Origin of the sequence: Sulfolobus acidocaldarius SUSAZ (assembly GCA_000508305.1) — an archaeon.
Taxonomy (GTDB): domain Archaea; phylum Thermoproteota; class Thermoprotei_A; order Sulfolobales; family Sulfolobaceae; genus Sulfolobus; species Sulfolobus acidocaldarius_A.
Genome location: CP006977.1, coordinates 1 through 459,169, shown reverse-complemented (window position 1 = coordinate 459,169; position 459,169 = coordinate 1). Strand labels below are relative to the sequence as shown.

At 36.1% G+C, this 459,169-nt stretch carries 537 protein-coding genes, 12 tRNA genes and 4 pseudogenes (1 of these 553 cut by a window edge); 315 read left to right on the top strand and 238 right to left on the bottom strand.

Annotated elements, in window-relative coordinates; translation table 11 throughout:
- From SUSAZ_02775 to SUSAZ_02550, 46 genes are all read left to right on the top strand, one after another.
- A protein-coding gene (locus SUSAZ_02775) for an RNA-binding protein (GenBank protein AHC51017.1) crosses the window boundary here: on the top strand, positions 1-41 show its 3' portion. It extends 709 nt beyond the left edge of the window; only the last 41 of its 750 coding nucleotides appear in the window; its start codon lies beyond the left edge, outside the window; its stop codon occupies positions 39-41.
- Complete coding sequence (locus SUSAZ_02770; GenBank protein AHC51016.1) at positions 7-738, top strand: exosome complex exonuclease Rrp41; 732 nt, start codon at positions 7-9, stop codon at positions 736-738. Before SUSAZ_02775 ends, SUSAZ_02770 begins: the two co-directional genes overlap by 35 nt.
- A 3-nt stretch (positions 739-741) precedes the next feature.
- A complete protein-coding gene (locus SUSAZ_02765) occupies positions 742-1,572 on the top strand; it encodes an exosome complex exonuclease (GenBank protein AHC51015.1) in 831 nt (276 codons plus the stop codon).
- A gap of 10 nt (positions 1,573-1,582) precedes the next feature.
- The gene (locus SUSAZ_02760) at positions 1,583-1,795 is read left to right on the top strand and encodes a 50S ribosomal protein L37 (protein ID AHC51014.1); all 213 of its coding nucleotides are present in this window, start codon (positions 1,583-1,585) and stop codon (positions 1,793-1,795) included.
- The gene (locus SUSAZ_02755; GenBank protein ID AHC51013.1) at positions 1,776-2,324 is read left to right on the top strand and encodes a Brix domain-containing protein; all 549 of its coding nucleotides are present in this window, start codon (positions 1,776-1,778) and stop codon (positions 2,322-2,324) included. Before SUSAZ_02760 ends, SUSAZ_02755 begins: the two co-directional genes overlap by 20 nt.
- Entirely contained in the window at positions 2,302-2,535 is a 234-nt protein-coding gene (locus SUSAZ_02750; GenBank protein ID AHC51012.1) for a hypothetical protein, read from the top strand. The genes SUSAZ_02755 and SUSAZ_02750 overlap by 23 nt, the downstream gene beginning before the upstream one ends.
- Positions 2,532-2,909 (top strand): prefoldin subunit beta, encoded by a 378-nt coding sequence (locus SUSAZ_02745; GenBank protein AHC51011.1) that lies wholly within the window; start codon positions 2,532-2,534, stop codon positions 2,907-2,909. The genes SUSAZ_02750 and SUSAZ_02745 overlap by 4 nt, the downstream gene beginning before the upstream one ends.
- Before the next feature lie 25 nt (positions 2,910-2,934).
- A complete protein-coding gene (locus SUSAZ_02740) occupies positions 2,935-3,645 on the top strand; it encodes a multidrug MFS transporter (protein AHC51010.1) in 711 nt (236 codons plus the stop codon).
- Positions 3,646-3,843: 198 nt separating this feature from the next.
- Positions 3,844-6,057 carry an elongation factor EF-2 gene (gene fusA, locus SUSAZ_02735; protein ID AHC51009.1) on the top strand — a complete coding sequence of 738 codons (2,214 nt, stop codon included), beginning with the start codon at positions 3,844-3,846 and terminating at the stop codon, positions 6,055-6,057.
- Positions 6,058-6,064: 7 nt separating this feature from the next.
- Entirely contained in the window at positions 6,065-6,787 is a 723-nt protein-coding gene (locus SUSAZ_02730) for a 2-haloalkanoic acid dehalogenase (GenBank protein AHC51008.1), read from the top strand.
- 106 nt (positions 6,788-6,893) lie between these two features.
- The gene (locus tag SUSAZ_02725; GenBank protein ID AHC51007.1) at positions 6,894-7,496 is read left to right on the top strand and encodes a hypothetical protein; all 603 of its coding nucleotides are present in this window, start codon (positions 6,894-6,896) and stop codon (positions 7,494-7,496) included.
- A gap of 9 nt (positions 7,497-7,505) precedes the next feature.
- Positions 7,506-8,519, top strand: a complete 1,014-nt coding sequence (locus SUSAZ_02720; GenBank protein AHC51006.1) for a 3-isopropylmalate dehydrogenase — start codon at positions 7,506-7,508, stop codon at positions 8,517-8,519.
- 68 nt (positions 8,520-8,587) lie between these two features.
- Positions 8,588-11,740, top strand: coding sequence for an isoleucyl-tRNA synthase (locus tag SUSAZ_02715; protein ID AHC51005.1), 3,153 nt, complete (start codon positions 8,588-8,590; stop codon positions 11,738-11,740).
- On the top strand, positions 11,724-12,476 hold the full coding sequence (locus SUSAZ_02710; GenBank protein AHC51004.1) for a hypothetical protein: 753 nt from the start codon (positions 11,724-11,726) through the stop codon (positions 12,474-12,476). The genes SUSAZ_02715 and SUSAZ_02710 overlap by 17 nt, the downstream gene beginning before the upstream one ends.
- Positions 12,477-12,531: 55 nt before the next feature.
- Entirely contained in the window at positions 12,532-13,560 is a 1,029-nt protein-coding gene (locus SUSAZ_02705) for a 50S ribosomal protein L3 (protein AHC51003.1), read from the top strand.
- A gap of 3 nt (positions 13,561-13,563) precedes the next feature.
- Positions 13,564-14,364, top strand: a complete 801-nt coding sequence (rpl4lp, locus tag SUSAZ_02700; GenBank protein AHC51002.1) for a 50S ribosomal protein L4 — start codon at positions 13,564-13,566, stop codon at positions 14,362-14,364.
- A complete protein-coding gene (locus SUSAZ_02695; GenBank protein AHC51001.1) occupies positions 14,364-14,609 on the top strand; it encodes a 50S ribosomal protein L23 in 246 nt (81 codons plus the stop codon). The genes rpl4lp and SUSAZ_02695 overlap by 1 nt, the downstream gene beginning before the upstream one ends.
- A gap of 11 nt (positions 14,610-14,620) precedes the next feature.
- On the top strand, positions 14,621-15,337 hold the full coding sequence (gene rpl2p / locus SUSAZ_02690; GenBank protein ID AHC51000.1) for a 50S ribosomal protein L2P: 717 nt from the start codon (positions 14,621-14,623) through the stop codon (positions 15,335-15,337).
- A 46-nt stretch (positions 15,338-15,383) separates the two neighbouring features.
- Entirely contained in the window at positions 15,384-15,806 is a 423-nt protein-coding gene (gene rps19p / locus SUSAZ_02685; GenBank protein AHC50999.1) for a 30S ribosomal protein S19, read from the top strand.
- Positions 15,807-15,809: 3 nt separating this feature from the next.
- Positions 15,810-16,280, top strand: a complete 471-nt coding sequence (locus SUSAZ_02680) for a 50S ribosomal protein L22 (protein ID AHC50998.1) — start codon at positions 15,810-15,812, stop codon at positions 16,278-16,280.
- A gap of 3 nt (positions 16,281-16,283) precedes the next feature.
- Entirely contained in the window at positions 16,284-16,979 is a 696-nt protein-coding gene (locus SUSAZ_02675) for a 30S ribosomal protein S3 (GenBank protein AHC50997.1), read from the top strand.
- Positions 16,963-17,172, top strand: coding sequence for a 50S ribosomal protein L29 (locus SUSAZ_02670; protein AHC50996.1), 210 nt, complete (start codon positions 16,963-16,965; stop codon positions 17,170-17,172). The genes SUSAZ_02675 and SUSAZ_02670 overlap by 17 nt, the downstream gene beginning before the upstream one ends.
- 1 nt (position 17,173) lies before the next feature.
- A complete protein-coding gene (locus tag SUSAZ_02665) occupies positions 17,174-17,413 on the top strand; it encodes a ribonuclease P (GenBank protein ID AHC50995.1) in 240 nt (79 codons plus the stop codon).
- Positions 17,406-17,750, top strand: a complete 345-nt coding sequence (locus tag SUSAZ_02660) for a 30S ribosomal protein S17 (GenBank protein AHC50994.1) — start codon at positions 17,406-17,408, stop codon at positions 17,748-17,750. The genes SUSAZ_02665 and SUSAZ_02660 overlap by 8 nt, the downstream gene beginning before the upstream one ends.
- Position 17,751: 1 nt before the next feature.
- Positions 17,752-18,168 (top strand): 50S ribosomal protein L14, encoded by a 417-nt coding sequence (locus tag SUSAZ_02655; GenBank protein AHC50993.1) that lies wholly within the window; start codon positions 17,752-17,754, stop codon positions 18,166-18,168.
- Between the two features lies 1 nt (position 18,169).
- Complete coding sequence (locus tag SUSAZ_02650) at positions 18,170-18,574, top strand: 50S ribosomal protein L24 (GenBank protein ID AHC50992.1); 405 nt, start codon at positions 18,170-18,172, stop codon at positions 18,572-18,574.
- Position 18,575: 1 nt separating this feature from the next.
- Positions 18,576-19,310, top strand: coding sequence for a 30S ribosomal protein S4 (locus tag SUSAZ_02645; protein AHC50991.1), 735 nt, complete (start codon positions 18,576-18,578; stop codon positions 19,308-19,310).
- Positions 19,307-19,843, top strand: a complete 537-nt coding sequence (locus SUSAZ_02640) for a 50S ribosomal protein L5 (protein AHC50990.1) — start codon at positions 19,307-19,309, stop codon at positions 19,841-19,843. The genes SUSAZ_02645 and SUSAZ_02640 overlap by 4 nt, the downstream gene beginning before the upstream one ends.
- A gap of 4 nt (positions 19,844-19,847) precedes the next feature.
- Complete coding sequence (gene rps14P / locus SUSAZ_02635; GenBank protein AHC50989.1) at positions 19,848-20,012, top strand: 30S ribosomal protein S14; 165 nt, start codon at positions 19,848-19,850, stop codon at positions 20,010-20,012.
- Positions 20,013-20,018: 6 nt separating this feature from the next.
- Entirely contained in the window at positions 20,019-20,420 is a 402-nt protein-coding gene (locus tag SUSAZ_02630) for a 30S ribosomal protein S8 (GenBank protein ID AHC50988.1), read from the top strand.
- A gap of 14 nt (positions 20,421-20,434) precedes the next feature.
- Positions 20,435-20,995, top strand: coding sequence for a 50S ribosomal protein L6 (locus SUSAZ_02625; protein AHC50987.1), 561 nt, complete (start codon positions 20,435-20,437; stop codon positions 20,993-20,995).
- Positions 20,979-21,374, top strand: a complete 396-nt coding sequence (locus tag SUSAZ_02620; GenBank protein ID AHC50986.1) for a 50S ribosomal protein L32 — start codon at positions 20,979-20,981, stop codon at positions 21,372-21,374. The genes SUSAZ_02625 and SUSAZ_02620 overlap by 17 nt, the downstream gene beginning before the upstream one ends.
- A gap of 5 nt (positions 21,375-21,379) precedes the next feature.
- The gene (gene rpl19e / locus SUSAZ_02615) at positions 21,380-21,832 is read left to right on the top strand and encodes a 50S ribosomal protein L19 (protein AHC50985.1); all 453 of its coding nucleotides are present in this window, start codon (positions 21,380-21,382) and stop codon (positions 21,830-21,832) included.
- A 3-nt stretch (positions 21,833-21,835) separates the two neighbouring features.
- On the top strand, positions 21,836-22,429 hold the full coding sequence (locus tag SUSAZ_02610) for a 50S ribosomal protein L18 (protein AHC50984.1): 594 nt from the start codon (positions 21,836-21,838) through the stop codon (positions 22,427-22,429).
- A gap of 1 nt (position 22,430) precedes the next feature.
- Positions 22,431-23,075 (top strand): 30S ribosomal protein S5, encoded by a 645-nt coding sequence (locus SUSAZ_02605; protein AHC50983.1) that lies wholly within the window; start codon positions 22,431-22,433, stop codon positions 23,073-23,075.
- Entirely contained in the window at positions 23,072-23,542 is a 471-nt protein-coding gene (locus SUSAZ_02600; GenBank protein AHC50982.1) for a 50S ribosomal protein L30, read from the top strand. The genes SUSAZ_02605 and SUSAZ_02600 overlap by 4 nt, the downstream gene beginning before the upstream one ends.
- A gap of 1 nt (position 23,543) precedes the next feature.
- Positions 23,544-23,978, top strand: coding sequence for a 50S ribosomal protein L15 (locus tag SUSAZ_02595; GenBank protein ID AHC50981.1), 435 nt, complete (start codon positions 23,544-23,546; stop codon positions 23,976-23,978).
- 16 nt (positions 23,979-23,994) lie between these two features.
- Positions 23,995-25,386, top strand: coding sequence for a preprotein translocase subunit SecY (locus SUSAZ_02590; protein AHC50980.1), 1,392 nt, complete (start codon positions 23,995-23,997; stop codon positions 25,384-25,386).
- A gap of 3 nt (positions 25,387-25,389) precedes the next feature.
- Complete coding sequence (locus SUSAZ_02585) at positions 25,390-25,974, top strand: adenylate kinase (protein AHC50979.1); 585 nt, start codon at positions 25,390-25,392, stop codon at positions 25,972-25,974.
- Between the two features lie 14 nt (positions 25,975-25,988).
- A complete protein-coding gene (locus tag SUSAZ_02580) occupies positions 25,989-26,423 on the top strand; it encodes a hypothetical protein (protein ID AHC50978.1) in 435 nt (144 codons plus the stop codon).
- A gap of 22 nt (positions 26,424-26,445) precedes the next feature.
- Entirely contained in the window at positions 26,446-26,709 is a 264-nt protein-coding gene (gene rpl34e / locus SUSAZ_02575) for a 50S ribosomal protein L34 (GenBank protein AHC50977.1), read from the top strand.
- The gene (locus SUSAZ_02570; protein AHC50976.1) at positions 26,706-27,254 is read left to right on the top strand and encodes a cytidylate kinase; all 549 of its coding nucleotides are present in this window, start codon (positions 26,706-26,708) and stop codon (positions 27,252-27,254) included. The genes rpl34e and SUSAZ_02570 overlap by 4 nt, the downstream gene beginning before the upstream one ends.
- Positions 27,255-27,282: 28 nt before the next feature.
- Entirely contained in the window at positions 27,283-27,519 is a 237-nt protein-coding gene (locus tag SUSAZ_02565; protein AHC50975.1) for a hypothetical protein, read from the top strand.
- The gene (locus SUSAZ_02560; protein AHC50974.1) at positions 27,520-28,302 is read left to right on the top strand and encodes a hypothetical protein; all 783 of its coding nucleotides are present in this window, start codon (positions 27,520-27,522) and stop codon (positions 28,300-28,302) included.
- Positions 28,303-28,317: 15 nt separating this feature from the next.
- Positions 28,318-28,476: a hypothetical protein gene (locus SUSAZ_02555; protein ID AHC50973.1), complete on the top strand. Its 159-nt coding sequence runs from the start codon at positions 28,318-28,320 to the stop codon at positions 28,474-28,476.
- 113 nt (positions 28,477-28,589) lie between these two features.
- On the top strand, positions 28,590-29,009 hold the full coding sequence (locus tag SUSAZ_02550) for an archease (GenBank protein AHC50972.1): 420 nt from the start codon (positions 28,590-28,592) through the stop codon (positions 29,007-29,009).
- Here the strand turns inward: SUSAZ_02550 and SUSAZ_02545 are convergent.
- Entirely contained in the window at positions 28,986-29,519 is a 534-nt protein-coding gene (locus SUSAZ_02545) for a peptidase M54 (protein ID AHC50971.1), read from the bottom strand. The two genes, SUSAZ_02550 and SUSAZ_02545, sit on opposite strands and share 24 nt — an antisense overlap.
- 186 nt (positions 29,520-29,705) lie before the next feature.
- Between SUSAZ_02545 and SUSAZ_02540 the strand changes: the two genes are divergently transcribed.
- The 6 genes from SUSAZ_02540 (at position 29,706) to SUSAZ_02515 (ending at position 34,310) form a co-directional block, all read left to right on the top strand.
- A tRNA-Phe gene (locus tag SUSAZ_02540) sits at positions 29,706-29,797 on the top strand.
- Positions 29,798-29,912: 115 nt separating this feature from the next.
- Positions 29,913-30,003: transfer RNA gene (locus SUSAZ_02535), tRNA-Gly, on the top strand.
- A 79-nt stretch (positions 30,004-30,082) separates the two neighbouring features.
- Positions 30,083-31,231, top strand: a complete 1,149-nt coding sequence (locus SUSAZ_02530) for an amidohydrolase (protein AHC50970.1) — start codon at positions 30,083-30,085, stop codon at positions 31,229-31,231.
- A complete protein-coding gene (locus SUSAZ_02525; protein AHC50969.1) occupies positions 31,185-31,961 on the top strand; it encodes a methyltransferase in 777 nt (258 codons plus the stop codon). Before SUSAZ_02530 ends, SUSAZ_02525 begins: the two co-directional genes overlap by 47 nt.
- A gap of 55 nt (positions 31,962-32,016) precedes the next feature.
- The gene (locus SUSAZ_02520; GenBank protein AHC50968.1) at positions 32,017-33,300 is read left to right on the top strand and encodes a glutamine synthetase; all 1,284 of its coding nucleotides are present in this window, start codon (positions 32,017-32,019) and stop codon (positions 33,298-33,300) included.
- A gap of 5 nt (positions 33,301-33,305) precedes the next feature.
- Positions 33,306-34,310, top strand: a complete 1,005-nt coding sequence (locus SUSAZ_02515; protein AHC50967.1) for an alcohol dehydrogenase — start codon at positions 33,306-33,308, stop codon at positions 34,308-34,310.
- Here the strand turns inward: SUSAZ_02515 and SUSAZ_02510 are convergent.
- Complete coding sequence (locus SUSAZ_02510; protein ID AHC50966.1) at positions 34,297-35,304, bottom strand: RNA 3'-phosphate cyclase; 1,008 nt, start codon at positions 35,302-35,304, stop codon at positions 34,297-34,299. The two genes, SUSAZ_02515 and SUSAZ_02510, sit on opposite strands and share 14 nt — an antisense overlap.
- 14 nt (positions 35,305-35,318) lie before the next feature.
- On the opposite strand from SUSAZ_02510, the gene SUSAZ_02505 reads away from it, so the two are divergent.
- Complete coding sequence (locus tag SUSAZ_02505; GenBank protein ID AHC50965.1) at positions 35,319-35,759, top strand: hypothetical protein; 441 nt, start codon at positions 35,319-35,321, stop codon at positions 35,757-35,759.
- Here the strand turns inward: SUSAZ_02505 and SUSAZ_02500 are convergent.
- Entirely contained in the window at positions 35,736-36,800 is a 1,065-nt protein-coding gene (locus SUSAZ_02500) for a DNA polymerase IV (protein ID AHC50964.1), read from the bottom strand. The two genes, SUSAZ_02505 and SUSAZ_02500, sit on opposite strands and share 24 nt — an antisense overlap.
- The gene (locus SUSAZ_02495) at positions 36,797-37,660 is read right to left on the bottom strand and encodes a sugar kinase (GenBank protein AHC50963.1); all 864 of its coding nucleotides are present in this window, start codon (positions 37,658-37,660) and stop codon (positions 36,797-36,799) included. Before SUSAZ_02495 ends, SUSAZ_02500 begins: the two co-directional genes overlap by 4 nt.
- A 105-nt stretch (positions 37,661-37,765) precedes the next feature.
- Here SUSAZ_02495 and SUSAZ_02490 point away from each other — a divergent pair, with 105 nt between their 5' ends.
- Positions 37,766-39,124: a TATA binding protein (TBP)-interacting protein (TIP49) gene (locus tag SUSAZ_02490; protein ID AHC50962.1), complete on the top strand. Its 1,359-nt coding sequence runs from the start codon at positions 37,766-37,768 to the stop codon at positions 39,122-39,124.
- Between the two features lie 21 nt (positions 39,125-39,145).
- Here the strand turns inward: SUSAZ_02490 and SUSAZ_02485 are convergent, their stop codons facing one another.
- Both SUSAZ_02485 and SUSAZ_02480 read right to left on the bottom strand, forming a co-directional pair.
- A complete protein-coding gene (locus SUSAZ_02485) occupies positions 39,146-39,613 on the bottom strand; it encodes an NUDIX hydrolase (protein AHC50961.1) in 468 nt (155 codons plus the stop codon).
- Positions 39,600-41,051: an aspartate oxidase gene (locus tag SUSAZ_02480; protein AHC50960.1), complete on the bottom strand. Its 1,452-nt coding sequence runs from the start codon at positions 41,049-41,051 to the stop codon at positions 39,600-39,602. The genes SUSAZ_02485 and SUSAZ_02480 overlap by 14 nt, the downstream gene beginning before the upstream one ends.
- Positions 41,052-41,117: 66 nt before the next feature.
- Between SUSAZ_02480 and SUSAZ_02475 the strand changes: the two genes are divergently transcribed.
- Both SUSAZ_02475 and SUSAZ_02470 read left to right on the top strand, forming a co-directional pair.
- The gene (locus SUSAZ_02475; GenBank protein AHC50959.1) at positions 41,118-41,684 is read left to right on the top strand and encodes a GMP synthase; all 567 of its coding nucleotides are present in this window, start codon (positions 41,118-41,120) and stop codon (positions 41,682-41,684) included.
- Positions 41,684-42,520, top strand: a complete 837-nt coding sequence (locus SUSAZ_02470) for a nicotinate-nucleotide pyrophosphorylase (GenBank protein AHC50958.1) — start codon at positions 41,684-41,686, stop codon at positions 42,518-42,520. The genes SUSAZ_02475 and SUSAZ_02470 overlap by 1 nt, the downstream gene beginning before the upstream one ends.
- Here the strand turns inward: SUSAZ_02470 and SUSAZ_02465 are convergent.
- Positions 42,512-43,297 (bottom strand): circadian clock protein KaiC, encoded by a 786-nt coding sequence (locus SUSAZ_02465; GenBank protein ID AHC50957.1) that lies wholly within the window; start codon positions 43,295-43,297, stop codon positions 42,512-42,514. The genes SUSAZ_02470 and SUSAZ_02465 overlap by 9 nt on opposite strands.
- A gap of 70 nt (positions 43,298-43,367) precedes the next feature.
- Between SUSAZ_02465 and SUSAZ_02460 the strand changes: the two genes are divergently transcribed.
- From SUSAZ_02460 to SUSAZ_02445, 4 genes are read left to right on the top strand one after another with little or no spacing between them, the layout of a single operon-like run.
- Positions 43,368-43,835 carry a protein phosphatase gene (locus SUSAZ_02460; GenBank protein AHC50956.1) on the top strand — a complete coding sequence of 156 codons (468 nt, stop codon included), beginning with the start codon at positions 43,368-43,370 and terminating at the stop codon, positions 43,833-43,835.
- Positions 43,820-44,410 carry an endonuclease V gene (locus SUSAZ_02455; GenBank protein AHC50955.1) on the top strand — a complete coding sequence of 197 codons (591 nt, stop codon included), beginning with the start codon at positions 43,820-43,822 and terminating at the stop codon, positions 44,408-44,410. Before SUSAZ_02460 ends, SUSAZ_02455 begins: the two co-directional genes overlap by 16 nt.
- A gap of 25 nt (positions 44,411-44,435) precedes the next feature.
- A complete protein-coding gene (locus SUSAZ_02450; GenBank protein ID AHC50954.1) occupies positions 44,436-45,038 on the top strand; it encodes an isochorismatase in 603 nt (200 codons plus the stop codon).
- 16 nt (positions 45,039-45,054) lie between these two features.
- Complete coding sequence (locus SUSAZ_02445) at positions 45,055-46,035, top strand: phosphoesterase (GenBank protein AHC50953.1); 981 nt, start codon at positions 45,055-45,057, stop codon at positions 46,033-46,035.
- Positions 46,036-46,399: 364 nt separating this feature from the next.
- Here the strand turns inward: SUSAZ_02445 and SUSAZ_02435 are convergent.
- Positions 46,400-46,472 (bottom strand) — tRNA-Gln (locus SUSAZ_02435).
- A 92-nt stretch (positions 46,473-46,564) separates the two neighbouring features.
- Here SUSAZ_02435 and SUSAZ_02430 point away from each other — a divergent pair.
- The 3 genes from SUSAZ_02430 (at position 46,565) to SUSAZ_02420 (ending at position 48,304) form a co-directional block, all read left to right on the top strand.
- Positions 46,565-47,647 carry a translation initiation factor IF-2B subunit alpha gene (locus SUSAZ_02430; GenBank protein AHC50952.1) on the top strand — a complete coding sequence of 361 codons (1,083 nt, stop codon included), beginning with the start codon at positions 46,565-46,567 and terminating at the stop codon, positions 47,645-47,647.
- Positions 47,648-47,708: 61 nt separating this feature from the next.
- Entirely contained in the window at positions 47,709-48,113 is a 405-nt protein-coding gene (locus tag SUSAZ_02425; GenBank protein AHC52433.1) for a hypothetical protein, read from the top strand.
- A gap of 115 nt (positions 48,114-48,228) precedes the next feature.
- Positions 48,229-48,304: transfer RNA gene (locus SUSAZ_02420), tRNA-Gly, on the top strand.
- 215 nt (positions 48,305-48,519) lie between these two features.
- On the opposite strand, the gene SUSAZ_02415 is transcribed toward SUSAZ_02420, so the two are convergent.
- Positions 48,520-48,592: transfer RNA gene (locus SUSAZ_02415), tRNA-Asp, on the bottom strand.
- A gap of 131 nt (positions 48,593-48,723) precedes the next feature.
- Between SUSAZ_02415 and SUSAZ_02410 the strand changes: the two genes are divergently transcribed.
- Positions 48,724-48,797 (top strand) — tRNA-Met (locus SUSAZ_02410).
- A 777-nt stretch (positions 48,798-49,574) separates the two neighbouring features.
- Here the strand turns inward: SUSAZ_02410 and SUSAZ_02405 are convergent.
- A complete protein-coding gene (locus SUSAZ_02405) occupies positions 49,575-49,712 on the bottom strand; it encodes a hypothetical protein (GenBank protein AHC52432.1) in 138 nt (45 codons plus the stop codon).
- Positions 49,713-49,784: 72 nt separating this feature from the next.
- Here SUSAZ_02405 and SUSAZ_02400 point away from each other — a divergent pair, with 72 nt between their 5' ends.
- The 3 genes and pseudogenes from SUSAZ_02400 to SUSAZ_02390 all read left to right on the top strand — a co-directional run bounded on the left by SUSAZ_02400 (position 49,785) and on the right by SUSAZ_02390 (position 52,152).
- Positions 49,785-51,146: an ATPase AAA gene (locus SUSAZ_02400; GenBank protein ID AHC50951.1), complete on the top strand. Its 1,362-nt coding sequence runs from the start codon at positions 49,785-49,787 to the stop codon at positions 51,144-51,146.
- A gap of 159 nt (positions 51,147-51,305) precedes the next feature.
- Positions 51,306-51,395 carry a hypothetical protein gene (locus tag SUSAZ_02395; protein AHC52431.1) on the top strand — a complete coding sequence of 30 codons (90 nt, stop codon included), beginning with the start codon at positions 51,306-51,308 and terminating at the stop codon, positions 51,393-51,395.
- Positions 51,396-51,646: 251 nt separating this feature from the next.
- Positions 51,647-52,152: pseudogene (locus SUSAZ_02390) on the top strand (zinc transporter).
- Positions 52,153-52,340: 188 nt separating this feature from the next.
- Here SUSAZ_02390 and SUSAZ_02385 read toward each other — a convergent pair.
- A tRNA-Glu gene (locus tag SUSAZ_02385) sits at positions 52,341-52,431 on the bottom strand.
- Positions 52,432-52,844: 413 nt separating this feature from the next.
- Between SUSAZ_02385 and SUSAZ_02380 the strand changes: the two genes are divergently transcribed.
- The 8 genes from SUSAZ_02380 to SUSAZ_02345 all read left to right on the top strand — a co-directional run bounded on the left by SUSAZ_02380 (position 52,845) and on the right by SUSAZ_02345 (position 58,012).
- The gene (locus tag SUSAZ_02380) at positions 52,845-53,093 is read left to right on the top strand and encodes an antitoxin (protein AHC50950.1); all 249 of its coding nucleotides are present in this window, start codon (positions 52,845-52,847) and stop codon (positions 53,091-53,093) included.
- Positions 53,080-53,448 carry a hypothetical protein gene (locus SUSAZ_02375; GenBank protein ID AHC52430.1) on the top strand — a complete coding sequence of 123 codons (369 nt, stop codon included), beginning with the start codon at positions 53,080-53,082 and terminating at the stop codon, positions 53,446-53,448. Before SUSAZ_02380 ends, SUSAZ_02375 begins: the two co-directional genes overlap by 14 nt.
- Positions 53,449-53,742: 294 nt before the next feature.
- Positions 53,743-54,399, top strand: a complete 657-nt coding sequence (locus tag SUSAZ_02370) for a hypothetical protein (protein AHC52429.1) — start codon at positions 53,743-53,745, stop codon at positions 54,397-54,399.
- Positions 54,400-54,469: 70 nt separating this feature from the next.
- The gene (locus tag SUSAZ_02365) at positions 54,470-54,964 is read left to right on the top strand and encodes a hypothetical protein (GenBank protein AHC52428.1); all 495 of its coding nucleotides are present in this window, start codon (positions 54,470-54,472) and stop codon (positions 54,962-54,964) included.
- Positions 54,961-55,863, top strand: a complete 903-nt coding sequence (locus tag SUSAZ_02360) for an acetate kinase (protein ID AHC50949.1) — start codon at positions 54,961-54,963, stop codon at positions 55,861-55,863. Before SUSAZ_02365 ends, SUSAZ_02360 begins: the two co-directional genes overlap by 4 nt.
- Entirely contained in the window at positions 55,830-56,744 is a 915-nt protein-coding gene (locus SUSAZ_02355; protein AHC50948.1) for a DNA polymerase, read from the top strand. Before SUSAZ_02360 ends, SUSAZ_02355 begins: the two co-directional genes overlap by 34 nt.
- Complete coding sequence (locus SUSAZ_02350) at positions 56,716-57,585, top strand: triphosphoribosyl-dephospho-CoA synthase (GenBank protein ID AHC50947.1); 870 nt, start codon at positions 56,716-56,718, stop codon at positions 57,583-57,585. Before SUSAZ_02355 ends, SUSAZ_02350 begins: the two co-directional genes overlap by 29 nt.
- Positions 57,548-58,012 (top strand): hypothetical protein, encoded by a 465-nt coding sequence (locus tag SUSAZ_02345; protein AHC50946.1) that lies wholly within the window; start codon positions 57,548-57,550, stop codon positions 58,010-58,012. The genes SUSAZ_02350 and SUSAZ_02345 overlap by 38 nt, the downstream gene beginning before the upstream one ends.
- Here the strand turns inward: SUSAZ_02345 and SUSAZ_02340 are convergent.
- The gene (locus SUSAZ_02340; protein ID AHC50945.1) at positions 57,992-58,498 is read right to left on the bottom strand and encodes an N-acetyltransferase; all 507 of its coding nucleotides are present in this window, start codon (positions 58,496-58,498) and stop codon (positions 57,992-57,994) included. The genes SUSAZ_02345 and SUSAZ_02340 overlap by 21 nt on opposite strands.
- 43 nt (positions 58,499-58,541) lie before the next feature.
- On the opposite strand from SUSAZ_02340, the gene SUSAZ_02335 reads away from it, so the two are divergent.
- Together SUSAZ_02335 and SUSAZ_02330 are read left to right on the top strand one after the other, a co-directional pair.
- Positions 58,542-59,771, top strand: coding sequence for a phosphopantothenoylcysteine decarboxylase (locus SUSAZ_02335; protein ID AHC50944.1), 1,230 nt, complete (start codon positions 58,542-58,544; stop codon positions 59,769-59,771).
- A gap of 39 nt (positions 59,772-59,810) precedes the next feature.
- Positions 59,811-59,885: transfer RNA gene (locus SUSAZ_02330), tRNA-His, on the top strand.
- Between the two features lie 246 nt (positions 59,886-60,131).
- Here SUSAZ_02330 and SUSAZ_02325 read toward each other — a convergent pair.
- On the bottom strand, positions 60,132-60,446 hold the full coding sequence (locus tag SUSAZ_02325; protein AHC50943.1) for a ferredoxin: 315 nt from the start codon (positions 60,444-60,446) through the stop codon (positions 60,132-60,134).
- Positions 60,447-60,509: 63 nt separating this feature from the next.
- Here SUSAZ_02325 and SUSAZ_02320 point away from each other — a divergent pair, with 63 nt between their 5' ends.
- Genes SUSAZ_02320 through SUSAZ_02310 form a run of 3 tightly spaced genes read left to right on the top strand, consistent with a single transcriptional unit; the run spans position 60,510 to position 62,538 of the window.
- Positions 60,510-61,097, top strand: coding sequence for a bacterio-opsin activator (locus SUSAZ_02320; protein ID AHC50942.1), 588 nt, complete (start codon positions 60,510-60,512; stop codon positions 61,095-61,097).
- Positions 61,094-62,047, top strand: a complete 954-nt coding sequence (locus tag SUSAZ_02315) for an aspartate aminotransferase (protein ID AHC50941.1) — start codon at positions 61,094-61,096, stop codon at positions 62,045-62,047. The genes SUSAZ_02320 and SUSAZ_02315 overlap by 4 nt, the downstream gene beginning before the upstream one ends.
- Before the next feature lie 59 nt (positions 62,048-62,106).
- Positions 62,107-62,538 carry a sugar translocase gene (locus SUSAZ_02310; GenBank protein AHC50940.1) on the top strand — a complete coding sequence of 144 codons (432 nt, stop codon included), beginning with the start codon at positions 62,107-62,109 and terminating at the stop codon, positions 62,536-62,538.
- A gap of 80 nt (positions 62,539-62,618) precedes the next feature.
- Here the strand turns inward: SUSAZ_02310 and SUSAZ_02305 are convergent, their stop codons facing one another.
- Positions 62,619-63,323, bottom strand: coding sequence for an alanyl-tRNA editing protein AlaX (locus tag SUSAZ_02305; GenBank protein AHC50939.1), 705 nt, complete (start codon positions 63,321-63,323; stop codon positions 62,619-62,621).
- A 75-nt stretch (positions 63,324-63,398) separates the two neighbouring features.
- Between SUSAZ_02305 and SUSAZ_02300 the strand changes: the two genes are divergently transcribed.
- Positions 63,399-64,043: a hypothetical protein gene (locus SUSAZ_02300; protein AHC50938.1), complete on the top strand. Its 645-nt coding sequence runs from the start codon at positions 63,399-63,401 to the stop codon at positions 64,041-64,043.
- Between the two features lie 58 nt (positions 64,044-64,101).
- The gene (locus SUSAZ_02295; protein AHC50937.1) at positions 64,102-65,247 is read left to right on the top strand and encodes a tryptophanyl-tRNA synthetase; all 1,146 of its coding nucleotides are present in this window, start codon (positions 64,102-64,104) and stop codon (positions 65,245-65,247) included.
- On the opposite strand, the gene SUSAZ_02290 is transcribed toward SUSAZ_02295, so the two are convergent.
- Positions 65,238-65,663: a CRISPR-associated protein gene (locus SUSAZ_02290; protein ID AHC50936.1), complete on the bottom strand. Its 426-nt coding sequence runs from the start codon at positions 65,661-65,663 to the stop codon at positions 65,238-65,240. The two genes, SUSAZ_02295 and SUSAZ_02290, sit on opposite strands and share 10 nt — an antisense overlap.
- Positions 65,664-65,884: 221 nt before the next feature.
- Between SUSAZ_02290 and SUSAZ_02285 the strand changes: the two genes are divergently transcribed.
- Together SUSAZ_02285 and SUSAZ_02280 are read left to right on the top strand one after the other, a co-directional pair.
- Positions 65,885-66,448 (top strand): lysine transporter LysE, encoded by a 564-nt coding sequence (locus SUSAZ_02285; protein AHC50935.1) that lies wholly within the window; start codon positions 65,885-65,887, stop codon positions 66,446-66,448.
- Positions 66,438-67,157, top strand: a complete 720-nt coding sequence (locus SUSAZ_02280; GenBank protein AHC50934.1) for a 5-formyltetrahydrofolate cyclo-ligase — start codon at positions 66,438-66,440, stop codon at positions 67,155-67,157. The genes SUSAZ_02285 and SUSAZ_02280 overlap by 11 nt, the downstream gene beginning before the upstream one ends.
- On the opposite strand, the gene SUSAZ_02275 is transcribed toward SUSAZ_02280, so the two are convergent.
- Positions 67,128-67,478: a TrmB family transcriptional regulator gene (locus tag SUSAZ_02275; protein AHC50933.1), complete on the bottom strand. Its 351-nt coding sequence runs from the start codon at positions 67,476-67,478 to the stop codon at positions 67,128-67,130. The two genes, SUSAZ_02280 and SUSAZ_02275, sit on opposite strands and share 30 nt — an antisense overlap.
- A 101-nt stretch (positions 67,479-67,579) precedes the next feature.
- On the opposite strand from SUSAZ_02275, the gene SUSAZ_02270 reads away from it, so the two are divergent.
- The gene (locus tag SUSAZ_02270) at positions 67,580-67,792 is read left to right on the top strand and encodes a hypothetical protein (GenBank protein ID AHC50932.1); all 213 of its coding nucleotides are present in this window, start codon (positions 67,580-67,582) and stop codon (positions 67,790-67,792) included.
- On the opposite strand, the gene SUSAZ_02265 is transcribed toward SUSAZ_02270, so the two are convergent.
- From SUSAZ_02265 to SUSAZ_02230, 8 genes are all read right to left on the bottom strand, one after another.
- Complete coding sequence (locus SUSAZ_02265) at positions 67,789-68,676, bottom strand: ATPase (protein ID AHC50931.1); 888 nt, start codon at positions 68,674-68,676, stop codon at positions 67,789-67,791. The genes SUSAZ_02270 and SUSAZ_02265 overlap by 4 nt on opposite strands.
- A 12-nt stretch (positions 68,677-68,688) precedes the next feature.
- Positions 68,689-69,258: an adenylate kinase gene (locus SUSAZ_02260; GenBank protein ID AHC50930.1), complete on the bottom strand. Its 570-nt coding sequence runs from the start codon at positions 69,256-69,258 to the stop codon at positions 68,689-68,691.
- 8 nt (positions 69,259-69,266) lie between these two features.
- Positions 69,267-69,434 (bottom strand): hypothetical protein, encoded by a 168-nt coding sequence (locus tag SUSAZ_02255; GenBank protein ID AHC50929.1) that lies wholly within the window; start codon positions 69,432-69,434, stop codon positions 69,267-69,269.
- Complete coding sequence (locus tag SUSAZ_02250; protein ID AHC50928.1) at positions 69,431-69,961, bottom strand: rhomboid family protein; 531 nt, start codon at positions 69,959-69,961, stop codon at positions 69,431-69,433. The genes SUSAZ_02255 and SUSAZ_02250 overlap by 4 nt, the downstream gene beginning before the upstream one ends.
- A gap of 49 nt (positions 69,962-70,010) precedes the next feature.
- Positions 70,011-70,625: a peptidase M50 gene (locus SUSAZ_02245; GenBank protein AHC50927.1), complete on the bottom strand. Its 615-nt coding sequence runs from the start codon at positions 70,623-70,625 to the stop codon at positions 70,011-70,013.
- 55 nt (positions 70,626-70,680) lie between these two features.
- The gene (locus tag SUSAZ_02240) at positions 70,681-71,283 is read right to left on the bottom strand and encodes a hypothetical protein (protein AHC52427.1); all 603 of its coding nucleotides are present in this window, start codon (positions 71,281-71,283) and stop codon (positions 70,681-70,683) included.
- Complete coding sequence (locus tag SUSAZ_02235) at positions 71,280-71,447, bottom strand: hypothetical protein (protein ID AHC50926.1); 168 nt, start codon at positions 71,445-71,447, stop codon at positions 71,280-71,282. Before SUSAZ_02235 ends, SUSAZ_02240 begins: the two co-directional genes overlap by 4 nt.
- Positions 71,448-71,512: 65 nt before the next feature.
- Positions 71,513-72,436, bottom strand: a complete 924-nt coding sequence (locus SUSAZ_02230) for a transcriptional regulator (protein ID AHC50925.1) — start codon at positions 72,434-72,436, stop codon at positions 71,513-71,515.
- Here SUSAZ_02230 and SUSAZ_02225 point away from each other — a divergent pair.
- From SUSAZ_02225 to SUSAZ_02185, 9 genes are all read left to right on the top strand, one after another.
- Entirely contained in the window at positions 72,411-73,094 is a 684-nt protein-coding gene (locus SUSAZ_02225; GenBank protein AHC50924.1) for a hypothetical protein, read from the top strand. The two genes, SUSAZ_02230 and SUSAZ_02225, sit on opposite strands and share 26 nt — an antisense overlap.
- Before the next feature lie 2 nt (positions 73,095-73,096).
- On the top strand, positions 73,097-74,830 hold the full coding sequence (locus SUSAZ_02220) for an ATPase (protein ID AHC50923.1): 1,734 nt from the start codon (positions 73,097-73,099) through the stop codon (positions 74,828-74,830).
- The gene (locus SUSAZ_02215; protein ID AHC50922.1) at positions 74,827-75,477 is read left to right on the top strand and encodes a protein-L-isoaspartate O-methyltransferase; all 651 of its coding nucleotides are present in this window, start codon (positions 74,827-74,829) and stop codon (positions 75,475-75,477) included. The genes SUSAZ_02220 and SUSAZ_02215 overlap by 4 nt, the downstream gene beginning before the upstream one ends.
- 780 nt (positions 75,478-76,257) lie before the next feature.
- Complete coding sequence (locus SUSAZ_02210; protein ID AHC50921.1) at positions 76,258-78,918, top strand: peptide ABC transporter substrate-binding protein; 2,661 nt, start codon at positions 76,258-76,260, stop codon at positions 78,916-78,918.
- The gene (locus tag SUSAZ_02205; protein ID AHC50920.1) at positions 78,919-79,965 is read left to right on the top strand and encodes a peptide ABC transporter permease; all 1,047 of its coding nucleotides are present in this window, start codon (positions 78,919-78,921) and stop codon (positions 79,963-79,965) included.
- Position 79,966: 1 nt separating this feature from the next.
- The gene (locus tag SUSAZ_02200; protein ID AHC50919.1) at positions 79,967-81,313 is read left to right on the top strand and encodes a peptide ABC transporter permease; all 1,347 of its coding nucleotides are present in this window, start codon (positions 79,967-79,969) and stop codon (positions 81,311-81,313) included.
- Positions 81,313-82,257, top strand: coding sequence for a peptide ABC transporter ATPase (locus SUSAZ_02195; GenBank protein AHC50918.1), 945 nt, complete (start codon positions 81,313-81,315; stop codon positions 82,255-82,257). Before SUSAZ_02200 ends, SUSAZ_02195 begins: the two co-directional genes overlap by 1 nt.
- Positions 82,226-83,203 (top strand): peptide ABC transporter ATPase, encoded by a 978-nt coding sequence (locus tag SUSAZ_02190; protein AHC50917.1) that lies wholly within the window; start codon positions 82,226-82,228, stop codon positions 83,201-83,203. The genes SUSAZ_02195 and SUSAZ_02190 overlap by 32 nt, the downstream gene beginning before the upstream one ends.
- A gap of 57 nt (positions 83,204-83,260) precedes the next feature.
- Positions 83,261-83,440, top strand: a complete 180-nt coding sequence (locus tag SUSAZ_02185) for a hypothetical protein (protein AHC50916.1) — start codon at positions 83,261-83,263, stop codon at positions 83,438-83,440.
- A 116-nt stretch (positions 83,441-83,556) separates the two neighbouring features.
- Here the strand turns inward: SUSAZ_02185 and SUSAZ_02180 are convergent, their stop codons facing one another.
- Together SUSAZ_02180 and SUSAZ_02175 are read right to left on the bottom strand one after the other, a co-directional pair.
- A complete protein-coding gene (locus SUSAZ_02180) occupies positions 83,557-84,957 on the bottom strand; it encodes an amino acid permease (protein ID AHC50915.1) in 1,401 nt (466 codons plus the stop codon).
- 199 nt (positions 84,958-85,156) lie between these two features.
- The gene (locus SUSAZ_02175) at positions 85,157-85,477 is read right to left on the bottom strand and encodes a hypothetical protein (GenBank protein ID AHC50914.1); all 321 of its coding nucleotides are present in this window, start codon (positions 85,475-85,477) and stop codon (positions 85,157-85,159) included.
- Between the two features lie 287 nt (positions 85,478-85,764).
- Between SUSAZ_02175 and SUSAZ_02170 the strand changes: the two genes are divergently transcribed.
- On the top strand, positions 85,765-86,526 hold the full coding sequence (locus SUSAZ_02170; protein ID AHC50913.1) for a cytochrome C oxidase assembly protein: 762 nt from the start codon (positions 85,765-85,767) through the stop codon (positions 86,524-86,526).
- Positions 86,527-86,552: 26 nt separating this feature from the next.
- On the opposite strand, the gene SUSAZ_02165 is transcribed toward SUSAZ_02170, so the two are convergent.
- The 3 genes from SUSAZ_02165 to SUSAZ_02155 are packed head-to-tail and all read right to left on the bottom strand — an operon-like array spanning position 86,553 to position 89,472.
- Positions 86,553-88,871 (bottom strand): ATPase, encoded by a 2,319-nt coding sequence (locus SUSAZ_02165; GenBank protein ID AHC50912.1) that lies wholly within the window; start codon positions 88,869-88,871, stop codon positions 86,553-86,555.
- Positions 88,872-88,874: 3 nt separating this feature from the next.
- The gene (locus SUSAZ_02160) at positions 88,875-89,120 is read right to left on the bottom strand and encodes a nucleotide pyrophosphohydrolase (GenBank protein ID AHC50911.1); all 246 of its coding nucleotides are present in this window, start codon (positions 89,118-89,120) and stop codon (positions 88,875-88,877) included.
- Complete coding sequence (locus SUSAZ_02155; protein AHC50910.1) at positions 89,110-89,472, bottom strand: hypothetical protein; 363 nt, start codon at positions 89,470-89,472, stop codon at positions 89,110-89,112. Before SUSAZ_02155 ends, SUSAZ_02160 begins: the two co-directional genes overlap by 11 nt.
- 40 nt (positions 89,473-89,512) lie before the next feature.
- Here SUSAZ_02155 and SUSAZ_02150 point away from each other — a divergent pair, with 40 nt between their 5' ends.
- Complete coding sequence (locus SUSAZ_02150; GenBank protein ID AHC50909.1) at positions 89,513-90,952, top strand: gamma-glutamyltransferase; 1,440 nt, start codon at positions 89,513-89,515, stop codon at positions 90,950-90,952.
- On the opposite strand, the gene SUSAZ_02145 is transcribed toward SUSAZ_02150, so the two are convergent.
- A complete protein-coding gene (locus SUSAZ_02145) occupies positions 90,938-91,837 on the bottom strand; it encodes an ATPase (GenBank protein AHC50908.1) in 900 nt (299 codons plus the stop codon). The genes SUSAZ_02150 and SUSAZ_02145 overlap by 15 nt on opposite strands.
- Positions 91,838-91,882: 45 nt before the next feature.
- Between SUSAZ_02145 and SUSAZ_02140 the strand changes: the two genes are divergently transcribed.
- The gene (locus tag SUSAZ_02140; protein ID AHC50907.1) at positions 91,883-93,064 is read left to right on the top strand and encodes an NAD-dependent dehydratase; all 1,182 of its coding nucleotides are present in this window, start codon (positions 91,883-91,885) and stop codon (positions 93,062-93,064) included.
- Positions 93,065-93,122: 58 nt separating this feature from the next.
- On the opposite strand, the gene SUSAZ_02135 is transcribed toward SUSAZ_02140, so the two are convergent.
- The 5 genes and pseudogenes from SUSAZ_02135 to SUSAZ_02115 all read right to left on the bottom strand — a co-directional run bounded on the left by SUSAZ_02135 (position 93,123) and on the right by SUSAZ_02115 (position 98,089).
- Positions 93,123-93,890, bottom strand: a complete 768-nt coding sequence (locus tag SUSAZ_02135; protein ID AHC50906.1) for a nucleotidyltransferase — start codon at positions 93,888-93,890, stop codon at positions 93,123-93,125.
- Positions 93,887-95,026, bottom strand: coding sequence for a glycosyltransferase (locus SUSAZ_02130; protein ID AHC50905.1), 1,140 nt, complete (start codon positions 95,024-95,026; stop codon positions 93,887-93,889). The genes SUSAZ_02135 and SUSAZ_02130 overlap by 4 nt, the downstream gene beginning before the upstream one ends.
- A gap of 12 nt (positions 95,027-95,038) precedes the next feature.
- Positions 95,039-95,857, bottom strand: coding sequence for an aldolase (locus SUSAZ_02125; GenBank protein AHC50904.1), 819 nt, complete (start codon positions 95,855-95,857; stop codon positions 95,039-95,041).
- 15 nt (positions 95,858-95,872) lie between these two features.
- Positions 95,873-97,372, bottom strand: coding sequence for a hypothetical protein (locus SUSAZ_02120; GenBank protein ID AHC50903.1), 1,500 nt, complete (start codon positions 97,370-97,372; stop codon positions 95,873-95,875).
- A gap of 309 nt (positions 97,373-97,681) precedes the next feature.
- Positions 97,682-98,089: pseudogene (locus tag SUSAZ_02115) on the bottom strand (histidine kinase).
- A gap of 58 nt (positions 98,090-98,147) precedes the next feature.
- Here SUSAZ_02115 and SUSAZ_02110 point away from each other — a divergent pair.
- Positions 98,148-99,143 (top strand): heat shock protein HtpX, encoded by a 996-nt coding sequence (locus SUSAZ_02110; GenBank protein ID AHC50902.1) that lies wholly within the window; start codon positions 98,148-98,150, stop codon positions 99,141-99,143.
- Here the strand turns inward: SUSAZ_02110 and SUSAZ_02105 are convergent.
- Both SUSAZ_02105 and SUSAZ_02100 read right to left on the bottom strand, forming a co-directional pair.
- Positions 99,112-100,233: a GMP synthase gene (locus SUSAZ_02105; GenBank protein AHC50901.1), complete on the bottom strand. Its 1,122-nt coding sequence runs from the start codon at positions 100,231-100,233 to the stop codon at positions 99,112-99,114. The genes SUSAZ_02110 and SUSAZ_02105 overlap by 32 nt on opposite strands.
- Positions 100,234-100,255: 22 nt before the next feature.
- Positions 100,256-101,635, bottom strand: a complete 1,380-nt coding sequence (locus SUSAZ_02100) for a cobyric acid synthase (protein AHC50900.1) — start codon at positions 101,633-101,635, stop codon at positions 100,256-100,258.
- A 14-nt stretch (positions 101,636-101,649) separates the two neighbouring features.
- On the opposite strand from SUSAZ_02100, the gene SUSAZ_02095 reads away from it, so the two are divergent.
- Positions 101,650-102,408: a cobalamin synthase gene (locus tag SUSAZ_02095; GenBank protein ID AHC50899.1), complete on the top strand. Its 759-nt coding sequence runs from the start codon at positions 101,650-101,652 to the stop codon at positions 102,406-102,408.
- Between the two features lie 797 nt (positions 102,409-103,205).
- Here SUSAZ_02095 and SUSAZ_02090 read toward each other — a convergent pair.
- Both SUSAZ_02090 and SUSAZ_02085 read right to left on the bottom strand, forming a co-directional pair.
- On the bottom strand, positions 103,206-104,225 hold the full coding sequence (locus tag SUSAZ_02090) for an alcohol dehydrogenase (protein ID AHC50898.1): 1,020 nt from the start codon (positions 104,223-104,225) through the stop codon (positions 103,206-103,208).
- 38 nt (positions 104,226-104,263) lie between these two features.
- The gene (locus tag SUSAZ_02085) at positions 104,264-104,944 is read right to left on the bottom strand and encodes a hypothetical protein (GenBank protein AHC52426.1); all 681 of its coding nucleotides are present in this window, start codon (positions 104,942-104,944) and stop codon (positions 104,264-104,266) included.
- Positions 104,945-105,269: 325 nt separating this feature from the next.
- Here SUSAZ_02085 and SUSAZ_02080 point away from each other — a divergent pair, with 325 nt between their 5' ends.
- The 14 genes from SUSAZ_02080 (at position 105,270) to SUSAZ_02015 (ending at position 117,019) form a co-directional block, all read left to right on the top strand.
- On the top strand, positions 105,270-106,100 hold the full coding sequence (locus SUSAZ_02080; GenBank protein ID AHC52425.1) for a hypothetical protein: 831 nt from the start codon (positions 105,270-105,272) through the stop codon (positions 106,098-106,100).
- Positions 106,101-106,418: 318 nt separating this feature from the next.
- The gene (locus SUSAZ_02075) at positions 106,419-107,039 is read left to right on the top strand and encodes a hypothetical protein (GenBank protein ID AHC52424.1); all 621 of its coding nucleotides are present in this window, start codon (positions 106,419-106,421) and stop codon (positions 107,037-107,039) included.
- A 330-nt stretch (positions 107,040-107,369) separates the two neighbouring features.
- Complete coding sequence (locus SUSAZ_02070) at positions 107,370-107,594, top strand: hypothetical protein (GenBank protein AHC52423.1); 225 nt, start codon at positions 107,370-107,372, stop codon at positions 107,592-107,594.
- Positions 107,591-108,925 carry a hypothetical protein gene (locus SUSAZ_02065; protein AHC52422.1) on the top strand — a complete coding sequence of 445 codons (1,335 nt, stop codon included), beginning with the start codon at positions 107,591-107,593 and terminating at the stop codon, positions 108,923-108,925. The genes SUSAZ_02070 and SUSAZ_02065 overlap by 4 nt, the downstream gene beginning before the upstream one ends.
- Positions 108,926-109,191: 266 nt before the next feature.
- Entirely contained in the window at positions 109,192-110,022 is an 831-nt protein-coding gene (locus SUSAZ_02060) for an asparginase (protein AHC50897.1), read from the top strand.
- Positions 110,019-110,996 (top strand): cobalamin biosynthesis protein CbiG, encoded by a 978-nt coding sequence (locus tag SUSAZ_02055; GenBank protein AHC50896.1) that lies wholly within the window; start codon positions 110,019-110,021, stop codon positions 110,994-110,996. Before SUSAZ_02060 ends, SUSAZ_02055 begins: the two co-directional genes overlap by 4 nt.
- Positions 110,989-111,645 (top strand): cobalt-precorrin-6Y C(5)-methyltransferase, encoded by a 657-nt coding sequence (locus SUSAZ_02050; protein ID AHC50895.1) that lies wholly within the window; start codon positions 110,989-110,991, stop codon positions 111,643-111,645. The genes SUSAZ_02055 and SUSAZ_02050 overlap by 8 nt, the downstream gene beginning before the upstream one ends.
- Positions 111,646-111,890: 245 nt before the next feature.
- Positions 111,891-112,913 (top strand): bifunctional sirohydrochlorin cobalt chelatase/precorrin-8X methylmutase, encoded by a 1,023-nt coding sequence (locus SUSAZ_02045; GenBank protein ID AHC50894.1) that lies wholly within the window; start codon positions 111,891-111,893, stop codon positions 112,911-112,913.
- Positions 112,910-113,665, top strand: coding sequence for a precorrin-3B C17-methyltransferase (locus SUSAZ_02040; protein ID AHC50893.1), 756 nt, complete (start codon positions 112,910-112,912; stop codon positions 113,663-113,665). Before SUSAZ_02045 ends, SUSAZ_02040 begins: the two co-directional genes overlap by 4 nt.
- Positions 113,652-114,698 carry a cobalt-precorrin-6A synthase gene (locus SUSAZ_02035; protein AHC50892.1) on the top strand — a complete coding sequence of 349 codons (1,047 nt, stop codon included), beginning with the start codon at positions 113,652-113,654 and terminating at the stop codon, positions 114,696-114,698. The genes SUSAZ_02040 and SUSAZ_02035 overlap by 14 nt, the downstream gene beginning before the upstream one ends.
- A complete protein-coding gene (gene cbiT / locus SUSAZ_02030; GenBank protein AHC50891.1) occupies positions 114,695-115,273 on the top strand; it encodes a cobalt-precorrin-6Y C(15)-methyltransferase in 579 nt (192 codons plus the stop codon). The genes SUSAZ_02035 and cbiT overlap by 4 nt, the downstream gene beginning before the upstream one ends.
- Positions 115,270-115,941, top strand: a complete 672-nt coding sequence (locus SUSAZ_02025; GenBank protein AHC50890.1) for a cobalt-precorrin-2 C(20)-methyltransferase — start codon at positions 115,270-115,272, stop codon at positions 115,939-115,941. The genes cbiT and SUSAZ_02025 overlap by 4 nt, the downstream gene beginning before the upstream one ends.
- A complete protein-coding gene (locus SUSAZ_02020; GenBank protein ID AHC50889.1) occupies positions 115,928-116,725 on the top strand; it encodes a precorrin-4 C11-methyltransferase in 798 nt (265 codons plus the stop codon). Before SUSAZ_02025 ends, SUSAZ_02020 begins: the two co-directional genes overlap by 14 nt.
- A gap of 6 nt (positions 116,726-116,731) precedes the next feature.
- Positions 116,732-117,019, top strand: a complete 288-nt coding sequence (locus tag SUSAZ_02015; GenBank protein ID AHC52421.1) for a hypothetical protein — start codon at positions 116,732-116,734, stop codon at positions 117,017-117,019.
- On the opposite strand, the gene SUSAZ_02010 is transcribed toward SUSAZ_02015, so the two are convergent.
- The 3 genes from SUSAZ_02010 to SUSAZ_02000 are packed head-to-tail and all read right to left on the bottom strand — an operon-like array spanning position 117,012 to position 119,162.
- Positions 117,012-117,758, bottom strand: a complete 747-nt coding sequence (locus SUSAZ_02010) for a membrane protein (GenBank protein ID AHC50888.1) — start codon at positions 117,756-117,758, stop codon at positions 117,012-117,014. The two genes, SUSAZ_02015 and SUSAZ_02010, sit on opposite strands and share 8 nt — an antisense overlap.
- Positions 117,758-118,249 carry a GTP:adenosylcobinamide-phosphate guanylyltransferase gene (locus SUSAZ_02005; GenBank protein AHC50887.1) on the bottom strand — a complete coding sequence of 164 codons (492 nt, stop codon included), beginning with the start codon at positions 118,247-118,249 and terminating at the stop codon, positions 117,758-117,760. Before SUSAZ_02005 ends, SUSAZ_02010 begins: the two co-directional genes overlap by 1 nt.
- The gene (locus SUSAZ_02000) at positions 118,221-119,162 is read right to left on the bottom strand and encodes an AIR synthase (protein AHC50886.1); all 942 of its coding nucleotides are present in this window, start codon (positions 119,160-119,162) and stop codon (positions 118,221-118,223) included. The genes SUSAZ_02005 and SUSAZ_02000 overlap by 29 nt, the downstream gene beginning before the upstream one ends.
- A 28-nt stretch (positions 119,163-119,190) precedes the next feature.
- On the opposite strand from SUSAZ_02000, the gene SUSAZ_01995 reads away from it, so the two are divergent.
- Together SUSAZ_01995 and SUSAZ_01990 are read left to right on the top strand one after the other, a co-directional pair.
- Positions 119,191-119,940, top strand: coding sequence for a multidrug ABC transporter ATPase (locus SUSAZ_01995; GenBank protein AHC50885.1), 750 nt, complete (start codon positions 119,191-119,193; stop codon positions 119,938-119,940).
- Positions 119,915-120,904, top strand: coding sequence for an ABC transporter (locus SUSAZ_01990; protein ID AHC50884.1), 990 nt, complete (start codon positions 119,915-119,917; stop codon positions 120,902-120,904). The genes SUSAZ_01995 and SUSAZ_01990 overlap by 26 nt, the downstream gene beginning before the upstream one ends.
- Before the next feature lie 43 nt (positions 120,905-120,947).
- On the opposite strand, the gene SUSAZ_01985 is transcribed toward SUSAZ_01990, so the two are convergent.
- Positions 120,948-121,190 (bottom strand): hypothetical protein, encoded by a 243-nt coding sequence (locus SUSAZ_01985; GenBank protein AHC50883.1) that lies wholly within the window; start codon positions 121,188-121,190, stop codon positions 120,948-120,950.
- 184 nt (positions 121,191-121,374) lie between these two features.
- Here SUSAZ_01985 and SUSAZ_01980 point away from each other — a divergent pair, with 184 nt between their 5' ends.
- Together SUSAZ_01980 and SUSAZ_01975 are read left to right on the top strand one after the other, a co-directional pair.
- A complete protein-coding gene (locus SUSAZ_01980; protein AHC50882.1) occupies positions 121,375-121,761 on the top strand; it encodes a hypothetical protein in 387 nt (128 codons plus the stop codon).
- Positions 121,762-121,927: 166 nt separating this feature from the next.
- A complete protein-coding gene (locus SUSAZ_01975) occupies positions 121,928-122,803 on the top strand; it encodes a 3-hydroxyisobutyrate dehydrogenase (protein AHC50881.1) in 876 nt (291 codons plus the stop codon).
- Here SUSAZ_01975 and SUSAZ_01970 read toward each other — a convergent pair.
- The 3 genes and pseudogenes from SUSAZ_01970 to SUSAZ_01960 form a co-directional block, all read right to left on the bottom strand.
- The gene (locus tag SUSAZ_01970; protein ID AHC50880.1) at positions 122,790-123,155 is read right to left on the bottom strand and encodes a hypothetical protein; all 366 of its coding nucleotides are present in this window, start codon (positions 123,153-123,155) and stop codon (positions 122,790-122,792) included. The genes SUSAZ_01975 and SUSAZ_01970 overlap by 14 nt on opposite strands.
- Positions 123,156-123,467: 312 nt before the next feature.
- Complete coding sequence (locus tag SUSAZ_01965) at positions 123,468-125,027, bottom strand: sodium:solute symporter (GenBank protein ID AHC50879.1); 1,560 nt, start codon at positions 125,025-125,027, stop codon at positions 123,468-123,470.
- Positions 125,015-125,227: pseudogene (locus SUSAZ_01960) on the bottom strand (hypothetical protein). The gene SUSAZ_01965 and the pseudogene SUSAZ_01960 overlap by 13 nt, the downstream one beginning before the upstream one ends.
- A gap of 416 nt (positions 125,228-125,643) precedes the next feature.
- On the opposite strand from SUSAZ_01960, the gene SUSAZ_01955 reads away from it, so the two are divergent.
- Together SUSAZ_01955 and SUSAZ_01950 are read left to right on the top strand one after the other, a co-directional pair.
- On the top strand, positions 125,644-126,402 hold the full coding sequence (locus SUSAZ_01955; protein AHC50878.1) for an NAD-dependent deacetylase: 759 nt from the start codon (positions 125,644-125,646) through the stop codon (positions 126,400-126,402).
- A gap of 7 nt (positions 126,403-126,409) precedes the next feature.
- Positions 126,410-127,087 (top strand): XRE family transcriptional regulator, encoded by a 678-nt coding sequence (locus SUSAZ_01950; GenBank protein AHC50877.1) that lies wholly within the window; start codon positions 126,410-126,412, stop codon positions 127,085-127,087.
- On the opposite strand, the gene SUSAZ_01945 is transcribed toward SUSAZ_01950, so the two are convergent.
- Positions 127,055-127,747: a hypothetical protein gene (locus SUSAZ_01945; protein ID AHC50876.1), complete on the bottom strand. Its 693-nt coding sequence runs from the start codon at positions 127,745-127,747 to the stop codon at positions 127,055-127,057. The two genes, SUSAZ_01950 and SUSAZ_01945, sit on opposite strands and share 33 nt — an antisense overlap.
- 55 nt (positions 127,748-127,802) lie before the next feature.
- Here SUSAZ_01945 and SUSAZ_01940 point away from each other — a divergent pair, with 55 nt between their 5' ends.
- A complete protein-coding gene (locus SUSAZ_01940; GenBank protein AHC50875.1) occupies positions 127,803-128,750 on the top strand; it encodes a PP-loop family protein in 948 nt (315 codons plus the stop codon).
- Between the two features lie 6 nt (positions 128,751-128,756).
- A complete protein-coding gene (locus tag SUSAZ_01935) occupies positions 128,757-129,215 on the top strand; it encodes a hypothetical protein (GenBank protein ID AHC50874.1) in 459 nt (152 codons plus the stop codon).
- 59 nt (positions 129,216-129,274) lie between these two features.
- On the opposite strand, the gene SUSAZ_01930 is transcribed toward SUSAZ_01935, so the two are convergent.
- Positions 129,275-129,589, bottom strand: coding sequence for a hypothetical protein (locus SUSAZ_01930; GenBank protein AHC50873.1), 315 nt, complete (start codon positions 129,587-129,589; stop codon positions 129,275-129,277).
- Between the two features lie 32 nt (positions 129,590-129,621).
- Between SUSAZ_01930 and SUSAZ_01925 the strand changes: the two genes are divergently transcribed.
- From SUSAZ_01925 to SUSAZ_01915, 3 genes are read left to right on the top strand one after another with little or no spacing between them, the layout of a single operon-like run.
- Positions 129,622-130,893 carry an acetylornithine deacetylase gene (locus tag SUSAZ_01925; protein ID AHC50872.1) on the top strand — a complete coding sequence of 424 codons (1,272 nt, stop codon included), beginning with the start codon at positions 129,622-129,624 and terminating at the stop codon, positions 130,891-130,893.
- 2 nt (positions 130,894-130,895) lie between these two features.
- Positions 130,896-131,948: a radical SAM protein gene (locus SUSAZ_01920; protein ID AHC50871.1), complete on the top strand. Its 1,053-nt coding sequence runs from the start codon at positions 130,896-130,898 to the stop codon at positions 131,946-131,948.
- A 26-nt stretch (positions 131,949-131,974) separates the two neighbouring features.
- A complete protein-coding gene (locus SUSAZ_01915; GenBank protein AHC50870.1) occupies positions 131,975-134,803 on the top strand; it encodes a leucyl-tRNA synthetase in 2,829 nt (942 codons plus the stop codon).
- Here SUSAZ_01915 and SUSAZ_01910 read toward each other — a convergent pair.
- The 5 genes from SUSAZ_01910 to SUSAZ_01890 all read right to left on the bottom strand — a co-directional run bounded on the left by SUSAZ_01910 (position 134,795) and on the right by SUSAZ_01890 (position 139,335).
- Entirely contained in the window at positions 134,795-137,143 is a 2,349-nt protein-coding gene (locus tag SUSAZ_01910; protein ID AHC50869.1) for a leucyl aminopeptidase, read from the bottom strand. The two genes, SUSAZ_01915 and SUSAZ_01910, sit on opposite strands and share 9 nt — an antisense overlap.
- Positions 137,144-137,418: 275 nt before the next feature.
- Entirely contained in the window at positions 137,419-138,537 is a 1,119-nt protein-coding gene (locus tag SUSAZ_01905; protein AHC50868.1) for a hypothetical protein, read from the bottom strand.
- 204 nt (positions 138,538-138,741) lie between these two features.
- On the bottom strand, positions 138,742-138,915 hold the full coding sequence (locus SUSAZ_01900; protein ID AHC52420.1) for a hypothetical protein: 174 nt from the start codon (positions 138,913-138,915) through the stop codon (positions 138,742-138,744).
- A gap of 24 nt (positions 138,916-138,939) precedes the next feature.
- Entirely contained in the window at positions 138,940-139,095 is a 156-nt protein-coding gene (locus SUSAZ_01895) for a hypothetical protein (GenBank protein ID AHC52419.1), read from the bottom strand.
- A 39-nt stretch (positions 139,096-139,134) separates the two neighbouring features.
- Positions 139,135-139,335, bottom strand: a complete 201-nt coding sequence (locus tag SUSAZ_01890; GenBank protein ID AHC52418.1) for a hypothetical protein — start codon at positions 139,333-139,335, stop codon at positions 139,135-139,137.
- Positions 139,336-139,422: 87 nt separating this feature from the next.
- On the opposite strand from SUSAZ_01890, the gene SUSAZ_01885 reads away from it, so the two are divergent.
- From SUSAZ_01885 to SUSAZ_01870, 4 genes are all read left to right on the top strand, one after another.
- Positions 139,423-139,557 (top strand): hypothetical protein, encoded by a 135-nt coding sequence (locus tag SUSAZ_01885; protein AHC52417.1) that lies wholly within the window; start codon positions 139,423-139,425, stop codon positions 139,555-139,557.
- A gap of 325 nt (positions 139,558-139,882) precedes the next feature.
- Entirely contained in the window at positions 139,883-141,805 is a 1,923-nt protein-coding gene (locus SUSAZ_01880) for a 5-oxoprolinase (protein ID AHC50867.1), read from the top strand.
- Complete coding sequence (locus SUSAZ_01875; protein ID AHC50866.1) at positions 141,802-143,328, top strand: 5-oxoprolinase; 1,527 nt, start codon at positions 141,802-141,804, stop codon at positions 143,326-143,328. The genes SUSAZ_01880 and SUSAZ_01875 overlap by 4 nt, the downstream gene beginning before the upstream one ends.
- A 115-nt stretch (positions 143,329-143,443) precedes the next feature.
- Positions 143,444-144,199 carry a CoA transferase gene (locus SUSAZ_01870; GenBank protein ID AHC50865.1) on the top strand — a complete coding sequence of 252 codons (756 nt, stop codon included), beginning with the start codon at positions 143,444-143,446 and terminating at the stop codon, positions 144,197-144,199.
- Here SUSAZ_01870 and SUSAZ_01865 read toward each other — a convergent pair whose 3' ends face one another.
- Both SUSAZ_01865 and SUSAZ_01860 read right to left on the bottom strand, forming a co-directional pair.
- A complete protein-coding gene (locus tag SUSAZ_01865) occupies positions 144,200-144,919 on the bottom strand; it encodes a CoA transferase (protein AHC50864.1) in 720 nt (239 codons plus the stop codon).
- Positions 144,916-145,878: a hypothetical protein gene (locus SUSAZ_01860; GenBank protein AHC50863.1), complete on the bottom strand. Its 963-nt coding sequence runs from the start codon at positions 145,876-145,878 to the stop codon at positions 144,916-144,918. Before SUSAZ_01860 ends, SUSAZ_01865 begins: the two co-directional genes overlap by 4 nt.
- Positions 145,879-145,935: 57 nt before the next feature.
- Here SUSAZ_01860 and SUSAZ_01855 point away from each other — a divergent pair, with 57 nt between their 5' ends.
- From SUSAZ_01855 to SUSAZ_01835, 5 genes are all read left to right on the top strand, one after another.
- Entirely contained in the window at positions 145,936-147,132 is a 1,197-nt protein-coding gene (locus SUSAZ_01855) for a sodium:proton antiporter (GenBank protein ID AHC50862.1), read from the top strand.
- Between the two features lie 74 nt (positions 147,133-147,206).
- The gene (locus SUSAZ_01850; GenBank protein ID AHC50861.1) at positions 147,207-148,958 is read left to right on the top strand and encodes a molybdopterin oxidoreductase; all 1,752 of its coding nucleotides are present in this window, start codon (positions 147,207-147,209) and stop codon (positions 148,956-148,958) included.
- Positions 148,959-149,057: 99 nt separating this feature from the next.
- Positions 149,058-149,255, top strand: coding sequence for a DNA-binding protein (locus SUSAZ_01845; GenBank protein AHC50860.1), 198 nt, complete (start codon positions 149,058-149,060; stop codon positions 149,253-149,255).
- 24 nt (positions 149,256-149,279) lie between these two features.
- On the top strand, positions 149,280-149,441 hold the full coding sequence (locus tag SUSAZ_01840; GenBank protein AHC52416.1) for a hypothetical protein: 162 nt from the start codon (positions 149,280-149,282) through the stop codon (positions 149,439-149,441).
- 212 nt (positions 149,442-149,653) lie between these two features.
- Entirely contained in the window at positions 149,654-150,913 is a 1,260-nt protein-coding gene (locus SUSAZ_01835) for an amidase (protein ID AHC50859.1), read from the top strand.
- Between the two features lie 107 nt (positions 150,914-151,020).
- On the opposite strand, the gene SUSAZ_01830 is transcribed toward SUSAZ_01835, so the two are convergent.
- Positions 151,021-152,109, bottom strand: a complete 1,089-nt coding sequence (locus SUSAZ_01830; protein ID AHC50858.1) for a hypothetical protein — start codon at positions 152,107-152,109, stop codon at positions 151,021-151,023.
- A gap of 101 nt (positions 152,110-152,210) precedes the next feature.
- Between SUSAZ_01830 and SUSAZ_01825 the strand changes: the two genes are divergently transcribed.
- Together SUSAZ_01825 and SUSAZ_01820 are read left to right on the top strand one after the other, a co-directional pair.
- Entirely contained in the window at positions 152,211-153,038 is an 828-nt protein-coding gene (locus SUSAZ_01825; protein AHC50857.1) for a hypothetical protein, read from the top strand.
- Positions 153,039-153,202: 164 nt separating this feature from the next.
- Entirely contained in the window at positions 153,203-153,601 is a 399-nt protein-coding gene (locus SUSAZ_01820) for a hypothetical protein (protein AHC50856.1), read from the top strand.
- Positions 153,602-153,683: 82 nt separating this feature from the next.
- Here SUSAZ_01820 and SUSAZ_01815 read toward each other — a convergent pair whose 3' ends face one another.
- Positions 153,684-154,043 (bottom strand): small metal-binding protein, encoded by a 360-nt coding sequence (locus SUSAZ_01815; protein AHC50855.1) that lies wholly within the window; start codon positions 154,041-154,043, stop codon positions 153,684-153,686.
- 88 nt (positions 154,044-154,131) lie between these two features.
- On the opposite strand from SUSAZ_01815, the gene SUSAZ_01810 reads away from it, so the two are divergent.
- Both SUSAZ_01810 and SUSAZ_01805 read left to right on the top strand, forming a co-directional pair.
- Positions 154,132-154,335 carry a small metal-binding protein gene (locus SUSAZ_01810; protein AHC50854.1) on the top strand — a complete coding sequence of 68 codons (204 nt, stop codon included), beginning with the start codon at positions 154,132-154,134 and terminating at the stop codon, positions 154,333-154,335.
- Between the two features lie 4 nt (positions 154,336-154,339).
- Entirely contained in the window at positions 154,340-155,149 is an 810-nt protein-coding gene (locus SUSAZ_01805) for an AsnC family transcriptional regulator (protein ID AHC50853.1), read from the top strand.
- 176 nt (positions 155,150-155,325) lie between these two features.
- On the opposite strand, the gene SUSAZ_01800 is transcribed toward SUSAZ_01805, so the two are convergent.
- From SUSAZ_01800 to SUSAZ_01775, 6 genes are all read right to left on the bottom strand, one after another.
- Positions 155,326-155,649, bottom strand: a complete 324-nt coding sequence (locus tag SUSAZ_01800; GenBank protein AHC50852.1) for a hypothetical protein — start codon at positions 155,647-155,649, stop codon at positions 155,326-155,328.
- Positions 155,650-155,682: 33 nt separating this feature from the next.
- A complete protein-coding gene (locus tag SUSAZ_01795; protein AHC50851.1) occupies positions 155,683-156,108 on the bottom strand; it encodes a peroxiredoxin in 426 nt (141 codons plus the stop codon).
- Complete coding sequence (locus SUSAZ_01790) at positions 156,105-156,554, bottom strand: hypothetical protein (protein AHC50850.1); 450 nt, start codon at positions 156,552-156,554, stop codon at positions 156,105-156,107. Before SUSAZ_01790 ends, SUSAZ_01795 begins: the two co-directional genes overlap by 4 nt.
- Before the next feature lie 194 nt (positions 156,555-156,748).
- A complete protein-coding gene (locus tag SUSAZ_01785) occupies positions 156,749-157,846 on the bottom strand; it encodes a ligase (protein AHC50849.1) in 1,098 nt (365 codons plus the stop codon).
- Complete coding sequence (locus tag SUSAZ_01780) at positions 157,846-158,295, bottom strand: glycine cleavage system protein H (GenBank protein ID AHC50848.1); 450 nt, start codon at positions 158,293-158,295, stop codon at positions 157,846-157,848. The genes SUSAZ_01785 and SUSAZ_01780 overlap by 1 nt, the downstream gene beginning before the upstream one ends.
- Before the next feature lie 146 nt (positions 158,296-158,441).
- A complete protein-coding gene (locus SUSAZ_01775) occupies positions 158,442-158,882 on the bottom strand; it encodes a glycine cleavage system protein H (protein ID AHC50847.1) in 441 nt (146 codons plus the stop codon).
- A 39-nt stretch (positions 158,883-158,921) separates the two neighbouring features.
- Between SUSAZ_01775 and SUSAZ_01770 the strand changes: the two genes are divergently transcribed.
- Together SUSAZ_01770 and SUSAZ_01765 are read left to right on the top strand one after the other, a co-directional pair.
- Positions 158,922-159,416 carry a hypothetical protein gene (locus SUSAZ_01770; protein ID AHC50846.1) on the top strand — a complete coding sequence of 165 codons (495 nt, stop codon included), beginning with the start codon at positions 158,922-158,924 and terminating at the stop codon, positions 159,414-159,416.
- 19 nt (positions 159,417-159,435) lie between these two features.
- Positions 159,436-159,786: a hypothetical protein gene (locus tag SUSAZ_01765; GenBank protein AHC50845.1), complete on the top strand. Its 351-nt coding sequence runs from the start codon at positions 159,436-159,438 to the stop codon at positions 159,784-159,786.
- Positions 159,787-159,816: 30 nt separating this feature from the next.
- Here the strand turns inward: SUSAZ_01765 and SUSAZ_01760 are convergent, their stop codons facing one another.
- Positions 159,817-159,984 carry a hypothetical protein gene (locus SUSAZ_01760; protein ID AHC50844.1) on the bottom strand — a complete coding sequence of 56 codons (168 nt, stop codon included), beginning with the start codon at positions 159,982-159,984 and terminating at the stop codon, positions 159,817-159,819.
- Between the two features lie 153 nt (positions 159,985-160,137).
- On the opposite strand from SUSAZ_01760, the gene SUSAZ_01755 reads away from it, so the two are divergent.
- From SUSAZ_01755 to SUSAZ_01735, 5 genes are read left to right on the top strand one after another with little or no spacing between them, the layout of a single operon-like run.
- Entirely contained in the window at positions 160,138-161,172 is a 1,035-nt protein-coding gene (locus tag SUSAZ_01755; protein AHC50843.1) for a ligase, read from the top strand.
- A complete protein-coding gene (locus SUSAZ_01750) occupies positions 161,169-162,074 on the top strand; it encodes a radical SAM protein (protein ID AHC50842.1) in 906 nt (301 codons plus the stop codon). Before SUSAZ_01755 ends, SUSAZ_01750 begins: the two co-directional genes overlap by 4 nt.
- Complete coding sequence (locus tag SUSAZ_01745; protein ID AHC50841.1) at positions 162,071-163,126, top strand: biotin synthase; 1,056 nt, start codon at positions 162,071-162,073, stop codon at positions 163,124-163,126. The genes SUSAZ_01750 and SUSAZ_01745 overlap by 4 nt, the downstream gene beginning before the upstream one ends.
- A gap of 6 nt (positions 163,127-163,132) precedes the next feature.
- Positions 163,133-163,960, top strand: a complete 828-nt coding sequence (locus SUSAZ_01740) for a hypothetical protein (GenBank protein AHC50840.1) — start codon at positions 163,133-163,135, stop codon at positions 163,958-163,960.
- Positions 163,961-164,004: 44 nt separating this feature from the next.
- On the top strand, positions 164,005-164,343 hold the full coding sequence (locus tag SUSAZ_01735) for a hypothetical protein (protein ID AHC50839.1): 339 nt from the start codon (positions 164,005-164,007) through the stop codon (positions 164,341-164,343).
- Here SUSAZ_01735 and SUSAZ_01730 read toward each other — a convergent pair.
- The 4 genes from SUSAZ_01730 to SUSAZ_01715 are packed head-to-tail and all read right to left on the bottom strand — an operon-like array spanning position 164,309 to position 166,927.
- On the bottom strand, positions 164,309-164,860 hold the full coding sequence (locus SUSAZ_01730) for a glutaredoxin (GenBank protein ID AHC50838.1): 552 nt from the start codon (positions 164,858-164,860) through the stop codon (positions 164,309-164,311). The genes SUSAZ_01735 and SUSAZ_01730 overlap by 35 nt on opposite strands.
- Entirely contained in the window at positions 164,857-165,198 is a 342-nt protein-coding gene (locus SUSAZ_01725) for a hypothetical protein (protein ID AHC50837.1), read from the bottom strand. Before SUSAZ_01725 ends, SUSAZ_01730 begins: the two co-directional genes overlap by 4 nt.
- The gene (locus SUSAZ_01720; protein AHC50836.1) at positions 165,185-166,519 is read right to left on the bottom strand and encodes an FAD-dependent pyridine nucleotide-disulfide oxidoreductase; all 1,335 of its coding nucleotides are present in this window, start codon (positions 166,517-166,519) and stop codon (positions 165,185-165,187) included. The genes SUSAZ_01725 and SUSAZ_01720 overlap by 14 nt, the downstream gene beginning before the upstream one ends.
- 6 nt (positions 166,520-166,525) lie before the next feature.
- Positions 166,526-166,927, bottom strand: a complete 402-nt coding sequence (locus tag SUSAZ_01715; protein AHC50835.1) for a DsrE family protein — start codon at positions 166,925-166,927, stop codon at positions 166,526-166,528.
- Positions 166,928-167,062: 135 nt separating this feature from the next.
- Between SUSAZ_01715 and SUSAZ_01710 the strand changes: the two genes are divergently transcribed.
- The 3 genes from SUSAZ_01710 (at position 167,063) to SUSAZ_01700 (ending at position 168,665) form a co-directional block, all read left to right on the top strand.
- Positions 167,063-167,494, top strand: a complete 432-nt coding sequence (locus SUSAZ_01710; GenBank protein AHC50834.1) for a peroxiredoxin family protein — start codon at positions 167,063-167,065, stop codon at positions 167,492-167,494.
- Positions 167,495-167,505: 11 nt separating this feature from the next.
- Positions 167,506-167,748: a response regulator SirA gene (locus SUSAZ_01705; GenBank protein ID AHC50833.1), complete on the top strand. Its 243-nt coding sequence runs from the start codon at positions 167,506-167,508 to the stop codon at positions 167,746-167,748.
- Between the two features lie 74 nt (positions 167,749-167,822).
- Positions 167,823-168,665: a heterodisulfide reductase gene (locus tag SUSAZ_01700; protein ID AHC50832.1), complete on the top strand. Its 843-nt coding sequence runs from the start codon at positions 167,823-167,825 to the stop codon at positions 168,663-168,665.
- A gap of 137 nt (positions 168,666-168,802) precedes the next feature.
- On the opposite strand, the gene SUSAZ_01695 is transcribed toward SUSAZ_01700, so the two are convergent.
- From SUSAZ_01695 to SUSAZ_01680, 4 genes are read right to left on the bottom strand one after another with little or no spacing between them, the layout of a single operon-like run.
- Complete coding sequence (locus SUSAZ_01695) at positions 168,803-169,723, bottom strand: hypothetical protein (GenBank protein AHC50831.1); 921 nt, start codon at positions 169,721-169,723, stop codon at positions 168,803-168,805.
- Positions 169,724-169,728: 5 nt separating this feature from the next.
- Positions 169,729-170,109 carry a hypothetical protein gene (locus tag SUSAZ_01690; GenBank protein AHC50830.1) on the bottom strand — a complete coding sequence of 127 codons (381 nt, stop codon included), beginning with the start codon at positions 170,107-170,109 and terminating at the stop codon, positions 169,729-169,731.
- A 1-nt stretch (position 170,110) separates the two neighbouring features.
- Positions 170,111-171,268, bottom strand: a complete 1,158-nt coding sequence (locus tag SUSAZ_01685) for an FAD-dependent pyridine nucleotide-disulfide oxidoreductase (protein ID AHC50829.1) — start codon at positions 171,266-171,268, stop codon at positions 170,111-170,113.
- Between the two features lie 11 nt (positions 171,269-171,279).
- Complete coding sequence (locus SUSAZ_01680; GenBank protein ID AHC50828.1) at positions 171,280-171,513, bottom strand: response regulator SirA; 234 nt, start codon at positions 171,511-171,513, stop codon at positions 171,280-171,282.
- 517 nt (positions 171,514-172,030) lie between these two features.
- On the opposite strand from SUSAZ_01680, the gene SUSAZ_01675 reads away from it, so the two are divergent.
- Genes SUSAZ_01675 through SUSAZ_01650 form a run of 6 tightly spaced genes read left to right on the top strand, consistent with a single transcriptional unit; the run spans position 172,031 to position 177,724 of the window.
- A complete protein-coding gene (locus SUSAZ_01675; protein ID AHC50827.1) occupies positions 172,031-173,347 on the top strand; it encodes a heterodisulfide reductase subunit B in 1,317 nt (438 codons plus the stop codon).
- A 54-nt stretch (positions 173,348-173,401) separates the two neighbouring features.
- Positions 173,402-174,499, top strand: a complete 1,098-nt coding sequence (locus SUSAZ_01670; GenBank protein ID AHC50826.1) for an FAD-dependent pyridine nucleotide-disulfide oxidoreductase — start codon at positions 173,402-173,404, stop codon at positions 174,497-174,499.
- Between the two features lie 43 nt (positions 174,500-174,542).
- Positions 174,543-175,226 carry a hypothetical protein gene (locus SUSAZ_01665; protein ID AHC50825.1) on the top strand — a complete coding sequence of 228 codons (684 nt, stop codon included), beginning with the start codon at positions 174,543-174,545 and terminating at the stop codon, positions 175,224-175,226.
- On the top strand, positions 175,213-175,905 hold the full coding sequence (locus SUSAZ_01660) for a heterodisulfide reductase subunit C (protein AHC50824.1): 693 nt from the start codon (positions 175,213-175,215) through the stop codon (positions 175,903-175,905). The genes SUSAZ_01665 and SUSAZ_01660 overlap by 14 nt, the downstream gene beginning before the upstream one ends.
- A complete protein-coding gene (locus SUSAZ_01655) occupies positions 175,902-176,813 on the top strand; it encodes a disulfide reductase (protein AHC50823.1) in 912 nt (303 codons plus the stop codon). The genes SUSAZ_01660 and SUSAZ_01655 overlap by 4 nt, the downstream gene beginning before the upstream one ends.
- A gap of 59 nt (positions 176,814-176,872) precedes the next feature.
- Positions 176,873-177,724 carry a permease gene (locus SUSAZ_01650; protein ID AHC50822.1) on the top strand — a complete coding sequence of 284 codons (852 nt, stop codon included), beginning with the start codon at positions 176,873-176,875 and terminating at the stop codon, positions 177,722-177,724.
- A 126-nt stretch (positions 177,725-177,850) separates the two neighbouring features.
- On the opposite strand, the gene SUSAZ_01645 is transcribed toward SUSAZ_01650, so the two are convergent.
- Both SUSAZ_01645 and SUSAZ_01640 read right to left on the bottom strand, forming a co-directional pair.
- A complete protein-coding gene (locus tag SUSAZ_01645) occupies positions 177,851-178,249 on the bottom strand; it encodes a twitching motility protein PilT (GenBank protein AHC50821.1) in 399 nt (132 codons plus the stop codon).
- Complete coding sequence (locus SUSAZ_01640; GenBank protein ID AHC50820.1) at positions 178,246-178,488, bottom strand: VapB-type antitoxin; 243 nt, start codon at positions 178,486-178,488, stop codon at positions 178,246-178,248. Before SUSAZ_01640 ends, SUSAZ_01645 begins: the two co-directional genes overlap by 4 nt.
- Before the next feature lie 156 nt (positions 178,489-178,644).
- Here SUSAZ_01640 and SUSAZ_01635 point away from each other — a divergent pair, with 156 nt between their 5' ends.
- The 6 genes from SUSAZ_01635 (at position 178,645) to SUSAZ_01610 (ending at position 184,328) form a co-directional block, all read left to right on the top strand.
- Positions 178,645-179,313 carry a hypothetical protein gene (locus tag SUSAZ_01635; GenBank protein AHC52415.1) on the top strand — a complete coding sequence of 223 codons (669 nt, stop codon included), beginning with the start codon at positions 178,645-178,647 and terminating at the stop codon, positions 179,311-179,313.
- Positions 179,303-179,605 carry a hydrolase gene (locus tag SUSAZ_01630; GenBank protein ID AHC50819.1) on the top strand — a complete coding sequence of 101 codons (303 nt, stop codon included), beginning with the start codon at positions 179,303-179,305 and terminating at the stop codon, positions 179,603-179,605. Before SUSAZ_01635 ends, SUSAZ_01630 begins: the two co-directional genes overlap by 11 nt.
- Before the next feature lie 74 nt (positions 179,606-179,679).
- Positions 179,680-179,796 (top strand): hypothetical protein, encoded by a 117-nt coding sequence (locus SUSAZ_01625; GenBank protein ID AHC52414.1) that lies wholly within the window; start codon positions 179,680-179,682, stop codon positions 179,794-179,796.
- 539 nt (positions 179,797-180,335) lie between these two features.
- The gene (locus SUSAZ_01620; protein ID AHC50818.1) at positions 180,336-183,266 is read left to right on the top strand and encodes an oxidoreductase; all 2,931 of its coding nucleotides are present in this window, start codon (positions 180,336-180,338) and stop codon (positions 183,264-183,266) included.
- Positions 183,230-183,592, top strand: coding sequence for a hypothetical protein (locus tag SUSAZ_01615; GenBank protein AHC50817.1), 363 nt, complete (start codon positions 183,230-183,232; stop codon positions 183,590-183,592). Before SUSAZ_01620 ends, SUSAZ_01615 begins: the two co-directional genes overlap by 37 nt.
- Positions 183,567-184,328, top strand: coding sequence for a formate dehydrogenase accessory protein FdhD (locus SUSAZ_01610; protein ID AHC50816.1), 762 nt, complete (start codon positions 183,567-183,569; stop codon positions 184,326-184,328). Before SUSAZ_01615 ends, SUSAZ_01610 begins: the two co-directional genes overlap by 26 nt.
- Before the next feature lie 96 nt (positions 184,329-184,424).
- Here the strand turns inward: SUSAZ_01610 and SUSAZ_01605 are convergent, their stop codons facing one another.
- The 4 genes from SUSAZ_01605 to SUSAZ_01590 form a co-directional block, all read right to left on the bottom strand.
- Positions 184,425-184,715 carry a 4Fe-4S ferredoxin gene (locus SUSAZ_01605; protein AHC50815.1) on the bottom strand — a complete coding sequence of 97 codons (291 nt, stop codon included), beginning with the start codon at positions 184,713-184,715 and terminating at the stop codon, positions 184,425-184,427.
- A complete protein-coding gene (locus SUSAZ_01600) occupies positions 184,712-185,896 on the bottom strand; it encodes an FAD-dependent oxidoreductase (GenBank protein ID AHC50814.1) in 1,185 nt (394 codons plus the stop codon). The genes SUSAZ_01605 and SUSAZ_01600 overlap by 4 nt, the downstream gene beginning before the upstream one ends.
- Positions 185,897-185,899: 3 nt before the next feature.
- Positions 185,900-187,729 (bottom strand): electron transfer flavoprotein subunit alpha, encoded by a 1,830-nt coding sequence (locus SUSAZ_01595; protein ID AHC50813.1) that lies wholly within the window; start codon positions 187,727-187,729, stop codon positions 185,900-185,902.
- 143 nt (positions 187,730-187,872) lie between these two features.
- Complete coding sequence (locus SUSAZ_01590) at positions 187,873-188,295, bottom strand: hypothetical protein (GenBank protein ID AHC50812.1); 423 nt, start codon at positions 188,293-188,295, stop codon at positions 187,873-187,875.
- 101 nt (positions 188,296-188,396) lie between these two features.
- Between SUSAZ_01590 and SUSAZ_01585 the strand changes: the two genes are divergently transcribed.
- The gene (locus SUSAZ_01585; GenBank protein AHC50811.1) at positions 188,397-188,801 is read left to right on the top strand and encodes an esterase; all 405 of its coding nucleotides are present in this window, start codon (positions 188,397-188,399) and stop codon (positions 188,799-188,801) included.
- Here SUSAZ_01585 and SUSAZ_01580 read toward each other — a convergent pair.
- From SUSAZ_01580 to SUSAZ_01560, 5 genes are all read right to left on the bottom strand, one after another.
- On the bottom strand, positions 188,789-189,601 hold the full coding sequence (locus SUSAZ_01580) for a citryl-CoA lyase (GenBank protein ID AHC50810.1): 813 nt from the start codon (positions 189,599-189,601) through the stop codon (positions 188,789-188,791). The genes SUSAZ_01585 and SUSAZ_01580 overlap by 13 nt on opposite strands.
- A 144-nt stretch (positions 189,602-189,745) precedes the next feature.
- The gene (locus tag SUSAZ_01575; protein ID AHC50809.1) at positions 189,746-189,967 is read right to left on the bottom strand and encodes a membrane protein; all 222 of its coding nucleotides are present in this window, start codon (positions 189,965-189,967) and stop codon (positions 189,746-189,748) included.
- A gap of 152 nt (positions 189,968-190,119) precedes the next feature.
- On the bottom strand, positions 190,120-190,917 hold the full coding sequence (locus SUSAZ_01570; protein AHC50808.1) for a ligase: 798 nt from the start codon (positions 190,915-190,917) through the stop codon (positions 190,120-190,122).
- Complete coding sequence (locus tag SUSAZ_01565) at positions 190,889-191,677, bottom strand: lipoyl synthase (GenBank protein ID AHC50807.1); 789 nt, start codon at positions 191,675-191,677, stop codon at positions 190,889-190,891. The genes SUSAZ_01570 and SUSAZ_01565 overlap by 29 nt, the downstream gene beginning before the upstream one ends.
- A 43-nt stretch (positions 191,678-191,720) precedes the next feature.
- Positions 191,721-191,999 carry a biotin attachment protein gene (locus SUSAZ_01560; GenBank protein AHC50806.1) on the bottom strand — a complete coding sequence of 93 codons (279 nt, stop codon included), beginning with the start codon at positions 191,997-191,999 and terminating at the stop codon, positions 191,721-191,723.
- Positions 192,000-192,034: 35 nt separating this feature from the next.
- Here SUSAZ_01560 and SUSAZ_01555 point away from each other — a divergent pair, with 35 nt between their 5' ends.
- The 5 genes from SUSAZ_01555 (at position 192,035) to SUSAZ_01535 (ending at position 197,474) form a co-directional block, all read left to right on the top strand.
- Positions 192,035-192,784 carry a ligase gene (locus tag SUSAZ_01555; protein AHC50805.1) on the top strand — a complete coding sequence of 250 codons (750 nt, stop codon included), beginning with the start codon at positions 192,035-192,037 and terminating at the stop codon, positions 192,782-192,784.
- A gap of 122 nt (positions 192,785-192,906) precedes the next feature.
- A complete protein-coding gene (locus tag SUSAZ_01550) occupies positions 192,907-194,904 on the top strand; it encodes a 3-hydroxypropionyl-CoA synthetase (GenBank protein ID AHC50804.1) in 1,998 nt (665 codons plus the stop codon).
- A gap of 151 nt (positions 194,905-195,055) precedes the next feature.
- Positions 195,056-196,456, top strand: coding sequence for a Selenium-binding protein 1 (locus SUSAZ_01545; GenBank protein ID AHC50803.1), 1,401 nt, complete (start codon positions 195,056-195,058; stop codon positions 196,454-196,456).
- Positions 196,425-196,979: a hypothetical protein gene (locus SUSAZ_01540; GenBank protein ID AHC50802.1), complete on the top strand. Its 555-nt coding sequence runs from the start codon at positions 196,425-196,427 to the stop codon at positions 196,977-196,979. The genes SUSAZ_01545 and SUSAZ_01540 overlap by 32 nt, the downstream gene beginning before the upstream one ends.
- Before the next feature lie 183 nt (positions 196,980-197,162).
- Positions 197,163-197,474, top strand: a complete 312-nt coding sequence (locus tag SUSAZ_01535) for a muconolactone delta-isomerase (GenBank protein ID AHC50801.1) — start codon at positions 197,163-197,165, stop codon at positions 197,472-197,474.
- 10 nt (positions 197,475-197,484) lie between these two features.
- On the opposite strand, the gene SUSAZ_01530 is transcribed toward SUSAZ_01535, so the two are convergent.
- On the bottom strand, positions 197,485-198,105 hold the full coding sequence (locus SUSAZ_01530; protein AHC50800.1) for a haloacetate dehalogenase: 621 nt from the start codon (positions 198,103-198,105) through the stop codon (positions 197,485-197,487).
- A 389-nt stretch (positions 198,106-198,494) separates the two neighbouring features.
- On the opposite strand from SUSAZ_01530, the gene SUSAZ_01525 reads away from it, so the two are divergent.
- Positions 198,495-199,106 (top strand): hypothetical protein, encoded by a 612-nt coding sequence (locus tag SUSAZ_01525; GenBank protein AHC50799.1) that lies wholly within the window; start codon positions 198,495-198,497, stop codon positions 199,104-199,106.
- Between the two features lie 63 nt (positions 199,107-199,169).
- On the opposite strand, the gene SUSAZ_01520 is transcribed toward SUSAZ_01525, so the two are convergent.
- Complete coding sequence (locus tag SUSAZ_01520; protein AHC50798.1) at positions 199,170-199,697, bottom strand: nicotinamide-nucleotide adenylyltransferase; 528 nt, start codon at positions 199,695-199,697, stop codon at positions 199,170-199,172.
- Complete coding sequence (locus SUSAZ_01515) at positions 199,694-201,016, bottom strand: FAD-linked oxidase (protein AHC50797.1); 1,323 nt, start codon at positions 201,014-201,016, stop codon at positions 199,694-199,696. The genes SUSAZ_01520 and SUSAZ_01515 overlap by 4 nt, the downstream gene beginning before the upstream one ends.
- Before the next feature lie 182 nt (positions 201,017-201,198).
- On the opposite strand from SUSAZ_01515, the gene SUSAZ_01510 reads away from it, so the two are divergent.
- Positions 201,199-202,041: a hypothetical protein gene (locus SUSAZ_01510; GenBank protein ID AHC52413.1), complete on the top strand. Its 843-nt coding sequence runs from the start codon at positions 201,199-201,201 to the stop codon at positions 202,039-202,041.
- Positions 202,042-202,072: 31 nt separating this feature from the next.
- Here SUSAZ_01510 and SUSAZ_01505 read toward each other — a convergent pair whose 3' ends face one another.
- Positions 202,073-202,381: a hypothetical protein gene (locus tag SUSAZ_01505; protein ID AHC52412.1), complete on the bottom strand. Its 309-nt coding sequence runs from the start codon at positions 202,379-202,381 to the stop codon at positions 202,073-202,075.
- Positions 202,382-202,665: 284 nt separating this feature from the next.
- Here SUSAZ_01505 and SUSAZ_01500 point away from each other — a divergent pair, with 284 nt between their 5' ends.
- The 5 genes from SUSAZ_01500 to SUSAZ_01480 all read left to right on the top strand — a co-directional run bounded on the left by SUSAZ_01500 (position 202,666) and on the right by SUSAZ_01480 (position 208,158).
- A complete protein-coding gene (locus SUSAZ_01500; protein AHC50796.1) occupies positions 202,666-203,685 on the top strand; it encodes a cofactor biosynthesis protein in 1,020 nt (339 codons plus the stop codon).
- A gap of 506 nt (positions 203,686-204,191) precedes the next feature.
- Positions 204,192-204,437 carry a hypothetical protein gene (locus SUSAZ_01495; protein AHC52411.1) on the top strand — a complete coding sequence of 82 codons (246 nt, stop codon included), beginning with the start codon at positions 204,192-204,194 and terminating at the stop codon, positions 204,435-204,437.
- A 340-nt stretch (positions 204,438-204,777) separates the two neighbouring features.
- On the top strand, positions 204,778-206,028 hold the full coding sequence (locus SUSAZ_01490) for an MFS transporter (GenBank protein ID AHC50795.1): 1,251 nt from the start codon (positions 204,778-204,780) through the stop codon (positions 206,026-206,028).
- A 243-nt stretch (positions 206,029-206,271) separates the two neighbouring features.
- Positions 206,272-207,753, top strand: coding sequence for a glycosyl transferase family 1 (locus SUSAZ_01485; protein AHC50794.1), 1,482 nt, complete (start codon positions 206,272-206,274; stop codon positions 207,751-207,753).
- A gap of 138 nt (positions 207,754-207,891) precedes the next feature.
- Positions 207,892-208,158, top strand: coding sequence for a 4Fe-4S ferredoxin (locus tag SUSAZ_01480; GenBank protein AHC50793.1), 267 nt, complete (start codon positions 207,892-207,894; stop codon positions 208,156-208,158).
- 238 nt (positions 208,159-208,396) lie between these two features.
- Here the strand turns inward: SUSAZ_01480 and SUSAZ_01475 are convergent, their stop codons facing one another.
- From SUSAZ_01475 to SUSAZ_01465, 3 genes are read right to left on the bottom strand one after another with little or no spacing between them, the layout of a single operon-like run.
- A complete protein-coding gene (locus SUSAZ_01475; GenBank protein ID AHC50792.1) occupies positions 208,397-209,620 on the bottom strand; it encodes an FAD-dependent oxidoreductase in 1,224 nt (407 codons plus the stop codon).
- The gene (locus SUSAZ_01470) at positions 209,617-210,462 is read right to left on the bottom strand and encodes an electron transfer flavoprotein subunit alpha (GenBank protein ID AHC50791.1); all 846 of its coding nucleotides are present in this window, start codon (positions 210,460-210,462) and stop codon (positions 209,617-209,619) included. Before SUSAZ_01470 ends, SUSAZ_01475 begins: the two co-directional genes overlap by 4 nt.
- Positions 210,459-211,190: an electron transfer flavoprotein subunit alpha gene (locus tag SUSAZ_01465; GenBank protein ID AHC50790.1), complete on the bottom strand. Its 732-nt coding sequence runs from the start codon at positions 211,188-211,190 to the stop codon at positions 210,459-210,461. Before SUSAZ_01465 ends, SUSAZ_01470 begins: the two co-directional genes overlap by 4 nt.
- 769 nt (positions 211,191-211,959) lie before the next feature.
- Here SUSAZ_01465 and SUSAZ_01460 point away from each other — a divergent pair.
- A complete protein-coding gene (locus SUSAZ_01460; GenBank protein AHC50789.1) occupies positions 211,960-212,703 on the top strand; it encodes an ATPase in 744 nt (247 codons plus the stop codon).
- A gap of 342 nt (positions 212,704-213,045) precedes the next feature.
- Here SUSAZ_01460 and SUSAZ_01455 read toward each other — a convergent pair whose 3' ends face one another.
- Complete coding sequence (locus SUSAZ_01455; protein ID AHC50788.1) at positions 213,046-213,441, bottom strand: histidine kinase; 396 nt, start codon at positions 213,439-213,441, stop codon at positions 213,046-213,048.
- Between the two features lie 203 nt (positions 213,442-213,644).
- Here SUSAZ_01455 and SUSAZ_01450 point away from each other — a divergent pair, with 203 nt between their 5' ends.
- The gene (locus SUSAZ_01450) at positions 213,645-214,061 is read left to right on the top strand and encodes a hypothetical protein (protein AHC52410.1); all 417 of its coding nucleotides are present in this window, start codon (positions 213,645-213,647) and stop codon (positions 214,059-214,061) included.
- Between the two features lie 215 nt (positions 214,062-214,276).
- On the top strand, positions 214,277-214,867 hold the full coding sequence (locus SUSAZ_01445) for a membrane protein (GenBank protein AHC50787.1): 591 nt from the start codon (positions 214,277-214,279) through the stop codon (positions 214,865-214,867).
- Positions 214,868-214,884: 17 nt separating this feature from the next.
- Here SUSAZ_01445 and SUSAZ_01440 read toward each other — a convergent pair whose 3' ends face one another.
- From SUSAZ_01440 to SUSAZ_01420, 5 genes are read right to left on the bottom strand one after another with little or no spacing between them, the layout of a single operon-like run.
- Complete coding sequence (locus SUSAZ_01440) at positions 214,885-215,322, bottom strand: hypothetical protein (GenBank protein ID AHC50786.1); 438 nt, start codon at positions 215,320-215,322, stop codon at positions 214,885-214,887.
- Complete coding sequence (locus SUSAZ_01435) at positions 215,319-215,822, bottom strand: hypothetical protein (protein AHC52409.1); 504 nt, start codon at positions 215,820-215,822, stop codon at positions 215,319-215,321. The genes SUSAZ_01440 and SUSAZ_01435 overlap by 4 nt, the downstream gene beginning before the upstream one ends.
- 3 nt (positions 215,823-215,825) lie before the next feature.
- Positions 215,826-216,194: a membrane protein gene (locus SUSAZ_01430; GenBank protein AHC50785.1), complete on the bottom strand. Its 369-nt coding sequence runs from the start codon at positions 216,192-216,194 to the stop codon at positions 215,826-215,828.
- Complete coding sequence (locus SUSAZ_01425) at positions 216,184-217,044, bottom strand: permease (GenBank protein ID AHC50784.1); 861 nt, start codon at positions 217,042-217,044, stop codon at positions 216,184-216,186. The genes SUSAZ_01430 and SUSAZ_01425 overlap by 11 nt, the downstream gene beginning before the upstream one ends.
- Before the next feature lie 30 nt (positions 217,045-217,074).
- Complete coding sequence (locus SUSAZ_01420) at positions 217,075-219,315, bottom strand: DEAD/DEAH box helicase (GenBank protein ID AHC50783.1); 2,241 nt, start codon at positions 219,313-219,315, stop codon at positions 217,075-217,077.
- A gap of 33 nt (positions 219,316-219,348) precedes the next feature.
- Between SUSAZ_01420 and SUSAZ_01415 the strand changes: the two genes are divergently transcribed.
- The 3 genes from SUSAZ_01415 to SUSAZ_01405 all read left to right on the top strand — a co-directional run bounded on the left by SUSAZ_01415 (position 219,349) and on the right by SUSAZ_01405 (position 222,076).
- Complete coding sequence (locus SUSAZ_01415; protein ID AHC50782.1) at positions 219,349-220,737, top strand: 7-cyano-7-deazaguanine synthase; 1,389 nt, start codon at positions 219,349-219,351, stop codon at positions 220,735-220,737.
- A gap of 40 nt (positions 220,738-220,777) precedes the next feature.
- Positions 220,778-221,248, top strand: coding sequence for an ABC transporter ATP-binding protein (locus SUSAZ_01410; GenBank protein ID AHC50781.1), 471 nt, complete (start codon positions 220,778-220,780; stop codon positions 221,246-221,248).
- 84 nt (positions 221,249-221,332) lie between these two features.
- Positions 221,333-222,076 (top strand): membrane protein, encoded by a 744-nt coding sequence (locus SUSAZ_01405; protein AHC50780.1) that lies wholly within the window; start codon positions 221,333-221,335, stop codon positions 222,074-222,076.
- Here the strand turns inward: SUSAZ_01405 and SUSAZ_01400 are convergent.
- Together SUSAZ_01400 and SUSAZ_01395 are read right to left on the bottom strand one after the other, a co-directional pair.
- Positions 222,045-222,974: a hypothetical protein gene (locus SUSAZ_01400; protein AHC50779.1), complete on the bottom strand. Its 930-nt coding sequence runs from the start codon at positions 222,972-222,974 to the stop codon at positions 222,045-222,047. The genes SUSAZ_01405 and SUSAZ_01400 overlap by 32 nt on opposite strands.
- A 16-nt stretch (positions 222,975-222,990) precedes the next feature.
- Positions 222,991-223,236 carry a hypothetical protein gene (locus SUSAZ_01395; GenBank protein AHC50778.1) on the bottom strand — a complete coding sequence of 82 codons (246 nt, stop codon included), beginning with the start codon at positions 223,234-223,236 and terminating at the stop codon, positions 222,991-222,993.
- Positions 223,237-223,361: 125 nt separating this feature from the next.
- On the opposite strand from SUSAZ_01395, the gene SUSAZ_01390 reads away from it, so the two are divergent.
- The 7 genes from SUSAZ_01390 to SUSAZ_01360 all read left to right on the top strand — a co-directional run bounded on the left by SUSAZ_01390 (position 223,362) and on the right by SUSAZ_01360 (position 229,607).
- Positions 223,362-224,537: a glycosyl transferase family 2 gene (locus SUSAZ_01390; protein ID AHC50777.1), complete on the top strand. Its 1,176-nt coding sequence runs from the start codon at positions 223,362-223,364 to the stop codon at positions 224,535-224,537.
- A 3-nt stretch (positions 224,538-224,540) separates the two neighbouring features.
- Entirely contained in the window at positions 224,541-225,152 is a 612-nt protein-coding gene (locus SUSAZ_01385) for a CRISPR-associated protein Cas4 (GenBank protein ID AHC50776.1), read from the top strand.
- 40 nt (positions 225,153-225,192) lie between these two features.
- A complete protein-coding gene (locus SUSAZ_01380) occupies positions 225,193-226,401 on the top strand; it encodes a phosphomethylpyrimidine kinase (protein ID AHC50775.1) in 1,209 nt (402 codons plus the stop codon).
- The gene (locus SUSAZ_01375; protein ID AHC50774.1) at positions 226,398-227,264 is read left to right on the top strand and encodes a ribokinase; all 867 of its coding nucleotides are present in this window, start codon (positions 226,398-226,400) and stop codon (positions 227,262-227,264) included. Before SUSAZ_01380 ends, SUSAZ_01375 begins: the two co-directional genes overlap by 4 nt.
- A gap of 93 nt (positions 227,265-227,357) precedes the next feature.
- Complete coding sequence (locus SUSAZ_01370) at positions 227,358-228,053, top strand: beta-lactamase (protein AHC50773.1); 696 nt, start codon at positions 227,358-227,360, stop codon at positions 228,051-228,053.
- The gene (locus tag SUSAZ_01365; protein ID AHC50772.1) at positions 228,046-228,759 is read left to right on the top strand and encodes a glutamine amidotransferase; all 714 of its coding nucleotides are present in this window, start codon (positions 228,046-228,048) and stop codon (positions 228,757-228,759) included. The genes SUSAZ_01370 and SUSAZ_01365 overlap by 8 nt, the downstream gene beginning before the upstream one ends.
- 26 nt (positions 228,760-228,785) lie before the next feature.
- Positions 228,786-229,607, top strand: coding sequence for a transposase IS605 (locus tag SUSAZ_01360; protein AHC50771.1), 822 nt, complete (start codon positions 228,786-228,788; stop codon positions 229,605-229,607).
- 3 nt (positions 229,608-229,610) lie between these two features.
- Here SUSAZ_01360 and SUSAZ_01355 read toward each other — a convergent pair whose 3' ends face one another.
- Complete coding sequence (locus SUSAZ_01355) at positions 229,611-230,273, bottom strand: metallophosphoesterase (protein ID AHC50770.1); 663 nt, start codon at positions 230,271-230,273, stop codon at positions 229,611-229,613.
- Positions 230,274-230,310: 37 nt separating this feature from the next.
- On the opposite strand from SUSAZ_01355, the gene SUSAZ_01350 reads away from it, so the two are divergent.
- Both SUSAZ_01350 and SUSAZ_01345 read left to right on the top strand, forming a co-directional pair.
- Positions 230,311-231,444: a hypothetical protein gene (locus tag SUSAZ_01350; GenBank protein AHC50769.1), complete on the top strand. Its 1,134-nt coding sequence runs from the start codon at positions 230,311-230,313 to the stop codon at positions 231,442-231,444.
- Between the two features lie 55 nt (positions 231,445-231,499).
- Complete coding sequence (locus SUSAZ_01345) at positions 231,500-232,162, top strand: phosphate transport regulator (GenBank protein AHC50768.1); 663 nt, start codon at positions 231,500-231,502, stop codon at positions 232,160-232,162.
- Here the strand turns inward: SUSAZ_01345 and SUSAZ_01340 are convergent.
- Positions 232,151-233,122, bottom strand: coding sequence for a phosphate permease (locus SUSAZ_01340; GenBank protein ID AHC50767.1), 972 nt, complete (start codon positions 233,120-233,122; stop codon positions 232,151-232,153). The two genes, SUSAZ_01345 and SUSAZ_01340, sit on opposite strands and share 12 nt — an antisense overlap.
- Complete coding sequence (locus SUSAZ_01335; protein ID AHC50766.1) at positions 233,119-233,316, bottom strand: CopG family transcripitonal regulator; 198 nt, start codon at positions 233,314-233,316, stop codon at positions 233,119-233,121. The genes SUSAZ_01340 and SUSAZ_01335 overlap by 4 nt, the downstream gene beginning before the upstream one ends.
- 162 nt (positions 233,317-233,478) lie before the next feature.
- Between SUSAZ_01335 and SUSAZ_01330 the strand changes: the two genes are divergently transcribed.
- Complete coding sequence (locus SUSAZ_01330; protein ID AHC50765.1) at positions 233,479-235,596, top strand: DEAD/DEAH box helicase; 2,118 nt, start codon at positions 233,479-233,481, stop codon at positions 235,594-235,596.
- Positions 235,597-235,721: 125 nt separating this feature from the next.
- On the opposite strand, the gene SUSAZ_01325 is transcribed toward SUSAZ_01330, so the two are convergent.
- The 5 genes from SUSAZ_01325 to SUSAZ_01305 all read right to left on the bottom strand — a co-directional run bounded on the left by SUSAZ_01325 (position 235,722) and on the right by SUSAZ_01305 (position 241,903).
- Positions 235,722-237,281, bottom strand: coding sequence for a methylmalonyl-CoA carboxyltransferase (locus tag SUSAZ_01325; protein ID AHC50764.1), 1,560 nt, complete (start codon positions 237,279-237,281; stop codon positions 235,722-235,724).
- A gap of 17 nt (positions 237,282-237,298) precedes the next feature.
- Entirely contained in the window at positions 237,299-237,802 is a 504-nt protein-coding gene (locus SUSAZ_01320; protein AHC50763.1) for a biotin carboxyl carrier protein of propionyl-CoA carboxylase subunit beta, read from the bottom strand.
- Positions 237,802-239,334: a biotin carboxylase gene (locus SUSAZ_01315; GenBank protein AHC50762.1), complete on the bottom strand. Its 1,533-nt coding sequence runs from the start codon at positions 239,332-239,334 to the stop codon at positions 237,802-237,804. Before SUSAZ_01315 ends, SUSAZ_01320 begins: the two co-directional genes overlap by 1 nt.
- Positions 239,335-239,498: 164 nt before the next feature.
- A complete protein-coding gene (locus SUSAZ_01310; protein ID AHC50761.1) occupies positions 239,499-241,130 on the bottom strand; it encodes a sugar ABC transporter permease in 1,632 nt (543 codons plus the stop codon).
- Positions 241,127-241,903: a nitrate ABC transporter ATPase gene (locus tag SUSAZ_01305; protein ID AHC50760.1), complete on the bottom strand. Its 777-nt coding sequence runs from the start codon at positions 241,901-241,903 to the stop codon at positions 241,127-241,129. The genes SUSAZ_01310 and SUSAZ_01305 overlap by 4 nt, the downstream gene beginning before the upstream one ends.
- Positions 241,904-242,121: 218 nt before the next feature.
- Between SUSAZ_01305 and SUSAZ_01300 the strand changes: the two genes are divergently transcribed.
- From SUSAZ_01300 to SUSAZ_01275, 6 genes are all read left to right on the top strand, one after another.
- Positions 242,122-242,412, top strand: a complete 291-nt coding sequence (locus tag SUSAZ_01300) for a twin-arginine translocation protein, TatA/E family subunit (GenBank protein AHC50759.1) — start codon at positions 242,122-242,124, stop codon at positions 242,410-242,412.
- 63 nt (positions 242,413-242,475) lie between these two features.
- Complete coding sequence (locus SUSAZ_01295; protein AHC52408.1) at positions 242,476-242,823, top strand: hypothetical protein; 348 nt, start codon at positions 242,476-242,478, stop codon at positions 242,821-242,823.
- On the top strand, positions 242,795-243,631 hold the full coding sequence (locus tag SUSAZ_01290) for a translocase (GenBank protein ID AHC50758.1): 837 nt from the start codon (positions 242,795-242,797) through the stop codon (positions 243,629-243,631). The genes SUSAZ_01295 and SUSAZ_01290 overlap by 29 nt, the downstream gene beginning before the upstream one ends.
- 63 nt (positions 243,632-243,694) lie before the next feature.
- Positions 243,695-244,939: a 3-isopropylmalate dehydratase large subunit gene (locus SUSAZ_01285; GenBank protein AHC50757.1), complete on the top strand. Its 1,245-nt coding sequence runs from the start codon at positions 243,695-243,697 to the stop codon at positions 244,937-244,939.
- Positions 244,939-245,424 carry a 3-isopropylmalate dehydratase small subunit gene (locus SUSAZ_01280; GenBank protein AHC50756.1) on the top strand — a complete coding sequence of 162 codons (486 nt, stop codon included), beginning with the start codon at positions 244,939-244,941 and terminating at the stop codon, positions 245,422-245,424. Before SUSAZ_01285 ends, SUSAZ_01280 begins: the two co-directional genes overlap by 1 nt.
- 112 nt (positions 245,425-245,536) lie before the next feature.
- The gene (locus SUSAZ_01275; GenBank protein AHC50755.1) at positions 245,537-245,770 is read left to right on the top strand and encodes a membrane protein; all 234 of its coding nucleotides are present in this window, start codon (positions 245,537-245,539) and stop codon (positions 245,768-245,770) included.
- A gap of 127 nt (positions 245,771-245,897) precedes the next feature.
- Here SUSAZ_01275 and SUSAZ_01270 read toward each other — a convergent pair whose 3' ends face one another.
- The 5 genes from SUSAZ_01270 to SUSAZ_01250 form a co-directional block, all read right to left on the bottom strand.
- Complete coding sequence (locus SUSAZ_01270; protein ID AHC50754.1) at positions 245,898-246,563, bottom strand: cob(II)yrinic acid a,c-diamide reductase; 666 nt, start codon at positions 246,561-246,563, stop codon at positions 245,898-245,900.
- Between the two features lie 9 nt (positions 246,564-246,572).
- Positions 246,573-247,736: a septum site-determining protein gene (locus tag SUSAZ_01265; GenBank protein AHC50753.1), complete on the bottom strand. Its 1,164-nt coding sequence runs from the start codon at positions 247,734-247,736 to the stop codon at positions 246,573-246,575.
- 47 nt (positions 247,737-247,783) lie between these two features.
- Positions 247,784-248,233, bottom strand: a complete 450-nt coding sequence (locus SUSAZ_01260; GenBank protein ID AHC50752.1) for a hypothetical protein — start codon at positions 248,231-248,233, stop codon at positions 247,784-247,786.
- Between the two features lie 63 nt (positions 248,234-248,296).
- Positions 248,297-249,196: a 3-phosphoglycerate dehydrogenase gene (locus SUSAZ_01255; protein ID AHC50751.1), complete on the bottom strand. Its 900-nt coding sequence runs from the start codon at positions 249,194-249,196 to the stop codon at positions 248,297-248,299.
- A 1-nt stretch (position 249,197) separates the two neighbouring features.
- Positions 249,198-250,118, bottom strand: a complete 921-nt coding sequence (locus tag SUSAZ_01250) for a malate dehydrogenase (GenBank protein AHC50750.1) — start codon at positions 250,116-250,118, stop codon at positions 249,198-249,200.
- Between the two features lie 203 nt (positions 250,119-250,321).
- Between SUSAZ_01250 and SUSAZ_01245 the strand changes: the two genes are divergently transcribed.
- The 4 genes from SUSAZ_01245 (at position 250,322) to SUSAZ_01230 (ending at position 253,810) form a co-directional block, all read left to right on the top strand.
- Complete coding sequence (locus SUSAZ_01245; protein AHC50749.1) at positions 250,322-251,617, top strand: 2-methylcitrate dehydratase; 1,296 nt, start codon at positions 250,322-250,324, stop codon at positions 251,615-251,617.
- Positions 251,592-252,434 (top strand): methylisocitrate lyase, encoded by an 843-nt coding sequence (locus SUSAZ_01240; GenBank protein ID AHC50748.1) that lies wholly within the window; start codon positions 251,592-251,594, stop codon positions 252,432-252,434. Before SUSAZ_01245 ends, SUSAZ_01240 begins: the two co-directional genes overlap by 26 nt.
- A gap of 24 nt (positions 252,435-252,458) precedes the next feature.
- A complete protein-coding gene (locus tag SUSAZ_01235) occupies positions 252,459-252,674 on the top strand; it encodes a hypothetical protein (protein ID AHC52407.1) in 216 nt (71 codons plus the stop codon).
- Positions 252,675-252,823: 149 nt separating this feature from the next.
- Complete coding sequence (locus tag SUSAZ_01230) at positions 252,824-253,810, top strand: citrate synthase (protein AHC50747.1); 987 nt, start codon at positions 252,824-252,826, stop codon at positions 253,808-253,810.
- Here the strand turns inward: SUSAZ_01230 and SUSAZ_01225 are convergent.
- Positions 253,807-254,631: a cation transporter gene (locus SUSAZ_01225; protein AHC50746.1), complete on the bottom strand. Its 825-nt coding sequence runs from the start codon at positions 254,629-254,631 to the stop codon at positions 253,807-253,809. The genes SUSAZ_01230 and SUSAZ_01225 overlap by 4 nt on opposite strands.
- Positions 254,632-255,092: 461 nt before the next feature.
- On the opposite strand from SUSAZ_01225, the gene SUSAZ_01220 reads away from it, so the two are divergent.
- Both SUSAZ_01220 and SUSAZ_01215 read left to right on the top strand, forming a co-directional pair.
- Positions 255,093-255,428, top strand: a complete 336-nt coding sequence (locus tag SUSAZ_01220) for a hypothetical protein (GenBank protein ID AHC50745.1) — start codon at positions 255,093-255,095, stop codon at positions 255,426-255,428.
- A 220-nt stretch (positions 255,429-255,648) separates the two neighbouring features.
- Positions 255,649-257,235, top strand: coding sequence for a radical SAM protein (locus SUSAZ_01215; protein AHC50744.1), 1,587 nt, complete (start codon positions 255,649-255,651; stop codon positions 257,233-257,235).
- Here the strand turns inward: SUSAZ_01215 and SUSAZ_01210 are convergent.
- Complete coding sequence (locus SUSAZ_01210; protein AHC50743.1) at positions 257,201-257,854, bottom strand: 2-haloalkanoic acid dehalogenase; 654 nt, start codon at positions 257,852-257,854, stop codon at positions 257,201-257,203. The two genes, SUSAZ_01215 and SUSAZ_01210, sit on opposite strands and share 35 nt — an antisense overlap.
- 51 nt (positions 257,855-257,905) lie before the next feature.
- Between SUSAZ_01210 and fabG (SUSAZ_01205) the strand changes: the two genes are divergently transcribed.
- Entirely contained in the window at positions 257,906-258,661 is a 756-nt protein-coding gene (gene fabG, locus SUSAZ_01205) for a 3-ketoacyl-ACP reductase (protein ID AHC50742.1), read from the top strand.
- A 43-nt stretch (positions 258,662-258,704) separates the two neighbouring features.
- Here fabG (SUSAZ_01205) and SUSAZ_01200 read toward each other — a convergent pair whose 3' ends face one another.
- Complete coding sequence (locus SUSAZ_01200) at positions 258,705-259,679, bottom strand: peptidase U62 modulator of DNA gyrase (protein ID AHC50741.1); 975 nt, start codon at positions 259,677-259,679, stop codon at positions 258,705-258,707.
- A 79-nt stretch (positions 259,680-259,758) separates the two neighbouring features.
- On the opposite strand from SUSAZ_01200, the gene SUSAZ_01195 reads away from it, so the two are divergent.
- Positions 259,759-260,256: a hypothetical protein gene (locus SUSAZ_01195; protein AHC50740.1), complete on the top strand. Its 498-nt coding sequence runs from the start codon at positions 259,759-259,761 to the stop codon at positions 260,254-260,256.
- On the opposite strand, the gene SUSAZ_01190 is transcribed toward SUSAZ_01195, so the two are convergent.
- Both SUSAZ_01190 and SUSAZ_01185 read right to left on the bottom strand, forming a co-directional pair.
- A complete protein-coding gene (locus SUSAZ_01190; GenBank protein AHC50739.1) occupies positions 260,241-261,368 on the bottom strand; it encodes an ABC transporter permease in 1,128 nt (375 codons plus the stop codon). The two genes, SUSAZ_01195 and SUSAZ_01190, sit on opposite strands and share 16 nt — an antisense overlap.
- The gene (locus SUSAZ_01185; protein ID AHC50738.1) at positions 261,365-262,219 is read right to left on the bottom strand and encodes a hypothetical protein; all 855 of its coding nucleotides are present in this window, start codon (positions 262,217-262,219) and stop codon (positions 261,365-261,367) included. The genes SUSAZ_01190 and SUSAZ_01185 overlap by 4 nt, the downstream gene beginning before the upstream one ends.
- Positions 262,220-262,296: 77 nt before the next feature.
- Between SUSAZ_01185 and SUSAZ_01180 the strand changes: the two genes are divergently transcribed.
- Positions 262,297-262,887 (top strand): hypothetical protein, encoded by a 591-nt coding sequence (locus SUSAZ_01180; protein ID AHC50737.1) that lies wholly within the window; start codon positions 262,297-262,299, stop codon positions 262,885-262,887.
- Here the strand turns inward: SUSAZ_01180 and SUSAZ_01175 are convergent.
- The gene (locus SUSAZ_01175) at positions 262,856-263,923 is read right to left on the bottom strand and encodes a ferritin (GenBank protein ID AHC50736.1); all 1,068 of its coding nucleotides are present in this window, start codon (positions 263,921-263,923) and stop codon (positions 262,856-262,858) included. The two genes, SUSAZ_01180 and SUSAZ_01175, sit on opposite strands and share 32 nt — an antisense overlap.
- Positions 263,924-264,204: 281 nt before the next feature.
- On the opposite strand from SUSAZ_01175, the gene SUSAZ_01170 reads away from it, so the two are divergent.
- The 3 genes from SUSAZ_01170 to SUSAZ_01160 are packed head-to-tail and all read left to right on the top strand — an operon-like array spanning position 264,205 to position 264,835.
- The gene (locus SUSAZ_01170) at positions 264,205-264,483 is read left to right on the top strand and encodes a hypothetical protein (GenBank protein ID AHC52406.1); all 279 of its coding nucleotides are present in this window, start codon (positions 264,205-264,207) and stop codon (positions 264,481-264,483) included.
- Positions 264,484-264,494: 11 nt separating this feature from the next.
- Positions 264,495-264,692 (top strand): hypothetical protein, encoded by a 198-nt coding sequence (locus SUSAZ_01165; protein ID AHC52405.1) that lies wholly within the window; start codon positions 264,495-264,497, stop codon positions 264,690-264,692.
- On the top strand, positions 264,692-264,835 hold the full coding sequence (locus SUSAZ_01160; protein ID AHC52404.1) for a hypothetical protein: 144 nt from the start codon (positions 264,692-264,694) through the stop codon (positions 264,833-264,835). Before SUSAZ_01165 ends, SUSAZ_01160 begins: the two co-directional genes overlap by 1 nt.
- Positions 264,836-265,087: 252 nt before the next feature.
- On the opposite strand, the gene SUSAZ_01155 is transcribed toward SUSAZ_01160, so the two are convergent.
- Both SUSAZ_01155 and SUSAZ_01150 read right to left on the bottom strand, forming a co-directional pair.
- Complete coding sequence (locus SUSAZ_01155) at positions 265,088-265,555, bottom strand: hypothetical protein (GenBank protein AHC52403.1); 468 nt, start codon at positions 265,553-265,555, stop codon at positions 265,088-265,090.
- 288 nt (positions 265,556-265,843) lie between these two features.
- Positions 265,844-265,996 (bottom strand): hypothetical protein, encoded by a 153-nt coding sequence (locus SUSAZ_01150; GenBank protein AHC52402.1) that lies wholly within the window; start codon positions 265,994-265,996, stop codon positions 265,844-265,846.
- Positions 265,997-266,010: 14 nt separating this feature from the next.
- Here SUSAZ_01150 and SUSAZ_01145 point away from each other — a divergent pair, with 14 nt between their 5' ends.
- Positions 266,011-266,331 (top strand): (2Fe-2S)-binding protein, encoded by a 321-nt coding sequence (locus SUSAZ_01145; GenBank protein AHC50735.1) that lies wholly within the window; start codon positions 266,011-266,013, stop codon positions 266,329-266,331.
- Between the two features lie 56 nt (positions 266,332-266,387).
- Here the strand turns inward: SUSAZ_01145 and SUSAZ_01140 are convergent, their stop codons facing one another.
- From SUSAZ_01140 to SUSAZ_01130, 3 genes are read right to left on the bottom strand one after another with little or no spacing between them, the layout of a single operon-like run.
- Positions 266,388-267,911 (bottom strand): aldehyde dehydrogenase, encoded by a 1,524-nt coding sequence (locus SUSAZ_01140; protein ID AHC50734.1) that lies wholly within the window; start codon positions 267,909-267,911, stop codon positions 266,388-266,390.
- A 29-nt stretch (positions 267,912-267,940) separates the two neighbouring features.
- A complete protein-coding gene (locus SUSAZ_01135) occupies positions 267,941-268,876 on the bottom strand; it encodes a sugar kinase (protein AHC50733.1) in 936 nt (311 codons plus the stop codon).
- A gap of 10 nt (positions 268,877-268,886) precedes the next feature.
- Entirely contained in the window at positions 268,887-269,753 is an 867-nt protein-coding gene (locus SUSAZ_01130; protein ID AHC50732.1) for a 2-keto-3-deoxy gluconate aldolase, read from the bottom strand.
- A gap of 723 nt (positions 269,754-270,476) precedes the next feature.
- Here SUSAZ_01130 and SUSAZ_01125 point away from each other — a divergent pair.
- Positions 270,477-270,635: a hypothetical protein gene (locus tag SUSAZ_01125; GenBank protein ID AHC50731.1), complete on the top strand. Its 159-nt coding sequence runs from the start codon at positions 270,477-270,479 to the stop codon at positions 270,633-270,635.
- 348 nt (positions 270,636-270,983) lie between these two features.
- Here the strand turns inward: SUSAZ_01125 and SUSAZ_01120 are convergent, their stop codons facing one another.
- Genes SUSAZ_01120 through SUSAZ_01110 form a run of 3 tightly spaced genes read right to left on the bottom strand, consistent with a single transcriptional unit; the run spans position 270,984 to position 272,799 of the window.
- On the bottom strand, positions 270,984-271,472 hold the full coding sequence (locus SUSAZ_01120; GenBank protein ID AHC50730.1) for a conjugative plasmid protein: 489 nt from the start codon (positions 271,470-271,472) through the stop codon (positions 270,984-270,986).
- Positions 271,469-272,005, bottom strand: coding sequence for a molybdenum cofactor biosynthesis protein MoaB (locus SUSAZ_01115; GenBank protein AHC50729.1), 537 nt, complete (start codon positions 272,003-272,005; stop codon positions 271,469-271,471). The genes SUSAZ_01120 and SUSAZ_01115 overlap by 4 nt, the downstream gene beginning before the upstream one ends.
- A complete protein-coding gene (locus tag SUSAZ_01110) occupies positions 272,002-272,799 on the bottom strand; it encodes a hypothetical protein (protein AHC50728.1) in 798 nt (265 codons plus the stop codon). Before SUSAZ_01110 ends, SUSAZ_01115 begins: the two co-directional genes overlap by 4 nt.
- 36 nt (positions 272,800-272,835) lie before the next feature.
- Between SUSAZ_01110 and SUSAZ_01105 the strand changes: the two genes are divergently transcribed.
- A complete protein-coding gene (locus SUSAZ_01105) occupies positions 272,836-273,834 on the top strand; it encodes an FAD dependent oxidoreductase (GenBank protein ID AHC50727.1) in 999 nt (332 codons plus the stop codon).
- Here the strand turns inward: SUSAZ_01105 and SUSAZ_01100 are convergent.
- On the bottom strand, positions 273,822-274,262 hold the full coding sequence (locus tag SUSAZ_01100; protein ID AHC50726.1) for a hypothetical protein: 441 nt from the start codon (positions 274,260-274,262) through the stop codon (positions 273,822-273,824). The genes SUSAZ_01105 and SUSAZ_01100 overlap by 13 nt on opposite strands.
- Positions 274,263-274,377: 115 nt before the next feature.
- Between SUSAZ_01100 and SUSAZ_01095 the strand changes: the two genes are divergently transcribed.
- Entirely contained in the window at positions 274,378-274,986 is a 609-nt protein-coding gene (locus SUSAZ_01095) for a hypothetical protein (protein ID AHC50725.1), read from the top strand.
- Here SUSAZ_01095 and SUSAZ_01090 read toward each other — a convergent pair.
- Entirely contained in the window at positions 274,942-275,592 is a 651-nt protein-coding gene (locus tag SUSAZ_01090) for a phosphatidate cytidylyltransferase (protein ID AHC50724.1), read from the bottom strand. The genes SUSAZ_01095 and SUSAZ_01090 overlap by 45 nt on opposite strands.
- 76 nt (positions 275,593-275,668) lie before the next feature.
- On the opposite strand from SUSAZ_01090, the gene SUSAZ_01085 reads away from it, so the two are divergent.
- The gene (locus tag SUSAZ_01085; GenBank protein ID AHC50723.1) at positions 275,669-276,256 is read left to right on the top strand and encodes a hypothetical protein; all 588 of its coding nucleotides are present in this window, start codon (positions 275,669-275,671) and stop codon (positions 276,254-276,256) included.
- A gap of 13 nt (positions 276,257-276,269) precedes the next feature.
- Positions 276,270-277,466: a phosphoribosylglycinamide formyltransferase gene (gene purT / locus SUSAZ_01080; protein ID AHC50722.1), complete on the top strand. Its 1,197-nt coding sequence runs from the start codon at positions 276,270-276,272 to the stop codon at positions 277,464-277,466.
- Here purT and SUSAZ_01075 read toward each other — a convergent pair.
- Positions 277,461-278,501, bottom strand: coding sequence for an acetylpolyamine aminohydrolase (locus SUSAZ_01075; protein ID AHC50721.1), 1,041 nt, complete (start codon positions 278,499-278,501; stop codon positions 277,461-277,463). The genes purT and SUSAZ_01075 overlap by 6 nt on opposite strands.
- 53 nt (positions 278,502-278,554) lie before the next feature.
- Between SUSAZ_01075 and SUSAZ_01070 the strand changes: the two genes are divergently transcribed.
- The 5 genes from SUSAZ_01070 (at position 278,555) to SUSAZ_01050 (ending at position 284,143) form a co-directional block, all read left to right on the top strand.
- The gene (locus SUSAZ_01070; GenBank protein ID AHC50720.1) at positions 278,555-279,685 is read left to right on the top strand and encodes a histidine kinase; all 1,131 of its coding nucleotides are present in this window, start codon (positions 278,555-278,557) and stop codon (positions 279,683-279,685) included.
- Positions 279,682-280,398, top strand: coding sequence for a nitrilase (locus SUSAZ_01065; GenBank protein AHC50719.1), 717 nt, complete (start codon positions 279,682-279,684; stop codon positions 280,396-280,398). The genes SUSAZ_01070 and SUSAZ_01065 overlap by 4 nt, the downstream gene beginning before the upstream one ends.
- Before the next feature lie 31 nt (positions 280,399-280,429).
- Complete coding sequence (locus SUSAZ_01060; protein AHC50718.1) at positions 280,430-281,242, top strand: hypothetical protein; 813 nt, start codon at positions 280,430-280,432, stop codon at positions 281,240-281,242.
- Between the two features lie 116 nt (positions 281,243-281,358).
- Positions 281,359-283,242 carry a 2-oxoacid:ferredoxin oxidoreductase subunit alpha gene (locus SUSAZ_01055; protein ID AHC50717.1) on the top strand — a complete coding sequence of 628 codons (1,884 nt, stop codon included), beginning with the start codon at positions 281,359-281,361 and terminating at the stop codon, positions 283,240-283,242.
- Positions 283,229-284,143 (top strand): 2-oxoacid ferredoxin oxidoreductase subunit beta, encoded by a 915-nt coding sequence (locus tag SUSAZ_01050; GenBank protein ID AHC50716.1) that lies wholly within the window; start codon positions 283,229-283,231, stop codon positions 284,141-284,143. The genes SUSAZ_01055 and SUSAZ_01050 overlap by 14 nt, the downstream gene beginning before the upstream one ends.
- Here SUSAZ_01050 and SUSAZ_01045 read toward each other — a convergent pair.
- Positions 284,140-285,102: a glycolate oxidase gene (locus tag SUSAZ_01045; protein ID AHC50715.1), complete on the bottom strand. Its 963-nt coding sequence runs from the start codon at positions 285,100-285,102 to the stop codon at positions 284,140-284,142. The two genes, SUSAZ_01050 and SUSAZ_01045, sit on opposite strands and share 4 nt — an antisense overlap.
- Before the next feature lie 152 nt (positions 285,103-285,254).
- Here SUSAZ_01045 and SUSAZ_01040 point away from each other — a divergent pair, with 152 nt between their 5' ends.
- The 4 genes from SUSAZ_01040 to SUSAZ_01025 all read left to right on the top strand — a co-directional run bounded on the left by SUSAZ_01040 (position 285,255) and on the right by SUSAZ_01025 (position 288,768).
- Positions 285,255-286,631 (top strand): FAD-linked oxidase, encoded by a 1,377-nt coding sequence (locus tag SUSAZ_01040; protein AHC50714.1) that lies wholly within the window; start codon positions 285,255-285,257, stop codon positions 286,629-286,631.
- Complete coding sequence (locus SUSAZ_01035) at positions 286,622-287,584, top strand: Fe-S oxidoreductase (protein AHC50713.1); 963 nt, start codon at positions 286,622-286,624, stop codon at positions 287,582-287,584. Before SUSAZ_01040 ends, SUSAZ_01035 begins: the two co-directional genes overlap by 10 nt.
- A gap of 72 nt (positions 287,585-287,656) precedes the next feature.
- Positions 287,657-288,319, top strand: coding sequence for a plasmid partitioning protein ParA (locus SUSAZ_01030; GenBank protein ID AHC50712.1), 663 nt, complete (start codon positions 287,657-287,659; stop codon positions 288,317-288,319).
- Positions 288,316-288,768, top strand: coding sequence for a hypothetical protein (locus tag SUSAZ_01025; GenBank protein AHC50711.1), 453 nt, complete (start codon positions 288,316-288,318; stop codon positions 288,766-288,768). The genes SUSAZ_01030 and SUSAZ_01025 overlap by 4 nt, the downstream gene beginning before the upstream one ends.
- Positions 288,769-288,856: 88 nt before the next feature.
- Here SUSAZ_01025 and SUSAZ_01020 read toward each other — a convergent pair whose 3' ends face one another.
- From SUSAZ_01020 to SUSAZ_00965, 12 genes are all read right to left on the bottom strand, one after another.
- Positions 288,857-289,225: a hypothetical protein gene (locus SUSAZ_01020; protein AHC52401.1), complete on the bottom strand. Its 369-nt coding sequence runs from the start codon at positions 289,223-289,225 to the stop codon at positions 288,857-288,859.
- Positions 289,222-290,250 (bottom strand): glycosyl transferase family 2, encoded by a 1,029-nt coding sequence (locus tag SUSAZ_01015; protein ID AHC50710.1) that lies wholly within the window; start codon positions 290,248-290,250, stop codon positions 289,222-289,224. Before SUSAZ_01015 ends, SUSAZ_01020 begins: the two co-directional genes overlap by 4 nt.
- The gene (locus SUSAZ_01010; protein ID AHC50709.1) at positions 290,171-290,923 is read right to left on the bottom strand and encodes a hypothetical protein; all 753 of its coding nucleotides are present in this window, start codon (positions 290,921-290,923) and stop codon (positions 290,171-290,173) included. Before SUSAZ_01010 ends, SUSAZ_01015 begins: the two co-directional genes overlap by 80 nt.
- Before the next feature lie 55 nt (positions 290,924-290,978).
- Positions 290,979-291,683, bottom strand: a complete 705-nt coding sequence (gene fabG, locus SUSAZ_01005) for a 3-ketoacyl-ACP reductase (GenBank protein AHC50708.1) — start codon at positions 291,681-291,683, stop codon at positions 290,979-290,981.
- Positions 291,680-293,578 (bottom strand): thioredoxin, encoded by a 1,899-nt coding sequence (locus SUSAZ_01000; protein AHC50707.1) that lies wholly within the window; start codon positions 293,576-293,578, stop codon positions 291,680-291,682. Before SUSAZ_01000 ends, fabG (SUSAZ_01005) begins: the two co-directional genes overlap by 4 nt.
- A 40-nt stretch (positions 293,579-293,618) precedes the next feature.
- Positions 293,619-294,269, bottom strand: a complete 651-nt coding sequence (locus SUSAZ_00995; protein ID AHC52400.1) for a hypothetical protein — start codon at positions 294,267-294,269, stop codon at positions 293,619-293,621.
- Between the two features lie 37 nt (positions 294,270-294,306).
- Positions 294,307-295,386 (bottom strand): mannose-1-phosphate guanylyltransferase, encoded by a 1,080-nt coding sequence (locus SUSAZ_00990; GenBank protein ID AHC50706.1) that lies wholly within the window; start codon positions 295,384-295,386, stop codon positions 294,307-294,309.
- Between the two features lie 32 nt (positions 295,387-295,418).
- Positions 295,419-296,054, bottom strand: coding sequence for a superoxide dismutase (locus tag SUSAZ_00985; protein AHC50705.1), 636 nt, complete (start codon positions 296,052-296,054; stop codon positions 295,419-295,421).
- Positions 296,055-296,154: 100 nt separating this feature from the next.
- The gene (locus tag SUSAZ_00980; protein AHC50704.1) at positions 296,155-296,382 is read right to left on the bottom strand and encodes a hypothetical protein; all 228 of its coding nucleotides are present in this window, start codon (positions 296,380-296,382) and stop codon (positions 296,155-296,157) included.
- 15 nt (positions 296,383-296,397) lie between these two features.
- On the bottom strand, positions 296,398-297,201 hold the full coding sequence (locus tag SUSAZ_00975; protein ID AHC50703.1) for a thioredoxin: 804 nt from the start codon (positions 297,199-297,201) through the stop codon (positions 296,398-296,400).
- A complete protein-coding gene (locus tag SUSAZ_00970) occupies positions 297,198-298,850 on the bottom strand; it encodes a DEAD/DEAH box helicase (GenBank protein AHC50702.1) in 1,653 nt (550 codons plus the stop codon). The genes SUSAZ_00975 and SUSAZ_00970 overlap by 4 nt, the downstream gene beginning before the upstream one ends.
- A gap of 2 nt (positions 298,851-298,852) precedes the next feature.
- Entirely contained in the window at positions 298,853-299,143 is a 291-nt protein-coding gene (locus SUSAZ_00965; protein ID AHC50701.1) for a hypothetical protein, read from the bottom strand.
- Between the two features lie 160 nt (positions 299,144-299,303).
- On the opposite strand from SUSAZ_00965, the gene SUSAZ_00960 reads away from it, so the two are divergent.
- Positions 299,304-299,606, top strand: a complete 303-nt coding sequence (locus tag SUSAZ_00960; GenBank protein ID AHC50700.1) for a Rieske (2Fe-2S) protein — start codon at positions 299,304-299,306, stop codon at positions 299,604-299,606.
- Here the strand turns inward: SUSAZ_00960 and SUSAZ_00955 are convergent.
- From SUSAZ_00955 to SUSAZ_00910, 10 genes are read right to left on the bottom strand one after another with little or no spacing between them, the layout of a single operon-like run.
- The gene (locus SUSAZ_00955) at positions 299,570-300,220 is read right to left on the bottom strand and encodes a 3-dehydroquinate dehydratase (protein ID AHC50699.1); all 651 of its coding nucleotides are present in this window, start codon (positions 300,218-300,220) and stop codon (positions 299,570-299,572) included. The two genes, SUSAZ_00960 and SUSAZ_00955, sit on opposite strands and share 37 nt — an antisense overlap.
- Positions 300,210-301,436: a 3-phosphoshikimate 1-carboxyvinyltransferase gene (locus SUSAZ_00950; GenBank protein ID AHC50698.1), complete on the bottom strand. Its 1,227-nt coding sequence runs from the start codon at positions 301,434-301,436 to the stop codon at positions 300,210-300,212. The genes SUSAZ_00955 and SUSAZ_00950 overlap by 11 nt, the downstream gene beginning before the upstream one ends.
- Positions 301,424-302,209, bottom strand: a complete 786-nt coding sequence (locus tag SUSAZ_00945; GenBank protein ID AHC50697.1) for a shikimate kinase — start codon at positions 302,207-302,209, stop codon at positions 301,424-301,426. The genes SUSAZ_00950 and SUSAZ_00945 overlap by 13 nt, the downstream gene beginning before the upstream one ends.
- Positions 302,182-303,357 carry a chorismate synthase gene (locus SUSAZ_00940; GenBank protein AHC50696.1) on the bottom strand — a complete coding sequence of 392 codons (1,176 nt, stop codon included), beginning with the start codon at positions 303,355-303,357 and terminating at the stop codon, positions 302,182-302,184. Before SUSAZ_00940 ends, SUSAZ_00945 begins: the two co-directional genes overlap by 28 nt.
- On the bottom strand, positions 303,335-304,126 hold the full coding sequence (aroE, locus tag SUSAZ_00935; GenBank protein AHC50695.1) for a shikimate 5-dehydrogenase: 792 nt from the start codon (positions 304,124-304,126) through the stop codon (positions 303,335-303,337). The genes SUSAZ_00940 and aroE overlap by 23 nt, the downstream gene beginning before the upstream one ends.
- Positions 304,114-305,175, bottom strand: coding sequence for a 3-dehydroquinate synthase (locus tag SUSAZ_00930; GenBank protein ID AHC50694.1), 1,062 nt, complete (start codon positions 305,173-305,175; stop codon positions 304,114-304,116). Before SUSAZ_00930 ends, aroE begins: the two co-directional genes overlap by 13 nt.
- Positions 305,172-306,164 (bottom strand): 3-deoxy-7-phosphoheptulonate synthase, encoded by a 993-nt coding sequence (locus SUSAZ_00925; protein ID AHC50693.1) that lies wholly within the window; start codon positions 306,162-306,164, stop codon positions 305,172-305,174. Before SUSAZ_00925 ends, SUSAZ_00930 begins: the two co-directional genes overlap by 4 nt.
- Before the next feature lie 3 nt (positions 306,165-306,167).
- Positions 306,168-307,193, bottom strand: a complete 1,026-nt coding sequence (locus SUSAZ_00920; protein AHC50692.1) for a chorismate mutase — start codon at positions 307,191-307,193, stop codon at positions 306,168-306,170.
- Complete coding sequence (locus SUSAZ_00915) at positions 307,190-308,131, bottom strand: transketolase (GenBank protein AHC50691.1); 942 nt, start codon at positions 308,129-308,131, stop codon at positions 307,190-307,192. The genes SUSAZ_00920 and SUSAZ_00915 overlap by 4 nt, the downstream gene beginning before the upstream one ends.
- Positions 308,100-308,915, bottom strand: a complete 816-nt coding sequence (locus tag SUSAZ_00910) for a transketolase (protein ID AHC50690.1) — start codon at positions 308,913-308,915, stop codon at positions 308,100-308,102. The genes SUSAZ_00915 and SUSAZ_00910 overlap by 32 nt, the downstream gene beginning before the upstream one ends.
- A gap of 67 nt (positions 308,916-308,982) precedes the next feature.
- On the opposite strand from SUSAZ_00910, the gene SUSAZ_00905 reads away from it, so the two are divergent.
- From SUSAZ_00905 to SUSAZ_00855, 11 genes are all read left to right on the top strand, one after another.
- The gene (locus SUSAZ_00905; protein ID AHC50689.1) at positions 308,983-309,855 is read left to right on the top strand and encodes a thiamine biosynthesis protein ThiF; all 873 of its coding nucleotides are present in this window, start codon (positions 308,983-308,985) and stop codon (positions 309,853-309,855) included.
- A 7-nt stretch (positions 309,856-309,862) separates the two neighbouring features.
- The gene (locus tag SUSAZ_00900; protein AHC50688.1) at positions 309,863-310,774 is read left to right on the top strand and encodes a hypothetical protein; all 912 of its coding nucleotides are present in this window, start codon (positions 309,863-309,865) and stop codon (positions 310,772-310,774) included.
- Positions 310,759-311,796, top strand: coding sequence for a single-stranded DNA exonuclease (locus SUSAZ_00895; protein ID AHC50687.1), 1,038 nt, complete (start codon positions 310,759-310,761; stop codon positions 311,794-311,796). The genes SUSAZ_00900 and SUSAZ_00895 overlap by 16 nt, the downstream gene beginning before the upstream one ends.
- Entirely contained in the window at positions 311,774-312,034 is a 261-nt protein-coding gene (locus tag SUSAZ_00890) for a hypothetical protein (GenBank protein ID AHC50686.1), read from the top strand. Before SUSAZ_00895 ends, SUSAZ_00890 begins: the two co-directional genes overlap by 23 nt.
- 30 nt (positions 312,035-312,064) lie before the next feature.
- Positions 312,065-312,595: a 50S ribosomal protein L16 gene (locus SUSAZ_00885; GenBank protein ID AHC50685.1), complete on the top strand. Its 531-nt coding sequence runs from the start codon at positions 312,065-312,067 to the stop codon at positions 312,593-312,595.
- Complete coding sequence (locus tag SUSAZ_00880) at positions 312,592-313,596, top strand: dihydrofolate reductase (GenBank protein ID AHC50684.1); 1,005 nt, start codon at positions 312,592-312,594, stop codon at positions 313,594-313,596. Before SUSAZ_00885 ends, SUSAZ_00880 begins: the two co-directional genes overlap by 4 nt.
- Before the next feature lie 6 nt (positions 313,597-313,602).
- Positions 313,603-314,169, top strand: a complete 567-nt coding sequence (locus SUSAZ_00875) for an RNA-binding protein (protein AHC50683.1) — start codon at positions 313,603-313,605, stop codon at positions 314,167-314,169.
- The gene (locus SUSAZ_00870; protein ID AHC50682.1) at positions 314,159-314,431 is read left to right on the top strand and encodes a DNA-directed RNA polymerase subunit L; all 273 of its coding nucleotides are present in this window, start codon (positions 314,159-314,161) and stop codon (positions 314,429-314,431) included. The genes SUSAZ_00875 and SUSAZ_00870 overlap by 11 nt, the downstream gene beginning before the upstream one ends.
- Positions 314,428-314,676 (top strand): hypothetical protein, encoded by a 249-nt coding sequence (locus SUSAZ_00865; GenBank protein ID AHC52399.1) that lies wholly within the window; start codon positions 314,428-314,430, stop codon positions 314,674-314,676. The genes SUSAZ_00870 and SUSAZ_00865 overlap by 4 nt, the downstream gene beginning before the upstream one ends.
- Positions 314,677-314,702: 26 nt before the next feature.
- On the top strand, positions 314,703-315,038 hold the full coding sequence (locus SUSAZ_00860; protein AHC50681.1) for a DNA-directed RNA polymerase subunit M: 336 nt from the start codon (positions 314,703-314,705) through the stop codon (positions 315,036-315,038).
- Positions 315,039-315,089: 51 nt separating this feature from the next.
- Positions 315,090-315,181: transfer RNA gene (locus tag SUSAZ_00855), tRNA-Arg, on the top strand.
- Between the two features lie 222 nt (positions 315,182-315,403).
- Here the strand turns inward: SUSAZ_00855 and SUSAZ_00850 are convergent.
- A complete protein-coding gene (locus tag SUSAZ_00850) occupies positions 315,404-315,586 on the bottom strand; it encodes a hypothetical protein (GenBank protein ID AHC52398.1) in 183 nt (60 codons plus the stop codon).
- Positions 315,587-315,739: 153 nt separating this feature from the next.
- On the opposite strand from SUSAZ_00850, the gene SUSAZ_00845 reads away from it, so the two are divergent.
- Both SUSAZ_00845 and SUSAZ_00840 read left to right on the top strand, forming a co-directional pair.
- A complete protein-coding gene (locus tag SUSAZ_00845) occupies positions 315,740-316,165 on the top strand; it encodes a CoA-binding protein (protein ID AHC50680.1) in 426 nt (141 codons plus the stop codon).
- Positions 316,166-316,296: 131 nt separating this feature from the next.
- Positions 316,297-316,935, top strand: coding sequence for a hypothetical protein (locus tag SUSAZ_00840; GenBank protein AHC52397.1), 639 nt, complete (start codon positions 316,297-316,299; stop codon positions 316,933-316,935).
- Positions 316,936-316,985: 50 nt separating this feature from the next.
- Here the strand turns inward: SUSAZ_00840 and SUSAZ_00835 are convergent, their stop codons facing one another.
- Entirely contained in the window at positions 316,986-318,551 is a 1,566-nt protein-coding gene (locus SUSAZ_00835; GenBank protein AHC50679.1) for an aldehyde dehydrogenase, read from the bottom strand.
- 85 nt (positions 318,552-318,636) lie between these two features.
- Here SUSAZ_00835 and SUSAZ_00830 point away from each other — a divergent pair, with 85 nt between their 5' ends.
- The 3 genes from SUSAZ_00830 to SUSAZ_00820 are packed head-to-tail and all read left to right on the top strand — an operon-like array spanning position 318,637 to position 322,095.
- Positions 318,637-318,729 carry a hypothetical protein gene (locus tag SUSAZ_00830; protein AHC52396.1) on the top strand — a complete coding sequence of 31 codons (93 nt, stop codon included), beginning with the start codon at positions 318,637-318,639 and terminating at the stop codon, positions 318,727-318,729.
- 50 nt (positions 318,730-318,779) lie between these two features.
- Positions 318,780-321,608: a hypothetical protein gene (locus SUSAZ_00825; protein AHC52395.1), complete on the top strand. Its 2,829-nt coding sequence runs from the start codon at positions 318,780-318,782 to the stop codon at positions 321,606-321,608.
- 58 nt (positions 321,609-321,666) lie between these two features.
- A complete protein-coding gene (locus SUSAZ_00820; protein ID AHC50678.1) occupies positions 321,667-322,095 on the top strand; it encodes a hypothetical protein in 429 nt (142 codons plus the stop codon).
- A 52-nt stretch (positions 322,096-322,147) separates the two neighbouring features.
- Here the strand turns inward: SUSAZ_00820 and SUSAZ_00815 are convergent, their stop codons facing one another.
- Entirely contained in the window at positions 322,148-323,005 is an 858-nt protein-coding gene (locus SUSAZ_00815; GenBank protein ID AHC50677.1) for a dihydrodipicolinate synthase, read from the bottom strand.
- Between the two features lie 41 nt (positions 323,006-323,046).
- Here SUSAZ_00815 and SUSAZ_00810 point away from each other — a divergent pair, with 41 nt between their 5' ends.
- Entirely contained in the window at positions 323,047-323,445 is a 399-nt protein-coding gene (locus tag SUSAZ_00810) for an iron dependent repressor (protein ID AHC50676.1), read from the top strand.
- A 92-nt stretch (positions 323,446-323,537) separates the two neighbouring features.
- Here SUSAZ_00810 and SUSAZ_00805 read toward each other — a convergent pair whose 3' ends face one another.
- Positions 323,538-323,846: a hypothetical protein gene (locus SUSAZ_00805; GenBank protein AHC50675.1), complete on the bottom strand. Its 309-nt coding sequence runs from the start codon at positions 323,844-323,846 to the stop codon at positions 323,538-323,540.
- Positions 323,847-324,047: 201 nt separating this feature from the next.
- Between SUSAZ_00805 and SUSAZ_00800 the strand changes: the two genes are divergently transcribed.
- From SUSAZ_00800 to SUSAZ_00785, 4 genes are all read left to right on the top strand, one after another.
- Positions 324,048-324,689 (top strand): DNA polymerase, encoded by a 642-nt coding sequence (locus SUSAZ_00800; GenBank protein AHC50674.1) that lies wholly within the window; start codon positions 324,048-324,050, stop codon positions 324,687-324,689.
- Positions 324,667-325,446, top strand: a complete 780-nt coding sequence (locus SUSAZ_00795; GenBank protein ID AHC50673.1) for a 3-oxoacyl-ACP reductase — start codon at positions 324,667-324,669, stop codon at positions 325,444-325,446. The genes SUSAZ_00800 and SUSAZ_00795 overlap by 23 nt, the downstream gene beginning before the upstream one ends.
- 110 nt (positions 325,447-325,556) lie before the next feature.
- On the top strand, positions 325,557-327,044 hold the full coding sequence (locus SUSAZ_00790) for an ATPase (protein ID AHC50672.1): 1,488 nt from the start codon (positions 325,557-325,559) through the stop codon (positions 327,042-327,044).
- Between the two features lie 4 nt (positions 327,045-327,048).
- A complete protein-coding gene (locus SUSAZ_00785; GenBank protein ID AHC50671.1) occupies positions 327,049-327,330 on the top strand; it encodes a hypothetical protein in 282 nt (93 codons plus the stop codon).
- On the opposite strand, the gene SUSAZ_00780 is transcribed toward SUSAZ_00785, so the two are convergent.
- Positions 327,331-328,602 carry a glutamate dehydrogenase gene (locus SUSAZ_00780; GenBank protein AHC50670.1) on the bottom strand — a complete coding sequence of 424 codons (1,272 nt, stop codon included), beginning with the start codon at positions 328,600-328,602 and terminating at the stop codon, positions 327,331-327,333.
- Between the two features lie 120 nt (positions 328,603-328,722).
- Positions 328,723-329,979, bottom strand: coding sequence for a hypothetical protein (locus SUSAZ_00775; GenBank protein ID AHC52394.1), 1,257 nt, complete (start codon positions 329,977-329,979; stop codon positions 328,723-328,725).
- Positions 329,980-330,033: 54 nt separating this feature from the next.
- Here SUSAZ_00775 and SUSAZ_00770 point away from each other — a divergent pair, with 54 nt between their 5' ends.
- Positions 330,034-330,474 carry a DNA mismatch repair protein MutT gene (locus SUSAZ_00770; GenBank protein AHC50669.1) on the top strand — a complete coding sequence of 147 codons (441 nt, stop codon included), beginning with the start codon at positions 330,034-330,036 and terminating at the stop codon, positions 330,472-330,474.
- On the opposite strand, the gene SUSAZ_00765 is transcribed toward SUSAZ_00770, so the two are convergent.
- The 3 genes from SUSAZ_00765 to SUSAZ_00755 are packed head-to-tail and all read right to left on the bottom strand — an operon-like array spanning position 330,455 to position 333,214.
- A complete protein-coding gene (locus tag SUSAZ_00765; protein AHC50668.1) occupies positions 330,455-331,855 on the bottom strand; it encodes a cysteinyl-tRNA synthetase in 1,401 nt (466 codons plus the stop codon). The genes SUSAZ_00770 and SUSAZ_00765 overlap by 20 nt on opposite strands.
- An 11-nt stretch (positions 331,856-331,866) precedes the next feature.
- Complete coding sequence (locus SUSAZ_00760) at positions 331,867-332,787, bottom strand: phosphomannose isomerase (GenBank protein AHC50667.1); 921 nt, start codon at positions 332,785-332,787, stop codon at positions 331,867-331,869.
- Positions 332,780-333,214, bottom strand: a complete 435-nt coding sequence (locus SUSAZ_00755) for a hypothetical protein (GenBank protein ID AHC50666.1) — start codon at positions 333,212-333,214, stop codon at positions 332,780-332,782. Before SUSAZ_00755 ends, SUSAZ_00760 begins: the two co-directional genes overlap by 8 nt.
- 313 nt (positions 333,215-333,527) lie before the next feature.
- Here SUSAZ_00755 and SUSAZ_00750 point away from each other — a divergent pair, with 313 nt between their 5' ends.
- From SUSAZ_00750 to SUSAZ_00730, 5 genes are all read left to right on the top strand, one after another.
- Positions 333,528-334,850, top strand: coding sequence for a CoA disulfide reductase (locus SUSAZ_00750; protein AHC50665.1), 1,323 nt, complete (start codon positions 333,528-333,530; stop codon positions 334,848-334,850).
- Positions 334,851-334,916: 66 nt separating this feature from the next.
- On the top strand, positions 334,917-336,005 hold the full coding sequence (locus SUSAZ_00745) for a hypothetical protein (protein ID AHC50664.1): 1,089 nt from the start codon (positions 334,917-334,919) through the stop codon (positions 336,003-336,005).
- Complete coding sequence (locus SUSAZ_00740) at positions 335,998-337,815, top strand: ATPase AAA (GenBank protein ID AHC50663.1); 1,818 nt, start codon at positions 335,998-336,000, stop codon at positions 337,813-337,815. The genes SUSAZ_00745 and SUSAZ_00740 overlap by 8 nt, the downstream gene beginning before the upstream one ends.
- A complete protein-coding gene (locus SUSAZ_00735) occupies positions 337,816-338,208 on the top strand; it encodes a hypothetical protein (protein ID AHC50662.1) in 393 nt (130 codons plus the stop codon). It begins immediately after the preceding gene.
- On the top strand, positions 338,195-339,130 hold the full coding sequence (locus SUSAZ_00730) for an acyl-CoA thioester hydrolase (protein AHC50661.1): 936 nt from the start codon (positions 338,195-338,197) through the stop codon (positions 339,128-339,130). The genes SUSAZ_00735 and SUSAZ_00730 overlap by 14 nt, the downstream gene beginning before the upstream one ends.
- On the opposite strand, the gene SUSAZ_00725 is transcribed toward SUSAZ_00730, so the two are convergent.
- On the bottom strand, positions 339,123-340,262 hold the full coding sequence (locus SUSAZ_00725) for a hypothetical protein (protein AHC50660.1): 1,140 nt from the start codon (positions 340,260-340,262) through the stop codon (positions 339,123-339,125). The genes SUSAZ_00730 and SUSAZ_00725 overlap by 8 nt on opposite strands.
- A 56-nt stretch (positions 340,263-340,318) precedes the next feature.
- Between SUSAZ_00725 and SUSAZ_00720 the strand changes: the two genes are divergently transcribed.
- Positions 340,319-341,572: an arsenic resistance protein ArsB gene (locus tag SUSAZ_00720; GenBank protein ID AHC50659.1), complete on the top strand. Its 1,254-nt coding sequence runs from the start codon at positions 340,319-340,321 to the stop codon at positions 341,570-341,572.
- 373 nt (positions 341,573-341,945) lie between these two features.
- A complete protein-coding gene (locus tag SUSAZ_00715) occupies positions 341,946-342,614 on the top strand; it encodes a creatininase (GenBank protein AHC50658.1) in 669 nt (222 codons plus the stop codon).
- Positions 342,615-342,646: 32 nt separating this feature from the next.
- Here SUSAZ_00715 and SUSAZ_00710 read toward each other — a convergent pair whose 3' ends face one another.
- The 4 genes from SUSAZ_00710 to SUSAZ_00695 all read right to left on the bottom strand — a co-directional run bounded on the left by SUSAZ_00710 (position 342,647) and on the right by SUSAZ_00695 (position 346,904).
- Positions 342,647-343,486, bottom strand: a complete 840-nt coding sequence (locus SUSAZ_00710) for a hypothetical protein (GenBank protein ID AHC52393.1) — start codon at positions 343,484-343,486, stop codon at positions 342,647-342,649.
- Positions 343,487-343,553: 67 nt separating this feature from the next.
- On the bottom strand, positions 343,554-344,264 hold the full coding sequence (locus tag SUSAZ_00705; protein ID AHC50657.1) for a peptidase A24: 711 nt from the start codon (positions 344,262-344,264) through the stop codon (positions 343,554-343,556).
- Between the two features lie 96 nt (positions 344,265-344,360).
- Entirely contained in the window at positions 344,361-345,215 is an 855-nt protein-coding gene (locus SUSAZ_00700) for a translation elongation factor (protein ID AHC50656.1), read from the bottom strand.
- 402 nt (positions 345,216-345,617) lie between these two features.
- The gene (locus SUSAZ_00695; GenBank protein AHC50655.1) at positions 345,618-346,904 is read right to left on the bottom strand and encodes a phosphomethylpyrimidine synthase; all 1,287 of its coding nucleotides are present in this window, start codon (positions 346,902-346,904) and stop codon (positions 345,618-345,620) included.
- Positions 346,905-347,040: 136 nt separating this feature from the next.
- On the opposite strand from SUSAZ_00695, the gene SUSAZ_00690 reads away from it, so the two are divergent.
- Both SUSAZ_00690 and SUSAZ_00685 read left to right on the top strand, forming a co-directional pair.
- Positions 347,041-348,285, top strand: coding sequence for an FAD-dependent pyridine nucleotide-disulfide oxidoreductase (locus SUSAZ_00690; GenBank protein ID AHC50654.1), 1,245 nt, complete (start codon positions 347,041-347,043; stop codon positions 348,283-348,285).
- Positions 348,282-349,085 (top strand): aldo/keto reductase, encoded by an 804-nt coding sequence (locus SUSAZ_00685; protein AHC50653.1) that lies wholly within the window; start codon positions 348,282-348,284, stop codon positions 349,083-349,085. The genes SUSAZ_00690 and SUSAZ_00685 overlap by 4 nt, the downstream gene beginning before the upstream one ends.
- Before the next feature lies 1 nt (position 349,086).
- Here SUSAZ_00685 and SUSAZ_00680 read toward each other — a convergent pair whose 3' ends face one another.
- Both SUSAZ_00680 and SUSAZ_00675 read right to left on the bottom strand, forming a co-directional pair.
- A complete protein-coding gene (locus tag SUSAZ_00680; GenBank protein ID AHC50652.1) occupies positions 349,087-350,025 on the bottom strand; it encodes a hypothetical protein in 939 nt (312 codons plus the stop codon).
- Positions 350,026-350,033: 8 nt separating this feature from the next.
- Positions 350,034-350,417, bottom strand: a complete 384-nt coding sequence (locus SUSAZ_00675) for a TrmB family transcriptional regulator (GenBank protein ID AHC50651.1) — start codon at positions 350,415-350,417, stop codon at positions 350,034-350,036.
- Between the two features lie 243 nt (positions 350,418-350,660).
- Here SUSAZ_00675 and SUSAZ_00670 point away from each other — a divergent pair, with 243 nt between their 5' ends.
- Both SUSAZ_00670 and SUSAZ_00665 read left to right on the top strand, forming a co-directional pair.
- Positions 350,661-351,119, top strand: a complete 459-nt coding sequence (locus tag SUSAZ_00670; protein AHC52392.1) for a hypothetical protein — start codon at positions 350,661-350,663, stop codon at positions 351,117-351,119.
- A 184-nt stretch (positions 351,120-351,303) separates the two neighbouring features.
- Positions 351,304-352,377 carry a hypothetical protein gene (locus SUSAZ_00665; GenBank protein AHC50650.1) on the top strand — a complete coding sequence of 358 codons (1,074 nt, stop codon included), beginning with the start codon at positions 351,304-351,306 and terminating at the stop codon, positions 352,375-352,377.
- A 65-nt stretch (positions 352,378-352,442) separates the two neighbouring features.
- Here SUSAZ_00665 and SUSAZ_00660 read toward each other — a convergent pair whose 3' ends face one another.
- Positions 352,443-352,703: an oxidoreductase gene (locus SUSAZ_00660; protein AHC50649.1), complete on the bottom strand. Its 261-nt coding sequence runs from the start codon at positions 352,701-352,703 to the stop codon at positions 352,443-352,445.
- Between the two features lie 262 nt (positions 352,704-352,965).
- Between SUSAZ_00660 and SUSAZ_00655 the strand changes: the two genes are divergently transcribed.
- The gene (locus SUSAZ_00655; GenBank protein ID AHC50648.1) at positions 352,966-353,691 is read left to right on the top strand and encodes an exodeoxyribonuclease III; all 726 of its coding nucleotides are present in this window, start codon (positions 352,966-352,968) and stop codon (positions 353,689-353,691) included.
- On the opposite strand, the gene SUSAZ_00650 is transcribed toward SUSAZ_00655, so the two are convergent.
- From SUSAZ_00650 to SUSAZ_00630, 5 genes are all read right to left on the bottom strand, one after another.
- Positions 353,677-354,657 (bottom strand): hypothetical protein, encoded by a 981-nt coding sequence (locus SUSAZ_00650; protein AHC50647.1) that lies wholly within the window; start codon positions 354,655-354,657, stop codon positions 353,677-353,679. The genes SUSAZ_00655 and SUSAZ_00650 overlap by 15 nt on opposite strands.
- Before the next feature lie 37 nt (positions 354,658-354,694).
- On the bottom strand, positions 354,695-356,911 hold the full coding sequence (locus SUSAZ_00645; GenBank protein AHC50646.1) for a tRNA(Met) cytidine acetyltransferase: 2,217 nt from the start codon (positions 356,909-356,911) through the stop codon (positions 354,695-354,697).
- A gap of 89 nt (positions 356,912-357,000) precedes the next feature.
- Positions 357,001-359,460 carry an antibiotic transporter gene (locus tag SUSAZ_00640; GenBank protein ID AHC50645.1) on the bottom strand — a complete coding sequence of 820 codons (2,460 nt, stop codon included), beginning with the start codon at positions 359,458-359,460 and terminating at the stop codon, positions 357,001-357,003.
- Positions 359,461-359,551: 91 nt separating this feature from the next.
- Complete coding sequence (locus SUSAZ_00635) at positions 359,552-360,838, bottom strand: hypothetical protein (protein AHC52391.1); 1,287 nt, start codon at positions 360,836-360,838, stop codon at positions 359,552-359,554.
- A 36-nt stretch (positions 360,839-360,874) separates the two neighbouring features.
- Complete coding sequence (locus SUSAZ_00630) at positions 360,875-361,471, bottom strand: beta-lactamase (protein ID AHC50644.1); 597 nt, start codon at positions 361,469-361,471, stop codon at positions 360,875-360,877.
- A gap of 121 nt (positions 361,472-361,592) precedes the next feature.
- Here SUSAZ_00630 and SUSAZ_00625 point away from each other — a divergent pair, with 121 nt between their 5' ends.
- Entirely contained in the window at positions 361,593-362,909 is a 1,317-nt protein-coding gene (locus SUSAZ_00625; GenBank protein ID AHC50643.1) for a fumarate hydratase, read from the top strand.
- Positions 362,906-363,367 (top strand): NUDIX hydrolase, encoded by a 462-nt coding sequence (locus tag SUSAZ_00620; GenBank protein AHC50642.1) that lies wholly within the window; start codon positions 362,906-362,908, stop codon positions 363,365-363,367. Before SUSAZ_00625 ends, SUSAZ_00620 begins: the two co-directional genes overlap by 4 nt.
- On the opposite strand, the gene SUSAZ_00615 is transcribed toward SUSAZ_00620, so the two are convergent.
- The 7 genes and pseudogenes from SUSAZ_00615 to SUSAZ_00585 form a co-directional block, all read right to left on the bottom strand.
- Complete coding sequence (locus SUSAZ_00615; GenBank protein ID AHC50641.1) at positions 363,350-363,901, bottom strand: phosphate ABC transporter ATP-binding protein; 552 nt, start codon at positions 363,899-363,901, stop codon at positions 363,350-363,352. The two genes, SUSAZ_00620 and SUSAZ_00615, sit on opposite strands and share 18 nt — an antisense overlap.
- Before the next feature lie 43 nt (positions 363,902-363,944).
- Entirely contained in the window at positions 363,945-365,057 is a 1,113-nt protein-coding gene (locus SUSAZ_00610) for a transposase (protein AHC50640.1), read from the bottom strand.
- Positions 365,058-365,184: 127 nt separating this feature from the next.
- Positions 365,185-365,430 carry a hypothetical protein gene (locus tag SUSAZ_00605; GenBank protein ID AHC52390.1) on the bottom strand — a complete coding sequence of 82 codons (246 nt, stop codon included), beginning with the start codon at positions 365,428-365,430 and terminating at the stop codon, positions 365,185-365,187.
- Positions 365,427-366,260: a phosphate ABC transporter permease gene (locus tag SUSAZ_00600; GenBank protein AHC50639.1), complete on the bottom strand. Its 834-nt coding sequence runs from the start codon at positions 366,258-366,260 to the stop codon at positions 365,427-365,429. Before SUSAZ_00600 ends, SUSAZ_00605 begins: the two co-directional genes overlap by 4 nt.
- Positions 366,257-366,979, bottom strand: coding sequence for a phosphate ABC transporter permease (locus tag SUSAZ_00595; GenBank protein AHC50638.1), 723 nt, complete (start codon positions 366,977-366,979; stop codon positions 366,257-366,259). The genes SUSAZ_00600 and SUSAZ_00595 overlap by 4 nt, the downstream gene beginning before the upstream one ends.
- Positions 366,980-367,135: 156 nt before the next feature.
- Positions 367,136-368,368: pseudogene (locus SUSAZ_00590) on the bottom strand (phosphate-binding protein).
- Positions 368,369-368,478: 110 nt separating this feature from the next.
- Positions 368,479-369,444, bottom strand: coding sequence for an esterase (locus tag SUSAZ_00585; GenBank protein ID AHC50637.1), 966 nt, complete (start codon positions 369,442-369,444; stop codon positions 368,479-368,481).
- 327 nt (positions 369,445-369,771) lie between these two features.
- On the opposite strand from SUSAZ_00585, the gene SUSAZ_00580 reads away from it, so the two are divergent.
- Positions 369,772-370,209, top strand: a complete 438-nt coding sequence (locus SUSAZ_00580; GenBank protein AHC52389.1) for a hypothetical protein — start codon at positions 369,772-369,774, stop codon at positions 370,207-370,209.
- A 466-nt stretch (positions 370,210-370,675) separates the two neighbouring features.
- Positions 370,676-371,398: a hypothetical protein gene (locus tag SUSAZ_00575; GenBank protein ID AHC52388.1), complete on the top strand. Its 723-nt coding sequence runs from the start codon at positions 370,676-370,678 to the stop codon at positions 371,396-371,398.
- Here SUSAZ_00575 and SUSAZ_00570 read toward each other — a convergent pair.
- The gene (locus tag SUSAZ_00570) at positions 371,373-371,918 is read right to left on the bottom strand and encodes a nuclease (GenBank protein ID AHC50636.1); all 546 of its coding nucleotides are present in this window, start codon (positions 371,916-371,918) and stop codon (positions 371,373-371,375) included. The two genes, SUSAZ_00575 and SUSAZ_00570, sit on opposite strands and share 26 nt — an antisense overlap.
- Positions 371,919-371,931: 13 nt before the next feature.
- Between SUSAZ_00570 and SUSAZ_00565 the strand changes: the two genes are divergently transcribed.
- Positions 371,932-372,624 carry a triosephosphate isomerase gene (locus SUSAZ_00565; protein ID AHC50635.1) on the top strand — a complete coding sequence of 231 codons (693 nt, stop codon included), beginning with the start codon at positions 371,932-371,934 and terminating at the stop codon, positions 372,622-372,624.
- 5 nt (positions 372,625-372,629) lie between these two features.
- On the opposite strand, the gene SUSAZ_00560 is transcribed toward SUSAZ_00565, so the two are convergent.
- The 6 genes from SUSAZ_00560 to SUSAZ_00535 form a co-directional block, all read right to left on the bottom strand.
- On the bottom strand, positions 372,630-372,950 hold the full coding sequence (locus SUSAZ_00560; protein AHC52387.1) for a hypothetical protein: 321 nt from the start codon (positions 372,948-372,950) through the stop codon (positions 372,630-372,632).
- 90 nt (positions 372,951-373,040) lie between these two features.
- Complete coding sequence (locus SUSAZ_00555) at positions 373,041-373,841, bottom strand: molybdenum ABC transporter permease (GenBank protein AHC50634.1); 801 nt, start codon at positions 373,839-373,841, stop codon at positions 373,041-373,043.
- Positions 373,835-374,128, bottom strand: coding sequence for a hypothetical protein (locus SUSAZ_00550; protein AHC52386.1), 294 nt, complete (start codon positions 374,126-374,128; stop codon positions 373,835-373,837). Before SUSAZ_00550 ends, SUSAZ_00555 begins: the two co-directional genes overlap by 7 nt.
- Before the next feature lie 119 nt (positions 374,129-374,247).
- The gene (locus SUSAZ_00545) at positions 374,248-375,429 is read right to left on the bottom strand and encodes a glycerate kinase (GenBank protein ID AHC50633.1); all 1,182 of its coding nucleotides are present in this window, start codon (positions 375,427-375,429) and stop codon (positions 374,248-374,250) included.
- Positions 375,430-375,451: 22 nt separating this feature from the next.
- Positions 375,452-376,093 (bottom strand): DtxR family transcriptional regulator, encoded by a 642-nt coding sequence (locus SUSAZ_00540; protein AHC50632.1) that lies wholly within the window; start codon positions 376,091-376,093, stop codon positions 375,452-375,454.
- Between the two features lie 3 nt (positions 376,094-376,096).
- A complete protein-coding gene (locus SUSAZ_00535; protein ID AHC50631.1) occupies positions 376,097-376,351 on the bottom strand; it encodes a hypothetical protein in 255 nt (84 codons plus the stop codon).
- Positions 376,352-376,463: 112 nt separating this feature from the next.
- Here SUSAZ_00535 and SUSAZ_00530 point away from each other — a divergent pair, with 112 nt between their 5' ends.
- Positions 376,464-376,889 carry a hypothetical protein gene (locus tag SUSAZ_00530; protein AHC50630.1) on the top strand — a complete coding sequence of 142 codons (426 nt, stop codon included), beginning with the start codon at positions 376,464-376,466 and terminating at the stop codon, positions 376,887-376,889.
- Positions 376,865-377,275 carry a hypothetical protein gene (locus tag SUSAZ_00525; protein ID AHC50629.1) on the top strand — a complete coding sequence of 137 codons (411 nt, stop codon included), beginning with the start codon at positions 376,865-376,867 and terminating at the stop codon, positions 377,273-377,275. Before SUSAZ_00530 ends, SUSAZ_00525 begins: the two co-directional genes overlap by 25 nt.
- Here SUSAZ_00525 and SUSAZ_00520 read toward each other — a convergent pair.
- Both SUSAZ_00520 and SUSAZ_00515 read right to left on the bottom strand, forming a co-directional pair.
- Positions 377,256-377,951: a hypothetical protein gene (locus tag SUSAZ_00520; GenBank protein AHC50628.1), complete on the bottom strand. Its 696-nt coding sequence runs from the start codon at positions 377,949-377,951 to the stop codon at positions 377,256-377,258. The genes SUSAZ_00525 and SUSAZ_00520 overlap by 20 nt on opposite strands.
- Positions 377,952-378,121: 170 nt before the next feature.
- The gene (locus SUSAZ_00515; protein ID AHC50627.1) at positions 378,122-378,622 is read right to left on the bottom strand and encodes a hypothetical protein; all 501 of its coding nucleotides are present in this window, start codon (positions 378,620-378,622) and stop codon (positions 378,122-378,124) included.
- A gap of 34 nt (positions 378,623-378,656) precedes the next feature.
- Here SUSAZ_00515 and SUSAZ_00510 point away from each other — a divergent pair, with 34 nt between their 5' ends.
- Genes SUSAZ_00510 through SUSAZ_00495 form a run of 4 tightly spaced genes read left to right on the top strand, consistent with a single transcriptional unit; the run spans position 378,657 to position 381,517 of the window.
- On the top strand, positions 378,657-379,826 hold the full coding sequence (locus SUSAZ_00510; protein ID AHC50626.1) for a molybdenum cofactor synthesis protein: 1,170 nt from the start codon (positions 378,657-378,659) through the stop codon (positions 379,824-379,826).
- Positions 379,801-380,388, top strand: a complete 588-nt coding sequence (locus SUSAZ_00505; protein ID AHC50625.1) for a molybdopterin-guanine dinucleotide biosynthesis protein A — start codon at positions 379,801-379,803, stop codon at positions 380,386-380,388. Before SUSAZ_00510 ends, SUSAZ_00505 begins: the two co-directional genes overlap by 26 nt.
- Positions 380,382-380,849 carry a 50S ribosomal protein L11 methyltransferase gene (locus tag SUSAZ_00500; protein AHC50624.1) on the top strand — a complete coding sequence of 156 codons (468 nt, stop codon included), beginning with the start codon at positions 380,382-380,384 and terminating at the stop codon, positions 380,847-380,849. Before SUSAZ_00505 ends, SUSAZ_00500 begins: the two co-directional genes overlap by 7 nt.
- The gene (locus tag SUSAZ_00495) at positions 380,846-381,517 is read left to right on the top strand and encodes an ATP-binding protein (protein ID AHC50623.1); all 672 of its coding nucleotides are present in this window, start codon (positions 380,846-380,848) and stop codon (positions 381,515-381,517) included. Before SUSAZ_00500 ends, SUSAZ_00495 begins: the two co-directional genes overlap by 4 nt.
- Positions 381,518-381,537: 20 nt before the next feature.
- On the opposite strand, the gene SUSAZ_00490 is transcribed toward SUSAZ_00495, so the two are convergent.
- Complete coding sequence (locus tag SUSAZ_00490) at positions 381,538-381,918, bottom strand: TrmB family transcriptional regulator (protein AHC50622.1); 381 nt, start codon at positions 381,916-381,918, stop codon at positions 381,538-381,540.
- Positions 381,919-382,158: 240 nt separating this feature from the next.
- Here SUSAZ_00490 and SUSAZ_00485 point away from each other — a divergent pair, with 240 nt between their 5' ends.
- Positions 382,159-382,317 carry an AbrB family transcriptional regulator gene (locus tag SUSAZ_00485; protein AHC50621.1) on the top strand — a complete coding sequence of 53 codons (159 nt, stop codon included), beginning with the start codon at positions 382,159-382,161 and terminating at the stop codon, positions 382,315-382,317.
- A 45-nt stretch (positions 382,318-382,362) separates the two neighbouring features.
- Positions 382,363-383,094 carry a TatD family hydrolase gene (locus SUSAZ_00480; protein AHC50620.1) on the top strand — a complete coding sequence of 244 codons (732 nt, stop codon included), beginning with the start codon at positions 382,363-382,365 and terminating at the stop codon, positions 383,092-383,094.
- Positions 383,095-383,106: 12 nt separating this feature from the next.
- Here the strand turns inward: SUSAZ_00480 and SUSAZ_00475 are convergent, their stop codons facing one another.
- The 3 genes from SUSAZ_00475 to SUSAZ_00465 are packed head-to-tail and all read right to left on the bottom strand — an operon-like array spanning position 383,107 to position 386,159.
- Entirely contained in the window at positions 383,107-383,292 is a 186-nt protein-coding gene (locus SUSAZ_00475) for an oxidase (protein ID AHC50619.1), read from the bottom strand.
- 8 nt (positions 383,293-383,300) lie between these two features.
- Positions 383,301-384,386: an oxidase gene (locus SUSAZ_00470; GenBank protein ID AHC50618.1), complete on the bottom strand. Its 1,086-nt coding sequence runs from the start codon at positions 384,384-384,386 to the stop codon at positions 383,301-383,303.
- Positions 384,387-384,398: 12 nt separating this feature from the next.
- Positions 384,399-386,159 (bottom strand): oxidase, encoded by a 1,761-nt coding sequence (locus SUSAZ_00465; GenBank protein ID AHC50617.1) that lies wholly within the window; start codon positions 386,157-386,159, stop codon positions 384,399-384,401.
- 293 nt (positions 386,160-386,452) lie between these two features.
- On the opposite strand from SUSAZ_00465, the gene SUSAZ_00460 reads away from it, so the two are divergent.
- Positions 386,453-386,540 (top strand) — tRNA-Ser (locus tag SUSAZ_00460).
- 422 nt (positions 386,541-386,962) lie between these two features.
- Here the strand turns inward: SUSAZ_00460 and SUSAZ_00455 are convergent.
- Genes SUSAZ_00455 through SUSAZ_00375 form a run of 16 tightly spaced genes read right to left on the bottom strand, consistent with a single transcriptional unit; the run spans position 386,963 to position 397,874 of the window.
- The gene (locus tag SUSAZ_00455; protein ID AHC50616.1) at positions 386,963-387,592 is read right to left on the bottom strand and encodes a phosphatase; all 630 of its coding nucleotides are present in this window, start codon (positions 387,590-387,592) and stop codon (positions 386,963-386,965) included.
- Positions 387,593-387,636: 44 nt separating this feature from the next.
- Complete coding sequence (locus SUSAZ_00450; protein AHC50615.1) at positions 387,637-388,617, bottom strand: UDP-N-acetylglucosamine--dolichyl-phosphate N-acetylglucosaminephosphotransferase; 981 nt, start codon at positions 388,615-388,617, stop codon at positions 387,637-387,639.
- Between the two features lie 5 nt (positions 388,618-388,622).
- Complete coding sequence (locus SUSAZ_00445; GenBank protein AHC50614.1) at positions 388,623-389,615, bottom strand: geranylgeranyl pyrophosphate synthase; 993 nt, start codon at positions 389,613-389,615, stop codon at positions 388,623-388,625.
- Positions 389,612-390,715 (bottom strand): isopentenyl pyrophosphate isomerase, encoded by a 1,104-nt coding sequence (locus SUSAZ_00435; GenBank protein AHC50613.1) that lies wholly within the window; start codon positions 390,713-390,715, stop codon positions 389,612-389,614. Before SUSAZ_00435 ends, SUSAZ_00445 begins: the two co-directional genes overlap by 4 nt.
- Positions 390,690-391,376 carry a hypothetical protein gene (locus SUSAZ_00430; protein AHC50612.1) on the bottom strand — a complete coding sequence of 229 codons (687 nt, stop codon included), beginning with the start codon at positions 391,374-391,376 and terminating at the stop codon, positions 390,690-390,692. Before SUSAZ_00430 ends, SUSAZ_00435 begins: the two co-directional genes overlap by 26 nt.
- Positions 391,369-392,223, bottom strand: a complete 855-nt coding sequence (locus SUSAZ_00425; GenBank protein ID AHC50611.1) for a hypothetical protein — start codon at positions 392,221-392,223, stop codon at positions 391,369-391,371. The genes SUSAZ_00430 and SUSAZ_00425 overlap by 8 nt, the downstream gene beginning before the upstream one ends.
- Positions 392,220-392,897, bottom strand: coding sequence for a 30S ribosomal protein S2 (locus SUSAZ_00420; protein AHC50610.1), 678 nt, complete (start codon positions 392,895-392,897; stop codon positions 392,220-392,222). The genes SUSAZ_00425 and SUSAZ_00420 overlap by 4 nt, the downstream gene beginning before the upstream one ends.
- Before the next feature lie 9 nt (positions 392,898-392,906).
- Entirely contained in the window at positions 392,907-393,107 is a 201-nt protein-coding gene (locus SUSAZ_00415; GenBank protein AHC50609.1) for a DNA-directed RNA polymerase subunit N, read from the bottom strand.
- Between the two features lie 6 nt (positions 393,108-393,113).
- Positions 393,114-393,530: a 30S ribosomal protein S9 gene (locus tag SUSAZ_00410; GenBank protein ID AHC50608.1), complete on the bottom strand. Its 417-nt coding sequence runs from the start codon at positions 393,528-393,530 to the stop codon at positions 393,114-393,116.
- Positions 393,527-393,973, bottom strand: coding sequence for a 50S ribosomal protein L13 (locus SUSAZ_00405; protein AHC50607.1), 447 nt, complete (start codon positions 393,971-393,973; stop codon positions 393,527-393,529). The genes SUSAZ_00410 and SUSAZ_00405 overlap by 4 nt, the downstream gene beginning before the upstream one ends.
- Complete coding sequence (locus SUSAZ_00400; protein ID AHC50606.1) at positions 393,970-394,326, bottom strand: 50S ribosomal protein L18; 357 nt, start codon at positions 394,324-394,326, stop codon at positions 393,970-393,972. The genes SUSAZ_00405 and SUSAZ_00400 overlap by 4 nt, the downstream gene beginning before the upstream one ends.
- Positions 394,326-395,120, bottom strand: a complete 795-nt coding sequence (locus SUSAZ_00395; GenBank protein ID AHC50605.1) for a DNA-directed RNA polymerase subunit D — start codon at positions 395,118-395,120, stop codon at positions 394,326-394,328. The genes SUSAZ_00400 and SUSAZ_00395 overlap by 1 nt, the downstream gene beginning before the upstream one ends.
- A gap of 11 nt (positions 395,121-395,131) precedes the next feature.
- Positions 395,132-395,530: a 30S ribosomal protein S11 gene (locus tag SUSAZ_00390; protein ID AHC50604.1), complete on the bottom strand. Its 399-nt coding sequence runs from the start codon at positions 395,528-395,530 to the stop codon at positions 395,132-395,134.
- The gene (locus SUSAZ_00385) at positions 395,514-396,044 is read right to left on the bottom strand and encodes a 30S ribosomal protein S4 (protein AHC50603.1); all 531 of its coding nucleotides are present in this window, start codon (positions 396,042-396,044) and stop codon (positions 395,514-395,516) included. The genes SUSAZ_00390 and SUSAZ_00385 overlap by 17 nt, the downstream gene beginning before the upstream one ends.
- 16 nt (positions 396,045-396,060) lie before the next feature.
- Positions 396,061-396,573 (bottom strand): 30S ribosomal protein S13, encoded by a 513-nt coding sequence (locus SUSAZ_00380; protein ID AHC50602.1) that lies wholly within the window; start codon positions 396,571-396,573, stop codon positions 396,061-396,063.
- Between the two features lie 26 nt (positions 396,574-396,599).
- Positions 396,600-397,874 carry an AIR synthase gene (locus SUSAZ_00375; protein ID AHC50601.1) on the bottom strand — a complete coding sequence of 425 codons (1,275 nt, stop codon included), beginning with the start codon at positions 397,872-397,874 and terminating at the stop codon, positions 396,600-396,602.
- Between the two features lie 34 nt (positions 397,875-397,908).
- Here SUSAZ_00375 and SUSAZ_00370 point away from each other — a divergent pair, with 34 nt between their 5' ends.
- Genes SUSAZ_00370 through SUSAZ_00355 form a run of 4 tightly spaced genes read left to right on the top strand, consistent with a single transcriptional unit; the run spans position 397,909 to position 401,087 of the window.
- Entirely contained in the window at positions 397,909-398,313 is a 405-nt protein-coding gene (locus SUSAZ_00370) for a hypothetical protein (protein ID AHC50600.1), read from the top strand.
- 45 nt (positions 398,314-398,358) lie between these two features.
- On the top strand, positions 398,359-398,709 hold the full coding sequence (locus SUSAZ_00365) for a hypothetical protein (GenBank protein AHC50599.1): 351 nt from the start codon (positions 398,359-398,361) through the stop codon (positions 398,707-398,709).
- A 44-nt stretch (positions 398,710-398,753) separates the two neighbouring features.
- Entirely contained in the window at positions 398,754-399,839 is a 1,086-nt protein-coding gene (locus tag SUSAZ_00360; protein ID AHC50598.1) for a tyrosyl-tRNA synthetase, read from the top strand.
- A 9-nt stretch (positions 399,840-399,848) separates the two neighbouring features.
- Positions 399,849-401,087: a DNA primase gene (locus SUSAZ_00355; GenBank protein AHC50597.1), complete on the top strand. Its 1,239-nt coding sequence runs from the start codon at positions 399,849-399,851 to the stop codon at positions 401,085-401,087.
- Here SUSAZ_00355 and SUSAZ_00350 read toward each other — a convergent pair.
- Both SUSAZ_00350 and SUSAZ_00345 read right to left on the bottom strand, forming a co-directional pair.
- Complete coding sequence (locus tag SUSAZ_00350) at positions 401,077-403,425, bottom strand: DNA polymerase (protein ID AHC50596.1); 2,349 nt, start codon at positions 403,423-403,425, stop codon at positions 401,077-401,079. The two genes, SUSAZ_00355 and SUSAZ_00350, sit on opposite strands and share 11 nt — an antisense overlap.
- Before the next feature lie 32 nt (positions 403,426-403,457).
- Entirely contained in the window at positions 403,458-403,922 is a 465-nt protein-coding gene (locus tag SUSAZ_00345) for an alanine acetyltransferase (protein AHC50595.1), read from the bottom strand.
- Positions 403,923-403,944: 22 nt separating this feature from the next.
- Here SUSAZ_00345 and SUSAZ_00340 point away from each other — a divergent pair, with 22 nt between their 5' ends.
- Entirely contained in the window at positions 403,945-404,973 is a 1,029-nt protein-coding gene (locus SUSAZ_00340) for an mRNA surveillance protein Pelota (protein ID AHC50594.1), read from the top strand.
- Here the strand turns inward: SUSAZ_00340 and SUSAZ_00335 are convergent.
- From SUSAZ_00335 to SUSAZ_00325, 3 genes are read right to left on the bottom strand one after another with little or no spacing between them, the layout of a single operon-like run.
- The gene (locus SUSAZ_00335; GenBank protein AHC50593.1) at positions 404,950-405,963 is read right to left on the bottom strand and encodes a radical SAM protein; all 1,014 of its coding nucleotides are present in this window, start codon (positions 405,961-405,963) and stop codon (positions 404,950-404,952) included. The genes SUSAZ_00340 and SUSAZ_00335 overlap by 24 nt on opposite strands.
- The gene (locus SUSAZ_00330) at positions 405,944-406,477 is read right to left on the bottom strand and encodes a hypothetical protein (protein ID AHC50592.1); all 534 of its coding nucleotides are present in this window, start codon (positions 406,475-406,477) and stop codon (positions 405,944-405,946) included. The genes SUSAZ_00335 and SUSAZ_00330 overlap by 20 nt, the downstream gene beginning before the upstream one ends.
- Complete coding sequence (locus SUSAZ_00325) at positions 406,464-407,129, bottom strand: DNA polymerase subunit beta (GenBank protein AHC50591.1); 666 nt, start codon at positions 407,127-407,129, stop codon at positions 406,464-406,466. Before SUSAZ_00325 ends, SUSAZ_00330 begins: the two co-directional genes overlap by 14 nt.
- A 34-nt stretch (positions 407,130-407,163) precedes the next feature.
- On the opposite strand from SUSAZ_00325, the gene SUSAZ_00320 reads away from it, so the two are divergent.
- Positions 407,164-408,240 carry a peptidase M50 gene (locus SUSAZ_00320; protein ID AHC50590.1) on the top strand — a complete coding sequence of 359 codons (1,077 nt, stop codon included), beginning with the start codon at positions 407,164-407,166 and terminating at the stop codon, positions 408,238-408,240.
- Here the strand turns inward: SUSAZ_00320 and SUSAZ_00315 are convergent.
- Positions 408,224-409,702 carry a lysyl-tRNA synthetase gene (locus SUSAZ_00315; protein AHC50589.1) on the bottom strand — a complete coding sequence of 493 codons (1,479 nt, stop codon included), beginning with the start codon at positions 409,700-409,702 and terminating at the stop codon, positions 408,224-408,226. The genes SUSAZ_00320 and SUSAZ_00315 overlap by 17 nt on opposite strands.
- 112 nt (positions 409,703-409,814) lie before the next feature.
- Here SUSAZ_00315 and SUSAZ_00310 point away from each other — a divergent pair.
- A tRNA-Trp gene (locus SUSAZ_00310) sits at positions 409,815-409,948 on the top strand.
- Between the two features lie 105 nt (positions 409,949-410,053).
- On the opposite strand, the gene SUSAZ_00305 is transcribed toward SUSAZ_00310, so the two are convergent.
- Both SUSAZ_00305 and SUSAZ_00300 read right to left on the bottom strand, forming a co-directional pair.
- Positions 410,054-410,389, bottom strand: coding sequence for a hypothetical protein (locus SUSAZ_00305; GenBank protein ID AHC52385.1), 336 nt, complete (start codon positions 410,387-410,389; stop codon positions 410,054-410,056).
- Positions 410,390-410,506: 117 nt separating this feature from the next.
- A complete protein-coding gene (locus SUSAZ_00300) occupies positions 410,507-410,707 on the bottom strand; it encodes a DNA-binding protein (GenBank protein ID AHC50588.1) in 201 nt (66 codons plus the stop codon).
- A 291-nt stretch (positions 410,708-410,998) separates the two neighbouring features.
- Here SUSAZ_00300 and SUSAZ_00295 point away from each other — a divergent pair.
- From SUSAZ_00295 to SUSAZ_00285, 3 genes are all read left to right on the top strand, one after another.
- Positions 410,999-411,074: transfer RNA gene (locus tag SUSAZ_00295), tRNA-Pro, on the top strand.
- A 38-nt stretch (positions 411,075-411,112) separates the two neighbouring features.
- Positions 411,113-411,535 (top strand): methylmalonyl-CoA mutase, encoded by a 423-nt coding sequence (locus SUSAZ_00290; protein ID AHC50587.1) that lies wholly within the window; start codon positions 411,113-411,115, stop codon positions 411,533-411,535.
- Positions 411,525-412,469 carry an LAO/AO transporter ATPase gene (locus SUSAZ_00285; GenBank protein AHC50586.1) on the top strand — a complete coding sequence of 315 codons (945 nt, stop codon included), beginning with the start codon at positions 411,525-411,527 and terminating at the stop codon, positions 412,467-412,469. The genes SUSAZ_00290 and SUSAZ_00285 overlap by 11 nt, the downstream gene beginning before the upstream one ends.
- Positions 412,470-412,502: 33 nt before the next feature.
- On the opposite strand, the gene SUSAZ_00280 is transcribed toward SUSAZ_00285, so the two are convergent.
- Both SUSAZ_00280 and SUSAZ_00275 read right to left on the bottom strand, forming a co-directional pair.
- On the bottom strand, positions 412,503-413,318 hold the full coding sequence (locus SUSAZ_00280) for a hypothetical protein (GenBank protein AHC50585.1): 816 nt from the start codon (positions 413,316-413,318) through the stop codon (positions 412,503-412,505).
- Positions 413,315-414,850, bottom strand: coding sequence for a phosphoenolpyruvate carboxylase (locus SUSAZ_00275; protein ID AHC50584.1), 1,536 nt, complete (start codon positions 414,848-414,850; stop codon positions 413,315-413,317). The genes SUSAZ_00280 and SUSAZ_00275 overlap by 4 nt, the downstream gene beginning before the upstream one ends.
- A gap of 64 nt (positions 414,851-414,914) precedes the next feature.
- On the opposite strand from SUSAZ_00275, the gene SUSAZ_00270 reads away from it, so the two are divergent.
- Entirely contained in the window at positions 414,915-415,376 is a 462-nt protein-coding gene (locus tag SUSAZ_00270; GenBank protein AHC50583.1) for an alkyl hydroperoxide reductase, read from the top strand.
- Here SUSAZ_00270 and SUSAZ_00265 read toward each other — a convergent pair.
- Positions 415,373-416,884 carry a carbohydrate kinase gene (locus SUSAZ_00265; GenBank protein ID AHC50582.1) on the bottom strand — a complete coding sequence of 504 codons (1,512 nt, stop codon included), beginning with the start codon at positions 416,882-416,884 and terminating at the stop codon, positions 415,373-415,375. The genes SUSAZ_00270 and SUSAZ_00265 overlap by 4 nt on opposite strands.
- 129 nt (positions 416,885-417,013) lie before the next feature.
- On the opposite strand from SUSAZ_00265, the gene SUSAZ_00260 reads away from it, so the two are divergent.
- The 6 genes from SUSAZ_00260 to SUSAZ_00235 all read left to right on the top strand — a co-directional run bounded on the left by SUSAZ_00260 (position 417,014) and on the right by SUSAZ_00235 (position 424,325).
- Positions 417,014-417,421 carry a hypothetical protein gene (locus tag SUSAZ_00260; protein AHC50581.1) on the top strand — a complete coding sequence of 136 codons (408 nt, stop codon included), beginning with the start codon at positions 417,014-417,016 and terminating at the stop codon, positions 417,419-417,421.
- A 140-nt stretch (positions 417,422-417,561) separates the two neighbouring features.
- Positions 417,562-417,936 (top strand): rubrerythrin, encoded by a 375-nt coding sequence (locus tag SUSAZ_00255; GenBank protein ID AHC50580.1) that lies wholly within the window; start codon positions 417,562-417,564, stop codon positions 417,934-417,936.
- A gap of 102 nt (positions 417,937-418,038) precedes the next feature.
- The gene (locus tag SUSAZ_00250; GenBank protein AHC50579.1) at positions 418,039-419,526 is read left to right on the top strand and encodes a HerA recombination helicase like protein; all 1,488 of its coding nucleotides are present in this window, start codon (positions 418,039-418,041) and stop codon (positions 419,524-419,526) included.
- A 5-nt stretch (positions 419,527-419,531) separates the two neighbouring features.
- A complete protein-coding gene (locus SUSAZ_00245; GenBank protein AHC50578.1) occupies positions 419,532-420,680 on the top strand; it encodes a metallophosphoesterase in 1,149 nt (382 codons plus the stop codon).
- Positions 420,677-423,337: a double-stranded DNA repair protein Rad50 gene (locus SUSAZ_00240; GenBank protein ID AHC50577.1), complete on the top strand. Its 2,661-nt coding sequence runs from the start codon at positions 420,677-420,679 to the stop codon at positions 423,335-423,337. The genes SUSAZ_00245 and SUSAZ_00240 overlap by 4 nt, the downstream gene beginning before the upstream one ends.
- The gene (locus SUSAZ_00235; GenBank protein AHC52384.1) at positions 423,327-424,325 is read left to right on the top strand and encodes a hypothetical protein; all 999 of its coding nucleotides are present in this window, start codon (positions 423,327-423,329) and stop codon (positions 424,323-424,325) included. The genes SUSAZ_00240 and SUSAZ_00235 overlap by 11 nt, the downstream gene beginning before the upstream one ends.
- Positions 424,326-424,405: 80 nt before the next feature.
- Here SUSAZ_00235 and SUSAZ_00230 read toward each other — a convergent pair whose 3' ends face one another.
- Positions 424,406-424,867: a hypothetical protein gene (locus SUSAZ_00230; GenBank protein AHC50576.1), complete on the bottom strand. Its 462-nt coding sequence runs from the start codon at positions 424,865-424,867 to the stop codon at positions 424,406-424,408.
- A gap of 544 nt (positions 424,868-425,411) precedes the next feature.
- Between SUSAZ_00230 and SUSAZ_00225 the strand changes: the two genes are divergently transcribed.
- Positions 425,412-425,834 carry a Fur family transcriptional regulator gene (locus SUSAZ_00225; protein AHC50575.1) on the top strand — a complete coding sequence of 141 codons (423 nt, stop codon included), beginning with the start codon at positions 425,412-425,414 and terminating at the stop codon, positions 425,832-425,834.
- Here the strand turns inward: SUSAZ_00225 and SUSAZ_00220 are convergent.
- Entirely contained in the window at positions 425,797-426,723 is a 927-nt protein-coding gene (locus SUSAZ_00220; GenBank protein ID AHC50574.1) for a nucleoside hydrolase, read from the bottom strand. The genes SUSAZ_00225 and SUSAZ_00220 overlap by 38 nt on opposite strands.
- A gap of 210 nt (positions 426,724-426,933) precedes the next feature.
- On the opposite strand from SUSAZ_00220, the gene SUSAZ_00215 reads away from it, so the two are divergent.
- Positions 426,934-428,679 carry a hypothetical protein gene (locus tag SUSAZ_00215; GenBank protein AHC50573.1) on the top strand — a complete coding sequence of 582 codons (1,746 nt, stop codon included), beginning with the start codon at positions 426,934-426,936 and terminating at the stop codon, positions 428,677-428,679.
- Here SUSAZ_00215 and SUSAZ_00210 read toward each other — a convergent pair.
- On the bottom strand, positions 428,630-428,971 hold the full coding sequence (locus SUSAZ_00210) for a hypothetical protein (protein AHC50572.1): 342 nt from the start codon (positions 428,969-428,971) through the stop codon (positions 428,630-428,632). The genes SUSAZ_00215 and SUSAZ_00210 overlap by 50 nt on opposite strands.
- Positions 428,972-429,002: 31 nt before the next feature.
- Positions 429,003-429,497, bottom strand: a complete 495-nt coding sequence (locus SUSAZ_00205; GenBank protein AHC50571.1) for a hypothetical protein — start codon at positions 429,495-429,497, stop codon at positions 429,003-429,005.
- A gap of 196 nt (positions 429,498-429,693) precedes the next feature.
- Between SUSAZ_00205 and SUSAZ_00200 the strand changes: the two genes are divergently transcribed.
- Complete coding sequence (locus SUSAZ_00200) at positions 429,694-430,320, top strand: phosphoglycerate mutase (protein ID AHC50570.1); 627 nt, start codon at positions 429,694-429,696, stop codon at positions 430,318-430,320.
- Here the strand turns inward: SUSAZ_00200 and SUSAZ_00195 are convergent.
- Positions 430,300-431,013: a D-tyrosyl-tRNA(Tyr) deacylase gene (locus SUSAZ_00195; protein AHC50569.1), complete on the bottom strand. Its 714-nt coding sequence runs from the start codon at positions 431,011-431,013 to the stop codon at positions 430,300-430,302. The two genes, SUSAZ_00200 and SUSAZ_00195, sit on opposite strands and share 21 nt — an antisense overlap.
- Before the next feature lie 83 nt (positions 431,014-431,096).
- On the opposite strand from SUSAZ_00195, the gene SUSAZ_00190 reads away from it, so the two are divergent.
- Both SUSAZ_00190 and SUSAZ_00185 read left to right on the top strand, forming a co-directional pair.
- Positions 431,097-431,435: a thioredoxin gene (locus tag SUSAZ_00190; GenBank protein AHC50568.1), complete on the top strand. Its 339-nt coding sequence runs from the start codon at positions 431,097-431,099 to the stop codon at positions 431,433-431,435.
- A gap of 3 nt (positions 431,436-431,438) precedes the next feature.
- A complete protein-coding gene (locus tag SUSAZ_00185) occupies positions 431,439-432,092 on the top strand; it encodes a hypothetical protein (protein ID AHC50567.1) in 654 nt (217 codons plus the stop codon).
- Here SUSAZ_00185 and SUSAZ_00180 read toward each other — a convergent pair.
- Positions 432,089-432,598, bottom strand: a complete 510-nt coding sequence (locus SUSAZ_00180) for a non-canonical purine NTP phosphatase (protein AHC50566.1) — start codon at positions 432,596-432,598, stop codon at positions 432,089-432,091. The genes SUSAZ_00185 and SUSAZ_00180 overlap by 4 nt on opposite strands.
- Positions 432,599-432,626: 28 nt before the next feature.
- Here SUSAZ_00180 and SUSAZ_00175 point away from each other — a divergent pair, with 28 nt between their 5' ends.
- The 4 genes from SUSAZ_00175 to SUSAZ_00160 all read left to right on the top strand — a co-directional run bounded on the left by SUSAZ_00175 (position 432,627) and on the right by SUSAZ_00160 (position 435,591).
- Positions 432,627-433,493: an ABC transporter substrate-binding protein gene (locus SUSAZ_00175; protein ID AHC50565.1), complete on the top strand. Its 867-nt coding sequence runs from the start codon at positions 432,627-432,629 to the stop codon at positions 433,491-433,493.
- A 71-nt stretch (positions 433,494-433,564) separates the two neighbouring features.
- Positions 433,565-434,605, top strand: a complete 1,041-nt coding sequence (locus tag SUSAZ_00170) for a hypothetical protein (GenBank protein AHC52383.1) — start codon at positions 433,565-433,567, stop codon at positions 434,603-434,605.
- Positions 434,606-434,754: 149 nt separating this feature from the next.
- A complete protein-coding gene (locus SUSAZ_00165; GenBank protein AHC50564.1) occupies positions 434,755-434,901 on the top strand; it encodes a hypothetical protein in 147 nt (48 codons plus the stop codon).
- 108 nt (positions 434,902-435,009) lie between these two features.
- Positions 435,010-435,591 (top strand): hypothetical protein, encoded by a 582-nt coding sequence (locus tag SUSAZ_00160; protein AHC50563.1) that lies wholly within the window; start codon positions 435,010-435,012, stop codon positions 435,589-435,591.
- Here SUSAZ_00160 and SUSAZ_00155 read toward each other — a convergent pair.
- Complete coding sequence (locus SUSAZ_00155; protein AHC50562.1) at positions 435,574-436,233, bottom strand: 16S rRNA methyltransferase; 660 nt, start codon at positions 436,231-436,233, stop codon at positions 435,574-435,576. The two genes, SUSAZ_00160 and SUSAZ_00155, sit on opposite strands and share 18 nt — an antisense overlap.
- Positions 436,234-436,513: 280 nt before the next feature.
- Between SUSAZ_00155 and SUSAZ_00150 the strand changes: the two genes are divergently transcribed.
- Positions 436,514-436,795 carry a hypothetical protein gene (locus SUSAZ_00150; protein ID AHC50561.1) on the top strand — a complete coding sequence of 94 codons (282 nt, stop codon included), beginning with the start codon at positions 436,514-436,516 and terminating at the stop codon, positions 436,793-436,795.
- A gap of 394 nt (positions 436,796-437,189) precedes the next feature.
- Here the strand turns inward: SUSAZ_00150 and SUSAZ_00145 are convergent, their stop codons facing one another.
- Together SUSAZ_00145 and SUSAZ_00140 are read right to left on the bottom strand one after the other, a co-directional pair.
- The gene (locus SUSAZ_00145; protein ID AHC50560.1) at positions 437,190-438,080 is read right to left on the bottom strand and encodes a methyltransferase; all 891 of its coding nucleotides are present in this window, start codon (positions 438,078-438,080) and stop codon (positions 437,190-437,192) included.
- Positions 438,077-439,078: a ferredoxin--NADP reductase gene (locus SUSAZ_00140; protein AHC50559.1), complete on the bottom strand. Its 1,002-nt coding sequence runs from the start codon at positions 439,076-439,078 to the stop codon at positions 438,077-438,079. Before SUSAZ_00140 ends, SUSAZ_00145 begins: the two co-directional genes overlap by 4 nt.
- A gap of 148 nt (positions 439,079-439,226) precedes the next feature.
- Between SUSAZ_00140 and SUSAZ_00135 the strand changes: the two genes are divergently transcribed.
- The 5 genes from SUSAZ_00135 to SUSAZ_00115 are packed head-to-tail and all read left to right on the top strand — an operon-like array spanning position 439,227 to position 443,561.
- Positions 439,227-439,511, top strand: coding sequence for a hypothetical protein (locus SUSAZ_00135; protein AHC52382.1), 285 nt, complete (start codon positions 439,227-439,229; stop codon positions 439,509-439,511).
- An 8-nt stretch (positions 439,512-439,519) separates the two neighbouring features.
- Positions 439,520-440,266 carry an inorganic polyphosphate/ATP-NAD kinase gene (locus SUSAZ_00130; protein AHC50558.1) on the top strand — a complete coding sequence of 249 codons (747 nt, stop codon included), beginning with the start codon at positions 439,520-439,522 and terminating at the stop codon, positions 440,264-440,266.
- Entirely contained in the window at positions 440,256-440,732 is a 477-nt protein-coding gene (locus tag SUSAZ_00125; GenBank protein AHC50557.1) for a nucleotide binding protein PINc, read from the top strand. The genes SUSAZ_00130 and SUSAZ_00125 overlap by 11 nt, the downstream gene beginning before the upstream one ends.
- A gap of 11 nt (positions 440,733-440,743) precedes the next feature.
- Positions 440,744-442,450: an AMP-dependent synthetase gene (locus SUSAZ_00120; protein AHC50556.1), complete on the top strand. Its 1,707-nt coding sequence runs from the start codon at positions 440,744-440,746 to the stop codon at positions 442,448-442,450.
- Positions 442,437-443,561, top strand: coding sequence for a cysteine desulfurase (locus SUSAZ_00115; protein ID AHC50555.1), 1,125 nt, complete (start codon positions 442,437-442,439; stop codon positions 443,559-443,561). The genes SUSAZ_00120 and SUSAZ_00115 overlap by 14 nt, the downstream gene beginning before the upstream one ends.
- Here SUSAZ_00115 and SUSAZ_00110 read toward each other — a convergent pair.
- Both SUSAZ_00110 and SUSAZ_00105 read right to left on the bottom strand, forming a co-directional pair.
- Positions 443,482-444,480 (bottom strand): quinolinate synthetase, encoded by a 999-nt coding sequence (locus SUSAZ_00110; GenBank protein AHC50554.1) that lies wholly within the window; start codon positions 444,478-444,480, stop codon positions 443,482-443,484. The genes SUSAZ_00115 and SUSAZ_00110 overlap by 80 nt on opposite strands.
- Positions 444,481-444,506: 26 nt before the next feature.
- Entirely contained in the window at positions 444,507-444,863 is a 357-nt protein-coding gene (locus tag SUSAZ_00105; GenBank protein ID AHC50553.1) for a hypothetical protein, read from the bottom strand.
- Between the two features lie 40 nt (positions 444,864-444,903).
- On the opposite strand from SUSAZ_00105, the gene SUSAZ_00100 reads away from it, so the two are divergent.
- From SUSAZ_00100 to SUSAZ_00085, 4 genes are all read left to right on the top strand, one after another.
- On the top strand, positions 444,904-445,926 hold the full coding sequence (locus tag SUSAZ_00100; protein ID AHC50552.1) for a hypothetical protein: 1,023 nt from the start codon (positions 444,904-444,906) through the stop codon (positions 445,924-445,926).
- Positions 445,923-446,237: a transcriptional regulator gene (locus SUSAZ_00095; GenBank protein ID AHC50551.1), complete on the top strand. Its 315-nt coding sequence runs from the start codon at positions 445,923-445,925 to the stop codon at positions 446,235-446,237. Before SUSAZ_00100 ends, SUSAZ_00095 begins: the two co-directional genes overlap by 4 nt.
- Positions 446,234-446,896, top strand: a complete 663-nt coding sequence (locus tag SUSAZ_00090; GenBank protein AHC50550.1) for a 2-haloalkanoic acid dehalogenase — start codon at positions 446,234-446,236, stop codon at positions 446,894-446,896. Before SUSAZ_00095 ends, SUSAZ_00090 begins: the two co-directional genes overlap by 4 nt.
- A 173-nt stretch (positions 446,897-447,069) precedes the next feature.
- Positions 447,070-447,492 (top strand): DNA methylase, encoded by a 423-nt coding sequence (locus SUSAZ_00085; GenBank protein ID AHC50549.1) that lies wholly within the window; start codon positions 447,070-447,072, stop codon positions 447,490-447,492.
- Here SUSAZ_00085 and SUSAZ_00080 read toward each other — a convergent pair.
- Together SUSAZ_00080 and SUSAZ_00075 are read right to left on the bottom strand one after the other, a co-directional pair.
- Positions 447,463-448,140: a phosphoglycolate phosphatase gene (locus tag SUSAZ_00080; protein AHC50548.1), complete on the bottom strand. Its 678-nt coding sequence runs from the start codon at positions 448,138-448,140 to the stop codon at positions 447,463-447,465. The genes SUSAZ_00085 and SUSAZ_00080 overlap by 30 nt on opposite strands.
- Entirely contained in the window at positions 448,133-448,966 is an 834-nt protein-coding gene (locus SUSAZ_00075; protein ID AHC50547.1) for an endonuclease IV, read from the bottom strand. The genes SUSAZ_00080 and SUSAZ_00075 overlap by 8 nt, the downstream gene beginning before the upstream one ends.
- A gap of 79 nt (positions 448,967-449,045) precedes the next feature.
- On the opposite strand from SUSAZ_00075, the gene SUSAZ_00070 reads away from it, so the two are divergent.
- Together SUSAZ_00070 and SUSAZ_00065 are read left to right on the top strand one after the other, a co-directional pair.
- A complete protein-coding gene (locus SUSAZ_00070) occupies positions 449,046-449,645 on the top strand; it encodes a hypothetical protein (protein ID AHC50546.1) in 600 nt (199 codons plus the stop codon).
- A gap of 4 nt (positions 449,646-449,649) precedes the next feature.
- A complete protein-coding gene (locus SUSAZ_00065; GenBank protein AHC50545.1) occupies positions 449,650-450,177 on the top strand; it encodes an NUDIX hydrolase in 528 nt (175 codons plus the stop codon).
- Here SUSAZ_00065 and SUSAZ_00060 read toward each other — a convergent pair.
- A complete protein-coding gene (locus SUSAZ_00060) occupies positions 450,131-450,799 on the bottom strand; it encodes a chlorite dismutase (GenBank protein AHC50544.1) in 669 nt (222 codons plus the stop codon). The genes SUSAZ_00065 and SUSAZ_00060 overlap by 47 nt on opposite strands.
- A gap of 121 nt (positions 450,800-450,920) precedes the next feature.
- Between SUSAZ_00060 and SUSAZ_00055 the strand changes: the two genes are divergently transcribed.
- From SUSAZ_00055 to SUSAZ_00040, 4 genes are all read left to right on the top strand, one after another.
- Entirely contained in the window at positions 450,921-451,439 is a 519-nt protein-coding gene (locus SUSAZ_00055; protein AHC50543.1) for a nucleoside triphosphatase, read from the top strand.
- 89 nt (positions 451,440-451,528) lie between these two features.
- On the top strand, positions 451,529-453,052 hold the full coding sequence (locus SUSAZ_00050) for a hypothetical protein (protein ID AHC50542.1): 1,524 nt from the start codon (positions 451,529-451,531) through the stop codon (positions 453,050-453,052).
- 15 nt (positions 453,053-453,067) lie between these two features.
- Positions 453,068-453,907, top strand: a complete 840-nt coding sequence (locus SUSAZ_00045; GenBank protein AHC50541.1) for an NAD synthetase — start codon at positions 453,068-453,070, stop codon at positions 453,905-453,907.
- Complete coding sequence (locus SUSAZ_00040) at positions 453,898-454,713, top strand: amidohydrolase (protein ID AHC50540.1); 816 nt, start codon at positions 453,898-453,900, stop codon at positions 454,711-454,713. The genes SUSAZ_00045 and SUSAZ_00040 overlap by 10 nt, the downstream gene beginning before the upstream one ends.
- Here SUSAZ_00040 and SUSAZ_00035 read toward each other — a convergent pair.
- Positions 454,710-454,919: a hypothetical protein gene (locus tag SUSAZ_00035; GenBank protein ID AHC52381.1), complete on the bottom strand. Its 210-nt coding sequence runs from the start codon at positions 454,917-454,919 to the stop codon at positions 454,710-454,712. The genes SUSAZ_00040 and SUSAZ_00035 overlap by 4 nt on opposite strands.
- A 204-nt stretch (positions 454,920-455,123) precedes the next feature.
- Here SUSAZ_00035 and SUSAZ_00030 point away from each other — a divergent pair, with 204 nt between their 5' ends.
- Genes SUSAZ_00030 through SUSAZ_00020 form a run of 3 tightly spaced genes read left to right on the top strand, consistent with a single transcriptional unit; the run spans position 455,124 to position 456,617 of the window.
- Positions 455,124-455,369 carry an ArsR family transcriptional regulator gene (locus SUSAZ_00030; GenBank protein ID AHC50539.1) on the top strand — a complete coding sequence of 82 codons (246 nt, stop codon included), beginning with the start codon at positions 455,124-455,126 and terminating at the stop codon, positions 455,367-455,369.
- 32 nt (positions 455,370-455,401) lie between these two features.
- Positions 455,402-456,121 (top strand): hypothetical protein, encoded by a 720-nt coding sequence (locus SUSAZ_00025; GenBank protein ID AHC50538.1) that lies wholly within the window; start codon positions 455,402-455,404, stop codon positions 456,119-456,121.
- Complete coding sequence (locus SUSAZ_00020) at positions 456,114-456,617, top strand: hypothetical protein (GenBank protein ID AHC50537.1); 504 nt, start codon at positions 456,114-456,116, stop codon at positions 456,615-456,617. The genes SUSAZ_00025 and SUSAZ_00020 overlap by 8 nt, the downstream gene beginning before the upstream one ends.
- 48 nt (positions 456,618-456,665) lie before the next feature.
- Here SUSAZ_00020 and SUSAZ_00015 read toward each other — a convergent pair whose 3' ends face one another.
- From SUSAZ_00015 to SUSAZ_00005, 3 genes are read right to left on the bottom strand one after another with little or no spacing between them, the layout of a single operon-like run.
- Positions 456,666-457,505, bottom strand: a complete 840-nt coding sequence (locus SUSAZ_00015) for a hypothetical protein (GenBank protein AHC50536.1) — start codon at positions 457,503-457,505, stop codon at positions 456,666-456,668.
- Between the two features lie 35 nt (positions 457,506-457,540).
- Positions 457,541-457,876 (bottom strand): hypothetical protein, encoded by a 336-nt coding sequence (locus tag SUSAZ_00010; GenBank protein AHC50535.1) that lies wholly within the window; start codon positions 457,874-457,876, stop codon positions 457,541-457,543.
- A 32-nt stretch (positions 457,877-457,908) separates the two neighbouring features.
- A complete protein-coding gene (locus SUSAZ_00005) occupies positions 457,909-459,069 on the bottom strand; it encodes a cell division control protein Cdc6 (GenBank protein ID AHC50534.1) in 1,161 nt (386 codons plus the stop codon).
- Positions 459,070-459,169: the final 100 nt, after the last annotated feature.

The following is a 459,169-nucleotide window of genomic DNA, read 5'->3' as shown; positions in this document are numbered from 1 at the left end:
TCAGAAATGATTCAGCTCCAAAAACCGAAGCTAATACTTGAAAATGGCCTTAGGACTGACGGAAGAAAACTTGATGAGCTAAGGCCTATAAAGATTGAGTTAGGAGTATTAAAGAATGCTGACGGTTCAGCAATATTTGAAATGGGTAATACAAAAGTAATTGCTGCAGTTTACGGACCTAAAGAAATGCATCCAAGGCATCTAGCTCTACCTGATAAAGCATCACTAAGAGTCAGATATCATATGACTCCTTTTTCTACTGATGAAAGGAAAAATCCAGCGCCAAGTAGACGGGAAATTGAACTCTCAAAAGTTATTAGAGAAGCATTGGAATCCACTATACTATTAAATTTGTTTCCTAGAACGGTTATAGATATATTTATGGAAGTTCTTCAAGCTGATGCGGGAACTAGATTAGTCGCTTTAATGGCAGCCTCTATGGCTCTAGCAGATGCAGGAATTCCGATGAGAGATTTAATTGCAGGAGTTGCTGTAGGTAAAGCAGATGGTTCATTAGTTTTAGATCTGAATGAGCAGGAAGATATGTGGGGAGAGGCTGATATGCCTATTGCTGTTTTGCCATCATTGGGTCAGGTAGTATTGTTACAGTTAAATGGATTTATGACACCTGATGAATTTAGAAGAGCCTTTGAGCTTGCACAAAAAGGGATCTCTAGTATATACGCATTACAAAAAGAAGCATTGAAAAATAAGTATCTAGAATATAAGGAGGAATAATACATGTCAATTACTCCTTCAAATCAAAATATAGTTCCGACCGTTAAAAAAGACATGATATTATCTGCATTGGAGAGGGGAGTTAGATTAGACGGAAGGAAGCCTAATGAGTATAGACAACTAAAAGTAACTTTGGGTTATGCTAAAAAAGCTGAAGGCTCAGCACTAGTAAAATTAGGTAACACACTAGTATTAGCAGGAGTTAAATTAGAGGAAGACTCTCCTTACCCCGATACACCTAATCAAGGTAACTTAATTGTTAACGTTGAGCTATTACCATTAGCCTATGAAACATTTGAACCTGGTCCACCCGATGAGAATTCCATAGAGCTAGCTAGAATAGTTGATCGTAGTTTAAGAGATTCTAAAGCTATTGACCTTTCAAAATTAGTTATTGCGCCAGGGAAGAAAGTATGGACATTATGGGTTGATGTATACGTTCTTGATTATGACGGAAACATATTAGACGCATGTATGCTAGCTTCTATAGCTGCAATTTATGACACAAAACTCCCCAAAGTAGAAGTAGAAGGTGACGAAATAAAGATAAATAAAGAAGAAAGGCTAAGTATACCTTTAGTTAATTATCCTGTAGTTACTGTGACTACGGCAAAGATAGGCAAATACGTTGTAGTTGATCCAAATTTAGATGAAGAAAGTATAGCAGATGCTAAGCTTTCAATTTCATATACGAAAGAAGGCACAATTGTTGGATTGCAGAAAAATTATTCTGGCAATTTGACATTTAAAGAAATAGACGCAATGGAAAGTACAGCAAGAGCTACATCTCAATTTTTGTTCGAAGAGCTTAAAAAGCAGATAAACTTGTATTAAGTGATTGAAAATGGGTAGAGTAACTGGTATTGCAGGGAGATTTGGAGCCAGATATGGATCATCTACAAGGAAGAAATGGAAAGAGGTCATGGAAAGAAGATATATGCCACACCAATGTCCTTATTGTAAGACTACGGGTAAAGTAGTCAGAATTGCTTCCGGAATATGGTACTGTAGAAAATGTGAAACAAAGTGGACAGGTCTTGCTTATACACCCTATTAGGGTGTTGTTAACCTCAAGTAGAGATTCTTCATCGCGTATAAGGAGTTTTTTAAATGAGCTTTCTTATATAATTCCCGATTCCTTTAAAATAAATAGGGGTAGGCAAAGTTTAGACGATATTTTTAAGAGATCTCGATTATATGGGGCTTCCTATATAGTAATAGTAAGTTCTAGCAAAGGAAATCCTGGAAGGTTCTTAGTATATAATACGCATACATCTATTAGGGAATTTGATATTAAGATACAAGGTATAACTTTACTTAAGGAGATAGGAGGTAGAGAAAGTAAAGTTGTGAGTAAAAGAATACAAGTCGGTTGTATAGGAGAATTATCTAACACTCTTGTTAAAAACTTATTCACGAATCTTGGGTATACTGGAGTAGAGAATTGTGAATCATATGTAAATGGTAGATATATTGAAAAGATAAATGACAAAAATATTTATGAAGTGAAGTTCTTAGATGCTCATAATAATATAATAGGTCCTACTATTAGATTTTTGGTGGATGAAGGTTCTAATAAATATTGAATTGAAGGAAGTAGACCAGAATCTGAAGGATATACTATTTGGATCTATTTTAGTTGAAAAGGTGGATGAAAGAGTAGTAAGTATAAATGAAAAGTTGGGAACTATAACTATAACATCTAACTCCGTTAGCAGAGGTAGAGCTGTGATAAACTCTTATATATCTTGGATATATACAATACTAGAGACTCTGAATAAGGTGAAAAATGCATGACTGAGAGACTTCCACCTGAACTTCAAACAGAGTTAGTTAAACTGCAACAGCTTCAAGAGCAGTTGAACAGAGTTATAGCAGAAAGAAGTGTTATTGATAGTCAGTTGAGAGAAGTAAATAAGGTTTTAGATGAATTAAAACAATTACCTTCTGATACAATTATTTATAAGATAGTGGGCAATCTACTTGTAAAGGTAAACAAGGATAATGTAGAGAAAGAACTAGATGATCAAAAAACCATATTGGAATTAAGGTCTAGGACATATCAGAATCAAGAAACTAAATTGAGAACACAGTTAGAGGAGAAGCAGAAGAAAGTAAATGAGATGTTATCTAAATACTACCCACAGAGAGGGGCAGGGGCAAAGGCTTAATTAATTTAAGGTAAATTACTATTTTGTGTTAAGAATTTATGCCGATTATAGGGAAAAGGCTAGTAATGTCCCAGATTTTTTAAGGGAGCTTGGTGCTGTTGTTATATTCGAGAATTTAACTGTAGCGGATTACGTTATTTCCGAGACAATAGGAATAGAGAGAAAGAGTGTGGAAGATCTTGTTAGCTCTGTTTTTGATAAGCGTTTTTTCGATCAGTTGAGCAGATTAAGTGAAAGTTACAAGGAACCATATATTTTAATTGAGGGAGATCTAAGTCAAATTAGGTTCATAACGACTAAATGGAAAGCCGTTAATTCTGCTTTAGTTAGTGCGATTATAGACTACGATTTAAGAGTCCTGTTTTCATTAAATAAGAAAGATTCTGCAGAAGTTTTATATAAATTAGCTGAAAAAATTTCTACTAAATCTAATTTTAGAAGTATAAATCTTCATGATAAACCTAAATTTGAGAATCTTAAGGACATTCAACTATATGTTGTGGAGTCATTGCCAAATGTAGGGGAAAAATTAGCAAAAAAACTATTGGAAAAGTTTAATACAATAGAGAATATTTGTAAAGCTTCTATATCGGATCTGGAGAAAGCATTAGGAAGTAGAAAAAGAGCCGAAGAAATATATAGAGTATTACACACTGCGTACTCATCTGATAACGGTACTAAGAAAAATGTGTCTTTGGCAGATTTCCTTGCTGAAGATAGAAATAATGATGACTAACTAGCATATCTATACCCATTTCAATAGACTAAATTATGTTTCATTAAAATATCTACATATTTATAATTTTAAGTATAAAATATCTAGCTACTTATATTAATTCTTTAGATTCTCTAGATTATGAGTATATCAATCTAAATCCAACACACTTTAATACTTAAAAGTTAACTTACTATTCGTAAACTGGTGATTTAGACCTTGCCAAGATATAAGACTGTTGAACAAGTGCTTAGTTTAATGAAAGATGTTACAAGAGTAAGAAATATAGGGATTATAGCACACGTTGATCACGGTAAGACAACTACTAGTGATACACTTTTAGCCGCATCAGGAATAATTTCACAGAAAGTTGCTGGAGAAGCGCTTGCATTAGATTATCTATCAGTAGAGCAACAGAGAGGAATTACAGTAAAAGCAGCAAACATTAGTTTGTATCACGAAATAGATGGAAAAGGTTATGTAATCAATTTGATTGATACGCCAGGACACGTAGATTTCAGTGGTAGAGTTACCAGAAGTTTAAGAGTTTTAGACGGTTCTATAGTAGTTATTGATGCTGTAGAAGGAATAATGACACAGACGGAAACTGTTCTGAGGCAAAGTTTAGAAGAAAGGGTAAGACCTATATTATTTATAAATAAAGTAGACAGACTCATAAAAGAGCTTAAGCTTAGTTCTCAAGAAATTCAAAAGAGATTAATAGATTTGATTATAGAAGTTAATAACCTAATAGAGACATATGGTGAGCCTGAGTTTAAAGATCAGTGGAAGATAAAGCCGGAGTTAGGAAACGTTGTCTTTGGTTCAGCTAAGGATAAGTGGGGCTTTAGCGTGCCAATGGCTGGAAAAAGAGGAGTTAAATTTAGTGATGTAGTGAATGCTTACACTAGTGGTGATAAAGCTAAGATTGAAGAACTGGCAAGTAAGGTGCCTATACACGAGGCATTGTTAGATGCAGTCATAAAGTTTGTACCTAACCCAAGAGATTCTCAAAAGTATAGAATTCCCAAAATCTGGAAAGGTGATTTAGATAGTGAAATAGCCAAAGCAATGATTAATGCCGATCCAAATGGTCCAATAGTTATGATGATAAACGATATGAAAGTTGATCCTCATGCTGGTTTAGTAGCTACAGGTAGAGTATTCTCAGGTACTTTAAGAGCAGGAGAAGAAGTTTGGCTAGTGAATGCTAAGAGACAGCAGAGGATATTACAAGTAAGCCTGTACATGGGTGCAATAAGGGAGTTGGCTGAAGAAATACCTGTAGGTAACATTGCTGCGGCTCTGGGAATGGATGCTGCAAGATCCGGAGAAACAGGAGTTGATATTAGATTTAAGGACAGTGTTCTTGGCTCATTTGAGAAGTTACATTATATATCAGAACCTGTGGTCACCATATCTGTAGAACCTAGGAATCCTAAAGATTTAACAAAGATGATAGACGCTTTGAGGAAATTAAGCATAGAAGATTCTAATTTGGTAGTAAAGATAAATGAAGAGACAGGCGAATATTTGCTGTCAGGTATGGGATTCCTTCACTTAGAGGTTTCGTTGCAGTTACTAAAGGAGAATTATGGATTAGATGTAGTAACAACTCCTCCTATAGTAGTCTACAGAGAGAGTATAAGGAACAAGAGTCAGGTTTTTGAAGGTAAGTCTCCTAACAAGCACAACAAGCTATACATAAGTGTAGAACCATTGAACAACCAGACTATAGATCTAATAGCGAACGGAACAATAAAAGAAGATATGGATAATAAGGAGATGGCTAAAATTTTGAGAGATCAGGCTGAATGGGACTACGATGAGGCAAAGAAAATAGTTGCTATCGACGAGAATATAAATGTCTTTATAGATGCCACTAGCGGTGTTCAACACCTAAGGGAAATCATGGATACATTGCTTCAAGGTTTTAGGCTTGCAATGAAAGAAGGACCCCTTGCGTTTGAGCCTGTAAGAGGGGTTAAAGTCGTATTGCATGATGCTGTAGTACACGAAGATCCTGCACATAGAGGTCCTGCACAGCTATATCCTGCAGTCAGAAATGCAATATTTGCAGGCATTCTAACATCTAAACCAACATTGTTAGAACCATTGCAGAAATTAGATATAAGAATACCAATGGAGTATTTAGGGAATGTAACTGCTGTTATTACAAGAAAGAGAGGAAAGGTTATAAATGTAGTTCAAACTGGAAATGTGGCAAGGGTATATGCTGAAATACCTGTTGGTGAATCTTTTGAGTTAGCAAGCGAGCTAAGAGCATCAAGCGCAGGAAGAGCCTTCTGGGGTACAGAGTTTAGCAGATGGGCACCGGTTCCTGATTCAATATTAGTAGATCTAATTATGAAGATTAGGGAAAGAAAAGGAAAGCCCAAGCAGTTGCCTAAAGTTGAAGATTTCATATCGTGATTTCTTTATGGAAGAGAATAATTTATTTCGGGACGTTAAAGCAATTTTTTTTGACTTTGATAATACATTAGTTTCTTTTGATGAAGTAGAAGATAATGCTCTGCTTACGGTAGCCAAGGATATATATAATTTCGTTAAAGATAATTATTCATCTGAAATAAGTCAAGATAAAATAACAGAATTAGTGATCTCTAGAGCAAAGAAAATGAATGAGGATGGCATATATGACAGAAAGTCCTGGTGGAAATCAGTTCTAGATCAATTAAACGTTTCGGCGGAATCTGAGGAATTATATCAGTGGACTCAGTTATATTGGAGTATAGCCTCGCAGAATACTCCTTATGAGGATGCCTTGGACTTACTTGAATATTTAAAAAAGAAGGGATTTAAATTAGGGATAATAACTAATAGTGATGGAGAGGGAGGAGATAAGCGGCTTAGGTTATCAAGATTTCCACTATTACATTACTTTAATATTATAGTTATAGGTGGAGAAAACAATATAAAACCCAAGCCAGACCTTCAACCATTTATAATATCTTGTGAGAAATTTGGTTTATTTTCATATCAATGTTTAATGATTGGAGATGATCCCATAAAGGACTGTTTAGCCGCTAAGAAGGCTGGTCTTAAATCCATCTTAGTGGATAGAAAAAATAAGGTTAAGTTCGCAGAACTCTATGCAGATTATGTAGTAAATAATCTTAGGGAAGTTGAAGAGCTATTTTGATTATTGATTTTGAAATTAATGAATTAAATTAATGAATTATTTTTAGCTTCTAAACGGATTTAAGGGACGAAAATTCTTTTTCCTATCAGAAATATACCTTTTAGAAATGACTGATGATAATGTGTTGGATTTTATTTTTCCTCATGACGGATACTATGAGGTAATACTAGGGACTAATGGTGTAAGATTGAATTTATCACCTATTGGGATCATAAGAGAAGGACAAGAACTTAAATCAAGGATATACAAAGATACACTGACATTTCAAAATATTATGAAGAATAACAACTGTAGTATAAATATAACATTAGACCCATTTCAGTTCTACTACGGGTTTACAAATAATATTAATAAACTTAGATTTAGGTTAATGGAGGAAGTTCCTGTTCTTGAGAACTCTCTGGTTATTTTATCTGAGTTAACTCCTATAAGCAGGGATCAGAATCCTATCATCTTTAAATATAATAGGTTACATGTCGTAAGTGATGCCCCTGTTCACCAGGCTTTGAGTAGAGGAGATTTCCTATTAGTTGATTTATTAGTTCATATGTCTAGACTACATATATATTCTCAAGATCAACTTAAACAGTATTTACCTGTAATTGAGTATGAAATTAAAACTATTAAGAGACTTTCGCCTAACTTATCGGGTATTATACAGGAATTAATTGGAATTCTTGAAGATAAGGGATATAAAATCTCTCTGTAAGATGTAATTATGGGTTTTGTTGTAGCATTAATTCAAGGAGACGGTATAGGTCCGGAAGTTGTTAGTAAATCAAAAACCATATTAGCTAGGTTAAATGAAAAGTTCAGTCTCTCCATAGAATATATTGAGGTAGAAGCTGGAGATACTACTAAAAATAAGTTCGGTGATGCATTACCTAAAGACTCATTAAGAGTAATAGAGAAAGCTGATATGATTTTGAAGGGTCCTGTGGGCGAGACTGCTGCTGATGTTGTAGTTAAACTAAGACTTATGTATGATTTGTATGCAAATTTAAGACCTGCTAAATCTCTTCCTGGTCTAGAAAATAAATTCGGAGATGTTGATATCTTAGTAGTTAGAGAGAATACAGAAGATCTATACAAGGGTTTAGAACATGTTATCTCTGATGGAGTTACAGTGGGTATTAAAGTTATAACTCGCGCTGCCTCAACAAGAATAGCTCAAGTTGCACTAAATCAAGCATTGAGAAGAAAGAAAAAGGTAGTTTGTGTCCATAAATCGAATGTTATGAGAATTACAGATGGGTTGTTTGCGGAATCATGTAGAAATGTATTGAAAGGAAAAGTGGAGTACTCTGAGATGTATGTTGATGCAGCTGCTGCCAACTTAGTTAGGAATCCCCAAGCATTCGATGTAATAGTTACTGAGAATACTTACGGTGATATATTAAGTGATGAGGCAGGTCAAATAGCAGGTAGTCTAGGTATATCCCCCTCGGCTAATATCGGTGACAGGAAGTCTTTATTTGAGCCAGTACATGGAGCAGCATTCGATATTGCTGGCAAGAATATAGCTAATCCCACTGCTTTTCTTTTATCAGTAGGTATGATGTTAGATAGAATGCAAGAACTCTCGGGTGACATGAAATACAATAGTGCAGCTAAATCTTTAAGAGACGCTATATATTCAGTGTATTCTGAAGGGAAATATCTAACGCCTGATGTAGGCGGAAGTTCTACAACGGATGAAATGATAAGCGCAATACGGAGTAAAATAGGTTAATCTTTAAATAACGTTTCTATGTAATTTTTACCAGGTGAGTTGAATTATCTCGACCTCAGATATCGAATTTGACATCCAAATTTGATCCTTTGAAATTTGAGGAAGAAGTTCTCAAGTACTGGGATGATAACAAGATATATAAAAAATTAAAGGAGATAAATGAGAAAAATCACAAAAAATTCTTATTTATAGACGGTCCACCATATCCTTCAAGTCCTATACCTCACATAGGTACAGTCTGGAACAAAACCATTAAAGACTGTATATTACGGTACGAGAGATTAATGGGATATTCTGTTAAAGATCAGCCTGGGTATGATACCCATGGATTACCCATTGAAGTCGAGACTGAGAAAAGGCTGGGTATAAAAAGTAAGGCTGAGATCATAGAAAAAATTGGAGTAGACAACTTTATCTCTAAATGTAAAGAGTTTGCAATTAACAATTCTAAATCTCTAACCCAGAATTTCAGAAATTTAGGTATTTTCATGGATTGGGAAAATCCATACTTTACATTCAATAATGATTATATATCTAACTCATGGGCTGTAATAAAAAAAGCATACGAAAGAGGACTACTTTATAAAGGAGTCCATGTCCTGCATTGGTGTTCAAGATGTGAGACCACATTAGCGGACTACGAGGTTTCCGAGTATAGAGACTTAGAAGATCCGTCCATATACGTTAAGTTCAGGGTAAAAGGTGAGCCTAATAGATATCTGGTTATCTGGACTACCACGCCATGGACGTTGCCCGCAAATGTTTTTGTTATGGTAAATAAGGATTTTGAGTATGCTGATGTAAGAGTTGGAGATGAAATACTAGTTATAGCTAAGGACAGGGTAAAGGAATTGATGAAAGAGGCTAGGATAAAGGAGTATAAAATATTACGCGTGTATAAGGGTGAGGAATTAATAGGATTAGAGTATGAGCATCCTCTTGCAGATATAGTTAATGCCCAATCAAAAATAAATAACCACCATAAAGTCCTAGATGGCGGAGAGGCTGTAACACTACAAGAGGGTACAGGTCTTGTTCATTCTGCACCAGGACACGGTGATATTGACTTTGAAATAGGTAAAAAGTATGATATGCCTGTAGTAATGCTTGTAAATGATAAGGGTGAATTTACTCAAGATTCTGGTAAATATGCTGGTAAGTATGTAAGAAGTGCATCAGAGGAGATAATATCCGACTTAAAACAAAGGAATGCATTAGTTTATGCCAGTAAAATCGTTCACAGATATCCAGTTTGCTGGAGATGTAAAACACCATTGATACTAAGAGCTATAGAGCAATGGTTTATTGCAGTATCTAAATTGAAAGACAATCTTATGGGAGAAATAGACAGAGTAAGATGGATTCCTGATTGGGGAAAGACGAGAATAGGAAATATGGTAAAAGAAGTTAGAGATTGGGTAATAAGTAGGCAAAGATTCTGGGGTATTCCTCTTCCAATATGGGTTTGTAGTAATTGTGAAAATATTATTGTGGTAGGAGGTGTAGATGAATTAAATAAGATCTCTATAAACCAAGTGCCACAGGATTTGCATAGACCATGGATAGATAGCGTAGTGGTTAGATGTGAAAAATGTGGAGGAGAAGCGAGAAGGATCTCAGATGTAGCAGATGTATGGTTTGACAGCGGTGTAGCATTCTTCGCTAGTTTAGGGAAAGACTGGAGGAAAAAATGGAGCGAACTAGGTCCAGTAGACTTAGTTTTAGAAGGACATGATCAATTAAGGGGTTGGTTCTTTAGTTTGTTGAGAACTGGAGTAATATTGATGGATAGAGCACCTTATGAGGCAGTGTTAGTGCATGGGTTTATGTTAGATGAACAGGGAAAAGAGATGCATAAAAGTTCAGGAAATTACGTTGAACCCTCTCAAGTTGTTTCAAAATACGGTAGAGATACGTTAAGATTATGGTTACTTAGAAATACTACATGGGAAGATGCAAAATTCTCTTGGAAAAGTCTAGATATGACTAGAAGGGATTTGAATATAATATGGAATGTTTATGTATTTGCTAACACTTACATGTCATTAGACGAATTTAAATATTCTAAGTATTCTTATCAAGATATAAAAGACTATTTAAAACTAGAAGATATATGGCTCTTATCGAGATACTATAGGATGCTTAAGGAAGTCACAGAGGCAATGAAGGAATATAAAGTTCACGAACTCGCTAATAAAGTAACGACATTCATAATAGATGATATTAGCAGATTTTATTTACGAGTTACTAGAAAACGTGCATGGAATGAGGCTAATGATCCAGATAAGATAGCAATGTATTACGTACTTTATCACGTCCTAAAAGGTTCTCTAATTCTCCTTTCCACTGTAATTCCTTTCGCCGCAGAGAAAATATATCTTGACTTTGTACAAGAAAGATTAGAATCTATAAGTATGGAGAAAATACCAGAAATAAAGGAGGAGTTTATCAACGAAGAGATAGAAGAGGCTTTCGAAATAGCCAAGGAAATTATAGATGCAGGTCTTAATGCTAGGGCTAAAGCTGGAATAAAATTGAGATGGCCTTTGAAAGAAGTTTATGTGTTCCTAGTATCAGATAAGGACAGAAGGTCAATAGAAAAAATAACAGATGTCTTATCTTCCTTACTAAATTCTAAGTCAATTATAATAGAAGGCATAGATGGTTACAAGAGATTTAGTAAGATAAGAGCCACTCCAAATACCGGAAGTATAGGTCCTACATTTAAGAGGTTGAGTGTTAAAGTAGCAGAATATATACAGAATAACTCTGATAAAGTTGCACAAGATATAGTGAGTAAAGGCTACCACGAATTTAATGTTGATTCCGAAAATCTCAGACTTGATATATCGCATGTTAATTTAGTTGAAGAGGTTGAAAAGGGCTATGCATCAGCAAGATTTAGTAAAGGAGTAGTATTACTCAAACAAGAAATGAGTAAGGAGGAGGAAGAAGAAGGAATAATAAGGGATCTAATAAGAAGGATTCAATTCATGAGAAAACAATTGTCATTAAATGTAAATGAATACATATTATTGTCTATAAGAGCGCCTAATGATAAAGTAGATCTAATAAAGAAGTGGGAGCAATATATCAAGAATGAAACTAGAGCTAAGGAATTACGTATAGGAGACGTTTCAGGTGATTTAATTCAAGATTGGGATGTAGAAGAAGAAACATATACTATAGGAGTATCTAAGGCAGATGTTTCCGTTTCCTAGGCGTAAAAAATTATCTGTAGTTCTTTTTACTTCTATATTTGATACTGAGAAAAAATTTGAAGAAATAATATATAAATTAGGTTTCATAATTAGAACTCTAGTAATTTTTAGAGTTTCGGAAGTAATATGGTTAGACGATCTTAAGAATAAGAAAACTATAATTAGAATAATTAAGGACGTTGGTAATTATGCTCTAACACCACCATATGGAAAAAAGTATATTCCTATTAAGCGAACCTTAAGTAAAGTTGGGCTAATACCACCTATAAATATTCCATCTCATGTAGTAAGTAATGATTATGTGGAAGGCGAGATAAGAAAAGTAGTTAATAGTGATACAGGAGTTAAAATTGTTAATAAAAAGACTAAGTCCGTCTTAGTTCTTGATAGCTTAAGAAAAAGCCACTTAACATACGATTTTTATCCATATTATGATGGGTATTCTATCAAATTTTATGATGCAACCTATCTTAATAAAATAAAAGACCTAGAAAATGTAATTATAGCTTCAAGATCAGGTAAAGATCCTTCATTAGTGGCTGATAAAATATTAAGTATATATGAACAAAATGGCTTAACGTTGGTTATTGGTCCGCCTAAAGGAGGTCTACTTAAGATGATGGAGACAACTAGTCACATGTTAGTAAATTTTGTTCCTAAGCAAGGCGTAAAAGATGTTAGAGCAGAAGAGGCTCTCTATGGAGCTCTTTCTCTACTTAACTACATCTTAAGATAGATAGATACATTTATAAGTCATATATATGTAAGAAAGAAGGACTGAGGGAAAATTAATGGGTCATCGGAAATTATCGTCACCAAGAAGAGGTTCAGCTGGTTTACGTCCTAGGAAGAGAGCTGATGAAATACTTCCAACACCTAAAAATTGGCCTTTGGTTAATTTAAAAGAGCCTAAACTATTAGGCTTCATAGGTTACAAAGCCGGAATGACGCATGTATATATGATAGATGATAAGCCCACATCTCCTAATTATGGTAAGGAAGTATATACTCCTGTTACTATAGTCGAATCACCTCCTATTCTAGGTCTAGCTTTAAGGGCCTACCATATAGATTCAAAAGGGGAGTTATCTGTACTTGTAGATTATTGGGCAAACTTTGAAGAAGGTTCTTTAAAATATTTGAAGAGGAAAATCACATCCTTAAAAGTGGATTCCTCGAAAATGAAAGAGAAATTAGATTTGATCCAGAAAAACTTAAATAATATAACATATATGAGACTTCTTGTTTCCACTCAACCTTGGCTAGTTCCTTCGTTAGGTAAGAAAAGACCTGAAATAGTAGAGATACAGATAAGTGGTGGCTCGACTCAGGATCAACTTAACTACGGTTTATCTTTGCTAGGTAAACAAATTCCTGTAAGAGACGTTTTTAGAGAAGGGCAATTAACAGATATTATAGGAGTTACTAAAGGAAAAGGTTTCCAAGGTGTAGTAAAGAGATACAGTGTAGTAGAGTTTCCAAGATGGCATAAGCATAGAAAGGGTAGTAGGAAAATAGGAGCTAGAGGACCATCTATATCAACACCAAGCTACGTTCCGCAACCAGGTCAGTTAGGCTTCCACAGGAGAACCGAATATAACAAGAGAATCATTAAGATAGGGGATAATGTAAACGAAATAAATCCCGCAGGAGGAATAGTAAATTATGGATTAGTTAAGAATACGTATCTTGTAATAGAGGGTAGTGTATTAGGTTCTAGAAAGAGACCATTATTCTTGAGATATCCTATAAGGCCTTCATGGTCACCGGAATCAGCACCTAAAATCACATATGTAAATCTAGCTTCTCAGCAGGGATGAAACATGTATATGGAACTCCAGACAAAAAAAGTTTCTGTTTTAGATTTAAAGGGGAATCAGTTAGAAGAAATAGAACTTCCATTATTTTTTAGCTACCCAATTAGGAAAGATCTAATAAAGAGAGTATTTTTATCAGAGTTTACAAAGTCTTTACAGCCAAAAGGAAGAGATCCTTTAGCAGGTAAAAGAACTAGTGCACTTAGCTTTGGAATAAACCTTGGAATAGCCAGGGTACCTAGAGTAAAAGGTAGCGGAGAAGCAGCTTTAGCTCCTAACACCGTAGGTGGTAGACTGGCATTTCCGCCTACTACAGAGAAAAGATTAGTGGAGGAAGTTAATCTAAAGGAGAAGAAACTAGGTATTATAAGTGCACTTGCAGCTACAGCAGATCCTAATTTTGTCAAATCAAGAGGTCATAGGTTCACTTCAAATAACGTTCCTATCATATTGGTAGATGATTTTGAAAATATTAGTAAAGCTAAAGAGATTATGGATATACTGAAATCTATAGGTGTCGTGGAGGACATAAAGAGAGTAAAGGAGAGTAAGGGAGTAAGAGCAGGAAAAGGAAAAATGAGAGGAAGAAGATATCAAATAGCTAAGGGTCCCTTGATAGTAGTCAGTAATCATAAAAGTCCAGTTGTAGAGGCTGCCTCAAATATACCAGGAGTTAATGTTGTTTCAGCCAACCTAGTTAGTGTAATTCATTTAGCTCCAGGAGGTCATCCTGGTAGATTAACAATATATACTAAATCTTCTATTAACATATTGCGTCAAAGATTTGAAGGGAGGTTGAATTTATGATAATAAAAGAATTTTTGGCAACTGAGAAAGCAGTGAAACTGATAGAGAGTCAAAATACTCTAACAATAATAGTAAATAGGAATACAACTAAAAAGGATATTAAAAACGAGGTAGAGAGACTATTCAGTGTTAAGGTGGAGAAGATAAATACGTTGATTACTCCTAAAGGTGAGAAAAAGGCTTACGTTAAACTTAAGCAGGAATATAAAGCATCTGATGTGGCCCATAAACTGGGCATGTTGTAAGGTGACACGAAATGGGTAAGAAGTTATTACAACAAAGAGCAGGAAGAGGAGGTATAAATTTTAGAAGCCCAAGTTGGAGAAGAGTTGGGCCAGCTAGATATGCAAATATAGAGGGAGATCATAAAGGTAAGATTGTAGATATATTACATAATCCAGGTGTTACTGCACCTGTTGTTAAGGTTAAATTAGACAACGGGCTTCAATTTTACATTCCTGCTGTTCAGGGTGTAACTGTAGGTCAAGAAATAAGCATAGGCAAGAATGCGACTATATCGAATGGAAATATAGTAGAAGTTGGACAGCTCCCAGAGGGTACTGTGATATGTAACGTAGAAAAGTTGAGGGGAGATGGAGGAAAGTTTGCTAGAGCTGCTGGATCTTATGCAGTTATCTCGGGTAAGGCCGGAAATAAGGTTTTAATTAAATTATCATCTGAGAAAATTGTTGAAGTAAGTCAGAACGCTAGAGCTACTGTGGGGATTATTGCAGGAGGAGGTTTTGTAGAGAAACCGTTGTTGAAAGCTGGAAATAATTACTGGAAATATAGGGTTAGAGCTGTAAAGTGGCCTGTTGTGAGAGGTGTCGCTATGAACGCTGTATCTCACCCACATGGTGGTGGTTTACATCAGAGCGTGAGTAGACCTTCTACAGTATCTAGAAACGCACCGCCTGGAAGAAAAGTTGGTCATATTGCATCAAGAAGGACTGGTAGGCGTGGTGGAGCATAATTTTATTTTTGTAACTCTAAAAGTATAGGAGAAAGGTGCAATTATCATGTCACCCGAAATTCCACCTGAATGGAAGAAGTTTAGATATAGGGGTAAGTCTCTAGAGGACCTTCTGAATATGCCCATGGATGAGTTTATAAAGCTTTTACCTTCACGTCAAAGAAGGTCATTAAAGAGAGGTTTCTCCGATAAGCAGAGAAGGTTGTTAGAAAAAATTAGAAAGATTTCTAGACAAGGAAAGCAGAATAAGGTAATAAAGACTCATGTTAGAAACATGGTTATATTACCTGAAATGGTCGGTTTGAGGTTTGCTGTATATAACGGTAAGGAATTTGTTGAATTTCAAGTTGTGCCAGAGATGATAGGACGTTATTTGGGAGAGTATTCAATAACCACAAAGAAAGTAGAGCATGGAGAGCCTGGTCTAAAGGCGACAAAATCAAGCCTATTCTTAGCAATGAAGGGATGATCTATGAGCAAATGGGTCTATCCAATTTTATCTATTCCTGAAGACAAGTTAGCTAAGGCTGTAATCAAAAATATTGATGCATCTGTTAGGGATTTATACAACGTATGTAAGGCAATAAGAGGTATGAATTTAAAGGAAGCTAGAGAATTTCTCAACAACGTCCTAGAAGAAAAGGAAGCTTTACCGTTCTGGCGATATTCTCACGGAACATCTCATAGGTCTAACATTTCCAGAAAGTGGAAAGTGAAGAGTGGCAGATATCCTAAGAAAGCTATTAAATACGTCCTTAAGCTATTGGATAATGCTGAAAATAATGCAAACAGTAAGGGTCTTGATATAGACAATTTAAAAATAGTCCATATAGCTGCTCATAAAGGATTAGTGTTAAAGAGATATATGACAAGAGCTTTTGGAAGATCTACAAGAAAATATAAGTATCTATCACATATTGAGGTCATTCTGGGTGAGGTGTAAAATATGGTTCTTATAAAGAGGCACTTTTTACAAAAGGCTGCAATAAAAGTAATGGTCGATGAATACTTAGCTAAGCAATTTTACAATGCGGAGTATGCAGGAGTAGAGATAGTTAAGACACCAATAGGAACTAGGGTCATAATATATGCCGGTAGACCTCCATTAATAATAGGTAAGGGAGGTAAAACTATTAAACAGTTAGCCCAAGTATTGGAAAAGTTCTTTGGTTTAGAAAACCCGCAGATTACAGTTACAGCAGCAGAGAACCCGGAGTTAAACGCTAGACTAATGGCATTTAGGCTTGCTATAGCTTTAGAGAAAGGATATCATTTCAGGAGGGCTGCGTTTATAACCATCAGGAGAATAATGAGCTCTGGTGCAGTAGGTGCAGAAGTGATAGTTAGTGGTAAACTCACATCGGAAAGAGCGAAATATGAAAAATTAAAGGAAGGCACAGTGTATAAGAGTGGTCAACAGTTGGAGAAAATTATAGATCGTGCAATAGGTATTGCAATGCTTAAGCCTGGAGTTTATGGAGTTGAAGTAGTAATAACGAAACCCACTAGAAGTATAGATAAGATAGAGTTAAAGGAGAAGGTAGAAAAAACTGAGCAAGGTGGAATGGTAACGGTTACCAATGTTAGCTTTATAGAGGAAAATAAGTCTTCAGGAGGGGTGACAAATGCCTCTGGAAGTTGATGAATTGAGGAAAATGGATCTTAAACAGTTAAAGGAGAGATTAAATGAGTTAGAGATGCAACTACTAAAATTGAGAGTTGAATCTAGAATGGGTACATTAAAGAATACAGCATCAATAAAAAATACTAGAAAGGATATAGCGCGTATCTTAACTGTAATTGGCGAGAAGAGTAAGAAGGAGGCAAAGAAGTAAGTTGGATTTTATAGGTTCACGGGTGAAGATCTTGAATCACACTGATCCAACATTAGTTGGGAAGGAAGGATTGGTGATAAAAGATACAGAGAATGCATTTATGATTGGTTCTAATTCAAAGAAAATTCTAGTTATTAAGCAAAATGGATTATTTCAAATTAGTACGAAAGGTAAAATTTTTGTTGTACCTGGCACTAAGCTAATAGGTAAACCTGAAAAGAGGGGATATAAGTTTGGGTAAAAAGGGTCAATTGGTTAAAAATGTAGGAATAGAGGGTGTTTCAGCTCCATCAAAGACCTGTGATGATGAGTATTGTCCTTATCACGGCAGTTTAAAGGTAAGGGGTATAGTATTAGAAGGAAAGCTAATTAGAGCTAGGGCAAATAGGACTGGAACAGTTGAAAGGGAGTACATATTCTATGATTCTAAGTATAAGCGATATGAGAGACGTAGGAGTCGTATACACGTTCATATTCCTTCATGTTTAGAAGTGAAAGAAGGCGATAGTGTTATAATAGGTGAAAGTAGACCTATTGCAAAGTCTATTTCATTTGTTATATTAGGGGTGAAGAGGTAACATGCCAGAAAAAATGAATGTTTTAGGTAGCAGGAAAGGGTTTACCCCTGCTCTACAGCATAATAGTAGTGTAGTTGTTGCTGATAATAGTGGAGCTAAAGAGGCTGTAATTATTGGTATTTATGGGTATAGGGGTGTTCTCAGGAGAGTTCCTTTTGCTAATATAGCAGATTTAGTGATGGTATCAGTAAGGAAGGGTTCTCCCGATGTTAGAAAACAGAAGTTTAAGGCTGTAATAGTAAGACAAAGAATGCCCTTTAGGAGACCAGATGGTACATGGATATCATTTGAGGATAATGCAGTTGTGATTATAAATCCTGATGGTACTCCTAAAGGAACTGAGGTTAGAGGTCCTATAGCTAGGGAAGCTGCTGAGAGATGGCCTAAAATAGCTAGTGTAGCAACTATGGTGATATGAAATGATATCCTCTAAGCCATCAAAACAAAGGAAATTAGTTTACAATTTGCCTAATCATTTGAGGTATAAGTTACTTACAGCAAAGCTAAGTGAGGATTTGGAGAAGCAATATGGTATTAAAAGAATATCCATAAGAAAAGGCGATAGTGTTAAGCTTATGCGTGGTTCTCAAGTAGGTTATGAAGGTAAAGTGGTAGAGGTAGATAGGAAAAGGGGAAGGGTAGCTATAGAAGGGTTAACGAAGAAGAAAGCAGACGGTACTCCAGTATATGTGTGGGTTCACGCTTCTAAAGTCATTATAACAAAACTAGACACAGGTGATAAAGAGAGAATGGATGCAATTGAGAGGAAGAGGAAGATGAGGGAAGAATATTTTAGTAAAAAATCACCTAAAGAGGTGAGCTAATTTGGTTCACATAACGAGATTTGAAGCCCCTTGGTTCCTGAAGGTTGGAAAGAAAGAATATAAATGGATAATTAGGTCTAGGGCTGGTCCGCATAAAATACAGGAAAGTGTACCATTGGCTATATTATTAAAATATTATTTGAAAGCAGTAGATACTACCAAAGAGGCAAAAAGAATAATATTTGACGGAAAGGTTTTAGTTGATGGAAAAGTAAGAAGGGACTACAAGTACCCTGTTGGTCTTATGGATGTTGTAGAGATTCCCAGTGCAGATTTGAGAGTGAGGATTATACCAGATAACGTCAGATATTTAACTACTATAAATATATCAAGAGAAGATGCGAAGTATAAGTTTGCACGAATAATCAACAAGACTACCTTGAAATCTGGAGTTTTACAATTAAATCTAGAAGATGGGAGAAATATTCTTTTGAAAGAAGAGGAGTTGTCTCAATATAACTTACCTACATTAACAACGCTAAAGATAGAATTACCGGAACAAAAGATCACTACGACATATACAATCAAGGAAGGAGTATACGCAATGATTATTGGAGGAAGAAACGCAGGTTTACATGGTAAAATTTCGAAGATTCAGCTGGCCAAGTATAAAAGAATAAAGTATACATTAGTGACTTTAGAGGGTAAAGATGGCTCAACTTTCCAGACTAACTTAATTAATGTTATGGCAATAGGTGAAAATGAGGCTGATCCAAATTTAGGTGTTAAGTTATGAGTGTGCAGGAAGCCAAGAAAGAAAATGTGATGAGAAGAGTAGTTTTAGATAAAGTGACTGTTAATATAGGAGTAGGTGAATCCGGAGAGAGACTGCAGAAGGCATATCAGCTTGTACAGGAGTTAACTGGCGTAAAACCAGTCTATACTAAGGGCAGAAAGTCTATAAGAGAATTTGGAGTTAGAAAAGGGGCTCCTATAGGAGTGAAGGCGACTTTAAGGAGGCAAGCAGCTGTTGAGTTTCTTAAAAAGGTTTTGCCGGCGGTAAATTTCAGATTGAAGCAATCTAGCTTTGACAATTACGGAAATGTAAGTTTTGGAATTGCGGAGCATGTCTTAATACCGGGAACTAGATATGATCCGGAGATAGGAATATTCGGAATGGATATAGCAATAACATTAGTGAGACCTGGTTATAGAACTATGAAAAGGAAAAGAAAGAAAGCGGCAATTCCTAGAAGACATAGAGTTACTAAAGAAGAAGCAATAAACTTCATGAAGGAAAACTTTAATGTCACAATTTTGGAGGGATGATGAAATGGGAAAATATAAACCACCAGCGGAAAGGAGATTTGGAAAGGGAGTTCAACTTTGCAAGAGATGTGGCAGTAGAGATTCAGTTATTCAAAAGTATGGTTTATATTTATGTAGACAATGCTTTAGAGAAGTGGCATATCCTATGGGGTTTAGAAAAACGAGGTGATATGTGGTGCCTAGTATAAATCCTTTAGCAAACGCATTAGCAACATTATACAATAATGAGATGAGAAGAAACAAGCAAGCCCTAATTACTCCGGCTTCAAAGCTGATAATAAGTGTTCTAAGAGTTATGCAAAAAGAGGGCTATATTGGTGAGTTTGAGTATATTGATGATGGTAGGGCGGGTAAGATAATTGTTCAATTATTAGGTAGAATAAATAAGTGTGGTCCCATATCTCCCAGGTACCCACTGGATTACAATGGATTATTGAGATTACCTGATTACATTAGAAAGTATTTGCCGTCCAAAGAGATTGGTATTATAATTATTTCAACACCCAAGGGTGTTATGTCACATCGTGATGGAATAAGGGAGAAAATAGGTGGAGTAACCTTAGGTTACGTTTATTAGCAGGGGTGAAGTGTTTGAAGGCTGCCTATATTCGTGAGGAAATTCAAGTCCCAGATAAAGTAAAAGTCTCACTAGAGAATAACGTTCTTAAAGTTAAAGGGCCAAAAGGGGAAGTTGTTAAGGACTTCAGTTATGCGAAGGGCATAAGAATTCAGCTTAATGAGGGAAAGATTATATTAGAGACTACATTTGCTGATAGAAGAAAGAAGGCTTTGCTTTATAGCGTAATTGCTCATATAAGGAACATGATTACAGGTACTATAAACGGTTATAGATATTATCTCAAAGTAATTTCAACTCACTTTCCAATATCAGTAAAAGTTAGTGGAGATGAAGTACAGGTCTCAAATTTAATAGGCGAGAAAAATATTAGACGAGCCAAGATTCTTCCTGGTGTAAAGGTAACTGTAAAAGGAGAAGATATAGTTGTTGAAGGTTCCGATATATACAATGTTGCCCAGACAGCTGCCAATATAGAATCCTCTACAAAAATAGTAGGTTATGATAGAAGAATATTCTCAGATGGTATTTATATTTACAAAAAAGAGGTGGTAGGACTTGACGAATCAGACTAATGTGACTAAACGAACTAAGAAAAATATGAAATCTCCTGGAAAGACGATAGAATTCCTCAGATTTGACTGGGATAAGTATTATAGAATAGGTAGACAAGAGAGATGGAGAAAGCCTAGAGGAATAGATAATGCTATAAGACTTGAGCTGAAAGGATATCAGCCAAAGGTAAAAATAGGGTATAGGACTGATAAGCAAATTAGAGGCTTACATCCATCAGGTTTGAGGCCTGTTTTGGTAAAAAGTGTAAAGGATTTAGAGGCATTCGCTAAAGGCAAGCAGGATGTGATAATCATAATAAGTTCAACAATAGGTTTAAGAAAGAGGATTGAGTTAATTAAGAAGGCTGAGGAGTTGGGCCTTAAGATCGCAAATAGGTGAAGGACATGCCTGAGTTTCAGTTACAAAGAAGATTAGCCGCAGATATAGCTGGAGTAGGATTAAATAACGTAAAGTTTAATCCTGAAAGATTAGAAGAAGTTGAAGAGGCATTAACGAGAGAAGATATTAAAAAGCTCATCAAAGAAAGGGCTGTTATAGTAAATCCTAAGAGAGGAATAAGTAGTGGTAGGTTAAAGGAAAGGAAAAATAAAAGAAGGTCTAAGGGTGAAGGAAGAAAACATGGAAGCCGAAAAGGTAAAAGAGGTGCTAGGACAGGCGACAAGGAGATTTGGATTAAAAAGATAAGAAAGATTCGTAGATATATAAGGTGGCTAAGGGATAATAACGTAATAGATAAGCATATGTATAGGTTACTTTATAAGAGAGCGAAAGGTAACTATTTTAAGAACCTTTCGGATGTGAAAAGTTATCTGAGGCAGATGGGTCATAAGGTGTAACAGATGGCACAGGGACCTAATTATAGGATAAAGTTTAGAAGGAGAAGAGAAGGGAAAACAGACTATTATACGAGATATACTTATGTTATTAATAATGCAATAAGATTTGTTCCCAGGTTAACTAACAAGTACGTAATAGTCAGTGTGAGTAAGTTTGATCAAAAAGGAGATATAATGATAGCGTATGCTCACTCTATAGAGCTAGTAAAGAAATATGGTTGGAAAGGGGATACTAATAATACACCTGCAGCATATCTTACTGGTTATCTTGCAGGATTAAGGGCCGTTAAATCTGGTGTAAAAACTGCTGTTTCAGACATTGGCTTATTTGTACCTGTAAAAGGAGGAAGGATATTTGCAGTGATTAAAGGTGCAATAGACGCGGGCTTAAAGATTCCTGTTGGCGATTTAGGTAAATTGAAAGAAAGAGTTAATGGCAGCCATATATCTGCCTATGCTCAAAAATTGAAAAATGAGAACCAAGAATTATATAATAAGCTCTTCAGTTCATATATTCAGAAGGGTCTTGATCCTGTTTTACTTCCTCAGCACTTTGAGGAAGTGTTAAATAAGATTAAGGAAAAGGGTGGTAATTGAGATGTCAGAGGAAGTTCCTGTTATCAAATTAGAGGATTGGAAGCCAAGAACTAAAGTAGGACAGCTTATCAAAGAAGGGAAAATTAATTCTATGAAGGAGTTATTCGAAAGGAATCTACCCATAGTGGAGCCTGAAATAGTTGATGTGTTATTGCCTAAGTTGAGATATGATATTGTGGATATTGGTATTGTTCAGAAACAGACTGATGCCGGTGAATTATCAAGATATAAGGTTCTAATAGTGATGGGTAATATGGACGGATATATTAGTTATGGAACAGGTAAGGCGAAGCAGTTACGTGTGGCTATTCAAAAGGCTATAAGAGATGCCAAAATGAGAATTATACCAGTAAGAAGAGGATGTGGAAGCTGGGAGTGCACTTGTGGTGAGTCTCATAGTTTACCATTTATAGTTTCAGGAAAAGCTGGAAGTGTAGAAGTCACCTTACTTCCTGCTCCAAAGGGCACTGGATTAGTGGTTGGATCTGTTCTCAAAACTTTCTTATCTTTAGCAGGTCTAAAGGATGTTTGGTCTAGGACTAAAGGGTCAACATATACGCATGAAAATTTCATAAAGGCGGCCTACATTGCATTATACAATACATATAGATTCGTAACACCTGTAGATTGGGGGAGAATGAAGTGAATGAACTGATAGGAGTAATTAGGATAAGAGGTTGGGCTGCAACTCCCTGGTATATTCAAGATACACTGAGTATGCTGAGGTTAAAGAATGCATTTAATGCGATGATATATCCTAAAGATTCATCTATACAAGGTATGCTAAATTTAGTTTCGTCATACGTTACATGGGGAGAGCTTAATGACGAAGGATTACGTTTATTGGTATCTAAGCTGGAGATCTCTAAAGGTAAGAAAGTTAATGAAGAGTATGTAAAGGATAAACTAAATGTAGATTTTCAAAGCTTCGTAGAGAGTATAAAAGACGGTAAGCTTAGATTGAACAAGCTTAACGAAACATTTAGTCTACCTATAAGGCTTCATCCACCTAAGGGTGGATTTAAAGGTAAAGTAAGCAGACCTTTTAGAGCTGGAGGAGAGTTTGGATATAGAGGAGATAAAATTAATGAGCTGATTAGGAGGATGGTATGATATGGTAGTAAGAAAAGAGAAGAAGAGCAGGAAATATAGGGGTTATAGAAATCATGGTTGGGGAACCAAGGGTCAGCACAGAGATAGAGGCGCTCAGGGAGGTAGGCAAATTGGAATGCATAAGGAGAAGTGGTCATGGACAGTAAAGTTTGGAGAGGGCTGGTATGGTAAGCATGGATTTAGGAATCCAACCTCGAAGTTGGTTAATGCTATTGGTCTTAGAAAGTTACAAGAGTACATAGATAATGATAAAATTAAAATAGAAGAAGAAAATGGTAAGAAGGTAATTGATTTAGCCAAATATGGCTACGATAAATTGTTAGGAGGAGGCACTTTAAGGTTACCGCTAGTTATAAAAGTCGCTAAGGCCACTGAAAAAGCTAAAGAAAGAGTGAAAGAAATCGGAGGAGAAATTATATTAACCTCAAGTGAATAGGCTTTTTTAGATTATAATGGGTTTCATGGACTTTCTAGCCAAGATGGGAGAAAACCTTCCAGCGGTTACTAAACCAAAAGATAAGCCTACATTAACTAGAAAACTTTTATGGACATTTATAGGATTGATAGTATACTTGTTGATGGCTTCAATTCCTTTATATGGTGTTACCTCTTCTAATTCTTTTCTAAGTAACTTTTTAGCACAACAGATAATTTTTGCCTCATCACAGGGTACACTTGCGCAACTGGGAATAGGTCCTGTAATTACTTCAGGTTTAATAATGCAGATACTAGTTGGTTCTAAACTAATAAATGTAGATTTAACAACTCAAGAAGGGAAATCTAAATTTACACAGGCAGAAAAAGCATTGGCGCTAATTTTTATTATAGTTGAGTCTTCTTTATTTGGATATGTTTTTACTAGGGCTACAAGTAATATATTACTACCTATAATAGTGGTTGTCCAGCTAATAATTGCAAGCTACATTATACTCTTGCTTGACGAGATGATACAAAAAGGCTGGGGACTAGGATCTGGTGTAAGTTTGTTCATAATGGCAGGAATTATGAAAGTAATATTTTGGAATATGTTTGGAATAGTCTCCGTACAGAGTCAGAACTTACCTGTAGGTTTCTTCCCTGTATTAGTAAGTTATATCACATCGGGAAGGAACTTACAAGAAATAGTCCTAAATACAAGCTCTACAACTCCATATCAACCAGATTTAATTGGTTTAATAGCTACTATTGGTTTAACTATCCTGATAGTGTATTTGGTTAATACTAACATTTACATCCCCGTTACAACTCAAAGATTAAGGGGAATAAGAACAACAGTTCCATTGAACTTTCTTTATGTAAGTAGCATACCTGTTATATTTGTAAGCGTGTTAGGTGCTGATATTCAGCTTTTTGCATCCTTAGCAAATTCCATTTCAAATTCAGCTTCAGGAATACTTACAGATATTGCTAATGCATTTTTCTTTCCGCCACAGGGTGTTCCTCATAGTGTATATGCTTTAGTAGTAGATCCCGTAGGAGCGGCAATATATGCTGCAGTATTTATTGTTCTTTCAATAGTTTTCGGTATGTTATGGATAGATGTTGCAGGATTAGATCCTAAGACACAGGCTGAGCAAATGATTAGATCTGGTATAGAAATACCTGGGATGAGAACTAATTCAAAGATAATCGAGGGAATATTAAGTAAGTATATATATGCATTGGGCTTCTTTAGTTCTTTAATTGTAGGTTTAATTGCTGTGATAGCAACTTTCCTAGGTACTTATGGTACAGGTGTAGGTCTATTGTTAGCTATTACCATAGCTATGCAGTACTATAACTTGTTAGCGTACGAGAGAACATTAGAGATGTATCCATTGTTAAAGAGAATTGTGGGTGAGTAAGGTATGAAAATTGGTATTGTAACTGGAATTCCTGGCGTAGGGAAAAGTACTGTCTTGGCTAAAGTTAAAGAGATATTGGATAATCAAAGTATAAATAACAAGATCATAAATTATGGAGATTTTATGTTAGCAACAGCATTAAAGTTAGGCTATGCTAAAGACAGAGACGAAATGAGGAAATTATCTGTTGAAAAGCAGAAGAAATTGCAGATTGATGCGGCTAAAGGTATAGCTGAAGAGGCAAGAGTAGGTGGAGACGGATATCTGTTCATAGACACGCATGCTGTGATACGTACACCTTCTGGATATTTACCTGGCTTACCGTCATATGTAATTACAGAAATAAATCCATCTGTTATCTTTTTATTGGAAGCTGATCCTAAGATAATATTATCAAGGCAAAAGAGAGATACAACAAGGAATAGAAATGATTATAGCGACGAATCAGTTATATTAGAAACCATAAACTTCGCTAGATATGCAGCTACTGCTTCTGCAGTATTAGCCGGTTCTACTGTTAAGGTAATTATAAACGTGGAAGGAGATCCTAGTATAGCAGCTAATGAGATAATAAGATCTATGAAGTAATTGTGTGAACTTCTATGATAACAATTTTTTACATAATTGGTATATCTTTCGTTTTAAACATGATGGTCTATTTGGCATATAGGTTTTATCTTCAATCGAGGATGAAGAGTACTATTGAATATATTAAGAAGTATGAACAAAGAATTTCTTCCATTTCTTCTCCTAAAAGGAGAAATAAAGCTATGAAGAGTGTTTCAAAAGAATTAAACGTATACGAATCTAAGCTTCGTGGCTATATGTTTATGCAATCTATGCTTATGATGGCTACTTACATAGTGGGTTTATTCCTTATTTTATATTTGATAGTGCCACCATATGTATATTTTCCCTATGAGTCACCATTAACAGCTGCTGTAGGTGGTAAACCAGCTATAAGTACATTGATCGTCTACATAGTATCATTTTTGGTATTTACCCCTCTATCGCTGAGAAGACCAAAGCTTATTTAAGCTATAATCTGAACATTTTATTATGCCTACGCCACAACAAAGATCAGGGTCTTTTAGGAAAGTCTTTGTTAAGTTACCTTCTGGGAAATCAACAATACATTATGAAAGAAGAAAGGGCAATATTGCACGCTGTGGTATGTGTAAGAAACCATTAAACGGTGTGAAAAATAATTATACGCATAAATATAGCAAGACAGAGAAAAGACCAGAAAGGGTTTATGGTGGATATCTATGCCATAAATGCCTAGAATCTCTAATTAAAATGACTATAAGAGGGATTTCATGAAAATTATAATAAGTGGTCCGCCTGGTAGCGGTAAATCATCTGTAGCAAAAATATTATCATCAAAGCTTTCAATTAAATACGTATCAGCGGGTTTAATTTTTAGAGACTTAGCTAAGCGGATGAATATAGATATTGTAAAATTAAATAAGTTGGCTGAGGACGATTTTGAAATAGATAAAAAAATAGATTTAGAGATGTTCAAATTAATTAAAAGCCAAGACAATGTAATAATCGAGTCCCACATAGGGGGTTGGCTATTTCATAACTTATCTGATCTCTCTATATATTTGAGGGCTCCTTTAGATGTTAGAACCAAGAGAATAGCTAGCAGAGATCATATTTCTGAAGACGAGGCAATAATTCAAATTATAAAACGTGAGAGGAGTCACAGAGAAAGGTTTTTGAGATATTATGGTATAGACATATTAGACTTGTCGGTTTTCGACCTAGTAATAAATACAAGCTATCTATTACCGGAGGATGTGGCAGATATCATATTAGGAGTTATCTCACGTAAAAACTTACACTCGGCTCTGTCCCATTGATTTATTGAATATTTATCCTGAATGATAAATGACCCTTGTAACCTTTATTGAAAATTTAACAAGTACAGTTACAGAGATAGGTTGGAGTTTATTTATATTGGCATGGGCTATAGGTTGGGCTCTTAGAGGATCGCCTATACCTATTTTCAGGATAAAAAGAGGAGGACAAGACTTATTAGAAGATGCTATAATAGCTGCGTTCTTCCTCGCTATAGGAAGTACGATATTCTATCTAATATCTTATATAGCTTCTCAGGTGTCATGAATGCTAAATCCGTTTCAACTTTTATTTTATTCACAGTTATTAGCGTCATTGACTTATTTTATTGGTGCTACAATTTACGCATTACCAGTACCTGTATATGGTGTAAAAAAATGGGCACCTAAATTGATTACTGACTCAATTTACGTAGTTGTATGGAATTCTATATATCTAGGTGTGCTATTGTTCCTTGGGGAATTACTCTCTCTTCTCGGTGTTACCTGGGACGGCTATTTTAGTTGGTTAAATAATATTCTGTATATAGAACAATCCCTCTATCTAATGGTTAAAACAATATTGACTGCCAGTAATGCAGTACCTGAAGTTTCAGCTTTAATTCAAGTAGTACCGTTTGGTGCTCTTTTAACTGTAATCACTTCTGCACTAACATTTACTACAACGCTTATAGCGGTCTCTAAAATAGTATATCAATACGTGGCTGTGTTTATTGCGACAGGAGTATTATTTTTGTCCATACCATTTAGAATAGGAAGAAGTGTAGGTGGTGCCTTTATAGGAAGTGGTATAGTCTTTTATGTAGGTTTACCATATTTGCCTCAATTTCTAGCAGCTTTCCAAATGCTCCCTACACAAGAATTGAATACTCCTCCACAGAATGCTAGTGCAATTATCGATTATTATGTACACGTAGTACCATCTATCATTACATCTCTCATAATAGGTCCCGTTATTTATATTTTTATACTAGTAGGCTTTAGTATGGGCGTTGCTAGTCTAGTATCAGGCTATGGTAGTAGATTACCATTAATAATTGACGTATTTTAAGAGACGGTGAGAACAATGAAGTCTTATCTTTTAGTCAGTATATTGTTACTTTTAAATTCAATATTAGTATATATTTACACTAAAAACATTCAAATTTTAGTAAGTGGTATAACTGTAGCTGTTATAATTTATATAGTCGTAAAAATTATCTTTGAGCGGTTTGTTCACCAGTAGAAGCTTTTTTCTTAGCTTCTTTCTTTACTTCCTTTGTCATAAATAATGTTGTTCTTTGTCTTCCACCCATATTTCCTCGATAATGTTAAATGCATATAAAGTTTATATAATTTATGACTCGTTTCGAGTTCTTTGATCACACTGCAGATATAGGAATAATAGCATATGGTAGAAGTTTAGAGGAGGCATTCGAAAGTGCAGCACTGGCCGTTTTTGAAGTTATGACTGATACGAGTAAAATAGAATATAAGGTGGAGGTAGAGATAGAGGAGATCGGTTCTGATTTAGAGAACTTATTATATAAATGGATAGAAAGTTTACTTGTATATTATGATTCAGATTTACTTTTATTTGGTAAATTTAAAGTTAATATAGACTTAAACACTATGACCCTTAAGGGTAAAGCATATGGTGAAAAGTTCAATCCTGAAAAACATGAAAGGAGAACTGTAGTGAAAGCAATGACATATCATGAGATGCTGATAAGTCAGAACGATGGAACTTATATTTTAAGATTTGTTGTTGATATTTAACTTGTCGGAACACGATGTGCAAAAGTATTTGCTTTTTTTATCTACATCCTCTACTGAAACACTGAAGTTCATAACACATGCCTTATTATTACAATGACCTAATCCTAAGGTATGACCTAATTCATGTGTAACTTCCTTTAAAGTTCTCTCTATATATAGACTTGAGTTAATTACTCTACCATAAAATTCCTCCTTTAATCTGGATAGAAAAACTAAACCATATTTTTTTGTAGAAAGGCCAAAGACAAAATTAAGACCATCTGAAAAACCATCTGCTTCTCCTATACCTATAATCGCATCATAAGGGTATCTCTCAAAGGCTAGTTTAACTAACTGTAATAATTTATCAGCATTATACTGCCATCTTTCCCAATTAAATAACTCAGCATTCAAATGAAAAATTTCCTCATTTACTTCAACCTCAAATCCCATATTCATTAAATGTGTTCTTACACTATTTACTATCAGATTATCTAGGTTGGTAAGTCTAATTAGCAAAACTTTATACACGCTGAGCACCTAGAATCTGGTTAAAAAGGTATTCAAATAATTACTTAAAAAATTAGTGTAGGGGCCTCTGGAGACCCTATTTCACTGTAATCCCATGATTAGGGAATCTCTATAGGGTGTCGCCCGACCCCTTAAGATAAAATAATAACCAATAAACCTATAAAGTCATATGTAAATAATAATTATGCCGCCGTAGCTCAGCCCGGGAGAGCGCCCGGCTGAAGTTTTTAATACTCGCAGTGACCGGGTTGTCCGGGGTTCAAGTCCCCGCGGCGGCATCACGGCTTATACTTTATTACATACTTATTTCAGTATTTCCAGCGGTCATCATCTATCATGCGACCCTCTTTTCATCATTAAAGGTTAAATAGGCTTGAAAAAGATATTAATATTGCGGCCGTCGTCTAGTCTGGATTAGGACGCTGGCCTCCCATTCTTTAGAGTGGAAAGCCAGCAATCCCGGGTTCGAATCCCGGCGGCCGCAATTATACTTCTCTAGATGGGATAAGGGTATTTACTGTTTCTAATCACTTTTTAATATCTCCTTTATGAAGTTTTAAAATATGAAGACCATAATAAGGGGAGGAATAGTACTAGGTGCTGAAAAACCTTTAAAGAAGATTTACATAGGTGTGGATAGATCAAAGATAGATGTTGTAAGTCAAGAGGAGCCCATTGGTTATGAGGACGCGGAGTTGAATGTGGGAGGATGGGATAGGTTAGTTGCACCAGGTTTCATTACTTTGCATACTTACATTTCTTTATATCCGTTTAGATACAGGATATTCTCTGGCAAGATGAATGCTAACAGTCTAATGTCTACAATGTCTCAGTCTGATGTATATTATTTTGCATTACTTGGTGCATATCATTTAATGAGAACAGGGGTTACAACAGTTGTATTTAGTGATAGATATAATGATAATGTTGCAAGGGCTGTGATAAATGTAGGACTAAAGCCTATAATCGCAGTTCCTGTTGGCTGTAACAACTCGCCTGAAAATTGGGAAAAAGAGTTCAGGATATTATATAATAGATGGAGTCACGAAGGTTCAAATAACGTTATATTACGTTTATGTGAACCTCAGGATTCAATTGAAGTCTTTGAAATAGCTAGAGAATATAAGATACCTGTACTCGTTGACAGACACGTAGATTTAAGTCAATTCAAGGATATCCCAAATACAGTCATAGCACTAGGAGGAGGTGGGAGAGGAGATTTTGACACAGTTAAAAACAATAATCTGAAATTAAGTTTCACTCCATCGTTTGAAACGTCCATATTTCCACTCAGTGAACTTAAACCTTCTATGGCTTTAGACTTAGTTCCAAATTTCGATTTAAGGCATGAAATGTCCGTTGCAGTCAATAGATTATTACTTACTTCTGAAGAGGCATTTAAGGCTGTAACTGAATGGGGTTATAAGCAATTGAATATAAACGCAGGAGTATTTGTGAAAGATTCGTCGGCAGATATAGTTGTGCTTGAATTCAGGGAGCCACCCTCATTCCCATTAGATTATGCGTCTCCATATGATAATCTAGTTTACGGTGGCTATAATATTGAGACAGTTTTCGTGAATGGTGAGGCAGTTTTAGATGGCGGTGTGCCGTTAAATGTAGGTTTAAAGGATGTAGAAGAAGCCATAAAGAGGGTCGAAGAAATTGATAAAAAAGTTGGCGAGAGACTTAGGAGTTTGGAAAAAAGTTGAGATCTTAGGAGATATAGCCTTAATTGGAATTCCGTTTAACGAAAATCTGGAGGAAGTCAAGAAATATGCAGAGCAAATTATGCAGAATATTAATTATGTGAAAAGCGTCTGGGGTAAATACAGAGATATAAATGGAGATTATAGGTTATCGACGACCATTCATTTAGCAGGTGAAAGACGAAGTGAGACGATATACAGGGAGAACGGTTGTAAATTCGCTCTTGACGTGACGAAGGTATTCTTCTCCTCTAAATTATCCTACGAGCATTTGCGAGTTGCGAGGTTGGTAAAGCCGGGTGAAACAATTATAAACATGTTTTCAGGATTCGGTCCTTTTTCAATTATCTCGAGTATTTTAGGGAAACCCAGTGTAGTTTATTCTATAGATATTAATCCTTATGCTTACTATTATATGATGGTTAATATAGACTTGAACAAAACATTTAATGTAATACCAATTTATGGAGATGCTTTTAAGAAAATTTATTCGTTACCAGTTGCAGATAGAATAATATCTCCATTGCCTGAAAAGTCTTATGAAGCTTACAAAGTAGCTATCGAAAGGCTTAGGAAGGATGGTGTTCTGCATTTGTATGACGAGGTGTCAGTTAACGAAAACGAAGATCCTGTGGAAATAGCTAAACGAAAGTACCCTAATGTCGAATTCGCAAGAGTTGTAAGAAGCGTTAATCCAAAGACCTATCATGTTGTCCTAGATATTAGAAAGTAAATTATGCTTATCTTAAACATTTTTATATGTATAGTCTTATTTAAATCCGATCAGATTGCTTAAGGATGAAATATTGGAGCTACTTAAATCTGGAAGAATAGATTATGTTAGAGTGGTGTTTGTAGATATACTTGGAAATGTAAGGGGTCGCTCCCTAAGAAGAGCAGAATTTGAAAAAGTTCTAAATGAGAGGGGAGTCGAATACTCTGAATCATTGATTCTACTTGACTACAGAGATGAACCTATAAGATCAACATATGCGGATATGTTTGCGCAGGCAGATTTAGCCACATTTAGTGTAATTCCTTATTTAGAAAGAACAGGTAGAGTATTAAGCTATCTAACACAAATCGATGGATCCCCTCATCCGTTATGCTCAAGATCCTTATTAATTAAGGGAATACAAAAGTTGGAGGAAGTAGGTTTAAAGTTACAAGTCGCATTCGAGCCAACTTTCTATCTGATAAAGTTTAAGGATAGTAGAGCATTTCCCGCAGACGAAGCTAGAGCATTCTCCTTAGAAGGCTTAATGGAGGAACAAAATCTGTTAAAAGATCTCATAAAAAATCTCGAAAGTAGTAATATAAAAGTACAATCAGTAAATAAACATTATGGTCCTGGTCAATACGAAATCACATTTTCATTGAGCGATGTATTGGAAGCTGCAGACTCTTTAATATTCGCAAGAGAGACCATAAGAGACACAGCTAGATTGTATAACGCTTATTCAACATTCATGCCAAAACCATTTAGGAACTATCCTAGCAGTAGCATGGATATTTTCCTTAAAATATTAGACAAGGATAATAATCCGGTGGGAGTTGACGCAAATGATAGTAAAGGTCTAGGATTAAGTAAGATATTATATAATTTCATTGCAGGTATAATAGAACACTTACCATCCATAATTGCTATAGCTTCACCTACCATCAATTCCTATAAGAGGTTTAAAGAGGTAGTTACTCCTACAATTATGGGAGTAGGCACAGAAAGACACTTCGTTCTAAGGATACCAGTGACATACAAGGATTATGGTATTATAGAGTTTAGGCTAGCAGATCCTTTAGCGAATCCTTATCTATTACTATCGTCCCTAATATTTTCGGGTATAGATGGGATAGAGAGAAACTTGGATGTGGAAGTAAATCAAAGCCTTGGTGCACTTCCTACGAGTTTAAGGGAAGCAGTAAAGAGTTTAGATAAAGATACAAAATTGAAATATAATCTAGGTCAGGAGATTATAAATATGTTCATTGAATTAAAGAACAAAGAGATAGAGGATTACGAGGGCGAAATTACTGATTGGGAAATTAATGCGTATCTTAAGTCTGGTTGGTAAAATAAATGAGGGCAGCAATTCTTGAAGAATACAAAAAACCACTGAGAATATCAGAAATTACCTCTCCTTCAATAAATGGGAGCTCTGAAGTTTTATTACAAGTGACCGCAACGGGACTATGCCATGGAGATATACATATAGCTATGGGAGAATGGGATTCTCAGATTCAGATAAATCTTCCCATAATACTTGGTCATGAAGTTGTTGGAAAAGTAATTCAAAGCAACCATGATAAAATTAAGAAAAATGATCTGGTTTTAGTATATAACGCCTTTGGTTGTAAAAATTGTAAATACTGTAAATTTAAAGAGTATCAATTTTGTGAAAAAGTGAAAGTTATAGGAGTAAACCTTGACGGAGGATTTGCTGAATATGTCAAAATTCCTGATGGCGGCAATCTAATTAGGGTTAACACCTCAGATCCAATAAAGTTAGCACCTCTTGCTGATGCTGGGTTGACTGCTTATAATAGTGTTAAGGATTTGGAAGAGAATTCTAAAGTCCTGATAATAGGAACTGGTGCAGTAGCATTGATAGCTTTACAGTTGTTAAAGCTAAAAAATGTGGATGTTACAGTAATTGGTGAGAATCAACTAAAACTTGATAGGGCAGAAAAATTAGGTGCAGACGAAGTTATATCAATCAAGCGAGAAGAGGAGAGTTATCTTTCTTTGCTCCCAGGGAAGAAATTTGATTATATTTTAGATTATGTAGGCTCAATGAGAACCTTAGCTGAATCACCCTGGCTCTTGAACAAAAAAGGCGAATTAAGAATAATTGGGGAATTTGGTGGAGTCCTTAGAGTGGAAGAACAATTATTAGTCCTTAGAGGTTTGAGAATACGAGGGATACTTTATGGTAGCCTTCAAGATCTAGAACATATTTTAGATATTTATTTAAAGGGTAAGATTGATACACTTACCACGGTGTATAAGCTAGAGGATATAAATGACGCTATTACTGATGTAACTGAAGGTAAGGTAATAGGAAGGGCAGTTATTGTACCCTAAAAAGGAAGGGGCTGCTTCCCTTTATTTCGTCTTTAATATCAATGAATTTTCTTATGACTGTCTCATTCGTTATTGAATGTGAGGTTAATTTTGATGCCGTATATTCGCCTTGATATAGACTGGCATACAGCATTAACATGTCACCCATATGGCTATCGAAGGCTGCACTGGTCTTAAGCTCCTCTAAAAGTTTTAGAGCAGCTTCTTCTCCTACAGTTTCTGCTCTTTTACTCTTCTCACCTAACGCATCAGCCCCAATTATCCCGTACTTACCTATTGCAGATAGACATATACCACTCCCTTTACTTATTTCACCTTCTCTAACATCTGACCGAATATCTATTTTATCCTTAAGTCTTCTCAGGATTTTCTCCGCAGATGATTTTTGCCTCTCTGCTATATGTCCAGGTAACGATGAAACATGAGATATGCCTACAAATCCTTCCAATTGTCCAAATTCAGTTATAGAAAAGCGTTGTGGCTCTCCCTTTACGTTACTTATTCTGATTTCTCCTCCTCCCTCTGGATAATGTCCTCTTTTTATTAACTCTAGATCGAAACTTATACCAATTTTTTCTAAAACTTTACTGAACACTAACCTTATGTAATCAATTGAGGGTGATTTTGGTACATCTGTACCACCTTTAATTGTTACAGTAAGTTTCCTGTTCAAAAGGAGTGGTAGGATTGTTTGAAGTATTAATGTCGTACTTCCCGCAGTGCCTACATCAAAGACGAAGTCTCCCTTTTCTTGTATGTCACCAGGATTAAATATTAGCTCTGTTGAGCCTACGTAATCTCCTTTTACCGTGGCATTTGTTAATATTTTTACAGCATTTACTGCAGTTAAATGTTGTCTTTGTAAGCCCGGTTTAGGTCTGTTAGCCCTAATATTATATATTCTGAAGGGTTTTTTAGTAAGGGATGATAAAGTTAATGAGGTTCTAAGTATCTGTCCACCACCCTCTCCAAAGGAACCATCTATCTCTATCATTGAGGTGAATAATAATGAATGTGAAAATAAAACCTGTCGTGAACGTACTAGGAGTAGAGGAATTAATAATATTGCCTATAACTAGAAATAGAGAGTATCTACTATCACTAAATTTTTATGAAGATGTTCTAGGAGGACGAATGGTTAGAATTGTATTGGTATTGGATAAATATAATGAGATAATGAATGATATAACTGCTATTAAAGGAAAGAAGGCAGTGGTTGAAGCAAGTGGCATTAAAGAAGATATGGATAAACTATCAAAGATAATACACATAGATAATAGGTCAGTTACGGATAGGATACCAATTTACTTCGATATAGAGATATTAAAGGACGTTGATACTTCTCAAAGGGGAGTAAGAGGTTTTATAAACTACGTTCACGCGTATGGAAAGCCTGATTTAAGCAAAATCCTCAACTCGTTGCAATTAAATGTCGAAGAAATCAGATAAATTTGTCTTATTGATAATTATGTTATCTAATTTTACTCCTATTCTTCGTATATTCCTTCTTTTATCCCTAATCAACAACTCTCTAAGTAAGTCCTCAGCAACTTTATAAGCGTTATCTATAGATATTCCATGCTTAAACTTCTTTCCCTTGCTCAGAATATCTAGATCTTCCATAATAGCTACAACAGTTATTCTCATTGGAATACCATTAACCTTATTGTATGCCTCATTTATAGCCTTCTTTAGGTAAGGTAATATAACCTTTACATCTCTTGTGTTATAGGGTAAAGTTAAATATCTTCCATGAGGAATTTTACTTTTATTTTCTACAGGTTCACTATATTTATTCTCAGCTAACTTTAGTAGATATAAGGCTTTTGCTTTTCCCGTAATCTTCTCAAGTTCATTGTAATTTTTACTTAGAATATCTCTCAATTTATGTATACCTAATTCATTTAGTCTCCTAGCCAAAACACTTCCTATTCCCGGAATTTCGTCAATATCTAATTCATTCAAAAAATCTTGTACTTCTGTCGGTCTAATTACACCGAGACCATTAGGTTTGCTTTTGTCAGCAATTATTTTTGCTAAAATTTTGTTAGGAGTAACTCCGACAGTGACTGTTATTTTTTCTTTCTCAAGTATCTCTTGCTTTATTTTCCTAGCTAATTCTACTCCAAGTTCAAAATTTCCTTGTACTTTATTGGTTACGTCTAAGTAAGCCTCATCTATACTGGCTATTTCAATTTTATCAGCATATTTGTTCAACAAGTTCATTATCCTATTTGAAAAAGCCTCATAAACCGGTTTTCTCATAGGTAAATATACTGCATTAGGTGCAATCTCCATAGCTTTTATGATAGGCATTCCTGCTTTTACTCCTAACTTTCTTGCCTCATAATTCGCGGTGGCTACAGCCCCACTCGTTTTGGTTCTACCCGAATATACGCAAACTACCAGTGGTTTTCCCTTATACTGTGGGTTTAATACTTCCTCTACTTGTGCGAAGAAATAATCAAAATCAACGAATATCACTATCATTTACATTTAGTATTTGGTGTATAAGCATTTAAGGCATTCATAACTTCCTCTCTAGTTGGAGAATTTATCCCTCCTATTCTCGTTACTTTTAATGCAGAGGCAGTTACAGCGAATCTAAGAGTATCCTCTATTGAGTGTCCCTGCATATACGCATAATTAAATGCAGCGTCAAAAACATCTCCAGCACCAGTTGTATCCAAAACAGTTTGAACTTTATATGGCTCGCAATAACACTCTTCATTTTCTGATATCACCTTAGCTCCCTTCGATCCCATTTTTATTACGATCAGTCGTGCCTTAAGACTTTCTATCTTGACCCTAGTGCTCTCCCTCTCGTTCAAATATATTATATCTGCATTCCCAAAATTTTCAGGAATTTTTGAACTATTTGGACCTGGATCATAAGTTATAAGCTTAGCGTAAGGATCCCTAACAACGATATCCGGAGAAATTGAAGCGAAATGTATAACATCAAATAACCCGAAGACTTTCTTTATATCCTCTTTATCAAGGAGAATTGAAGAACCTAGCTTCCTGACCATTGAAATGCTTCCGTTATCTCTCAAAAATATTAATGCCATGCTCTGTGGTAAGTTTGTTTCCTCTACGTAATCAAGTCCTACTCCCATTTCTGCTATCCTTTCTAGTACATAAGAGACAAGTGAATCTTTGCCTATCTTAGATAAAATCTTAATACTGTGACCAAATTTATTTATAGCTACAGCGTAATTAACTGCTGCTCCACCTGGTAAAATTTCTAGTGTGTCTGTTGTTTCAAACTCATCGATATCAGGTATTTTGTTAATCTTAGCTATAATATCAATGTTTATCCTACCTACTGACAAGTGAAGTGGTTTCATCCCTACCTACCTCTCAGTTAGCCGCCACATCCTCACAATTCAGACCCAAAGATCGTCATCACTTAAGTAAATTTCAAAAATCCACTCTTTTATATAATTTATGGAATGGCCCAGATAAGAGAGATTAAGAAAATAGAAAGGGAAAAAGCAAGTATACACAGCCATATAACTGGTTTAGGTTTAGATGAGAAAGGTAAAGCAAAGTTCATTGCAGATGGTCTAGTAGGACAAGTTGAAGCAAGAGAGGCATCTGGTATAGTGGTTCAGTTAATCAGACAAGGTAAAATGGCAGGTAAGGGAATACTTTTCATAGGTCCACCAGGAACCGGAAAGACAGCATTAGCTGTAGCCATTGCAAAAGAGCTAGGAGAGGACACTCCATTTACCACTATAAATGCCGCTGAGGTTTATTCTACAGAACTAAAGAAAACTGAGATACTAACGCAAGTTATTAGAAAGTCCATGGGAGTTAGGATAAAGCAGAAAAGAATAGTGTATGAAGGTGTAGTTAAGGATATCAAACTTAAGGTAGCCAGAAGTAGATATAATCCATATTACGTTTCTCCGAGAGAAGCGCAGATCGTTTTAAGTACTAAGGACGATGAACGAACCTTGAATGTTGGTGATGCGATTGCTGAACAGCTCATGAAATTGAATGTAAAGAAAGGTGATGTAATATGGATAGATGCTGAAACCGGTGAAGTTACAAAGGTAGGAAGAGCCAAGGGGTTTGAAGGTGCAAAGAGCTATGATATTGAAGTGGCTAGACAAGTAGATATTCCTACAGGCTCTATTAAGAAGGAAAAGGATATAACTATTACAGTGACTCTTCATGATTTAGATCTTAATCTAGCTGCGCAATCAATTTCAATTACCGCATTATTTAGCTTTTTCACTGAGAGGGAGATAAACCAAGATATAAGAAAGCAAGTCGATAGGCTTGTTAAAGATATGGTAAACAGAGGAGATGCAGAGTTGGTACCCGGAGTACTATTCATTGACGATGCTCATATGCTCGATATAGAAGCGTTCTCGTTCTTAACGAAGACCTTGGAGTCAGAATTAGCTCCAATACTAATACTAGCTACTAACAGAGGTATAACAAAGATAAGGGGCACAGATATAGAATCTCCTCACGGAATTCCGTTAGATCTACTGGATAGATTATTGATTATTCAGACCAGACCGTACAATGAGAGTGAGATAAGAGAAATAGTAAAGATCAGGGCTAATGAAATAGACGTAAAACTTGATGAGGATGCAATTGTATTGTTAACAAAGTTAGGAGTAGAAAACAGTTTAAGATATGCGGTTCAACTTATAGAACCAGCTTATATTGTAGCCCAAAGGAAAGGGAGGGAGAGTATTAAATCTGAAGACATAGAAGAAGTTGCAAAATTATTTAGTGATAGTAAGAGAAGCGTAAAATATGTAAAGGAATATGAGAATCTATTATTGAAATGATGAATGGTCGACGGAACGGATCTATGAAGAATTGTTGCCGGACTGACAAACCAAGTATAATTTCTTTTGTATTATATCATTTAATATTCGATAAGTCATCCCCCATATTCTATAGTTTTCGTAATAGAAAGCCCTATCTGCCGGCTTTAAGTCAGATATCTTAACCCAAATTGCTTTTTCAAGTTCTTCTTCTTGAACTATAGGCTCAAGTTCTTCTTCTACGCAGCTTATATACGCTGATACTTTCATGTCAGGTGCATTATTAGGTGAGTATATACCAACTCTTATTAGATTTTGAGGCTTTATTCTAACTTCCTCATAACATTCTCTAACAGCAGTACTTTCACATTCCTCATGGTCTTCTCTCCTTCCTCCAGGTAAAGCCATATGTCCGCTCCATGGATCACCGGGTTTCTCCTTTCTCTTTATTATCAGAACTTTTCCTGCCTTCGAAATTAAAGCTACTACTGCAGCTTTACAATCTTCCATACTCTTTATTGCTCATCAAAAAGTAAATTCTTTTGCCATTCCACTCTTCCTTTTCTTCAGGATAATCTGATCTAAAATGTACACCTCTACTTTCTGATCTTATTAATGAAGCTAATCCAATCATATGGGATATGATAGCTTCATTAGTTGAATAGTGTCGATAGATTTCTATCGCCTTCTTAATCACTTCTTCATTTCTTATAATTCCCAGGCTTTCCCAGTTTATTTTTTGTATATCTCTTATACTAATTGTACTATTGCTAGAAGTTTCTTTGACATATAATTGATATATAGTCCCATCAGATGCTTGTACTCCTTCCCAGCGTTCATCAACATAATTTTGTAAGTTAAATCCGAAGACTAAAGACTCTAGTAAGGAGTTACTAGCCAATCTATTGGCTCCATGCAATCCTGTATCACTCACCTCACCTACTGCGTATAGATTTTCCACATTTGTCTCACCCTTGAGGTTAACACGTAAGCCACCTATTGTGTAATGGGCTCCAGGGAAAATAGGTATTAAGTAGCTTTGATAGTTATATCCATGCCTCCTAAGATAATTAGATAAGGCTGGGAACTTCTTTTCAAACTCCTCTATTTTACTTAAATCCATATATATGTTATGTCCATTTATCATTTCAAAATAGATAGCTCTAGCAACAATATCCCTGGGTGCTAGTTCACCCTTCTCGTCATACTTATATAGAAATCTCTCTCCTTTTTCATTTACGATTATACCACCTTCTCCCCTTAAAGTCTCTGAAAGAAGGAATGTCTCGCCATCTAAACTTGTAACAGTAGGGTGAAATTGAATAAATTCCATATCACTAACTAAAGCACCGGCTTTGAATCCTAGAGCAATACCCTCTCCTAAATTAGTTTCCTTATTAGAAGTGTAAGCAAATAAGTAACCATAACCACCCGTCGCTAGAACTAATTTGTCTATATTTTCTATTCTACCTCTCTTTTTGGTAACAAACCCATATATTTTGTTATTGTTTGATAGAATATGTGTTAATTCATCAGTTATAATAGGTATTTGTAAATCTAAAGCTTTTCTATAGAGAAAGTTCCAAATCTCTCTACCTGTCTCATCACCCTTGTGCAATACCCTTTTACATGAATGTCCTCCTTCGAGTCGTAAATCTTTATCAAAATTAAAGCCTAATTTTTGAAGAATTTCAACAACTCTCACAGCCTCCCTTATAACGTATTCCACCACCTTGTAATCACATAGATTTTTACCAACTCTTAATGTGTCTTGTATGTGTTTTTCTGCACTGTCATCTACACTGAGTGGAACTGCTATACCTCCTTTCGCTATAGGCGTAGAACCCCCATCTATCTTCTTGGTTATAATGGTTACTTTATGTCCGGCTAATTTTAGGGATATCGCTGATGATAACCCGGCTATACCAGAGCCTAGAATATAGATCAATTTGACCGAACATAAGTTCGGACAAAGAATATAAAAGTTTTAATTTTAGCAAGAAATTAATAGACCGTGAAAGTTGCTGTAATATATTTTGGTGGTCAATACAACCATTTAATAGTAAAAGACCTGAAATATCTCGGATTAGAAGCAGTAGCAATAACTCCTGATAAATCCGTTGAAGAATTGAAGGAATTTGATTCTGTTGTATTTGGAGGAGGTCCCTATTCAGTTATTAATGAGTTAGATAAGATGGGATTTGCACCAGATTATGTTAAAAGTCTGAATGTGCCGAAGTTGGGAATATGTCTAGGTCATCAACTAATAGCAAGGGCTCTAGGTGGCGAAGTTAAGAAAGCCAATAAACCAGAGTATGGACTAACCACAGTTAATATAGTGGACGAAGATACAATACTTAGAGGATTAAAACCTAGTATAAAAGCATGGGAAAGTCATAATGATGAAGTTGTGAGTCCTCCATCAGGTTTCAGAATTCTGGCTAGTAGTGAGAACGCCAAAGTTCAAGCGATGGTAAATAGTGACAACTCAATTTTTGGAGTACAGTTTCACCCTGAAGTAAAACATACTGAAAAAGGAATTGAAGTATTTAAAAACTTCATTAAGATATGTAGGAAATAATGATTGAAAAATTAGTCATAAATAGGCTTTTGCAGTTACTTGAGGAAGATCTCTATCCTGAGGATATTACAAGTAGAGTAATTAGAGGTGTGAAAGTAAAAGGAATAATATTTTCGAAGGAGAATAACAGCATCCTAGCAGGCAACAAGTTTATAATACCATTCCTAGAGTATTTAGGTTTAAAGGTAGATTATTATAGAAAAGATGGAGAATTATTTAGTAAAGGGGAGAACATACTGATTTTCCAAGGAGATGCTGAAGCCGTATTAGGAGTAGAGAGACTGGTTTTAAACATGTTGAGTAGGCTCTCAGCTATAGCTACAGAGACCAGAAAGATGGTAAATGTAGCCAGGGAGATAAATCCTAAAGTCATAATTGCTGGGACAAGAAAAACTACGCCTGGTCTAAGAATTTTTGAGAAATACGCCATAGAGATAGGTGGCGGGGATCCTCATAGGTATTCATTATATGATATGGTACTAATAAAAGACAATCACATTTCTATCATAGGAAACATCAAGGATGCTATAAAGCGAGCCAAAGAGATCACAAGTTTCTCAAAGAAGATAGAGGTTGAAGTCTCTAATATTAACGATGCAATTGAGGCATACAAAGCTGGTGCAGACATAATAATGTTAGATAACTTTAGTCCTCAGGAAGTAAAGGAGGTGGTTAAACTGTTAAAGGGTAAAGTGTTATTGGAAGCCTCCGGTAGGGTAACCCCCGAAAATGTAAAGGAATATGCAGAAACTGGCGTTGATATAATTTCCAGTGGGTATTTAACCCATAGCGTGAGATCCTTAGATTTATCGATGGATGTAGAGAAATTAACTTAATTCCATATCTTTCCTTGATTCAGCTTCCTTAATTTTATCCATTACTTTTTTGGGTAAAGATGTGTCTTCCCGCCTCAGGTCTAGTTTTCCAATTAAAACTATTCCTTTCCCTTCCCTAATATCTATTTCCCATATATACTTATCATGATTAGTCTGTCTCATTTTCTCGATAAGGATATATCTACGTAGCATTCCATCCTTTACACTTCTACGAAACCTAATTATACCATCGGCAACATGTTCGACACCAAATCCAAAGGCTTGGGATGTTGTTATGGCGTATTGTGACGTAGCGTAGATGGTAAACTTCCACTTGTTTAGTACCCTTTTTAAATAATAACTAATCTTTCTTGCAAGAGCAGGTTTATCTAAGAATAGTGCACTAACTGAGTCTATTACTAGCCTTGCATACCCATGACCTAATTTTTGCTTAGCCAAAATCACTTTATTTATGAGTTCTTCAGCTGTCAATTCTGTAAGCGACCATTCATCATCTTTTTCCTTCATTAATGCATCAATTATTATCAGCTTTTTATCCAAGTGTTCTTCAAAGTCCCAGCCGAATTGCTTAGCCTGCTTTACTATAGAATCTCTACTTTCCTCTGTTGTCACATAAACACAGGGATTTCCTTCCTTTAATCCTTGAGCAACGAAATGAAGAGAAAATATTGTCTTACCAGTTCCAGGCTCACCAGTCAGAGCTACAAAAAAACCTTGAGGTATTCCTCCTTCAATAAGCTTGTCGAACTCATATATACCTGTTGATAATCTTGTCACAAATTTATATTAACTCTTGTTACATTAAAAACACAGATGAAGAACAGCGGATCTTCAGAGTGATGAAGATATGTATTGGGTAAAAAAGTATGTTATAGGCGGATCAGCAATTCCTTATACACAGGATGAAATAATTGGATGGATAAATGAGGGTGTCAAAAGAGTCTTAGTATTGCCGGAAGAATTTGAGATTGATGAAGCATGGGGTAGCCTAGAGTACTATATTTCAGTACTTAAGAGCTTTAATATAGAATATCTATACTCTTCTATTCCAGATGGACGTGCTCCTAATGAAAATCAGTTTCTTGAGATCTACAAATGGTTACGAAAAGATAAAGGAAACTTAGTTCATTGTGTTGGGGGCATAGGAAGAACCGGAACAATCCTAGCCAGTTATCTAGTTTTAGAGGAGAATATGAGTGCAGAAGAGGCTATTGAAGAAGTTAGAAGAGTGAGACCTGGAGCAGTTCAAACTTATGAGCAAGAACTTTTTGTATTTAAAGTAGAAAAGATGAAAGATAAATGGAAGATTTTATGATAGAATTTCTTTCTAAGCTCCAGATATTTATATCAAAAAACATAACCGTCAAAAGATTAGGTATAGAAAATATAAAGAATTTATGCGGTGTTGATATAGCTTATAAGGGAAACATAGGGTATGCTGTGTCGGTGATGTTTGATGGGAAAGACTATTTTCATAAATATGTTAAAGGAAAAGTGGATTTCCCATATATACCTGGATATCTGTTTATGAGAGAAGCACCTTTGATGATCAAAGCTGTAGAGAGCTTCCAATGTGATCTAATATTAATTGATGGTCATGGTATGGCTCATCCTAGGAAAAGTGGTATTGCAAGTGTAATAGGCGTAATACTAGACAAACCCACTATAGGTGTTGCTAAATCAAAACTTTATGGCGAGATAATAGAGGAGGGTTCTACAAACTTTATAGTTGTTAATGGTGATAAGGTCGGAGTTAAAGTAGGAAAATATTATTATAGTATAGGAAATAAAGTAGATGTATACGATGTTATAGAACTATCAAGGAAGGGCTACCCAAAAGTTCTCGCATTAGCTGATAAACTATCAAAAGAGCTAAAGAAAAAAGAATAAAAAACATGTGTTCGTATTATAATATATGAAAATAGATGTCCCAGACATCCCTGAGGAAAAGGTTATAGAGTTAGACCCAAAAACCACTGCTTTGATAATCGTTGATATGCAAAACGATTTTGTAAGAAGAGAAGGTAAATTATATGTACCAAATGCTGAGTCTACAATCAATCCAATAAGGAGCTTAATTTATAAGGCTAGGGATTCAGGCTCTTTGATAATATACACACAGGATTGGCACATGAAAGATGATCCAGAGTTTAAAATCTGGGGGGAACATGCATTAGCTGGATCATGGGGAGCTGAGATAATTGAGGAATTAACACCAGATAAAGAAGACTTTATAGTGAGAAAATATAGATATGACGCATTTTTTGAAAGTCCTTTAGATTATATATTAAGGGTTAAGGGAATAAAGAACGTTGTAATAACTGGTACAGTGGCTAATATATGTGTTCTTCATACTGCAGGCAGTGCTGCACTTAGATGGTATAATGTGGCTTTGGTTAAGGATGGAATATCTGCAATTACAGATTTTGATTACTATTCTACTCTTAGACAAGTCAATTTCTTATATAAAGGCAGGATAGGAAATTCTGACTCAATTAAATTTATTACTAATTTATGACGAAAATAACAGTAGTATGGATTATTACGCTATAGTTCACAACGATTTTGACGGTACTGCTTCTGCGGCAGTTTATGCACGAGCTGTCGGATCATTACCAACCAAAATATTCTTTACCGAACCTACGAAAATACACAATCTTCTGAAATCGTTAGAGTTAAGAGGAATAAAGAAGATCATGATTGCGGACATAGGTATAAACCAATCTACGTTAAATGAAATTCTGACTCAATTAAATAGACTACAGACAGAGGGTGCAGAGATTGAGTGGTTCGATCATCATGTCTGGAAAGATGAATGGAAGACCAAACTTAGAGAAATTGGCGTTACAGTATATCATGATGTGACAACATGCGGTGCAGGAGTTATTAATAAGAATTTGAATCCAGATGATGAGGTATCATCAAAGCTTGCCAAAGCGGATTGTGCTGTTGATATTTGGCTTCACGATGATCCCTTAGGTGAAAAGCTTAGAAGAATAGTTGAATCTAACAAAGATTTTAAGTGGAAGGAATATCTAATCAACAAATTTTACAACGGAGTCATTTGGGATGAGGAATTTGAAAAAATACTTGAAGACCAGGTAGATAAAGAAATTAATGGATACTCTAGGTTGCACAAACACGTAAGAGTATTAGAAATAGATGGAAGAAAGGTTATAGTAGCTGTGAGGTGGAAAGGTCCACCAGATATTAGCTATGCGTCACAGTATCTAATGAACAGATACAGCTCAATAGTCTTCGCCTCAGTTAATGGTAAATCAATATCATTCAGAAGTAACGTTATAGATATAAGAAGATTCGCTGAAAAGTTAGGTGGCGGAGGTCATCCTCTGGCTGCTGGTGCAGGACTAAATGCGCCTTTTTGGAGAAAATTATTGAACAAGATCGGATATAGAAAACCCATGCTAGATTGGGCCTCTAGCATAGTCAGGAATGTTATTAAAGAAGTGGGATTTGTTGAGTATGGGAAACATCAGAAAGAGCAGCTAAAGTAAAGTTTACCGGATTTAGTAGGCTATAAACCGGCCTGATTTTAGTTCATTATACTTAATGGAATAAAATGCTGGGCTGTACAGGATTTTTATCATAAGCTTTCAACTCTACATGAGATTTGATAATTATCAAGTCTTAAAGAAGGCAGGTTTGATAAAAACATATTGGGTAATAGGTCTTTTTGATTTTGTGATATAAGAATAAGGTAAGTCTATGGGCTGTATTATGTTTACTTTATCAAGAAGAGGCAAGATGGTAAGATGAAGGAGACTTACGTTAGTGTTTTGGTTTACACGGTTAAAACTTACTTGAAATTGAAAGATAGAAGTGGGAGTATTAGGGTTCATCCCCCTAACCTTTCAAAGGTAGCCGGGCAGGGACTCGAACCCTGGTCCCAGGGGCCAGAGCCCTGGATCCTTGACCGCTAGACGACCCGGCTAAATATACTTTGCTGAAATTTAACTAAAAAGCTTTCTTTCATCTTCAATTCTATAGACAAGTTTAATATTTTTGCATTTTCCTTTAATACCAATGGTAAAGTTAGAGGAGATAAAGCAAATATTCAAACCTAAATTACTTCCAATAATCTGGAATAAAACTAAGTTAACACTCCTCGATCAGTCGCGTCTGCCCTTTGAGAAGATCTATGTGGATGTAACTAAGGTAGAGGAGGTTTCAGATGCCATTAGAACTATGAAAGTCAGAGGAGCACCAGCAATAGGAATTACCGCTGGTTATGGTATGGTATTAGCTATTCAAGATAGTATCTCACTGGAAAAAGCCATACATGATCTGACAAAAGCTAAAAAAATATTAGACGAATCAAGGCCTACTGCAGTAAACTTAATGTGGGCTACCTCTAGGATGCTTAATAAAGCTAAGGATCTAGTGGAGCAGGGAAATGCAAGGAGTGTCAAAGAACTTAAAGAACTGCTAGAGATTGAAGCAAATAAAATATTTGAAGAAGAATATGAGGCTGAATTAAAGATAGGACTATACGGTATAGAAAAGGTAAATGATGGTGATACAATACTCACACAATGTAACGCAGGCGGTTTAGCTACTGGAACTGGATTAGGCACTGCTCTAGCCCCAGCAAAATTAGCCAATGCTCTAGGAATTAAAGTATCTGTTATTGCACCTGAGACGAGACCGTGGCTTCAGGGAAGTAGACTAACTGTTTATGAACTCATGGAGGAGAATATACCTGTAACATTAATTGCAGATACAGCTGTAGGTTTAGTTATGTTTAAGAAAATGGTAAATAGTGTTATGGTTGGTGCAGATAGGATACTGTCTGATGGGCATGTTTTCAATAAAATTGGGACATTTAAAGAAGCTGTTATAGCTCATGAACTTGGCATACCATTTTATGCTCTAGCTCCCTCTTCAACCTTTGATATGATAAGTACAGCAGATCAGGTGAAAATAGAGGAGCGTAGTCCAGATGAGGTTAGAAGCATAAAGGGAGTCTATATTAGCCCCAAAGAAGTAAAAGTTTACAACCCGGTCTTTGACGTAACACCACCTAAATATGTTTCTGCAATAATAACAGAGTATGGAATTATCTATCCTCCTTTCGATAAAAATATACGGAGAATGCTGGGAAAATAGGTAACTTACAGATAGATGTATGGAATAGTTTTAAATATTTTTACATATAAAGAAATATTAAATGAAAGGAGCTGTAATTGCAGTAATAGCAATTATATTGATAGCAGCGGTGGCATACCTATATTTTAGTGGTTATTTTTATAGTGTAACTGTTACCGGTGTATATGTTACTTATCAAAATAATTTACTTATAAAGTATATTAAAACAAACTATTCTAACAGCACTATAAATCTTCATGGTGGACAAAAATTTACTATAACACTTAATATATCATCTGGAATAGTTACTACAGAAATAAGTAGTATAACAGTGTCCTCACCATTTCAGGTATTTTCTACAAATCCACCTACACCATTTGACATAAAGAGTGGAAGTTATATGTTGGTTAATGTAACCATAACTGCTCCAATGTCTGATTTCAAGGGGCCTATACAAATAGTGATAAACGGTAATCCAACGATCTAATTATCTAAAATAAGATTATTTTTTAACCTTTGGTCTTCATCTTACCTTATATATTTTAACTCAGGGCTAACGCGGAAAAATTTATAATTTAAATGACTATATAGTATATCTGCCTGCGGCCGTAGTCTAGCCTGGATTAGGACGCCTGCCTGCCACGCAGGAGGTCCCGGGTTCAAATCCCGGCGGTCGCATATTTTTAGATTAATTGAAAGTGATTCTCTATATAACGATTATCATCGATTTGGCACTAATGAAAAACTGTTTAACATTTACAAAGCTAAAATTTGAGTAAATGAATTTATGACAAAATTTTTGAAACTATATATTTTATTTTAATTTCCTTTTTGATTTTCTGCTCAACCGAAGTAATGTGTTGAAGAGACCGAACATTGAATCTGTAAAGTAACGCCGCGGCCGGGATTTGAACCCGGGTCAAGGGCTCGACAGGCCCCCATCCTAGACCGCTAGACTACCGCGGCACGCGGCAATTTAGTATTGTAAATCTTATAATTTAAATTTTACTTGCTTATGCCTATAATTAACGTGACGTAATATGGGTAGAAAGTTTTAATTAGATTTAAGTTGAATTAGAAAAATGGCGGGGTAAAATAGCGGCGTAGGGAAGCCTGGTATCCCGCAGGGCTCATAACCCTGAGGTCCCTGGTTCAAATCCAGGCGCCGCTAATGCTTCCCTACATTACATCCCCCGCCACCACCTCACATACATTTTTAAAATTCGTCAACGAGAGTGATAAGAGGTTTTATGTAGTTTTTATTAATTATTTTTGTTATAAAATCACGTATACATTAGAGATTTCTTCTTTAGTTATACCAAATATTATAGTTTGACATATCATGATCTTTCTTAGTCTCCGTTACGTTTTTATTAACAAATACTGAATCAGCTAATCGTTTGAAAAAGGATTATATTTATTCTTATTTTAGGAAAATATGTTGGCAACAATTTTGCTATTTTAATATAAATTGATTTTTCCCCTTTTTGAGGTCAAAAATAAGTGTTTTTAGGGTGAGGATTATTTTATGGAGATGAGTAAACTTAAATAGAGTTTATTTCCTCACCCTCAACCAAACTATCACCACGTTATTAAGAAGGTATATAGATGTTAACCAGTTTAGATACTATTAGTAATCTGAGTGAGTTCTGGCTAACCTAGTAACTCTAATGTCCTCTTTACTAATTCTCTCCTTTTTCTTTATTAATTCTATATTTTACATTATTAACCTTTAGTATATATGCGTTACCAACAGTTCCATCAGCCGTTACTCACGCAAAAATCTATGGAGGGAGAACTCCCTTCAATTCATGTAAAAGTAGTGCGGCATTCGGGATTTGAACCCGAGTTAAGGGCTCGGAAAGGTACAGGTACTCTTTGCATATCCCGTTTGCCTGAGCTATACTATCGTGATGTTTTATAAATCTTATAATTTTTAAGGAATGTTTTAATCGATAAGTCTCTCAGTAATTAAGATTGCCCCATGTAAATCTTTACTTCTAAGAATCCTCTTTAGCATTTGGATTCCCCTTTCAGCCAGTCTCGTAAAATCCATAGCAAGTTGTTGTAGTTTTAATAAATTCAATCTCAGCGAGCCTTCTATGAAGTTATAACACAAAATATAAACTAATAAAGTTGTACCTGAATTATAATTTTTGTGATACAACAATTTATTGACAGAGAAAGGGAGCTGGAGTTTCTTGAAGAGAAATACAAGGAGGATAAAGCTCAATTCATTATACTTTACGGAAGAAGGAGAATAGGAAAGACTGAGTTAGTTAAGCAATTTATCAAAGATAAAGAAGCAATATATCATTTGTCTACTACCGACGGGATACAAAATAACGTTAATAGACTTAAAGAAACCTTTGCTCGCTTCACTGGTAAAAACTACTTCAGATCACTTAACGTCTCATTAGACGACTTGTTAATCTACTTTGAGGACGAAATTGGCGATAAAAGGGTTATCCTGGCGATAGACGAATTCCAATACCTAATTGAGGCTGACAGAAGCGTAATTTCCCAAGTACAGAGGGCATGGGACGAAAAGTTAAGGTCAACTAAAATCTACCTGCTAATCACAGGATCTAGTGTAGGGATGATGGAGAATGAGGTGTTATCTACGAAATCGCCCCTTTATGGAAGAAGGACAGGGAGTTGGAAGTTAACTACACTACCGTTTCCGTCCCTCTCCAGTTTTTTCCATAATAAGGATATAGGAGAACTGATAAAGATTTGGAGTGTTATGGACGGAATACCCTTTTACATTCTTCAACTCGACCCTAGACTAAGTGTAGAGGAAAATATAAAGTACAAAATAATGAAGAAGGGGAATGTACTATACGACGAACCCCTTTACATTCTCAGGGAGGAGTTTAAGGAACAAAGGGTCTACCTCAGCATATTAAGGGCTATTTCACAAGGCTATAATACAGTGAGCAAAATATCAGAAGTAACGGGTTTAGATAAGGGTAATCTAACAAGCTATCTAGACAGGTTAGAGGAGAACGAGATAGTAGAAAGGGTTATACCATATGGGATGAAGAGAGGTTGGTGGGAAATTAAGGATAACTTCTTTGACTTCTGGTTTAGATTTGTATATGAGAACGTCAGCGACCTTGAGATCGATAGGGTTGAAGAGGTGATGAAAAGGGTCAACTTAGAACAGTATTTCTCTCTAAAGTTTGAAAAGCTGATAAGGGAGTTAATAAGAAATAAGACGATACCTTTACCATTTAAATATGAATATGTAAGCAAGTATTTGCATAAGGGAGAGGAAGTCGACATAATAGCTGAGGGAAAAGACGCCTTGTTTATGGCAGAAGTAAAATGGTCAGATAATGTGGACTGTAAGCCACTGATTAATAAGATGAGAAGAATCATTAGTAAATTGAACGAAGAAGGGAAAAAGAACGAGTACTACGGAATTTTTGCTAAATCATTTAAGAACTGTAACGCCGACGTTGTATTTGATCTTAACAAATTAACACAAACACTTAGGATAAAACAAGGTTATTGAGCTTACTCAGAACATGAATGACATGGCAACAAGAAGTTCGTTATGCTAAACCTAAATGATGCATATGGGTAATGCCAACATTTTACAAATTGAGGAAAGACTCGCCCTTCAGGGCGGGGATGATAAAAGGTTTTTAAGTCGCCCAAATACCTTCTACCTGTGGGTAGGGGAGCTACTAAAGGTGGGTTAGGAATCAGAGTTACATTCACCCTTATGGTTCCCCCACTACTCCATCCCTATTCACTCTAGTTGAGGGGTATGAGAGGGGTCTACGTTATGTCCTTGAGTGGTTAAAGGAAAATAAGCCAGAAAAGGGACTAGTAAAAGAAGTCCACAAGGCTACTTATCAAGTGCTCAAAGAGAAGTTCAGTCTACACTCTAATAAAGATTAGCTTAGCTCGCTCCGCTATCATGTTAGCTTGGATGTTGTTGTGGGATAAAAAGAACCATAAGATTAAGGACATTCATAATAATATTCCACTGATTTCACATAAAAAACTATGCCGCTTAAGGCAATATCCGGTATAATCCCATATAGTGGATCAATAAAAATAAACGGTAAAGAAGTCAGAACTGCAAGGAATCTCTTAGAGTACTCAATGAATTTACCCGATGTTTACACTATAGGAAATACAGTTCTCGATACTGCTAAGATAGTTGCAGAGCTTAAGAAAGGCTATCTAAAAGACTTTTTAGAACTGCTGGAAAAGTTAGCCTTAGAAAGCAAGAAAGTGGTTTATAAGCATATATATATAAGCTATCAACAGGGCAAAGATCCCTAGTTACATTAGCTCTAGCTCTCTTTACAAGACCCACAGTCTGTACTCTTGATGAGCCTATAGAGAATGTGGACCTACGAAAAAGAGAAAATGTAATTAAGGTGATTAAGGAGAACGTAAAGGAAGGAATAATAGTGAGCCATGATAAGAAGCTTATAGAAGCGTTTAGTGATGCGAAAGTATATACGATGATAGAGGGAAGCTTATTTGAGGGTTTTGAAATCTAATAAGAAGGCTAAGGAAAGTTTAGGAAGAATTAAGATAGCTTACTGGGCAGGTTGTTGGTCTGGCTGATGGAGTAAATCCGAGGTTAATAATTTTTGCCTTAAAGCGAATAGTTGCAACTCTAACTGGTTAAATTTACCTATGTCAAGTTCTATAAAGAGAGAATTACTTTCAATTCATGTAAAAGTAGTGCCGCGGCCGGGATTTGAACCCGGGTCACGGGCTCGAAAGGCCCGCATACTATCGGCGCATTACACTTGACCGGGCTATACTACCGCGGCGTAATCTAAATCATAAAATTTCAGAAGGGATATTTAAAGCTATGTTAAAGGTTTGGATATAAATAACTTCTACATTCTCTCCATAAATTTGTTATAGGCAAACATTTCATTAATAAATTCGACTCTTAAATTACTAATTAAGAGTTACGTTTAGTGATCTGAAACAGTTCTAACCAGTATATCGAGCAAAGGCTTCCTTTAGCCTGTTTACAAGATGAGGAAAGCCTCGACTTTCAAGGCGGGGAGGAAGTCAGGTGATAATAAGCTCTAAACTTTGCTCATAAATACACTGATAAATATTGTATTGCTATTAATCCTCCCTCTCTAATAGAGAATTTTGTTACTACACAGTAGAGTGATCGTAGTTTACTTTAGGCGAAAGTTAATATATGTATGCATGTATAAATATATTTATGCCTAAAGTCATTACAATATCAGATGATGTTTATGATAAATTGTCAAAATTAAAGAAGGGTAGGTCTTTCAGTGAAACTATAAATGAGCTAATTGAGTTCTATAACAAGAATAAAAAGGGGAATAAAGATGTTTTACTCCAAATGTTTGGAATTCTTAATGAGGAGGAGGCTACGGAAATGGCTAATGAGACATTGAATATCAGAAAGAGTTTTAGGTTTAGGGCTATTGAAAATGGTGATACTTGACTCGAATGTTATAATAAGAGTAATGAGAGGAGACGAAAACACATTTAAAGTAGTTGAGGAGTTTCAAGATACGATAGCTACAACGGTGTTTAACGTCTATGAGATTCTAAGATCTAAGTTTGGATATAAGGTTAGAGAGCATATTGAAAAAATGGTTATATATCCTTTTACAGCTAGTGAAGCTTTGATTGCATCAGATATATATCGAGAACTCGCTTCACGGGGCAAGATAAAAGAAGATATTGATGTTCTGATAGCTTCTATTGTCAAGTCTAATAATGAGGTTTTGATAACTTATGATAAAGACTTTGAAGATATAAAGAAAATTACTGGAATAAATATTATAACATTATAGTATTGTGTATTCGATAGTAGTTTTTCTTATATAAAAATTGTATAAGTATTTAAATGTGGATCTTCTTCTATATTATAGTGTTATTATACTTTGTATCAATCATTATCTTAATTAAGTAGATGAGCTCAGAATTTATCAGGTAATTTTTCTCTGTTTTGCCCACTAGGTTTAATTTAAATAATTTTGTGGTGATATATGTTTGATGATGACAAAGAGCCGAATGGATGAGTGACATCTAATTTTGTGGGCAGCCACTGATAGAGAACATATATATCATAACCCCAATCTATTTTTGTGGTTAAGAGAGCGGAAGAGAGAAAAAAGAGTAAGAAAGTTGTTCCGTTATCAGAGGAACTGATAGATACTTTAAGATCTGAGTTATTGAGATTGATGATTATTAGATCAACTTCTTTGGATGGAAATTTCAGGGCAGAGGATAGGTGGAAAGAAGGACTAGAGGAAATTTTATGGAACGTAGTAGACATTCTAAAAATATCCAAGGACGCGGAAGTGTTTAATTTCATATCCTTAGTTTACTTTTCTTACACGTCTGAAAATGCACCGGGTGGTAATATTCCAATACCTTTGACTTCTGTAAATGAGTTATTGAAGAGTAATCAACAGTTGAGAGATTATATACATCAATCAATTAAAATATCAATTCTTAACTTCTCAAGGATACTAAAGAACATGAATTACGTTATAGAGACTGAGAAGGATTTAGAAACTATTATAAAATTTGGTCCTTATATATCTAGGCTCAATCCCATAGTTATTGTGTCAAAAAATGGTTCAAACTTTGATTTGGCTATAAGTATTCAGGGCGCGACGAAGGACTTAAATGATATATTGTTAGATGCTTTAGAAAGCTTTTTCTATCAATTAAATTTTGAGATAATTGGTAAATCTGCTAGTGAACAATTGATTAAGATAGTAGTAAAAAGAATATAAGTTCTATATTGATAAATCTTTTATAATTGAATTAACCGTAATGTATATAATGGGTAGACGACCTTGCTTTATGTCTGACGAGAAGTATCAATTTATTAGAAATTTATCAACAGTTACAGGTAAATCTATTTATGAACTTACTAACTATTCAATTGATCTATTAGAGAAAGTTTACGAAAAAATAGGAATAGATAATATGAATTTCTTCATGGAAGAGATTAAATTTTATGTTATCATCAGGGATTTTATAAAAATAGAGTTCCAGAAATATGATCCTAAGTTAATAGGAATTAGTATTTCCAATTACCTTAAATCGGAGGGAATTGTAGATTCTAAGAGACCAGAATTTATCTTTATACTTAATATCATAGTGAAACTGTTAGATGGTAAGGTGGTTTTCCTAAATCTTCATGGTAAAGACCCTGAGCTGGTTAATGTGATGTTTAACAACGAAGAACAAGCAAAATACTTTGAACAGGTATTTAAAATTGTGTCATCGGAACTTAATTTGAAACTAAGGATTATTAAGGACTTATTGGTGGTAAAAATACAAGAAGTATCATGATTTTTACTGGAATTGACCCCGGGAGTAGGACTTATGAAGCCATATCTGTAACCGAAACCGGAAATATTTCCAGGAAAATTGAGATACCTACAGACTTAGTGAAGCATGCTTCTTATTCTCTGCTTAGATATTTGTTAGATGAAAGACCTGTAGCTGTTGCAATGCCATCGGGTCATGGCTTACCGTTTAAGAAAATTACTGATCTCACTGATAAGGAAATTTTTCTATTAACACTTGCTGATCCTGAGAAAGAGGGACACTTAAGGAACTTCATAAGATCCTCAAAAGCATATATTTTCAATGGGTTTACAATCCCAGGAGTGATAGAGTTAGACTCAGTACCTGTATATAGAAAGATAAACGTAATAGATATGGGAACAGCAGATAAGGTAGCCTCAGCGTTCTTTTACAGGACAATGTACGATAATTTTGTGCTAGTAGAAATTGGTTCTAATTTCTCCTCTATACTGGTAGTTCGAAATGGCGAGATTACAGATGGGTTTGGGGGGACTATACTACCTGGTTTCTCCTCTGCTGGTTTTTTAGACGGAGAAATCGCATACTTATTATGCAAGTACGCTAAAATTTCAAAGGAGACAATTTATTCAGGAGGTAACTGGGAAAGAGGAGTAGAAATAATCAGGATAATTTCTGAATGGTATTCATCTAAATACAATCTCCCAATAATAGTTTCTGGCAAGAGAAAGTGGGATGTAGATTTTGGTAAGAAATTTTCTTTTTCTTTTAAAGAATCAGCAATTGGTTCAGCTTACATAGCAAATTCTCTCTATGGTGGAATCTACAGGAAATATATAGATTTCCTTAAAAGTGCAGGTACTCCATTATCACATGTGAGGCTAAAGGGATGGGAAGAGATTATTTCCTTGACAAGGATCTAGTACTAGACAGAGATAATAACATATACTACGTGTACAGTAATATTAATCCCTTTGGATATATTTACGCGATATTGAAGTACGTTTTTACTGGTAAGGGATTATGGAAAGGATATGAGAGAGCTTTAAAATATTATGGAATTCATAACGTCCTAAAAGTAAAACAGGAGTTTATCCATGAGTGTTGTTATGGTGTTAGTTTTCCTATATTAAGAAAATCAGCAATTTCTAATCACCTCAAGCCTGAAGAGAAAATAAGGGAAATATTAAAGCATCCCTCACAGAGTAAGCAAGAGCTTACACTCCTCGAAATAATGCAGTACATTCATACATCTAGATTAGGAGTCTCTGGCAGTTTACTTACAAACACCTATCATGAACTCTCTGATCTAGATATCGTAATATATGGATGTAAAGAATCATTAGATGTGATTGAAAGTTTTGAAGGTTTTAATGATGATGAGGAATGGATTTATGAAACCAGTAAGAATTACGGCTTAGAATTAGACTTGGTTAAAAAATTATATACTAGAAAAATTAGGGGCAAATATTACAATAACGTAAAATATTCTATTTTATTTGTAGATGACAAACCTCAAAGATATTGTGAAGATGTGTGTCTTCCTACTCGTAAAAGAGTTAAAATTAAGGCTGAAATAGAACCTGATTGCAAAGCATTATTTTACCCTTCTAAAGTGAGTCTATATCATGTGGAAGGCGATGAAAAAGTAGACTATTTAGTTTCATATGAGGGCATATATTCTTATCTATTATACTCCTCGAGAAAAATAGAAGTTGATGGCTTACTCGTGAAATGTGAAAATTCCAATCAAGTAATAGTGGGCGATAGAAATGTTGGAGGGAGAGTCAGGAGAATACTGTGAGAAAGTAGCATTTATCCTTTCTAACGCCACTGTCTTAGAAGCATTACATTACAAACCTGGAAACGCTTCAAGAACAAGAGATATTAAAGGTGTCAAGTTCTCAGACCTTGTAAAGTCTGCATTACTTTCAACAAATTATTATAAAACCGCTTGTATAAGGGGTAGCTCACAGGAAAAGCCATTGTATGATCTTTTGTACATGATGGCTAAAATTAGTAAAACGCTGCACGTTAATTTTTCCATATTAGGTACTGCTATGCAACTTCTACCCTTAGCATATTCTTCCTCTTCAACTGACTCCATTGGTCAGCTTATTTTTAGAGCGACACAGCTAATTAGGTCATTGGATAGTATTGAATCTAGGTATTTTAAGATGACTCTGGAAATATTGCAACTAAGCTATTTGGGTAAATTAGACAGGGGATATGATTATAGAGAGCAAGATGATAATCTCTCTCTATTTGAAATTCTTAAGATATCAGCCTTTGATAGTGCAGTTAGAAATATGTTAGATGGCTATAAATATTCTCTGTGGGTTGCAAAACTCATTGAACAGGAGGGGTATGATAGAGGGATTCTTTTGGGATTTTTAAAGGTTTTATGTGAATTACCAGATGGGTTAATATTTAGGAGAAACGGTGGAAGAATAGCCATGGAAGTATCAAAACTGGCTTGCCAATGTTTAAGTAATGAAAAATTGGTGAGTATTTTAGACGAATATTTGGTCTCTAGGGGATATAATCCTGGCTCTACGGCAGATATAGTTGCAGTGGGTATAGCTATTCACGGATTGGGTGTTCTTTATGGCGATAATGGCACTTATAACCAGACTTCCGTGTGAAAATTCCTTAATAGATAAAATAAACAGTCTGGATGTGGACTATGTTGTTGGTTTAGGTGATGTAGAGTGTCCGCAATTTTTAAGAGATTTTTATGGTATTTTAGGGGAGATGGACAACATAACTACAATGAAGTATTTGAAAAATACAGGTAAATTAATAGAGTCTTCCTTCCTTGCTTTTAGTACTAACTTTTCCAATATAACTATTACACATTTTCCTCCTAGATTAGAGTACGGATCGTTAATGGTTAGAAACCAAATACTTACCAATAGCCCAAAGATGGTATTTCATGGCCACTCTGAAGCTCAGAACATATACAATATAGGTTTAACTAAAATAGTATCTATTGGAAGCGCAGAAAAAGGGTATTATGTCATATACGATTCTAATACGAACGAGATTATTTTAAAGAGGAGCAGCCATTAGGTACGCATCTTCTCCGTCTGCATAATAGTGTTTAAGGAGTTTAACTTCTTTGAAATTGAATTTTTTGTACAGCGATATTGCAGGATAGTTTGTAACTCTTACTTCTAGATATACTTCCTCAGCATTATATGTATCTTTCATGGCTCTGAGAGAGTTTTGTAAAAGGGATGTGCCGACACCTATCTTTCTGAAGGGTTCAAGAACAGCAATAGACACTATATGACCCTTTCTTACTAGAGACGGAATGTGTTTAAGATTACTAAATCCCCATTCTATCCTCGGCATGACATATCCAACAACCTCACCTTCTAGGTCAGCTACATAAAATGCTTGTCCATATTCCTTTAAGTGTTCAACAAAAAAATAATATGGATAATTTTCAGGTAGTGCAGATCTATTTATCCTAATTATTTGGTCTATGTCCGATAATGTCGCAAGCCTGATTTGATAATTGATTTTCCTCTTACTATCCTCGGTTATTTCCATAGTATAAGGTTTTTAGTGATCACTTAAATTTATATTTGGTCATATGGTACACCCATCAAAAAAAATCATAGGAGAGGTTTCTAGAGAACTACTAAATAAAAAGATACTGGTTGGAGTAACAGCCAGTGTATCAGTTTACAAAAGCCTCGATTTAGTCAGAGCATTGATGAGAAGGGGGGCAAATGTTAGGGTCATAATGAGTAAGGATTCAACTAAATTGATTAATCCGATGATGTTCCATTGGGCTACAGGGGAAGAGCCTGTAGTAAGCGTAGGAGGAGAAATAGAACATGTCGAGCTTGCTGAAGAATATGATGCACTAGTTATAGCACCATCTACAGCTAATACAATTTCTAAATTAGCCAACGGAATAGCAGACACTTCTATAACATTGACTGCACTGAACTTTGTTGGAATTAAGAAACCTGTTATTTTGGTACCTGCAATGCACCTGACAATGTATGAGGCTCCTCAGTTTAAAGAGAATATAGAAAAACTTGTCAAACAGGGCATTGAAATAATTAATCCAGAAATTACCAGGGATGTAGCTCATTACCCAGATATTGAATACCTCTCTAGTTATATCACATCTTTTCTTCTCAGGGGAAAAGATCTTAAAGGATATAAAATAGTGGTGACTGCTGGTCCCACTAGAGAATACATTGACCCAGTCAGGTTTATCTCAAATTCGAGTAGTGGTACTATGGGTGTGTCGATAGCTAATGAAGCCTATTTCAGGGGCGCAGACGTTATCCTAGTTCACGGTCCATTATCCTCAAGCGTTAAGCCATACACTAAAAGAATCAGGGTTGATACTACGCAAGAGATGGCTGAAAATGTAGAAAAATTGGTTAGAGACGAGAAATACGGTATAGTTATATTAGCCGGTGCGCCAGCTGATTTTAAGCCCAAGAATGCCGCTTCAAGTAAAATAGATAGTCATTCAGAAGTTCCTAAAGTTGAATTAGAGACGACTCCTAAAATTTCCTCAAAATTGTCAATCTATCGTCCACTACTGGTGGGATTTTCTGCTGAAACCGTAAATAGTGATGAAGAGCTGATTGAGAAGGCAAAGATGAAAAAAGAAAGGCATAAATTTGATATAATAGTTGCAAATAACGTGAAGAGAAAGGACATAGGCTTTTCCTCAGAATATAACGAGGTTATAGTTATAGGAAATTCTTTCGTTAGGAAGCTAGAAAAGAACTATAAGACAATTATAGCTAGAGAATTGTTAGATATCGTTAAATACGAAGTAAGTAGAAAGGTTTAAGTTTAAATTCTTTGCATGAATTTATTGTCTAGTAGTTTGGCTCGGGTAGCTCAGCCTGGTTAGAGCGATGGGCTGTGGACCCATAGGTCCCGGGTTCAAGTCCCGGCCCGAGCCCTTTTTATGTGTTTTTGGCTCGGGTAATCTCACTGATTGCCGATTTTATGCGCAATATTCTAGAACTAGAAAAACAAGAAAGGAATTCTATCTGGATTAGTGTGATTTGATATACTTATATATGTAAAAATAGCTCTTTGTCTTCTATTTTCATTTATAATTCTCGATATAACCTACAGCTTAATCCGAAATAATTCTATAATCTTAATATTAAAATAAGGTCGGAAAAATAAAATTCTTAGCTTCTTAAGGAGGCTTCACATCTATTGCTGCTACTGGGCAAACGTTCACACATGCCATACAGAATATACAGGCTTGTTCATTAACTGGATCTGCTTTTTTCTCGGATGCAGGATGACCTGGTGTCTCATACCATTGAAACACATTTACAGGACACGCAGTTATACATGAACCGTCTGCTATACATAGATCGAAGTCTACCCCTACTATAGTTCCATGTACACCCAACACCTTAGGGGATTCCACTGGTCCATAGATTTTGTGACCTGAATGGTCACCTACTACTGGCTTACTTGTTCTATAATTCGGATCTATACCCATTCTAATCCCCAATATTATACTAGCAGATAGTTTAAAATATTTGTCGCCCCTAAACTATTCGGGATGCTATTATACGTAACGCTTCTTACTCCTCTTGACGAATGGATAACAAATATGGATTGGACAAGAAATTCTTTTACGATTCTAGATATTAAACCTGAGGAAAATTTCTCTACCTACAGACTTTTAATAGAACTCAAAGGGAATCCTCCTGATACATATAAGGAGTCCTTTTCAAAGGTATCTAAGGATACTTATATGGGAATCATCAAAGTAAGGTCTAGTGGAGTTATAAGAGTCTTAGGTAATTACTCTATAATTAATGGAACAGTAAGCAATGACTCTGTTGTATGGGTTGTAGTTCTTAACGGATATACAGAACTAAGAAAATTGTTAAGAGACTTTATTGATAGTAAGATAGACGTTAAAATTCTCAAGGTTCTAAAGGCTAAACCATCTTCAATAATTACAGGGAGACAGGAGCAAATTCTGAAGATCGCATTAGAGTTAGGGTACTTTGACTTTCCCAGAAGAATTAGGCTGAATGAGTTATCAAAGAAATTAAACATTAGTACATCTACACTTGCTGAAATTATTAGAAGAGCAGAGAGAAATATAATTGAAGCATTTCTAAGGGAGAGAGACTTATGAGACATGGTGGCGTGGAATGGGTTCATGGAAGACCACTTAAAATAGATGATTTCAGTGTTAATCTGAATCCTCTAGGTACACCAGAATTCGTCGAGGAACTCATAAGAGACGCCTTAATGAATAAAGTGTATTCGTATTATCCGCCGTTGCAACTAAGAGATATAAAGGAGTTCATTGCTGATCTGTATAACGTTGACATTTCGCTTGTGGGAATTTTCAACGGAGCATCAGAAGTAATTTCGTTGTTGGAACCATGTAACGTACCAGAGCCTAATTATTCTGAGTACAAAAGGGCAGGAAGTTATTATGCAATGGAGTTAGACGATATTTTTATTTACTCTTTAGAGGGTAACTGTGTAATTACAAGCAATCCTGTAAATCCCACTGGATCTTTTGTAGAGAGAGAAAGGATAATCGACTTCCTATCCAATGGGGGCAAGCTTATCCTAGACGAGTCCTTTGCAGATATTAGTTTAATTGAACCTAATTACGACTTAGCAAGTGAGTTTGATAATTTACTTTTTATTTCGTCTTTTACCAAGTCTTTAGCAATACCAGGTCTAAGGATAGGTTTTACAATAGGTAAGAGCTCTAAGGAGCTTGAAGATAAATCTCCACCTTGGAGGCTAAATAGTATAGCCTATTATGTATTTTCTAATCTTCATGCAAAGGAAGTTAGGAATTTCTTTAGAAGAAGCAAGGATTATCTAAGTGGTCTAATATCTGGTTTATCTTCTCAGTTTAAAATGTACAAAACGGTAGCACCATTCGTTTTGGTTAAATTTCCTATACCTGCCACAAGGGTTAATCAGATGCTAAGACCATTGGGTTATCAAATAAGGGATTCAGAGGGATTTAAAGGGCTAAATGAATTTTATGGGAGGGTAGCTGTAAAACATAACACTAATGTTCTATTCAAAAAGATAAATGATTTAGTAAGTGTTCAATAAATAAGGGTTAAAAATACTTGTGAGAAAATTTAATAACACAGGGTTCATTTTATTATCGTATGTTCGGGAGGTTCCTGAAATATTCACTAGTAGGTGCACTAGGCGTTGTTGTTAATGAAGGAGTCTTGTTACTATTCCGTGACTATTTACCTCTTACTGTTGGTCTTGCACTTGCCATAGAATTCTCTATCCTCTCGAATTTTATTCTAAATGATATATGGACTTTCAGGGATAGCCGAGTTGGTAGTATTGGTGGTAGGTTACTAAGATTTCATTTATCTTCGCTTGTAGGTGGAGCAGTACAATATGTGATAGTTATAGGATTAGTCATCTTATTTGTGAATTACTCGAATTTAACTGAATTACTGTTTTTACTATTTTTTTCCTCACTGAAACTTTCATCAATTTATCTTGCAGCAATAAATTTCATAGGTATTGTAGGGGGTTTTGGAGTAAGATTTATTTTAAGCCTCAAGTATGTTTGGGGCTAAACTTTGAACTTCTTGATCGAAGAATAGTTAGAGCACTTCATTGTAATTAGACTTTAAAAAATTATTAACGTACTAAGTACCTAAGGTGAAACAGTATAATATATTCGTTTTCTGCCTTTCCCTCTATTCTCGACCTTGATAATTTTAATTTCACCTATTTCTTTTGTGTTTGAGACATGGGGTCCTCCATCGGCTTGAATATCTATTCCCTCTATTTCTACTATCCTCCAAGTATCTACATTTGGGGGCATTCTCTCGGCTAATTTCACTATTCCTGGTATTTTCATTGCCTCGTCTCGCTTTAGAAAGTAAATTTTTACCGGAATATTTTTCTTAATTACCTGATTTGCTTCATCTATTATCTCTATTAATTTATTTTTATCATCTACATCGAAATCGTCTTTTGCATATTCAGGAGAAATGTTACCTCCAGTAATCTTGGAGTTATATTTAGTAAAGGCTATGGACGCAACAACATGTGACGCTGTGTGTAATCTCATCATTCTATAACGCCTTTCCCAGTCAATCTCTCCTTTAATTTCCTGTCCTTCTTTTAACTCTTGAGAATTCTCGACTTCATGGTATATTTCGTGATTTATTTCTTTAACAGATGTTACCTTATATTTTTTGTCGTCTATTACAAAATATCCTGTATCATTTTCTACTCCCCCGCCTCCAGGATAGAAAGCGGTTTTATCTAGAACTATCCCCTGAGGACTAATTTTTAATATTTTTGCTCTAAATTCTTTTACGTAGCAATCAGAAAGATATATTTTTTGGTTCATTGACTTTATTCTACTTCTTCTCTTTTATATTAATTTTTAGTAGTATAATATCGCACCTTCTGTTTTATAAGAGGTATGATCGCAATATATATATTGACCATGATAAGCAAAGAGTTCCAAAAGATATGGGAGGGGAATCAAAAAGTAAAGATTCCCAAGAGTAAAGATCCTCTCAAGTACAGACTTGTCCAGGCTCAGTATAGAGTAAGATCCATGGTTAGTAGACTTGACGTTTATATAGGAAGGATGCAGGAGAGAGACAAAGTACTATTTGAGAGAGTTGTAGAGTCACAGATGAGCAAAGATCAGTCTAGGGCTGCAATGTATGCTAACGAATTAGCAGAAATAAGGAAGATCACAAAACAATTATTGACAACCCAGATAGCATTGGAGCAAGTCTCTCTAAGGTTAGAGACTGTAACTGAGCTCGGTGATATATTCGCTAACTTGATACCCGTAATGGGTGTAATTAACGAGTTAAAGACTTCCTTAAAGGGCGTAATGCCTGAACTCTCTATAGAATTAGGTGAATTGGGTGAAGGTTTACAAGAAATAGTAATTGAAGCTGGCGAATTCAGTGGTGTAAGTGGTATAAGTGCAACATATTCACCAGAGGCAAGACAGATATTGGAGGAAGCTTCCGTAGTTGCGGAACAGAGGATGAAGGAGAAGTTCCCATCTCTACCTACTGCAGGAATTACACAGCAACAAAAAAGCTAATTTTCTCCTCCCTTACCATTTTTAAAGCTTTTATTTGTAATTTTCTCACTCCTTTTATATGGCACAAGATTTTACTGTAACACCTTGGGAAGTTAAAGGGAAAGTAGATTATGATAAATTAATTGTGCAATTTGGTACACAGAAAATGACTAGTGAACTCAAAGAGAGGGCAAAGAGAGCTATAAATGACGAACTACACGTAATGCTAAGGAGAGACGTATTTTTCTCACACAGGGACTTTGATTTGATTCTAAATGATTATGAAAAGGGTAATGGTTTCTTTCTGTATACTGGTAGAGCACCTTCATTAGGAATGCATATCGGTCATTTGATTCCTTTCATATTTACTAAGTGGTTACAGGAGAAGTTTAAGGTAAATGTATATATTGAAATAACCGATGACGAAAAATTCCTAAGGAACGTGGATTATACATTGGATCAGACAAAGGAATGGTCATATGAGAATATCTTAGATATAATAGCTGTTGGGTTCGATCCCAATAAAACATTCATATTCCAGGACACTGAGTACATTAAAAATATGTACCCACTGTCCGTAAAAGTTGCTAAAAAACTAACTTTTAATGAAGTGAGAGCTACATTTGGACTTGATACTTCCTCCAATATAGGTATTATATTCTATCCTGCTTTACAGATAGTCCCTACAATGTTCGAGAAAAGGAGATGTTTGATTCCTGCAGGTATTGATCAAGATCCTTATTGGAGATTACAAAGAGATATAGCTGAAAGCTTAGGGTACTTCAAGGCTGCCCAAATACATAGTAAGTTCCTCCCTCCTCTTACAGGACCAGAAGGAAAGATGAGTTCCTCACAGCCTGAAACGGCTATATATCTTACAGATGATCCTAAAACTGTTGAGAGAAAAATAATGAAATACGCATTTTCTGGTGGGCAAGCTACAGTGGAACTTCACAGGAAATACGGCGGAAATCCAGATATAGACGTTGCTTTTCAGTGGCTCTACATGTTCTTTGAACCTGATGATCAGCGGATAAGAAAGATTGAGGAAGATTATAGGTCTGGTGCTATGCTTACAGGAGAACTTAAGCAAATTTTGGTAGACAAGCTTGATGCATTCCTGGAAGAACATAGAGAAAAAAGGGAGAAGGCTAAAGATTTAGTTAACGTATTCAAATTTGATGGAGATTTAGCAAGAGATATGTGGAAAAGAATTCATGTATAACCTCTTTTATACACTCCTAATCTCTTCAAATGATATACTACCAAGTTAGTGGACTTACCTAGAGTCTTTGCAATTCTATAGATCGATTCTCCCTTAAGATACATTTCCTTAATTTTATTTATATCGTCATCACTTAGCTTCTTTATTTTTCTTCCCACGTTATGCTTTTTCAGTATTCGTAGTGCTGAAGATTCGCTTATTTTTAACATCTTACTAATATATCTTGCACTATGACCTTGTTTAGCTAGCTCGACCACTTCCTGCTCATTAATCCTCTTCTTTCTTATATTAACTCCTGCATTTAAGAGAATATTTCTCACTTTGGTATAACTAATTCCTAATTCTCTAGCTATACTCTTCATGGACTTTCCTTGATTATATAATCTTTTCAACTCATCTACGGATGCTTCAGTCATAATTGAGCTATCTACATTCTTTAAAATAAATTTTTTCCCAATCTTTGTATTGTTAAACTTCATTTGAATTAAATTTGAAACCAGATTGTATAAGTGTAATTATCTTTCATATTCGCTTAAACATGTTAATGATGTATTCTTACATCGTATAGCCAAAGATCTTTTAGAGTACAACAAAATGTACTTTAAAATTTAAGTTATCAATAGGGTTAAGAATATTTATGAGTGAAGTTTATTCTCTTGCTACTGGAATTTTAATGGGTTTATCGATTGCTGCTCCTCCTGGTCCTATAAATGCAATGATGGCTAATGAGTCCACTAGATCATTTTTAAATGGAATCGCAGTAGGCGCAGGCGCTATGACTGCAGATTTTGTATTCTTTTGGATCACATACCTGTTTAAGTCTATTATACCATCAAATATTCTGTTTGTTTTCTACATAGTAGGGGGAGTGTACATGTTATACTTATCTTATAGTGTTCTTAGAGCAAAGCAAGTATCATCTAGTACAGGCGGTAGTTATGTTAAAGGTCTTTCAGTGGCTATAGTTAATCCTTATCAAATAAGCTGGTGGCTTACATTCGGGATTTCCATGCTTAATCAATTCTCTGTGATAGTAGCACCAGGTTTCTTTATAGGAATTTTAATATGGATATTAGCCTTTCCGTTCTTAATAAACAGGATAGAGCAAAGATATGTAAAATACGTAAAAATATTTTCCTTCACCATTTTACTTATTTTCGGCGCATACATACTATATCAGGGTGTTCATTATTTTATCTAAGGCTGAAATAAGAGAGAAAATTTGGAGTCTGCTGGAGGATAAAAACATTGCAGCTTTCCCGAGACCTGTTTTTGGTAGAATTCCTAATTTTAAAGGGTCTAAAGAGGCTGCGCTGAGATTAAGAGAGATAGTAGAATACAGGAAATCCAAAATACTCAAGGTAAATCCTGATTCTCCTCAAAGATGGGTGAGAGAATTTGCCTTAATGGACGGTAAAACTGTGTTAGTACCTACACCTAGACTGAAGGGTGGTTTCTATATTTTAGATCCGTCGAAAATCAGTGATTATAAGAAAGCCTCAACCATATCAGGTTTCACATACTTAGGGGAGTTAGTAGACATTTATTCTATTCCCAAAGTAGATCTAGTAGTAGTAGGCTCAGTGGCTTTAACCTTGAGAGGAGATAGGGTTGGAAAGGGTGAAGGCTATAGTGAGCTGGAGTATGCTATACTTAGGGAAATTGGAAAGGTTGATGAAACAACTCCAGTGGTAACAACTATTCATGACATACAAATAGTTGACGAGATTCCAACAGAGGTATTTGACGTTCCTGTTGATATTATAGTGACACCCACCAAAGTAGTATATACAACAAATAAGAGAGAAAAGCCAAAGGGTATTTACATAGAATATCTAACGACGAAAAAGATAGAGAATACTCCTTTTTTGAAGGAGTATTTAAATAAAAGACTTAATAACTTGGTTTAGTTCTTTGCATAATTCTTCGGACTTAGTTATTAATCTATTTTTGAGTTCTTCCTTATTTACACTATAGACATATTTGGGTCTTCCTCCCTTCATGTTATCTCCTTTTTCCTTATCAACTAATCCTGCATCTGAAAGCTTCTTTAATATTATGCTTGTTCTACTTTTACTAATTTTTAGTTCTGCAGATATTGCATCAATATCCTTACCTTCTTTGCTTTCTAGTATCCTTAGAAATGTGTCTATTTCTGATTCAGAAAGACCATAGGCTACTGATAAGAATCTTTTTAAAATTACATATTTTTCAGTAATTTCAATACTCATTTTAATCTCGCCTTTCTTAATTTATATCTTAGTATGTTTTTTTAAATCTTACTACTACTATCTTTATACTTTTTATCTTTTAAAACTAATTGTATTATGCAATGGGAAAGGAAGATTTAAAGGCAGAAATCCTAAAGATTATTGAAGAGAATAGACAGGGTATTACCTCCACCCAAATTCGTGATATCCTCATGGAGAGAGGAATACAATTTAATATGGTAGAATTCAGAGAAATATTGGCGGATTTGGTTAGAGAAGGAAAAATCAAGAAGGAACCAGACTATGAAAAGAAGAAGTTTTTATTTAAAATTTAGTTTCCTTCTACGTTATTTATAATTTTTTGAGCTATACTCATAAATTCTTTTGAAGTAGGGCTCTCAGGATATTTTACGAAGAATGGTTCACCCATATCATTAGCCTTAGCTATGATCGGATCTAATGGTACCTGACCTAATAATGGTACTCCCATTTCATCTGCCATTTTCTTACCTTTTCCTTCACCAAAAATGAAGTAAGTCTTACCGGAGTCTGGGCAAACGAAATGACTCATGTTTTCAACTACTCCTATAATCTTTGCATTAACAGTTTTTGCGAAATTTATAGATCTCTTGACAGCTAGTGTTGACACTTCCGACGGAATTGTAACTATAACCATCCCTGTAAGGTTTGGTATTAATTGGGCTATTGATAATGCTTCGTCTCCTGTCCCCGGTGGCATGTCGATAAATAAGTAATCTAGTTCCCCCCAATTTACATCTCCCAAAAACTGTCTAATTGCAGTATGTTTTATAGCTCCTCTCCAAACAACAGGCGTATCGTCTTTAGGTAAGAGGAAATCAATGGAAACTACTTTTATGTTGAATGGTCCAGTAACTGGATTAATTCCATTATCATCTGCAGTTAAATACTGTCCTCTAACTCCTAGCATTTTAGGAACTGATGGACCGTGAAAGTCTACATCGACTATACCTACTTTTCTTCCGCTAGCTGCTATCGCCATAGCTAAATTCGACGATACAAATGATTTTCCTACACCTCCTTTTCCACTGAGAATAGCTATCTTATACTTAACCCTCTTCATTCTAAGCTGTAACTTCATATCTACTGCTTGTGGTGCTTGTGGCTGTACCTTTCTTAGGTCTCTGGGTTGCTTTGTGGGTTGCTGAGGAGAAGACATTCTGAAAGGATTATCACTCAAAAATTTTCACTCTCAACTTTTCTCATCTTCATACTTACTAATAACCTTATCTAATGATAATAAGAAATTCTGAATTTTTTCATCATCTAACCAATCAATTTGTTCACATTCATTTTTAATTATCTTTTCTAATATCTGGGAAATTGTCCTTCCTGTATTGTTTATTGTACATACCTTATCTTTTCCAAAAGCTTCTATTGCTTCTGCTTCTATTACACCTAATATTTCAGCCTCTAAATTTTCCGCTATCTTTAATTCATTCCAATTTCTCTTTTTTAACTCCTCATGCAAGATGAAAGGATCCCTTTTTAGAACTATGATCTTATCCGCTTTAGGCACAAGAGAAGGGTAAATTGTCTCGATCACAACATTAGGATTATTCTCTATATATTTCTTTATCAATTCCGTCACTCTATCTTCATCAATGATATAGCTTTGTCTGATATCATCATATTCTGTGTAAGCCTTATTTTCTATTATAAATGACGAGAGAAGAAGAAAATTTAGGTTTAATTTTTTAGACAATGCCTCTGCAACTGTTGTCTTTCCCGTTCCTGGTGTCCCTGTTACGATTATAATCATTCTTCTAATTACTTAGTTATGAAGACTAAAACTGTTTCTACAATAAATAAGGCTAGGGAGATTCCTATAATAACTAATTTAATATCCTTGTCCCCATTCCCTTTCCACACCTCATAAATACCATATGGAAACATGCATATACCTACTATTAGTAAAATGAGTTCTACTATATTCACATATAATAATCTCTTCTGAAAGTTTTATAAAGAATTAGAGACAGTAATAATCCCGCTATTACCCCACCTATGTGTGCATAAACATTCACATTAAGAAAAGGAAACAAATTACTAAGCAGAAATATGAGAAGGAGAAGTAGAAGCCCATTCTTTTCTCTCTTCTCTAAATAATCGTTCAATGCATAGAAAGAAAGCAAGCCAAATATACCCCCTGAGGCACCTGCTGAAGGAGGTCCATTAGGATCAAATAATAAGTATACTAGATTACCAATAATTCCTGAGACTAAAAAGATAGGTACTTCTAGTTTTGCTGACCTACTTTTATATAACCAATACATGAAATACAAAGCTGCGGTGTTAAATAACCAATCCAATATTGAAGGAGTAACAAATATAGAGGTTAGTAATTGCCAATAAAAGTGGTAATCTATCACTAGTCTATTATATTGAATTAATAAAAATAACAGAAAAGGATTTACAAATTCAAGTATTAGACCCACTATAAATCCTATGGTAATTAATACCATTATAAAAAAGGTAGCATTTCTTATTAAATTAGACATTAAGTTTCACATCTCATAATATTACAAGAGCTAAAGATACTATGAGACCTATTATCCACAGTGTCTTATTCCATCTGAATACCTTGAATCCATCTAGGGGAGGAATAGGTAACAGGTTAAAGAATGCTACCCATGCATTAAAACTATAAAGCTCTGCAAAGAAAATGTATACAAGAGGATTTGATGTAAAGCCAGCAATAATGAATGAAACTATACTCACTGCAAGGTTAACAGCTGGTCCTCCAAAAGATATTTTTCCTTCAACCTCTTGGGTAGGCACACCAAATCTACCCAAAATCAATGTATAACCCGACGCAAATATTACAAATGGAGATATTCCAAAGGCACTTATCAGATTAACTAATAATGTTATTAGAAATCCTGTGAAACTCAGGGCAAATCTTGAATATGAACCATACCTCCTAGCAATTTGTCTATGTGCTATTTCATGCGGAACTATGGCTATTGTTGCGGTTACGATCGGAAATACTAAATAGACTAAGGGATCATAGGTCAACGAATATGGTCTTATATACGCTATGGCTATGGACAGTATCGCTAAAAGAAACGCTAAGCCTTCATTCAGATTCCTAAATCTCCATTCAAGTTCATTTAGTAAGTTACTCAAAGTATATCCTAAAGTTAGTTAATTCTATGTTTAAAATATTTATTCCTTAATAATCCTAAACTTTTCGAGGAAATAGAGTTGATATGTCAGAGGAATAGATGAAACTTAGATTATCGACCTCCCATATTAGCCCCCTATTCCTGTCATCTATAACTATTAATTTTTCATCTACTATCCCTTCAAAAATCGTGTTTGTAAGCTTTTTGAATGAATTGAAAGCTTCAAATATTACAAATCTATATAAATAAGGCAATGAGAACTCTAATCTGTCGGTATTTAATAATTTTTCTGTAGCTCTATATATGCTCTCATTTATATAATTATTTTTAGCAAAGTTAACTTGAACATTCCCATCCTGATTTATAACGAGAAAGAAAATGTTATCTTCCTCGTCAATATTAGTATGAACAGTTAAGTTAAACGCAGTTCCCCTGTTTTCTCCTTGCTTCTTCCCAACAAGGTAGAAAGTCCTTATATGATCTTTGTTAAGTATAAAATCTGAGAGATTGTCTACGAATATTTTATATGGAAGTCCTACCTTATCTAATTCAGAAATTACATTCCGGTTTAGACCTATGATCACGTTGTCATTACTTAATATTTTGAAGTCTCCTCTTAATTGATTTACATAAACATCAAACACAAAATCAAACTTCATTCTTGCTTTTTAAAATATCTTGCGTAAATTTCAGCCTCTATATTCATATTTCTCAGGAGAATCTCTTCTAAAACTTTACTATCATCCCCTTCTTTTATATCCGAGTTCTTTATTATTCTTTCAATTTCCTCCAACATTTTAACAGCATCTTTAAGCTGTGACATATTGACTCTTTCCTTTTGAGTAATAATTAAGCAGTACGTACATAAGACGTGGTATTACTCCAACATTATTCATTTTCAGTTAATTCCCTGTACTTCCTTGCGATATTAAGAACTTTTTTTGTCACATCGATAGGATCTCGTCCAAAGACATAAGTATTAGCCTCAATATTTTTTCCTCCTAAATGAACTACACAGTCAGCATCATCAGTAAATGCGTCTACAATTTCCTTTGTTATATCTTCATTTGTAGCGTAATCATGAGGTCCAACGTAAACTACTTTAAGCTTTAGTTGACCGAAAACAGTTTTCAAGGTCTCATCGTATTTTATGTTCATTACAGCCCTTATCTCTCCTCTTTTTCTTATTATACCCAAGAGAATTCTAGATAAATGCTTACTAGCTCCCCTCATTGGTTTTGAGGCAGGTGTAGGTACTCCCAGAACTCTTGTGATTCTACCAGGAATTGCAATTACATCGTCTTCGTTCTTAGCATTCTGTTCTGCATAGGCAATATTACTTAGAACCTGAGGTATAAGGGGAGCTACTATCGGATTTTGAATCAATGAAATTGCGATATCCATAATTTCTTCATCTGAACTATGATAGAATAATTTGCATATGTCACAGTCTTGCGGTATTAGATTATTTATTTCTCTATGGTATTTACACAGTTTTAATTCATTTAATACTCTTAAACCAAAGTCCGTTATGTAATACATAGCAGACTTAGTGTTATTCCTCAATAGAAGTTCAACTACATTATTAACGACGTCATAAAGTTCCTCTTCATTTAATCCCATCTTCCTTATCTTGTTAACTTCCTCTTGTTCATCCTCATCAAGGTATTGCTTTATTGCTGGCTGACTAACACCTAATAGTGTAGCTATCCTGGACTGTGTCATACCCCTCTCTCTAAGTTTTTTAGCTACGAATACTCTAATTACAGGAATGAGATCGTCTGCGATGATTGATAATGGTGATTCAGCCACAGTACTTTATACTACTTTTGGAAAAAATAATTGGTGTGGAACTTATAAGGCTATAGACGGTAGCTTCCATACTGTCGCAAACCTTTCTTACATTGTAGTGGGTATAGTAAAAGGTGAAATTTGCGGTAATGAATATAATGTGAAGGAGATTTCGTACAAGGATAACATATGCGAAGACTGTAATCCTGAAGATGTTATGAGGAAAATGGAATATGATGAGGCTCAGAAATTAGATGTCGATCTCATATTTCTAGATAGGAAGCTAACATTTGATAAATTTACAGGTAAAAATATCATAAGTATCGCAAAGGATCCCGCCAATGTGCCCAACATTAATCATGAAACACCTTGGCTCGTATCCTCTTATGAACGAGATGGTATCAGAGGAGGATATTTTAAGCTATTTAGCTTTTCTTGGGTTTTCCTTGTGGAAGTTACAGTAGATTGGAGCTGGCAAAATATTTTATCATTATTGTATGTTTTGGGCAAAGAGCCCATTCCAGAGGCTTTAGGATACAATTATATATTATTCTTGGTGGATAAGGTTGCTAAATATTATAGGGATAAAGGTAGTAAAGCGCTAAATTTGATCGCTCACAATTATAATAATTACAGGGAATTCAGAAGTTTTATTGAGTGGAAAAGGAAAAAGGGATAATTATGTTGTTTAAAGAACTTAATGGAAGGCTAAGGGAAATAAAAACTATAACAAGACCAACAGCAGACGGAAGAGGTACTATAACGTTCAAAACGTTTATGGTGGAGATTCCCTTCTCATCAGATACACAGATTGATGTAGGAAAACTTTTGCTTGTAGAGACCATAAGGAAAGGTGTTTATTTAATTTTAGAAATAACTGACTACATTCCTCAACATTTCGGGATGATAAACCTAGATGGTACCATTCCCCCAGAGTTAAGAAACGAAATAATGAGAAGGATAGAGGAAACGTGGAATACAAATCAAGCTTGGATTGACGTTATAGCAACACCTGTTGGTTACATAATGAAGGAAGAGGATGGAAAGATTGAGTTTAAAAAGGGCTATGTACCCCCCTTGCCTGCTTCAAAAGTGAAACTTTTCACATCAGAAGCTCTAGAGAAATTCATATTTTATCCTGAAGGGACAATATTAGGTAAATCAGTGAATGAGGAGATAGATCTTAAAGTAAACTTATTAAAGGCTATAAATTACCACATAGGGGTTTTTGCATACACGGGATCAGGTAAGTCGAATTTAACCTCATTAATAGTTAGGAGGGCTTTAAACAAATACAAGGACCTTAAAGTCATAATAATAGACGTTTCAATGGAGTATTCTATTCTTCTTTTAGATGAGTTACTCTCCTTAAATTCAAGACTAGTTACCCTGGATAGGTTACCATCTAATGAATTAGATGCCGGAAAAAGGCTGTTAAGGACACATGTTTTACCTGAAGAATTAGAGGACGTTCGTGAATCTATAAGGAAAGGCTTTATCAAATTATATACTGACCAAAAACTAAGAAGACTATATATTCCCCCACAGGGGATAAGTTATCTTAATTATGGTACATTAATTGAAATGATACGTTCACAGATAGAAGACAAATATGTTTCCACATCCCAGAAGCCTCTCTTTATGGCTCTCCTTCAATCTCTCGATAACCTTATGAGAGAACGTAAATTAACTAAAGACGATATTGTAGACGAGACAATTAACCCACTGCTCAGAGAATCTGAAGAGAAAGCAAGAGAAGCAGGAGTCAGAGACGGCTCAGTGATATTCACCTTCTTATCTTCCATAAAGACATATATCCAGGTTAAACCATCAGAGGTGGAAGAGTACGATATAGAGAGCTTAGCTATTGAAATATTGGATCAAGACCCCTCTTCACCAAGGCTATTTGTGGTAGAGACACCTAATATAGACGATGCTAGATTAGTTACCCATTTGTTGATTGAAAATATATATATGAGGAGGAAGAGAGCTTACTCTTCCTTACCCGTAATCCTTTTTGTATTAGACGAAGCTCAGGAATTTATACCGTTTGAGACTAGACAAAAAGACTACGCAGAGCAGTCCTCGTCCTCTGTTGAAAAATTACTTAGACATGGTAGAAAGTATCATCTTCACGCTTTGATAAGCACGCAGAGATTGGCTTACCTTAATACAAACGTACTACAACAGATACACACCTATTTCGTGAGCACCTTGCCAAGACCCTATGATAGGCAACTGATATCCGATACATTTGGTATATCAGATTCTCTAGTAGACAGGACGTTAAATTTCGATATAGGTCAATGGCTATTGATTAGTTTTAAGGCTGCGCTAAAGGAGGATATTCCAGTAATGTTTAAAGCTGAGAACAATGTACAAGAATTAAAAGAAAACTTGAAGAGGTATACATGAGTACGAGTGAAAAAGAAGCTATACTAAAATACCTCTCAACTATAGTTGTAAATTCAGATGTACTGGAGGCTTTCATGAAACTTGACAGGAGGAAGTTTCTTCCTGCTAAGTATTCAGATATAGCTTATTCTCCCAAGCATATAGATCAGCCTATCCAAATTACTAAAAATTATAATACTACTGCATTAGGATTAGGAGTGAAAATGGTGGATCTTTTAGAATTGAAGAAGAGTGATAAGGTCTTAGAGATTGGTACAGGGAGTGGATATTATACTGCATTAATGGCTGAGATAGTAGGGGCGGAAAATCTATATACAATTGAGTTTGATGAGGAGGCGTACAATTTAGCAAAGAATAATCTTAAGGAGTACCATGGTATTCATTTGATTTTTGGAGACGGAAGCCTTGGTTACATTTCAGGATCCCCATATGATAAGATCATAGTTTGGGCATCTTCACCTACTTTTCCATATGTTCTGTATCAACAGATGAAGGAAAAAGGAATTATGGTTGTGCCAATTTCTGATAATGAAAAAAGACAAGGGTTGTACAGGATATATAAGGGAGAAACTGGTTCTCCTGTGATAACTAAGGTAATGGACGTATATTTTACACGACTGAGGGGATTATGCGGATTTTGGTATTAGCGAGAAATCTTACTTATCTAGAACGTGAGATTAAATTGAGGGATTTTACAAAATGATGAAAGCCTCGCCCTTTAGGGCGGGGAGGAAGTCAGATGTTTGTGGTTTAACAGTATTTGTCAGTTTTTGGAGACTGTCATTTTCTCAGCTACTCTATATCTTCTATTTACTACGTGCTAGCTTAATCATCTATTGTCCTAAACTTGTATAAGACTTAAAGATTCTACCTCCTTTCTAACTAGAGTATATAAAAGACGCTTTACATAATATATCCATAGTTCTATAAAAGTCGCATCTGTCTTTTCACTTAATATTAATTTTTAATCTAAAATCTTAAATAACTTATTTTGAAAGGTTAGCCTTACGAATTTTATCAGTACTCAAGACCTTCCTCACATTTCGGTACGTCCGAGCTCATCATTATAATACTTTATTTACCTTATAAGTATATAACTGTTCAGCCTTTTGCCTTTATTCTTTGGTTATGTCTCTCTTTTTTGATATGTCTTAATTTACTTCAATCATACTAAATAATGAGTAAACAAACTGAATTGTGTTAATTTAGCGTTTAAATAACTTACTAATTTTTACTAGCGAGTTACTGCATAATATAATAAAAACTAGAAATTCAGATAACTATTAATCCTAATTAAAAATGCTATTAGATAATAAATTGTTAAATTTAAATATCAGTTTTTTTATAACGTATCAGTCTTACTAATCCATTATTATAAAAATATTTATATATATCATCGTAAATGTAAAACTAAAGGTGAAGTATTTATGAAAAATTTGCGAAAGAGTATAAGTCTTGTTTTAGTAACAGTATTTTTAGCGTCTTTTCTGTTCACTTTAGTATCTTTTTCCCAGCAAACATATTCCTCACCGCAATCAGAATCTATAACATTTATATCATTTCAGGGAAACGACGCAAATGGTGCAGTTGCTTTTGGTAATGGTCAGATAGGATTTTATGGATTTTCTATACCATTATCACTCTACAAGACTGTGCCCTCTGGTTCCAAACCATATGTAGAACCCTCTACTCTATACACATTACTGATAAACCCATTGAATACTACATTTGGCTTTAATCCATTCCAATTTACACAAGTGAGGTTTGCCCTAAACTATATATTAAATAGAAGTTACTTCGTAGATAACGTGCTGGGTGGTTATGGAATTCCTGGTCTAAGTCTATATGTAGGTGAACCTGACTCTCTATATTTACAACCTACATTATCTCAATACGCTAATGTACATTATAATTTCACATATGCGAATGAGACTATATACAGAGTTCTAACTTCTCATGGTGCACAATATATAAATGGTCAATGGTACTATAAGGGGAAGCCTATCACGATTTATGTTTTCGTAAGAACTGATGATGTTGTAAGAACTCAATATTCGAATTACTTAATTAGTCAGCTACAAAAACTAGGTTTTACTGTTCAAAGAATTGAGGGAGATCTGACAAAACAAAATACTGTCGTTTATGGAAGTGATCCTGCTAACTCCACATGGAACTTAATAGTAGAGGCATGGGGAGGAGTATACTCATATTATGATGCAGGATTAGGTGAGGGTCTTTATTCAGGATTTGGTGGTGATATGCCTTTTACCTCAATTTATAATCCCTCATTCGGTGCCTTTAATGATTCACGATATCAATCTCCTGATTTAACAAAAATGGCAAATGAAATAGATCAAATTTCGTTGCAGTTAATAAACTCCAACTTCAGCAGTAAACAGCAGTACTATCAATTAGAGAATGAACTGGTTAATCTAGGGATACAGATGGCTGTGAGATTGACCATAGCAATAGGTACAATCCCAGTATATGCCCAGCCACAGATAACTGGTATATATCCAAGCTATGCCCAGAACACTCTCCTGAATTTCCAGACTTATATAGCAATTAAGAACGGTTCATATCCTAATATTACTGTGGGTGTACGATATTTAGCGCAAGGTTCTCTAAATCCCGGAGCCGGTTTTACTGATGCATATAGTGTTGAGATAGCTGCTGCTCTGTTCACTCCTCAGTTCTTGTATGTCCCTGGATCAGGCTATCCTATACCAATTATGTACACATATAAAATAGTCAATTCATCTCCAAGCCAAATAGTGGAAGTTCCTACTAATGCTTTATGGTGGAACCCTGCAACTCAAAGCATAGGTCATGTACCACCAAATACAACCTCTCAAGTTGCGGTTATCTACAACTTAGCACCGTTATTGAATGGTACTAAATGGGCTGATGGACAACCTGTAACATTAGCAGATATAATATATCAGTACATTGTTGCCTGTGAAATGTCATTAAATTCAAGTAACCCGATATATGATCCAGCAACTGGCACTGTATATGGACCAGCCCTTCAGTTGATAAAAGGATTTAAGGTGATTAACTCTACATCCATAGAGATATGGGGTAACGGTTGGTTCTTTGACCCTGTAGTCGAAGCGGAAGGTATATTTTCTTCATTTAACACGTTGGGCTATGCTGGAGCTAGTCAAGGAGAAGGATATTTCCCATGGCAGTTATATGTAGCTATGGCTAAGGTAGTAGCAGACGGAAAAGCTGCATGGTCTAGGCAAATCTCAAATAATAAAGGGATTGATTGGTTAGATTTAACTAATCCTACTGATATAGGATATATATCCTCTGCGTTGTCCAGCTATGCGCAAATGTCTTACATACCTCAGGATCTATTGAAAGTGCAGAACCTTAGTGGTGTAAGTTTAGTTAATAATCAGACTGCTAGGGCAGGGTATACTGCTGCTATTAACTTCATAAACACTTATGGTAATGCCTTAATAGGAGATGGACCATTCATATTGGTGGCATGGAATCCAAGTTCCTCTCCACCTTATGCTAAGATTGTTAGAAGTCCATACTTCAATATGCAATTACCAGCTCAAGTATTCGCTTTACCAGTTTCATATAGTTTGAATTTGCAATTACCACCCATATTAAGCCCAGGTCAGCAGTTGACGGGAACAGTAACAGCAGTTAGTTCAGGTTCCACCACATCTAGCCCAGCTCCAGGTGTTAATGTTATAATCAATGTATTAGCACCAAACGGCACGATGGTATATACGACTAACGTAACTTCTGGATCAGATGGAAGCTTCTCGTTTACGCTGCCTCCAAATCTAAAACCAGGCGCTTATACAATATCTGTAACTGCATTTAGTAATACCTCTATCTTAATATCTCCGTCATCATATACTGCTGTTGTTACTCCCTCTTCATCCTCTACTTCATCATCAACAAGTTCATCTACGTCTTCAAGTACTTCATCCTCTACTTCATCATCAACCAGTCCGTCTTCATCAACTGCAGCAGGAGGCACTAATACCTTATTAATAGCCGGTATCATAATAATAGTGATAATAATTATTGTTGTAGCAGTAGTACTTTTGAGGAGAAGGTAAATGGGTTTTGGAACCTACGTGGTTAAAAAGGTATTAATTTATTTTTCAGTTCTGATTGCAACGTTATCTATTCTCTACATATTCACATTCCCTGTTATTCAGCAGGTTTTAATTAAAAACATAAATGCTGAGGTAGCAACTTTTCAGCAAACTTTAGTAAAATATTCTCATGATCTTAGTCAAAGCCAGATAAGACAGGCTGTAGATCAGTATAAAGATAGTTTGATAGCAGCTTATGGCTTAAATCAGCCTATAATATCCAAATATTTCATACAGATGTATCAGCTTATGACCTTTAATTTTGGTAGAGCGTATTTCTTGCAGGCTCCATCGGGATCCACTCAAGTAAGTGATATAATATTCTATTACTTACCTAATACAATATTGTTATTTACGTCGTCTACTCTAATATTTATTTTCGTAGGAACCCTAATAGGCTTATTATCTGCTAAATCTAGATTTTGGGAAAAAATAATAGGGTTTATAGCTGTAATTCATTCAAGCCTACCCACGTGGTGGTTAGGTTTTCTCCTGATTGCTGGATTAGCTTATGGTATAAAGGCTTTTCCTCCAGGTGGAATGAACTCTATTCCTCCTCCTAAAGATCCATTTTCTTACGGAATAGACGTATTATATCATATGGTTTTGCCTATGTTAGCAGTATTTATAGTAAATGTGGGAGGGTTCGCGTACATAGTAAGAAGTTTAGTCACATCTACGCTTAAGGAGGATTTCGTGGTAACCGCAAAGGCAAGAGGCATCCCAAACTCTAAAATACTGTTCAAGCATGTGTTAAGAACGGCTTCCCCATCAATTGCAACTCAATCGATACTCGCAGTTGCTGGGTCATTTGCAGGCGGCTTAACCACGGAAGTGGTTTTCCAGTGGCCTGGTGTTGGTCTATTAACCTATGAGGCTATCTTTCAGCAGGATATTCCTGTTATATTAGGTGTTACATTTGTTTTAACCATTGTCCTACTATTAGGATTATTTTTAGGGGAATTAGTATATGGAATTCTAGATCCTAGGATAAAGGTTGGTGAATAATTTGAGTCAGAAGAGTAGGGGTTTAAGTTATTATTTAAAGGAGTTCTTGAAGATCAAGATAGGGCTAGCAGGATTAATTATACTAGCTGTCTTACTAGTTTTTACAGGCATTGCTTTAACAGTTCCATCTAACGTATATAACTCATGGTTTAACCCTGCTGTATGGTCTCAAAATCCACCTGATGTTCCACCTTCATGGTTATCTTACTTTTCTGGACAATATTTTACTACTCAGCAAATTACAAGTAGTAATAGTGTGTCTTACGCTGGAGGGCAGTATTATATTACTGAACTTAATTTCAGTTTTGAATGGTCTAAGTCGGTAATTCCAAATGACGTTTATTTTATAATTTCTTCAAATTCCTCTCCTCTCTCTATGTCGTTGTATTGGATAAAACCAGATGGTGACAAAATTCAAATAAACGTACCTAGTGGGTATTATAATGTTCCCTTCGATCTAATACCTATAAAGGATTCGATCATTAATTACATATCTTCCAAGTCAGGTACCGTACCGGAAAAGATAGCAACTTATGTTTTAGTGACAGCTCTATTTGATTCAGCCAAAACTAACTTTACAGCCGTGGAGAATGGTAAGTATAATGTAGTTGTTTACATGGTTTCTAAATCACCTATGAACACTTCAAATAGCAAAATAACTCTGCTAGGGAATTCATATGGTCTTATGGGGACTGATTATTTTGGAAGACCATTAGACTTAGGCATTCTACTTGGATTACCAAATGCCTTAGAAATAGGTGCTTTAACAGCTGTTATCTCTGTACTGATAGGAATTATAGTGGGAGGTCTCTCTGGTTACCTTGGTGGAAATAAGGATTCTGTTATACAGTGGGTCACTTTAGTGTTCTTAGCCCTACCCGCACTGCCTTTCCTCGTAGCTGTGTCTTTCGTTTCAAGACCTAGTATAGAATTAGAGGCATTACTAATAGCGTTTTTATCATGGCCTTTTTATGCAATAATCGCTAGATCAGTTGCTCTCTCTATAAAGTCAAATAGCTACGTTGAAGTTGATAAGTTATTAGGAATTCCATCATATAGAGTATTCTTTACCCACTTTTTACCTAGATTAGTCCCGATCACAATAGCATATATGGCATTGGGGGTTCCTGCAGGTGTTCTGCTAGAGCAAACGCTTGCATTTTTAGGAATAGCACCACCTGGATTGATAACGTGGGGAGGTATGCTGGATGATGCCTATACGTATCAGGCTCAAGTTAATGGATGGTGGTGGTGGGTTATATTCCCAGGCGCAATGATAGTTATTGTTGCCGTACCTTTCGTTTTAATTGGTTTTGCGATTGAGAGATTATCTCTGGGTGAGAGGTAGTGTCGCCTCTACTACAGGTAAAGGGTCTTAAGGTGTATTACTATACAAAAAGAGGTATAATAAAGGCTGTAGATGACGTATCAATTGATGTGGAAAAGGGAGAAGTAGTTGGTTTAGCAGGTGAAAGTGGTTCAGGGAAAAGTACTATAGGTTACGCAATAATAAGACTAGTTCCACCTCCAGGAGCTATTGCAGGAGGACAGATTTTATACAACGGAGAAGATATTGTTGTATTAGATCAGGACTCTTTCAGGAGAAATTATAGGTGGAAGAAGATTTCGATGATATTTCAAGGCTCAATGTCAGGATTTACACCAGTTTTTAAGATTAAAGATCAGATAATTGAAGTTCTAAAGTTGCATAATTGGAACGGTGATTATGAAGAGAGAGTGAAAGAGCTTTTCAGAATGGTAAACATGGATCCCATACTTGCCGAGAAGTACCCTCATGAGCTATCAGGTGGTCAGAAGCAGAGGGCGTTTATAGCTATGGCTTTAGCGTTGAATCCTGAATTGGTAATTGCGGATGAACCTACCACAGCTCTTGATGTTATTGTGCAAGAGTATATAGTGAATTTATTGAAGCAGTTAAGGAAAGATTATAATTTGTCTATTATTTTTATAACTCACGATCTAGCTCTCCTATCAGAAATATCTGATAAACTTTACATATTATATGCAGGTAAAATGATGGAAAGTGGTTCTTCAGAGGTTATTTTTAAGAGACCACGTCATCCTTATACTCAATTACTTGTTAATTCTATAGCTACATTGGATAAGGATATGATAAACGGTATACCAGGATATATGCCAGATTTATCTAATCCACCAACCGGATGCAGATTTAATACACGATGTCCTTTTGCAAAAGAAATATGTTTTAAGCAAGAACCAAAATTCACAACTTTTCAAGATGGTGATGAGGTTGCCTGCTGGTTATACTAATAGTGTTATTGAAATAAATAACTTGAAAGTATACTTTACTAAGAGGTCATCATTATTTGGAAAGAAGAACCTAGTAAAGGCATTAGACGATGTAACGATGAATATCAGGGAAAGGGAAATAATGGGAGTAGTTGGAGAAAGCGGATCAGGCAAGACAACGTTAGGAAGAGTAACTACTGGATTACAAAAACCTACTGAAGGAGAAGTCAAGTTGAGAGTTGATGATAAAGAGCTTAGGCTTAGTAAGACTAAGTTTAAGGAAATTAGTAGATACGTTCAAATGATATATCAAGATCCATACTCTTCTATAGATCCTATAATGAGAGTATATGATGTGTTAGCTATGCCTCTGAGATATAGAAAGATTGATGATATTGATAAGCGTATTACTGATGCAATGAATCTAGTGGAGCTTCCCCTAGAATTACTAGAGAATAGAGTGTATCAACTTTCTGGTGGTCAGAGGCAAAGACTTAGTATAGCCAGAGCTATAGCACTAAATCCTAAGTATATTGTAGCCGATGAACCAACTACAATGTTAGATGCCTCTCTCAAAGGGGAAATACTAAAGATAATCAAGGACGCGAGGGAAAGGAAGAATATTTCATTCATGCTGATTACCCATGAGCTTCCGATAGCAAAGATAATCTCTGATAGGATAACTATACTTTACCTAGGTAAGATAATGGAAATCGGATCTGCAAGCGATATTTTCAGAAATCCATTACATCCGTATACTCAAGCTCTTATAGAGGCATATCCTAAGATTGATCCATCCCTAAGAGGTAAACTAAAGGAAATTAAAGTAAAGGTAGAATTAATTAGACCAGAGAAGGGATGTGTATTCTATCCTAGATGTCCTTTTGTCTTATCTAAGTGTAAAGAGGAAGAGCCTAAGCTTAAAGAAGTGGAAGAGGGTCATTACGTAGCATGCTGGCTACATTAGTTTAACCCCTTTTTCCACACATAAATTAATATTCTACTATTCATTGATTATTAACTAATGAACTCTAAACAGAGGATTGTTTTTGCGGTGGGTATTATATTTATGGCTATTTTGTTTGATTATTTGGGTTCATCATTTCAAAACATATGGATACTTGTACTTTCAATGGCTATGGCTATTGCTGGAGCATTGGTTGGGATAAGAAGTATAATTGAATACTTAGGTGAAAAAATGTAATATAAATAGACAAGCTTAGGTTTTAATGTGAAGAGTATGTTTTTCTTTATTCTACTACAAAAGGTCATTTAACCAAAATATTGTTGAGATTAAAATAAGTGATCAGATACTAAAAACTATTTGCTTCTCGCTTTTGCAAAGTACTCTTCCATTGTGATCAACTGATTATTTTCGTCCACAAGATATTTACCTGCTATACCTTTTCTGGCTTTAACTATATACCATAGCGTAGCTGCAGCCAATACGGAAATTAAGTAAACAGCCTGGAACATGTCTGGTGCTTGTAAAGATCCAATCATACCAACTAAGTTAATAGTAATGGAGCCTAGGAATACGATTAATATTCTTGGAGTTAACTCTCTTAATCTCCAATAAAACACTGGTGCACCTAGATTATCAACTATCCTTCCAGCTAACCAGAATAAGCTTGATATGAAGCTAATCTCTGTGAATGCTACATCAGCTGATCCAGTATAAGTTAAAGAGGAAAGGGCAAATATAGCAGAAATTAAACCGACCACCACTGTAGCTATAAGCGGCTCTCGCTCAGAGTTTAATCTAGAAAATACTTTTGGCATAGCCTTCTCTCTTGCAAGGTTAAATAAGATTCTTGCAGCACCTACTGTTGTTCCTATGTTTGAAGCAAGTAAACTGTTTATAGATAATATTAGACTGATGAGCATTACGATGAAACTAATTGGATATAACTCCTGAATTAAGGGTTGTGGTGAATTTTGGATGGTCTGTATAGGTCCATTCCATAGGGCTACTAACGCATAAGTACCTGCTAAAATTGCTCCTCCTCCTACGATATAAGCAATTTTTATTCCAGTGGTAATAGTTGAGGTAGGCTTTTTGGTTTCCTCTCCTAAGTAAGTTGCAGCCCCTGCACCTGCTATACTGACAATTGTTAGAACCATCGCGGTACCTAAACTATTAAAATTCGTTCCAATAGGGGATAAATATGTTATATCAAATCCTCTCGTGGCTACTGCATAGCCGAAAAGAACGTATAAGAATATTACTTCTAATGTAGCACTTATACTAACTATGTATCCTAACACTTTTCTAATGTGTAGAATTACTGAAGAGAGCGTGGGATAAATTAGTCCTATCACAAGGGAGAGAGGGAGAACATAGCCGGGCAATTCAAGATTTAACATTTGAAAAGTTACTTTCAGTAATAGGTAAACTGAGAAGGAATTTACTGCGTTTAGTGAAGAGTATGCTATTACTTCAGTTATAGCTTCATAGTAGGCTACGGTCTTGTTTCTCCATGCAGCTGATCCGAATGTATAGTACCCTCCTGGAGAGGCAATTTTCTTAGTATATTTTGTCAAAGTGAACATCCAAAGCAAACTCGCCAAAAAGGCTAGGAGTGTTGCAAACAAGACTGATTTTCCTGCATAAGCTATTGCTGCAGTTGTTGTGGATACAACGCTTCCTAATGGTGCAGTTACAGCCATTGCTTGCCCATATGATTCTCTTATCGATAAAGAACCTTTTGAAAGTTGCATACTACATCTCCCTTTAAGCTTTACTGTCCTAAAGTTTTAAAAAGTTTTCCTAGTTTGCCCCCGTTAGTTTCATGAAAGCTTAAAGGGAGTTCTCCTTGAAAAGTATAAAAAATGGCTTATAGGTAAAATATATAATACTAATCATTAAGGTCGTTGAGATAAATGATTTTCAAATATAGTATAAAAATCATGTTTAAAATTAGGACTTCAATAATTCTATTGCCTTTGAAACATCATTTTTTACTTCTTCGAATCTCACTTTAGCGTCCGGAGGTAAGGGTTTGTTCGATTTTATGGAATTTAGCTTTTCTAAAGCTTGACTTAACAATTTAAAACTACTCTGCTTATCTCCCTTATCTAATTTGCTATATGCTTCTCTAATAGCTTTTATTGCATCTTTCCACAAATTTATACCTTCCTCAGTTATGGTACCATCTTTCGTTAAATACGTTTCAAAATCATCATTTGCAAGAGGTATACTATAATTAACTAGCTTCCACATTATATCTATTAGGCTCATAATAAGTTCATAAACCAACAGGAATATAACATTTATCTATGTTAGATTAAGTTTTACACCAAAAAGAAATTATCTTAATTTTCTAGAATTATCTTTACCTCAGGACAAATTGTATAAAGTCTACTCCCGAACAGTATCATGAAACCATATTAGATGTGAATTGCGCTAGAGTTTCCATCATGTCGTTTAATTATAATTTCCAAACTTATAGGTCGTGAAAATACATCTTAATTCTGAACTATTTTCATTGACATGAATTTTTTAAACATATGAGAAAATTATCTCATATGATAATTGAACTGTCTTTAGCTACCACATTTCTAGCAGGGTTGACCATAGTATTAGGGGGTATAGTTGAAGGTTATGGTTATGGTCTTTCTTTAGGTACTAAATGGCCTTATACTAGAGACATGGTTCATCTTGCTGTTAGAAAAGCAGATCCTGAGGCTATGCATAGAATATCTGCAACTTTAGTGGGTTTACTTTCCTTAGCTATTTTGATTCTTGATTTTAACCTGCTCTCTATTGCCGGATTTATCAGTGTTATATTTACAGCGTTACTTGGAATGGCAACACTCTACGTATTAGCAGGAAAATTACCATCTATATTTCAAGGCTTTCATGACATTGCAGCCTATACTACAATGGTAATATATCTTTTAATAGCAATGGGTTTTGATCCTAGCAGGTTTACTAGTTTCATAATAGACGCGATTACTCCACCACACTTTTTGTATTTTGTAATATTTATGGGCGGTGTGGTAACAGGAACTAGGAAGATGAGGTTCAGTATAGGCGACGTTAGAAAGCCTAAGAACAGATTACAATGGATATGGATTGTACACAGTATAGCAGGAGTAATCTTCTTTATTTCATTAATTTTATTACAGTTGTGGATTCCATTGGCTCTAGCTCTGATAGAAGGCATAGTGGGTTTACTAGTGTTCAGGGGTATAAACAGAAATCCTGAGAAGCCTGGTATAGTAATTGGACTGCATCAACTGTTCTCAATCGCAATTGTATTATCTTTGGTCATGTTTAGCATTTAGTCAGTTGAGGTGCATTTCTTCATCTTTCAGTCTATTTGGTCATCATCCAATTTATCTAAGCTAATTCCTACTTTTGTTTCACTATTTAAGGAATAGTACCTGTATAATAATTCGGCAACAGCCTGATATAACATTTCATTAACTCCGGTTCTATTCGAATTTAGTGAGGCTGAAGTGAATCTCCATGGTCTACCTTGCAGTATTTTGGCTATTAGTAAAATTTCTTGTTCAGGCTCTAAGGACCATTCCCTTTTAGCATCCCAAAAATATTTTAACGTTAATAAGTGAATCCCGTCGGCTGAGGATTCATATGGGCTCACTCCTTGAAGAAATGCTACCGCTTTATCTACGTATATTGGGTTTATCTTAACTTCTTTATGAACTTTTATACCACTGAGGATTATTTGGGCAATTTCCGGGTCCATGGAAAAGTACACATCATGTAAGGTGTTAAGTAATTTTTCCTTCAATACATATGCTGCTACTCTTACTGCCTTAGTTGCAATTTCACTTATAGGCTTTATTACTATTACAGGGTAATCCCCAAGTTTTTCATTCTTCTTGGGCGAAACATGAACAGGGTAGAATCCGTTTCTAATCCAGAAATTAAGTACTCTCATATCTCCCATAAATGAGGATCCAACCCAATCAATTTCCTGCCTCTTAGCATCTTCGATTATCATCTCTAACATCTGGCTCCCGAATCCCTTGTCCTGTAATTCTTGCATTACTGCTATTCTTACAATTCTCCATCCTTTCATCTTTCCGAATTCTATCAGTCTAGAGTGTTTTATCATTCTATCTGGTATAAGATCTCCATCAAATGTCACACCCATTAATGCTGAATGTATTAGCTCATCAGATAAACCTCCCTCATTAGCTATCTGCACTACTCCTATGTAATTGTTCGTGCCCTCAATACTTAATCCCTTTATTGTATGATGAATCCCATCTCCCATTATCATCAGGTCATTGGGATTATTTCTGTAATGAGCTGTGACCAAAATTCCATAGACTTGCCTCAATTTACGATCGTCAGAGAATAACTCTTCCTTGTCTAAGGTTTCGAAATACACTTTATCGATCTCTTGTTGCACATCCTCTGGCTCTGCATCAAGTAATAATGAATCATACAACCATTTCTCAATAGGATCACCTTCAGCATACCTTAGAGGTTTTCTCATTTCCTCCCAATATACCGTAGTTTTCCTCTGCTTAAGCAATCTATTTAGGTATCTTAGGAATGCTTTGCCTGAACCCTCATAACCGTGAACAGTTGTTACGAGAACGACCTTTTTCCATGTCTTGAGAGCTGAATCAATATACCCAATACCTATCGCTGCTGCCTCATCTACGACAAGTAAATCACCCTCATGCTCCAAAGTAGCTTCAGGTATCTCGAAAAATACCCTGAATCCTTCACCTTCAAGGCTATTTATGAATCCTAAAGGAGATCTCTTTTCCTTGTATTCTACTCCTAATGCGTCAAGACCTCTCTTAAGGAATTCCATAGTCTGTGAAGAGCTTGCTATCGAAGGTGCAGTAACTATTATTTTGTATTTTCGTCCTTTTCTAAAGCCATGTTTAAATATTAGCCCTGCCATACCTAGTCCAGTTACCGCACTTTTACCTCTTCCTCTAGACGCCGTTATAACTAGAACTTTTCTTGATCCGTATCTCATTCCGATAAATGACTCTAAAACTTTGTTTTGGTCAGAGCTAAGACATAGGGAATGTAACTCTACTGGCATTATAGGTTTTTTGGGTAATTGTGGTGAAGGCTTTTCCTTCACCTCACCCTTAAAAGGCTTTGCGTAGTATTCGGAGTTAGATATGATAAAGATACCCTCATGCTCGGTTAGTTTTCTCATAAATCTCATTTCATAAACATCAAGTACCTTTCCCTCCCTAAGGATAGAATTTTTAAATATCTTATTATTCTTTAAGTCGTTTGTGTAAAGTATTATTAATCCGCCACCTCTAACTAAATCCACTAATCTACCTATATGATTGGGCTCAAAGTTATCTACTAAATCTAGAATAACGACATCAAAAGTAGAACCTAGATATCTTTCAGAGCTTGAGTAATCGATATCTACAAGTCTCTCGCTATTTTTAACAATCTTTCTTAGTTCCTCAAGTCTATCCTTAGCTCCCTTAGCCCAGGGATGAAATGCATATGCTATAAGGGGATCTGGATTTATGTCTAAGTAAAGCTGTAAAACTTCTAAAACATGACGTAAATTATCTGATTCATCTTGAATAAATACTAAATTTCTGTAATATCTATCCTTACTATCTGATATTGAGCTCTTTAGAATTTCAAAGAATTCCTTTTTTTCCATCATTTATATGTGGTATTTCTTCCTTAAAGCTTCTTCCAAATCTATTCCTACCAGGTTAGCTACTGACACAGTCCACGCTAAAACATCAGCCAACTCTTCTTCTAATGAATCCTTATTTTTTGATAATAATGCTTCAGCTAGTTCCCCAACCTCTTCTACTAACCACGTAAAAGTAGCGTATACTCCTCTCTCTGAATCCTTAAGGTAATAAAGCTCTTTCATCTTTTCCTGGATATACTTAAGGTCCAAGACCAATTTCCCTCCTTAGTAATCTCAAGTCTTCTTTATTTAACTTCACTATGAATGTTGACTTTTCATTAAACTTTTGATCTACAAAGAATATTTTTACGCTTCCGTTCGCTTTACTAACATTTTCTACAAACTTCCTGTCTGCAGGATATTCTAGATATAAGGGATTATCAGGATTATCCTTAATTATGTGTCTAATTATTATTTCACCACCTTCTCTATCCACCTCAAGATCTGTATCTGCATTGGGGTTAGTGGGTAAATCTTCACTCATACATATGACAATGTTATCGCAACAGGCTACGCAGACGCCATCTTTCAGTTCCTTTTTGACATTCTCTGGAATTTCCATCATATTCTCTTATTTACTTTTGGATAAAAAATAACATGGTATGAAAGTTAGTATAGGTAAAAAAGTGGTTGCTAGTCAAAATCAGTTGGCTACATATGTTGGCGCTAAGATACTTGAAATGGGCGGAAATGCATTTGATGCGGCTGTAGGAGTAAGCGCGGTTCTCTCGGTTGTTTTACCCTATACTAGTGGACTGGGTGGAGATGGTTTTCTCTTGGCAAATACCCCTGAGGGTTTGATAGCCTATAACGCTTCAGGGTGGACTTCAAAAAATCTGAAGATTCAAAAAATACCGAGCCCTAGACACCCATCAACAGTTTTAGTTCCTGGGTTAGTGGACATGTGGGATTACATAGAGAGGAAATTCATGAGCTTAGACTTGCAGACTGTTCTGCAACCAGCCGTAAAGTTGGCTACAAATGGTTTCTATATAGGAAAAGAGCTGGGGAGGGCCATATCTAGAGCCAATGATATGCCTGAAAGTTGGTCTAAACTGTACAAAGGCAGAATGGCTGGGGACTTAATTAAACTTAGAGAGTTAGGAGAAGCACTGAAGGTAGTTTCTAGAAATCCTAGAGAGTTTTATGAAGGCAAACTCATGGAAGAAATAGTTCTGGGCTTAAATAAACAGGGTGTAGAAATGGAATTTTCTGATTTCGCCAATTTCAGGGGTGAGGAGGTTAAACCTATAAAATCTACTTATAGGGATTTCACACTTTACGAACTTCCTCCCAACAGTCAAGGCATAACGACTCTTGAAATACTTAAGTTGTCTGAAATGGTGGAGACCTGGAAGCATAAGTTTGACGATATAGAAAGAGTAAAAGAGATGGTGAAAATCTTTGCGATTGGATATAGTGATAGGGACAGATATGTTACTGACCCTCGTTTTTACTCACCGGAAATTAACCTATTAGATGAAAACGGATTAAGAGTGAAATTGAGAGAGATGGGTATATTACCTAACCGTATACTGAGAACTGAGGACACAACTTTCTTTGTGGTAGCAGATGGCGAAAATGAAGTTGGTTTTATACAAAGTCTATTTTTCCATTTCGGATCAGGAATCACTGTGAAACAGTTTCCGTTTAATAACAGGGGGTTTGGATTTACGGAAGGAAATAACAAACCAGAACCCAGAAAGAGACCATTGCACACCTTATCAATACTTTATGCAGAAAAAGATGACGAGAGCTTGTTCATAGGATGTGCTGGTGGAGATCTTAGACCTCAAATTCATGCTGAAGTGTTTCAGTATTATGCTGATTACAACATGGAGATTGATGAGGCTGTTAATGCTCCAAGATTCATATTATTAAGTGATAAGATTGTAGCGGAGAAGAGGTTGAGTTTGCCTTTCCAGCAACTTGACTATTTCACACCTGAGGTAGGGGTAGTTCAAGCTCTGAAGAGGAAAAGCGATAGATACTATGCAGTAGCTGACTTAAGGAGTGAGGGTGTAAGCTTATCCGTTCAGTAATCTCTCTATACCGCACCCCAATTCCTTGAATGCTATGACCATAGCTCCTAATTCAGGACTTCTTTTTCCCACTTCTCCTTTGATCCCATACAACGATAAATAGTTCTTAAACGTCGCTAAGTAGATTGGTGACTTAAACATTCCTCCCTTCATATATACAATGTTAACGTTTAATCTTCTAGCCATTAAAACAGCCTGATTTGCTAACTTCTCCGCACCTTCCTTCAAAATATTGATTGCCAGTTCGTCACCTGTGAGTGCGGAGCTGTTTACAGCCTCAGCAACTGAGGCTATTATATCCGCCTGACAACTGCTAGTATATGACCAAAGTACCAGATCATCTAAGTCTTTTACTCTAATTTTCTCTAAAACTTTATAATATAAGTTACTCTTTTGCCTAAGTCCATCCATTACCTCTAAAACAGCTCTTAATGCTCTTCTACCAACCCAATAAGCTGATCCCACATCAGAGAGCAACCATCCTCTTCCACCAATTCTGTGAAAATCCTTTCCATCGTATCCCTCCACTACACTTCCAGTCCCAGAGATTACTACTACACCTTTCTCTCCTAATGTTTCTGCAAAAAGGGCTATAACTCCATCATGGTTTACTATAACTTTTTTAGCTACAGTTGACGCTAACGAGTTAAAACTTTCATAATCATATCTCGAGTCTAACCCTGCAGCTCCAATTGATATTACATCAGGTTCTTCTCCTTTTGTTGCCTTAAGGGCAGCCTCCCTTATGTTGTTAATTGCCTTACTTAATCCTACGTTGTGATAATTGCCTGGTCCCGTCTCCCCCTCGCCTATATATTGACCGTCACAAGTGTAAGCTATTCCCTTAGTCTTTGTTCCTCCTGCGTCTATACCAACTATAATCATGATTACATTTATTAATCTATATAATATAAATATTCTTGAAGCGTAATGAGGATTCTAGTGCTAGGAATTGATGGTCATTTAGGATGGCCATTGGCATTAAGGTTAGCTAAAAGAGGTCATGAGGTAATTGGTATCGATAACTTGTCGACAAGGAGGTTTTCAGAAGAAGTAGGATCAGATTCAGCTTTTCCTTTGCCTCAACCACAGGAGAGGGTGAGTGAGGCAAAGAAACATTTGGGTGTAGACATAACCTTTTACGTGGGGGATATTACTAATTATGGATTCTTTAAGGACATAGTACAGAGACATAGACCTGATGCCATAGTGCACTTCGCTGAGCAGAGATCTGCGCCTTACTCCATGATAGATATGGATCATTCGGTCTACACAGTTATAAATAATGAGGTAAGTACTTTGAGAGTTATTCAGGCTGTGTTGGAGGTAGACCCAACAATACATATATTGAAGATGGGTACCATGGGTGAGTATGGAACACCTGCTTTTGATATACCTGAGAGTATATATGTTGAAGCTATAGTTAATGGTAAGAAAGATAAGATAATAGTTCCTAGGAAAGCGGGTTCTGTTTATCACTGGACTAAGGTTCATGATACTGATTTTCTTCTTCACTTCCAAGAATTGTATGGGCTCACTGTTACTGACATAATGCAAGGTCCTGTATACGGCACTAGAACAGAAGAGATCGTGGAGGAAACACTGAGGACTAGGTTTGACTTTGACGAGGTCTGGGGAACTGTGGTTAATCGATATTGTGTAGAAGCCATCCTTGGGCTTCCACTAACAGTTTATGGAAAGGGTGGTCAAACTAGAGGATTTATATCATTAGAGGACAGTATCCAAGCATTGACCCTGCTCTTGGAGAATCCTCCCAAACAAGGGGAATATAGAGTTGCTAATCAGTTCGCAGAGATATATAGTGTTAAGAAAATAGCTGATTTTGTAAAGAAGGCTGGGGAGGAGCTGGGATTAAATGTAGAAATAGGTTCATATGAAAATCCTAGAGTGGAAGCGGAAGAACATTACTACAACCCAGAGAGGAAAGTTTTACCATCCTTAGGATTTTATCCCAAAAAGAGATTACCTGAGGATGTTAAAATAATGATAAAGGATCTACTACCTTATAAGACTAGGTTAGAGAGATTTAAGCATGTTATATTGCCAAAGACTAAATGGAGAAAACCACAATATGTTAAAAGAGTAAGATAAACATAAATCATGTTTTACCTTTACTTGATTCTTTCGTTGTTCTACAAAAATCACTGAATTACTTCTTAACATGAAAAGAGTAAGTGAGGTTTAAAGCATCGATATAACTTACTGGATCTCCTACATTTAACCATTTTTCGTCTTTCAACAGAATTCCATATACCTCACCGCCTTCGCTTATGATATTTTGAATTCCGTATGTTAGTTCGAGCTCTTTTCCCTCTTCTACTTTAACCTTATTTAAACCTTGGAATATTTTTGGAGAAAATATGTATACAGCAGATATACCTATATTTGATTTAGGATTTTGGGGTTTTTCTTGAGCTTCAATTACTCTGTACAGTTTATGCCCCATATACTCTCCTTCATCTTTAACATTCACTATGCCATATCTCTTAGGATTCTTAACTTCTCTAAGTAAAAGCACGGCATCTGGTTTTACCTCATCAAAAAGTGAGACAGCCTCCTTATATCCTCCTGTTAATACACCATCATCAGCATGAACTATAAATGGATTATTACTAGAGAAGTCCTCAGCTTTTAATACTGCATCACCGAACCCTTTCGGATGAGGTTGAAATACAAAAGTAACCCCCATATCAAACAGATAGTCCATCAATAATTTTCCGTGTTTTCCAACAACTATACAGAACTTTTTAACTCCAACAGAAGACAAAGAATCAAAAATAAGATCTATAACAGGTCTTGTAATAAGATCCCCATTCTCACTACTAAAAAGAGGTAAAAGTGCCTTTGGAAGCACTGTAGTTATGTATTTCATTCTACTTCCCTTACCTGCTGCAGTAATAACAGCCTTCTCGATCAATTATTTTCACCCTTATTCCTTAGTTCTATCCAGTTAAGAAATTTAAATAATGAGATAGGTATGAAGACGTCTGATATGGTAGCAAAATCAGTAACATAGAAGCTGAATAATGTATGATTTCCCAGAAAATATACAGCTACGAAACCTAGCCATATAGACCATGCAGACATGGTGAAAATTATAAGTTTAATGTCTTTCATTATAAAGGCTAACGGTGTAGTTACAACCCAAGCCCACATTAGAAGCGGATTCACATTAGCATATAGCCCATAGCCTAAGAAAAATGGGTGAATATTAAAGAACCAATCCCACGGTGTACTTATCTGGTTTGTTGCAGACAGGGAAATGTGTCCATTAGTTACATCCCAACTTAGCATGTGCAGAAATGATGTGTCTAACCATTGTTTTATACCACCAAAATAGATAATTAATGGTATTGAAAAAGCCACGTATATTACTAACGGAATAAGTATTCCATAAATAACTCTCTTGGTACGCTGTTTTACTATCTCTCCTAGATAATATATGTATGGTATAAGAAGGGGTAGCAAGCTCTCTTTTGCTAGGAATGCTAAACCTAAACCTACAGAAGACGACTTTATTCTATTTGAGAGCAGAAGATAGAGTGTGAAGATGGAGAAAAATCCGGCATATATCTCAAGCATAGCAAGTCCGTGCATAACCCATATATTTGGGTCTAATGCAATCAGTATAGATGCAATTAATCCAGTTACATTTCCCAGTAAACTGTTTCCGATAAGTTTTCTAGCCATTAGAAAGGCAATAATAATTATGAGATCACCTAAAATCCATGAAGGTATTCTCCAGACTAATGGGTTATAGCCTAAAGCGTATATGAAGAGTGCCATGATATACTTAGGTAGTGGAGGATGCTCCGGATTTACGTAGTATTGTATATTAGCTTCATTTGGGTAAGGAAAATTCATAGGTACTTGGACGTGAAATACAAGCTTTAATATATTATACGCAGCTGAGGGGTACCACACTTCGTCTCCTACATAATCCTTTATACCCGCAAATGTTGAAACAGTGTAGAAGGTGTAAATAGAGATTATTGCTGCTAGTATTAAGGCAGATATTATCCCAAAATATTTAATTATTAGTTGTTTAAGCACAAGTTTTAAACTTTAACCCAGTATTTTTAATATTTCCCCAATATCCTTTCCTTCATGAACTAATCCAGAAATCGCTCTCGCCATTTTATCTGGCTCTTTAGACTGCCATAAGTTTCTCCCGACCGTAATTCCTGAGGCACCTGCCTGAATAGCATCTTTTAGCATTTGTAGGAACTCAGTATCATTTTTGGTTTTAGGACCTCCCCTTATTAAGATAGGTGCAAAAGCTAAATCAACTACTTCTCTAAAGGAGTTTTTGTCCCCTGTATAATCTACTTTGAGGATATCTGCACCTATCTCTGAGGCTAATCTAGTTACATATTTAACTAACTTGGGATCTTTAACAGAATCTGGATTTTCAGGAGATATAAATAATGGCTCGATTATAAATGGTATTCCATAATCATTTGCTTCTTCTCTTACTTTAGCCAGACTCTCGATGTTATACCCCTCTACGCGATCATCTCCGTATCCTACTACCATATATGTAACTATAGCGTCAGCTCCAGCCTCAATGGCATCCTTAACAGAGTATATTTGTGAATAATATCCACTTTCAAATTTCTTGTAATCAGATCTCCACACATTTGCCGTATCTAGTCTGACAATTAACATGGGAGATCTTCTAGAGAAGAAGTTCTCTTTCACGATTTTCAACATACCGGGCGTCATTTGAAGTGCGTCTGGTCCATTGAATGATATTTTTTTAACAACTTCTGCTACCCTCTCAATACCTTTCAATGGTCCCATTACCAGACCGTGATCCAGAGCTACTACGAAGGCTTTTCCTCTCTCAAAAAGTCTTTTCATCCTAATTTCAAAACCAATCATAATTTTCTCTTCATGTTATTGCATAAGAATTTTTCTTATCTCCATTAACCCTCTTTTAATAATATATCTTGCAAAGGGACTTGACACATAACTAAGGCTTATGAAAATGCCACTCCCAATGAGAGCAGTTATGAACATATAAAGGTAACTGAAATCACTGGAGAAGAACATGATTCCTATTAATGTGGTAAATATACTTATGAAGGTGGAAGTTATGATGTCTTTCACTGGAAATTTCATTGAATAAAGGGATTTACAAATCCTAGCTGAAGATATTGTCATCCAAACCGAATTTACTGTAACTCCTATTGTCATCAGTGAGGATAATAGAGCAGGTGAAGATCCTCTATAAATATAGATTAGAATTGTCGTAATACCGACTCCTAAAATTGCAAAGATAGTATTTGAGGTATTTAGCCTTGCAGTGTAACTTTTTTTGATATCAAATCGTTCTTCGCTACCTAAAGCCCTATCAATCATCACAATTGCCTGATAGAATAATGTATTTAGCCCTCTCAGAAAAGAGGAGATTGAAATTATTATGAAAGTTATAAAGGCTTGCATGTATTCTGGTCTAAGGTGGTATAAAAGTCCTCTACCCTCTATTATAACTATGGACAGAAAAAAGGCTGATACTACAAAATAAAGTTTAACAAAATTCTCTACTACCTCAGGGCTTTTGGTTTCACTCAATTTTGTTATTAACCCGTCATAGAGCGAATATGTCCACGTGACTATATTGGAGATGATTATTGCAGACTCAAAGTAAGCTACTGTAATTGCATCGTTAGTTATGGCAAGAGTCATCCACACTATTGTAGCCTCTAATATGAGTTGTATAAATGATATTATTGTGATCAGCGACTTTTTAATTATTTCTATAGTTGTTTTTAAATCAACTTTAAGGTTGGACTTTATAAATTTTGAATACACCAAAGTTTGAGCTAAATAACCTACTCCATAAGCTAAAGAAACAGCCAGTATATCTATTTTAAAAACATAAAACAATGCTAAAACGATTGCCAATCTAGATATCTGAAAGACCAAACCTGAAATTCCAATCATCTTCGGTGATAATGCTCTGGTTATTGCAATAGTTATACGAAAGACGTAAAACATCAATATAACTATTATTCCTGAATAAAGCGCAACAGTATTATAATATCCTATAGTTGACATGAGGTAAGGGATTAATAGTATGTATATTAGGGAGGAGATAACACCTGTTATTAAATTTACTAATAATATTCCGCCTACAGGTCTGTTTTCGGCAGAGAACCTTGATGTCACTAACGAGAAAATATCCGCAGGTAAGGTAAAGTAGCCCATTATCAGTACAAACATGGACTGCCATGTGGCAAATATTACTTGTCCGTTATTCAAATTACTTAGGTAATGAGCGACTAGGTAAGTAAATATGAATGAAATGGGAGCACTAACTATTCTCGTACCAAAATTAAATAAACCAACGTAAATTGGTCTTATTTTCTTCTCTTCCACCTTTTTCCTTTCCACGTTTTTCCGTATCTTAATCCAAACTTTATTTTTAATCCTTGTTAAGACAAATCTCTAGAGTCACTTACTGCTAACTTAGAGTCGAAGTTAGTTACAGAATAAGAATTTTTCTATTTTCCATTCTATTTGTTTATCCTCTATGTCGACATTAATCTGCTTGTATTGTGTTGAAGAGATATGTGGTAACCCCAGGCACTCTGTGGATTTACTTATTTCAACGATTAAGATAGAAAGAGTCACATGTTTTTTCTTTGCGATTTGGTTTAAAATTTCACACCATTCTTTTGGCACTTTGATTCTCATGGAAATCTAATCACCTTCAAGTAAGTTATCTATAGCTGTAGCTACATCTCTAATGGAGAGAATCCCAACTAATTCCCTCTTATCGTTAATTACAGGTAAGTGCCTTATGTTAAACTGCCTCATTAGGGATAATGCTCCTGCTATTGGTGAATCCTCTCTTATGGTTATTAATGAAACTGTCATAATTTCCTCTGCAGTGGTTTCCAGGTTCTTACCTTTACCTATAGCTCTCACTATGTCTCTTTCGGTGATTATGCCTATTGGCTTATTGTTTTCTGTAACTATCACAGAACCAATATTTTTCTCTGTCATTATTTTAGCTATTTCACTAATTTTCGTCTTCTTATCTACTGAAATCACTGGTGATTTCATATACTCCTTTACAATATCCTGTTCACTCAAGCTTTAATCCATACCCCTATTCTCTCGAGGTTAAAAAACTTTATTAGGTTAAAAAAGGATTTTCATATAAATGGCAGTAAGTCTCCTTAAATTTAGACTAGGAATGTTTTTATCTGCAATATCTGTCATTATTTTGGGATTTCTAGTAGCTTATGGGTTACTTGGGTACTTGTTTGGGTTCGCTTACACATCGATTATTGTTACAGGTGCTTTAGCCTTTGTGACATTTTTTACAATCATACAATGGTTATTAGGTCCTCTTATGATAAAAGCTGCGTATAGGCTAATTGAAGTGAAGGCTGACGACCCAACTTATGGTTGGGTATATAACTTAGTTCAGGAAGTAGCAACCTATAACAACATGAGTATGCCTAAGGTTTATGTTGCACCTGTAAATTTCCCTAATGCATTTGCATTTAGTAGTCCTTTATTTGGAAAGAATATGGCAATAACGACTCCTCTCATAAACATACTCAATAAGGACGAGATTAAAGCGGTAATAGGACATGAAATAGGTCATTTAAGACATAGGGACACAGAGATATTATTAGCTGTAAGTTTAATCCCGACCTTAATGTATTGGTTAGGCTATTCATTATGGTGGGGAGGATTGCTTGGAGGTGGTGGTGGCGGAAGAAATGGGAACTCTGGTTTACTGTTTCTCATAGGCATAGCATTGATTGCTGTCAGTTTTGTATTCAACATTTTCGTGTTATTCCTTAATAGGATGAGAGAAGCATACGCTGATGTTAATTCAGCACTTACAATTCCCAATGGGGCAAGCAACCTACAGACTGCTTTAGCTAAGATAGTAATTTACACAGATCCAGGTGTAGTTGATAGGGTAAAGCAGAAAAGTGGAGGTGTAGCAAAGATGCTACTGTTCTCTGGAACTGACGTGAGTAATGAGGAAATTCCATCATATAAAGCACAGGAACTTGTTAATTATTGGAGGACACAAAAAGTAGGAATATTATCAGACCTTTTCAGTGACCATCCACATCCAGCAAAAAGAATTAAGCTGTTAGACAAATTTACTCAAGCTCAATGGTCGCCGGTGGCTTAGTAGTAATATCGTAAACAACTTCATGTATTTTTTTAGATATATTGAGTATTTCATTCCCTATTCTGTTAAGAATCCCTCTATCAAGTTTAGTTATTTCAGCGGTCATGAAATCTTCCGTAGAGACAGCTCTTATTCCTACTGTATATTCGCCATCTTCTCTGCTAGTGACTGGTATAACAACATGGGTGATGTCACTAATCGTAACCATTTCCATTAATTCTCTCAGTTTCTCATAGTCTTCCTCATTAGTTTCTATTTTAGCCACCCTGCCGTAAGCTCTTACATCTCCTTTTACACCCGTAGCTTTGATCTTCTTGTATGTAAAAACATTACTTCCAACTCTTTCACTAAGTTCATCATGTTTTTCACTTTGAGTCTCAAAAATAAATGCAAAATACTGTGATATACCCATACCGTCTAAATATTTCTCGACTACTGTGGTAGCCTTTCTAACCAGCTCTAGTTTTTCCACCGTAAGTTCACCTACGGTTCTTACCAAAAGCCCTGGTCCAGGGAAAGGTTGCCTATTATATATCTCCTTTGGTAATCCAAGATATTCACCCAATTTTCTCACTTCATTTTTATAAAGGTCAGCTAAAGGCTCAACAACTTTAAACCCCCATTCTCTCTCGGTGTCAATACCCAATTGCACTAAAACATTATGTTGTGTTTTTATTCCTCCCTGCGTCTCTACCCAATCTGCTGCTATAGTACCTTGTATAAGATATTTCGCGTTATATTTTCTAACCAGCTCAGACAATATATCATAAAATATCTTTCGGAAAGTTTTTCGTTTTTCCTCAGCATCAGATAATCCTTCCAATGCCCTAAGAAATTTTTCCCTTGCGTCAACGACTTGTAAAGGTAAGACGTTTTTAACCATATTTTTCACTTTTTCAACCTCTCCTTCTCTCAAAAATCCAGTATCGATTATTATAGGGATTACCTTATCTCCCATTAATTTGTAGGTAAGTGTAGCAGCTGTTGTGCTATCTACTCCCCCACTAACTGCAGCAATTGCCTTTCCATCCAATATCTTTTCTAATTGTGGCTTTACTTCATCAGTGAAATTTTTCGGATCGAACTCCATGTGTAAAAATTACAAGACTAGCTTAAATGTATAGCTCATAAATTTTATCCACATCTACGTGTTGCTTTAAAACGCGTGAGAGATTGTCCACCTGTTTTTTTATCTCAGTTTCCAAATCCTCAGCATATATTTTAAGACCAAATACCTCGTTAAGGATTTTCTTTCCTCCTGGGGAGAACATAGAACCATGAATGCTTAGACCTAACTTATCTCCTTTAAGGACTCCATCCGGCACATTAACAGCCATTTTCCCTCTTCTTGTGATGTAGGTTAGAGGCTCTTCATTAATGAATTCGATTCTTCCTCTCCTTATTTCATACCCTTCTATTCCTAACTGGGCTGATGATAAACTTACGACTTTTTCCTTCTCATACACAGTATTAATTTCGAATAATCCTAGTCCATCCACCTGATCAACATCTCCAAGTTCTAGTCCTCCGCTACTGTCAATCATTTTACTCCCCATGATCTGAAATCCCCCACATATACCGAGAACGGGTTTCCTCTTCAGGAATTCGGTAAAACCTCTGCTCTTAAGCCACTCTAAACTCTTTATTGTATTTTTACTACCTGGTAAGATCACTAGGTCTGAATCAGTTATTTGCGTAGGTTTCTTTACAAATTTAAGGTGAGCATTGGAGTTATTTAAGGCATAAAACTCATTGAAATTGCTCATCTGCGGATAAGCTATTACACTAACTTCCATTTCTCCACTTCCTACCTCATTGAGGTTCATGGAGTCCTCTGGCATTATTAATGGTTCCTCGAAATACGGTAAGCTGCCTAAGTATTTCATATCTGTTCTCTCCTCAAGCCACTTTATCCCTGGTTCCAGGAACTTTTCCTCCCCCCTAAACTTATTTATTATAAAACCCCTTAATTTTTCCCTCAAAGAAACAGGCAGGGATAAATAAGATCCCAATGCTGATGTGAAAGCTCCACCCCTATCTATATCAAGAACTAAGATAATTGGAACGTTAAAATTAGCCGAGACTTTTAATGCTAAATCCTTATCTAAAAAGTTTGGCTCAATGCCACCAGCAGATTCTACTATAAATTCATTAGAAAAATTTTTCTCTATTTCTGTCCAAAAATAATTAAGTCGTGAATAGTAGTCTTGAGGTCTGAATATACCCTTCGATTCGCCAAAAAAGATGACCTCTAAAAGTCCGTTACCTGATGGTTTAAGTAATAACGGATTCATATATCTCTCAGGGGAAAAGCCAGCACCGATAGACTGATAAGCTTGGATAAAGGCTATCTCCCCATAATCTAATGTTGCATAACTATTCAGTGACATGTTTTGGGCTTTAAATGGTTTAACATGAAATAGTTTGCTTAAGCCTGCCACAATTGTGGATTTTCCTGAATCACTCATTGTGGAAGCTATTATAACTGCCATTATAACTAATTCCTATGAAAAGGATATTAAAGGCAATATTAGGGCAACTATCATTTTTCACAATAATACCTTCTCCGAATGCGTCATTAGAGGAGATAGCCCAATTCTCCTTCATCTCGCCACTTATTGTTGGTATAATTACAGGTATAATAGACTGGTTTGTCGTCTTGTTGGGTATAAGGCTTATTGGTAGCTTAGGTGCTCTGCTATTAATACCTACAGTTGAGATCATTAGGGGATTTCACCATTTGGATGGTCTCTTGGACGTGGGAGACGCACTAATGGTGAGAAAAGAGAGGAGATCGCAAGTTCTTCATGACTTACAGACTGGGTCAGGTGCAATTGGTCTATTTTTGGTCTATTTTTCTATATTTCTTGTAGCTACACTTAACTTGAGTGCAAGCTACCTATGGTTCTTTCTCCCATCTGAGGTTCTAGCTAGGGCAAGCGCAATATCCCTTCTCGGTTTAATGAACCCAATTCCCGGTAGCTATCTGGGAAAAGTGTTTCATGATAAAATGAGGGATAAACTATTCTCTGTTAAATTCCTCCTCGTACAGATATTTGCAATACTCTTCTCATCACCTGCACTTATCTTGGCTTACATTATCTTACTTCTTGTGTTCTACTTAATAGCTAAGTTAGTTTTTGAGGGTATGTCAGGCGATATAGTAGGAGCTATTATAACTTTATCTTTTCCAATTTACTTACTAGTTGCTGAGAAGACTTGTTACCATTACTTTATCTTTCAATACTCTTTGACCTTACCTTAGGGGAACCTCCAGTTATAATACATCCTGTAGTATGGGTAGGGAAAATATCATCTAGATTAATAAAACCTTTCTCCAACAGGTTTTATGGAATATTCCTTTGGGTAGTGTCTGTCGTTCCGATTCTGCTCATCCTCTGTATGCCCTTATATTTTCCTTGGTATGTAGAACTACCACTACTGGTCATTTTTCTGAAAACCACCTTTTCCATAAGGCTACTCTATTCATTGGTCAAGAAAAGCATACCCGTTACCACTTACAGTAGGTCATACTCACAACAGTTAGTCAGGAGAAATGTTTATGAGTTAAGTGAGGGTCACGTTAGATCTGCCGTAATTGAGTCATTATTTGAAAGTACTGTCGATGGAATAATATCCCCAATGTTTTGGTTTCTCGTTTTGGGCTATCCAGGTGCATTACTACAACGGCTAGCGAATACCATGGATAGCATGGTCGGATATAAAACACCTGAGTACAGGGAACAGGGATGGTTCTCCGCTAAATTAGATACTATTTTAAACTACATCCCAGCCAGAATAACTGCCTTGTTGATGTTATTTTCAGCATATCTCCTAGGGTTAAGACCAAAAAGCACTCTAAGGATACTGAAAGAGAGCGGAATAGAAAGCCCTAATGCCAAGTATCCCATCTCATTTGCTTCGTCAATACTAAACGTCCGGTTAGAAAAAATTGGATTTTATAGCGTGGGTTTAAATGGATGGAATTTACCAGAAGATAACCACGTGAAAATTGCCCTAAATGTATTTAAAGTGACTCTAATTCTCTTTCTTGTTATTTTTTCAATCTTGTATTATTACCTTTATGGCTTGTCCCTCTTCAGCTACCCTTACGGCTTCATTGAATTGGTCAATAGTAAATTTATGGGTTACTAGTATGGAGACGTCTATTTTTCTTTCAGATATTATTTTCAACGCATCTATAGTATCCTCTTCAATTGCGGCATTACTTGAGATTATTGAGATTTCGTTGTTTAAGAGATCACTTATATCGTAGTTAAGAACAGTACCCTTAAATGGAACTCCAAACAGGAGAACTTGACCTCCTTTTCTTACAGAGAGAAGACCTGATAAGATTGCTGAAGGTGCACCTGAAGCTATAATAGCTATATCCACTCCTCTACCGTCTGTTAGCTTCTTAACCTCATTTATAGCGTCTATTTTTTTAGAATTAAATGAGTAGTCAGCACCTACTTTATAGGCATACTCAACCCTAAAATCTGCTATGTCAGTTACTATGGTTTTAGAGGCTCCATTTGCCTTACTTAGCATAACATGGAGCAATCCCATAGGTCCTGCTCCTACTACTAACACATTATCTCCTCTGTTTAACTTGACCCTCCTTTGTGCTCTTACAACAGTTGCCAAAGGTTCAATGAAGGCTCCTTCCTCAAAGCTAACGTGATCAGGAAGAACTAGTACACCTCCCCTTTTCACATTCCAGGCTGGGACTCTAAAGTATTCTGCAAAACCTCCGGGCTCAATATTAGTCCTTCTGTAGTAAGGACACATGGTTGCACTTTCATGAGTGCAATAATAACACTCATAACAAGGAACGTGATGATGTGCGAACACTCTCTGACCGGGTTTTAGACTATCTACACTTGACTCCTCAATGATCCCTGAAGGCTCATGACCTATAATTGGCTGAGACGCTGTATATTGTCCGTGAAGTTTTTCAATATCAGTACCACATAGTCCACAGGCTTTCATCTTTATTATAATATCTCCTTCTTCCCTGATTGATGGTTTGTTTACTTCCTTTATTGACGCTCTACCATTTTCAATAATTACGGCTTTCACGGTAGAAAGTTAGATCAAATATATATCAATTTTTCCACTCAAGGATAGTCATCTTTATACATTATGTTTATCTTGTCCCCCACTTTTTCAACAATATCTGACAAAAGTTTTTTCATACCTTCCTTCAGCTCAAAGACCTGTGGGTCATTTCCACTTTTACCGGTCTCTATGAGGAAAATATGTGAATCTTTAACCATATACACTTTCTTTATCTGTTTAGATTCTAGCTTATCATGACTTATGTTACCCTGTGTAATTAAAATGTCATTACCGACTATTACGCCGTCTTCAGTCTTTTGATACGGCATATTGTATGTCTTAGCTATGCCGATTACTAGATCAATATATGTTCCTTTTCTACCTATTAATCGATCTAACCATGTACTTCTAGATATTGCATCCATACCATCAAAGTAAGCATTTACAAACAATAAGTAAGACGACAATCCTAAGGTTAAATTATAGGAAGAGAGCTGATAGAATATTCCGTTTTCTGTAGGTACAACAAGGTAATTGTTAACAAGGAAGTATCTACTTACCCAGATATAAGTAACAACTAACATCGAAATGGACAAAACTGAAAAAGCAAAAGATGTGTAGAGTGAATATCTGGACTTCCAAAACAGGGGAACTATACCAGACAAGGCTACAAATAGAATTGTTGTAACCATTGAGGGTATTATTATAGTATAATTAACGTTGTAAAAACTAACACTCATTAGAAATCCCAAAATTTTAATGCTATAAGTGTAAGTTGACAAGCCCATTGCAGGTATGAGAAACAGTGATACTAGCGTGACCATGGCTATAATGAACGATATGATGGACTCTGTTCGCATTTGAGATACATGTATAAAATTACTAAATAAAAATCTTATGTCTACCTTTATATCTAAAGGACACACATGAAGAACTAGAAGATGTACATGTTTATAACGTGTTACAACTTGATTTTTAAAAGATGTTTTAAGTAAGTTGTTTTTAGTGAAGATTTTAACGCAAGCATAAATATTCAAAGTTTTTATGACAAATTAGTCCAATAACATGGTTTCGAGTCCTAACGTTTATTATAAGATATTTATATTAGTCTTAGTAGTTGCTCTAGTGGCTTCTATATTTATAACATTTTATCAGCAAAAACTAGCAAGAGTGGTTACGTTTTCCAATTTACCTCCTTATATAAACGTTGTAAGTATAAACATGTATGGCAATGAGACTGTAATATCACTAATAGCAAATAACACCATCTCCACATATATTCCTCTTATGAATGGTTATCTGTATATCCCTGGAGTAGGTAATTATTCTGTATCCCCCGGAATTTTGGTTCCTCCTCATTCTGTTAGGGAATTTAATATAACATTGCCCATAACTTCAAGTCTATTTCAATATGTTGTCAATACAAGTAATGTACAAATCTCGGGGATTATTGGAGGAGAGTATAATCTTACAAGGTTTTACATCTCTTTCAGTGACCTAGTTAAGCCAGAGATTATATTAGTGGCTAGTCTTTATAATGTCTCGTTTAACGGAACTTATGGTACATTTTTCTTAAAGATTATAACGCCTTTGAACAGTACCCTAGAGTATGTTGAGAACGCTTACATAAATGATGATACTAATAATGAAGTCGTAGCCGCCATGTCTGTTCCGTTAAACAATAGTATTAAGTACGTTAACATCTCGCTTATACAGGGTACAAATTATGTGAAAATACCCATAAAATTAAGTTACAATCCTTTCCACATTTCATCTCTAGAAAGTGGAAATATATACACAGCTGGTATAGTCATTTTACTGAAATATAAACTATCAAACGGAGATCAGATTCTGAAAGAGTTTAATCTAACTACGGAAATAAATTATCAAAACTAAATTATCTTCATCTAATTCCATTTGTTATTATGTTGTTCCATGTCTTATGTTAATGAGGAACTTTATAGTCTGAAATTTACGTAAACAGTTTTAATACTAACATTATGGATAAGTGTAATTCATCTTTTTTACAAACCCAGATATTTGGGATTAATTTACGCGAAGTATTAATTACCATTCAGTTGTTTCATGCACGTTTCAACTATTAACTTTGAGAGACGAAAGTTAAAAAAGACTCTACCTAATTTAGTTCCTTTAAAATAAGAGGTAAAAAGCTTTTAAACGCATTTTTAAAAATAAGCAGTAAAGTGAATGACTATGAATAAGAAGAGACTTCTTCTGCTGTCGGTATTTCTGGTATCTGTTTTTGTTCCAGTGCTAGTTGCAGACGTAATTTACTACTACCAAGGGCAAATAACTGTAAATACTACAACTCCACCAATGTATTTTGCGACACAACCAGGAGGTAACAATAAGATTGGAAACAACTCTAATGTTCCGAATTATATTAGTGCTCAACCCTCCACAGGCGGAAGCGGATTTACTGCTAATATAAATATCACGAACGCAACATACAATTACTACTTCAACTTTATGGGATTAGTGGTTAGCCAGACAGGCTATATATATCTAGCGAAAGTATTATATTCATATCAAGGATCTAATAATCCTATTCAGAACGCTACACTATATATAATGAACCAACAAGGGCAGATTATCTACAAATATAAATTAGTTATAAATGGTCAATCAAACAGTACCCTACCCAGTACTCCGTTACAAATTAGTGCTGGAAGTTACATGGTGAGCCTACTAATATCTCCAGTCCAAGGTACATTACCTAAGAATCCCTCTAATGGCATAGCTACTATAACAGTCAACTTCGGATTTTCACCAATGACAGCTGCTCCACCACCTGTACCTCTACCCTCACCATAAAAAGGGCAGGTGGCAGGGGTTTTGAATAAGATAAAAAAGTTTTTTTGGTTTTTGTCTCTTATATTTGTGTTCTCTCTTGTTATGACTACCTTATCTGATTACGTGCTTTTTTATACGTCTACGAATGCAATATCATACCGTAATTCGCCGATAGTGATTGTGGGCTTAAGTCAAAGCCAATTCGCCTATTCTAAGTCTTCTCAAGGTAAAGTCTCATTATATCTCGATATAACTAACTCCACTCAAGCTTATTTTCTGAATGTCCTTAAAATATTGGTCAATTCCAATGGATACTTTTACATATCTAATGTGACAATTTCTTCTCAAAATATGGTATACAAGGTAAACATGGTATTCAAAAACTCAACTAAAACCTTTACATATACTATTTATCCTCTCTCCCAGTCCCAGTTTCCATTAAAGGTTTATCAGAACCAGGTTTACAACGTTAGTTTCATAGTTTACTTAACCGGCTCCTACCAGACATCCAGCTTTTCCCTTACCATGTATTACTCTTATGGAACTGATAGTCTAGTTAGGGGTGTACCTCCTTGAGGCGTTACTTCTTGTTGCCTCTATTATTTGTAGTTCTCGTTATAGCGTCAGCATCTGTGTATTACTTCTTTCAGGCTCAGCTAATTTTTGTACCTTTTGTTCTGGTGTCTCTGAAAAATTTGGTAAACTCATGTTTACCAGATTATTTTTCTTTAATCACACCAACAGTTAACAACGGAGTTTACAGCGAAAGTGTGCCAGCGATTACGGTTCAGGCTACACAAAATAGTTATAACCTGTTGAATACTTCCATTCTTAATTTCAGTCTTTCCACAAAATCCTATGTTGGTGGTTACTCGAATTTGCAGGGAGCTTCTCTAAGCTTAAGAAACTTCACGTCGTCCTATGTTTTACCAGTAAACGCTTCTTCAGGAAACTATTTATTGTTGGAGTCTACAAACGGGTTAACAAGTTTTCCACTCACACATAATATTTACATTAATTTTACGACATCAACAAATTCAATATACAACTATCAACTGTCTGTTACCTTAACAAAGATGCCTTCAGCCAATATATTCAATTACCTAGATGGAGATAGGCAGATCGGATCATTAGACTATTTTGGACTTGGATCCATTATCATATTTTATTATAATAACATTCCCATAATAACGTCTGCGTCTGGTTGGTCACCAAATTATTATCAGCAGTCTTTAGAATTAGTTGTACCCACATCTTCAGGTATACCGACTAATGATCAAGGTCTAATATTCTTCAATTATACTACTCAGCCAAATAAAAATGTTACTGTATTTTTAATTGGTGGTTTTGGTGTAGGTTCAAATCCTCCTGCAGATGGATTTGAAATTTACTTTTTCATGAACCCTGTAAATATTAATAATGGGAGTCTTGGAAATGATTATTATGTATCAAATCCGTCAATAGGAACCAGCTATCTATACGCGCAAGGCTTACTTATATTTCCTTACTCTAAAGGAAATTATTTCATGGTACAATGGGATCCTTATTGGATCGAATCTGGGGCAAGTAGCACATCTGCGTTTAACTTATTTAACGTAACGCCAAATCCTCATAACGGGCATGTAAATGGTAAAAGTATTACAGCATATGGTCCACTTGGTAATAACGGTTTTGGAATTCAACAGACTTCCAATTACTTTTACGTATGTATGAAAGCTACTTATAATCCATCTACTGGATGGTTATACACTCAAGTTACTGATTTAAATAGTGGTAAGACTGCTACTCTATCGTATAACGTAGGTCTTAAATATCCTGCTGGACAATACACTTTTGCTATAGGTGGAAATACAGGAGGTTTATATGCCAATTGGGGCATAGTCTACGCAACAATATACTCTTCGTGATGACATCACCAGTAGGCGATTGATGAGCACACCCGGCCTTTCTGAAAACGTGAATGTTAATCCCTCCTTGAGTTCTCTATTACGTCAGTAGTCGGACTCATCCTCACCTTTCAGTGAGGGTGAAAGTGCATCATCCTACCTATCTAATTTTTATAGTGTTCAGAAAAAATTTTCGGGATATAAAGTCTTAATGCGCTTTAGGAACACGTACTGAAGAGTTATCTAAGACACGAATAATTTTTATGTGTTCTCCTTCTCTAGTAATTATGAAATATAAAGTTCCCATTTTAGGTATCCATGGTGGAGCTGGCAATTGGGATAAGAGAAATCATGAAAGAGCTTTAGTCGAACTGGAGAAAGCTCTTGAAAGGGGCTATGACGAATTTAAGAGGGGATCAAGTCTCGAAGCTGTTGTGGAAGCTATAGCTTATATGGAGGACTGCGGAGTATTCGATGCAGGCGTAGGTAGTGTGAAAAATTCCAAAGGCGAGGTCGAGATGGATGCAGGGTTAATGCATGGTAACACATTAAGGGCAGGCGCTGTAGCATCTGTCAAAGTTAAAAACCCAATAAGGGAAGCTCTAAAAGTTCTCAAGAACGGAAGATATGTGTTATTGGTAGGTAACAGGGGAGAGGAATCCCTCGTCGCCATAGAAACTTCCATTGCATCTCCCTTAAGATCAGGCGACACTGTGGGTGCAGTAGCACTTGATAAAGAAGGTAATCTGGTTGCAGGAACTAGTACTGGCGGGATTTCGGGGAAATTACCCGGAAGGGTTGGAGATTCGCCTATACCCGGGGCAGGTTTTTATGCAACTGAGAGAGTTGCAGTTTCCTCCACTGGAATAGGAGAAATTATACTCAGGACATTACCTGCTAAAGAAGTTGACATTTTTGTATCATTAGGTATTTCTATCGAGGACTCCATCAGAAGCGTTATAAATAAGGTGACCTCGATTTTCGGTAAGGACAATATAGGAATGATTGGACTAGACAGTAAGGGTTTCGTTTCTGCTCATTATAATACTGTCGGTATGGCAAGAGGGGTAAAGGACAGTGAGGTAAAAAGAATTTACGTATTTGAGGGAGAGCTGTGATATACTGGAGGAGAGGAATAGCAGTAATTTACGCTACAGCTGATGACAGTGCACGAAAGCTCTGGAATATTATAAAGAAAGAGTATCCAAGTGTGCTTTTTAAATATGACGATAATTTGCTAGGCAAGGTTTGGAATTGTTATGACGCGTTAGTTTTTGTAATGGCATTAGGTGGAGCTGTAAGGACTGTATGTAAGTACGCTAAGAGTAAAGACGTAGATCCATCAGTTATCGTTGTTGATGATTCCCTGAAGTTTGTTATTCCTTTACTGGGCTCCCATTGGGGTTCAAACCAGCTTGCCTCTGAGATATCTAGAATGTTAAACGCCACGCCCGTAATAACCACAGCAAGTGAGATAAACCAGGTGACTAGTGTAGAAGAATTGGCAAATTTACTAGTATGCAAGGTTATTAATGTCAACGCGATAGTTAGGGTAACCTCAGCTTTGATTAGGGGAGAGAAGGTATGCGTTGAGGGCGTAGACTCTTTACCAGAAGTTAAGGGTAATTACGTATTAGGTAAAGATGGTGAATGTAAGTACTTCGTCAAGGTTATTAAAGACGTAAATGAGAACATGGGTGACGACAACATTGTGTATCTCAGACCATTGAAATTGTATGTGGGAATAGGCGCAAAGAAAGAAGCCTCTGTTGAGGAAATTAAGGACGGAATATATTTTGCTCTAGGTCAGTTGAAAGTAGGATTGGACAGAGTGTTGAAGGTAGCCTCGGTAAGGGAGGTGGTAGAGGAAGTCTCTAAAAGTCTAAATATTCCGTTTCAAAAGATCGACTGGGAGACTATAAACTCATTTAATGATGAGTGTTTAACCCCGCCCAGTGAGAAATTGGAGGAACTCGGAATAAAGGGCGTAGCTGAAATCAGTGCATTGATAGCAGGCGGTCCTTCTGCGAAGTTGATCTTAAGGAAAATAAGTTATAAGAGCAAAATAACAGTTGCAATAGCAGGTGTTTGAGACGCTCTACATAGTGGGTGTTGGTGCAGGAGATCCTGAATTAATAACACTTAAGGCTCTAAAAGTTATAGAGAAGTGTAAAGTAGTTGCTGGCTGGCAGAGCGTGGTCTCTAGATTTAATTTATCAGGAAAAGAGTTAGTGTATCTAAATTATAAAGACCAAGATAGGCAAATACCGGATTTGGTAAAACGAGCCAGAGAACAAGATGTTGCTATACTAGACCATGGTGACCCCTCAGTTTCTGATTTTCAGTTCATTGGAAGGATCAGGGAATCATGCAGACAGTTTGATGTAAAATATGAGGTTATACCTGGGATATCCTCTGTGTTGAAAGCTTTGGCTTTAGTTGAGAGGGACTTATCTCAGGTAGTCTTTATGACTTTTCATATCAGAGGGGAATTAGATTACACTCAAATAGATAAGAGTATAGCCTTGGGCAGGGATTTATTGATAATCCCAGAACCTTATTCATATGGAGTAAAGAAGATAGCAGAGAGATTAGTTGATTTGGGTCTAAATCCTGAAATGGTTGTGATGGAGAGGCTTAGTTTCACTGACGAAAAGGTTAATCATTTCATGGCAAAGGAAATATTGGATATGGACTTGAAATTCAGTGACATGAGTATAGTTTATGTAAAATTAAGTTAGTCAATGCAAGGGGTTACAAGTTTCAGGTTTATTGTATGTGTAAGATGGAGAGTGTGCCTTTTTGAACAAGTTATACGTGACTAAATAGAGGGAATTTTTACAAAATGAGGAAAAAGCCTCGCCATTTATGGCGGGGGAGGAAGTCAGAGTCTTAACGTAACTAATGTAATCTATGATGCTTTATAAATGGTTGCTTCCGATTTTAGTTTTATAGAGATTCGTGTCGGTGCCATAAGTTTATATGTTTGGATACCCTATCCATCATAATGCGAGAAAATACTGCAGTTTTAATTTTAACTCATGGTTCTAGAAGGAACACGTTTGTTGAAGATATGGGAGAGGTTACAACATACGTTGAAAGGAAACTGGGAATTCCAGTTTATCTAACACATAATGAATTCACTGAACCTAATTGGCGTACAAGATTAAATGAACTTTTATCACATGGTTATGATCATTTTATTTTTGCCTTAGCATTTCTCGGCAGGGGAAATCACGTAGCCCATGACATTATGGGCGAATTAAACGTTTCCGACTTTTACAGATGGAGTGAAACAGTATACAATGGAAAAAGGATTTATGCATATATAACCAAACCTTTAGCAGATTCTGAACTAGTTAAACTTGCAATTTTTTACAGGATAAAATCCGCATTTAAGGACGTCGAAGAAGGTCATTATATTGAAGACCCTGAGGAGATTGAGGAAAATACTATGAACATGATAAGAGAGAAATTGAGAGAAATTTTAAGCGTTTTTAATGATGAAGAGTTGGAGGTAATTGCAAGGGCTGTCTACGCATCTGGAAACTTTGAATTAGCTAAACATGTATACATATCTTATGACGCAATAGGGAGTGGTCTAGAAGCTTTGAGATCGGCTATACCAATACTAACTGATGTTAAAATGGTGAAGGCAGGTATTAGGTGGGAACAGGTCGAGAATTACCTTGATAACTCATCAGAATTAGCTAAAAAAATGGGTATAACCAGAACTGCAGCTGCAATGAGACTTGGGCTAAACTCATCAAAGATTGTTGTAATAGGCAATGCACCTACTGCTTTGCTAGAGGTGTTAAGGATTCATGAGGAAAGAAAGGTGGACATTCCGTTAGTTGTTGCGTCTCCTCCGGGATTTACTAATGCAAGCGAAGTAAAAGAACAACTGATAAAAAGTGGTATACCATGTATAGTAGTAAGGGGAAGTTATGGTGGAAGTAATATTGCAGTGGCAATAATTAATGAATTAATTAGGAGGGTCAGGATATGAAGGGCAAATTGTATATTGTAGGCGTAGGTCCTGGTTCACCAGAGATGAGAACGATTAGGGCAGTTCAAGCCATAAAGGAGAGTAATGTAATCGTTGCCTACACCACTTATGCCGATCTAGTGAAAGACCTAACTGACGGCAAGGAAGTCATAACTGCCAGAATGAAGGAGGAGATCTATAGGGCTAGAACAGCCTTGGAAAAAGCAATGGAAGGAAATGTTGTCTCTCTTATTTCAAGTGGTGATCCACAAGTTTACGGAATGGCTGGAATTACTTTGGAAATGATGTATAAGAATAAAATTCAGGTTGACTTTGAGGTAATCCCCGGTGTTACTGCAGGTTTAGCTGCAGCCTCTAGACTTGGTTCGCCACTATCAATGGATTTCGCCTCAATTAGTCTGAGTGATTTACTAGTTCCTGCAGAGGATATTCTATTCAGGGTGAGAAAAGCTGCAGAGGCAGATTTTGTAATAGTGCTGTATAACCCTATAAATAAGCCTCTTCTTGAAAGAGCCATGAAGATTATTTCAGAGTATAGGAAGCCTGAAACTCCTGTGGGAATAGTGAAGGGTGCTTATAGGGAGTCAGAAGAGGTATTTACAACAACGCTCTCGAACTGGAGAGAATACGAAGATAAAATTAACATGATTACTACAGTGGTTGTTGGGAATTCACATAGCTATTTGTGGGGAAATAGAATATTGACACCAAGAGGGTATGAGAGGAAATACAGCCTTGATGTCAACACTTAAGAGATTTGGAATAACTACTGGTGCAACTGCTGCTGCAGCATCAAAGGCTTCAGTTATCTTTTTGCTTAAAAACGAGACACCAAAAAGTGTTACCATTCCAACACCTATTGGTTTGAGACTAGAAATATCAGTGGGAAATTACAGTAGAAAAGAGAGTGAGTTTTGTGCATCTGCAAAGAAGTTTTCTGGGGACAATCCTGATATACTGGACGGTCTTGAAATTATCGCATGTTCAGGTAGGAGTAACTCTCAAACCATAACCATTACAGCAGAAGAAGGGGTGGGCACAATAACCAGACCTGGACTTAAAGGAGATGTGGGAGATAAGTCCATTAGCCCAATAGCTAAACAGATGATTATTGACGCTGTAAAAGAAGTGGTAACTTCAGGTGTTTACGTAAAATTGTATGTGCCTAAGGGGGAGGAGTTGGCAAGAAACACTATGAACCCTTTAGTTGGAGTTGAAGGAGGTATTTCAATACTTGGTACTACAGGAATTGAATATCCTGTAAGTGATGAGGATTATATCGAGCATATAAAGTCTGAAGCATGTGTAGTAAAAAGTACAGGTAATAAAACTTTAGTTCTTGCTCCAGGAAATACTAGTTTTAAGTTTGCTAGGGAGATTTACGGTGATAAAGTCATCAAAATAGGGGATAACGTAGGTTCATCGTTAAAAGTAGCTGAAGAGTTAGGGTTTTCTCACGCGATTCTTGTCAGTTTACCTGGAAAACTCGTTAAGGTAGCTGCAGGAATGCTAAACACTCACAGTAAATTTGGTGATGCGAGGTTAGAGACTTTGACTTTCTCGTCAGTAGTAGCAGGGATTTCCCTGGAAAAAATTCAAAAAATAGTGAAATCCCTTTCCATCTCAGAAGGGTTATCATATCTCACAGATGAAGAACGACAGAAGGTTATGAAAGTAGTATCAGATAGAGCGCTCGAGAAACTAAAAAGAGTGAGTAAATTAAAACTGGGTATTATAGTTATCTCTGAGGATGGTAAAATTATGGCTAAGAGTGGTGAAGTATGAGAGTCCCAGGTATTTCTGATGAGGAATTTATAAGAGAAGAGAAGATCCCTATGACTAAGGAGGAAATTAGAGTTTTAGCCCTTTCAAAGGCTAGGCTATTCTACGGAGCAAAATTCCTAGATGTGGGCAGTGGAACAGGTAGTGTTTCTGTAGAGGCAGGACTAATTGTTGGAGAGAAGGGTAAAGTGTATGCTGTTGAGAGGGATCCTCAGGCTGTAGAACTTACGCGGAAAAATGTTGAGAAATTCTCCCTTAAAAACGTGGAGATTATTGAGGGTGAAGCACCAGAGGTATTGAATAAAATAAATGATGAACTTGACTCTGCATTTATAGGTGGTACTGAAAGGTTAGAAGAGATCATACCTGTTGTCAGTGAAAAGATTAAAAGGGGAGGTATGATTGTCCTTGATGCCATTCTGATTGAAAGTGCAGTAAAGGCTTTACATACACTCAGCGAATTAGGCTATAAGGCTGAAGTGATTGAAGTAATAGTTGCAAAAGGAATGAAAACGAGCAAGGGATATGCTATGATTTCAAGAAACCCAATTTTCATAATATATGGTGAGAAAAAATGAGACAGTTATATGTTATAGGTTTAGGTCCTGGAGATCCAAATCTGATAACAGTAAGGGGTTCGGAAATTCTAAGTAAGGCTGAGGTCGTTTTTGTACCCTATTCGACTGGCACTAATAGGAGCTTAGCCTTGAGTATAGTGGAGAAGTACAGTAAGGCAGAGATAGTCACTTTGGGTTTTCCAATGAAAAAGGATGTCAACCCAAAGGATTTGGAAAGAATAGGAGAGGAAATTTGTAGTAAATCTAAGTCTCTTTCAGCTTTTGTTACCCTTGGAGACCCCTCTCTTTACAGTACATTTTTTAGGGTAAGTAATTATCTTGGGTGTTTTAATAGTGTTGAAATTGTTCCTGGTGTTTCGTCTATAACTGCATGTGCTTCAAAGGCTTTCATGCCTTTAGCCCAGGGAAATGAGGCTATAGCAATTATTCCCGCTGACCGATTAGATCTGATTTCAAAGGTTAAACAGGACTTTGAGACCATTATAGTATTAAAAGGTAATGAGAACTTGGATAAAATATCGGAGGAACTTAAAGATGAATATGATCTTCTGTATGCTAGGAGGTGTTATTTAGACGGGGAGAAGGTTATACCGTGGAGTGAAAATGAGTACGATAAAGATTATTTTTCAATGTTAATATGTAGGGTGAGAAATAATGAAAAAGGGTAAAGTTGTTTTCATAGGTGCAGGTCCTGGAGATCCTGAACTTATTACTGTAAGAGCTAAAAACGTTATAGAGGACGCTGATGTAGTACTTTACGCTGGATCATTAGTTAATCCTCAAGTGTTAAAGTGGGCTAGGAAGGACGCTGAGATAGTAAATACAGCAAGCTTAACTTTGGAGGAGATAACTGATATAATGATAAAGAAAGCCAATGAGGGAAAGTTAATAGCTAGGTTAAAATCTGGAGACTTTTCCATATATGGCGCCCTTATAGAGGAGATTTGGGCTCTTCAAGATGCAGGAGTACCTTATGAATTGGTTCCCGGGATAACTGCTGCAATAGCAACCGCAAGTGTTCTAGGTATTGAGTTGACCTTACCTAAGATTTCACAAACAGTCATTATTACAAGAGCTTCCGGTGCAGTTCCGATGGAGGGTTCAATAAAAGACTATGCACCTTTTCTTATGAAAGGCGCTTCAATGGCAATATATACAGGTGTTCAACTCATAGATAAGGTAGTCAGGGAACTGAAAGAGGGGGGAGTACCTGACGATATGCCAGTGATTGTAGTGTACAAAGCAACGTGGCCAGAGCAGAAGATACTCAAAGGAACAGTTGGTGATATAGCTCAGAAAGTTAAGGCTGAAAAGTTGACGAAGGGCAGTATGATTATTGTGGGTAAGGTTGCGGATCCAAGTAGATACAAGGATCAAATAAGGTCTAGTGTATACGATCCTTCCCATGCGCATTCATTTAGACCGAAAAAGAAAGTGGTTGATGAAGCATAAAACGGTATGCTTATTAGGTATGACCAAAGAGTAATAATTGTGAGAAGACTATACGCTTTTACAACACCTAAAAGAAGAGAGCCAATAAGGGACTATGAATTAAGGATGCTGAGGTATATTTCTGAAAAGTTTGAGCTAGGTGACATTATAGAATACGCTAGATGGGATGATGAGGATATTAGATATATTGAAGCTGTCTTTGAAGGTGGAAAGGTTAAGATGAGATATAAGGAGGGAAAGGAAGGTATAGCTGAGATAAAGACCAGGAGAGGAGAACCACTTAGGTTTAGATAATTAGGGCTAAAAGGAGTTCTCCTATAATTATAGAGAATAAGCCTGACAGGAATATTCCGTCAAATGTTCCCATTCCTCCTATGCTAACAATTTGAGGGTTAGCTTCTAGTATACTTCTTATATTAAGCAAATCTGCTCCAATTAGTGTGCCAAATACACTACTGATATATGCCGATATAGGAACTAGATAAGGGTTATGTAGAAAGAGTAAAACACTGAAAACCCCAGCAATAATTGGCGGAATTAAAGGATTCATAACTACTCCTACACCTTCCATGACTTTTGAAAAGTATTTGGAGGCTGCAATCAGGATTATAACGTCTATAACGAGAAGTATTGTGTTGTGTAAATTATGGAAAGCAAAGTATATTAGTAGAATCGAGATTATTAAGGGAATTAAGCATCCTCCCACATTAATTGCTATCAATGTTTTCCTAGGCTTTATGGATAACCTTGTAACAGGAAGAGGGATTCCAAATACATAAACTACATCTACTTCTGGTACTAGCTCTCTTTCCCTTTGAACCTCTTTGATAACAATATTCACGGAGCTGAATAAAAAGCTGAAGATTGTTAATAAAGAAGAGAAAACGAATGCTAGTCCATGGGAGAGTCCTATTAGTCTAAATAGATAGGTGAAGTAACTAAGTGAGACAATGAACAGAAATAAGGCGAGGAATACGTAAAGAATCGCTGTAATTCCCCTGACCGGAAAGAAGACTATAATTCTATTAGCCATTACTTTTTATCTATATTGTTACATATATTTTTGACTTTCCTATAATCTTCAGGAGTGTTTACATTTAGGATTTCTTCCTCAACTAGTATATCCTGGTACTCGTTTAACTTCAAAGATTTCCACAGGCTAATTCCTACGTAGTCTTTTACGTCTTTAATGGAGCAGATTTGAGCCCTACAGTCACTAATCAGTTTCATAAACACGTGTTTAGGAATTAAGGGCGTATCAGAAGGTGAGACTATAACAGGAAATCCTACTTGTCTAACAGCTTCGATAACATCATTCTCATAACCATTACCATATGTAATGACCTTAGGAATTTCTGAGAAGATAAGGGAACTCCAAGGGGTAATTGCAAGGTATATCTCCTCTGCAAACTCTCTCAGACTTCTATAAACCCAATAGTACATAGGATAACCACATATTTCTAGAATTGGTTTATATGGGGATATTCTACTTCCCTTACCTCCCGCCATTATTATAGCCTTCAAACCTTACCAACTCCTCTTCAAAATCCTCAGTGTAGATTTCACCATTTACCTCAAGTGCAGGTGTATCCTTCTTGAGTTTACCTATTAAAACTCCTCCTAATCGAGTCAATTTCTCGTAGTCTCTAGCTATAACTATGAAGGCGCCAGACGAAATTAATGTGAGTGGGTTTATATTCAGTGCTTTAGTGATCTCAACAGTCTCTTCTAGTAAAGGTATTTTTTCCTTTTCAACAACTACTCTTAGGTTAGTAGCTTGAGCCACTTCCAATAATGCTTGATAAATACCACCTTCCGTAGCATCATGCATTGATATTGCATAGTCCTTAACTTTCATAACTTTATCCTGAACTGGAATGAGATACTTGAATCTCTTGGCTCTTTCAATGAGGTTTCTACTAACTCCCAGTCTACTCAGTTCATCCTCATATTCATTTGCCAAAATCCAGGTACCCTCGATTCCGGGGTTACCGAAAAGAACTATATAGTCATTTTCCCTAGCGTCTGAGAGTCGTAACACTTGATTAGAAAATGAAAAAGCTGTAGTTACTACAATATCTCTGTCTAATCCCTTGGTTATCTCAGTATGTCCACCAACTACCTTACACTTTAGTATGTTACATGCCTCACTTATCCCATCAATAACAGGGGATAAACTTTCCTCGTCATGAAGTAAAAGGGTGGTAATTATTGACTTACATTCAACCCCTTTCATATTTACATCATTACAGGCAACTACAACAGACAAATATCCTGCATCCTTACCTGTTTCTGTTATCGGATCAGAATGTATAACAAGATATTCGCCTTCTACTTTTACATACGCATCATCTTCTCCTATGCCTGGGCATACTACACAATTCCCTATGGGTAGTTTGTGAAGGAAAGCTTTAGGGTTTAATTTTCCGAAACGCATAATAGTTTCCCTAACTCATGCTAAGTATATGAGTATTATAACTATTGAAGATTTATGGAAAGTTTATAAAGGTGGAATAGAGGCTTTGAGGGGGATATCATTTAATGTCAATGAGGGAGAGGTTTTTACAATTCTAGGTCCCAATGGAGCTGGAAAGACGACCACAGTAAAAATCCTCTCATGTGTGTTAAAGCCAACTAAGGGTAAGGTTGTAATTTTAGGCTATGAAGTTCCTAAGGAGTGTAGGAAGATAAGAGAAATGGTAAGTAGTGTACCACAGGAATTTCAAGGTTTTGCTGATTTAACTGTGAGAGAGAATATTGAGTACTTTGCCTCACTTTATAGAGCCAAGAATAAGGTCGAAGAGGTTTTAGAACTTTTAGATTTAAAAGAACACGAGAAGAAGAGATTCAGGAATTTATCTGGGGGATTAAAGAGGAGAGTAGCTATAGCCTGTGGTATAGTTGGTAATCCAAAGATTGTGTTCCTGGACGAACCTACTGTTGGACTAGATCCTGAGTCAAGGAGAAAGATGTGGGATATTATTAGAGTTCTAAAGGAGAAGAAAATTACAATATTTCTTGCCACCCATTATTTAGATGAAGCTGAAAAGTTAGCAGATAGGGTTGTAGTTATTTATAAGGGGAAAATGATTAAGGAGACTTCTCCCAGGGAGTTGGTAAATGAATTTAATAGTTCCTCCTTGGAAGATGCTTATCTCGAGTTAATGAGAGAATTAAAGGGTGAAAGTGTTGAGAAACGTAATTCCGACTACTAGAGCTATAGTTAAGGACAACTTAAGTAGTAGAGTTACTTTAGGTTTTGTGATATTTTTCCCGTTGATTTTAGCCCTGGTGTTTTCACTATTGGGGAACGCGTTTCAACCTCATGCTACAGTGTATTTGACTGGTGAAAACGCTCAGAAGGTTGGAAAATACGTTAATGCGTCAGGACTATTTACAGCTTATATTGGTGGCTCTCCCTCTACAGTCAAGTATGAGCCTGTAATTTTTATCAACTTAACGTCTAAAAATGTTTACTATAATCAACTAGAACAAGAATATGTCCCTTTACTTCAGTCTTATCTAAATTCATACTACACAAATCAAACTAGTATATTTAGTTCTCAACTTATCTTAACCAGAAATACTCCAGTAGCATACGAGATTTCTGGTGTCATTGGGGTAATAGCTTTATCTAATGGTATATTTGGTGTCACTGGTGTAGGGTCAGGTTATTATAGGGATAGACTTGTAGATAGATTAGCTTCTTCACCATTACGTGACTATGAATGGGTATTATCTTTAATGATCTACGAGGTTCTCATTACTATCTTATCCTCTATTGTTGTGTTAGGTTTAGGATTAATATTGGGCTTCACTCCTGTTTCGATATTAGAGTTCTTGGGAGTACTGATTCTCTCGACGTTGATGTTTTCTGGTCTTGGTGCCATAATATTAGGTTTGACTCCTAAGGATAAGATCTTCTTAGCTAATGTTGTTCCTACATTTATTGTTTTCCCACTTATGTTCATAAGTAATGCTTTCTACTCGTCATCAATATTCCCATCAGTTTTAGGTTTAATTGCCCGGTACCAGCCAGTTTCAATTGTTAATGACGTGGTTAGGCAGGCAATAGTGTTTAACGTGTTACCAGATCCTATCTACTTGATCACGATTATCATCTTAACTATGGTCTTCCTAGGTGTAGGGGCTAGATTGTTAAAATTGAGAGAGATGTAAAACAGTAAATATAAAATAAAAAGAGAGATTTAATTCTTTACTCTTATTGCGCTGTAGCTTTCTTTGATAGCTCTTTCAATATTTCTTGACTGTCAGGGAATCTCTTCTCTTTGAACCTCGAGAATATTAGTTGACCGTCTACATATACGTCGAAAATACCATTCTTGCCTTGCTCTAACTCTACATTTACTCCCTCATAATAGGAAAGTAGGTCTCTAGCTAAATTTAGGGCTCTATCTAAAAATCCACAGGGTCTACAATAAACTATTTTTACATTGGTCGGCATAATGATATAATGTAGCCACTAGCTTAAAAGTCTTAATATTAACTTTTGAAGCAATGAAGAAGGTTAGCATTTAGTCGTGTAGATTTCGTAAATCTTATTTTTACTATAAAAAGAAATATAATAGTTTCCCTCCATATTATATTCACACTTATTAACCTGTAAAGTGATTTGTAAATGATTAAAAATGAGAATAGCTGTAACCTATGATAGAGAGTATAATCTAAAGCCCTTAGATGAGGCAGAAATTATAGGAATTATTGACGAAGAGAAAAAAGAAGTAGAACAGTATGAAAATGCGGGTATGGGTAGTAAAGAGGCTACAATGGACATTATACTTAATGCTATAAATCCACCACCAGAGGCGATTATAGTAGGCAAACAGTTCTTGTGCCCTGGTTCATATATGATGAGCCACGGGAGAATAAAGTACGTTCCAACAGAATTAAAGACATTGAACGACGTTCTAAATAATCTTGAGACAGTGAAGAAGAATATGACCGAAGAACTGGAAGAAGACATGTATGCAGAAGAACACTTCCACCATCATCACCATCACGGATACGGATTCTAAGAAAATGAAATAATATTTTATTTTTCTATACCAACTATGAAGTTTAAAAATCTGTTTAATGTTTTCTTCTCAAAATAATTTTCGTGTTGAGACTAGTCTCTTATAACTGGCTTTACGTCAATTGATTTTATAAAAACCTTATATTCTCGTGGTCATATTTCTTTCTATGCGTATAGGATTAGCTGGTTTAGGATTAATGGGTTATAGGATAGCAGCAAATTTAGCTAAGGCAGGAAAATTAAATATGGTATATAATAGGACAGTGGGTAAAGCTGAGCAATTCCATAAGGAGTACGGTGTTAAATACGCTGAAGACCCAAAGTCGCTAATTCAGTCAGTAGACTTTTTAATCACTATGCTTTCAGACGACGAGGCTGTGAAATCCTTTATCACTCCTTTGCTTCCATATGTAAAAGACAAAATAATAGTAGATATGTCAACCATATCCCCATCTACATCTATCTCAATTTCCAATGAGGTATCTAAACATGGAGGTATTATGTTTGATACGCCTGTTATAGGCACTACCATTGCTGTGGAGCAAAAGAAGATAACTGTACTGGTTGGAGGACCTAAGGAAAAATTCAACATAGTTCAAGACGTTCTAAAGGAAACAGCTGCTAACATTATTTATGTGGGCAAGAACGGATCTGCTCTTTATACTAAAATCGCCAATAATCTTCTCACTGGTATATATATGACGGCATTAGCTGAAGCTTTTACTTTTGGAGTAAGATCTGGCTTGGATCCTGAAGAGATAAAGACGATCTTATCTCAATATGCCAGTGTTAAGTCTCCCTTCATGGAGCTCAAATTACCTAAAGTAATTAGTGGTGACTATTCAACACAGTTTGCAACTAAGCATATGGCTAAAGATCTCGAAATAGCTGTAAGAGAATCCCAAAACCTTAAAGTTATCACTCCTTTAACTTCTATATCACTCCAATTATATAGATTAGCAGACGGTTTAGGTTATGGAGATAGTGATTTTTCCTCAGTTGTAGAAGTTTATAAGAAGTCCCCTAAATCTAAGTCAGACTAAGAATGTCCTCAGTACCAGATATTCTTTTTCTTCCCCTGAATCCTTCTTCAGCATAATGCCAGTATAAAATATCTTCTTCATCAAGTTTCCAACACAGGTATGCTGGTTTGTTGTTTATTAGGGCAGGAAAATCAACTAATCCTACATCAGGATCTCTTAGAACAATCCCTTTCTCTGTGATTTCCCTTACAATCATGTCTACTTGAACAGTGTACTTGAATATTGAGCTTTTATCGCCCCTAACTAAACTCTCCTCAACTAATCTCTTCACTCTCTTTATCTCCTTTAGTTTTTCTTTTAACCATGGTAACAATTCTCTTGCAGTCTTCAAGTCAAAATATGGGTATTCCACTCTAAACTAATAGGCACTCTATCTAATAAATTAAGAATCTTAGTAGAATCCTAGAGCAACTAGGGTAAGGTAATAGTCTAAATCTATATCTCTAATCATTCTATCACACCTCATACTACTACATTTGTCTGTAACTTTATTAATCTTTGCCATGGTATCTCATCGTCATTTGTCTATTCTGACTTCCTTCCCGCCTTAAAAGGGCAAGGCTTTCTTCACTTCGTAAGTTTTTCTTCAGGCATAGAAATAAATATCTATTTTGAATTAAGGACAAAAAAATGACTTAGGAGAATATCTTGATTTTATAACTTTTTATATTAATTCAAATTCTTCCGCCTTAATTTTCTGAGACGGTCTCCAGCCTACTCCATATGCTATTAAAGTTCCAATAACTGTTACAAGTATGTTTATTGCCAGCGATAGGACTCCAATGTAAATTGGACCATAAGGAGTAGCTAAATACGACTTTGATAAAGTTCCGAAGTTATTAGTGTATAGTACCATGTAGACACCTGAAGCTATACCTGCAATCCAACCTGCGAAGGTAGAATACCCTTCTAGCTTGTTAGTGTAAAGCCCTAAGAATACTGCAGGAAGAGTTTGAAGTATTAAGATTCCTCCCAATAACTGAAGCTGTACAGCATATGTAGCCTGTACAATAAAGATAAAGGCTAAGGCTGCGAATTTAAACACGGTAGATATTATCTTAGCTAAGTTAGACTCTGTCCTTGATGACAATTTTTTGAACTCTCCTATTACATTTCTTGTCAATAGATTTGAAGCACCTATTGCCATTATTGCCGCTGGTACCAATCCTCCTACGAATATTGCCACTAAGCCTAAACCTACGAACCAACTAGGCATCGTTGCAGCTATCAAACTTGGGACAGTAAGGGCTCCGTTTTTGTTTGAGACCACTATACTCAAAGCTGATGGCACTGCATAAATTAGTATTCCGAACAGAGCTAATAGTGCCAATCCTACTCCATATAATGGGAGTAGTGATGTGCTTTTCTTTAGCTTGTCAGTATCTTGTGCTGACAATGAACCGTTTATAGAATGCGGATAAAGGTACAGAGCCATTGCACTCCCTAGAGCTAATGTAAAATAGTTTGTTATGGCACTAGGACTGAGAAATTCGTATGCAGCAGCTCCCTTTCCTTTTATTGCCTCTATGGCAGAAAAGGCATGGGAGAACCCACCATAAGCCAATGGTACTGCAATAATGACAGTTAATACTGTAATCCAGATAAGAATATCCTTAAACACAGCTGTAAGGGCTGCTCCTCTTAAACCACTAGTTATGGTGAATGCAGCCAACACTATGAAAGCTATAATTAGTGCCCATTCACTTACAGATAGTCCTCCATAGGTTCCTGTTACACCTAGTCCGATTAGTAGAACTGTAAGGACAGCTTGCATTCCAAATATCTGTAATGCGATGTATGGTAATTCAGCAACCGCTCCAGTTAAGGCAACTGCTACTGATAATGATCTGTTATTAAATCTATCTTTAACAAAATCAGCTGCAGTTATGTATCCTCTCCTTCTCGATATACTCCAAAGTCTTGGCATTGTCAATAAGGCAATTCCAAACGTCCATGCAACATAGGGGACAGCGTAGAAGAATAAGCTTCCGCCTGCATAAACACCTGAGGGTATTGCGATGAAAGTATATGCTGTGTACAGATCTGCTCCCATTAGGAACCATACTAATAGCCAACCTAATCTTCTGCCTCCTAAACCCCATTCATCGAGCTTCGAGAGGTCTCCTTTTCTCCAATAGGCTCCATAAAATCCTAATATTGCAAATACTACAAAGAGTCCTATAAAGACTCCTAAAGTTGTATAATCAACATTTATTCCTGCCACTTTTCTCACCTCTTAAATATTAAAGAAACAGCCACGAAGAGAACAGTACTCACTATAAGCATTATTATTTGATAGAAGTAGAACATTGTAAGCCCTGCAAAAGTCATAGTTGCATTATTAAACACTGGGTATATTGAAAATAGAATTATGTCTATTATCGTTACTATAAACATAGCTACATAAAATCCGTTTTTTGGCATAATACTCAATTACTATTGGGTAATATACTCATTAATAAACGTAAAATAAGAAAACTACTAAAAAAGGTTTAAACAAGCTTATTGTGAATCAAAAAATTTAATTTGATATTTCAAATAAACCATAGCTATACCTTATCCTGTCTTTTAGATATTCATGTCATGACGAATTATGGTAAATTCTAGGCATTAATTCAATTAACTAAAGCTGTTAATTGTTAAAAAAGATTTAAACTAAGTACAACATAGAACTATACTGTTTTATAAGGAATTTATTATTTTTACTTGCTCTAAATTTTATTTTGAATATACTTTTTTATTTATATTAATGACCTCGGCTAAATCTCTAAATCAGATTGAAGGGGTTCTTCATGCTTCCGTACTCGGTAAACTCATCATTTTTAAACTACTCTGGATTAATGTATCTAGTGGAAGAAGCAAAAAAAGTTGCTGAGATGATTCTCTCGTCAGTTAATGCTATAGCTTTCACAGGAGCAGGTATAAGTACGGCTTCAGGTATACCAGATTTTAGAGGTCCGCAAGGTTTATGGAAGAAATATTCTCCTGAGTTAGCTAGCATTGAATATTTCCAAAAATATCCTGATGCCTTTTGGCAGTTTTACTCCACAAGAATGAAATCGTTATTTGAAGCTAAGCCAAATCAAGCCCATTATGCATTAGCTCAACTTGAGAAGATGGGTCTCATTAAGGCTATAGTAACTCAAAACGTGGATGGTTTACATAGTGTCGCTGGATCAAAGAATGTGATTGAACTTCATGGAAATATGAGGAAAAGTTATTGTACCTCATGCCTTAGATCTTATGATAGTCTAGAAGTGTTAAAGAGGGTGGAAAAAGGTGAAGTTATCCCTAGATGCGAATGTGGTGGAATATTGAAACCAGATGTCGTGCTATTTGGCGAGCCAGTACATGGCATATATGAAGCCATGAGAATAGCTAACGAATCTGATCTAGTGCTCGCGATAGGCAGTTCACTAACAGTTTACCCTGCAAACCAGATACCCCTGATAGTGAAAAGAAACGGAGGGGGGCTAATAATTCTAAATGGAGAGGAGACCCCATATGACGAGTATGCAGATTTAGTAATAAGAGAACGGATTGAGGTATTCCTCCCTGAAGTCATATCTCAAATTCAGTCCCTACACCGCTCCTCATAGATCAGATATGACCACTTCATCATTTGTTGTTTATGATTTCGACACTCCATTATTTGAAGATATTGTTAAAGAAAGGATAAATAGATTTGTTGTTGTAACCAAGTCCGGAAAATTCTGTCACTTACATGACCCAGGAAGACTAAAGGAATTAATATACGCAGGCAATAGGATTTTGATAAGAGAGCATAAAGGAAAGAAAACTAATTACATGGTTGTAGCTGCCTACTCTGGGACAGGGTGGGTTGTAACAGATAGTTCAATTCATAATAAAATAGCGAGAAATTTTCTTCCCTTAAACGTTAAATCAGAGGTCAAGGTCAACAACTCAAGGTTAGACTTCTACTATGATAACACATTTGTAGAGGTAAAGGGCTGTAGTCTAGTGGTTAATGGTAAAGCATTATTTCCCGATGCGCCTACTGAGAGAGGCAAAAGGCATTTAGAAGAACTGATAAGATTGAAAATGCAGGGTTATAGGTCATTAATCTTAATCCTGGTCATGAGAGATGACGCTACCTGTTTTTCCCCGAACTGGAAGACTGACGAGAAATTCGCTATGGCATTCAAGAGGGCAGTTGAAGAAGGAGTCGAAGTGACAATAAAGTTACTTAAGCTTATAGACAATAAGATATGGTACATAAAGGACATTGAGTTATGTCCTGATGCGTTTAATTACTCTCACTAATCCATCTACGTCTCCTAAGGTCGATATTAACACTGCTTGGACACCCAGCTTTCCTAGAACTGATATTAACTCTATTGCTTTTTCTATACTAAAAACAGGTTGCTCTAATTCAGCTGTGGCTTGCTTATTATTTTCTGTTTGAACAATGATGTATGGTATTAGCTTTGAGGTATTCATGTTGGCTATCTGGTTTGGATCCTCAAGTCTTAATACCAGATAGAAATCTGCGTCGTTATATTTCAGTCTTTTATCTATCTCTTCTTTACTTTTCCTTAGACTTATTATCATTCCTGCTTTGGTGAGAGGGCTATATTTCTTGAGGAGAGCTATTGCATTCTCACTTGTCATATAACCCACCTCTCTGCCGATTTTAGGTTTGTCTCCTATAGTGAAAGTTACATCAAATTCTACTAGCTTAGAGGTTAACGATAGTGATACAATAAATAGTTCGTTTACGTCTGCTAGTCTTTGATTAATAATTATTCTCTTATCACTTCCGTATAAGTTTCTAACAACTGTGGCTATAACTGGAGGCATTACTGATGGGTATCCTAATGGGGAGTCAGGTATGTTAAACCCGTCATATTCTTCTAACTTCATTAGGGTCTTCAGTAATTTCTCCTTCTTTGTCTTTCCATGTATCTCAGCCAATACTTGCATTAGTTTTACATCACATATAGTCTAGTTTAAATTTTTCTGTTTCCACTATAATAACGTGAAATGCGGTAAATGTGATGATGAGGCAGTAATAAAAATACCTTACGCTAACATATCCTTATGTGCGAGACACTTTACAGAATGGTTAGAGAATAGATTTGAGCGAGTTGTTGAGAAATATAAGATGTTTGATGGGTCAGATAGGATTGGAGTAGCAGTTTCTGGTGGGAAAGATAGCACTACACTTCTACATTTAATGCATAAGTTGGCTCAAAAAAGAGGGTTTGAGATCGTCGGAATTCATATTCATTTAGGTATAGATATGGGAAAGGGGTATTCAGATAAGAGCTTAGAATTTGCACTGAAAAACTTTCAAATGTTGGGAGTGAAGTACAAATTAATAAATGTCATGGAAAAATACGGTTTCACAATAGACGAGGCAAAATTTAAGATTAGAAGACCTATATGCAGTACCTGTGGCTTGGTAAAGAGATATTCTATGGAGGAAATAGCTGAGGAGGAGGGATTAGATACTGTGGTTACTGGACATAATCTTAATGATATGGCACAATTTGTCCTCTCTGGATATTTCAGTGGAGATGTAAATAATTTATCTAGACTAAAGCCCGTTCTACCTCCTACCAGAGGATATAAAGTGAAGAAAGTTAAACCTCTTTTCCTTATTTACGAGAAGGAAATATTAACATACGCAATACTGAACAATATACCCTTCATATATGATTCCTGTCCTCATACTTTTAGAGTGGGTGGGGCTACACAAGACAAAATTAGGAGGAAATTAGAAGAAACGGAGGACGAGATCCCTGGTTTCATGTTGTTATTAGTTCAAAACTTCACGGACAAGATACAAGAGCCCTTAGAAGTTATATACTCCAAAGTTGAGGAAGTGAGTAAGTGTAAGATATGTGGAAGACCCACAACTAAAGATAGAGAAATATGTTCATTTTGTGCTACTAAGATGAAACTAACGAGTGTCAGTAGGTAATACGAAATGGAAGAAAATAGAAAAAGAAAGAGAATAATTTTACACTACCCTGACGATACACCGGCTGGATACATAGAGTTTGATGGTAGAGTTTCTAAGATATATAATGAAAAAGGGGAGTTTATATTCCAGGTTGAGGGCTCCTTTCCACCAATACCTAGAAAAGTAAATTATGATTGGATAGACAAAATTCTTGAGAAGGGTTTGCCTGACGCTAGGAAGAGATTTATACTTTACGTGGCAAGCAGATATTTAGTAAATGTAAAGGGTTTGAGTGAGGAAGATGTTGTTAAAATACTGGTAGATTTTTACGGAAGACATGGAGGAAGTAAGATATATGAATCGTGGATACGATCAGTTGTTAGAGGGGTTAAAAGTAAAAATTTGAAGCCTTGGAGCTTGAAAAAAATAGAAAGTAATGACAAGGAGATGTATGAGTTGATTCTCAAGGTTCTCAACTCATGATCAGTGCATGAATGGTTCGTCATAAATTCCGCGTGCTTTTTATCATCATTTGGTAAAACTCACTCTTCCTCTTCATAGAATTTCTCCAGGAACGAATCAACTAACTGTCTCTCGCCAAGAACTGTTATATCATCAAACTTAGAGTCATAGTATTTCTTAATAGTTCTAATCAATGAATCTATAGCAGTGGGGATTAACTCTAAAATTTCTGCTCCGTCTAACTTGTCTGTCTCATAAGTTACGACGGAAGTATTTTTATAAACTGAAATTCTGGTTAGCGCTATAACTTTTCCATCCTCTACCTTCTTATAAATGTTAATTGTTAGGAGAGGTTCACATAATGTGTGTCTCGTATACTCGTAGTACTTAAGCATAATTTAATTTACTCAAACGGCTAAATAAAAGCGTGGATTACATAAAAGATTTGTTCGAATTCCTAAAAATAGACACCACATCAGCTAAAGGTAGAGGAGAAGAAGGTGCTAAATTTCTAGTTGATTACTTAAAATATAATAGAATAGAGGCTAAAATTATTAAACATAAGGCTAAGAATCCTTATGTTTACGGCGAGATCAATGTAGGTTCCAAGAAAACACTCCTAATATACAACCATTATGATGTCCAACCAGTGGAACCATTAGAGAAATGGAATTCTGACCCATTTAACCCAGTAATTAAGGACGGTAAAATATTTGCTAGAGGAGTAGGCGATGATAAAGGGACACTAATGGCTAGACTTCAGGCAATTATAGACCTGTTGAGAGAAAACAAATTGAAGGTAAACATTAAGTTGTTTTATGAGGGAGAGGAAGAGATAGGAAGCCCTAATATGGAGGATTTCCTGAAGGATTACTCTAAGATATTAAGTGCAGATTACGTTCTGTGGGAAGGTGCAGGTAGATCTCCAGAGGGACGCCCAGAGATCGTTTTAGGTGTTAAGGGATTATTGTATGTAGAGCTTAGAAAGAAAACACCTAAAGATTTACACTCAATGTATGGACCAATTGCTCGTAATCCTGCATGGGACTTAGTTTACTTATTAAACAAGTTGAGGGACGAGAAAGGTAAAGTACTAATTCCCAATTTTTATGATAGAGTTGTATGGCTCAGTGAGGAAGAAAAGGAGTATCTACGTACTCCTGATGAGTACTTGGCTAAAGCTATTGAGCAAGACGTGCCCAGAGATTCTATGATAAAGTTGGTTGAAGAGCCCACATGTAATATTGATGGAATTTATTCCGGTTACACTGGAGAAGGCTCAAAGACTGTAATCCCTTCCCTAGCCTTTGTGAAATTAGATTTTAGGTTAGTTCCCAATCAAGATCCCCAGGAAATTCTGAGCTTACTTAAAAGGTACATATCAGACCCAGAAATTGAAGTAATAGTACATGGTTCCGTGAAACCATATAGAACCTCCCTAAATAGTGAGATCGCTAAAGCACTTATACGTTCGGCAAAGGAAGTATATAATCAAGATCCTGTTGTATTACCCAACAGCCCTGGCACTGGTCCTATGGAAATGATTGCTAGATATCTTAACGTCAATCAAATAGCTGATGGTGTAGGTGTTGATAACTACTCGTCAAACATACACTCATTTAATGAAAATATATTAGTTAATGACTACTACAAGGGTATAGAGTGGACAAAGAGCTTACTAAGACATCTAGGTGAGTAAAAATTCTATGGTTGGTACTCACTACTGGAAAATGTAATTTAACTTGTGATTACTGTGGTGGTTCATTTCCAAAGGAAGCAGTGCCTTGGGAAGTAAAGTATGATGTTAGTAAATTAAAGAATGTGATTGAGAGAGACAGTGAAGCAGTTGTTATATTTTACGGTGGAGAACCATTACTAAACCCTAAATTCATAATGTCCGTTATGGATAATGTCAAAGCTGTCAGATGGGGAATTCAGAGTAATGGAATAGGAGCTAAACTACTTCCTGACAAATATTGGAAAAGGATGAATGTAGCCTTATTCTCTATAGATGGTAGAGAAGAGATTACGGATAAGCATAGGGGGAGAGGAGTTTATAAGGTTGTAACTAGGAATGCTAAATACGTTAAGGAGTTCGGAGTGGAAACTATTGCGAGGATGGCTGTTACTGAGGATAGTGATATCTATGAGGAGGTTATGCATCTTCTTTCCCTAGGAATTTTCGATAAGGTTCACTGGCAATTAAATGTGATATGGAGTGAGAGATGGGATTTTGAAACGTGGGCGTATAAGTCCTACTTGCCTGGATTAAGGAGACTTTACGAATACTTCATGAGCGAGCTAAGGAAAGGAAGAATTGTCCAGCTCATTCCATTCCTCGGAGTAATCAGCTCACATTTCTTCAAGAAATATAGAGGAGTTGCCTGTGGAGCCGGTTATGAGAGCATTTCAGTGTCCACAGATGGAAGAATACTCTCCTGTCCAATTGCAGTTAGGGAAAAATGGGCTGAATTAGGAACTCTGGAATCATTTAGGCTTTTAGATGAGCCATTGCCTGAGGAGTGTAAATCATGTGAGTTCAAGAGTTATTGTGGTGGGAGATGCCTTTATGCTGTAAAGGAAAAGTATTGGGGTGAGGAGGGATTCAAGGTAGTTGATGAGGTTACTAAGGAGTATCTGAGGTTAACTTTATCTGGAATAGAAGAGATCAAAGAGCTAATAAGAGATAACATAATAAGTCTAAGCGATCTAAAGTACGATCCGGTTATGGACTCCACGGAAGTTATACCTTAATATATTCTTTTTAATTATTAAGATATGTGGATTTCCTAAACGAAATAGCATCAAAATGGCAAAAGGTTTGGGATTCCGAGAGAGTTTATGAGGCAGATGTTGATAGGACGAAGGAGAAAAAGTTTATCACAGTAGCGTTTCCATATACTAATAGTCCCTTACATATAGGTCATGGTCGCACATACATCACAGCTGACATCTATGCCAGATATTTACGTATGAAAGGATATAACGTACTCTTTCCATTCGCCTTTCAATTCACAGGAACTCCAATTTTGTCCATAGCTGACGCAGTAAAGAGAGGAGATGAGGAAATAATTTCGACGTTTACTAATGTCTATCAAATACCTATTGGTGTTATATCTAAGTTCTCTGACCCCTCATATCTTTCTGCTTACTTTAAAGAAGACATGCGAAATACTGCATTAACACTGGGCTTAAGTATAGATCGAAGAAGAGAGTTTACAACTATAGACCCAGCCTTTGAGCGATTTGTACAGTGGCAATATAAACGACTTCAGGAGATAGGATACATAAAAAAGGAAAAGGCACCTGTTGCTTACTGTCCTGTGGATGAGTTTCCTGTGGGGATGCATGATACTAGAGGTGACATAGAACCTGAGATAATAGATTTAGATGTAATATACTTTCAAGGTGAAAAATTACTATTTCTCACAGCAACATCTAGACCAGAGACAATCTTTGGTGCAGTAGCAATACTGATTAATCCAGAGAGCGACTACTCTGTTGTCATAGATAATAAAAGCGGTAAAAGGCTTGTGATATCTACTGAGGCGTTTAAGAAGTTAAGCTTTCAGATGAATTTAACTGAAGAAGAAAGGAAAAAAGGCGAAGAATTAATAGGCTTAAATGTTACAAATCCTGTAACGCTGAAGAAACTGGCAGTACTACCCAGTAAATATGTAGAATCTAAACAAGGCACAGGACTAGTAATGGCTGTGCCTGCACATGAACCCTTACATTATTTAGCTTTAAGTGAATTAAAGGAAAGTTTCGAGATAGTTCCTGTGATTAAATCTGAGGACTACGGTGATTTTCCTGCAATGGAAGTTCTTGAAACAGCTCAGACTACTAGTGCACAAGAGCTAAAGGACTACATAGACACACTTTATCGCTTAGAGTTTCATAAGGGCTCAATAAGAGATGAAGTGGTTGATCTCGTCCCAGATTACATGAAGCAATTTGTGAGGGAGAGAATAGCAGGCAGAAGTGTGAGAGAAGCGAGGTCAAGTGTTGTTGAACTTTTGAGAAATTTAGGTGTTCATGGTGATATTTACGAGATAATAAACGGACCGGTTTACTGTAGGTGTGGAGCTGAGGTTGTTGTAAAGGTTTTCGATGACCAATGGTTCATTGATTATTCTAATAGTACTTGGAAATCGTCAGTTTTAAAAAATCTAGATAAAGTTGAGATTTTACCCTCAGACGCAAAGAGAGAGATAAGTAAGATAATATTCAACATGAAACCTAGACCATTTACAAGATCTAGGGGCTTAGGAGTAAGACTGCCATGGGATGATAGACAAATAATTGACAGTCTAAGTGACTCTACAATCTACACAGTATTTTATATAGTAGCCAACAAGGTTAAGTCTTATCCCACCAGTATACTTAATGAGAGATTCTGGGATTATGTAGTTTTAGGTAGGGGAGATTCCTCTCAGTTATCTCGAGAACTAGGAATTCCAAAGGAACAACTTGAAGAATTAAGAAAGGAAGTGGAATATTGGTACCCAGTAGACTCAAGACATAGTGGAAGGGATCTGGTTCAGAACCACATTCCATATTACCTGTATCATCATGTTGGGGTACTAGGAGAAGATAAAGTTCCTAAGAGAATAGTCCTAAACGGCTTTATAAGGGTTGGAGGAAAGAAGATGAGTAAGAGCTTTGGAAACGTATATCCGCTAAACAAGGCTATTCGGGAATACGGTGTTGATACGGTCAGGCTTGCCTTAACTTCAACATCTTCTTTATCTGATGATATCGAGTTTAGTCCAAACATAGCTAAGAGTATCGCGGAACAATTGAAGCACATTCATGATTTTATATATAACTTATTAAAACTACAGTCTGTAAATGAGATGAGAAAGGTTGATTTGTGGATATCATCGCTTATCTCAGAATATATTGACCTAATTGATAATTGTCTATCAAATCTTGACTTGAGGACAGCTTATAAGACCATATATTATGATATATATGAAGATTTGAAAGACTATCTAGAACTTGGAAACGGAAAAATAAACTCGGACATAGTTAAAAATATAATCTCAGTCTGGGTAAGGTTGATGGCTCCATTTACACCACATTTAGCTGAAGAACTATGGCACAAGTTAGATAATTCACTTGTCGTTAGACAGAAATTCCCGGTGAAAGGAGAGTTAAAATACGAGAAGAGAGCTTTACTTGAGATAGAATACTTGAGGTACACAATAGATTTGATTAACTCCATGAAGTCAAAAATGCCAAAGGAACCTGAAACTGTAATCATATATGTTAATGAGGATAACATGCAGAGAGAGCTGATAAGGAAAGCCATTGAATCCCTTAAAGAGAGGAAGAGTCTACTGGACTTCGAAAAAGAGGTGGGAGATAAAGAAATGGCTAGGTTGGCTTATGAGATAGCTGGAGATCTACCAGATAAGATAAAGGACTTAGCTGAAATTGGTATAAATGAGAGCGAGATTCTGACCTCTAATGCCCAATTCCTTCTAAATAAACTTGACGTAAAGGAGATTTACATATACAACTCCAAGGATCCATCAACTCCAGATATAAAGGGTAAAAAATCAATAGCCTTGCCTTATAAACCAGGAATCATTTTAACTTAATCTCTTCAAAGCTTTGAGGATTTCTAAGGCGCTCTTTATCTCTACTTCCATTTCAGGGAATTTATTACTCGTGAAGTACTCTTCCACCTCAGGTATGTTTAAACCTAGGTATGGAATAGCTCCTCTAAAGCTTCTTCCAAGTATTCCTGTACCTGCGTATATGCTCCTTAAGAACTCCATATAAGTCTTAGTCCATCTCCACACAGCAAATCTGGAATAAGGATTTGCAGATGCCAAAGGAATTATTCTTGCTGTATCCTGCCTCTTTATTTCCCCGTTTAATGCTAAACTCAAAGTGTTAACCACTAGGTAAGGTTCTCTAAAACTTAGCATTGCGTTTAGTATTCTTTGTTTTTCTTCATCAAATTTCTCCTCTCTGTATTTCCTTAGGAGTTCGTCATATCCATTTTCACCTTGAGTTATTGCATAGGCTATTGCAACAGCCTCCTTTAAATTAGGATTCAAACTATCATAGTTGTCGAATGATATTGATAATCCTTGAGCAAACCTATCGTCGACATATGCAAAACTTCTCAGGAGGTTTCCATAAACTCTTTGCGATAGGTCATCTGTCCTCTTACTCCATTTAGGTAACTGAATTTCTAGGAAATCAATTATTAAAGTGTATTTGGATGGATTTACTGTCCATAAGAAGAAGAGTTGTCCCCTTATTTCATCTACAACTAGGTAATTATCGTCGTTCATTAGTTCTTTAACTGCATTCTCGTAAACTTCATAATTGATTCTACCTGCCAGTAGTAAGTTGTAATAGTCATCAAGTAATCCCCACCTTTCATAATGGTTAGGATAAGCATTCAGGAATAGATCCAGGTTATCATACTCTACACGATAGAAACCAACCCTATCTAAATTGACCTTTAGAGATTTCACCTCACTGCCAACATCTATTGTCATACTCTGCTCTCTCATTAACTGAGTTATCCTTTTACCATTTACCTCTAAGGTAAGGGGAATAAGATAGGTAGTATTTTCATTAAGGGGCGTTAGCGAGAACCTCTCCTGGTATAATCTTATTTTGGTTCCCTCTACCTCTACCTTAACTGCAGGGTAGCCTTTCTTAGTGATCCAGTCTTTTACGACATCAGCGATTGGTAGACCTGACGCCTCCTGAAGGCTATTCCAAAAGTCTTGTCCCTCAGCATTAGAGAATTTGTATTTTTGAAGATAATTTTGAATTCCCTTCTGGAATGCCTCTTTGCCCATATAACCTTCTATCATTCTCAGTATACTGGCTCCCTTTCCATAGCTTATGTCGTCAAATATCTGTTCAATTTCCTCAGGGCTCTTGACATGAGCCTCTATTGGATGGGTTGTTGATAACGAGTCCCTCAGCATTGCCCCTGACGTTTCACTGTGTATGAAGTCTCCAAACATGTCCCAATTGGGAAATAGGTGATCAATTGCTTTATAACCCATGAATGTGGCAAAACTTTCATTTAGCCATAGGTCATCCCACCACTTCATGGTAACTAGGTCGCCAAACCATTGGTGGGCTAACTCGTGGGCTACCACTTCGGCTACTCTCATCCTCTGGATTACAGAGGATTTCTCATCAGCTAGTAGCGCAGTTTCTCTGAACGTTATCGCTCCCCAGTTTTCCATGGCTCCAAAGGCAAATTCAGGAATTGCAATTAAGTGCTCCTTAGGTAATTGGTATTTTATGCCAAAGTATTCATTGTAAAAGTTAATTACTTTCTTTCCTACTTCAAGGGAGAATCTTCCCTTAGATATTTTTCCTGGAACTGAAGCCACAATAACTTGTATACCATCTAATTCATCTTTAATCTCCTCAAACTTACCCACTCCTAGGTAGAGGAGATATGTCGACATTTTTGGCGTCTCATAAAACTCAACCAGCTTTTTATCTCCCTCTTCAGTGACCTTCTGTATAGGCATGTTCGATATGACATCAAGATCTTTATCTACCCTTACCTGTATTTTGAATACCGCCTTATAGGAGGGATGATCCACACAGGGAATAAACTTTCGAGCATGATTTGATTCGAATTGAGTGGAAACAATGTAATTCTTTCCACCATCATAAGGAGCCTTATAAATCCCTACAAGTTCCCTTTCTCTTACCTTTCCAGTGAAGTTTACCTCGATTACTCCATCGAACTTACCGGTCTTTATCCTTAACTTCTCTTCGTCATAATTATAGTCAACTTCCTTACCGTTTATCTTGACTGAGTGAATAGAGAATCCTATAGCGTCTAGAACTAGCTCATCGTCTATGCTACAATATATTTTCTCTTTTCCTCTATAGCTTAAATTCTTAAAATCAAAGTCCAAATAGACCTCATACTTACTTATTTGCATATTTTCGTATGATTCTTTTCACATAAAAAAGTAACTACCCATTAGGATTATAGTACTTATATTTTATTTCATTTAAATGACTATTTGAAAGAATACTTTTCACAATTTATTAAACACGTCTAAAAGGAGATAAAGGTACACCGTAATATGTCTATGCAAGCTAATTAATTTTACGTACACTGACCTCTTCCCCGCCTAAAGGGCGAGGATGGTCGTTAATTTGTCAGGATATGCTAAGGATAAATACACTCTTTCAAACAGTTAAGTCTTGGTTTTTAGACTCGTTGAGCTTGTTGTTGTGTTGTAAAAACTACAAGTAATAGAGCTAAAATGCCTATAATACCACAAATTAACGAATACATCTCTGACAACTGTAGGTTTATACTATAGAGTATTGCAAAGACCACACTTCCTAATGTCCCACCAAGGGCTTTTCCCGTATAAAGTATCCCGCTGTTTACTGTCGAGAATCGTGTTCCAAATATTTCCCCTGCAACATTGAAATAAAGTGTTATCATTGATCCTCCCGAAAGACCCACTAAAATCGTTGAAATTGCAATTTGGTTCAACAGTAAAAACAACGCACCCAATGTTATCGTTAAATCTAGAATTAATGTGGTTCTTATTATACCTAGTCTATCTGCAATCATTCCAAAAAATGGTCTCAGCCCACCACTCAATAAAGGTAAAAGTGAAATCAAGGTAATCAGCTCCTGTTGTGGAACTCCTTTTCCAATAACTGATAGCTGTGAGGATATCACGCTGAAAGGTACAAGTACAGTTACAAAGGAAACGTATATGAGCCAAAATCGGGTAGTAGTTATAATTTGCCTAGGAGCTTGTCCTGATAACAGTTTTGGATAGTCTGACAACCAAAGTAGAATTGGCAATACGATAACTTCAGTTAAACCAATACCAAGTGTTATTGTCTTATAGCTTGTTGCCATTGCTATGAAAGGGTTAAGAAGTGCTGAACCTATTCCTAAGCCCATGGAGACTATACCTGTAGCAACTCCCTTTTTGCCTTCGAACCATTTCATTGCTAGGTTTGCAGCTATGCCGTATAAGATTCCCTCTCCCGCACTTCCTATTGACCATACAGTGTAGAAGACATATATGTTGGGTGAAAGGTATGTTCCCAAGAAGCCTATAGATGATAAAATCCCTGCTATAATTCCTATTCTCTTAGGTCCCTGTTTATCAGCAAAATGACCTCCTAAAGGTTGTGCTAATGAAGAGAATATACTAAAAAGTGTAAAACCAAGTGCAACCTGGACTAAATTCACATTGAACCCTGATTTTAAAAGCGGTTGTAATGCGTTCCAAGAGTACTGATAAATAGAGTTAAAGCACATTATCATGAAGCCTATTATTACATATGTTTTTCTACTCATTACACAAGCCCCAAATAAATGTTAGGCAAAGTAAATCGATTTTTAGATTTTTATATTTTAAATTCTCCTAAAAAGCTTTACAACCATCTCTTTGAATAGTCTAATACCCCGAAGTTACAAGACAACAACTCACCTGGCTTAGTTGAAAAGAACGCGCAGGAACAGCAGAGATCTCTTTACGTCTATAAACACGTCTTACGTAATTTAAGCACTAGTTAGGACTGATATGTAGTAAGTTACTGATTCTTTTAACTCTAACCTCTTACTGAATATTAGTTTGAATATCTTGCTTAATCTACTTATCTCTGTTTTAAAAGATTTCTCGGGCTGATTTCCAAAAAATATATCGCCATTTATGAAGAACGAGCTAAGGTTCATCACTTTAGTAATCTTTTCATATGCCTAGAATCTCCTTCTACCTAAATTATGAAAAACTAAATTGGAGACAACCATGTCAAAGCGCCCTAATTCCTCAGTGATATCTAAAACATTTAACCTTTTGAAGAATACCCTGTCCCTGATACCTAAGTGTTCCATGTTTTCTTCAGCCTTCCTCATATCTGAATCCAGAAGACTTGAGTTTTCAAAAGTGTCTATTCATAATATTTTCGCCTTTGGAAAATACTGGGTTACAACATAACTTAAAAAACCTAATCCGCATCCTACATCTAAAACACTTATCTCCTTATCTCTTGGTAAGCCAGTCCTCATAAAGGCTTCGAAAAAGAGCTCTTTAGCAATTCTCCTTAACATTTCCGAATCTTCCTTGGTTGAGTGATGATATATTCCAAAATCCACTAACAGAGAATCGACAAGCCTTGTCTTTTAAGGCGGGGTGGGGTTTTTATAGTATCGTTAAGATGTTAAATTTGGTTAAAATGGTGCGTGAGGAAACCTATGGAAATGGGTATATTAGTTCAATTAAGTGTCCTCATGCTGAAAAACAATATCCTTGAGTCTCAAGGAGGGTGGAATGAGGGTTTGACCAGAGGGATAGGGGTAAAGTGGCTGAAGACCTAGCCTTTGGTTTACCGCTGGATGTGTGGAGTGGGTGATACTCACTAGTTATGAGATGATGAGGGTGAAGGCGGTAAATCATAAACCTGTGAATCGCTCTAAAGGAACCCTTTAGGGCGGGGAGGAGGTCAGATAATTTAAGATCATCTCTTCAATAATAAAACTTTAAAGAAAATAATATCGTAACTATCTTGTAGAACACAGAAAGTTTTTACTTTCAGACTTTAATTCTTGTCCTACGCACGTTAGTGGGAAAAGTTCACTCTAGTGATGCCTGCAGAAGCCAACCTAGAAAATAGTTTTTAATCAGGCTTCTTATTTAGAATTCATGATTGTTGCTGTTGATGTGGGCGGTACATTTACAGACGCGATTGCGATAGACGAAAGCGGTAACATAAAGTACTATAAAGGTCTATCTACCCCTAGGAATCCTGAGGTAGGTTTAAGGAAGGCAATAGAAGAGTTAAATGTAAAAGTTGATAGGGTAATTCACGCTACCACAGTAGCAACTAATGCCTTCTTAGGTCAAGTTAATCTCGAGTTACCAAAAACTGCCTTAATTACGACTAAAGGTTTTAAGGACATAATTGAAATAGGCAGACAAAACAGACCTGAACTGTATGACATGTACTTTCACAAGCCTAAGCCTTTGGTACCGAGAGAATTGAGATTTGAGGTAAACGAGAGAACACTTTTTGACGGTAGAGTACTAGTTAAATTAAATCCCCTAGAAATTGATGAAATAGCTGTTAGACTAAAAGACGTTGAAAGTGTAGCTGTTTCCTTTCTTCACTCGTATGCAAACCCTGAGAACGAAGACGTTGCAAAGGAAGTTCTCTCAAAGCACTTTAATTATGTTTGTATTTCACATGAGGTTTGTCCTGAGCAGAGGGAATATGAAAGAACCTCTACAACTGTTATAAACGCCATGCTCATGCCCATAGTGTCCAGATACTTAGAGAGTATCTCTAAAGACATTCCCTCACTGTACATAATGTCAAGTTCTGGGGGACTCGTAGATGTTGATGAAGTTAAGAAAAGACCAGTGCAGATTATAGAGAGTGGACCTGCAGCAGGAGTGGTTGGAGCCCAAGTATTCTCTCAATTACTAGGTATTAGTAATGTCATAAGTTTTGATATGGGAGGGACAACAGCAAAGGCAGGAAGTATTGTTAACAATGAAATAGAGATTACCAGCGAATATGAGGTTGGTGGGAAGGCTCATCATGGAAGACTAGTAAAGGGTTCTGGTTATCCGGTAAGATTTCCATTTATAGATTTAGCTGAAGTATCAGCAGGTGGTGGTACCATAATTTGGAGAGATGAGGGCGGAGCTTTAAGAGTAGGTCCAATAAGTGCAGGGGCAGATCCAGGTCCAATAGCCTATATGAAAGGAGGAGATAAACCCACTTTAACTGACGCTAATCTAGTTCTGGGTAGGATCAGTGAATATTTACTTTCAGGAAATATGAGATTAAACGTTGAAGGAGCCAGAAGTGGTCTAGAAAAGCTAGGAGATCCAATAGAAGTTTCTTATCAAGCGGTGAAATTAGCTAGTATAGAAATGGCTAGAGCGATAAGATTAGTGACTGTGGAGAGAGGATTAGACCCTACAGAGTTCACCTTATTCGCTTTTGGTGGTGCTGGTCCCCAGTGGGCTGTAGATGTTGCAGAAGAATTAGGAATCAAGAGGATAATAGTTCCACCTCATCCAGGTCTTTTCAGTGCACTCTCCCTTCTTGCAGTAGACGAGAAAATAGAGGCTAGGAGTCCATTTCCAAGAGACGTAGATAGTGAATTTCGAAAGTTAGAGGAGAGTTTAAGAGAGAGAATGGGCAGTGTTGATTACTTTATAAGATATGTGGATGCTAGGTATAAAGGTCAGGGTTGGGAGCTTACTGTGTTGGTAAAGAACGATTATAGGAGGGATTTTGAAGAAAGACATAAGGCAGTATACGGTTACTCTTTACCCTATCCAATAGAAGTTGTCAATGCTAGAGTGTTTGCAGTGAGGAAGACAGTAAAGCCTATTTTACCTGACCCTGTAGGAGGAAATATTAGTAAAAAGACTAGAAAAGTTTACATTGATGATTGGGTCAGTGTGGATATTTACTTGAAGGAGAAATTACCTAAAGGATTTAGAGCAAAAGGTCCGGTAATTGTGGAAGAGTATAGTTCTACAACACTAGTTAAGGATGGATGGGAGTTAGAAGTAGGTAAAATGGGATTTATGGAGGTGAGAAAGCAGTGACAACGTGGGAGGTAATCGATAAGGCTACAACATTTATAGCTGAAGAAATGGGTGTGATGTTAAAGAAATCCGCATTATCTCCTAACATAAGGGAGAGAATGGACCATAGTTGCGCTATTATAGATAGCCAAGGGAGGATTGTTGCACAAGCAGAGCACATCCCAGTCCATTTAGGCTCGTTTAAGGTTGCCGTGGTAAACGTTCTCAAGTATCTAGGAGATGAAATTAAGCCAGGGGAGAATTACATCTTTAATGACCCTTACGTGTCAGGTACACATCTAAATGACGTCGGGCTATTGACTCCTATAGACTATCAAGGGAAGATAGTCGGATATGTTGTAAATAAAGCCCATCAAGTAGACGTTGGTGGTCCAATCCCTGGAAGTCTAAATCCCTTAGCTAAAACATTGTATGAAGAGGGAATAGTGATACCTCCTGTTAAGCTAGATGAGAGAGTAATAAAGATCATAAAGGAGAATTTTAAGATGCCTGAAGTCTCCATTGGTGATCTAAGAGCTCAGCTATCTGCAAACAGTTTAGGAGTAATTAGAGTAAGACAACTAATAGAGAAATATGGTTTGCAGAATGTAGAAGAGGGTTGGGACGAAACCATAGAGTATACGAGAAATGTGGTTAGTAACATTAATTGGAAGGAGGGCGATTATCAAGCTGAAGACTATTTAGAATGGGAGGATAAACTACTGCCCATTAAACTCACCTTGAAGGTGAGAAAGGATAGAGTTACCGCAGATTTCAGTGGAACTCATCCACAGATTGATGGTCCCTTGAATGCAGTTTACGGGGTAACCTATTCTGCAGTGTCATTTGCTATAAGATCAGCGTTAGGTAAGTCAGTGTCAACCAATGAAGGTTTTTACTCATTTGTCGAAGTTAAAGCCGACGAAGGTACTTTAGTTAATCCAGTTAAGCCTGCCCCAGTTAGTGGAGGCAATGTGGAGACATCGCAAAGGTTAGCTGATGTTACTTTCTTATCCCTATCAAAATTCTTACCTGTTCCAGCAGCAAGCTCAGGAACTATGATGAACATTATGATGGGAGGCTTTTACAAAGGAAGGTATTGGTCGTACTATGAGACAATTGGAGGAGGCAGCGGGGCGAGACCAACTGAAGACGGTGTTTCTGCAGTCCACTCAAACATGACAAATACACTAAATACTCCCATTGAAGTTGCTGAAAGCGTCTATCCTTTGCTATTTACATCATATACTGTGAGAGTGGGAAGTGGAGGGAAAGGAAAGTATAAGGGTGGAGATGGAATTATTAGGTCCTTCAAAGTACTATCTCCCACTAGATTAGCCTTAATGGCTGATAGGTTTATTATTGGTCCGTGGGGTCTTAACGGAGGAGAAAGGGGAAAACCTGGTAAAGCTACAGTTAGGAAGAGGAGTGGTGAACTGGTAAGTTTAAAGAGTAAGTGTGTTGTTGAGTTGGAGGAAGGGGATGAAGTAATAATTGAGACTCTAGGTGGAGGAGGATATGGTTCGAGTGGTGAAGGTTCTTAAAAGCTGTATTTAGTTCTTATTTTCGTTTATTAGGATATTGGTAATGAAGGGTGATCAGGTAAATTAAAGACTGATGTAAGAATTGTTTTTATATTTAATTAACGTACTAGATATTATGTCAAAACTAGTGAGCTTAGACAGAGCTATAAAGCTAGTTAAGGAGGGAGATTGGATCACAATAAGTGGTATATCATTTCATAGAAATCCCATGGGCTTTATATTTGCGCTAGTGAATAGTGATGTAAGAAATTTGGGATTTGTGGATAGAGAGCCAGGTTTAGGTCTGGAGATCTTACTTAAGTATAACGTTGTGAAGAAAATAAGGGCTGCAATGGCAACATTGGAATGGCTAGGTATTCCTTCAAACTTCAGGAAAAAAGTAGAGAGCGGTGAAGTTGAATTTCTTGAGGATAGCTGTGGTGCGTTTATAGCAGGAATAAGGGCAGGGGCTTTTGGAATCCCATTTATGCCCGTTAAAGGTGTACTTGGGTCTGATCTGGTAAAATTACATGAAAAAGCTGGAAGTTGGAGAGTTGCCAAGGATCCTTTCTCAGGACAAGAGATTCTGTTGGTTAAAGCGATTACTCCAGATGTAGCTATAATACACGTCCATAAAGCAGACGAGGAGGGAAATGCAGAGATTATGGGACCTTTATTTGAAGACGAGTTTAAGGCAAAGGCGTCAAGGACTGTTATTATAACAGCTGAAGAGATAGTGCCTAGATCCTACTTTTACGGCAAGAGACCCACAATTAATGCAGACTATGTGACTGCTGTTGTGGAGCTTCCAAGGGGTGCAGAACCAACAAGTATGTTTGGAGTGTATGACGTTGACTGGGGAAAAGTTCTCGAGCTCATTCAACCTATTTGATTATTTTATCAATCCTTCTCTCAGGTTGTAAGGATCCAGTTTCCTAATGTATTCTATGTCCTTGTCAGTTACTCTAATTTCCTTGATATCACCCTCATAGACATCAAATCCCGTATTGCTCTTTATTTCGTTAATATTACTCCAGGGGTACAGAACTATCACTTCCCATCTATTCTTTTCCCTATTAAAATGAAGAACTCCTAAATTTGTAACTACATATACTTCGTTCTTAGAATGTTTAGCTGTCCCGGTTACAAAGTCAACTCTTTTAGGGAAACTCTGTCTATTATGTCTGAAATTCCACAGTATTAGTTTTCTTATTAGTGGCATCATAAATGCTGTCGCCGCACCCCCAGGTAACCTCACTTTAGGTTTTTCATAGCTTCCTATAACTGAAACATTAATGTTAATTTCTTCATCTATTTGAATTGGTCCTAAGAACATAACATCTAGTTTACCCTTCTGAACTAAATCAAATAAGTCAACTGTGGTAAACACTGGAGTATATTGAGCTAGCATTGGATCTCCTGTTGATGGTGAAATTGTTATATCTAGAGGGTTATCAGCCTCTGCCACGCCATATATTCTTATATTCTTATGATATACGTCTCTAGCTAGAAAGGAGCCTAATGCAGGTAGTATGGAATTTAAGCCAACATATACTTTCTCGCCGTCTCCCAATATCTCCGCTATTGCTTTAATCATATGCTCTACTATCACTTAGTTAACACCACGAACTTATCTCCCTGAGTTTTTACCTTCAGGTCTTTCAGTTCTTCTGGTATTTTCGGCTTCTTCTGGGATGTTAAAATGATCTCTTCAAAGTTACTTCCAACCTGTTTAAGTATCTTAGACATGCGTTCTTGATTGTAAATTGCGGGAATAGCTTCAACTAAATAGTACCTAGCCTGTTCCAATAGGTCTCTTAAGTCCTCTCTCCATACATCAATGATTTTTCCATCCTTTTTAGCCTTACTCTCAACGAGTGGAATTATGGCTATTTTACCCTCTAATTTGTCTGTAGTATAGTCCTTTGCTACATCATAAACTTGTTGAAAGAATCGTCTCATATAATATGATGCTATGTCGGTCAAAAATTTCCTATCCTTAGTATCATATTTAGCATGAAACTCTGAATATAACCAATTGTAAGCCTCTATTACCTCATCCCTCTTATCCTTGACTAGGTCATAAAACTTGAGGTTGAGTTTCTTAAGAACAGCAAGATTTAACAATTGCATACCTATCACAACTGCTTCTCCCTCAATGTTCGGCAATCCAAAACTGTTTGATGGTATAAATGCTAAAGGCTCTGCTCCAATACCATAAGTTATTCCCTCTTGAACTTCAGAGTAAAATACAATTCTATAATGATCAAGGAACTTGGATCCGGGATACCACTCTAAGTACTGTTTCAATCCCTTGTCTTTTATTTTCTCTATTTCCTGATAAAGTTTTTCAAAAGCTTTCTCGAAATCATTAAACTTTCCATCTAACCTACCATAGGGTATAAATATAGGCTCTCCAATAACTGGACTTAAGTATTTTAAACCGTAATAGTATGCAAGATCATTCATATTAACGTCCATTACAGTTTTAATTACATTCCTCATGTGTTCATTTAAAGAATCAATATGGTAAATTTTCTTCTCCTCTTCCTTTGATCCAAATAGTGGCATTGTAATATCTACTACTTAAAAGTTAAAAATTAAATCTCATACTCAGTAGAGCAAAAAGTGGAAACAGATGAAATATATGTAGCATTACTTGAGTTATTCTCACTACTAGCTCTCGCTCAAGGTGGTAGACTACTTCTTCGGAAATATTTTATCCCAGCCCTTGTAGCTGAAATAATAGTTGGGATTGTATTCAGCCCTTACGCTCTAGGAGGTATAATTAACAGTATTTTGCAGGTTAGTCTATTTTCCATTAACAATTATATAGTTTTATTTGCAAACTTCTCAGTAATTCTGCTTATTTTCGCCGCAGGTCTTTCGCACGGTTTTAAGAACCTTAGATCCTCCGGATTTCTAGGCTTTTTGGCAGCTACTTTAGGTGCAGTGATCCCCACTTACCTAGTGTTCGTAGTATTTTCTATAGTCTACGATCCACAGGTAGCCCTACTCATGGGTGCAGCGAGCGCAGCAACCAGCCTAGCTGCAACTGTATCCATAGTGGATGAATATAAGTTATATAGAGAAAATTTTTCCAGGCTCCTTATATCTGCTGCAGCTATAGATGATGTAGTTGCACTGATAATCTTATCCACAGTGGTGGAATTAATAACACTAGGTAGTCTTCCCTTTGTTCAAACCACACTAAAAGTTCTTGAACTTTCACTGGCGTGGATAGTCATATTTTTTGTGGCAGTATTTTTGATTCCTAAAATTTTGACCGTAGTTAGAGATGAGATAGTAGACAATATATCGCTGGTAATCTTGTTTGTCCTAGTTCTGATTATGCTTGTGGTTGGCTTCTCGCCTATCATAGCTGCTTTCATCGCAGGTGTAGCTATAGCAGAGAGCGTAAAGTCAAAAAGAGTTAATGGATTCACTGAAACCCTTATTTCCATATTTGGTCCTCTGTTTTTTGTCTATGTAGGTATGGAAACTCCATTCTACATTTTCTTTAATTTAAATGATTTACTTTTGGGTTTACTGCTATCGTTTCTTGCGATTGTAGGGAAAATATTTGGGATATTACCTGTTGCCTACTTTTACACTAAGAACCTGAAGCAATCTATTATCACAGCTGTAGGTATGATACCTAGAGGAGAAATTGGTCTAGTTGTTGCAACTGTTGGGTTATCAGGAAATGTTCTTGATGTATCTCAATACTCGCAAATAGTGATTATGGCTCTAATTACTACATTCTTGGGAAGCTACATATTTTCAACTCTCATTAGAAAGTGGATAATTGTTAAGTCAGGTTAAAGGAATCACATCACAATTCAGGCACGGTCGCACTCATCACTACCTTTTTATAATTCTGCATGAATAACTATTTAATGGTAATTGCCTGCACAAGGGACTGCTATGATACGTGCATTTTCGATGATAATTATAAACCTTTAAAATCTTTTCCCTTTTTAGGTTTTACATGTTCAAGAGGCAATGCTGACTTAAGGAGAAATAAGATCAATAGAGTCCTAAGTCCTCTTGTAGAGGGAAAGGAGACTAGCCTAGAGGACTCTGTGAAATACATAAGTAAGATTATTAAAGAGACTCCTAAAGACAAGATAATTCATGTCGAGTATGATGGTAATCAAGGATTACTTACCTGGTATTATCCAGCCAGATTGTGGAATTTATTAGGTACGTTATCTATAGACTACTCTATTTGTTCATCTGAAGGTCATGAAGCTATCAAGGCGCATTACGGTAGCTCCTTTGGTGCTCTGCCTGAAGAATTTGAGAAATATGACAGCGTAGTTTTTTGGGGTAGCGAAAGCGCAATCTCCTTTATACATGGTTGGAAATTGTTACATAATAAATACAAGATCACAGTGGATGTGAGAATTAGTGAAACTGCAAGGAGAAGTGACAAATACTATTTGGTAAGACCTGGCAGTGACGGATTTCTAGCAATTGGAGTCATGAAGAGAATTTTCACTCGCGGTGTAAGTGCGAATATACTAGATGATGAAGTGACTCTCAGAGAGTATATGAATAGTTATACTTGGGATCAGATTGAGAGTGTAACTGGGCTCAATAGGAAATATATTGAAGAGTTAGGAGATCTTTACTACGATCGTAGACCATTGACCATTATGGGGTTTGCCTTAGGAAGGACATATTATGGCGGAGATGCAGTATCACTAATATCTTTGATTCCAGCCTTATTAGGTCTAAGAAGGGGGTTCTTCTATTCTAACAGCCAAGGGTGGGGAATAGACTTTAGCTATTTGAGGGGATTACATGTTTCGAAACCAGCCAGAATTGTCCCAATGGGTAAAGTCGGAGAGGAAGTAGAAAAGGGAAATATAAAAGTTATCTTCGCCTGGAATTCTAATCCCATACACTCTCTGCCTAATAGTGATAGGATAGTGGATGCGATAAAAGAGGGCAGATTAACCTTAATTACACATGACCCATTCCATAATGAAAGTGTTAAGCTTTCCAACGTAGTTATCCCTTCACCGACTTTCCTTGAAAAAAGGGATGTTGTCTACAGTTATTGGCATGATTATCTAGTATATAACGAACCAATCTATGAGCCTAAGGGAGTTGATGAGATTAGGTTGATGAGGTTAATTGCGAGACAACTAGATATTTCTCATCCCTTGATAGAAGAGGATGAATGGAAGGCGGTGGATTACGCAATACGAAGAACAGGTGTAAGTTTAGAAGAGTTGGTTAAACAGAAAGTAGTTAAGGTCAAGAAGTACTACGATGGCTTCCAGAGAGTCAAGGTAAACCCCTTACCTAGACTTAAAGACCCACCAATGGGTGAATATCTCGTTTTCTCCTCTCATCCAAATCATACAAACAGCCAATTCAACGAGATATATGACAGACCTCAACCCATAGTTTATAACTGTTGTTATGAGGGAGAGGGTTACTTGGAGAGTGACTTCGGCAGAATTCACGTAATATTTAAGATATCTGAACGTGTCCCTAAAGGAGTATATTACATGTACAAGTCAGGGTTGTTCGACTTAGATGACAGACCTGTAAATAGCATAGTAAATAATGCTATAAATGAATATGGTGGTACTCCTCAGATAAATTTCACAAAAGTTAGGGCTATTTTGAAATAAATTGTAATGTGATACTAATGATATTTGGATATTAATGTAATACTGGTATATTAATGATAATATTAATTAATGGCGAATTTAAGATATACATGAACAAATATGGCAAAAGTGAGGTTTAAGTATAAGGGTGAAGAGAAAGAAGTAGACACTTCAAAGATAAAGAAGGTCTGGAGAGTCGGCAAAATGGTGTCCTTTACCTTTGACGACAATGGTAAGACAGGTAGAGGAGCTGTCAGCGAGAAAGACGCTCCAAAAGAATTATTAGACATGTTAGCAAGAGCAGAGAAGAAGAAGTAAGGGGAAGGCATAAAGGCTTTTTAAATGTCAAAAGTTTTTATTTTTTGTTATATTTCGGCTTTAGAAGATCTTTTTGAGTGGCGTAGGTTTCTTTCATGGGGTGTTTTTCCGCTATTCTTAGATCCCGAGAATAATGACGGTAATGTTGAAATTTTTAATGTTGAAATTTTAAACGTTTTTATATAATATTCCGCGATTTTCATGGTAAGAAAAATATTTTATGTTTAATTATTACGGTTTTAATGTAAAATATCATGTCTACTAAAATCATGAACGATATTCAAAAAATTATAGGTCCAGACTATATTAGACCGAAGCCAGAGGTAATTCTCACCTTAAGTGAAATTATTAATAAGAATCAAAGTCCTGTAGATTTAATTCAGCATACACTAGCTAAAATGAAAACTGACGCTGAAAAGTTCAACAGCTATATAACAGTTATTAAAGAGGAAGCTCTTAGACATGCTGAGAAATTAGAGGAGCATTTTAAAAGAGGAATACCTCTAGGTCCCTTATCAGGTTTACCTGTCGCAGTAAAAGACAACATATTTAGCAAAGGTATAAGAACAACAATAGCTAGCAAGATCTTCAGAGAATTTTATCCTAATTATAACGCTACTGTTGTCAACAAACTACTTGAGGCAGATGCCATAATTGTAGGTAAAAACAATCTCCATGCCTTCGCGTCAGGCGTTACTAATCTCGTCTCGGAGTTTGGACCTACAAGAAATCCTTTAGATACTGAAAGGATAACAGGTGGCTCTAGCGGAGGTTCAGCATCATCAGTAGCCTTTGGCTCTGTTCCTGTCTCATTGGGTACCGACACGGTCGGGTCAGTAAGAGTTCCCGCCTCATTCTGTGGTGTGATAGGGTATAAACCTAGTAATGGTCTCATAAGCAGATACGGATTGTTTCCAACTGCTTGGTCTCTAGATACCATAGGTGTTTTAAGCAAAACTGTTTTAGATGTTGCACTGATCTCTCACTTTATAATGGGTTATGACGAGAACGACTCTTCGACAGTCCATATCCCAAGAATAAACATAGATAACATAGCTCAAGGTGTAGAGCCTCGAAAGATTACATTAGGCGTATTACTACAAGAAAGCCAGACTGAGGTGGAGAAAGAATTTTTAGATAATGTGGTCTCAAAACTTGACTCCGAGGGTTTTAAGATGAAACGTGTAAATTTCGATATAGAAGCTTCTAATAAAATTACGACAAATATAAGACTCGCAGAGGCAGCTGCATTTCACAAAGATTTGTTCTTATCCAGGGAGAGTGATTACCCCAGGGATGTGGCAGAGTTAATCAGAAGTGGTCTGTCAATTCCTGCTCATGAATATATCCAATCCATGATATCGAGAAAGTATTTAATTAGTGATTTCCTTAAACTTTTCAATCACGTTGATGCTGTGATAACCCCAACGGTTCCTATCCTTCCTCCAAAGGCTAATGAGATAATCGGTAAGGAACTAGATTATAGGAGAATCATTATTAGATATACCGCGTTTGTTAACCTACTTGGTTTTCCAGCAATTAGTATTCCTTCAGTTAAATTGAGTGGATTACCAATAGGCTTACAAATAATAGGTAAAATTTATCATGATGAGGCACTACTGAAAATAGCAAAAACTATGGAAAATATATCATGGTAGATAAATGTATTCATTTGTTCCTATAGGATAAAAATGGAAATTTATTGTTTAGTATAAAAAAATTATAATTTACTTAATATATGGATTTAATATTTATGTTTGTTGTTTTATATTGGGTATGGGTATACTGCTGGGTCGCTGAAGTATAATACCATGTTTGAGTTTGTTGCTGACATTAGTTGAGTTGGTGATGTTATCCCTGGGACAACAACCTGTAAGTCTGCATTAACAAGTGTTTTCCATATTGGGTTCTTAGCATTTGCCATTCCAACTGCACTGTCATAAGTCATCATTGCATTCTCAAGTGCCTGAATATTATTTAAACAGTTAGCTGTTGGGTTAGTTGTATTTGATGGTACTATAGCCTGGCATTGGCCTGTAATTGGGTTGGGGAATATGTTTGGATCAAAAACCAAAACAACAACAATATACCATGGTATGCTCTGATTTGTTGCAAATGTAACCAAATGATCGTGGGCTGGTGTTGGCAAAACACCCTCAGGTAGACCAAACACACCATTCTTAATACCCAAAGCCTGCTCAACAGCAGTAAATGCTGGGGAGTAGATCAAACTCATGTGGTCAGGACAGGCAGTCTTTGTCAAAGCAGCACCACACTGTGTGGTAATAACATAAGTCACGTTATTGTAAGTAAATGTGGGGAAGCCCTGAGATGTTGCACCAAGTTGAGGAACACCAAATATTGACAAACTGGCAAATGCAGGGACTAAGACAAACACAGGGGCAGCGTTCTTGGGGAATGCTGAAATATTACCAGCACCAACCTCACAACCCATTGCAACCTTACTCTGGTTAGTCTCATTGGGGAAGAAAGTAGTAGAAGGTGGAGTACACATGAACTGGGCAGTGTACTGGAATGTTATAACTTGACCATTGTAAAAGGCACCAGAGGAATTAACAGTAACAGGCTGAGTCAAAGTAGAAGTAACTGTAGTAGTCTGAGTTGATGTAACTGTTTGAGTTGATGTAACAGTCTGTGTAGAGGTGGTTGTCATTCCTGGTGTAGTTACTGTGGAAACTATAGTTGTTGGCACTGTAGTAGTAACAGTTGACGTAGTCGAAGGCTTGGTGGCATATAGTGCGAAACCTGCAGCTGCAATTATAATAAGGATTACGGCTACAGCTACAAATACAGTGTTAGATACCGCTCTAATATTTTTGTTGTGTTTACTCATTTTCTCATCATTTATGATAGCGTCTATTTTCTTACTTAAGAATTAGTTAAAAATTTTCTAACGACAAACTAATATATGGGATTTTATGAATAAACCTAAGTATGCCATCTAAGTATTACAAGATTATTGTTATAGTTTTACTAATAATTATAACTGGCGTCATTATAGGTGTTTCGCTGTCGTCTTCAAATAATTCATCGTCTTTAGGTAAGAATGTCTCCATATATCCACAGTTAGTTGAGTTAAGTAAACAGGGTTATAATGTACAAGCTTATCCTACTAACTTACAAGTTCTGCCATTAAACTTTTCATCAGAGGGTAAACCTGCGGTGATATACGTAGGAGCTGAATGGTGTCCCTATTGTGCAGTTGAACGATGGGCTCTAATATTAGCTCTTCTTAGATTTGGAAATTTTACAGGCTTAGAGTATATGCAATCTAGTTCTTCAGACGTCTATCCTAATACACCTACCTTTACTTTTGTGAAGGCTAACTACACTAGTCCATATATATCTTTTATAGGGATAGAGTATGAGGCTAGAAATGGAAGTCAATTAGAACCCGTTCCTACCAATATTTATCAAATGTGGACCCAATATGGTAAGGGTCAGATACCATTCATAATAATAGGGTACTATTATCAGGTAGGTACTTCAATTGATCCCGGTCTCATGTCAGGGCATGACTGGAATTATGTTATAAGCCAACTCAATGATACAAATAGTCAAATATATTTGCAAGTTTATGCGCAGGCTAATCTAATTACTAAGTATATTTGTCAAATTGATGGCGGGAAACCTGCAAATGTCTGTAACGTTTTCTTGAACGGTACATCTTCGACCACTACTACATCTCAATCATCCAGTAGTCTCCAGGCATCGCAGCTAGTTATGGCTTTGCCAGAGATTCAAAGTAGATATATAGCCTGAACTGAAAATTAATCTTACTGTAAGTTAAAACGCATGAAAGTTCTTTCTGTTTTTTGTTTTCCATAATTCTGTGGACTGAAATATTGCTAAAATCACAAAGATTAAGGTAAATTGTCCATTAACGTTTTATAAATTCTTTTAAAGAATGATTAGATTAGTTCAGTGTGTTCTATGAATTAATGTTGTATATCCATTTGTTAGGAATTATAGGATGGGCTGGTCTTAGTACTGGGGCTTATTATCTCATTGAATTTATGAAATTAACAGATTCATCAATATTAGTAGCCTATAGAAAGTTAGTTTTTATTGAGATTATATCCTTGTTTGTTACCGCTTTATCAGGAGCTTATATGTGGATGGAGTTAGGATTTCCCAGATGGGCTTATTATGCCTTTATTATATCTCCCTTCATCCTGTTCTTGGAATTTTACCATTATAGACTTACTTATAGGGGAGTAGTTGAGTTTAGAAGGAGGATGAGGTTTGTATCTGTACTTTACATACTCGTTACACTCTTTTTATTTTATGTTATGATATTTAAACCCGAATTCTTCCATGTATGAGTAGAGTTTAAGAGTTAATAGCGACTTCAGAGAGTGTATATTAGTTCTATAAGAATAAAGGTAAAAAAGAATAAAAAACTTTTTACATTACTTTGATATTTTGCTTTATCTTGTTTAAGGTTTCCTGTGGTATTGATGTTAGTCCGTGAGACATCTTTGCATGAACCATAAGCTCTTCCAGTAACTCTTGTTCTGAAGATGATGCCTTTATTTCGAATCCGCAGTCCATTCCTACATTACTACAAGCGAAATAGTATTTTCCGCTCTTCTTTATGTTTTGCTTTATTTTGTTTAAAAGATCAGATGATATTGATGTTAGTCCGTGTGACATTTTTGCATGGGATTTGAGTTCTTCTAGTAACTCATCTTCACTCCCAGCATTAACTATTTCGAATCCGCAGTCCATTCCTACATCCGCACATTTGAAGGTGTACTTTACCATCATATAATAATACTTTTTTTAGTATATATAGAGGCGTTTGAATAGTTTTAATGAATTAATAAATATATCTTTCACCTAATTATAATATATGGTATTTGGATTCGGCAAGAAGAAGAAGTACGAATTTAGTTGTAGTAGTGTAGGGATGAGCTGCGGATTTGAAGTAAAGAATGCCTCTTCTGAACAAGAAGTGCTAGAAATACTGAAGGTTCATGCTAAGACTTCCCACGGTATGAAAGAAATTCCATCAGATGTAGTAGAAAAGATAAAACAAAACATTAAGAAAGTGTGATTCCATGGATATAGTAGATAAGAGAATTCTTTCGTTTTTTCTTAAAGATGGCAGAATATCGCAGAGAAGAATAGCCAGTCTGCTTAACTTGACGCCTGCAAGTTTAAATTATAGGTTCCGAAAACTTGTAGATAGTAATATTTTAAAGGGATTTAAGCTATATATTAACCCTAACTTTTATGGTCAATATCAATTGTATATTGCCTTTAAGAATTACAAGGAGATAGACGCTGATTGGATTTCCTTTAAGTTAAGATGTTTAGAATGGCTTAATGTCTATGGCATATACGGTTCAAGTCAAACTGAGTTAAAGGATAGGATAGAGTATATGCGTAAGGAATTGGGAGATCCCATACTAACTTACTTACCTGTTCAATACAAGCTCAAACCCTCAAGTTTAGATAAGAAGATTGTTGAAATGCTAAAGGAAGATCCTAGGCTAGCTTCTTCTGAGATTTCTAAAAAGTTAGGTATTAACAGTAGAGTTATAGAAAAACATATAAGGCACATGAGATTCAGAGGAATGATTTTGATAGTGCCGGAAATTAATCTAGGAAGAGCAGACATAGTTATATTCTCTATGTTCTCTAAGAGAATTGAGGATATATCACCCGTTTTACAGGAATGTAAATTGTGGCAATTTACTGATGGTTATGCTGGAATAACTGTTTGTTATGCTGATAATGTGGAAGGAGCTAAGAAGTATATTAACGGTGCCAGAGAGGTTGATAAGGATTCAGATGTCATGATAATATATGATTATGAATTCAAAACAATGAAGCAAAGCCCAGAGTCTACCTCCTCTCCGTTCTGAAGAGTAGGTTTTTTGCTACTTCTTGACCGGAGGAGGACGATTGCATTGAAATATTTTTAATTTCTAGTTTATATTTATCCTTATTTTTTAGTATAATTTCATAGTTAATAGGTATACTTTTGATTTGGCTCACAATTTCAAAAAAATATTTTAAGAGGTTTACTATTTTTAAATTTCTACTGTAAGAGCGACTTTCTTAACTCGCTTATTTTCTCTAATATATCGTTCATCTCTACAATCTCTTTCTCTAGTTGGGGGTCTTTTTTCAAGGTATCCATAATACTAACTATTTCATCCCAATATTCTCTTATGTAGATTTCGGGGCTATATTTATGCATAGATATGAATGAGATATTTTTAAGTAACCTACTCATGACCCCAAGTTTAATTAATTCACTTCTATGTTTGCTAATGAAATCATTCAAATAGTCTAGCAGTACTTGAATGTAAGCGATAATTTCATCTCTTTCCCTCTCACCAGGTTTTAGTAACTCAGACATGTTTAATCCCCCTCTCTGAATTAAAGCTCATTTTCAATTAGTCTCTTCTATTTTCCACCTTATATTCACTTTTATTCCTCTTGTCAATGTATCTTTCATAGGACACCTCTTTTCAGCCTCCTCTATAACCTCATTAATCTTGGTATCATTGGACTTAACTGAAATATGATAGTTGACTTCGAGTAAGCCTGGTGGTACACTGTTTTTACCTTGAAATCCATCAGGATCTAACTTTCCCTCTATATAACCCTCTATTCCTTTCACGTCTACCCCTTTCTCCTTTGCAATGTAATTAACTGTTAGTATAAGACATGACAATGCTGAAGCTAAACATAATTCCTCAGGTTTAACATAGTTTGAGCCTAAAGTTCCAACTTCTAGAATTTGATCATCCATTATAGTTATAGTGACCTTATCCCCTGAAAATTCCCCTTCAGCCGTAAATGTGATTATTGTCAATTTATTACACCTATGTCCTTGAGGATAGCTGCCTCTATGCCATATTTTATGTAAAGGTCAGTCCTCTCCTTCTCGTTGAAAGTTCTGTTCAATTTTTCTTCAAGCCTTTCTATTTGTCTGGTGATTATTGTACTAATATTTGTTTCAATGGAGGGTCTGTTTACCTTAAAGGTGTAGTATATATCAAGTAGAAACTCATACATATTCTCGTCCATATTTAGCAAGACGTTTTCTAATGCGGGGATCAATTGACCATTGAAATTTAACATTTTAGCTTTAAAGTAAGGTTTCCATTTTAACATATTAGCTTTCACAAACTCCCATGAGGGAGGAAAACCTGTATATTCCTCAGCTGTAGGAACTGTTACCACTTTATATTCCTTTCCATCAACTTCAACAATTGCTTCAACCTCTAGCTCTAATTGATTCACCCTTTCCTTTGTCATTTAATTTATTCTTTTATCATAGGGAGAAAAATTTTTCTTTTTTGTTTTTGTTTATTTTTAATTATGGAGCAACAAACATCTAATGAGGAATGTGTAAAAGACTGTCTTACAGCCGGTAGTAGGTCACCAAACTGGAAATTCATAAGTATCTCAGAGTGTCTTGCTAGATGTAGAGAGATACAAATAAAGAAACTCTAAATGACTTCTTGAACTTCAGGTTTGTTGAGTATTTCTTGTATAGCATTGATTAAGTCTTTTTCTGAAAATCCAAATATAACAGGTTTTTCAGTTTCAAACATTCTCCGCACCACACTGTTAATATTATTGACCTCTACTCCTTTCAGACTCTCCTCTAGTTTCTCTAGAAAGTTCTTAGGATTCATGACAAAGAAGTCTCCTGATATAGATATCTCATCAACCCTTTTTTCCACTATTCTCATAGTTATCCTCAACAATTTTCTGGCTTTATAATCAATGTGACAAATTGCAACAGATGAAGAGATTTTAACACATCTCTCTAAATGTAAATCAGGATGTCTATTGTCCTTATAGTAGATCCATTCTTCATTAGCTTTTTCTATAGCTAATGATTCCCACAATTCAATCTCTTCCCTACTTAACCTTGAGTCCTCAAATTTTATGCCTAATGACCTCTCAAATTCATCCTTCAATTTCTTTTCAATTTCCTCCCTTGGGGGTACATATCCTAGCTCTCGCTCTAGGGACGTTAACCAATCCCTTATGTCCTTTGCCATTTTATCTCTGAACTTCTCTGATGGTACTTTTATGCATCTTGTCATGGTATCCACATCTAACTGAAAAAGGATATTTCCCGTTATGACCACTGCATTGCTAAACGTTGATGCACCATTACCACTTATTTTCTTTCCGTTTACTACTATATCCTGATCCCTTAAGTTTGCGTTAAGACCATAGGATTTCAGGACGTTAACCACTGGTGTTAAGAATTTCTCATATAACTGAGGGGGATTTCTTGGAACTTCTTCAGCTCTAACTACTATGAAATAATCATGCTCACCTGGGGTAATTACTACCGTTCCACCACCTATGTCTCTTCTTACAACAGTAATGTTATTCTGCTTAGCGCACTCAAGATCTACTTCCAACCAGACCTCTTGATGCACACCAACGTTGATGAATGGAGTCCTGGCATAAAAAGTCATTAAGGTATTTTTCCCGTTCTTGTTAACGTAATCTGCTACAGCAACAAACGAAGTTATCATATGATAGCCGTCTTGAGGAGGTAAGGAGACATATCTCCAGTCTCCCATCACTGTAGCCTCTTACATGTTAATTTCTCTGAGGTTATGATTTCCTTGAGTTTTTGGATAGCTTGCTGTCCTGTTAATAGTTGCTTAACTTCCTCCTGGTTACTAATTTTAATTTTTGCAATCCATCCTTGACCATATGGATCTCTATTTAAGATTACAGGACTTTTTTCAACTTCTGAGTTGGAATCCACTACCTCACCGGAAACTGGTGCAGGCACTGGTCCCGCCCATTTTCCGCTCTCTAGAGTTGCTACAGGTCTTCCCTTCTCTACTTTTATACCTTTCTTCTTTATCCTTATCTTCACAATTTTCCCTGCCATGGTTTGTGCTAAATCCGTTATACCAACTACCGCAATATCACTTCCCTCTATTTTCACCCACACCGTGTTCTTTCCATCAATATAATAGTATAGGTTTTCTGGGATTTCACAATTAGCTTCTACTACCATAATAGGTCTATACTATATCTCTAAATTTAAATAAATAAAATTTACCTTAAAGAAAATATGAATGGCTTTTTTATTTTATTATATTATCTGCATCAACATAAATCTGTATTCTACCGGCTAACCTAAAGGGAATCTGAGGGCACTCTTCAGGAACTATTTTTCCATGATACAATCCTATTTGCTTCCTCCTCAAATTGGTTTCTACAATCTTGTATGTTCTTAAACACTCTCTTAACAAGATCTACGTCAGTAACTGAAACTTTGACAATCCAACTTCCATACGGATCTTCATTAATTATGGATGGGTTTTTTATAACCCGTTCATTAATATCTACCACCTCACCTTCTATTTGCAATCTTATTTTTCCTATCCACTTTGCGCTTTCTACTGAGAACAGTATAGTTCTATTGTTGACCCTTTCTCCTAGCCTTCTAGGCACAGACACTTGGAATATCTTTCCTGCAAGGTACTGCCCTAGATCGGTCATGCCCACACTTACAACCTTATTTTCCTCGACCTTAATCCACACATGTCTTTCAGGTTCATACAATAGATCGTCTGGGAAATTGAAAAATGAAATTTTCATACACTTTTTAAATCATAAAAATAATTTATAAACCTAGCTATGGTGCATTTTGCAGTTTGGTTAGACGGCGTGATACTGAAGATCGACTTGACAAATCAACTATACAAACTCTACAAGGGAGAAAATATCAAGAGTTTACCTATAACTTATGAGGTACACGAGGACTGGCATAAATTGTACGAACAAGTTAAGGATAAGCTTGCAGTCTTATCCCCCTACGATCCTGTCACGACAAATCAACTGCTCAAGAGAATAAATGTAAGCCCATTGTATGTAGTTTCGAATACCGGAAGAACGAAGCCCTCAAAGGAGCCTGTTGAGATCTTATTTAAAATAACTGAATGGGATCCCCTAGACGTCGTCATTATTGGTTCTTCGCCCCTAGATTTACTTTCAGCCAGATTTTTTGACTCAAGGATAAAAGTAGTTTGTGTGAATAGATACTATGATTGCTCTAAGTATTCCCCTTTTATTATGTCAAATGACTTGCTAAGTGCACTAGGTTCACTGAAGAGATTGAAAATTTTTATCTAACTATGATGAAATTAAAATCATGTCTATAGAGAATGAGGCAAAGAAGTTAGCAGCTACCTATGCTAGATGGCTCAGGAATCCTCAAGACGCTCTGTTTGGAAAAGAGAAGGAGGGAGTTGTAATCAAGATATATCAAAGGTTAAAACAAGCTAAGACTAAAAGCGAAATACTTGAGATTCTTCAGTTGAACCAATACGAGATGGAGAAGACCACTATGAACGATATGAATAGAATGATAACAGAGCTCATTTCTAAATTAAATTCTTATGACGAAGACATTGCAGTTAAATTTACAATTGAGGTATTTAGGTATCTTCAGATAGCCCTTTATACAAAGTTGGATAGTATGAAAAGGGGTTTATGGTACTGATCTATGACCGTAAGGTATCTTTGATTTTTACTAGGTTTCCTCTTTTCTGCACTTATACACAAATCTCTCTGGTTCCTTTAGAAACGCTAACATACATATTTCAGTATCAAAATAGTATAAAACTTCTTGGTGAGATTGTCTATATGGTGTGCATTCAGCTTCAAAAAGCCTGTTACATACCGCGCAAACTACTTTCATGCTATTTTTATCTCAAATTTCCCTTATAATTTCACCTGAACTTGGTGTAAAACCACATTTCTTAAAAACTTAATAATTTCTTACAACTTACTTTTTCTTTTGAAAAGATTTTAAGGATAGATTTTTATATTTACTAAACTAAAGCAAATATTAATGAGAGAATTCAGATTTATTGTGGAAAGAAATAGTCAAGACTATATTCTTGCAGGCGAGGAAGCACTTCTGTTATCGGTAGCCTCTGGAAGTAGTCCTGTGCTTAGGTTCGTTATATTTGACCCTCCAGCTGTCCTCATAGGATACCATCAAACAGTCGAGCAGGAGGTGAATCTAGAGGAAGTGCGTCGTAAGAATTGGGATGTTGGTAGGAGACCTACAGGAGGCGGAACTATAATAATGGGACCATGGCAACTAGGATGGGAAATTTATGCAGACAAGAGTCTACTAGGCGAGACTCCGGATAATGCCATGAGATTAGGTGCAGAGTGTGTGGTAAGGACACTGGGAAAATTAGGTATAAATGCAAATTTCAGACCAAAAAATGATGTGGAAATCAAAGGGAGAAAAATATCTGGAATAGGTGCTTTCTCAGAGGGAAGATACATGGGTGTTACAGGAACAATTCTCTTAGACTTCGATGTCGACGCAATGGTATCAGTACTTAAGTTGACATCTGAGAAATTAAAGGATAAACTGTCTAAGGACTTTAAGGACAGATTAACATGGATTAACAAGGAGTTAGCTTCTAGTATAGATATGCTGGACTTAATAAAAATAGCCAAGGAGGGATTTTCTGAAGCCTTGGGAGTTGAACTAAAGGAATCCGTTTACCATAAGGAAGAAACTGAGACCATAAATAGACTTGCAAGAAAGTACTCATCCCCTGAGTGGATATTCGGTATGAGAAAGCCGTTAGAGGGCGATAACATTAAGTATTTAGAAAGGAAGCTCCCTGGAGGGCTGATAAAAGTACAGATTAAATTGGCTGGAGAGAACCTAGTTCAGTCTGTGCTTATTACAGGAGACTTCTTTGTGGAACCTAGGACTGCAATTTATGACTTAGAGGCAAGGCTGAAATGGAGTAGAGTAGAGGATATAGATAATGAGATCAAGGAATGGTACAAGAATGTAAAGATATTGGGAATAACACAGGAAGATCTAATAAACTTAATGAAGGAGGCGTTAAAATGAGACCATTGTTTATTTATGCTCCTAATTTGAAAAGGTATGAGACTGATTTTATCTCTTCTAGTGATGGCTGGAAGTCCATTTCTGTCACAGGTAAATATTGTGCCTTTAATTGTAAACATTGTGGTAGAAGGGTTTTAGAGACTATGATAGACGGGTCTAGTGAAGAGAAGCTCATAAGGGAGCTAGAAAGAGCTGTTAAATCAGGAGATAAGGGGATAATACTCTCAGGTGGCTCTACTATCAGAGGAGACGTTCCTTTATGGAAGTACGGACACGTTATTTCCAAGTACGCGGATAAGCTTACAATCATAGCCCATACCGGGGTGGTAAGGAGCCAAGATATAGCAGTTAAACTCAAGGAAGCTGGTGTTAAGGTGGCTTTACTTGATATGGTCTCAGATAACACAACTATTAAAGAAGTTCTGAGGCAACCATTTACGGTAGACGATTATCTAAACTCATTTAAATATCTTAAACAGGCAGGAATTAAGATAGTGCCCCATGTCATAGTTGGTCTAAGTACAAAAGGTATTAAAGGTGATTTAGAGGCTATAAGATTACTAAAACAAGTTGAACCGGACGCCATAATTATTGTTGGGTTAATGCCATTGATTGGCACACCCATATACAATGGAAACCAGCCATCTCCTGAGGAACTCATAACTGCCCTAAGATTTGCTAGGGATACATTTAGCAATATACCAATAAATTTGGGCTGTGCAAGACCGCGAGGTAAAGATTATGTAAAGGTGGAGACATTTGCTGTGGATTACGATATAGATGCAATAGCATTCCCCGAAGAGGAAACATATGAGTATGCAATGTTAAAGAGAAAAGTTTTTCTTAGTAATGCCTGTTGTGGCAATGTTGTTCTCGATATAATTTCAGGTGGTGTTTCATGACTCTTCGTTTAGTTTCGAGTCCTGATTGGGTGAGATTAAGCTTCGGTGCAGACATAGTTCTGGGATTCTCTCCTGGAGTATTTTTTAACAACGTGCTAAATACAACCATTAACCTACTCCAATACTATCCAGACGGTTGTAAGGCAAATTGCTCTTACTGTGGACAAGCAAGGGAGGTGGCACAGGGTCCAGAGTGTAAGACACTGATAAGGGTAGAGTGGCCTTTGAGACCCTTAGATGAGGTAATCAAGAGAATAAAGGATAGACAAGGTGACATTAGATACGGTCTTCAAAGAATATGTGTAGGTCAGTTGGCTCATCCTAGAGCTTCTCCTGATGCCATAGAGATTACAAGGAGAATTAGAGAAGCTGGAATAGAATTACAGATATCAGAATTAGTTACAGCAACATATACGTATAAGAGGCACATGATTGAAATGAGGAGGGCTGGAGCTAATATGATAGATGTCGCAATCGATGCAGCTAATAAGGAACTTTTTGACCAAGTTAGGGGGAAACAGGCTAGAAGCATGCATTCATGGGATAGATACATCCAGGCAATAGATGAGGCTGTAGAGGTTTTTGGTAAGAAGAATGCTGGTATTCACTTGATTGTAGGTTTAGGAGAAACTGAAAGGGATGCTATACGTCTTATGTGGTACGCCCATTCCAGAGGAGCCAAAATATCACTATTCGCATTTTATCCTGAAAGTGGTACTCCTATGGAAAAGAGAAAACCAGTACCAATAGACGTTTATCGAAGGATGCAAGTTTCCAGATGGTTTATAGAGAACGATTTGGTGAAATATGACTCATTTAAATTTAATGAGGAGGGTAAGCTAGTGGATATAGAAATTCCTAGCGATCTCACTGTTGAGGAGTTAGCTCCAGCATTTATGACCAGTGGTTGTCCAGGTTGTAACAGACCTTACTCAAATGAAAGACCTGGTGGTATACTGAAGAATATCCCCCTATATCCTGATCTTGAAGTCACTAGAAAGGCAATAAAACAAACTAAGCTAGAGGTCCTAATCAAAAAATTATTGAATTAGATGTCCATGTATATTCCTACTGGTTCACTAGTCAGTTTTTTCTCTAGCGGTTTTCCATCCCATGTGAGAGCCAAAGCTATTGATATCTCTTCTCCAGATTTTCACACCTTCTATTCTCCTGTGGAAGGAGAAGTGATAGAGACAGAGAAAATTAAAGTTGGAAGACCAAACAGGTTTGCTGAAGTGGACTATGACTACGTGATACTTATAAGGCAAAGCAATGGCAACATGGTTAAAGTCCTTCACATAAGACCCTTCACAGAAAAAGGAGAATACGTGAAAGAGGGTCAACCCTTAGGTGAATTTATTTCAACCCCTTACACAGGAGGAGATTTTCCTCATGCTCATATCGAGGGCGTTAGAATTTCCTTCCCTAAAATAAGTATGTATAGGGAGTCATTAAGAGGAATTATAAAGGTTAAGACTAGAGATTACTTTGACGTTAGGATAGAGGATTATGCCCAGGCAGGAAAATTTAGAGGATTGGGATGCTGTGGTGGTCTACTTAATGCTAGTATTCCATATGCTTGTTACGGTGGTCTTATAGGTGGTTATAAAGAACCAATATCACTTTTCGGTCTACGTTTAGGTGAAATCTACAGGAGGAGGAAAAATTATGTTATTTTTGAAGGTAAGAGAGGGCTCATAAGAAATTGGGAATTTGATTCGTCCTTCAAGGTTTTGGAAAATAAACCAATCTGTGGGAAAGCGTTCATGGAGGTTGTACTATCTTACGGAGGATATCCCTATATTAGATTCTTTTCATCCACAGAGATGAAAGAGGGAGACCTAATAGACTTGCGAAGTGTGGTTCTTGAAGGTTTTAATCACTAAAGAGGTGGTGAATGTATAAAACCCACTTAATGAATACAGTATATATGTATGTAGTTATATCGCCTAGCTCTTTTCAGAAATTAGAGGAAATCCTTAAGTCCCTTGGCAGGGAAAATAAACTAATAATTACTACTTTAGGAGTATCTTTTGCGTTGAGGAATCATTTAAATATAGACATTGCATTGGATAATGGTGCAATAGTGAGATCCTTCTCACATAAACCACCTAAGATTGAAGGTATACCAGATTATGAGTCCGAGGCAATAATGGTTGCTGTAGAGCTAAATGCCCTTCTTGTAACTGATAACGATGATGTTAAAAAGAAGGCATCGGATTTTGGGGTGAGGGTCATGTCTTCTCAAGAGCTTTTATCATCATCTTAAGGATGATAGTACTAGGAAACCCTCCAGGAATCTCAGTCCTCTCATTAAATACAATTTTTGGTACACTTAATACCCTGTATTTTTCCTTTTCATGTTCATATTCAGTTACGTCAAAGATCTCTAGGGTCACACTAGGATTAACCTGAGCTAATTGGTAAAGAAATTCTGCGGTTATTGGACATTTCGTACAATCTGGAGTTACAAATAATTTAATATTTCCCCTGATGCTCTCGGCTAATTCAATCTCCTTTTGGTCAAGTTGGACTATGTTATTAGATATTCTTGCTAATGCATTTAAAAAGGGCCATAACTCATTGGCAGTAGGTATACCGTAATAAGTGAAGTACGTTCTGTTATCCTTTTGAACCTTAATGAGAGGCTTTTGGCACTCCTCTAATTCCCTAGTTACTATCACATCCTTCAAATAGTTGATTAATTCCTCTCCACCGCAATGATACATTGTGATATTTGATTTAATTGCCCTAGTATACTCTCTAATTATATTATCGTAACTCATAGGAAGTACCTCAATCCCTCTATTCCATCTAATGCTTTAATAAGTGAATCTTCAAGATTCTTCTCGCTTTCAAACTTCTTTATGACAAACACAGTATTCCCTTCAATTGAGTACTCCAAAGGTGAGCCTAGTAATTGAGATATTCTTGAGGCTCTGGCGTATTTTATTCCCATGGACAAGAGATCATCTAAAGTCTCTTTTCCGGTTGGTAAGGGTATAGGCAATATAACTCTTCTCTCTTCAATTCTTATTTCATAATCGTCAATTAGGATCTTTTTTGTGTTACCGTCAGTGACTAACGAGAGCCCTCTTTTTCTAATATAATCATTTAAAGTCATTATTCTCCTTATATCTATCAACGTCTAGGTCAAAAAAACTCTTTGCTGAATTTAGTATGGCTTCAGATAAAGAAGGATGAACGAAGGGAATTAGTGAAAGTTGCTCCACGGTCATTTTACTGTTTACAGCTAACGTTAATATATTTATCAATTCTTCTGCTTTTTCTCCAATGACCTCCCCAAAAACTATCTCATTTTTCTCGTTTATTCCTATCTTCACATATCCTTCTCTGTTTCCACTAATTATCGCTCTGGTTGACGCATTAAATGGGAAATACCCGAACTTCACTGCGTCATTTATATCACCTATGACACCTATTTGAGGGTCTGTGTAAAGCACTCTGGGTATTTTAATGTTTTTTACGTTAACATGAGCTATACCAAGAATATCCATGGAACATATGATAGCATCAAGCATAGCTGAATGCGCAGTCTTATTCGCCTTATCTACCACGTCTCCTATTGCATAGGCATTTTCGCCAGCCCTAAGCCTTTCATTGGTTACTACTCCGTTTTCTCCTGTCATTACTTTAATATTCTCAATTCCCTTCGGTAAATCCGGCTCTCTTCCAGTTGCATACACTACCACTTCTCCCTCAAAATTTCCCTTATCTGTTTCAACTATCCTTTTCGAGATATTAGTGACTCTTGTGTTTTCAATCAACTTTACGCCGTCAAATTCTAAAGACTGTCTCAAAAAGTTAACTGCGTCTTCAGGAAATGTCCTCAGGATTTTTCTCCTGGTGAGTAATGTGACATTTGAGTTTAATCGAGAAAAATATTGGGCTAACTCTATGCCTGCAAACCCTCCACCAATTATAACTACAGAACTAGGTATATAGTTCAGTCTGACTGCTTCATCTTCACTTATTGCATTCTCTTTACCTTGTATTTTAGGTCTCAATGGCTTTGTACCAGAGGCTATAATTATTCTCTTGAAGTCAATTTCCTTGCCATTTACTTTAACCCTATTGTTTGTCAATATCCTCGTTTCACCAATCTCAGTGTCCCCACCTGCATTCTCTATCAGCCTTTTACCTGCATCGGATAGGTAGGATATCAGTTCGTCTCTCCTTAGGAAAAATCTTTTGCTCTCCTTTGTCTCTATTTCAATACCAAGATAATTTCCTATTTCCTTTCCTCTGTTTAGAAAATAGGTTACATCATAAAAAAATATACTTGGAACACAGCCGTAATTTACGCAGACTCCTCCAAACCTTTCCCTTTCAGTTACCAGTACCTTCTTACCTTTCCTTGCTAATATACTTCCTGCAATATATCCTGCAGTTCCTCCTCCTACTACCACTACATCATATTCCATGATAGATCAGAAGAATAGAGATCTGTCAGCATCCATTGTTAAATCTATTAGTGTTGACCCTCCTACTATTTCAACTCCATCTACTATGTCACTCTCATTCATATGGCACATATCTTTTAGACTTTGCACGCATACGTACATTTTAACACCATTTTCTCTTGCCATGTCGAAGAATCTAATGAATGGGTTACCTCCCTTTCTTCTCTCTTCCTCTTGCCACTTCTTGTCTAATAGTTTTGGTCCTTTTATCATAAAGAACACTGAAGTCTCGTACTCCATGGAAGCAGATATTGAAGCCATAAATAAGGGTGCATATGTTCGGTCAATATCGTCTGGTCCGTGAGTGACAACTATCAGGATTTTCTTTTTTTGTTCCTCAGCCTGAGATTCAGATTGAGCTTGCTCCATACTTAATTACCCCTTATTGAATTATATATTTTTGTACTTATTTAAGTTTTTGTTACTTTATTCATAATTTGTAGAGCTTGCAATTAAGTTCAAAAGTTATATACAACAAAAACAAAAATAATATTTGGTGAAAAAATGGGAGAAGAAAAGAAGAAGAAACTGTCTATAATAGTGTTCTCAGGAACAATAGACAAGCTTATGCCAGTAGGAATCTTATCCTCTGCAGCAGCTGCAGGTGGTTATGAGGTTAACCTGTTCTTCACCTTCTGGGGTTTACAGTCAATTACCAAGAGCAGTATTCACAGTCAAAAGCCACCACAGATAGACAAGAACTATGAGCAAATGGGACCTATAATGATGCAGAGAATGCAAGAGATGAAGTATCCCATGTGGCATCAATTAGTTCAGCAAGCTAAAGAAGTTGGCGAAGTTAAAGTATATGCATGCTCAACTACAATGGAGTTCTTTGGTGTAAAGAGGGAGGATTTAGCGGAATTTGTTGATGATGTAGTAGGTGCAGCAACTTTTTTAGATAGAGCTGAGGGTGGAATTACATTATTTATCTAAGGTGAGAGAAAGTGACTCAAGAAGCGAAAATATCAAAGACCCTTGATGCAAGGGGAATGTATTGCCCTGGACCTGTTCTAGAGACAGCTAAGGCTATAAAGCAGATACAAGTCGGTGAAGTATTAGAAGTATTAGCTACAGACCCAGCTGCAAAACCTGATATTGAGGCTTGGGCAAGGAGGACAGGTCATCAAATCCTAGATATCCAGCAACAGGGAGAGGCAACTAGAATACTTATCAAGAGAATGAAATAAGTAAAGTTCAATTTTTTTTATTATAATAAAAATTTATAAGTACCCTTCTTATATTATTTATTTGTGTGAATTTGATGGCAGCTAAAACTATAACTCCACCTTTACCTGACGACCCTAGATACTTGGATATGTCATATGAGGTACAAGGAGCAGTAGCTGAGGAAGAGAGGAATCTAATAAGCAATTTGAAACCTGAGGAAAGAGAAGCGGCAATTAGATTTTGGGAATCTGTGAAAAGCGATTTCAGATTTAATGAATATTTGAGGGGTTGCTTAAACTGTGGAGTATGTACCTCAGGGTGTCCTGCAGCCAAGTTTTACGATTTTGGACCAAGGGAAATGATTCAGTATATGATGAGGGATTCTGTCGATAAGATTTGGGAATTCACCAACAAGAAAGTGTGGGCTTGTGTACAGTGTTATACGTGCTCAATGAGATGCCCATTTAATAATGAAATTGCGGGTTTGATAATGTTATTGAGAGAATATGCAGTGAAATTTGCTTTACCATCAGCTAAGGAAGTGCTTGCCCCTTACAGAAGAGTTTTACTGACAGTGATAACCACAGGAAATCAAGTAACACCTAATATGATTCAACCTGAGGCTTTCCCAGACTGGGGACCAAGAGCCTTAGAGGAGTCTGAGAACATGGATGTCTATAGAAAGGCAATACCAGTGGATTTACTACAAAGGTCTGATGTAGGTTGGCATACATCATTACAGACAGCAGTAGAGTTAATGACAATCTTTATCGAATCAGGAGTTCTTGATTCTCTCAAGAATGTGGATAAGGATCTTTATGACATGATTATGGATATTTATGAAGAGAGAAAGCAACAGTTGGAGGAACTAAAAGAGAAATGGGAAAAGGGAGAGCTTAACGAAGACGAATTGCCTGATAGTTGGCTAGATTTGTAAATTTTTATATATGCAGAAAACTTATTTTACATTATTTTTGTATTTCTGCATGAGAATTCTCTTGCATAGTAGGAAGAGAAGGAGGAAAAAATTTACACATTATTATTTAATGTCTTAAAAGGAGGAAAAAATAAAAATCACTTATTAGAACTCGAGAATTCTTTTCCTATTGCTTTAATTATCGAGAACAATACTCCAAGACCTGCTTGTACCTCAGGGTCTGATAACTGCTTAATCAAGCCACTGATAGACACTTTGGGAGGAGATTCTAAAGCCTTTTTAACGTCCTCTGATTTCATTACATTCATCATTCTTGAGATGAGACCATTTCCATCTGTCACACTATTTAGTAATCCCATAACTCTAGGATAAGCCTCCAAGATCTGGGAGAGATATTTCCCTATCTCAGCCAATGCATCGTCATTCAGCATATCCTTCATTGTTTTTCCTGCATAGGCTAGGTTTAATAACACATCTAGTGCTCCTGAATTTTCCAGCTCCTCTAATCTGACCATTAAGCCATCTATAGTCTTAGCCCTTCTTAATATGCTCTTCAATGATCTTACTGAGTTATCGTCCATTTCCCTCAAAATCTCTAACAGGTTGGACGTATACCTTGAAATGTTAGCTAGAGCTTCGTCATTCAGCATATCCCTGAATGTCCTAATAGTGTAAGCAGTATTCATAAGTACATCTAATGTTCCGTCTTCTTTCATTGTCCTCAATTTGCTTGTAACATCAGCCAATGCGTCTATATTATTCATTAACCTCATGGTATTATGGAATGTATCAGGTCTGGACAGAACCTTAGTAAGCTCTAATAGACTGGAAACTGTGTTACTAAGGTTTTGAAGTGCATCGTCATTCAGCATATCCTTCATTGTTTTTCCTATGTACGCATAATTGATCAATGTGTCCAGTGTTCCTGATTCTTTCAGCTCATCAAGTTTCTTAAGTAATTCAGTTAATGTTGGTGTTAGTTCCACTAATTCAGATAATGCATCAATTCTCTTCTGATCCAATTTAGAAAAAATCTTATCTAGATTAAGGTCTTGCATTACTTTCACCACACTGAGATAATTTGTCCTCCTTCTACATCCATCATGAAAGTAGTTATTCCCGCTATTTCGTCCACAAGGTCATTATAGTCTGCTTTACTATAGTTAAACAGTTTGCTAGCGTAAGAGCAAGCATAAATCTTCACCTTTCCACTCTTCTTTGCCTTTTTAAAGAGCCCTGCAAAGTCCTCATCTTTCTTTTCAACCATTGTTTTTGATGACACATCTGAGTCTTTAACTTCTGGGTTTTTTGTGAAAGCCCTTACTGAATCCATTGTCAAGAATACAAATACTTCGTCTCCCATAGATGAGGATATTACAGAGTTCATTGCTGCATAGATTAGTCTCGCCCTCTCATTAGTACCCACTATTATTCCTACTTTCATTTTATACCACTGCCTTGGCTGTTACAGTCCAGTATAATTTATTGTACATTATCTTCCCCCACCAGTGGATATAGGATGGGGGTGGAGGACTCTCGTTCATGGTATAACTAAACCTAATGTAGGTTGCTTGATCAGTTCCAGTGGCTATGTAACAGAGTACATCTCCTCCGTAGTGCTTCATACCTAAATTACCTTTAATGTCATTTGCTATGTTGTGGGATACTACATAAGATTCAAAGTCTGCAGTGGAGCCTGCCTTAGATACTGGTAAATCAGTAGTATCTCCCATTACATACACATTTGAATGGTCTTTCATTCTAAGGGTAAACTTATCAGTTGGTAGCCATCTCCTCCTGTCACCCAATCCTGAATCTCCTACAACTTTTGCTCCCATATTTGGTGGAATTGCAATTAGTAAATCATACTTCAACTTACCTCCTTCTTGAGACTCAATTATCTTCTCAGTTGGGTTTACATTTGTTACAGTGAAGGGTGAATGTACTTCAATACCTCTCTCTTCAAATAGCTTTAGCATGAATTTATTGGTTATTGGTCTTCCAAATACTCCCTGAACTGGATATGTGTAAATAATTTTAGTCTTGTCCCTTATCCCCCTCTTTCTTAAGTAATCATCTAGGATTAATGTATTCTCTAAGGGAGCAACAGGACATCTGTGGGGTAATCTTGCTGTATTAACTACGATTGTTCCTCCCTGGAAATTGTTTAGGGCTTCTCTCATCTTCAGTGCATCCTCATATTCATAGAAGTTTACTGACCCAGCCCTATAGCCTGGTATTTCGTCCCAACTGTACTCTACTCCAGTTGTAATAACTAAGTAGTCATAGCTGTGGGAAACTCCATCTGCAGTTAGTACAGAGTGGTTTGCTGGGTCAAACTTTGTTATAGTTCCTTTCTCACCATGTACGAACTTAATTCTATGATCAAGAAGCTCGCTCTCTTTTTTCATTAATTCTGGTGGAGTCTCAAGACCGTAGGATAATAACAATTGTCCTGGGTAGTAAATATGGTCATCGTTCTTGTTTAAAACTACAATTTCCACTTCTCCTTTATGAAGTTCATGATCTAGTTTTTGGGCTAGCCTATTTGCTATTATTGTACCTCCTATATTTCCTCCTGCTACAATTATCCTTTTAGCCAAACTGTATCACCTCATTTAGTTATGAATAATATGTGCTTACTTCCTTCCTGCTCTTCCTTTACTATCTTAACTCCCCTTCTCTTCGCCCATAATACTATGTCCTTTTTTGTCGCCTCATCTCCCAATATTACTTTAACAGCTTCATTATCTTGAAGCTCATCTATCACACCTGAGAGTTCACCAATTGGTCCTGCACATGAGGAACTGGTTAAGTCGAGTTCTTTATATATTCTCAGACTGCTCACCTTTGAGTCACCTTTTATATATATATGGTAAATTGTGATTAATAAATTTTTTATAAAGGCTGTACAAAGTGTGCTTAATAATTTTATAATGTACGTATTAACTTAATATCATTTACGGTTCTGGAATCTACTTGTAGGAAATTTAAAAAATAAAAAGACAGTTTATGTTGTTTTTGAAAATGTAATACTTTTTTAATTTAATTTAAGACCTAATTTACGTTTACCAGTCAATTTGTGCAAGTTTAACAAGTTTAGTGAATAATTAGATTATTTCTTTTTATCTTAAAAAGTTGCGCTAAAGCGGTGATTACTTACTACACAGAGAAATACCTTAATGATTTAATTATTATTACCTATTTTATTGAAAGTATTTTATTCAGTTTACTTCAAAAATACTACCCTAGCTACTAGAATCACGGACTCTTCCCAACTGAACCAAGTTTTTTAGGTAAAACAGCTTTAGGAAAAGTTTTTATATTTTTATTAATATTTTATAAATAACAAAGGTGTCTCAGATATGAGTATGAATAAAGAACAGGAGAAGAAGCTTGACGAGGCTATAAAGGAAGCATTTCCTATGGCTGACCAGGTGGATTGGGAGGAAGTTTATCAGAGGATAATTTATAAGTACAGTACACCTCATGGTCTCCAGCACGTTAAGGAGGAGTTATATAAGCTAGAGGATAAGGGTGAGATACTAGTCCATCACGTTAAACCCACATATAATCCTGTAGAATATCAGTCCTTAAATGGTCTTCCTAAAAAAATTCCAACAACAAAGTTATGGCATCACAAGAGTTGCGGTCAGTGTGGTCATATCCCTGGTTACCCAACCTCAGTATTTTGGATCATGAATAAACTTGAGATTGATTATTTAGACGAACCTCATCAGACTTCATGTACTGGTTGGAACTATCACGCATCTGGTGCGTCTAATCCTGTCGCATTAGCAGGTGTCTATGTTAGAAATATGTGGAGGGCTTATGAAACAGACTATTTCCCTCTAATACATTGTGGTACCTCTTTTGGGCACTATAAAGAAATGAGGAACATGATAATACTACACAGTGAAATAAGAGAGAAGCTAAGACCAATAATGAGAAAACTAGACATGGACATAGTTGTACCAGAAGAAGTAGTCCACTACTCTGAATGGATGTATGTTATGAGCAAGAAAGCTGCACAGCAGAAGAAATATAACCTAGAAGGAGTTAAGGCTGCTGTTCATACACCATGTCATATATACAAGTTAGTTCCAGAGGATACAATATATGACCCTGAAGTTTACCAGGGAAGAAGACCTGCTGCTCCTTCAGGTACAGTGAAGAATTTAGGCGCTAAATTAGTAGATTATTCTACATGGTGGGATTGCTGTGGATTTGGTTTCAGACATATTCTGACTGAAAGGGAATTTACCAGAAGCTTTGCTCTATTTAAAAAAGTTATACCTGCTGTAGAAGAGGGTCATGCAGATGTTTTCGTAACCTCCGATACAGGGTGTGTAACAACCTTAGATAAGAGTCAATGGGTTGGTAAGGCACATGGAGTTAATTATAATTTACCAGTTTTAGCTGATGCACAATTTGTTGCTCTCGCTATGGGAGCCGATCCCTATACTATTGCCCAAATACATTGGCATGCTACGGATGTAGAGGGATTTTTGAGGAAAATAGGTGTACCAGTTGATGATCACAAAGAGAAGTTCCTGCAGTACTTACATGATTTAAGAGAAGGAAAGGAAGAAACCCAGTACCTATATCCAAAACATAGAAAGATTGATTTCTATCTGACACTTCCTGATAGGGTTAAATGGTATAAGTTTCAACAAAAGTAATAACAAAAGTTTTTATTTAAAATTTTATTTAACTTTATATCATAAGGTGGAAAGATGGTGAATAAATCGGTTCTGGTTGTAGGAGCAGGACCTGCAGGTCTCTCAGCAGCTAAGGAATTAAGTAGAATGGGAGTTGATGTAATATTAGTGGAGAGGGAGTCCTATCTTGGTGGTACACCTAAAAAGTTGAAATACAGTCTTCTGTTTCCTGAATTAAGACCTGCATCTGAAGTTCTTGACCCTCTAGTGAAAAGTGTAGAAGAGAATGGTAATGTAAGAGTTCTAACAGAGAGTATAATTGAGAATACGAAAAACGTTTCTGATGGATTTGAGGTTAGTATAAAGGATAAGAAGGGAAACCTAAAGACCGAGAAGGTTAATGCGATAATAGCCGCCTCAGGGTTTGAGCATTTTGACTCGAGGAGAAAGTACGAGTATGGGTATGGATTAATTCCTAACATATACCAGATATCTGATATAGAGGGCATGCTCCATGAGAATAAACTGGTTACGACAAAAGGTACACCTCCAAAAAGAGTAGCAATATTATTATGTGTTGGTTCCAGAGATGCCACTGTTGGGAACACTTACTGCTCGAGAGTCTGTTGTGCAATATCAATTAAACAGGCGATGGAGATAAAGCAGAGAATACCTGATGCAATTGTCCACATCTATTACATGGATATAAGGACCTATGGACTGATGGAGGATAAGCTGTATTGGAAGGCACAATTAGATTACAGGGTTGGGTTCATAAGAGGTAGGATTTCGGAATTCATGAGAGGTCCTAATGATACTGTAATAATAAAGGGAGAAGATACAATGAATTTGAACAGGGCATTAGTTGTACCTTATGATATGGTTATATTAGCCAACGGAATGGAGTTAGGTTTAGGATCCAAGCAAGTAGCTAAAGTTCTAGGTCTAGAGCTAGAGGAACACGGTTTTGTAAAACCTCTTGATCCTGACAGGTTGCCCGTCCAGTCAACTAGAAAAGGTGTATTCTTAGCTGGTGCCATAACAGGTCCTAAGGGGATATCTGACTCAATAACTGAGGGCTATGCAGCAGCTTTAAAGGCATATCAATACGTTACCAGTGGCGTTTGGGATGAGTCTAATTTTGGCAAGATGCAACAGGTGATACATCATTAGCAAGTTACTGAGCGTAGATTACGTTAGAGATATATACAATGGCATGTTAGCCAAGGAGGTTACCAACACCGCAAAGTTAAATCCGAAAGAATCATTAAAAGCGATAATAATGGCTATGGAGGAGAAGACCAAATTCCTTAGATCATTGAACATAAATTCTGAGAATGATGTTAGGCAATTATTTGATAGTGTGTTTTATGCTAGGAAACACTTTAATTATGTTTTAGAAAAGAATGGAATAGGTAGAATAAGGGAAGCTTACAATAAATTGAAAGATAAAAGTCTAAATTACTCAGAGAGGTTAAAGCTGTTTTCCTCTCTAGTAAGTGAAGAACCTGAGGATATATTGGATATGGCTAGGGAGATAATTCATTTCTTGGAGCCTGAACAATATCCTTTATGGACTAGGTGGATCTGGAATGATAAGAAGAACACAGGTTCAATTACATATGTATTAATGGACAATGTAAAGCTTAACAGCAAGGATGATTATTTTGAGGCACTGAAGGAGCTTAGAGAGATCTTGTCAGTTTTCGGTCTGGACACTAATAATTATTTTTCAACTTCTATTTTTTTGGTATATGCATATGTGCGTTATGTTGATTATGCAACCCTTTTAGCTGTGGATAGAAAGGGAGGCGGTCTCTATCCTCCTCATCTTTCTACTACAGCCATGGTCTTAGGGTTAAAATCCTTTCTTAAGGTGATAAAAGTTGCCAATTCCTGAATCTGAAAAACCTATAGTAAAGGGAGTCATTCAAAAAGAGAAAGTAATAGTCGATGGAGTAGAAGTAGACGGAACATGGAACGCATTTATGGTAGAAACAACTCAAACTGGCTATGACCCCAGTATATGGGACGAAGTTGCAAATACCTTAGAGGGAGTTACAATAAGTGCCTGTTGGCAATGTGGTACATGCACTTCAGGTTGTACCATGAGAGAATACGACCCAGATTTTGGACCGAGGAAGTTTATTGATTTAGCGAGAAAAGGTGATAAGCAAGCGTTGATCCAACTACAGGATTCACTGTGGAGATGTGTCTCATGCCAAAAATGTACCCATAGATGTCCTAAAGGAGTCATGGTAGAAGAGGTCGTTCACTCCATACATAATTACTTTTTAAAACATAACTTAGTTAAAAAGGATCCTGGAACTATATTTGATGACCTCTTCCTGGAAACAGTTATGAGAAATGGAGGTAGAATATCAGAGTTGACATTGGGAATGGCTGCATCAAAGGCAGGAATGGTTACTTTGGGTATAAAGGATTTAATATCCATTGGTGCTGCAATGTTGAAAGGTAAATTAGTAGGAGATGTTCTAAAACCCAATAGGGTGAAAAATTGGGATAAAATCAAGGAAGTATTAGAGGAAGCAATGAAAGAGGAGGTGGTTCCTGAATGAGTAATCCCTATGGTAAAATAGCCTTTTATCCAGGTTGTGCACTAGACGGTTTAGGAAAGACATATGAAGTTTCACTTAAGTTAGTGGCGCAAGATTTGGGAATACCTTTAGACAGAATTGAGGACTACAATTGTTGTGGTGCTTTAGAAGTTAAGAATGTGAACACTATGGCTGGTCTATTGTTACCTGCAAGGAATCTATCTTTAGCTAGAGAAATGGGTGCAGACGCAGTTGTTTCTGCCTGTCCCGGCTGTCACTACTCACTATCAAGGGCTCAATACTACATGTCAAAATATCCAAAGGTCAGAGAGAAGGCTAATAATTATTTAGAGAAGATGGGCACAGTTAAGTATGATCTGAAACTCATGTTGATTCACGCAGTTGAGTATGTATATAATACTGTAGGAATAGAGGGAGTGAAGGCTAAGGTTAAGAGACCATTAACGGGACTAAAGGTTGCTCCATACTATGGATGCCTATATTCAAGACCCAAGCAGTATTTACTTACGGGTATGGCTCCACTGAAAGACGACCCAGAGAGACCATTCTTTATGGACGAGATACTTAAGGCCATAGGAGCTGAAGTTGTTCCATTTGAAGCTAAGACCATGTGTTGTGGAGGTCCTCATGTGTATTCTGACGTGGAGGTGGCTATGCACCTTGAGGCTAGAATATTAAAGGAGGCTAAAAGGAATGGTGCAGAGGTTTTAGTTACAGATTGTCCATTGGGTCATGTAGCCATTGAGACAAATATGAGAAAGATTGCTGAAAAATATGGAAAAGATTTAGAAATTCCTTTAGCCTACTTCTCACAACTCTTAGCTTTTGCCTTTGGTCATAGCCCTGAGGAAACCCTATTAGTAGCTAATATAACTAACCCTATGTCAGTGTTAAAGAGATACATGTAAACGAATTGTTACTTTTTTATAACATAAGTTTTTTTATCTTATTTGATATAAAGTATATTATGATTCCGTACATCGAGTTGCCCTTAACACTTATACAATATATCCTCGTAATTATCTCTGGTTTCATTATCGGGCTTATCTTAGGTCTTATAGGAGGGGGTGGATCAATACTTGCAGTTCCCCTATTATTATACTTTGTTGGTTTAGGTAACGACTCTTCTAGCTTTGGTAACTATTCTAACATGACCCACTTAGTTTTAGGAACTTCAGCACTAGCAGTGGGCTTAAATGCCTATATTAATTCATTCATTCACTGGAGAAAAGGAAATGTCAGAGTCTTTGAGGGAGTCGTATTTTCCGTTCCAGGTGTTATCGGCTCAATATTAGGTGCATATTTCGGCTACCTTACTACAGGGAGTCTCATTTTAATAGTATTTGGGACAGTAATGATTTTCATTGGTTTGAGGATGATTAAGAGCAAGTGTAAGGAGAACCTAAATGAGACAAAAGGCAGTGGTGATAGTAGTGTAGTAAGATCAAAATATCGTATTAACATTAGGATAATATACACGGGCTTTTTAGTCGGTTTAGCCTCTGGATTTCTAGGTATAGGAGGGGGATTTCTTATAGTTCCTGCACTACTCTTTAGTACCTCTATGAGTATCATTTCAGCTATTGGCACATCACTTATCTCTGTAGGAACCTTCGGCGTTTCGACTGCATTAACGTATGCATCTTATGGTGAAGTTGACTATATCTTGTCCTTAATTCTCTTGGTAGGTGGGGTAGGCGGTGGATATATAGGTACTCTACTCGCGTCAAAATCACCAAGAAGTACTCTCAGGAAAGTATTTGGAGTTGTTCTGATAGTTGTAGCAATATACATAATCTACAGAAATTTGCTCTTGTAAGTATTCAATAAAGAAGACTAATCGAACTAAAATTCATAATAAAAATTAAGATTGCTAAATTAATAATCCTACAACTTGTGCAACAAATTAATTAATTTTAGTCATCTCGTCTCAGTCAAAGAGACTTTAGGGGAGATAGGACGATATTTTATCCCTTGCGTTTTCCAGTTCTTTATCTAGTGTGATAAGCTCACAGTTTAACAAGATACTTGCAGATAAATGAAGCAAGTCTAAAGATTTTAGTTTTGTTATGTTTGCTAAGGATTTAGCGGTTTCAAATAGTTTATTAAAGTCCAGTTCCTCCTTTTTACAGTTTCCCTTTAATACGGTATAATTTACTAGAGCGTCCAACTCTTCCTCACTCAGTTTAAGAGTTCTAGAGAAAGCAGAATATAACTCCAGTTCAACTATATCACTTATTATCCTCTCGCCTTCCTTTGGAATGACCATAAGGGAAAGCTCATGGTTAGGGTCTTTTTCATTAACTAATGCTATAAGTGCACTCGTATCTATGTAGTATCTCATTCTCTGTCAGCTATTATTTTGTTTGAGTTAGGTAACTCTATAGGTAAGCCCTCCCTTTGCCATCTTTCAACTAGGTCATTAACTTTTTTCCTCTTATCTACAATTCTTTTAACCTCGTTCAACCCTTTACGGATCATTATGTTGAAGGCTTCGTTTTTCGATCTAGCTATACCCAATCTAACCATCTCTTCCGCTACTTCATTAATATCGTCATTTACCTTTATTGTTACTACTCTCATACTATAATATTACTAGAGTATTAGATTAAAAATTTTCTTCGTGAATACTAAGTTTAATGGAATTAGTGTATCGTCTTTTAATTAATTACATATAAAACACTATTGGAGTCACAATCTTTATATATCCTTCTCTACTATAGAAGTAGTAAAATAACAATGTATCTCATAGAGATTAGACTAGTGCTGGAGAAACATAGGTTGAAACAATTTCTTCGTAAATTCAGGTTTCATTTACATAATACTCATAAGATACCTCACATAACCCTAATTTACCCATTTAAGCCTAAACCTCTGGTGAAAATTAGTGAAATTTCTCAAATTATATCTGATGTTGCAGGAAAGTATGAGGATCTGAGGTTTTTGTTTGACGGCATCAGTATAAAGAGAGGTTCTAAGGGTCTAGTACTTGCTTTTAACATTAGTCCTTCTATGGAATTAGTAGCCCTTCAGAGGGAACTATACCAGAGGCTTAAGCCATTAATAAAGATTGAACGAGGCAAGGAAAAATTCTCTGAAAGTTTGTGGTTTCATGCAGCAATAAGCTTTGGAACTACTAAGAAACAATTAAAGGAGATAGAAAAAACTGATGAGTTTGAAAGATTGAAGCGATTCCTCTATCCTGGAGTTGCATTAAGAATTTGTTTGTTAGGAAAGGGTAAGATTGTCGCAGAATACGATACTGTAACAAAGAGTCTCCTTGCTAGAAAACAAGCTCTGTCTAAGAGATATCTGTCAAAAACCTTTAGGGAATACAGGGAGAAATTTCTAAAGGTTAATATCGATAGTATGTCAATGAGGGAGAATATTTGGTTTGTTGCGGAATAATCATTTTGGTCATAAAAATATTATTAAGTATTGTTCTAGACCTTTTATGGAAGTAAAGGAAATGGACGACTTCATAATCAGGAGGTGGAATGAAGTTGTTTCCTCTAACGACACAGTTTATATATCAGGAGGTTTCTCTATTAACCACAAGAAACTGAAAGAATATACGAGTTTACTCAGGGGAAATAAGGTTTTCATACTAGGTAACCATGATGTCCCAGGCGTAGGTCCAGAAAGTATGTACTTTAATTTTGCTGGATATGACAGAGAATCGGCAAGCCTTGCCTTTTAAGGCGGGGTGAGGTTTTTATAGTATCGTTAAGATGTTAAATTTGGTTAAAATGATGCGTGAGGAAACCCGTGGAAATGGGTATATTAGTTCAATTAAGTGTCCTCATGCTGAAAAACAATGTTCCTGAGTCTCAAGGAGGGTGGAATGAGGGTTTGACCAGAGGGATAGGGGTAAAGTGGCTGAAGACCTAGCCTTTGGTTTACCGCTGGATGAGTGGGGTGGGTGATACTCACTAGTTATGAGACGATGAGGGTGAAGGCGGTAAATCATAAACCTGTGAATCGCTCTAAAGGAACCCTTTATGGCGGGGAGTGGATCAGCCATAAGCCTAGTCCTCAAGGAAATGTTTGAAATATTCATGGACATGTGCATAATAATAGGCTAAGAGAATTTCCTTTTGTAAATGGGGAGTTAAAAACTATCAATGTGGGAGTCAATGTAACTAAGTTCTATCCTGTTAATCTTTCGTGGATAATAGACCATATAGAGAAGAAGGAAACTAAACTTTGGTTATCCTAAATTCACCTTAATGCTATCTTTACGAACAAAAGATTCCTAGAACTAAAATGACTAAGAAGTACCTAGGAATATTTTAATTTAAATCAACTGAATTTTAATCATATTAATGAAATAATTATCAATAAATGAAATTATTATTGTGGTTTTCTTAATAATTTTACCACAGTATTAGCAATAAGAATATAACTTTCGCAAGTTTATACTATAGGATATGGGTTCCGTAAGGGTTAAAGTTGATGGTAAAGAGGTGGAACTGAGTACAGAATTAAGCTTAGCTTTAGCTCTTATGGAAAAAGGGTTCTATGTGCCTCATGTATGTTATAACACTGGTTTAACGCCGATACAAAGTTGTGATACGTGTATAGTGGAAGTTAACGGTAAACTTGTCAGATCATGTGCAACTAAGGCAGTAGAAGGAATGTCAATTAACGTTAATTCTCCTAGAGCATTAAATGCTAGGAAGACTGCAGTCAGTAGAATACTTCGATATCATAAGTTATACTGTACTATTTGTGAAAATAATAATGGAGATTGTGAGCTTCATGAAGCAGTAATTAAGCTAAATATAAACTCTCAGAAGTATGTGGATAAGGGATACGCTTTAGACGATACTGGTCCTTTTTATACTTATGACCCCTCACAATGTATTCTATGCGGTAGGTGTGTTGAGGCTTGCCAAGATTTTGCTGTAAATGAAGTAATCTGGATTGATTGGAATTTAAACCCCCCTAGAGTAGTCTGGGATAATCGTAATCCCATAGGAAATTCCTCTTGTGTTAACTGTGGGACTTGTGTAACAGTATGTCCAGTGAATGCATTGATGGAGAAGAGCATGCTAGGTGAAGCAGGATTCTTTACCTGGATAAACAAAGATTTAAAGAAAAAAGCTATAGAAGCTATTGGGAAAGCAGAGGACAACTTTTCTCTACTTATGACTCTAAGTGAATTGGAGTCTAAGGCTAGAGAAACTCAGGTAAAAAGGACGAAGACAGTTTGTACTTACTGCGGTGTTGGATGTTCATTCGAAGTTTGGACTAAGGGAAGAAAAATATTAAAGATAGAACCGAAGCCAGAGTCTCCTGCAAATGGAATACTCACATGTGTTAAAGGAAAGTTCGGGTGGGATTTCGTAAATAGTCCAGATAGACTCACTAAACCCTTGATAAGGGAGGGGGATAAGTTCAGGGAGGCTACATGGGAGGAAGCTATCTCTCTTATTTCGAGGAAATTTAAAGAAATAAAAGAAAAATACGGTCCAGACGCTATAGGTGTTATCGCATCAGACAAGATGAGTAATGAAGAGGCTTATCTAGCCCAAAAATTTGCCCGAGCGGTACTAGGAACTAATAATGTGGACAACTCCGCCAGGTATTGCCAAGCTCCTGCAACTGTGGGATTATGGAGGACAGTGGGCTTTGGAGCAGACTCTGGAACAATAAGGGATATTGAGAGTGCCGACTTAATTGTTGTGATTGGTCATAACACCACAGAAAGTCACCCTGTTATAGGCAGTAAAGTAAAGAGGGCAAAGAAGATAAGAGGAGCTAAAATTGCTGTAATCGATGTGAGAAGGCATGAAATAGCTGAGTGGGCTGACTTGTTCATAAAATCAAAATCAGGCAATGACGCGATCATATTGGCTGGTGTAGCAAAATACATTCTGGATAAAGGATGGGAGGACAAGGAGTTCATAAGGAATCGTGTAAATGGCTTTGAAAAGTTTAAGGAGTCTATTGAAGGTTTTGACTTGGATTATGTTGAGTCTGTCACAGGAGTACCAAAAGCTCAAATAATTAAGTTGGCTGAACTTATACACAATGCTAAGAACGTAGTTGTTCTTTGGGGAATGGGGATTACCCAACACGTGAATGGAGCTGACACTTCAACTATGATATCTAATCTCTTACTGTTGACTGATAATTATGGCAGACCTGGCACAGGGGCTTACCCAATGAGGGGTCACAACAATGTTCAAGGTGTTAGTGACTTCGGCTGTTTACCTAACTATTTGCCAGGATATCAGAAGTTTGAAGAGGGAGTAATTAAAAAATTCGAAGAGAACTGGAAGGCTAAACTCAATGAAAAACCTGGTCTTCAAATTCCCCAGATGATTGAAGGAGTTCTTGACGGTAAAATACACGGTTTGTACATTATAGGAGAGGACACTGTGATGGTGGACTGCGGTACTCCTTTAACCAGGAAGGCATTGGAAGAGGCTGACTTTGTGGTAGTTCAAGACATGTTTATGACAGAAACTGCTAAGTTAGCTGACGTTGTCCTACCCGTTGCTTCCAATCTGGAAAAGGAGGGGACATTTGTAAATACTGAAAGAAGAATACAGAGGTTCTACAAGGCAATGGAGCCTATTGGAGAGGCAAAGGCGGATTGGGAAATAATACAGATGATAGCTAATGCAATGGGAGCGAACTGGAATTATAAACACCCCTCAGATATAATGGATGAAGTTGCTAGACTATGTCCAATATTTAATGGAGTGAGTTACACTAAATTGGAGGGCTTCAACAGTCTAGTATGGCCTGTTTATGGGGACAGAGATACACCTCTGCTTTATACTGAAAAATTTGAGACACCAGATGGTAAAGCTATAATGTATCCTCTAGAGATTAAACCAGTTGAAATGAGAGACGAGGTTCATAAGATAACCCTAAATAGCGGAAGAGTGTTAGAGCACTTCCACGTTGGTAATATGACGAGGAGAGTAGCTGGACTCACAGGAAGAGTACCTGAAACTTTTGTGGAGGTCTCTAAAGAATTGGCTCAAAAGTACTCGATTAATACGGGAGACCTCATAATGGTAAAATCGAAATTTGGTGGAGAGATTAAGGCGAGAGCATTAGTAACAGATAGAGTTCAGGGTGATGAGATATTTATTCCATTATACGCTTCAGATCCGTCCAAGGGTGTAAACATCTTAACTGCTCCCATAATAGATAAGGGCAGTGGGACTCCAGGGTATAAGGACACGCCTGTTATTATAGAAAAGTTGCAAGAAGGAAGTAAAACAGATAACCCATTACCTACATATAACTGGAGGTATCATACGAAAGAGAGGAAAAAACAAATAGGAATACAGGTGGAAGAGAAATGGAAGAGGGAGGAATTCAAACCTTTGACAGATTAATTGAGGAATTAACTGAGAGTAGAGAGGCATTAGAGCAGTTCCTAAAGTTGATAAATGCTCTTCATAAAGCAGGTATATTGCAGTTTCTGAATGGCGTCCTCATGAAATTTGATGAAAACTTAACATTCTTGGCTGAACAAAATTCCATGCTTATAAGGAATGTGAATGAGATTTACTCTATACTAGCAGGTAAGGAGGAGGTAAAAGACGTAAAATTAAGCGAAATTGTGAGAGAGCTTAATGACCCTGATGTAAGAAGAGGTTTATATTTGTTGTTGAAATTATTAAAGGCGATTGGTAGTGCAAATAAGGAAAGTCAAGATTAGTAAGGTTAAGGACGGTTATAGAGTCAATTCTGAAGATTTTGTTGCTGTTGAAGAGCCTCTTCAAATTTTTGTAAATGAAAAAAATTTAGCTATAATAATGAGAACTCCAGGTAATGACTTAGAGCTTACGTTAGGGTTCCTTTATTATGAGGGCTACATTGATAGTTTAAGGGATGTTGAAGAAATCAGTATGTTATCCGATAATGAAATACATGTAAGGCTAACCAATGGTAAATTTGTGGAGACGAGGAATTTTGTCATTAACTCTAGTTGTGGTGTCTGTGGTAGAGGTTTTCTTAATGCTATTGAATTACTAAAGTCTGACGCAAAGATAAATAATGGGGTTATCATCTCACTCCCTGAGAAACTGAGGAGTAACCAGGGAGTATTTAATATTACTGGTGGTCTACACGCAGCTGCTCTGTTTACACTCAGTGGTGAATTAATAAGTATATATGAAGACGTGGGGAGACATAACGCTGTTGATAAGGTAATAGGAAATTTAATCCATAAGAGACGCCTTCCTTTCACTGATGGGATACTTCAGGTTAGTGGTAGAATAGGTTATGAAATTGTAAGTAAGGCAATAAAAGCAGGAATTCCAATTATAAGCGGTATTTCAGCACCAACGAGTAAAGCTATAGAAATAGCAGAGGATGCAGGTGCAACACTTGTTGGTTTTGTTAGAGGAAATAGCTTTAATGTATATACTCATCCCGAAAGAATCAATCTCTAAAACGCGTAGAGGAATAAAATATTAGCTTTAGAGAGAGGGTTTGAATGTTTAAAATAAATAAAAACATCATTAACATTGTCTTGTTATCTCTCGTTGTTACCCATATCTAAATGCTACTCCAAGACCATATCTGGGATATTTCCAGGAAATATTATCGAATGGACATGCTATTCTACAGGCTCCGCACTCAACACAGTTCTCATAGGATACTACTATTCTATTGTTGTCTACCCATGAGTATACATTGGCTGGGCAAACAACAATACATGGTTCAGGTACTCCATTAATCTCAGCACATTTTTGACACTTATTGGGCTCAATTATTGCTAAGTGTGGTTTTTCGTCTCTCTTATATCTTAAAGTATATAGCCTTTCCTCAATTCTCATGCTTTTAACACCCCCATACCTAACATTAAGTGCTTAATAAGTCTGGGCATATCTAAATTGAGGGAAAGGGAACCATAAGCCCATGAATGAAGTGCGTCTCCCAGGAAGTTTACATAATAGTTCAAGTTCTCTTCCTTAGTTAACTCTTGTATCAGTGGTCTAGCTTTTACAACTCCTTTAATCTCCTTGTCTTTCATAAGCTCCTCTTCATACTTGAAACACTCATACCCCTCTAGAGCTGCTTTACCTGCTATAGATCCAGAAATAACTGCTGGTCCTATGCCGTTAAACGTCAGTGCGTTAATTAAACCTATGGAGTCACCTGCAAGGTATATTTTACCTGAACAGGCTCTATATGAAGGGAATCCTTGTTCTGGTATGACTTTTGCAGAATACTCCCTAAGAGACCCACCTTTAACAAGTTCATTAATTCCTAGTCTCTCTTTAAGTTCATCCAATACTGTGTAAGGAGAGATCTTCTTCTTTACGAGTATAGACATTGGAATACCTACACCGATTGCAATAGCGTCTTTGTAAGTGTAAAGGAATCCAGCATAAGGAACTGGGTTAGTGCCAAATATTCTCCAGCTCGAACCCTCTTCATCGCTCTTAAATCCTAACCTCTTATTTATTTCATCCTTATTCAAATTATATACTTCCTTTACAGCTTGAACGGAATGTTCAGGCTCTAAATCAGGTCTAATTTTCATTCCCATAGAAATTAACGCATTAACTCCTTCGGCTAAAACAACCTTGCTTCCACTAATACTTCCCCTGTCAGTAACTACTTTGTATTTTTCACCATCTTTTTCTACACCCAAAGCGGTGGTCTTAGTTACTAAAACTGCACCAGCTTTCTCAGCTTGTTGAGCCATCCATTTATCGAGCTTAAGTCTACCTACGTTTATCAGACCTGATGATATATCTACACTGATTCTCACTTTTCCTGTAGAATCCATGAATATTAAATCAACATTTTTCACCTTTCTCTCAAATGGCATTGATGATGTATCAAATACTTTTGCGATTTCCTCTGTCCTTATCATTGCTCCGGAAACATTTTTTGATCCTGGTTCAGGTCCCTTTTCCAGGAGAAGTACTTTAGCTCCTCCTTTCGCTGCAGTAAGAGCTGCAGCTGATCCTGCCGGTCCTGCTCCTATAACTATAACATCAAACTCCACTTTTCATTCCCCCTTCTTTTTAATTAACTCCATCATTTTTGGAACAATCTCAAATATATCTCCTACTACTCCAAAGTCACAGTTGTCAAATATCGGGGCGGACTGGTCAAGATTGATAGCACCAATCTTCCTTGAAGATAATATACCTACTAAGTGCTGTACAGCACCTGAAACACCTAGGGCAATATAAACTTTCGGTCTTATGGTAGTTCCTGTTTGACCGATTTGCCTATCCTTTGGATACCAACCCATGTCGGCTAATGGTTTAGACACACCTACAACACCACCTAACGCTGTAGCTAACTCTTCAAACTTCTTTATGTTCTCTGGGCTCTTTATACCTCTACCTACACCTACAACTATATCAGCCTCAGTCAATATATTCCTTTTCTCTATGTTTTTATATTCTAGAACTCTTAACCTACTGTACAAATCTTCTATTTCTTCCTTTATTAATTCTCCTGTCCTTCCGGGGATCCTGGGTAATGGCATAAATACACCGGCTCTGGTAGTGACCATCACTGGTCTGTGTCTTGGACACACTATAGTGGACATTTCCTTTCCTCCGAAGTCAGGTCTAGTTGCCAATAACACTCCCTTATCGTCAACATCAAAATTCGTACAATCAGCAATTAATCCAGTATCAATCTCTATAGCTGATGTAGATGCTAATTCCCTAGCAGCTCTAGTACCAGGGAAGAATATTCCCTCTGGCTTATATTTCTTAGCTAACTTTGCTAGAGCCTTGGTGTAAACCTCATTATCATATCTATCATATCCCTTTGTCTCGGCAAAATATACTTTATCAGCACCGTACTCATAAACTTCATTAATTATACCTTTTACGCTCTCTCCACCTATCACTACTCCTGCAACTGAGGTATCCATTAGATCTGCTATTCTCCTGGCTTCGCTCAAAATTTCTAGAGATGCTTTGTTAATTCTGTCACCAATGTGATCTATGTAAACCCAAATCTCAGAATTCACCTTGACCTTAGCCTTTGGCTTAACGTATTCTTTAAGAGAACTTTCAGCCTCCTTCAGGGATTCATATATCTTATTCAAGAACCACTCAGCTGCCTTCTCAGGATCTTTCTTACCGTCTATAATTTCAGGTTTTCTCGTCTTTGGTGGTGGGCTTACTTTTATAACCTTAGTAGGAGATCCTGCAAGACCAATTTTTGTTGGTTCAGCCTTAATATCGTCTTTATTCCATACTGTGACCTTAGCAGTCTTAGCCTTTATCAGAGAGAGTATATCAGGCTGTCTTGGCTTATTTGCTGTCTCTAAAATCGTGAATACGGCTGGTAATGGAACCTCTATAACTTCCTCCTCGAATTCTGTTGTCCTCACTACAACTGCTTTACCGTTTTCTATACTTCTTATCTCTCTAACATAAGCTACAACTGGAATTCCTAACCATTTACCTGTTTGTGGACCTACCTGCTCTGTTTCTCCATCGACAGCTCTTCTACCAAAAAGGATTATGTCAGCGCCCCCTAGTCTTTGAACTGCTTTAGCCACAGTATAAGATGTAGCCCATGTATCAGCACCAGCCATTGCTCTATCACTTATTAGGTAAGCTTCATCAATTCCCATGGCTAGTGCTTCTCTAAGAGCTACCTCTGCCTGTCCTGGTCCCATAGTCAAGACCATAGTCTTTCCGCCAAACCTTTCCTTTAGTCTAATTGCCTCTTCTATTGCATGGTAGTCTGGTGGGTTTATTACGGCCGGTACACCTTCTCTGACCAGGTTATTTGTTACTGGATCTATTCTGAGGTCATCAGCGTCTGGAACTTGCTTTATACTAACGACAATTTTAAGCTCTGCCAAATCTCTTCGAGATATAAACAGTCTCCATATTTTTAAAGTTTAGTAATATGGTATAGTGATAAATAAATAAGAATAAACATTATCTATCACGGATTAAAATGACAAACAGTATCATAATAAAATTGTAGTATGACTATATGATTTCAGATATACATATTGGGTCTACCGAATTTCTGCGAGTTCTTTAAATACACATCTCTGGGATCAGCTAACTTTAAGGCTATCCTGTATGCCCTACTATTTTGACCAAATCTCTCCTCTATTATTTCCAGGTCTATTCTCCTAACCTCTCTTTCATCAGCTATACCAATTAGGTGAAGATATTCATGCAATAGTATAACATATAAATACTCATATTCGTAGCCTGAAGACTTAGCTCTAGTGTATTGTTGAAGGTTTACATATATAGTGTAATCCCCATCTCTCACATATCCTAAAACTTGTGGTGGTAAATACTCTACAAATCTAATTGTTACTTCTTCGGGCGTTTGTTTGCCTAATCTTCTTTTAATCTCATCACGTATCTCATTAAGTACCACATCAGCTAATATTGTTAAGGGTGGCATCTTAGGTCATTAAATATAATGTTCTCGCCAATCCTAATAAGCTATGATATTCGTGCAATCTAATTTCAGATTTATATTCTTTAGCTACGAAAAGATATCGTATGCTCATATCATCAGAGGAACTAAATGAGAGATTAAAACAAGAAGAAGTATTTAATTTTATAGGAATAAGATTCGAAAAAGTTGAGAATGGTTATTCACTCCTCAAATTCGATTTTGATAAGAGACTTACTAGACTAGGAGGAATGTTGCACGGTGGTATAATGTTTTCGGCTATAGACTATGCAGGTAGTATGGCAGTGCTTTCATTGAGTGAAGTTAAGGATGAAGTCACTGCAGAGCTAAAAATCAACTTCCTCAAACCAATGAATAAAGGTCCATTTACAGTAGAGGCTAAAGTAGTAAATAAGGGAAACAAATTGGTTACTGTGCAGATTTATGCTTACGATGGAGACAAAGAACTCTGTGCTGTGGGCTTAGGAACATGGTCTATTTATAGGTTCTGAAACTCAAGTATTCTCTTTGCTATCTTATAATGTACATAGTCCACCAGTTTATCATCAAGCCTTATTGTTCCCCTTCCCTCTCTCTTTGCATTATCATAAGCCTCAATGACCCTCCTAGCCCACTCTATCTCTTCTGCAGTTGGGGAGAACACCTGGTTAGCTATTTCGACTTGTGTGGGGTGAATTACTTGTTTGCCTACGAAACCCAGTTTTTTTGCCTCCTCGCATTCTCTCCTGAAACCGTCTACATTCTTTAGATCAAAATACACCTTATCTATAGGATCGACATCGTAAGCCTTAGCGGTGGTCACAACATAAGTTTTAACAAACTCATTTTTCTCGTAAAAGTTATAATCTCCCCCTACCGAGAGTGATAAATCTGCGATACCGTAGCTTACGCCTACAACTCCCTCAGATCTAACTATATCCTCTACTTTTATCAAACCCTTTCCTGTCTCTATCAGGGGAATTAAATCTTTTCCTGTAGCTTTATGCAGGAATGATAAGTCACCCTCAGCTTTAGGAACAACTATGCAAGAGATCTTGTCTAACTTAGAAATGGTAACAATGTCCCTATATGCGTCTACTAGTTGAAGCGAATTCATCCTGACACATAACTCCTTATTTCTCCATTCCAGTTCATTGATCAGCTTTACCAGTAACTCTCTAGCCTTTTCTTTATCTTCTGGTGGTACTGCATCCTCGAGATCAAATACTATGGAGTCAGCTTTGAGCTCGATGGATTTTCTTATCATCTTTTCAGATATTGAAGGCACATATAACTGAGATCTTCTAATCATATTCATAATAACCACTGATAGTGTTAAAAACTTTATAATTTAAAGGAGATATTAAAGATACAGCTTACAAAATGATGAAAGCCTCGCCATTTATGGTGTGGAGGAAGTCAGAGATGGAATTTAGTATCGAATACGAGAACTCAATCAGAAATTATTATATGAGTTATCTTCGTTCTCCTCATTTTCTGAGTCTTTTTTCTCAATGTACTTCATGAAGAAGTAAATAGACAAGATCCAGACTGTTGCAATAACGATAAGAACACTTCCTATGGCATACTGTCCTACTACATCCAGAGCTATACCTAGCCCTTCTAAAAAGATCACACCAGCTAGCCCAAATAGCAATTGATCAAAGTCTTCTCTCACGTGTATCTATGTGTCTTTTAAGTTAAAAAATAATTTTTTGTAAACATCATAAGAGAAAATATCTAACATGTTTAAAGTAGTATTATCTTCACTTACCACGAGGTGACAAAGGACTCTCATTACTCCTGTGGGATCTTAGAGAACTAGAAGGTTCAAAATTGTTCTAGAGAGCCCTTAAGATTCCATAAATCGTTAGAATATTTTTTCTGATATAGCTCTAGTGATAGTTGGACTTCTTCAGGAGTTAAGCTTCCTATAAAAGTTTCATCCCCTAACTCTTTCGAAAAACCTTTAACTAAGCTGTCAATTATTTTCTCTAATTTTACGTCCGTGAACTCATATAAGCCTGCTATCCTATTTCTGAGCATTTCATGGTCATATCCTGGCGCATTAATAACCCTTAGCCAAACCTCAGGTTCAAATCTAAGCAGAAGTGTACCGTGTTGTAGAAGTGCCCTATCGTTCCTAACTTGAGCTGATCCAGAGATCTTCTTTCCTCCTAGGATTACGTCGCTGGACCCTCTTCTCAAGTAGCAGAGATCGTGTTTCTCCTTATCTCCAAAATCCTTTACCTTAGCACTAGAACCTATTGTTTGTAGAGCATCAATTATACCTCTGGCTATGGATGAGGCAGATTCATCCACAGGGATTTTAGCTAATGGGTTATCTAGTGATAATACAACACTATAGGTTATCTCGTTATTTTCGGGATGTAAAAGTGCTCCTCCTCCTGTAGGTCTTCTCACTAGCTTAAACCCTAACCTCTTTATTTCTTCTATATTTACTGCCCTTTGAGCGTCTTGTGATCTCCCTATACTCACACCTGAGGGAGACCACATGTAAATTCTCAGTGTGTCATATTTTACATATGGTCTGAGACCCATTATGGCTTCGTCAATTGCCATATTATAATGCGGATCCCTAGGACCGTCTATTATTACTCTTAACATTTGCCATCGCCCTCAAATAAGCCTCTTTTGCCCTGTAGGAAGTTCTAGCGTGAGGTAGTGCAACGACATATGAAAAACCTAAAGAATAAGCTATTTTTTCAAGTTCCTTGTATTCCTCCATGTTATAACGTTTCTTAACTTCCAGTTGTTTAATACTGGGTCTCATGTACTGGGAGAGGACTAAAATATCCACACCGACATTTCTCAAATCCTTCATGGTTTCAACTACTTCCTCTAAGCTCTCCCCAAGACCTAAAAGAATAGAGGATTTTTTGACAACGTTTTTAGCGTAACTAATTACTCTCAAACTCTGTTCATATGATGCCCTTGCGTCCCTCACTAATGGAGTCAGTCTTCTTACTGTTTCCACGTTGTGGGCAAACACATCTACGCCGGATTCTATTACTTTCTCTACTAATTCTTTATTTCCCATAAAATCTGGTGTAAGGATCTCAACTATGACGTCAGGATTCATCTCTTTAACGGCTTTAACAACTCGAGAAAAATGAGCAGCTCCCCCATCTACTAAATCATCCCTGTCAACACTGGTTATAACAACATAGTCTAAACCCATTTCCCTTACTGCCTCTGCTACCTTTATTGGCTCCTCATGGTCTAGTAGGACTGGTTTACCCTTTTTTACATAACAAAACCTACAACCTCTTGTGCAGATATCTCCCATTATCATGAATGTAGCAGTTCCTGATCCCCAACACTCCATGATATTTGGACATAGAGCTTCCTCGCATACAGTGGATATCCCTTTCTCAGACACTATCCTGCTAAGTTTCTTGAAGTTCTCGTTAATCCTCACGACCACTTCGCTTTTCATCTGAGCTCACTTCCACTAATACTAATGTGGATCCCGGTCCTACCTTATCTCCCTGGTTGACTAACACCTTCAGAACCCTTCCCTTAACTTGGGATAAAATTTTCAGTACCACTTTTTCAATCTCCACTTCAGCAACTAGATCGTCAAAATCTACATAATTCCCCTCCCTTACATAAACCGACACTACTTCTCCGTCCCAATCTCTCCTCCTTGGCCAAATATCCTCTGGTACCTTAATCTCGTATTGCACATGATATATAAAGCATAGTTAAAATTAAAACTTAAATGAAATTACGCGTTCTGATAAGTGAGTATCCTAATGATCCTTATTTAAATGTAGCCATAGATGAGGCTCTATTCGCCTATAACAGTATAGTACTGAGATTATGGAGAAATAGTACTAGTGTAGTTTTGGGAGTACTGTCGAAGGTTAAGGATGAGGTGAATATTGAGGTAACTAATCAGTTAGGAATTCCCGTAATTCGTAGGATCACGGGAGGAGGGACAGTTTATCATGACATGGGGAATTTTAACTACACAGTAATTGTTGAAAATAAAGATGTGAAAGTAAAGGGTATAGATTTCCTTTATGGATTTCTTTTAAAGGGCACAATAAATGCTGTAGAGCATATAATAGGGGATAGGGTAGAGATTTACAATCAAACTGATATTGCTTACAAGCACTATAAGATTTCAGGAAACGCTGGTTACATATCTAATGGTAAGTATCTACTTCACGGAACACTGCTGATAAACTCAAACCTTGATTTGCTACACAAAACTCTGATTATACCACCCAAGACTCTGAGAAACAAGGAGATAAACATGATTAAGTACAGGGTTAATAATCTATCATCTCTTCTTGGAAGGGATATACGACTAGATTTAATCATTTCATCGTTTACAAAGGCTTTCGAGGAAATTTTAAATGTAGACAGTTATGTAGATGAGATAACTAAGAATGAGTCAGAATTGGCATCTGTCTTAGTTAGAGACAAATATACGAATCCTAACTATATATTTAAGATTAAATAAATATATTTAAGTCACTTTTTATAGTACGATTTTAATAATGGGAAAGAATAAAAATATTTTTAAAGATTGAGTTTACATATATAAGTAAAATTTATATTAGTCAATTAAGTATTTATAATGATATGTCCGTATCCTGGGCTCTTCCTTTTGAACAAAAAATAATACCCAAAAAAGGCGCAAATAAGCTGGTAAATATAAATACTTACAAAGAGATTCACAGTCAAACAGTTAAGGAATATAGAAATTTCTGGGCATCAGTTGCATCGGAACTGGAATGGTTTAAACCATGGGAGAAGGTACTGGATGACTCTAATCCTCCATTCTACAAATGGTTTGTAGGTGGGGAGATTAACGCCTCATACTTAACTGTAGATAGACATGCTAAAAGTTGGAGAAAGAACAAGGTTGCTATTTTATGGGAAGGAGAACCAGTTGATGAAAAGGGAAATCCTAAGGAAGTGAGGAAGCTAACTTATCATGATCTTTATAAAGAAGTTAATAGGGTAGCCTATCTCCTTAAGGAGAAATACAAGCTGAAGAAGGGTGACACTATTGCCATTTACCTACCTATGATTCCTGAACTACCTATATTCATGCTTGCAGCTGCCAGACTGGGTGTTGTATTTACAGTGATCTTTTCAGGATTTAGTGCTGATGCACTTGCAAACAGGATAAATGATGCTGAGGCAAAGCTTGTTGTAACAGCTGATGGAGGGTGGAGAAGGGGCAAAATAGTAGAATTGAAGCAAATTGTTGACAAGGCACTGGAAAAGACACCAACAGTAAAAGATGTCATAGTAGTTAGGAGAACAGGACACAAGGTAAACATGATGGAAGGAAGAGATAAGTATTTTGATGAAGTGATGAAGGATATACCGCAAAATGTTTATGTGGAGCCTGAAAGGCTAAAGTCAGAAGATCCATTATACATACTTTACACGTCAGGAACCACAGGAAAGCCTAAGGGAATAGTCCATGATATTGGAGGCTATGAAACTTTACTTCACGCCACTATGAGGTGGGTGTTTGATATAAGGGACGATGATATCTATTGGTGTACTGCAGATATTGGATGGGTCACAGGTCACTCTTATATAGTATTTGGTCCTCTAACAGAAGGCGTAACAACCGTAATGTACGAGGGAGCGTTAGACTATCCACAACCTGATAGATGGGTCTCGATAATTGAACACCACAGTGTCACAATACTATACACTTCCCCGACAGCGATCAGGTCTTTCATGAAATTTGGAGAAGAATGGGTGAAGAAACACGATACAAGCACTGTAAGGCTAATTCACTCTGTTGGAGAACCAATAAATCCAGAGGCACAGGAATGGATGTGGAAATTAGTTGGAAGAGAGGAAATACCATTTGGTTCTACATGGTGGATGACAGAAACCGGAGGAATAATGATAAGCCACTTACCAGGTCTCTATCTAATTCCAATGAAACCTGGAACTAATGGAATGCCAATAATGGGTGTTGAAGCTGATGTAGTAAATGAGGATGGGAAACCAGCTAATTTAGAGGACAGAGGATATCTAGTCATAAAGAACCCATGGCCAGGAATGCCATTAACAATATACAAAGATCCTGAGAGATATGTAAAGGTATACTGGAGCAAGTTCCCAGGTATGTTTTACGTAGGTGACTACGCAGTAAAGGATAGGGATGGGTACTTCTGGATACTAGGCAGAGCAGATGAAGTCATAAAAGTGTCTGGTCACAGATTAGGTACCTATGAGTTAGAGTCAGCGTTAATTGAACACACTGCAGTAGCAGAGGCAGCAGTAATAGGTGTACCTGATCCTATAAAGGGTGAAGTACCTTATGCATTCGTAGTGCTTAAATCTGGACAAACTCCAAGTCAACAACTAACCCAAGAGATCTTGAAGACTGTGAGGGAAAAAGTTGGTCCTATAGCTATGGTAGATAAAGTGTTCTTCGTTAGTAAATTGCCAAAGACCAGAAGCGGGAAAATAATGAGAAGAGTAGTAAAAGCAGTAGTGACTAAGGCTGAAGTAGGAGATATAACAACATTAGAGGACGAAGCGTCGGTTGACGAAGTCAAGAAAGCTTATGAAGAGTTTAAAGCTGAAGTAGGAAAATCAAGTTAAAATCTATAGCATGAATTAAGATATTTTCTCTTCTCTATATATCTAAATCATGAGTTGAAAATTTTTAGATTATCGACATCCTAACTGATGACATGAACTTTTATTGCATTAATAATGTAAGTTTATAACTTTTAGATTGATATACTTAATTATGGGATTACCTCAGGTATTTTCACCGTTTAAGAGAGACCCCACATTTTACCCATCTCCCAAAATGGCTATTAATTCGCCTCCTGAGGATCTAGCTTATGTGGCATGTCTTTACATAGGAACAAAGATCAATAGACCTGATTACATAGCAGTTGTGGATGTTAACCCAAAATCTGAAACCTATACGAAAGTAGTTGGTAAGGTTGAGCTTCCATACACGGGAGATGAACTGCACCACTTCGGCTGGAACGCATGTAGCTCCTCTCTATGTCCAAATGGAAGACCAAATGCTGAGAGAAGGTTTCTAGTGGTTCCAGGATTACGTTCTTCAAGAATTTACATAATAGACACAAAACTAGATCCTAGAAAACCAAATATCGTAAAAGTCATACAACCAGAGGAGATAAAGAAAATCACTGGTTACTCAAGGCTTCACACGGTTCATTGTGGACCTGATGCTATATATATCAGTGCACTAGGAAATGAAGTCGGTGAAGAACCTGGAGGAATATTAATGCTTGATCACTATAGTTTCGAACCCTTAGGAAAATGGGAAATTTACAGGGAAGATCAAAAACTATCATATGACTTCTGGTGGAATCTTCCCAATGAGATTATGGTGACCAGTGAATGGGCTACCCCAACGACAATCGAAGATGGTCTAAATCCTGAACATTTGAAGGAGAAATATGGCAATAGAATTCACTTTTGGGATTTAAGGAAGAGAAAAAAGATTTCGAGCTTAACTCTGGGAGAGGAAAACAGGATGGCTTTAGAACTTCGACCATTACACGATCCCACTAAATTAATGGGATTTATTAATCTAGTAGTTAGCCTTAAAGATCTCAGTAGTTCTATATGGCTTTGGTTTTTTGAAGACGGAAAGTGGCAGGCTCAAAAGGTCATCGATATACAAGCAGAGCATGCAGATGGCAATTTACCTGATATACTTAAACCTTTTAAGGCAGTCCCTCCTCTAGTAACGGATATTGACCTTAGTCTAGATGACAAGTTTCTATATGTCAGTCTATGGGGCATAGGGGAACTAAGGCAGTACGACGTAAGTAACCCATTTAAGCCCGTTCTTACCGGTAAAGTGAAGTTAGGAGGAATCCTGCACAGAGCTGATCACCCCTCAGGTAATAAACTTACAGGAGCTCCTCAGATGGTGGAAATAAGTAGAGACGGTAGAAGGATTTACGTTACTAACTCGCTTTACAGTTCTTGGGACAATCAATTTTACCCTGAGGGAGTCAAAGGATGGCTGGTCAAACTAAATGCAAACCCTGAAGGGGGACTTGATGTAGATAAGGAATTCTTTGTGGATTTTGGAGAGGCTAGAGCACATCAGACGAGGTTAAGAGGAGGAGATGCTTCCTCAGATTCTTATTGTTATCCTTAGCCTAATTGAAGGTTTAGATCCTTACAAGGGATTGCTTTTTTCATATTACTTTTACAGTTTCAAGAAAGTCAAGGAGTCCTTCATAGTTCCTCTTCTCTCTACCCTTTCCTATTATTCTTTGGGTATACTTGTAGTGTTTTTCACATTTTCTAGTCTTCAGAGTTCCAATTCAACCAAAGTCATAGTGATATTTCTCGTTGTAATTCACATTTTGATGAAGATGTTTTTAGGAAAATTGCTCCATTACACAGGAAGTATGAAAGTCTCAGTTTATAACTTGTTTAAATCTACATTTCTGAACTCCATCCTGCAGATGAATGTTATCCTCTTGATAATTTTGGCGATAATAGCGAATACATTATTCGTATTCCTTCCTGTGGGAGTATTCATAGTCAGAGAAGTCACTTACTTTATTGTGCTAAAGAAAAATAATATACTAGTACTTTTAACTAAGTTTAACTTTGATTACATTTATTCTGTGACACTGTTGATCTTAGCGTTAGCTCTATTACTTCAGACTTGAGGGTGATGGGAAGGGAAAAGGGTAAGTTTGTATCCTTAATCTTGCGCTAACTTCCTTTCCTCCCTACAGAGCGATGCTTTCTTCAGTTTATTATTTTATCCAAAATTCCTCTCTGTGCATATTCAATTATAAAATATAACTAATTATTTTTATTTTATGACATTGTTTATAATATGATGTAAAATGTTATTCCTCTTGTGGTTTAAAGTTAAGCAACCTGAAAGCATAGACCAAAAGAAGCTCATGGAAATTTGGACTAAGGAAGCAGAGGCTGCGCTTTCAGCTGTGAAGGGTGGGAAAATCAAAGGCTTATACAAGGTAAGTGGTAAAAGAGAAGTTGTAGCTATCTTAGACGTTAGCTCTCATGAGGAATTAGATGAGATACTAGAAACCCTGCCAATTACAAGGGAGTTAGGTCATTCAGTGAATGTTGACGTCTTCCCAATACACCCTTATGATAACTTCTACGAGTTAATGAAAAAGCTAACAAAATAACCTCTAGTTTTTAAGATACTAATTTTCTTTTTAGCCACTCATATAACTCATGGAAATCTTTTACTATTAAATCAGGTTGATAACCTAACGGATCTATTGACTGGTTAAATCGGTTCACAAAAATTGCACCCATTCCGGCATTTTTAGCTCCTATAATATCAAATGGATTTGATGAAACAAGATAAGCATTAGAACTTACATTCTTCATGAAGAGTTTGTAAACTAGCGGAGAGGGCTTGTAAACTTTTACTTCCTCTGCACTTACTATTCCTTTGAAGAACTTTAATAATCCATTATGTTCAAGGTGCATTGAAACTTCCTTCACTGACCCATTGCTTAAGGCATAAATATCGACTATTTCAGATATATGCTGTAAGTACTTAGCGTCAGAGTGCGATCGTAAATTATTCCACTTGTTTAACTCCTCATCGAACTTTTCTATATCACCCCTGCTTAATAGCGTACTTCGTAATGCTAGTCTAGTTATTTCTTCAAAAGTAGCAAATTTACCTAAAATAGTAAGTAACCATGTATATTCAAGTTGCTTTCTTCTAAATTCCTGAATGATAGGTGAGAGATCAAGAATTGTCCCGAAAACATCAAAAGCTAAAACGAAATTTAACTTCTTCATATTTTCTTATTGGTTTTTTACATTTAAATGTTTACATAATAATAAAATCCAAAACTGTCTATACTGATCTTCCTATGAATTTGGTTATCAGAAACTTCTAAATATCTCATTGAGTTAGGTCTCCTAAATATTGTCATTATATTTTTCCACCTATCGTGGTGAAAAATAGATATTTTCACACATAACATTTATAAGTTGACAGGAATATAATTGATAAGATTGAAATAAAAACGTATTATTAATATTTTATGTGTATTAGTTATTATTCTATTTATTTGCTCATTATTCCCTTTACCTGAAAAATTATCATTATAAATGTTTACAAAAGTATCTACTTAAACACATACTAGTTAAATTCTGACAATGTATAATATAACTTGGTGATTAAAATGGCATTATTCGTAGATCCATTAACGAGTCAGCTTATAGTTCTTGCGTCTACATTTCTAGTTTTAGCTTACGGATTTATAAGGACATATTTCACTGTTCACAGCTCTATTCAACAATATCGTGAATCCTTAAGATCTCTCTACATGCCATTACTTGTAATGGGATCATTCATGGCTATAACGGGATTATATGGTTTATTGGTCTGGCCATTGCCTGGAAGTTATAATATATTATTTTATGATCTCTACCCAATACTTGGTTTAGGCTTAATGGGTATAGCCTTTAGTTTAAAGAACAATTACAAACTAGAGTTATTCGGATTTTTGGCTCTAATATTAGGCTTAGTCACCATATATTACGGCGTTCAGGGCTACTTCAAAGGTTTAACTACAGAACCTATAGCGGTGTTGGGACTTTACACATTAGTTGGTTTAGCTTCGTTCTTCTTCTACCCAGTGTCCATATTTATAGATAATGCATCAAAATGGAAAATATTCTTGGTTATTGACTCTGTATTCCTGATACTCAGTGCCTTATTGGCAGGGTATATAGCACTAGAGGCAGTTCCAGCACATCTAAGTGGTTTCGCCCATTGGACGCCTTTCCTTTAAGTTATATTTTCTTTTTTCCCTTTTTAAACTAGTTTAAAATGTAAAAATGCGTTTGATCTTTTCTCAGTCCTCTGTATAATCGTTCTTTGTTACATCCCTTATCCTTTCATCGCCTTTTATATCTCTTATAAATTGACTAACGCTCTTTGGAACGCATTCCATCCATTTTAGATCATTTTCCATTATCAGCTTCCTTATTCTAGTAGCGTTGTATATATCCCTGTTAAACATAGGCACTCTTTCTACCATATACCCAGCCTCCTTAGCCACTGTGTAAACTAGAGGATTTCCACTTATTATTACATCAAAGTGAGGAGAATACATCTCCACTATTCTTATCCAATTTTTACTTGTAAAGGACTCCATCACAGGAAATATTACAACTTTCCTTAAATCGATCCCCGTTTCGGCTAGACTTTCCTTAACCATAACTAATCTCTCTCCAGCTGTAAATGGGTTGTAGGGTGAATGGCTTTCTTGACCACTTCCTATCATAATTATTAATTCCTCATACCTATCCAGCAACCATTTGACTACTTGTAGGTGACCTAAGTGGAATGGTTGAAATCTTCCTGGGAATAATGCTCTCATTTATTTTCACTCAATTTATATGCTAGTTCTACATATTTGTTAGGGTTCATAATATCGTAAGGGTCAAACAGGTCTTTAATCCTCTTCATTAGCTCTAGTACCTCCTTACCGTTGTGGCAGATTATTTGATCACCAAGTAGTTTCGCTTTTTGTATTCCAATTCCGTGCTCTCCAGATACAGATCCCCCTAACTCTATTGCAACTTTAGCTACTTCCTCAAACACTTTCTCCCCTACTTTTGGATCGTCATAAATAACATTAGGGTGGAGATTTCCGTCTCCTATATGGGCAATGGTTGGCATCTTAACGTTGTATGTTCTCTCTATTTCCCTTAATCTCCTTATTGCCTCTACAAGTCTAGATACTGGAACCACTATATCCTCTATGTACATTGTTTTCCCCTCAGCCTTCAATGCTATAGCAGCTTGTGCTCTCAGTGAGTATATTCTTTCAGCCTCTTCTCCTTCAGCAACTACATATTTTTTGTTACCAAGTATTTTCTTTAATTCCTCCAAATAGTCTTCCTCCACGGATATAATTAAAGCTCCCCCATCCCTTACTTCTTCAAGACCTGCATTGAGATGTTTATTCAGCGCATTAATTACCTGATAATCTACGAATTCGGCTAGCTCAGGCATTATCTTATTTTTCCTAAGACTTACTATTACTTCAGCAGTATCCTCTAGGCTGTCGGTGTATGCTAAAATTGTATACTTTTTCCTTCTAGGTAATGGTATTATTTTGAACCATATCTCTGTTATTATTCCTAATGTTCCTTCACTCCCCACGAATAAGTGTACTAGATCGTATCCTCCCCTATTCTTAGTGAATGGTTCTCCAATTTTCACCGCTTTACCATTGGGAAGAACTACCTTTAGTGCTAAAACCCAGTCCTTAAATGTGCCGTATTTTACTCCTCTCATCCCCCCCGATGAGTTTGCTGTCGCACCGCCTACACTACATAGGAAGAAACTAGCTGGGTCTGGGGGGAGAAAGAACCCTCTCTTCTCTAACTCTTTATCTAGCCTCTCTAGGTTCACTCCTGCCTGTACTCTCGCATACCAGTCTATTTCATTTATCTCTATGATGTTATCCATGTATTTCATATCGAGCAAGATACATCCATCGCATATTAAATGACCTGAAAGACTTGTACCTGCACCCCATGTAACTATTGGAGTTTTAGTCTCCCTAGCATAATTAACTATTTTCACAACATCTTCTTCAGTTCTTGGATATACTATCATCTTTGGTCTTATTTTGAATCCTACGAAATCTTCTCTTTCAACTCGTTCCTCATACTCAATACCTTGAATCACACTTATTTATCTCCCCTCTGAATTATATTCTTTATCAGAAAAAATATTCATTACTACTTCTTTAATTCTTTTAGTATATTTACAAAACAACATCTCCAAAGCTTAATAATACAACCTATTATTTGCCATAAACGAATATATCGTAAAAAGGTTTTTATTAGAACAATAGTAAACCTATGGTAATGATTAGTAAACCAATTGTAGGAATAATAGGTGCAATACTTGTAATTGCTGTAGTAGCTGGAGTAATGCTCATTCACTCCCAATCACCTTCCAATGATCAGTCTAATGCCAGTCAAGTTACCTATAAGGTTCTGGGGACAATATACGTGTATAACGTCAGTTATCTCTCAAATTACTTTATGAACCCTAACATTACTAAGTATATAAATACATTCGGATCAGGAGTATTTTATGCTATTTCAGTAAACCAGAGCAAAGGAGTAATGGGTTATATACAAGTTAAGGGACCACTTGCCAGTATGATATTTCAATATATAAATAAGACTCTTGTTAAACACGGTTTCCAACAAGGTTCATACGGTTCCCTCATCTACGACTATAAGACAAAGACTGCTGTTGGCTTCGATGGAAAATATATATATATGGTACATACTAACTCTACTAACTCTACTATTAACGTGAACTTATTAATATCACTGTATAACTCAAATAAACAGTTACCTACAACTACTGAAAAAGGCTTGATTATAAGCGGAAACTTACCAAAGCTGAATTTTACAGGTAAATTGATTAATAATCAGGTAATATTGAACTTTAACTACACAGGTAATAACTTCGATAAATTGACTAAATTATTGAAACGGTTCTTGTTTGAAACAGACAATTTAACCATAACAGGCAACTTCGTGTATAAGAACTCAACTTTTGTAATATATTCCTTAAACGTAAACAACACTACATATGCTCTGCTAGGAGCCGAGGATCATAATGACATGATCTCAGGAGTCATTATAGTATCAAATTCTACTGTTAGTGTGAATGAAATCTATTCATACCTGTAATAAAGAGAAAAATTTTTTATTTAAAATTTCTTTAAATCATCCCTAAAAAAGATAATATAATCAAATTTATCACAAAATAACCACACAGGGAAATTACACAAGATATTAGGACTGAGGACAGTCTTAGACTGAACTTGAATTTTTTGGTGAGGAAGTATGCTACAAATGAACCAATAATAACGGGCAATACGAATCTGGTTAAAGGGCTTATTAGTAACATTATTGGTCCATATAATAATGCATAAAGGTCGAGAGAGAGAAAGAAGAAAAGCGTTGTAACACCACTCAAAGCACCTAATACTAATGCGTATTTGCTCTTATCATTGTTGCTATAGTTCATTGCACCATATCTTGTTACTTCTACTTTATAAAGATTGTGGCGAGTTTAGGCTATCATGGTAATATTTTTATAAAATAGCTCAACAAAGTTAATAACTTCAATCAACTGGATCTACTTGTTTAAACTCTTAAATTAAGATAGATAAGCTCGAAATACAGAAATATATATGTTATAAACCGATTAGTTAGTTATATTTAATTTTTACAAATATTTGCATTATTCTTGTAGATGATTTTTCAAATGTTATGAAATGATTTATTAATAACCTAACAGAAGTTCTAATAATGTCAAAACTTAAGCCCATGACATTAGGAAATATTAAGAGGGCTTTCTTAGGCAGGGGAGTGAAAAAGTTACCTTTGATAGGAGGTCATAAATTACTCTACACCTGTAACCTTAGATGCAAAATGTGTCCCTTCTGGAGAAGAAAAGATGAAAAACTATTATCACTGGAGGAAGAAGTCCTTATGTTAAAGACCTTAGAGAAGTCAGGAGTTCTATTTATGGGATTTGAAGGAGGTGAACCATTACTGAGGAGAGATTTGGACCAGATATTGGAGGAATCTTACAGTAGATTCTATACTTCCTTAGTAACTAACGGTTGGTTGTTAAGGGACAGGGTAAAGTACATCTCAGAATATTTAGATTATCTGTTTGTATCTATTGACGGTATAGGAGAAGCACATGATAAAATAAGAGGTATACCAGGTTCTTTCGATAGAGCTGTTGAGGGCATTAAAGAAGCTGTAAAATATCTTCCAGTCTCATTAAGCTTTACCATAACTAGAGAGAACTACGATCAAGTTTTAGATGTACTGGAGTTGTCAAGAAAATTAGGTGTAACAGTAAGCGTACAGGTAGAATACGACTATTCCACTGCTGAGAAATTAAGCCCTGAAAGGAAAAAATTGCTGGAAGTATTGAATTTACTTATCGAATTGAAGAGGAGAGGCTATCCGATTGTTGAGTCTCCTGAGTACTTCCAATCCATAATAAATTCCTGGTATAAGGGAGTGAATTGGAGATGTAAGCCCTGGATGTTAATAAACATAGATCCTCAGGGAAGAATAGTTTTACCCTGTTATGTGCTTAATGAGTATAGCGGAGAAAAGTTAGTGTGGGAGACTAACATAGTTAAACTATGGAACAGTTACCCATGGGAACAATATGAAAAGTGTAACAAGTGTGCATTAGCCTGTTATTTAGAGCCTTCTCTTTTTAGTTGGACTAACTTTAATATGGTGAACGAGAGAATAGTGAACAACATTTTAGGATATGTCTCAAATTTTGTAAAGTGGAATTAAAGGTAAAATAAATCAAATTGAGTGTTAATCTCATAAGTTTCTTGATTAAACAAGATGTCGAATATAATGATTAAACAAATAGTTGTTTTCCATATTCATTGTTATTTGCGATAGTGTATGGTTGTCTATGCTTCGTCCTCCAGAATGTTGAAAATGAGTTTTTAGAGGTATTCCTTATGAAGTAAAGCTTATTAGTCAAAGCTAAGATTATTTAATTGCCGATTAATGAGGCAGGGGATGGCGTCCCCCAGGGAATGTATACCCCAAACCGCTGGATGCTTGTGAAGGCTGATGACGCCCACTTGCGATAAGGATCGTGAGTAGGTGAGGCTGGTGGATGTAACTTTAACTTTAATCATAATACTACCTTTGCTTGCAAATGTCTTCTTCTTCTCTAAGTTAAAATACGCTAGCGTAGCTAGTAGTCTGATAGAACTAGTTTTACTTATCATTACTTATTACAGGTTACCTATAGTATCAGATCTCTTTTATGCTGTGAAAATAACGTGGTATTTCTTACTTATGGTCTCTATAATATATTTATTATCCGTAATTCTCTCAAAGAGTTATCTAAAATAAGGTCTAAAAATTCATCATTAATATTTTATTATGGTCAGCTAATTGAAAAAGCCAAAAATGAAACATTAAGGCTTTCAGCTCTCATTGCGCAGTGCGAATTTTATGATAAGGAAAAAGCTATACTGCTGAGAAAATACCTCGAAGAATATTTTGATAAATATGTGCGATTATAAAGCCTGAGCGCCTTTTCACCAATTTAACTAAAAATGTTATCGATGTGTTAAACGTTAACTGCACAGTGTTTCTATAAAGGGAACGGTAATATATGATCTTTTTTCTGTAAAAGAAACAGTAAGTATCGTATAGACATGAAATCTCTTCATTTAAGCCCGTTGAGTATCTTTGTCAACCCTAAAAGCTAGTTGTTCGTTTAATAAACTATCTCTTGATGGTAGGTTTATCTATAATGTAATGAGTTCATTTAACTCTAATTTTTAAATCAGTTAGGAACGTTTACGCAATTTATTTTATTTAAGGTAACTTTTTAACTAGAAGATATTCTGATACTTTATAATGATTAAGCCTAACGTAAAATGGATGTATCTTGTAATTCCTTTTAACGCTTCTACTGGTCCTTTGTCCACACTGATCACTCTCCAAATACTTAATCTGGGAGGAAATGCAATTGAAGTAGCGTATACAGTTTCCCTAGGCAACCTGGTCTTAATCATCGCTTCTATGTTCTGGGGATATGTGGCAGATAGGTTTGATAGGAGGAAGCAGATATTAATAAGCACGGGAGGAACTTCCCTGCCCCTATTTTTAATGATGATGTCACGCTCAATACTTCTGATTTCATTGAACTATGCATTTGCAGTATTCATGAGTACAGCATCTAGCACTCCGTTTAATCTACTTATAATGGAGACTACAGACAAAAAACACTGGGGTTCACTATTTTCTAGGTATTCCCTGTTTTCGTCAATAGGAGTTTTAGTTGGTCTCCTCATATCTACTTTCTTGATTACGTATTTAGAGATTAGCGTGATTGAAGGAATATTAGCCATAATATCCCTATCTACATTTATCCTTTGTTTTAGGTTCATTCCTAAGCCTCAAGTCTCCTTTGAGAGAACATCCTTAATACACAATAAGGAGTCTTTTTTCAGCAGAATCAGGCAAATCCCTTTAATCTTTCTTCATCTACCTAGTATTCATTCCTTTAAGATTTTTTCATTAAAGCGTCTTAAGACTCCGCACGTTAATTATGTTCCCTTACTTTACATAGGACTAATAATATTTTACATTAGTAGTGGAATATTTAACACTGTATATCCTGCAGGACTATACAAGAGAGATCTAACTGAGAATGAGGTACTGCTGGTGACCTTAGTAGGTATGTTAATACAGATAATCGGTTTTCAATTTTCCTCAAGGTTATTAGAGAATAGGAAGGAAGAAAAGCTAGCACATCTATCCCTTTTACTTAGGGGAGGAAATTACATAATAATAGGACTAATAATGCAGTTCTTTGTAGGAATACCAGTGCTACTGGCAGGATTAACGTCATATCCTTTAGCTGCTGGAATAGCTTATGCTATATTTTACTCTTCATCAACTACCTTGATATTTAAAATTTTAGGAGGAAGACATCAGGGCGCAGGATTAGGTATTTACAGTACCGTTGTGGGGGTAGCACTATTTGCAGGCTCGCTTATCTCCGGTTACATAACACATTTCTTTAGTTATGGCATTGATTTTATGATAGCAGGTATACTATTGATAATATGCTCTAGAATATTTGCCTATCTATCTTCCCAATAAACGTTACAATAGTTTTTGCGTATACTTTCTTTAATCAAATTTCTCTATCACGGTTGAGCTAGTTATTGTAATCCGACATCATAAATCCTAAGTACCTCTACTTCCATTAATTCTTTACTTCATATCCCTTTGCCCACTATTTTTCATACTGTAACACATTAGTATAATATATGATCAACTTTTCATCTGTAAAAATATTTTAGGGTCAAAACTTATAAGCAAAATCCATATAATCTTTCAGCCGTGATAATATCAATAACACCAGAAATAGCCACTGATGAAGTTCCAATTTATGCAGGAGGATTAGGCATATTAGAGGGCGACAAATATCTAGAGGCTTCAAAATATAATGAAAAGTACGTAGTGTTAACATTATTTTATCCTAATGGTCACTCAAGATATTACGTTAATAACGAAATAAGGGAAGAGGTAGTGGATTATTCTTACTTAGAGGAAAATATGACAAATGAAGGAGATATAGAGATACAAACTCGACAAGGAAATGTAAAACTAAAAGTACTGTCTATAACGAGAGGAAATGCAAAAGTGGTCTATTTTAAGACAATTAGTCCAGATTGGGCAGTAAGGGCTACTAGCAGACTATATGTTGATGACAGTAAGTTTGATTACGAGTATAAGTACATCATTCTGGCTAAAGCCTCAGAGGAATATGTAAAGAAGTTAGATAACGTTAAGGCTGTATACGCACAAGAATCGCTTGCCGGCTTAGCATTAATAAGGCTTTATGATAAATACGAAACCCATTTGGTTACTCATACCCCAGGTCCATGGGGTCATCCCTATTTCTCCTCTAGAACATTAAGGGAGGAGTTTGGAATTCATGTGGATGTGGAGGATGTAATGCTTACAAGATTACTTTTGAACTACTCTAATTATTTTCACACAGTGTCGGTAAAACATAATAACCTGACCAAAATTATGTTTCCTGAATCTAATCCTTCCCCTTTTACCAATGGTGTAAGCTTTGATAGATGGATGCATGAAGAAATAAAAAAGATCTATAATACCGGTAAGGGCTCATTTGGAGAGGCGAGAGTTAAAGCCAGAAACGATTTAGTGAGTTTATTGAGAAAATATAAAGAGATAGACCAAGATAAACTACTAGTCGTTTGGGCTAGAAGAATGACCAGATATAAGAGACCTTATTTCGTGAGCAGGTTAATCAGAGAAATGGGTAAGGACTTAAACGTAGTGTTTGTGGTAGCAGGAAAGGCTCATCCTAGGGATGCTGAAGGAATAGGCTATATGAACGAGTTTAATTGGTTAAGTAAGGAGTTAAAGAATGTTATATATATTCATGATTACTCCTTAACCAATGCAAAGTATATATTGTCAGGGGGAGACTTGCTTTTATTCACTCCATTCTCTGGGTGGGAAGCCTGTGGAACTAGTTATATGAAGGCTGGTATAAATGGCGTACCTACATTGTCCTCAAAGGATGGAGGAACTTTGGAGATAATAAAGGATGGTTATAATGGATATTTCTTCGGAGACGATATTAGAGAATTCGTGGATATATATAATTCCCCTAGAGCTAAAGACATCGATAATAGGGATTACGTTGATTTTGTTAATAAATTCCTTTACATAATAAGTAAGGCTGAATCTGATAGAGATTGGTTCAAAAATTTGAGCGAAAATACGTTCTCATCATTTATCAAATACTGTGATATAAAGAGGGTTATGGACAAAGTGATTAATTAATCGGTCATTTAGTTAGGTTATGAGAGAGTTTGATTAGTTTACTGGTCAGTAGTGGAGTAGACATATCTACAATAAATTGCGTGTAAGTGACATTACAAAAAATATTTTTATTTAGCATTTTACTAAATATCAAGTATGATACCTTTACTTAAAAGATTGGGGCTGAATACGTACACAGTAAATAACAAGTCTCACATTCAAGTTAATACTGACATATGTTTAACTTGCAAAGATAAACCATGTGTTGCCTCATGTCCAGCCGGAACATACGAGCCTTCTGAAGATGGTAGGATAATTGTTCATTATGAGAGGTGCTTGGAGTGTGGAGGAGCAATAGTCATTTGTCCATTTGGGGCTATAACATTTAACTTCCCTGAGGGAGGAATTTCGTATAGGTATGGATAAAAGTCTTGTGAAAGAAGTTCTGTAGATGACGGAGTTTTTAATTACTAGCATTACTTTTTCTCACGTAGACATGAAATCTACTACGCTACCCATAACACCGTCTTAACATATATTTCATTTAAAACCTACAAATTCGATTTGTCGGGAGGAGTATTGTAATTTCTTATTTTTCGAGGTAAAAATCTAAGGACATAAAAAACATGATTTATAACGTTCGTAACCTAAGAAAAAGGACATGTTACTTACTAGCTTTCATTAAGTCCATTAATGCTTTGGTCAACGAAATTTCTTTCTCCTTAAGCCTTTGAAGGGCTACCTCCATTAATGGTCTCCTCTCTTCTGTTACTGTAAACATATCTGTTAATACATTACATAGAACCTCTGGGTATGATGCTAAAGTCCTAGGGTCATTTATCACTGAAAACCTGTTGTATGCTAACTCTAGGTGCCTTAATACGAAGCTCTCCTTAAGCATCTGGTAATAAACATCGGTCTTTGTGTAATCATTAATCTCTTTTAGTTTCTTTGCAGCTAGTCCAGCTATCATACCTGAGCCTATAGCTAGATCCATACCTCTTATGGTAAATCCATCATTTATTAGAAAACCAGCTGAATCCCCTACAGCTATTAGGTTGCTATCATAGAGTGGAGGAAGATTTTTGTATCCGAAATATGGAATTGCATGTGCAGAATACTCAAGAATTTCTCCCTCTATACCCAACTTCTCCCTAAATGCTTCAACCAGATCTTTTGCAGGTACTTCAGATTTAGGTAGGGAATCAAAAGTTACAGCCATACCCACTGACAAGGTATCTTTGTTAGTGTAAACAAAACCTCCTCCTTTGACGCCCTTCACGGCAGCAACTATTGTTCTAACTTCACCTTCATCTTCAGGTAGATTTACGTCAGTTTTTATTATCTCTTTTGCTCCTAACATCCACTTATCTGGTGTAAACTTTCTTAAACCTAGATACCTGAACACTACAGACGTAACACCTGATGCGTCAATCACCAAGGGTGCTCTCAGGTTTCCTCTGTTGGTCTCTAGATTAATCCCTCCACTTTCTCTTTGAGCATTTGTGACTAACGTTGAATACGAGATCAACACACCTAGATTTTCTGCCTCACTTGCAAGCCATCTATCAAATTTTGCTCTTAATATAGAGTAACTATTCTTCTTTCCTTTTTCTTCAAAAGAAAAAGACAGTTTCCTGTCATTACTGCAATAAAATTCAAATGTTTCCTTAGTTATAGGTCTCTCAAGAGGGGCTCTCTCTAACGCATCTGGTATAAGTTTCTGTAGAGCATGTATGTACATTCTTCCTCCTGATACATTTTTTGCACCACTGTAGTCTCCCCTCTCTAATACTATTACACTTAACCCTTCTTTGGCTGCTGTTATTGCAGCAGATAGTCCACCTAAGCCTCCACCAACTACAATTACATCAGCATCAAAACTCATTTCTTACCCACTTTTTTCACCATTTCTTGGCAGAATTTTATTACATCCCCAACAACTATGTAGTCAGCGTTTTCGACTATAGGTGCATTCTTGTCTGTATTTACTGCTACTATTATCTTAGTATCCTTTATACCAGCTAAGTGCTGCGGCTGACCTGATATTCCTAGAGCGAAGTATACTTTTGGCTTTACTTTTAGACCAGACAAACCAATTTGTCTATCCTCTGGTAACCAACCTAAATCAGCGGTAATAGGTCTGCTTCCACCTAAAGCTCCTCCTATGGCTCTAGCCAACTCGTCAGCGAACTTTATATTCTCCTTAGAACCTATCCCTCTTCCCACTGAGACTATTATCTGAGCAGAGGATAGATCTACTCCTTCTCCACCTTTTTGCTTAACCTCAATTTTCTTAACCTTACCCTCCTCTAAATTAACGTTCTTTTTCTGTGTTTGCCTCTCTTTTGCTTCGACGTTCTTCTTGGATATGGAGACCACAATTGGGGTATTAAATTCAAGCTCAGCAATCCCCATTCCGCTATAAACTACTCTTTTAGCTTTGTTTCCAGATATGTCAATTACATCAGGTAAAATGGGGTATTTTAGTAAACCAGCTGCATAAGCTCCTATTACTTTATCCCTCTTTGTGCTTCCTGTTATAAGTAGATCTGGCTTGAGTGATGCTAGGTATTTTGCTATGGCTTCCTCATCCATCTTATCTATGAGATGTAATTCATCTGCATACTTTGTATCTGATGTCGAGACTGCTACTATCTTTTCATTTGAAAAATAACTTGATGCTACCTTTATGTATTCAGGATCTTCAGAATAGGCAACTATGTTCATGAAATCACCCCTTCTTGCCTCAAGTATGAAAGTAGTTTATCAACAGCCTCTTCCATCTTAGAGCCATCTATTATTATCTTTTTCCTCTGGATTACATAAGGAGATACTGACGCTAACTTTACCAACGGCTTTACATTTGCATTTACGCTCTTTACAGGCTTTTTAGAGGACTCAAGTATCTGCTTAACTGTAGGTATTCTAGGCGTGTTTATCTCTCCTACCACTGAAATTACAAGTGGTAATTCTGACTCAACTATTTCAGTAGATGAGATTAAGTTTCTTTCAGCTCTGATTTTCTTTCCTTCTATTGTAATGGACTTAACATAACTAATTAAAGGCAGTCCAAGTAAACCAGCTAGATATGCAGGAAATATACCACCGCTGCTATCTGTTGTAGCCTCTGAACCTATCACAAGATCAGGATTGAGTTGTTTTAATTGGTCTGCTATCATACTTGCTGTACTGTAAATATCTTGTTCTTTCATATCTATAGCTATAACCTCGTCTAGACCCATTGCTAAGGCTTCCCTAATTGCCTTTCTATCTGTATTACCTGCTGTTACACCTATTGCCTTTCCACCGTGTTTTTCTTTTATTCTTATAGCCTCTTCAATAGCGCTCTTATCGTATGTGCTTATTTTCGCTGGTACATTTAGATCTAGAGTACTTCCTGTTACTTTTATTAAAGTATCATCTGGGACTATCTTAAAAAGGGCTACTACGTTCACACGTTATATTTATCCTAGGAACTAATATATTTTGTTGATACGATAAGAAATTAGTTAAGTAATATTGTTACAGATATATCTAATACCATCAATAATGCTCTAAATTATAAATATAAAAAAATTTTAACTAAAAGAAGTCTTATCTATATTTCTAATGAAAACTCATGCATATATATTTAAAAAAAGTCACTTTCACCTAGAGATAAGAGTTAAAAATAAATCTTTATTTAATACATAAAAGCAGGAAAATTACAAAATGATGAAAGCCTTGCCATTTATGGTGGGGAGGAAGTCAGAAAATGATGGACATTGAGACAAAACTCATATCAGCTTATATTTCCTGAACTTGAATAAAAACTCTTGAGCTAAAATACATAAGTTAATAACCCTCCGTAAGAGCTATATTAGTAACTAATAGGGTTTCTATAGTCCATAAAAGTAGAAAATTATGAGAGAAATAGCTCTCATGAGACGGGGTAAAATAAATATGGATAAAGCTATATTAGTAACTAATATGGCTATCTGCAAACTTTTCGATCCCTATCCAAAATCCACCCGGGAAGACTTCTTTGACTCTGAGGAAATTCTAAACGAGGTCGAGAAACTCGTTCAAGGAAAATTTTGGCCTCTACTTATAGGTCCAAAGAGGACTGGAAAAACATCAATACTCAAAATAGTGGCTAACGAGCTAAACGGAATATATGTTGATGCTACAAATATTAGATCCATAAAACAATTCGGTGAAGAGCTGATAGAATCTAGCCTATCCTTGAGGCTCTCTTTGGATTTGAAAGTACTGAGGCTAGAGATACAGAAAACTCCCCTAAAGGGAGTGAGGTCACTTCTAAAAAAACTCGATCATAAAATTGTTTTAGTAGATGAGGTTCAAAACGTAGTCTCACCGTGGTTTTTGTCACTACTATCGAATGTCTACAACGAATCCGAAATTAGATTTGTGTTCACGGGTTCAATGATAGGACTCTCAAAGGCACTATCAGGCGAGGGGAAAGGAAAAGTTAGTAGTGTACTCAAGGGTAAACCTATACTATCAATTGAAATCTATCCATTCTCAGAAGAATTAGGTAGAAGGTTTCTTAAAACTGGCTCGGAGAGATGTGGTATAGAACTGAGCGAAGATGAAATTGAAGAGAGCGTAATGACATATAGGGGGATACAGGGGTGGTTAACGTACTACGGTAGCTTTAGAAACCTTGGTTATAGTCATAACAAGGCTAAAGATATGGTTAAAAAGGTAGCCGAAGGAGTAATAAAGGATGAGCTAGGACGACTAAGCGATACCCAAAGGGCAATACTTAGATCCCTATGCTTAGTAGAAGAGGTTTCATGGAAGGAACTCAAGAACTTAACGGAGGGTTTAACGAAGAGAGAGTTTAAGGATTGGGTATTTAATCATGCTCTAAAGCAGTTAGTAAATGCTAGATTAGTTAAGAAGGATGTCAATGGTTACAGGATTATAGACCCTATGTACAAAACGATCTTAAATGAAAAATAGAAAAAGTCAAAGTGGAAATAACACGGAATACAGTATGAATTTATTGAATTTGATTTAACGTTGCCATATAAACAGTCTGACTTCCTCCCCGCCCTGAAGGGGAGACTTTCCTCATTTAGTAAAATAATCACTGACCTAGAGCTTTAATCCTCTAGGAAAATGTAAACAAAGTAAAAACGTGAGTTTATGAACACTTAATAGAAACAGCCCTTAACTAAATTTCTCTAATCTTTAATTAGATTATTACAAATACTATGGATAATTTAGAGGACTTAGTTTTAGGTGGGATCAGTAGTTTAGGAATGGGTAATAACTAATTCATAAGAGTGAAAACCATATATTTTACCAAAAGGCTAAGTCTAATGCTATAGCTCCAACTGCTTTTACCACATCTCTCACGGAAATTACCCCTATTGTCCTGCCCTCGTTATTAATAACCACAAGGTGTCTAATTCCCCTAGATGTCATTAGTGCAACTGCCTCACTTACATCTGAGCCCCCATTAATTGACACAGGATCTCTGCTCATTATTTCGCTTATTGGAGTGTCTATAGGAATATCTTGAGCGATAGCATAAACTATATCCCTTTCAGTAACGATCCCTACTGGTCGAAAATCATTATCTACAATAACTAAGGAACCAACCCCTTCCCTCCTCATTACCTTTGTGGCATCCTTTATACTAGTCTTGAGGTCAACGGTGACTGGCTTTCTCGAAACTAATTGGGACACGAGCACAACTAATATAACTATTGTAAGTATTTATTAATTGCCCAATAGATCAACCGTGCTTAAGTTATCGGGATACGAATAAATTTAGACTAGATCAAAGTATTTAAAATTGGGAGGACGTATTGACTCGCCTAGAAATATACATCAACGTTTATGAATTTCGAAACTCCATAGCCAAGTTTAAAGTTCAAAGGGTATTACAAGGATGGATGGAGTTGGAAGGAGGTTATCTTGCTAAGGAGTTTGGGAGATATGCTGTTGTAGTAGAGAGCACTTTTCCTAAGGATAGGCTTAAAGAGTTAGAAGAACTCGACATGGGGAGTTTTCATGAGGTATTATGGAAGCCTGGAAATTTTCGGAATGTATTACCACTTCAAATAGCTGAGAGTTACGTGGAGACCTCTTATGAATTATGCCTTCAGCCATTTCCAGGAATAGATCTAATAAATAACGTAGTAAGAGATAATTTTGAGTTAAGAATTAAGGACTGTTGTGTCTCCATCAAAGTAAATGAAGCCAACATAAAAAGTGGGTTAAAGTTAATCCTTAATGCATTGAGACTTTACTATAAAATTATTGAGGCACAGGAAGAAGCTGCACTTAGCATTGCTCAAAAATCCCTCTAGTTATATGTCTTATACTTCAGTTAATCTGCCATTCTTACATTGTTGATATCAAAATTCAAGGCTAAAACTTGTTCGTACTGACTTCCTCTCCGCCCTAAATGGCGAGGCTTTCATTCTCTTGTAACTACCGATATATAGAGTTTCACTGCAAAGACTCTTTCATAATATAATTAACATCTATAATAATTCTATTTCTCAAAAAATATTTAAAGCCAATTTATGTACTGAGGTTAATGAATGTAAGTACAAACTATCTGATAATTTTCTCGTTGATGATATTAGAGGGTATAGGATTTCCCATACCTAGTGAGGTGATAATGCCATATATAGGATACTACTCTAGAACAGGAAACATGGATCTATTTCTTGGTATAATAGTGGGAACTCTAGGAAGTCTAGTAGGATCAATAATAGACTACTATATTGCGTTTAAATTAGGGCTACCTTTTCTTAAAAGATATGGTAAGCTATTCCGGTTGACCAGTAAAAGACTAGATAGATTAAATGGTTGGTTTAAAAAATATGGCAATTATGCGGTCTTTGGTTTTAGGTTTGTACCTGAAATTAGAGCCTTAATATCTTTCCCAGCCGGTCTAGCAGCCATGAACATTTTTAACTTTTTGATTCTAACTTTCTTAGGACATTTAATATGGGATTCAACTTTAGCAATTCTAGGGTATATATATTATTATCAAATTGGATTTCTGATAACAAAACTAGAGCAAGCTGCGTATTATTTAGTGGGCGCTGGTATCATAATCATAATGGCTATACTTATAATTGCCCTATTAAGATCAAGAAAATAATTTTTCTTAACTAATTTCTAAACACTTTTATTTCTCTTATAGAGCCTGTAGAAGAATATGATTAAGGCTATTTGTCCGAAATCGACTGTAAGCTCATTTATGTTGCTGTAGTGTATGTAAAAGAACAATGGTAATGGGATGATTTCAGGTCTCCATATCTCATATATGACATAAAAATTCACGTAGTTAAGGATTGAGAAGGAAAGCGCAGAGGAATCTATAATCAAGTTCGAGGTTAAACTCTTGGAGCCCCACAGGATAATAGAGGAAAAAATGAAAATAATTAGGAGTATGAAGGCTGAAAAGCTTAAGCTTACAGGTAATGCTAGATCATAACTGGGTGTTGCCACTTGTTCATTTATTGGTGTAAAGCCACCCAATACTAATCCTATTATTATTAGAATGGATGAAAATATGAGAACGTATGAGTAGTAACTAACTATTTGATTATTCACAGATGCGAATATACTTTTAGTTTTAATAAAATTTTTCCGATTTCCTTAATAAACGATATAAACTCCTGATAAGCTAAGATAACTCCTTTATGATCATTACCGAAAATAGCAAAAGTCTCATTGGCAATACAGTGTTTTGGAGTAATTAAACCATAATTCCCACAGAACCTAGAATAAATAGGAGATAAACCCTCATCTAACTTTGTATCCCTTATTTTTGTGTCCACGTGAATTTCACAGGAACAGCAGTACCAAAGCTCGTTTGAAGCCTCACCTGATACCAAATAAATTAGTTTTAGTAATTTCAAATCGCCAGGCAGATTTGGTAAAGGAATAACAATATCTTTATATCTAAGCTTGTTCCCATCATACCTTAAGTCCTCGAATTTTAAACAATATACTTCCTTCAGTTTTATGGGCTTGTTATTCTCTACACTAATTACTTCTGATCCTAATTTAACTCCTATTCTTTCTCCATCAGTACAAATCTCTATTACCATTGTTTATTTGTACAGGAAGGGGATTATGAAGATTGCAATAATCAAGTCTAATAATACTATAAAAGTAATCACTATGTAAAGCTTATTCCTCTCTGCGATGAATCCAGCTAGTCCTAAAATAACTCTAATGACCGGAGTTGCTATCAATACTATTAGACCAAATAAAATATAGTCTACACCATCGAAACGATTTAAACCTTGCAAAACCTGTATTGGACTCACTCTTGATGTGTTAAATATTGAATGCCTTGATGCTAAACGTTGAAGAGCTGTGGGATCCTGGGCTAATAATATGAATCCAAGAATTATCAATGCAATGCTTATTATTACACCAATTCTAAGTGTGTAGCTCATTACACTATCAAAGTCCATGGAAGACACCTCGTATTATCATCTCCACTCCCAGGATAATGAGAAGAGCAATAAAGATAAACCTAATTCTACTGTTCCTAATTCTAACTAACACCTTAGTTCCTGCTAAAGCGCCTATCAAGACGCCTATTGCAGTTATGCCTGCAAGGACTGGCTCTATGTAACCGAAAACCCAATATAGAGAACTACTTGTGGCTGCAGTTACCCCTATCATAAAGTTACTGGTTGTTGTACTAACTTTTAGTGGAAGATTCATTGCCCAATCCATTCCTATAACTTTCAATGCCCCAGACCCTATACCGAGAAGACCAGATATTAACCCTGCTACAAACATGACGATTTCTCCTAACCACCACCTTATTCCGTGATATTCAACCTCTGTCTTTAACGCTTGATCATAGTAGCTACCATATAATTTAAACAACTTAGTTGTCCAATCAGGTTTAACGTTTTTAGGAAGCTCATCTTTAGCTTTAGTTAACTGAACGTAAACCGAACTCAATATTACTATTCCGAAGATAATGAACAAGATATCCTCCAAATGCATTTTGTAAATTATATTAGCTATTAATGATCCCACTATGGCACCAAGAGTTGTTGCAATTTCAAGGGACATACCTATTCTCACGTTCGTTATCTTATCCTTTATGTAAGCACTCGCTGAACCACTTGAAGTTGCTATTGTTGAAATCAGACTTGCTCCTGTAGCATATGGTAAGGGAATTCCTAGAAATAACGTGTAAATTGGTACTAATACAGTTGCACCACCAAGCCCAGTGAGAGAACCAACAAAACCTGCAATAGTACTTGATAACAATAAAGTCAGGAGATATAATATCAGATTAATCATGGGACCAACATTAACTTTATCCTTTAAAAACTAAACTATGGGTTTACCATTAATATTTTGTGCAACCGAATTATCGAATTCACCAAGTTTAATTTTAGTCATCAATTTATGAGATTTTCTTCTAGATAAAATTTTATTATTATTACCACAGTATGGGCTATAAATACATTTGGGACAACCGTCTTCGCAATCACACTTTCCTGTAATATCTATAGATATGTCATAAGCTTCCTCCAACCTATCATACAACAACTTACTCACTCCACTTCCTCCAACAATAGAGTCATATATCATTACATGTCCAGTGGGGTAGCTTATGCCAGCTAGATCTGTCATGGATGCCCCTGCAACTACCCTCGCTGAAGAAATCAAAACGTGTTCTGTGGCATGATAAGCCTCAATTAAATCAAATTCATTAAACTCTTCCAATATTGGGTGTTTAATTAGAATTCCCTTTGTAATATAAGTAAATGTTATGGGCTCTTTATAGAAAAACTCCTGTTTAGGCTTATTTTTACTTCCTGATATTTCATATGTGGCAAAACCATCTACACTGATCATTATTTCAGATATTCCGTACTTTACAGGAAGACCAAATACTTTTCTTTCCTCAATCTCTTCGAAGGTCAGAAGGTGTGTGGAGTAAACGGGTTTAGTGTAATAACTTAAATCGTCTCTCACTCTCCTCAGTGTAGCTCTTAGAGAGTCTAATTTTAGGTCTTCAACAACGTAATTCTTTTTAGATATAAAGTAAATTGCCTGAGGATAAATATCATAAAGTGCAACAGGCAACTCCCTCTCTCCTAATTTATTTCCATCCTTGTCATAAAGACCCACCATAGGACCTGTAGACCTTAAGTAAGTTGATCTTACGTAGGAGTATAGAGGAGGCAAAGCTGAAACAATGTTGTCGCCAATTTTTACCTTTCCATCCTTTTCCAACTCCTCATAGGCTTTGACCCATGCTTTAGGAATTGCTCTTCCTAATCTTAAACTTCCCTTTTCAGCTAAATAAGCTGCAGCGTGAATCTTTATAACTTCCTTATTATTCACATCAAATGCCAACGGTAAGACTTTCCTATTGAAAAATTCAGTAGGCTTTCTGAGGTAATAGGCATCTATAGGGTCTTCCCCTAACAAGGTGAAGATATAACCAATCTTACTTTTCCTCCCTGCTCTACCAGCCCTCTGCAGATACCTTGTGTAGTTTGGAGGATTTTCAGCCATTATTACCACATCTAAGTCGCCTATATCTATCCCTAGTTCAAGGGTAGGAGTAGCTATGACTCCTTTAATCTTCCCTGATTTAATTGATTCTTCAACTTTTAGCCTATCTTCCTTATTTATCCCAGCTCGGTGAACATGAATTTCATCTTCACCAAACCTACTCGTTATCTTGGCAATTAGCTCAGCCATTTGTTGAGAGTCCACGAACGTGAGAACCTTGTAACCTTCCTTCACAAGAAATGCGGTAAGGTATGCAGAGAGAGTCCACCTACTAGCTGATCCAATGTTTAATAAAGCATGTATTGCGACACCTTTTCTTCTAGGTAAGCCATAAATTATCTCTCCTTTGACTCCAAATAACTCCTCAAACAAGTATGGAGATGCGTCTATTGTTGCACTCGAGCCTATAACATGGTAATCAGTTAACTTCCTTAACCTATCACTAATCATCCTTAAATGTGAGCCTAAAACACCATCGTATGAGTGAACTTCATCAAATACGAAATGATCCGCTGTTCTAATCAGCCTTCTAAACCTATAGCTGAGAGGTAGACCTATGTGAATCATATCAGGGTTTGTAATCAGAATGTGTGGAGGATTTTCATATAATCGCTTCCTCTCTCTTTCAGGCGTATCTCCATCAAAAACTCCCATCTCTACTTCTAGCGATGATGCTAATCTCCTCACTCTCTCCAACTGATCACGAGCTAATGCCTTCGTGGGATAGACTAAAACACTCCTCTCCCCTTTTAATGCAAGATCCAATAAAGGAATTAAGAACGCTTCAGTTTTTCCTGTTCCTGTTCCAGAAACTATCATGACATTTTTTCCCTTAATTATTTTGTTATAAGCCTCCTCTTGAAACTTATAGAGTCTGTGTATCCCCACTTGCTTCAGCATTTGTTTCAAATGTCCATCTAATGGTAAGTCCTCTATCTTAGACCCTAAATCTGGTTCAAGAGTAGTCTCCGTAAATATGTGGGCAATCTTGACGTTAAAATACGATAACCTCTCTGATACCTTATCAATTAATTCAGTGGACAATTTTATTACTCCTCCTTTCCTATTTTCCTAACCATGTGTAGTGTAACCGGAGTATTAATTCTAAATCCTCGCAATTACAAGGAAATCGAGAAGAAATTAGCCAAAATCTTAATCAGGGCTGAAGATAGAGGAAGGGATAGTTTTGGAATAGTTGTAATTCAAAGTGACGGGTCTACTAAATCCTCAAAGCATGTGGGGAAGCCATCTCTTCAAGAGGAAAAATTATACGGGATACTTGATGAGAACAGTAAAGTGGTTATAGCCAACAATAGGGCCGAACCAACGACTGAATACGTGAGACGTAAAACTGAAAATGACATACAACCCTTTGAGGGAGAGAGATTTGTTGTCACCCATAACGGTATAATAGCCAATGACATGGAATTAGAGAAGAAGTATAAAGTGTCTAAATTATCGAGAATAGACAGTTCAGTACTCCCCCCTGTACTGGACAGGTCATGGAATGGTAACTTGGACTCATTAACGGAAATTCTGAATAACATTAGAGGGAGTTTCGCGCTAGTTATAGGAGATAAAAAGAATCCAGACAGGATATTTATAGCCCAAAACTTTAAGCCTGTTTATATGATGTATGATAGAGATCTAGGGGCTGTGTTCTTTACATCTTTAGATGATTACTTTGAGGCAACTGAGCTTGACAATATAACAAAGTTAGATCCCTATTCTGTTGTCATGGTTAATGACAAACTTGAGATCAGGAAAGTTCCATTGTTAAAAGAGAAAAGTAAGAAGAGAATTTTAGTAGTTGCAAGTGGTGGTCTAGATTCCACTGTAGCTACAACTTACCTAGTCAGGCAAGGTCATGAGGTCACACTTCTTCACTTCAACTATCATCACAGGGCAGAGGAAAAAGAGAAGGAAGCTGTGAGAAAAATCTCTGAGTACCTAAATGTTCCTTTTGTAGAAATAGATACAGACTTATTCAAAATTGTGGGTCATTCAACCCTAATAAAAGGTAGTAGTGGAGAGATAGTAAAGGATAGGAAGGGAGAAGAAGGTGCCGAGTTTGCCCATGAATGGGTTCCAGCTAGAAACTTGATATTCTTCTCAGTGGCTTTGGCAATAGCTGAAGCTTATGGTTTTGACGCAATCGCGTCAGGTATAAACTTAGAGGAGGCTGGTGCATATCCTGATAACGAGATGGAATTTGTAAGGATGTTCTCTAGGCTAGTTCCCTACGCTGTTGGTCCCAATAAGAAAGTCGAAGTGTTAATGCCTGTTGGGAATCTAGTGAAACATGAAATAGTTAAACTAGGTGTCCAGATTGATGCCCCATTACATTTAACTTGGAGTTGTTATGAGGGAGGTAATAAGCACTGTGGTAAATGTGGTCCATGCTATATGAGAAAAGTGGCGTTTGAGGTAAATGGATTGAAAGATCCAGTTGAATATGAAGCTTAGGAAAAGATTAAAATAGTTTTAGATTAAATAGTGAAATTGAATGGTAGAGGGACCCTTACATCCGGATGCAAGAGTAGCAGACCTATTAGGATTACTTTCAGTTCTATACAACACCTTTGATGGAAAAGCTGACGTTTACGTTCTAGAGAAGGAACTGGAGGTCGATATTGATGAACTAATGCCTATTCTTTACGCAGCAAACTCAATGGGTTTTATTAATCTAATTGAAGGGGACACTATAATAACAGATAAGGGAATAGAGTTTATCAAAGGAAATATTAAGAGAAGAAAAGAGTTATTAAGGGAATCCTTAGATAGGATTGAACCTTTCAAAACAGCTAAGGTTTTGAAGAGATTTAAGACTGAGGATTTGTTGAAGTCACTTGAAGAAAAGGGAATTACATTATACAGTAGTCCCTCAGGGCTAAGAGATCTGGAGATAATATTAACTGAATGGGGTATATACTCTAATTTCCTGAAGAAGGATGGAGAGGAATACGCTATCCCCTAAGCTAATTATGATTTGTCGTATTACTGTATTACTAATTTTGATGGGGCGTAATTCAAGAATAGTTTAAAAATGTAAAGTTTAACCATGAATATAATGGAGGAGCCAATTGTTCATAATACGCATGAAGCTGATATCTTCAGAACTAAAGTTTTCGGAATACAAGACGGGCTCATAGGCGTAGGCGCCTTAATATCTGGCGCATCAGGTTACTCTCATGACCCTTTAATAGTCTTAGTAACAGGTTTGCTCGCAACTATAGCCCAGGCTTTCTCCATGGGCGTAGGGGAATATATATCCACTAGAGTCAGATCTCAAATAATAGAGAATGAAATAAAGAAGGAGAAGTTCGAAATAGAAAACTATCCTGAAAAAGAAAAAGAAGAACTTAAATCATTTTATATGCAGAAGGGGTTAACAGAGAGTGAAGCTGAAAAAATTGCTAGCAAGATAATGACCAATAAGTACGTTGTACTACAAGAGATGTTAATCCATGAGCTAAAGATGACACCGGAGGAATTTGAGAGTCCAGTAAAGTTAGGATTTCTAATGTCCTTTTACTTAATAGTCGGTGGTATTATACCACTAATACCATTTATTTTAGGGATGTTCTTTTCAATACATTTCCTATATTTAGTTGTGTCCTCAATGGCTGTTATACTTATCACATTGGCTATTTTCGGTGTCTTATCTACTAGATATACTGGTCTCAGTAAGAGTAGGGGTGCTTTTGAGCAGATTGGCACAGGGTTAATTGCACTAGTAGGCAGTTATTTCGCCGGTATGATAATATCTTACTTTATCCCCCTTCCCCAGCACTTAGTAATTTAGCTAACCCCCTAGGTATTTTAGCAGGTCTATTATCTCTTTGGAATAGTTCCCTTCTTTTTGCCTCAAGTAACTGAGGTGGTTCCCTCAGATACTCGGAAGCCGAAATTACTTTACAACCTACGCTGTTTGCAACCTCTTTCACAGGTTTTAACACACCTTCGTAATTTGGATCCCTGAGCATATGATGATCAATTATAGCGTACTGCAAACCATTTCTAACCACTTCTTCCATGTTTTTTATCTCTGTGTCAAGTTCATCCTGTGACAGTGCTCTTCCTAGTAGGTAACTTAATGGTCCGTCTATTATAAGGAAATTTGGTCTCACTGACTTAATGAAGTCTATATGTGAATTCTTCGGTGCTCCTTCTATATCGGATGTGAATAGTACAGTTGAGTCCTTATCATTTATAGCTACTTGTATCACATACCCTAGTCTCTCATCGGCACCATGAGGAACGGCTTTTGAAAATTGAATAGTAGTTGAGCCATACTTTACAACTTTACCATCTGCACTTTCTATTGTTTTAGGCTTTCCTGATATAGTTTTAATGAAGCGTGGAGCTCTCCTGAACTTTTGGCTTGGGTTTATGAAGTTTTGTGGATCCTTAATGTACACAGTCTTGTTTTGGTATATGTCTAGTGGGATGACATATCCTGGATCATGGTGATCGTAATGATAGTGGGTTATTATTATGATGTCCGCACTTTTTGCCTCCTCATATATTTTCTTTGCAAGTTCCGTGAGCCTGTCGACCTCGATCTGGTGAGGGGGTAAGCCAAACCTCCTTGGAGCTAAGGATACCGCAGGGTCTATCAGTATTCTCGCATCCTTTGTCTCCACCAGTGTTGCCTGCGACCTTACTCCAAGGCTCTCAAACGCTAAAGGTTTAAATTCCATTTGTTATTTTATCTCCTTAGAACCTTAAAGATATTATGTCTAATAGCCCTTCCTTAAGGGCTTTCTCTCCTTCTTTGACACTTATATATGCCAGTCTTAGACCGTAGTTTGTTCTTCTCTCTGCTATTTTACCCATGCCGTAAAGTGCTAGTCCGGTTACTGTTGTGGCATGAAATGGATCGTCTAGTACTAGTGCCACGAACTTGCCTAGTCTTTTCAGGCTCTCCCCCCTCTTCTCGTAGTCACCCAGTAGCTCTCTCACAATACATATATTGGGCATTTTCTCTTTTACGCTAAAGGGCAGTGTATTAAGGTAACTCCTAATCCCAGTATTATAGTCTAATACCACGAAAGAGTTTTAATATATAGATTGGAAAAGGATTATCAATGCTTAATGAAATCGTAGTATTCTTTAGCATACTAGTTTCATCATGGAACATTTATAACAGTGCTCTATCATTCTATGGGCTTACTTGGAGGATGAACCAAAAAATAGAATACAGCGATAAAACTTTCTCTATTCTAGTGCCAGCAAAAAATGAGGAGAAGGTTTTAGGCAGACTCCTTGATCGGTTAATAAACCAAGAATATGATAAATCTAAATATGAGATTATAGTTGTTGAGGACGGATCAACAGATAGGACTTTTCAAATTTGTAAAAACTACGAAGAGAATTACGATAATGTGAGATGTGTCAAGCTGGATAAATCTAATGTTACTAATGGAAAGAGCAGGGCGTTGAACTATGCCATGAAACTTGCAAAATTTGATATAATAGGAGTATTTGACGCAGACACATTTCCTAGGTTAGATGTTTTAAGCTATGTGTCAGGATCCTTTAATTCAGATAACGTTGTGGCTGTTCAAGGAAAGTTAATTCCAATAAATGTTAGGGAAAGTATAATAACGAGATTTGCCAGCCTTGAAGAGCTTTTTAATGAGTACTCTATCGGTGGAAGAGCCAGATTTGGATTGTTTGTTCCCTTAGAGGGTACTTGCACATTCGTTAAAAAATCCATTATAGAGGAGATGGGGGGATGGAATGAATATAGCTTAACCGAAGATTTGGATTTGAGTGTAAAACTGACTAGTGCTGGTTACAAAATAATGTATAACCCTAATGTGGTTGCATGGAGAGAAGTCGCCAGTAGTTTGAGATGGTTAATAAGGCAGAGGTTGAGGTGGTACAGGGGACACTTTGAAATTTCATTATCCATGCCCAAGAAGATTGATCCCAGGATATTTGACGGAATACTCCTTATAGGAACTCCTATATTTATGTTGATGAACCTCGTAAATTACTCCCTAGTCCTAATATATCAAACACCGCTTTTCGTCGTGACCATGGTAATTGTTTCTACAGCAACTCTTTTGTCTTTCATAACAGCACTTGGAATATCGAGAAAACACTTAATTGAATATCAATACTCTATACTATCCCTCATTTACATGAATTTCGTAATGTTATTAAATGTCACAGCAGTATTCTTGGAAATAGTGAGAGTTCCAAGAGTTTGGATAAAGACGGAGAGAAGTGGGAAGATATCAGTACCTGAGGTGTAGCTTATGCTAGTTGAGGCTCTTATAAATTCCAGGATAAAGGACTATATGTCCCACCAAAGAGAAGAAGGAGTATTATACGTTACAGACATACTGAGATGCCCCATGAAACTTAGATTTGAGACCATGTATAAAGAGATTGCACTATCTGAAGCATTCACTCCAGCTACTATGCTCGGAGACCTTGTTCATTTAGGACTACAGGAATTCATAAAGAGTGTATACCCCAACTCTCAAATCGAAGTTGAAGGAGAGAAGACTATTCCAGTAGACGGAAAGGAGATAAAGATTAAGGGTAGAGCAGACGCCATAATACAGATAAACGATGAAAAAGTCATAGTGGAAATAAAGAGCGCTAGGGCAGACAGAAGTCTACCACATGAACATCACAAATATCAACTGCAAATTTACCTTTGGCTTTTTGGGTTAAAAAGAGGACTTTTGGTATATGTAACACCAGATAGGGTCACCGAATACTCGATAAACGAACCCGCTGAGGAGGTCACTATAATAAGATTAGCAGAAGAGACGTTGAAGGCTAAGATAGCTCCACGTTATTCCTGGGAATGTGAATATTGTGTCTTTAAGACGTTGTGTCCCTACAAGAAAATAAAGTGACTAGAATTATTTTTATTCATGCCCTTCACTCTAATTATTTGTGAGGAAAAGACCTGTAGTTATGACAATAGCAGGCAGTGATTCAGGTGGAGGTGCAGGATTACAAGCTGATCTAAAAACTTTCACAGCATTAGGCGTATTCGGGACAGTAGTAGTCACAGGCTTAACGGCACAAAACACTAAAGGTGTATTCAAAGTCCTTGAAGTTCCTCCAGATTTTGTGGAGTCTCAAATAGATGTGATTATGACTGACCTAAAGCCTGAGTACGCAAAAACAGGAATGCTAGCTAACTCCCGTATAGTTGAGGTAGTGAGAAAAAAGGTAAGGGAATACAACATAAGGCTAGTACTTGACCCGGTAATGGTAGCTAAATCAGGCGACCTACTGGTAACAGAGGATACTGTGTCAGCTTTAAAAGAGTTGATAAGGGAATCCGTAATACTCACTCCGAATAAGTTCGAAGCCGAGAAAATAGTAGGAAGGAAAATTGAGAACTTACTAGACCTTAAAGATACTGCTCGTGAGATCTATACTAAGTATGGCGTTGATGTTGTTGTAAAAGGAGGGGGAAGCTTAGGAGGAATGGATTATGCCATTGTTCAGGGAGAAGAGATTGAATTACAGAGTAAAAAGATGGAAACTAAGAACACTCATGGAAGTGGGGATGTGTTCTCTGCCTCTCTCACCGCGTATTTAGCTAAGGGTCACAAAATTAAGGAAGCAATAAAGATGGCTAAGGAGTTTGTGTCAAAATCAATAGAGTACTCATTAGATTTAGGGGAGGGTAATGGTCCAGTTGATCCTTTTTCTAATGTGGAAAGGATAATCGAAAGAGAAACTGCAAGGGAGGATGCAGAGAATTTGTTGTGGCAACTAGAAAGAAATCCTAAATTAATAAGGACTGTATTGGAGGAGGAAGACAAGAGTAATGTTGCTGTTCTAACCAGTTATCAAGACGTTGCGACATTAGCCGGAGGTATAATACCTTACCTAGATAAGATTAAGGTTGATGGACCTGTACTAATAAACCTCAATAATAAGGTTACACAAATTGCCAATGAGCATAAAAGGAGAATAGTTCTATCAGTTTCCTTAAACAGTAATCTTCTTAACGCTGTTCAGGAGGGTATAATAAAAATTACAAAGAGCGGTCTTGATGGAGACCTAATACTACATGAAGGTAGGGCTTATCTCACGGCTAACACTGTAGAAGAGATGATAGAGAAACTTAAAAGGGTGTCAAAATGATCGTTGTTGTTGGAAGTTATAATGTGGATTTTCTAATTAAGGTTAGAGATTTCCCATCAGAGGGAGAAACAGTTTTCAGTGATGGTGTCTACATAGATCACGGAGGGAAGGGCTCAAATCAAGCTGTATCTGCGTCAAGATTAGGTGGAAGCGTTAGGTTAATCTCTGCAGTGGGTAATGACGAGTTCGGAAAAAGGGCTATAAAATTTTGGGAGGACGAAAGGTTAGATATTGCGTATGTGAAAATTAAAAACGCGTTAACAGGCTCTGCTTACATAGTCTTTGATAGGAAAGGGAGGAACTTCATAGTTGTGAATAGAGGAGCAAATGCTCTCCTCAATGAAGAGGACTTAGATGGATGTTTAAATGGAGATATTTTACTTACACAATTGGAAGTGAACGAGAACATTGTTAAGAAAGCATTGAAGGAGTTCCCCGGTGTTAAAATATTAAATCCAGCCCCTGCTGTTCTTAATGACAAGTCCCTGCTCGAATACGTTGATATTTTGACGCCAAATGAAATTGAGTTTAAGGAATTGACAGGCACTCAAGATTTCAACTACGGAATAGACTTACTCTTAAAGAAAGTTAAGAGGGCAGTAATAGTAACGTTAGGTGAAAAGGGAGCTTACATAGGCACAAGGGAGAGGAGAATTTTAATCCCTACACTTACAGTAGACGCTATTGACACTACAGGAGCTGGTGATGTTTTTAATGCATCCCTGGCGGTTTACCTTGAGAAGGGCTATAGTTTAGAGAGGGCGGTGAGAATCTCTAACATAATCTCAGCGTATTCAACTACAAGGATAGGTGCCTTAGGACCCAGGTTGAGCGAGGTGAGTGAATTAATTGAAAAAGAGTGAAAAACCCAGGAATAAGGTCGGAATAAAAAGGTTAAATAGCAAACATAAAAGCCCATGTCCTTACTGTATAATGTATTTAGAGAGTGAGGAGAAGTGAAAATAACCTTTGTGGGAACTGGAGCAGGATCAACAAAAGGGAGTAAAAGAGTGAAGTCCTCCATATATGTTAAAGGGAGCGAAGCGTCAATACTACTGGATTTAGGTTCTGGAGCTAGTTTCAAATTAGATGACCTGGACCTAGTAGATTTCTCAACTATATTTGTAACACACTTACATATTGATCATATAAACGGGATCCCTGATCATTTAATATACAGAAGAATCTTCGGTCTTCCTGATGTGGAAATTAAATCTCCCCCTGGACTATATGAAATATTGAGCTCTTATCAGAGGTGGAATGGCATAAACATAAGGCTGGTTGAGGAAAGTAAGCCTAATGGAAAGGTAGGGGACTTAAACGTATATTCTGTAGAGGCTTGCCATGCAATATACGCTGTTTCGTATGTGATAACTGATAGTAAAAGAAAAATTGTTTACACAGGAGACACGTCCCAACCCTGTGAGCCAGTTATGGAGGAAATCAAGGATGCTGATTTGGTCATTCATGAAGCAAGTTGTCTAGAGGAGTGCTCTAAGTATGGGCATACATCTGTTAAGCAACTACTATCAATGTTTTCAAGTCCTAACAAGTTGGTTATGACACATATACCTTCGCAAATAGAAGATCAAGTTAAATTAATAGCCAAGAATTATATAGTAGCATATGATGGGTTAGTATTAAATGTGTAGATTATTAGGGTTTTCAGTAAAAGGTGAGGTTGACCATAAGGCTTTGAAAGCCTTAATTGACGCTGCAAGAAATGATTTGTTCTCCAGATACCTGAATCACCCTCATGGTTGGGGAATTTCAGCAATAATATATAGGGATAATAAACCTAGAGTACTCTACTTCAAGTCTCCAATTCCTATATATGATGATCCCACGTTTTATGACATTGCAAGCCTATTAAAAGGAGACAGAGTAATAGGCATGATTCATGTCAGGAGAGCTGGAAAGGGTTTTCTTCTAGGAGTAAGGCATAATCACCCATATCACGTGAGGACAAAGAATCTGGATATTTACTTCGCCCATAATGGATCTATAAGTAGAAAAGCATTTGAAGACCCAAACTACCCTTCAACAGATAGTTACCTTTTCCTGCAAGAAATAATAAAGAACATCGATAGAAACAACCTTGATGTGAAGAGAGCCTATGAGGAGACAATAATCAAGCTGTCTGAGTTTTCAGTCACTTTGAACTCAATACTCTTATCTTTAAGTAATGAGGATGTATCTCTCTTGGTCGGTCATTATTACAATAAGAATAAGATGAGGGATGTTGAAGATTACTACAAGATGTATAGATATGAAAACTTTGTTTTCTCTTCCACTGTTATGTATTACTATGGAGTTAAAGGTGAGGAATTAAGACAGGGTAGTGTAATCGAAATTTAAATGTATGTCTAATCATAATTAATCTTATGGAAGAGCTGATAGAAGCTAAAATTTTGAATTACGGAAAATTAAAAGAGATTCATAAACAGATTTTGTTTATCAGGGAGTACTCGAAGATAGTGAAGGGAGGTCCACCTCCCTCAAATATACCCCGTGAATTGTATTATCAAGCCACCTCCTCAAGTAACAAAATAAGATACGGTCCATTGAGAATAATAGGAAATACAAGTCCCTATAGAATACCTGAAGTCGATGCTCTAGTGAGTTCAACAAGAAGATCACCTCCTCTCTATGCTATAGCTGAATTTTCAGACGACGTGAGAGTTTTTCTTGCTTATGAAAAGCCTAAATCAATAGTTGGTATTGATATCGGGGTTAGGCACTTAATCACAGTGGTGTCGATTAGAGAAGATAACCTCTGGAAGGTAAGATATTGGGGAAACGATGTCATAACTGAAGAGATGATAAAGGTAATCGGTGATCCGCAAGGAGTTTCTGAAATAAGGACGATAAAGGGTAAGATTGGTAATATCATAAGAGATGTTGTGTCATTTATCCAAGACCTTAACCCTAAAGTAGTTGCAATAGAGGATTTAGAGTATTTTGAAAGTAAAATAGGCAGTGCACTGAGAACTGTGGAGAAAGAACTAGAGAGTCACCTATATAGGAAGGGAGTTAAGTTCAGAAAACTTCCCCCATATTACACAAGCAAAATTTGCTCTAACTGTGGATTCAGGAGAGGTGAAGTGATGGGACCGCTATTTGTCTGTCCATCATGTGGTTACAAGGCTGACAGAGACTTTAACGCTGCGTATAACCTGGCACTACAATGTAAATATACTTGTTAGTATCTAGAACCTTATTAAGACAATCTTATGATTAGCAGGTAACGCAACATTATAAACTCTCACTCCTCTAACCAAGCCTTGAGTGACTTTAGAGTGATGTGCATGACCATGTACAGCCAAATGGGGTAAACAACCGGTTTTCTCAAGTATTCTATAACCCAGGTAGGGAAATATACTCTTTTTCTCTCCCTGGACAGTCCTAAATGTACATGCGTAATGTGTTAGGAGTAACTTCACGTCTCCTCTAGCCTTACACAGTAAATCCTCTATCTTTTTAGCCTTCTCCCTATAATAGTTCTCATCAATACCGTTAAGTTTTTGCCACTTTGTAGGTTCTTCTAAAACGCCGTCACTACCAATTACGCTGACTAAGATATCTCCCACCTTGAACTCCACAATATCCTCTTCTAACCATTTTATATCAGGATAAGTTTCCTTATACGAATCCCTGTTCTCCCTAAAGTCCTCATTTCCAAATACTGCTATTGTTCTAAACCTCTTTAGAACATCGTATACCGGTTTAAAATGTATGTACTCTCCTTCATTTGCTAAATCACCTGCTAAAAGGAATACGTCAATGGAGAGATTCCTTATCAAATTAAATGAAGCAAAGAACTGTGTTAGATATCTAGGTGAATGGATGTCTGATGTTGCTGCTATTAGCATCAAAATATAAATCGTATTACTACTAGAAAAGCTATTTGTGGGTCTCGAAGGAATAGCAGATTTACCGCTTCACACAGGTAAAGTTCCCTATTGGTTAGCAAGTATTATGAGGAGGTTGTCAAAGGCTATTGTGGACGTGATGATAGTTGAGTGGGGTCCAGATAAAGTAGTTGAGAGATTGTCAAACCCTCTATGGTTTCAAGGATTTAATAACATCATAGGCATGGATTGGGACTCCTCTGGTTCAACCACAGTTACGTTAGGAATACTCAAAGAAGTTATAAAACCAGAGGAAGAAGGAATAGCGATATTAGGCGGTAAAGGCAAAAATGCCTTAAAAGTCCCTGATGAATTAAACAGCCTTAGAGGAAAATTTTCTGTAAACCTTGAAAAGATTGAAAGAGCCAGTAGATTAGTGGCTAAAGTCGATAGTACACTAATTCAGGATGGACATACCCTATATCACCACTCAGTTTTAGTTAGTGAAAGCGGAAAATGGGGTATTATACAACAGGGAATGAATCTGGAGACCAGATTTGCCAGGAGGTACCATTGGATTTCTACTGAAAACTTCCTGCTTGAACCGCACAAAGGCATAATGGGTGTAAAACAGGAAATTGCCATAAATGCCGTAGATAAGAATGCGGAGAATACGAGAAAGTTGATTGTTGACCTCCTTAGAGAGCCTCCTGAGAAGTTAATTAATGACGTAATAAAGGCTGAAAATATGATAAAAGGACAGACCACACTAGATAATCCCTCTGCGTTCAAGGTTGATGTAAAGAAGAGGAGAATTTACATGAAGCCAATAGAGATATCCAAAATTAGGCAAATACTACATAAGGTATACGAAGTAAACCCGTCTAATTTAGAGGAGGCACTCTTACATGGTTTAGGTCCATCTAGTACTAAGGCATTATATCTTGTGGCAGATTTAGTATACAATGAACCACCCTCCTATAACGACCCTGTTAACATGCCTTATGATCCCTTCAAATATGCTTATGCAATTGGAGGAAAGGACGGTATTCCATTTCCAGTTAACAGGAAGGTTGCCTATGAGGTAATCTACACCCTAGAGGATATACTACAAAGGATCAAGACCGAAGAGAAAGACAGGGATTTTGCACTTAGGAAATTGAGAAGTTTAGCGGAAGGGTTAAAGGAGTAGTCTTAAGAGGAAAATCCTTTTAAGTTCAGAAGAGAAGAGATTCTATCTTGATATTATGGTACTAAAAATTAGAATCAACAGAGAGCAAGAGGTATTTGACAAGCTAATTAAAATAGGAGAAGATTTGAAAACTACAGCTGAAGCTTTGAGACAGTTAATAAACGCCCTATTGGTCAAGGACGACGACATGAAAAACAGTAGTCTAATTAAAATCAAATCTTTGAATGAAAAGATAAGCATGACTAGGGAGGAGTTACTCTCAGTGATATACAGTGAAGCGTTTCTGCCGGACTTTAAGGAGGCTATAGTTATGCTTACACAAGATCTATACAGGGCAAGTGCTTCAGCGAAGGACGCAGGTAGGGCGTTGACAGCCAGGAGAGTTGATGAAAAGTGTCTGACAACTCTGAAGGAAAGTCTTCTCTCATATATTTCTATAATTCTTGAGGCATCTGATAAAGTAGTTTTAATGTTGTCCCTATTACCAAAGGACATAGCCTCAGCCCTTAAAGTTGGAAAAGAGGTGCAGATGTTGGAGAGGAGTGGAGATGAAATTAAAGACATGATCATAACGAGGCTATACGATATGGAGGATTCACTCCATCTAATAAGTCTCTTACAGACAAGAGATGCCATATTTTTCCTTGACGATATATTGGATAGCATGGAGAGTGCAGTACTAAGTATAGAAATATTATACGCTACATTAAAATCCTAAAATACTTCTGATTATACCATACAAGGCTAAAGATACTATAATAGAAAATGTTGGAGATAGTAACCAACCGCGACCTATTTGTTTTAACTGCTTCTCTATATCAGAGGTAAGACTCCTAAAACTTAAACCTATTATTCCTCCCATAACTGTTTGCGTAATAGATATGGGCACACTAAACACCGTAAAAACTTCAGATACTAATGCGCTTCCTATAAGTGCTGAGGACGCACTTGCATAACCTAGCTTGGTCACCCTAAAACCTACTGTGATCACTGCCCTCCATGAACTCAGGTAAATCCCTATGGCAGCTGCTAGTGCATAACATGGTACTATTATGTATTCTGGTAATGCAAAGAGCCCAGTTGAGATTATAATACCTACAGCATTAGCCCCTGTCACAAATGACGTCAATGCAGAGGCTATCAATATGATTACCCTATAATACTTCACCTGTTCGATTATCCCTTTTGTACTCTTCAAAAAGGTATGGACTAATCTGTATAATAAAAGAGCAAAAATTATTGCTATTAATGGTGAAATCATCCAGGACACTAAAGTCACAAGGAAAGCGCTCCAAAGGAAAACTATCCTAGTGACTAGTGAGATGACTGCTAAAGAAGGATATATCATTTGGCTTAGAGCAGTAGGAACCCCCATTCTATTTAGATAGAAGAAGGATAGTATTGATGAAAAGAGTATACATACTATGATAACTTTTGCTAATAGCTCATCCGACGTATTAACTATTCCATGTACACTCTTAAACATGGTTAGACTTCCAATCGATGCCCCTGAAAATATAGAGATTGCACTAATCAGATACGAATATTTTCGCTTCATTACATTTGTCGAAACTAAAATCCCCAAAGATATTGCAGAGTTATTACCACCTACTATAAAAGACAGTGTAATACCAAAAATAAATATAAGTATAGATAGTATAAGGTTTAAATCTATCATGTTTTATCTTCTAACTCACTGATGTATTCAAGTATAGCATCTCTTATAAGATCACTTCTATTTGTATAACCAAGAAGTCTTACCATTTTATCGACTTCCTGCAAAAAGTCATCATCAAGTTTAAAGGAAATGGTTTTAACACCGCTCATTTCAAGTTCAAAGGTATTATCGTCGAGTTTCTTGACGCCATTCATAAGTGATCACAATATCATATTATGTCATAAGAGATAAGTATAACTAGTAAAGAAGTAAAGGAAAAGTTTATTAATGGTAGTATTAAGAAAACGTAAGTAAAAACTTCATATAAGGGGGAAAATGCTTATAAATCCTACAAAATAATGGGTAACGTTTAGGATATGGAAGAAATAACCGTAGAAGATTTGCCTGTCGATAATAAGGTCAAGGACATAATAAAGAGCAGGGGTATTAAGAAGCTTAACCCTCCCCAGACCGAAGCTGTGAAAAAAGGTTTGATAGAGGACAAGAGGCTTCTCATAACTACTCCTACTGCCTCAGGTAAGACTCTTATGGCAGAATTGGGGATGATATCCCATTTACTGAATAAGGGCGGTAAAGCGATCTATGTAACTCCTCTGAGAGCTCTAACCAGCGAGAAGTACTCCACTTTTAAAGATTGGGAAAAACTTGGCTTTAAGGTAGGTGTAACCAGTGGAGACTATGATACTGATGATCCTTGGTTACGTAACTTTGACATAATCGTTACAACATACGAGAAACTAGATTCGTTGTGGAGGCACAGCGCTGAGTGGTTGAAGGACATTGATTACTTCGTGTTGGACGAATTCCATTATATGAATGATGGAGATCGTGGTCCTGTGGTTGAAGGTGTAGCCGTGAGGGCTAAGAGACAGGGAACTATCCTAGCTTTAAGTGCTACCATTGGAAATGCGAAAGATGTGGCAAAATGGTTAAACGCTGATATAGTTGCAACCAATTGGAGACCTGTACCATTGAAGGAAGGGGTTATGTATTCAGAAGGGAAAAAAGGGCACATAATTCTTTACTCTGATGGGACAACGAACAAGTTAAAGGGAGACGACCCTATAATGGCCTACACATTAGACATATTGTCCAAAGGAGGTCAGGTAATAATTTTTAGGTCGTCAAGAAAATACGCTGAGACCACAGCAATGAAGATCTCACAGTATATGAATTTTGTTAAATTAGATGATAAAAAACTGTTAGAAGCAGCCGAGAGGATAAAGGAAGTAGAAGATGCTGGAAGCAACGAGAAAGAAGTACTGTATAATTTGATTGTAAGAGGAGTAGCTTTTCATCACGCTGGTCTGTCAAAGGGCTTAAGGGATATAATAGAAGCCTCGTTTAGGGAAAGAATTATTAAAGTTATAACAGCCACTCCCACACTAGCCGCTGGAGTAAATCTTCCTGCGAGAGCAGTAGTAATAGGTGATATTTACAGATTCAACAGGAAGATAGTTGGTTTTACGGAAATGATATCGACTATGGAGTACAGACAAATGAGCGGAAGAGCGGGCAGACCTGGTTATGATGATCACGGAGAGGCTATTATTCTGGTAAGGTCTAAAGTAGAGGTCGATAAGGTAATAGATAAGTACCTCCATTCAGACATAGAGCCCATAGAGTCAAAACTGGGTGCTGAGGGACCGTTCTTCTCTTTCGTGTTAAGTTTAATAGCATCAGAAGGTGAAATTACTGAAGACAGACTCAAGGATTATGTGGAAGATACAATGTTGTCTAAGCAACTTGTCAGGAAATACTACAACAACGCCATTGACTGGTTAAGTAAAAACGAGTTCATAATGAGTGATGACGATAGACTCCAGTTAACAAAATTCGGCAGGAGAGTGTCAGACCTTTACCTAAATCCCTTTACTGCAGTTACAATTAAGAATTACCTGGAGAGAGCTGAGAGTCCATGTGATATAGCCTATTTTCACTTGATAGCTTACACACCTGATGGACCCTTAGTAAGTGTAGGTAGAAATGAAGAAGACGCCCTACTTGACAATTTAGACTGTGAGCTAATAATAGATGAACCTGATGATGAACTTGAGTTTTCAAATTACATTTCAGCACTCAAAGTGGCATTTATTCTTAAGGACTGGATTGAGGAGGTAGATGAAGATACAATACTTGGTAAATATGGCATAGGATCAGGAGATTTAAGGGCAATAGTTGACACAATGGAGTGGTTGACATATGGTGCTTTTCACGTATCTTCAATCCTTGATTTAAATCAACATGCCTCAGTTCTAGAGAAGTTACATAAGAGGATAGCCGACGGGGTTAAGGAGGAGTTGTTAGAGTTGGTCAGAGTTCCAGGTATAGGTAGAGCTAGAGCTCGATTATTATTCAACCAGGGAATAAAGAAACCTGAGGACATAGTTATGAAACCTGAGAGAGTAAAGAGTTTACTCGGACAAAATCTAGGTGAGAAAATTGTCAAAGAGGCTGCAAGAATTATTGCTTGATTACTTAAACGGTAAAGTGATATTTAAGGACGACTGTGATGTACTCCAAAAGTTCTCATTAATACTTCTAGCCTTAGGTAAGAAAAGTTGTATAGAAGCAGAAAAAGGAGAAAATAATTGCATTCTTACAGTGGAATGTTCCCATGCTTCTTAGGATACCTATACTCTCTCTTGCTCTTTAACATTTCCAAAGAAAAGTAAATTATCCTCCTTGTATCTTTAGGCTCTATCACATCATCAATTAGACCCTTTTCTGCTGCCCAATATGGGTTTGCAAATAATCTCCTGTATTCCTCTATCTTTTGTTTTATATAATCCTCAGGATTGCTCATCTTCTGCAAATCTCTTTTGTACAATATTCTAACTGCCCCTTCTGGTCCTGTAACAGCTATTTCTGCATTAGGCCAGGCATAAACTAAGTCAGCACCTAGACTCTTTATGCTCATAGCTATATGAGCTCCGCCATAGGACTTTCTCAGTATTACAGTAATCTTTGGGACAGTAGCTTCAGCGAAGGCATACAACATTTTAGCCCCATGTCTTATAATCCCTTTATACTCCTGCTCAGTGCCTGGAACGTAACCAGGAGTGTCAACTAAGCTTATCAGAGGTATGTTGAAGGCATCACAGAACCTTATAAACCTAGCTGCTTTATCTGCAGCATCAACGTCGATTGCACCGCCAAACTCCTCCGGATTGTTGGCTACTATACCAACCACATTCCCACCTATTCTTGCAAATCCAATGATGATATTGTTTGCCCAATACTTATGGACTTCTAGGAACTCACCGTTATCGACCGTCCTGTATATTAACTCCCTCATACTATACGGCTTTACGGGGTCTGATGGAATTATATCACCGGCTCCTGACACATCTCTATCTGCAGAATCGCCTGTATCTATATATGGTGGTTCCTCCATGTTGTTAGAGGGGAGGTATGATAACAGTTTCTTAGTTATGTTTATTGCGTCTTGTTCATTTTCAGCCATGAAGTGCACTACACCGGATTTAGTTGAGTGTACTACTGCTCCTCCTAGATCTTGATAACTGACTTCTTCACCTAGAGCTACCTTAGTTATTTCTGGTCCTGTTACAAACATGTAGTAAGCATCTCCTTTAATCATTATAATGAAATCTGTTAATGCGGGAGAATAAACTGCACCTCCTGCAGCAGGTCCAGCCATAATAGTTATCTGTGGTATAACACCTGATGCCATAACATTCATCTTAAACACTGCACCATAGCCTTCCAGTGCAACTGCTCCTTCCTGTATTCTAGCTCCACCTGAGTCATTTATTCCTACAACAGGTGCCCCTGTCTTAAGGGCTAACTCATAAACTCTAGCAATCTTGTTAGCATGTACCTCGCCCAATGTACCTCCTAATGATATGAAGTCTTGTGCATAGGCGAAAACAGTTCTTCCCTCAACTTTTCCCCATCCCGTTACTACACCGTCACCATAGACCTTGTTCTTGTCTAGACCGAATTCCGTAGCCTTTGTTGTTGCAAATCCCATAAATTCCTGGAATGTATTATCATCAAACAGTAATGATAATCTCTCCCTAGCGGTCAATTTTCCCTTATCGTGCTGTGCTTTAATTCTCTCTTCTCCTCCCCCCTTACATACCAATTCCTTCTTCTTTTTCAATTCTTCCAATATTTTATCATATGTGGATGTAATTTGACCTCACCCCATAACTACTCAATAATTAAAAGAAGGTCTCCCTTCTTAACACCCTGTCCGGGTTTTACCAAAATTTTCTTCACAACTCCTCCCTTAGATGCTGATATTACTGTTTCACTCTTCATTGCCTCAATTGATAATAAGGGCTGACCCTTATTCACTGCGTCGCCCTCCTTTACCCTTATCTGGACGATTCTACCCTGTAAAGGTGAAACAATCTCTCCCTCCTTGCCCTTAAGTATTTCCTCAAATGACACTTTTTCGCTTAAAGACTCTTCAATAACCCTATCAACTTTAAATAACGTTTCATTATCAATAACTAAATGACCATTAATTATGGAGATAGTGTGGACTTCGCCATTGACTTTAATTAAGTGTTCTCCCTCTCTCCATCCAGCTCCCAGGTATTCAACCTCAAATTCTGCTCCCTCTGCTTTCATTAAATCCTTATTATCCCTCTTCTCTGTGACGAAAGTGTAAGAATCTCCCTGATCTGTAACTACTTTTATGATCTTCATTACCACAACACCCTATATGAAGATTGTGACATTATTCCATAAGTCTTCCATTTGTTTTTATTATTTGAAACTGTCTCCTTTTTGCCGTTACCACTCTTTTTAACATACCCTTTACTGTACATGACTGATGCTATAACAGCTTTAGTCATCTCTTTTCTCTTCAGGTATTCTAAAAACTCTTTTGTTTTCTGACTTATGTATGCCGTAGTAAATTTGGCATTTACAAAATCTTCTTCCCTCGTTATCCATTTATATAATTCTATTGTCGTTTTTACGCCACCAATTTTGAAATCGTTCAGAGCCCTTTGCCCTGACTGTAGTGCTGAGATCCTATCTTCACCGTAAACTATCAACTTAGCTATTAATGAATCGTAGAAAGGTGGAACATAACTGTCTAAGGTGATTCCACTATCTACTCTAACTCCAGGTCCTGAGGGCTCCTCATAATAGGTAATAATTCCCGAACTTCCAGAAAATTCATTCATTGGATCCTCTGAGTTAATTCTATATTCTATTGCGTGTCCTCTTACCCTCTTATTCAATTCCTCTTGTGTGAAGGGTAAATGTTCATCGGCAGCTAATCTTATCTGTAGTTTCACTAGATCTATTCTGAATATGGTCTCTGTTATTGGATGTTCCACTTGTAACCTCTTGTTTAGCTCAAGGAAGTAAAACTCTCTGCTTACATCGGAGAACACTGTCTCAAATGTACCTAAGGTGTGATATCTTATTAATTGCCCAAATTTTGTTATGGGTTCGAACATTCTTTCTCTTTCTTCCATCTTAACTACAGGTGAGGGAGCTTCTTCAATCAGTTTTTGATTTCTCCTCTGTATCGTGCACTCTCTTTCCCAGGCAACCACGTAATTACCATATTTATCTCCTATAAGTTGAAACTCTATGTGTCTGGGATTTACTGCGGCTTTCTCTATATATAAATCAGCTTTTCCAAATGCTTGGTATGCCAATCTCTTATTTCTTTCCCAAACATCAACTAGCTGCTCTTGAGAATCTACCTTAGTTATACCTGTACCTCCTCCTCCATAGGCTGCTTTCACCATTATAGGGTATCCTATCCTTTCTGCAATCTTAATAGCCTCATCTAAATTCTCCACTGGTCCATCAGAACCAGGTGATATGGGAACTCCAGAAGCCTTTGCAAGTCTCTTTCCGTCGAGTTTACTTTTAATGGAGTTCATTGCATGGGGAGAAGGTCCTATGAACACCATCCCTGCTTTTTCCACTGCTTCTGCGAAATCTGCCCTTTCAGACAGGAAACCGTAACCCGGATGAACTGCATCAGCATGTGCTTTCTCAGCTACGCTAATAATTGACTCTATATTCAAGTAGCTTTGGATTGCCGGAGACGGCCCTATATAGTAGGCTTCATCAGCGTACTTAACATGAAGAGAGTTCTTGTCAGCCTCTGAATACACTGCCACTGCTTTCATTCCCATTTCCTTTACCGCTTTCATTACCCTTATTGCTATTTCTCCCCTATTTGCGACCAAGACTTTTCCAAATGGGGGCATAAAATCAACTAAGTTATATAAGCATAAACAGATATAAAAAATTTATACATCCAATTTTTCTCATTACAGATCAAATTATAATCAGCGCTCGCGCTTTTTGTCATCATTCTCAGATCCCGGATTCCACATCATTCACAATAAGGAGTACTTAGAAAGAAATAAGTTTATGCTAAATAAACTCCTTCCTCTGCAATATATTTTCTCCTAGCTAAATCCATAAGTTTCCTCGTGAACAAAATAGAGTAGGCAACAACTATTATAGCAAAAATCAACGAAAACCATGATGCTAACCCAATTGCGCCTTGATTTGTAAATAAGACAATATCCTTCATCAAACCCGTCCTAACGTATAAATTATGATCCTGCGTGATATTTGGCCAATACTCTGCTATGGCTAAGCCTCCCCAAGTGCTATTTACTGTGGAAGTTATGCCTGTAATGAGGTAAGGCATTGTGGAAGGTAAGACTATTTGCCTAAGCTTCTGCCAAAATGACAATTCGTAATTTTTCATTATCTCCCAAAACTGAACAGGCATACTGGTAACTCCTATGTAGTAGCTGAAAAATGAATAATAGAAAGTAGATAAGAATCCAAGGAGTAGAACATAAAACTCGTTGGTAAACGCTCCAAACAAATGGCTTATAAAAGAAATGGAAAATGCATAAAGAAACGGAAAATAAACAGGGGCTGGAACTGCAGCGACAATCTGAATTAGTGGTAGTATTACTCTCTCTATTCTCTTGTGCACAGCTATAAAGTATCCTAGGAATATAGCGATGAGTAATGAAATTAAAGTAACTACTGTGACCCTTATGTAATCAACAGCTATTGAGAGTAAAGCAAAAGGAGTGTTAGATACCAAATACGACCAGGTAGCTAACGGTACTGATATTATAACAGAGATGGAGCCATATAGAATGAAAGACAGAATTAAGACTGATATTAAGATACCTACGTATTTCCATAAATTACTCGCTTTACTTCTTTCCCTTTCCTCCTCTACTCTTACTTGTCTCACACTTCTTCTAGCAACAGGTATGGTGAAAGCTTTTCCTAACTTGACTATTGTGGAGAGTCCACTACTTATCCTGGAGGAATAGCGAATGCTAAGCCTCCCTCTTTTTCTAACTTTAATCTCAGTATCTAGCCCGAATCTTGAAATGATATACTCCGCTAACTCTCTCAATACAAGAGTAAATATTATAACCCATATGATCAAAATGATTATTCCGATGAGAGCGTCATTGTATAGCCCATTATTCACAAAGTAATTTATAAGAGAACCAATTCCGAAAACCTGATACTGCGAATTCCCTACGCTAAATACTTCACTCACAGTTATGTAAAATAGAGCGTTGACGAAACTTGGAAATAAGTTTGAAGCAATGCGTGGCATGCTGTAGGGTATATATAGCTTTGAGAATTTGTCCATAAGTGAAAATCTATAGTTTTCAGAGACCTCTAACATATCCTGGGGAATAGTCTTATATGCTTGGTAAATACCCATCCAGATATTCCATACTACTGCGGTGAATACAAGAAACAAAACCGCTAACTGAATACCTAAATTTCCTCCAATAGTGAACACGAAGAATATAAGAACTATAGGTAAGAAGCTGAATACGGGCACCGATTCAAAAATCTCAATGAGACTCACGTATACATTCTCTACGATACGACTCTTTATAGCAAGATAACCTAAAAACCAACCAGTGATGATGGATAGGGCAATTGTTATCCATACTCTAGCTAGAGTAAATAAAGTAGCAATGACGATTTCTAAGAGTGCGCTCATATTAGTTCACCCTTGGAGTCACTAATTTTCTTTGCTTTGGGACTAAGAAGTTTGTAAAGTACATCAACGTACTCGGTAAACTTCGTGTCTTTGGGATCTCTTGGTCTTTCTAATTCGATTTTTACCTCACCTATTACTGTAGCGGGAAAACCGTTGAGTATATACACCCTATCTGCAAGTTCAACTACCTCATTCAAATTATGTGAAACTAAAACTACGGATTTTAAAGGAACCTCCTCACTGAATAATAATTGATATATCTCTTGTCTCAGTCCTTCTGCGGTTAACTCGTCTAAGTGAGAGAAAGGCTCATCCATAAGAAGGACAAGAGGATCGGCTACTAGTGCTCTAGCAATAGCTACTCTCTGCCTCATTCCTCCGCTTAATTGCTTAGGATAAAAGTTTTCGAACCCTGATAGACCAACTAACTCTAACATTCTTTTAGCTATCTTATTTTCCTCCTCTTTGGGTAACTTCCTATATTTTAACCCTAACTTGACGTTATCGAGAGCTGTCATCCAAGGAAAAGTAACTATGGATTGATGAATCAATGATATCTTTGGTGTTGGTCTAGAGATCTTGTTACCCTCTAACCTTACCTCTCCTTCTGTTGGAATTGTAAATCCGCCTAATATTCTCAGAAGGGTAGATTTCCCTATCCCTGAAGGTCCTACAATACTAACTAGTTCATTCTCATGAGTCTCAAGATTCACATTCTTAAATACGAAATTTGCGTCTACATAAGCATAACCTAGATTAATGCCCTCTAGGATTCTTCCAACTTACCACCGCCCAATCCGTCTCTTAACTTGAAGTATTTAAAAGCTTTTCTTCAAAATTTAATAGTATCTAAAGAAATTCTCGTTATGTAATTTAAACCTTAGACACAAGATAATTTCTTGCCCACAAGGTAACTTAATCAGTGTTTAGCTTAAGATCAACGATAAATTAATAGTGAAAAAAGTTTATAAATAACGAAACGAGATATATAATGATAAATATGTTTGGCAACTGGGATCAGTTGTTAGTTGTACTTATTGTAGCTGCCATATTGTTCTTTGGAGCAACTAAACTTCCTGAACTATTCAGATCACTTGGGAAATCTATCGGCGAGTTCAAGAAAGGTAAGATGGAGGCTGAGATGGAGCTAATGCAAATGCAACAAGCTCAACAGGCTCAGCAACCCGTTGATAAAGAGGCAGAACTTCAAAAGAAGATTCAGGATTTACAGAGAGAGTTAGAGGAGTTAAAGAAACAAAAACAGCAGAGTGGACAGAGCTAACAGCAGAGCTGATAATGGTGAAAGTTATTGGTTTCTTCAATAGATGGTTTTTTGATCATAATTGTGTTAGGCATAATTCTATTAGCAGGTGACAAAAACTCTATATCCACCATAAAAAATGTGGTAAAGACATACAATGAATTAAGGAGAAAGCAGACTGAGATTGTAAATGAACTAAAACGTGAATTCAATGAAATTGCTCAAAGTAATGAGGAGGTAGTTAGACCTCTTTCTGAAGTTTCGAGAACCATGTATTATGAGACAAATAATAATACACCAGTAAATTACAGTGTTAAGAACTATAAGATAGATCTACTCGAGCAGAGGATCAAAGAGCTTGAGAAAGAGTTAAATGAGCTTAAGAAGAATAGAGGAGTAGACAATGAGTTATCAGAAGGCAAGGGAAGATAAGGAGCAACCGTTAATAGAGCATATAAGGGAGTTATTACGCAGAACAAGGAGAGTTATAGTCTCATTTCTTGTCTTCCTTACAATTTACACCACTTTTGGAATTACAACTATTAAAATTGGAACTTACTCTATACCCATACTTTATCCTACATTATATGACAGCATATCAGTCCAATTCACTAGAGAGGTCTTAATGAGACCAATTCCAAAAGACTTAATTCTGATAACCCTATCTCCATTTGAAGCTTTACTGACCACAATAACTGTTTCGGTCTACTTATCAATCTTCTCTTCATTACCTATTTTATTAAGGGAATTTTGGGCATTCGTGTCTCCAGGGTTGTATGAGCATGAAAAGAGGACTTTTAGGAGGTTAGTAATTCCAGGAATGCTATTATTTGTAGCTGGCTCAGTATTCGCATACTTTATGCTTTTACCCTTCATGTTAATATTCATATATAGGCTGGACGTCTCACTGGGAGTTGAACCTACACTAGGATTTAATTCGTATATAAGTACTATAATACTCCTAATGGCTGGTACAGGAATTGCATTTGAAATGCCTCTTATAATGTATATGCTCACTCTCGTGGGATTGATAAAGTCATCAACATGGTTTAAGAATTGGAGGTGGGGTGTACTATTATCTTTTATTATTGCGTATATTATATCTCCTGGTACTACAGGCGGTATAATTGAAACTATCATAGGAATTATTCTCTCCATGCTTTACTTCGGAGGAGCTTATGCGTCAAAGATAGCAGAAAAGAGTAGGGAGAAGAAAAAGAATCTTTTAATGACTAAATAGTTTTAAGTTAGAACTACTCTTTAAAGTAATATTTATTTTCTACTATAGTTTCTAATAAACCTAATGCCACAAACTCTTACGGAAAAAATATTAAGTAGAGCTTCAGGTAAAAATGTCTCTCCAGGAGATGTAACAGAAATAAAAGTAGATCTGGTTGCATTTCATGATTTAACTGGATATCACGTCATAGAAGTAATGGAAGATGTGGGAACTCTCAAAGTGTTTGATAGAGAGAAGTTAGTTATAGCTTTCGACCACCTAGCACCACCCCCAGATGTAAGGAGTGCAGAAATTCAAGGGCAAATTAGAAACTTCGTAAAGAAAACCTCAGTGCCTAACTTCTATGATATAAACTCAGGAATATTACACCAGATAATGATCGAGAGGTATGCTAATCCTGGTCAAGTTATAGTAGCAGCAGATAGTCACACCAGCACATCAGGTGCTGTTGGGGCATTTGCGCAAGGTTTAGGAGCAAGTGACGTAGCAGCAGCGGTTATAACTGGAAAGACATGGGTAATGGTTCCACAGCCATTTAAGATAACACTGGAAGGAAAACCAGCGAGATGGATAAACGGTAAGGATATAGCCCTTAAGATCTTAGGAGACTTTAAGGCTGATTACTTTAACGGAATGTCTCTTGAGATTTTCGTGAAAGAGCCCTCAGCCGTACCAATGGACTTCAGAGCTACAGTCTCTAATATGGGTATTGAAATGAATGCGGATGCATTGATGTTTGTTCCAGATCAAGAAACATTCAACTACATAAAGACAGCTAGAGGATATGAGCCACAGATGGTGACTCCTGATTCAGATGCAAAATATGTTGATGAATATAATATTGATCTATCTAAATTAGACCCTCTGGTTGCTGCTCCTCATAGCGTAGATAACGTAAAGACTGTGAATGAGATAGAAGGTATACCAGTAGATCAAGTTTTCATAGGATCTTGCACCAATGGAAGAATAAGCGATCTTGAGATGGCAGCCAAGATACTGAAAGGAAAGAAAGTTAAAACAAGAACAATTGTGATTCCAGCCTCTTATCAGCTGTTCAAGAAAGCATTAGAGCTAGGTTATGTGCAGACGTTAGCTGATGCTGGGGCTATAATAACTTATGGGACGTGCGGTCCATGTTTAGGAGGACATTTTGGTATAGCAGGTCCAGGAGAGACAATAATCTCGACAAGTTCGAGAAACTTCAAAGGAAGAATGGGAAGCCCCGACGCAAAAGTCTATCTATCAGGACCCGCAGTGGCTGCGGCTACTGCATTAGAAGGTAAAATAACTGACCCGAGGAGATTATAATGATAATAGAAGCTAAAGTTCTAAAATTTGGAGACAAAATAGATACAGACATTATTATTCCCGCCAAGTACCTAAAGTACACTGATCCACAGTATTTAGCCCAGCATGCAATGGAACCATTAGATCCAGAATTCTATAAGAAAGCATCCTCAGGAGTGATAATTGTAGCAGGGAAGGTATTCGGAATGGGATCCTCCAGAGAACAGGCTGCAATGGCTCTTAAGGCTGCGGGAGTAAAGGCAATAATAGCAGAATCATTTGCCAGAATTTTCTTCAGAAACGCTATTAATAACGGATTGCCTGTAATAACACTTCAGAACGCTACGAAGGAGATTAACCAGGGTGACCTAGTGAGAGTAAATGTTGAGACAGGGGAAATCGTAGTTAACGGAAGTAAAGTATTAAAGGGTAAGGGCATTTCAGGAATGCCATTAGAGATATTGAAAACTGGTGGACTTATAACATACCTGAAGAAAGCCTCTTAACACTTTTGGTAGAATAAGTGTAATTAATCGAAAGTTTCACTTTTTACATTTTTAAAAAATAAGATCTTTCTAAAAGTAAAGCTTATCTATAAGGTTAAACCATACTAAAAGCATGAAGTTGGTTATTTTCGCTCTACTGTCCCTCCTATTTACGTTCATAGATGTAAGGATTGGAATAGAAGCTATGAGAGTCATCTATGGACAGATAGTATATGAATTGGCTACTTCTATACCTTTTCTCCTTTTGTATTCAGTTATAGTGTATATAGTAGAATTTTTGCTTATCTCATCAATTGGTCAGATAACACTGAGAATTATTAAGAGGCTTAAGAAAAGCTCAAATTAAGTTAATTCATGATTAAGGTAAAACTATGGCTGATGCCTCATCTGTAACTACTTATCTCCATTGCGTCATAAAAATTGAAGGGTTAGTAAAATAGAAAATTAATTTTCAGATTTTTAATCTCTTCTCCTTAAAGTTTCACGTTCTTGATCGCTAATACCATGTTATCTGATGGTCTCTTTCCGTATGCGTCTTCAAATACTAAATCCTCTAATGGCAACCTTTTGAGCCATCCCTTTTCCTCTAGTTCAGGTCTGTCTGGAAAATGAGTTACATAACCTAACGTAAGGTAAGCTACTAAGTCCACTGAATCGGGAATATTCAAAATTCTCTTTACGTCTTCCTTGTGGAAGAAACTTACCCAACCTACTCCTATACCTTCTGCGGTAGATGCTAACCATAGGTTCTCGATCGCCAAAACGGTACTATATTGACATAAGTACGGCATAGTACTTCTACCCAATACATTAGGACCAAACCTTTGTGGGTCACATGTTACTGCTATGTTAATTGGCGTATCTAGTATTGCCTCTATTTTTATCCTATCAAAAATCTCTTTTCTCTCTTCACTTAATTGTTGTCTAAAATTTTCCCTCTCCTTCTGGACGAGCTCTTTTATTTTCTTCCTTTTTTCTATATCTCTGATAATTATGAAGTTCCAGGGCTGAGAAAAACCTACAGATGGTGCTAAGTGTGCAGCCATTAAAATTTTTGCTAAGACTTCATCAGGTATGGGGTCTTTCCTGTAGTAACTCCTTACGTCTCTTCTCTTCTTTATAGCCTCATATATGTCCATATGGATAGATTATCCATCTAGTATAAAAGCTTGGGCAGACCTCACACCACTCCCCACATTGATATCTTCTCCAAGTTTTCTCAAGGTTCTTTCAACAGCTGAGATAGTGACTACAGCGTCGTTAGGAGTAACCCATCCCATATGACCTATTCTCAAATATCTGCCCTGCAGAGCAGGATGAACTCCTGGAGCTAATTCCACTCCCTCATTAACTATCTCTTTTAAGACCTCCTCAGCCCTGACCTTATTTAGTATTACTCCTGTTACGGTATTACTGTAGGATTCGGGTCTTTTAGCTACAAGTCGCAATCCCATACTCTCTATACCTGCCCTTATTACTTTAGCGACCTTTTGATGCCTTTTTATCCTATTATCTAATCCCTCCTCCTGTATTAACTTGAAGGCTTGCGCTAGCATGAACATAGTGTGTACTGGTGGTGTTGCGAAGTATGATCCTTTTCCGTCTTCCATACTCCTCATGACAGGAAGCCAGTTCCTTAAATCTAAGTAATAACCAGCAACACTATCCCCCTTAATTAACTCCATAGCCTTTTCAGAGGCAACTAAAATTCCTAAACCTGGGGGAGCACCTATTGCCTTTTGGCTAGCTGTTAAGTAAATGTCAACTCTCCAATCTTTAGCCCTTACCTCCTCCGCGCCTACACTTGAGACTCCATCGACAACTATTAGGTCCACGTAGTCCCTTATTCTCTTTACCGTCTCCTCTATAGGTTGCCTGACACCTGTACTTGTCTCAACGTGAGTAAGTGTAACCAGATTGTATCTCTCTTTTCTTACCTTTTCTTCTAACTTCTCCAATGAGACGTAATCCCCAACCTCGCTACCTAGATAATCAACTTTCAGAGGGTATCTCCTGAAAATATTTACCCATCTGTCACCAAAGACACCATTAGAGGCAACTAAGACTTTACTGTCTCTTGGTAGGAAAGAGGTCACGCTTTCCATTGCAGAGGTTCCACCACCTGGTATAATGAATGGCTGATAATTGTCATCCACTCTGAATAAATTTCTAGTTTCCTTAAGGCAAAACTGAAATGCCTGTACAAACTCCTCTGATGAGAAGCCTACATTGTGTTTTAATCCCGCATATAATACTTCATCGTATATATCGACTGGTCCTACGTGCATTAGGAGGCGTTTTCTTCTAATCATAAAATTTAGTATTAGTGAAGGTTTATAAGTGATAGATAAAGTGAATTTTATACTTCATTAGATTTTTTTATGCATTCCTCTATAAGTTTCGCATCATTCACAGGTACAGGTCTCCTGAGATTACCTGGAACATTCCTAAGAAATTTCGAAAATTGAAATTTGTCTTCTATAAAGGAAAGTTCATAAAGTATATCTCTAACTGGGCATTTACCTGCTAACAGTGGTTCGATGTTGATTCTATAGGTGTGAATAACTTTATTTTGTAACTTTTCATCAGGAAAAAGCGGTGTAGTGTCGGTATACCAATCAGATGATACCCTATATATTCCAACAAACATTCCTCCTAATCTTTTAGCATAATACTTGTTGACATAAAATATGAGTAAGTCTCCCTTCTTGATATATCTCGTCGCCCTCTCTTTATTGTGCCCAAATACATTCAGCGAAGACACTGCCTCCCAGAAGTCCTCTTGCACCGGTATTATCCAGTAAGTCACAATTTATTTAAGGTCATATCAGTTTAAAAATTTGCCTTAAAAAATTCTATATGTGATTATAGGCTACAAATAGTCCTCAATCCTAACTTTATTTTCAGCATTTCCACTGGTAATGTAGTTGTACACATTCTTACAAGCTTCAATTATAGCATTTGTCTTAACCACATCATTTCCGTAAGCTCCTCCAGTATGAGGAGTTCCGGTGAAGTTGTCCAGTTCCCACAACTTACTGTTAAAGTCCTCTACCCCATTTTTCCTCCAAAATACGTCGGTACCAAACCTAACATCCTTCCTCTCCTTTAATAATCTGTAGATATCTTCCTCCACTACTGTCTCCCCCCTACCTACATTCACAATGATTGTATTTTCTTTCACCCTAGAGAGCATATCGTAGTCGAGAATACCATTTGTTAATTTACTTAAAGGTAGTGTATCTACTATGATATCAGCCTTGCCTATTATGTCCTTGAGCTCAGAGATGTTGTGCTTCTCGTCGAAAAGTTCAGGTCTCTTAAAGGATCTAGAGACACCTATGACATACATGTTAAAGCCCATTTTGCCTATTCTTGCTACCTCTGAGCCTATACCTCCTCCTCCTAAGACCATTAAATTTACACCAGTCAATGGATATGGTCTAAATGTTCTATCTCTCTTTCCTATCCCCTTGGCTAAAGTCATTATCAAAGCAAAAGCGTGTTCAGCAACTGAAACTGAGTAAGCTCCTGCATTGGAAAAAACATCTACTCCTTTAGGTAGGAGGGAAAATGGAAAATCATCGACACCTGCAGAAAAAGTTTGGACTGCTTTTACGGATTTAGCCTTTGGTAAAAACACCTTAGCTTGAAGAGGCCATAACATTAAAATGTCTGCTTTTGGCACATCGTCTTCGCTGAATTGGTCCTTTACATTAGGCAGAAGTCTCTTACATTCATCGGGAAGTTTTTCTGTTGAGAGTATTAACATGTCAAGATATTACTTGCTCTAACTCTTTTAAGTTACTCTTATAAACGTTATAAACTTCTTTTATAGCCTGTAACAGTCTAGCTTTATCATTTTCATCTAACGCTGAAGTCAGTGCAGGACCTACGGTTCTACCTACAACAACTGGTTCACTTATGTGAATTATCTCGTCCTCATATTTATGAGGGAATGCAACAGACATAACTTTACCCTCATTAAGTGCGACACTTCTGATAACCTCTTCAATATCAGCACCTGGACCCCATGTTGTTCCGCCTAAAACTCTTATTATTTCAGCAGCAATTTTCTTAACGTAATCTTCTACCTCAGCCTTATTTACGCCTAAACTCTCACTGAAAGGTTTACCCTTCACTGTTACAGTACTCCATAGTACCATTGCAGCCTCTCCGTGTTCACCGCCTACATATCCTCCTACTTCGTATGCTGGTATATTCAATTTCTTAGCAATGTAAGATCTCATTCTCATTGTCTCCACTTGGTTACCGGTGCTAATTGTATTCTCTCCAGAGTACTTCATGAATACTGATGCCATCATATCCACTGGGTTGGCTACCATGATATACATTGCGCCTTTGTTTTTCTTTGGAAGTTTCTTTGCTAGATCTATCATTATCTTGGCGTTGTCGATGAATAGATCCCTTCTACTCATACCAGGTTTTCTTGGTTTTCCTGCTGTGATTACTACAATATCTGCCCCAGAAATATCATCTATGTTATTGGTACTCAGTAGTTCAGTCTTCACTCTTAAAGCTGCTAATGCATGCCTAATTTCATGCTCAAATTTCTCTGGTAACTCTGGAACTACATCATAAAGCATTACTTCATCTGCATAGCCGTTGACTATTGTATTGTAAGCTATAGTTTGACCTACTCTTCCCACTCCTATAAAGGCTACTTTTACCATAGCCTAAAATCTACGTTAGAAAGATTTAAACTTAACCAATTTAAATAAAACAATACCATATCTTACTTTGTACATTTATTAATATAGTATTATAGAATGATCTTGTATGAACAGTGTTTGTAAAAATAAAGTACTTTAATATAAATAAGGAGAAGATTATTGACAATTATTAAATTTTTAAGTTGTACCAGTAATATGACTACATGGAACTCTCCGATACAATAGCGGAGTTCGCATCTTCCGTAACTAAAGTAAGTGATGATGTGGTAAAAGAAGTAAAGAAACGTGTTCTGGACAGCGTTGCGGTAGCTCTAGCGTCTATAAACTCTCAACCTGCTAAAGTTGCACAAGAGACAGCTAAATACTTCCCTGGAGAAGCTCCTATGCTAAACGGAATGAAGGCAAGCCCAGATTTTGCCTCATTCTACAACACACTGTTAATCCGTTACCTTGATTTTAACGATACTTATCTTAGCCTTGAACCACTTCACCCAAGTGACATGATAGGAGGATTACTTACATTAGCATCAATATTCGATTTGAAGGGTGAAGACTTAATTAGGGCTATTGCTGTGGGCTATGAAGTTGGGGTGAATCTTTGTGACACAACGTCATTAAGAAAGAAGGGCTTTGACCATGTAAATTTTTTAGGAATAGGTGCGGCTGCTGGAATGGCTAATCTATTGTCTTTAGATAAGGAGAAAGCTAAGAATGCAATTTCACTTACCATAGTTCCACATGTGGCACTTAGAGAGACAAGAAGTGGAAAGCTAACCATGTGGAAAGCAGGAGCCACAGCAGAGGCAGTAAGAAATGCTGTTTTTGCTACACTTATGGCAAAGAACGGATTTACTGGACCTGAGCTACCATTCTCTGGGGTGTTCGGTTTCTCCTCGATCATAGCTAAGGACATGGATTATTCCAAGTTCAAATTAACAGAGGGTAAGGCTATACTAAGGACCATGTTGAAGAAATACCCAGTGGAATACCACGCTGAGGCACTTGTTGAGGCTGGTATGAAAATAAATTATGAGGGAGAGATAAAGAAGATAGTTGTCGAAACGTATGAGGCAGGGAAGAGTATTTTAGCAGATACTGAGGACAAATGGAAGCCTAGAAATAAGGAAACTGCAGATCACAGTATACCTTTCATAATCACCGTTACACTCCTTAAGAAGTACCTGTGGTTAGATTCATACAATTTAATTGGTTATAAGGAGTTAGAAGAGTTGATGAAGAAAGTGGAGGTAGTGGAGAGAGAAGATTACACGAAGGTTTATGCTAGAGAATTACCCACAAAAGTAACGGTGATTACAAGTAAGGGAGAATATTCTGCAGAAGTTAGAGTACCTAGAGGACATTACGCTAATCCCATGAGCGAGGATGAAGTTGTAGAAAAGGCTAAAAAGTTAGGAATGTCAGAAAAACAAATAAATTCAGTTTTGCAGTTAGACACAATTAAGGTGAGAGATCTTGTCAGAGCTATTAAAGAAGGCTAATTTTTTATTAATTCCTGGAGTATTCAATCCATTTACTGCCCTTCTAGCTGAGCAAGTTGGATTTAAAGCAGTTTACCTTTCAGGCGGTGCATATACCTCTTCCCTCGGTATGCCAGATTTAGGCATAATAACACTTGATGAATTAGCCTGGATTATAAGGAGAATAAGGGAAGTCACTGATATACCAATAATTGTTGATGCAGACACTGGGTTTGGTGAAGTTTTAAATGTATATAGAGCCGTAAAAGTTTTAGAAAGTGCGGGAGCTAATGCGATTCAGATAGAGGATCAAGTTTTACCCAAAAAATGCGGTCACTTGGATGGTAAAGAAGTTGTGCACCCAAGGGACATGGTATCTAAAATAAAAGCAGCACTTAAAGCCCGTAAGGACATGCTGATAATAGCCAGAACTGACTCTAGAGCAGTGAATGGTCTTGATGACGCGATTCAGAGAGCAAAGACATACCTAGAGGCTGGCGCAGATATAATATTCCCTGAAGCTATGGAATCTAAGGATGAGTTCCAAAAGTTTGCTAAGGAGGTCAAGGCACCTCTTTTGGCAAATATGACAGAATTTGGAAAGACGCCATACATTACGGCCAAGGAGTTTAGAGAGATGGGATATAAATATGTAATATTCCCTGTTACCATATTTAGAGTTGCAGCAAAGGCAATGAAGGATGCGCTTGAAGTCTTAATGAGAGAGGGAACCCAGAAATCTCTCTTAGATAAGATGATGACTAGGAAAGAGCAGTATGAGGTTATTAAATATTACTCTTATGAAGATTTAGATAAACAACTTGCAAAAGATTTATAGTTTACTAAAAGGATATAAGTAAACATGAAGAGTTATATTACAGGCATGTTAATTTTTAAAGATAACTTTTTCTATGAAAAGTTAGGTAAAAACTATTTTAACTATTTAAGAGATCCAACATTTCACACAATTTACAAAAGATACTCATTAAACCTTGACAAATCTGGTAAAATTAAGGGAATCATTTCAACTAGAGATTTAATCAGAGAAGTAAACATTAATCATGTAAGAGGGGATTAAATACGTCAGTAAGCAGAGGATTAGAAGACGTATACATAAAATCAACTAGTTTAACCTACATTGATGGTGTAAATGGAATATTAAGGTATAGAGGCTACACCATAGAAGATTTAGCAAAATATTCTACATACGAGGAAATTATCTACCTAATGCTTTATGGAGAACTTCCCAAAAAATCAGATCTCCAGAGAGTTAAAAATAAGTTGGATGAGAGCTTCGAAGTACCTGACCAGGCAATAAACCTAATTTACTCACTACCTAAAGACTCAGAGACTATTGGTTTAATGGAAGCAGCCTTTGGAGTACTTGCAGCAATTTATAATCCCACCTGGGAGAAGGCAAAAAACAAGGATATAGCAATAGAGATCGTAGCGAAAACAGCCACAATATTAGCAAATATTTATAGGGCTAAGGAGGGATTAAAACCAAGAATACCACAACCTAGTGAGAGTTTAGCTAGGAGCTTTTTGGAGGCAGCATTTGGAGGACATGTGGAAGACAAGAAAGTAAAAGCTATGGATATTGCATTAATACTTTACACTGATCATGAAGTTCCTGCATCCACAACAGCTGGACTTGTTGCAGCTTCCACATTATCAGACCTTTACTCTTGTATAGTTGCAGCCCTTTCCGCATTAAAGGGTCCATTACATGGAGGAGCTGCTGAGGAAGCCTTTAAGCAATTTGTGGAGATAGGATCTCCTGAAAAAGTGGATGAGTGGTTCAAAACCAATATCTTGGATAAGAAGAAGAGATTAATGGGATTCGGACATAGAGTTTACAGGACTTTTGATCCAAGAGGAAAAATATTTAAGAAGTATGCAGAGGAATTAGCAAGTGGTAATGAGCAGGTTAAGAAGTATCTTGACATTGCTGAAAGACTTGAAAAGTTAGGAGTTGAAACATTCTCAGGTAAAGGAGTCTATCCAAACACAGACTTCTACTCAGGGATTGTATTTTATGGTATAGGCTTCCCAATCTACATGTTCACAGGGATATTCGCACTGTCTAGAACTCTAGGATGGCTAGCCCATTTCATTGAGTATGTGGAAGAGCAACACAGGTTAATAAGACCCAGAGCCCTATATGTAGGACCATCACAGAGGGATTACGTACCATTAGAAAATAGAGGTTAAATCTTCTCAAGCTTCTCTTTTTTATTACTGGCTTCAAACTGTATTGTAACATGAGTAATACCAAATTTTTCCCTTAGAACCTTTTCTGCGTACTCCCTTTTCCTATCAAGTTCTCTTAACGTTAGATCAGGATTCTCCTTTACGTGAAGTGTCGCTACATTTAAATGGTCACATATAGACCATACATGAATGTGATGAACTTGAGGAAAAATAGACTGTAATTCAGCTTCCACACTTTTTGTGTCAATAGGTGACTTCTCCATTAGGATGTTATAGGATAACTTTAAAGAGCTCAGTGATGTTATTATTAGGACTCCATTTAAGATATACGCTGATGCAGGGTCAATGAAGTATATTTTCGTAGCAATAATGAGTAAGGATGAAATAACAGCTAATACATATGCCAATGAGTCTTGGATCGCATGTAACTTACTCCCGCTAACCCTCCCCCCTTCACTCTTATCTGTAGAGGCTATTAGAGATAAAGAGAGGGCTATAGAGGAAGAGATTAGAACTAGTAAGTAGTCTCCCCTCGAGCCTTCAATTAACTCAACGGTAGAGATATATACACTAAAGATGCTTCCTGCTACTACGGTGAAAATGTTGAATAATGAGCTCACAATTTCAAGTCTATGCAATCCATAAGTGTATTTACTGTCAATCCTGTCAATAATCCTTAATGCATAGAATGCAAAAGCTATGGGGATTAGATCTACTAGTGAGTGAATAAATTCAGTGAATAATAGAGCACTGTTAGCAAATATGGAGGTAATCAGTAGACTAGCGGTAATCAATGAGAAACAAATTAGTATTCTTATCACGTTATCTCTACGATATATATTATGGTGTTCTCGACTTAAAATTTCTTCTTCGGGAAATCCTAATAACAATCCACGTGGGATGATCGTGCTCTAAGTCCCATGTGTGACCATAGAACTACCATTTGCACTTAGAACTAAAATTTCAACACTATTTTACATAGAAAAATATTAAAATAAATACTTAATCAATATGATGTAAAAATCTTATCTTTAATTGGTCGATCTGAAAGGAGAAGTGAAAATATAATAACTAAATCCGTTTACATAAATCCTGTTTATTTCTATAAATGACTTAGCTTTCAGACCTTAATTTTGCATGACCTTTATAATTACCCTATTCTATAGGATAAACTATATTGGTTTTCGTGCGTAGTCTCTCCATATTTCACTTTTAATCTGATATGCAAAGGTCGGAAAACTTTATTTATAACTAACCTTTATAAATAATTATTATGGCAGCTATTTCTAACCTAATAATAGTTTTAATAAGTTTTTTGATAGGTTGGATAATACTATCAATTCCAGTGTGGCTAGCATCTAAAGCTGTGTCTAGAAGATCTAGTTTCGGAAACGCTATGATTGTGAGTTTAGTATCGATAGTAATATACGTGGTTCTGACAACTTTTCTGCATTTTATAGGAGCTATAATAGGTATAATTATAATATTATTAATAATTAGAGAAATATACAACGTCGGATGGGGCGGAGCTATAGTAATTGGGGTATTGTCACTTGTAATATTCGTGATCATTGCTCTAATACTAGGTGCATTACATTTAGCCTCTCTACTGATATAATAACTTTTTCTAAAGTTTTAAAATGTCAGTTTTTTAGAGATATATCTTGAGTTAAGAAAAAGTTTACCACCAAACAATTTTTTTAATTAAAAAAGACCAAATATATAGGGTAAGTTATTAAACAGTTTTTAGTTTTCTCCCATTAATAAAATATTTAATCCCTTTTCTGATACTCTTTTTAAAAGAAAGTTTATAACATCTGAATTCGATTCTCTTTTTAATGTATGACATAATCCTTACATCAGATAGAGGATCCTTCACAGACTATGGGGGAACCAGTGTACTAGGATATGTAGCCTGCATGCCAGCTAGACTGGTTCCAAGAGCTTTTATGAACAGGTTCTTCACTCCCCCTGTACCAACAGATAAAGATGGTAGAGCACTGTTTGCTCCATACGCCATAAGAAAAATCGAGGCATTACTCACAAATTCAGGATTTAGTGTAATTACAGTACCTCCAGAAAAGTTAAAGAAATTTGCCAAGGAAACTAAAATAATTGGAATTACAGCCCACGATCCATATGGTTTAAACCCAGTGAGTGCAAAGTTGAGTTTCATATTTGGCGGAGGTCCTACTTGGACCGCCCAGTTCTTTGACGAGTTTGGTGAGGAGATAAAGAGTTTGAAGGAAAAATATAAAATGAAAGTGATTGCAGGAGGTCCAGGAGCCTGGGAACTCAGTCTTAAAAAACCTGATTGGATAGATACTGTCTTTATAGGAGAGGCAGAAGTAGATCTTCCACCGTTAGTTAAGTCAATTCTTGATGGGAATGAACCACCATCCATAGTTAGAGGAAGAAACCCAAAGCTGGATAAAATTCCTCCAATACAAAATCCTGCTAGGTTAGGGGAGGTTCAGGTAACAAGGGGTTGCCCCAGAGGTTGTAGGTTCTGTTCAATTACCCCAGAGACTTTCAGATCAATACCTATAGATGTCATAAAGAAAGAAGTAGTGATAAATATGAAAGGTGGGTGGAGGAGGGTGGAGTTCATTACAGACGATATCTTACTTTATGGATCGCAAAAGTTGAGGACTAATCATGATGCCATAGTAAATCTGTTTTCAGAAGTTATGAAGATGGGGGTTGATGGAATATGGTTCCCACACATATCGGCACCGGCAGTTAGGGAAAGCCCTAAGACTGTAAAGGCTATGTCAGAAATAGCTTCATATAATTTCGATAGAGCTGCAGCTCCCGTAGTTGGTCTAGAGAGCGGGAGTTTGAAGATAATTGAAAAGTACATGCCTGCTAAAGCCTTCCCATGGACTCCCAGGGACTGGAGAGATGTAATCCTAGATGCCACAGCAATAATGAATGACAATTACATCTATCCGTGCTACACTATGACAGTAGGTTATCCAGATGAGACTGAAGAAGACGTGGACCAGAGTATCAGCCTAGTCCAGTCATTGATAGATCATAAACTGGTAACATGGATATTCCCGTTACCTGTAATTCCGATCTCAACAACTTACATTTCCAAGAATCCATACCCTAAGCCTGAGAAGCTTCCTAAAAACTATTGGGATTTGCTATACCTAGCATGGAATTATGATCTGAAAATTACTAGACAACTAATCCCTGTAATAACAAATAGCATGAGAAATAAACTGGTGAGGAAGATAGTTCAAATCATGATCGATAAAATATTCTCCAGCATAGACTTTGTGTTCATGCAATTGAAAGAAACAAAAGGAGAACATGCTAAGATTTACTCACAGGTTAACTTAAACAACCTCACTGGAGTCCTGAAATCAATATATTGGCTCATTAGACTGACCGCAAAGCCTCTAAAAAGCGAATAACGTCTTTCAATGTCCTAATATCCGTGCCATAGAATCCAAACCTGTCCAAAAGAATTCCCCTTTTTAGCCTAGCCCTCTTAGCTCCCTGTATATCCATTTCAGCAATATCGCCTAAGTGAAAGTCTGGCTCGCCTAATTTCTCCCTAACATATGTGAAAATTTTTGGATTTGGTTTAACGACCCCTACTTCAAAGGAGAATATTAGGATGTCAAGATATTTATGGAGGCCTAACGAGTATACTACGTCCCTTGCCCTAGGGGTGGCATTTGAGACTAGAGCTATTTTATAACCTTCAGATCTTAGGTACTCTAGGAAATCTATGGCATCATCATAAATATAGTACTCACTACCTCTCGATATAGACGAAATTTTCTTTGTTAACTTCTCATTAGATGGGTCTAAGCCCAACTCATAAAGGAAGTCTTTTACATCAAATGGGTTTACACCATTATCATCAGGAAAATTGGACTTCGAGAGGCTCCTTACGTAAGCTCTATATACTTTTAGTAAACTTACATTGTATCCGTTGTCCCTCAAAAAATCATATATCAGCTGGTATCTTCTCGGCTCAAATGCTACCAACGTATCACCTAAATCTACGCATGCTATTTTGCCCATATATAAAATGTAAACGTTTAGCTTTTATTTTGACATTCTTTAGTAGAATTTATGTTTAAGGGTAAAAACGTAGTTATAACTGGTGGAACTAGGGGCATAGGAAGGGCTATAGCTGAGAGGTTTAACTCCTTAGGTGCTAAGGTATTTGTGCTCTACGCATCTTCGGAGAGCCAAGCAAAGGAATTGGAAAGTAAAGGAATGGTCACAATCAAGTGTGATGTATCAAAAAGGGATCAGGTTATAGAGGCTTCCAAAAAAGTAAGGGAGATTACAAATAACATAGATGTAATCGTAAATAATGCTGGAGTCATGTATACTATGCCGTTTGAAGAGTTTGATGAGGAAAAATACAAGAGAATGATGGATATTAACTTGACTGGAACGATCTACGTAATTCACTCTTTTCTGCCTTTCATGAAACAAAGAGGAGGTGTAATTGTAAATATAGCCTCAAATGCTGGAGTTGGCACCTCTGCCGTTGGAACGACGTTCTATGCCATAACCAAATCTGCTGTTATAATGTTAACCAGGAGACTAGCCTTTGAGTTAGGTAAGTATAACATTAGAGTTAACGCTGTAGCTCCAGGATGGGTGGAGACTGATTTAACTGTTTCGGGGAGGAGTCCTGAAGAGACTGAAAAAATTAAACAGTGGTTTAGGGATAGAACAGTACTACGCACGACCGGAAGACCAGAGGACATAGCAGGCATAGTCACCTTCCTATCCAGCGATGACGCCAGGTACATCACTGGACAAGTGATAGTAGCAGATGGAGGAAGAATTGATTATTTAACACATAGCTTGTAAGTTAGGTAAAACACTGTGAAACTAAGAGCCACTTTTTTACAAGTTAGTATATTATAGGTCTTACCTTAAGTCTAACATAAGGGGTATAGGCTCCATGATTTTCATCAACCATAACACTTCTTCCATCCTTGCTTACTGCATCAATTGTCAATAGCTCTTGCAGAGGAATCGCTATCTCCCTCACTACTACTCCTTTTCCCTTAAATATGACTGTTCTTGGAAATAGCCTGATACTATTTTTCACTATCTCACTCCTCTTAACACCTGAAACAAGTATCCAATCTCCTTTAGTATCTTCAATCATCTCCTTAACATTCCAGCTACCATTATTAACCTCTAAGTTAAAGTAGTCTGGTTTAGGTATGAACCCCCTTGCATTTCCGGGCTCAACTTTTTTTGTAAATGACGTCCCAAGATATGACGAGACAGTACCGTCAGCGACGATCTCCTTCCTCTTGGTAGGATAGCCCTCGTCATCAAAAACTGAAAAGCCAAGTAGATAATTATTCAAGGGGTTATCATATATAGAAATTTCATCTGATAAGATCTTCTCTCCAAGTCTTATTCTAGGTTGGTCTCCCTTCAAAAACTCGACCAGGTTATGAAAAACATGTGCTGATGCCTCTGGGTCTAATATCCCGTAGATCCTGCCTAAATTCCACACCCTCTCCTCTAAAACGTTAAACCTTATAGATTTTAAAAAGTCCAGCGAGATTTTTACCTCAAGCGGACTTCCCACATATCCGAACTTCAGATCACCTATACTTACATAATTGAGAACTTTCTCCTCAACGCAAACGTGTTCATCATCTCTTATTTGTCTGCGAACTTTCTTTATAACAATTGTAGCTTCATCATCATTGATCTCCCTTATTCTCTCAAAATCCTTCACACTTGGATGTGTAAAGGACGAACAGCCCCCTGAGGCTCCTCTTCTAGGAACTTTAATAACCCTATTTTCCGTGAAGTTCCCCTGAGGAGTGAAGTTAATTATTTCCTCTTCAACCTCGTAAATCACATATTTACACTTTCACGCAACAGTTGATAAGTTTTATGGCGAAAAATTTAAATACAGTGACTGTGTATTACAGTATGACATGTCTGACAAGTCATCTGAAGAGGAGAAAAAGAAAAGTATAACTATAAGGGGAATAGATCAAGACCTGTATGAGAAAATGGTAAATTTCGCAAGGGATAGTGGAAGAACTGTAGGGGAGGTAATGAATCAGGCAATGAGTAGTTTTTTAGGAGTAGCAAGTGAAACAGCTAACGTCATAGACCAAACATTACAGAGGGCTAAAGAAACTGGTAGATCGTTTGTGGAGGGATTCAATGAAGCTAGAAAAGGGGTTTCGGTAATTGCTGATCTGGACGATCTTACATTGTCCAAGGAAGAAATAATAAACCATGGCAAACAGTTATCATTTAGGAACATTAAGCGTTTGACCTTTCCTGATATAGATGAGCAGACTTTTGAAAATTATATAGTGTCTATTGTATCTGTAGATGAACTTGATATTCCAAAAAGCTTGAATAAATTAAAGGTTCTTCAGAGAGGCCGTTTTGTCAAAAAGATAGTTCAGAGTAACACATAATACATGACAGCTGATACGAGTGTCACAAGTCCACAAAATATCCACAACGCGAGATAGCTGAAATCTACTAATATGAAGGACGCAACAATAGGTGAGATTATTCCGCTAGTCTGCCAGAAGAAGTTAGAAATACCTGAGACGCTACCAGCTTTACTACCACCTATCATGGCTACAGCTGAGGAATTTGCAGGCGTTATCACAAATCTAACGAAACCCATAACAGCAGCAATTATCAGCATGTAAATATAATTTAAAGAAATTGGTAAGATAATTGTAAGTATGCCATAAACTCCTTCGAATAAACTTAGGGATTTTATAGGACCGAACCTCTGTATTATAAAACCTGCCATTATGGTTGACGGAATTCCAGTCAAAGCTAAGAGTGAATATGCCAATCCTGCAAAGTAATCGTTCAGACCTGTGTACAGAAAGTACCTATAAGCGTATAATGCAATAGTCCAATAAGATAAAAAGAACAGGAAACCAGCAACGCTGACGACCAAGACCCTTTTATCCTTGATTACTGAAAAAGATAATTTGTTGTTATTATTTTTATTATCTAAATCCTTTTTGACATCACCCAGTTTCAGATATGATAACCCTAACAGTAAGGATATCACAGCTATCATATAATATGGTGCTCTCCAGCCAAGGTCAATAGCCATCGCAGGTAACGCTAAACCAGATATTACAATTGACAATGGCCAGGCTAGGCTATAATAGCTTATAGCCTTGTTTAGCTCGTTCTTTGAAAATGTTGCTGTGAGAATCTTTATCGTCACAGGATATATCCATCCTGCGCAAAATCCCATCATAAAACTCGATACATACAATGTGAGTATAGTCTGAGCTATACCAGAGAGTAAAGAAGATATAAATAGCCCTATTAGAGATAGTAACGCAATCAAGTTAGGTTTAAAAATATCTGAAAGTAGTCCCGATGGAATTTGAACTATAACATACGCTATGAAGAACAACGAGAATATAAGTCCATTTTCAAATTCATTCGGTTTTAAGGTGGAATAAACACTCACTATGCTCCAAGCTACTCTGGCAAAATAGCCTAGAAAAAAGGAGGATGAAGTTATGAAGACAATTACCCACTTGTTCAAATTATGCTCACCAACGGTAAAATTATGGGAACTACAATTGTCAATATAACTCCACTTATCATGGCTCCTATCATATACTCATTTCCCAATACTTCCACATATAGCGGTAGAGTAACGTCCATAGAAGTTGCACCACCTACTGCTATTGCGCCTACAGGGGTAGGTCTAAACTTCAGGAAAATGGGGACTAAGACGAAGGCTAATTGCTCTCTCAGGAAATTAACCAAAAACCCAATTATTCCAGCAATTGGACCATAATAACTAGCTACGAAAGGACCAGTGTATGAATACCACCCTGATCCTAACATAATCATTAAGCCTTCCTTTAAATTAATTATGGGGGAAATAATTAAGGCTACAAGAACTGCACTAATTATGTCAACAATAACAGCAAACATAGATAGCTTACTCATCTTCATTAACGTCTTTAGACTAATAGAGCTCCCTACATCGATTCCTATAACTAATGCAAGAATATATAATTCGTAATCTATAATGTCGTCAAAAGGAATATTAGCTCTTAGTAGTAGGCCAACTATGAAACCTAAAACTAATGGGATTATGTATTTTGCTTGGACTTTCCAATTGACTTTTGTAACGAAGGTTACATTTAGTCTAGAGACAGTAAATAATCCTAGGGCGTAAGTGACTACAGCTATCACTAGCGCAAGAAGAAATGATAATAATATGGCATCAACTAACTGGATTCCAGCTATCTGAGATCCTCCCCAAAATGCTATAGTAAATATCACCATCGATATTATTCCATCAGAGACCCCTTTAGGTAATTTTATGTATCTCCCTAGTATCAAAGCCATAACATATACAGAAATAAAAACTTCAGTGAACACTTTTAATACTCCATATCAGAAATATAAATTTTTGACTCATAACAGATTTTTAAAATGATCCCACGCAATGTTACGTCATGAAGTTTCTGAAAAGGTTCAAAGAGGAGGATGACATTCATGCAAAATATGAAGTGATATCCGAGTTGTTTGCCTCAAGAATAGGAAGAGTTTTAGGAATGCCTGTCCTTGATTTAGAGGTCGCCAGTGAGGGGATTGTAATGGATTACCTACCGGATAGAGCCACATTTGAAGTGAAAAACCTGAAAGAGCTAAAGAGGGCTTTAGCCTTTGAGGAGTGGCTACTAAATATTGATTTAAAAGAGGATCATATCCTATCCAAGAATAATTATGGATATATCATAGACCATGGTCATGTATTGTTAGCTTGGAAACCACTGTATTACGTTCAGGAGATATTGCACAAACCTGTTACAAGGTTCAAGTTATGGTCAGATAAAGAAAGTTATTTGGAAGGAGTTGAGATAATTAAATCCTTAGACAAACAAAACAGGAATGTAATTCTCAAGGAGACAGTGAATGAGATTAGTGAGTTCTTTAAGGGTGCAGACTTAAGTGAATATTTATATTTCAGTGAAAAAATTCTAGATTTTAGAGAAAGAATACTAGACAGTCTATTTATTGGCGAAGAAATACAACTGCAGCATTAGTATCAATTAAGTACGGAGCAATCTTCCCCCATATAATATAATCACTATTAATCCCTTCTCTTCCTAGAAACTCTACCTTAACTAGAGTATTCTCCATGATGTAGAACCCTTTCTTTGACACAACAGCTAAGCCCCTAATTAAAGGAGATACTATAATGTCTGTAGCATGCTTCACTAACTTTATTTCATAAGTACCACTCTTATCATAAACGCGGAAAAGCCTTGTGTAGAGCTCAGGGGAGATTATCGTAACAGGGTCAGAGTATCCGTTTGTCTCTAGGATCTGTACTCCTCTTATTATATCGTTTGCAATACTACCTGGAATATCCCAATCTGATGCTTTTTCTTTCCTACCCCTTTCTATAATTGACAAGGGATGCTTGGAGAGTAATAATTCATCTTCCATAAGGGAGTACTTTACCCCTGCTCTATGTATGATATTTAAAGTCCTGTTTACAGGTAAGTCACTCCTAATTTTGAACTCCACACTCAAATACTCTATCTTATAAAGTTGTGAGTCCATTTTCTGTGTTACTTCTCTCTCAGTCTCCTCAAATCCAAATAGAGAAATGCTCTCATCAGGGTAACTCCTTAAAGTCCCAGCATATCTTATTTTTCTTTGCTTTAAAGCCTCATGAATTATCTCCTCCACAGAGGGCTCCTTTTGATAACTATCAGTTTTATCCTCTTTATGCTCACTGTCCTTATCATCATTCACTTGTCCACGTGGAATTGGTATTTCATGTCCGCTTCCTATAAGTTCTGATGCTTCCTTCCAACCTTTAACTATGTAATCAAAATCCTCTTTACTAACCTCATACAGTAGCCTTAGAAACTCTCCAAAATGGGCTATTTCCTCTTTCGCAATATCTTCATGAACCCTCTTAAGATGTTCGTTCTCAAAAAGCTTACCTTGTTGAAGATAGTAGTTTATTGCGTCTAACTCTGCCATCAAAGCTCCTCGTAGTGCTCTTACCTCCTCCTCTTTATCTAACTTTTCTTTCCTCGCTTGCACAGACGGATCAGAAGAGAACATATTTATAATATGATCTATTTACTTAAAAGATTTTATGGAAAATCTCTCCTATATTTTGAGTTGTTTTTAGAAGAATTGGAAATGTATTAGATTAAAGAGTAAGAGTCATTACTTATAAATTATTTGGAGAAATGATTCAAAAATTGATATGATGAATTCTTGATGTAGGATAAAACTCATTTAGGTTTTCTATGAATTTACGTAATGGGGAAACCCCCGCCTTTTGGGGGGAAGTAAGGTTATGTAATAAGTTTATATAATTCCTGAAAAATGCTAGATCTATGAAGTTACAAAAGTTCATCATAATTCTTCTATCCTCTATTGTAGCCTTTGGAATTATAAATTACATACTGAGAGTGCTTCAATCTAGTCAATTGAATAATGGAATTTTTACTCCTGACAATATTCTTTGGATAAGACTTGGCTTAATTCTAGCGTTAGGTTTCCTCTTAAGTTGGAGCCTAGGGGAAGTAGTGAGAGAGATAAAGATACCAAACGTTGCATCTGACCCACTCCCCGCCTTAAAAGGCGAGGTTTGTAATTCTTTTATCAGGTTGTAAAAGACTATGAAGTGGAAAATGGTCCCTACTTTAATGAACAATTTGACAAAGAATATGTGGCAGTCCTAGTAAGGATAAAAGTGAGAAATGGGGAGGACTGGCGGAGAGTCAAATCTGAGGTACTAAAAAGACTCTTAAAAGTGAGGCAGGAAATGATAATAAGACAACAGAAGACTCAGAATAATCCGTCAAATAATCTAATTAAATAATGATAGCTAAAATAGATGAGAGAAACAACAGGATAAGTGATGCTAGAAATGAGAGAAACAGGAATATTATACCGAAATCTCCAACTACAGGTCTTAAATACAACATAAATGTCAGTAGTAATGGAAAGGGATTCATATATTAGTCTAAACTTGAGAAATTTATAAAATTAGCTTAATATTCGAGATATAATTCTTGATTTGAGTTCGTCCTCAACTTCATAAAACATAGCTTCTAAGATTACCACTCAGGACTTAGAGGAATTAAGGGAATTACCATACTCGAAAGTCTCCTAATACCGTTCTAAAGATACGCTACATTCAATTGATTTAATGAACGGACCACAAAATTAACTATAAATAACCTATCTTCTCTTTCATCGCCTTCCAAAAAACAGTCAAGACCACATTACCCCCTTCACCTTCAGAATATTTATTAAATCAAACCCATGATCCTTAACTATCTTATAGCCATAGCTTTGCAATAAAATTAACACTTCGGCTTTATCGAATTCATGCATTATACTAGGTACAACCACCCTTGTACCTATCCTGGAACCCTCTATTTCATTTAGCGCATCAACTATATTGCTTACTACCTTATCCTTAGGTTTAACTACATTATAGAAACTAATTGATAAAAATCTTTCATCCAATAACGCAGAGACCCTCTTGGTCTTGTCTATCAGTTTTATGTATCGTTTAGCCTCCCTAAACATAAAAGTACATGAGACAAATCCCAACTCCTTAAGGGTGGACTCAACTTCAACAGCCTCGTTCCCATTTAAAGGTAAATATGATCTTATTTTTCTATCCGCTACAGTCATATGGTTAACCAGACCGATTAGAACATCCCTAATACTCATTTTCTTATCCCTTTGGAGGGTAGAATTACGTAATCTCCGGTTAGGACTAACTGTTGACTTACATATTGCGGTACCCTGAGTAAATCTTTCACCTCCAAAATGCTACGTATTACAAACTTACTAGCAACGTATTTCACGAGAATTTCCTGGAAAGATAAAAAATTGACCTGTAAATAATCTAATTCAACAGAGGGAATAATAAGAAAATCTACTCCCCCAATGTTATATAATAGTTTTTTAAAAATTAAAAATTTTCGCTCTAAAATCCTTATTTAATCAGGTAAGAAATCAGAATTTAACATTATAAATTTGTTCTTGATGTAGTAAAACAGGAAATTGGATTACTGTAAGATTAGCCTTTTCAAAATTCACTTTATTGCTCATCATGATTAGCAATAGTTCATGGCAATGGTGACTTGTAAATCTTTTAAGATCACACATAGTATCTACATCACATGAGTATTGAAGTTAAAGAAATAGAGGGTTACCCTATAATGATTTATAGAAAGGATGGTAAAACTTATACCTGGTTGGCTGGGTGCCCTCACAAGAGAAGACCTATTCTTGAAAAAGGCGTTGAAATATTTGATGATAAGATAAAGTGTCCATTCCATTATGCTGTATTTAGCCTTATTACGGGAGAGATGCTTAAGGAACCAGAGTCAAAGACAAGTTGTGGAAGTAACTGCAGGTTAATTCAGGTCAAGATTACGGACAAGTTGGAGTTCTCTGGTGAGCCCTTTATCCCCACGTTGCAAAGTAAAAAAGGCTTATAGATTTCGTTGGGCACTAATCTGTTAAACTAATACTTTCTTAGAAGGTTGTTCTACATCTATAAATACTCCCATATGCCTTTCCCTCTATAATTGTATACTATAGTCTTATACGTAGTCACATCCTCAATTGTGTAACCTATTCCTTCTCTTCCTATTCCGGAATCCTTGCGTCCGCCGAACGGGAAGTAACCTATACCGTGCCTAGGGTAATCATTAATGTACACTGCGCCCACTTCCAAGAACCTTATTGCTCTCCTTATTTCATTTATGTCAGTACCAAATATTGCTGCATCTAACCCGTACCTTCTCTCGTTAGATAAACTTATTGCCTCGGAGATATCGTTTACTTTTACTAAGACAGCTATAGAAAGGAAAACTTCTTTCTTATATAGATAGAGGTCTTTCACCTTACTTTTATCAGCCTCTATAACAGTTGGCTCTATATATGTGGGACCCAGTCTTTTACCCCCATAAAGGATCACTCCTCCCTTCTCAACTACGTCTTTCAAAGAGAACTCGAACTCGTCCACAGTTTTTGAATCTATAATTGGACCCATATTTACATTTGGATCTCTAGGATCTCCAACTTTAATTTTCTTTAATTCTTCTACTAGAGCCAATTTTAGCTTTTCGTATATCTCATCTTCCGCGAAAATGAATTTTATGGAGTCACATCTTTGTCCTGAATAACTAGTTATTCCTGTTACGATCTTTTGGGCTGTAGAAGTTATATCTGCATCTTTCATAACTATTACGGAATCTCCACCCCCTAGCTCCATTATGTATTGCTTTATCCCTCCAACCTTCATAATGTGCTCCCCAGTCTCAGTGCTTCCTGTTATGGAGATGACGCTTAACCTCTTATCTTGAACCACCTTGTCCATTTCCTTCCCTGGCAGGGTTATCACCGCTAAAGCATTTTTTGGAAATCCGGCAATTTCAGCCAGTTTTGCAAACATTATAGCAGGAATAGGAGTTGAGATAGCCGGTTTTAGTACAAAAGCATTCCCTGCCACAGTTGAGTACACGAACTTGTTCACCACATCAAAAAGTGGATAGTTAAACGGGGTTATAGCCAATACAATTCCCAATGGTTCCCTCCTTATTATAGCCTCAGACTCTAAGCTCTCACTACTCCAGTCGCCTGGAACGTACTCCCCATAAAGCTTTCTCACATCCAGGTCAGCCCTTAAAAGTCTCTCAATTGACGCATTGACCTCTCCCCTTGCAGAAGATACTGTTTTGCCATTTCCTACTACTAATACTTGGATAAAATCCTCTCTATACTTATCCAGGAGGTTTGCAATTCTATCGTACAATTTTAGCCTCTTCTCCCCTGGAATGTCCCTAATTTCCCATCTTCCTTTATAGTGTATATTTGCTATCACAGAGTCTATCATTTCGTAGTTGAGCCTAGGAACTCTCGCGTATACCTCTAGATCTATTGGGCTCTTCACGTTCTCAAAGTCCTTTGAAGATGCCCAAGTACCTGCTAAAAAGGTCTTAAAATGAGGTACGCCGTCTGAGTCGATCGTGTAGAGGTCTTGAAACTCTTTAGGTAATTCGTTTAACTTTACCATAATTAGTTATAATATAATATGCTGATTTTTTACTTTTTCATCTCTGCTAGGAACTCCTCTATTTCCTTCGTTGAGGGAAGGTTCTCCTGATCCCCTCTTATCATCACATTAAGAGTAGAGGCTACAATTGAATAATCCAGTGCTTTTTTCACATTAAATCCTTTTAAATATAGAGATAGAAATGTTCCTCCTAAAGCGTCACCTGCCCCAATAACATCTTCAACCTGAACCTGATAACCTGGAGAAAAGTAAATACTTCCATCAGAGTATACCATAGCGCCTCTGGCTCCTAACTTCATTACGACTATCCTAGAATAATTTGATAAAATCTTTAGAGCCTTCTCGGGATCAGACTCACCTATGATGATCTTTGAATCATCAGGATCGGTTATCAAAAAGTCTGGTTTAAACTCATTCAGTAACCTCATAATTTCACTCTTAGCCTTCTCAGCACTCCATAACCTCAACCTAATGTTTGTGTCAAAGGATCTCATTTTAGCTAATGAAAAAGCCCTGAAAACAGCCTCTTTGGCTGTATCTGATATAGCTAAGGTTATTCCTGAGGAATGTACAATATCGGCACTCTTAACGTAATTCTCGCTCACATCCGCCGGGGAGAGTCTACTACCTGCACTTCCTTTTCTGAAGTATAACATTGAGCTCCTATTGGGAACAGGGTGACTCCTCTGAACAAAATAAATTCCTGTAAAAGACTCTGGATCCACTTTTATTCCACTAACATCAACTCCTTGTCCCCTTAACCACTCTATAATGTTATAGCCAAACTCGTCATCTCCAACTCTCGTAATAATCCCGCACTCATTTCCTTGCTTAATAAAAGCTACACAATAATTCGCTTCACTACCCGCTATGTGCTTTTCAAAGTAGTTTATATGCCTTAAGGGACCGACTGCAAGAGCATTGAACTGGACAAGGATTTCCCCAAGAGCTATTAACTTAACCATGATTAAACTATTAATGTACCAGTTCTTGAATCTTTCTCTTTAAAGGCTCTATCTCTCTTTTTAAGGACAATGCCTCCTCATCTGTAAGTGGAAATATTGGAGGTCTAGGATATCCAACATCATAACCTTGAAACTCATTAACTAACACATAAATTGCTGAGATCGAACCGTATTTTCTCAGTATGTCAGCCAACCTGTTTATCAACTCCTGAAGTCTCAAGGCGTCATCTAACTTACCTTGCCTTATTAAATCCCTTTGCTTAACAATTACCTCAGGTATGAAGTTGGTAAAGGATGCAACGACTCCATCTAAAGACAACAAAGAGTAGTATATCAAGGTGTTTGAGCCATTATATACTTTTACTCCAGGTAAGTTTAACTTATACTCTAACGAATGAGCTAAATCTTGATTAGTGTCCTTTATGCCCTTTACTGGAAGAGATTTCAGTATTGATGGTGATATGTCATAACCAGTGGCTGAAGGGTAGTTGTATATATAGAGAGAGTGAGAGGAAACCCTTGCTATTTCCTCATAATATTTAGCTAGAAACTTTTCTGGTAATCTGGGAAAGTAATAGGGGGAATGAGAAGAGACTCCCAGAATATCCATTTCATTTGAAAACTTTACGAGCTCCATGACGTCATTAAGATTGAGACTACCTACCTGAAAGATAAGTTTATGGGTAACATCATAAAGGGCATTTAAATTCTGCCTCTTCTCGTCTTTGGATAAGGCAGGACCTAGACCAGTAGTTCCGTTAACGAAAATTTCGTCAACACCCTTCTCAAGTAGGTTCTTTGCATGCGTTTTTAGTGCATCTACGTTTATTTTACCTTGTTTATCGAAAGGTGTAATGATAGGTGAAATTATTTCCATAGAAAGAGTAGTTGTAATTGAATAATAAAAGCTTATTACAAAGAGTAAAGATGAAGAAAAGACTGAATATATCAGAAAGTCAAATAACTTTTGACCATCATTCCCGCAATTACCTACTCCAGATTAATACATGAAATTTTGTTGATGTATAACCCTCTTCTTCTCTTAGTATAGCTTGATATTCCTTTAATAAAAATATATTGTTGTAAAGTATGCAAAATTGTCAATGAACTTCACAGTTGAAGCTCACTTTTCATATTATGGTCACTTATAACCATGAAATATTAACTATGTGAGTCCTAGTAGCTGATTCCTGTATCTTAGGCATAGTTTCATCATTTAACGAAAGTCCTCGATTGTGGGCTTAACCAATTGTTTTAGGCGTTGCTAAGTAATGTGTAGAGCTAAATAAAGAGGAGAAATATTTAGGTTTTGTTTGGAAGAGACTTGTAACTTTCAACAAGTTAGTAAATAACGTGAAAAGATTTCAAAAAGGTCAATTACCCTGACAGTATCAAATATAGTCAGTGATTTCCGCCATAAAGAAGATATATTCTAGTCTTTCTTTAGCTATTGGTTTCCTTTCCCTCCATTAAAGGTGAGGCTTCAATATTTTTGTATACCTATAGTTAAATTCTCCTCGGTTAACTGGGCATTAAATTCAAAGCCAATACACATCCAAGTCCAAAGCCCTTTTTATGCTCTTCCGACAAGTTTATACATATGAAAATAGTTGAGAAGGACGAGAAAGGTTACGGTTATCCACTTCTAGAGTCAGATGAGGACTTAGAGAAGTTTAGGCAAATGCTTATTGAAGCCTATTATGAGCTTAATCCCGACCATAAACGTCCTTGTGAGAACCAATCCCCCAAACGTAAATGATACAGTTTTTTGCGTCTACACTGTAAAGTATCCTAATGTTACCAGTGACTTCTATAGAAAACATATCGTTGCCGTATAGGTCCTCCTTATTCAATTTCTCTCTAGCGTAGTGAAATGGATTGCTTTTTATGAGTTCCAATTTGTCCACTATTAGCATTAGGTACTCGATATTAGAGAACCGCTTTGCTATGAACCTGGTAGGTCTTTTTCATTTCTAACTTTCCTCATCCTGAACATTATTTTGTACCTTTCACAAGCCACAACTAACTTTAGAAGTCTGTATATTTAAAAACCTTTCGTTTTTAGTGTTATTATCTTTAATAACACAACTATAATAATATTATAAATTTAAAGTACACCTAACGGTATAGTCATCAATAGGAATCCTATCAACACAGCCAACCCATTAACAGCTGGATTGTTATACCTAAAGTGGGCTAAAGCAAACCTTCTCCACTTGCCATTCCTCTTCACGTATATACCCCTCTCTGTGAAGATATCTAAGACCATGTGGGAAGGACCAGCAATAACCCCATCAACCAACAGATAGTAAGGGATAGCATGTCTAACGTAAAAGAAGAGAACAGAAAGTAAAACACTGATAAGTAAGCTCCAAAGCATAGACCTCGGAAAAGTGTGGGTAGTAGGAGTCCTAGAGATGTATTTACCCCGTATTTCATGCCCCAACCTATCAATAAGGGTATTTGAAAAGACTGAAAGTAAACCGCTGTAGAACAAACTGTCATAATAATTAGGAGGGGATAACGGGGTCACAAGAAACGAATTTATGAATACGAGCACACCTATAGTAAACACGTAGTGGGCGTAAAGCCTCATTTCCCTCTCACTAAGTAGAGTAAATGACCGATCTCCGGTAGAATAAGCTCCTTCATTGCTAATTTCACAGCGTCTGGTGACCCAGGTAGGAGGAAAACAACTTTATCACCTATAATCCCAGCAGTCGATTTGGATAAGTAAGATGCTGACCTAACTTTAGGATCATTATAACTTACCATTCTAAATACATCACCGTATCCTTCAATCTCCCTGTCAAATATTTTTCTTATTGTTTCAACCGTGACATCTGTTGTAGAGTAGCCTGTGCCTCCAGTTGAAATTATGACGTCCACATCTGGACTATCAAGTGCTTCAGAAAAAGCTCTAAGTATTTTTATCTTGTTATCAGGTATCAATGTATACCCTACCACCTTATAACCTTCACTTATAATTGATTCCTTTATAGCATCTCCAGACTCATCTACAATAGTCTCTCTCTTTATGAATTTCTCATATCGTGAAGTACTTATCGTAATCACGTAAAACCTCACTTCCTTAGGTGCATGTTCCTTGTGTTTCTCATGTGCTGTCAAAGAATTTCCACCTTTCGGGCTATGTCTAAATCAATATCACTGAATTTATCTCTTTCTAGCAAGAAACCATCCACATAAAGCTCTAATCCCTCCTTTAACTCTGTGAACCTTATTCTAAAAGACGTCAAAACATGACCAGTATCAGTTAGGTACTTTACGGGTAAAGAATAAGGTTTCAAGGTTTTGTCTATAGTTACCTTCCCCTCAAATCTTTCCACTCTTTTAACTTTTCCGAAATCCTCACACTCAACTATCTTAAAAGTATAAGGAATGTCGTGAAATATTCCTTCCAAAACTCTCTCCCTTTTTAGCAGATTAAAGTCATGAGAGTTTAATATTTCAACCTCACCTTGGTTAAAGGAACTCAGTGACTTAGTTATCCCAGCTCTTCTGAGCTCCCTGAGTATCTCATAGTTCCCTATGTCAAATGAAAGTAAATCAATATCGTTAAAGTTCTTGCCTTGAAAATAGAGTAAACTTCCCGTAATTCCCACATGTCTGAATAGTGATATAAAGTACTTAACCTTAGGATCTGTTACCTTCTTAAGGTCAAAAGGATTTAGTACCTCGGAGTCCTTAAGGGGTATTAAAGGAACTTCAACACCTATCTCCTCAACATATCGTAGTAAATGCGGAAAATCCTTTCTTACGATACTCATGGCGTCATTATACCTCTTAATCTTCTCGCCTTTATACAACCTAGGTATGCCTACAACATAACCTTGTGGATGAAAGCATCCTTTAACAGCCCAATAAACGCCCTCATACTTAACGAAGTAACCCTCAGCGATCACAATAAATTTTTTAGTGTATTAGGCTTTAAGGATTAAGTGAAAGTCTTAGTAGTTGGCAAAGGTATACTAGGAAGTTCTATATATCACATGCTTAAGGAGAAGGGTCATGAGGTATCTGTGGTAGAGAGTGGATTTAGAAAATTTCCGCCAACGCTTATTCACTCTTTGTTGTTGGTTGGAAAGGATGTTGAACTCTCTATACTGTCCAAGGAGTTTTACCTTAGGCATAATATTCCGCTTAAGTCCTTTACGTCTTATACACTAGGAAAAGTGAGTAATGATGTCGTCAATAAATGGTTAAGTTTAGGCTTAAATGTTGAAGAGAAGTACGTTAAATGGTTAGGGGATAGAGCCATAATAGGCTATGGGACAGACTCTTTGGTTCAAATTAGAAAGCTGATAGACAGCGTTCCTAAGATCAGCGGAAATGTATCAGTTGAGGTAAATAATAATAAATTAAGAGTTACACTAGACGATAATGACGTTACATCAAAATACGACATTTTCATACTGACAGCTGGTGCTTGGAATACTCTTTCAATAAATGGCTTGAGGCTTCCCCTCAAGAGTTACTATTGTTGGTCATGGTTAACTCTAAACAGAAATTCGCTATTGGACAAAGTTTTCATTTATGATTACGAGCTAGGATATTACTCAAGACCTTTCATGGGAATAGGGCTTCCATTAAGTATAGTGGGAGATGGTGACGTGATAGAGTGCTCTCCGTTTGACAAGAAAATTGGTGATAGGAAAGCAGTAGAAAGAGCAGAGAGTAGAGTAGGTAAGTTGTTTCCAATATATAGGGGAGAGGGTTACTGCGAAGGTACTCCTGACATGAGACCGGTATATGGTGAGATAACTGATAGGTTATATTTTGCGGGTGGTTTAGACGGATATGGGGCTGAAGTAGGTCCTGGTATAGCAAATCTACTGGTCACGTATATTCTAGAAGGAGAGAAAGAAAGCGATTACTACTGGAGAAGATTTAATGGAGTAACGGATTTCAAAATAGGTAAGGAACCTCATGAATTATAGATTTCAAGATGCTTGCTCAGAAGCTCATCATCATTAAATTTCTCCTCATTAACCTCGAGGTGTAGTCTCTGCTTTTCCTCGCACATTTCACAACTATATATAACCCATGCGTAAATGAATTCATCTCCATAATAATACTCCATACTCCTCCAATTTCTGTTCTTAATCAATTCTTTAACGATATTTAGCCTAGTTGTGGTAAAGGCAACATATTTCCTGAGTTTAATGTAATGGGGCTTTAAGGTTAGTAAATGATACCCGCTTATTAGAACAGAAGTTGTTATATGAAATTCATCGAAGTCACTTACTTTAATTAACTGAATATTTCCCTTATTGTCAACATATACTCCAACGTTATTATAGTCCTCAAACATATCTCTTAGGTAATGCCAAGGCGGTGCTGGAGAGCCAATTATCCAACTTAGCATATTAAATCCTTAAATATGTGGTATAAGACTTTACTTATAATGATGATGTGACGGTTTACAGACTGATGAAGATCGCTTCCCATCCTGAGTGATGAAAATGAAACAATTTTATGAGATTTACAAAAGAGTAAACGAGAAGTTTGGAGGGAGTGAAGACTTAGAAAACATATTCAAGAAACTATTATCTCTCAACAAGGCTAGTATAGTAAACTCTAGCCATCTAGTCCTTGAACTAATCCTCTCCGCCTACCTTGTTAATAAGGGTTTCAAAGTTTACACTGAGGTGGAAGTGCCTGGCGGAATTACGGACATATATGCAATTAAGGGGGTAGATATGTCCATAGAGGTTGAAACTGGTTATGTGCCTCCCACAAATATATTTCTAGCTGAAGAATATTTAATGAGTAGGATAGCCTCAAAGACTGTCAGATATAGTAACATTGCTCAACAATTTTACATAGCAGTGCCATCATTTTACATACCCCCAATACCTAAGGAGCTTCTTGTTAACCCAGAGCGAAGAAGTGAAAGTGATGTTAGAAAAATTATGATGCTTATTAGAAAATATACAAAGTCACCAGACATCACCCTAAATGACGTCAAGGTGTGTAGATTAAATGGAATTATCACAATTAATACAAAGAATTTAGATATAAAGATAATAGACCCTAAAAGCTATTTAAATATAGAGGAATTTTACAGCAATGTAAAGGAAAATGAATGATATAAATGGAACAGATATATTGTCATCTATGTAGGGCAAAGTCTCGACTATAGTAGCTATAACTCCTGAGATCATACCAGGTATTCCGTAGATTAAGTAACCTAGAGGAACACAGAATAAAAACATACCTACACTGCCCCAGAACCCCTTAAATCTTCTCCTATACACGTAGTTCCTGATTATCCCAGTTATACCATCACCAAAACTCATGTAGTAAAGTGGGAGGAAGGGAACGAATTTAAGTGGACTACTCCAGAACGTAGGCTCAATCAACCACATTATAAGAAGAACTGTACCAAATGAAAAGGAGAAGTATACTTCCCCCCTATCTCCCTCATCCTGAAACCAGTTTAACATCTTCTGCCTAGTCCTATGGATTATAAGGTAGATCATGATTGCATAAGAGGCTAATATGGGAACTAATGGCGAAGAGAACAAGAATGGTGAAACTACTGCCACAACTCCGCCTCCCAAAATGTGTATGGCTTTCCTCGTTACGTAAGTGTTTGTGTATTTATTAATTAGTTTGGACAAGTATAAGGTGACAAAGGCTACCCATGCCACTAAGACTAAGCCCCATACTACGTCACTATAATTAATAATCATTATCACTTCATCAATGAAGAGTTATTAAAAACTTTTTTAACAATTAGATGTGGTAAGCGTATTTTTATACAAAAAATTGCCAGATGGTACATTAGCACCCGCGGAGAAAGATGGGAAGGTGATTGTAATAGTTGAAAATCTAATGGTTAAGGTTTTTGAGAATGGTGTCGAATTGAAAAAATTTCAGTTCAAACCACTTGGTCAAGAGAGAGTCCTTCTAAACAGGCTTAAGGAGATTATAACTAAAACAGGAATAAATGTTGACGAGAATTATGCGTTAGCTTACCCTGACGTAAAGACCAGAATACTGAAGTTAAATCAACTAATAGGATTAGTGTTTGAAGATTATGTGCACAACCAGTTGTTAAATACAGGTCTCAGAGTAGAGAGAAATAACGATAAAAGGGTCCTATCTTTGCCTAGGCTTGGTGCAATGATACATAACAAGCCTGATTTCTTAGTGGAAAACAAAATAGCAATTGAGGCTAAGACAGGTTATTACAGTCATGAACAGATAGAAGATTATGAGAAGATATACGATATCGGTGCAGTGGTCTTTCCTTGGAGTGGTGAATGCAAAGTTAGGAGATGGAGGTGTTTCTATTATTTACTTAGTGATGTAAAAAGATTTGTAGACTGGGTTAAAGTTTTTAACCGGGCTTAAGTAAAAATATAACATGGAGATAGGAACACCTCTTTTTGAAGGATCTAAGAAATTGTTATGGTTAGGTGGAGGAGAACTAGGTAAGGAAATGGTAATAGAAGCTCAAAGAATGGGAGTAGAAACTGTCGTTATAGATAGATATGATTTAGCTCCAGCCATGCATGTTGCACATAGAAAGTATGTTATGAACATGCATGATGGTGGTGCGATTGAGAGCATAATAAGAAGGGAGAGACCTGATGCAGTAATAGCGGAAATCGAGGCTATTAACACAGAGACATTGAGTAAGATAGAGATGGACGGAATAAAGGTTATGCCTAATGCAAGGGCAGTAAAAATCTGTATGGATAGAATTGAACTAAGGAGATTTGCAGCAGAGAAGGTCAAAGTTCCTACAACAGCCTATGGTTTTGCAACTTCACCGGAAGAAGTTAAGAAAATGTGCAAAGACGTAGGTTACCCCTGTATTATTAAACCACAAATGAGTTCGAGTGGTCACGGTCATGAGGTTATATATGACGAAAGCCAAGTTGAGGAGAAATTTAAGGAGGCACTGGCACATGCCAGAGGAAAAAGTAAGACAGTTATCGTAGAGGAATATGTGAAAATAGATAGAGAGCTTACAGTTTTAACTTACAGGTATCCTCTTAGTTCAGGGGGAGTGGCAACAAAGACAATTTACCCAGTAGAGCACCAGAGACCTCAGGGTGTATATCATTACATAGAGTCGTGGCATCCTGCAACTGTAAGCCAAGACGTCATATCAAAGGCTTCAGAGTATGCAACGAAGGTGGTTAATGAATTAGGAGGTTTTGGAATCTTTGGTGTTGAAATAATGATAGCAGGTAACAGGGTTCTGTTTAACGAGGTCGCACCAAGACCACATGATACAGGATTAGTAACATTAGTGAGTAGTGATATTAGTGAATTTCAGGTACATATCAGAAGTGCATTAGGCTTACCTACACCAGATGTTAAGGTTGTAACCCCGGCTGCTGCTCACGTAATATTAGCTTCAGGAGAGAAATGGGCACCAAAATATATTAACGTTGATAAGGCTTTGGAAATTCCCGGCGTTCAGGTAAGGTTATTCGGAAAGCCTGTCACTTACAATGAAAGGAGAATGGGTATAGTACTGGCTACAGGAAATAGTGTCGAGGAGGCAAAGGAGAAAGTTAGAAAAGCCTCTGCTCTAATCCTAGTTTCATAAACCGTGTATGCCCTTTATTTTTTCCACAACCTCATTCACTTTCTTTGCTACAAAATCAGACGATACAGTGTATGAGGGGTCTTCTAAATCCTCATAATCACTTAAACCTAAGTCTGCTAATGTCGCTATTGACAGTACCCAAATTTTAGCTGTGGCTTCATAGCTGTACCCACCACCACCTGTCATCACAATCTTACTCTTAAATTTCTGTGCGAGATCTCTCAATGAAGAAATTACATCCAAATATCCCCTGTTGGTTAACTTAAGTTCCACCAATGGGTCAGTGAAATGAGAATCGCCTCCATTTAATATTATGATTAAATCAGGTTTATATGACTCCACCTTAGGTATAACTGTTTCTGTGAAAGCCTTAAGGTATTCCTTATCCCCAGTACCTGGTGGTAAAGGAACATTTAATACTAAACCCTCACCTTTTCCCCTTCCTATTTCATCATAGTTACCAGTTCCTGGGAAGAAGCCCCTGTGATACATATGAAGGGAGATCTTAAGTGAGTTCGGGTCATCAAATAGCATATACTGGGTTCCATCACCGTGATGACCGTCAATATCGATTAGTGCAATTCTATTATATTTCTCCTGAGCTATCTTTATAGCTAACGCGACATCATTGAATACACAGAAGCCTGAGGCAGAGGAGTATTTTGCGTGATGAAAGCCTCCTCCTATATTGAACACAACATCATACTTGTCCAAGAGTTTTATAGCTGTTACAGTTCCACTCGTTCTAGATAGTGCACCCTCATACATTCCTTTAAATGCAGGGGTATCTCCATCGTCTAAATATCCTGCTCCATCTTCACTCTTCTTTTTCACCAGCTGGATATAATCTCTTGAGTGAATCTTCAGTAAGTCCTCCTCACTTATTAAATCAGGTTTTATTATATCTATGTAGTGGAATGCTCCTCTCTCCTCTAAGATCTTCTTTGCCATAGTTTCCCTTAAAGCCTTAAAAGGATGATTTCCTGGAAATGAATATTTTAAATAATCATAATCCCATAGAAATGCAACATTCATGAATTTTAATATATATCAAAAACTATATAAGTGTACACGAGGATTTTTCCATGATGAGCTTATCTAATCTACTAGAGGAACCGAAAGTTATCGCAACTTATGGTGATAGAATAAGGGAAGTTATTAGTAAAATGAGAGAGCAAAACCAATGGGTTGTACCAGTTCTGAAAGAGAAGATATTAGTTGGTATAATTAGTTACAATGACTTGTTAAAAAAGAGAATAAGTCCTGAATCTAAGGTCGTAAATCTCATGAGCCCTCCAATTTCAGTAAATCTAAATGATGATATTGGAAGAGTCATAGCAAAATTTTACACCACACGAAGTAGAGCAATTCCAGTTATTGACGAGAGGAAGAGGTTTACAGGTATAGTGACAAGGGAAAGAGTACTCTTACAGTTCTTAAATGAAGAGGAGTTTAAAAAGGCGAAAGTCAGGGAAGTGATGAACTCCCCTGCAATAACTATAGACGCTGAAGATTCAGTGGCTAGAGCTAGGTGGTTAATGAGTAACAATAACATAACAAAACTCCCTGTTATACAAGGTAAAGAAGTTGCAGGAATTATCAGTGCCAGGGATATACTGAACAGATTATACAGCATTAGCGGAAAGAAGAAGTCCTCCATACTTACTGAGGAAGAGAGATTAATGGCAATGCCGATAAAGGAAATAATGAACTACCCCGTAATAACTGTAAATGGCGCAGAGAATCTTCATTCTGCAGTGAATACTCTACTCACCAGAAAGATATCAGGTATGCCAGTACTAGAAGGTAACATGATTGTGGGAATGTTTAGCGGAATTGATGCGCTTAAAGTTATTGCTAGGAAATTCGAACTTTCTATGCCAATAGAGGCTAAGTTAACTGGTGAACTTAAGGAGGGTAATTCAAGGGCAATAATAGACTCCATCTTAGAGAGGTATTTAGCTAAACTGGAAAGATTGACTGAAATTCTTGATTTTAAGGTCGCCTTTAAGGAGGAGGCAAAAAGCGAAAATAATAAGAAAGTCTACCAAGTCACCGCTAGAGTTTCCACCAAGATGGGCGAATTCATTGCAAAGGAAAGAGACTGGGATCCAATCACTGCGTTAAGGAAGGCAGTGGAGAAGTTAGAGGATAGAGTGATTAAGACATCGAGAAAAATGGAGAGCAAAAGGAGAAAACCCAAGGCAGAAGAGATTTGAAGTTTGGTATAGTTCAGGTAAATAAAAAAGGATTAGCATTAGAGTTAACAGAAAACGCGTTAAGGGAAGGAGCAGAAGTAGTGCTATTACCTGAAAAATGGGTCAAAACACTGGACGAGCTACCGCTGGAAGACTTACGAAATTTAGCCAAGAGGTATACTGCATACATAATTCCAGGTGCTGTAGAGGACGGTGTGTCAATAATTTCGCCTATTATAAGTTATGACGGTGAAGTAAAAGGAATAGCAAAGAAGATCCATTTATTTTTAGAGGAGAGTAAAAGACTTCTTCCAGGAACTTTCACTACAATGTTTAATTTTAGGGGTATCAAAATAGGCGTCGTAATTTGTTATGATGCTGACTTCCCAGAAGTGATAAGAAGTATGTTCCTCAAGGGAGTAGAGATAGTTTTAGTTCCCTCAAAAATTCCCTCGGACGGAATAGACCTGTGGAGGGAGTATTTAAGAACTAGAGTCCTAGAGAACAGAATTGCGATAATAAACTCAAATGCGATTTTTCCCCCAGATTTTCCGGGAAAAAGTATAGTTTATGTACCTAAGTTTCAAGGCAGGTTTGTCTATCCCTATGTACTCGCAGAACTGGACTCAAGCGAGAGTTACATGGTTGTTGATGTGAATCCATTGGACTTTGTGAACATGAGGTTAGAAAGACTAAAGGAATATAGAAATTTCGAAATTACTGAACTAAAATGATTAATAAAAGACCCAGCGTATTTTAGTAAGGATGAACTCAGTAAAGTTGTTTAGTGAGAAAAATGAGATAAAAAACTTATTCGAAAGAACATTGAAAATTACAGAAGAATTAGACTTGGTACCACTAATATCCCTCTACCTTGAAGACGAAATATTAAAGAAGCTAGTCAGGTCTCTAGATCAGAAATTAGCACCATTATTTGAAAAATTTAGAACTAGTCGTGTAGAGTTTGTGAAGAATGCCAAGAATGTGTTAGGTTGGAATAATGATGAATACGTGGAATACATTTACTATGCTGTTCCCATTAGCGATGAAGTGGAGGTTATGTTCGTAAGAAATAACTGGTTACCCCCTAAAGCCCTGATACTGAGGGGTAAAGTAAGATACACTTTTATGCCATATTCAAGTTACTCTGAACTGGAGTCATTAATAGCTAGAAGGGATGAGGAGGATATTATAGTTGAATTTAACAAAGGATTACCTGTTAACGTTGATAAGAAGAGAAATATTTACACTGATTTTAGGAATGTAACAGAGACTCTAGAGTCTAAAAAACCTGTCATAGTTAATTTATCTCCAACTTCGAGTTCATATATCCTTGCAGGTATAATTGCCAATAACGTATACCCCCTTAAAAATAGGGTACTAATAACTAGAAACAAGGAGGAACTAACGTACAAGATTTTAGAGGGAAAGGCGAATAAGAATGATGTATTAAGTGGGGATGTGATAGATTCTATAAGTAAGGCGGAGTTATACTATGATTATAAAACGGGATTTGTAAACAATAAAAATAAGAAAATTATAGTAGACGGTTTACTCTCCAAGATGCCTGGAGTTTAAAAAGTAGGTATTATAATGATAAAATAAATATGAAAGTGGTTACTTAAACATTTGGAAGACTGCTTATACCATTTTATAAACTTATTTATATCTCTAACTACGTATATACAATTGATATGAGAATTAGTTGGATGATTGGAGGAGCTCAAGGAACAGGTATAGATACTTCTGCCAATATTTTTGGGAAAGTTGTCTCCACATTAGGGTACTACATATATGGAAACAGAGAGTACCACTCAAATATAAAGGGAAGACATAGCTACTTCACCCTAACAATAAGCGACAAAAAGGTAAGAAGTATACCGGAGAAAGCAGATATACTAGTCTCATTTGATGCAGAGACCGTATTACAACATTTTAATGAGATTAAAGGTTACATAATCTATAATGAAGGGGTTAAAGGAACAAAAGTTGAAACAGTCCAATCGATGGAATCTGAGGTAGCTGAAAGGATATCAAAACAATTGGAAAGCGAGAATTTACCTAAGACTGTTGAAGGAGCTTTAGAATCAGCAAAAAGAAGAGGAGTTAAGCTCATTCCTGTAAACTATGACGAAATAGCAAAGAAAGTGGCTGAGGAAGCTAAGGTACAACTTTCAGTTGTGGAAAGGGTAAAGAACGTAATCGGAATAGCAGTTTCCACAAAGCTATTGGGAATAAATGAGGAACATTTAGCAAAGGTTGCAGGGTCAACATTTAAACAAGAGCTATACAGAAAACTTAACGTTATGGCAATAAAGAAAGCTTATGAGCTTACAGAAAGCGTGTATTCACTACCGAAACTTGAAGGTGCACCAGAAAGGTATCTATTAGACGGAAACACCGCAGTAGCAATAGGAAAAATATATGGTGGACTTAGGTTCCAGTCATATTACCCCATTACCCCTGCATCAGACGAAAGTATGTACATTGAAGCTCATCAGGAAGTGTTAATGGAAGATCCCAAGACAGGGGATAAAAAGAAAGGTGCAGTTGTGGTAGTTCAAGCTGAAGATGAATTAGCTGCTGTGAACATGGCTGTGGGTGCAGCTTTAACGGGTATAAGGTCCTCTACTGCAACTTCTGGTCCAGGATTTTCACTGATGGTCGAAGGGATAGGCTGGGCTGGAATGAATGAGGTTCCGGTTGTTATAACATATTACATTAGGGGAGGTCCCTCTACAGGATTACCAACAAGAACTTCACAAGCCGATTTACTTTTCTCACTGTTTGCTGGACACGGAGAATTCCCTAAGATAGTGGTTGCTTCGGGAACCCACGACGAGGCATTTAAAGATGCAGTACTTACATTGAACCTAGCAGAGAGATATCAGACTCCAGTTATTCACTTAGTAGAGAAAACACTAGCAAACTCTTATACCACTGTACCGAAGCAGGATTTAGGAGTAGGTCAGCTTTACGCTGATAGAGGCAAACTCATATTGAGTCCACCAGAGGATTACGCTAGATTCCAGTTCACTGACGATGGTGTATCACCAAGAGCACCTCTAGGCAAAGCTCTAATGTATTATACAGGAGACGAGCACAACGAATATGGTTTTATTAGTGAAGACCCAGTTAACAGAAACATAATTTATGAGAAGAGAATGAAAAAGTTAGAGCTTGCCGACAAGGAAATACCAGAGGAGGAAAGAGTAAAGGTGTACGGAAATGTGAACTCAGAGAATGTGGTAATAACTTGGGGCGCGCCTACCGGAGTATTCATGGATATTTTAGAGGAGACGAAATTAGATTTTGCTTTACTTCAGCTTAGAATGTTCTCACCCTTCCCGTCAAGGTTCGTCAGTAAATTCCTGCAAGGAAGGAAGAGGATTATTGCAGCTGAAGGTAACTATTTAGCACAGGCAGGAAAGATAGTTAAGATGAACACAGGTATAGAAGCAACAAACTACATACTTAAATGGAATGGTAGACCATTCTTAAGAGATGAAGTAGAAGAAGCTTTAAGGAATGTAATTGAAAAAGATGTGAAAAAGGTGATGTTAAGTGGCGGGTCATAAGTTCCATTGGAATGATTGGTGCCCAGGCTGTGGAAACTTTGGAATACTAAGTGCAGAGCAACAAGCAATAACAGAACTTGGGATAACAAACAATACTGTGATAGTGGGAGGAATAGGTTGTTCAGGTAAACTCTCACAATATACCAGGATACCTGTTAGTGGCGTCCACACATTACACGGTAGAGCGATTCCGTTTGCAGTAGGTATAAAGCTAGCTAATCCGTCCCTTGAGGTTATTGTAAACGGAGGAGACGGTGACTTACTGGGAATTGGTGCTGGTCATTTCGTATCAGTAGGAAGGAGAAATGTGGACATTGTAGTAATCCTTCATAATAATGGAGTTTATGGTTTAACAAAAGGTCAAGCAGCTCCTACACTATTTAGAGGAATGAAGACCAAATCATTACCAAGACCAAATATAAACGACGCAATAAACCCTGTCACATTAGCCTTAGCATCTGGTTACACTTTCGTTGCAAGAGCGTATGCCTATGATGTGCCACACCTAAAGGAGATTATAAAACAGGCTATAAAACACAAGGGATTAGCCTTCGTAGATATACTTCAACCATGTCCCACTTATAATGACATAAACACTAAGGAATGGTATGATAAAAGAGTGTATAAGATGCAAGACATGGACCCAGTAGTGAAATCAGAAAGTGAGATGCAGGAGAAGTTGAAGAAAGCAATAGATAAAAGCTATGAGTGGGGAGAGAGAATTCCAATTGGAATATTCTACAAGAATGAGTTAGTACCAACTTATGAGGAAAGAATAAAGACAAGTGCACCATCTTATTACGACAACTATCCTGCAGAGCAGAAAATCGAGTATGAAAAGAAATTGACCACAATCATAGATCCCCTATTGGAAGAGAGAAAGGTAGCTGAGGACAATTAAACAAAAATTCCGTAAGGATCTAAAGCATTTTTTAAAATTTTATATGCCTCACTTTCAATACCAAAGCAATCTTCATCCTCTTTACAACCTTTCTCCACAACCACTGAGATATTACTTCTCCTTAATTCTAGGGCTTTGTCATCACATACCTTTACGTACCCAGAACCGAAATATCCTATACCAGTACCGAAGGATTTTATTAGATCCAATTCCCCTCCCCTATATGTTGTTATCCCGAAGATTCTCTCGCACTGTAGATCATGGTTAGGAGTGCCATCAACAAGAGAAATATTATACTCCTTCTCTACACTCCTCAAGTAATCTTGAAACCCAGCAAATATAGCATATTTCTTTATTTCTCCAGAGTCTGCAGAGAAGAGTATCCCCCACGGTCTCTCATTTAATACCTTATCTACGTCGTTTATTTCAGCGTACATTATCTTCTCCGGTTTAGGTATCAGTCTTACAATGATCTCTAAATAGGCTCCTAATAATCCTAGTGATCCTGATAGTGATTTCCAAATCTTATAGCCACTGGAAAATTTTGGGGTCACTCCTCCGCTCTTTACAACTGTACCTTCTCCGGTCAATATCTTAGCTCCTAAAACAAAATCTTTAGGGTATGGAAACCAAATGGAGTATAACGATGGATAGTTTCTTGCAAATAAACCCCCGACACTCCCATCATATACAAAGGGCAATAGTAAGTTTTTCTTCTCTAGCTCTTCTTGTAACTTTAAGCTATTCATGCCACTTTGTACTATGGCGTATAAATCAGCTTCTCTTATCTCCAATATTCTATCTAATTTCTTAGTTGATATGCATATATCAGCCTTAGGTAACTTACCAATGTGATGATTGCCATAACCCATTATGTGAACTTTTAGTTTCCTTTTAATAGCCTCTCCAATTACTTCGCTTAACTTTTCATAATTGTCTGGATATTCAATATCGCACATCGCTCCTTTATTAACCTAATCACTAAAATAAATTTTGTTTAATAACTCTACAACAAGATTCACTTTAGAAAAGTTCTTTCTATAATTTAATCCTACTAATTAATTGTTAACAAAAATTTATTTCCATTAAATCATAAAGTGAAACTGTAGTGTTGATCCAGGACCTAAAACAAATAGTTGGGGACAAGTGGGTCATAAAGGATGAAGAGAGAAGACTCTATGGTTTCGATGGTCTAACAGCAGTAAAGGGAGAACCAGAATTAGTTGTACTACCCGGTAATGAAGAGGAGGCAATTACTGTAATAAGATACTTGATACAGAATAGAAGAAAAATTATAATTAGAGGTTCTGGAACTAGTCTCAGCGGAGCTACAGTTCCTGTGGAAGGTGATGAGGTTGTGGTCTCTTTATCGAGGTTAAACAAGGTTTATGGAGTCAGAGGGCTGGAAATTGAGGTAGGACCTGGAATAGCTAATGCACTTGTAACTAAGAGTTGCCCTCCAAACCTGTTTTACGCTCCTGATCCCGCAAGTTACCAGGTATCAAGTATCGGAGGTAACATATCTCACGACTCCGGAGGAGTCCACGTGGTGAAATATGGACCTACATTTAATAGCGTGGTTTCAGTAAAGGTTATTCTTGCGAACGGGAATGTGGAGGAAATCAAGCCCTCACCATTTCTGAATCCAACCAGCATTTTTATCGGAGGAGAGGGTGGCTTAGGGGCTGTCTTAAGGGCTAGGCTCAGGTTATATCCCAAACCCAAATCTAGGAAGAGTATATTTGCAACTTTTAATGACGTCAGAGATGCGGGAAAGGCGATTATTGATATTTTTAAGAGGGGAGTTATCCCCTCGGCACTCGAGATGATGGACAGATATTCGATAATCGCCATAGAAAAGAGTAGATATAAGGCAGGCTTACCTGAAGTTGAGGCGATATTGCTTATAGAATTAGATGGTTCAGAGATTCAAGTAAAGAGTGAAGAGAGTAGAGTCAGGGATGTAATAAGCGAAAATAATGGTGAGATAATTAATCCAAAGGAACCAGAAAAGTTCTGGAGTGCAAGGAGGGGAGCTTTCCCAGCTATGGGAGTTATTTCACCGGCATATATTACCTTAGACTGTAATGTGTTGAGAAGTAACCTACCTGAAGTTTTAGCAAAGATACGTGAAATATCTATAAAGCAGAACCTGTATATCGCAAATGTATTTCATGCAGGAGACGGAAATCTTCACCCACTCATTTCTTATAATCCTGAGGATTTCGATAGCTTCGTAAAGGCTGTAAAAGCTAGTGATGAAATAGAGAAATTAGTTATTGAAAATGGCGGTGTTCCCTCAGGGGAGCACGGAATAGGAATTGAGAAAGTTAAATATCTTGACTTATATTATGATGAAAAATCATTAGAAGTGATGAAAAAAATTAAGACTGCGTTTGATATAAATGGGCTATTTAATCCTTGTAAGACATTAGGTGGTTGTAAAGCTTACACGAAAGAGTTAAAGGTGTTGTGGGAATGGGATTAGAAGAAGCTCTAAAATGCGTTCATTGTGGATTTTGTCTAGAGTCTTGCCCCACATATGTTGTAACTAGATCAGAAATACACTCACCAAGAGGTAGAATAACTGCTGTAAAATTAGGAATAGACAGTGAAGGTCTAAAGACGTGCATGTTTTGTAGAAAATGCGAAATAGCCTGTCCAAGTGGGGTAAAGTACTCAGAGATATTTGTAAATTCAAGAAAGTCTAACCCCTTAGAAAGAGCTATGTTAAGATTACTTGAAAAACCCTCATCATTAGCCTTACCTCTGAAAATAGGAATGGGAGTGGAGACCAGCCCTCCTCTAGAGTACAGAGACCAGAATGAAGATTTAATAATATTTCCAGGATGTTTGACCTCAGTTATGTCTAGAAGTAGCGTAGAGAAAGCAGTGAAATACTTTAAAGGTCTAGGGTACAACGTAAGAGTCATTAATACTTGTTGCGGTTTAGCTCATTCGCATGTAGGAGAGAACAAGAGAGCCATGGACATTGTTAAAAAGCTAGGAGAGGAGTTTAAGGGAAAGACAGTTGTATCTCTTTCCTCTAACTGCAGTGCTTTTATGAAGGAGAATGGATTAGAAGTGTATGACTTCCCTGAGTTTGTATTGTCCAAAAATCTACCATTACCTAAAGTTAATGAAAAAGTTACCATACATTATCCCTGCCATGCCCATGTAGTCGGTATTGAAGGCTATATAAGGAAGATGGCTGAGAAGCTAGGGTTAACAATAATGGATTCTGATGATCCTTATTTCGAATGTGGTGCCGGAGGTTCACAAATTTTCTTTAACAAACAGATATCCTCTGATGTTATGAGTAGAAAGAAGGAGAAAGTAATGAAGAGCGGGGTTAATATTGTGATATCAACAAACCCATCATGTACACTTGCCTTTATAAAAATGGGTTTAAAACCTATTCATCTAGTGGATTTACTTTAAATTTTTCACTCCAGAGTACGGTGTATTATGAGAAGAATCTGAAATAAAGGGTATAGAGTTAAGACTCTATATATGATAATCACTGTCATCAATCAGAAAGGAGGAGTAGGGAAAACAACAACCTCCGTAAACCTCTCTTACACTTTATCCAAAAATAAGAATACTGCATTGTTAGACCTTGATCCTGAAGGCGGAGCCACAATATCATTTGGAATAAAGAGGGAAAAGAAGGAATATCCATTGGGAGGAAAGAGTGTAAACATATTTAACGTAGAAGTATTCCTAGCCCATATTGGTCTACTTAAACTGGAACTTAATGGAGACATAGAGTCTATAGTCTCCTCTCTTAAGAAACTTGCAGAAAACTTTGACTTTCTGGTAATAGATACACCCCCTAACCTGGGCACACTAGCAGTCTCTGCCATGATTGCTGGAGATAAGATAATTACGCCTATTACCCCACAACCCCTTGTATTAGAGGCTGCTAAGAATCTGGACTCTAGACTGCAGGGTCTAAGGAAACCAGCAATAGCATTCACAAATATGAGTAAGAAATCTGTAAAGCTTGAACTACCTTCTGTCAAGAGTATAGACTTGTCAATTCCGCAATCTAAACTTTTCTCTGAAGCCACTAGACTCGGAGTTCCAGCCCTTAGATATGAAGAGTTTAGAGTGAAGAAACCAAAGTTTTCACAGTTATATGAAGACTTAGCTAAAGTGGTGATAGAAGGATGAGTGAGTTAGACTTAATTCTAAACAGGAAAAAGACTGAACAGAAAGTAGAGACTAGTGAACAGAAAGTTGAGTCCAGACAGGAGACTCCCAAGTCTACTACACAGAGAGTAGAGACCATAACTAATAAAATCCAGGAAAAGGTTAATGAGAATAACGCTTCAAAGAACCCTAGTGAAGATTTAGAGGAAGTGAAGAACAGTTCAAACCCTAATTCAGAAGCCAACGTGGATAACATAAAAGGGGTCATGAAAAGGTTCATAGATAGGGATCCTAAAATAGGGATATGGAGTTATCCGTCATTCCTTGTGCTACAGTACCTGTATCATACAGTTCCTGGATTTAAAATGAGTAAGATTGCAAAGGACGCCTTAGAGCGTGGACTGAGAGAGATATATCCAGATCTTTTTAGAATAGCGGAGGAGGTTACATTAGAGAGTAAAAAGAGTTAATGATATTACTATAATGAATATTACCAAAGCAGGGTCATTCAAAAAGACTTGCCATTAAATAATATAGTTCTCGACATCAAGAGCTCATTTATTTAAGTTTATTATATAAAATTACCACACCAGCTACAAGAACTATTATCACACTAGCAATAATTATACCAAATATGATATTAAGTAATGGTGGATACTGTATTATGGTGATCGATTTAACAGAGGTCATGGAATTTACTATAGTATAGTCAGTGGTTAAGCTTGTAACAGTTATGGGGACTTGATTATTGGGAGAAGCAGCGAGCTGTTGGTTTTCTACCAAAACCAGACCCTTATTTACTGTATATGAGGATGTTGGTGGTATTCCAATTTCCTTAAGTGACTGAGATAGTATGAAATCGCCCAGAGCAACCCCTATTAATAACAGTAAGACTCCAATTATCAGTAGCAATCTCCACTTACTCACACTTTATAAATTTTACCTCTCCATATAATATTCTTTTCTCTTAAAGTTAAGGCTATTAAGAACAATGAGTAAAATATTGCTAATATTGAGGCTAATGAAGGAATTATTGAGTTGGACAGACCTATCTTGTAACTCCTCAAAATATTTTTAATTACCCATAAGATGAAGGGAGTTACTACAAATATGTTAAAGGGTATCAGGACTAGAAAAGCCAGCATGAAGATAGCCACAATTATAAATCCATTGACTCCCCTCCTTGAGTATCTCCACACTGTTATTAGTTGCCTTTTACTCCATGTTATCAACTGGGTTTCGTCGTAGAAATTTAACGGCATCGCGTTGAATACAAATCCTAATTTTCCTCTTTCTTTAGCTATCCTTGTTAAGGTACAATCATCGCACCACTGGGTTTTCAACTCCTGAATTACCCTCTCGTCGAAGAATTCCCTTTTGAAAGCCATAGACCCTCCCCAAAGGAATGTTCCACCTACAGCCTGGCTCTCGAACCCTAAGGTCCAAAATCCCGCTCTTATTATATTACCGATTGTAAGCCTGACAGGCTTTGCCCATGAAAACACTGTTGTTGCAACATAGTTAGATAATGGGGATACCAATTCTTTCAGCCAATACCTGGGAAACCATGTATCAGAGTCAGCGAATACTATTACATCCCCTCTTGCGTATTTCAGTCCCTCTAACTGAGCATTTATTTTTCCACTACATATGTCACAGTTTTTATTACTTACAACAACTTTCACGTTGTATTTCCTGAGGACAGGAACTATCGGGTCATTTTCATCATCGACTACATAGATTACCTCATATGCTGGATAATCCTGTAATAAAAGGGATTTGATGTTTTCCTCTGCGTTAACATCCAAACCTCTAACAGGAATAATTACGGAAGCGAAGCCCCCTTGATTACCATTTACCTCTCGTCGAACCTTAATCTCTCTGTAAATTTGGTACGTAATTAATAGGTCTGCTAATAGTATTATCGCCGAGCTTATCAGAAATATTAACATACTCTAATTCTAACCGCTTAAGTAAATTTAAAGCGTTCTCAGAAATACCTGGCGCAACTAGAATTCCTCTGGCGTTCTCTCCAATCTCCTTAAAATACATTATATACCTATATAGTTGAGATACAGCCTGAAGCGAAGCTTTAGCTCTTTTAAACTCTAAAACAACTAAATTACCCTCTTTATCCTTCCCTATTAGGTCTACAGTACCATAGGGAGTGCGATACTCTCGGTGAATTGGCTTAAATCCACCCTCTATTACCTCAGGGTTATTTATAACGAAGTCCACTTCATCCTTCTCTCTCCCCACTAGAAAGAACTCTCCAGGCTTAACCTCTGAAGAGGTAATATAATAGACTCTGTGGTGCAGAATGGAGAGTCTTTCCTTAGGTCTCTTTCTTTCAGCATGTACTGTCAATACTCCACTCTCTATACTGTACTCTATTCTTGATCCAGGAGGTTGCCAATTTACAGGCTCTCTCTTAGTAGGTCCGTGAATTATAACACTTCCATCTGGTTTGATAATCGTAAGTCTCGGTGAAAGAGAGGCTCGTGATTTAGCCCTACCTGAATATAAGATTTCACAGTCAGAATAAATTGTAAGTAGAGCATTCACCGATTCGTTGAGGAAAATTAAAGCCTCCTGTAAATCAGGCTCGAGTAATACCTTAAACACAGTATTACTTATAAAAAACTAATATATATATTCACTCTAGAGAGAAGAATATACTCTACACCCACTTCAGTCTAGCACCACCATCAACTGGAATAACTACTCCATTAACCCATTGTGCCTCATCGCTTAATAACCAAGTTATAACTTGAGCAAAATCCTCAGGCGGTGCGCCCGCATCACCTAATTTTCTCATCTTTCTCCAATCCCTACCTGGTACGAAATCACCCATTATAAAGCTTGGCGCTACACCAACAACCCTTATTCCCTTATTCAGCAATTCAGATGCTAGGATCTCTACTGCCTTGGTTAAACCCGATTTCGCAATTGCATAAGATAGTTGGTTTGGCAATGCTGTATATAGTGCCCTAGTCGATGATACCATAACTATTGTGGAACCTTCACGAAGCTTTTCCAATGAGGCATTAACCAAATATAGCGGTGTTTTTATGTGATTTTTCAACATTTCATCTAATCCACTTGGAGATTCTACAGTATCCTCTAAATACCCACCTACTGTGATCACTAAATCAGTTATGTTTCCAGCCCTACTAACTACATCCTTAGCCCCTTGGGGGGTTGAGAGATCGCCTACAACATAGCTGGCTTTGTCTCCCAAAGATTTTACTATTTCCACAAGTTTTTTCTCACTTCTGGCATTAAGAACTACCTCAGCACCTTCGTTTATACTAAAATAGGCTACAGCATAACCTAAACCCGTACTTGTACCTGCAATTAAAACTCTTCTTCCCTTCAGTCTCATGTTTTACCACCCAATAATAATCTAATCTTCTCTGAAGAGTCTACCGGTAAATTACAAGTATTACCTATACACACATAAGCTCTACTGGAACCTTTATTGTAATTAACCATGGATTTTATAAAAGAGGGAAGCATATCTATAGAGTCTTCACTCACGAGCTCCACGACCTTGAAAGGATGATATATTTTCAGTGAAGATAGGTGAAGATCTTTTGCCTTACCATCTTTTTCATCAACTATCACGATATGGGCTAAACCTTTCTCAAAAGCCATTGAGTTAAATGTTACGCCTGCAATGTAAGGGGAATCTATTGAATAAGAATTAGGAGTAAACTTAAATGACTCATCTAAAAGCGATAATTTCAACAGTCCTTTGTTGGCTAAAGACGCATTACTCTCATTGGGAGAGTCAATAGGGTAATTATAGTCCATCTCCTTTAATTCTCTTCCTATTTTAAGGGCTAGATCTCTATACTTCATTTTACCTGTTACCTCATAGGCTGATAATAGGGATAGGAGAGCAGATGCATAATCTTCGGGTAAGCCATCTTTACCCCCTGTTAGTCTTCTAGTAACCTTAGTGTTTATCATATCTACTACCTTAAGGGCTTCCTTTAAACCTTTACCTGTAATTGGGTAAGCTAATGTTAAAGCCTCAGCTGTTCTACAGTTAGAGTGAGTATATACATTTGTGTCAATAAAGGGATACTTTCTTCTCTCTTCTCTATAGACTCTTAGTCTTTCCCTAACATCATTCAGTTTACCTATTGGATCCTTGAACCTTTTACTTAATTCTCTCAAATCATAATTCCTTCTTAATACTTTTCTACCCTCAACTTCCTTTACGGTATCAACATTGAAAAATCTGATCCAAAAGTTAATATCTTCTCCATTGAGAGCTTCCTGAAACTCCTTTAACGTCCATGTATAGTAGTACCCTTCTGCACCTTCTGAGTCCGCATCGACACTATTTGAAAACCCATCCACAGTACTTAACTCCCTGAGAATGAAGTTCACGGTCATATTCATCGCGTCCAATATTTCAATATCTTCACTTTGCATGTAAGCCTGCATGTAACTAATTAGAAGTTCAGCATTATCTATAAGGAGTTTTTCAAAATGCGGAACGTACCATTCACTGTCTACGGTGTATCTATGAAACCCACCACCGACCTGGTCAAAAATCCCACCATAGTACATCTTCTTTAACGTAAACATAGAAAGTTTAGCCTCAGTGTCACTCTTTGTGTAGAAAGAGTAAGCAATTAAGAGCTGATCTATAGTTGGGTGAGGAAATTTCATACTACCTAAGAGTCCACCGTTTTCAAAGTCAAAATTTGATGCAATATAACTCACTATGCTCTCTACTTGATCCCAGTGGGCTTCAACTTTTTGATATCCTAGATTCTGAAGTGAAGAGTGAAGAGAATTAGCAGTCTGAAATATTTTATCCCTCTCATTCTTCCATAATCTTACAATCTCATTAAGGAGTCTCTTGAAACCAACCCTACCGTAGGAGTCCTCTGGAGGAAAATATGTTCCGCCGAAAAACACCTTACCATCAGGTGTCATAAATACCGTTAAAGGCCAACCAGATTCTCCAGTAATCGAGCTTACAGCAAGTTGAAGTCTCCTATCCAGGTCAGGCATCTCATCCCTATCTACTTTAATTGCGACGAAATTTTTGTTAATTAAATCGATGACCTCCTTGTCCTCATAAGTTGTCTCATCCATTACGTGGCACCAGTGACACCACGAAGCGCCAACGTCTACCAATACTGGCTTATCCTCTTTTTTTGCCTTATCAAAAGCCTCATCACTCCAAGGAAACCAATCAATAGGACTCCCTGAGGATAGTTTAAGAAATGCACTACTTACGTTACCTAATCTATTCATACGTGATATATATATGTATATTAACAATAAAAAGTATGTATTATTGTCTTCTCTTTATAATCAAATAGATGGCTAACGCCATAACCCCTAAGCCTACACCTAATAAATCCACAGATGGAGAAGAGTTGGAGTTTAATTCATGGTATTTTATAAATGTAACATTTACAACTGAGTCATTGGTCACAAATAGTATGTAAAAGTTCGTGGAGACATTGTTTATAATACTGTTTGATCCTATTGGGGTCGTAATGTAGACATAAGAGTCGTTTCTGACAAGGAATTGCGAATTTGATTTTATGCTAATGTAGGATCCATTATCGAATCTTATTTGTACATTGGAACCATTATTTACAATTACCTTAAGCTCCACATATGTGGGGACAGCGGTCACGTTTATCAAATCATACAATGAAGAATTGAGGGTCAGCGTATTTGCCTTAACGCCATTAATAAATATCTGGTATCCAGGTTGAAGGGTTGATGCTTGAATAGTTATATTACCCTCTAATCTCAATGAGGTAGTTTTGCTAATTACAGTGAAATTATCTCCCTGTGTTATAGTTACCTGTAAGGGACCGTTTATTAAGATCTCTAGAGTACGTACTGAAGACTCTGTGACGGTTGAAGAGATGCAGAGCGGGATTAGGATAGTTATAAAAACAGAAATAAGGAGTAATTCTGACGATTTCATTAACAAATTCTACTAAGATTAAAAGGGGAGTCCTTTCTCAAAGTATTATTTTCCCTTTATCATACACCGACTCAGTAACTTCCTTATCGGGCAATATTATTGTCTCCCTGTTTATGAACACCTGATCATGTATTAAAACACCATCACCGATTATTGCCCCATCTACTCTATTCCATTTACCTAGACTTACCTCATCACCAATTACACTTTCCTTGACTAGAGAGAAATCACCTAATGCCACATCATTCATCAATATACTCTCCTCGATACAGCTACCATTCCCTATCCTGTTATTTACTCCGATTATCGAATTCCTAATACTTGAGCCTTCACCTACGGTGGTATTATCACCTATATAAAATGGAGGAAATAGTTCTGCTTTCTCACTTACCTTAGCACTTTGTGAGATAAACCCTTTTGGATATTTTAGGGTCAACAGTTCAAGGTTTATTCTCATATAATCCCTGGGAACTCCTATGTCCATCCACAACCCCTTATACGGATAGACTGATACACAAGTATCAGAAACCAACAATTTCGGTAAAAAGTCTCTGCTTATAGACAAGCCGTCTATCTTGTTTAACAACTCTTTTTTAAATACATATATTCCAGCATTTACTAAGTTGCTTAATGGAGTTTTGGGTTTCTCTATAATCTGAATTAATCTATGACCATCTGTTATTAACACGCCATATCTAGAGGGATCCTCTACTTGAGTAGCTGTAAGTGTTGCACTACAGCCTTTACTCTGATGATACTCTAGTAATTTATTGAAATCTATCTCCGCATATATGTCTCCATAAACCACTATCACGTCATCAGATAAGTTATAATTTGAATTTATGAGTTTCAGTGGACCAGCATCTCCTAGCCTACTTTCCTCTATAACGGAAACAATGTTTTTCTGTAAGTTTAATTGCTTAACATGATCAAGAACTTTATCAGCCATGACCCTCAAGGAAAGATATATTGTATCAACGTCTGAAGATGCTAGAGAGTAGAGTGTATAGTCCATTAATGGTTTTCCTAATACAGGAAGAAGGGCTTTAGGTTTTGTTAAGCTTAATGGTCTTAGTCTAGTTGCGTATCCACCTGCAAGAACTATAGCAGATACCATTATATAATTTAGGAAAAAACAGTAAAATAAACTTACTTATTTAGATACTTCTGCAATCTCTTTTCGGCGTCGTCCCAATTTACTACATTCCACCAGGCGTTCAGATAGTCTCCTCTCTTGTTCTTGTACTGAAGATAATATGCATGTTCAAACTCATCTACTATCAAGATCACTGGCAACTCTGCAATATGATTCATAAAGTGGTTCTCCACTGTCATTATCTGTAGGTTACCGGACTCGTTATCATAGTATAGTACAGTCCAGCCTGATCCAGGTAAACTATTGGCTGATTCACTGAATACCTGTTTAAACCTATCGAAGCTTCCGTACTGTTTATTGATCAGGTCAGCTAAAGCACCGCCAGGCTTTCCTCCTCCCTTACCAGCAGGAGCCATGTTATTCCAATATATTGCATGTAACTTGTGACCGTTAATATTGAATGTTAAACCCCTCAATATACCCTGTAGATCGTATTGTCCTTGAGGTAGGTCGCCCTTAATCAATTTCTCTAATCTATCTAGAAGGGAGTTTGCACCATTAACATATCCCTTATGGTGCCCGTTATAGTGGACATCTATTATATCTTTACTGATATAGGGTTCCAGTGCATCTACTTTGTATGGGAGTTGCGGAAATTCATATCTTTTTAACTGAATAACTTGGGTCATACAAACAAATAGCCAATGGTGGATTAAATATTTTGATTAGAAATAGGTTTTAACATGAAAATTATTACTATCTAACAATAACAACAAATTTACGACCTAATCATCTTAACCTCCTTATGGATATCTCAGCATGGTCATCTACAACGTCCCCCTTAAATAAGTATCTTGGTGCATTTCTGAGTAACTGATGCGTGCACATTATCCTATCCTTATCAGCTATTATGTTCAATATGTCACCAGGTTTCATGTTAACCAGTACCTTTGAGATCTCCAAGATATATTCGTCGCAACTCTTTCCTCTTAAATCCAGTCTTAATTGTTGACTCATAATTATTATCACCTTTTAGATACTTATGAATCTTGCCTGCTCATATAAAGCACTTTTCTTCGCCAACTCTTCCTGTTCTTTTATCACTTTATCCCACAATTGTTTTGCATTAGACAATGTATAGACGTAAACCTCACTGATCTTCTCCAACACTTGATTATCGGAGAGTGGATGAATTCTTAGACCGACCCTGCCCACAGCCCCTCCTCTGATCATTAGCCAGTGGGCAAAGACTTCCAATGGATATTTCCTCATAATCTCTTCATCACTTAGCTTTTTCCTATAGAGCAAGTAAAGCTCTCTAATGAAATTAGTAGCAATAACTCTTAACATCTTCTCTTTCCACTCATCAACATATTTCTCCCCTTCCTTCACAATTACATTTCTGAGATATGTGTAATACTCATCAGCACTTTTGTCATCAACGAGTGATAAACCTGTAACAGCCAAGACAAAGTCCTTTTGAGCCATTAAAGCATCAAAATCTCTATTTACATAGAGCCAAGCTGTAGCTGCAAAGGAATTAACTACGCCAAACATCAGTTTATTTACCAATTCGTCCTTATTTACCTCCACATTAACCTTTTCGTCCTGCAATATTTTCAGGAGCTCGTCATAATCAACTACTCCAGCATATACTAGCTTACCATCAATGAATATTGAGGGAGTTGAAATCACTCCTCTCTCGAAGGCTAAAAATGGATATAGTTCTGTATCTATTATGGTCACTTTTCCTAGAAGTCTATTCCTCTCCAGAAATTCCATTAAAATACCGCACTCAGTACAAGTCTTATGCGTAAAAATCTCTACTTTACTCATAGCTTCATTTTATTCGCATTCAAACATTTTAGATTTTTCTTCCAATAAAGGGACTCGAAACGCTTGTCCAAAAGCCATACATTACATTTGTCATTTACATCACGAATAGCCCTTCCTATAGCCTGTTTTATGGTAACTAAAGCTGGGATCTTAAACAAAAACTCCTCATTTTCCCTATTCATCTTCAACGAAACCCTTTGAGCTAAAATTTTCAAGTAATCATCAGGTGGTGGGTAAGGTATACCTACAATTACCACATCAGAAATTAAACTTCTATCATTGTTCCTTAATTCTATGCCTTCGGCTAATTTTCCTTTTCCTACACTCCCTATCAGGACTTTATTTTTTACCGAGATTGCAGAGTATAGATCCTCTACTGAAGAGTCTTCACTCTCAACATACTTAGGTAATGAAATCCTAGACATAACCCTCTCCATTATCTCGTAAGACGGAAATACTACCAAAACATTTGCCTTAGCTTGAAAGTATATTTTTAGAAGATAGTCAGCATATCTCTTCCACATATTGTCACTTCTCATATCATATTTAGAGGTAACGTCGACACCGATGTAACACTCGTAAGAACCAGAAACCCTCCTTTGTATTTCCCTTTCTACATCAAGGTATAACATGTTTCTCTTTACACCCCAAACCTTTTCCATGTACTCACTAGGCGGTAATGTACCAGACATTAGAATTATTGACAATGCGTTATCATTAAGTAGATTTAGATAATAAGATATTTCTGGGTTTTTAATGACGAGTCTTTTAGAATATGAAAAGGGAATAAATGAGCCTGTAGATAACAGAAAGAAGAACCTCAGAATAGAACCTATATGAATTTTATTTACCTTGCCTTGCTTTAAACTATCTTTTCTAATATCTTCATAATCATCAGCTAAGATTTCGAGTTCCTCCTTTGATAACTTAGGAACATTCTCCACTTTGATGTATTTTTCATCAGGTAAGACGACTTCCCTAAGCTGATTTAACAATTTACTTAATATCCTTCTGCTCTCTTCACTTTTACTTTGTTTTATCGCCATTTGAATCGTAATCTCACTTAGACTCCTTTCTTCAAGCTCGTTTACCTTATCTAAGTTATGAGCCTCGTCTATGACTATCACATATTCCCTTAAATCTATATCAATAAATTCTCTATAACGGTCTATAAAGAAATATGGATAAGTTAGGGCTATAACGTCTGCCTTATATAAGGAATTGAGTAAGGAGTAGTAGGGACAGAATCTATCCTGGAGTCCTTCTTTCTTCAACTTCTTTACTAAGGACAATGGAGAGTCATCGGTCTTTACCTCGACTGTAGAGCCCTTAAGCTCACAATATTTGCATGGAATATCTTCACTTTCTGCTCCCTTCTCGGCGTATAAACATGATGAGGGTTTACCTACAAGAAAAGAAAAAGTGATATCTCTCTTCTCTCGTATTTTAGTTAAGTCTCTGTAAATTGGGTAAAATTCATTGTGTGTTCTGACTACGAACAATACTTTCGGTTTAACCTCCAAAGAAACCAAAAGAGAGAATATAGTCTTCCCACTACCAGTGGGAGCATTTAAGGCAACCAAACAATTATTTCTAAGTCCTTCTATAACTTTGTCCTTTAATTTTTCTTGCCAATCCCTGAGTTTCAACATTACATTAATTCTTCAAGCTTGACTAAAACTTCATCTAACATAATGAACTTAACATAATCTTTATTAGCCAATTCAATGAAATCCTTGACTTTACCTTTCGCTTTTATAGTAGACAAAAACGAAAAAACTGATAAAACACTCACTGTCTTTTTAATATCCTCAATAATTTCACTTGCTGGAGGTCTGTTGGTTATTATTATACAGCTGACATCTGCTGATCTTGAAATATTATTAATCTCAAGGATTCTATAATCGAGTTTCTCTAACACTTTTTCCTCAGTACTACTCATATTTTTTCACTCCTTTACCTAGGATATATTATATCTTTTTAACATTATAAACTAATTGCATATAAAGTTAGGTGGAATATATAAAAAACAATACTAGATGCTTAATATTCGGTATTAATGTTTTAATTAGCCAGCGTGTTTATAAATTTCCAGTAAGAAGATGTTAAGGATTAGGCGTTCTGAACTAAAACCAGGTGAAAAGAAAAAAGTAACCATTGGAAATGAGGAAGTAATTTTGCTTTACCTGGGAGGAGGAAAGTATTATGCATTCCAAAGTAGATGCCCCCACCTGGGTTGTGACCTGTACAAAGTAGGTGTAGTGATTAGAGAAGAATTAGTATGCCAATGTCATTTCACACACTTCTCCATCAATGACGGAAGAGCAATCAAAGGAGCAACCAAGAAACCATTGAAACTGTACCGCGTTCAGGTTGATGGTGAAGACATAATTGTGGAAAGTTGATTTAAGATTCTTCTCACATCCTTATAATGTAACTGCCCTTTAGCAGTTTCTTCGCCAGCATGGGCATATATCAACTTAGATCCCAGAAGAGAGAAGGCTATTCTCTCTACTCCATTAACACCCATAGGCATAACAACTGCATTATCGTAATTATCCAGAACTCTCATCAATAGTTCCTTATAACCTCTCTTGGCTATTACAGCTATTTTTCTAAGATATGCTTCATCGAATTTATCAAAAATTTCCTTTACCTCTGTAAACTCAGGCACATTATCAAAATAATGGATTGAAACTATCTTGTCTTTAACATTGACTTGATATCTTAATGCAAATCTTGCCTCAATATCATACATAAATTTCTCTCTTTCCATATGTCTGACAAAGTAAGCCTTAAAAACAGGATCTATATAATTTACTCCTCCTTCATTCTTATCCCTTAGGGTTATAATCAACTTTTCCTTGTATTTTGAGACTGAATCTAAAATATCAACGTCAAATTTGCTAAGATAATCTAGTCTAAGTTCTACCAAGTCAACGTCCTTTATAAGCAATTCAATTCTATCTAAATCTTTTAATTCCTTAACAGGTAAGGCAACAACGAGCTTAGGTGAAATGTATATCACCACCTAAACTAATTAGGTCTGACCAGAAACTTGGATTACTCTTATTCACACATTCAGCTTTTTCAATAGTACCCCCCGTCTTCAGGGATATCACTCCTGCCATCATTGCTATTCTGTGATCATTGGGACATATTATACTACCTTCAGTCAACTTTGATGGAAATATTTTAATAGAATCTGTATCAACAACAACATTACCTGAAAAAGACTCCAGGGTGGATTTTATTGTACTTACCCTATCACTCTCCTTAATTCTCAATCTCTTAATTCCAGTAATTTCAGTTCCTGAGGTCGCAAAGGGTGCAATACAAGCTATAGATGGTGCAAGGTCAGGCATATCGTCCACATCCACCTTTATTCCCTTTATAATTCCGTTCCCTGATACAATCCATGAGTTACCTTCGACTCTAGAGTCTACACCTATATTCTTAATTATTTTTACAATGCTGTGGTCACCATCGTAATGTGGAGGAGAATACAGTCCCTTAATTTGAATCTCTCCTCCAGTTATTGCAGAGGCAATAGCATAAAATGAAGCTAATGCATAATCTCCTGGAACATCTCCTTTAAACTCTACAAACTCCCCCCTTTCTACCCTAATCCTGTTTCCACTAAACTTCACATTACCGCCGAGTGAATTGATCAAATCAATAGTCATATATATGTAGCTCTTCGAAGATAACGGGGGAATAATCTCAATATCCCCACCGTTGACTAAAGAAAAGGCATATATAAACCCAGAGATGTATTGACTGCTCTCATCTCCCCTTATTCTCACATAATTTTCCTTTAGTTTTCCAGTCATGGTAACTGGAAGATAATTTGATGAAAACCTTATTTGCCCCTCTAGGGCTTCCACTATTGCAGTTATAGGTCTCTTCCTTAGACTTTCATTCCCGTCTAAAACCACTTCTCCTCCTAAAACTGATAAAATGGGTATCATCATTCTAAGAGTAGTAGCAGAACCGCCAAAATTCAGGTATTGCGGCACTCTTAATTTTTCACCTTTCTTAAGGCTAAGATTATCACTTATATTCACTCCAATGTCCTTTACCACGTCTATTGCAACTTTAGTGTCCTCAGACAGGGAAAGGTTATTTAGGATAACATTAGATAGTAGCGAGTACAGTATCAGTCTTATTGCGAGGCTCTTAGACTGAGGAGCCTTTATGATCCCTGAGATTTTGGACTTGTTTATTCTAGTGATCGTGGCTCAACCACCCTGGTTACTAATACCTCTCCAAAATCCGAGAAAATATCGATTATCTTACCCTCGTCTCCCGGCTTTGTTACAGCAAAAATTGACGGTCCATTACCAGATATACCAGAAGCTAATGCGCCACCTTTCAAAGCTTGCTTTATGGGAGAAGTGTCATAACCTAATATCTCAGCTATAGCAATTCCGTTAAGCCTCATACCCGTAATTATGTCCTTTCTTGCGACATTGAATATTTCCTGGAATAGACCAGCATATCTCTTTAAATGGTTGAGATCAATTTTCACCTGTCTGTTTCCTCTAGGAAGTAAAACTATTGAGATATCAGGTGGCTCTTTTATTTCAATTAACTGGAATTCCTTATTAAAGGTAAATGTGACCCCTCCATAATATGAGGATGTAGCGTCATCGTAAGCACCAGTATAACTCACGCCTGCCCTTAATGACAGTATTGCGGATAATTTTGGTGGATCAATATCGTTTATCTTATACCTTCTCATAATTTCAGCTATCAACGCAGTGGAAACAGCACTACTGCTTTTCAAACCTCCTTTTGGAGGAATCTCTGAGTTTATTTCAGCCTTCATACAAGGTAGGTTGTACTTTTGTCTGAAGAATTGAATTATAGTATCTATCAATATATCTTGACTCTCACAGTAATCAGTCTCACTAACTTTCACCTCTACCTTTAAGTCAATTGCCATTGATGAACCGTACCAGCCTGGCAGTGCGTTTACTACTGAGATTCCTGCATAGGTTTGCATTCCTCTACATACCTCCTCCATTTCTCCTCTATAATCCTAGCTTGATCTTCACTTAATTTTACAAGTGGAATATAACCAGATCTAAGTGCATGATCCACTAACACTAAGGCAACCATTGCTTCGGCTACAGAGACACCTCTTATTGCTACCGCAGGATCATGCCTACCTATCACACTAATAGTAGACTCTTCAGAGGTACGTAAATCTATAGTTTTCTGAGGTTTTCTAATTGAACTAGTAGGCTTAAATCCGCATCTCAATACTAATTTCTCGCCGTTTGAAAGACCACCTAATATACCTCCTGCTCTATTGTATCGCCATCCCAGTTTCCCATTATCCTTAATAACTATTTCATCATTTGCCTCACTACCCTTCATTTTACTTGCTTTAAATCCTAACCCATACTCAAAACCAACAACTGCAGGTATTGAAAGTAAAGCCTTAGCCAAATCAGACTTCAGTTTATCAAAAACTGGCTCACCCAAACCTATCGGTACATTATCTGCAATAACCTCAGCAACTCCTCCCCAACTATCCCCTTCAACTGTAGCTTGTTTGATCAGTTCCTCGTACTTCTCCTCAAGCCATTTCTTACTAGCCCTCACGGGGCTGTACTTAGAACAAAATATTTCCCTGAAGGAAACATCTTCATTAAGTTCCACTGGACCCAAAGACTTCAGATGTGCACCTATCACAGTATCGGTCAACATGAGTAATTTCTTGGCTATTGCAGAGGCTGCTACTCTAGATGCGGTCTCCCTTGCGCTAGATCTCCCTCCTCCTCTATAGTCCCAATTCTCGTAACCGTATTTCATGATATACGGTAAGTCAGCATGTCCTGGTCTGGGTTTATGTTTAACTTCCTCATATAGTGAGGAGATCACATCATTATTTCTAATAATGATAGTTAGCGGGGCACCTGTGGTTCTACCATTATAAACCCCACTGACAATTTCAGGCTCATCCTTCTCCCTCCTTCCACTAACGAATTGCTTACCTGGTCTTCGAAAACTCAATTCAAATTCGATATCCTCCTTACTTATGTAAAGTCCTGCAGGAACGCCGTCAATAACTACACCTACCATTGGACCATGACTCTCTCCAAATGTGGTAATTCTAAACATCTTACCTAACGAGTTTCCTGGCATATAAGAACTTCACCACCTCTTCATCACTTAACGATTTACCAAACCAAATCTTTTCAGCCTCCATCGCCTGACGTACCAAAATCTCCAAACCATTTATAGACCTTATACCTCTGTTTTCAGCCTTCAATATGAGTGGAGTCTTTATGGGATTATAAACTAAATCTACAACGAGTTTTCCCCTTATGCACTCATCTGGGACGTAGCTAGAATTTGGGGTAGCATTAACTATTATATCTCCAGGTTTACATGAAGAACTTATCTTAATATCATAACCAAATTCTTTAAAATCTCTATTTAGGGACTGAGCCCTTTCTAAGGATCTATTTATCACATGAACCTCACAGCCTAATTTCAGCAATGCGTATATACTAGCCCTCCCTGCACCACCAGCTCCAAAAACTGTGCATATTGAAGGTTTATCAATTAGCTTCTCCTTTATCAAATTATAAATGGCTATGTAGTCAGTGTTGTAACCATTTAGGTTATAAATAGTGTTCACAGCTCCAATAACTCTAGCCTCCTCAGAAACGCCAATGAGATACTTAACTGCATCCTCTTTATAAGGTATTGTAACATTCAAGCCTAAAGCTATATTCAATAGCCCTATTATTATGGAGTCAAATTTATCCCTTCTTACATCAAATCTCAGGTAAACTGCATTAATTCCTAATCTTTGAAATGCATAGTTATGTATAGCTGGAGATAAGGTATATGGTATGTTTTCTCCTAAGACTCCAAAAAGTTTTGTGTCATTATTTATTTCAAGCATTGCTCAGCAAACCCTTTTAAAGTCTCAATTGGTACTTCCACTCTTTTCCAATCTCCTATCCTTGTGGGAAAGGGCATCAATAGTACTCCATTTCTCACTTTCTTATCCTTTGATAGTGCAAACAAAGCCTCTTTGAGGTCAATCTTAGAGGACAACTCATCAATACTAATTGGCAAGTTATAGTGTGAAAGTATCCACACAGTATCTTCAACTACCCCTTCCTCAGAATAGCCCATCTCCTCAGCTATTTTAGCCTCGCAGACCATACCCACAGATATTGCATAACCGTGAGGTATACTAAATCCTGATCCAGCTTCAATAGCATGCCCAATAGTATGACCAAAGTTCAAAACTATTCTAACTCCCTTTGTCTCCCTCTCATCTTCCTTAACCACACTCAGCTTGTCCTGTATGGATCTCTGTACAACATACTCCAACGATTCAGGGTCTTTGCTTAACACTGAATTCTTATTTAGAGCAAGGAAGTCATACAATTCTTTATCTAACACTAAACCATATTTTATGACCTCTGCTAGACCTTTCCTAACCTCCTCTGAGGGTAATGATATTAAAAACCTCAAGTCTGCAATAATTGCTCTAGGCTGATAGAAAGTTCCAATGATGTTTTTAATTCTGCCAAAATTGACTCCATTCTTTCCACCTATTCCAGCATCCACCATTCCAAGAAGGGTGGTGGGAACATTGATTAGATTTAAGCCTCTCATATACGTGGAGGCTATAAAACCAATAGTATCCGTTACAGACCCTCCACCAATTGCAATTACATAGTCCCCTCTATCAAAACCTCCTTCAAATAGAACCTTTAGGAGCTCAAGTGAATACTGAATATCCTTTGCTTCCTCCCCGTCCTTGATGGGAACTAGGGTATATTCTCCCTTAAGATGAGGTTTAATAAAATCTATGTTCACGCTACTTGAGTAAAATATGGCTTTTTTATCTTGTATTTCTTTCAGATAACTTAATGCGTTTTCTCCAACTACTACATCTATATCCTGTTGAGAGGTAATACTCTCACTAAATCTTATCATACCTTTCTACCTAGAACATTAGCTAAAGCTCTTATCCTATTCATTAGTAGTTCGAATGAGTCTGGTGTTAATTGTTGCTCTGAATCACTAAGTGCCTTCTCGGGATTTGGATGAACTTCAATTAATAACATATCTGCACCAGCAGCAACAGCAGCTAAGGCAAGGGAATGAACTAATTCTCTTTTACCTGCAGGGTGACTTGGATCTGCACATATGGGTAAATGAGTTTGTAATTTAGCAGCTATCATCCCTCCTATATCCATAGTAAATCTCGTAGCCTTTTCAAATGTCCTAATCCCTCTTTCACATAATACCACGTTACCATTACCCTCCAAAAGCAAATACTCAGCCGCTAGTAGCCACTCATCTACTGTGTTACCTAAACCCCTCTTCAATAATACTGGCATCCCAGATTTCCCAGCTTCCTTAAGTAAATCGAAGTTCTGACCATTTCTAGCACCAATTTGGAGCATATCAGTATACTTTTTGAACATGTCTATTTGCCTAGTATCCATTATCTCTGAAACTACAGGGAGTCCAACTTGGTCTCCTACCTTTCTGAGTATCTCTAACCCTCTCTCCCCTAGTCCTTGAAATGAGTAGGGATTGGTTCTGGGCTTTAGAGCACCTCCTCTCAGAAGCTTTGCTCCAGCTCTTTTGGCAGCCTTGGCAACAGTTAAGACTTGTTCCTCGTCCTCAACTGCGCATGGTCCTGCAGCAACAACTAACCTGTCCCCACCTATTTCTACATCCTTAACTTTAACAATAGTGGGATCTTTTTTCCATTCATTGCTCACTAGTGGAAATTGACGCTTACTTTTAACAGCTATCTCTATGCTCTCATCCTTTATGTTTTCTACATAAGTATCAGGCCAGGTAACTACAAGTTTTTTACCGTATAGATCTAGAAACTTATATGAAGCAGACGAATTATTTAGTTTTTCTTTTAATGAAGAGTAATTTGCGTTTTGTTTAAGAATTAGGAGCATGTTTCACTCACCTAGACTTTTCAAAACATCTTGAAGTTCTCTCATACCTAAATCTCTCACCTTATGGGCATAAGGATTATCCTTCTGAATTTCCAAAATAACGGGGAGTAAGGAGTTAATTCTATCTAATATCTTACCTATCTCTCTAAAATTAGTAGTCTGTAATTCATCTATTTTATTACCAACTTCCAACTCCTTCTTTAACGTGTTTGAGCTTCGTAACAGACCTAACATGTAGAAATGAGCCAAAACTTGGACTATAGCCATAACTTTGTCATGTTCCTCTGGAGTAGTCAAGACAGGTACTAAACCACACTTTCTCCAAAACTCTATAACCTCTTGTGTTCTCGTGGATTTCTGGGAGGGTATCACAGCTATTCTCTCCCCTACCGGATATAAAATAGGACCAAAAAGAGGATGAGTTGAAATATACTCAAATGAGAACTGTTCAGATAGGGTCTGAAGTGTTCGAAATGTATTAGATTTAGTAGAAAAAATATCCATCACAACTTTTTCTTTAGCATATCTTAAAACACTCTCTGCGTAGTCCAGTCCACTGGGACTAATCGAAAGTATAACATATTCACTCCAGTCCAGTGCACTCTTTTCTTCCATATAGACAAACTTAAATTCATTTGCAAGTCTCTCAGCCTTTCTCTTATCTCTGCCTGTAATTACCACATTATGACCAGAAAGATGAAAGAGAGATGATAAGGATCTTGCCATTCCACCATATCCTATTATTGTGACTCTTCTCTTCTTCGAGTCTTTAACTTGAAACATCTTTGAGTAAGAAACTAGGTTAGTGAGAACAGATGAGACTAAGGATTCTGGAATTCCTAGTCTTCTACCCTTCTCAGTCCAATATTCCTTAACATATTCCTCCCTTTTTTCATCCGTAACGTTAAAACCCATCCTACCTTTAACCTCTCCTATCATAGAAGAAACCTGAAGCCTTTTTGCGATTAAACTTAAAATTTGACTATCTATCTCCTCTATTTCTTTTCTCAACTCTTCTAGTTCATTCATTTCAACAACTCCATTACGGAACTTATTATCGATTTGTAATTTATTCCGTAAAAGTCCAGTAAGTCTCTCTGACTCCTTGCACTCCTTCCAAAACCAGTAGCCCCAACAAACCTCATAGGAACTGGGTATCTCTTAACCACCACCTCAGACACTGCAGAGCCTATGCCTCCATAGATACTGTGCTCCTCAATGGTGACAATCCTTCCTGTTTTTCTGGCATAATATTCTATGGTTTGCTCATCGATTGGTTTTATTGATAACAGGTTAATCACCGACGCACTTATTCCCTTCTTTTCAAGTTCCTCTGCAGCCCTTAATGCGTCCCAGAGAACCACACCTGCACCCATTATTGTAACATCATCTCCTTCTTTAAGGACGTAAGCTTTGCCCAATTTGAAATCATATTCTAAACCATCAGTAATTGATGGTGAATACTCTCTTCCTACTCTATAGTATAACGGTCCTCTTAGTTCTTCCATTATCACGGGAAAACTTCTCTTTATATCTGCTGGGTCTGCAGGTATTATTACCTTCATATTAGGTAATACTCTCATTAATGATATGTCCTCAAGACACTGATGACTTGATCCGTCCCCACTATCACTATACCCTGAATGTGTAACCACGAATTTCACATCCAAGTTCATCCTGGCTACAGCATTCCTAATTTGCTCCCATGCTCTCATTAAAAACATTGCGAAATCCACAACAACTGGTTTAAATCCTGTTGCTGAAAGACCTGCTGCAAAGTCTATCATGTCCTGCTCTGAGATACCAACATTAAAGTACCTATCAGGAAATTTCTCCTTGAAATAGGACGCTCTGCTTGAGTCACCAACATCAGCAGTTATCACTACTATATCCTTTAGCTTCTCTCCCATTTCGACTAGTAATTTGCCGAATGTATCACGCATTGAGTAGATATTTCCTTGCATCATCAGGACTCGACCTCTGTTTTTTGGTATTTTCTATAACTGGGAAACCTTTCCCTCTAACCGTGTTTGCAAATATTACAACTGGTGCTTTAGCCTTTATTGCTTCATCTATTGTAGAGATAAGGCTTATGAAATCATGTCCATCACAATTGAGCACTTTCCAGCCTACTGACCTCCATACGTCAGGTAGAAATTCCTTTGGTTTTACACTACCAGTGGAATCATCTAACTGGAATCCATTAATCTCTACAAACGCAATCAAATTGTCTAATTTTCTTGCAACTGCATGTGTCATTGCCTCCCATATTTGACCTTCATCCTGTTCACCGTCTCCCATAACCACATAAACTCTACCAGATCCTCCTCTCATTTTAATTCCTTGTGCCACACCAATTCCAAAACTTAATCCTTGACCAAGGCTTCCTGTTGACATATCAACACCAGGTATGAACGTCTCTGGATGTCCTTGCAACATTCCTGAGATATCTTGAATTTTCCATAAGTCATCGTCACTGACTAATCCTCTCTCTGACATTATAGCATAAAGTGCTGGAGCTGCATGACCCTTGCTTAATATGAACCAGTCTCTATTTATAGGATCTTTTCCATCCTTCACATATCTATAAAATAGAGTGGTCAATATTTCTATACTACTTAGAGAAGAACCCACATGTATAGTTTGATCGTAGAATAACATTCTTATTACTTTTCTTCTAGCTCTTTCAGCAATTTCCTTTAATTTGTTCAATTCTTCTAGAGATATTGGAATTCCATCACGCTCACCCATTGGCGCAAAATCTAGCCCCCAACAGAATTTATACTACTCAGTTATAAGCTTTATAGTGACTGAGTTAATGGAAAGATATGCTAGACAATTACTTGTATTAGGACTTGGAGTTCAGGAAAAGATAAGCCAACTTAAAGTGGCGATAGTAGGCTGTGGAGCCTTAGGTACTACTATAGCCGAGCTGTTAGCTAGACTTGGTGTAGGAAAAATTAGGCTTATTGACGCTGATATAGTAGAGGTAACTAACCTTCACAGGACTCATTTATTCGAAGAGAGTGATATTGGGAGACCTAAAGCCACTGTATGTGCAGAAAAAATAAGGAAAATTAACTCAGGTATCAAAGTTGAGGTGGTTAATGATATAATAGATTCAAGTAATGCTGAGGAGATACTAAAAGACAGTGATTATATATTTGATGCGCTGGATAATTTGTACTACAGATTCTTGCTAAATGATGTAGCAGTGAAACTGAGAACTCCACTAGTTTACGGTGGAGTAATGGGAGAGTACTCTTCGGTAATGCTGATAGTACCTAAAGAAGGACCCTGTCTAAGATGTTTTATGAACTATGACGAACATGAAAATGAAATAAATGCATGTGAGACTATAGGAACACTTGATACTGTAATTTCCATAACTGCTTCACTTCAGGTTCAGTTAATGTTAAATCACCTGAGAGACCAAGCCGATTTAAACTCTTTGTACTATTTGGACACCAGAGAACTTAGGATAGATAAGGTGAAAATGAGTAAGAACGATAAATGTCCTACATGTTCATTTGAAAGGTTTGACTTTCTAGACGGAAGAATGAGAGAACCTTCATGCGGATTGAATAGACTAGACATAGAAAGTCATGAATTTCTAGTTAGAGACGAAGGAAATGGAAATCTAGTAATTTGTTATCCCAGTGGAAAATGCTTTAAAAAGTCTAATAGATAATCTAGTTGTGGAAAGAAAATTAGTAATAGTAGCGGTTCTGCCTATTGCAGTGATCATTGGGTATGCCCTTATATTCAAAATTGATCTGATCAACGTATTTCTGTCTATGGATCCTATTTTTGTTGGACTTTTCTTCCTTTCTTATATAACACAATGCCTTATATTTGCATATAGAGATTCACTGATTTCTAATGTAAACTTCCTCACTTCCCTTAAAGCTAGATTATTCGGTAATGGAATAAGCCTCATTATTCCTGGAGCTGCAGGACCTGATTTAGCTAGAGCTATATTATACACGAAAAAGGGGATTACTTTAGATAAGGCATTCTCGCTCTCACTAATAGAGTCCTTCTTTGACGTTACAGTGGTTTCAGTTATATTCCTAATATTATTTTGGCTTAGATTTTCTCCCATATTAATTATATTCATTTTCGTCGCTTTATTTAACATAGGAATGTGGATAGCAGGCTTTGGTTACGTTTATGGAACCTCCCACGAAACGTTGAATAAGTTAGAGCAAAAAATATTCACATTTAAGTACATTAAGCCCTTAGAAAGAGCTTATTTAGATAGTAAGGGGCTTATAAAAGACAGACTTTCAGACGTAAAGATGTCATCCCTTTATTCTGCTTTGACCGTCATAGGGTACATATTACAGTCCTTACCATTTTACCTTATATCTAATTCTTATCTTAAATCTGTAATAATAAACATTACTTATCAAGTATCCTTATTAGTACCTATTCCCTCTGCAGCAGGAGCTGCAGAATTAGCCCTTACCGCAATTATCCCACCTAGTCTAGTCTTAATTGTAAGAATACTCGAACTAATAGCTTATTCGTTAGGGCTAATTTTTGTAAATGATATAAAATTCTCGGAATTAAGAGAGAAGGTGAAGGAAGTTTGGAAAGTTTCTTAAACGAGCCTTCAAAAGAGGAGCTCAGAAACCTAGTTAGCGAGATAGTGTCCTCTTCCAAACCTTTATGTATGAAATCGTCTTACACAATTGATTCTCTAATAGCATCATTTCTCTTAGGAAAATACACTGATTCCAGTTTCATGTTAACCTTGAGCTCAGAGTGTCCAGTAAAGTTAGAACAAAACTCAAACGGAGACAGATTAATAAAATTTAAAGATAAAACGTACTTCCTAGGGAGTACATCCTTTTCATCTATATTCCCCTTATCCTCTGAGGACTTACTTCCAATGATTATAGGTATTGTGTCGTCGTTAATAATTGAAAGACGGGAACTTACTAATGTGGAGAAAAGTGTGATCGAAGATATGAAAAACTTAGGAGTTTCAGTAGAGAAGAACCTTAAGATTCCCAACTATAAAAACTTGCCTCTATTCTTCTCCCTTACCATATCCTTTGATCCCTATATACCAGGAATGAGTGGAAACAGGGAAGGCACAATAAAAGCCTTAAAGGAGATAGGAATTAGTGAAACCGAGAGACTAGAGGAAATCAATGAGACAAAGTTAAACACATTACTTTACAAAATAACTAGCAGTGTAATTAAAGTAAATCCGAAATTTTCTAGAAACGACTTAATTACGGACAGGATTTTGTACATGGATTACGATTCACTAGAGCTAGCCTTTTCTGCTATGTATTTCCTTGATCTGAAAGGTGCAGGAGAGCTTTTTCAGGTAGTTATGACACCTAGTTACAGTGAGACCTTAATTACAAGATTCAGAGACGAGATGGCAAGAGGATATAGGATTGATAGTATAGTGGACTTTAATAAGTATTACCTTATAAGTACTGATTTGAAGTCACCGTTACTTGCGTATATTGTCTACTCTCAGCAAGGTAAAGTTAAGAGAGACAAACCAGTCATAATAAAGAATGGAGAAATAATGTATACAAGTAGATATTTTATGCCTTATTCCTCAAAAGAGGGATTGATAAAAGTTGAAAATAAAGATTTCAGTTAAGATTTCAACTGAAGCTAGTAGAATTATTATGAAAAGCTTAGAGGTGGATAACGTAAATTTACCCAGAGATATGCAAATAAATCTTCAGTCTGACAAGGAGAGTTTAATAGTAGAAGTTGAAATGCCTATAAAGGATCCTAAGGATGTTTTGACCCTAAGAAATACCGTTGACGAGATTCTACAACACATTAATGCAATTGAGAAGACATTAAAAGAGGTAGGAAAGAGTAGTAGTTAAGATTTTAAACTTTGTGATATACATCTACATATGCCATTAAGACCAGGAAGATGTTACAGGAAGTTTTCAGGTCCAGCTTATACCAGAAGAGAATATATCCCAGGTATCCCAATGCCTAAGATCACAAAGTTTGTAATGGGAAATATTAATGGAGATTATGATTATGAGTTAAGGCTAATAACTACTGAGAAAGGGCAGATAAGACATAACGCATTAGAGGCTGCACGTGTAATTGCACTAAAGTATTTATCAAAGAAATTAGCCTCTGAACAGAACTTTGCTTTAGTTGTAACTAAATACCCACATCATGTAATAAGGGAAAACAAAATGATGGCTTTCGCAGGAGCAGATAGATTGCAAGATGGTATGAGACTATCATTTGGGAAGCCGATAGGTACAGCTGCAAGGCTAGAGAAGTTGGGAGAGCTTGTGATGTATGTAAGAGTGAAGAAGGAACACTTAGAGGCTGCAAAAGAAGCCCTGAAAATAGCCTCATCGAAGTTGCCTATTAGAACTAAAATCGAGATATCAGCTCTAAATAAAGAGGCAGCAGCTCAGTGAGTTATGATTTTGAAGTAGATAAGATAATTGAAGAAATACGTAAAAGAAGTGCTAAGAAAGTTCTACTTCAATTCCCTGAAGGTATAAAACCTTTTTCTATAGGTCTTCTGGAAAAATTAAGAGAAACAGCAAAGGATATAGAGTTCATAATCTCCTCAGATGCTAGCTGGGGAGCTTGCGATGTCGCAGAAGATGAGGCTAGAACACTAGGAGTAGACTTAATTGTACATTTTGGACATACTCCTTATACTTGGTATTACCCTAAATTTCCAACATTATTCATTGAATTGAGAAGTAAGTTAAATGTAGAGGAAGAGCAAATAGAGAAACTTATTCAATACATTAATGAGAAGTATAATCCAAGAACGGTTTCGTTATCGTCTACAATCCAACATTCTCACCTACTTCCAAAAATTAAGGAGAGAATGCAGTCACAGTTTAACGTTATTATAGGTAAGCCCTCTTCTCCATTCATGCACGATGGGCAGATACTAGGTTGCGATTATAAGGCAGTAGTGAACTCGAGCGCAGATGTTTATGTAAACGTTTCAGGAGGATTGTTTCATGCCTTAGGTGTAGGTCTAACGACAAGGAAACCAATAGTCAAATTAGATCCTTATACAGGTAAAAATGAAGATCTCACAAATGAAATTTATAAGATTCTCAAGATCAGATACGGAAAAATAATGAAAGCCTTAGACTCGAGAAACTGGGCTATAATTCAGGGAGTTAAGACGGGACAAAACAGACCTTTAATGGTGAAATATATTCAGAAGAAGCTGGAGGAAAAGGGGTATAAGGTTTTCGTAATAACTAATAGAAGTCTTAGTATTGATGCCCTCAGAAATATAGATAACCCTGAGATAGATAGTTTCATAGTTACCTCTTGCCCTAGACTGCCTATAGATGATCTTTTTGAATATGAAAAGCCCGTTCTCACACCAGGAGAAGCAAAAATGATAATTTTTAGTAAGTTGGATGAGTATATATTTCCGTGGTGAAGAAGCTTGAAGAATCAAGGAGAATTGCTTTTGCCAGGAGAGGAATTGAGTGTAATTGAGGAATTCACAACAGGTGAGGGAACTTACGAATTTAATGGTACCGTTTACTCAAGCGTTGTAGGTAAAGCTTTCTATGATATGATAAACAGGAAAGTTAACTCCATTGGATTCAAGAAACCGGGTATTCTATCATTAAAGAAAAGTAAATATGTTCTTGGAATAGTGGTAGGAATTAAAGAGGATTCAGCTATAATTAACATTCAGAGTTTAGAGGATAAGTCATTAGTAACTACTCTAAGCGGTTACATACACATCTCACAAATATCAAGCAAGTATCTTAACACTATTTCAGATGCTATGAGAGTTGGTGATATCATAAGAGCTAAACCAATAAACTACATTATTCCAGTTCCTTTAACGATCAAACAGAGAGACTTAGGAGTGATCTCTGCTAAGTGCTCCATCTGTGGAAGTCCCTTACAAAGGCAAGACGAAGAACATTTAAAATGCCCAGACTGTGGAAATATTGAGACAAGAAAACTAGCATTTACGGTGAAGAAAGGTGGAAATTAAAGTAATAAAAGAAGAACAAAATTATTTAGAATTACAAATAGACGGAGAGGAACATACATTAGGCAACTTACTTAAGGGAATGCTTTTGAAAGTGCCAGGAGTGAAATTTGCTGCCTATTCCTTGCCTCATCCACTTATAACTAGCATAACGATTAAGATCTTGACCGATGGAAGCATATCAGCAAGGGAGGCATTAATTAAAGCAATAGAGCTGGCTGAAAACTACTCAAATCTATTCATAGATGAAGTGAAAAAGATTTGAAGAAAGAAACAAGGAGAGCAGTTATCGTTAATCAGGATGATCTCTACGCTTTATGCATATTTAGAGGAAAGATACTTGAAAAAATAATATTTGAAGAAGACGAGAATAAGCTTAAAGAAAGCTTTGAAAAATCCTCAGTGCGAGATGAAGTAAAGATCTTTGTAGATAGTGGAGAGGAAAAAGATACATGCATAACGATAGTTAAAGCTATAAAAAGAAAAGTAAATAAACTCGTTAGCACTTAAACTATTATTATGCCCGGTGAGACGTCATGAAGTTCTGTCCAAAATGTGGGTCTATGATGATGCCTAGGAGAGAGAATGGTAAAACCGTATATAAATGCTCAAAATGTGGATACATAGACACGGAGAATCAGAAAGAAGCCAAGATCACAACTGTAATTAAACATTCTGCAAAGGAAAAGACACTTGTGTTAGAAAGTGATATGCCAAAAACTGGAGTACAATTAACTAGAGGAATATCCTGTCCTTCTTGCGGAAATGATGAAGCATACTTTTGGATACTACAAACCAGGAGTGCTGATGAACCAGCTACGAGATTTTATAAATGTACTAAGTGCGGTAAGGTATGGCGTGAATATGAATAGTAAGGAGAGAAAAATATTTTAATCATATCTAGGAAATGAATTCTGGTAATTGGACCCGTAGCTCAGCCAGGACAGAGCGCCGGCCTTCTAGTCGGCGCTGAGAAGTTAGCCGGTGGTCCCGGGTTCAAATCCCGGCGGGTCCGCTGTACCCAATATATTATCTCTTGTGTTCTTACCTTGTGAATATATAGAGATTTTAAGATTCTTTTTATGACAACTTAAATTAAAGAAAAAGAGTAAGCCAGAACTTTAGTTACATCCCCCTACTCAATAAAAGATTAATTAAACTAAAACAACGTCATAAATAGGCTTAAGGTGGTCAAATATTGAAAGGACTAAAAGCAAACCTTGTTAGAAATCAAAACTCATTTCCTTTCCGTAAGTATACAGGCGGTACTAATAGACCCGACTGTCATTAGCAACATTCCTAAATAAGGGGGAAACTCTGGTGATGCGATCCTTATAATACCTAATAATCCGCTTACGAAAACAAATACACCTAGTAATACCACTATTATAGATACCGATGCTTTAACAAGTTTATCCATTATTTTTATTCCCCTCTTAAGAATTTACTTAAATCTCAATCTTTTTAAATTTTACCATTTTAAAATCATCTATCTACTTTTACTTTAATTTTATAATAAGAGGAACCGTTACTTCACCAAAATTATTTTTAACTCAGAAATTAATAATAAGCTATGGTAGACGAGGAGAAAGTAATAGAAGAAGTATTAAGGAAATATAAAAATATTGCAACTATAGGATTTTCCAAGGATCCATCTAAGCCCGCTCATGAAGTTCCCAGATTCTTAATAAACAAAGGATACAACGTAATTCCAATAAACCCTACTGTTAATGAGATACTTGGAAGAAAAAGCTACAAATCAATTCTTGATGTACCAGAGCAAATAGAAGTCGTCGAAGTGTTTAGACCTTCAAGTGAGGTTCCGAAAATAGTTGATGAAGTACTAGAGAGAGTAAAGAGGAAAGGGGATGTTAAGGTAATATGGTTACAAGAAGGGATCAGACACGATGAAGCAGCTGAGAGGGCTAGGAAAGCAGGTTTGGTGGTTATTCAGGATAGATGTATGTATAAGGAATATGTCAGGAAAATAGGCACCTAAAATCAAATTTTATTTGATTTATTATTTTTTCGAACTTTCATGTAAAATCAATTATTAACATTCTTGAGTTTAGAATTAGATACGGAAAAGTTTGGATTAGATATTTAAAGTATTTCAATATATGAAGACTCGTGAATGTATCAGTTATTGCAGCAGCTATAGGTATAATACTTTCGATATCAATTGCAGCTCTAGTTATATACATAACTACACCATCAGAATTTAAGCTGCAGACTGCAACAAATTACTATACAACCACAATTAGAAGCCAAAATATAACACAAACTGCAGAGAAGCCTAATGTGGTCAGACCTTATATAATTCAATTAAATGACACTAAAATTAACACTAATAACACACTGAGTTTGCTAGGTCTAATTGCAAATACTAGTATTTTACAAAAACTGAACTCTAGCCTATATCTTGGGCTCACCGAGGAATATGAAACGAATAATATGAGCCCATTAAATTCTAGTTTACTTTTCTACACTTATCCTAATATTATAGTTGCACACCCTGACTCTGTAGCTTATTTTTACTTATACTGCCAGTGCTCCAACAATAATACATTGATATATACATATAATATGACAGGATGGGTCGAAGTCGTTAACGACCATTATTTAGGCATGAAGGGAGACATGCAAATCTACAATGTAACTCTTAAAATACTTAACGTAAAGCCCGTAACTATTATTCTACTCCCTGTCTATGACGTGTATAGCTATCAAGTACAATACATAACACTCATAATAACACCTAAAGGCTAAAAAGAAGATGATGAAAAATATATGTTCTTACATTATTTGAACTAAACAACTTATGTATATATTGTCCTTGCCTGTTCTCTAACAAAAGAAAGTAAATAGTAAGATCCTCCAGCGTTCTTACCTGTCCATCCTGAATGTTTCCAGCCTCCAAATGGCTGTACTCCTGGCATCGCTCCAGTAGTAGCTCCTACCATTCTATTTGCATACACTACACCAGCTTCAATCTTGTTAAAGAAATATTCTATCTCTTTCTGATCTTCTGAGAATATTCCGGCAGTTAATCCATATTCAACATCATTTGCTAATTTAACCCCTTCCTCAAGACTACCGATTTTAGTAACTAGAATTATAGGTACAAATAACTCAGTCTTCCATAACCAATGAGATAGGGGTAAATTGGATACTATTGTTGGTTTAACCAACCTTCTCTTCATGTCTATGACCTCTCCACCGTACACAATCTCTCCCCCTCCTTTCTTAGCTTCCTCTACGAACTTAACATACTTTGATACCGCGTCGGAATTTATTAACGGACCAAGAAATGTCTCCTTCTTTGTAGGGTCTCCTATGATCGCCTCCTTAGTCCTATTCACTAACTTGTTCAGAAACGTATCATAAACATTAGTTTCAACGTAAATTCTTGAGCTCGCACTACACTTTTGCCCTCCAAAACCAAACGCACCTCTAAATACGCCTTCTACAGCCTTGTCTATATTTGCCTTATCGGTAACTATGACAGCATTTTTACCACCTAACTCCATAACTATAGGTCTAGTATCTATATCGAGAAAATCCTTTGCGAGTTTATGCCCAACATCCTTTGATCCTGTGAAAGCTAGACCGGCTATCCTCCTGCTCTTCAGAGCTGGAGTAACAATTTCACTTCCTTTCCCAGTTAAATAATTTACCACACCATCAGGCAACCCTGCTCTTCTCAGAATCTGTATTAGGTTGTATGCTGATAATGGTGTATCTGACGAAGGCTTTACAATAGCTGTATTCCCAGTTAGAACTGCGCCTAAAGTCATGGTAGCAGTTATTGCCAAAGGAAAATTAAACGGCGAGACTACAAACCATGTACCATACGGTCTCATCACGCTATATCCTTTCTCATTCTTGTAAATTCTTGACTCCATTTCCCTGATATATCCCCTATTCTCCTCTAACAAATAGGCGTAGTACCTAAGATAATCTATTGTTTCGTCGACTTCAGCCATGGCTTCATACCTATTTTTACCGTTTTCAAAAGTAATTGTGGCTGCCAGAGCGAATTTGTGTCTTGCCATTAACTCAGCAGCTCTCATAGCAATCTCTACTCTGTCTTTCCAGTCTGAATATTGCCATTCCTTATAGGCATTTTCTGCAGTTTCTATGGCTTTATTCAGCTCGCTCTCAGTTGCTTTCTGGAATATTCCTAACCTTAAATCAGAATTAAAGGAGACTGTGACAATTATTTTTTCATTAGTCCTTATCTCACTTTTACCTATAATCAATGGATATTCCTTTCCTATTCCTGATGATAGTTCATTTACAGCCTTGTCGAATTCCTTGTGAAATTCCTCTTCTCTCCCTTCTTCTAAGTACTTCTGATACGTTCTCTCATTTACAAATGCCATGATTAATATATATGACGGTCTATATTTATATTTTAGCGGATATAGTTCTTTAAAGATATCACAATAAAAAAGACAAAATTACAAAATGATGAAAGCCTCGCCTTTTAAGGCGGAGAGGAAGTCAGAATTCACCTTCATATTTAACTCTGCTAACAAACTAGTGGCATTGGAAACATAAGATTTTTGGCTAATCGTTATATACTATTTTTATCAAAGTATGCCAGTATAATGAAGATTATTACATCACTCGCAGGAGTTAAGAGGAGACCAATCTGTGTTCGTGTCCCTCCACTCTTCAACAAATCGAATATAGCAAGAAAGTTTAACTTGATCGAATTGCCTGATGAATTCAATGACTTGAAAGAGTTTCTTGCCCTTAGGGAAACTTTAAAGAAAGTCAAACATGAAAATGAATCAAAGGTTCATGTGATAGGAAATTTTTATGTTGTTGATCTAGTGAAAGGGAATATCAAGTTGGGTGAAAGTTCTCTTGTTGCAAGAGGATATGCGCTAACCTATCCTTATTACAAGGCAATAGCTTATCTGAAGTCAAAAGGAGTTACTGGAAATGAAATGGCTAAAATACTCGATTATTCATGTTTCGTATTGGACAATTACTTTTCCTATATTCCCCTTTTGGTAAGGGAAGGTTTAAAGTTATATACAGAGGGAAAGTTAGATGAGTTCCTAAGGCTAACAAATCGTTTTAGACCAATCATGTATGTGGGCAGAGAATCAGGAAAACCCTTAGATTTACTAAAAAAATATTATAAGGGAAATAATTTAAAGAGAGACTGGGAACTTCTACCAGAATCTTATAAAAAAATGATATTTTACTTCTTAGACTCCGGTTTAGGACTTCTACCAGGATCTTCCAAATACGAGCTAGGGGAAATAGATAATGTAGTAGGGGAGGAAATTGATAACGGCAATATAATATCTCCTCTAAGTTTTCCTGAATTCGTTGATTTAACTAATTATGGGGTTAGGACAGTAACTCAAGGGAAGGACTTAATAATATTAGGACCCATTAGAAGTGGAAAGAGTACCTTAAGTAGTTTGATAATGAAGAGGCTTAAAGAGATAGGATTTGACGATGTCAAGTTAATAGACTATCATGACTTAGAAGGAAATTACGCCTTTATTAAGAAAATTCAAGATGATATTAATAACAGCCTGGGCTTTAGAAAGATAATAGTTCTAACTAAGGACATTTACTATACCTTGAAACCGGAAGGACAAGTAATAGAAATATTAGACCATTTCCTCTCTTCACCAAATTATAATGATTTGTTAAAAGATTATGAAAGAAATATATTTGACTACTTTTACAATGTGATTCTAGATGCAGATCCGAATAAAGCCATATGGTATATTCCATTAGTTAAACTTGCAGAAGAATATGGGACTCCTATACCATATAAACTTGGTTTATTCACACTTGCTAAGAACGGGAGAAGAGTAGTTGAAGAAGATAAAGACATAATAGTTGAGTGGTTTTCTAACGTAAACGAAGATCTAAAGACATATTTTGATGATGAATACATAAAAGAAAGCCAGCGTAAGGTAGATTTAGACAAGATCATTGATGGATTATCTTACTACCTATTAAGTAAAGTAAGAGAAGACTCTACCAGTGCAATAGACTTGCTTAAGTTGTATTTTGCAGAAGTAGGCGAAAGTCGACTACAAGTAAATAGTGAATTAAATAAACTACTTTTGTCAGCAGGGAAATTGTATAAGCCATCGAGATTAGCAATAAGAAAAATATTCAATGAACTAGCCGACGTAGTATCTGCAACAAAAAGTATTGATTGTGAGGAATTGAAGGGAGACGTAGATCCTATAGAAAATATCATTAATATTCTAGTTTTACTAAGGAAAAGTGGAAACAGAGAGTGTGTTTCATGGTCATTTGAAGAAATACTTAAATTGAAAGATAAAACAGTAATTAGAGATTTATTAAGTGATGTCATTTCTAGCTTCAATAGATTAGGAAAAGATAGAAGGTTAGCGAATTTGTTCTCTCTAATAATTTATAGTTTTCTTAAAGAAAATACACCGACTAACCTAGAAAAGATGTTGGAGGATTTGTCTACGATCACCCCCTTCTCTCAAATTCCATTATCATTACTTTACTACAAAACAGACATGATAGATAAGATCGATGTGAAGGACCCGTTACTTTCAACTCTGATTTACTCTCTATTAATTGACTACAACGTGAGAAATAAGGAACTTAGCAAGGTTGTAACACTTTATGATAAGTTTAGAAAAAATTATACAAAAGCCAAGAATACACAACTAAATCTAAAGGAGTTTAAGGAGGTAATCTCATACCTATATGCTCCGAATCAATTTGATAAAATAGAGGATTTTATGGATTTCTTAAAAAGGAGAGCTGATGCCATAATTGGATATACATTGTTGTTAACTCATCCTAATGACGAGTCAGTAAAGGGAACAATTGAGTTGGCTGAGAAACTAATTCTACCGTGGGGACAAATAATACTCAAGAGAATAAAGAGTTCTAGTACAACAGACGAAGACTATATGGATCTATTAAAAATGTACCAGCTCCAGATACTTAAAAGTCTAGCCAATAATGAGAAATATGAAGCTAGGCTTGCTCTACAGGGAATAACTGAACTATCCTCAATTATTCACAAGATAAAAGATAATAAAGCTAAAAGTAGTATTGCTACTGCAATTACATTATCAAAGATGATAATAGATAATAAAGTAAAGATACTTACGAAAGTAGAGACTATTTCTGACCTATTAGTATTTTACTCCACTCTCTTTCTAATGGGTAATAAAAATGCTTTACCTTTAATAGAACTTTTAATTTATCAAATAGATAAAAATGACCTTATACAGTACAACCTTTTTACAGATTTATATAGTCTCCTCAAAGGAGAAGAAATAGATAGAAATTACTACAATTCAGTTATGCTAACACTCATCTCTAAGTACAAAAATGATAGGAGTAAAGTTCTAGTTTTATTAGTCACATTAACAGGTTTATGGCATGTGTTAGGCTATAGAGATTACTAACTAGTATGAAAATTTTCTCAGAAAGATTTATTTGACAAAAAACAAATAATGAGTCAACATGGAGCTTTCATTATCATTGCCTACAAAGAGAGTCTACTACTATGTGCTGAAGAGTAAAAACGGTGTCACAATACGACAAATACAAGAGGATCTGGGTTTCTCTTCAACAAGTGCTGTGAGATATCACGTGAAAAAACTTGTTGCTGCTGGTTTAGTTGAGGAAACATTAGAAGGAAAGATAGTGCCTAGAAAAGTAATTCTTGATGACGATTACATGTTGCTTTTCAACAATATCTTACCTAAAAGTGTGTTTTTTGCCTCTTTCTTCCTGACCTCATTTTTCATCATAATATTTCTCATTTCCTCCCATGAGCTTGCATTAGAAGTATTTTCAGCCATAGTAGTGCTTATTGGCGGGATAGTTTTCGTCGTAGATGCAATTAAAAGACACATGAGGTTTACGAAAATACATTTAGATGAGGAGTAAGCTTCTCAGCCGGAGATAATCTCATCAATTGATCAGTAACATCGACCCCTCATCACATTCCGAGCTCTTTCAGAACTGAGTATATACGAGCATTCACCTCAATACTCTCCTTTAAGGGTCTCCTTACACTTCCTACACTTACCCCTCTATACCTCAGGGCTACCTTTACACCTGAGGGAAAATCTCCACTCATTATTGCATCACTTATCTTTGATATCATCTCTTGAATCTCTAAACTCTCATTTAACTTACCTTCTCTTACTCCCTGATATGCCCTCATCATTAACTCCGGGGCGACGTTAGCTACTGCTGATATGCATCCATTACCGCCCTCAATTAATGAGTATATAAATAAAGTATCGCTCCCTATCAGGATTTTCAGGTCATTCTTAATTTCTTTTAGACCTAAATATTTCTTGAATAAAGGTAAGTTATCAGTGGTCAACTTAATTCCATCTATAATATCTTGCTTCACTAACTTACTTATTGTCTCATATGTTATGGGAACCTTGTCAGGATATGCGTAAACATATAATGGAAGACCTAATTTCGACATCTCCTCAAAATAGCTGATTAGCCCACTTTCAGAAGGCTTATGATATATTGGAGGAATGAGTGCAATTCCTTCCATGCCCACATCAAAAGCTAGCTTACCCAATGAGAGTGTGTTCTTAAGAGAATTTTCAGAGACATTGACTATTATTTTGAGTTTTGTTATCTCTCTCAGTTTTCTTATAAACTCTTGCTTCTCACTTAAACTTAACATATTAAATTCTCCAGTACTACCTAAAGCGAATATCCACTTAACTCCATTTCTCCCAAGAAAATTCAAAAATAAATTTAGAGATTCAAAATCAATATCTTCATTTTCCTTAAAGGGAGTGACAATTGCGGGTACTACTCCTTCCATATTTACACATACTTAAATAGTTCGATTATATATTAAGATTTGTGAAGCTTTCAAGGCGTGAATTAATATATCTAGTAGCTGTTAGGAAATATAATGATCAGGGTAAACAAGCCAAATTAAGCTGGATAGCTAGAGATTTAAAAATCTCTCCTGCAAGCGCCTTCGAAGAGCTTCAACACCTAGAAAAGAAGGGGTTCATAGAAAAGAAAAAGGAAGGAATCTCTATTACAGAGACAGGGATTAAAGCCATTGAGGAGCTAGTTAGAGCTCATAGGATATTAGAGTATTTATTGGTAGATATGGGTTTTTCGAAAGATGAGGCATGCCAGTTTACAAGGGAGTTTGATTTCGCTGTCCCAAAGGAGATTATTGATAAACTTTATGAGTATTTAGGAAAACCGGGCAAATGCCCACATGGTGAGAGAATACCTTCATATTAACGAGAATTAAGCTAGCAGATGTAATTTAAATGGAAGCACAACGTACGTGGACTAAAATATATTTTTCACAGAGTGTATAGACATGAGAATTATTAAGATGCTCTTCTATACATACTCTTGTAGAGTAAATCAATCTGTTCTTCTATCTTTTTCTTAGTTAAAAGTAATTGTTGTTTTAAGCAAATATGATCCCCCTTACTTATACACTCTTGTATCTTAATGATGTCGTTAGCTAAATCCTTATTCTTGGAGTATTTTCTAAAAAAACCACTCAATTCCCTATGAACCCACGAGTAAACTGTCTTTTCATTTCTAGAGTTTACATGAAGTAATGCCTTCTCTATCGAGGTTTTAGCCAAAATCATATCCTGAATTAAAAGAAAATCTTTGTCTATTGACACAAAAATGATATAACCAAGCTAAATATAAATATCTACCTAGAACAGCAATACCCCCACCCTCCTCCCGAATCTGAGTATATTAACCCATGTCAATGAGGATTCTCAGCCGGGTGGGGTACAATTATGATGACGTCGACATAGGCTGAGCAATGAAGAAGGGTCGATAACCTGATATATAGTCTTTTCATAAAAATATGTATAATGGAGTTAGATGAGATAGCTAACGAAATTAAAGTTTGTAGAAAGTGTAAACTTTGGATGAACAGAAAGAACGCTGTTCCCGGTGAAGGGAATCCCAAGGCAAAGGTTATGTTTATTGGAGAAGCTCCAGGTGAAACTGAGGATGAAGAAGGAAGACCTTTTGTCGGTTCAGCTGGAAAACTACTCACTAGACTGATAGAAGACACCCTGGGTATTAAAAGAGACGAAGTTTTCATAACAAATGTTGTCAAATGTAGACCACCAAATAATAGAGACCCTGAAGAAAACGAGATCACTGCATGTTCATCATATCTTGATCTTCAAATCAAATTAATAAAGCCACAGTTAATTGTTACATTAGGTAGACATTCGACTTCTTATATTCTCTCAAAGGCTAATATTCAATTCCGTTCCATAACTAAAAGTAGGGGAAAAGTGTATGAATGGAAAATTGACCAGGACTCCATAAAGATATTTCCGACTTATCATCCTGCTGCCGCATTATATAACCCAAACCTAAGAAGTGTGCTTGAGGATGACTTTAAGATGATAAAGAAACTTATAAACGTTTCGAAAGATTCAAAAAGATATACGATTGAATTCTTCTTAGGTGGAGAAGATAGATCTAGGAATAAAAGGTAAAAAAGTAATTGTCACAGCCTCTAGCAAGGGAATAGGGTTTGCTACGGCAAAGAGGTTTGTTGAAGAGGGTGCAGAGGTAATCATATCCTCACATGACGAAAAGAACCTTATTTCAGCATATGAGAAATTAAAGAGTATAGGTAAGGTTCATTATATTACGGCAGATTTAACCAAGACTTATGATGTTGTAAAGCTCATAGATGAAGGCTATAAGATGTTAAATGGACTAGACATATTCGTATATAATACTGGTAGTCCAAAGCCAGGAGATCTAATGACTTTGACAGATGAGGACTGGAGGAATGCATTTAACTTACTATTAATGAGCGCAGTGGTCGCAGTAAGAGAGGCAGGTAAAAGAATGGGAAAGGATGGAAGAATTATATTAGCTACCTCATTTACCTTAAAGCAACCAATGGATAATTTAGACCTGTCCAATGTGGTAAGACTGTCCTTAGCAGGTCTAATAAAAGTAGCCTCAAGGGAACTAGGACCTAAAGGTATTTTAGTGAATGGAATAATGCAGGGTTGGACGTTGACAGATAGGTTAAAAGAAGTTGTTAAGAATAGGGCAAAGAACGAGAATAAGACCGAGGAACAGGTGATCGACGAAGTAACAAGAGATATTCCACTTAGGAGATTTGGGAGTCCAGAGGAAGTTGCTAATGTTATAATATTTCTGGCTTCAAGTTTAGCAACTTATGTAAATGGTGTTTTAATACCAGTAGATGGTGGAGCTATTAGGGCTACGCTTTAAAATCATTAAGGCTAATAATACCCCCTTTTTTCTTATGAAGAGAAACTTCTTTCTTTGTACTACTTAACAATTATATCTCTGATAGTCTTAATTATGATTGAGAGTGTAGTATGAAGCTTATTGAGTTTTACGTGAACAACTTCAGAAGCATATCCTCAGTCAAATTAACAGGTCTAGGAGGTCTAAATATAATAGTTGGTTATAACGGCTACGGAAAGACAAACCTTCTCACTGCTATATATCTGTTTATAAAGAACTTAGGTGCAGGGTTAGAAAAAAGAAATATTGAAGATAGGAATGGAGAGTATATGCTTCTATGGAGAGATTACGATGTTTCTAAACTGATTAAAATCGGGGGAGTAATAGAATTTAACGAACAAGAGGTTTTCAGGAACACTGGTAGAAACGGGAAAATCAGGGTTGAGGTGGTAAATACATTACAATATAATAATAAGTTCATTGAGTGGTCTCTAGAGTCACTGAGCATAAATGGTGGAACTCCTACAAAAGACGATCTGGAAATTGTTAAACAACTATTTTCCTTTGCATCTCAGGCTGTAGAGTATGTACCAATATTCGATCAGTATTACTTCGACTCTACTATGAAGAGAATGATAGATATGAATAGAAGTCCTATAAATATGAAGAGAAAATGGTATGATTTTGTAAACCTTGTTAGTAACACCATACCGGAAATTAAAGGTTTAGAGTTCTGGGATGGAGGGAAGCTGGTTTTAAACATACAGAACTTGCCAATATATATCGACCTAGCCGCCAGTGGATTCCAAAGAGTAATCTTAATGTTATTCATTCTGTGGTTGAGTGGTAGTAAAGTTCTTTTACTGGAAGAGCCTGAGGTGAATATGTATCCCACTTTACAATCAAAAATTATGAGACTGATAAAGGAGTGGACTAATAATGATGTATTTCAGGTTTTCGTTACAACACATTCTCCATATATAGTTAGCTCTTCAGTTGATAGTTATGTTATAATGAGGAAGAAAAATGGTGTCTCCTCGGCTATTTCAGTTAGACCAGAAGAGAGATTGAAGAAAGTTCTTGGACTGCTAAAGGCTAACATAAGTGACGTATTATTTAATAGAATAATAATATTGGCAAGTGATCTAGTTGAACCTCCTGTCATAGAAAACTGGCTAAAGAAGATTGGATTAAATAGGCAGGAACTGGGAATTACCATTTTTAAAGCATCTAACGACATTGAGTTGCAATTATGGCTTTCATTAAAGAATGCATTGGATTTAAATGTAATATTCTTAGGATTATGTGAGAAAATTGATAATCGTCTTAGGGAATTCTGTGTTCCTCTTAATAGGGAAGTCGAAAACTACTATACCAAGGCAAAATTAATAGAAGTCATTAAGAATTTCGGAATATATCCTGATGAGAAAGAGTTAAGGGATTTAACTAAAGAGGAAACATACAGATGGCTAGTAAATGTGTTCAAAAAGAGAGGAATTGATTATGATAAGTTTAGGGGAAGTATAGGAGAGCTAGTGACAACAGAAGATGGGGCTGAAATGCCTAAAGAGATGGAGATTTTAGCAAATAAAATTAAATCTTTCGAAGAAACCATATAATATTATGAGTACTGATATCCTCTCTGCTATAGGATTAACAATAATATTCGTGGGCTTAATACTGGTTATTGTAGGAATTGTTAGCGGAATAATAAAAAGCTCCAAAAAGGAGAAGAGTGAGAATCAGAGAGAAGAAACAAAAACAGAATATGGTGGAGTTATTTTTATAGGTCCTATTCCTATCGTCTTTGGAAGTAATAAAGATATGGCAAAAATGGCATTAATAATTGGCGTCATAATGATTATACTAATTATCGCATTTGTAGTTTTAAGTTATGTACTCTAATCATAATTTTCCTCTGACTTTCATTGCATTTACTACTCTCTCTATTGCCATTGCCATTGCAGCAGTTCTCATATCCTGATCTCCTAACTTATTATATTTAGTGTATACGTAATCAAACGCTCTCTCCATTCTGCTAGCTATTAGTTTTCTTGCCTCTTCTTCATCCATTATCTCTCCCATTTTGTTATTAGCCCATTCAACATAGCTTCCAACTACGCCTCCTGCATTAGCTAAAATATCAGGGACTACCATGATTCCCCTGTCCTTCATTACTACGTCAGCGTCAGCTGTTAACGGACCATTTGCACCTTCGACTATCAGCTTTGCCTTTACTTTTGGAGCATTGAACTTGTGAATTACATTCTCTATAGCAGCTGGAATGAGAATATCGCAGTCACTTACCAGGAACTCCTCATTTGTGACTTTCTTACCATCTGGATAATTAACTACGCTTCCTGTGTTATCCTTAACCTCTAGTGCTTTCTTTACATCTATTCCGTTGTAATTTATAACTCCTCCCTTTATGTCGCTTATTCCAACAATTTTAGCACCCATTTCCTCTAAGAACTTTGCAGTGAAACTACCTACGTTACCAAAGCCCTGAATTAGTACTCTAGCTCCCTCTATACCACCTAATACTTTCTCAGCTGCAAGTCTGGCTGTTGTAGCTACACCCAGACCTGTACTGTAAATTCTTGCAGGTAAGCCTCCTAATTCAATGGGTTTTCCTGTAAATGCGGCATAATCTGCTCTTCCTGTAATCTTAATGTATTCATCTACATACCAAGCCATTGTTTGAGGGTTCGTATTAACATCAGGTGCAGGTATATCGATATCACTACCTATGTATTTGTATAAAGCACCTACATATCTTCGGGATAGTTGCTCTAGCTCATCTTGAGTTAGTTTTGAGGGATCTACTCTTATACCTCCTTTTCCTCCTCCATAAGGTAGCAAAAGTAAAGCATTCTTCCATGTCATCATCATAGATAAAGCCACTACCTCGTCCTGAGTAACATTTGGATGATACCTTACACCACCCTTATAGGGACCAAGGGCACTGTTATGCTGGGATCTCCAACCCATAAAAGTTCTTACTTGACCGTCCTTACCTTTTATTTCAATCTTAACCTGAATAACTCTTTCAGGTTGAGCTAGAGTATCTAAAACATCTTCATTTAAACCTAAAATTTTACCAACATTATATAGTTTCTTTACCTGTTGTACATATAAATTAGAGGATAAAGTTTCCTCTACCGCAGAAGAATTCATATTTTATCCAAGTAATTCTTCTCTCTAAACAATTTTAATTTAGCTATAATTTGTGCTAAAATCAGTAGTAAAAACTAGTGATAAATCAAATTGCCTAATGACAATATAATCAAAGAAAAATCATGTTTTTTGTCTAAAAACTATGATTAATATCGATAAAACTACAGTGAAAATTATAGTTCCAATTAGGAAAGTGTTAAAGTCTACAGCCTGATAGGGTAATGTAGTATAGCTTGGCTTAGTTAAAGTAGGTAATGTAGTGTTTAAGGGATAGTAGTTATTACCTAAGAAACTCAATTCGTTTATATAAGTCTTATACGTGTAAGAGTAGTTCATTTGTTGTAATAAAACACCATTCATGGAGAAGTAAATGTAAACAGTGGAGAAATTATCACTGTACTTGTATAGGTATGCTTTAACAACGCTTCCGTTGACAAGTTTTAGGTCGGTGGTATTCGCTAGGGTAAGTTTTTGCCCACTCCAAGTGATTTGGTTACCTCCAACACTAGGTAAGAATGTAATTATATCTTGGTTATAAGGCTTAAAATATACCTGGAAATTAACATTGTTACCTAAAAGCACATTTTGAACAAGAGCACTTCCTGATTGTGGATAAAGTAAATAGTATAGTTCAGCCATATAGTCACCTATCTGGAAGGGATAATAAATCTCAAGATATGCGTCAGGTGTAAGAGTCTGATAAGCTTGATTGTATATACTATACACGTATAGATATGGTTTTGAGACACCATCACCGAGATCCGTTGAATTAATATTCAGGACAATGGGATCAGTATAGTTCTTTAAAGTGAAGACATAAGTATAATTAGCACCAGTGAACGTTGCATTTGCTAATATACCATTAGGTAGTACAACATATTGAGAAGCATTAGAAGAAGTATTTGATAGTAGGTAGAATTTATATGCAGATATATTCTGGTTCATTAACTTAAATGTGGAGTTTCCGGCGAAGTATACTACATAAGTAGCATCTTTAAGATATATCCCGTATGTCTGATTAAACATTAGGTAAGGTAAGAAATAAGGATAATGGAGGTTTAATAACTCATCAAGTAGATTTACGGTGTAATTACCTGAAGATATTGGTAGTGTTGCATTATTTGGTTTTGTTATGCTTAGCTTATTTATAATAACACTAACGTTAACAGAGGCACCTTGATAACCCTTTACGTTATAATCCACTGAGTACAAATTAGTTTTATTACCTGAAACCTGTTTGAGGTCATATTGTAGCTGAGAATAAATTGTGAGTTGACTTATCTTTTGAGTCGAATAACTGTTATAGTTAATAGCAAAACCTGTGGTTACTAACACTGGGATCAATAGTACGATTAGGGCTAATGAAAATACACGCATCAATAAGCTACATTAACTACTATATATTAACTTTTATCCTATGTTAATTTTATTATGGAACGACCTTTAGTTGCAGTAGGAGGAGTAATACTCAAAGACAATAAGGTTCTGTTAGTTAAAAGGAGAAACCCACCCAATAAGGGAAATTGGGCTATACCAGGAGGAAAAGTAGAATACGGTGAAACTCTAGTAGATGCTGTGAAAAGAGAAATGAAGGAGGAAACTGCCCTAGACGTGGAACCTATTGAGTTGCTAGCCGTAGTTGAAATAATAAAAGAGGGATATCACTACGTAATTTTCGACTTTATATGCAAAGTTGTAAACGGGGAATTGAATCCGGGAAGTGATGCCACAAGTGCAGATTTCTTAGGGCTTGAAGATCTATATCTAGAGAAGGTAAGTCCAACCACTATAGAAATGCTGAAGAGATACTTTAACGGAGAAAAAACTCCCTTGTTTATAGTTGAAAAAAGTGTCACTCAAACCTCCAAGTAGATTTTTCTTTTCCATCTAAAATCTTAATACCTGCATTAGCTAGAACAGATCTTATTTCATCGCTTAGATCATACATCTTCATAGCTCTTAGTATATTTCTTATTTCGACAACTGAATCTATAACCTTGTACATAACTTCATAGCTCGGATTAAACTCCTCGTCCATAACCCCAAAGACATAGTTAAATTGTCTAAATGCGCCAAAAGCTAACATTGCACCCATGAAATCCCTAGTGTATTGGATCTTTGTGAAAACTAGGTTGGCAATTTCATATATATTTGAAAGAGCAGTAGCAGTATCAAAATCGTTACTCATCGCCTCATGAAACTTACCGATTAGACTGATTATTTCTCTCTGTGTGCTTATTTCCTCTTCATTAGAGTGACTTTTAGGCTCTTCTTTAATTACACTCCTTATTATACCCATTGCGTCTTTGAGTCTCTGAAGAGATGATCTAGCCTGCTCTAAGGTTTGCTCACTATAGTCTATGGAATTTCTATATTTGGTAGACAGGTACCAGAACCTTAAAACGCTGGGACCCCATTTCTTTAGTGCCTCATTCAAAGGTATTATATTTCCAAGCGACTTACTCATCTTCTCCTTGTTTATTGTGAGATAGGCTACATGAACCCAGTATTTAACCCATGTCTTACCTAATAGAGCCTCACTCTGTGCCCTTTCATTCTCATGGTGAGGAAAGACTAGATCCACACCTCCACCGTGGATATCAAACTGCTCACCGAGATATCTAGTTGACATTGTGGAGCATTCAATATGCCAGCCTGGTCTACCCTTACCCCATGGTGATTCCCAATAGGGCTCTCCGGGCTTCCATGCCTTCCATAGAGCAAAATCATAGGGATTTTTCTTCTCCTTAACTATTTCTTCTCCCTGATTCCACTCCTCTTTTTTACTCCCTGATAATAACCCATAACTAGGGAAGGAATCCACATCAAAGTAGACACTCCCACTAGAAGTTGTGTAAGCATGACCTTTATCTACTAATTTTTGAACAAAATCAATTATTTCCTGGATATGACTGGTTACTCTAGGATGTTGATCTATTTCTACCTTCAAAGCTTTAAGCGACTCCATGTAGTCCTTTGTGTAATAATCTACTATCTCTCTCCAATCCTTGCCTGTCTCATTGGCTCTTTTAATTATTTTATCGTCTATATCGGTAATGTTTTGAACTCTTATTACGTTAAAGCCCCTCAGCTTAAGGTATCTCACTATACCATCGAAACCCACAAATGCTCTACCATGACCTATATGAACATAGTCATAAACCGTAGGACCACAAACATACATTTTTACCGTTAATGGATCAAATGATTCAAAAGTCTCTATTCTTCTACCCAGAGTGTTGTAAAGCCTCAGAGGATTCAAGATTAACCACCCATAAGTAAATTGAATGTCATTTCTCTTATTTTAGGTATTATCCTTAACTCTTCTGCTTTTATATTCAATTGAGAAGCTAACTTCACTGAAGCTAGTCCTGCAATTAGAAACATGCTGGATATGTTTTTAAGTATAACCTGATAAGGTGGATAAATTAACTCTGCATTTATCAGAGAAGCTGTAGCCTCATCTACCTTATCAGAGGGAATAACAATTGGTATAAACTGATTTCCCTGTCGTGACGAGTAAAGTTCTATCTCGTTATGGTTAGCCTCAGGTAACTCAGAGAAAAAGGCTGGATACTTAGCATTCTCATTTACTTCCTGTTTAAATCTTTCAGCAATAGGGAGTAAATCTGAGGCATAAAATATAGGAACCTTTCCAGTGATTCTATTGGCTATTCGTATACTTACCTCTGACAACATGGTGAAATTGTCTTGTACTCCTTCAACTAAATCTTGTACTCTATAGCTAGATCCTGTACTCTGGTTAAGGATTCTAACAAGATATGTGAAAATATACGGAAAAATAAATCTTGTCTGATAGCCTTGGGGTAAGCTTAATAAAGGATATCCTTTACTTTCAGCTATCTCCTTTAGTTTACCTCCAGAGGTAATGACTATTATCTCCTTTACACCTAATTCTTGAGCCCTCTTTACCCCAGCAAGTGTCTCTGCAGTGTTTCCAGAGTAACTTACAGCCACAACTGTAGTATTTGAATCAACCTTTACCTTATAACTCCTAAACAGCTTATACTCCACAGGTAAGTCTAGCAGTTTTAAGACTTCACCTGGTATTCCACTTCCACCAATCCCAAAATAAGCTATTTTTTCAGCGGTTTTAATGCCTGGTATATCACGAGAAATTGCGTCTTCATAAAACTCTTTCCACCTCTCGTAAACATTACTCACCCTTTATCACCATACTAAAGTTAAGAGATGGTGGGTTTGACAAAATTGAGGTCGTTATGCTTTCAACTCCAATTTTCTTGAGATGTGGTCTTAATTTTAGAAGGGACATGGATATCGAAAGCGATGTTGCGGAGAGATACTCCTCAAGTAATGAGGATATTTTACTTCCTGTTAGTAACGAGATGTGGGTAGGTTGAAACAGATAAATGAATACGACATTAACTCTCTGTGTAAACAACAAAAACGACGATAAAGCCTCTTCCCACCTCTGGGAATCTAATGCTTCGTTAAATGAATCTAACAAACTTTTCTGCTTCTTAACTTCAGATCTAAGGAATCTTATTAACTCAGCTTCATTGAAACTAAGACCTGCTTCGCTTATCTCATCCAATTTCTTTGTTAAATTTTCAAAACCTGTTTTCTCCATAACAAATATTTCTTGGTGAATTCACTATAAATGAGTTACCTATTATATAAATTAAAGAAAAAGGTAAGTGTTAGAGATTGTGATTCCTGAAAATTTAAAACTTCTTCCTAGGAATCTAGGGGTCTCATGGACAGCAATACTGCTGTGTTTATTGTACTAGATAAAGAACATACACTAAAAATAGACTTCGTAATACACATAAAAGTTAATTATTAGTTATTATATAAGTAGTTAAATATTAATATATCTAAAAATCTGCGTATGTGTAGTTTATTAACTTTGATTTAGAAATATTAAAAATAAGGTGACTGTAATGGAGAAGTTAGTTGTAATAGGTGGTGGAGCAGCAGGAATGAGTGCATCTTCTAAGGTTAGAAGATTAAAACCAGAGATGGATATCGAGGTATTTGAGTCAACGAGGTTCGTAAGTCATGCTCCGTGTGGAATACCATTTTTCATTGAGGGGCTTTTTGATGATGAAAGTTTATTCATGACATACACGCCCGAGTTCTTCAAAGAAAAGAGGAAAATAGACGTTAAAACAGGTATAAAAATAACTGAAATTGACTTCTCAGGAAGAACTATTTATGGAGAAACTGCTAATAAAGAAAAGATAAAGAGAGAATATGATTACTTACTCTTAAGTACAGGAGCTAAGCCTAAGAAAGTGGAGACTGAGGGCAATGAGAGAGTGTTTTATGTTCATCATCCTGCTGACGCCTTAGAATTAAGAAAGCAACTATGGTCATTAAATACTGTAGCCATCATAGGTGGAGGTATACTAGGACTTGAAATGGTTGAAGCATTGGTTGAAAGGGGAAAGAAGGTCATACTGATACATAAGGGAGACTATCTTCTCAATAGAAGTTTAGATAATGAATTAGGCAAGATTATCACAAGTATTGTGATGAAGGATGCAGAGGTTAAGCTTAATGAAAGATTGGAGGTAATAAAGAGAGGGGGAAGGTTAGTAGTTACAGACAAAGGAAATTATGAGGTAGACGGGACAATAGTCGCAATAGGTGTTGAGCCTAATGTTGACCTTGTTAAAGGTAAGTTAGCCCTAGGAGATACAGGAGCAATAAAAGTTGATGGACATATGAGAACCACTCTAAAAGATGTTTACTCTGCTGGAGATAACACGGAGATTATAAACCTACTTACGGGTAGACCCCATTGGGTACCCTTTGCTCCAGTTGCCAATAAAATGGGTTATGTAGCTGGAAGTAATATAGGAGGGAGGGAAATGACATTCCCCGGTACAGTTAACACTCAAGTTACTAAATATAAGGACTACTACATAGCTAGGGTTGGATTAAATGAGGAGGAAGCTAGAAAACATGGTTTCCATGTTATATCCGCTTCAATTAACAGTAAAACGAGGGCAAGATATTATCCAGGAGGAGGTGATATACATGTTAAAATTATTGCAGATGAAGAAAGTAAGAAGATATTAGGCGGGCAGATAATTGGAGTAGAGGAAGTTTTAGGTAGAATAAATATGCTAGCCGGGATGTTATATAAGGGTTTCACAATTGATGACGTGTTTTTCACTGAGATGGGCTATTTACCAGCAATAAATAGAGTCTGGGATCCTGTTATTGTAGCCATAAGACAGTTGATGAAGGACGATTAGGATATGGTAATACTAATTGGTATTACGCCATATTTAAATATTACATTAATAAAATTATAACAAAGAATGAGTAATACCAATGAACTTGCTGTAATACTGAATGAAGTAATACAAAGATATATAAGAGAGTACTTCAATATTTATGTCCCTAGGGAAGATTTTAAAGAAAGCGAAGCCTCATTGATCACTACTGACATTGTAAAAGAGGTAATTCCAACAAAACAAAATATGGAAGTGTATGCAATAGATGGGAGTAGTAGAAGTATTTTTTCCGCCGGTGGAACAATAAGTATATCCACAGTTGCAGTGTCTTCTTCTAACAAGCCTGTGTACGGAGTTTATCCAGGTTTGTTTGGTCTAAAAGGACTGGAGATTCAGAAGCCCTTCATAGCCTTAGCTCCTTCATCAAACTCTAAAGGAACAATAAATCCGTATTTATATTCATCAAAATATATCATGACATTTTCACTAGATGGTACACCTTTCCAATCTACAATAGAACCTGAAAGAATAGAAATTGAGTTGAGAGCTATATTAGAAACTGAAGCTTTAAAAGTATTAAAAAATAAGGGTTTAGTCTTAGTTGATGGACCATTATTCCCCCCTTATATATACCTCCCTGAGAGGGTCAAAACTAAAATCACAAATGAACGGCTTTCGATTTTAGATCAAAATTTCATTGGAGTAGTTAAAAGGATAGACAAGTCAGACCTGTTAATTAGAACTCTATCTAATAATAAGGAACTGACAGCAAAATATAAGGTAGACCCTCGAGGGTTTTTATCAGATGAGGCCTACTTATATCAATTTGTTAGATTTAATTATAATCCGCCGTACCCCACATTAAGTATTGGACCCCTTGTTAAAGATATAAATGAAAGAGTTAAAGTATTTGTAAATTACATGATTTATCCTATTCATAAATACGTACCGAAATTCTCTATTCTAAGGATAGAATCAATAGGTAAAAACGCTTTAGATAAATTATCTTCACTGAAATTCACAACTGAAGGAATACCTTTAACCTTAGCTGTAGCAGACAAGACTGCAAAAGAATTGTCATCGGGTATTCTGAGATTTATTATGTTCTCGCTTGATAGAATTGGAGTCCAGGAGAGTTTCAGAAACAAATTTGAGGTGCTTGATGTTGTCTGAAGATTTTTCAATGAAGATTAAGGACCAGATAGAGAAAGCCAAAGCATTGGCTATTACATTAGGTGATATTATAGGAAGAGTATCACGTGGAATTCCAAGTAAAGTGGATGAAAACAATACACAAATTAATGTAGTTATTGATCCTGTAACTTACTATAAGTACCCTTTTTTGGGAAAGATCGGGGTTTTATTGGGAGCTATTGACATAAAGACTTTGTACTTTGTTCTGCTGAGAGTCATAGGATATGAAAGAAGTGACGTGTCATCATTATTATATCCAGATTCGCCAATAATATCAAATAATGAAATAGGGGAAGAGGAACCAGGTTCCCTAATATCTAACGTAATAATAAAATGCGAACCTCTCACTAAAGTAAATTTTCTGGAGTCAACGGAGCCAGAGTCAGCTGACCTGGTCGTTGAGCCACAATCACCAGTTATTTTGCCTAGAGCAGAGGTAATAGAGAGGTCTCTAGATACCAATAGAGGTCTTTTGAGATTAGGCTACTTAGATAATCACGTAGGCAATATAAAAGTAAGTATCAGCCTAGATGACCTAAACTATCATACACTGATATTGGGAACAACTGGAGCAGGAAAAACATCATTTGTAAAAGACGTAATTGCAGGTATTTACTCAATAGCAGAGCTGACTAAGGTTTTCGTTTTTGATGCAACAGGAGACTATTATCACATTTTTTTACCGCCTGATAAAACAGATAAGAACGTAAGTCAAAGTTTAACCCTTTTCGAGTCTCTTTACCCTAAGTTGTCGGGATTAAATCTCAGTATAATTTACCCTTTATCAAGAAAGTGGATAAGGAAATACACTAACGGAAATAAGGATCTTTTATCAATAACAAATGCATATTTCAAACTTTACGTGTATCCAATGATAAACTACCTGTCCAAAAAAGGATACAAATTTTACCACAGTGTATCTGAGGGAAGAATAGTAGTCTCAAACAGTGAGTGGAAATCTGAGGTCGAAATATCTCCATTTTATTTTAAGTTTGATGAGATAAAGAAAGTTTTACCTAGATTGAATCCTTATTTCTCTGAACAGGCTACCCAATTTCTTAAGATTCTATTAAAGAGAAAGGGAAAAGACTACAATTCTCTGGCTAGCCTCACGGATTCTCTTGAAGATTATGACTTGGATAATTTGAGTATTCACAAAAGCACTAAGGAGAATATATTAAGAGGATTATATTTGCTCAGATCGACAGGTCTATTTGACGTGGGAGTAAAGAGAGAACCTTTAGGAAGACTACTGACATCTGATAGAAAGTTATTAATTCTAGATCTTTATAATAGTGAATTAGATGACTTCGCTCAGAAAATTGTAACTTATTATTTTCTTGATAAAATATTTGAAATAAGGGAGGCTCAGATGAAAATAGGCTCATTAAAGGAAAGGCTTGTATTGATAATTGACGAGGCTCATAAGTTCTTCCCCTCTGGTAAAGGTTCTGAAGAGGACGCAAATTATGTTAGAAAAGTGGCAGGAAAGATATCATCTATGATGAGGCTAGGTAGGAGAAGAAAAATCGGCTTTATATTCTCTACCCATAATCCAACTGATCTATCAGATATAATAGTTCAGTTGGCAAATACAAAAATCATTTTCAGAATAAAGCCAGAGGTAGCAGAATCCTTAGGTTTATCGAAAATAGAAGCTAAAATATTAAGTTGGGAAAGAAATGGAGTAGCTTACTTAATATCCCCATGGTTAAGGGAGGGTAAAATTAAAATACGAGTACCTGTTCCTCCACCATTAGGACATTATGATTTGTCAAAGGCGAGTTAAATGAGTGAGTTACAGAACGTTCTTAAAAAAATGAAATTAAAAGGAGATAAAGAATCTACAATAGATTTTCTTAAAACAGTTGCTAGACTGTTACCCCCATCCGACGATTACGGAATATCACTGACAAAGAAGGGTGTTCATGAGTATGTATTGGACAGAAGAGGCGTAGTAATTATATCCTTATCACTTGAAGAATATTTACCAATATTTTCAGCAGATAGTAAAAGAATAGAATACAATGAAATACCTGAAGATGTTATTAAAGTGATAAAAACTAATTGGAAGCAAATATTGGGTCAATTAAGGGATTATTTACTTGAATACTCCAAGATAGATAAAAAATATTTAGAAGTGGCTGATCAAGTTAATAGTGTCATATTTGAGAATATCTGAAACCAAAGTCTCCTCAATAAAAATAATTCATTACGAGCACATAAATTATCTAGGTAGACTGCACGGAGGTGTAATGCTGAACTTTCTAGTGGATACTGGAATGATGTCAGCGATAAGGGTAGCCAAAGGTTTAGCGGTTATAGCATCACTTGACGACGTTATATTTAAGAAACCGATATCATTAGGAGATAACATAGCAGTGGAAGCGGAAGCAGAATATGTGGGCAACTCTTCTGTAGAAGTATCTATGAGAGCCTTAAGAGACGAAGAGACATTGGTCGAAGCAACAGGTACGTACGTAAAAATAGACGATTTATTTAAACCCATAATAATAGAGAACAAGCTGATCGCTGACACGGAAGAGGAGAAGAGAAGAATGGAGAAGGCTATTGAAAGGAGAAATGAGAGACAAAGAGCTATTAAGGATAGGGTTGAAAAGAAGTTTGATATCACTGATCCTACAGAAGGATTGAGATTTAGATTATCGTCAAAGATATTTATCACACCTGACATGACCTATGACGGAAAGATAATTTCTGCTGGAAAATTACTTAAAGCGATGGATGACCTAGGCGGTGTATTATGTGGAAGATACATAAAACAGAGTGAACCTGGAACTGTAGTTACTGTTGCCGTCAATAGAATGAGTTTCTATACACCAATTAGGTTAGGCGATATCGTGGAAATAAGAGCAGGAATAATATATGTAGGAAATACATCAATAGAAACACTGATTAATGTAATTAGGATAGATCCAAAAACTATGATGAAAGAACACATAACAACGGGTTATTTCACTTATGTCAGGGTTGACTCTAATGGAAAACCCATAAGAGTACCTAGCTATACACCAGAAACCGACGTCGAAAAGAAATATTATGATGAAGTTTTAAGAAGAAAGAAACTAATTACTACTAGGTAGAATTAGAAACGATGACTTTCTTTTTATTTTCAACTCTTTGTCTTTTTTCATTAATGTAGTCATACATTATAAAAAACGATAATGAAAACCCGAAGAAACTGAAGAAATAAGCCTGAGATATCGACATCGGATTTACTAATCCTGATAGGTAACTACCCATTGCAGATGCTAAATTATTTCCGGCACTGAAGAGACCTAATATGGATCCCCTATTTTTCTTTAAATCTTTGAAGATAAGAGAAAATAACGCCGTATTATATAGAGGATATAGGCTACCAAAAGATATAAAAAACAAGACAGTAAGATAGCTAAAATTAATCTTCATAAAGAGCAAATACCCCACTAAAGCTACTAAAAAACCTCTCAGAGCTATTGAAATAAAGATATAGTATAATTCATTATCCCTAACTAAATTTGGCGAGATGTAGTAAATGTATTCATCTATCGCATACAGTATAGTATAGCTAACGAAATAGGTCCATGAAGGCAATGTTAACAGATTAAGTAATGGGATGTAAACCACATAAAAGACCTCTGCAGAAAGGTTAAATATAGAATAAGAGATTAAAGGTTTAAGTAACCTCCTAGTATCCCTTATTCTCTCTACCTTATCCTCTCTTATATCCCCCTTATACCTAGGTATCAATATGGCGTTTAAGACAGCTGCGATTATAAAGAATATAATTATAGTGAAGAACTTTAACTTAAATGCGCCCATTATACTACCTATTATATTTCCAGCCAAGGAGAGTTGAGATAACATGGAATTCGCGACAACAGCCTTATCCATGGAAAATCTCTCTAACAGTAATATGGAGTATATAGGTGAATCTAGGGCAGTAAAAAATCCTAACAGAGTATATCCCACTAGACCTAAACTTGTATCGAAGATCAACAGTGTGATTCCGATACCAGATACAGGAAGTATTATAAAGAATATGTATCTTTCCCTCACTCTATCAATTATCCTACCCCATACATACGATCCCAAACCCACTGCTAACTCATTTAGCATTATACTTATTCCTAATAAAGCAGTGGAGTGAGTCTGATCATAGAGTACTAAAGGATAAAGCAAAGACAATAATGTTGATCCGGCTACTATGAATGCTTGCCCTATGAATAGCTTCACGTTAGTTGTGTTTATCGACAATAACTTAAAAAGAATAAGGCATTAACTACTTACTCATGGAATATATAGCTCTTATAATAGGCATAATAACATACGGATTGATCATTTCAAGGAGTATTATTAGGGTACCTTTATGGGCTTCTATGTTCTTTGGTGGAATCTTAATGATAGTGACAGGAGTAATAACTCTACAAGAAGCTTACTCCAGTGTTAATTTGGATGTAATTCTATTTCTCATGACACTTTTTATGTTCTCGTCAGCGTTAGAAGTATCTGGATTTCTAAAATTTCTTGCTTACAAATTAGTTTCTCGATATAAAGATCCAAAAAAGGTTCTCTTCTATATTCTATTCTACGCTGGAATCCTTTCCAACTTGGTTACAAATGACGGTATATCATCAAGCTGGACACCTGTTGTTCTTGAAGCGTCTAAGGCAATGAAAGTCGATGAGTTACCCTTCCTTTACGCTTTAGCATTTGGGGTAACAATAGGTAGTGTAATGATGCCAACTGGCAATCCTCAGAACTTATTAATATTACTAGAATCCAATACTCCTTTTCTGATATTTGTTGCTATTCTTCTAATACCTACTATGATAAATTTTATCATTTCTTATTTCGTCCTCCTTCTAATTTTTAGAAAAAAACTCTCTAACATTACTGTGGATGATAACCTTGGAAATATTCAGATACAAAACAAAAGATTGGCTTATTCTTCTCTTATTTTATTGGCAATTACTATCATACTATTTTTTGTTTTAAGCATTTATAGAATAGATATAGTACTAGCCTCCCTAGTAACTTCCTCGATCTTATTACTGGTCAATAAAGAAAGAAGAGAAATAATTCAAAAGGTTGATTGGAGTGTAATTGTGTTTTTCATAGGACTGTTCATATTTACTGAAGGTCTGGTAAAGGGCGGAATAATGGATGCTTTGTATCATATAGTTCCATTACCTACTAACACAGCTACCATAATGGCTTCCAGTGTAGTCCTAAGTCAAATACTCAGTAATGTGCCTTTAGTTGCTATATATATACAAGAAATGCAGAAGTTAGGCGCAGTAAGTATATTGAATTGGCTAGCGTTAGCAGCCGGAAGCACTATTGCCGGAAACTTCACTATTTTAGGGGCTGCCAGTAATGTTATAGTCTCTGAAGCTTCAGAAAGCAGAGGAGGAAAAGGCTTTAGCTTCCTAGAATTCATGAAATATGCATTGCCTATATTAGCTGTAAATTTTGTAGTACTTTATCTCTTCATTTCATTTGTTGGGACAATCTTGATACAGCTATTAACCGCATTTCATTAGTACCTCATGATATTTCCATTACATTCGTTTCCCTATAGGGTCTCTCCAACTTAGACTCCCTAGTTAACCCATGTCCGCAAAATATATGCATTCGCGTATCGCTACTCCCACATAACCATCCCTTCTTATGGTTAAAGTCCTGATGCTTTCCCTATAAGCATCTCCGTCCAATTAGTGAATCTTTAGATACGTTAACACTATTTAAATTTAGATAACTAAATGCAATTCTAAAGATCCCAGAGAAATCAAGTTTATGAATGTCTATTCCTCACGTTTTACTATCTATAAAAAGCATACATATACCTTGAATGGACTTGAGATTGAAAGTAGAGTTATTTTAAACTCTCTAATCCACTTAAGTACATAGAGAACAATGAAGATATTGTACTCGAGTAAGGACGATATTCAAGATAAAATAGCTTTGATACCAATAGGTAGTTTAGAACAACACGGACCTCATTTACCTATGGGCACTGATTCTATAATTGCTGAAGAAATAGCTAAAAGAGTTGAAGAAGAGCTGAATAATGTTGTTTTATTATTCCCAACTGTTTATTACACCTGTTCCATGGAACATGAGGGATTTCCATATGCAGGCGTCTCATATGTCACATTCGCTTCTTACATGATCGAAATCCTAAATTCTATTTCAAAATTTTCCAAAAAGGCAGTATTAGTAATAGGACATGGAGGAGTAGTTTCTGTACTAGATGTAGTTAAGAGGCAGTTAAACTTCAGTAACAAAACATTTAAAGTTTACACATTTACAGTTCAGGAAGAAAATTCAGAGGATCTTCATGCAGGCACAATAGAGACATCTGCAATAAAAGTGATTAATCCAAAACTGGTTAATGAAGATAAGTTAAAGGACGTTAATTACTCTTTTCAAGAGGGTGTCTTCGATATTATAACTACTAAAGAGTCAAACCCATACGGAATTATTAATAAGGGAAAAGTAGTTATAGATGAAGAAAAAGGCAGAATGTTTATCAGTAAGAATGTGGAAAAATTAAAAAGACTAATTCTAAGCCTTACAAAATGATGAAAGCCTCGCCCTTTAGGGCGGGGAGGAGGTCAGATGTTAGTGTATAGCGTTGTTACTCTCACTACTTGTCCGTTCGAGAGAGATAATGCTACAGTATAGTTTCCTCCTATGCTTAGACCTGCCACAGTCGGGAAGAGTATTGTAATTTGGTTATTACCTTGATTTAACATTGATGGAGATATATTGGTCGTTGTTATTGAAAATGCCTCTATTGTAGCTGATATTATAGATATCCCCGCCACATTTGAATAGAGTGTAACCTTGAGTTCACCATTGGGTTTAAGGTATGCAGTACCAACTTGATAAATTGCAGGAGGCATGTAAGTGGGACCACTAGGATAGGAAGGTATACCAAATGTAGTTGGACCTTGTGCAGGCATGCCTCTAAATCTGTTTATGACCTCATCTATTGAAATATAAATTAGGATCCAGCCTATAAAGCTCAAGAAAATTTCAATTATTCCGCCTATAGACATTAAACTAGAATTATAACTATTACCAATGTTATAAAGTGCTACTCCTATTAATACCTGAGCCAGAAATATTAATAAAACCCCAACACCAACTAGTGCAATTCCCGCAAAGGGTACTAAGAAGCTTAGTACTCCGCCGATAAAGGCTACTATAAAACCATATATAAGTATGTTAAGCCCTGTCGAGCCTAAATTAACATTCTTACCTAAATTTAAAAAAGCTTGAAATGCGTTTCTCAACTTAGGTATTCCCACTACAAAATAAAGTATCAATGGCACAATTATTAATAAGGCAAAAAAGAAACCTATGAAGTATAATATGCCTATTATAATAAACCACAGAGCAGCATCTTTTAGTTTATTTAACGCATCTAGATCGGAAGTTGGATACGACATTTCACTATATTTGTTAAATCTTAAATTATAAAATCTATTCGTAGTTTGACTAAATATTTTATATAGTCTATATAGGAAAACCCATCACAAGACTTATTAAATAGCCTATGAAGAAAAACGGAATCACTGGAACACCCCACATAACCCAAATGTAATCTTCCTCTTTGATTAAACCCCTCTCGACATATTCTCGATATAATTTTCTCCATTCTTCATCATCCTCTTCCACATCAAAACTAGTTCTAATATTCTGGTTTCCCTTTTCGTCTATTACTGTTAATGGAAATAAAAATTTTGAAGATAGAAAATCTTTTACTTTTATCCTCTTCGCAGAAATAGCGAGATTTAATCTTACCATTAATGAATAACCTTTTGTATACTTTAAGTTCCTGAATAGATTGACTAAGCCTGATAGGAGTATGATTATAGAACCGTACAAAATGATTAGAAAAGGCTCAAAGCCTTCTGATGAAAGACTTGGGAAAAATATGGGATATGTTGTGGCATTACTGAGAGATAGAATTATGGATAGTATTAAATCTGCACCTCCCATCATCGAGAAACGGTATAAGAAATACATGACTAAATTTACAGTTATAACTGAGTATAAATATAGAAACAGATTAAGATGCGGATAATTGAATACAAAGAAGATTACTAGAGGGGCATAGATAGCCCATATTTTTAGGTCTACTTCTCTCTTTTTAATATCAAGATAAGATGTATGAGCTAACATTATGCAAGTTAAGACTATTTGCAGTAGATATATCAAATTCACGGCAGGAAGCCCTCCTCACACAGCCCTCTGCGAGGCAGTCAGAGGGCTAGATACCCCTACTTATAATAGAATTCAATGATATTTATATTTATGAACTTACTTGATCTCTGCATATCCATATACCCTAGAACTCTTAGGCTTAGCATTAAGATTTAATAAGATAGCTCTTCCTACAGTTATAGGGATTTCTTCTTTTAACGTAATGATATTATTATCAATCTTTCCTATTGTCTTAATGCCACCTGCTACTACATGAACTGAATCCGTATCTGAAGTCCACTTGAACTTCGTAAATCCTTGAATTGAGTTAATCAACTTAATGTTAGGCTTTACCAACGCTGTTACCCCTTCTATATCTTCGATCTTTACATTCTTTAATGCAAAGCCTATTCTAACACCTGGCAAAACCCCTTCCTGATCTTCGTCTAAAACTTGTATACTTTTAACCTCTACCTCCTTCTTCATTGGCAAAGCTATCAACTTGTCATGAGGTCTAACTTCTGTAAGCGAAAAGCCTAAAACTACTGTACCGACACCCTTGACATTAAATGCCCTATCAACGTAAACATAACCCCTATCATTCAAATCCCCATCTGTTTCCTTAAATTCATTAGTAACCATTGAAACTATTGATAAATCCTTGAAGATTTTTTCAAATGCAGAACTATCTTCTGGAGGGAGTACCACACCTTTTAATCCTGAAGCCTCTGCTAGTAAAGCGAATTCTCCCTCAACAGAAGTTATTTGGCTCATTTTCAAGTAAAATGCAGATGATATACTTAGTGCCTCAGCCTGATCGAGTAACTTTTGAGGGACAAGAATAGATCTGATATGCTCACCAAACTTCTTATAGTAAATACTTGACTCAACCCTTTTACCCAATCTTTCAGCTACATTCAGAGCATCAGTCTCTGTTGAAGCAAGGACTGTTATTATGGAGCCTTTTAACATAATAGGAAGATAAATAACAGATACTAAAAAAGTGTATTGATATCTTTTTGTTTCTGACCTCCTCCCCGCCCTAAAGGGTTCCTTTAGAGCGATTCACAGGTTTATGATTTACCGCCTTCACCCTCATCGTCTCATAACTAGTGAGTATCACCCACTCCACACATCCAGCGGTAAACCAAAGGCTAGGTCTTCAACCACTTTACCCCTATCCCTCTGGTCAAACCCTCATTCCACCCTCCTTGAGACTCAAGGATATTGTTTTTCAGCATGAGGACACTTAATTGAACTAATATAACCCATTTCCATGGGTTTCCTCACGCGTCATTTTAACCAAATTTAACATCTTAACGATACTATAAAAACCTCACCCCGCCTTAAAAGACAAGGCTTGCCGATTCTTTGTCAACCAATCTTCTTAACCTGTTCCATAGCCCACATCATTGGACAATACCCACCACACATAGTACAGGCTTTAACATTGGGTTCACCAAACTGAGTATAAACCCTGTAAGCCTGCTTAGGATCAATAAGCTTCTCTATCATTTTATCCCACTCCAGTTTACCCCTGTAGTGGCTTACTTCATTATCCCATTTCCTAACTTTCTTGCCTAATTTCACTATATCTCCTGCATGAGCTGCTATCCTATATGCTATAGCTCCTTCTTCAACTTGCTTAGGATTCGGTAAACTGAGATGCTCTGCAGGTGTAAGATAACACAGTAGATCTGCTCCCGCAGCTGAGGCTATTGCAGCCCCTATGGAAGAGGCTATATGATCATATGGTGCGCCAACATCAATTACTAAAGGTCCTAACACATAGTATGGAACGCCTCCGGTTAGCTTTTTCATTAGTTTCACATCCCATGCCACTTCGTTTAATGGAACGTGACCGGGACCTTCAACCATAACCTGAACTCCGTTACTAATAGCATCTTTTACAAGTCTAGTAGTTTCTATTAACTCCCCTATCTGAAACTCGTCATGAGCGTCCGCAATTGCGCCTGGTCTTAATGCGTCTCCCAGAGATATGGTAGCATCATATTCTTTAAAAAGCTCTAATAAATATTTCCAGTTAGTTCGATATGGATTTTCTTTCCCATTATGTATTATCCATCCTGCAATCATATCTCCTCCTCTAGAAACTATCGGAATAACTCTATCACTCTTAAGAGCTCTAATAGCGAGTTCTTTTGTTAAACCTGCATGAATTGTCATGAACGCCACACCATCTTTCAGTTGTCTTTCAACTATACTTAGAAGTTCATCTTCGCTGAAGTAAGCTCCTCCGCTTTTCTTCTTGAAGGACTGTATAAACGCCTGATATACTGGCACCGTACCTACAGGAAGGTCGCTTTTATCTATAATTTTTCTCCTTATTTCGTCTATGTCCCCTCCAGTGGATAAGTCCATTAAAGTATCTCCCCACTTGTTCGATATCTTAACTTTCTCTAGCTCCATGTTTAAATCAATTACCTCACTAGATGTCCCAATATTGATGTTTATCTTAGTCATTAGACCTTTACCTATGGGTACTAACTTTTTACTAGGTCTCTTAACATTTCTAAGTAACATTATTTTACCTTCAGCTATCCTTTTTCTTACTTTTTCAGGAGAAACTTTCTCTAACTTACTAATGCTCTTTATTTCATCTGTTAATATTCCTCTCCTAGCTTCTTCGATTATGGACATAATAAGATATTCAATAAACTGGATTATAAACTTTATTATACTGTATTTTAATCATTTTAACTACAAATTAAAAACCAAAGTACCAAAACATAGGTAATTGAAATTAATTTTTAAATTATAGAGGACAAGAATATGTATGCGAATTACCGTAATTGGTTCAGGTCCTGCAGGGCTTTACTCAGCTATAACATCTTCCTCACTAGGAAATAAGGTCATTTTAGTAGAAAAAGAGGACAGGCTCGGAGGGACCTGTGTACTTTACGGATGCATACCATCAAAAGCCATGTTACACCCCTTAATTCTATCCTCAAGCATTGAAAAGGTAAAGGGTAGTAGTAAAATAGAATTCAACTTTAAAGAAATTAGTGAACTGGGCATAAATGCAGTAAACAGGGTAAGTAAGGGTACCGAGTACATGCTGGAAAAATACAACGTAGATATTATACATGGGAGAGCAATATTAAAGGGAAATTCAGTAGAAGTTAATGGGCAGACCCTAAGTTCTGATAAGATAATTATTGCCACAGGTACGCTAAAGCCACAGGTTCAAGGCTCAATTGCATCAGATGATTTACCTTACCTAGATAGAGACTTTCAAAGAGTGGTAATTATAGGAGGAGGCGTAGGAGGAGTTGAATACGGATGGCTACTTAGGGCATTAGGTAAAGAGATTTTGGTAGTAGAAAAGGAGAATTTACTTCTCCCTAGACATGATCCTGATCTTCGTAACTCTGTTACATATACCTTTAGAAGGATGGGGTTTAATCTCCTCCTAGGTAAAGAAGTTAAGAAGATTGATAAGAATAAAGTTATTCTAGATGACGGAAAAGAAATAGAAGCTGATATAATTTTAATGAGTTTTGGAAGGACAGCAAATGTTAACGGCTTCGAAGAAGTACCTCATGATAAATGGATAAAAGTAAATGAGTTTATGGAGACTGAAATTAGAGGAGTATATGCAGCAGGAGATGTCACAGGAAGCTTTACTGCTCATGAGGCTATAAGCAAAGGAATAACTGCAGGATATAATGCATCTGGAATAGCCTCGAAGTACAGAAGTGATGGCATAGTAAAAGTGATTTACACTAAACCTCAAATAGCATATGTGGGGGATACAACGAGAGGCAAATGTGTTAAATTGAATATGGCATCATTAACGAGAGCTATCGCAGAGAAGGAGACAGAAGGATTTGTTAAAGTTTGTGTGGAGGATGACAGAGTAATTGGGGCCGTTGCGTTTTCTGAAAGAGCAGAGGAAATTGTAAGTGTATTAGGATTAGCTATAAGATATAACATTAAAGTAAAAGAACTTGCAGAGTATCCATTCCCGCATCCTTCTTATCTGGAAACAATAAATGAAATAATGAGGGAACTAAAATGAACTTGTGTGATAAAAAAATTAGTAGTATAGGTTTAGGTACTTGGAAAATGGGAGGAGATTATTGGACTCCAGGTCACGGGAACGATAATCTTTACATTGAAGCAATAAAATATGCTATAAATAAAGGAATAAACCTAATCGATACCGCAGAGATGTATGGAGGAGGACATACAGAAGAAATAGTTGGTAAAGCCGTGGCTGACTTTGATAGGGAGTCCCTCTTTATAACCACAAAAGTATGGCCCAATCACCTTAAATATGATGATACAATAAAGTCAGCGCTAGCTAGTTTGAAGAGATTAAACACCAAATATATAGATCTTTATCTGATCCACTGGCCTAATCCCGATGTGAAGGTTGAGGAGACAATATCGGCAATGGAGAAACTAATTGATATGGGAGTTGTCAGATGTATTGGAGTTAGTAATTTTGATGTAAAGTTGCTTGACCAAGCCATACACTCCACCAAGAAATACGAAATAGTAGCAAATCAAATTCAGTACAGTATATATAGGCTAACACCAGAAAGAGACGTTATTCCGTTTGCCGAGAAGAATAAAGTAACAATAATTGCGTACTCTCCTTTAGGTCAGGGATCTATATCCTCAGAATCAAGGTTGAAGGATATCGCACTAAAATATGGCAAGACGCAGGCACAAGTTGCATTAGCATATCTAAAGAGAAGATCAATACCTATACCAAAAGCCGTACAGAAAACACATATTGATGAAATAGCTGATGTTATGAAATTTGACCTGAGGGACGAAGATTATAATGAAATAAGAAAAAGATTTTCATAGTTTACGTGGGAATCAGTATTTTATTTTTATCTAACATTAAGAGAAACTTAGCATTTTCAATAACTTCTTCCCTGTCAAACTCCATATTGGAAATATATTCCTTCATTACCCTACAATCATAGACCGTTCCGGCATATTTTAATAAGGACTTAACCTCTTTAGGCAAAGCAATTTCGGCCAACTTATTCGGTATAGGAATTTGTATACCCTTCTTGTTAATTGCTGAGGCATAAATCTGGAAGAATTCAGATAACTTTACAAGGGAACATTCAGTAGCATAAAAGTAATTTCTGGAGGGAAGTTTACCATTAGCTATAGAGTCAATGAGAAAAGCCATGTATCTAGCACTAACAGGTTGAAATTGTATTTCTAGCTTCGGAATTATTCCCAGCTTAACTAACTTATAGATTGTGACGAACTGTACATGAGCGTTAAATCTCCCGTATACTAGTGTAGGTCTTAGTATAATGGCATTCTTACCCAGTATGTTCAATATCTCTTTCTCACCTTGTAGCTTAGTTTTCTCAAAAGCAGTTGATGGGCTTAAACCATCACCATGATGTTCTTCAATATTTACTTTTCCTGTTACACCATATGTAGAACCACTTGCATGAATCATAACCTTATTGTACTTTTTGGACGCCTGCGCTATAATTGATGGAACTTCGACGTTAGCCGTGTACAATACTTTCTCGTCCCCTTGAATATCTCCCACGAAATTTATCACTAGATCGTTGGATTTTACTAACTCCTCCAATTTCTGTGTTTCATTAATTACATCAAGTTTTGTTGTCTCTACGCCTTTTTCTTCTAGGATCTTAGTATATAACTCTTTAACAGGATTAAGGCTCCTATAAGTAATTTTTATGTCATGTTTCGGAGATAAAAAGTAAGCTACATTTGTTGAAATAAATCCTAAACCTGTGATTAATATCTTCACATGCTAAATCATTGCTGGCTAAACTTTAATTCTTTGGGTAAAACTGCTCCGAATAGCTCAGCACATCGTTTAAAGTCCTCTGTGATTCTCTCTATCAATTTATCAACTGGTATACTTCTGTAAATATATTTTGGTCTACCTCCCTTGGAGGATACGTCCTTCATCCTCTCTACAAAACCCAAAGAAACTAACTTATTTACACTCCTGTTTATGGAGGCTTTAGATAATTTCAATTGTTGTGCTAAATCGTCCTCATTTTTTCCATCACTTCCTATTAGTGCTTTTAATACCTGAAAATCTGTATCTGATATGTCATAGCAGAACTTCAATGCTTCAATTAATCTTATTTCCTTTCCAGATGGTAGTCTAACTTTAGCTGGCTCAAACTCAATATTAAATCTACTAGATCCCATTTCCATATTAATTCATTTTAAATACTCATATTTAAATCTTTTCATTAAAAAGTAAATCGAGATACATACATATTTATCATTTGTATGTTTTTCTCTTTTTTAAGGTATAGGGATAGTTTAAATTGTTTAAAAAAGAAAATTTATGAATACCTTATTATTCACAATAATTTTCATGTGAATATGTATAGATAAATAAAAAAACAACCGTGGCTATTAATTTATGTGTATTTTCCCGGGATACTGGTTGAAGAAAAAGAATTGATGAAGAGTAGAGATGTAGAGCAGATAAAGAGGGAATTGGAAAAACAGGGATACGTAATAGTAAAGGAGAAAAAAGAGAAAAATTTACTAAAAGTATTTGATGACAACGTCGTATTTACATGCAATAAGGATGAGACTATATTCTCATTATCCTTTCTCAGTAATATAATAGCCAGAATAGTAATCACAGATAAACTTACTACCGTTATTACGTTTACCAAGAGGAAAAACACATCATATACGTTTAAGATCGGCAGGATTCCGTCATTAAAAGGGATAAGGGAAACGTATAACGTTAATTCCTACGAATTATTCCTAGAAAGATACCTACAATACTTATCAAATAATAATGACGAGGAAGTGTTAAATTGGCTTAGGAGATTGATGAAAGAAAAGAAAACAACTGAATCTACGCATTGAATATTTAACTTTAATAAGTTGAGTTTGCTGGAAAAATTTAGAGTATTACATACGGACTAGAATAGTTAAGGATACAAATGTACGCGAACACTACTCTATACGAAAACGGAAATATCGAAAATTCCACATAGATTTGTATTAAAAGATATAAAATGGCATACAAATAAACATATGGAGATTAAAGTTGTCTCAGATGTTTGAAGATCCGTTAGAAAAGCTTGTTTCGCCTGAAAATATGCAAAGAATATCAAAACTGGTCGATTCGCTTTCTACTATAGAAAAACTCACGGAAAAACTAAATGAGATGGATAGGAAGGGTCAGTTAGATACAATGCTAAGCATGTTGGATCAGGCTGTTGAAGTGGTAGATGCTGTTCAAAAGGCTGATCTGATCAATGCGGTAATGTCTTTTGGAATGGACCAAATAGCAAAAATACAAGCAATATGGCCAGTAATAGAAAAACTAACCAGTGAGAGAGCCCTAACTTTCTATCAGACCTTAGATGTGGATAATCTTCTAAACGTGCTTGAAAAATATTTACCTTTAGTCCAGAAGCTAGCAAATGATAAGACAATTAAAACAATTGAAAGTCTTAACCTAGACTCATTAATGGACTCCGTTCAAAAGCTAGCACCAGTACTCAATAAGACGGCGTCATTAGTTGATGAAATGGAGAAAAAGGGTCAACTAGATGCAATGATAAACCTTATTCAACAGGCGGTAGACCTTATAGACGCTGTTCAAAAATCCGACCTTATAAATACCCTTGTATCCTTTGGAATGGACCAAATAGCAAAAATACAAGCAATATGGCCAGTAATAGAAAAACTAACCAGTGAGAAAACCATTAAATTACTTGAATCAATAGACTTAGAGTCCACAATAAATGCACTAACATCGTTATCACCATTGTTCAAACAACTCACCAGTGAAAAAGTAATTGGAACAATATCACAACTTGACATAAACTCCTTACTTTTACTATTTGAAAGGTTCACATATTTACAAAAAACTGGTGCATTAGACAGGCTACTAAAGGTAATGGAAGTGTTCAGTGATCCTCAAGTAGTAGATGGACTAGTGTTATTTACACAAAAATTCGGAGTTGCACTTAAGGCCTGGGTCAACGATTTACCCTCAGTAAAGCCAGTTGGGACTTTTGGTCTGATAGGTGCTCTAAATAACAAAGATGTTGGATATACTATGGGTGCATTACTGAAACTAGCTGAAGAGTTAGGGAAATCTATAAGACAATAAAAAATTTTTACTAATATTATATTTTATAAACCTAAAAATATATACTATTTTTCTTTGAAACCTTTCTAACAACCACTGGCTTTAATCTCTTTTGGAGTTTTACTAGAACTAGTTTTCTGAATGGTTATACTGAAAACATCTCCTTGTTTTGTATTTTCAAGAACATTGCAATCCATCAGCTTCACTGCTTCAACTATCATGTCCACACATTTAGGGTCCTTAAACATCACTTTTACAGTCCCTTCCTTCATACCCATTAACTTTGCTACTGTCTTCATAAATGGCTCAGGGCATTCCAATTTTGTTGCATCAATCACTTCAACCATAATTATAACAGAATAAAGGCGTAACTAAAAAGTTTTAGACAAAACTTTTTTCACATATTTTCAGGTCATTAAACGATAAACTTTGTGGAAAATACTTAAACTTACTACATTACCTACTTTTATTCCAACCCGACATTAAATAGAAATTATATCCTTAAGGTTTTGCCAAATTTACAAGTGAGGCCTCACTTACTCAGTTTATTTTTTAAATTATGCGCAATTACCTAACCATTTTTAAGTCCTTATATAAAATCTTCAACCAATGAAAATACTTTCATGGAATGTAAACGGAATAAAAGCAATATTGCGTAAGGGAGCCCTACAACGGGTAATTAATGATTATGACATAACCATGCTCCAGGAAATTAGGACAAATGAAATACCACTTGATATAGCTCTAAGTGGGAGTAATTTATTTCCCTTTCCGTCAAAGAAAAAAGGCTATAGCGGAGTCCTAACTATCTCCAAAATTAAGCCAGTATCAGTAATCAAGGGACTAGGCATAAATGAGTTTGATGAAGAGGGAAGAGTGATAACGATCGAACTCGATGATTATTTTATCATAAATGCCTACTTTCCAAGGGCAGGAGATGATCTGAATAGACTAGATTATAAGATTAAATTCGATTTGGAGATCGAGAAGTTTATGCTAGAACTGAGAAGGAGAAAGCCAGTAATACTTTGTGGAGACTTAAATGTGGCAAGGGACAAAATAGATTCAACTTTTTGGGACGAGAAAGAACCCGGGTTAACGAGTGAGGAGAGAGGTTGGATAAACAAAATATTATCCACAGATTTTGTTGACTCTTATAGATTTGTAAACGGAAATAAAATAGAATATTCCTGGAAAAGTTACTTGGAGAAATGGAAAGCAATGAGAATAGACTACTGTATCGTATCTAGTGAAATTAAGGATAGGATTAAGGATAGTAAGATAATTAAAATAGAAGGATCAGACCATTATCCTGTTTATTTAGAAATTCTGTAAACTTATGTAAATCCTATCTAGTCTAGGAATAAGAATTTTGACTGTCTGTAGAAACTGTGGTATGTCATTACTCAGTTTGTACTGAAAAGCTCTATTATAGTCGTCAAATAATCCAGGCTCTCTCTGAGATAGATAGCTTATTACATTATCCAAATCTTGTTTCGTGTAATAAGGCATATTCATTTTTGTTGCTATAGCGTCTATGAGAAAGATCACAGCTAACCAGTAATTATTAACAGCATTAGTGAAATCAGATCTAACTTCGTACTGAATAGCCTGTGACATAACGTTCTTAAAATTATTATAATAAGAGGCATAGATCGGAACACTTCCTAAAGCTGATGTTCCAGCTGAGACAGGTTGCATATTTTGTGTTTTAATTAATGATTCCGCAAACTTCTGAATCCTTTGATAGAGAAAATATACTAAAAGTAACGACCCTATGGATGCAGGCCACAATAGATATGGGTTAAATCCTGAAAATGTAATTATTGCAGACTCAATAAGAGCAGCTAGGAAAAGTTCGATAGGGATAAGTGGATACATGAGAAGATATCTTTTCCAATCCTTTCGTTTTACAATAACATACGTACCAGCAGCCACTGCTATTGCATAAGTTGGTAATTCGACAGCAGAGTGAGGAAGTGTTAAAAGTGCTATTGCAACTAAAAAGGATGGCACATTCCGGCTGGTAGCAACTACGCTTAGTAAATATGCGGTCTGACCAATAGATATACCAAAGAATATCGCACCGATTACAGGGATAAAATCTATTGTGGCAATTAAAAGGTTATGAGAGAATATTTCATTTACCTGACTAAAGTATGGCATGGAATAAATTCCACTTTCCATTGAGTTGTACTCCTGCACTAAGGCTGGATTATTATAAGGTATTGAGGAAACACCAACAAATATAGCTAATTCTATAATAAAATAAATTAATATTAGTTTAGATATGAGTCTCATTGAGACTTAATATCACTTCAGAATGAAATAAATCTTATCATAACACTCTATCACAGTATTTCATATATATTTTGTTTATAGAAGATCTCATATATTCTTCCACTAGTCTCCTGTCTATTCCAGTACTTAATGAAATATGATACCAGCTTTTGCCCTGAAGTGTTCTAGCTATTAAAACTGCTTCCTCTCTTTCTTCTAAGAAGTGATCGGGATCAAGAAAATAATACTGAGTAACAGCGTGAATACCATCTGCAACACTATTATATTCCAGTATTCCCTTCAAATAAGACTCTATTTTATAACAATACTCCTTGGGAAAACTTACAGGATAGCTAGATGATTTACTGTCAATATTAATACCCCTCAGGATTTTTGAGAGCAAAAGGGGATTAACATTAAAATATAACTGGTGAGCAGTATGCAGAATCTTAAACCTGAGTAATACTGATAATCTGTTAATTATTGGCTCTACAGCCTCATTCAAGGCTTTAAGTACTACAATAGAATATCCGTTAAGACCTTCATTTTTTCTGCTAGATAAATGTACAGGAGTGAAACCATTATTAAGCCAGAATTTCACTACTCTATGATCTGCCACAAAGGATGCGCCTATCCAATCAATACCCTCTCTTTTACCTCTCTCAACAACACTCCACAATAGTTTGCTACCAAATCCCTTGTTTTGAACATCTGGTTGAACCGCAATTCTCATGATACGCCAACCCCTATACTTTCCAAATTCCTGAAGTCTCTCGTATAGCGTAAGCTTATAAGGAATCAGATGTCCTTCTAATCCACTACCATTCAAAATTCTATCTATTTCTCCTTTTTCTAGTGAACCCTCCTCTATAACCTGTGCAACTGCAATCTTTCCTAATGAAAAAATACGTTGAAAATGATGATCTCCTAGTATCATTAAGTCATCCGGGGAATTCCTATAATGGGCAGAGACAAGAATTCCGTAAACCTGCCTTAATAGATGATCCTTTTCAAATAGTTCTTTTCTATCTATTTCTGTAAACTCTAAGTTTTCATTCTCTTTCTTTGGTTCTACATCTAGAAGCATGACATCATATATAAATCTCTCTATTGGGTCTCCCTTAGCATACCTTATAGGCTTCTCTAAGGTCACGTGTTTAAACTTTATACTTTTATCCTCCCTAAGAGCATTAAGATACTTTAAGAAGGCTTTGCCGGTACCTTCATACCCATGAATCGTAGTCACAAGAATTACTTTCTCCCAACTTCTAACTATGTAATCCAATGTCTCAGTGCCTATCGATGCAGCTTCATCTATTACTATTATATCTCCTTGATAATCTTTTGCCACATCTGGGGCTAACCATTTTACTCTTAAAGCTCCAGATATGATACCCATTACTTTGCCCTCTCTAGACTTAGTTATGGAATATCTTTTACCCAGCTGATCCAAACCCTTTATCAGAAAAGAAATAATTTCTATCGAAGAATAATATGAAGGAGAAGTTATAATAACATCTAAAGAGATGTTAAGAGTACTCAAATGTGAGAGAAATAAACCTATAGAAGAACTTTTACCCCTTCCCCTTGGGGCAGTAATGGTTAACACTCTTCTTCCCTCTTCCAAGATAAACAGAGACTCATCTAAGACCTTCGCCTGATCATCGGTAAAACATAGACTGTACAACTTATAATTAATCCTAGATTTTCTAGGGTTTAACTTGGAATTAGCAATAGAAAGCTGATCCGTCTTAAATGTGTTAAAGCTTTCTAGCTTATCATTGACGAAGAGAAATACTCCAGGATAAGACTTAGCCATTCTAAGAAACCTCTCCTCAAAATAGCTGTCCGCAATACCGTTTCTCTGGATGGAGTTCTTGTAAAGCTTGTTTCTTTGGAGATCATCGGAATATAGTATTATTAAACCTCCTCCCCTCACCAAATCCACAAGTGCAGAAATATAATTGGGTCTAAAGTCGTCCACTAAGTCCAATATGACTACATCATAGGTTCCTCCCAATATCTTGTTGTAGTTACTGTAATCCAGATCAAGGAGATTGGGGATATTTTTCTTAAATTTAAAGAATCTATCTTTTGCACCTTCTATCCAAGGGTGAAAAGCATATAATGCTTTCTCAGGTTTCCTGAATTCCTCATAGACCTGCAACAAATCAAATGTTGATTTCTCCCAATTACCTAGATGAATACTCAAAAGCCTATAGTTGTAGTTTAAAGCTTTTCTAAATTCCTCATTAAAATTGATAGTATTTATCAATCCAATATACAATATTCGGCTAAAAATTAAAACTATCAGCAAGGATCCAGGACATCATAGCTCAGCCCTTGTAAGGCTCATCACCAGTTTTAGCTCTTGGTTTTAGTTGTTGGCCACCAATTATATTTTTTAAGTATACTCATAACTGCCGGTACAAGTATCGGTCTAACTATGAATGTATCAAACAATATAGTTAAACCAACCGCTAAACCAATCTCCTGTAAGAATCTCATGTTGGACACAATCAGCGACATAAATGCACCTGCTAAAATGAGACCTGCAGCAGTAACTGCAAGACCAGTGCTTTCCACACTTTTAACAATACGCTCCTCCTCATTACCCTCCTCCTCTAGGATCCTGACTATTATGAACATGTCGTAGTCAATACCTAAACTATACATTATGGCAAAGACTATAAGTGGAGATAACCAATACACACTACCAAATATTATGTGCAGTAAAGCAACACCAAATAATGAACTCAGAAGAAGTGTTAGTGAAAGCCTTATGGGAACTATAATAGAACCTAAGACAAGACCAAGATAAAGTGTGATAATCAATATAGTTACAGGTAACACAAAACTGTAATAAATCGAGACAGTATTGTCAATTATATCTACCCTCTCCGCATTAGCACCGCCCACAAGGTAACCCATCTTTATAAGGTTTTCAGTGAAGTTTATGGCTTGATTACTAAACACAGGAGATGGGATATAAATCTCAACAAGTGTGTAATTGCCTGTGAAGAAGAAATTAGTTAATTCTGTGGTAGTATTTAAGAGAGTTCTACCTATACCAGCTGGTCCTATTATGAAGCCGCCTCTATCTATTACATATTTAGATAGGCTGTAGATTTGACTGTATGACTGATTTGGATTCCCTTTTATTATAACGTAATCCACACTGTAATTGAAGAAATTATTTAACTCTTTTTCTCCCACCAACACTTTACTATTTGGTGATACAATCTCACTTATGTCACCATTTGTACTCCCGTGAATAAAAACTAAATAACTAAATATTGCAATAAGAATCATAGAGGCTAATACAATATATCTATAGTTTATTGATTTTCTACTCACTTTAGAAAGGTACTGTTGTCTTATATCAATGGAACTTGGTAATTGCTTTCTAGGAAACTTCAAATACTTAATGGGCACTATACTTAAAGCACTCTTCATGAAGAGAATAGACGGGATTAGTGCAGATAAGCTAGCTATAACTAATGCTATTCCTATATTTTTAAGTAAAGGAGAAGGAGATATAAGAAATGATAAGAAACCTAAGCCTATACTTAACCCGCTGAAGAGAATTGCTTTTCTAGCATTCCTATAGGCTTTATTTAATGGAAATGTACTGCCTTTAGATACCTCCTCAAAATATCTATATAAAAATAGTACTGAGTAATCTATGGTAATCCCAAACACTATTGGTGGAATAACCAGACCAGAAATATAGTATATAGAATAACCTAGAAAGGTGGATATGTATAATGCAGTGTATGCTATTTCCAAACCTATAACAGCACTGATAATGAGGAGAATTATTGGTACTAATGCCCTAATTAAAACAGATAAGAGAATTGCGACCAGTAAAATAGTTACAATATCAATTACCCGTAAATCTGACTCCGTGGTTGACGCAGAATCTGCATAAACTGGTAGGTGACCCGTAACTGTGTAATTAATGCTGGAGATAAACTTCTCAATATTCTGTAAACTCTCGTTTGACGGAACTTGTACTATGAATAACCACTGATTGTCCTTATGAAAGTTAGAAATAGATAGATTTAAAGTATAGACTTTACTAAAAACTAACTTCTCTGCATATACATAAGGGTTTTCTAAGGCGGACTCGGGTATACTTTTACCTGTTAATAAATAAATAAGATATGAGTAATTACTGAAATTCATAATAGTCTTGTAAGCAAGTGATGTGTTACTATAGTTTGCGAAAGAAAATAATAATATAAAGGGATCACGGAAAACATATAGACTAGCATTCCTGGCTTTTTCAAGAAATGAACCAGGCTGTGCCAAAAAGATTTGTTTAAAAAGTACTGCCTGAGTACTATTAGAGTTAAATTTACCTTGAGGAATTCCATAAGTTACGTTCAATTGGTATGTGAAATACGTAAAGTTAGATAGAATAATTAACTTCTCGAGGGTAAGATTTCCATATAGATAGTAGAGTGGTAATATTTTAGTGTAAATTTCTTCTATTAACGGTTTAGAATAATTTTGTAATGTTTCATTAAACATTTTAAGGTATTCGTATGGTGTAATTAATTTAGAGTCGTGAGAGAGGTAGCGTAATGAATTGTTTAGTTTATCTAATATCTGCGAGTAATTTCCAGACGCTATTATGTAAATATTGTCATATGACGAGTAATTAAAATCTTTAACTAAAATTTGATCGACTCTTACACTGGAATATTGAGGTGTCAAGAAAGGAGAGTCTGAGTATACGAAATTATTTTGAATCATCAACACTATTGGCGAAAGTATAATAGCAATTATCAAGAACGTAATGAACGGTGCCTTTCCCACACTAATTCTGGATGTACCTTAAGTTAAAAGAATTAGTACTAAAAATACTGAAACAAAACCAAAAACCTTAAAACGTCAACAAAGACTTTATTCATTTCTTGGATTTACGGTTTTTCTCTCTAGAAGACCAACTTTGTTTCCATATACTGGCTATGGAATAGAATGATGCTAGCGACTGAACAATTAACGCTATAATACCATACATCAAAGTTTTCCCCCTCTCTTTTTCCATAATTTTTATCATAACCAATAGAAATGTTACACTACCTATAATACTCAGTACTCTTGGTAAAATAAATACAAGAACGAAATTAAAGGGAGGTAAATGCGCTCTAATGGGAACACCTAAAATCAATTGAACAATATTCAATCTTTCTAGAGAGGTAAAGGAGTCTGAAAGCATACTAAATACATCAAAATGAGGATATTGAAGAGGAACTAGGGAGAATACAACTAAGATAGGTAGAAGATTCATATATATGGTGTCAAATACGTATAGGTTTCCCCTTAGATTTAAGCTTCCATCCCTTAATGATCGTATGAAAAACAGATAGTTTGCTCTAGTCCACCTTACTACTTGTTTCACAAACTGTGATAAATTTTCTGGAGGTTTTGTATATGCAATTGCATCAATTGCTTTTATCGCCTTGTATCCTTTTTCTATAATGTATTCCGTCAAATCTCTATCATCGGATATCTTCAAAGAAATATTGAATATCTTAGAACTAGTGAAATCGTCTGACATAACATAGTTCCTTATGGCTGACGTTTTATATAATACACATTGTCCACTGAGAATTATAGTTCTTCCAAAATAACTTGTCGCTCTATTCACTATTTCACTCATAATCTCATAAAAATTAGCGTAATAATATGATATGTTTCCATTATTCCAGACCCTTATGCTAGGTGAAACACCACCTACGTCTTCTGTCATATAGCTTAGCATCCTTTCCAACGATTTTTTATCTATAAAAGTATCACTATCGAGCAGTAACACTAGACTTGTATCTATATATCTCATGCCTTCCGATAACGCAAATCTCTTTCCCCTTCTTTCTTTCAATTGTATAAAAATACCACCATTCTGTTCTGTAATTGCCCTATAAGGCTGATTAATACCATCTCCTACTACTACGAACTTTAAACCCATACTAGAAACCGACTTGATTACTTTTCTAAATATATCCTCTACTTCGTTATATACAGGAATGAGTACAGTTATGTCTGTAAAAGTATAATCAGGGCTACCTTTAATCCCTATAACTTTTTTAGGATCATATATTACAGCAAATAGACCGTTGAATATAAGGAAAGCAACGCTGAGAATTGCAGAAGTATATTGATATAGTAAATGCTCGAAAACTCCTGGAAACACAAAACTAAATGAATAGAATGAAATTTAAACTTAATCCTACCAGTCTATCTCACCATTTAGGAAAGGATTATTTAACTTTTCATAACCTAGTGTAGTAATGAATCCGTGCCCTGGATAAACGTTAAGCAAATCCTCTAAATCCATCAGCCTACGTAAACTTTTCTTTAGGTATTCCCTGTCCCCACCTAAATCATATCTCCCTATGTTCTCGTTAAATAAAGTATCGCCTGTAAACAAGTTATCCTCAATCATAAACGATACGCTTCCAAGTGTATGTCCTGGTGTTTCAATTACTTTAACCAAAATTTTACCAAAATTAATAACACCTTCTTTCAGATCACCGTCCACATTAATTTCTCTAGTTCTACTATCATACCTTAATATTATTTCGTCCTTTCTGCTCATGTAGAAGGGAACCTTAAAGTGTCTTTGAATTAACGGAACCCCAATAACATGGTCAAAATGCCCGTGTGTTGCAAGTATTGCCTTAAGATCAATATTATTAGTTCTAATATATTCTAAGATCTCAGAGGGATCTCCACCTACGTCTATGAGTATTGAATCATCTTCCTCGATGACCAAATATGAATTGGTGAAATAATCTCCAATCTCAAAACGTTTTACTGTTACCATCAATCATACTAATAAATTAATCAAAATAAAATCCTAACTAGATGACCGCCCTTAAACCATCTATCCTGGTTAGTCTGTTTGCTAACACAAAGGATATATTCCCTTTAGATTAATGAAACGTATGAAATACACTGATACAGCTCCAAAACTGTTTATGAACACAGGAACAAGATTTCCAAGAAGAATAATATGGGCAATGGGTCTAATAAAGTACGCCTGTGCAAGAGTTAATATGAACTTGGGTCTACTTGATAGAGAGATCGGCAGAGCTATAATTGAGGCAGCTGAACAAGTGATGAAAGGAGATCATGATGATAAGATCATTTTAGATGTATTTCAAACAGGCTCAGGAACTGGACTTAATATGAATATTAATGAAGTAATAGCAGAAACAGCCAGCAAGATCGCTAACAAACATGTACATCCCAATGATCATGTAAATCTTGGTCAGTCATCTAACGACACTGTACCTACTGGAATTAGAGTAGCTGCTGCAGCTGAAGTGGAAGAGAACTTAATCCCTGCCCTTACCAAGTTAATAAATACATTGGACAGAAAAGCAGAAGAATATAAGGATATTGTGAAAGCAGGAAGAACCCATCTGAGAGACGCCTTACCTGTAACTCTCGGTCAGGAACTTTCTGCATACTCAGATGCATTTAAGCATGATCTCGAGAACATCAGGCAAACCGTCGATTACGTAAAAGAACTACCAATAGGTGGAACTGCTGTTGGAACAGGCGCTAATTCACATCCAGATTTTCAGATAAAGGTTATTGACGAGATCAATAACGAGACAGGATTAGGGTTTAAACCTGCTAACAAGTTCAGAGCAATGCGACTTCTCACAGATTTACTTACACTGAGTGGAGCACTAAGGACTTCAGCAGTAAATCTCTACAGGCTAGGGCAAGACATCAGATTGATGTTCTCCGGACCCATGACAGGGTTTAATGAAATAGATTTACCTAGTCAAGAGGAAATAGCAGGAAGTAGTATAATGCCAGGCAAAACTAACCCTGTTACGGTTGAGGCTTCGTTACTGATATCTGCACAGGTGGTAGGTTTGGATCATGCAAACCAATTTGCATCAATGCTAGGTGAATTTGAATTGTCTATGGGAATTCCGTTAGTTGGATATAACGTAGTTACACAAACCAGGTTACTGGCAGAGGCTCTTAACAAGTTTGCTGATTTAGTAATCGATAAAATGGCTCCTAACCTAGAGAGAATGAGAAGATTAGCTGAAAGTAGCCCATCACTCATAACTATTGTATCACCGGTTATAGGCTACGATAAAGCTTCTGAAATAGGTAAAAAATTAGCTAAAGGACTATCTATAAGAGAAGCATTGAAGGAACTCGGATACAACGACGAACAGATAGACAAGATTTTAGACCTCAAGAAACTCACGAAACCAGGATTTAGCGCCAAGTGAGATTCATGGAGACATGTCTAGGAGTAGTAAAAAGAGGAGATTTTTTACTCTTAATTAGAAAGTTAAGAGGGATTGGAACAGGTTATATAAATTCAGCTGGAGGAAAATTAAGGAACATAGAAACACCCAGAGAATGCGTCGAAAGAGAGCTTTATGAGGAGTTGGGGATCAGAGTTCTCTCGTCCAACAGAGTAGGTAAAATAGAATTTCTCTACGGACAGGAAAAATATTTAATGCATGTATATCTTGTAACAGAATTTGAGGGAATTCCAAGGGCAAGTGAGGAAGCTATACCCATGTGGCTCAAAGAACCACCATACGAGGAAATGTGGCAAGATGATAAGATATGGTTACCTAAAGTCTTAGCAGGAGAAAAAGTGGATTGTAAGTTTTACTTTAGCTCAGACTGGAAAGAATTCTTTGGAGGAGAATGTAAAAGTTTAACCGAATTTACCTAGAACGTATTTTACTGTGAGCTCATTTCTAGGGTTATCAAATATCTCATATTTTGACCCCCACTCCACCACCTTACCATCATAAATAAAACATACATAATCAGATATCCTTTTTGCCATTTGAGGTGTATGCGTAACAATAATTATTGTAATTTCCTTTTTTAGCTCAAGTATTAACTCTTCAATTTTTCTTGCACCTACTACATCGATCATTGATGTTGGTTCGTCCATTAGTATAACCTTAGGTCTAAGTGCTAAAGACCTTGCAATTACTAATCTTTGCTGTTGCCCTCCTGAAAGATCAGACGCTTTAGCTTTTAATCTATCTTTTACTTCTTCATATAAATTAACTTTTTTGAGAGAACTTAGGACTATCTTGTCTATCTCCTCTTTCTTCTTAGCTATGCCTAAAACCTTGACTGGATAAGCAATATTATCGTATATACTCATATGAGGAAATGGATTTGGTTGCTGAAATACCATTCCAACCTCTCTTCTAAGCTTGGTTTGATCCATCTCGAAAATATTATTCCCCATGAACTGACTTCCTCCCCGCCCTAAAGGGCGAGGGTTCCGGGCATTAGGACTCTGTCGAGACCCGCACTTGCCCAGCAGTCAAGAGGCTCAGAGAACCCCTCCCATAAAGATTCATAACTGCAATAACATCACGATCATCCTCATAACCACATAAAACACACCTAAATTGCCTATACGCATATTCCTTCATTTCACCTTTACATTTCGGACAACGAGTAGAAGTATAAAACGCGGGAACTTTAACAACCTTTAGTCCACTTTTTATCGCTTGCCACTCAATCCAGTATTGAACACGACGATACTGCATTAAATACAATTTATCGTGAAATGGTTTGGCTAACTTATCAACATTCTTTATCATGTTGTTTAAATCCTCAATAAAGATTGCTGACGCATTATACATTTTAGCTATATCAACTACCCATTTTCCCGCTTTCTTTGCAAAATCCTCTAGGACACGTTTGGCTTTCCTATGAAAAGAAAGGTACCTCTCGCGTATCCTCTTAACTGTGTTTACCTTATTACCATACTTTTTCTGAAGTCCTTCTGCTAACGACTTGTAGTGTTTAGCATCATCAAGACGTGTTGATATAATAACATGTTCTTTATCATTGCCTACAGTGAGATTCTCCATGTTAACGTCAACAGCAACACCATCAGACGCTACGGGTGGTTGAGTTACCTTCCTAAAAGTCACTTTAAGGAATACCTTGTCGTTTACTATCTTCAGTCTAGCCTCCCTGATTTCCCAATCCTTATACAAGGCATAGTTTCTAGGATAACCAATAATGGAAAGATCACCAACAGAAGTTATGTTAACTTTCATTTTCTCAAGATCAAGTCTATATGACAGACTATGCGTTAACCACACTGAGAAGCGCTTAATTTTTGGAAAATTACCTTGCTTAGGATTTTTCCTCCAACCATTGTAGATTGTGACAGCGTTCCTATAACAATCTTGAGCAATTCTCCCGGGTAAATTAAACTTCTCTCTTAACTGTTGATAAACGGCGTGATGTATTTGCTTTACAATATTCTTCGCTGGCTTATTCTTCTTTAACCAATCCATTACGAAATCGAGTGCTTTGCCGTATCGCGAAACTAGGTAGAGTAGTCCGGCTGAGGGGGAGATCCTAAACGTGACTGTTGATTGGATCTCGATTCCCTCATGAGGGAGCTTAGAGTTGCTCCCCTTAACCTGACTACTCACAAGAGCATGAATGAACAAGTAGTTTAAAAAACTTTTACTAACCATAAATGGCTGGTTTTTCCTTCTTCTAAATCTACATCCCCGCCATAAAGGGCGAGGCTTTCGTTATTTTGTAAATTTCACCCTCTATTTTGACATTATTATTTAATTCTATCAATCTGTTTAAGGTCTTTAACAATGTAGATTTACCTGAGCCAGAAGGACCCATTATGGAAAACACTGAATTCTTAGTTATCCTGACCTCATCTATTTCCTTCAAAACATGTTTGCCATTTAACCATACATTTAATTTAGATATTTCAAACACAGAATCATTCATTTTCCCAATCCTCCTCTTATGAGTAGACGAGATATAACAAATATACTAAGGACAATGATAGCTAAAACTAGGGATGCACCCCAGGCCACTTCTTGCCAATTAGAATAGGGACTTTGAGCATAAAAATAAATAAGAACAGGTATAGCACTTACAGGGTTTCCTAAACCACTAAAGTATAAATTAAATGATGTTGCCACAGTAAACAACAAAGCTGCAGACTCACCAAATCCTTTAGCTAACCCCAATAATATACCAGTTAAGATACCCCTTCTAGAAGCAGAAATTATAGATAGAACAGTTCTAGATCTACTAAATCCTAAAGAGAATAATGTCTCCTCTAAAATCTGTCTAGGTATATATATAGAATCACTAATCTGCATTATAATATAAGGTAGCATTATTATGGCTAATGCAACAGAACCTGTTACCACACTAATTTTAAATCCAAAATCAAGTATTAGAACTCCAAACACAGAAATTCCTATTACCACAGTAGGAAATTCAACAATCGATTCGACCAGCTGTTGAGTTATTTTCGAAATTATGTTATTCGGATAAAATCCTAAAAATACACCTGTCATCAAGCCCAGTGGAATAGATATAGATCCTGCAACAACCACAAGTATTAAAGTACCTTCAAGCACTGTTCCAATTCCTCCCAATCCCTCGTTAGTGAATGGTGGTGGACTTATAAGAAAATTAAAACCTTGGTTCAAAATAGGCTGAATACCTTTTACTACGACGTCACTAAGAACCCAAAAGAACGGGAAAAACAAGAAAATTACTGATATTAGAGCTATGATAAATAGGGCAAGATCTTTTAATCTCATTTTATCCACCTGCTCAGACTTGCTGAGCGTATAATAAGGAGTTTGGCTATCACAATAAATATTAGACCTATAGCTAGAAGAATTAACGATAACATGAAAAAAGAAGATACATTTGTTTTAGTGAAAGCTTCCTCGAAGACGTTTGCTATAAATGATGGAATAGTATATCCCGGTGAAAATAAGCTAATAGAAGCGTTTAAGACGCCACCTACCGTTAATCCTACTGCAACGGTTTCTCCTATAGCCCTTCCATAAGCTAACGTGAATGCGACTAGTATGCCACTTCTGATGTATCTCAATTTAATCATAACCTTTCCCCATTTACCCATCCCTAGAGACAGTACAGACTCATCAATATACTTAGGAACCTGTGTGTATGTTTCCCTTATAATTGAGGAGGCGAATGGAGAAATCATGATCGATAAGACTATAGATGCTAAAAGATAGCTAGGCCCCAAAGGAGCAGTCGAAAAGAATGGTATAAACCCTAAATACTTATACATTGGATAAAAGACGTACTGAGTTAGGAAAGGTCCTAGCTTAATTAATCCCCAAAAACCATAAATAATGGTTGGAAATGATGCCATTAAGTCACTTATCGAGATTAAGAAATTCCTTAATGAAGGAGGAACTAATTCCACTAAAAATATAGTGGAAAATATAGATAATGGCAAGGATATCACAATAGCGATAATCGAGACAATAATAGTACCATATATAGCTGGCCAATACTCTCTTAAGTATTTCCCCGAAAGAGGAAATGCATAAGTAGAATTAAGAATTAAGAACGCTACTAGACTTAGCACAATAACTAACGTTAACCCTGAGGCGAACATAAAAATTAAAGATAACTTATCTAGTTTTTTATACATTCATTATACACCGCTTAACATCTTATAGACAGGTTGACCATTATACGTAATCTGATCCAACGTGTTGAGAACATACTGATCTACATTATTAGGTAGTGGTAAATAGCCATTTAGTATCTGATTCTGCCCAGTCGTAAATATATAGTGCAGAAAAATGTATATGCTAGCAGCCTTATTGAAATCATTATAATTTTTATTTATTACAAGAAAAGAAAAGGATACTATTGGATATGCGTTCTTAGCTTTTACATTAAGAAACATAAAGGTTAGATTTGATATATCACCTGAAAGTGGAGGCAATGAATTTAAGTTAACATTTGACACAGCGGTGGAAATGGTATTCGCGTTGAGAGGAACAAACTGCCCAGTTGAAGGGTTCTGAATCTGTGCTGTATAAATATTATTAGCTATAGCATACTGGAACTCTACATATCCGATGGAGTATGGCGTGCTCCTAACTATTGAAGAAACGCCTGAACTACCTTTTCCCCTAATCCTCTGCCTGTACTGTCTATAGGCCAGTTTATTGTTAAATTATAACTCATACCGCTATTTTTCCAATCAGAAGATGATGTATATAGCCATGAAGTAAATATATACGTTGTTCCACTTCCGTCAGATCTATGAACAGCTATTATTTCTTGATGTGGCATTTTGAAATTTAGATTTATCTTTTGTATTTGAGGATCGTCCCAGTATACTATCTTGCCTAAATATATATCGGCTAATATGCTTGCTGTGAGATTTAAGGGTCCGCTAATGTTTTGATTAAAGCCAGGCATATTATAAATTATTCCAACTCCTCCAACTATATCAGGTATCGTTAATAGTTGACCTTTCTGACTTACTATTTGAGACCACAAATAACTAGGAATAGGTACATCAGTAGCACCAATGTCATAAACACCATTTTTGAAATTATTTATACCTTGCCCGCTACCTACAGCATTATAAGTTATTTGTATTTTAGGATATGAATTCTCGAAATTACTGATCCAAACCCTGCATCTGAGGAGCAATAAATGTACTTCCACCAGCGACTAATATATTAGCTATTGACGTTGAAGGTGTTATTTGTGAACTATTACTATTGCTGTTATTACTTGATATGCTAGTTTTAGTTGAATTAGAATTATTGCTATTCATCATAAAAACCGCTATTCCTCCTATTACAACTGCTATAACTATTATCCCTATTACAATATACCCAACTGTTGAAATTGCTCTTTTCATCATACTTCTACTACTGAATTAAGCAACTAGTATTCTAAAAAGATTTTCTATATATATAAGTTATTTTACATAGATTTAAATAGATTTATATACTTAATATAGATATATGGTATCTATTTATTGTTGAACACCCTTGACACTAAAGATAAAGAGATATCGTATCTGAAACTCATATTGAAATGTCCACCGTCATACTCTTCATAAAAATGATTTACACCATGTTTGTTTAATTTCTCATGCAATATCCTTAGACCTATATCCAGTTTGAATTCATCCTTATTCCCTACATCTATGTATAACAACTTAAGATTTCTCAGGTTATCGTACATTTTATCCACTATTCTAACAGGATCTTTTTCTAACCACATATTCCATATACTGTAATTTATCTCTCCTGTTTCTAACTCAAACGGTAACAATATATCCGTATCCTGGGGAGAATAAAAGGCAGACATTGCAACTAATATTAGCGTATCAAGTAGATCTTTTCTTTTCCTGTCAGACCTCTCCCAAAAATGCTTCAACCATTCCTTTGGAGAGCTAAACTTCCTTAGGTGCTTCAGAACTCTAGGGAACATTGGAATATAGATGTACTCAAAATACGCATCGCCAGAATGATTAACCACTCCCGAAACTATCCTAGGATATTTCATGCCTAATACCATAGCACCATATCCACCAGAAGACTTGCCCATCAATACAACATTCTGAGCGTGATATTTGTCCTTAAAATACGGAATCAATTCCCTAACAATAAAGTCCTCGTAGAGACCAACAGCTGGAGAATTTATATATTGATTTCCTCCAACGTAAGTGAAGGTATCTGGTAAAAGAACAACCATGTTGTCTATTTTACCCTCTTTACTAAGCCTAGTCAATTTCTGATCAAAATTTTCTACTAAGGGATCATAATTCAATAAACTTATGGATGATGATAGAAAACCACTGAGATAAACAATCAAAGTAGGAGACGAAAAAGGATTCACCTCCAGTGTATATACTTTTCTTGATGAAGGATCATTCAATGGATTATTCTTGAGATACTGGCTATCAATCACTTCGCTTTTAACTACTACCAAATCTTATCAGAATCAAATTTAGATTAGTAAATAAAATGTGTATTGAAGGACAATCTATCGCATGTCGTTTTAATGGGTTAAATGATACTTTTCTCTAAAGGGTGAACAGAAATTATATATGGTGGAAAATTCTTCATAAGAAATTAAAATTCGTCTATGCATGAATATAATCTATGATAAATACATTTGATTTACCTGACCCATTACATATTATATCTATTCTTATTCCCAGTTAAAAGATAGAACCTGACAAATAAATTTTTGATATAATATATTTTAAACCTTGTATCTTCTATCCATATAATCGTTTTTCCTTACACACTTCACGTGTCTATTTCTAGGAATGATTTATTATTCATTGTTTTAGAGATTAAACATAAAATGGAATCACAACTTACTCTTATTACATTAACGTTGGTCATAGCAACTATATTTGGAGTCGCGTTAAGTAGGTTTAGAATATCGCCTATTCCAGCTTATCTGATAGCTGGTTTATTGGGTAAGAGTTTTGGCTTAGATTATGGTAGTGACTTGTTTAATTTTTTATCTACGTTGGCTATTAATTTAGTCTCTTTTAACGTGGGTATTTCACTCGACATAAGGGAGTTGAAAAATATTCTTTCAAAGGCTACTATAATAGCTATAACCGAATACATAGTTGGATTTACTATAATATCGATCATCTCACTAATTATTGGTTTGCCTTTTTATGACACCTTCATATTGACAATAATAAGCGTAACAACTAGCACGACAATTACCTAATAAATTAATTCAAAATAAAATCGATGATAAACAGTTTGGTCTCATATTAGCGGTCTTATCATTAGAAGATGTTATAACTTTCATAGCTCTTGGCGTTATATTATCGTCGAATTCCAATATAGTTGAAATATTACCAACATCCTTAGCCTCTCTCGGACTTGGTTATCTAGTTTCTAGGACAATAATAAACAGAAGTATAAATACATCTGAAGAATCTATTATTGTTTCTAGTATAGCATCGGTTTTAAGCTTCTCGTTACTTGGACAGATATTCAACATTCCATCAACTTTAGCTAATTTTCTGCTTGGTTTAGGTGCTTCCTATGCACTGAGAGATACCAAGAAAGTATCGAAGATATTAGCACCATTAATTGATTTCTCCTTAATATTTTTCTTTTTCTCAGCTGGCAGTTATCTAAATTTATCATTGTCAGCTCTATATATACTAGTGCCAATATCATTAATTATGACACTAGTTAAATACTTATCATTCAGTACTTCATACTGGTTAACAGGATCAAATTTCCTCGTAGCCTTTAGATCAGGAATTTATATGACTTCGTTAAGCGAACTAGGAATAATTGTGGCACTTAACGCATTTCAGCAAGGTATCATTACCTCACTAGTATATAATTTATCCGCATTCTTAGTCATGATGTCATCGACCATAACCAGTATAACAGTGCCTAGGGAAAGAAGAATAATAGGACTCATATCAAAGACATATGAAAAATTAAGGATAGATAGAATTGATGGAGCCCTGCAAAGAATTACAAGAGTGATTAAATTAAATAGAAATACAACCTCAAATTTTATACTAAGGTTTATTTTAATAGGACTAATAACAGTATTCTCAGCCTCTTATCTTCTTATATTTTTAGTTTCTTTTGCGAGATTTTTTATCTACATAGCTCCGCTTATATCAGTATTAGTACCGTTTTCATTAGCTTTACTTGTAATAGAGGAAACTAGAAGATTAAGTAACTTGGGACAAAAGAGAATAAATGAAGTTATTTTATGGATCATATACGTGTTCATGACGATCAATTTTGAGATCTATATAGTACGAATAATATCACAACTTAATTACTATGTCATTTATTTAGGAATATTGGTCTCCATAATTGTAATAACAATAATGTATCAGCGATTATACACCTTTATTAAAGAGTTGGATAAAAATCTTTAAATTCATAAATGTTTTCACTTCTCTTCTCGATTACAAGAGTGCCTCTAGGTAGTAGATAAATGGTTCCATCTTCAGCCTCGACCTTCAGAATATTTCCACTATGCTTAAAATAGGCTACTATAGCACACATAACCGCATCAACTTCGTCCTTCTTTTTAGCCCCAAAATCCCTCCAATTCAGATTAATGTTCTTTTCAGATGATGTCGGATGGGTCTCAATTACTTCTGAATTTAAAACGGAATTCAACCTGATTGCTCTCTCTACTAGTCCTTTCATCCAACTTGGAGGAAGTACTCTAAAGCCATTTCTTATCATCATTTTATCTACTTTTCTAAATCCCTTAGACATAGATAATGGGGAGTCAATGGCAGTAACTTTGGAACCGGAACAACCCGAGAGAATCTCTTCATCAGAAACAACATCGCTCACGTGAATTAATGAATCTTCAAAAATGGCAATTGTAGAAGGTCGCTTTACGGCTAAATCTATACCACAAAATTTCAATATGAATTCCCCCACTCAATAGTATGACATGAAACCGCCAATTATTTTAATTAATTATAAAGCTTATGAAAATTCCTATGGTGAGAAAGCTATTGAAATAACAAAGAAAATAGAAAAAGTAAGTAAAGAATATGGAAGCGAAATAATAGTTTCAGTTCCTGCTACAATGATATACCGTATAAGTAAGGAATCAGAGTTAACTGTATTTGCCCAACACGTTGATACTGGAGAACAGGGTGCCAGAACAGGAGCCATATTACCTGAAATGATAAAGGATGCTGGTGCACAGGGATCTTTGCTTAACCATAGCGAGAAGAGAATAAGATTAGACGAAATGGCTGAGTCATTAGAGAGATTCAGAATACTGAATTTAGAGAGTGTCGTGTGTATAGACAGATATGAATTAGTTTTGCCCGTTGCGTTGCTGAGACCTAACGCCGTGTTAATAGAGCCCCCAGAACTAATAGGAACAGGTATTCCCGTGTCAAAGGCTAAACCTGAAGTTATAACTAAGGCTGTGGAGGAAATTAAGAAAACTAAAGATGTTTACCTATTAGCAGGAGCTGGAATAACAACAGGAGAAGATGTTTTTAAGGCAATAGAATTAGGTGCTGATGGTATAGGTGCAGCTAGCGCAGTAATGAAAGCAAAGGAGCCTGAAAAAGTAGTTGAGGACTTTGTAAGAAACGCCATAAGAGCAATGGAGAAAAGAGGAGAATGAAGTTATTATAACATATCCAGCATTTTAGATGCAATATTGTTGTCCTCTAAGTATGTTTCAAGTACTCTTTTTACCTCTTTATCATCCCCATATATTGCCTTTAATATAGCTATTATGAGGAACGTTGACATGATAAGTGACTCATTTCCGCTCTGTATAGACATACTTTCATAATGTAAGGAATTTATTTTAACTACTTTGCCATCTAACACTGAGAGCTGATTATAAGGCAGGTCGGTTATCTGTATATCTATATCAGTATCTTTGCCTTCTTTCTCAAGAATTCTTCTAACTACACCTTTTATGCATTCTATATCCCTACACAACATTTAAATCACATCGATCTGACGAACAACCTGTCATCATAACCTCAGATAAGGTTGGGTTCTTCATTGGAATAAGATTAGTCTGTAGACCTAATAAAGTAATCTTAACTTCTCTAGTACTATTTTTACAATTCTTGTGGAAAAAACTAACAACAAGGAAAATATAATTAAGGTCGCAGATGCTGTAATAGCTGCATTAAAGTAAGTCTGGTACTCATTGTAAATGTACACAGATGCAGGAGAGTCACCATTAAAAATCCAACCAGAAAGAAAAGGTGCTACAATAGAGACTGAACCGAATTCACTGATAGCTCTAGCAATTGCAGTGAGACCAGCAGATATAATGCCTCCAGTTGACAACGGAAACACGACCCTGAAAAAAGTACTAACTTCTGAATATCTTAAAGACCATGCGAACTCTTCATAACTTCTTGGTAAAGATTCGTAAAAATTTTGCATGGCTCTAACGTATACTGGAGCTGATGTTATAATTAGAGCAAGTATGAGACCTAAATAGCTATAATAAATGTTGATACCTAATGAGGTCAGAATTTTCCCTAATGGATTAAGAGGACTTCCCATGAAAATAACCGCAATCCCCACTATAGGATGAGGAATAGATGCAGGAATATCAACTAGGCTTTCTATCAAAGGATTCCTGTGTCTAGCTAAATAATAAGCCAAGGGGGTAAAAATAATTATAATTAAAACAGTCGCCACACTTGAAGAGAAGAAGGATAGTGCTATAGACGAAAGTAGTGCTTTACTAAATGCAGTAGATCCCACAAAATATGGACCGTAACCATAGAATAGCAAAAATAAAACCGGAATAACTAACAGCACTGTTAACACAAATGAACTAATCTTAAAACCTGTAGAGGACTTTACCATCCGCGAACTTCCCCCTTCAAATCAAATCTTAAGTGAAAAGTATCAGATTTTTTATTTTCCCTTTCTATAACGCGAAATATAGAAACCAGTTTGCTCTTATACCTGGAATAATGCCTCAATTCTCTTTCTACTAAAGTCTTAAGGGAAAAGAGTAGTAGTCTTGAGTTATTTAGCCGATATCTTGGTGTTAAGATTTTTTTCTTTATCCTCTTTTCTCTCAAACATATTCTCCAGGTAACGCTATCCTGATATAGTTTGATCATTAAGACAACTTTACCAGAACTCATGAATTAAATTACATATTTATGTAAAAGCATATATATTTCTTTTGTTATATATTAGTATCTTTGTTATATATGGCAAAACAAGTTGCCTAAGGCTTAATGTAATTTGTTTAATATGCGTTTTAATTCTGTAGGTAGAGAACGTAGATATTATTTACATTATCTCCTGTAAAACCAGTTTGAATGACGTTACCTGTTTTCTCAAGTATTTCATACGACGAGTGGGACTCAATATAATAATCAATGTTTTCTATTTTTACATTATGATCTACATGACAACCTGCATACTCACTATTACCGTCAATCCCATCGGTTGCTACAGCGTATAATTTAGCTTTAGCTCTTATATATTTTAGGAAACCTAAACATACCTCTCCATTTCTTCCTCCCTTACCAGCTTTTGATGTTATTTTCACGTCAGGCTCTCCTCCTGCTAAAATAACATTTTCCCGTCTATCAATTCTTGCAAAGGTATTAGCTATACCAGCTAAGTTTACTCCGAAGGAATAAGCATCACCTTTAACTTCTGAACTTAATAGTAAAGTGTTTCCTAGATAGTTCTTTAATTTTAATAAGACCTCCTCTACGTCCAGTATCTTTACATTTACAGTATTTTTAATATCCTTTGGAGTCTCCACTAGATACTTATTGTAATTTGAGAGACCTATTTTAGCTAATATTCTCTCAGCGTCAGTAACAGAGGTCTTATCAAGAATTGTTGGTCCACTTCCAACAAAACTGATATCACTACCAGGGACATCACTGATTATTAGAGAAACTATTGGAGCTTTAGAGTATTTAGCGAGCCACCCTCCCTTAATTTTGGACAAATGCTTTCTAACCGTATTTATTTCGTCTATGGAAAGACCTGATGTGATTAGCTTATCATTAATTTCCTCTAATACTTCTAATGGAACATCACTGTACTCAACTAGAGCTGAAGCTCCTCCAGACAGTAAAAAAATTACTATGTCATAATCCTCTCGCCTTAACATATCCACAATTCTACTTCCTGCATACAGACTTTTCTCAGTTATCTTAGGATGAGAAGATACTATTACCTCCAGATTATCGATCTCAGCTTTATATGGCGATACTATCAGTCCTTTTAAAACCTTCAGTCTCTCCACGAAAAATTTTGCCATTTTAGGTGACGATTTACCTATAGATATCAAAAGAGGATTTCGAAATTCATAATTAACACCATTAATTTTTAACTTGTTTCCGTTTACTTCTACTTTTTCGCTTAAGGCTGAGTAACTGTCAGAATATGACAATATGGCTTTTACAATATCGGTCTCCATAACTATTAAGAGTAGAATTGAGTTATATCCTTTCAACCAATATTTGGGTTGCTAAAACATTCGGAACCTCATCTATCTTATCATTAATCTTAACCTTTGTAGTATTTTCATATTTGTTTAAAACTTCTATTTTCGATCCCGGCACTATGTGTTTTTGAGTGACCATTGCAAGTATCCATTCCTCTTCCTTTACTATCATCGAAATCTTATATAACTTTCCAACCTCTGCTTCTGTAAGTAAAATCCCTTTTATTTTAATTCCTCTACCTGGAATAGGATGTCCGTGAGGACATGTAGAGGGCTTATTTAACATAACATCTATTTTTTCAATTATATCCTCAGGCCATATATGTTCTAACCTATGGGCTAGCTCATGAGCCCTTATCCAATCTATACCTAATATATCAGTTAAAAGTCTTTCAGAAAGTCTATGCGATTTAATTAACCTCTCTGCTATTTTTCTCCCTTCCTCGGTTAATGTAAGTCTCTTGTTATCTCTTTTTATTAACCCCAGTTTCTCTAACTTCGAAAGAGCTTTGCTTATTGTACCAGGAGATATATTAAAATCGTTTATGATATCAGTAACCCTCGCGTGACCTCTCATTTCCTCAAGTTCATAAATCTCCTTCAGATAATTTTCCAATGGCTCAGATAGCTCGATCAAACCTCAATTCACATTTATTTTTAACTTCACAGTCTGTATTAACCTTGACTTGCCATTTTCCTTAGCATATACCTCAACGAAAATTTCAAATTTTCCAGAATACCCTTGGGATCTAAGAATATCTTTAACGTTTTTTGATATCTCGTCAATAGCTGAAGATACATGCTCATGATAACCACTTTGTACATTTTTTTCTAGGTCAAGACTGTCTAGTTTGCTAACAGCATAGTATTTCTTACTGTCCTGGCTAGTGATCATCCATAATCAATGTTATGTTAAAGTTCATAGAATTAAAATTTAAGGTTTAAATTTCGTATCGTTTACATATAAGAGGAAAAAATATTTATCACAATATTATCAAAATATATTGATGTACAAAGTAATTTTTAAACTTATGAGCAACAGAAAATCACCAAATTCCATTAGGACATTTACGAAAACTGGATTTATAATAACGTATTATAGAAAAAATGGTAACATTGAGGAATACACAACACTATATAGGACCAACGACATCAACGAATTAAAGGAGGCTATAACAGACCTAGCTTATCTTCTCAGCAAGCAAGGAAAATATGGAACTTATGATTTTGCTAGAATTTACATGATAAAGGATGAATATGTTGGAAAGATTGCAGGAGGAGGATTAGGGGCAGCTCTGGGATATACATTGGGTGGGCTTGGAGGTCTAGTGTTAGGAACTTTAGGAGGAATACTTTTAGGTGAGTTAGTAGATGTAGAATTAGGTGAAACTTTTATAGGTGTTATAGCATGGCCCATAGAATTAAAGTACTAGCGAAAAGACTCACTAACTTTGTGATAGGCTTAGTGATGTTTGTTACGTCTCTATTCCTAATCATAAATGTACATGTGGGATTATTTAATGCTATATATACTCTTAACCCTTATCCATTCTATTTTCTAGGCGTAATAGTTGGAGTTGAAAGAATATTTTACTCTATAACCGGTAGCACAAAGATTTTTTCCTTGATAGTGGGAGAAGGAGAAGGGTTTTTCTCTATTGCGTTAATGGGTATATTCCTAGTATTTATAACGTTTGGTATCTATATAGCTGTATATACAATATTCTATTCAAATGTTATAACCATGCTAGTTAATGGATTGGATGGCGCTAGTTTTCTGCTGTTTTCTTTAATCATTTTCAAGTCTTGGTACAAGTAATATAGCTCCAAGCGCCTAATCTCACATAATTTATGTTTGAAAAACCTATCTCGTTAAAGAGTTGTACATAATACTCTACTTGATGCAAATCTACTTTCCACCAACTAGCTAGAATACTGCTAATTGCATTATTTCTCGTAAGAATTGAGGAAACAAATTTTCCTTTAGGTTTAAGAACCCTGTAAATTTCCCTTAAGGCAGTAACTTTAGAGGGAAGTAAATGAAGCATGAACATAGCTGAAACTCCATTGGCAACCTCATCATTAAAAGGCAATTTATTTACATCTGCTCTTAATGCTACAATCTTAGGTCTTTTCTTCTTCAATATTCTTAAAAATTTACTTGAGATATCCACTCCGAAACAATAATTACAGATAGTGTAATCGAAAAGTTTTCCAGTGCCGGTGCCAATATCGATTACCGTATCCCCCGACACAAACTTTCCTGCATTATTCATTATCTCAGAGTACCTATGACCAGAGCTCACAAAGAGACCTAAAGGAGCCCAAATATTTTCATATATTCCGGATACTCTTTCAAGTATATCGTTTAGCTTAACATCATTATAAACGAAATTTATGATTCCTTCCATCTCGACGAAGGAATGACCTCTCTCGCATTTCCACTTCTCAATAAGTTTTGACCCATCTATTGGACACTTTAAGAGATTTAGCATATCGCCTAATCATATTCTCTTAAATATTTAATTTTTTAACATATATTCTGATACAGATAAAGTAGATATAACATTTATTACTAGAGATAGAATTATAAAGATGTCAGTTTGCCAAATGGTGCAAATTATTAGTTTTTAATTGTAACTATATAAAAATTTAAGAAGTTAAATTAGCTATCTCTCACGGATAATTCCTTAATATTTAAAAAATTCAGAAGTTTGTACAACATCTTTAACATCTTATCCCTATTTATGTCAACTTCATTCCCTCCATTTACAATGAACTTCCCTTCCAATTTACTACATAAACTTCCTAGTTTGACTATCCTTTCCGATACACTCTCTATTTGAGACGGCGACTCTATCTCAATTTTTTGCCCTAAACTAAGGTCTTTATACCCTTCTATTATAAGAATGTCTGTGGGTAATAGATAGATTATATTAATGTCACAAGGAATAAACATACCACAATCATTTCCAAAGAAGAGAACATAATCAGCTCCAGCTTGTTTAAACCTAAAGGTATCTTTCCCTGGTGAATCAAGGGAATGATGAGAGTGTTTCAGAACAGTAACGGAATATCCCATATCCTTGAGAGACTTGACTGCCCTCTCTATTGCACTTGTCTTACCTGAATCTTTCTTACCTACCACCTGAATTATACAGTCCATAATGTTTTTTTGCATAAAAGGAAATATTTATTTAATGTTAATATCACTGGAAGAAGCTAGGAAGATAATAGATAATGCTAACATAAGAAATGCTAATATTAGGTCTGAGAGTATATACAACGCAGTTGGGAAAGTAGCAGGAAGAGACATTGTGGCTAAAATTGATATCCCTGAGTTTAACATCTCGGCAATGGATGGATTTGCGTTCAATATTTCTGACTATAAGAAGTATGGTAAGTTAAAGATCGCCGGGAAGATATTTCCATCCAGTTTAGCAATCCCACAGTTAAAAGAAGGAGAGGCGTATTATGTTGCAACAGGATCTCCAATACCTAAAGGTGCAAATGCTGTAGCTAGGATAGAAGCCACTAAAATAAGTGGAGATAATCAAATAGTGTTCAGTGAAGACGTATTCGAAGGCAAGGATATAAAGTTTGCAGGAGAGGATGTTAAGAAAGGAGATATAATAGTCAGGAAAGGAGAAGTTATAAACCATTATCACTTGGGCGTTCTAACAATGCAAAAAATCAGAGAGGTTAATATCGTGGATATTAATAGTTGTGTTTTGGCATCCGGGGACGAACTATGTCCCTATGACTCTCCTGAGGATAATAAGATACCAGACTCAATCTCACCTATTCTTATTTCTATACTTAGAAAGTTCGGAGTTACTAATTACTTTGGAATAGTTAGTGATCAGAAGGAATCTCTGAAAACTAAGCTAGAAAGTATGATTGAGAACTGTGACTACATAGTGTTGATAGGGGGATCATCGGTTGGCGAAAAGGACTACTCAAAGAGAGTTATAGCAGAATTAGGGGAATTACTATTCGAGGGAGTAAGTGTAAATATAATAAAACGAGGTGGAGTTGGTGTAGTCAATGGGAAACCTATCATTAATCTTCCAGGACAAGTAGTGTCAGCTCTGACTGTATTTCATGAGCACGGCTTACATATGATTTCCAGAATGATAGGACAGGAAGTAAGAAAATATGAAAAATATATACTCTCTGAGGATATGCAGGTTGAGCACAAAATGGATTCCATTTATCTATTTAACACTATTGGCGTTTTAGCTAAACCGCTTAGGTGGGGTACAGGACTTTATAGTGAACTAATCAAAGCTAAGGGGTTTGGAGTGTTGAAGAGAGGCAGAATCTACCATAAGGGAGACGAAATTGAGCTTCAGCACCTTATCTTATAACGTTGTAATCCTTGCAGGAGGAGCCTCGAAAAGGTTTGGAGAGGATAAGTGTGACCATGAAATCGACTGTAAAACATTCCTTCAGAGAATCAGTGAAAATTTTGATGAACCGATAATAGTAACAAAAAGAATTAGAAGGGTAAAAAATGGAATTCAGGTACTGGACAATGTAAATAGAGGACCAGTAGAAGCAATAAAGCTAGCATTACCTTACTTAACTAAGGAGAAGGTATTTATAACAGGCTGTGACTACCCATTTCTGTCAAAGAGAATAGCTGACGAGATTTGCAGTAAAGACGCGGAAATATCTATAGTTGATACCGGTGAATTACAACCACTTATAGGATGCTACTCCCTGAAATTTCTTAGGGATAACATAGATAAGGTAAAGAAGATGTTAGATTTCTTGCAACTGGGTAAGAGGATATATATCGTTGGCACTCATGAAATTAGGCTTAAAGGGATACCGTTAAAGTCCTTTGTAAATGTTAATAATTGGGATGATCTTACAAATTCCTATAAACCTAAATTTACATTAAGTAAATATATAATAAAATGTTAGTACCATTTGTTCCTACACCTCCGGAAGTGGCAAGGGAAATGTTAAGGTGTGCAGACGCTAATGAAAATGATGTAGTTCTAGATCTTGGTTCCGGAATGGGTGCCATATTGAATGTGGCAAAGAAGGAATTTAAGGTAAAACTAGCCATAGGTGTTGAATTGGATAAAAAGCTCTCCTTTGTCTCATATCAAGAAAATAACAGAGATGTGGAAATAATATGTGGAGACATGATCTCATTGGCTCCAGTCTTGTTGCCTAGAGCCACAATTCTAGTCTCCTATTTGTCCACAAGGACTAACGAAATTATTGAACCGTATATATTAGGTTATGCAAAAAAGGGGGCTAAAGTAATCTCTCATGACTTTCAGTTTCAAAAACTAGACCTAGTAAAGGTAAAGAGAATTACAGCGATGGGATTTTTTGGACCCACTGAACATACAATTTATTGTTATAAAATATGAAAGAGGTCTGCGTGCTATATTCAGGAGGAAAAGACAGTACATATTCGTTACATTGGGCAGTCTTTAAGGGCTTTAATGTGGTATGCTTAATAACTCTTCTCCCCAGAAGGGAAGACTCTTGGATGTTTCAATACCCTAATGTCACATTTACAAAGAAACAGGCAGAGGTATTGGGTTTCGAAATAATACAACAGGAAACTGTTGGCGAGAAGGACAGGGAGCTGAACGACCTAAAGATTGCGTTTGAAAAAGCTAAGAAGAAAGGTGCTAAAGGAATAGTGGCTGGAGCTCTCTTATCAGATTACCAGAGATTGAATATAAGTATCATTGCTGAAGAGCTTGGGCTAAAGACTTACACTCCGCTCTGGAGAAAAGATCAGAAAGAATACATGTATAGCCTTGTTAGAGAAGGGTTTAAGTTCATTATAACTTCAGCATCTGCATTTGGTTTTCCCTTTGAGTTAGTGGGAAAAATTATTGAAATGGAAGATATCAAGAAGATAGTTTATGCTGCTGAGAAATATGGTTTTAATCCCGCTTTTGAAGGTGGAGAGGCTGAAACATTCGTGGTTTATGCACCTTTATTCAGTAGAGAGCTGAAGGTACGTGGACATAAAGAAAGAGTAAGTGAGTTCGAGTGGAAATATATCATAGAGGATGTTTACTAGGTAGGAAAAAATTAAGGGAATTACTGAAGGGTAAATTCTTGCTCGACTAATTTAGCCATTTTATCTGCACAATCTTTAAGATCACTTAGCATTTTACTTCTAAGCTCATTATAGTCTCTAGCCTTATATAGATATCTAGGTCTACCTGCCTTATTTACAGACTCTTTAATCCTCATTGCTAAACCCATTTCAAGCAACTTATTGAGGCTACGATTTATAGAAGCCTTAGATAATTTAAGGTCGCTCTCTAATTCTTCTGTGCCTTTAGCACCGCTTTTCGCTAGTGCCACTAGTACTTGCACATCAGTTTCTGAAAGACCGTAACAGAACGATAGCACATCAATTAAGGTAGCGTCTTTTCCAGACGGAAACTTCATTCTAGCTCCGCTAATTTGGGACATTTATCTCACAAATAAAGTTCTAATTGATCAAGTATTTATATTTTTTTGATCGTTATAAATCATATCAAGTTATACTTTTAAACTAGATAAATATAGGATTTAACGTTTCTGACAAAAAATATCAAAAAACACATCTAATCTTATTAGTACTATTTTCCCTTTTTGGCGGAAATCTGACTTTTCATACTTATAGTAAAGTTTTAAATATTATGATAAATATATTATGACTGGGAAAACATGGTGGAAGAGATAGTTAAAGTATCAAGAAATTATCAAGTGACAATCCCTGCAAAAATAAGACAGAAATTCCAAGTCAAGGAAGGAGATCTAGTTAGAGTTATCTATGATGAGAATGAGAACGTAGTGAAAATACAAATCCTTAGGGAAGCCTGGAAATAAAAATCCTTTTTATTATTTTATACCTTAATTTATTTCTGGCTTACAATGTATGTAGATGTACATGCTCATATTGATGTGGAGTCTTTTGATAGAGACAGAGACCTAATTTTAAGCGAGTGCGAGATCACAGTCATTAACGCAGGAGTAGATATAAAAAGTAACCTCAAAACCTTAGAACTCTATAAAAAGTACAATAATGTAATACCAGCAGTCGGTTTTCACCCCGAGTTCGTAAAAGATAAGCTAGAAGAGGTTGACAGATGTCTCGAGCTAGTCGATAATGTTAATATAATAAGTGAAGTAGGTATAGACTACTTTTGGATAAAGGAACCTGAATTCAGAAAAAAACAGCTGGAGATACTTTCAAAATTCTTAGATAGAGGAGAGCGCCAAAGAAAGCCTCTAATAATACATGTGAGAGGAGGCATTAATGATTTAATTAATCTCCTGTCTTCATATAAGGTAAACTTTGTCATACACGCATTTGAGGGAAGTCCTTCTGTAGCCCAAAAAATAGTGGAGTTAGGTGGCATGATTTCAATTCCACCAGTTATAGTTAGGGATAAATATAGGCAAGAAGTAGTAAAAAACATCGATTTAAACTATATTTTAACTGAAACAGATTCACCCTTTCTACCACCACAAAAGATGGAGAGAAATAAGCCTTGTAATGTAATATTTACAGTAAAGAAGATAGCTGAATTAAAGAAAATTGAAGAGAAGGAGGTTATTCGACAAATTCATGAGAACTTCACTAAAAAGATACTGATGAAATAGAAAAAAGGAAATTCATTTTTTACTGGGTGAAAAGTAAACCATCAGGAAAAATATTACAAACCCAATAAATGCCGTAATTGTAAATGGTAGAACATATCTAGTTGCAGCTTGGTGAAGAGTTATATCCAGAAGTTCCCATACCAACCCTATTACAGCAAATAAGTAACCTATTCCTAACAGTTTAAAGAAACTAACCATATTAAGTCTCACCCCTCAAAAACTAAAACTGAACCCCATAAAGACATCACATATCCCTTTTGTTCACCCAATAAATTACTTGATAGGTTGTTGGGATTAAAGTTATAGAAGGAAGGATAAATGATGCCATATAGATATGCTGGAGCTTTAGCTTCAAACGTGAAGTTAATTGGCGAATCGTATTTTATAAGCTGATAAACAACAGGAGTTATGGTTCCATTCCACCATACCGCATAAACACCTACATAGAGATTATTAACTGCATAAGGCATCCCGTTACTTGAGTAATTATACAGCCAGTTATGGTCTCCTTTTGGAGTTGGAATATACATGTCTAAAGTAACAGTGGAATTTTCCGCAACAGCTAATGTAGGACCAGGAATACTATCATTAAACAATGCATAATCGTCACTAACTAAGTAGAACATTGGATCAGTAGAATTACTAATGTAAAGAGGAGGATTATATGGGTCTCCAATCAATCCTGACGACTGTGCTACTTTAGTGGATGAGACGTATGAAACGAGAGAGGAATAGGGAATATATCCGCTTTCAGGTATTACTAAAATTTCCCCAGCCTGATATGAAAACCAAGGACCATTATATTCTGAGTTTAGGAAAGTATATGCGCCATAGGGTAAATATGAACCATTAGTGGTACCAGAATACCATACTGCGTACTGTGATATCCCAGGTAAAATCTTTGTATCTACCACATATTTGGAGTTATAGACAGGAATGTATATACTTTCTGTAGCTGATTTACCTTCAATACCATACATTGTCATGTTTAAATATTCGCCCGGATGGACAACCATAAGATTATAGTAATAGGGTAAAATTTCCCCATTTGGAAGAATCGTGATTGACTTTAGGTTTTCTGAGGACTCACTTATCATAAACGTGTACTGGGTAGCGTTAATTATGGTATTTATGACTCTATTGCTCGATGCACTGGATGGAATATCTGAAGTTACATTAGGACTTCCGCCTGAGGTATAGACCATAGGATAGGTTGCAAGTGCAGTAATAACTAGTAACACAATACCTATCACCATCCAATATATCTCGTACCTATCTCCGCCTTCAGCCAACTTTTTCACCCCTCATAAACCTTTAAAGAGACGAAAAGCATTCACAGCGACCATGACTATCCCCAGTGTGAAGACAGCTAACCATAACCACTCAAGTGGGTCAGTAGGAGAAGTTGCGTCACCTGCTAATGCTAAAATTATAGAGCTAGAAACTATCATCAATGCACCAAAAATTGCCAAAACTAATGAAGCTGATAGTCCTTTTCTACCTCTAGGAATTTTATCCTTAAGCAAAGATATTGAACCCAAATCCAGTTGCATAGAAACAGTACCAACGATCTGACCTAACGATAAACCCTCCAAACTTACTTGACTTCCCTTGGCAATTGTAAGTATAACATTAATAAACCATCCTAATGTGGCAATATCGGCTATTGCTGCACCTGCAGTAGCCAAATTCTCTGCAAGGGGTATTCCCCCTGCTCTAGGAATTATTTCCGCCCTTCTGGTTATTCCGTAAAAACCTAATAATTCAAAAGATACAGTAAGGATAACCACACCAACTATATAACCCCAGAAATGAAACCAAGCCATTTTATTAGAATACCACATTTTACCTGAAATCATTGGTATCAATACGTAAAGTACAGCCATTGCGCCAGGCACAATACTTAATAAAATCATTTGATGGAAATGGGCTACAACCCACATACTGTTGTTTACTATAAAATCAAATGAGACAGTCGCATTAGCAATACCAGTAACTCCAGCTAGAATTGCACCAGCGAAACTTGTAATTGTAAATGCAGTAATTATATTCCATTTAACATCCGCTCCTTTTGCTGTTGCCCACAAGTTTAGGAATGTCATGAAACTGGGAATTACAACACCATAAGTCAGAGCCTCTTGAACTAACTTTAGTTCCACAGGCAAATTAATAGTATACATATGATGAATTGGAACATTGTTAGAAAATACCAGATATAATATTGCAGATATACGAGCCATCCTGTCGCTAAATAAGGGCTTGTTAGCTAACATGGGAATTAGAAGATATAGTGCAGCTACTGCTGGCAACCATAACATATAAACCACAGAGTGACCAAATATCCAGAACGCTATTTGATTCAGAAGAGCATTCATTGGAACTACCCCAAAGAAAGATAATATATCCCATACATCTGAGGCTGTCACTCCCGTATATCCTATCATAAATATTAGTATGTCTACTAAAAAGAAGAGTAAAGGAACAGGAAGTTTTTCTTTAAGATTTCTAGTACCTATATACATATGATAGGCAATCCAAAAACCAGCCAAGTATACGAAAGCATCATTAAGGATCCAACCAATAAAAAATAGCGGAGAAACTACATAAAGCGAGTACCCAGGAATCCCTATAGGTGATAGATAATACCAGATGGTTGCCGAAAAGTAATTATCAAAGGCTTGAGAAGGATAAATAAGTATAGGACCCTCCATAAGCATCATTGATATATTCAGAAGAACAAATGCGGTGTTTAATAACCATTTTAATCTAGGTTGTATTCCCATTAGCTTTATGACTAGATATATAATGATTGCAAAGATAATTTGTTGGGCAAATCCAAACAGTGTTCTTTCAGCATGTAGAGTTATTCCCGCGAAGTATTCCTGTGGCGTGAATGGAAGGAAACCGTATATGCCCCATGCAGACTCTTGTATTCTCACCATTAGTCCATCAATGACACCTAATGCTCCCCAAACCACACCTAAAATAAGCATAGAGGATACTATTCTTGTGATCCAGTCCTTGTCCAACTGAAATAAAGTTACTATAATATTCCTAAATGTCATAGACATACTATATCTAAAATATAATCTGTGGAAGGGGCTTTATAACTTTTTTTAATAAATTTGATGAAAACAGTACTAACTGAGTTTATTCCAAAAAATAATTATTTATAAATTTTCATAACTGATTAGATTTCATAAATGATGATTATTACAAATTAGACCCGTTTGTCCCCTTTAAATCACACCTTTATGTTCACCAGGATAACATTAGTTAGAAGACTAGGCTGATCTAAATTAGAGACATAAGAGAAAACACTTATAACCTTGATAATTTATAATATCAAGTACTTATTGCCGGGGTCGCCTAGCTCGGTAGGGCGGAGGCCTGCTAAGCCTCTGGGGTCCCACCCCGCGCGGGTTCAAATCCCGCCCCCGGCGCCATGAATATTATCTTTAATTGTAATTTGAGTGATGAAGAAAAGTATTTGACACAGCAAATGGACATGAAACAAATAAACTATTACCATAAAATGAATGGTCAGCTCCCCTATGCCATAACCCTTACTCTCCGAGATTTACCCCCAGTCTTCCTCCTATCGGAGACCGACGAACGCGGATAGCCGGGCACGGTTGCTCCCTTCCGGGCCTGGCCGGTTCCCCCGGTCAACGTGGAATTCCCTCTCCCTCCAGAAAGGGAATCCACGACTATCTCGCCCCGTCGGGCGATGATCATAGTTAGACTGGGATCTCGAAGAGCAGGTATTATAGCATAGGAGTTACTGGTGCCCACGTTGCGCCATGTGGGTATAAGGGCTGGCGAGACCCTCCACCCTACCTGACCATATAATAATCGTTATATAAAATTAAGAGATTAACTCTAATAGTTCACATAAAGATGAGATAATAATCCCACCATACATTTTGACTACTTCTTCCCTAAAAGGAACACCGGATTTTACAAGATATATACCTCCCAGACCAGCTTTATAATATGCCTCTACGTCCACCTCTGTATCGCCAACACCTATTACGTCTCTTCCGTCCAAATATAGTAAATTTAGGGCTTTATTTATCCCTTCTGGATTTGGCTTACTGTTAATTACATCATCGCCAGTAAGAACTACATCACTGGTAATACCCAATTTCTTTAAAACACTACCTGAGGAAAGTTTATTTGAAGATGTAACTATGGCTGTCTTTATTTCTTTTTTTCTCAAGTGAGATAGTAAATCTAAAGCGCAGGGTGTTGGAGAAGCTTTCTCCTTAACTAGTTCTATATACATTTCATTCTTTACTTCAATTAACTTGCTCCAATTATTAGGAGCCAATAGTTTAGCTATATCGCTACTTTTCCTTCCAAGTAAGTTATCAATTTTTACGTCAATTTTTATACCAAGTCTATCAAGGGCTTTCTCCCAAGCGTCCTTGTGGATAAGTGCAGTATTTGCAAGGGTTCCATCTAGGTCAAATATCACACCCTTCACTTTAAACACGGGGAAATTGTATTTTATCACGAAAATAAAAATATTGTATATCATTAGATGGTTATCGTAAATGTTTGAAACACCACAGCTAAAATCGCAAATACTACCTCTATTCCCCAAATTATGAGGACGATATGATACTCTTTAAATTTTCCAATCCTCATAACTACATGTGTTAATGAATTCGGCTTAGAGTCCCAATGGAGGTAACCTTGATCGTCAATTTTTCCGAATGAGACTCCCTTAAATCTAGTTTTAGCCTTTAAAATAAACTCAATTACATATGGTAGATACAAGAAGAATAGGGCAGTATACATGTATCCTGAAATGCCAATTGAACCGATAACAGATCCAATAAAATAAGTACCTATATTTCCTGGAAAAGTTTTAGCTGGATAGAAATTGAATATTAGGAAACCAAAGAGTACTGACGCTAGGATAATAGATACGATACCAGCATAAAATGATGCACCTCCAGATTTTAACCCTATGTATGCTAAAGCTAGAGCCATAATTAGACCCATTCCTGCCCCTAGACCATTGAGTCCTTCAAGCATGTTGAATGCATTTGCAGTTATAGTCAGCGTTGCAGGAAGTATTATAACATAGAACAATATTCCGAAGTTTACCTTACCCAGAAAAGGAATTGAAATTATCGTATGACCAACACTATATAATATCAGAGGAATTGAGGCAAATATTGGAAGAAATGCCCTAGTAGCCTGGCTTATATTAAAAATGTCATCAAGTAGACCTAGAAAACCTATAATTAATGATGATAATAATATAGACACAACCACGCCTTCTATTCCAGGAGAAAGATTATAAGAGGTTAATAAAAAGGTAAAAGACCCCGCCACAAAGCCAGCCACAATTCCTATACCGCCAAGGACAGGAATATCATGCTTAGACAATTTATTTATATCCTTCCCCGTAAAACCCCTTCTCTTGCAGAGCCCAATTACCCATTTAGTTGATATTAATGTGACAACAAAGCCTACAATTACAGAAAGAAGAATACCTAACAGGGGCATGAGCATTATTTTCTCCTTCTTATCGTAAATTCAGCTAAGTATTTTAAAGCCTTTCCAGGTATATCGGTCTTAGAGGAGGCTTGATTTAAAGAATCTATAGCATTTTTATAATATTTCTCTGCTAAATTGTATGCATAATCTAAAGAGTATTTCTTAATTATATCTGCTGAGCTTATTAATTCTTCCTTTGAGGCTGACTTATTACCCAACGCCCTTAGGACAATTTTCTTCTCATCCTCTTTACAAAGCTCCAGTGTTTTTATTATAAGTATAGTCTTTTTACCCTCCCTAATGTCACTGAAAACAGGCTTTCCAAGTTCCTTTTCGTCTGCTGTTAGACCTAAGATATCGTCAACAATCTGAAATGCAATACCTAAATTCATACCAAAATCAGACATCAGTCTTACATCATTATCATTAGCACCAGCAATAAGTGCGCCTATGCTTGAGGATGCTGAGAATAATGCAGCTGTCTTACGTGAGATCATGTCAAGGTATTCCTGCTCCTTTATATCAATTCTATCCTCAAATTCCATGTCTACTGCCTGTCCTTCAGATACAATTATTATTGAACGAGTGAAAATATCGAAAGCCTTAATTATGGTTTCACTTGGCAGACCTCTAAGAGCCTGGGTTAAGAGCTGAAAAGCCTTTGCATGTAGTAAATCCCCTGCTAATATTGCTAAGGGTAAGCCATATTTCACGTGAACTGTGGGTAACCCTCTTCTGATATTATCTTGATCCATAATATCATCGTGTACAAGCGTAAAGGTATGAAGAACTTCAATAGCTGCACCTGCATAATAAGCTCTTTCTCTCTGTCCTCCGAATAAATCTGATGATATAGTTAAGATTAATGGTCTTAACCTCTTACCTCCAGATGTAAATAAATGATAGGAGGCTTCATATAGTTTAGGGACATCTCCAGCTATATAGTTCTTAATGATGTCATTTACAGAATTAACAATCTCATTAAAATAGTTGTCAAAGTAACTCATACTCTTCTCTTTCTAACACTCTCAAAAGTAGATAAGCTTATCTCTCTTGACTCCATCCAATCCTTCAGTGGTCCATGTATAACTAGGGGTGTTTTATAGACATCTCTAACCGTCTTACTACCTATCAAAAACATGGCTGCCTTTATCTCAAAGATGACCTGCTGTAAAAATTGTCTCAGAGCTTCTTTACCTCTGATCGCAGCTTTAAGTGCAGGTAGAGCAAAACCACCTATGTTGGCACCTAGGGATATTGATTTTACCACTTCTAACCCATTTCTAACCCCTCCACTTCCTATAACAAAGGCATCAGGAGCTGAAACTCTGGTTTCAATTATTGTTGCGGCAGTAGGAATTCCCCAATCGGAAAATAATTTAGCACTCTCAGCCTTCCAATTATTCCTTCTAAGACCTCTGAACATCTCCACGGCAACCCAACTTGTGCCTCCCTGTCCTGAAACATCAAAATATCTAAAACCATTAGAGTAAAATAATGATACGAATTCTTTTGATAAACCACCACTACTTTCCTTTATTATTATAGGAACACTTAACGCTTTACTTACGTCCCGTATTTTATCGAGAATTTCCATCGGATAGTCGGGCTCTCCTTCCGGTTGAAATACCTCTTGTGAGGGATTAAAGTGAATTGCAATTGCGTCTGCCTCTAGCATTTGAACAGCTTCCTCTATCTGTTTTAATCCATAACCTCTGGTTAGTTGTGGTGCTCCTAAATTTGCTATTATGGGAGAGTTAGGAGCATTCCTCCTAGCTATCTTGAAAGTCTCTCTCACTTCAGGTTTTTCTATTGCTATCCTTTGACTTCCCACTCCCATTGCTATACCTATCTCCTCAATGACCTCAGCAATGATACCATTGATTCTCCCTAACTCATTTGTACCTCCAGTCATGCCCGTTATCATAATTGGAGCAGATATCTTCTTGTTTAAGAACTCAGTTGAAGTATTAATATCAGAGAAAGAGAAACCAGGTAAAGATTGGTGAATTAACCTTACGTATTCCAGGTAATTAGATATATAGCCCTCGACGTTCTCGTAAAGGCAAATCTCTACGTGCTCAACTTTTCTGTTGGTTATCGAAATAAAAACTCACCTCAATACCAGTCACATATTTTAAATCCCATATTAATTTCCATCTATCCTTGGAAGGTATTGAAATTTTATAAAGTGAATTCCATAAGCCGTTTTCCACATTAAATAATCCCAAGTCTTTTGTCTCAGCAAATTCTACAGGGAGTATACCCAAAAGGTGTATTAGTGAGTTATCTATGAACAGAGGAGAGTTTGGGATAGGATACTTGAAGAGCAAAGACGCACTCATCTCTGGCAATGAGACAGGTATAGGATCTTCTCCATCCCTATATAATATACCTGAGCCCATCCTCATAGAAGTGCGTAATGCTCTGATTAAGGGCGAATTATACAATACATCATCAATCATCTTCAAAGTATCCCACATCTCCTCCTCACTCAATGGTAGTTCACATTTTTCTATGGCTTTCCTGAAAAATAATTCTGAAAGATATATGTAGCTTGACGACAAAGGAGTTGGACTTCCTGTGATATCTAATAATACCTTACACTCAAATCCCGTAGCTTCCTTGAAGAGACTCTTAAAATCAGTAAGTAGAGGGGAATCTACTCCTTCTTTTACCTGAGCATCGAAACCTATAAAAGCTGTCAAAATTGGATTATTTACACCCTTTATTGGAATCCCAAAGAGGGACAGAGGTAGATTAATCACCAAACCTCACTGAAAGATAACCTACCACAGAGGATTTATCTCCAGATGTGTCACCTGAAGTGGCGTGCCTTAATACGTATGGTTTCTTTCCAAGTTTTTTAGCTAATATCAGGACAGTCATTATAGGACCATAACCACATGCAGTAACATCTTTCTCCTCTATCACCCTAAATAACCCTTTATAGTCTAGCTTTTGAATTTCATCTATTGCTAAGTTATCCTTTTCAATAGTTTTATCATGTGGCTCATAATGATTGAGATCACTACTGGCTAAAACTACAATGTCCTTCTTACCTGATGATATGAGCTTATAAATGCCCTCAGCTAAACTTTCAGCAACATCTGGTGTTTGCATCATTATAACTACAGGAACAATTTTGAAGTTTTGACCAAACAAATATTGAAGAAATGGTATTTGAACCTCTATTGAATGCTCATATAGATGAGCCCTCTCATCGATATCAATAATCTCAGTTAATTTCACTAATTCAAGTGATACTTCATCGTCTACTGATACTTCTCCCAAAGGCGTCTTCCACTTACCCTTATGCCATATTGAAACATATGAACCTAAACCAGTATGATTAGGTCCCAAAATAATAACGGTGTCTGGAGAACCTTCTAAAGAAAGATGGTAGTATGCATGAGCAGCTACAGGACCACTATACATATAACCTGCATGAGGAACTACGAAAAATCTATTACTTCTCTGTAAAGGCTTCTTTTGAGGAATAGAGGGTAAACTTTTTGGACCCAGATCATGCAAAAAGGACCATTCTATTTGTTTTCTTAACCTAACGGGGTCTGCCTCATAGAAAGAACCTGCAACTGCAGGGATTCTTATCATTCTGTTAGCCTCGTCTCAAAATCCTCAACCCTTAAAGGTATATCACCATCTAAAGGTATCTCCTTCCTTTCTCGTAGAATCTGCCTAGCTAGAACCCAATACAGTAACGCTAAAGACTTTCTACCCTTGTTGTTGGCAGGAATTATTACGTCAATAAAATCTACTCTTGCATCAGTATCTGTGAACGCTACTACTGGTATACCAACTTTAGAAGCTTCCTTTATTGCTTGCAAATCTGTCCTAGGATCTGTTACTATCAATACTTCAGGTTCTATATAATTATCTAGATAAGGATTTGTTAAAGTTCCAGGAGGGAATCTACCACTAATTTCCTTACCCCTTACAACTTCACTAAATTTCTGGACAGGGGTAAAGGCATATGGCCTGGAAGCAACAGTTAAAACAGCCTCAGGTCTGAACCTAGAAATAAACTTGGCTGCCACTCTTAGTCGCTCATCTATTTTTCGGACATCCAGTACGTAAAGTCCCTCTGGTCTTACCCTGTAAATAAACCTTTCCATATATCGAGTGCATGTGTGAGTACCTATGTGAACTCCTGCAGATAAATAAGTGTCCAACGGAACTAATAATTCTATTACTGTCCCTTTCTCTGTCTTTTGAAGTTCAGCCTTCTCCTCCTCACTTAATTCTGTTCCTCTCTCCTTCTCCGACATTTAAATCACCTAAATTGGTCTAGTATAATGTATAATTTCCCTTATAATATTAACGTGGGATAAAAGCATCCTTCTACAACAATACCTATTTACACCAAGCTCAGTTAACACTTTCTCAGGATCCTCTCCAGCCATTACCCTATTACTAAATGGCTCCCACTTATCTGCCACAACAGCACCACATGTAAAACATCTAATCGGAATAATCAAGAAGTTTCACCTGTACGCTTTTTGTCTCCATCTTCTAGCACTGTATCTCATCCACTTCTCAGACTCAGTCTGCCTTGGGTCTCCAGCTAGCATAGTTCTGTCATATGACTTATAAATCTCTACAAGTTCCTTATTATTTGTAAATTTGACTAATGCTCTGGCTAGCGCCATTCTAGCAGCATCAGCTTGACCCATTATACCTCCTCCTTGTGTATATATTCTAGCTTCTATGGAAGAGGTTATCTTGTCTCCAGCCAAGACCAAAGGTTCCATTATTTTATATCTAACTACCTCAATTGGTATGATTTCAATTGGAATATCGTTCACGAAAACTTTCCCATTACCAGGTTTAATATAACAACTTGCCCTAGCAGACTTCCTTCTGGCATAAGTAATCATAAAATTCTGTTCAGCCTGACTCATTGCTTTAACCCACCTAATAATCTTGATAACTCTGCAACAGTTATATATTTACCTTTTAACCTACTAACATCAGCATCGTCAAATCTGACCATAGATTTACCTTCTAGTTCTTTAGGAATCCCAATATATGCTTTGAGATTCCTGTAAATTTGCTTTCCTAATTTATTTTTAGGAAGCATTCCTCTCACTGTTCTCTTCACTATGTTTATTGGATTTCTGGGTCTTCTAATTCCTTGCCTGTAAGGATTTTGCATAGTCTTTACAGTAAATAGAAGTGAGTAGCCCTGTAGAACCCTAGATCTAGGACCACTTATTATTGCTTTTTCAGCATTCACCACATAGACCTTCTTCCCTGACTTCAATAACTTAGCTATGTGGGTTGACATCCTTCCTAATATTTGGTTTGTTGCGTCCACAATAACTATCTCTTCCTGACTACTCATTGCTTCATCAACCTCACAGTTTTACCTTTAAAATCTTTTAACTCCTGAATAGCCTTATACAAACTCATAACCTTACCTCCACTTCTTAATATTTTCTCCTTAGCCGGTTTGGAGAACGAGAGTGCCACTACTGTCACTGGATGATCAAGGTTTCCTACTCCTAATACCTTTCCGGGTACCACGATTATGTCATTTGCCTTACTATACCTGTTGATTTTATAAATGTTAATGTAAGCCCTCTTTCTCCTTGGAGCCTCTAGCTCCTCAGCCACTCTAATCCATATAGCCTTATCTTGTTTTTTCAATGAAGTAATCAACTTTCTTAACATTATGTTAGTACTACCACGGGACATTACTTTCCAGCCTCCAACTTACTCTTTAATTCACTCAACTTACGTAATAAGCTCTTGCTTGCCTCTATTAAAATTCTCTCTGGCTTTAAACTACCTACCGATTCTATTTCTAAAATAAATTTATTCTCTACACTCTCTATAGAAACAGAACCCGCACAATACTTTAAGCATTCTTCACATAGAATGCATGATAACTCGTTCTTTACAACTAGTTTATTATTTTCCATAGCAAAGACACCTTCTGGACAAACCTCCACTGCTTTCTCACAATTCCCTAATACGGTAACTTTAGGATAATACCTGACAATTGAGACAGAAACTGGACTATACTTAATGTGCTCTTTCCCATATCCTAATCGTAATCTAGCTTCTAAACTAATCTTCTGCTTAGAGCCCAATAATACTATTGGGATTGCCCCCGAAACAGGAGTTACCATTTGGTCTTCAGACTTCAAATCTCTGGAGTAAATCATAAGAGGCTGATCTTTAGCCTCTACGTCAAGATATACTCTATTATAACAACCATTACAATTTTCCTTACATTCAGCACACTCCTCAGGTGGTCTATAATGTTCTAAGGCTTCATCTGAAACAAAAGGCACGAGTGCAAGTCTATGAGCTAAAATCTCGTCATACAAAGGACTATTGTTTTCTATAAAATAGACCTCATCCACAGCCATAACAGGTACATATAAAATTGATGCTCTCCTTATAGAGTTTACAAACTCAAGGGGATAATTCTCTAACACTAACCTAAGCCTTAATCCATTTCTTTCGATTAAAGAAATAGGCATAGCTTAACACGTTAAACTCTTCTTCCTCTTCTTCCACCAGGTCTCCTTATGGTATCATGAGGTAATGGCGTAACGTCTTCAATTCTTCCAATTATAAATCCAGCTCTTGCTAATGCCCTTATAGCCGGTTGAGCTCCAGGTCCAGGAGTCTTGGAACCGTATCCACCCTGTGCTCTGACCTTTATATGTATAGCACTAATACCCTTATCAAAGGCATCATTTGCAGCCTTATTCGCAGCTAACATTGCAGCATATGGCGATGGTTTTTCTCTATCAGCCTTAACTACCATACCACCTGATGCCTTAGATATTATCTCTGCACCTGTAATATCAGTTATTGTTATTATTGTATTATTCTGCGAGGCATATATCCTCGCATTTCCCCATCTAATTTCACGCCTGCTCGACATTTACCTCACCTTGTGACGGTGGATTCTGTTTGAAAGGAGAAGTTGGATAATAATCTATTAAGTCCTCCTCTCCCCTCAAAACTACATAACCTGGAGAAGTAACTTTCCTACCACTTATGGCTATATGCCCATGTGTTATTAGTTGCCTAGCCTGATATATTGTTCTTGCGAGACCCTTCTTATATACAATGGTCTGTAGTCTTCTTTCAAGGTAATTCTCCTCAGTTAAGCTCAGAATGTCATCAAGTGTAGAGTTGTCCTTCTCTAATATACCCATCCTATAAAGCTTCTGTATCAATTGCTTCTCTCTAATGTTCCTCTCTGCTGGTGGTAATGCCAGTAAAGATCTCGCTTGATGCCTGAAGTTTCTAATCATAGTCTGTGCTATCCAGATCTCTTTCTTATTTCTAAGCCCGTACTTACCTATTAGAACTTGCTCCTTACCTAGGTTTATCTTTATCCAAGGATGGCTAGGACCCATCCATTTTTTCTTACTCTTTCTGGGATCTCCCATCTAAATCACCTAAGAGTTATTTCTTTGCTTCTCCACCCTCTGCGGGTCCAGCTGGCTTTGCCTGCTGTTGAGGCTGACCAGCTTTTGCTCTTCTTACACCTATCGTGGCACCAGTTCTTCCGGTGGTTCTAGTTCTCTGACCTCTGACCTTAAGACCTAAACTATGTCTCACACCTCTCCAGCTCCTACTTCTCCTCTCCCTCTCAATATCATTTCTGACGTAAAAGATCAAATCAGAGGTCACCAAATGCATATCGGCTCCTGATTCGTAATCCTTCTGTCTGTTATAAATCCAGTTAGGGCTTTCCGGAATAATTTTGTTGTTTAACAAATTCTCAATCTTCTTTATGTCCTCGTCTGATATTTCACCTAATCGTTTATCCTTATCAAGATTCAATTTACGAATAATTATCATAGCAGTATTATACCCTATACCCTTAATCATGGCTAAGGCATAAGGAAGCTTCATAGTTCCATCTACGTCTTGACCAAAGAGCCTTACTATGTACTTGAACTGCTGTTGAGACATAAATATCTACTTGTAAACCTAAACTATTAACTCGCTTTTAAAGTTTTCAATACTTTTTCCATCTTATCCTTCACCTGCTCAAAGGATGTTTCCAAAGCTTTCCTAATATCACCAATAGACAAAGGAGAATAATTCCCTATAACTCTTTTAACCGGTGTATACGCAGACTCTCTGAAATTCATTATTAAAGGTTTACCTTCACTAGTAATCAATGGCGAAACTTGTCTTTGAACTACTTTTCCAATTATCTCCGCATTAATACCTTTGCCTTTTAATCTACTTACAACTTCATTACCTTTATCAGTGAATATGAGTATAGAGTCTACAGATAGACCGAAAACATCTATCTGCAGTTCATTAAGCATCTTTAGCACTTTATTGTTTACCAACCTCAGGAAAGATTCTGTGTTTATGGCTAATGATAAGTTTTCAGGCAACTCATTTGCAGTAGCCCTTATACCGCCATTTGTAACATCAGTCATACTATCTACTAAATCATACATTTCTTCAGAAACTATTTTACAGGTAATCAGATCTTTAATAGAAATAGTTTCTTTTACCACATCGTAATACCCATTATATATTGCAGTTGTAGCAATTGTTCCTCCACCAGATCCTTCTGTCATTACAATATCCATATTCTGCTTAATCGAGTTCCTTCCAAAGTATTTTTTATGTATCACACCTATCGCACCAACTCCTCCACTAATTCTCTCACCTATTACAAGATCTCCCCCAATTCTTAGCGTACTACCCGAGAGAATGGGCACATTAAGTGACTCTGCAACTGATAATACGCCAGCCTCAAAGTCCAATAACATCCCTACATCGCTATCATCAGATAAATGTATGTCAATGAGTATCCCTATTGGTCTTCCACCTTTCACCATAACATCTCTTAATGATGCTCTCGTTGCATGAAAGCCAGCAAGAAAAGGGAAATATGAAAGCCTAGAATGAATACCATCTATTGAGGCAACTATCCCCTCTTCCGTGACTCTTGCGTCTTCATATGCTCCTAGCTTACTAAGTTGAAGTATCTTTTCATGAACTATGTGATCACCTAAACCCCTAGAACCAAGACCTGCTTCTCCTGCTCTGACCCCTGTAACGGGATACTTAAGTAATTTATCTTTGTTTTCTGCTTCAAGGGATCTCCTTGCCTCTTCAACTACTGCGTCTACTAATTCCTTTATGAAAGGATACCTGTCATCTTTATAGAACGAGATCTCCTCTCTTAATTTTCGTCTAGCGCTCTCTAGATCAGGAATTAATTTTCTAGCAATCCCTTCAAGATCCATGAAATATAATAATTTCCTGACATATTATAAGCTTATGAAGATAATTACTCATGAGTTTAATGTTAGAACTAAATCTAGGTTTGAAAGTGTAGACATAACAGAACACATAAGGGAAAGCATTAAGGGAATCAAAGATGGAGTGGTGTATGTTTTTGTGAAACACACAACATGCGCATTAATCGTTAATGAGGCTGAAAGTGGTTTAATGAAGGATTATCTTGAATGGGGTAAGAAACTTGTCCCACCTGATGGCATATTTGAACATAATAACATTGACAATAATGGACATGCACATATTATTTCCTCTATAATTGGGAACTCCAGGGTCTTGCCAATAACGAATGGAGAACTAGATTTAGGGACGTGGCAAAGGGTCATTCTTTTGGAATTTGATGGACCAAGGACTAGGAGTATATTAGTAAAGGGTATCGGAGAATAATAGCTTTTTTACTACTTAGTATGTAAATATTAGTGGGTTACCAGAATGCCACCCGCTTACTTCTCTATTTTCGAAAAGTTAGGATATTGCAATAACTCATCATGTGTAGAAAAAATAGTTGATGAGTATCTAAAGTCTATCATTAATACTAGCACTAGAATTGACGTTTCTGGATTGAGTAAAACTAATAATCAGGTGAAATTTGCGTTTAGTGATGATGACGAAGAGGAGATGGATGAGAAGGAATTCTTTAATTTCTATAAGTTTACAGAGACTTTAGTCGAGAAAATTATTCAGAACGAAATTGATATAGATTTGATCGTATATGATCTAGAAGAAAAACTTGGTAAATCGCACCCGATTGTAATATTCTTGAAGCAAATAATCGATGAATAGGGTTTTTTATTTGTTATGCCTTCATTTTTTAAGGGGATGCTTATTTGAACATAGATGAAAAAATTAAATTAATTACTAGAAATACTGATGAAGTAATAACTGTAGATGAACTGAGAAAAAAGTTAGAAGAGAACAGTAAATTAAAGGGTTATATAGGCTTTGAACCAAGCGGCTTATTTCACATTGGTTGGCTTATTTGGGCTCAGAAACTGAAAGACTTAATTAAAGCTGGAGTAGACATGTCAATCCTCGTGGCAACTTGGCATGCAATGATAAATGATAAGCTTGGAGGAGATCTAGAGAAAATAAAACTTGCCGGTAAATACGCATTAGAAGTACTTGAAGGATTTGGAGTTGACATGAGTAAATTGAAAGTTGTTTATGCAGAAGACTTAGTGGAGAATATTGATTATTGGAGCTTAGTGGTAAAAGTTGCAAAAAATACTAGTCTTGCAAGAATGAAAAGAGCACTAACTATAATGGGGAGAAGATCAGAGGAAGCTGAGCTTGATACCTCAAAATTAATTTATCCTGCAATGCAAGTTTCCGACATATTCTTCCAGGATCTTGACATAGCTTTAGGTGGTACAGATCAGAGAAAAGCCCATATGCTGGCAAGAGACGTGGCAGAAAAATTACAAAGGAAAAAAGTAATTGCAATTCATACACCTCTTCTAGTCGGTCTCCAAGGAGGTCAAAGAATGAATACAGAAGGATTAGAGGAAGACGACTACTTAGCCACTATAAAAATGAGTAAATCTAAACCTGAAACTGCAATATTTATTCATGACTCACCAGAATTAGTTGAGTCTAAACTAAAGAATTCATATTGTCCAAAGGGAGTAGTAAACGATAACCCTGTTCTTCAGATAAACAAATATATAATTTTTGGAGAACAAGGTGTAACGTTGAAAATAGAGAGAGATGCCAAGTATGGTGGAGACATAGAGATAAAATCATACGAAGAACTAGAACGCATTTTCATTGAAGGTAAATTGCATCCGTTAGACTTAAAGCTAGCTACGGCAAGAAAATTAAATGATATACTAGACCCTATAAGGAAAAGAATAAGCTCCAAGTCACAATTCGTAGATCTGATATCAAGTATAGAAAAAAGTATAACTAGGTGAAAAAGACAAATGAAATACAACATAGTGTTTAAATTTAATGTTGAGGGGATAGTGGATAAACCCGATGTTATAGGTGCAATCTTCGGACAGACTGAAAATTTATTTGGCGATGATTTTGACCTCAGAGAACTTCAAGACAAAGGTAGATTAGGTAGAATATCTGTAGATTTATCAACTAGCAAGGGAAGATCTGAAGGGACAATAATTATTCCCTCAAATCTAGATAAAGTTGAAACCGCTTTAGTCGCTGCTATGATAGAGAACGTGGATAAAGTAGGTCCATACAATGCTGAATTCAAACTAATTGACATAGTTGACATTAGAGAGGAAAAGATAAAAAAGATAATTGGTAGAGCTAAAGAAATTTTAGGAAGTTGGAGTAGAGAAAAAACCTTAGATATAAGAGAAGTAATTAACGAAATAACGTCCTCTGTAAAGACAGGAGAATTGACAGAATACGGACCAGAAAGACTGCCTGCAGGACCAGATGTAGACAAGGACCCCGAACTGATAATAGTTGAAGGAAGAGCAGACGTAATAAATCTATTAAGATATGGATATAAGAACGTTATCGCAGTTGAAGGCGCCACAGGGAAAATACCTCAAACTCTTGTTGACCTTACAAAACAGAAAAAGGCAGTAATAGCGTTCTTAGATGGAGACCATGGTGGAGATTTAATACTAAAGGAACTACTCTCTAGCAACATAAAATTGGATTATGTGGCTAGAGCACCTACAGGAAAAGAAGTAGAAGAGTTAACAGGAAAAGAAATAGCCAAATCACTTTCAAATATGCTTACAATAGCACAATACATAAAGAAACAACAAGAGGCTCAACAGGCGATAAAACAAGCACTTGCTACTGAGACTACAACTACTGCAGTTACAACTACATCTACACAAATACAAGTTGAAGTTAAGCCTGAAGAGAAGAAAGAAATACAGATAACTGTACCTGCACAAATAATAGAAGAGATAAAGAAACTACCAGGAACTTTAGAGGGAATTTTACTAGACGAAAACTGGAATATAATTGAAAAAATACAGGTTAGAGACATAGTACAGAAACTAGAAAATATTAGCGCGGATAGTATTAGGTACATTGTATTTGATGGTGTTATAACTCAGAGATTAGTGGACCTAGCTTCAGCCAAAAACATAAAAATGCTAATAGGTGCACGAATTGGAGGAATAAATAGAAGACCAAAAGAGCTTGAGTTATTAAGTTTCAACGACATTATTTCTTAAAAAAATTCAAAACATCAGTTCCCCCAAATTTAAAGGTATTTTCTTTTACCCCAAATAACCCCAGAACTTTTAATGCACTGGGTATTATCTGCTTATCAATATAATATTCAATATCAACTTTCGATTTTTCCTTAACCATAAAATATGGCTCAGCCCTATTACTAAGCCTACCTGAACCCTTGACTATCACATAACCTATCTTAGAACCTCTAGTTACTAAATGTCCTGATTTCATAGCTTTTCTAGCAGCAACAATATGAGGCAAGTCAAACTTGTACTCTTCTATGTCCTTATCTATAATATTCCATGTAACAAGATCTTCTATCTTAAACTCTCCCCTTCTCAACGAATATATGACACTCTTGACATATCTTACAGCTTCGTTGATCTTGTCGTTTCTCAGCACCTGGTCTACTACGTTTTGTAGAACTTCTTTAGCAAGATCACACCAATTATTCCTATAATCCTCAATACCAACCATATCCACCTTATTACCTTTAGTAAGAGCTGCGTACTGTTTCTTGCCCTCTAATAGAATAAGTTTAGTATAGAATTTATTAAATTTGAGATTAAAGCTTAACTTATTGGCTATGTCTTCTTCCAACTTCTTAGGATCATTTTCGCCTTTAAAAAACATTAAGTCAGTGTCTGCATAAATTACTTGAAAACCACTCTCCTTAACGATTTTTAGAATTTGTAGGATAAGTTCCCTTCCCCATTCAAATAATCCTTCGACACATTCTCTAACATACCATCTAGCATTGGTCCACCTTATATAGTCATAGAATGAATTTAATATAGACCTTAAAGCTCTTAATTCTTCTTCAAACCTCCTCCTCTTCTCAGCGTCTAAAGTCTTTATGATCTCTTCTCTTCTTTCAATCTCTGTCAAAAGATTTAAGAGAACATTTTGATAAAGACCTCTAATATCCTTTCTGAACTTGTAATTACCATTCAAAGAGGTCCAGCAATCACTACAATCTCCTCTGACTAGGGTATCGGGGCTTATATTATATTTAAAAATGATGGAAGGATATATGGTTGAGAAATCTAGTACGTAGACGTTATTATGAAGACCAGATACTGGAGGGATTATAATACCTTCATCAGAGGCTTCAGTTCTCCTATCTTCTCTATTTGGTATAAATTCATGATATTTCTTGGACTCTCTAACTAGAAGCCATTCAATTCTGTGTCCTGAACTAGCCATGGAAAGTTGATCTAAAGGCAAGCCAGTGACTTTAACAAGTTGGATGAGGTAGTGAAGATTAGACTGACCTATATCATAAATTGATTTTATATTAGATAAGTTATATTTCAGGAGAATTTCCCTCTTACTCTTATCATCCCAGTACTTAGGTACTTCATACCATTCTAATATTTCTCTCTTATTCTTTGGCATAACACCCAGATTATCCGCGAGATCTATTAGACTCTTACTTCTAGATGAGCAAAAAACACCCGCTAAATCTACGTTTAGTCTACCTGTTACCGAATAGTGACCATAGACTCCTTGTGACGGCTCACTATTAAGTTTCCTACCTATTGCAACTTTAATCCCTCTTAATTCTGCTCTTTCTACAAGATATCTCCAGTCAAACGAATTAGAATTATAACCAAAAATTATATCCGGCTCAAAATCATTTACAAACTTTATGAATTCTCTTATTACATTTATATCGTCATAATCCGAGGATATGAATTGTTTATACCCATTTTCAGTATATACACCTATTATAATAATAGGATCTCTTCTTGTGTTGGGAAAACCATACTTATTATAAACCTCTATGCTGAACGCCATAGTTTTAAGCCTAGGTTCCTCCGCCTCATATATTTCTAATATGTCTTTAATCAAATACAGTTTCTCCGATTTTACCTTGAAAACCTCCTTCGATTGAATTTCCTCCACGTCAGCCTTAATCCAGTAAAATGGTCTTATTCCCTTGTCTATTGAATACCTCATGTAAAATCTTATATCAGCCTCTAGTACATTCTTTACACCTTTAATTTTAGATACCTCATCTCTATATATCCTCACATATGCAGGAACTACAGTCTCTATCTTTAATGATTTTAATGGATTACCAAAGTACTTTCGATCAGTCTCAATTTCTATATTCGTTATAGGAGAGGAGGGCTTACTTAGTTTCTTTATCTCAGAGATCACCTTAGATACGTCTTCTCTATCATCTACCACGGCATAGAAATATGGTCTAAAGTTCTTCTCTACTAGTGTAACTCTGTTACCTTGTCTATCTATCGACCAAATAAATATAACGGGTATGTTATCAACAACATCATATGAAAAGTCTAATACAAAGAAATCCTCTAACACACTGATTATCTACTAGAAACTGAATAAAATATTTACTCAAAGCCATTTTGATGATCGTATAAGCTCTTAATCATAATTATGGCATGCTTTTCTCTTCCATAATAGTCCTTCTGAATCCTTATTGCTTTATAACCGTTCTTTATGTAGAAATTGATAGCAGACATATTTTTATAATAAACTTCTAGGTACGAATGAATACAATGATAAGCTAATTTAAACCTATTTTCTAGTTCAGAAATAAGTTTAGTGCCAATGCCACTTCCTCTCTTATCTTTTTTAACCGCGATAGATACTATATGTCCCCTATAGCCAAATTGTATTATGCCTAGAATATACCCTATAACCTTATTACCGCTTTTAGCAACGATAAAGAGATCACCCGATATATAATAATAGGCTCTGAGTAAAGAAAACGGATAAGGATTATCGAAACTCTCTAATTCTACGTCATAAATTTCAGGTAAATCCTCCTCCCTAGCGTCAGATATAATTATCAAAGTTACTCACTAAATATAAGAAATGAAGATTTTAGAATTTAATGACAAACGAGGATCGCTCAAACTTCACGTAGAAAATGAAGATGATTTATGGCTACTACACATTATAATAAAAAAGGGAGATAGAATAGTTGCCAAGACCACCAGAGATATCAGTATGGGAAAAGACAGTAGGAGAATTCCAATGACTATAGAGCTTCAGGTGGAATATACAGAATTTCAAAATTTTACCACTAGGCTTAGAATACACGGACTAATACTTGACGCACCAGAAAGGTTCGGAATAAAAGGAGCCCATCATACTGTAAATTTAGATATTGGTGATGAAGTAATTATAATAAAAGAACAATGGAATAATTATGAATTAGAGAAAATAAGAGAACAAGAGGAGAAAAAAGGTAAATTACTAATTGCATTAGTGGATGTAGATGAATATATCATAGCATTATTGATGAAGCAAGGTGTGAAAGTCCTCGCAGAAAAAAGTCTCCAGACTCCGGGGAAGGATAACGATGTAGTAAATGAAAATATTGAAGAAATGGCAAATGAGATAATCTCATTTGTAAAACTTACAGGCGTAAACGTGATTATAATTGCAGGACCAGGTCCTTTTAAAGACATGGTAAACCAGAAAATAAAACAGATTGATAATAAGTTGATTGTATATGTAGATAGTGTATCGTCAGCTAGCAGAGCGGGATTAAATGAATTACTCAGGAGGGATATTATAGATCAGGTATACAGGGAATTTGAAATAGCACAACAACTAAAAATACTTGAAAGTATAATGGAAAATTTAGCTAAAAATACTGGATTAGTTATGTATGGCATAGAAGATATAAAGAAGGCTAATGAACTAGGTGCAGTGGATAAATTACTAATTACTGAAGACTATCTAACTGATACCGGTAGGGAAATTATTGATGAGCTCTTGAGGGATATTGAGAAAAAGAAGGGAAAGATTATGATAGTACCAAAGGATTCTCCAATATACTATCAAGTTAAAAATTTGACAGGAATAGTCTCTCTACTGAGGTTTAGAATAAACTAACTTCTCTCCTATCTTAAGTTTCCTCCAATCAGGATACTCCTCCACTAATACATACTCATTTACTCCCAAGTGAGTAACCAGAGATGGTGAAATACTCCAGACTCCTTTTTCTATCTCTTCACCATAATCACTTAGATCTTGAGAAGACTTCACTATAGCTCTTAGAACTGTTCCCTCTCCTGTTCCCTCCTCATAGGCTTTAGATGAGTACTTTATAATTCTCAGGAACCTAGTTCTGGTTTCCACTAAATCTTTGTAAACTGAACTACAGTAGTGGAGTGCAATTTTCTCGTCATGCAATTTCCTCAAAGTAGCATGAGCTGTTTCAAAACTTCCATTTACTCCTGCAAGTCCATGGGCGCTTTTAAAACCTCTAGCATTTAAAGGTGCATAATTCCTTTCTGTTAGTTCTAGCTCATTTATGTTAACGAACTTAACTCCTATCGCTTTTGACCATAATATCAACTTTTCCAGCTCTTGTTCTTGTCCTGGTATTGCAGGAAGCTCTATTCCCACGTCGAAATCAAACTGCACTGCTTTCTCTATTGCTCTTAGGTATTCTCTTTTTAGAGGATGAAATCTAATTTCGTCCAAGCCGGCTCTTTCTAGTTCACTTAAAACATCCTTAGTTACATATCTACCACTAGTATACAGGTGAATGTGGAATTCCTGACCAAATTCATCCTTAAATTTCTCAATCAAATTTACTACTTTGTCAATTCTTATCAAGGGATCTCCGCCTGTAATTCCTGCACCTAATGCCCTCATTCTGTAGGCTTCATAAATAAAATCCACCAGGTTTTCAGCAGGAGCTTCATTAGCAAACGCCTTATCCTTCCCAAATCTCTGTTCACTTACCGGACAATAGTAGCAATTATCCCCACATTCACCTGTGATAAAAACTACAAGCTTACCCCCCATCCTACATAGCTCGCAACCTTTAGGCAGATCAAGATTATATAATCCAATCTCAGGATTTCCTTTTAGCAATCTTACTCTCTATGAAAGCTTTTACTTCATTCCTTTTAACTTCATCTAATAGTTCTCTAAGCTGTCTAATCATATCTGTATCGTTTAACGGCTTATTGGCTTGAATCTTAGGAGCACCTTCATTACCTCCTTCAGGAAAATACCAATGTTTAAACCACGTGAAGCCTGCTTTCAGCAAAGAGAAACCCAACGGTGTATCTGCAGGCGAAAAACCTTGATACAACATACCAGCAGTTTCCTTGTCCCTTATGTAGGTTACAAACAGTTTACCACCAGGAAGAAGCGTATTATAAATAAAATTGAATAAATCAACTTCCCCATCAATTTCCCTAAGCCATGGATCATAATCTATTTCTATCCAAGGCAAATAATACTCCCTTCCAGTAAAATAAAACGTCCTGCCAACTTTCCTTCCATTTACATAAAGAATGAAGGTCTTCAGTTCTTTTATTTGAGTGTCTTTTACATCTATGCTCTCTATAACTAATTTATTCCCTACCCTACCGCTTAGCATCTATCACTCTTCTAAAATACTTATTTGACTTATATAAATCTCTAAAAGCCTCTTGTAAACTTTCCTCCCTGGTAAGCTCATATTTAATAAAGATTCCGGTATGACCCTTCTCCTCTCTTTTAGTCAATAATCTTTCCCTTTCCATTATTGTATACTTTGAAACATTCTTAATCATTTTTACAGCATAATCTTCATTACCTTTCAATGGAAGCTCCATGTGTCCCTCCTTAGTGGGAATTATAATTGATAGCTTTTTATTAACACCAGGAGCTCGAATGTCCTTTCTTATCTCATCTCTGCTCAATAACCCACCAAAGTAGTAGAATTCAGTCTCCTTCTTTGTCAATTTGGATAAGGGAAATGAAATGACTTTCTTCTCCTCATGATCCAATGAAATATATGCCTTAGGAGTGGAAAAAGGTGTCGCCTGCACTATAAATTTATGATCACAAGCTATCAAATCCAAACCCAGAATATTAGGATTAAATATCACAATATCTATATCACTTTCCTTATTTACGTCACCTCTTGCAACAGAACCGTAAACAAAACCCTCCATTCCCAGTTTGGTTAAATAATTCAAAATCTCCATAGCAATTTTTCTCTTCTCTATGAGTACTTTCCAGTGCTCATTAGTATAAGCTACCTCCATTTAGTTTTTATTATCCAAATAAGGATATAAATTCATGAATAACATAGTATACTTTGCCTTAGGTATATTACTTTTCTGGCTTATAATGTACTCGTTTAGAAGACGACTGGAGAAAAAGGGATTCGTGGTTTACCCTTTCATGTTACTGTGGAAAAAACAGACAAGAAGTGAGTGGTTCCCAAATTTCGCTAGGAAACGAGCCTATAAGATATTCGATAAAATTGCAGTTGTACTGGGAGTAATTTCATTAGTGTTAGGGTTAACTCTAATACTATATGTTTTCCTGAACTCTGTATTCCCGTCTAGTTCAGGGTCTACAGTTTCGTTACAGCCCATAATCCCGGGTATAACAGTTGGTTTAGACCAATTACCCTATATCCTCCTTGCAATTGGAATCTCTGTTACACTACACGAATTAGCTCATGCAGTATCAGCTACCTCTAACGGCATTAAGGTAAGGAGTGGCGGTCTTTTACTTCTCATTTTCTTTCCGGGAGCATTTGTGGAGCCTGATGAGGAGGAGTTCAAATCTGCCAGCTCCATATCTAGACTTAAAATAATATCCGCTGGAATAGCTGTAAACCTGATCTTAGCAGCCATATTCTTTCCCTTAGCCAACTTTCTACCTGCAAATCTTTCGCAAGGTTTACTTATAGTAGGTGAAAAGCAATATTTTCCAGCTTATAATACTTCAATACCCGTAAACAGTATAATATTAAAAGTAGATGGAAATGTGGTAAAAGTACCTCAACAGTTATCTTATTATCTAGATCAAGGAAGGACTCATATACTTACCTTATTATATCCCAATGGTTCAATAAACTCAATTACGATTAACACAACTGAAACACATCAGATAGGTGTTTACATTACTTATTATTTTCCTCAGGGACTACTTGGATTGCTTCAATTCATAACATGGATGTTCACTGTTAATTTCAGCCTGGCACTACTGAACGGTGCTCCACTAATTATCACAGATGGAGGAAAAGTTTTCACAGAAATAACAAGAAAATTAGGATTGGGAGATAGGGAATCTTATCTTATACAATCAATATTTACTGTGATCCTCATTGGAGCAATATTGTTCTCCTTTAATCCTCTTGGATGACCTTGGCACTAAGCATAGGATATGGTATTATTTCTTTTATACTCATGTTATTTGTCAACAGCATTATCAACCTGTCTATACCTATTCCTAATCCTCCTGTAGGGGGCATACCGTAGCTAAGAGCTCTAACGAAGTCAACATCATATGGGTGAGCCTCTTCATCTCCTCTCTTAAACATTTCTTGCTCTTGTTTGAATAGCATGTCTTGTATTATAGGATCGTTCAGTTCAGTATAAGCATTTGCAAGTTCCATTCCAGCCACATACAATTCGAACCTTTCCACTAATCCTTGCTTGCTTCTATGAGGCTTGCAAAGGGGAGTTGTTTCCACAGGATAATCCAAAACGAAGGTCGGTTGTATTAGTGTCGGAGTAACCAATTTATCAAATAATTTCTCTATCATTAAACCTCTAATATACATATTTCCTCTTGGCTTAAGTCCATTCTTATCCATAAGAGACTTTAGCTCTTCGTCACTCATTTTATCAACATCTTTGCCTAAGACTTCAGTTAAGGAATCAATCATGGTAATTTTTCTAAATCGTGAAAACTCTATCGTGTACTCTTTTCCTCCAATATTGTATTTTATTTTAGAGTCATTATTGATATTTTTAACTACATCTTGGAGCATTTCTTCAGTAAGTCTCATAATATCGTTGTAATCTGCATAAGCCCAATATAACTCCAATAGAGTAAATTCTGGATTATGTGTAACATCTATGTCTTCATTTCGAAACACTTTACCTATTTCAAATACTTTATTAAATCCACCAACAATGTATCTTTTGAGATATAATTCTAAAGATATTCTCAGATACCAGTTTTCATTCAGGTAGTTTACATGGCTCATAAATGGTTTAGCTAGCGCCCCTCCGTAAACAGGTTGTAATATGGGTGTTTCCACTTCCATAAAACCTTTCGAATAAAGGAATTCCCTTATTCTCTTTATCGTGGAATATCTAATTTCCATATTTCTCCTAGCCAAATCATTATACAGAAAATCTACGTACCTGTGAGCATATCTAAACTCGGGTGAAAGTTTGGACCAATCCGGAGGTTCTATTAGGGACTTTGACAAGAGCTCATAGTCCTTGATTCTAAGTGTTAATTCGCCTTTTATAGTATAGAGCAAGTCACCTTTAACACCTAATATGTCTCCTCTGTCTACTATCTCGAAGAATTTATCATACCTATCGCCTAATTCATTAACTCTTAATTGTAATTGAAGTCTTTCGCCCTCATCAAATATATCTACGAAGGAGATTTTACCATGTCTCCTAATATTAGCAACCCTACCAGCAGTAGATATATCAAAAGCAAATGCATCTGTGGGTTTGTCACTCCTCTCCATCTTCTTTATGTCTATAATAGTGTAAGTTATATTGTATTTATGAGGATATGGATTGATTCCCTTTGACTTTAACTCATCAACTATTTTTACTCGTCGTTCATCCCATTTCAACGCTAAATCAATAATATGAAACATAGAGTTAAGTTTTAAACTTTGCACAAAGCCGATGAGTTAAGTTTATTTCTATCTAACACTTAACTATAATCAACAGATGATCGATAATGGGCCCATAGCTCAGCCAGGTAGAGTGCCGGGCTCCAGATGAGCTGCATTGGGTCTTAAGACCCCCTTGTTGGGGGATGATATAGATCTGGAGGAGAGACCCGGTGGTCCGGGGTTCAAGTCCCCGTGGGCCCATTATTTTTAATTTAGTTTCTAACCGAAATCATGTAGCATGAAAACAATTACATGAATCAGATCTTGCTAACCCTCTTCACCAATCCAGAGCCTGGAAGCTCATCATTATATATCATACGGGCAAATAATAGACCAGTTCAATACTTTTCTCCTTACATAACTACATAATGGGCATAATGATAAAAATTCTTCACCACTAACCACATACGACTCTACCATCTCCATAAACTCCCTATCCTTTTTAAGTACATCTCTTAGCTCATTAGCACCCCTTAGCCCTCTGATCAAATAGTTTATTTCAGTAGCTGAAACTCCTAGAACCTCACCTATTTGCTTGTACGTATATCCTTTTGCATATAAGTTATTGGCTATTAAATTTTTTACAACTGGGATAATTTCACGGGATGCTTTCTCACAAGGCGCATTAATTCTCTTCGTCATAACATAAAATATACGTAGTAAGTATAAATTATATTAACCTTACAGTTAAGTCGAATTCTAATAAATTAAAACAAGAAAATAAAAAGAATTTATGTGAAGATTTTCTTAACAAATTATTTATTTTTTCTCTCTTTCCGCTCTTGCTAACATGTCTAATAATTCTTTTGGAGCGTCTTTCTCGCTGACAGCTCCTCTACCTGTCTTACCATTGTCGTCATAGGTAAAGGACACCATTTTGCCGACTCTCCAGACCTTCTTTATCTTTGAAGTGTCTACTTCTTTCTCTTCACCCTTATACTTGAACTTTACCTTCACCATATTAGGTCAAGATATCTTACGATATTGTCATAAATAAACCTTACGGTATTAAGTTAAGTCATACTTATGAGACTACCTCAAATTATTTTTCCTATATAATGTATACAATTTTATGGGGAATCCAGTACAATAATTAGTAATATTGAAATATAATTTATTCTCTAAAGGAGTTATACAAACTGTTCATGATTACGCTATAAAACATAATGATTCTACAAAATATCTAGATCAACGTATGTTGGTAAGATCAAGCAACAAATTAATAAACCTTAAACTAGCTAGTTATAATGAGGGGCCGTAGTCTAGCTTGGACTAGGATGCCAGGCTTGGGCCCTGGTGGTCCCGGGTTCAAATCCCGGCGGCCCCAGACTAAAAAATTTAAACAGTTTAAACTTAATATTAAGTATGAAGCGTATCAAAGTTCTAGTAGCTAAATTGGGATTAGATGGCCATGATAGGGGTGCTAAAGTAGTAGCCAGAGCATTGAAAGATGCTGGCATGGAAGTTGTTTATACTGGTTTAAGACAAACACCTGAGCAAATAGTAAAAGCTGCAATACAGGAAGACGTAGATGTTATAGGAATAAGTATACTGAGTGGAGCTCACATTGAGTTAATATCAATGTTAGTGAAAGAGATGAAAGACAAAAAACTAAATGACGTAGGTCTCGTAGTTGGAGGAGTTATCCCACCTCAAGATATTCCTGCCCTAAAGCAAATGGGTGTAGATGAGGTATTTTTGCCAGGTTCAAGTCTTAAAGAAATAACTGAAAAGATAATAAAAGTAGCCTCAGATAAGAGAGGTTTAAGTTTTGAGCCTGTTAGATGAAGCACTCAAGGGGAACCAGTTAGCAATCGGAAGACTGTTAACTAAGATAGAATACCTGACCCCAGAAGGTCTCGATGCCTTAGAGCAATTAATGAAAAATTCTGGAAGAGCCCATGTAATAGGAATAACTGGTTCTCCCGGCTCAGGGAAAAGTACACTAATTTCTAAGCTTGTTAGTGAATATTTAAATAGAGGACATAGGGTAGGTGTGATACTAATAGATCCATCAAGTCCATTTAGTTTAGGCTCCTTTATGGGTAATAGGATAAGGCTATCCGAAGATGAGTTTGGAGAAAAAGTTTTCATTAGAAGTATAGGATCCAGAGGATATTTAGGTGGCATATCTTCAGAAGCATTAATGTTAGTAGAAGCTCTAGATGGGTTAGGATTTGATAGAATATTGGTTGAAACAGTTGGTGCAGGTCAAACGGATACAGAAGTCATAGATACTGTTCACACCATAAGTGTATTAACGACTCCGGGAACTGGAGATGACATACAAGCCCTAAAAGCAGGAATAATGGAAATTGGAGATATCTATGTTATAAACAAATCCGATAAGCCTGAAACTGAATTAGCCTATAATACTATAAGGTTTGCAATTGAAACCGCTGAAGGTGAGTATAAGGATGGATGGAAACCGAGGATAGTGAAAACAATAGCAATTAAGGGAGTTGGTATAAGTGAACTCGTTGACACCTTTGATGAACATCTGAGGTTCTTGATAGGTAATAGAAAGTTTGAATCTAAAGTAAAAAATAGAAGAATTAAGATATTAGAATTACTACTGAAAAGATCAGTAAATAGTATAATAGAAAGTTTGATTACAAAGAATAAAAATGAGATAGACATAGAGTTAAATAAAAATCACAGAATTAGGCTTCTTATTGAGAAATATGCAAAAATCATTGGTAATATATTAGAAAATAAATAGAAAGCTTAATTTTACTTGAGAATAAATTACTTCCTACTCTTTTTCAGCCAAACCTAATAAAAAATCCTCTAAACCGCTTTCCAGTTTATATGTACCCAACTCTGTTTTCCACACTTTGCTCACTTTTGCATATCTAATAAATGTGGATCCTTGAATTAGCCAAGGCTGAGTAGAAAAGAGAGTAATAAACTTCTTAAACTCGTTTATTAAAAACACTTTACCAGGAGATACGATAAAGAGGTAATCTACATTTAAAGAACTATAGTTAGGAGCTAAGGCGTCATTATAAGACTCAATTAAAACATTAGTCTCCCGAGACAATATTTTCTGGGTAGATATATCAGAGATATCTGGTGAGTAATTTATAATCTCATTTAACTTTTCCTTAGGAACACGGATGGCTTTTAGAACCTTTGATAACGACTCTATCTTATCTACGAGAGAATCAGTTACCAATTCACTAAACTTTTCTAAGACTAAGTGTGATACCACGTTGCCGTCATATAATCTTACCATTACAGGAAGACCATTTGTAATAATCTCTTTATAGAGCCTAACATTATACCCTAATTTTTCGAGATCTGGAGGAGCAAGAAGAACCGCAAAAGGATTTATCATATTTATATCTAGCCTGGTTTCATCATAGTATTTTAGAGCATCGTTGCCTACAAGTGCTTTAAGTTCTTCACTTCTCAATAACGTAGAATAACTATACCATGCATTATGGCCTGCAACTGGTTTATGCGGAAACACATGTATTCCAACACTCTTAAAAAAGCTTAGAATAGAAAGCGAAAAAGTGGTCTTACCCGAATCCATGGGAATTAAACCACTTACTAGTATTTTCATCCTATTGCTCTTCTTACTATAGCCATTTCTTTTATATACGTTTTAGCCTCGTCCAATTTACCCTCTTTTATGGACAATAGTGCCAGGGTAGAGAGTAGAACGTGTTTTTTGCTCATATAATCACTTTCGCCTATTCTAATTCCCAGATTATTTTCTGCATAGTCTATATCTTCCTTTATAGCTTTGACAACCTCTGCATCAACACTCCATATATCTTTGAGTAACTGGAGACCTTCTAAGTTAACAAAACGGGCTGCGAACTGCAGATCATTCTTCAAATATTTGTAATTACTGAATATGGCATGAAGCTCTTGATTAGTCATTTTTGATAGAGAGGAAAGCCCTATAATCTCAGGTGGAATACCTATAGTATATAGAGAGCCAACAAAGGAAATAGCTCTAGGTAGTGTTACCTTACCTGTACTTCTTGAATATCCAAATAAACCTATGTGCAATTTTCTGGCTCTTCTTCTAGGAAGTAGTAATGCCACTTTGTTTATAACATCGGCTAATGCCTCTATCTTATTCTGATAACCTTGTGTGTATTTTCTTGTTACGTTAGAAATGATCTCCTCATCTTCCTCACTTAATTCAATTTTTTCGGTTACGTTAGTCCCATTTACTTTCTTTATTGCACTGATCACAAGGTCATCTTCATAGTCATATTTGAAAGCTGATTGAACAGTAAAGGTATATATGCCTCTGTATTCATTCAAAGTATTTTCAACATTATATGGACTAAAATGACCTCTGAAGGGTAAAGAACCGACTCCGAGTAAAGGAAATATCTTCACTCCATAAATCTTTTCCATTTTCGAAAGTCTGCTTAATGCGTATTTCACTGATAGAACAGCTGACAACAAACCATAATTCATAGCTGGATCAGATCTTGCTAAGAACACTCTCAGATAAGGTGGTCTCTCTATTTCTATGTATTTCCCAACTATTGTATCTATTCTTAACATTGAATCTCTATCTTCTATTAGAGGAATTACTTCGATCTTCTTAGGATTTGTCTCACCTATAATATCCTTCACATATGTATCATCAACTAGCTTCGTATTGTCACTGTTAACTATTACTTTCTCATAAAACTTGATGACTGCAATTAACTCTTCATAACTAGTTGTAAAAGGTAAGATAACTTCAAAGACTGGTGGATTAGGATTTTCGCCATAAAACTTCTCAGCTAAGTCATATGTTATTGGTATAGTATTTAGCGTTTCAGCAAAGACTTTTCTCTCAGCACCCTCTATTTTTGGATTTGGAACCCTATACGTCAAGAAAATATCCTTGCCTAATATCCTGTGTCTGAAAAATTCTGGGTATTGACTTAGTAATTTTCTCACTACATGAGTGTCCACGTCCTTACCTTCGGCATCCCACATCACCTCTTCCACGCCATATCTGGAAAAAGCCAAATATGCCTCAATAATCTCGTTTTCACCGCTGATTGCTTCTCCTTGGTTCCATTCAGGAACTTTTGCGTTATCAGGGTGCTGTGTTGACATAGTCCTAGGTATTTTTCTCATTTGTAAGGCATAAGCGAAAAAGAGGTTAAAAACCATAACTGAATATATTTATATCAGATAATCTATGGCTTTAGAAAAAGGAAATGAAGCTCCTGATTTTGAAGGAGATTCGACTATAGGAAAATTGAAACTATCTTCATATAGAGGCAAATCTGTAGTTGTACTATATTTCTATCCTAAGGCATTTACACCTGGTTGTACCAGAGAGACCATAAAATTTGGACAACTTTATGATCAATTTAAACAATTAAATGCGGAAGTTATAGGTGTTAGTGTTGATACAGTTTCAACTCAAAAGAGTTTTGCAGACAAATGCGGTGCCAAATTTCCTATAGTTTCTGATTCAAACAAACAAATAGCTAAATTATACGGTGTTCTAAACGAGAAGGGCTCCAGTGCTCAGAGAGTAACCTTTATCATAGACGAAAACGGAAAAATCATAGACGTATTGAGCGGTCTAGGAAATGCAGAAGAACATGCAAACAAATCACTTGAAATCATTAAAAGAATTAGAGGTAAAGTCTAAGTATCTAAAATCCTTTTATACACTTTTTTCTTGAACACTTCCAGAGGTTCATTAATTACCTTAGGAATGTTTTCTATTATATCTGTTGCAACTAGATGTGCGCCGAGTTTTTCATATGCTATGGATCCTGCTAAACCATTAACGAATGCCCCCAAGTAAGCAGAAGTGAATGGAGATAGCTTTTGAGCCATAAATGAGGCAATTATTCCTGTCAATGTATCCCCAGTACCGCCCACTGCCATTCCAGGATTTCCTGTCTTATTAAGTCTAAATTCTTCCTTTTCTGCTATAATATCGACATAACCCTTAAGGAGTACTACACAATTACATTTCAGCGAACACTCCTTTACTTGTTCAATTCTTTTTCTCGTATTCGAATTAGGCTGAACCCCTGAATAGATCTTAAATTCTCCAGCGTGAGGAGTAATTACTGCATTCGAGAACAATTCCATACCTGCCACTGCTTTTAACGCATCAGCATCTATGACTGAAGGTTTATTCTTCACTTTCAGATATCTAACTATCTCTATGGAAGCATCTATGGTTTCTCTTTCTTGTCCCATACCAGGTCCTACGACGACAACGTCAGCTTTATCAATCCACGGTTTTAGCTCATCTAAATTGTCTGTAGATATATTCCTTCCCTTAAGCTTGATAGATATAAGGTCAGGGGAAAAGCTAGAGATGACCTTAGCTGTCTCCTCCGGAGATGCCACATATACTAGATCTGCTCCCGTCCTTAAGGCTCCCAAAGCAGATAGAGTTGGAGCACCGCTAAATGTAAAATTCCCTCCGATAATCAAAACTCTTCCATTATCTCCTTTCTTTGTATTATATTCTCTTTTCTTTACATTAACAATGACATCACCAGGACCAACATATATTTCAGCCTCTTTAGGAATACCTATTTTCTTAATGACCACTTTACTCTCAAATTTTTTTAAGCCTGGTTTAAGATCGTGAAAGGTAACTATTAGGTCGGGAATAACATATTCTCCTTGCTGTTCTTCATCGTCTGCATTTATCCCAGAGGGTACATCTATAGAAACCTTAAAGCCAGAGCTCTGATTAAATACTCTAATAGCCGTTCTAAATGGTTCTCTAACCTTGCCGGAAAATCCCGTGCCTAACATAGCATCTATAAGCACGTCAGCTTTAACTGGTTGCAATTCGTCAGTATCTTTAATCAGTTTAACTTCTCTGATTGAGTAATCCATTTCGTATATTGCATTCAAGTTAATGATTGCGTCCGGATGTTTGTTCTCCCCTAAAAGTAAAATATGAATCTCTGACCCTTCCGAGGCAAGGTGCCTTGCTACTACTAATCCGTCTCCTCCTTTTCCACCGGTTCCTGCAAATACTACAACTTTTTTAGAATAGTCCAAATTCAATCTCTTCATTATTTCATCTTTCACACTCCTCCCTGCGTTTTCCATCAAGAGTAATGTTGGCACACCTAATGCTTCGCTATTAATTTCAAGGGCTTTCATTCTTTTTGAGGTTATCATACAAATATTCTTAACAGGGAAAGATTTTACTTTTATTCAGTTTCGGGTTACGACATCATTAGTCAGTATTGGAGTTAATCATCATTATTTTAACAAGAGTATATTAGCTATGAATACAATTTAAAGGTGATGAAGGGAACACAGACTGAAATAGGATTAAAAGAGCTTTTTATAGCTAATTCCGAAGACCATCTATTGTTATTATTCTCCTCTCAAAAGCTGGAGGAGATAAACAAAAGGGATGAATCTGAAAAAATTAGAGAAAAAGCCATTGTTGAATTAGGTCACGCTAGGGGAATATTAGAGAAAATGATAAAGTATTTAGGGTTGGAATATATAACGAATTGGTTCGAAGAGTTAAATAAAAAGGAAAGTGATCAATTAAAAGAGAAGTTTATGCTTACAGCTACAGTTTATATGCTATCAAAATTATTGGCTGAAAAACTTCCTGAAAGGAAGGACGAATTAGAAACCAAATCAAAGGAGAAGTATGAAGATGCAAAGAAATTATACGAGAGAATTTTAGATATAAGTTAAATTTTTTAGAAGAATTTCTAGTTTAATCTTACAAAAATCTCAGGGTTTGTTGAATTACAAAAAAGCTAATTATATTTAGTATTAAAAAAGCTTAACAAATGCTTATATATTTCCCTTCCGATTATTCATTACGAATACCTATGATATCCAGTAAAGTAGAAAAAATATTAGAAGAATTCTCGATGAAAGAGGGAGAGGAGCACATATCCACATACAACAAGATAGCAATGACAGCAAAAGCAGAAGGATATGCTGACATAGAAGCAATGCTATGCGCATTTGCTGAAGAAGAAGCAAAAATTGCAGAAACTGTAGGAAAAGTAGCCACTGAATTAAAGGTAAAGAAGCTATTGTCTGATTTTGCTACTAAAGAGGGAGAGGAGCACATATCCACATACAACAAGATAGCAATGACAGCAAAAGCAGAAGGATATGCTGACATAGAAGCAATGCTATGCGCATTTGCTGAAGAAGAAGCAAAAATTGCAGAAACTGTAGGAAAAGTAGCTGCATAATATTTTAAAGTTCTTTTTTTACAATTTTCTAATTTCTCATTCTGGTATTACTATCACAGTATAATAAATAGTTATATACTTTTCAGGATAACATCTTAATAAATGACCATAGGATACATTATAGGATCAGCGACTATAAATGAAGCCACTGCTATACTAGAACAAAAAATTAGAGCTGGTTATTACGTGATTCTTGAATATGATGGAGAAAAAATTTTAGGATTAATAACTAATGTCTATACAGGTAGTCCCTTATTAGATGACAATTTGAATGATGTGAAATTTGTACAAAGAATAAAACAACTGGAGGCAAACAAGATCCCGTTTTTCATTAAAGCAAGAATCAAACTACTTTGTAAGTTAGACGGAAAATTCACACAACCAGATTTACCTCCTGTAGCTGGAACACCTGTTAGACTGGCCTCTGATGAAGAGCTTTCAACCGTTTTCTCCGCAGGGGATGTTAGAGTAGGAAAATTAATAGGGAGTAATGTGGAGGTGAAAATTAGACTAAATCCCCTATCTAGACACCTTGCTATTTTGGCAGCAACAGGTTCAGGTAAATCAAATACAGTCGCCATACTATCCCAGAGGCTAGTGGAAATAGGAGGTTCTATCCTAATATTTGACTATCACGGAGAATATTACGATAGTACACTACCCAATTTGAACATCATAGAGCCAAAATTAAATCCCTTATACTTGTCTGTGAATGAATTCGCTACTCTCCTTGAAATTAGGGAAAACGCAAATATTCAGTACAGAATAATAAGAAGGACTTTCAATCAATTGAAAGAAGAAATAAACAATGAAATAAAGGAAGGAAAAACCTCCTTAGCAGAATTAAATAGTAATTTCTTCGAGAGACTAAAAGTGAAAATAGAGGAAGAAGGTAGAAATGAAAAAAGAAAAGAGAGTAAGGATGAGGTTTTGAATAAGGTTGAAGACTTTGCGGAGAGGTACTCAGATATTATTGACATAACATTTGGTGACGTTATAAACAAAATAAAACTAGGCAAGATAAACGTTGTAAATCTTAGCTCCTTGGACGAGGACGCAATAGACGCCATAGTAGCCCATTATTTAAGAAGAATACTAACTTCAAGGAAAGAAAATAAGATAAAGAAAGATTCTGGTTTAAGATTCCCAATACTAACTGTGGTAGAGGAGGCTCACGTCCTATTGTCTAAGGATACAAATACATTAACAAAGAAATGGGCTGGCAGAATAGCGAGAGAAGGAAGGAAGTTTGGTGTAGGACTAATAATTGTTAGTCAGAGACCTAAGGGTCTTGACGAGAACATACTTAGCCAAATGACAAATAAGATAATACTTAAGATAGTTGAGCCAAGTGATAAAAAATATGTGCTAGAAACTAGTGATAACTTGAGTGAGGATTTAGCTGATGGATTGTCCTCTCTGGACACAGGTGAAGCGATAATCATAGGTAATGTGGTTAAACTGCCAACAATAATCAAAATAGACAAGTTCGAAGGTAAATTATCAGGAAGTGATCCAAATCTAACAGAAGAATGGAAGAGAGCTAAGGAAGAAGAAATTGTTCACTCGGATGTTTCTGATTGGGGTTAGATATAATGCAATTACTTCATATTTCAGACACCCATCTAGGTAAAAGACAGTACAACCTTGAATCCAGGGAAAAAGATGTTTATGACACATTTACACAACTAATTGATATAGCAATTAATGAACATGTTAAAGCAGTAATTCATACAGGGGATTTATTTGACGTAAATAACCCGCCTAATAGAGCAAAACTCCATGCAATAAAGGAACTTAAGAGGCTTAAAGACCACAATATTCCTTTTATATGTATAGCAGGAGATCATGATTCACCGAAAAGAAAAGAAGAAATATATCCGCAAAGAATACTAGAAGAATTTAATCTGATAAAAATCCTGCAAAAAATAGATAACAGGGTTAAGTTAGAAAACGTTGAAGTATATGGAATTTCTCACATTTCTAATGTATCTGTTAATGACTTGAAAGAACAGCTAAGCAAAGTTAAACCGGAAACGAGAAAAAGCATACTGATGCTACATCAGGGAATTAGAACCTACTTACCATATCAAGGGGCATGGCAAATTGAGTTATCTGACTTGCCTAAAGGTTTTAGTTTGTATGCAGTTGGTCATCTTCATTCAAGAAGGAAAGACTATCTAGATGGAGGAGCTCTTATTGAAATAGCTGGTTCACCTGATATAATGAGAGAAGAGGAAATCGAAGGTTATCAGAAGAGTAAAAAGGGGGCAACATTAATTGATATGTCGGGAGATTTACCGAGTATTAACTACATTAACGTTGACATAAGAGATCAGTTAGTTTTAGACATTAACGTAGATAATATTGAACAATCTATAGAAAGTGTTATACATACATTAAAGGAAAGTGTGAAAAATAACAAAAAGCCAATTCTACACATAGAACTAGAAGGAACTATACCTATAAGAAAGGACGTTTTAATGACTAAGTTACAGGCTTTAAGGGATTATGTGGAATATTATAGAATATATAAGGATAACATTGTGAGTATTAAGGAGGAGAACCTTAAGACAAAACTTAAGACAACATATTCTTCTTTGAACGATATAATAGCTGACTACCTTAAAGGCATAGGATACGCTGATGAAGAGACTAGGATAATTATTGATATTATAAATGAAGAAGACGAGAAAAAGGTAGAAGAATTACTGAAAAAGTTTGCAGGTGTTGAGGACAAATGATAATTAGAGAGATAAGATTACAAAACTTCCTTAGTCATGAAGATACTACAGTTAAGTTTGAAGGCAGTATAAATGTAATTATTGGAAACAATGGTGCTGGGAAAAGCTCGATAATAGATGGGATACTATTTGGATTGTTCAAAAGAACCAACAGGGACATAGGTAAAAATGAAGAACTCATAAAGAAAGGAAAGAAAAGCGGACAAGTGTCGATAAAATTCGAGATTAATGGTGACACATACCTTATAGATAGAAATATAGGTGAGACGAGTAGAGACACTATATCCTTGTTAAAGGAAGGAAAGATCACCACATTAGCTAGACAATCTACGACTGTTAATAACAAAATAAAGGAGATCCTGGGCTTTGATCATAAAATTTTGATGTCTACAACAATTATAGGTCAGGGTAGTGTAGAAAGTGTATTTTCTGACTTTCCTGAGGTCATGAAAGAATTACTAAAAATTAACAAATTAGAGATGCTCAGAGAAAGTAATGGACCTATACACTCCTTAATAAAAGTGTTAACCGATAGAATAAGAAGCTTACAAAGTATAAAAGATATATTAAAGAGGGAAGAAGCTGAAATAGACAGACTAAAAAAGGAAATAGATGAACTTAAGGTAAAACTAGAAAGCATAGAAAGAGAAGCCAAAGAGAAGGAGAATGAACTAAATCAATATAACCTAGAATTTAATAGAATTAAAGAAATTAAGGTTGAATATGATATCTTATCAGGAAAATTAAGTGTTGTAAATAAAAAAATCGAAGAGATAGCTTTAAGGCTAAAGGATTTCGAAGAGAAGGAAAAAAGATATAATAAAATAGAGACAGAAGTTAAGGAATTAGACGAGAACAGAGAGAAAATAAACACAATAAGTAGTTTTAAGAACGTTCTTGTTCAGATAGACTCCTTAAAATCCCAAATAAATGTTGTAGAAACTGAATTAAAAAGAAAGAAAGAGAAGTTGAAGAGAAAGAAAGAGTTAGAAGAGAAAGAAAAACAATACGAAGAAATAGAAAAAAGAAAGAAAGAGTTAGAAGAGAAAGAAAAACAATACGAAGAAATAGAAAAAAGACTTACATACATACTAAATAATATCGAAAGACAAAAGAAAGAAATAGATAAACTTAACTATGTAGACACACAAGATCTAGAGAATAAAATTAAGGATGTAAATGATAGAATTAACCAAATAGACAATGAACTTAAGGAACTTTTGGATAGAAGAGGAGACTTAAATGGAAGAAAGGAGCAAACACTAAAGATTTACAATAATCTAAATTCAATTGAAGATGATAAGTGCCCCATTTGTGGAAGACCTTTAGATAGCGAGCATAAAGCGAAAATCAGAGAGGAAATAAAAGTACAATTACTTGAGCTAAACAAACAGATTACTACTCTTCAAGCTAAAATAAATTCTCTAAATAAAGAAAGGGAAGAGCTGGAAACTACTAGAAGTAAGCTACAGCTAGAGTTACAGAAAAGGAGTAAAGAGAAAGGTATATACGAAGCTAAACTCAAAGAGTTACAACGACTAGAAGAAGAGAAAAATAAGTTGCAAAACGAAATCCACTCACTTTTATTATATCACCAAGAATTTGAGAATATAGTAGAAAAAGAAAAAGGGCTTATTGATTACCATGAGGAGTATCTTAAGAATTCTGACATATTTGAAGAAGACATACAGGAACAAGAACAGAGACTGAATGAGCTTAACTCTAAACTAAGTGAATTAGAGAAGAGTTATATTGATTATAAAGCTAAATATCAATTCCTGCCAGCTGATTTAAAATCCCTTGTCAATCTAGAAGAGAGTATAAGAAGAAGGATAAGTGAGCTGGAGAAACTTAAAATAGAGTATGAGAGGTTAAAGGAAGAAATTACAAGAATGAAAGGACTAAAGGAAGAGTATGAAAAGTTAAAGGAAGAAGAAGATGCATTACTTAGCCGTATAAGTGAACTTGGATACAGTGAAAAAAAGTATAAAGAGTTAGAGGAGATTATAGACAAACTTTCCAAGATTTTATCAGGTATTGAAGCAGATAAAGGTAAAATAAAGGGAAGCCTAGAAGAAAAGATAAAAAACGTAGAAGAAAAGATAAAAAACGTAGAAGAATTAAGAAATAAAATGAACGAGGAAAGTAAGTTAAACCTAGGCATAAGTAAGCTTCAAAAACTTAGGGAAGTGTTAGATAATAAGCACCTCCAGAGCCACATTATGAATATTGTCAGGAATCAAATAGAGAATAATGTGAACGAAGTAATAGCCAAATTTGATTTATCTTTCTCAGCGGTAGAGATTGATTTTATTGGAAAATCTGAATTATATGTTTATAATGCGTCTGGTCAAAAAATCCACATAAATGCATTAAGTGGTGGTGAAAGAATTTCTATTGCGTTAGCATTGAGGTTAGCTATTGCAAAAGCTCTTATGAATCAATTTTCCACATTAATACTTGATGAACCTACTGTAAATCTTGATGAGTATAGAAAAAAAGAATTAATAGATGTTATACGGAGTGCCATAGAGATTGTTCCTCAAATAATTTTAGTCACACATGATCAAGAATTGATTCAGGCAGGCGACTATATCATAAGAGTGGAGAAGAAGGGAGACACTAGTAAGGTAGAGGTGTCAAGTTATGATAGATAAGGCATATGAAGAACTAATTAAAATGAAGGAGAAAATAATGAGGGATTCGCATGCAATACACAAGGAATTAAGCGAGAGTGTAGAAAGTATTCTTAATGAACTGTGGATTAATTACTCTCCTGAAAGTGTTGAGCATAGTAAGAAGCTATTGGCTATAGATGGAGGTATGTGGGTTAAGGAAACAAGGCAAGGAGTTATATTTATAGTAAATGCTAAAGCGATAGTATTTGAAGGAATAAACGAAATAAATAGTGAGGGTAAGGTATTAGTTCATATTTTTAGTCCAGGTAATTACGCGAAGGAAAGAATAGAATTATTGATGCAACTGCTAGAATTACAATTGGCACTAAAACTAGTAGAAAATGTTGACTATGTTCTTCTAGATGGAAGTTTTAGTAAAAAATTAGGAAGGCATAAATCGGAATTGAAACTAGATTTATTGGATGATATAGTTAGTATTGACAAGATACTATCATTGGAAGAAAAAGACGAAGATAACATGCTAAGATTCCTTATTGCTGAAAATCAATTAGTTTTATCTGAACTAGTATCAAGATATAAGGATAAACTATTATTTATCTCTAAAAACAGTAAGTCTAGTGATTTATTCAAACAGGCTTATTCCGATATAACCATCCTAGAGTTATTCACGCAGGATTGTGGTTATTCAAAGATTCTAGAAAAGAAAATAGATGAAAATTACATTTTATCAAGGAAGGCTAGTAAATTGTTATCAGGCTTAAACTACTATTTTACAAATGTAAGATTGGAACCATCTGAAAGATTATTTAGATTAGATTTCTTCAGTGCCGACAGAATATTTGAGTATTTAAAGGTTCTAAAACCCGTTTCTCTAAAGGGATATCCTTATCCACTTATAAAGGTTCATAAGGATGTGAGGGTTGGTAAAGAGGATAGAGAGAGAATTTACAGCATTCTTGAGATGAAAAGAAAAGACATAAGCTGGTGGCCTAGCCAATTTTATTAAGTAGTTTTCACAAATAATTATTTGGCAGGATCGCCTCTGCAAGTAAGACTATCAGGTCGCTATGAGCAGAGGACCGACAATTATTTTTTAAACAATATTTGGATCAACAGTTTACTTATACGTAGTTTAGATCTTGTCTCCTCAAGTAAATGAATTAGTTCCTCTCTTCGTCTTCTGATGTAAAAATTCTGGTTTGAAAGCGAAGTCTTCTGATCCATAATTATTAACTCCTTCTCTATTTGTTCTCCTAGACTTTCATAGTAAAGTAAAATCTCAAACAGATCGAAAGCTACCCTTCTGCTATCATCTTGCCTTAAAGAAAAATATGGACATATATAACATAAAATTGGATGTGGATCCATTTCGTTATTTGAAATCCATAGTGCTGGAGCTTCTGAATTTACCAGATATTTTCTGCATTTTCCTTCATAGAAGTTACCACAAGAATACTTTTTCCTGTTGCCTTCTTGAATTATTTGGTCGTAGTTTTGTATTTTAGGTGAGACAGACAGATCAATTAAAAGTTCTCTGAACCGCTCCATCTAATATAATTATAACGCGTCTCAGCCTTATATACCAATATTACAAATATTTTATCAAAATACTACACTTAAAATATATTTATTTTAGCACCATACTCTTTTTATTCTAGTTTTTGAGGGAATATTTAGTAATTTTTAAGGAAAATAATTCCTTCCTTGAAAAATAGCTCTTACCTAAATTCATATTCATGTAATTTTCATATCAAAGTATAATAGTCTCAAAACCTTTGTTTTTTAGTATATTGTATACTCATAGATTTTAGATTTTTTTAATAAACAATAAGTTAAATTAAATATATTTACGGTGTATGTTAACATTTAATATATATTCTGTGTATCTCATAGATTATATCAGGTGTTTTTATATATAAAAAATTATAATTGTTACATTGAAACCATGAATTCTTAGAGGTTTATATAGAGTATTATATTGAAATAAAATGTTATCCAATAAACATTTAAAATCACTTAAATTATTTTTAAAATAATTCTGAGTACCGAGAAAAAAATAATTTTAAATTCTACGGAGTTCCTATATAACACGATGGAAGCAGAAATCATAAATGTACTGAGAACACACGGATTAAAAGCGACGCCACAAAGAATATCAATACTTAAACTAGTCCATAATGGAGGACATTTTAATGGAGAGCAGATTTACAACGAATTGAAAAAAATAGAACCAACAATAAGCTTATCGACAGTTTACAATACGCTAAATGCCCTAGAAAAGGCTGGTCTATTGAACTCCTTTGAGGTAGGTGGAGTTACTTGGTATGAAATGAAGAGGGACCTCCACGTAAATGTTTATTGTGAGGATCTAAATACAATAATTGACGTCGATATTAATCTTGACCAGGTATATAAACAATTAATTGAAAAAGGAATTGACGTGAAAAGCCTAAACATAGTCACTGTAGCTAATTGTTCTAAGCTTGGGAAAGATAATCAAAAAGGTATTGCTTAAACTTCTTTTCGTCAGCCTTTAGTACTATTTGTACTGAATTTCTATCTTTAAACTGGTTATACCAATCAATTAGCATAGCCCCTCTCGAATAGGAACATGTCTCAACAGATATACTCTTGTAGACATATGATAGAGCTAAACTATTATCATATGCAATCGAGACGGTTAAAGAGTCTGGATGAACACTCCCTTTAGATCCCACAGATTTGGAATATTCCCGCAAAACCCTATTTACATTTATAAAAAACTCCGACCTTCTATTTCCCAATCTTTCAATTTTTTCCCATTCATTGTCATAAATTGTTGCAGACTCCTCTGTTACTTCCCAGGGTACCACTGTTATATCAAACCCAGCTGAAATTACGATATTTGCAGCCTCAGGATCAACCCAGAAGTTAAACTCTGCTAGGGGAGTGGTATTGCCCTTGGAAAATGCCCCACCCATTATCCAAACCTTCCTAATTCTTTTCACCAAATCATGGTCTTTTAGATATGCAAGAGCCAGATTTGTTAAAGGTGAAACCGCAAGGATTTCAAGCTCTCCATTATATTCTTTTGAAAGCCTTATTATGGCATCTATAGCATGCTCCCTTTCTGGTTTTTTAGTGGGCTCAGGAATTTTCCAGTCGCCCATTCCGTTCTTACCATGAACTTCCTCCACCGTCCTCCACTTACCCAAAATTGGTCTATTGCTTCCTACAAAAACAGGTATATCGGATAGTCCAGAATACTCTAAGGTAAATAGGGCATTTCTAATTTCGTTCTCAAATTTCACGTTACCTGCTACTATTGTGACTCCTTTTACTTCAAAAAAATCTGATGCTAACATAAGTGCTATGATATCATCACTTGCGGTATCACTGTCGAATATAACTTTTCTTTTAGCCATAATCTTATTTTAAATTTAGTGAAACAAAATTTTATTTGAAGTGAATATCATCAGTATAACTCCTTAATTTTTAACATAGAGTGAGTATACACTTTCTGATACAAATGAATTTTTACTTTTTAAAAAATATAATAATATGATTGAAAACATAGAACAAACGGCGAATTTCAAGAGTAATATTTTTAAGTAAAGAAGTCTAACGTCTGCATAATGCAAGTTAGAATATTAAATATTGGTGGTATAAATAGAGAGCTAGTATTATCCCTAGAGAAAGGCATCACTATATACAGAGCACCTAACGCTTACGGGAAAACCTCACTGTCGAAAGCCCTAGTATCCTTGCTGACCAATGAAATTACAGCTGAGGATCTTTTGAATGTATTTAGTGATGAAGGTTTTGTAGAGGTTGAAATGGACGGCAAGAAATATTTTAGAAGACTAAAGAGAATAAAAAATAGAATTTTAGAAGAAAAGAATTTAATAGCTGATGACAAGAACGCAACACTACTATCATACTTCTCACCTGAAAACCCATTGATAGCTAGGATAATAACAGGAGACGAAAATATAGAGTGGTTTATATCTTCAACATCCAGAATTGATGAGTTAAAGCGAAGAAGAGAGAGTCTGATCATGAAATTGGAGGAGGTAAAGAGCAACTACAACAATCTTTTGAGAACTTATGATGATATAAAGAAAATTGCTAATGAATTAGAGAACATCAATCTGGAAATTGAAAGGCTTGAAAAGGAAAAGGAAAATGTGACGGTACAAACGGAGCAGACCATAAAAATAACAAGACAGAATAGAATAGTTGAAATAAGGGAGCGTATCCAGGCTAAAATTAAAGAATTGAAAGAAAAAGAAACTAAAATACAAAAACTAACCCAAGAGTTAGAGGAACTTAATGGAAAAGCTAACATTGAATTAAAGGATAAATTAACAAAAGAAATTCAGGAGATAGATAGAGAGTTAGACTCATTAATTAACAGACAAAACTCAATAGAGATTGAACAAGGTGTATTAACTAGAATATTACAAGATATACAAGAAGCGGAGAGAATACACTCCAGTATGTGCCCAGTTTGTGGAAGTAAAGTAGAGCCAGATTTATGGAAAGTTAGGTTTGAAACCGTAAAGAAGGATATTAATGAATTAGACCGTACAAAGAATGACATCATAAACAATATAAACAAGAAAAAAATGAGAAGAAGCGAGTTATTACAGAAAGTAAAAGAAATTGAAAGAACTGAGGAGTTAATTGCGCAAAAGAGTAAAGCGCTAGAAAATCTGAATATTGAGGCAAGTGTAATAAACAGAACAATTGAGGCTTTGCAGAAACAGTTAAAGAGTCTAGAAGAAAGAGTAGAATCTACTTATGAGGTCGAGAGCAAAGATAATGACATTGACAAGAGAATTGAAGAACTGAGAAAAAGGAGAAGTGAGTTAGAACTTCAATTACAGCAGTTAGGTATTCCTAAGAAGGTCGCAGAGGAGATTGAAAGCCTTAAGAAGCAGATAGATGATATAAACAAGCAGATAGATGATATAAATAGAGAGTATATAAGAAGACTAACTGTAGTCAAGGAAGAATTTGAGACATTATCAAATAGTATATTGAAAGAATTAGAGTTCAATTACACCGCTGAGATAGATGAAAAGTATAGATTGGTAATAAAGAAAGACGGAGTAACTATGGAGTTAAGAAGACTGTCAACGTCAGAAAAAACCACGTTAGCTTTAATACTTATTCTAGTAGGGCTGAAGGAATACTTCAAAGCGCCATTCTTCATAATTGATGAGTCATTTATGACATTCGACCAGAAGAGGTTCTCAAGAGTACTAAAGTACCTGAATGGAATAGTGGATTATGTAATAATCACAAAGAGTGATGAAACACTGCAAGTCAAGACTGAACGACTTTTGGAGACCAGGGAACTTCCAGTTCTCTCATAAGTAATTTGTTTAAATCTGTCTTTACCGCTTCTTCAACATCTGGCGGTACATCAGAGATCTCCGTGAACCAACCAACAGATGCTATCATTCCTAACTCTTCAGCCTTTTGCTTTAACCATAACGCAACAGCTAATCCGGATTTTGTGGGTTTAAAAAGAACTATAGAAGCACTAACAGATGAACTAGCTATTTTAATAGCATGTTTTGAGACTGTTTTCCATCTTGTTTTAGTTATTATTCTAACTAACTCTTTTGCTCTGTCTCTTTCACCAACCGCATAGAATATTATCATAATATCAAAAAATGATTTCAAAGATAAAAAATTACCCTGAACCCGAACCACATCCACAATAACCGTATTCGTCTATCTCTACTCCACAAACTGGGCATATAATTCCTGTGCCTCTAACCTCCTCGGGCTCCTTACCATAAGTCAGATAGTGCGGGTCAATTAATGTTCTTGCTAGATCCCTTATACTTAGAATCCCTTTGACTTTACCATCTTTTCCTATGATAGGCAAATGCCTAAACCCGTGATCTAACATTACTTGCAAGGCTTGATTAGGATCAAAATTCTCTGTGACCCCTATCACATTTCTTGTCATATAATTGCTTACTGTACTGTTTATATTTCCTTCAGCAATAGCTCTTACCAGATCCCTCTCGGTTATTATACCTGAGACCTTACCCTTATGGTCTATTACTATTAATGAGCCTATGTTATGCTTTTTCATTTCCTCTGCTGCAAATCTTACAGAGTCATCTTCTCTTATTACATGAACAGTTTTATTTAAAATAGAATTGAATTGGGTTTGCATAGCATTATTATATTATGTTATGGAAAATAAAAACTTTTCCTTTGTGTTTATACAATCCATTAGTATTACAATCATATTATTATAAATCCTTGGTATAATAGAATGAAAACGGAAATAATCTATTAAAATAATTACCTTCTAAGAGCAGTTTATCGAGAAAAATTTATTTTAAAAGTAACCACATATAGTCTTAACTATGACAGTTATAGTCTTTATAAGGCATGCACAGTCAAATGCAAATACACAACAAATCCTATCTGATGATATAAACTCTTACCCATTAACAGATGAAGGACAAAGACAGGCAAAGAAAGCAGTGGATGAGCTTAGGAAAATTATATTCCTTAATTTTTCTAAGATCTACACAAGTCCGATTCTTAGAGCTTATCAGACAGCTTCTATCCTTTCAGAAGGATTAAACTTAGTTACCGTAATAGACGATAGACTGAAGGAGAGAAGACTTGGAGAATTAAACAACAAGAAGGTAAATATGATTGAGTTAATGAAAAAAATTGCCGAAAATAGATCTAACACACCTAAAGATTTAGAATCATGGGATGAATTGACTAAAAGGATAATAAACTTCACCGAAACAGTCTTAAGTACAAGAGAAAATGCAATCGTTGTATCACATCATGATCCCATAAAATCTCTAATTACTTATGTTCTAGATCTCGATGAATTTTCAGGACTAGGTGTAATATTGCCAAATGCAAGTATGACAATTTTAAAGTGTTTTAATCAGAATGTAAAAGATTGCAGGTTAGTTTCTATTGGTGCCTTAACTTTAACTAATGAGATTTTAATGAAACTTAAATCTTAGATTCCTGTCTTTTAGAACATACATAACTCTATCTCTCACGCTTAAGGGCACACTATCAAATACTACAGTATCTACGTTCTCCTTACACTTCTCCACAGCTTCTGTAATGGTAGTATCTTTCATTGAAGCTAAATAGTACTTAGAAATTATATGACCAATACAGACTCTTTCTCCTAGCTTGGAGAAATATGGAGCATAGTGTGGACCACCAAAGCCTACTATAATCTCTTCGCAATACAGTGACGATACATTATCTATAGCTGATAAGGTAGATTCCACTAAACTCTTTACTATCTTCTCGTTACCCCAATAGGTAGGGTCACTTCCAACTTCAACAAATACTATAGGAACTTTCTGGTATGTAGGTCCGTGATGAGTAGCCTCTAAAGTTTTCTGTATAGGTATATCAAGTTTATTAATTTCTCTAAAAATTGCTGTTAACAAGCTGGGAAATGCAACCCCTAATTTTTCCGGTTCTCCGCCTAACACCTGAGAGCTTGGATTTCCTGGATAATGAACTGTGAGTGCCGGGGTCTTAGACGAACTCTGGTGTCTCGAAAATATGACTATAGCATCACCTCTCTCAAATCTGAAATCAACCTCATCTTCGTCAATTTCCTCAAATTTATATCCTAATTTTTTAATAGTTTCTCCGACAGGATCCCTTGTTGAAACTATAATTGAGATGTTCATGATTTGCCAAGAAAGTTATTTATACACTATTATTTTATGTTTATGGGAAAAATATAATTCCTAGTATAGCCTATTAACTAATTATGCCTAAGACCAAGAACAGTCCTGTAATTGAACTAAATTCAAGTAATTTTAATTCATTTGTAGAATCTCATAAAATCGCTGTGGTGGATTTTTGGGCTGAATGGTGTGCTCCATGTTTTGTCCTTTCCCCAATAATTGAGGAATTGGCGTCTGAGTATACTCAAATAGGCTTTGGAAAAGTAAATGCTGATGAAAATAGTGATATAGCCAACCAATTTGGTATAATGAGTTTACCCACAGTGCTCATATTTAAAAATGGTAAGGTCGTTGACACAATAGTGGGTGCAGTTCCCAGAGATACTATCGAAAATAAGCTAAAGTCTGTTTTAGGTGAATAGTAATTGAAACCACTGCTAATTGGAATTGACAGTTTAAGCTACTCCAGTTTTATGAAGTGTCAACCACGTGTTCTATTGACTCTCTTTAATGACATTAACAGAGGAGTGGTTGTTAATAGGACACTTAATAAGCATCCTGCCCAAGCATGGCTAAGTATTCTGGATATGGAGATCAATCACGGTGTAAACACTTTTTTGAGTAGTGTTGGTAAGCTAAAATTAGTGGAAATGACCGGTGCGACTCTAGTTAATATACCTATTACTAACCCTACCTACGGAGAGATAGGGATAGATTATAAAGCTGAAGTGGAAATTGAAAAAGAAATAGAATTAGTTAAGAAAAGTATATTATCTAAAATTCAGGAGAAGCCGGTTATAGCTGACATTACCGCGCTAGATAGAATACTGAGTTCAAATACTAAAATAGATAAATGTAAGTTATATGAGAAGGTTGATAGATTTATTGGTGAACTTTTGAGTAAGGTAGATGATTTCATATTATTTTCACCATACGGAGAGCCTACTAAAGAAAATATACATGAGGAACACGGTGTCTATTTAGCTACTGTGGAGAGACCAAATAGCAGGAGACCACTTGAGCTATTAGAAATAAGTTTACAGTTTCTGAAGTTAAATAAAGGAACAAAAATTTACTAATCCACCTTATTATAGAAAGGATAAAGTGCCGCTATTACTGGTTGTACATAAAGCTCTTTTCTGTTGATGACTTTAGTTAGATATCCTATGGCACCTTCATTCTCCCTACTCCCTTTTGTAGAGAAAACTATATCCGTAGCCTCTCCCAACTCCTTCCCTTGAAATATAAGGGATGTTATACTTGTTGGTAGTGTAAAGGAAGTAGAAAACGAAAAATTCTCGAGACCATTTCTATTTACAGCATAGACCACTGCAAACGCCATTAACCTATTCTCGTAGCTAAATACTCCCCCTTCTATTCCTATACCTATATCAGAATCAGTCTGTTTTAAGGATTTAACCGCTCTATTTCTGGCTCCTATGAAAGTCTGATGACCAAAGGGCTGTAGTGGAACTTCAGGACTTACTTCCACAGAAATAACTTCAGCATTCAAACCTATACGCATTATCGCCTCATGAACAGCCTCTATTTTTACCTTATTCTTGGAACCAATTGAAACAAGCATTTTTTAGATCACTTATTGATATAGAGTTATGACAACAATAAAAATTGGTCCATTAGCGGACTCAGGTGATCTGTATCCGTTTATACCGCTTATAGAGGGAATGGTAAAGCCAGAGGGAATCAATCTAGAATTCGAAATAATCTCTACAGTTCAGGATACTAATGAAAAAGTTCTAAAGAAGGATGTAGATGTCGCCGTACCTTCTGCTGCTATGTATCCATATATACAAAATGATTATTATATCCTCGGAGAGGCTGTTGCGTCTGCAATAGACGGGATAACTGGTATGCCTGTGATATCCATTAATCCCATTAAGGTAGATGAAATAAAAAACTCCAGGTTAATAGTGCATGGTCATAATACAACTGCTTTTACTCTTTATAAACTCCTTATTGGCAAGTACAGGAAACTTGTTATAATAAAGAATGTTCTTGATGAGATCAAGGCACTTGGGAAGGAAGGAGATGTGTTAGTCGCAGTTCATGAGTTGAAGATGATGTATGCACTGGAAAAACTAGGTGTAAAAGTCAATAGAATAATAAGTATGTGGGATCTATGGAAACAGTTAGCAGGAGATACACCAATGCCTATGGGATTAGTTGTAATCAGTAAGGACATTGGTAGAGAATTAGCTATGAAGTTTAAGGAGGCTTATGTGAAAAGTAAGCATTATGCAGAGAAGCATATAGATGAAATAATTAAAATAGATGCCAGGATAATGGCTGATGCCCATAAGACAAATTTAGATGAGGAGATTATAAGGAAGACCATATGGGCTGACATACAGGAGTATAATGTGCCACTTCCAGAGGTTAAAAGAGGTTTGGAGAAATTCTATTCTGTAACATATGAAAGGGGTATTTTACCTAAAGTATTTAATATAGATTTGATTTGAAAAATTTCCATGACCAAAACAAACATTTTTTATACATCAGTTTTTACACATCAATAATGCAACAGTTTTTAATGTTTAATCCACGATTATGGGAGTTTCTTTCAATTAATCCTTTCGATTTCGGATTTAATAATTATGCCCCCGCAACATTAGTAAGGCACGAATTTGAAAACCTAATAAGTATATTAAAGGAAAATGGAGACGTAATAGATCTGTGTAATATAGCCGAAAAGGATAAGTTGTTAGATATAATTCATGATACAATAAGCGTAGACGTCGAAAATTCGTCATGCAAAAATAATCTCAAAAAAAGCTTAGTTAATAACGACAGGGAGGAATTATGCAAAATCTTTATTTTGAACCCCTCAATCATCCTTAATGAGGAGGGTAAAGTTTCTAAAAATAGAATATTAGTTCACAACATGAGGGCTGAACTCCTTTGGTTACACAGACATATTATGTACGCTAAAAATAAACTGACCATTAGCTATCCATCAACTTTTTCTGATAACGCCATGACAAAGTTCCTTAGAGATACTCTTGAAAAATTTTCTAAAGAAATAATATTAGTAAACTATCCTCCAGCCCTGTTAAATTTAGATGATGTAACAATCTTAGGAGATCAAATGTTACTAGCGCAAATCTCTTCCTCAACTAATGCAGATGGGTTTTTAACGCTTTTTTCACTTAATTTTCCACAAATTGCTGAGGTATTTTCGGACTTTAGCGGAGATGAAACGCCATTATCTTCTATATTGAGACTAATCTCTCAAGATTATGTCCTTACAAATCTAAATATATCAGAAAAGATCAAACTGAACATCTATGAAAGGGAGAGAGAAAAATACGTCTTAAAGGGAAAAACAAGTCTGAGAGAATTCCTCAGGAAGGTTAACCTAAAAATCATTGATGTGAGCGTTCAAGATATAAATAAAGGTCTTTTATCATTCCTAGAGGTTAATGATAAGACATTATTGGTTAAAGACCTTAAGGATGACGGTAGCAATGGGATTTTCAAAAATTTGGGATACGATATAGTTAAAATACAGATGGATAATTTAGCTCCTGATCATAGGGGACCTAATAACTTAATTGTCAAAATTACGGAATGAGATTTCATGATGATAAAGTATGTAAGAAATCTTCATCAGCTTTACTCTTTCATTATTAAAGCTAAGATTTCGTTTAGGACTTGTACTTAAACCAAAAATTTATAATGATTACAGGAAATTTTAAATTTTACCGGTAGAAATAAAATATTATGAGTAATGATAAAGAATATTCAATTGATTCTTTTACAAATCTGATTAAAGCTTTATTCAAATATGATAATTGGTATCTTGGAGGTTTTATAATAGTTTTCATTTTATTTATAGTCTTTGATATAATATTTTTCACACCTAGATAACACGTTCGTTGCTGAATTTCTCCCCGCCATAAAGGGCGAGGCTTCCCTCATGTTGTAAAGAAAAGCTATTTATTTTTTCAAGTTTCTTATTTTATAGTGTGGGAGTGATTGGGAAGAATAAATATAGCTGCAGATGAAAAGCTAGTGAAAGAATTAGAGCAAGAGGCAAAGAAAAAAGGCTATACTATGTATGCTGTTACAAATCTAGCTATTCAGGCTATGGTTGAGGCACTTAGAGAGGGAAATGCGGAAACGTTGTTATCTTTAATTGAGTACTATAAAATAGTTAAAGACTTAGAGCTTATACCAGTGACCACGTGGTATCTTGAAAATCTAATAAGGATAGCATATGAACATGATTCGAATAGAGTTACAGAGATATGCGAATCAGCAGGCATACAGCTAGCTTCTTACTTAAAAACCAAGGTTACTGGTCTTAATGATATAATAAATATTTATAATAAAATCAGAACCATACTACCTGTTAAGGATGTATTTCTCAAACAGGACGAAGACGGAATAGTAATAAGAATTACGGGCTCTGGATTTGGGTTAGAGTCAACAACCTGTGCTTCTGTTATATTTAGAAAAATATTAGAGGAGTATGGCTTTAGAGTAAATCAAGTCTCAGCTACACCCGGAGGAATAATAGTCTATAAGATAGCATTACTATCAGCTAAAGAACCCTGAACAGGCTAATGAGACTCTGCATATGACTTGATGAGTTTCTAAAACATTTTTACTTATTGAGAGAAAATCACTAGCCGATTCCTTAACTTCAGATGAAAAATCCCCATGAGCAAATCCACCTACTCCAAATAGCACATTTTGATGAATGAGTTTGCATAAATCAGTAGGATTTACTTTTCTTCCACTTTCACTTAACACTATTAGAGAAGAGTATTTTCTAGAGAGATCCTTTAATTTAAGGTTAGTAATTTGCATTAGAGACCTATCACCCTTTGGAGGAATTTTGCCCTCTAGCAATAACTGTTCCATTAATCCTACAAACCTGTTGTAGTTTTTAGGTGGTCTCATTTGCCTATCAACAAATATTATTTTACCGTCAATTGTATGTACAAATAGATCTCCTCTAATCTCCTCTTCAAGGGTTAAAAATAACAATAATGCAAAATGAACTATATCTGGTCTTCCTCTCTTATTCACATTCTCTAAGTTTCTCATAGCCTTGTAATGCAATGAAATATCAAGTAAGGTATTTTCTGCCTTTTTACCCCTTCTTACAGCATTTTTAACAACAGCAGGGTGAGATATAATCTCTCGAGGAACAAGTTCTAACGCAGAATCTAACAATATAAGATTTAATCTCACGATAAAAAATACTAAAAAATGAAGGTAAAAAATTTAAAACCCTATAAGAGGAGGTCATTAGAACTCATTGAGATGGCAATTGATATGACGAAGAATAGAGAGTATCAGCTTGCCAGAGAATATACAAAATTGGCTATCACGTATTCACGTAAATTCAGATTCAGAATTCCTATAGAATATAAGCATAATATATGTAGAAATTGTTACGTACCACTGGTTATAGGATTGACGGAGAGAAGGAGAATAAAAAATAAAGTTGTTATAAGAACATGTTTATTATGTGGATGGGTCAGAAGATATGAGCTTAAAAGAGATAGTAAAGAGGGTAAAGGCATCCCACCCGGACATAAGAATAGGCAAGAAAGGACTCAATGAAGGAATGGTAAACGAAATAAAGAGACGATTGAAAGAACATAAGGTTGTGAAAATAAGAATAGGAGCTGATGTTGAAGATAGAAAGTCGTTCGCTAAAGAAGTTGCAGATAAGGTAAATGCAAAATTAGTAGAAGTTAGGGGCTACACATTTATTCTAGTTAAGGAAGATAAAGATGATCAAGTTTGATGTAATTAAGGCAAAAGGACATTTTAATGTTAGAGCGAAACACAGAACTACACTTGAGATTACAAAAGATGATTATTTAACTCCTAGAGGAGACTGCATCATTGGGATACTTTCAGATAAAGGTGCAAAGGATATTTCAGAGGAAACTAAAAACCTACTTAAAAGGGATGAAACTTATGTATATCTAGTAATTCATGTTGAAGGACTTACAGATATTATACGTGGAAGGGGATCGTCTAAATTAAAATTGACTGACCCAAATAGAATGATTTTCAGAAAGTCCAATTACATATGCGAAGCTACGGTAATGATTAATTCTGATAAATCTGCTAATGACATTAATAGGGAAATTGTCAGGAAACTTAGAACAAATCAGAGCAATATGGTAGCTATATTATTGACATCTGATTCTCCCCTTAAAGATGAAGAGATCTTTAGAGTAATCGTTAACCTTAACCCAATTAGTTAATCCTATGAGATTACAAGCTTCCTCCGTGCTATGAGCTAGTATGTAAAAAATTGCCTCTTTGCATACCCTACATATTTCCTCTTTAAATTGACTAATTATAGTCGGATTATCAGCAATTCCTAAATCGAATGTTTTATCTCTAAATGGTAGATACCTAGCATCATAATTAACAACGTCTATTTCTCCTTTTAATTTATTATAGTTAATAGATTCTTTCAAAAGTAATAGACCTTCTAAGTTTAGATCTCCAGCAACTATATACCCACACTTTCTTGCTAAATGGATCGCAATAGCGCCATAACCTGTAAATAGGTCAACTATTTTACCACATTCTATCTCATTAACGATCTTCTGCCTTTCGTTTGACATTGATGGGTTTACATAAACCTTATTTATATCAACTAAGAATCTCAGACCGTTTTCTTTATATATAGTTTGAGTTTTATTTTCTCCCCCTGCAAATTCTATCTGATTTACTCTTAATTCTCCTTTAACTTTTTTTCTTATGAAAACAGATTTAATCCTAGGGTTAGTTTCCATTATTGTTTTAGCCAACAATTCCTTGTCTATATTTATCTTGGGGGTTACTAACGCTATGTCTCCTATAACGTAATAACTTCTAACACCGTTTATAATCTCATTTAGTTTTGGAGTCTTACGAGGCGGATTACATTCGATAATATCATAGCCTGAAATTTCCTCATAAATAGGTATATACGCATAATCCTTACTATAATATACTTTAAAAAATGGATTTACATGTACCTGCTCTATGACTTTATTTAATTCGTCTTTATGTACTTTAATGCACTTCATTTCTTAAACTTGTTATCCATTTCTGAACTATGTCCTGCAAACACTGATGCATTAGGGTCTATGTACTTCTTAGCTACACTCACTGCTATAGCGGCTTGAGCAAATCCTGTAGCTATCAAGGCAAGTTTTGGTGTACCCTCTTGCTCTACGATATCACCAGCAGCGTAAACACCAGCTAAGTTTGTTTCCATTTTACCATTTACCGTAATGCTCCTTCCTTTCATGTTCAAACCCCATTTGACCATATTTCCTAGATCTCCCTTATGTCCAATACTTATTATTACAGCATCAACATCTAGCGTTTTCTCCTCCTTTGTCCTATTATCAAATATTACAGCCTGGGTAACCTTACTTCCATCCCCCTTTACTTCCTTCAACTCGTGCCAAGTATAAACCGTAGCTACTTGGAACATCTGTTTTACACTTCTTTCATGTGCTCTAAACTGATCTCTCCTATGTATAAGAGTAACTGATTTTGCAACTGGTGATAATGTTAAAGCCCAATCTACTGCAGAATCCCCTCCTCCTACTATTAGTATTCTTTTTCCCTCAAAATCCCTCTTTCTTCTCACGGTATAGTATACTCCTTTATTCTCGTACTCTATTTCTCCTTTGGCATTAAGTCTTGACGGTATTATTTTTCCAATTCCAGCTGCAATAAGAATTGTCTTGGTCTTAAAGGCTCCTCCTTTATCGGTTTTTATAATCCACATATTATCTGGAGTTCTTTCAATCATATCAGCCCATTCATTTATTCTAATATCTGGAGAGAACATCTTTGCCTGTTCAATCAGGTTTTGCGCTAAATCATAAGCTAAAATTCCAGGATAACCACCTACATCATAAACTACCTTTTCTGGATATAAGGTAACCAGTTGTCCACCTAATTCGTCTTGGGCATCAATTACCAAAGCTCTCATATCCCTTAATCCTGCATAAAATGTAGCGTAAAGTCCTATAGGACCACCACCTATAATAACCATGTCATATTCCGTCAAAGTAGTCCCCGGATTTTGATTGTGGCTTATACTATTTAAACTTTAATTCTTTGATTTTAAACTTGATTGGGAAATACATTTGCTCACTGAAAACTTCATCCTATTGCTACTGCCAATATATATTATTGGATTAATGATACTTGTACAGATGTGGTTCGTATATTCTAGGAAAATAACCAAAGCTGCAATAGAGTACGCAGGAGAGAACCCTCAAAAATTAGAGATAAAATTAAAACCAAAACAAAGCGTAAAAATTCAAGTAACAGGAAAGACAACAATATTAACTACAGGTTGGTTAACACTAAAATACAAGGGAACAAAACAGCGTATCTATAAAATAAGATTAATTAATCATTATGGAGAAATAGAACTAGTTAACGAAAGCCTAATATCCAGCACTAATGTAATTATTTTAAAATCTAACTCAGGGTAAGTTAAATTATGAGACTCAGAGTAGTGTCAAAGGATACTAAGGATGCCAAAGAGATAGCAAGCAACATAAAAAAGATAGCTATTGATATGGGATTTAAAATTGTAGAGGACGAGACGGAAGATGCCATAGTAGTTGTTGGAGGAGATGGAACATTATTGAGATATGTAAAATTAGGAAAACCCATAATTGGTATAAAAAGTGGAAGAAGATCTGCCCTATTTGATGTCGAACCAGGGCAATCAAAAGAGATGTTATTGAAGCTCAAAAACAGAGATTATAAAGTAGAGGAATATAAGTTGCTAGAGGCTAAATCGAAGTATGTAAAGGACATCGCATTTAATGATATTGCAATATTATTTGATCTTCCTGAGACTATATATGGAAGTATCCTATTTGAATCCAACAAAATTATTTTTGAAGGCGACGGAATACTAGTTTCCACCACCCAGGGAAGTTGGGCATGGGGTTATGCAGCAAATAGGATTGTTGTGCATAGAAAAGTGAACGCTATTAATGTTTCATTTTTAAACTGTCTAACACCTGACATAAGAGCACTAATTTTACCTGACAATGAAGAGCTTTCAATAAAATTGGAGGATAAAGGGAGACCACAAAGTGTCAGAATAGTAGTTGATGGTGAAACAGTAGGATATCTTAAAACTAATGAGGACGATGCAATAACTATCAAGATTTCAGAAAAGAAGGCTAACATCCTTAGGTTCTTCAACTCGGTGAATCTTGGAAATGTCCGTTAATATTGTGTTCGATACAGCAGGCTTTTTAGCCGGGTTAGAGAATCTTTATGAGAAAGTTTACACAACACAAGAAGTTATAAGAGAAGTTAAGGATTTTAAATCAGCTAGTCTCTTAGAACTTGCTATATCGTCAAATAAGGTTATTATATTTGAACCTACAAGAAAATCTCTTATAACTGTGACTAAAACTCTGAATAAAATTAATGATATATCTCTTTCTAGAACTGATATATCTGTGGCAGCTTTAGCTTTAGATTTAATACCAAGTTTAGTAGTTACAGATGACTTATCATTACAAAATCTACTCTTACACATGAATATTAAATATTATTCTGTGAAGCTAAATATAAAAATAAACAAGAAAAAAAATTATATATATAAATGTGAAGGATGTGGAAAAACTTACATGAAAAATATAAAAATATGTGAAATATGTGGTCATAAAGTAATAAAGGTTAGTCAATGACTAACTAATAAATGGATTATTTTACACTCTACCAACTAGCCCTAGAGAAGCCAGAAGTATATTGGAAGAGATTTTCAGATAACCTAACATGGTTTAGACCATGGGAAAAGGTTCTACAACAAAAGGACAAATATAGGTATAACTGGTTCGTAAATGGAAAAACAAATATTTCTTATAACACAGTGGATAGGCATACAGGAACAGCTCTAGTATTTTTCCCTGAGGATTCCAAGGCTATTTACGTAAAATTTGAAGAATTAAAAAGAATTGTACAATCCATATCATCAATACTCCTTAAATTAGGTTTACGTAAAGGAAAAAGAATAACCATATATTCCCCTAACTCAATTCAAACGCTCTCTACGATTTTTGCATCTGCTAGAATAGGGGCAATTTATTCACTGATATTTGCAGGACTTGGGAAGGAAGCTGTAAATAGTAGATTGCAAGATTTCAGTCCAGACATTATAGTCACCAGTAAATACACTGTGAGAAGAGGAAATAAGATACCTTTGCACCATAAAGGCAATATCATGTTTAGGCAAAAAGACGATAATGAGGAAATAAATGATTTGTTAAACATGTCTGAAGATGTAAAAGTAGAGGAGATTGAATCCAGTGAACCTCTTAAGGTAATGTACACTTCAGGTACTACAGGAAAGCCTAAGGGAGTAATCCTACCCCATGGCTCATGGATGGTTGGAGATTACACAGTTTTTGACATACTATTTGGGTTAAAACCAACAGATACTGTATTTACTACTGCAGATGTTGGCTGGATAACCTTTTCAAGGGTTATGTATGGTACATTACTTCATGGTTCTACATTTGGATTTATGGAGGGAGCACCAGATAATCCCATAGATAGATTAGTTAAAATAATAGATGAAATTAGACCAAAAGTTTTCTTCACTTCACCCACGTTATTGAGGATGTTAAGAAGATATGAAATAAGAATACCGAGGGTCGAGTATATAGCTACTGCTGGTGAAATATTTGATGAACAAACATGGGAATATGCTAAGAGATTTGCTGACAGAGTAACTGATGTTTATGGACAAACGGAATTAGGATATATAATAGGAACACCATATACCCTAGACGGCGTCGAGACAAAACCAGGTTATGCTGGTGTTCCGTTCCCTGGAGCCGTAGTAGATACTTTAGACGAAGATGGAAGATCCGTAAAAGGAAATCCAGGTTACTTAGTATGCAAAACGCCTTTTCCTACTCAATTCACAGGAATTTTAAATGATGAAGAGAGATTTTTGTCATATTTTAAGAAATTTGGATATCATGACACAGGAGATGTTGCAATACTTGAAGGAAATTATGTGAAGATAGTGGGTAGAGCAGATGATATGATAAAAGTAGCAGGTCATAGAATAACAAGTGGAGAGGTAGAAAATGTGATCATGGAAATAGATGGTGTTAAAGACGTTGCAGTGGTCGGAATACCTGATGAAGTTAAAGGAGAAAAATTAATTGTTTTTGTTGTAGGAAACGTCAACCAAGACGAGATTACCCTCAAGGTAAGGGATTCATTGGGTCCCATATACATTATAGACAAAATATATTACGTGAAAAGACTTCCAAAGTCTAGGAGTGGTAAAGTGGTTAGACGTGCTCTGAGAGATTTATTAATAGGAAAACAAATTGATTCTAGTATGCTAGAAGACCCAGAAGTAATCGAGGAGATCAAGAATGACATTCGTTGAGGATTTCAGAGAACTAGTACCTATAACAAAAAGAATGACATACCTTAACCATGCCGCTATATCTCCTACCCCACTACCCGTTTACTTTGAAACTAACAGATATTTAATTGATGTAATGCGTTATGGTTCCCTGGCAGATAACGATGAAGAATCAGATGAATTATATCATATAAGAAAAAACATTGGTTCCTTAATAAATGCAGAAGCTGATGAAATATCGTTAATACCTAACACCAGCTTTGGGGTTAATCTTGTCTCATTTGGTTTAGACATAAAGGAAGGAGAAAATATAGTAACTGATAATTTAGAATTTCCAACTGTAGTCTATCCATTTTTAAAACTTGAAAAGAAAGGAGTTAAAATTAAACTAGTAAAAACAAAACCAGATACAATAGAAGAGGATCTGCTTTCCGCAATAGATAATAGAACAAGACTAGTAGCTGTTAGTCATGTAAGTTTCAACACTGGCGTTATGGTAGATGTTAAAAAAATAGTTAAAGAGGTTAAAAGTGTTGGAGGATTTACCCTTTTAGACATAATTCAGAGTGCAGGAGCCATAAAGGTTAATGTCAAAGAACTTAGTGTAGATTTCGCAGTAGCTGGAGGGTATAAGTGGTTAATGAGTCCACAGGGCTCTGGATTTATATACGTAAGAAAAGGATTAATTTCAGACCCACCGTTCTATGGATGGAAGAGTACAAAGAATTATTTAGAGTTTAACCCAGAAAAATTTGAAATTGAACCAGGTCCAAGAAGATTCGAAATTGGGACAATAGATATAGCAGCTAATCTGGGATTAGCCAAGTCTTGTGAAATAATCAGAAAGCATGAAGAAGAAACCTATTCCTCAGTTCAAAATTTATCTGATTATGTGATAAAACTTGCTGAAGAGAACAGACTAGACGTGATTACACCTAAGAAAAGAAAGGCAGGTATATCGATAATAAGGGTAAATAACGCTAAGCAAGTAGTTCAGAAACTATTAGAGAAGCATATAGTTGTTTCTGCTCGAGGAGAAGGAATAAGAATATCTACTCATTTCTATAATACAAAGAAGGAAGTTGAGATCTTGATTGAAGAGATGAAGAAGATTCTCCAACAAGCCTCATAGTCCTTAGGAAAGCCTCCTTAGCTTTTTCTCCTACATCTTTAGGAACCTTTACCTCATAAACTTCCAACTCTAACGATTTCTTAATATTTTCTAGGTTTACCATAGCCATATAAGGACATCTTGCACATCCGCAAGCTTCTGTTGTAACTAAAGGGTAAAATTCCTTTTCTGGAACTTTTAGCTTTAATGCGTTTACCATTCCTAATTCTGTGGCGACTATAAATTCCCTCTGTGGACTATCCTTCGCAAACTTGACCATCTGATTAGTAGATCCCACAAAATCTGCTGCGTCCAGTACTTCTAGAGGGCTCTCTGGATGCGCCATAAGAATGGCATTCGGATATCTTTTTCTAGCTAACTCTACTAATTGTCTAGTATAATTCGCATGTACTATACATCTTCCATCTGGTGGTACCTTAATTAGTTTCTTACCTGTACGAGATTCAACATATCTCGCAAGATTAATATCAGGACCAAAAATGATTTTATCCGAATTAATTCTCTCGATCACTTGAATGGCTGTGGAAGAAGTTACCACATAATCAGCTAATGCTTTTGCGTTAATACTAGTATTTATATAAAGAACTACTGGAGCGTCAGGATACATTTCCTTATATTTCTTCAATACGTCTACTGGTAATGAATCTGATAAAGAACAACCGGCATTAGGCTCTGGTGATAGCACTTTCTTATCTGGATTTAATGCAGCAGCCTGCTCTACCATAAAGTAAACACCAGCGAACACTATTATATCCGCGTTAGTATTCATTGCCTTTAATGCCAGGTCAAAAGAATCACCTGTAAAATCAGAAACTAGTTGAACACCGTACTCCATATAATTATGTCCCAGTATTATTGCATTCTTCTCTTTTTTTAATCTTTTTATTTGAGATATTAAATCATTATTGCTAGCAGGCATTGGCAATCGAACATATGTTCAACTACTTATGAGTTTTTAAAATTAATTATTGAAAAGTATAATTCTTCCAAATCCTCCATTATTCTAACTAGCATAGGGTAAATTATACTATCATCTACTTCTTCTACTCTTGTGGCAATGTTTACAACATCTAGGAACTCCTCTATATTAGATGGTCTTATCACCTTTTTTCTAGCTAAATCCCAAATCAAATTTTCCCCCTTACTTGAAGTTATTTTACTTGCTGATGACTCAATCAATTTATATAAGAACTTTATAGCTTCTCTGATACTGAGGTTTATCTCTCTGTTATTCTTGAACTCTTCAAAACTAATTAGTGTACCTTTTTCAATAACTTTATAATATTCCCAAAATTTTTCCATGCCTTAAGATTTTTATTATCACCTCGCTAATGAAGTTAATGTGAATTTCATTCAGGAGATTAACGGAAAAATAAGCCTTAATGGTAATTTTGCGTTTATTTTAGTTATAGCAACAACTGATGTTAGTCTTATTCCAGGAATTACTGTTGCTGGGGCTACACCCGAATTGACGCACTTTACTCCTGCAGCAGATGCAGAATTCTTGATTAAAGGAAAGTGTATCTCTATAAATTCTGTTCCTGTAACGCCAACTGGAATACCAACACCAGCAATAATCAGTAGGGTATCACTGAAACTTGTAAATGCTACAAAGTTGGTGGTTAATGCGGGTTCTAGGGTAAAACCAAAAATACCCTTTATAGATGTAGGGGGAGAACCAGGAGGGGATATTAGGAAATTCTCCCTAACTAGAGAGATATCACAGAGGATATTAGAGAATTCTATCACATTGGGAGAAGAATTGGCAAACTCCTATGACTTCTTAGTGATTGGTGAATCAATACCTGCAGGCACAACTACAGCTATGGCTGTCCTCCTAAGTCTAGGATATGACGCAGCTGACAAAGTCAGTTCCGCGTCTCCTGTGAACCCTAAAGACTTAAAAAGAAAAGTTGTATATGAAGCCATAAAAGAATTACCTAGTGACTTTCTAGGCAAAATAAGTAAAGTTTCTGATCCCATGTTAATTAGTGTGGCTGGAATTACAATTGGATTTAGGAAAAGAGTGTTATTAGCAGGAGGTACACAAATGACTGCAGCTGCAGCTATAATCAAGGAAATTGACAAGAAGATAATTCAGAACATTTCAATAGGTACAACGAAATGGATAATTCAAGACTCTTCCTCAGATATAGTCTCTATATCAAGACAAGTCGGAGTACCAGTTATGGCATCATTATTAGATTTCAGCAAATCAAAATACAGTGGATTAAGAGCATATGAAGAAGGGTTTGTTAAGGAAGGTGTAGGAGCAGGCGGGTCATCAATTATTGCATTATCAAAAGGATTTACACCGCAAGATATATTAGTGGAAATAGAAAAAATATATTCTAAATTAATATGATAAATGAGTTTGAGTTTCTTACGACGAGAGAGAAGATTGTACTACTGTTAAAGTATTCACAAGAACCATTAACAGCAAAACAGATAATGAAAATATTAGGGATAAAAAAGGAGAAAGAAGTTTATGAGAACCTTTACCATATAGCCAAATCCTTAAAAAGGAAGAACGTAAAACTTTTGGTATATTTACCAAAATGTAATAATTGCGGATATGTCTTCGACATAGAGAAACCAAGAAAACCAAGTAAATGCCCCGAGTGTAAGAGTGAAAACATAGAACCGCCAAAATTTTCAATTAAGTGGTTGAAATGAATAAAGTAATATTCATAGATATGGGAGAAACACTTGTCAGTTTTAGTCCAAAATTTCATCAACCTATATTTGAATTTCTTAAAGATAAAGGATATAATATCTCTGAAAAGCAGGTATTTAGAGCCATTAATAGACAGTTAGGTAAAAAGCATTTTCCAGATCCTACAATTGGCGGATTAAGTGAAATAAACTACTATGAACTTTTATATGACCTTAAGATATTTCCTACGGAAAGTTTAGTAAATGAGCTTATGAAACTTAATCTACTATCAAATGTATGGGAGTTATATGAAGATGCCTTTAATTTCATAAAAGAAGCAAAAGAGATGGGTTATAAATTAGTATTAATCACAAATGCTACTAAAAGTGTTTACAGAATAATTCATGATCTAGAGATAGATAAATATATAGATGGTATGTATGCCTCTTGTGATCTAGGCGTTTTAAAACCTCATCCTAGGATATTTAAAATGGCTATGGAAAAACATGGAAGACCAGTATTTCATATTGGTGACGTATATGAAGTAGATTACATTGGGGCACTACGAGCAGGAATTAATCCTGTATTATTAGACAGGTTCGGTTTTTATGAGGACGTAAAAGCTAATAAGGTGAAAAGCTTATTAGAGGTACTGAAATTAATAGTAAGAAACAATTAGAAATATTTCTAGAAAAGGTAAGAAACCACCCTAATCCTAAATATCAGTTAGAGCAGTACATAACCCCTTCCGATCTAGCGTCCACAATATTATGGACAGCATACCTAAGGAAAGATATTCAAGGTAAATTAGTAATAGACCTAGGCTGTGGAACAGGAAAATTCTGCTTAGGTGTGACCGTACTGAGAGGAAATTGCGTATGCATTGAACTTGATAGGGAAGCCATCAAGGAGGCGAGAAGCTTATTGAGGGAATTTGATAATCCTGAGTTTATTGAAGCTGATGTGGAGTGGCTTGAGATATCAAAAAAAGTAGACACTGTAATACAAAACCCTCCATTTGGAGTAGTGAAACAAGGTATGGACCTCATATTTCTGAGAAAAGCTCTGAGTATTTCTACAACAGTTTATTCAATTCATAAGTCAAATCCAAAAACACAACAATTAATTGAAAGGATATCTAAAGAATATGGTTTTCAGTATGAAATGCTGACATCCAAATACAGAATGAAACCCTATTATCCATGGCATATAAAAAATTTTCATGAATTCCAGGTAGATGTTTACTTATTTTATAAGAATAATTTCTCCTTTTAATATCTTCAACAAGAATTCTTTTACTCCCTCCCCATCCTCTTTTTCTAGTATCAATTCACTAATCTCCTTGATCATAGGTAGGGCATTTGCAACACTAACCCTAATGTCTGCAACTCTAAACATTGAAATATCGTTTTCACTGTCCCCAATTGCAACTATCTTACCTCTATAACCAAGTCTCTCTCGAAGTTGGATTATAGCACTCCCCTTATCAACTCCTTTCGGAAGAATCATTGCGTCATTTCTATTCCATTCAACGGTGGCGTCCTTAATCGAATCTAGAACACTTTTATATTCATGAGCCTTGTCTACATATACTATTACATTTCCCAGACTATAAGAAATATTGGAATTATCAAGGATTTTAATTATGTTTTTTCTTGTGTCAAACCAAGAAGGTTGAATATTATAAATTAACTCACCATTAACGTACATTAAAGCTCCATTTTCTAATATCCAACCAGTAGGTTTAAGCTCAGGGGCTAAGATATCTATAAACTTCTTCTCCCTCCCCGTAACAACAAAAAATGGATAGGTCTTAGAAAAATCATTTACAATCCGAGCGACTTCTTTGTCTATACGAAAACTATTCTTTTCCGAGGACAGAGTTCTATCATAGTCAGATACAAAAATTATGTCCTTATTCAAACTTATACCCCAGATCTTCCAATACCTTTTTCATCTTAAGTGCGTCTCTTTCCAGCTCTGGACTTTCACAAATGAGAGAAATTGAAATGTCCTTCCTCTTAACTAATTCTCTAGCTAAAGGCTCAAAAGGAGGAGTATTATTATCTATAGGTATATGTTCATCAATATACTTACCGTTTTTAAAAATTAATGACTCAAAATGGGAATTTATATGAATTAAGTTCAACTCTTTAACTAGTCTATTGATTATCTCTTCATAATCTATCTTACCACCTAATCTTCCAAAGGTATGAGCCCAATCTATGTAAGGAATAACACCTTTTATTTCCTTAGATATTGAAATGACCTCATCCAATGAGCCAAAAGCTGTCTCCTTAGCCATAGTCTCTACGCCAAATTTCACGTTTTTGATTCCATTAGACTTAGCACTATCTACAACCTCTCCTAATTCAGATTTAATTTTCCCATAGCATTCCTCTGGTTTCATTTTACCGTAAAACGCTATGTGAATAGCTATAGCATCTGCACCCATGCTCTCTGCCCTATCGGCAGTATCAAGTATCCTTTTCTTTGATGCCTGTACTTTCTCGTCTTCCTCTGAACATAAGTTTATAAAATAAGGAGCGTGCACTGATAATCTTACCCCCAACTCCTTCGCTACTCTACCTACTTCTTCTGCTGTCTCCCTTCTCATTTTCACTCCTTGAACAAATTCAACTTCCATTGCGTTCAAACCTAGCTCTTTAACAGTTTTCACCCCGTCTATAGTAGATTTCTTCTTTGCGCTATGGGGAACACCTGCAGGTCCTAAGTATATCTTTACCATGTAGTGAAATTATAACTTGCAGATAAATATTATTTAGGATATACACTAAATAATGTAAAGTTGAGCATCAATGATGCATATCGATAATTATCTATTAGAGGCAATAATAATATTCATAATAAGTTTAGCCTCAAATGCTCTTCCGTTCCTTGGTGCTCCTTATACATTGATAGCAACATACTTCATCATCAGGAATGGCATAAACATAGAAAATTTTGTTATAGCAATTGTTATTTCGGGTTTAGGAGCAGCTTTAGCTAAAACGCTCACCTATGCCTTAGGATTTGTTTTAAGAAAACCTTTACGAAGAAGTAAAAATATTAACATTCTAAGCAAGTTTTCTCGCTCTAGATATTTTAAAATATTATTATTCATCCTGTCTGTAATTCCACTTCTTCCCTTTGATGATTATTTATTTATAGGTGGAGGAGTGGCTAAAATATCTATACTTAATATGTTAAAAGTGTCAATACTCGGCAAATTGACCAAAAGTGCTATAGAAATACCTTTAGAAGTATTTGGACTAATTAAGATAAGTGATGTTTTAAATGTAGGGACACTTACTTTAACATTAATATCTTCAGTAGCTTTTATAGTGCTAGGAGTTGTCTTCTTCTTAATTGACTGGGAAACATTATATTTGAAAGCAAAGCAAAAATATCATTGGATTAATTTTTAGTCCTATGAGAATATATTCGTCTAAGAAATTCGATGTATTAATTGAGAACTTTAACTTACCAAATGGAAAACAAGTGGAGAAAGCGTTTGTGAAACATAGGGGCTCAGTAGTCATTGCTCCCTTTTTAGAACCAAACAGAATAATTTTGATCAAACAATACAGACCCATCTTAGGAAAATGGCTATATGAATTGCCTGCTGGAACAATAGAGGAAGGAGAAAATGAGGATCTAACTGCAAGAAGAGAGTTAGAGGAGGAAATAGGTTATGTTCCCCTTAAATTATTTAAGGTTTTAAAATTCTATGTCTCCCCTGGAATAGCGACAGAGTTAATGCACCTATATATAGCTACAAATCTTACAAAAAGTACTCAAAAATTAGAGGAGTATGAGGTAATAGAGCCTTTTGAATTATCAATTGATGAAGCAATTAAAATGATAGATGAAGGAAAAATAGAGGACGGAAAAACTATTCTCAGCCTCTTATTCATTTCAAGAAAATATCAAGAGATCCGATCTCTCCTACAAGGATAGGCTCCTCTGAAATAACCCACTTTCTTGCCTTTGCCTCCCTGAGTCGCTCCACTACATTTATCCACCTGGAGAGATCTGGAGCTTCATAAATTACCACGAACTCATAGTCAGCAATACCAAAAGAATAAGTAGTATATGACCTAATTCCTTGATTATCAGGATGGGTTTTTGCTATCTCTATATGTTCATCCATTATCTCTTTACGTTCTTCAAAAGGTAGTAAATACCATTCAGGGGATTTTTTCATTGGGTAAGCTATAAAATACTTGAGAGGTTCTAGTCTAAGGTAAGAGGCTAATTTATCAGCTGAACCACCAATATAAGGTGATGGTTTAAAATATGAAAATAATGTAAGCTTCTCCTCTAAAAATCCTTCCCCTGAAGAAATCAGTGAATATCTGAGGTTATTTAGCTTAGACGTATCAAAGTCTGATACCCAATATAAAAGATGACCATCGTATCGTAGAGAAATAAATCTCTTTAACGCAACAAGCTCATTCTTACTACGAGCCTCTAATTCTTCTATTCTACTTAATATATTCCTTCTTGTTTGAAGAGAAGTTGCCCACCATTCGTTATTAAATTTAGCCTGAATTACGTACATGTAAACTCCGTTAGCCATATTTCTTATTCTTCAGATTTGTAGTATAAAAAATGCATTACAAACTAAATAACCAAAAATCTCTAAATCTTAAAACTTAATGTCAGATAACCCAAGCATATATAATAGATAGGGAACTCTAATGGATAAGCCTTTTAGAATATACATAACAGGCAAACCAGGCATAGGAAAGACAACACTTCTCTCTAATATTTACAGGATATTAAAAGAAAAGAATTGGAGAATTACAGGCTTCTATTGCCCAGAGGTGAGAGGTAATAATACTAGAGTGGGATTCAAAATTAAAAGCATCCTATCAGGCAAAGAGGCTTGGCTTGCTAGGGTAGACGCTAGAAGTGGAATCAGGATTGGAAAATACTATGTAGTCTTAGAAGATAATTTCGTAAGACAGCTCGAAGAAGAAATATTTAGCTTCCCTGATATCATCTTGATTGACGAAATAGGACCCATGGAACTTTCCTCTCTTTCCCTCAAAAATTTGATAAATAAAATACTGACCTCCAATTACCCTGTTATTGCTGTTATTCATAGGTCAATAAAGTTTGATGATGGTGTGATCTATGAAGTAACGATACAAAACAGGAATATACTCCTGGAAGAGATACTAGGAAGAGTAACTTCTAACAAAAATAATATATAGATAAGGTCTTTATTATTTCTGTGGATTCAGAATTACGTAGACGAATAGTCTATTTTCTTCTCTCTTCAATCATGCTTTACGTCTTGTTTGTGTATAATTCAAGAGAGAGTATTCTTTCAAATCCCGTGCAGTCTGCAATAGTCTCTATCTCCTTCTTCTCTGTGGTAGGCATAATAATAATAGCCATATATCCTGAAATATTAAGCCCACAAAGGAAAATGGAGAGAATAGATGATTTCGTAGTCATTATTGCCACATTAACTTTCCTATTTATAGGTCTCTCACTCATAAACTCCTTCGGAACTGATAATATGGAGTACACGTATGAGGCATTGAACAACTTTTTCCAGGGCAAAAATCCTTACGAGATGATATATGCACCATATACAGTCCAACCAACTTATACCTTATCTGGAGGTGTAGCAAGTAACTTCATCTACCCTCCATTCTCATTTATCGTTTATATCCCACTTTATCTTCTAATAAAGGCGTTTAACTTACCTGGTTACGTTTTAAATGCTGAAAACGTTATATTTGCAGTTATATTAGGCTTGCTACTCTACAAAATTGGTAAAGAAAAGGATGATGATCCCTTTGCACTTTTTCCTGTCATATTTTTATATATAATCACTGCAGTATCCATACCACCTTTCTACGGCGTGCCTATAGTTATCGCATCAACTTTTCTAGCTCTATCTTATGTTAATAAGAATTATCTAGGAGGAATTGGCTTAGCCTTAGCCATATCATTTTCCCAGCTATCATGGCTTGCTTTCCCTTTTCTACTGATTTACAGGATCAAAAGCGACAACGTGGGCAGGCAATTTCTTAGATCTAGTTACTTCCTATCATTCCTTATTACATTATCCATCGTAAATATTCCATTTCTAGCTTGGAATCCTGTGAGATTCATAGGCAACATAATAACATTGAATACCCAACTGATACCAGTTGGTCAGGTAGGTCTTACAGTTATCTCGTACTCTGGATTGTATCCTATGGAGCCGTGGTTCTTCACGATAGTATTTGGCGTAGTAGCCATGTTCTTAACATACTTATATTACCAGCTCTTTGATTATTTGAAGGAAACTATTTGGCTATTTCCACTCATCATTTCATGGTTTCTATGGAGGACATTAACGGAATATTTCTTTATGTGGATACCGTTGATCTTCACTTCCCTGTTTAGAACTCAGTACAAGCTTCCAGCAATAAAATTTGACTTTAAGAAAAAAATCGTATTACCATTGCTTATTATATTTGTTTTCTTAGCATCATTGTCAGTTTACGCCCATGAGTCTTATGTGGCTTCAAATCCACTAAAAATAGATGAAGTATACACCTTGCAGAATACCCCACCATATACTGCTTTAATAATCAAGGTTCAAAACACTAAAAATGAACCAGTCAATATAACATTAGTTAGAGTGTCTATACCTAACAATTTAAATATGGTATGGAATTCAACTGAGACCGTTATCCCGCCAAACTCTAGTGCTCTGGTATTTGCATATGCCAGCAATTCATTAGAGGCTATAAATTCCACACCATTTACAGTGCAAGTATATTCAGAATACTATTTTGCAACATATAGTGTTAATAGCACTCAGTAAGATTATAAATTGATGATGCCGGAATATGTAAGGGAAAAATTAACACTTAATTTCCCTTTAGTTACTGAATACTTAGCCAAGAGAATTAAGGATTACATCAATAATAGTGGGAAGAACGGTGGTATAATCGGATTAAGTGGAGGTATAGACTCGTCTGTTGCTTCAGTTCTTTTATCTAAAGCAACTGAAAATTTTCATGTACTATTAATGCCTTCATCAAGTACACCAAAAGAAGATTTAGACCATGCCTTCACGATTTTACGTCTCATAAATGCTACTGAATCAAAGTACACGATCATAAACATAGATCCAATAGTGGACCAATTTAGGTTAGCAGTAAAGACTGATGATAAAATTATTTCAGGTAACATAAAAGCAAGAAGTAGAATGACCTTATTATATGCTTTTGCCCAAAAATTCAACTACTTAGTTGTGGGTACGGGGGACAAAAGTGAACTTATGCTGGGTTATTTCACCAAGTACGGAGACGGTGGAGTAGACATACTTCCCCTAGGTGACTTATATAAAACGCAAGTGAGAATGCTTGGTAGCTATTTGGGAGTACCAGAGGATATTGTAAAGAAGCCTCCCTCTCCTGCCTTATGGGAAGGGCAAACTGCTGAAGGCGAAATAGGATTAGACTATGAGACTATAGACTCGATATTGTACCTCAGGTTCGAGGAAATGAGGAGTGAGAATGAAATTTCAGCGTTAGTAAATGTTCCATTAGACTTAGTGAGAAGGATTGTGCGAATGGTGAAGATCTCTCAGCATAAGCGACTGCCACCTGAGATATTTAGGCTGAGTGGGAGATCAATAAATTCGGATTGGAGGTATCCAAGACAATGGGCATAAAGGTTGAGTTAGCACAAATATCTTCAAAACTAGGAGATGTAGAATATAATCTGAACAAGCATTTAGAGATACTACAAACTTCTAGTGCAGAATGTGTAGTTTTCCCGGAACTATCTCTAACAGGTTACGTGCTCAAAGATTTGGTTTATGAGGTATATAAGGATAGTGAAAATGCTCTAAACAAAATTGCGGAAAACGCTAGAGGTTGCGCCATAGTAGGTTTTATAAAAGAAGTGAGACCAGGGATATTAAGAAATACAGCAGGCGTTGTGGTAAATTCTCAGATAAATTACGTGTACAAATTCTATTTACCCACATACGGACTTTTTGAAGAAAGAAGATATTTCCAACCTGGAAACCCTATAAGGGACTTAAACATATTTGAGTATAAGGGATTAAGATTTGGTGTAATTGTATGTGAGGATGCTTGGCATTATGAGCCTATAGAAGCATTAACCATGTTAGGTGCAGATGCCATTTTCATACCCTCTGCTTCACCCATAAGAAGATTGACATCACATAAACTATTCATACAGGATAATTGGGAGGCTTTATTGAAAGCCCACTCACTGATTAACGGAATATGGACCCTATTTTCAAATTCAGTAGGTAGCCAAGAGGAAGAGTATTTTTGGGGTGGGTCTATGGCTGTATCCCCTCTGGGCGAAATTAAAGCAAAGGCAAAATTATTTGAAGAAGACAGAATTATAATTGAAATTAATATTGATGAGAATAGGAAAAATAGATTTTTCAGTAGTTTCAGAGAACATATTTCAACGTTTCATGACGTATTGAGAGAACTTTAATCTTTTTTAGTTAGAAACTTAATCATATATTGGAATATGCAGTTGCTCAAAAGATCTAATTTAATGGAGACTGTACTATTCTTACTTCTTCTCCTGTTCCTTATCCTCTCTTTATTATCACCAATTTTTCTGATACCAGCAATTGGATTATCAGCCCTAAATACTATATATGATAAATATTTTCTGCCTATACCTCTTTCGCTCATTCTTCTATTATTACTTGGTATTCATGAATATTATACATATGCAGTAATTACACTGACGTTATTTCTTGTAGCAATGGTCGTTTTAAATAGAATAAAATACCATCCATTTTAGGAAAAAAACGTTTATCTAGTTTTCAGTAAATTTTTACTATTCCAAAAAGGCTTAGATTTAAACATAAAGAACGGCTCATGTAGCATATGAGCATCGTAAAGTTGGAGGAACTCATGTCACTCCCTGGTTGGGACACTAGGAGGAAAATATTAGAGAGTTTATCAGAGAAACCAAAAACTGCCTACGAACTGTCTAAAGAGCTTGATTTGAATTATTCAACAGTCAGATATCACCTAGAATTATTAGAAAAATTCGGATTTGTAAAGGCTAGAAAAACTAAAAAATATGTATATGAAGTCAGCCTTAAAAATCTTGAATTTTATTCCAATCAGGTATAATTTTTTATATATCTTAATAAGAATCTATATTTATGAAATGTTCTACGGAAGACTTAAGAGACATTAGAGGTTTTAATTTTTTCGTAGAAAACTGCAATAAAGATTATTTATCTCAAAAATTTAATCTATTTAGAAAACATGCGGATGAAAATAACAAGACCTATATAGTGAGGATAGCTGAGAGCAACTACTTCAGATTTGAAGTTCTGCTGATTCCAAAGGGTCCAACACTACTATCTCTTTCCACAGCTAGGGGAACAAATAACATTACCCTCAGAAGTTTGTCCAGCATGGAAGAGTTAACAAAGCTCACATACTGTGCATATAATAACCCTGATGTAAAGAAATTATTTGACCAGTTCCTAACTGCATCAACTAGAGAATCTGAGATAGTGGATTTATTGGAAAGAAGAGATGAAGTTGAAGTAAATAATGAATGCCAGGAAGTTAAGTTGGTAAAACTAGAATTACCAATGGAAACACAGGGTAAATGGGTATCCAGCGAAATTCTGACCATTAATAAGTTATCTTTAAAAGCTCTGACAAGTGGTCAGACTAGATTCGTTTCCATATCCACGGAGAGACCCCAGAATTCCATCAAGTTTACGAACTTTGAGAGGATAAAGAGTTTGTTTTGCTTTATAGCAATGGTAAATGAAAAAATGAACAAATGCGATGGACTAAAGGAAGTTGTCACTGCTTTACTCGAGTCCAATCCTAAAACTAAAAGAAAAAGGAGTAAGAATGAGTGAAAAAGTAAAACCAATTTACGCTTCTGGAGTATTCATATTTAGCAGAAATGGAAAAGTTACACAATACACTATTTTTTACTACGAGGATCCTGAAAATTATTATGCCTCACTTGATAAAAGTGACTTAGATTTAGAGCTGAAAAACATAAAGAGCAATCTACAGTATTTTTTAGACCAAGAAACTATTTTAATAAATGGTGAGAAATCGAGAGCAAGAGTTATATGGGCGAAACTAGGACTTATAAAAGTTGACCTACCATTTGTGGAGTTTATAATAACATTCAGGGGAAGACTGAGAAGAGGAAGTAATGAATACGTAAACTATTACAACGAAGAGGAAGCTGAATACCCATACGAAGTAACTTGGGTTATGCCTGGAAGGGTCTTGGACATCAAAATCCATGGTCAGGTTACTATAAATAAAAATATAGTTTATGTGAAAGTTAATAAAGGAACAAAAGTAGGTGGAGAAGAAAAAATAACTTTCCTTATGTAACATCAGTACTTAAAGGACTCTTCATGGATTCTGACTGGGGAGTTCTCATCACTTAAATTCTGAAGCCAATTTCTTAGCCAAAGCATATACCAATGGGATTAATAAAATTCCAAATCCTATTGCTAATCCCCATGCTAGGATCTGAATTATTGAAGTTACATTGCCGAATGGTTGTATTATTATAGCTACTGCAACTAGAATGAATATTGCATAGAGAATAAACCTACCATATGTGGTTATATATGTTGCATTTGGATCACTTTTAGAAATGTTATCCATAGCTTTATCAATAATCACAAAACTAAATAAGAGAACCACGAATCCTATTAGAATATCGTAGAATAGATAAGCGCTTATGAATGGGATCCATTGGAAAATAGCTAAAGTTGCAGCCACTGTTATTATAACAGCATATAATCCCAATCTTAAAACTGAAAATATCGATGCAACAAACGGATCGTCTACCTTAATCTGAGCAGATATATAGTCTAGCAGAATGTTAATTAGTGTTATACCGAGGGTAAGTAATAGAATTGCTCCAGCTAGATAGGGTAGATATGTGGCTATTGCAGAAATATATGTATTTGCAGGTCCTAAGTTAAGAATGGAAAATGCTATTGCCAATGAGATTATTATTATCAATGCCTTCACAGTTCCTGAGACTAGATTAGCACTTATATGAACAGTACTACTGGATACTAGGGATCTAAGTACTCTACCTATTATACTTGCCACTATATCGGCTACAATATATCCAATAATTACTATAATTACAAACAGTATTATTGAAGGAATCGCATTAATAATTTCTGTAGCTAGGTTTGATAGAGCCTCTGATATACTAGTTACTTGATAGATTATAAGGCTAAATAGAAGGTTCTCTAACATATCAAGTTAGTTTATAATTTTATAAATATATAAAATTATGTATTTATGGGATCATTTTCTACTAGAATTTTATTTATTTTATCAAGAATTCTAACTATCCTATTTCTTTCTTCTATCAATCTATTTAACTTTACCTTAGTCTCTGTGGCAATCTTAAACTTCTCCTTGATTTCAGTCACGTCTTTCCCCAAATACTTACTTCTTAACCTACCGTTCTCCCAATACCTGAGATAATAATACTTTTTACCTTTCACTACCTTTTCCTCAAGATGACCATTAGGTAACGTATCCAAAACCTTCTGCAATTCAGCGATCTCTGTATCCAGTTTACTCCTCCTCTCTTCTAGTACTTTTACAATTTCCCATAACATGTAAACCGACCTATTACAGTATAATTTCAGTGTTACACTGTGTCTTCATACTCTAACTGCATTGCCTCTTCTAATGCTTTAGTTATCTTCTCCTTATCTGCGACCTCTATTGTTTTCTTTATTCCTCCTGCCCTTCCCTTATTTATTATTTTAACCTTTATTATACCGAACATATCAAGCTCAGATATCACATCAGAAAATCTTCTGTAGGATAGGGGTTTCTGTTTGTACTCATTACACAGATCCGAGTAAATCTTATGTGCCGTGATCACATCAGAAGCTTGCATAGATGCAATTAGAGCTAGCTTATAGTGAAATGGAAGGGCTTTTATTGCCTCTATTAGCCTTTCTTGCTCATATTCTATTATTGCCCTATCTACATGCTCCTTTCTGATCATTCCTTCCCCTGAGGCTAATTGAGCGGCCCTAAATAGCAAATTAACTGCTTTTCTCGCATCACCGTGTTCTTTAGCTGATATAGCAGCAATATATGATAGAATTTCGTCTGTATACGACCCTTTAATTAATCCATATTCAGAGTAGATGGAAAGTATATGCTTTAACTGTTCTGCATCATAGGGTTTAAAGAAAATTGTTGGACCTAGAGATGAAAGAACTCGCGGTTCCATGTAATCACGGATATTAATATCGTTACTTACCATAATTACTGAAATGTCAGCATTTGCTCTTAGTAGTTGGTAAAGTACTATATCTCCGCCTCTCCTTTTAATCAAAGTGTCTACTTCGTCAAGATATATTAAGGCTTTCTTATCTACTAAATTTTCCTTAATTCTTTCTATGTACTCACCAAGATTTATTCCATGCTTAGGAACCTCCTCACCTGTTATACGTTGAGTTATGGCTGATAAAACAGCCTGAGGTGTCCCACCTACCTCCCTACAGTTAACATAAGCCTGAGACACTACACCATATTCACCGTCTTCTTTCTTAACCTCCTGTATCTCATTAAACATATACATGGCAACGAAAGTTTTTCCGGTTCCGGTCAAACCGAGAAACAGGGTCGAGAATTTCATGTTATTTTTTACGAAATATCTTACAGCAATAGCAACCTCTCTAAGAATATCCTCTCTAAAAGGAATATCCTTAAATACGGTAAGGGGATCTATGAAGACCTTAGGATTCTTTATAACCTCCCCTTTGCCACCTTTCAGCGTTTCCCTAATTGCCACATGAATACATGTGTTTCATACGTTATTTTAGTTTACAATAATTTCCAATGGTGTTACCTCAAACTATTTTGAAATAGGGATTACAACCATTTAACTCCCC

Excerpts from the sequence above, each read along its gene's own strand:
- SUSAZ_02225 (AHC50924.1), top strand. The coding sequence starts at position 72,411 with ATGATTGATAATGGTGATTCAGCCACAGTACTTTATACTACTTTTGGA.
- SUSAZ_01675 (AHC50827.1), top strand. The coding sequence starts at position 172,031 with ATGAGTATGAATAAAGAACAGGAGAAGAAGCTTGACGAGGCTATAAAG.
- cbiT (AHC50891.1), top strand. The coding sequence starts at position 114,695 with ATGAGAGTCCCAGGTATTTCTGATGAGGAATTTATAAGAGAAGAGAAG.
- SUSAZ_01870 (AHC50865.1), top strand. The coding sequence starts at position 143,444 with ATGTCAAAACTAGTGAGCTTAGACAGAGCTATAAAGCTAGTTAAGGAG.
- SUSAZ_00850 (AHC52398.1), bottom strand. The coding sequence starts at position 315,586 with ATGGATAAACTTGTTAAAGCATCGGTATCTATAATAGTGGTATTACTA.
- SUSAZ_00625 (AHC50643.1), top strand. The coding sequence starts at position 361,593 with ATGAAATACACTGATACAGCTCCAAAACTGTTTATGAACACAGGAACA.
- SUSAZ_01215 (AHC50744.1), top strand. The coding sequence starts at position 255,649 with ATGTATGACATAATCCTTACATCAGATAGAGGATCCTTCACAGACTAT.
- SUSAZ_01235 (AHC52407.1), top strand. The coding sequence starts at position 252,459 with ATGAAGAGTTATATTACAGGCATGTTAATTTTTAAAGATAACTTTTTC.
- rpl4lp (AHC51002.1), top strand. The coding sequence starts at position 13,564 with ATGTATATGGAACTCCAGACAAAAAAAGTTTCTGTTTTAGATTTAAAG.
- SUSAZ_02340 (AHC50945.1), bottom strand. The coding sequence starts at position 58,498 with ATGGAAATAACCGAGGATAGTAAGAGGAAAATCAATTATCAAATCAGG.
- SUSAZ_02460 (AHC50956.1), top strand. The coding sequence starts at position 43,368 with ATGTATTGGGTAAAAAAGTATGTTATAGGCGGATCAGCAATTCCTTAT.
- SUSAZ_00530 (AHC50630.1), top strand. The coding sequence starts at position 376,464 with ATGTACAAAGTAATTTTTAAACTTATGAGCAACAGAAAATCACCAAAT.
- SUSAZ_01730 (AHC50838.1), bottom strand. The coding sequence starts at position 164,860 with ATGAGTTACGATAATATAATTAGAGAGTATACTAGGGCAATTAAATCA.
- SUSAZ_01130 (AHC50732.1), bottom strand. The coding sequence starts at position 269,753 with ATGGAAATAATTTCACCTATCATTACACCTTTCGATAAACAAGGTAAA.
- SUSAZ_01900 (AHC52420.1), bottom strand. The coding sequence starts at position 138,915 with ATGAACCTTAGCTCGTTCTTCATAAATGGCGATATATTTTTTGGAAAT.
- SUSAZ_01790 (AHC50850.1), bottom strand. The coding sequence starts at position 156,554 with ATGACAAAGGAAAGGGTGAATCAATTAGAGCTAGAGGTTGAAGCAATT.
- SUSAZ_01935 (AHC50874.1), top strand. The coding sequence starts at position 128,757 with ATGGAAGAAAATAGAAAAAGAAAGAGAATAATTTTACACTACCCTGAC.
- SUSAZ_02325 (AHC50943.1), bottom strand. The coding sequence starts at position 60,446 with ATGGGTATAGATCCGAATTATAGAACAAGTAAGCCAGTAGTAGGTGAC.
- SUSAZ_01140 (AHC50734.1), bottom strand. The coding sequence starts at position 267,911 with ATGGTAAAGTTAAACGAATTACCTAAAGAGTTTCAAGACCTCTACACG.
- SUSAZ_00200 (AHC50570.1), top strand. The coding sequence starts at position 429,694 with ATGACAGTTATAGTCTTTATAAGGCATGCACAGTCAAATGCAAATACA.
- SUSAZ_01825 (AHC50857.1), top strand. The coding sequence starts at position 152,211 with ATGCCATCTAAGTATTACAAGATTATTGTTATAGTTTTACTAATAATT.
- SUSAZ_00120 (AHC50556.1), top strand. The coding sequence starts at position 440,744 with ATGGATTATTTTACACTCTACCAACTAGCCCTAGAGAAGCCAGAAGTA.
- SUSAZ_01645 (AHC50821.1), bottom strand. The coding sequence starts at position 178,249 with ATGAGATACTACATAGATACGAGTGCACTTATAGCATTAGTTAATGAA.
- SUSAZ_00495 (AHC50623.1), top strand. The coding sequence starts at position 380,846 with ATGAAAGAGGTCTGCGTGCTATATTCAGGAGGAAAAGACAGTACATAT.
- SUSAZ_02730 (AHC51008.1), top strand. The coding sequence starts at position 6,065 with ATGGAAGAGAATAATTTATTTCGGGACGTTAAAGCAATTTTTTTTGAC.
- SUSAZ_00990 (AHC50706.1), bottom strand. The coding sequence starts at position 295,386 with ATGGTATCTGCTATAGTTCTTGCAGGTGGATACGCAACTAGACTAAGA.
- SUSAZ_02555 (AHC50973.1), top strand. The coding sequence starts at position 28,318 with ATGAAGTCTTATCTTTTAGTCAGTATATTGTTACTTTTAAATTCAATA.
- SUSAZ_01590 (AHC50812.1), bottom strand. The coding sequence starts at position 188,295 with ATGCCACCCTTAACAATATTAGCTGATGTGGTACTTAATGAGATACGT.
- SUSAZ_02485 (AHC50961.1), bottom strand. The coding sequence starts at position 39,613 with ATGGAAGATTGTAAAGCTGCAGTAGTAGCTTTAATTTCGAAGGCAGGA.
- SUSAZ_01125 (AHC50731.1), top strand. The coding sequence starts at position 270,477 with ATGAAAATAGTTGAGAAGGACGAGAAAGGTTACGGTTATCCACTTCTA.
- SUSAZ_01415 (AHC50782.1), top strand. The coding sequence starts at position 219,349 with ATGTGTAGTGTAACCGGAGTATTAATTCTAAATCCTCGCAATTACAAG.
- SUSAZ_01450 (AHC52410.1), top strand. The coding sequence starts at position 213,645 with ATGGAGTTGGAAGGAGGTTATCTTGCTAAGGAGTTTGGGAGATATGCT.
- SUSAZ_01175 (AHC50736.1), bottom strand. The coding sequence starts at position 263,923 with ATGTTCTCTTCTGATCCGTCTGTGCAAGCGAGGAAAGAAAAGTTAGAT.
- SUSAZ_01605 (AHC50815.1), bottom strand. The coding sequence starts at position 184,715 with ATGAGAATTGAGGAAAGGCTATATACTTTAAGATATAAGAGAGACGAA.
- SUSAZ_01985 (AHC50883.1), bottom strand. The coding sequence starts at position 121,190 with ATGCCGACCAATGTAAAAATAGTTTATTGTAGACCCTGTGGATTTTTA.
- SUSAZ_01650 (AHC50822.1), top strand. The coding sequence starts at position 176,873 with ATGATTCCGTACATCGAGTTGCCCTTAACACTTATACAATATATCCTC.
- SUSAZ_01895 (AHC52419.1), bottom strand. The coding sequence starts at position 139,095 with ATGAGGAAGGCTGAAGAAAACATGGAACACTTAGGTATCAGGGACAGG.
- SUSAZ_00450 (AHC50615.1), bottom strand. The coding sequence starts at position 388,617 with ATGCCCCTGTTAGGTATTCTTCTTTCTGTAATTGTAGGCTTTGTTGTC.
- SUSAZ_00170 (AHC52383.1), top strand. The coding sequence starts at position 433,565 with ATGTTTAATCCACGATTATGGGAGTTTCTTTCAATTAATCCTTTCGAT.
- SUSAZ_02290 (AHC50936.1), bottom strand. The coding sequence starts at position 65,663 with ATGACTGAAGCATCCGTAGATGAGTTGAAAAGATTATATAATCAAGGA.
- SUSAZ_01955 (AHC50878.1), top strand. The coding sequence starts at position 125,644 with ATGTATCTAGTGGAAGAAGCAAAAAAAGTTGCTGAGATGATTCTCTCG.
- SUSAZ_02310 (AHC50940.1), top strand. The coding sequence starts at position 62,107 with ATGTTCGGGAGGTTCCTGAAATATTCACTAGTAGGTGCACTAGGCGTT.
- SUSAZ_00025 (AHC50538.1), top strand. The coding sequence starts at position 455,402 with ATGAAATGTTCTACGGAAGACTTAAGAGACATTAGAGGTTTTAATTTT.
- SUSAZ_02720 (AHC51006.1), top strand. The coding sequence starts at position 7,506 with ATGGGTTTTGTTGTAGCATTAATTCAAGGAGACGGTATAGGTCCGGAA.
- SUSAZ_01720 (AHC50836.1), bottom strand. The coding sequence starts at position 166,519 with ATGGAATATGATGTAGTGGTAGTAGGAGGAGGAACTGCAGGATATATT.
- SUSAZ_02530 (AHC50970.1), top strand. The coding sequence starts at position 30,083 with ATGAAGACCATAATAAGGGGAGGAATAGTACTAGGTGCTGAAAAACCT.
- SUSAZ_02020 (AHC50889.1), top strand. The coding sequence starts at position 115,928 with ATGAAAAAGGGTAAAGTTGTTTTCATAGGTGCAGGTCCTGGAGATCCT.
- SUSAZ_02150 (AHC50909.1), top strand. The coding sequence starts at position 89,513 with ATGAAAGTTAGTATAGGTAAAAAAGTGGTTGCTAGTCAAAATCAGTTG.
- SUSAZ_02380 (AHC50950.1), top strand. The coding sequence starts at position 52,845 with ATGCCTAAAGTCATTACAATATCAGATGATGTTTATGATAAATTGTCA.
- SUSAZ_00235 (AHC52384.1), top strand. The coding sequence starts at position 423,327 with ATGATAGATAAGGCATATGAAGAACTAATTAAAATGAAGGAGAAAATA.
- rpl34e (AHC50977.1), top strand. The coding sequence starts at position 26,446 with ATGCCTACGCCACAACAAAGATCAGGGTCTTTTAGGAAAGTCTTTGTT.
- SUSAZ_02070 (AHC52423.1), top strand. The coding sequence starts at position 107,370 with ATGGTATACAAGGTAAACATGGTATTCAAAAACTCAACTAAAACCTTT.
- SUSAZ_00885 (AHC50685.1), top strand. The coding sequence starts at position 312,065 with ATGCCATTAAGACCAGGAAGATGTTACAGGAAGTTTTCAGGTCCAGCT.
- SUSAZ_00985 (AHC50705.1), bottom strand. The coding sequence starts at position 296,054 with ATGACCCAAGTTATTCAGTTAAAAAGATATGAATTTCCGCAACTCCCA.
- SUSAZ_00660 (AHC50649.1), bottom strand. The coding sequence starts at position 352,703 with ATGGTTGAAGTGATTGATGCAACAAAATTGGAATGCCCTGAGCCATTT.
- SUSAZ_02185 (AHC50916.1), top strand. The coding sequence starts at position 83,261 with ATGAACTCTAAACAGAGGATTGTTTTTGCGGTGGGTATTATATTTATG.
- SUSAZ_02275 (AHC50933.1), bottom strand. The coding sequence starts at position 67,478 with ATGAGTATTGAAATTACTGAAAAATATGTAATTTTAAAAAGATTCTTA.
- SUSAZ_00490 (AHC50622.1), bottom strand. The coding sequence starts at position 381,918 with ATGTCCCAAATTAGCGGAGCTAGAATGAAGTTTCCGTCTGGAAAAGAC.
- SUSAZ_00125 (AHC50557.1), top strand. The coding sequence starts at position 440,256 with ATGTCCGTTAATATTGTGTTCGATACAGCAGGCTTTTTAGCCGGGTTA.
- SUSAZ_01805 (AHC50853.1), top strand. The coding sequence starts at position 154,340 with ATGGATATAGTAGATAAGAGAATTCTTTCGTTTTTTCTTAAAGATGGC.
- SUSAZ_02490 (AHC50962.1), top strand. The coding sequence starts at position 37,766 with ATGGCCCAGATAAGAGAGATTAAGAAAATAGAAAGGGAAAAAGCAAGT.
- SUSAZ_00770 (AHC50669.1), top strand. The coding sequence starts at position 330,034 with ATGGAACGACCTTTAGTTGCAGTAGGAGGAGTAATACTCAAAGACAAT.
- SUSAZ_02425 (AHC52433.1), top strand. The coding sequence starts at position 47,709 with ATGAAAGGAGCTGTAATTGCAGTAATAGCAATTATATTGATAGCAGCG.
- SUSAZ_00190 (AHC50568.1), top strand. The coding sequence starts at position 431,097 with ATGCCTAAGACCAAGAACAGTCCTGTAATTGAACTAAATTCAAGTAAT.
- SUSAZ_02165 (AHC50912.1), bottom strand. The coding sequence starts at position 88,871 with ATGGAAAAAAAGGAATTCTTTGAAATTCTAAAGAGCTCAATATCAGAT.
- SUSAZ_02260 (AHC50930.1), bottom strand. The coding sequence starts at position 69,258 with ATGATTATAATCGTAACAGGGACACCAGGAACGGGAAAGACAACAGTT.
- SUSAZ_00910 (AHC50690.1), bottom strand. The coding sequence starts at position 308,915 with ATGGGTGAGCGTGATGGAATTCCAATATCTCTAGAAGAATTGAACAAA.
- SUSAZ_00650 (AHC50647.1), bottom strand. The coding sequence starts at position 354,657 with ATGAGACTCATATCTAAACTAATATTAATTTATTTTATTATAGAATTA.
- SUSAZ_01360 (AHC50771.1), top strand. The coding sequence starts at position 228,786 with ATGGAAGAGCTGATAGAAGCTAAAATTTTGAATTACGGAAAATTAAAA.
- SUSAZ_02610 (AHC50984.1), top strand. The coding sequence starts at position 21,836 with ATGGCACAGGGACCTAATTATAGGATAAAGTTTAGAAGGAGAAGAGAA.
- SUSAZ_00145 (AHC50560.1), bottom strand. The coding sequence starts at position 438,080 with ATGAAGTGCATTAAAGTACATAAAGACGAATTAAATAAAGTCATAGAG.
- SUSAZ_00775 (AHC52394.1), bottom strand. The coding sequence starts at position 329,979 with ATGCGTGTATTTTCATTAGCCCTAATCGTACTATTGATCCCAGTGTTA.
- SUSAZ_00175 (AHC50565.1), top strand. The coding sequence starts at position 432,627 with ATGACAACAATAAAAATTGGTCCATTAGCGGACTCAGGTGATCTGTAT.
- SUSAZ_01490 (AHC50795.1), top strand. The coding sequence starts at position 204,778 with ATGATTAAGCCTAACGTAAAATGGATGTATCTTGTAATTCCTTTTAAC.
- SUSAZ_02110 (AHC50902.1), top strand. The coding sequence starts at position 98,148 with ATGGCAGTAAGTCTCCTTAAATTTAGACTAGGAATGTTTTTATCTGCA.
- SUSAZ_02170 (AHC50913.1), top strand. The coding sequence starts at position 85,765 with ATGATAATTGAACTGTCTTTAGCTACCACATTTCTAGCAGGGTTGACC.
- SUSAZ_00385 (AHC50603.1), bottom strand. The coding sequence starts at position 396,044 with ATGGGAGATCCCAGAAAGAGTAAGAAAAAATGGATGGGTCCTAGCCAT.
- SUSAZ_02000 (AHC50886.1), bottom strand. The coding sequence starts at position 119,162 with ATGCGTTTCGGAAAATTAAACCCTAAAGCTTTCCTTCACAAACTACCC.
- SUSAZ_00135 (AHC52382.1), top strand. The coding sequence starts at position 439,227 with ATGTGGTTCGTATATTCTAGGAAAATAACCAAAGCTGCAATAGAGTAC.
- SUSAZ_00045 (AHC50541.1), top strand. The coding sequence starts at position 453,068 with ATGCCGGAATATGTAAGGGAAAAATTAACACTTAATTTCCCTTTAGTT.
- SUSAZ_02145 (AHC50908.1), bottom strand. The coding sequence starts at position 91,837 with ATGATTATAGTTGGTATAGACGCAGGAGGAACAAAGACTAAGGGAATA.
- SUSAZ_02295 (AHC50937.1), top strand. The coding sequence starts at position 64,102 with ATGGCACAAGATTTTACTGTAACACCTTGGGAAGTTAAAGGGAAAGTA.
- SUSAZ_01665 (AHC50825.1), top strand. The coding sequence starts at position 174,543 with ATGTTAGCCAAGGAGGTTACCAACACCGCAAAGTTAAATCCGAAAGAA.
- SUSAZ_01045 (AHC50715.1), bottom strand. The coding sequence starts at position 285,102 with ATGTGCGATATTGAATATCCAGACAATTATGAAAAGTTAAGCGAAGTA.
- SUSAZ_00260 (AHC50581.1), top strand. The coding sequence starts at position 417,014 with ATGAAGGGAACACAGACTGAAATAGGATTAAAAGAGCTTTTTATAGCT.
- SUSAZ_00425 (AHC50611.1), bottom strand. The coding sequence starts at position 392,223 with ATGATAAGAATCCCTGCAGTTGCAGGTTCTTTCTATGAGGCAGACCCC.
- SUSAZ_01160 (AHC52404.1), top strand. The coding sequence starts at position 264,692 with ATGATAGCTAAAATAGATGAGAGAAACAACAGGATAAGTGATGCTAGA.
- SUSAZ_00915 (AHC50691.1), bottom strand. The coding sequence starts at position 308,131 with ATGATGCAAGGAAATATCTACTCAATGCGTGATACATTCGGCAAATTA.
- SUSAZ_00420 (AHC50610.1), bottom strand. The coding sequence starts at position 392,897 with ATGTCGGAGAAGGAGAGAGGAACAGAATTAAGTGAGGAGGAGAAGGCT.
- SUSAZ_00270 (AHC50583.1), top strand. The coding sequence starts at position 414,915 with ATGGCTTTAGAAAAAGGAAATGAAGCTCCTGATTTTGAAGGAGATTCG.
- SUSAZ_01760 (AHC50844.1), bottom strand. The coding sequence starts at position 159,984 with ATGAAAGTAGTTTGCGCGGTATGTAACAGGCTTTTTGAAGCTGAATGC.
- SUSAZ_01550 (AHC50804.1), top strand. The coding sequence starts at position 192,907 with ATGTCCGTATCCTGGGCTCTTCCTTTTGAACAAAAAATAATACCCAAA.
- SUSAZ_02455 (AHC50955.1), top strand. The coding sequence starts at position 43,820 with ATGGAAGATTTTATGATAGAATTTCTTTCTAAGCTCCAGATATTTATA.
- SUSAZ_01015 (AHC50710.1), bottom strand. The coding sequence starts at position 290,250 with ATGTTAATATTTCTGATAAGCTCGGCGATAATACTATTAGCAGACCTA.
- SUSAZ_00410 (AHC50608.1), bottom strand. The coding sequence starts at position 393,530 with ATGAGTCAGGCTGAACAGAATTTTATGATTACTTATGCCAGAAGGAAG.
- SUSAZ_01075 (AHC50721.1), bottom strand. The coding sequence starts at position 278,501 with ATGAATGTTGCATTTCTATGGGATTATGATTATTTAAAATATTCATTT.
- SUSAZ_00930 (AHC50694.1), bottom strand. The coding sequence starts at position 305,175 with ATGATAAGATTTAGTGAGAGTATTACCTCTCAACAGGATATAGATGTA.
- SUSAZ_01375 (AHC50774.1), top strand. The coding sequence starts at position 226,398 with ATGATCGTTGTTGTTGGAAGTTATAATGTGGATTTTCTAATTAAGGTT.
- SUSAZ_00215 (AHC50573.1), top strand. The coding sequence starts at position 426,934 with ATGCAAGTTAGAATATTAAATATTGGTGGTATAAATAGAGAGCTAGTA.
- SUSAZ_01695 (AHC50831.1), bottom strand. The coding sequence starts at position 169,723 with ATGCAAGACCTTAATCTAGATAAGATTTTTTCTAAATTGGATCAGAAG.
- SUSAZ_00630 (AHC50644.1), bottom strand. The coding sequence starts at position 361,471 with ATGGTAACAGTAAAACGTTTTGAGATTGGAGATTATTTCACCAATTCA.
- SUSAZ_00715 (AHC50658.1), top strand. The coding sequence starts at position 341,946 with ATGAAGATATTGTACTCGAGTAAGGACGATATTCAAGATAAAATAGCT.
- SUSAZ_01055 (AHC50717.1), top strand. The coding sequence starts at position 281,359 with ATGAGAATTAGTTGGATGATTGGAGGAGCTCAAGGAACAGGTATAGAT.
- SUSAZ_00500 (AHC50624.1), top strand. The coding sequence starts at position 380,382 with ATGTTAGTACCATTTGTTCCTACACCTCCGGAAGTGGCAAGGGAAATG.
- SUSAZ_00790 (AHC50672.1), top strand. The coding sequence starts at position 325,557 with ATGAAGCTTATTGAGTTTTACGTGAACAACTTCAGAAGCATATCCTCA.
- SUSAZ_01285 (AHC50757.1), top strand. The coding sequence starts at position 243,695 with ATGCCACAAACTCTTACGGAAAAAATATTAAGTAGAGCTTCAGGTAAA.
- SUSAZ_02010 (AHC50888.1), bottom strand. The coding sequence starts at position 117,758 with ATGGCTAATAGAATTATAGTCTTCTTTCCGGTCAGGGGAATTACAGCG.
- SUSAZ_02365 (AHC52428.1), top strand. The coding sequence starts at position 54,470 with ATGTCTGACGAGAAGTATCAATTTATTAGAAATTTATCAACAGTTACA.
- SUSAZ_01255 (AHC50751.1), bottom strand. The coding sequence starts at position 249,196 with ATGTTAATACTCTCAACAGAAAAACTTCCCGATGAATGTAAGAGACTT.
- SUSAZ_01340 (AHC50767.1), bottom strand. The coding sequence starts at position 233,122 with ATGATAGATTTAAACCTTATACTATCTATACTTATATTTATTTTTGGT.
- SUSAZ_00340 (AHC50594.1), top strand. The coding sequence starts at position 403,945 with ATGAAGATTTTAGAATTTAATGACAAACGAGGATCGCTCAAACTTCAC.
- SUSAZ_02585 (AHC50979.1), top strand. The coding sequence starts at position 25,390 with ATGAAAATTGGTATTGTAACTGGAATTCCTGGCGTAGGGAAAAGTACT.
- SUSAZ_00320 (AHC50590.1), top strand. The coding sequence starts at position 407,164 with ATGAATAACATAGTATACTTTGCCTTAGGTATATTACTTTTCTGGCTT.
- SUSAZ_00510 (AHC50626.1), top strand. The coding sequence starts at position 378,657 with ATGTTAATATCACTGGAAGAAGCTAGGAAGATAATAGATAATGCTAAC.
- SUSAZ_01750 (AHC50842.1), top strand. The coding sequence starts at position 161,169 with ATGAGACCATTGTTTATTTATGCTCCTAATTTGAAAAGGTATGAGACT.
- SUSAZ_00195 (AHC50569.1), bottom strand. The coding sequence starts at position 431,013 with ATGAACATCTCAATTATAGTTTCAACAAGGGATCCTGTCGGAGAAACT.
- SUSAZ_00720 (AHC50659.1), top strand. The coding sequence starts at position 340,319 with ATGGAATATATAGCTCTTATAATAGGCATAATAACATACGGATTGATC.
- SUSAZ_00860 (AHC50681.1), top strand. The coding sequence starts at position 314,703 with ATGAAGTTCTGTCCAAAATGTGGGTCTATGATGATGCCTAGGAGAGAG.
- SUSAZ_02595 (AHC50981.1), top strand. The coding sequence starts at position 23,544 with ATGGTAGTAAGAAAAGAGAAGAAGAGCAGGAAATATAGGGGTTATAGA.
- SUSAZ_02770 (AHC51016.1), top strand. The coding sequence starts at position 7 with ATGATTCAGCTCCAAAAACCGAAGCTAATACTTGAAAATGGCCTTAGG.
- SUSAZ_02725 (AHC51007.1), top strand. The coding sequence starts at position 6,894 with ATGACTGATGATAATGTGTTGGATTTTATTTTTCCTCATGACGGATAC.
- SUSAZ_00475 (AHC50619.1), bottom strand. The coding sequence starts at position 383,292 with ATGGTTAGTTTCTTTAAACTGTTAGGAATAGGTTACTTATTTGCTGTA.
- SUSAZ_02140 (AHC50907.1), top strand. The coding sequence starts at position 91,883 with ATGAGGATTCTAGTGCTAGGAATTGATGGTCATTTAGGATGGCCATTG.
- SUSAZ_02155 (AHC50910.1), bottom strand. The coding sequence starts at position 89,472 with ATGGAAATTCCAGAGAATGTCAAAAAGGAACTGAAAGATGGCGTCTGC.
- SUSAZ_01620 (AHC50818.1), top strand. The coding sequence starts at position 180,336 with ATGGGTTCCGTAAGGGTTAAAGTTGATGGTAAAGAGGTGGAACTGAGT.
- SUSAZ_00555 (AHC50634.1), bottom strand. The coding sequence starts at position 373,841 with ATGGTAAAGTCCTCTACAGGTTTTAAGATTAGTTCATTTGTGTTAACA.
- SUSAZ_01975 (AHC50881.1), top strand. The coding sequence starts at position 121,928 with ATGCGTATAGGATTAGCTGGTTTAGGATTAATGGGTTATAGGATAGCA.
- SUSAZ_01000 (AHC50707.1), bottom strand. The coding sequence starts at position 293,578 with ATGAATAGATTAGGTAACGTAAGTAGTGCATTTCTTAAACTATCCTCA.
- SUSAZ_00465 (AHC50617.1), bottom strand. The coding sequence starts at position 386,159 with ATGACATTTAGGAATATTATAGTAACTTTATTTCAGTTGGACAAGGAC.
- SUSAZ_02210 (AHC50921.1), top strand. The coding sequence starts at position 76,258 with ATGAAAAATTTGCGAAAGAGTATAAGTCTTGTTTTAGTAACAGTATTT.
- SUSAZ_01715 (AHC50835.1), bottom strand. The coding sequence starts at position 166,927 with ATGGAGCAAGCTCAATCTGAATCTCAGGCTGAGGAACAAAAAAAGAAA.
- SUSAZ_01365 (AHC50772.1), top strand. The coding sequence starts at position 228,046 with ATGTGTAGATTATTAGGGTTTTCAGTAAAAGGTGAGGTTGACCATAAG.
- SUSAZ_01545 (AHC50803.1), top strand. The coding sequence starts at position 195,056 with ATGGGATTACCTCAGGTATTTTCACCGTTTAAGAGAGACCCCACATTT.
- SUSAZ_00290 (AHC50587.1), top strand. The coding sequence starts at position 411,113 with ATGAAGCGTATCAAAGTTCTAGTAGCTAAATTGGGATTAGATGGCCAT.
- SUSAZ_00325 (AHC50591.1), bottom strand. The coding sequence starts at position 407,129 with ATGGAGGTAGCTTATACTAATGAGCACTGGAAAGTACTCATAGAGAAG.
- SUSAZ_00275 (AHC50584.1), bottom strand. The coding sequence starts at position 414,850 with ATGAGAAAAATACCTAGGACTATGTCAACACAGCACCCTGATAACGCA.
- SUSAZ_00975 (AHC50703.1), bottom strand. The coding sequence starts at position 297,201 with ATGAGTAAAGTAGAGATTTTTACGCATAAGACTTGTACTGAGTGCGGT.
- SUSAZ_02215 (AHC50922.1), top strand. The coding sequence starts at position 74,827 with ATGAGTACGAGTGAAAAAGAAGCTATACTAAAATACCTCTCAACTATA.
- SUSAZ_00055 (AHC50543.1), top strand. The coding sequence starts at position 450,921 with ATGGATAAGCCTTTTAGAATATACATAACAGGCAAACCAGGCATAGGA.
- SUSAZ_00220 (AHC50574.1), bottom strand. The coding sequence starts at position 426,723 with ATGGCTAAAAGAAAAGTTATATTCGACAGTGATACCGCAAGTGATGAT.
- SUSAZ_01525 (AHC50799.1), top strand. The coding sequence starts at position 198,495 with ATGGCATTATTCGTAGATCCATTAACGAGTCAGCTTATAGTTCTTGCG.
- SUSAZ_00210 (AHC50572.1), bottom strand. The coding sequence starts at position 428,971 with ATGATAATATTCTATGCGGTTGGTGAAAGAGACAGAGCAAAAGAGTTA.
- SUSAZ_00035 (AHC52381.1), bottom strand. The coding sequence starts at position 454,919 with ATGAGCGAAAGAGGTATAGGCAGAAAATATTTATCATATATAGTATTT.
- SUSAZ_00015 (AHC50536.1), bottom strand. The coding sequence starts at position 457,505 with ATGTTAGAGAACCTTCTATTTAGCCTTATAATCTATCAAGTAACTAGT.
- SUSAZ_02500 (AHC50964.1), bottom strand. The coding sequence starts at position 36,800 with ATGATAGTGATATTCGTTGATTTTGATTATTTCTTCGCACAAGTAGAG.
- SUSAZ_02680 (AHC50998.1), top strand. The coding sequence starts at position 15,810 with ATGAGCAAATGGGTCTATCCAATTTTATCTATTCCTGAAGACAAGTTA.
- SUSAZ_02175 (AHC50914.1), bottom strand. The coding sequence starts at position 85,477 with ATGAGCCTAATAGATATAATGTGGAAGCTAGTTAATTATAGTATACCT.
- SUSAZ_01290 (AHC50758.1), top strand. The coding sequence starts at position 242,795 with ATGAGTTATCAGAAGGCAAGGGAAGATAAGGAGCAACCGTTAATAGAG.
- SUSAZ_01655 (AHC50823.1), top strand. The coding sequence starts at position 175,902 with ATGAGTAATCCCTATGGTAAAATAGCCTTTTATCCAGGTTGTGCACTA.
- SUSAZ_01580 (AHC50810.1), bottom strand. The coding sequence starts at position 189,601 with ATGATTAGAAGATCTCAGTTATATGTGCCTTCAATATCTGAAAAGATG.
- SUSAZ_00830 (AHC52396.1), top strand. The coding sequence starts at position 318,637 with ATGATGAAAGCCTCGCCTTTTAAGGCGGAGAGGAAGTCAGAATTCACC.
- SUSAZ_01275 (AHC50755.1), top strand. The coding sequence starts at position 245,537 with ATGAAGTTGGTTATTTTCGCTCTACTGTCCCTCCTATTTACGTTCATA.
- SUSAZ_00780 (AHC50670.1), bottom strand. The coding sequence starts at position 328,602 with ATGAATTCTTCTGCGGTAGAGGAAACTTTATCCTCTAATTTATATGTA.
- SUSAZ_00095 (AHC50551.1), top strand. The coding sequence starts at position 445,923 with ATGATAAATGAGTTTGAGTTTCTTACGACGAGAGAGAAGATTGTACTA.
- SUSAZ_01690 (AHC50830.1), bottom strand. The coding sequence starts at position 170,109 with ATGAAAGTAGGAATAATAGTGGGTACTAATGAGAGGGCGAGACTAATC.
- SUSAZ_00445 (AHC50614.1), bottom strand. The coding sequence starts at position 389,615 with ATGAGTTACTTTGACAACTATTTTAATGAGATTGTTAATTCTGTAAAT.
- SUSAZ_00250 (AHC50579.1), top strand. The coding sequence starts at position 418,039 with ATGACCATAGGATACATTATAGGATCAGCGACTATAAATGAAGCCACT.
- SUSAZ_00165 (AHC50564.1), top strand. The coding sequence starts at position 434,755 with ATGAGTAATGATAAAGAATATTCAATTGATTCTTTTACAAATCTGATT.
- SUSAZ_01520 (AHC50798.1), bottom strand. The coding sequence starts at position 199,697 with ATGAGAGCATTATTCCCAGGAAGATTTCAACCATTCCACTTAGGTCAC.
- SUSAZ_01995 (AHC50885.1), top strand. The coding sequence starts at position 119,191 with ATGAGTATTATAACTATTGAAGATTTATGGAAAGTTTATAAAGGTGGA.
- SUSAZ_02080 (AHC52425.1), top strand. The coding sequence starts at position 105,270 with ATGGTTTCGAGTCCTAACGTTTATTATAAGATATTTATATTAGTCTTA.
- SUSAZ_02015 (AHC52421.1), top strand. The coding sequence starts at position 116,732 with ATGCTTATTAGGTATGACCAAAGAGTAATAATTGTGAGAAGACTATAC.
- SUSAZ_02650 (AHC50992.1), top strand. The coding sequence starts at position 18,170 with ATGATATCCTCTAAGCCATCAAAACAAAGGAAATTAGTTTACAATTTG.
- SUSAZ_02745 (AHC51011.1), top strand. The coding sequence starts at position 2,532 with ATGACTGAGAGACTTCCACCTGAACTTCAAACAGAGTTAGTTAAACTG.
- SUSAZ_01905 (AHC50868.1), bottom strand. The coding sequence starts at position 138,537 with ATGAGTAGAAAAACATATGTAATAATAGGCTTCATGATAATGTGCTTT.
- SUSAZ_00405 (AHC50607.1), bottom strand. The coding sequence starts at position 393,973 with ATGAGTAGTCAGGAAGAGATAGTTATTGTGGACGCAACAAACCAAATA.
- SUSAZ_01245 (AHC50749.1), top strand. The coding sequence starts at position 250,322 with ATGGAACTCTCCGATACAATAGCGGAGTTCGCATCTTCCGTAACTAAA.
- SUSAZ_00130 (AHC50558.1), top strand. The coding sequence starts at position 439,520 with ATGAGACTCAGAGTAGTGTCAAAGGATACTAAGGATGCCAAAGAGATA.
- SUSAZ_01765 (AHC50845.1), top strand. The coding sequence starts at position 159,436 with ATGTCTATAGAGAATGAGGCAAAGAAGTTAGCAGCTACCTATGCTAGA.
- SUSAZ_02470 (AHC50958.1), top strand. The coding sequence starts at position 41,684 with ATGATTGAAAAATTAGTCATAAATAGGCTTTTGCAGTTACTTGAGGAA.
- SUSAZ_01800 (AHC50852.1), bottom strand. The coding sequence starts at position 155,649 with ATGTCTGAGTTACTAAAACCTGGTGAGAGGGAAAGAGATGAAATTATC.
- SUSAZ_02220 (AHC50923.1), top strand. The coding sequence starts at position 73,097 with ATGTTGTTTAAAGAACTTAATGGAAGGCTAAGGGAAATAAAAACTATA.
- SUSAZ_02560 (AHC50974.1), top strand. The coding sequence starts at position 27,520 with ATGCTAAATCCGTTTCAACTTTTATTTTATTCACAGTTATTAGCGTCA.
- SUSAZ_01330 (AHC50765.1), top strand. The coding sequence starts at position 233,479 with ATGGAAGAAATAACCGTAGAAGATTTGCCTGTCGATAATAAGGTCAAG.
- SUSAZ_00020 (AHC50537.1), top strand. The coding sequence starts at position 456,114 with ATGAGTGAAAAAGTAAAACCAATTTACGCTTCTGGAGTATTCATATTT.
- SUSAZ_02670 (AHC50996.1), top strand. The coding sequence starts at position 16,963 with ATGCCTCTGGAAGTTGATGAATTGAGGAAAATGGATCTTAAACAGTTA.
- SUSAZ_01710 (AHC50834.1), top strand. The coding sequence starts at position 167,063 with ATGGGAGAAGAAAAGAAGAAGAAACTGTCTATAATAGTGTTCTCAGGA.
- rpl19e (AHC50985.1), top strand. The coding sequence starts at position 21,380 with ATGCCTGAGTTTCAGTTACAAAGAAGATTAGCCGCAGATATAGCTGGA.
- SUSAZ_02040 (AHC50893.1), top strand. The coding sequence starts at position 112,910 with ATGAAGGGCAAATTGTATATTGTAGGCGTAGGTCCTGGTTCACCAGAG.
- SUSAZ_01345 (AHC50768.1), top strand. The coding sequence starts at position 231,500 with ATGGTACTAAAAATTAGAATCAACAGAGAGCAAGAGGTATTTGACAAG.
- SUSAZ_00545 (AHC50633.1), bottom strand. The coding sequence starts at position 375,429 with ATGGAGACCGATATTGTAAAAGCCATATTGTCATATTCTGACAGTTAC.
- SUSAZ_01210 (AHC50743.1), bottom strand. The coding sequence starts at position 257,854 with ATGGGCAAAATAGCATGCGTAGATTTAGGTGATACGTTGGTAGCATTT.
- SUSAZ_00700 (AHC50656.1), bottom strand. The coding sequence starts at position 345,215 with ATGTTAAAAGGCTCCATAATAACAGTCCTTGCTTCAACAGAGACTGAT.
- SUSAZ_02505 (AHC50965.1), top strand. The coding sequence starts at position 35,319 with ATGAATGTGAAAATAAAACCTGTCGTGAACGTACTAGGAGTAGAGGAA.
- SUSAZ_01785 (AHC50849.1), bottom strand. The coding sequence starts at position 157,846 with ATGGGAGACTGGAGATATGTCTCCTTACCTCCTCAAGACGGCTATCAT.
- SUSAZ_02180 (AHC50915.1), bottom strand. The coding sequence starts at position 84,957 with ATGCAACTTTCAAAAGGTTCTTTATCGATAAGAGAATCATATGGGCAA.
- SUSAZ_02605 (AHC50983.1), top strand. The coding sequence starts at position 22,431 with ATGTCAGAGGAAGTTCCTGTTATCAAATTAGAGGATTGGAAGCCAAGA.
- SUSAZ_01060 (AHC50718.1), top strand. The coding sequence starts at position 280,430 with ATGAACTCAGTAAAGTTGTTTAGTGAGAAAAATGAGATAAAAAACTTA.
- SUSAZ_02305 (AHC50939.1), bottom strand. The coding sequence starts at position 63,323 with ATGAACCAAAAAATATATCTTTCTGATTGCTACGTAAAAGAATTTAGA.
- SUSAZ_01845 (AHC50860.1), top strand. The coding sequence starts at position 149,058 with ATGGCAAAAGTGAGGTTTAAGTATAAGGGTGAAGAGAAAGAAGTAGAC.
- SUSAZ_00245 (AHC50578.1), top strand. The coding sequence starts at position 419,532 with ATGCAATTACTTCATATTTCAGACACCCATCTAGGTAAAAGACAGTAC.
- SUSAZ_01100 (AHC50726.1), bottom strand. The coding sequence starts at position 274,262 with ATGCTAAGTTGGATAATTGGCTCTCCAGCACCGCCTTGGCATTACCTA.
- SUSAZ_00835 (AHC50679.1), bottom strand. The coding sequence starts at position 318,551 with ATGGCATTTGTAAATGAGAGAACGTATCAGAAGTACTTAGAAGAAGGG.
- SUSAZ_01860 (AHC50863.1), bottom strand. The coding sequence starts at position 145,878 with ATGCCACTATTTGGATCAAAGGAAGAGGAGAAGAAAATTTACCATATT.
- SUSAZ_01830 (AHC50858.1), bottom strand. The coding sequence starts at position 152,109 with ATGAGTAAACACAACAAAAATATTAGAGCGGTATCTAACACTGTATTT.
- SUSAZ_02035 (AHC50892.1), top strand. The coding sequence starts at position 113,652 with ATGTCAACACTTAAGAGATTTGGAATAACTACTGGTGCAACTGCTGCT.
- SUSAZ_02060 (AHC50897.1), top strand. The coding sequence starts at position 109,192 with ATGAAATATAAAGTTCCCATTTTAGGTATCCATGGTGGAGCTGGCAAT.
- SUSAZ_01030 (AHC50712.1), top strand. The coding sequence starts at position 287,657 with ATGATAATCACTGTCATCAATCAGAAAGGAGGAGTAGGGAAAACAACA.
- SUSAZ_00110 (AHC50554.1), bottom strand. The coding sequence starts at position 444,480 with ATGCCTGCTAGCAATAATGATTTAATATCTCAAATAAAAAGATTAAAA.
- SUSAZ_00710 (AHC52393.1), bottom strand. The coding sequence starts at position 343,486 with ATGTCGTATCCAACTTCCGATCTAGATGCGTTAAATAAACTAAAAGAT.
- SUSAZ_00575 (AHC52388.1), top strand. The coding sequence starts at position 370,676 with ATGACACTAGTTAAATACTTATCATTCAGTACTTCATACTGGTTAACA.
- SUSAZ_00940 (AHC50696.1), bottom strand. The coding sequence starts at position 303,357 with ATGCCAGGAAACTCGTTAGGTAAGATGTTTAGAATTACCACATTTGGA.
- SUSAZ_01355 (AHC50770.1), bottom strand. The coding sequence starts at position 230,273 with ATGCTAATAGCAGCAACATCAGACATCCATTCACCTAGATATCTAACA.
- SUSAZ_01530 (AHC50800.1), bottom strand. The coding sequence starts at position 198,105 with ATGAAGAAGTTAAATTTCGTTTTAGCTTTTGATGTTTTCGGGACAATT.
- SUSAZ_01910 (AHC50869.1), bottom strand. The coding sequence starts at position 137,143 with ATGCAAATAAGTAAGTATGAGGTCTATTTGGACTTTGATTTTAAGAAT.
- SUSAZ_01615 (AHC50817.1), top strand. The coding sequence starts at position 183,230 with ATGGAAGAGGGAGGAATTCAAACCTTTGACAGATTAATTGAGGAATTA.
- SUSAZ_01470 (AHC50791.1), bottom strand. The coding sequence starts at position 210,462 with ATGAACATAGTTGCCTATTCTGAAGATCCTGAATACATAAAGGTAGCA.
- SUSAZ_01090 (AHC50724.1), bottom strand. The coding sequence starts at position 275,592 with ATGATTATTAATTATAGTGACGTAGTATGGGGCTTAGTCTTAGTGGCA.
- SUSAZ_01180 (AHC50737.1), top strand. The coding sequence starts at position 262,297 with ATGAAGTTTCTGAAAAGGTTCAAAGAGGAGGATGACATTCATGCAAAA.
- aroE (AHC50695.1), bottom strand. The coding sequence starts at position 304,126 with ATGCTTGAAATAAATAATGACACAAAACTTTTTGGAGTCTTAGGAGAA.
- SUSAZ_02565 (AHC50975.1), top strand. The coding sequence starts at position 27,283 with ATGACCCTTGTAACCTTTATTGAAAATTTAACAAGTACAGTTACAGAG.
- SUSAZ_01745 (AHC50841.1), top strand. The coding sequence starts at position 162,071 with ATGACTCTTCGTTTAGTTTCGAGTCCTGATTGGGTGAGATTAAGCTTC.
- SUSAZ_01410 (AHC50781.1), top strand. The coding sequence starts at position 220,778 with ATGGTAGAGGGACCCTTACATCCGGATGCAAGAGTAGCAGACCTATTA.
- SUSAZ_01510 (AHC52413.1), top strand. The coding sequence starts at position 201,199 with ATGATTAGTAAACCAATTGTAGGAATAATAGGTGCAATACTTGTAATT.
- SUSAZ_00330 (AHC50592.1), bottom strand. The coding sequence starts at position 406,477 with ATGCTAAGCGGTAGGGTAGGGAATAAATTAGTTATAGAGAGCATAGAT.
- SUSAZ_02315 (AHC50941.1), top strand. The coding sequence starts at position 61,094 with ATGAGACATGGTGGCGTGGAATGGGTTCATGGAAGACCACTTAAAATA.
- SUSAZ_00180 (AHC50566.1), bottom strand. The coding sequence starts at position 432,598 with ATGCTTGTTTCAATTGGTTCCAAGAATAAGGTAAAAATAGAGGCTGTT.
- SUSAZ_02085 (AHC52426.1), bottom strand. The coding sequence starts at position 104,944 with ATGAGTGTTAGTTTTTACAACGTTAATTATACTATAATAATACCCTCA.
- SUSAZ_02240 (AHC52427.1), bottom strand. The coding sequence starts at position 71,283 with ATGAAGTTTGATTTTGTGTTTGATGTTTATGTAAATCAATTAAGAGGA.
- rpl2p (AHC51000.1), top strand. The coding sequence starts at position 14,621 with ATGGGTAAGAAGTTATTACAACAAAGAGCAGGAAGAGGAGGTATAAAT.
- SUSAZ_02300 (AHC50938.1), top strand. The coding sequence starts at position 63,399 with ATGATCGCAATATATATATTGACCATGATAAGCAAAGAGTTCCAAAAG.
- SUSAZ_01635 (AHC52415.1), top strand. The coding sequence starts at position 178,645 with ATGTATCTCATAGAGATTAGACTAGTGCTGGAGAAACATAGGTTGAAA.
- SUSAZ_00995 (AHC52400.1), bottom strand. The coding sequence starts at position 294,269 with ATGAAATCGTCAGAATTACTCCTTATTTCTGTTTTTATAACTATCCTA.
- SUSAZ_01555 (AHC50805.1), top strand. The coding sequence starts at position 192,035 with ATGAAATTACGCGTTCTGATAAGTGAGTATCCTAATGATCCTTATTTA.
- SUSAZ_00240 (AHC50577.1), top strand. The coding sequence starts at position 420,677 with ATGATAATTAGAGAGATAAGATTACAAAACTTCCTTAGTCATGAAGAT.
- SUSAZ_01145 (AHC50735.1), top strand. The coding sequence starts at position 266,011 with ATGAGTATTGAAGTTAAAGAAATAGAGGGTTACCCTATAATGATTTAT.
- SUSAZ_01320 (AHC50763.1), bottom strand. The coding sequence starts at position 237,802 with ATGAAGATCATAAAAGTAGTTACAGATCAGGGAGATTCTTACACTTTC.
- SUSAZ_01740 (AHC50840.1), top strand. The coding sequence starts at position 163,133 with ATGTATATTCCTACTGGTTCACTAGTCAGTTTTTTCTCTAGCGGTTTT.
- SUSAZ_00825 (AHC52395.1), top strand. The coding sequence starts at position 318,780 with ATGAAGATTATTACATCACTCGCAGGAGTTAAGAGGAGACCAATCTGT.
- SUSAZ_00965 (AHC50701.1), bottom strand. The coding sequence starts at position 299,143 with ATGAGTAGTACTGAGGAAAAAGTGTTAGAGAAACTCGATTATAGAATC.
- rps14P (AHC50989.1), top strand. The coding sequence starts at position 19,848 with ATGGGAAAATATAAACCACCAGCGGAAAGGAGATTTGGAAAGGGAGTT.
- SUSAZ_00255 (AHC50580.1), top strand. The coding sequence starts at position 417,562 with ATGATATCCAGTAAAGTAGAAAAAATATTAGAAGAATTCTCGATGAAA.
- SUSAZ_00980 (AHC50704.1), bottom strand. The coding sequence starts at position 296,382 with ATGAGTCAACAATTAAGACTGGATTTAAGAGGAAAGAGTTGCGACGAA.
- SUSAZ_00820 (AHC50678.1), top strand. The coding sequence starts at position 321,667 with ATGGAGCTTTCATTATCATTGCCTACAAAGAGAGTCTACTACTATGTG.
- SUSAZ_00010 (AHC50535.1), bottom strand. The coding sequence starts at position 457,876 with ATGTTATGGGAAATTGTAAAAGTACTAGAAGAGAGGAGGAGTAAACTG.
- SUSAZ_00300 (AHC50588.1), bottom strand. The coding sequence starts at position 410,707 with ATGGTGAAGGTAAAGTTCAAGTATAAGGGTGAAGAGAAAGAAGTAGAC.
- SUSAZ_00205 (AHC50571.1), bottom strand. The coding sequence starts at position 429,497 with ATGCAAACCCAATTCAATTCTATTTTAAATAAAACTGTTCATGTAATA.
- SUSAZ_00390 (AHC50604.1), bottom strand. The coding sequence starts at position 395,530 with ATGTCGAGCAGGCGTGAAATTAGATGGGGAAATGCGAGGATATATGCC.
- SUSAZ_01670 (AHC50826.1), top strand. The coding sequence starts at position 173,402 with ATGGTGAATAAATCGGTTCTGGTTGTAGGAGCAGGACCTGCAGGTCTC.
- SUSAZ_00600 (AHC50639.1), bottom strand. The coding sequence starts at position 366,260 with ATGAGATTAAAAGATCTTGCCCTATTTATCATAGCTCTAATATCAGTA.
- SUSAZ_00960 (AHC50700.1), top strand. The coding sequence starts at position 299,304 with ATGTTAAGGATTAGGCGTTCTGAACTAAAACCAGGTGAAAAGAAAAAA.
- SUSAZ_00230 (AHC50576.1), bottom strand. The coding sequence starts at position 424,867 with ATGGAGCGGTTCAGAGAACTTTTAATTGATCTGTCTGTCTCACCTAAA.
- SUSAZ_02580 (AHC50978.1), top strand. The coding sequence starts at position 25,989 with ATGATAACAATTTTTTACATAATTGGTATATCTTTCGTTTTAAACATG.
- SUSAZ_01535 (AHC50801.1), top strand. The coding sequence starts at position 197,163 with ATGTTATTCCTCTTGTGGTTTAAAGTTAAGCAACCTGAAAGCATAGAC.
- SUSAZ_02515 (AHC50967.1), top strand. The coding sequence starts at position 33,306 with ATGAGGGCAGCAATTCTTGAAGAATACAAAAAACCACTGAGAATATCA.
- SUSAZ_00400 (AHC50606.1), bottom strand. The coding sequence starts at position 394,326 with ATGTCCCGTGGTAGTACTAACATAATGTTAAGAAAGTTGATTACTTCA.
- SUSAZ_02125 (AHC50904.1), bottom strand. The coding sequence starts at position 95,857 with ATGATTGGTTTTGAAATTAGGATGAAAAGACTTTTTGAGAGAGGAAAA.
- SUSAZ_01120 (AHC50730.1), bottom strand. The coding sequence starts at position 271,472 with ATGAGGCTTTACGCCCACTACGTGTTTACTATAGGTGTGCTCGTATTC.
- SUSAZ_02675 (AHC50997.1), top strand. The coding sequence starts at position 16,284 with ATGGTTCTTATAAAGAGGCACTTTTTACAAAAGGCTGCAATAAAAGTA.
- SUSAZ_01850 (AHC50861.1), top strand. The coding sequence starts at position 147,207 with ATGGTAATTGCCTGCACAAGGGACTGCTATGATACGTGCATTTTCGAT.
- SUSAZ_01170 (AHC52406.1), top strand. The coding sequence starts at position 264,205 with ATGAAGTTACAAAAGTTCATCATAATTCTTCTATCCTCTATTGTAGCC.
- SUSAZ_00395 (AHC50605.1), bottom strand. The coding sequence starts at position 395,120 with ATGCCTATTTCTTTAATCGAAAGAAATGGATTAAGGCTTAGGTTAGTG.
- SUSAZ_02495 (AHC50963.1), bottom strand. The coding sequence starts at position 37,660 with ATGAAACCACTTCACTTGTCAGTAGGTAGGATAAACATTGATATTATA.
- SUSAZ_02270 (AHC50932.1), top strand. The coding sequence starts at position 67,580 with ATGGGAAAGGAAGATTTAAAGGCAGAAATCCTAAAGATTATTGAAGAG.
- SUSAZ_00550 (AHC52386.1), bottom strand. The coding sequence starts at position 374,128 with ATGAGTTCTGGTAAAGTTGTCTTAATGATCAAACTATATCAGGATAGC.
- SUSAZ_01505 (AHC52412.1), bottom strand. The coding sequence starts at position 202,381 with ATGAACTATAGCAACAATGATAAGAGCAAATACGCATTAGTATTAGGT.
- SUSAZ_01585 (AHC50811.1), top strand. The coding sequence starts at position 188,397 with ATGCTCATATCATCAGAGGAACTAAATGAGAGATTAAAACAAGAAGAA.
- SUSAZ_01475 (AHC50792.1), bottom strand. The coding sequence starts at position 209,620 with ATGAGTTTTGATGCTGATGTAATTGTAGTTGGTGGAGGCTTAGGTGGA.
- SUSAZ_00305 (AHC52385.1), bottom strand. The coding sequence starts at position 410,389 with ATGACGAAGAGAATTAATGCGCCTTGTGAGAAAGCATCCCGTGAAATT.
- SUSAZ_00225 (AHC50575.1), top strand. The coding sequence starts at position 425,412 with ATGGAAGCAGAAATCATAAATGTACTGAGAACACACGGATTAAAAGCG.
- SUSAZ_02375 (AHC52430.1), top strand. The coding sequence starts at position 53,080 with ATGGTGATACTTGACTCGAATGTTATAATAAGAGTAATGAGAGGAGAC.
- SUSAZ_01035 (AHC50713.1), top strand. The coding sequence starts at position 286,622 with ATGGGATTAGAAGAAGCTCTAAAATGCGTTCATTGTGGATTTTGTCTA.
- SUSAZ_01640 (AHC50820.1), bottom strand. The coding sequence starts at position 178,488 with ATGAGAGTAGTAACAATAAAGGTAAATGACGATATTAATGAAGTAGCG.
- SUSAZ_01780 (AHC50848.1), bottom strand. The coding sequence starts at position 158,295 with ATGGTAGTAGAAGCTAATTGTGAAATCCCAGAAAACCTATACTATTAT.
- SUSAZ_01150 (AHC52402.1), bottom strand. The coding sequence starts at position 265,996 with ATGTGTGATCTTAAAAGATTTACAAGTCACCATTGCCATGAACTATTG.
- SUSAZ_01540 (AHC50802.1), top strand. The coding sequence starts at position 196,425 with ATGCTTCCTCAGATTCTTATTGTTATCCTTAGCCTAATTGAAGGTTTA.
- SUSAZ_01385 (AHC50776.1), top strand. The coding sequence starts at position 224,541 with ATGCTAGTTGAGGCTCTTATAAATTCCAGGATAAAGGACTATATGTCC.
- SUSAZ_02570 (AHC50976.1), top strand. The coding sequence starts at position 26,706 with ATGAAAATTATAATAAGTGGTCCGCCTGGTAGCGGTAAATCATCTGTA.
- SUSAZ_01810 (AHC50854.1), top strand. The coding sequence starts at position 154,132 with ATGGTATTTGGATTCGGCAAGAAGAAGAAGTACGAATTTAGTTGTAGT.
- SUSAZ_02640 (AHC50990.1), top strand. The coding sequence starts at position 19,307 with ATGAGTGTGCAGGAAGCCAAGAAAGAAAATGTGATGAGAAGAGTAGTT.
- SUSAZ_02710 (AHC51004.1), top strand. The coding sequence starts at position 11,724 with ATGTTTCCGTTTCCTAGGCGTAAAAAATTATCTGTAGTTCTTTTTACT.
- SUSAZ_02250 (AHC50928.1), bottom strand. The coding sequence starts at position 69,961 with ATGGTATTAATTACCATAGGATTTATAGTGGGTCTAATACTTGAATTT.
- SUSAZ_01425 (AHC50784.1), bottom strand. The coding sequence starts at position 217,044 with ATGATTAATCTGATATTATATCTCCTGACTTTATTGTTATCAAGTACT.
- SUSAZ_00565 (AHC50635.1), top strand. The coding sequence starts at position 371,932 with ATGAAACCGCCAATTATTTTAATTAATTATAAAGCTTATGAAAATTCC.
- purT (AHC50722.1), top strand. The coding sequence starts at position 276,270 with ATGGAGATAGGAACACCTCTTTTTGAAGGATCTAAGAAATTGTTATGG.
- SUSAZ_02320 (AHC50942.1), top strand. The coding sequence starts at position 60,510 with ATGCTATTATACGTAACGCTTCTTACTCCTCTTGACGAATGGATAACA.
- SUSAZ_00605 (AHC52390.1), bottom strand. The coding sequence starts at position 365,430 with ATGAATGATTCTGTGTTTGAAATATCTAAATTAAATGTATGGTTAAAT.
- SUSAZ_00090 (AHC50550.1), top strand. The coding sequence starts at position 446,234 with ATGAATAAAGTAATATTCATAGATATGGGAGAAACACTTGTCAGTTTT.
- SUSAZ_00750 (AHC50665.1), top strand. The coding sequence starts at position 333,528 with ATGGAGAAGTTAGTTGTAATAGGTGGTGGAGCAGCAGGAATGAGTGCA.
- SUSAZ_00265 (AHC50582.1), bottom strand. The coding sequence starts at position 416,884 with ATGATAACCTCAAAAAGAATGAAAGCCCTTGAAATTAATAGCGAAGCA.
- SUSAZ_00800 (AHC50674.1), top strand. The coding sequence starts at position 324,048 with ATGGAGTTAGATGAGATAGCTAACGAAATTAAAGTTTGTAGAAAGTGT.
- SUSAZ_00845 (AHC50680.1), top strand. The coding sequence starts at position 315,740 with ATGGTAGACGAGGAGAAAGTAATAGAAGAAGTATTAAGGAAATATAAA.
- SUSAZ_02100 (AHC50900.1), bottom strand. The coding sequence starts at position 101,635 with ATGGCAGTTATAATAGCTTCCACAATGAGTGATTCAGGAAAATCCACA.
- SUSAZ_00535 (AHC50631.1), bottom strand. The coding sequence starts at position 376,351 with ATGATCACTAGCCAGGACAGTAAGAAATACTATGCTGTTAGCAAACTA.
- SUSAZ_01770 (AHC50846.1), top strand. The coding sequence starts at position 158,922 with ATGGTGCATTTTGCAGTTTGGTTAGACGGCGTGATACTGAAGATCGAC.
- SUSAZ_00280 (AHC50585.1), bottom strand. The coding sequence starts at position 413,318 with ATGAAAATACTAGTAAGTGGTTTAATTCCCATGGATTCGGGTAAGACC.
- SUSAZ_01775 (AHC50847.1), bottom strand. The coding sequence starts at position 158,882 with ATGAAAATTTCATTTTTCAATTTCCCAGACGATCTATTGTATGAACCT.
- SUSAZ_01390 (AHC50777.1), top strand. The coding sequence starts at position 223,362 with ATGCTTAATGAAATCGTAGTATTCTTTAGCATACTAGTTTCATCATGG.
- fabG (AHC50708.1), bottom strand. The coding sequence starts at position 291,683 with ATGAGACTGAAGGGAAGAAGAGTTTTAATTGCAGGTACAAGTACGGGT.
- SUSAZ_01195 (AHC50740.1), top strand. The coding sequence starts at position 259,759 with ATGTCTGACAAGTCATCTGAAGAGGAGAAAAAGAAAAGTATAACTATA.
- SUSAZ_01400 (AHC50779.1), bottom strand. The coding sequence starts at position 222,974 with ATGGAATTTAAACCTTTAGCGTTTGAGAGCCTTGGAGTAAGGTCGCAG.
- fabG (AHC50742.1), top strand. The coding sequence starts at position 257,906 with ATGTTTAAGGGTAAAAACGTAGTTATAACTGGTGGAACTAGGGGCATA.
- SUSAZ_00945 (AHC50697.1), bottom strand. The coding sequence starts at position 302,209 with ATGCAAACCTATGCAGGAATCTCAGTAGTAAACGCACTGCCAGGCTGG.
- SUSAZ_02105 (AHC50901.1), bottom strand. The coding sequence starts at position 100,233 with ATGGAGTTCGATCCGAAAAATTTCACTGATGAAGTAAAGCCACAATTA.
- SUSAZ_01270 (AHC50754.1), bottom strand. The coding sequence starts at position 246,563 with ATGGACATATATGAGGCTATAAAGAAGAGAAGAGACGTAAGGAGTTAC.
- SUSAZ_01300 (AHC50759.1), top strand. The coding sequence starts at position 242,122 with ATGATAAATATGTTTGGCAACTGGGATCAGTTGTTAGTTGTACTTATT.
- SUSAZ_01405 (AHC50780.1), top strand. The coding sequence starts at position 221,333 with ATGAATATAATGGAGGAGCCAATTGTTCATAATACGCATGAAGCTGAT.
- SUSAZ_02550 (AHC50972.1), top strand. The coding sequence starts at position 28,590 with ATGACTCGTTTCGAGTTCTTTGATCACACTGCAGATATAGGAATAATA.
- SUSAZ_00925 (AHC50693.1), bottom strand. The coding sequence starts at position 306,164 with ATGCTCCTAATTCTTAAACAAAACGCAAATTACTCTTCATTAAAAGAA.
- SUSAZ_00815 (AHC50677.1), bottom strand. The coding sequence starts at position 323,005 with ATGGAAGGAGTAGTACCCGCAATTGTCACTCCCTTTAAGGAAAATGAA.
- SUSAZ_00785 (AHC50671.1), top strand. The coding sequence starts at position 327,049 with ATGAGTACTGATATCCTCTCTGCTATAGGATTAACAATAATATTCGTG.
- SUSAZ_02510 (AHC50966.1), bottom strand. The coding sequence starts at position 35,304 with ATGATAGAGATAGATGGTTCCTTTGGAGAGGGTGGTGGACAGATACTT.
- SUSAZ_00685 (AHC50653.1), top strand. The coding sequence starts at position 348,282 with ATGAACTTGTGTGATAAAAAAATTAGTAGTATAGGTTTAGGTACTTGG.
- SUSAZ_01155 (AHC52403.1), bottom strand. The coding sequence starts at position 265,555 with ATGAGTATTAGGGATGTTCTAATCGGTCTGGTTAACCATATGACTGTA.
- SUSAZ_02190 (AHC50917.1), top strand. The coding sequence starts at position 82,226 with ATGGTGATGAGGTTGCCTGCTGGTTATACTAATAGTGTTATTGAAATA.
- SUSAZ_02450 (AHC50954.1), top strand. The coding sequence starts at position 44,436 with ATGAAAATAGATGTCCCAGACATCCCTGAGGAAAAGGTTATAGAGTTA.
- SUSAZ_01435 (AHC52409.1), bottom strand. The coding sequence starts at position 215,822 with ATGGTAATAGAGATTTGTACTGATGGAGAAAGAATAGGAGTTAAATTA.
- SUSAZ_01930 (AHC50873.1), bottom strand. The coding sequence starts at position 129,589 with ATGCTTAAGTACTACGAGTATACGAGACACACATTATGTGAACCTCTC.
- SUSAZ_01815 (AHC50855.1), bottom strand. The coding sequence starts at position 154,043 with ATGGTAAAGTACACCTTCAAATGTGCGGATGTAGGAATGGACTGCGGA.
- SUSAZ_02705 (AHC51003.1), top strand. The coding sequence starts at position 12,532 with ATGGGTCATCGGAAATTATCGTCACCAAGAAGAGGTTCAGCTGGTTTA.
- SUSAZ_01280 (AHC50756.1), top strand. The coding sequence starts at position 244,939 with ATGATAATAGAAGCTAAAGTTCTAAAATTTGGAGACAAAATAGATACA.
- SUSAZ_00365 (AHC50599.1), top strand. The coding sequence starts at position 398,359 with ATGCCACCCGCTTACTTCTCTATTTTCGAAAAGTTAGGATATTGCAAT.
- SUSAZ_02235 (AHC50926.1), bottom strand. The coding sequence starts at position 71,447 with ATGTCACAGCTTAAAGATGCTGTTAAAATGTTGGAGGAAATTGAAAGA.
- SUSAZ_02025 (AHC50890.1), top strand. The coding sequence starts at position 115,270 with ATGAGACAGTTATATGTTATAGGTTTAGGTCCTGGAGATCCAAATCTG.
- SUSAZ_01880 (AHC50867.1), top strand. The coding sequence starts at position 139,883 with ATGATTGTTGCTGTTGATGTGGGCGGTACATTTACAGACGCGATTGCG.
- SUSAZ_02430 (AHC50952.1), top strand. The coding sequence starts at position 46,565 with ATGGTAAAGTTAGAGGAGATAAAGCAAATATTCAAACCTAAATTACTT.
- SUSAZ_01945 (AHC50876.1), bottom strand. The coding sequence starts at position 127,747 with ATGCAAGTATTGGCTGAGATACATGGAAAGACAAAGAAGGAGAAATTA.
- SUSAZ_02095 (AHC50899.1), top strand. The coding sequence starts at position 101,650 with ATGAAAAGGATATTAAAGGCAATATTAGGGCAACTATCATTTTTCACA.
- SUSAZ_00370 (AHC50600.1), top strand. The coding sequence starts at position 397,909 with ATGAAGATAATTACTCATGAGTTTAATGTTAGAACTAAATCTAGGTTT.
- SUSAZ_01430 (AHC50785.1), bottom strand. The coding sequence starts at position 216,194 with ATGGACTTTGATAGTGTAATGAGCTACACACTTAGAATTGGTGTAATA.
- SUSAZ_01725 (AHC50837.1), bottom strand. The coding sequence starts at position 165,198 with ATGACTTTAAATGATTATATTAGAAAAAGAGGGCTCTCGTTAGTCACT.
- SUSAZ_02590 (AHC50980.1), top strand. The coding sequence starts at position 23,995 with ATGGGTTTCATGGACTTTCTAGCCAAGATGGGAGAAAACCTTCCAGCG.
- SUSAZ_00755 (AHC50666.1), bottom strand. The coding sequence starts at position 333,214 with ATGGAGAAAACAGGTTTTGAAAATTTAACAAAGAAATTGGATGAGATA.
- SUSAZ_00480 (AHC50620.1), top strand. The coding sequence starts at position 382,363 with ATGTATGTAGATGTACATGCTCATATTGATGTGGAGTCTTTTGATAGA.
- SUSAZ_02360 (AHC50949.1), top strand. The coding sequence starts at position 54,961 with ATGATTTTTACTGGAATTGACCCCGGGAGTAGGACTTATGAAGCCATA.
- SUSAZ_00615 (AHC50641.1), bottom strand. The coding sequence starts at position 363,901 with ATGGGGAATAATATTTTCGAGATGGATCAAACCAAGCTTAGAAGAGAG.
- SUSAZ_01625 (AHC52414.1), top strand. The coding sequence starts at position 179,680 with ATGGGTATATTAGTTCAATTAAGTGTCCTCATGCTGAAAAACAATGTT.
- SUSAZ_01700 (AHC50832.1), top strand. The coding sequence starts at position 167,823 with ATGGCAGCTAAAACTATAACTCCACCTTTACCTGACGACCCTAGATAC.
- SUSAZ_01500 (AHC50796.1), top strand. The coding sequence starts at position 202,666 with ATGTCAAAACTTAAGCCCATGACATTAGGAAATATTAAGAGGGCTTTC.
- SUSAZ_00115 (AHC50555.1), top strand. The coding sequence starts at position 442,437 with ATGACATTCGTTGAGGATTTCAGAGAACTAGTACCTATAACAAAAAGA.
- SUSAZ_00040 (AHC50540.1), top strand. The coding sequence starts at position 453,898 with ATGGGCATAAAGGTTGAGTTAGCACAAATATCTTCAAAACTAGGAGAT.
- SUSAZ_02760 (AHC51014.1), top strand. The coding sequence starts at position 1,583 with ATGGGTAGAGTAACTGGTATTGCAGGGAGATTTGGAGCCAGATATGGA.
- SUSAZ_00920 (AHC50692.1), bottom strand. The coding sequence starts at position 307,193 with ATGAATGAACTAGAAGAGTTGAGAAAAGAAATAGAGGAGATAGATAGT.
- SUSAZ_00355 (AHC50597.1), top strand. The coding sequence starts at position 399,849 with ATGAAATACAACATAGTGTTTAAATTTAATGTTGAGGGGATAGTGGAT.
- SUSAZ_01265 (AHC50753.1), bottom strand. The coding sequence starts at position 247,736 with ATGATTAGAAGAAAACGCCTCCTAATGCACGTAGGACCAGTCGATATA.
- SUSAZ_00060 (AHC50544.1), bottom strand. The coding sequence starts at position 450,799 with ATGGCTAACGGAGTTTACATGTACGTAATTCAGGCTAAATTTAATAAC.
- SUSAZ_01230 (AHC50747.1), top strand. The coding sequence starts at position 252,824 with ATGCTTTATGGAGAACTTCCCAAAAAATCAGATCTCCAGAGAGTTAAA.
- SUSAZ_01315 (AHC50762.1), bottom strand. The coding sequence starts at position 239,334 with ATGCCCCCATTTGGAAAAGTCTTGGTCGCAAATAGGGGAGAAATAGCA.
- SUSAZ_00375 (AHC50601.1), bottom strand. The coding sequence starts at position 397,874 with ATGGATCTTGAAGGGATTGCTAGAAAATTAATTCCTGATCTAGAGAGC.
- SUSAZ_01840 (AHC52416.1), top strand. The coding sequence starts at position 149,280 with ATGTCAAAAGTTTTTATTTTTTGTTATATTTCGGCTTTAGAAGATCTT.
- SUSAZ_00735 (AHC50662.1), top strand. The coding sequence starts at position 337,816 with ATGAGTGAGTTACAGAACGTTCTTAAAAAAATGAAATTAAAAGGAGAT.
- SUSAZ_02750 (AHC51012.1), top strand. The coding sequence starts at position 2,302 with ATGAAGGTTCTAATAAATATTGAATTGAAGGAAGTAGACCAGAATCTG.
- SUSAZ_00515 (AHC50627.1), bottom strand. The coding sequence starts at position 378,622 with ATGGACTGTATAATTCAGGTGGTAGGTAAGAAAGATTCAGGTAAGACA.
- SUSAZ_02655 (AHC50993.1), top strand. The coding sequence starts at position 17,752 with ATGCCAGAAAAAATGAATGTTTTAGGTAGCAGGAAAGGGTTTACCCCT.
- SUSAZ_01735 (AHC50839.1), top strand. The coding sequence starts at position 164,005 with ATGTATGTAGTTATATCGCCTAGCTCTTTTCAGAAATTAGAGGAAATC.
- SUSAZ_00525 (AHC50629.1), top strand. The coding sequence starts at position 376,865 with ATGGCCCATAGAATTAAAGTACTAGCGAAAAGACTCACTAACTTTGTG.
- SUSAZ_01310 (AHC50761.1), bottom strand. The coding sequence starts at position 241,130 with ATGAGCGCACTCTTAGAAATCGTCATTGCTACTTTATTTACTCTAGCT.
- SUSAZ_00380 (AHC50602.1), bottom strand. The coding sequence starts at position 396,573 with ATGTCTCAACAGCAGTTCAAGTACATAGTAAGGCTCTTTGGTCAAGAC.
- SUSAZ_00745 (AHC50664.1), top strand. The coding sequence starts at position 334,917 with ATGAGTAATACCAATGAACTTGCTGTAATACTGAATGAAGTAATACAA.
- SUSAZ_00695 (AHC50655.1), bottom strand. The coding sequence starts at position 346,904 with ATGTCCATAATCGAAGAAGCTAGGAGAGGAATATTAACAGATGAAATA.
- SUSAZ_00105 (AHC50553.1), bottom strand. The coding sequence starts at position 444,863 with ATGGAAAAATTTTGGGAATATTATAAAGTTATTGAAAAAGGTACACTA.
- SUSAZ_00065 (AHC50545.1), top strand. The coding sequence starts at position 449,650 with ATGAGAATATATTCGTCTAAGAAATTCGATGTATTAATTGAGAACTTT.
- SUSAZ_00520 (AHC50628.1), bottom strand. The coding sequence starts at position 377,951 with ATGCTAAATCTCTTAAAGTGTCCAATAGATGGGTCAAAACTTATTGAG.
- SUSAZ_01835 (AHC50859.1), top strand. The coding sequence starts at position 149,654 with ATGAAAACTGACGCTGAAAAGTTCAACAGCTATATAACAGTTATTAAA.
- SUSAZ_00690 (AHC50654.1), top strand. The coding sequence starts at position 347,041 with ATGCGAATTACCGTAATTGGTTCAGGTCCTGCAGGGCTTTACTCAGCT.
- SUSAZ_01980 (AHC50882.1), top strand. The coding sequence starts at position 121,375 with ATGAGAATAGCTGTAACCTATGATAGAGAGTATAATCTAAAGCCCTTA.
- SUSAZ_01755 (AHC50843.1), top strand. The coding sequence starts at position 160,138 with ATGAGAGAATTCAGATTTATTGTGGAAAGAAATAGTCAAGACTATATT.
- SUSAZ_02205 (AHC50920.1), top strand. The coding sequence starts at position 78,919 with ATGGGTTTTGGAACCTACGTGGTTAAAAAGGTATTAATTTATTTTTCA.
- SUSAZ_01025 (AHC50711.1), top strand. The coding sequence starts at position 288,316 with ATGAGTGAGTTAGACTTAATTCTAAACAGGAAAAAGACTGAACAGAAA.
- SUSAZ_01570 (AHC50808.1), bottom strand. The coding sequence starts at position 190,917 with ATGTTAAGAGTAATAATAGACGGTCCTAGGGATCCGCATTATAATATG.
- rps19p (AHC50999.1), top strand. The coding sequence starts at position 15,384 with ATGTCACCCGAAATTCCACCTGAATGGAAGAAGTTTAGATATAGGGGT.
- SUSAZ_01335 (AHC50766.1), bottom strand. The coding sequence starts at position 233,316 with ATGAATGGCGTCAAGAAACTCGACGATAATACCTTTGAACTTGAAATG.
- SUSAZ_01135 (AHC50733.1), bottom strand. The coding sequence starts at position 268,876 with ATGGTTAAGTTAATAGCTCTTGGGGAAATCCTTGTCCAGTTCAATGCT.
- SUSAZ_00905 (AHC50689.1), top strand. The coding sequence starts at position 308,983 with ATGGAAAGATATGCTAGACAATTACTTGTATTAGGACTTGGAGTTCAG.
- SUSAZ_02075 (AHC52424.1), top strand. The coding sequence starts at position 106,419 with ATGAATAAGAAGAGACTTCTTCTGCTGTCGGTATTTCTGGTATCTGTT.
- SUSAZ_01950 (AHC50877.1), top strand. The coding sequence starts at position 126,410 with ATGACCACTTCATCATTTGTTGTTTATGATTTCGACACTCCATTATTT.
- SUSAZ_01070 (AHC50720.1), top strand. The coding sequence starts at position 278,555 with ATGAGCTTATCTAATCTACTAGAGGAACCGAAAGTTATCGCAACTTAT.
- SUSAZ_02335 (AHC50944.1), top strand. The coding sequence starts at position 58,542 with ATGGTACACCCATCAAAAAAAATCATAGGAGAGGTTTCTAGAGAACTA.
- SUSAZ_02355 (AHC50948.1), top strand. The coding sequence starts at position 55,830 with ATGGGAAGAGATTATTTCCTTGACAAGGATCTAGTACTAGACAGAGAT.
- SUSAZ_02285 (AHC50935.1), top strand. The coding sequence starts at position 65,885 with ATGAGTGAAGTTTATTCTCTTGCTACTGGAATTTTAATGGGTTTATCG.
- SUSAZ_02765 (AHC51015.1), top strand. The coding sequence starts at position 742 with ATGTCAATTACTCCTTCAAATCAAAATATAGTTCCGACCGTTAAAAAA.
- SUSAZ_02345 (AHC50946.1), top strand. The coding sequence starts at position 57,548 with ATGGCGATAATGGCACTTATAACCAGACTTCCGTGTGAAAATTCCTTA.
- SUSAZ_00075 (AHC50547.1), bottom strand. The coding sequence starts at position 448,966 with ATGGTAAAGATATACTTAGGACCTGCAGGTGTTCCCCATAGCGCAAAG.
- SUSAZ_01250 (AHC50750.1), bottom strand. The coding sequence starts at position 250,118 with ATGGTAAAAGTAGCCTTTATAGGAGTGGGAAGAGTAGGTCAAACTATA.
- SUSAZ_02445 (AHC50953.1), top strand. The coding sequence starts at position 45,055 with ATGGATTATTACGCTATAGTTCACAACGATTTTGACGGTACTGCTTCT.
- SUSAZ_00655 (AHC50648.1), top strand. The coding sequence starts at position 352,966 with ATGAAAATACTTTCATGGAATGTAAACGGAATAAAAGCAATATTGCGT.